Genomic DNA, 461,373 nt, shown 5'->3' with positions numbered 1-461,373 from the left:
CGGATGGAAATACGATAACAATGCCGGATATGAAAGGGTGGACGAAAAAAGATATTACTGCTTTTTGGAATTTAACAGGGATAGCAATCGAAATGGAAGGGAATGGAAGTGTTACGAAGCAAAATGTAAAAGCAGGAAAAACGATAAGCAAAGATACACAGATTAAGGTAACGATGAAATGATATACCTAATAGGTAAAAAAGAAACAGGAGGATAGGAGAATGTGGAAAAAAATAGGGAAAATCGTTTTATGCATATTGGTTGTTTTTTCTACGATATATGGATTATTAGTATATTCTTTATATAGCTCATGGAGCGGTGTACCTATGCTGGCTTATGGAAGTGTAAGTGCTGGTGTCGTATTGTTTGAAATTGCGGTTTCTATGTTTCTTTCAAAATCATCTAGAAAAAAGATTTTGCTAACTGCTTTTATCGGTAGTCTTGTTTGTATTATATTTGGTGCTTCCTATCAAATGTTGTACCTGTATGATAAAAACATACCACGTGTTGTAGATGATGATGAATTGATTTTTACGAACTATACGCCATTTACAGAAGGAAATAAAACAGTAAAAATGAATTCAGATTTAAAATTAGAAGAAAATCTTCCTCGTTTGGATGGGGCAACAGCGTTATATCCTGTCTATGCTTCGATTGCAGAAAATGTATATCCAAATAGAGAGTATCTTCCATGGAAATATGGAGAAGAGTATTCCAAAGAAGAGGAAAGCCTTGTTGTATGCAGTAAGACACCAAATGCATACGATCGTTTAATAAATAAGGAAACCGATATAATATTTGTGGCAGCACCAAGTGATAAGCAGCTGGAAGATGCGAAAAAAGCAGGAGTAGAATTGGAATTAACTCCAATTGGCAAAGAAGCCTTTGTGTTTTTTGTCAATACGAAAAATCCAGTGGATAATTTAACTGTAAAGCAAATACAGCAGATTTATAGTGGAGAAATAACAAACTGGAAACAAGCTGGAGGAAATGATGAGCGTATTCGTGCATTCCAAAGACCAGAAGGCAGTGGTTCTCAGTCTGCACTTCTTCGTTTAATGAAAGGTCATACATTAATAAAGCCACTGGAAGAAGATGTTGTCATAGGAATGGGAGGTATCATTCATCAAACTGCAAATTATAAAAACTATAAAAATGCGATTGGATATAGCTTTCGTTTCTACTCCACAGAGCTTGTGAAAGAAAAAAAGATTCGTCATCTTGCGATAAATGGAGTACAGCCAACAAGAGAAAATATCATCAATAAAACGTATCCTATTACAAATGATTTTTATGCAGTTACCTTGAAAAATCATACAAATCCAAATATCGATCTTCTTTTGGATTGGATAAAAGCAGAACAGGGACAGCATTTGATAGAAGAGGTAGGATATACCAGTTTATTAGAGGAATAATGTTAGAAGGAGTCATGAATAATGTTTTCATGGCTTTTTCTTATACAAAATGTCTTTTATACAAGAAATCTTAGCTGTTATACGTAAAAGCTTGTCATAGAAATACCATAAGAAGTATAATCAAATTAAAATTCATACACATTGAATTCTTATAAAATATATGGGCATTTTTTTATCTTTAATAACAGAAGAAATATAAAAATCACCTGCCATAAAGCAGGTGGATAAAACAATTAAATTAAAGTTGAGTAATGGGTGTAATAGGGTGTGCTACTAAAGCGGGACTTTTTAAAATCAAGGCAATAGAACTTAAAATAATTTGTGCTGCTGGATATGCAACCCAGATGCCAGTTAATGCAAAAGTGGAAGAAAGGATAATAAGACATGCAGGAAGAATAATGCATGGCTCTATGTATACCAGTAAAGAGGAGTTTTTTGACTTTCCTGTTGCATAAAAAACAGCCGATGTTAAACGAGTAATGCCGATAAAAGGGAAAGAAAGCGCAGTGATTAGCAAGGCAATGCGGCATTCTTCATAAATAGAAGTACTTACTCCAAACAATGCAGTTAGTGGTGTAGCAAATAAGAATACACCTGAAGAAAGCAGAATGGCACAACCGATAGATAGGAAGAAAGATTTTTTATATAAAGCATGAATGATATGTTCTTCCTTTGCCCCATGATAAAAACTTAATAAAGGCTGTACACCGTCTCCAATCCCCTGTAAAAGAAGCTGTGCACTGGCAAGTACATAGGATACGACGGAGAAAACTGTAACGGCATCGTTTCCGCCATACTTTAAACACATCCAGTTTGTCAGAATGATAACGATGCAAGGAACAAGGGTTTGTCCAAAAGGAGAAATTCCAATACGAAGGATTCGTAATATGAGCTTTTTAGAAGGAAAAAAATAACGGATTGGTAAATGACGTATATTGGAATACCATAAAAATGACAAAGTGGAACATGCAACGACACCTTGGGCAATAATTGTGGCCAGCGCAGCTCCATGCAGTCCCATTTGCATTTTAAATACCAAAACATAATCTAAAACGATATTTGTAATCAAACCACTGCTCATACAAAGTGTGGCATGAATCGTTTTTCCATGATTTCTTAATAATGGGTTTAATCCATTTCCTAAAACAGGCAGCAATCCACCGATTAAAATGACTGCAATATATTCGTATGCTCCTATATAAACTTCCCCACTTGCCCCAAGCAAATGCAGAAGCTGGGGAGTTATCATATAAAAGACAAGAGGAAGAAGGATTCCTGCTGATACTAATAAGCTAAAGGATGTTCCAATGGTTTGATCACAGTATTTTTCTTGATTTTTTCCACGAAACCAGGACATCGTAACAGCTCCTCCGATTCCTATTCCAATAGCAGTGGCGTTCAATACAACTTGTATTGGATAGGCAATATTAATTGCCGCAAGTGCTGTATTACCAACGGCATTTCCTACAAATAAACCATCAATGATGGAGTAAAAACCGCTCAATAACATGGCAAACATAGAAGGAAGTACATATTTCCAAAACTGTTTTTTCATTATTTCTTTTCGCATACTGTCAACCTCCAATGCTTATCAGTATAAAGGTTGGAGTAAGACTAGGGTCAAGCTAAAATTTTATTTTTTTAAAGGGAGATAAATTTCTGCATAATAGTTTTTTGTATCATGATAAAACGTTAAAGGTATTTCACGAGCAAAAAAGAAAGATTCTGTAGCTAGCTGCTTCTTTCTGGCATATTCCTGCATGATGGCAATATCTTTCTTTTGGATATTCCCATTTTCCATTTTTACGCTCATATGAATGCTTTTTCTTTCAAAGAGAAATTTATTTTCTGCTTTATCTATATGCATATCCAGTTCTTTTATAATTGCTTCATCAAGAGTTACGTATGTATATATTTTCTTTAAGGTATCATCGTTCATAAGATAATGTCGATATATCGAACATAAGACAAATTGATCAGTAGAAATATGCTGTATTTCGTGATGAAAAAACTGTTTTTTGTTTGTATCTTCAAAAAGAATGAAGGAGGCAGGGAAAACCTGTAAACTGCATACGCCTTCTTTTGTTTTAATGTTTTCAAATAAAGATTGAATATATGTGATTTTTTTTAAAAGCTGCTGTTCATAGCGAATTCTTCTTTCTACATTTTTTCTTTGTTGTTCAACAAGTGTATATACTCGTTTAGGGTCTAAGGATTTGGAAAGTTCACAAATATCAGAAACAGAAAAATCAAGATGGCGGTAATAAATAATATCCAGTAGCTCCAGTACATTTTGTATCGTATACATGCGATATTTGTTTTCTGGATTGATATCTGGATGAACCAGTCCTTTCTTTTCATAAAAACGAATGGCATCATTGCTTAATCCAAGAAGTTTTCCTATCTCACTGATTGTATATATTTTTTCCATGTGTGTTTTCCTCCATTTTCTGCTTATAGTATAGCATGAGTAAAAATGGTAGAACAGCTTGTATGGAATACTAGTATCTCTAAAAATGTTCTTTAAATATCATTTGTTTTATAGCTTATTGAGTATGTATTAGGCAGGAAATAAAATAGATGTAAAAATTACGTGACATTTATGTGAAATTTATGGTAAAATGAATCACGTTTCGTATAGTTCTGCTGTTATGGTGCAGATGTTTCTAGCTCGAACCGTTATTTCGAGACTACGGAATCAGCTTTTTGTAATACAATAGTTGATTCTCGCGAAATACGAGAATTTTTTTATTGGAGGAGAAAAGAATGGAAGAAAAGAAAACTGGCTCTATTTATGAACTTGATGGGAAAGTGGAGCTAAAAAAGGCATTGCCTTTAGGAATTCAGCATATTCTAGCAATGTTTTTGGGAAATATTTCCCCATTGTTAATTATTTGCGGTATGCTGGATATGGCAACAGGCTTGAAAACAAATCTAATTCAAAATGCGATGTTTGTTGCAGCTGTAGTTACACTTGTACAGTTATATCCTGTATGGAAGGTTGGTGCTAAATTACCAATCGTAATGGGAACAAGTTCAGGTTTTATCGGTACAGCAAAAGCTATGGGTGCTTTATATGGATATGGAGCATTGATGGGTGCTTGTTTTATCGGCGGTATTTTTGAAATGGTTCTTGGATATTTTATCAAACCATTGAAAAAATTGTTTCCTCCAGTGGTTACTTCTTTAGTCATCATTTCAATTGGATTATCCTTACTTCCAGTTGGAATTAATTATTTTGGTGGTGGAAGTGGTGCTGCGGATTTTGGTAGCTGGCAGCATTTAACAGTTGGTACATTTGTTATTATCGTTATTTTGATTGCGAAACAGTTTAAAGGATTTATTAACAATGCTTCTATTTTGATTGGAATCGTTGCTGGTTATATTTTGGCAATTTGTCTTGGGATGGTTGATTTCAGTGCTGTTTCTAATGCATCATGGTTTGCTCTTCCAAAATTCATGCCGGTAGCATTTGAATTTAACTGGGAAGTTATCATTGCGATGGGAATTATGTTTATTGCTACAACGGTTGAAACTGTAGGTGATATTAGTGGAATTACCAATGGTGGATTAAATCGTGAAGCAACTGTAGATGAACTTCGCGGTGGTGTTATGGCAGATGGACTTGGAAGTATCTTTGCGGCTTTCTTCGGTGTTCTTCCAAATACTTCTTTTTCTCAAAATGTTGGTCTTGTTACAGTAACAAAAGTTGTGAATCGCTTTACGATTATGACAGGGGCAATCTTCCTGCTGCTTTGTGGATTCTGTCCGAAATTGAGTGCTATTTTCTCTGTTATGCCACAATCTGTTTTAGGGGGAGCGGCAGTTATTATGTTCTCTATGATTTTAGTAAGTGGTATTCAGTCTTTAACAAGAGAAGCTCTTGATGAAAGAAATGGTCTAATTGTTGCTTTGGCGATTGGTTTAGGAGTTGGAATTGGAAATGTTCCTGCTGTATTGGATCAGCTTCCAGCATGGGTTGGAAATATCTTTGCACAGAATGGAATCATTATGACATTTGTGATTGCGACTGTATTAAATTTAATTCTTCCAAAAAGCAAAGAAAAATAAGTGAGTGAAAGGGAGTGTTCATGCGCTTCCTTTTTGTACGTATTTCATTTTTTTATGTGGAAACACATGAGATATTGTATAATGAAAATAGAGAATACTTGTAAAAGGAGAGGAGAGGTTTTATGCTGCAGATTCAGCAATATATAAAAAGTGCTTCTTTGGATGAAGCGTATGAACTTTTACAAAAAAATCGTAACAATCAAATTCTGGGTGGTATGATTTGGTTAAAGATGCAAAATCGAAATATTCCTGTCGCAATTGATTGCAGCGATCTTTTAAGCGATGAAATCATTGAACAGGAAGATGGATTTCTTATTGGGGCAATGACATCCTTAAGAACGTTAGAAACTCATCCTGCACTAAATGCATGGTGTCAAAATATGCTTTGTGACAGTGTGAAAGATATTGTGGGGGTACAGCTTAGAAACATGGCAACGCTAGGAGGAAGCTTGTATTCACGTTTTGGTTTCTCCGATGTTTTATGTGCATTTTTGGCATTGGATACAACCGTATATTTTCATCACGCAGGAGCAGTTAAAATAGAAGACTTTGTAAAAGGGCATGGGGAAAGAGATATAGTAACACATGTATTTGTTAAGAAAGAAGCATTAAAAGCAGCTTTTCGCTGTGTAAGAAGAAGTGCTACAGATTTATCTGTATTAAATGTAGCAGCTGCTCGTACAGAAAATGAATATCGCATGGTTGTTGGAGCTACTCCAAAATGTGCAAAACGCTACAGTTATTCACTGGATATGTCAAAAGAGGAAATTGCTTCTTCTTTAAAAGAAAAAGTAGAGTGTGCATCGAATATAAGAGGAAGTGCACAATATCGTAAAGAACTTGTATATGCCTGTGCTTTAAAGGCATTAGCTGCAATAGAGGAGGATTCATATGCTGGTTAATATTAAGGTAAATGGAACACTTGTCAAAGAGGAAATTAAAGCAGATTTGCTGCTGCTTGATTTTTTAAGAAATCATGGATGTTACAGTGTAAAGCGTGGATGTGAAACAAGCAATTGTGGTTTATGTACCGTATGGATGGATGGAAAACCTATCTTATCCTGCAGTATGCTGGCAGCTAGAGCAAGTGGACATAGCATTACAACATTGGAAGGTGTACAGGAAGAGGCAAAAATCTTTGCGGATTATATGGCAAATCAGGGAGCGGAACAGTGTGGTTTTTGTTCCCCAGGGTTTATCATGAATGTTTTAGCAATGGATAAAGAATTAACAAATCCAAGTGAAGAAGAAATCAATCGTTATCTAGCAGGAAATCTTTGCCGCTGTACAGGTTATATGGGACAGCTTCGTGCCTTAAAAGGGTTTTTGAACCGTGATAAGGAGGCAAAATAAGATGAAATATGTAAATCAGCCAGTTGTAAAAAAAGATGCTTATGCATTGTTAAGTGGAAAACCGGTATATTGTGATGATTTAGCATTAAAAGACTGTTTAGTCATAAAGCTTTTACGCTCTCCTCATGCACATGCACGTATTTTAGATATTGATACAACAGCCGCAAAACGTATTCCTGGAATTGTTGAAATTTATACATATAAGGATGTACCTGGAAGTCGTTTTACATTAGCTGGACAAACGTATCCAGAACCTTCTCCTTATGATCGTAAGATTTTAGATGAAATTGTACGTTATGTAGGAGATGAGGTTGCCATCATTGTTGGTGTAGATGAAGTATGTGCAGAAAAAGCAATGAAACTGATTAAGGTAACATATGAAGTTTTACCTGCACTGCTAGACTTTACAAAAGCAATTGATCATCCAGTTATTGTGCATGAAGAAGATGATTATAAAACGCTTTGTGATATTGGAAATGAACGTATGCGTAATATTTGTTCCAAAGGTGAAAGTGTTGTTGGCGATGTAGATGAAGTGTTTAAAGAATGTGATGTTATCCTGGAAAGAGATTATCATACAAAAGCAAATGCACAGGCAATGATGGAAACTTTCCGCTCTTATGCCTATATTGATACTTATGATCGTTTAAATGTTGTCAGTTCCACTCAGGTTCCTTTCCACGTACGCCGTATGGTGTCTAATGCTTTGGAAATTCCAAAGTCTTCTATCCGAGTAGCAAAACCAAGAATTGGTGGAGGCTTTGGGGCAAAACAGACAGGATGCTGTGAAATCTTTGCGGCATTTGTAACATGGAAATTAAAAAAACCAAGTAAAATCGTTTATACACGAGAAGAAACGTTTATGGCAAGCAATTCTCGCCATGAAATGAAAATGCATGTAAAAATTGGTGCGAAAAAAGATGGGGAAATTCTGGCAATCGATTTGCATACGTTGTCTAATACCGGAGCCTATGGAGAACATGGATCTACTACAGTAGGTTTATCCGGTCATAAATCTTTGCCTATATATAATCATGTAAAAGCAAGTCGATTTACCTATGATGTTGTTTATACCAATACGATGCAGGCAGGTGCTTATCGCGGGTATGGGGCAACACAGGGACAATTTGCGGTGGAAAGCATTGTAAATGAGCTTGCGGATGAACTTCATATGGATCCTTGTGAATTGCGTTTGAAAAACATGGTACAGGAAAAAGAAGTCATGTCGCAGTATTATAATGAATATTTACAAAGCTGTGCACTTGATCGCTGTTTAAAAAGAGCGATGGAAATGATTGACTGGAAAAATAAACCATTGCGTAAAGATATGGGAGATAAGGTACGTTCTTTAGGGGTTGCACTTTCTATGCAGGGAAGTGGGATTGCGAATGTAGATATTGCATCTGTTATTATTAAACTCATGGATGATGGCTTCTATACCCTTGCAATTGGGGCAACCGATATGGGAACGGGATGCGATACGATTTTGGCACAGATGGCTGCAGAATGTCTGGAATGTGACGTAGATCAGATCATTACACAGCCTGTTGACACAGACTCTTCTCCTTATGATACAGGATCTTATGCATCTGCTTCTACTTATGTAACCGGTATGGCAGTTGTAAAAGCCTGTGATGAACTAAAACAAAAATTGATAAAAGAAGCTTCTGTATTATTGGATACGAAAGAAGAATATATTACTTTTGATGGACAGCGTATCATGGCTGTTGAAGAAGGTAAAGAAATTTCTTTGAAAGATTTTGCGAACAAATGTTTTGAAGGGGGAAAAGGAAAGGCTTTGATTGGGGAGGCTTCTCATGTATCTCCAACATCTCCACCACCATTTATGGCAGGTATTGCGGAAGTTGATGTAGATAAATTAACAGGAGAAATTTCTATTGTAGATTATGTTGCGGTAGTAGATTGTGGAACTGTTATCAATACCAATTTAGCACGTGTACAAACAGAAGGTGGTATTGCGCAGGGGATTGGTATGGCACTTTATGAAGATGTTACATATTCTTCTAAAGGGAAAATGCGTAACAATTCTTTCCTTCAATATAAAATTCCAACAAGAATGGATGTAGGGAAAATCCGTGTAGATTTTGAAAGCAGTTATGAAAACAGTGGGCCATTTGGGGCAAAATCCATTGGAGAAGTTGTTATTAATACACCATCTCCTGCACTGGCTTCTGCTGTTGCACATGCAAGTGGAGTCTATGTAAGAACACTTCCAATTACAGCAGAAAAAGTATTGATGAAAAAAGATGAAGAATAGTTTGGTAATTTTAGCGGCTGGAAATTCCAGCCGCTTTCCTGAACATAAACTGCTTTATAAAATCAATACTACATGTATGCTGGAAATAGCACTGCAAAAGGGAAAACAATTACCTGTATCAAAAAGATATGTCGTTGCACAGCATGAACAGGTTGAAAAGCTAGCTTTATCTTATGGATATGAGATCATTCATAATAAGCATCCAGAAAAAGGTATTTCTCATTCCATTGTTTTAGCTGTGAATTCTTGTAAAGAAGATGATGGAATTCTATTTATGGTAGCAGATCAGCCATTATTAAAGGAAACTACGTTACAAAACATATTAGAAAAAGCAGATGAAAAACATATTGTTTGTGTTGGAAATCATGATAACTTTCAAAATCCGATGTTGTTTCCAAAAAGGTACTATGAGGAATTATTACAGCTGCAGGGAGATAAAGGTGCAAAAAAAATTGCTTATGTACATAAAGAGAATGTAATTTGTGTGCCATGTGAAAAAGATGAGGTGTTCGATTTTGATACCAAAAAAGAACTGCAGCAATTTATGATGGAAGGTTTAAATAAAGATAAATGTTAGATTTTTTAATTCTTTTCTGATACATTTATGTATAATAGTATATATAGATGTCAATGAGGAGGTTGCATAATGAAACAAGAAATAAAGTTGATTGTAACGGATTTAGATGGAACTTTTTTAAATGAAGATAAAAAAGTTAGTGCTGCGAATAAACAGGCAATTGCATCTTGCAGACAAAAAGGGATGCAGTTTGCAATAGCAAGTGGCAGACCTTTAGAACCTGTCTTAGAACTTATGAAAGAATGGGGAATTGAAGAACATTGTGACTATGTTCTTGCGATGAATGGTGCAGAGATTTTTGATTGTCATACGAAGGATAAAGAAAGTTTTTATCAGTTGCCTGCGGACGTGATTAAAAATATAATGAAGCACTATGAAAATATGAATGTTCGATTTTACTTGTTTGATAAAAACATTCGCTATGTAAATTATAGTGACGATGAAACGAAAAAAGCAGCTGAAGTATTTGGTGAAATAGAAGTTCAAACAGATATGTTTGCTTTATGCAGCCGTCCATTTACTAAGCTTATTGTTGAATGTGATCCAGAAGATATGTCAATCGTAGAAAAACACGGACAAGAATATCAGAGTGATAGTTGCACATGTTTTAAAAGTGCTCCTAATCTTTTTGAATTTGTAGATCCCAGAGTGAATAAAAGTTATGGATTAAAACAGTTGTGTGAAAGAAAAGGATTTTCCATGAAAGAAGTTTTGGCTTTTGGAGATACAAGCAATGATGTAGAAATGCTTAAAGATGCTGGTGTTGGTGTCTGGATGAGCAATGGTACACAAGATGCGAAAGAGGTCGCAAATGCGTATACGTTAACAAATGAAGAAGATGGGGTTGCCGTTTATTTAAATACACATATATTATAAAAAGGAGAAATCACATGTTAAATTTCAAGGATTTCATCCTTTTTTAAGTTTTGGATAGTATAGTATGCATAGGTACAAATGTTTCTTATGTTTGATGCATAGGAATTTAATCTTATTTTTTATTCCATATAAAGGATAAAATCGTAATCAAAATTAATAATAAGAATATATAAGCTTACGGTCTTTGCAAGATTGTTTGAAAATTATTTGACGCACCAAAGCAGGTGTGTTACACTATCAAAGTTATCTTCTGATAACAGAAATGAGGTAACAATGACAACATTTAATGAATTGAACATTAGCAGCGAAGTAAAAAGAGCTGTTGAAGAGATGGGATATGAAAATGCTACCGACATACAGGCACGTGCCATTCCATGTATCTTGGAAGGAAAAGATGTGCTAGGTCGTTCAAATACAGGAACAGGTAAAACAGCCGCATTTGGTATCCCAGCCATTGAAATGGTAAATCCGGGATGCAAGTATCCAAATGCTTTGATTATTTGTCCAACAAGAGAGCTGGTAACACAGGTCGCTACAGAATTAAGAAAGTTTTCCAAATATAAAGAAGGAATTAAAATCGTTCCTATTTATGGAGGACAGCCAATTGAACGTCAGATTCAGTTGCTGAAAAGAGGTTGTGGTATCGTTGTAGGTACTCCAGGAAGAATCATGGATCATTTAAATCGCCGTACATTAAAACTGGTAGATACAAATATGGTTATCCTAGATGAAGCAGATGAAATGTTAAACATGGGATTTAAAGAAGACATTGAAGAAATTCTTTCCATGATGCCAGAAGACAAAGAACATCAAACGATTTTATTTTCTGCTACATGGCCACAGGATATCTTAAAAATAACAGAACAGTTTCAAAAAGATCCTATACGTGTAGAAATTAAGAGTGCACAAAGAACCATTGATACGGTAGAACAGGTGTATTATGAAGCACCGCGTGGCAAGAAAACAAATGCTCTGCGTGTACTTTTAAATCATTATGATCCTGAGCTTTGTATGATTTTCTGTAATACAAAGAAAATGGTAGATGAATTAAATGATGAGTTAAATAATCATGGAATTAAATCTATTTCTTTGCATGGAGATATGAAACAGGAATTTAGAAGTCGTGTAATGGAACAGTTTAGAAGCGGGAACTTCCCAATTTTGATTGCGACAGATGTAGCAGCACGTGGTATTGATGTGGATGATATTGATTTGGTTATCAACTATGATATTCCTCAGGATAATGAATATTATATTCATCGTGTTGGGCGTACTGGACGTGCGGGAAGAAAAGGGGTTGCGATTACACTAATTAGTGGAAATAAACAGCGAAAAGCATTGCGTGATATTATTCACTATACAAAAACGAATATCGTTCGTCATGCTTTACCTACTTCTGCACAGATGATGGAGGCAAATCGCAATGCCTTCCTTGCGAAAGTAAAAGAAGCATGTGATGAAGGTGTAACAGAAGAAAGTATGGAAATTGCAAATGAATTGATGGCAGATGGTATTGCGTTAGAAAATATTATTTCTGCACTTATTTCCATGACATACAAAAATGAAGTAATCGATATTGAGGAAGAAGAAAAAGTAAAAAATTATGCTTCTGAATTTGATGCCATTACTTTAAAATTCAATGTGGGAAGAGCACATGGAATTAAACCGGGAAATATTGTTGCGGCAATTAGTGAAGAAAGTGGTATTAGTTCGAAAGCAATTGGACATATTGATGTACGAAAAGAATTCTCTTTGGTAGATATCGCGGCTGAAAAAGTAGATCTTGTTTTAACAAGCATGCAAAGAAGTCGTATTCGTAAACAGGAAGTTATGGTAGAAATTGACAGTGCTCCAAAACGAAAAAGAAATCGTCGCAAAGAAGATAAGAAATCGAATGAAGATAAAAAGAATACAAGAAATCACTCTCGCAGAAAAGCAGATGAAAGTATTCGTAAAAATAGAAAAAAAGATAAAAAAGGTTCTCGTCGCTAGAACCTTTTTTATCTATCAAATTCGCAATAAGCTATTGCGCTTCTTCATCTAAAGCTTCAATCAAAAAACTGACAGGTCGAAAACCATCGTTACAGGAAATCATGGCAGATTTTGGATTTTTCATCCATCCGTTATAAAGGTTTTCTCCCCCATGCGATAATGTCATGACAAAAGGAGATAGGCTATTCCATGCACTTTCGCACATTCCTTCTGGTTTTTCCCATCCATTCGTAATAAAAATCTGGCCTACTTTCATTTCACAGGCATGTTCTATTGGATTTTCATATTTTTCCATCAAGTCTTTGTGACAAACCATTCTCATAACGGTAATTTTGCATTTTTTCATATTATTCTCCAAGATACATTAGTTTTTTAATTTCCCATATATGCATAAGTCATCAATCTGTCCGTTTTTAAATACAGCACATTTCTTTACGCCTTCAAGTACAAAATTATTTTTTTCTAATACTTTTTGAGAGGCGATGTTTTTAGAATACACAAGCCCGCTGATACGCAGAATGTCCAGTTTTTGAAAAGCAATTTTACAGATTTCATTGACAGCCTCGCTCATGATACCTTTTCCCCATAAATCGCTAGATAAGAAATAGCCAATTGCTGCATCTTTTTTATATACATCGCTATCTTGTTCTACAGATATGTTTCCGACAATCTTTCCATCCACCTCAATTGCGCGGAAAATTCCATCTTTTCCTTCGTGTTCTTCCACCATAGTCAGCCACCATATCGCATCTTGTTCTGTATAAGGGGAAGGAATTCGATCAGAAAGATGACTTCTGTCAATGTGATTGCATAAATCTTTTAAAATGTCTTTGTCCTTTCTTGTCCATGGTTTTAATACGATGTTCATAAATTCTCCTCCATTTCTTTTGTAATGAGTACTTCCGCAATTTCCATTGCCTGTACTCTTCGTTTTGCCAGGGTTATCTGTGATTTATACCGATGTGCATTTTCTTTATTTTCTAATGTAATAATGGATGCATTCAATTTGTGTAAAATTGAATGTATCTGTCGTTTTGCTTCTATCAGTTCTTCTTTTGAAAAATCCATAGCTTACTCCTTTTATATCATTTATTAGATTATAACATGTTTTTATCTTTCATAGCTATTAAGTGATGGAACAATGTTTGCACGATCGTTATATATTTAGATTTCTTTCTCTCTTTTATAAAAAATAGTATTTATTTTTGAACTGTTAAAAAGCACTACATCCTGAAAACCATTGAAAATACTGACCCTTTCAGAGATCTAGTAACTTGAAATAACAATGTTATTTGCTTTTTGGTGCCCAAATGGTGCTCGAATTTCCTATGGAGATATAAAATGATGCGGACAAATATAAGGAAAAACCCTACGTTCAAATAGGAATAGAATAGAGAAATTCATATATGAGTGTTATAATCTGAGTAGACAAATTAACAAATTGGAAGTTAAAGGAGAAAAACGTTTATGTTTAGATGTTCAAAATGTAAAAAATGGTTAAAAAGTACTACAACAGAAACAGATGTAGTTTATAACGGTATAACATATCATGCCACTAATGTACCAGCAAAAATATGTCCTGAATGTGGAAAAATAATTGTATATGAAATAATTCAAGAGAGAATTGTTCAATATGCCACTCAAAGAAATGTAAAAAATATTGATTATGAAGAATGTGAGAATGAAGAATCTGCTTCTTCTCAATTAGTGCTATAACTCTCATTTTCGCCGAATTGAGCAGATAGGTAAATCCCAGTTTACGCAAGGGTTTGGGATATTCCCAATAATCAAAAATCTCCCTTTCTATCGCAGACGGAAACGAGTGATTTTTACGGAAAGGGTACCCCTTTCCTGTGCTTGCTACAGAACTTTTCACAAGGGAGTGGAAAGAAATGGATAATCCGAACAGGTAGCAACTTATTTTGAAATGTTACGCAGTTAAAGAGCGTTTTTTGGGAAAAGATATAAAAACATTACCTTATCAGCTTTAGTGCTTGTAATATCTTTCCTATAAAGATTATTAAAACTCTAATGCGTAACACAAAAGTGTAAAACAAGGTTGTTCTAAATTTCCTTTGTAGGTGTGTTAACATCGCCCTATGCTTCTGTGTATTGGCTTATTTGTGATGCTAAAATGATGCCCAATTTAACAAAACCAACTTATATGGCAATATGAGATGATACAAGCAAAAATGGGGGAAACTGTTGATAATACAGGCTTTTTCCTTGATTCAATAGACACTTGCATAAAGTTATAATACGGTTTTCGTCTATATAATCAATAAAAAATATACATTTTTTCATTGCATGAAATTGTATCATAAATAAGTGGAATTATGTGATACGGTTGATATTAGGAAAGAATCATATATAATATTCTTAGACAAGAAGGTGTAAGAGTGAATGTGAAAAGTAAAATTTTAAAAACACGAAATCTTCCTAAAGATGGAAAAAAATTAGATTCTATCGGAACAAAGCCATATATGATCATATGTATATGCATTGTTTTGGGATTTTTTTTACTGTTTACTCGCTTTTACCTTTTTGGAATCGTATTGGTAATTTTATTTCTTTATTATCTGCTGTTTGTAAAAAATGTTGTGCTAATAGAATTTTATGATCAATATGCCGTTTTTTATTTAAATAATGGAAATGAAGAGTGTTTTCTTTTGTTTTGGAATGATATATTAAAATGGAATATTAGCGAGAGTCGAAATGATCTCGATGAATTGCATATTGTTTTAAAAAATAGGGAACATGTAGATTTAAAGTGTCTTGGAAAGAAGAAGATAAAGCGTTGGTTTTCTCAGTTTGTTGATGATGAGAAAACAAAAAAGGAGCTTCATGAACAGCATATTTAATGCTGTTCAGGTTGTTGACAAACTATATATATTTCGAAAATATATAAAACCAATTAAAAAAGTGGTAGAAAGATTCCTTTTATTAGGTGATTTTTGGTAAATGATAGCTTAAAATCACCTGTTTTTTATACAAAAGTGGGGATAAAAAAAAGACCGAATGACAAAGTCTGCTCAAAGAGCGACTTTGTCAACGGTCTGAACAGCATATTTAATGCTGTTTTTTTAACTACAGGTATTTGCAAAGAAATTTACATACGTTATAATGATGAAAGAAAGCAGGGGATTTATGAAAACGATTAAAGATTTTTTGGATTTTACAAATTTGTCAAAAGAGTGGAAATCGGCACTTCTTGTTTTGGTTGTATCGAGTCTTTTGTATTCTTCCTTTTATACGTTGGTAATGCGTATATTGTTTATGATGAATAATTCCGTTTTGTATTACATGGCATTGTATTTGATCGTAGTCTTTTCTGGTGTTGTCTATATGATGATTCTAATGAATTTTTTAAAAACCAAAAGAGAAGACATACGGAAAGTGAAGTTTCGAACATTTCTACTTCCTTTGGTTTTGGTACAAAGTATTTATTTTGTTTTGATGGCAGGTGGAAGTTTTTTATCATTGTATTTGATTGAAAAAGATATGCAGCAGGCTAATATGATCGTAAATGTAATATTAATGTTGTTTTTGATGTTTTATATTCCAGTACAGATATTTGGAGCTTTTCATATATATGATGGTAAAAGAAATCCTTTTTCTGTAATTAAATCAAGTTTTCAAACGATTTTTACTCATTATCGTTCTGTTTTTTATAGTATTTTACTGCTTGTTGTAATTGTGGCTTTATATTACAGTTTAACCAGTGCTTTTTTTGGGATAGGGTATACGTTTTATCCATTTTCAGCCGTAATCGATATCATGACCATGAATCCGTTTATGATTGCATGTACATATATAACGGAAATTGGAGGAAATATGAATGTATTGATGGCAGTGATTTTTTCCTTTGTATATGGAATTCTTATATGTGGAGCTTTATGTTTCTACTACATGTTTATGGCATGTATTCATGATGGAGATGTAAACGTATAATATTGTAAAGGGTGATGTTTATGCAGATAGAATATGAAATTTCAGTTGCAGTTTCCTTGCAGTGGGAAGAGTCCTGTAAAGCAGTTGAGCTTCATATTCATAAAGTAGAAGGAGAAAATTTTTTGACGATTCAAGTACAGCCCCTTTTAAATTAATGACAGCGATTTGCTGTCTTTTTTTATACTTTTATGAACAATTTTAAACTAGGCTCATATACTAGAGTGAATAAGGGCGAATTGCTTATAGGAGGAGGAATAATATGCGAATGAAACTGAAGGAAGTGTTTGCGGCATTTACGCATGTCAGCTTTCTAGAAACCATAGATTCCAGTAAAGAAATGGAGCTGCATGTAGAAGTAGAAGATATGGATGAAAAACCATGCCTGGATCATTATTTTATAAAAATAGAATATGAGGATGGAGAGATTTGTATTGCACAGATTCTTATGAATCCTCAGAAAAAAACAGGAAGTATTTGTGTAAAACATGCTTCAGGTTGTGGATGTCATATAAGTGAATGTGATGAATATGGAAATCCAGTTGAGGGTTATAAGCGAAAATGGATAGTAAACCAGAAAGAAATTATTGAAGATAGTGTGGATATAAAAAATGAAGAAAGTGAAAAAGAGGTGTATGTACGTTTGGAACATTATAATGCAGAGAAAACGACGCTTCATATAAGAAAGCACAGGCTGTCTTTTGAAAATGAAGAGTATGAAGATGACTGTAATGATGAATACAATGTGTGTATACAAGATGATACAGATCAAAAATGGGATATAACTTTAAAGAAAGAAAATGCATTTGAAGAATGCATACAAATACCAAGAGGAAAATATTATGTGGAAACACAGCAGCAGGGATATGATAGCTGGTTTTTAGTTAATGGACAGGAAAAAGACTGTCTGGTTTTGGATGATGAAGATACACGATTGGATATGTTTTATCGGGAAAGAAAAGATGCAGAACTGCAGTTATCATTAACACGAAAAACCCCACAGGGGAAATGTCTGGAAATGGATAGAGAAGAAGTATGGTATGTACGAATTGTATCACTGTATTATGATGAAATAATAGAACTGAATTGTGAGAATGGATTTTCACAAACACTTTCCCATTTATGTCCGGATTGTTATGACATCTATCTGGTAGACAGAGATGGATTGGATACGTATTATTGTGTGAATGGAGTAATACAGGAAGATCGTGCCTGCATCTGTCTTGAAAAAGCGGAACATGCTTGTATTGAGATCGTACAGGAATGTGAACTTCCAACTGTTCAGTGCGGTATTTTACGTATAGAAAAAGCAATTCAAAAAGATGGAGAATTATGGAAACCCTGCGATGATGAGAGCTTTACGATAGAAGTGGAAGGTAATGATTTTTGTGAACAATTCGTATTGGATGGCGAAAATGATTTTTGTATCGTGCTTCATGATTTGAATGAGGGATGTTACCGTGTAAAGGAACTTTCAAATGAAGATATTTGTTATCTTGTGGATGGAGAAGAAACCTCTTGTGCACAGGTGCAGGTAGAAAATGAACATTGTTATCTGGTACAAATTATTACTGCTTATAAAGAGAAAGGGAAACTTCGAATAGAGGCATATGAAGAAAATGAACATGTATGTAAACCTTGCAGGGAAGAGATTTTCCATGTGATACTATCCTCTTGTTTTCATAGCTATGATATAGAATTAAACGAGGGAAATAACTGGTGTGTTTGTTTTGATGATCTTCCCTATGGAACTTATGAACTTGTTGAACAAGGAGATAGTGACTCTTGTATCTGTTATCTGGTAAATGGAAGAAGAGAAAAAAACGCCAGAATATATATTGATGATCGGATGCAGGAAGTATGTATTATGAGCACTTGTAAAAGACAAGCGGGAAATTTGAAAATTTATGCTTATGAGGAGTGTAAAAAGAAAGAAAATAGTTTTGAAGTATCTTTGTGCAAAGAAGATTTTGAAGAAACTTATACCTTATGCGAAGAGAATAACTGGTGTATTGAAGTTTCTGGATTGTACTGGGGGGAATATCGATTACAATCAGCTCAGGCAATTTTTCTATGCAATGATAAAGAGTACTATGAAGATCTTTGTATATATATGGATGAAAGAGATAGAGAAATTGGAATACGCAGTGATATGCGTGAGCAGGGAGGAAAGTTAATTCTTACCCAGTATGTGAGAAATCAGGATGGGAATGCACATATGCCATTTTGTGAAAATGTCTATCCTGTAGAATTGTTTGGAAATGGAGTGCATGAAAAGGTATATTTATGTAAACAAAATGATTTCTGTGTATGTTTTACGGATTTGCTTCAGGGATGTTATCAGATAAGAAGTTATGGAAAAAATGGATGTGATGAAGAAGGAGAAGAAAAAATCATCAATTTAGGATGTGAAGATGTAAATGTTGATATCATGCAGGAAGAAGAAAATGGTGTAGTTCTTTTAAAAATATGTCCAAATGGAAACTGGAATTTATGCGGCTGTTTTGAAGTGGAGCTTACTTCCTGTGATACACATCAGCACATTGTATTAGATGCATCGAATTCTTATTGTGTGTGTCTGCATGATTTATGCATGCAGGAGTATGAAATCTGCGTAGATGATGGAATTGAAGGATTTGTTGTGGATGGCTTGAAACAAGATCATGGATGTTTCTTCTTTGATGGAGAAGATAAGGAAATCTGTTTACTTGCAAGAAATGAGAACATGATTGAAATTAGCGCTTATGAAGAAGAGGATAATTGTGTTTATGAGCCAAATCAAAACTCCTGTTATGAAGTGGTTATCGAAGGAGAAGGTGTTTGTGAAAGTGTAGTTTTGGACAAATATAATCATTTCTGTGTACAGCTTTATAGTATGTGTGATGGATATTATGAAATATATCAGAAACAGGAAGATACGCTTTTGTGTTATGAAGTAAATGGAGAAGTTTGTGAGCGGGCATGTGTTACTTTATGTCAAAACTGTGCAGATGTAGTCTTGCGAAATGCCAGAGGAATGGGTGCGAAACTTTGTCTTCATGGTTTGATAGAAGAAAACAGTATACAAAAAAGTATCGAAAAAGAAATCAGACTTGTTTTATGCAGAGCTGGAAAACGCTGGTCTATTTCCTTAAATAAAGAAAATCAGGGTTGTGTTTGCTTAGAAGATTTGGAATGTGGAAGTTACACATTAACAGGTATCGATGAAGAAGAACTTCGCTTTGAAACAGCAGATGGTATTTTCCATGACGCAGTATGTATCGAAATAGGAAGAGAAGAAGTTGATATTCAAGTAATTGTTACAAAGAAAACAGAATTTCCTTTGACTGTTCAATATCATTCTAAAAACAAAGAATCCTGTCAGGTACGTATGCAGCACAAAGGAAAAACGCATACCTTTATGCTGGAAGAAGATAATGAGTGGATGAAGATGCTGGGACTTTTAAAAGAAGGCGATATTTCTTTAGAGGTAATGGAAGGTATTCCTGTATCTTATATCGTAAACGGTTCTAAAATGCAGCAGGCTCGATTCTTATTAGACAAAGAAACTTTTGTTGAAATTGTGCCGGAGGATAAAGAAGAAGGTGTAAAAGGGGAAGTATATTTACAGTGTGTAGAAGCAATGGATTCTTGTGAAAGTTATAGACAGCCTTCTGTTGATGATTGTTATCAGGTAGGTATTGATGGTGAAAATTATCATGAAATATTTGAGTTAAATAAAGAAAATGGATGGAAAGTGAAAGTAACGAATTTAAAGGATGGAAATTATGAAGTAAAAGAAATTGGTGGAACGATGTGCACTTATATGGTAGATGGAAAAGAAGAAACAAGAAATGTTACAATCCATGTACAAAATGATACCCATCATATAAAAATTGTTACTGGAAGAAATTTAGAGGAACACAAAAGTTCACTTGAAATCTGTATGATGGAACAGCAAGATGGAAATATGGTATATCCAAAACAGGTATATCATGCAGTACTTCATCATGGTATACAGCATAAAATGATAGAGCTGAATCCAGAGAATCATTTCTATGTAAGCTTGCAGCATTTAGAAGATGGTATGTATGATTTAGAACTTCAGGAAAATGGCAAAGCATTCTATATATTGGATGGAACAAATAAAAAACAAGATTCTCATATCGAAATGAAAAGTGATCATCATACCTTGCAAATCGTTTTACAGAAAGAAAACAAAGGAAGTATACGCATTGAAAAATATGTGCGCAAAGGGAATCAGAAACAATTGCAGCCTTCCAATCAGGATTGTAAAATACGCATATCAAAACCTGGATATAATGAAATCTTTACATTATGCAAAGATAACTCGTATACATGTATGGTGTATGGATTGGAAGATGGAGAATATGTTATTAGCAGTGTAGATGCATTGGAACCATTAAGCTATATCGTAAACAAAGGCAGTGAGAAAACAAATGGAACTTTAGAAGTTCATGGAAATCATAATCTTGTAGAAGTGATTGAAAATCGGGATGCCTCCTATGGATTTTTAAGAGTTACTAAATTTATGCGTAATATGCAGGGACAGCTTGTTCCTCCATCAGATGCAGAGATTTTCCGTATCTTGGTAACTGGCAATAATTTTTCAATGCAGTATGAATTAAATGAGGATAATGACTGGCAGCAGGATATCACAGGGCTTGCACCGGGAAGATATGAGGTAAAAGAAATCAGTGCACATAATTATCAGGTCAGCTATGTTGTAGATACCAGCGCAGAAAGTACACAAGCTATCATAGATGTACAGGAAAATGTGCATACGGTTCAAATTATCAATTCTATTCAAGCACCAGCTACGGTTTTGGAAATTACAAAATTTATCCGTCAGGGAAATGGAAATTTGATGCGACCGGTTAGTGGAGATGTCTTTTTGGTAAATATTACAGGAGAAAGTGTGAAACGGCAGGTAGAATTAAATAATGGAAATAGTTTTACAGCGCGATTAAGAGATTTGCCAAGTGGTGTTTATCAAATCGAAGAAGTGGGCAAGGAAGATTTTGTAGTAACATATCGTGTTAATGGAGGGGCAGAAAGCAGCCAGGCCAGTGTTGATTTGAAAGAACGTAATCAGGTCGTAGAAATCATTAATGAACGTGCTGGAAATTTAAATACCATGGAAATCTTTAAGTATATGCTGGAGAAAAATGGGAATTTTATCGCCCCTAATCAAAATGAAGTATTCTATTTTGAACTGCGAGGAGAAGGTGTGTTTGAACGTTATGAATTGAATGCTAATAACAACTGGCACATAACTCTTACACAATATCCAAGCGGAACATACCAGGTCAAGGAAATAGGTTCTTCTTATCGTGTACAGTATTTTGTAAATAGCGATGTGTTACAGGATCAGGCTGTTTTTGAGGCACAGCCAGGAAAAACAAATATTATTGGTATCATCAATTATCGAAACAATGTGCAAAATGGCAGCATGCGTATAAGCAAAAAAGTAGAAGGACAAAATCAGCCGGATAAAATGAACAGTTATATCATAGAAGTAAGAAATGAGAGTGCAGGATATTCTCATGATGTAACATTGGATGATGAAAATAATTTTACAAGTGAATTGAACAATCTGCCTTATGGAAGGTATGTACTGTATGAAAATTCAGAAGATTTTATGTACTGGATAATGGATGGAAAGATTCTAAATGGAAGAGCTGTGATTGATGTTCAGGATGAAAAAATGCATGAAATTATAGCTGTTAACAAAGCAGACATATCTGAAAAAAAACACGAAGACATTCATATTGTATTTTAAGAGAAATGGCGTTTTGACAGCGCCGTTTTTCTTTTGTTTAAGAAAAATGAAACATAATTTGTGAAAAAATGTGCAAATGATGAGGATATACAGAGGATTTCTAAAAAAATCCCTAGTAAAATAATAAAATTAGTTTTATAATATTAAAGTAAAGGTTAAGCAAGGAGGAAAAACTAAATGACAAAGAAATTTATGTCAATGGACGGTAATACTGCTGCTGCACATTGTGCCTATGCATTTACCGAATTATCTGCGATCTATCCTATTACACCATCTTCACCAATGGCTGAAGTTGTTGACCAGTGGGCTACACAGGGTCGCAAGAATATTTTTGACAGTGTTGTAAAAGTCGCTGAACTTCAATCTGAAGGAGGAGCTGCTGGTGCAGTTCATGGTGCTCTTCAGGCTGGGACTCTAGCTACTACATTCACTGCATCTCAGGGGTTATTGCTGATGATTCCTAACATTTACAAAATGGTTGGGGAATGTTTGCCAGGAGTTATCCATGTTGCTGCACGTGCATTAGCTACAAGAGCACTTAACATCTTTGGTGATCACGAAGATGTTTACTCTGTTCGTCAGAGTGGAGTATGTATGTTAGCTTCTCATTCTGTACAGGAAGCTATGGACTTGGCTGGTGTTGCTCACCTGTCAGCTATTAAAGCAAGTGTTCCATTTATTCACTTCTTTGATGGATTCCGTACATCTCACGAAATTCAGAAAATCGAAGTTATGGATACAGAAGTGTTCAAAGACTTAATTGATAAAGAAGCTTTGGCTAAATTCCGTAAAAATGCTTTGAACCCACACACAAACCCAGTTACTCGTGGTGGTGCTGAAAATGATGACATTTTCTTCCAGGGTGTTGAAGCTAGAAACAAACATTATGATGCAGTTCCTGATGTTGTTGCTGAATACATGAAAAAAATCAGTGAAATCACAGGACGTGAATATGCTCCATTTACATATTATGGTGCAAAAGATGCAGAACGTGTTATCGTTGCTATGGGTTCTGTTACAGAAGCTGCTAAAGAAACAATCGATGCATTGACTGCAAACGGAGAAAAAGTTGGTATGATCAAAGTTCACTTGTATCGTCCATTCTCTGTTAAATACTTATTGGCTGTGCTTCCAGAAACAGTTAAGAAAATTGCTGTATTGGATCGTACAAAAGAAACAGGTTCTATCGGTGAACCATTGTACTTGGATGTACTTGCTGCATTAAAAGATAAAGACATCGAAATCATCGGTGGACGTTATGGTTTAGGTTCTAAAGATACACAGGCTTACCACATTAAAGCTGTATTTGATCACCTAAATGAAACTGAATTGAAAAACGGATTTACAATTGGAATCAATGATGATGTTACTCACACAAGCTTGCCTTGTGATGAAACATTCCATGTTCCTGCAGACTACACAAGCTGTCTGTTCTGGGGATTAGGTTCTGATGGTACTGTTTCTGCAAACAAATCAACAGTAAAAATCATTGGTGATAACACAGATATGTATGCACAGGCTTACTTTGCATATGACTCTAAAAAAGCTGGTGGGGTAACTCGTTCTCACTTGCGTTTTGGAAAATCTCCAATCCGTTCAACTTACTATATCAGTAATGCGGACTTCATTTCTTGTTCACTAGATGCTTACATGTTCAAATATGACATGGTAAGAAACATCAAAGATGGTGGTACATTCTTGTTGAACACAACATTCTCTAAAGAAGAAATCGTTGAGCATATGCCTAACCGTATGAAAGCTCAGTTAGCTAAAAAACATGCTAAATTCTATATCATCAATGCAACTAAGATTGCTCAGGAAATCGGTATGGGACGTAGAACAAACACAATTCTACAGTCTGCATTCTTCGCATTGAACGAACAGATCATGCCATTAAGTCAGTCTGTAGATTTGATGAAAGCATTCGCTAAAAAATCTTATTCTAAGAAAGGTGATGCTGTTGTAGAACTTAACTACAAAGCAATCGATGCTGGTAAAGATGGAATCGTTGAAGTAACTGTAGATCCAGCTTGGGCTGAACTTCCATTTGATTCAACTCGTAAATTGACTGGTGATGAATACTTCGATAACCATGTTGCAGTTATCAATGGTCTTGAAGGATATGATATGCCAGTATCTGCATTTACTGGAGACTTCTTGTTAGATGGATCTATCCGTAACAATGTTGCATTTGAAGAAAAACGTACAATTGCTGTACAGGTACCTACTTGGCACCCAGAAAACTGTATCCAGTGTGGAATCTGTAGTTTCGTATGTCCACATGCTACTATTCGTCCATTCTTGTTGACTGACGAAGAAGTTGCAAATGCACCTATGGAATTCAAAACAGTTCCTGCAATGGGTAAAGGTGTAGAAAACATGAAATATCGTATTCAGGTTACTCCTGCAAACTGTGTAGGTTGTGGTCTATGCGTTGTTGAATGTCCAGGTAAAGCAGGTAACAAAGCTCTTGAAATGGTTGATATCAACGAAAAACTTGATCAGGAACCACTTGCAGATTACCTATTCAAACAGATTGATTACAAAACTGAATTCTTCCCTAAAGATACAGTTAAGGGATCTCAGTTCTTAATGCCTTACTTTGAAGTAAGTGGAGCATGTCCAGGATGTGGGGAAACTCCATACTACAAACTTGTTTCTCAGTTATTCGGACGTGACATGTTAGTTGCTAATGCTACTGGATGTTCAATGATCTACTGTTCTTCAACTCCATCAACTCCATTTGTTAATGACAAAAACGGAGAAGGTGTTGCTTGGGCAAACTCATTGTTTGAAGATAATGCTGAATTCGGTTATGGTATGGCATTGTCACAGAACTACAAAGAAGCACGTATTCTAAAAATTATGGAAGACAACATGGAAACTGTTGAACCAGAATTGAAAGAAGCATTTGCTAAATATATCGAAGTTCACGGAGATCGTGAAGCTGAAAGAGAAGTAGCTCCAACAATTAAAGAATTAGCTGCTAAATCAAGTGTTGAAGCAGTTAAAGAATTAGCTGAAGATGACTTAGTAAGCAAATCTATCTGGATCGTTGGTGGAGACGGATGGGCTTATGACATCGGTTACGGTGGATTAGACCACGTATTAGCTAACGACTTGAACGTAAATATATTAGTACTAGACACAGAAGTTTACTCTAATACAGGTGGACAGTCTTCTAAATCTAGTCAGGCTGCATCTATCGCTAAATTCGCTGCTGGTGGTAAAACAACAGCTAAGAAAGATTTAGGACAGATTGCTATGGCTTATGGACATGTATATGTAGCTTCTATTTCTATGGGTGCAAACAAAGCACAGACATTGAAAGCATTGAAAGAAGCTGAAAGCTATGATGGACCATCTTTGATCTTAGCTTACTCACCATGTGCTGAACACGGTATTAAAGGTGGATTGGCTAACCACCAGAGAACACAGGCAAAAGCTGTTGAATGTGGATATGTAGATCTATATCGTTATGATCCAAGAAAAGAACAGCCATTGACTATTGACTCTAAAGAACCAGATTACGATAAAATGTTAGACTTCATGTTAACAGAAACTCGTTTCGCTCAGTTACCTAAATTAAAAGGTGAAACAGCTTACGAAATGTTTGAAAAAACTAAGAAAGATGCTCAGAAACGTCACAGACGTTTATTGGCAATCGCTAAAGAAGATATCTAGTAAGCGAATCAAGAGGACTTCGGTCCTCTTTTTTTTATAGGAAATTGCGTTTGTTTCTGCTATACTTACACTAGAGGTGTCAAAGAATGAGAAAAAAAAGAAAACGTAATAATCGGATTCAACATTTGTTGAAAATCATTTGTTTAGAATTGGTTGTTATCGTATTGTTATTATTATGTTTTGTATATATTCTTCCTAGAAATCCTGTTTCAGAAATTATTTTAGATTTTATAGAAGAAAAACCATTGGTTGTTTTAGATGCAGGGCATGGAGGTTATGATGTAGGAAGTGAATTTAATGGAGTGTATGAAAAAAATATTACTTTAGAAATTACAAAAAAAGTAGGGGAGGAATTGGAAAGAAGAGATATTCCAGTTACATATACAAGAGATAGTGATCATGTAGACTGGCCAAGTGATGAATTACAGGATTTGGAAGAACGTGTACATATATCAAATACAAGTGGAGCTTCTTTATTTATATCTATCCATACAAATGCGACAGAAACAAAAGATGGGCAAGGATTTGAAATATGGGCGAAAACTAGTGACGAACAAACAGAGAAACTGGCAGAAAACATAGAACAGGAGGTCGTAACACTTCCTTATATTACCGATCGAGGAATAAAAGATGAACAAACCTCTCCTTTGCACGTGCTTCATTATAATGAACTTCCTGCAGTCTTGATTGAGGCTGGTTTTCTAGAAAGTAAAGAAGATTGTGAGTATTTGTTGGTAGAAGAAAAACAAACTGAATTTGCGAAAGAAATCGCAGATGGAATAGAGAATACCTTAAAGGATATGGGGGTATTACAAGATGATGTAAAATGATTTTTATGATAAAAGAGTACTTAATGGTATGCAGGGAAATAGAATATAAAAAACAATGAAACTAAATATCTTATTTGATATCTTGTTTCTTTGTTTTTGGTATAAATGAAATGTTTTAAATTTAATTGCGATGGTAAATTTCTAAGGTAAAGGTTTCATAAGGTATTCTTTTTACTAATGTAAAATAATATTGAAACTCTTTTGGAAAATAAATGTTTCCTTCATGATGACCAGGTATACGTGATAATAGAATTTCATCACACCAGGGAAGTGCCTGTTTATAAATAGATGCACCTCCACATACATAGATATCTTTCCCTGATTGTTTAAAAGATTCTAGTATTTCTTCTAATGAAGAAACAACTTCTACATCAGGATAAGAAACACCTTTCTTTGATACTACAATTGTTTTTCTTTCCGATAAAGCTTTCCCAATTGTTTGGAAAGTTTTAGATCCCATTAAAATAGTGTTATGCAGTGTAGTTTTTTTAAAATGCTTTAAATCTTCATCATTATGCCAAGGCATGCCATAATATCCATTTGGATTTCCTATAAGAAGATTTTCATCTGTTGCGACAATGATTCGAATCATACTATCCCTGCTTTCCAGTTATAACCATATCATGTTTTTTACATATCTTCTAGTATGTAATTTTTTTATTTATTTTTACAAGGAAGAAAGAGGAAAAGAATTGACATTTAGATAGAAACTTCTTATATTATAGTAGGTATGCTATGCAGAAAGGATGGAGAGTTATGATAGATTTTATTACAACCCCGTTTTCTTTAGAAGACTTGAAGAAATTAAAAGAAGCAGGAAGTACGAGTGTGGTGATTGGAACTCCGTTTTTTTCTGTTAGAAACGTACATGATTTTTCTGTAGAAGAACTTCCTTTAGTAAAGAAAGAATGTCATAAATTAGGATTACGTATGTATGTACTGGTAAATCGCTTCTTTGTGGAAGAAGAATTAGAGGCTTTACGTGAACATTTACAACGTTTAAAAGACTTGGATGTAGATGGTATTTATTATGGTGATGAGGGCGTTTATCAGGAGGCAAAAGCACTAGGTATAGAAAATCGTTTGATTTACAATCCAGATACATTAATAACAAATCATAGTGATGTACAGTATTATTTAGATGAAGGAATTTCTATGGTTACGATTTCTAAAGAAATCACTTTGGATGAAATTTGTGCTATTGCGAAAAAAGTGCAGGGAGAGTGTGAAGTCATTATCCATGGTCGCTTAAATATGATGCACAGTAAGCGTAATTTATTAAGTAATTATTTTTCTTTTTTAGGAAAAGAAGAAGATATTAGAAATAAGATGGATCTGTATCTTATGGAAGAGCATAGAGATGAGCATATGCCAATTGTGGAAGATGAAACAGGAACACATGTATTTACTGGATTTACGTTATCCAGTTTTGATGAAATCAAAGATATGGTGCATGCAGGAATTCGTCATTTTCGCATTGATGGTATTTTCCATGATGCAGATTATGTTATTGAAGCTTTAAAACTATACAAGTCTATTTTACAGGATGAGGTTAAAGGAAGAGAAGTGTTTGAAGCATACAAAAAGAAATATGAAAAAGATCATGTAACACATGGTTTCTACTATACAAAAACAAGTAAAGTGAAGGAGGGCTAAGAACATGAAGAAAATTGAGCTTTTAGCTCCGGCAGGGGACTTAGAGCGTTTAAAAATAGCGATTCTTTATGGAGCGGATGCCGTATATCTTGGAGGAAAACAGTTTTCTTTACGTTCCCGTGCCAGCAATTTTGATATTGAAGATATTGCGAAAGGTGTACAATTTGCGAAAGAACATAATGCCCATGTACATGTAACGGTAAATATGCTGCCGCATGAAGAAGATATGGATGGATTGAAAGAATACTTGATGGAACTTGAAAGAGTGGGAGTAACTGCAATTATTGCGGCATCTCCAACCATTATGATGTGTGCTAAAAAATATGCACCAAAACTGGAAGTGCATGTGAGTACACAGCACTCTTCTACCAATTCAGCTGCGGCAAATTACTGGAAAAGCAAAGGAATGGATCGTGTTGTGCTTGCCAGAGAAGCTACTTTGGAAGAAATTAAACAAAGTGCTAAAAATAGTGATGTTCCTTTGGAGGTATTCCTTCATGGAGCAATGTGCATTTCTTATTCAGGACGTTGTGTTTTAAGTAACAATATGACGGGAAGAGATGCTAATCGAGGAGGATGTGCACAAAGCTGCCGCTGGAAATATCGCTTATTTGAAAAAGATCGTCAGCTAAATGATGATATGCATTTATTTTCTATGTCAAGTAAGGATTTAATGGGTGCAGATTATGTAGCTGACTTGATAGAAGCAGGTGTAGCAAGTTTAAAAATAGAGGGACGAATGAAAAGTGCTTACTATATTGCGACACTTGTAAAAGCGTATCGCTTGCTGATTGATGAAATTTATGAAAAAGGAAGATTAACGCCTGAACGCATGAAATGGTATTATGATGAACTTGCAAAGGCGGAAAATCGACCGACAGGAGTTGGTTTCTTTGAAGGACAGCCGCGTTATAGCGGTCAGCTTTTTGGAATTAATGGAGCTGGTGTTACACAGGAATTCATTGCGTATGTACTAGATTATAATGAAGAAACGAAAGAAGCAACATTAGAAGTTAGAAATAACTTTAAAGGACATATAGAAGCAGAGGTATTTGGACCTTCCATCACAACGACACGTTTTATGTTTAATGATCTATATGATATGGATGGAAATGTAATGGAAGTCGCAAAAACACCAATGCAGATCATTAAGGCAAAAGTGCCTTGTAAAATGGAAAAAGATGCTATGATTCGTAAAGTCATGGTAAAAGATCGAAGAGAAGTTTATTAAGAAAAGAGGATAAAGTATGAAATTAAGTAATAGTTTCTTTTACACAATTCGTGAAAATGCAAAAGATGAAGATAGTACAAGTGGAAATCTGCTTGTGCGTTCAGGAATGATCAAAAAAAGCAGTGCTGGTATCTATATGATCATGCCAATGGGGAAAAGAGTTTTACAAAAGATTGAAAATATTGTACGTGAAGAAATGGATGCAACAGGTGCACAGGAATTATTGATGCCTGTTTTGATTCCAGAGGAAGTATATGAAAAAAGTGGTCGTAGAGAAGCATTTGGGGCAAATATGTTCGCATTAAAAGATCGTTATCAGAAACGTTATGTTATGGGGCCTACTCATGAAGAACTATTTACAATTGCGGCAACTATGAAAGGAAGTTCTTATAAGGATTTCCCATATAATCTATACCAGATTCAAACAAAATTCAGAGATGAAACACGACCTCGCTATGGCTTGATTCGTGTACGTGAATTTATTATGAAAGATGCATATTCCTTTGATGTAGATGAAGATGGACTACATACATCTTACATGAAAATGTTTAATGCATATAAAAACATCATGGATCGTTTAAATCTAACTTATAAAATTGTTAAGGCTGATACTGGTGCCATGGGAGGAAGTTTGAGTGAAGAATTCCAGGCAATTACACCAATTGGAGAAGATGTGGTTGTTGGATGTGAAGGCTGTGATTTCTCCAGCAATCTGGAAGTTACAGAAGTAGTCGATGTTTTAAAAGACAGTGATGAAGCAGAATTAGAAATGGAAACAGTGGAAACACCAAATGCGAAAACAATAGAAGAAGTTGCGGCATTTTTTGGGAAACAGGCTAAAGATTTTGTTAAGACATTGATTTATCGTGTAGATGGAAAAACATATGCTTTTCTTTTAAGAGGAAATAGAGAACTAAATGAAACTAAAGTATTGAAACTGTTAAAAGCAACAGAAATTGAATTGGCAGATTTTGCGGAAGTAGAACGTGTTACACATGCAAAAGTTGGGTTTGCCGGTCCTGTTGGAATTGAGTGCCCAGTTATCATGGATCGTGAAATAAGTCATATGAAAAACTTTATTGTAGGAGCAAATAAAACAGATCATCATATTAAAAATGTAAATTTGAAAGATTTCACTGTAGAAACTGTTGCGGATATTGCCCAGGTACAGGAAGGAGATATTTGTCCTGTATGTGGAAAGAAATTAACGTTTGATAAAGGAATTGAAGTAGGAAATACATTTAAATTAGGTACAAAATATGCGAAAGCACTTGGTTTGGAATACCAGGATATAAATAATAAACTTCATCCAGTAGAAATGGGATGTTATGGCTTTGGGTTAGGAAGAGCGATGGCAGCAGTTGTAGAACAGCATAATGATGAGGCAGGAATTATCTGGCCAGCATCTATTGCGCCATTTGAAGTGGCTGTGGTTGTTGTTAACAGCAAAGATGAAGAGCAAATGAAAGTTGCAAATGCTTTATATGAAGAAATGAAAAAAGCTGGTATTGATGTAGTATTAGATGATCGTAAGGAACGTGTCGGCGTTAAATTCAAAGATATGGAACTTATCGGTATTCCATATCGTATTACAGTAGGAAGAGGTATTTCTGAAGGCAATGTGGAATTCCGTGCACGTACGGCAAGCGAAAATGAAAATGTGAAACTTGATGAAGTTGTAACAAAACTACAAACAATTTTACAAAAATAAATTGGCTTTGTAAAATTACGTGTGGTAAAACTAACAAAGGACAATAAAATAACTTGTGGGCATCAGTACCCCAAAGATGTTTATTGAAAACAAGATGTAAAGGATGAGAGAGCTGATCAGCTCTCTCGTTTTTAATATCAGAATGGAAGAATATTTTTGTTTTTTTCTTTTTCCAAAAGAAGTTTCAATCGTAGATTTTCTACTTCCAGCTCCAGCATCATAAGGCGCTGCTTTTTAATGTAAAGTTCTCTTTTGAGCCATCTTTCTTTACGTTGGTAATAAATTTTATTGTTCATTTTCATTTTCTCCTTCCTTAGGGTATAAGTGATAAGTGGTATCTTTATTCAGTACATAAAGCACTCTGTTTCGGAATCGTTTCCAATTGGTATATCCATTGGAATTGTGCTTGATACATTTGATCGTCCTGTTTCTGTTTTCTATGATCCCGCTGTTTATCTTTCTTCCATGTTCATTCGTGACGATAAAAGAATTTATTATTTCAGTCTTCCATCTGGTCATCGTATTCGCAAAGGATGATATTTCAGGTACTTTACAATCCCTGAAAGCACTGATCAGTTCATTGATATCTTTTCTTGCATTATCAAGATCACTGTTCTTATAGAAATATATCATCCTGTCTTTCAGATTCATGGCTTCTTCAAGTTCAGGGTTATACAAACACATATAATGCAGGATATCGTTATAGTTATAGTATCCCTGAAGTACTTTATTATATTTCTTTTCTCTATTTGGATCTGTATATGCAGGATCGTTTGTGAAGAGAAGCCAGTTGAATTTTTTATAAAGGTAATACTGTTTACGCATTCTTTCAGCTTTTTCTATCGAAGCTGCATCTGCATTTTTCAGATCCATGAGCTTATAGTTCTTTAACTGATTCATCGTACGCAGACGCACCTTGTCTACTCTTCTGTTCAGTTCCTGGATGAGATGGAATTTATCCGCAGCTATGGCGGCATTGGGGAACATCATCTTTGCGACGATCCTGTAGGTTTCCCATAAATCAATAGATACGGCCTTTACAGCACATCTTTCTTCTCGGGGAATGAAAGAAAAGTAATTGATGAGTTCGGACTTTTTCCTGCCTGGAAGAAGATCGATGACATTTTGGGAGTTGAAATCCAGAAGGACACATACATAGGAACTGTTTTCAGATTTGAAACTGTAGACTTCGTCGATATTCAGATATTCAGGAAGTTTTCTTCTGGATATCTGGACATGCCTGTCAAAGATGGACATGGCAGAAGTAGAGGATATATGATTTCTCTGTGCAACGCTTTTAAATGTATCGGCAGGGTTTTTCAGATCTCGAAGGACATTATATACGGTCAATAAAGAGATCTTCATTCCCTTGAAAGTAAAAGGATTGTCCTCATAGAAAGTCTTATTACATGCAGGGCAGATATAGCGTCTGGCCTGGTAATCGATATAGCAGGCTTCCGTATTCAGCATGGAATGTGTTATGCGTTTATGTACATAGCTTTTTACCTTGGAAGTGGGAAAGCCGCAGACAGGACATGAAGTAGTCTTTGGGGTAAGCTTGATCCTTACATGAACACCATCATCCTGATGATTTACCTGGAAAGAATCTATCTGTTCTTTCTGGAGATGAAAGAGATGAAGGATATAGTCGTCACTGATGGACGCAGAAGTAGTATCGTTTTTCATAAAAATCAAAAGAAAACATCAAGAACTGAAAATACAATGGATGTTTTCATCAACCTCCAGTCTATAATGATCATTACAGTGTCATTATGAAGGCAAAATGGAAGGCAGGAAAGGAATCCTATGTGGGAATGAAAAGAAAGCCGCGCAACTGAGCAAAATTTCTATGAAATCTATGAATATGAAAGACGAAAAAATCAGTAATTGAAGGGAAATAGGAAATATTCAGTAAAAAGGAATGATATCGATGAAAGATGGAGTAAAAGTAAACTGGATCAAGAAAAAGGTTAGAATGATCTTTATCAGTATCGTGATCGAGAATGATTTCTATTACATCAGAAGCCAGGAGTCTGGTGTAAGGAATTAAAGAAACAGGAAGGATGGCGTGAGTCTTGTGACAGTGAGGACAAATAATCCTGCATATCTTTAAGGTAATAATACCATTATGTGTAAGTAAAGATCTTTTATAATAAGCATGAAAATGAAATCCAAGATGAGAACAGCATGGACATGTGATGGAAGAAAGTTCGATCTTAGAAATATAGTCGTCATAAGATTTTTGAGATATGTACTTGAGAGAAAAGTTATTAAATGTTATCATAAAGATGCCTACTTTGGGTAAGTAAGAACCTAGGTCGCTAAACTTTGTGGTTCTTACTTTTTTTATATATTGATTTAAAGATATGATAACATAAATGATGATCGAAATAATGAGGAAATATCAGAAAAGGTACCCCAAAGATGATGAGAGCATGAAAAAAGCTGCAGTCACTAAGACCACAGCATAAAGTGTTGTCCTTTCAAACACCACGTAATTTTAGATTACCAATAAATTCAGACAGGTCTTGTGCCTGTCTTTTTATATTGAAACAGTATTTCTTTGTGATATCATTATAGATAAGATAGTGTATCTTCTTTCAAAAGAAAGGAAGATGATGAAATATGAAAGAAGAAACGTATAAAATTATTGGTATTTTTATTTTTGGAATAGGGTTTTTCATTGTTTTCGCAGCTATATTTCTTTTTTCTATGCAAGATATGAGCGCTAAAATTAATATAAGTAATGAATCTATACAATTAGATGGATTTATTCATGATACAGTGGACTTTGATGAAATTAATAAAGTTGAATATTTGGATGATTTTGAAATACATGGTGGAAAAAAAGGAGCGGGTTTTTCGAATAATGGATATTTTTCCGGCGATGCAGATTTTAAAGATATAGGTCAATGCAGAGCGTATGTATATTATCATGAAAAATATTTTGTTGTTATGTATACAGATGAAGAAACGATTATCTTTAATGAAAAAAGTGAAGAAGAAACAAAAGATATATATAATACATTACTGGAAAAAAAGCAGAAAGATGATAAACAATAAAATCTGATTTTTATGAAACAAATGATTGTTAAATGAAACAAAAATGATGAACCTTGAAAACAGTTTTTCTTTCTTATTTACTATACCTATAGTATAATATAGTCGATAAGGCCTTTGCCCTATTTTGCGATAACGCGATAAGCGAAAGGAGCAGAACAAAATGAAAGAAACTTTATATTTAAACAAGGAACTCGCTATTTTAAATTATAGTGCAGGATATGCAAGAAATCCGGAACAGCTTTTAAAGTCTAGTACGTTTTCTAATTATGTGCATAACTTCATTGATTATTTAAAAGAAGCAGATGAAGATTTATACTACTATGTAATTAATGGGAAAACAGCACGAGAATCTACAGTAGAATTAATTAAATTATTCCGTATGTTAAGAATTTTTAAAATTGATGAAATTGAATCACCTTATTTACATGATAAAGGTCGTTTGTTGGAACTTATTGAAGAAATGTACAACTTTTGGAAACGACATCAAAGATTTTCTGTTATCCATAGTGGAAGTGGGAATGCTTTACAGGATTTAAGTTTTGTACAGGCAGATTCTAATTTTAATAATTTAATTCTAGCAGTATACCGTTCTTTGGAAGAAGAAATCATGGGACGAAAAAATCGAGTATATCGTCAGATGCAGGCTGGTACGAATGCGGCAATTTCTGTGCAGAATTTAAATGTTAAATTGTCTGATACGTATGCAGCATTAAAGGATATTCCATTCATTACTTCAGTTATGCTGAGAACTCCAATGATTTTGCATCCAAAATCAAATAAACGTACAGGAATGTTTACAGAAACAGAAAACAATCCAATTCATGAGTTTAGCGGAGATAAAGACACATGGTTCTGTTATCCATGTAAAATCGGAAGTTTGCTGGCTTTTGTTTATTTCCATCGGGATTTTATTTCTTCAGCAGTTTCTTTAGGAAACCTGTTTGAATTGGCAACGGTTGATGAATGTCGTAAAAAACCGGATTTGATCTGTTTGTTTGGAAATGAAGATGGAAAAGACCAGACAACATTCCATTATGATAAAGAAGAAGATATCTGGATTGGTTGTGTAAGTTATAATGAGCGCATTGAATATTTTGGATATTTAAAGAAAATGTCTTTAACGCTTCATAATGTTCGTAAGATGCAGCATGGATGGCTTCCAATTCATGGGGCATTTGTGAATATTACTTTAAAAAATGGAAAACGTAAAGGGATCATGTTGATGGGAGATTCTGGTGCTGGAAAATCAGAATCTATTGAAGCCTTAAAGATTGCGGGAAAAGATGTTATTAAAGATATCGAGGTTGTTTTTGATGATATGGGAACAATTCATTTGGAAGATGGTATTCCTTATGGTCAGGGAACAGAAATCGGTGCCTTTATTCGTTTGGACGATTTAGATCCAGGTACTCCATATCGTGATATGGACCGTTCTATTTTCATGAATCCAGAATCCAGCAACAATGCACGTGTTATTACACCAGCTGCTCCTTATGAGATTGTTGCGATGAACCATCGTATTGACTTGTTTGCTTATGCAAATAACTATGATGATAAATTAGGACTTCATCGTTTTGATAATATTGAAGATGCAAAGGCTACTTGTGTTGAAGGAAAACGTATGGCGAAAGGAACAACGCAGGAAGTTGGTATATCTACTACCTATTTTGCGAATCCATTTGGACCAATGCAGCAGCAGGAAGTATGTGATCCTTTAATTGATAAAATGTTTAAAGCATTACGCGATAACGGTGTCTTTGTTGGAGAGATTTATACGCACTTGGGATTAAGTAAAGAAAATAGAGATGGCATAAATCTTGCCGCAAAACAGTTACTAGAGTTTATTGAAAAAGATTAGGATGTTTCGTAAGAAACATCTTTCTTTTTTATTCAAATGTTTATGATTTATGAACATTTATATAAAAGTGTTTCTAAATAATAGAAAAAAGCCTTTTCATATTTTCTTTTCCAGTGTAAAATAGAAGCAGAATCATATGGAGGATAGAAGTATGGATATCACTAGAATTGAAGATGCAAAAGTTGTATTAAATGATATTACAAGTAAAACACCAATTGTTCATGCGACAAAGATTCATGATAATTTATGGATCAAAGCTGAGAATTTACAGGGAACAGGTGCTTTTAAGTTGCGTGGAGCATATTATAAATTATCAAAATTAAGTGAAGAGGAAAAAGCAAAAGGGGTTATTGCGGCTAGTGCAGGAAACCATGCACAGGGAGTTGCCTATGCCTGTATGAAAATGGGGATTAAAGGAACGATTGTTATGCCAAAAACTGCCCCATTATCCAAGATTGAAGCTACACGTTCTTATGGAGTAGATGTGGAACTGCAGGGAGATACTTTTAATGATGCCTATGCATATGCAAAGAATTTACAGGAAATTACCGGTGCAGTCTTTATTGAACCTTTTAATGATGAAGATGTTATGGCAGGACAAGGAACGATTGGTTTGGAAATTTTAGAAAGAATGCCAGATGCAGATACCGTAATCGTGCCAATTGGTGGTGGTGGATTAATAAGCGGAATTGCATGTGCCATTAAATCTTTAAAACCAGATTGTCGTGTCATTGGTGTTCAGGCAGAAAATGCGCCAAGTATGAAAAAATCCTTGGAAGAAAATAAAATGATAACATTAGATTCTGTTTCTACGATTGCAGATGGAATTGCGGTAAAAACTCCAGGGGATTTAACGTATGCAATGTGTCAGAAATATGTAGATGAAGTAGTAACGGTAAGCGAAGAAGAAATTGCTGCTGCGATTTTGGTATTGCTGGAAAAAATGAAAATGGTAGCAGAAGGTGCTGGGGCAACAAGTGTTGCGGCAGCTATGTTTGGGAAAGTAGATATGGAAGGACATAAAGTTGTCAGTGTTTTATCCGGGGGAAATATCGATGTAAATCTATTAAGTAAGATTATTGATTTAGGTTTAATAAAAACAGGAAGAAAAGCTATTTTAAATCTAAATGTTATTGATAAGCCAGGAAATTTAAGTCGTGTCATTGATTTAATTGCATCCTGTAATGTGAATATCATATCTATAGAACATAATCGTTCTCAACCGGGAATTCTTGCGAATCAGTGTAGGGTTGGGATGGTAATCGAAACAAATAGCCATGAACATATTCAGGAAGTTTTAAACTTGCTGGAAGAAAATGGATACCAGCCACATCTTGTAGAAAAAATATAAAAAAGAGCCTTGTGTAACATACGCAAGGTTTATTTCTTGTAAATAATTAAAAAAAATGATACTGTAAATATGATAATAAATGAGGTGTTGTATGGCAAAAGAAAAAGTAGCATTTTCAATAGCATGTGAACAGTTAAAACAGATGTCAAAAGAAGAAATTTGCAGGCATTTAAAAGAACTTGGATGTACTTGGAGTTATGAAAGGATTTATAACGAATTAGCAAATACATTAAATGACTTAAGTGTTAGCGATAAAATATTTGAAGAATGTAAGATCGATGATACAGATAGCTGTTATTCTATTGATTTTGTAGATGAAGCAGTGCTTGAAATAGCAAATAGAGAGAAATTTTCTTTTCAGCATTATGGAAAAATTTCACATGCATTAAGTGAACTGTTAGATCAACAAATACCTGAGAATAAAAAAATTGATGATATGGAAACATTGTTTAGAAGCTTAATGAAAAGTGCTAAGCAGTTTCAAGAAACTTCTTTAGAGGGTCTGGTATATAGAGTGAATGATGGTATGGATATGCTTGGTACTTTGGCATATATGCTGGATATTATGATGCAGGAAGGAAGAAATGATGCTTCTTTGTATGAGCGAATTGTAAAGTTTGTAGAGAAGTATCTTCAGGTTTTTACAAATACTAGTGAAATGGTTAAAATGATGCTTTTCTATGAACAGGCACAGGCTTATGTCGCAATGCATTCTTCAAAAGGAGAAAAGATGTTTTTGGATATGTTGAAAACATATCGTGATAAAACAGAAGTCGTATTGCATTATGGTTTGGCTTATATCGATGATGATGTAGAAAAAACACTTCGTATATTTAAAAAGTATGAATCTTTGTTAGATGAAGAAAGTGATTCTTATGAAATTATTCGTCAAATTCAACGTGATGAACAAGAAGGATAATAGAAATACTAAATAAAGGAGGCGTTTACTATGTATGATAATCATGATTTAGAATTTCAAAGAACGATAGGTGGAACAACCTTGCAGACACATATTGTTCATACGTATATGTGGATGATGGCAGGTGTCCTTGTATCTTTTGTATCTGCATTTTTGTTAGTTCAAACAGGAATGCTGTTTACTTTATTTTCAATTCCATTTTTTTCTACTGTATTATTAATTGTGCAGCTTGTGGTTGCGGTTATGTTTGGAGCTAGACTCCATAAATTATCAACGGTAACTGCCAAAATATTATTTTTCACATATGCAGCATTGCTTGGTATTACACTTTCTACTTTAGCATTTGCATATGATCTTGGTTCTATTTCCATTGCTTTTTTAGTTAGCTTGGTATACTTTGGAAGCTTGATTGTAATTGGTACAAGAACAAAGATGAATTTACTGCGCTTTGGACCATTGTTGTTTGGTGCTTTATTAACATTTTTTATTGCTTCTGTTGTGATGATGTTATTTAACATTGATACAAATACAATGGTTATGTCTTTCATAGGACTACTTATCTTTACAGGTTTATGTGCTTATGATGCACAGAAAGTAAAAGCCTTGTATTTTCAATTTGAGCATGATGAAACAATGCTGAAAAAGATATCGATTTATTCTGCATTTGAGTTATATCTTGATTTTATTAATATCTTCCTTTATATTTTACGTATGTTAGGAAATAGAGATTAATCGCAACAAAAAAAGATGATCTTTCTAAACTGGAAAGTTCATCTTTTTTTATGTAACTATGGAAGATTTCTTAAGCAAATATTTATGTAATGTTTATAGATCATCACTTTATAAATTTTATAATATACATGCTTAAAGGAGGAAGCTATATTATGAAGAAAGTGAAGATATTTATACAAAAAAGATGGAAATCTATTGTTGTTGGCGGGGGGATTTTTCTTTTTCTTGTCTGTATGTTATGCAGTTCTTTATCTCATGAGGTTTTAGGAAGATTTTTGATGAACCAGCATTTAAAAGGGATTCAAGGTGCTCAAGGTTATAAAGTTATAGAAGTCTCTACTGATTATGCAAGCAAGGATATTGAGGGGAAAACATTCTATACGATGGAATTGTGTAAAGATGGAGAAGATGAGCACTTTACAATTAGCTGGACTACTTTTGAAAAGGTAGAGGATAGCTTTTCAAATATTGAGAATGAAGATAATATGGTTATGCGTTTTATAGATGAATTTCAAAAGGAAATGGAAATTCTTACTCAAAATCTATTACCTAAAGAACATCATGTTGTGATTGGTGAATTAAACACAAAGGAAACAAGTGCGTATTTAAAATTAAAATATAACAATAATGATGAATATGAAATTGAGAGTTTTAAAGATATTCCTCTTACGTTTGGTTTGCATGTAGATGTTTCAACTAGTCTTGCACAGGCTGTTCAAGAAGCTAAAATGCTGCAAAAATATTTTGATAAAAAGGGGTTGCAGATAGAAGTATATAATATAACAATAGATGGAAAGGATGGAAAAACAAAAACATATTCAAATCTAGAAAGAAAGGATTTAGATGATAATCTTGTTTTTCGTTTGGAATCCTTAGATAAAGGAAATAAAGATAAGAGTATTGTATTGGAAATTTTTTAAATGAAAAGAGGAATGTACAAAATAAGTTTTTATTTTATACATATCCTCTGTGTTATTTGATATTAAGATAATTTGCGATATTCGCATCTTCCTTAATTACTGGTTTTATGTTGTCTTTTGTACCACTTAAGATAACTGTTACACCTGGACCATGTCCGCTTGTGAAAGAGTCAGAATGTACGATGACACCGATGGATACGGCTCCTTGTTTATAATGTGGACCATTTTTATTATCATGGTCTTCAATCATGACAATATCTCCAAAACGAAGTTTATCAATACCAAACGTTTTGTTTGCTTCTTTATCTTGTGTCATGATGTCATAATCGCCAAGCATTGTAGATGCACTCCCTAATCCACTTCCCATTAGGTAAGCAGGAACACTAGTTACAACAGGTACTTCTATATAGTCTTTTTTATCTTGGATTGCCATGTTTTCTAATAAAGCAGGATCAATGTTCATCACAAAGATATCTTTATGATCAAGCATCTTTAATCCCTGTCCACAGGCTTTTATTAACACTTTATCATCACAGGTCATTAAATCAAGTGTTTCTTCATCAAAATATACCATGACATGATCAATACCGCCATGTTTACCGGTAACATAGCCACATCTTCCTTTCGCATCGCCACTGATAATTTTTGCCTTGTTTCCAATGCATGCGAATGCCTGTAAAGCATTGTTTTCTTTATCTGCTGGATTTTTTAAACTTACACCCGGTTCAATATGATCTCCCGCAATTCCCATGCAGGAATCTCCAATTTTATAATTATATGTAATGCCTCCAGTAGCCATAGGAATTCTGGAATAGCCATCATACCCAGCACGGGATGGATTTCCATTCATACCAGGATGATCCACTTTTCCCTGTACGCTCATGATTGGCAGTTGGGTCTTATTTAATTTCATGATATCGTCTCCTTTCATCGGTTCAATTATATCATTATCCAAGCATAAAGTGTGATATAATCTTAAACAAGGAGTTGATTTTATGGGATGTAAAGTAACAAGTGTATCACCATGTATTATAGATACTTGTGATTATCAAAAATGGCAGGAGATAACACGAAATGGAAGTTTTTCAGATTCTATACAAAAGGCAAGGGAAAGTATACTAGGAAGTATAAAAGAGGAAAAAGTAATTTATCAGGATACATTTACACTTCCCATGAAACGTAATCTATTTGGTTTGCTTGTTGTACCTGTATATATCAATCATTGCTTATGTCATTTTATACTGGATACGGGAGCACAAATTTCAACGATTCGCCAGAAAACCTTGGATAAACTAGGTTTGAAAAAGAAAAATCAGACGATAGAAGTAGGAAGCATAGGTGGGAAACAGAAACATCTGGATAGTATTGTCATAGATGATATGCAGTTTGGTGGTATCGCATATCGAAACAAGGCAATGATCGTTTTATCGCAGGATGCGTTTTCTTTGCGCTTTGGCAATATAGACATGTTATCCTTTGATGGTCTTTTAGGATGGGATGTATTATCCACCCTGGATTTTGAATTGGATGATATTGCTCATGAATGCAAAGTTTTGAAAAATCGCTTTCGTTTTCCAAATCCAAATATGATTCCAGGAGATTTCCCATTTCTTCTTGTGAAAGATGAAAAAGGAAAGGTTTTGACCTTTGGTTTTGACAGTGGATCAAAGCGAAGCTGGCTTGGGGAAGACAGTATGCGAAAACATGGCTGGGAAGAGGAACAGGAAGTTAAGGGACTAGGCTTTGGTGTGCATGGCATGGAGTCTATGCAGATGAAAATGTTTAAGAATGTAGAAGTATATGTAGATCGTGCAAAAATCAGGTTAACACATACCATCAGTGGACCAGTGGATATGTTTGATCGTTTTACTTTTGATGGTGTGTTTGGAAATGAAGTTTTTAAGGGAAGAAGAATACGATTTGTTAACAGCAAGTCTATGATCTTGTTAGTGTAATTATTATAGAGGAAAGGGATATAGGTTTTATGGAATTAAGAGACATATTAGGTATGGGAAAAGATTTTCTACTTATAGGAATTTTTTTGACTGTGTTGCTTGTTGCTATCTTTGGTATTGGTTATTTGGTTTATCGAAAGATTGGCAAAGGAAAGAAAAAAGCGGATAAGTATAAACTGCTGTGGTGGTTTGTTTTTATATGTTATATTCTTGTGGTAGTGCTAGGAACATTATTATCAAGGGGTTCCTATCATGATGGTGCTATGCTTCTTTCTCCATTCTTCGCATATCAGGAAGCATGGATGAGTGCTTCTTTTGCTGCGTGGGGATTGATTGTTGTAAACATCGTGTTATTTGTTCCTTTTGGATTCTTGCTGCCACTAGGAAATAAAAAATTTCAAACATTTTGGAAAACATATCTTGCAGGCTTTTTGTTTAGTTTAACTATTGAGCTTATACAGCTGTTTTTCCATTTAGGAATTTTTGAAACTGCAGATTTATTAAATAATACGATAGGGGTATGTATTGGTTATGGATTCTACAAAATTATTGTTTGCTTTATGAGTGCAAGGAAAAAAGAAAAAATTTCTATCATGAAAACGATATTATTTCAAATCCCACTATTTCTTTGTATTGCTGGCTTTGGTGGTACTTATATCGTTTATCAAATGCAGGAATTAGGAAATATACCAACCTATCCTTTGGATATCACTATGAAACATAATATTGATGTTACGATTCATTCATCAGAAACATACGATACAAAGGAAGTAAATGAAATGGTTTATAAGATGGAAGGTTATACAAAAGAAGAAGCGAAACAGGTGGCGATTTCTTTTTTTGATAGAATGCATACAAAAATCAATGAAGATAGTGTCATGGTTTATGATGAATGTGTTATTTATGAAGATGTGGATGAAAAGTATAATATTTGGATTTATTTTAAGAACGGGAATATTAATATTAATACATTAAATATTAGAGATGAAGAGAACAAGCAAAGTATAAAGGCAAGCAGAGAAACACTAGAGAAAGCATTATCGAAATATGGGATATTTTTACCTGAAGGAACTACTTTAACAATAAACAAGGAACGTCAAACATACAGCTTTGAGGCGGATAAAATCAAAATTGGAGATACGCTATATGATGGGAAATTGGAATGTACCTATTATGAAAATGGAGAATTGGATAATATTAGGAATGAAATCATTGTTGCTAATCCATATAAAGAATTTCCGCTGATTTCTCAACAGGAAGCCTTTGAAAAGCTTTATGATGAAGAGTTTGGATTTTACGATAAAGATATTACGTTAGATGTTGGAAAAGTACATATTGGATATAAACAGGATAGTAAAGGGTATTATCAGCCAGTGTATGTGTTTGATGTAAAATCAAATGTAGAATATGCTGCAAATCAAATTATGATTCCTGCAGTAAAAAAATAGCGATATACAGGAAAAGAAGTGTTGTGTTGTGTTTGGTAAAAGCACTTCTTTTTTGATACACGTAGACCGGATAAAGATATGAATGTTTTTGTTGTGTAGTTGTTTTTTTACAGGAAGTATTGTATAGTAGTTAGGAATTAAATAGGAGGAATTTTATATGATCTTACATGGAAAAATCGTAATGGAAAATGGTGCAGAACTTCCTTTTGAACTGTATCCAGATGATGCACCGATTACTGTAAATAACTTTGTGAAGCTGGTAAAAGAAGGGTATTATGATGGGAAAACATTTCATCGTGTAATTCCAAACTTTGTATCTCAGGGTGGATGTCCTTATGGAAATGGAACAGGAGATTTAGGTTATACCATTCCTTGTGAAACGGCTAATAATCCACATCGCCATGAAACAGGAAGTATGTCTATGGCGCATCGCGGGAAAGATACTGGATGCTGTCAGTTCTTTATTTGTCATTGTCCACAGCCTCATCTTGATGGTGTGCATACTGTATTTGGTAAAGTAACAGATAATATGGGTGCAGTAAGAAACATGATGAATGGAGATGTTATGGAGAAAGTGGTTATTCTGGAGGAAGAATAATTCATGGATTCACTAAAACGTCTGGGGATACCTTTTTCTATCTTAATTGTTTGTGCATTATTACAAAGACTGATGGATACATATTTAAGAGGAAGTTATACACAGACATTTCACACTATCTTTTTATGTGCAGCCTTATTTTTCTTTGGTTATTTTTTAAATGCAAAATATAAGAAAATCTCCAATGCAGTGATGCCGAAAGTATTTTCTATTGTGGTATTGTTGCTTTTGCTGTTTTTACAGCTGGGTATTTTACAGTTGCCACCGTTAAGCAGGTTTCTTCATTTTTTTGGATTAGAAGGAATTTACATGTACATGCTTTATGTTTTTTGTGGTTTTGTATTTGCGGATTAAAAGAGGTAAATTATGTTTTTTAGAATGAAATTTGATAAAGAAATGAGTGAAGTGCATCAGGAAATGATGGAAGGCAAGGACTTCTTTTTACTGGATGTTAGAGAACAGGATGAATATGAAGAAGGTCATTTGCCAGGAGCTGTTTGTATTCCTTTACAAAAGGCAAAACAGCAGATAGATGTGATTCCACAAGATAAGCCTGTATATGTATATTGTAGAAGCGGACAGCGTTCAAATGCCTATGTGAATTTTTTAAAGGATCAAGGAAGAACCAATGTATATAATATTGGCGGTATTATCTATTGGGAATATGAAGTAGAAAAATAAAAAACTCGATGATCACTTATCGAGTTTTTTTGTCTTTGCTTCTTTTTGACGTAAATATTCAAAGGCGAAGATAGCACTACTAGATGCAGCAGTTAAAGCATTTTTGAATTCAGCATGATAGGGAATAAACAAGTTTTGTGAGCTTTGAGATTGTACCAGTTTGCTTAATCCTCGCATTTCTCCACCAATCGCAATACATACTTTTTGTGGGAAACGATATTCGTATAAAGAAATAGCATCGCTTCTTTGTCCACATACGATTGAAATTTTATGTTTTTTTAATAACTGAAGTGTTTCTTCCATGTTTTCTGCTAGGAACAAATTGATGTATTCACTAGCACCTGCACTGGATTTAGTGACGACATCGGCAGCACTTGTCCAATTTCTTGGTGGAATAATAACACCGTCACAGCCAGCCGCATATAAGGTTCGCAAAATATAGCCAAAGTTAAATGGATCTTCTACTCCCTCAATCAAAGCTAAAAATAAATCTGGCTTTTGTACGATATCTTCTAAATTTTGATATTCTCTTTCTGAGCATACCGCAAGAAGTCCACCATGTGTTTTTCCCTGTGCCAATGCATCAATTTCTTCTCTTGGCAAGGTCTGAACAGGAACAAGCATCTCTTTTGCTTTGCGAATGATAAATGATGTATCTCGATCTTTTTTCTTAGGATCTACATAAATTCTTTCTACTTTTCTTCTGTTTGCAAGTAATACAGCTTTAACGGAAATATTTCCTTCTACGATATAATTTTCCATGATGCACCTCATTTCGACATTATTATAAACGAAATAAGGCATCAGAAAAAGAAAAAAATAAAACTTTCTAAAATTTAAGAAATGAAAGCGGATTTTCATGGTAAAATGAAAGCACTGAGGTGATGTAAATGAAAGTAAAAATGACAGGGGAAATGAAAAATAAAGTTTGGCTGGCAGCTGTAATTATATTTGTTGCTATCTCTATTTTCTTTTGCTTCTATCGTTTTGATGTCTTGTTTGGGCTGTTTAAAAAGGTTCTTTCTTTAACTACGCCTTTTATTATTGGCTTCGCGATTGCTTTTTTATTAAATAAACCAATGATATTGATTGAGGAAAAATTATTTCTTCATCTTCCTTTAAAGAAAAATCATAAAAGAGCATTCGCTGCACTGCTAGCAATTATATTAGGAATTGTGGCGGTTTCATGTTTCCTGGCTTTATTAATTCCACAATTGATTGACAGTATTTTGTCTTTGATTTCTTCCTTTCCAGAATATATGGAAAACTTTGAGGTGTTTGTTCAGGACTTTATTAAGGAACATGGAATTCGGGCTGAAGAAGTAGGAAATTATTTTGAACAAATAGATATTTTTGGAAAAATGACAGATTTTGTTACGGTTGCTTTACCACAGATGTTGAAATATACGTATGCATTTGGAAGTACATTATTAGATATCGTACTTGGTATTGTAAGTGCTTTATATATGTTGATGGATAAAGAACGACTGCTTCGTTATGTTAGAAAGATTAATTATGCGCTTTTTCCTGAAGAAGTATCGAAATATTTTCATCGTATGTCTTTGTTAAGCAGTAAAATTTTCAATAATTTTATTGTTGGAAAAGCGATAGATTCCTTGATTATTGGTATCTTATGCTATGTTGGCTCTTTAATATTCCAATTTCCTTATGCATTGCTGCTGTCTGTGTTTGTTGGCGTAACGAATATGATTCCTGTTTTTGGACCTTTTATTGGGGCTATTCCAGGAGTTGTTATTTTATTTATAATTCATCCTATAACGGCTGTATATTTTGCTTTGTTCGTATTTGCTCTTCAACAGTTTGATGGGAATGTATTGGGACCTATGATTTTGGGAGATAAATTGGGACTTCCAAGTATCGGTATCTTATTTTCGGTATGCATTGGAGGAGGGCTGTTTGGAATAGTTGGAATGTTTATCGGTGTTCCTTGCTTTGCGGTTTTCTATGTAGCTGTAAAAGAATTTGTTCATTATCGCTTAGAGAAAAAAGGGGTAGATGCAAGTGAAAGTGATGTTGTCTCTTTAGAAAACAACACAAATTAATGATTTGTTTTTAAAAGTTACTTTTTCTTATAGAGATTGTATCTTTTTAATAAATAAAATATGATCTTGTATATAAAAAATGAAAGGAGCATATATTCCTTTCACTTTTTTTATTTAGGATGCAGGATTTACAGCACTGAAGCCACTTGTAAATAAATCATCACTTAATGTAAAACTGCATCTTTTACATTCCTGAATAATATTGATAAGATGATCACTGACACGTTCAATGTCTGTCATAATTTCCGAATAAATAACACAGTCTTTTGCGGTAACTTTCTTTTCATATAAACGATCAATCTGTTTTTGACGATATGTAGCAGTTAATTCATCGATACGATCTTCAATACGTTCTATTTTACTATAACAGTCATCATTAGAATCTAAGCGATAAGCAAACAGTAAAGAGAAGCTTTTTTCTAGAAGTTCTAACAGTTGTGAAAGTTCATCCTGTATTTCTTGAGTGTTTGTTAAACGCATTTCAGAATCTTCTTTTGAATATTGAAGAATATTGATAGCGTGATCGCCAATACGTTCAATATCTGAAAAACATTTATATAAAGCATTGCTTGTGATGGTTTCATTTTCATTCATATTGATTTGAGAAACTTTAGACATGTAATTTGTGATTTCATAGTTGATAAAATCAATACGTTTTTCACGCTTTTCTATTTTTTTGAAATCAGTATTTGGTGTATATAAAGATTCGATACTTGTTTCTAAGTTTGTCTCTGCAAGTTTTAACATTGCTAAAGCTTCTTTTCTTAAAGAAGATATTGCTATAGCAGATGAACCAATGTTATTGGTATCAACAAATACTAATGGTACATCATAATTCGCATCTTCAATTTCTTCCGGTTTCACAGGCATGATAATTTCTGCAAGTTTTGCAAGGTAATTACCAAATGGAAGAAGAATTAAAGTTGTTACAATGTTGAAAGTTGTGTGAGTATTTGCAATCTGTGCAGCTGGATTTGATGTGATTGCTTCCATCCAGCTAACAAATGGAACAAACTGGATAAACAGCATGAAGATAAGTGTCCCTATAATATTAAATGAAAGGTGAATGATCGTAGTACGCTTTGCCATACGATTGGCACCTAAAGATGCTAAAACAGCTGTAATACATGTACCGATGTTTTGTCCAAAGATAATATAGATTGCACTGCTTAATGGAATCAAGCCGCTTAATGCCAATGCCTGCAAAATACCAACAGAAGCAGAAGAACTCTGAATTAATGCAGTAAATCCAGCTCCTAATAAAATGGCAAGAATTGGATTTGAGATGGTTGTCATGGCATCAATAAAGACTTGTGATTCCTGTAGTGGAACCATTGCTTCTTTCATCATATCCATACCAATAAATAAAATACCTAGACCTGCTAAAATATCTCCGATAGAGTTTAATTTCTTGTTTTTTAAGAAAGTAACTAAGACAACACCGCAAAATGCGATAACTGGAGCGATCTTACTTGCATCTAATGCTATTAGCTGACCAGTAATCGTAGTTCCAATGTTAGCACCCATAATGATCCAGACAGCCTGCTGAAGAGTCATTAATTTAGAGTTAACAAATCCAACGACCATAACAGTTGTTGCGGAAGAACTTTGGATAACAGCAGTAATTAAAGCTCCTACCAAAAGTCCCAGGAAACGATTGCTCGTTAGTTTTTCTAAGATTGTTTTCATTCTGTCTCCGGCAGCATTTTCTAATCCGTTGCTCATCATATGCATTCCATAAAGGAATAGTGCCAGCCCACCGAATAAACCTAGAAGGCTTGTTAAATTCATGTTATTTTCCTCCTGTAATTTTATAAGTTATGATTTTAGTATATTAAATCTTGGTAAAGATAACATGTTAATTGTGTTAAGGAAATGTTAAAATTCTGTTAATTTTTTATATTTCATCAATTTTTAGTAAATAATTGTAAAATTTCAATTAAAAATAACTGCTCGTTTGAGCAGTTATTGTACAGATGTAAACATATCATCGTATGTTGGGTATGGATATTGTTCACTTGAAACAGCTTCCTCAATAGTATCTAGAATATGGCGAAGCTTATGCATTTGCGGAAGTACCTCTTGGTTTAAATATTGCGCTTTTTCCATGCTTGATTCATATTGATTTCTTTCCATCATTTTATTTTTTAACGTATGATACTGTTCGTCTAGTGAATTTAACAGATTTACTAAGAAATTAATTTTTCTTTCGTAATACTCATTTTTAAATCCTAAAGAATTTTGAGCATCGCTATAAAATTTAATTTCTTTTACAAGTGCAGGAAGGAAATCTTTTTTACTGATATCTAAAATCGTTAATACTTCTGCTTTTACGGATTTGCGATATTCATCGAAAAGAATATCCACACGTGCTTCTAATTCCAGTTTATTATAAACGCCATTTCGTTCAAACATCTGAATAGCTTTTTCATTAATTAAAGAAGGAATGGAATCAACATAGAAAGGAATATTTGGAAGACCACGCTTTTCAGCTTCTTGCAGCCATTCACTGCTGTAACCATCTTTAGAGAATAAAATACGATGGTGCTGTTGTAAAATGTCGCGACAAATGTCTAATGATTTTTTGCGGATATCATCAATATATTTATATTCCTGCAGCTGATCGGCAATTTTGCGTAAGGTATCTGCTACGATAGAATTTAAGATAATATTTGTTGTAGAAGCACTGCGGCTGCTTCCTACCATACGGAATTCAAATTTGTTTCCTGTAAAGGCAAATGGGGAAGTACGGTTTCGGTCGCTTGTATCTTTTGGTACATAAGATAAGTTCGCTATCGCATAAGGTTGTGTTTCTACTACATTTTTTAATTCATGTTCTCCATTTCTAAGTTTTTCTAAAATGATTTCCAATTCATCTCCCATACAGATAGAGATAACTGCAGGAGGAGCTTCATCAGCACCTAAGCGATAATCATTTCCATAGCAGCTGGCAGCCATGCGAAGAAGCTCTGGATAGGTATCTACAGCTTCAATGATGGCACATACAAATAATAAGAAACGAATGTTTTCATGAGGGCGATCACCCGGCTCTAATAAATTTTGACCATCATCTGTAACAAGAGACCAGTTATTGTGTTTTCCACTTCCATTTACTCCCTGGAATGGTTTTTCATGTAAAAGGCAGGCAAGTCCATGTTTATCTGCTTTCTTTTTTAATACATCCATGATGATCAGGTTTTGATCAACGGCTACATTGGCGTCGATAAACAATGGGGCAATTTCAAACTGGCAGGGTGCTACTTCATTGTGTTCTGTTTTGGCATAAATACCAAGTTTCCATAGTTCTTCATCTACATCCTTCATGAACGCCTGTACACGATTAGGTATACTGCCAAAATAGTGCCCGCGAATATCCATGCTTTTTGGAGGCATCGAACCAAACAAAGTTCTTCCTGTATGTACAAGATCTTTTCTTTGCTTATATAATTCTTTATCAATTAAGAAATATTCCTGTTCAAGACCTACCATGGCATTGACTTGTTTAATATCCTTATCTTTAAATAAATTTACGATACGAGTAGCCTGTTTGCTGATAGCCTCTGCACTTTTTAATAGAGGTGCTTTTTTATCTAAGGTTTCTCCATTATAAGAAACAAAAATTGTTGGAATACATAAAACATTGTCTCTTAAAAAAGCAGGAGAAGTACAATCCCAGTATGTATAGCCACGTGCTTCAAAAGTTGCACGAAGTCCTCCGCTTGGAAAAGAAGAGGCATCACCTTCTCCTTTTATTAAAGATTTTCCAGAAAAACGAGAAATCGGCTGATTATATTCTCCTGGTTCTATAAAGCTGTCGTGTTTTTCGGCAGTGCTTCCAGTTAATGGCTGAAACCAGTGTGTAAAGTGTGTTGCACCTTTTTCCATGGCCCAGGTTTTCATTGCATGCGCAATTGCATCTGCAGTTGTACGATCAAGTGCATCTTCTTTTCGTGTAGCGGTCTTCCATTTCATATATATTGGATGAGGAAGGCATTCTTTCATCACATTTTCACTAAATAAATTAATACCAAAATCATCAAAAGGGTGTTTGTTAGTCATACAAAAAATTCCTCCTATATAGAAATATTACTTCATTTTTAAAAAAAAGTATAGAAATTTTATTAAAAAAATTAATATTGATCATAAATTTTCAAAAATAATTAGAAAATTCAGTTAATTTTTTTAAAAAGAGACATAAAATATTAAAAATAAAAAATATGACCTGTCGTATACGAACTAGAAAAAAAGGTGTATAATAATAGTAAGAAATCATAAAGTGTGAAAAAACACACAGAAGGAGGAAAATCATGAATTTAAAAGGTACAAAAACAGAAAAGAATTTGCTGGAAGCTTTTGCTGGAGAATCAATGGCTAGAAACAAGTACACATACTATGCTTCTAAGGCAAAAAAAGAAGGTTATGTACAGATTGCCAACATTTTTGAACAAACTGCAAACAATGAAAAAGAACATGCGAAACTATGGTTTAAACTGCTGCATAATGGTATGCCAGATACTATGGAAAATTTAAAAGATGCGGCAGCTGGTGAAAATTACGAGTGGACAGATATGTATGCACGTATGGCTAAAGAAGCTCGTGAAGAAGGATTTAATGAAATTGCAGCTGTTATGGAAGGTGTATTAGCAATTGAAAAAACTCATGAAGAACGTTATGCGGCATTATTGAGCAATATTGAAGATGGAACTGTATTTGAAAAAGAAGAAGAAATTGTGTGGGAATGCTTGAACTGTGGACATTTGCACAAAGGAAAAACTGCTCCAGAAGTATGTCCAGTATGTAATCATCCTCGTGCATATTTTGAAGTTAGAAAAGAAAATTATTAATTTAAAGGAGCCGAAAGGCTCTTTTCTTATATTAAATTTAAATTTGATGTTGTAAATTTATTTTAAATGTGTACAATGTATGTGATATGTTATTTTAATACATCAAGTTTTCTAATTTAGAAAGGATTATTAGGTGATACATATACATTATGACGAATATTATTCACTCGGCATTAGGGTTTAAAAAAATGTCTCCTGCGCAAAAGATTGCGGCTAGTTTTTTGATTGTGATCTTGAGTGGTGCGATTCTTTTGACTTTGCCGATTTCAACAAAGGATGGTTCATTTTTTAACCCGTTAGATGCCTTGTTTACAGCAGCAAGTGCTACGTGTGTTACAGGGTTGTCAACGGTAACGGTTGCGGACACATTTAATTTATTTGGTCAGATCGTTATTCTTGCGATGATTCAAGTTGGCGGTTTGGGTTTGATGACATTTATGGCAATCTTTATTATTGCGACAAGAAGGAAGCTTTCTATAAATGAAAAAATTGTTGTTCGTGAAATGTTAAATCAGGAAAATTTATGGAATACAAAAACATTCTTGCTGGATATTCTTCGTTACACACTTATTTTTGAGGGTGTAGGAGCGATTCTTCTTGCATTTCGTATGATTCCGGATTATGGAGTGTGGGATGGAATCTTTAAATCTATATTTTTATCTATTTCTGCTTTCTGCAATGCTGGGTTTGATACGCTTGGTTCGACAAGTCTTCAGGCATATGCACATGATCCACTTGTTTGTCTGACAATAATGGCATTAATTGTTATTGGTGGTATAGGGTTTGCGGTTTGGTTTGATATGCGAGATAAAATTAAAGATTTATTAAAAAGGAAGATAACATTTCATAAATTCCGTCATTCTTTGTCTTTGCATACGAAAATTGTATTGTTTGTAAGTGCAGTTTTAATTCTTGTACCTGCTCTATTAATTCTTATATTGGAATATAAGAATCCTCAAACACTAGGGACGTTTACTTTTCCTGAAAAAGTAATGACAGCTTTTTTTGAGTCCATCGCCTTGCGTACAGCTGGTTTTTCAACGATTGCTTACAGCGGACTTCAAAGTGCAACATCGCTGCTGATGATCGTGGTCATGTTTATTGGCGGTTCTCCTGGTGGAACAGCAGGTGGGGTAAAAACAACAACAGTAGCATTGCTTGTTATCTATATTGTGAGTGCCCTGAAAGGGAATGGGAAAATGGTTGTATGGAAACGTACAATCGGACAAAATTTAGTAACACATGCGATGGGGATTTTCTTTTTGAATTTGTTAACACTATTAACAGGTACATTTTTGCTTTGTATCGTAGAAAATGCACAGTTTATAAAAATTGCTTTTGAAGCAGCCAGTGCACTGGCAACAGTAGGTTCAAGCTTAGGTATTACAGCGGATTTGACGTCTTTGGGAAAAATCGTTATTATAATGATGATGTATATTGGACGTATTGGTATTTCTACGCTTCTTATATCGATTTTACGACACAAATCAGGCAATACAGCGTCAAATAAGGTTTCTTATCCAACAGGAAATATTATTGTAGGTTAGGAGTAATGGGTATGAAAAAATATAAAGATAGACAATATGCGGTTTTAGGTCTTGGGATTTTCGGTTCAACAGTTGCGAAAACATTAAGTAAATTTAACTGTGAAGTTATTGCGGTAGATACAGATATTAAATGTGTGGATCGCATGGCGGATATTGTAACACAGGCAATACAGTGCGATATTACAGATATCAACCAGTTAAGAGCGGCAGGTATACAGGATTGTGACATTGCAATCGTTAGTATGGGTTCTCATTTGGAAGAAAGTGTAATGGCAATCATTAACCTGAAAGAATTAGGGGTTCCTTATATTGTGGCAAAAGCTAAAAATAAACGTTACATGCAGATTTTTAAGGAATTAGGTGCAAATAAGGTTGTTCGTCCTGAAAAAGAAATGGGAGAAATGGTTGCGAAAAGCGTATTGGGTAAAAATATCGTTGATATTGTTGACCTAGACCATGAATATAGTGTTGTGGAAATTCCAACACCGGGTGCATGGGTTGGAAAAACGCTGATTGAACTTGATTTGCGTAAACGTTATGGTATTAATGTTATTGGGATTCGTGGATATTTAGAAGATCATATGAATGTTTGTCCAGATCCTGATTATCGTATTGAAGCCCAGGATCATATTGTGATTGTTAGTGGTTCTGATGAAATTGGACAACTTGATTTTATAGAATAGAGCGTAAGAAGCGCTCTTTTTTTTGACAAAGTTATTGTGGTATATACATATACTTGTGTATAGGAGGAAAATCATGATAGAAATACACAGTATTGCTGTTGAGAAATATTCTTTTTTGGGTATTTATATGAAATTGCCGCAATATCCTATCTATTTTCTTGTTTCCATGCATGTTATATTGGCTCCGCTCTGCTTTTCTAAAGAATATTTTGATCGTTTAGATAAAAAAGTAGCGCTTATATTGGTAAAGAGTTCTTTGGGTTTTAAAAACTTACTTGATAGTGAAGTTGTATCATATAATGGTTTTGCACAGAAAATAGGGGTAAATACCGCTATGAAAGGAAAGGAAGCCTTGCTTCTTTGTGAGAAGAGTACGCATAAAAAAATATAAAAATGTTAAAAGAACTCTTATTGTGGCTGTTGCAGGTTTTCTTGTATACGGCATGTTTTTAGTTTTTAATCGCTGTATAGAACCGCAGTTAAATGCACTTGCACGTCAACATGCAGGCTTTGCGATCAACAATATTGTGAAACAGGTAATAAATAATCTAGAGTATGATCCAGAGAACCTGTATAAGACAAGAATAGGGGAAAATGGCGAGATAACGCAGGTTGTTTTTGATTCTTATCAATTAAATCAACTCTTATATGAAGCTTTGGATACGATTGATACTTCATTAAAGGCTGCACAGGATGGAAAAAAGGATCCTGTTACGCAATCTGTTTACTATGAGGATGGAATTGTGTATGAGATTCCAATTGGTTCTTTAAGCAATATATTTTTTCTTGCGAATAAAGGACCTAAACTTAAAGTTCATATTCGTATGTTTAATGATGTGGGAGGCGAAATAGAAACCAAAATAGAACCATATGGGGTAAATAGTTCTCTTGTATCTATCATATTAAAAGTAGAAATTGAAGCAGAAGCCATCACGATGATGTCAATCACTCCGTTTAAAGAAAGCAGTGAAATACCTTTGGTTGTTCAAGTAATTAGTGGGAAAGTACCCAGTTATAACACTTATAAAGAATAAAGGAGCATGTTTCTATGCTCCTTACTGTTCATGAATATATTTTATGATCTTTTCTAAACCGCAATACATACTTTTTTGTTCACCATTTAAAATAAGAAGGGTAGGTGCCTGCAATATTCCATATTCTATCGCAAGTTTTTTATTTTGCATAGCGTTAATTACGGTATAGTTGATTCCTGCATCATCCAGCATTTTTTTTGCGGCAGGACAATTTGGACAGGTAGGTGTTGTGAAAAGCAGTGTGTCTGCTTTTTTGTTTTTTTCTAAGGTTTGAATTGTTTTTGAAGCGTTTAATTGATGACAGCTTTCATCAAAAGTCTGATTGCTGCTTTTGTATTCTGTACGATCTTTAAATTCCTGTGCTTTTCCTTCGTTCCAGTTTTGAACAGGGCGATAATATCCAGTAATACGACTCCATACTTCTGTTTTTTCTTTACATATAGGGCATTGGTACTGTTCACCACTTAAATATCCATGTGTTTTACAAATGGAGTACGTAGGGGATATCGTATAGTATGGTAAACGATAATTTTGTGCAATGCTTCGAACAAGAGAGGCTGCAGCTTTCCAGTCAGGAAGTTTTTCCCCAAGGAATGTATGAAATACTGTTCCAGATGTATAAAGTGTTTGAAGTTCATCTTGAATATCCAAAGCTTCAAATACATCATCACTAAATCCAACCGGTAAATGAGAACTGTTTGTATAGTAGGGAGCTTCCCCATTTTCGTTTGCGCAAATAATGTCAGGATAACGTTCTTTGTCATGTTTTGCTAAACGATAAGCTGTTGATTCTGCAGGTGTTGCCTCTAGATTGTATAAATCACCATACTGTTCTTGATACAATACAAGACGATCACGCATGTGATTTAAGACTTCTTTCGCAAATTCTTGTGTTTCTACATGGGTTAAGTCTTTTCTCAGCCATTTCGCATTTAAACCGGCTTCATTCATCCCAATAAGACCAATCGTAGAGAAGTGATTGGAGAAGCTACCTAAATAACGTTTTGTATAAGGATATAAACCTTCTTTAAGAAGTTTGCTTACAACATCTCGCTTAATTTTTAAAGAACGTGCCGCAATATCCATTAAACGATCCAATCGAACATAAAAGTCTTGTTTATTCTCTGCTAAATATGCGATACGTGGCAGATTGATCGTAACAACCCCAATGGAACCTGTACTTTCTCCACTTCCAAAATATCCTCCAGATTTTTTTCGTAACTCTCTTAAATCCAAACGTAATCGACAGCACATGCTTCGTACATCGCTTGGTTCCATATCGCTGTTAATGTAGTTAGAAAAATAAGGAGTACCATATTTTGCAGTCATTTCAAATAAAAGACGATTGTTTTCTGTTTCTGACCAGTCAAAATCAGAAGTGATAGAGTAGGTAGGAATTGGATATTGGAATCCTCTTCCATTTGCATCTCCTTCCAGCATGACTTCAATAAATGCCTTGTTGACCATATCCATTTCTTTTTTACAGTCTTTATATGTGAAATCCATTTCTTTTCCACCAACAATACAAGGCTGGTTTGCTAAGTCTGCAGGTACGACCCAATCAAGTGTAATGTTGGAAAAAGGTGCCTGCGTACCCCAGCGACTTGGTGTATTTACACCATATATAAAGGACTCTATACATTTTTTAACTTGTTCATAATCTAATTGATCAACTTTAATAAAAGGGGCAAGATAAGTGTCAAAGGAAGAAAATGCCTGCGCTCCAGCCCATTCATTCTGCATGATACCTAAAAAATTAACCATCTGGTTACATAAAGTAGCTAAATGTTTTGCAGGCTTTGAGGTAATCTTGCCTTCTACTCCCCCTAAACCTTCCTGTATTAGCTGTTTTAATGACCAGCCTGCACAATATCCTGTTAACATGCTTAAATCATGGATATGCATATCACCGCTTTTGTGGGCGTTGGCAATTTCAGTATCATAAATTTCAGATAACCAGTAGTTTGCGGTAATAGCCCCACTGTTATTTAAGATAAGACCGCCAACAGAATAGGTAACCGTAGAGTTTTCTTTTACACGCCAATCGGTCGCATTAACATAGCTGTTCACAAGTTCTTTGTAATCTAAAATCGTAGATTTCATATTACGCACTTTTTCTCTTTGTTTTCTATATAAAATATACGATTTCGCAACATCTGCATAATCAGCCTGTATTAAAACATTTTCCACACTATCCTGAATATCTTCCACAGAAATCTTGTTATCGTGAATCTTGTTCGCAAAATCACTGGTAACACGAATTGCCAGCATATCAATAACATCTGGATGATATGGCTTTTCTACAGAAGTAAAAGCTTTGGTGATTGCCTGTGTAATTTTTGAAATATTAAAATCTACAATTTTTCCATCTCTTTTAATAACCCGATACATATACATTGCTCCTCTCTAATCAATTCCTCTAATATCTACTTGCTGTATAGTTTCCTCTAAAATTTTTTTAAATGCATATAGTTCATCTGGTTCAAAACTATGTAGTCCGCTTTGAATGACGCTGGAAGAATTTTTGAAGTTTTGAAGATAATAGTGGTCTGCTCCTTTTAACCACTCACCAATTTCTTGAATGGCTTTTTCATCATGAAATTCCTTTACAAGTGTTGTGCGAAATTCATAGGGAATACGATGTTCCATAAGATAAGAAACACTTTCTTTTACTGGTGTAACATCAAAATCACTAACACCACACGTTTCCTCATAACGGGATATGCAGTTTTTTATATCCATGGCAACATAATCAACCAAACCTTTTTCAATCAAATCTTTTAAACGTTCAGGAAAACTTCCATTTGTATCTAATTTGATGGAGTATCCAAAGGATTTAAGAATACGTAAAAATGGCTCTAAAGTATCATGAAGAAGTGGTTCACCGCCACTGATACATACTCCTTCTAAGATGTTTTTTCTTTTTCTTAAAAAAGAAAGAATGTCATCGTTATCTAATTTCTGCATTGTCTCATCTAAAAATACAAGGCCTTTGTTATGACAGAACGGACATCGCATATTACAGCCTCCGCAAAATAAAGTAGAAGCCATCTTTGAAGGATAATCTAGAAGCGTTAATTTTTGAATTCCGAAGATAGGAAGTGATTGCTTTTCATCTGCCTCGTTATAAGTTCTTGCTTTCTCGCTGATTTCATTTAATAAGAAAGAAAATTGTTCTTGTTGACTGGTGTCTAAACCTGCGGTTAAACGCTCCCACCACTGTTTGCGTATCATATAAATTTGAGGTATGATGTTCTTTGCTTTTTCACTTGTATATAAATTTCGAATCCGCTTATCTGTAAAACTTGGAACACTTTGCACATAGCCGTTTTCTTCTAATTTCTGAATGCTTTTTGTAATGGTGCCTTTATCGAAACAGCCACGTGCTGCAAGTTCCTGCATGCTGATTCCCTCGTTTTCATATATCAGAATTAGAAAGGGGACCTGAGAAGCATTTATGTTTGTATCGCTCAAAAGTTTATCATAGTATTTTTGCCCGCATCGATGCAAGAGGGAAATGTTGATTAAAAAATAATTATTTTTATCCATGTTATCACCTCAATTGGTTGAGCTTTCAACTAATTGCATTATAGCACACACAATACGCACATACAATAGAAGAAAGAAATGTAAAGAATGTAAAAAAACACGAAACTTTCGTTTCGTGTCATACTAATCAAAATGGAGGTTCCGATCGGATTTGAACCGATGATCACAGAGTTGCAGTCTATTGCCTTACCACTTGGCTACGGAACCATAAAAAAATGGTGGGGACGGCGGGACTTGAACCCGCACGGGATTAACTCCCAACGGATTTTAAGTCCGTTGCGTCTGCCTATTTCGCCACGACCCCTCGTGCTCGTTTATTATATAACATATCTGAAAAATTGCAAGCTTTTTTTTAAGAATATAACAAAAACACGAAACTTTCGTTTCGTGTCATACTAATCAAAATGGAGGTTCCGATCGGATTTGAACCGATGATCACAGAGTTGCAGTCTATTGCCTTACCACTTGGCTACGGAACCATAAAAAAAATGGTGGGGACGGCGGGACTTGAACCCGCACGGGATTAACTCCCAACGGATTTTAAGTCCGTTGCGTCTGCCTATTTCGCCACGACCCCTCGTGCTCGTATATTATATAATATATCTCAGGAATTGCAAGCTTTTTTTTAAAAAAATTTATATTTAAAGTTTCCATATGAATTGTATTTTGAAAATCAGAATTATTTAAGTTAGAAAAATACTATTTTGTATTTGCTTCTTATTGGTATGATCCTATTATTCAATTGTATTGATAAAATAAATTTCATATTCATAAGTGATATCGTTATGATATTTTTGATTAAAGATATGTTTTATTTTGTTTAATCGTTGTAAAAGGAATATGGTTTTAATGTGAGATGAACAGCGATAAAGTTTCTTAAATTATATAAATCTTTACGAAAAATAGTACTTGATTTAAGTGCTGGAATCATTTTTCTAGTATGTTATTTATAAGTTAAATCTAAAAAATCTGAAAAGTGCAAAGAAAATTCTTATTTTTTTCGAAAAAAATATAAAATTTTTTGTTTAGTATAAATAAACAAAAAAGACAAAAAATCACATATTTTTAAAACTCAAAAATAGTCCTATATATAATAAGGATAACGCTGATCTTTCTGTTTCTTTTTTTAGCATCTTTTTTTATTCATTTCGCTATTTTGGATACCAAAAAAAGGTATTGTGCAAAAAAATAAAATGTGTATAATTATGCTTGTTCGTTTTATGAAACTAAAAGTTTAGTAATATGAATCATCGGGGAGGTTTTACAATGAAGAAATTTTTTACATGTTTCATGGCAGTAAGTCTGCTGTTTGGGATGGCTGGATGCGCTTCTAGTAACGAGGATAAAAAATATGCCGGGCAAACCCTTTATGTGTATAACTGGGGAGAATATACAGGGCAGGAAGTCATTCCTATGTTTGAAAAACAAACAGGTGCGAAAGTTGTTATGGACAACTTTGAATCCAATGAACAAATGTACATTAAAATCGACAGCGGTGAAAGCTATGATGTTCTTGTGCCAAGTGATTATATGATTGAAAGATTGATCAGTGAGGATAAAATCCAAAAACTTGATAAGAGTAAATTAAACTGTATGGACTTACTTGTAGATGGTATTAAAGGTTTGCCATATGATCCAAACAATGATTATTCTGTTCCATATTTCTGGGGAACGGTTGGTATTGTTTATGATAAAACCAAAGTGGATATCAAAGATTTGGAAAAAGAAGGGTTCAATATCTTCCTTGATACAAAATACAAAGGGGATATTTACTTATATGATTCTGAACGTGACAGCTTTATGATGGCTTTAAAAGCTCTTGGATACTCTATGAACACATCGAATGATAAAGAATTGAACGAGGCATATGAATGGCTTGTAAAATGTGTAGAAACGATGGAGCCTGAAATTGTTACGGATGAGATCATTGATAACATGGCACAGGGAAGAAAAGCTTTAGGATTAATTTATTCTGGAGATGCAGCTTATGTTATGAGTGAAAATGAAAATATGGGATTCTATATGCCAGAAACAGGTACAAACTTGTGGAGTGATGCAATGGTCATTCCTAAGAATGCGAAAAATCCAGAACTAGCTCATGAATTTATTAACTTTGTATCCAGCTATGAAGGTGCAATGGATAATTCCAGCGAGGTAGGATATACTTCTCCAAATAAAGAAGTTATGGAAGAACTATCTGGTGAAGGTGGAGATTATGAAGGTATCAATGCGTACATTCCAAGAACTGGAAATAAAAATGATGAAGTATTTAAATATGATGATAAAACAAGAAAAACTATTTCTGAATTATTTAGTAAAGTAAAAGTTATCGCAAGTAATTCTTAACGATGTTGAAAGAAATGAAGACATTATTGAGAAATTCCAGCAAATAGATAAAATCGATTCTTTGAAATATGCTGGTATTTAGCAGGTCATTGCTGATTTGATGACAAAATCAGTCTTATTGCGGGTTAAAATCTCAGTTTATGAGCACATATTTGTAGAATCAATAAGAGTATTAAAATATGCTAAAGAAAGCTACATAAATCTGATAAAAATTGAATACTATCAATATAATCAGCAGTTACAAGAGTTCTATATGTGAGAGGGGTAAGTTAATGAAAAAATTATTTTTAATGTTATTATCTACAGCTGTATTGACTGGCTGTGGTTCTGCCAAAGTTAATATGAGTGATGAAATGAAAATTAATAATCCGATTGATTTATCAAAAGAAGATGGTGCAGATAGTGTTGAAAGAGATGGCGATCATGAAGACTCTATTTATTATGCACACCCAGATTTTTATAATATGAAATCAACAGATTCATTGACTATTTTAAGTAATTTCAAAACATTGCAGCAGTCATCTGAATGGAGTTGTGGTGTTGACAGTGCATTGATGGTTTTGAATTATTATGATAAATTAGGAAGTTATACAGAAGAATCACTTGCGAATTTTCGTACAAATAAATTAGAAGCAGAAGCAACTAGTTTACGATCAATGATTAATATTTTTGAGGGTGTTGGAGGAATGAAAATTCATTCAACCTACGATTATTCTGAAGAAGAGGCAAGTGAAAAAATAAATCTAGATATGATTCGTCAATATTTAGAAAAAGGTATCCCTGTCATGGTGGCATGGAATGACTGGGGAGGTCATTGGCAGACGATTATAGGCTATGATGATTTAGGAACAGAAACTACGCAAGACGATGTGATCATTGTTGCGGATTCTTATGATACTACCGATCATAATCAAGATGGATATGGAATCATTCCTGCTGAACGCTTTTATTATAACTGGACAATGTATGATTTCTTTGAAAAAAACTATAACATTGATGAAAGAGATCATTTGTTTATCGCAGTAGAACCTGAATAAATTGTCTATATATTCAAGAAACAACATTATAAATTGAAATTGCATATGATTATGTTGTAATTTCAGTTACTATAAAAAGGCGTATGAACAAGAGTTCAAAAACGCCTTTTTTATCCTATTTAAAAAGATAATTTCTTCTAAACTGTTACAATTGACTGGTCTTAGTAAATAAAGTTTAGAATTGATATTCACTTTCTTTACCTTGGAAATTCAAAGGAATATATTAATCCTTTTTATGAAATGTTAAATCTAGTGGAAGATAAAAGTTTTCTTCTATTATGTAGTTTAGATAGCTATAATCAAATTTTATATTTTCTTTTTTAAAAACTTTATATAAATCATAATAATCGCTTATTTTCATATTACTCTTTAAGTAATCACTATAATGCAGTACATTCTGTATGCGAACATGATCTTTTACCTGTTTAAAATAATCACACAGGGAAGAAAAAGAGGAAACCTTCTCTTTTGTATAAGGGACGTTCATATCTTCAGAAATATTTTTTAAATTTAATTGAACGATATGATTTACAGATAAATGAAAAGTTGTTTCCAGCAGTTCTTTAAATTGTTGCGTAATTTTTGTGTCTTTTACTTGTATAGTAGATTGCTTATAAGGCAGAATCAGCTGGTCGGGTACGATATGCATAGTAACATGTTCTTTATTGTCTATGACAGCTATAATACTAAAAGGCATATCTTTGCTTACAATAAGATAACTTTCATTTGATTTGGCCTGCAGGGGCTGAATGCTTAATAACAAACATAAGAATAGTAATTTTAGTTTCATGATAAACCTCCTGGTTATAGCGTGTAACGCTGGCAAATAAATATACGAAAATAGAAGTCTGTGATAAAATATTTTTACAGGAGGTGCTATTATGAAAACAATTGTATATAATGTAAAAGGTATGATGTGTGGAGGATGTGAATCTCGTGTTACAAAAGCAGTTTTAGCTTTATCTGGTGCAAACGAGTGTCATGCCGATCACAAAGAAGAAAAAGTAGAAGTTATTTATGATGAAAGCTTGCTTGATGCAAGAAAGATTCAGGAAACAATTGAAGATTGTGGATACGATGTTATGTAAGCAGATATCCATAACAAAATATATTCTGTAAAACAAAGATGTACCCTAAGCAGGAAAATTTGTTTTACAGTTTTTTTATATATTTATCATGGTGTAATAATAAAGAAAAGCACTCATGAAAAGTGCTCAGATTGTTGACAAAGTGGTACTTATAAACAAGTATCGCTTTTCTTTTTTCTTAAAATAATTTAAAATTGTGCTTTTTATTAGATTTTGTGCAGTTTTAGAGAGGTTTTTCCACCTCCATCTGGACATTCTTTTTAGATTATAACACGCAAAAATCATCAGCGACTGATGCTGATTTTTTTGTAGCCCTCTTAACCTGGTATATCTCAACGTGTGATGTTCTTTACAGTCTGCGAACACCCTCTCTATGCTTTCTTTACGCCTTGGATAGATTTCTTTCCATTCCGGTGTATGTCTTATCTCATCCATTACCTCCTCCCGGTATTCCTCCCATACATGACGTGTCACTACTTTCTGAAAGTTCTTTGATGATGTACATCTTCCTCTTAAAGGACAGTTCTCACAATCCTTTGGATTTGATTTGTATTCTTTATATCCAAGCTTGTTTGTCGTGCTGTATGAAAGCACCTTATTATTTGGACACAGATAACAGTCATATCCTTCATCATATACATACTCGTACTTCTTATAATATCCTTTCTTTGTCATTGGTCTTTTATAAGGCGCATACATTTTTTGCCCATTTTCTAATACCGTCTTACATATTGCCGGTGTTATATAGCCCGCATCCAGACATACATTTTTTATTTGATCCATATATTTATCGTTTAATACTTTATACGCTGAAAAGAAAGACACGCTGTCATGTACGTTTCCCGCAACACATACGCTTGCCAGTACAAATCCATTTCTATCGCAAAATGTTTGATGTGAATAAGCAAAACATTTTTCTTTTTCACCTTTATGGAAACAGCCACTCTCCGAATCTGTTTTACTGATTTTGATATGCTTTGTTTGTATGTCCCTTTTCAGCTTTCCTGTTTCCTCATCGAAATTCAGTTCTTCCTTTTCATTTGATTTTATCGGCTTTTTCCCATGTTCCTCGCGATCTTTGTTTATCTCATCCAGCAGATCGTTTTCATATATTTTCTTCATGATTTCAACTTCTTCATCTGTATACTTGTTTTTATTCGCATTTGCCTTTTGATGTGTGGAGTCTCCATATACAGTTTCCATATCTACAAAGCCATAAGAGATTGCCTGTTTCAATATCTGATCAAATATTTTTTCAAATACTTCGCTGTTACTATATCTTCGGATATAATTTTGACTCCAGGTAGAATAATTTGGCACCCTTTCATCCATGGAGATTCCTAGAAACCAGCGATATGCAAGATTTACTTGTATTTCTTTACAAGTCTTTCTCATTGAATCTATTCCGAAAATAATATTGATGAAGATCATTTTAAAAAGAACCACAGGATCTATGCTTGGTCTTCCAACATCACTGTAAAGATTTTCTACAAGAGGGTAGATAAAATTCCAGTCGATACAGCTTTCCAGCATTCTAACATCATGATCCTGTGGTACTAATTCTTCTATTGTATTCAGTATGATAGTATCATTTTTTCCATTTCTTTTTGTCATTGCCATATGTAATCACTCCTATTTTACCCACTTTTATTATACCATTTTGAGCATTATAAAAGGCAAAAAGAACCATATGTTTTTGGGTAAAATAGGAATCTTTTTGCCTCTTTTATTCTATCATATAAAAAATAGACTGTCGACACCTTTGTCAACAGTCTGAGCACTCATGAAAAGTGCTTTAAATATAAATCTGTTTTGAAGATAAAACATACATCTGCTTTATTCTGCTCCAGGGATATGTGACATCTTATCTAGAATGGTTTCTCCTGGTATTTTTTCTTCATTTCCATCTTTATCTTTTTTCAAAAAAGCATACGCTTCTGCTTGGGTGGCATCCATATATGGTTGCAGGAATACCAAGCCAATACCCATCGTTAATCCACACAGCAATAACCATCCAAAAAATGATAAATCTAAAATAAATAAGTCCATTTTTCTATTTGATGTTAATTCATAAGTTCTTTGGAATACTTCTTTGGTACTTAAGGATGGATTCTCTGCCAGAATATAAGGAATCATGCTGTATTCATAAGACTTTACAATTCCAGGAATAATAAGCAGAAGTGACCATAAGATGATTTTGACATCTGTAATGAAAGCAATTTTTACGATATTTAAATACTGCCCATCAAATATAGAAAACAATTCTTTTAAACTTGGTTCTTGTTCTCTATTCAATATAAAGAATCGAGCTTTACCGATACGTAAAGGATTTGCGATGAAAATTGTGTAAATGATGGAGATGATGGAAGTGATAAGAGTAATTTTTAAAAAGTTATTTACAATCCATGTGAACTTTTCAGGAGATAACCAATCTACATAAAAAGGAAGTTGTATCGTAATATCTTGATAGGGAACATTAACAGAAAAGTTTGTCTCAATAAAGGTAGTATTAAAATCTCCAGATAAAACCATGATAATCAAACTAGCAAGAAACATCATTAAATACGAGCGTTTCATCAATGCTTTCGCATTGCTTTTTAATTGTTTGCGATTCCACATAAAAGCTTCCTCCTTTTATCTATCTTTATTCTATCATATCTTATATATCTTTTGTTATTTTTTTATAATCCTTTAGAATAGGCGTTGAAAATAAAAAAACATGGTATAATATGCATACGAAAAAAGGGGGTAATTGTTTGAAACTGGCTTATGTATTTGTGGAACATCCAATTCATCATTTGGACCATACGTTTACTTATTGTGCAGATGGATATACATTAACTCGCGGTATGCGTGTACAAGTACCTTTTGGTTCTAAAACTATCGTTGGATTTGTGGAAAAAGTAGAGGACATAAGTGATGAGGAAGTACGTCGTTTTCCTTACACTCTAAAGCCTATCATCTCACAAATTGATCAGTTTCCTTTGTTGAATGAGGAATTATATGAATTAGGTAATTGGATGGCACAAAGATATATTGCCCCTAAAATCAGCTGTTTTCAATGTATGCTTCCATCAAAGTTAAAGCCAAGTTCTACACATGGGTCAATTCGTATGGAAGCATGGGTAAGAATATGTAAGCAGAATGATACTAAATTAACTGCTAAACAGCAAAGCGCCTATGAAGATTTACAGAAAGAAAAAGAAATGCTTCGTTCTGTTTTTTATGAAAAATGGAAAATACCAGGTAAAAAACTTATCGCATTAGGTCTTGTAGAAGTATTTGAAAAAGAAAAGAAAGCTATTCTAGAAAATATAGAAAAAAATAAAGAAGAAGAGTTTATCTTACAGGAAGATCAGAAAAAAGTAATTGCACAGGTGGAACAGGAAAAGCATCATCGTGTATTTTTGCTACATGGAGTAACAGGAAGTGGAAAAACAGAAGTCTTTTTGCGTCTGGCAAGCAAAGAAATTGAAAAAGGAAAACAGGTTTTACTTCTTGTGCCGGAAATTTCTTTAACACCGCAGATGGTGAAAAGGGTAAAACAGCGTTTTGGAGCACATGTGGCAATCTATCATTCAGGATTAAATGCACAGGAAAAATATGAGCAGTATCAGCTTGTGAAAGAACATAAGGTACAAATTGTTGTAGGGACAAGAAGTGCTGTTTTTATGCCTTTTGATCGTCTTGGATTGATCGTTATGGATGAAGAACATGATACAAGTTATAAGCAGGACTCTACGCCTAGATATCATTGTCGGGATATTGCGATATATCGAGGAAAATATCATGATGCGAAAGTCTTGCTGGCAAGTGCTACTCCATCTTTAGAATCGTATGCCAGAGCACATAAAGGGGTGTATGCTCTTTTGCAGATGCCACATCGTATCAATGGAAATTTTCCATCTGTTCGTATTGTAGAAATGCGTAAATCAGTTGCGAAAGGGGAAAGCTATTTACTAAGCGATGCTTTATTAGATGCTATCTATGATCGTTTACAAAAAAAAGAACAAGTCATTCTTTTATTGAATCGCAGGGGATATACTCCTATTCTTCGCTGTATTTCCTGCGGCTATGTACAGATGTGTCCACATTGTGATGTTGCTATGTCTTATCACAAAGAAGAAAAAGTGTTAAAATGTCATACATGCGGTTATTCTATGAACGTACCAACCCATTGTCCAAACTGTCATGAAGCAAGCTGGAGATATTTGGGATTAGGTACACAGAAATTAGAAGAATTTGTCCAAATTAAATTTCCAGATGCTAGAATCTTGCGTATGGATGCCGATACAACCACAAGAAAACATGCACATGAAAATCTATTAAAAAGTTTTGATGAAGGACATGCAGATATCTTGTTAGGGACACAGATGATTGCGAAAGGATTGGATATAGAAAAAGTTACACTGGTAGGTATTGTTAATGGAGATGCCTTGTTGAATCGAAGCGATTATCGAAGTGCGGAAATGACGTATGATTTGCTGGAACAGGCAAGTGGAAGAAGTGGAAGAGGAGAATATAAAGGAGAAGTTATCATACAGGCATATGATCCCAATCATTATGCGATTCAATGTGCTGCTCATCATGATTATTTATCTTTCTTTCAACAGGAAATGCAGTATCGTCATCTAACGGGCTATCCACCTTATCGCTATCTGGTTTCTATGGTCTTTTCTTCCAAAAATAATCAGGATGTACAGCAAAGTGTAGAAGCAGCGATGCGTATACTTTCAAAAAAAGAAAACTGTAAAATACTGGGACCTGCCCAATTGCATAAGATACGTGATGAAGAGCGCTGCCGTATTTTATTAAAAGGAAAAGATGAACAGCTTTTAATACATTATGTAAAAGATGTATATGATAAACATTTACAAACAAAACAAAAAGCAAGACTGGATATAGATTTATCCCCTTATATGCTGGATTAACAAGGAGAGTGGTTTATGAGTAATAAAAAGTGGATATGGCTTCCATATGCAATTGGATGCCTAGCATTAGTGATTGGAACATTTTACGATTATACAATTACGGATTTTCTATATAAGAAGATGCCTTATTTCGGAATATTTTTTGAAAAGATCGCATTATTTCCGCTGATTGTCATGGTATCTTTTTCCTTTGCGATATTTGCACGTTTTTATCGAAATAAATTATGGGAAATAGTTAGTTTTATCACATGTATCTATGCTTTATGGGATTTAAAAAAATATTGGATATCTTATGATAACCTGTTTATTTGGAGTGGTGTTGCTGTATTGGCTATTGTCTTATGGTTTTTGCTACATATACTAACAAAACAGCTTTCCTATGATTTTATAAAGCGTCGCATACACTGGTTTCAGTTTTATGTGTGTGTTTTGTTAAGTGCGATGCTTCTTACAACAGTTATAAAAATGGTTTGGGGAAGAATTCGCTATCGGCAATTGGAACATGCTTTGCAGTTTGTACCATGGTACCAGATTCGTTTGTTTAGCGGAAATGTTTCTTTTCCCAGTGGACATACAACCGCATTCTCTGCTATCTTATGTTTTCTGGAATGGAAGGAAAATCCCTATGAGAAAGTGCCAAAATGGAAATTCTTTCTTATTTGGGGATTGTTATTGGCAATGCCGATATCAAGAATGATACAGGGAGCTCATTATTTAAGTGATACAGCAGTTGGATTTATGATAACGTATACGATGTATTTAGTATATCGTTACTGGTTTCGAAAGAGAGGGTATTTATGAAAGCTAGAGAATTTGCATGGGAGGCATTATGTGCAATCTGTTTAGAAAATACATACAGCAATTTATATTTACGTAAACATTTGGATAGTGTAGAGGAAGCAGACCGCTCACTTGCGACAATGATCATTTATGGAACACTTCAAAATGCACGCTTATGTCGATATGAGTGGAGTGATTTTGTTAAGCGTAAACCAGATGATAAAATTGCATTATTGCTGGATATGAGCGTATATCAGCTTTTGTTTATGGAAAAAATACCATCTTATGCGATTATCAATGATGCAGTAGAGCTGGCAAAGAAAAAAAGTCATGCAAAAGTTGGAAATATGGTAAATGCGATATTACGTAATGTGATGAAGCAGGGAAAAAAGGAAATTAGTGGTAATTTTGTGGAGAAACTGGCACTTGAAACTTCCCATCCAGAGTGGATCGTACAAATGTGGAAAGCACAGTATGGAGAAGAAATCTGTAAAAATATATGCTTCAGCAATATGGAAACCAAACCGCAAAGTGCACGAGTGAATACCTTAAAAACAACGAAAGAAGAAGTTTTAAAAGATCCTATGTTTGAAGAAGGAAAACTGGCGAAATATGCAGTTGTTTATAAAGGAACATCCATTGCTTCTACAACCTGGTATAAGGAAGGAAAACTGGCTATTCAAGATGAAGCAAGCCAGCTTGTGGCAGAAGTCCTAGATCCAAAACCTAAGGAAAGTATTTTAGATGTATGTGCAGCTCCAGGCACAAAATCTATGCATATTGCACAGTTAATGGAAAACAAAGGAGAACTAATCTGTGGAGATATTCATGAACATCGTGTAAAACTTATGGAAGAAAGTGCGCAGCGTCTAGGAGTAAAGATTGTAAACGCAAAATGCATGGATGCGACCGTATTAGATGGAGTGAAAGAAGATTTTGATCGTGTTTTATGTGATGTTCCATGTAGTGGATATGGTGTATTATCAAGAAAAAGTGATATTAAATATCATATGAAAAGTGAAGATATGGATACTTTGCTTCCTTTGCAGCAAAGTATTCTTCAATGTGCATCTGCAAAAGTAAAACAAGGTGGTATTTTGGTTTATTCAACATGTACATTAAATAAAAAAGAAAATGAAAAACAAGTAGCGAAATTTTTAAAGGAACATGAGGATTTTATACTGTTAGAAGAAAGAACGATTTTCCCATTTGAATACAACAGCGATGGATTTTATATGGCAAAAATGCAAAGAAAAGGTTAAGAGGGCAACCTCTTTTCTTTTTATTTAAGAAAGTCTTAAAAGAATTTCCTTAGGAATAATGTATAATATCCAAAATGGAGGAAATATATGAAAAAAAGAACATGGATAATAGTGTTGGCTGTAGTTATGGTTATCGTTACAGGTGTTTGGCTTTGGTGGGGAAACAGTGCATTGCAGATGCATCATATAAACATTGCCAATAAAAAGATACCCACTTCTTTTCAAGGGTATCGTATTGTACATTTATCTGATTTGCATAATGCACAGTTTGGAGATGATAATGAAAAACTGCTAAGCATGATCAATAAAGAAAACCCAGACATGATTGCGATTAGCGGAGATTTAATTGATTCTAGAAAAACAAATGTATCGATCGCATTGGATTTTTTGGAAAAAGCACAAAAGATTGCTCCATGTTATTATGTAAACGGCAATCATGAAGCTGCAAGTTCTGAATATGAATCGTTAAAGAAGAAAATGAAAGCGCTCGGTATCACTGTTTTGGAAGATGAAAAAACCATACTGAAAAAAGGTAAAGAAAGTATAACATTGATGGGGTTACAAGATCCTGCTTTTACATCGGATTATCTTTTTACTGATACAAAAGAAACAGCACTTGAAAATTTGATGTCTGATAAAAAGAGTGAAGATTATACGATTCTGTTATCTCATCGACCGGAATTATTTTTAAAATATGCAGATGCACAGGTAGATTTAGTGTTAAGTGGTCATGCGCATGGCGGACAAATTCGTCTTCCTTTTCTTGGAGGAATTGTAGCACCAAATCAAGGTTTATTCCCAAAATATGATGGTGGTGTATATACGCACGAAAAGACTACCATGATTGTAAGCAGAGGACTTGGAAACAGTATCCTTCCATTGCGTATCAATAATCGACCAGAAATCATTGTGATAGATTTGCAAACTAAGTAATATTGATAGCCTTCCATACGTATTTAAGAGTTCAAATTCCACTTCTTTCGTTAAGATGGTCTATATAATTAATTTTATCATAGAAAGATGAATAAAATAATACTATAAATTTTGGGAATTTCGGATATGATAGAATTAATAAAAACGATTTATAAGTATCTAAGATAATGTCTTACTTTCTTTGAATGTTCTGTAAGGTGTCACCTTTCTATAGGTAATACAAATAAGTATGTAGAAATTTTGGATGAACTATTTATGTCCACACAACTTTAAGTGTGGGGAAATGGAGGAAAAGATGAAAAAATCAGAAACAGAGACACCTCAAAATAATAATAAGCCTTTGTTTGAGGAAGAAGAACGAGAGAAACTAATTAAAGAAAATTTAACTGAAGAAGAAGTAGAAAATTTAGAAAAAGAAGGATTTAGCCGAGACCAAATTGCATATGTGGCCAAAGAAAAAGCATCAGGTGAAAAATTTGGAAAAATTCTTGACATCCTTACATATCTCTTACCTTGGATAACGCCTATTGATTAAATCATTATGTTTGCATTACTATTAGAAAAATATTGTAACAAGCCATGTAAAAGGAAAAAGGAGTGCGTTTGAAGCGAACACTCCTTTTTTGTGGATTTAATTTCTTTTGATAAAAGGTAATCAAAATTATTGTATAATTTTATATACCTAAAGGAAGTAATTTTCAGATTAGATAGTATTGTGATTCTCAAAGAAAATTTAATTTCCCTTATTTGTCAAGTTAAGAAAAGATATACGATAAATATCGTGAATATAGTCATAATAATTATAAAATATGTTATAAAACAACCTTATAATAATATTATTCGAATATAAAGGTCAACATAAAATATTCATCATTTTTATCTGCTTTTATATTCTCTGTGTTTTGAAAATCGTTCAAATACGCTTTTCTTTCTGAAGTATCATCAACATGAAATCTGCGATAGGCAACAACCGGAAATTCTTTATCTTTTTCAATTGTATATTTTTGAACGACATCTGTATCAGCTGTATATCCTTCTTCCCATAAAGGTTTCAGTGGATCTTTTTGCTGGGAAATCATACTATTTCCTCTTTTTACACAGATTTTAAAATCAGATAAATGTTCACTTACTACAATCCAAGCATCACCCGTATTATCTAATGGAATATTTCCTTTATCTATCTTTTCCCAATGCTTATCTGTGTATTTATATAAGTTGAACGTAAGGGATCGAATATCCTCTTTGAATTTGGCATCATAGGCAAGTAGATTATCACCAGATGCATTAAGATAAAATGATTCTTTTTCAGTAAGTTTTGCAGGCTCCATAATGGATACTGATACTTCCTCTGTATTTACTTTTGTTATGTTTTGTGATTTTGCTTTGCACCCAAATAATAAACCTGTCACCAGAAACAATGTCATAACTTTACCTAACTTAGCTTTCATATGTTCTTCACCTCCAAAAGTAAGCTGCTTTATCTAACTTCATTATAACAAAGAAAGTATTTTTTGGAAACGCTTTCTCTTTGCTTTAAGGAATATAATTGGACTTCTTGTATCAATATATGTATTAGCATAATCTATGTTCAAATATACGAATAATTTTAATCATTAAAATTTATCTGAATTAGAAATATTCTCACTTTAAGAATAAATTCCTGTATAATGAAATTAGCAGATTGTTAAATGACAAGAGGTGAGAGTATGCCGTATATATTTTTACATGGATTAGGACAGGATCTATTATGCTGGAATGATGTGTTAAAATTTTTGAAAATATCGGAGATAGAAAATATGCATTGCCCATCTCTATGTTCTTTCTTAAAAAAGGATGCTGATTATGAATCCTTATATTCTGCATTTGTATCCTATTGTGAACAGTTTCAAGAACCGCTTCATTTATGTGGATTATCATTAGGAGGTATTCTTGCGCTGCATTATGCGACTGCAAATCCTGATAAGGTAGCATCTTTGGTGTTAATTGGAACACAGTATAAAATGCCAAAGAAATTGTTGAAGGTTCAAAATACTGTCTTTCATATATTGCCAAATTCCCTTTTTCAAAAACAGGGAATCTCAAAACAAGATATGATATCTCTTACCAAATCTATGATGGATTTGGACTTTACAACCTGTTTAAAAAAGATTGTTTGTCCTACTCTTGTTGTATGTGGAGAAAAAGATAAGGCGAATAGGAATGCATCTATACAGTTAAAAACATTACTGTTAAATGCAAATCTTGTTTTTATAAAACATGCGGGACATGAAGTGAATATTGATGCACCAGAAGCTTTAGCGACTGTATTATCTTCATTTTATGATGAAAAAGATATAAAATATAGATAAAGTAAGCAATTTTGGGTTGATGCAACCTGTATTTGACAAAAAGCAAACATAAATTGGTAGTGAAATACAGTAAAAATGCTAATCTGTAAGCAGGAGGTGGCAACATGGAATTTAATGAAAAACTGCAGGAGTTAAGAAAAGAAAAAGGAATGTCGCAGGAAGCTTTGGCATATGAACTTGGTGTAAGTCGACAGGCAGTGAGCAAGTGGGAAACTGCACAGGGATATCCGGAAATGGATAAGCTTATTCAAATAGGAAAGTTATTTCATGTATCTATGGATTATTTGTTGAACAATGAGAATGTAGTGCAGAATACAGAAAGTGAAAATGAAGGAAATGCCTCTTATGTATATACAATGGAAATGATAGAGTCTACGCTTCGCTGGAAAAAGCGGTTCGCATTTTTCATTGCCTTTGGTGTGGCATTCATTGTAGGAGCGTTAAGCTTTCCTATTTTGATGAGAAACTCAGATATGGGTGGTGCAGTCTTTTTGTTGGCAGTGGCAATTAGTGTAGCAATCTTTATCGCATCTGGTTTGATGGATCATCACTTATGTGAACATTTGGATGAGCGTATCTATGTAAAACAATCAGATATCGATCAGCTGCATGAACAATATCGCCGCTTTCGAATGAAGTTTACTCTTATGATTACTTTAGGTGTATTTTTATGCATCATAGGATTGTGTGTGGTAGTTTTGATGGATGCTTTATATACACAATATAGTGATAAAAATGGAGTCTGGTTTGTGCTTTTTGTAGCGGTTGCCTTATTGCTTATCATACCAGCTGGTATAATAGATAGTTCTTATCAGCGTTTTGTTTATTTTGATAAACATAATAAAAATAAGGAAAAAGAACAAAAGAAAATAAAAGAGGCGGAAGAAGGAAAGACAGCAAAATATGATTTTCTATGGGGGATTACGATGCCTTTAACAGCTTTCTTCTTTATTTGGCAGGGATTAGAATATGATAATTGGAAGATTATGTGGATCGTATTTCCTGTCATGGCAATCGTAACAACAGGATTTATAAATATATTAAATTTATTAGATAAAAATAAACAGGATAAATAAAGGATGAAAAGTATCTGCGCATGAGAGTGTGGGTGCTTTTTTTCATATATCCTTTATTTGTTTTAAAGAAAGAACACCACCTTGACATGCGATGTTCCTATTTGTATGATGAAAGAAAAGGAGCGAAAGTTCTATATGAAGGAAAGTAGATTGTTTAAAATTATGTATTATTTACTTGAAAAAGGGAAATCAACTGCTCCAGAGTTAGCTGAGAGATTTGAGGTATCTGTGAGAACTATATATAGAGATATTGACGTTATTAGCAGTGCAGGAGTACCTATTTATGTAACTACAGGTCGTAATGGAGGAATCCAAATTGCTGAAGATTATGTCATAGACCGTTTGTTTTTATCTGATGAAGAAAAAGACGAAATCTTGACAGCATTAAAAAGTGTAGCAATTGCAGAAAATAGAGAAAATGATATTATTTCAAAACTATCCTCTATCTTTCGTGTTCAAAAAGATCATTGGCTTGAAGTTGATTTTTCACGCTGGGGAAGTAAATCATTAGATTCCCATGTATTTGAAACATTAAAAAAAGGAATCCTTACGAATACAATGCTTTGTATTACGTATGCAAATACACGAGGAGAAATTAAGGATAGAGTGATATGTCCAATAAAATTAACATACAAAGCAAAAAGCTGGTATGTAAAAGCATATTGCTTATCTAAAAAAGATTTTCGTATGTTTAAACTGACACGTATCATAAATCTGTATGAAGTAAACAGACACTTTCATCCTTTGCGATTTCCATCAGAAAATAATGAAAAAGAGCAGCAAATACAACTTCAGCAGATTGTTTTACGTTTTCCGCAAATGATGGCTTATCGCGTTTATGATGAATTTGATGTAGAAGAAATAAGGAAAGATGAAAATGATGATTTTATCGTTTCTACAAAGTTGCCTGTTGATGATTGGCTGCTTGGTTATCTTCTTTCATTTGGTTCAAATGTTCAAATTTTGGAACCAGAATATTTAAAAAATGCTGTATGGAAAGAAGCAAAGAAAATAGGGGAATATCATAAACCATGACATAGGGTGTCAAGGTTGCTCTGGTATAATGAAAACAGAATAAGGAGGGAAGTGTTTATGACAGAAAAATTTATGAATCTAACAATGGACACGATTGACAGGGAACATGTATGTTGTGCTATTTCTGATAAAAAACATCAGGCGGGTGTATTAGAAAAAAAGAAATGGTTAAAGGAAAGATTCACTGAAGGTCATGTCTTTCGAAAATTGGATGTGCAGGGAAAAGTATTTATTGAATATGCACCACTAGAAACAGCTTGGGTTCCTATTCAGGGGAATAATTATATGTATATTTATTGCCTTTGGGTAGCTGGTTCTTTTAAGGGAAAAGGTTATGCAAACGAACTTCTTAAATATTGTATCTGGGATGCGAAAGAAAAGGGGAAAGCAGGTGTTTGTGTTCTTAGTTCAAAAAAGAAAAAACCATTTTTATCAGATAAGAAATTTTTTCTAAACTATGGCTTTGAAGTTGTTGATACAGTGAAACAAGAATATGAATTGCTGGCTTTGTCTTTTGATGGAAACAAGCCTTATTTTACAGAATGTGCAAAACAACTGCGTATCAAAGAAAATGAATTAACCATTTATTATGATTTTCAATGTCCGTATATTTTAAATAGTATTGTACAAGTAAAGGAGTATTGTAATGAGCATAATATCCCACTTCATCTAATTGTGGTGGATACATTAGAAAAAGCGAAAAATCTTCCTTGTGTCTTTAATAATTGGGCAGTTTTTTATAAAGGTGAATTTGAGACACATCATCTTTTAAATGCAGTTTTTTTAAAAAAGAAATTTTTATTGTAGAGGATATATACATATGCATTATGTAAAAGTTAAGGGGATTTTATCTTCATCAAATGGAATGAATCTGTATCGTGGTTGTTCTCATGGCTGTATTTATTGCGATGCCAGAAGTAAATGTTATCATATGGAACATGATTTTGAAGATATAGAAGTGAAAGAAAATGCCATTGTATTATTAGAAAACACATTAAGAAGAAAGCGTAAAAAATGTATGTTAGGAATGGGGGCAATGAGTGATCCTTATATTCCTCTTGAAACAAAGATCAGAAATGTTCGAAAAGCTTTGTCTTTAGCAAATCAATATGGATATGGGATGAGCTTACTTACAAAGTCGAATCGAATCTTACAAGATTTAGATTTGTTAAAGGCAATTAATGAACAGACAAAGTGTGTTGTGCAAATGACATTGACAACGTATGATGAGGATTTGTGTAAGAAAATTGAACCAAATGTTAGTACGACAAAAGAAAGAGTCGAAGTTTTAAAAAGATTACATGAAGAAGGAATACCTACTGTTGTATGGCTTTGTCCAATTCTTCCTTTTATTAATGATACAGAGGAAAATATAAAAGGGATTCTTCAGTATTGTATAGAAGCAAAGGTGTATGGAATTGTTTGCTTTGGTATGGGGTTAACACTTCGAGAAGGAAACAGAGAATATTTTTATGAGCAATTGGATAAATTGTTTCCACACATGAAAGAAAAATATATAAAAACATATGGGATGCAGTATGAAATTGATAGTCCAAATAGTTTGCATTTAATGAAATTATTTCATCAGTTATGCGAGGAAAATGGAATTATCCATAACAATAAAAAAATCTTTGAATATGTAACTACATTTGAAATGAAACAAAACCATGTACAGTTAAGTTTATTTCATGAAAAATAGAAGTATTTGTATATGGGAGAAACCTTGATACTTGAGGAAATATCAGATGTAGAAGAATTGATGAATTTAGTTGAAAAGTCACAATAAGATTTTTTTGGAAAAACTAACTTTTTTGTATATGAAGAAAACCAAATACACATCATGAATAAATGGAGGTTTTCAATATTATTATAATGTTATAAGTGTTCTTTGTTGTTTTAAAGGATGAAGAAGAGTATACTTAGCGTAAGAGGTGAAAAGTATGCTGAAAAAAGAAATATTAGAAAAGGTTTTGGAAATCGCTTTATCTACTGGTGGAGATTTTGCGGAAATCTTTGAAGAAAAGAAATATAAAAATGGTATTTCTATGTTGAATGGAATCGTAGAAAATGTAAATAGCGGAGTAGTTCGTGGAATTGGACTTCGTATCTATCATGGATTTGAATCTGTTTACGCATATACAAATGATTTAACAGAAGAAAATTTAGTGGAATTTGCGAAAAAACTATCTATGGCAGTGGAAGGAAATCCTGTACAAAAACAGGTAACATTAGAAGAAGTTGTATATGAAAATCAGCATCCAGTTAAAATTTATCCAAAAGAGTATCCAATGGATAAAAAAGTGGAATTGTTGAAACGTGCCAATGATGCGGCCAAAGCATATGATGAACATATCAGTAAAGTAATGGCTAGTTTAATTGATGAAGAGCAGCATGTGGCAATTGCGAATAGTGATGGAAAATATATTCAGGATACACGTATTCATACAAGAATGGCAGTGAATGCGATTGCATCTGATGGAGACTTATTAGAAACGGGAACATGCTCTCCAGGTGCCAGCAAAGGAATGGAGTTTTATGAGGAAGCGATTCCAGAAGAAACAGGAAAAGAAGCAGCACGTATTGCCATGGCAATGCTTTATGCAGATGATTGTCCAAGTGGAACGATGCCGGTTATCATGGACAATGGTTTTGGTGGTGTTATTTTCCATGAGGCATGCGGGCATTCTTTGGAAGCCAGTGCAGTTTCAAAAGGACAGTCTGTGTTTAGCAGCAAGCTAAATCAAAAAATAGCCAGTGACTGTGTAACAGCGATTGATGATGGGACGATTCCAAATGCCTGGGGTTCCAGCAATATTGATGATGAAGGAAATTTCCAGAAAAGAAGAGTTCTTATCGAAAATGGAATTTTAAAAAGCTATCTGGTAGATACGTTAAATGGAAAACGTATGGGAATGGAATCTACTTCTAGTTCTCGTAGAGAATCTTATAAATATGAAACTACTTCTCGTATGACGAATACGTTTATTGCCCCTGGAAAAGATACTTTGGAAGATATGATCAAAAAGACATCTTATGGACTTTATGCGAAACGTATGGGTGGAGGTAGTGTTGATCCTAGTACCGGTGATTTTAACTTTGCGGTTAATGAAGGATATTTAATCGTTGATGGAAAAATTACAAAGCCTGTAAAAGGTGCTACTTTAATTGGAAATGGTGCAGATGTATTGATGAAAATTGATATGGTAGGAAGTGATCTTCTTCGTGCACAGGGAATGTGCGGGGCAAGCAGTGGATCGATTCCTACCGATGTTGGACAGCCTCCTTTACGTGTGCAGGATATGATTGTAGGTGGAAAGGAAGGAGGAAGTGCAAATGAATAAACAGGCTTGGATGGAAGCAGCGAAAAAAGCTGGATTAGAAGAATTTGAAATTTATGAACAAAGACATACGTCAACATCAATTGAAGTGTACGAACAAAAAGTTGATTCTTATACGATATCAGATTGTGATGGAATCGCAATGCGCGGCGTATATAATGGAAAAATGGGAAACTGTTTTTTAGAAGAAGTGAGAGAGGAAGAAATGGAAAGCGTACTGGAAATGATCAAGCGCAATGCGCAAACGATTTCCAGTGAAGATAAAGTGGAAATTATGATGCCTGCTTCTTCTTATCCAACAGTAAAACGTAAAGAAAATACGCTTTTAACAATGGAAAATACGAAAAAAATCGATTTGTTGAAACAGATGGAAAAAACACTTCTTTCTATGGATGCGCGTATTTCACAGGTCATGGGAACTTCCTATGCAGAAATTGATGTTACAAGAAGTATCTGTAATACCAAAGGTATGATACTTGATGATCATGACAGTGTCAGTGTTATAAGCATGCAGGTATTGGCAAAAGATGGAGAAGATGCGAAAAGTGAGTATGACTGGTGCACACTATCTTCTTTAGAAGATGTGGATGTAGAAGCCTTCTGTCAAAACTTATGTGATAAAGTTATATCCAAACTTCATGCGGATACGGTTGAAAGTGGTATGTATCCAGTGTTGATGGAAAAGGAAGCCATGTCTAGTTTGTTTACGGCTTTAAGTGGCTTGTTTGATGGAGAAGATGCATTTAAAGGTATCTCTTTATTAAAAGATAAACAGGATACAAAAATATTTGATGATAAAATAACGATCATTGATGACCCTTTGATGGAAAATGGTTATAATAGCGCACCATTTGATGATGAAGGTGTTGCCTGCTTTAAGAAAACGGTTGTAGAAAATGGAGTTTTAAAAACGTATCTTCATAACAGTAAATCTGCTATGATGATGCATACAGCTTCAACTGGGAATGGTTTTAAAGGAGGATATAGCTCTGCTGTAGGTATTTCGCCAACCAATTTCTATATTCAAAATGGGAAACATAGTTATGAAGCCATGATTGCTTCTATGGATAAGGGAATTATCGTAACTTCTATTACTGGGCTGCATGCAGGGTTAAATCCAATTTCTACAGAATTTTCTTTACAGTCCAGCGGTTATTATGTAGAACATGGAAAAATTGTAAAACCGATCAATTTATTTACCATAGCAGGAAATTTCATGGATATGATGAATCATATTTCTATGGTGGGAAATGATTGCAAGATGAATTTATCTGGAATTGGAACTCCAAGTATTTTGTTTGCGAATATAGCCGTAAGTGGAAAATAAGTATTTGTACAGACTTTTATAAGGTTTATGTTATAGAAGTCTGTACTCTTTTTGTATTTGTGAAATCCAGTGATGAACAAAAGATTTTTTATGGTAAAATAATACATGGTGATAAAATGAAAAGTTTATATGATTTTAATTATGAGCAGATGTGTGATATGGCACTAGAACAGGGATGGAAGAAATTTCGTGGACATCAGATTTTTCAGTGGCTGTATCGCAAACGCGTTTCGACTATAGATGAGATGAGTGATTTATCGAAAGATACTCGTGAAATATTAAAACAAAACTATTCTCTTGCTTCTTTGGAATTAAGAGATAAACAAGTTTCCAGTGATGGAACCTGCAAGTATTTGTTTGCCTTGGAAGATGGTTCTTTGATTGAAAGTGTATTGATGCAGTTTGACTATGGAAAAAGCATTTGTGTTACATCACAGGTAGGATGTAATATGGGGTGTGCTTTTTGTGCGAGTGGTTTAACAAAGAAAAAAAGAAATCTGACAAGTGGAGAAATGGTAGCACAGGTATTGTATGTGCAGCAGGATTTGGATAAAACCCAAGATCGTTTAAGCCACATTGTTGTTATGGGAACAGGAGAGCCTTTTGACAACTATGAAAATGTGATGAATTTTTTAAGTACGGTAAATCATGATCGTGGTTTAGGGATCGGAGCTCGTCATATTACGATTTCAACATGTGGTGTTGTACCTCGTATCTATGAGTTCGCAAAAGAACATACCCAATACAATCTGGCGATTTCTTTGCATGCGCCAAACAATGAACTGCGTGATCAGCTGATGCCGGTTAATCATGCATATCCTTTAGAAAAACTAATGGAGGCAATTCGTTATTATGCTTCTGAAAACAATCGTCGTTTAACTTTTGAATATATTTTATTGAAGGGTGTAAACGATAAACCTGAACATGTAAAACAATTGGCAAAATTATTAAAAGGATTAAATGCCTATGTGAATCTAATTCCGTATAATTCTGTTGATGAACATGGATTTAAAGGAGTGGATCATGCCAGTGCGATGGTATTTTATGATGCCTTGATGAAACAGGGAATTCGCTGTACGATTCGTAAAGAACATGGTGCCGATATTGATGCGGCTTGTGGACAGCTGCGTATCAAACATTTACGCAAAGAAGAGGAAGGAAGGTAATGCTTGTGCATGGTTTTGGAAAAACGCATACGGGGCTTCGCAGAAAAAATAACCAGGATAGCTTTGCCGTAGTGGAAAACGGTGCGCATGCATTGATGGGAATTGTTTGTGATGGTATTGGCGGAGGAAATGGCGGCGATGTTGCTAGCAAGATGGCTGTTCGTCATATGCAGGATAGTTTTAAAGCGTTTGATATTTCGAAAAAAACAGATGTGGAAATCAAGCAGTGGCTGTTAAATACGATCAAAGAAGCAAATGATTTGGTATATACAGAGGCTTCTTCAAACCCAAAATTACATGGGATGGGAACAACTATGGTAGGGGTTATTCAATGTGAGGATGCTGCCTATATTTTTAATGCGGGAGATTCGCGTACGTATGGTTTGTATGAGGATGATTTTATCTGCTTGACAGAAGATCATTCCTATGTGGCTGATTTGTTGAAAAAAGGAGAAGTCAGTGAAGAGGAAGCTAGAAACCATCCCAATCGCAATGTTTTAACAAATGCTGTTGGTGTTTGGGATAACATTCGTATTGATGTAAATAAAATTAATAAAGATTATCGCTGTCTTTTGATTTGCAGTGATGGTTTGCATGGGTATGTAAGTGAAACGATGATTCGCCGTATTTTAGAAAGTGATTTTTCATTGGAAAAGAAAGTGGATCTTCTTATTCAGGCTGCTTTAGATGCAGGTGGTTTTGATAATGTCAGTGTCATTCTTATTGAGAAGGAGGATGCGGCATGAAGAAGATGATTTCTGATCGCTATATGCTGATGTCTTCTTTAGGAGAAGGAGGCATGGCAGATGTATATCTTGCTTTAGATACGATTTTAAATCGTGAAGTTGCGGTAAAAATTCTTCGCGGCGAGTTGGGGAAAGACCCAGTTGCATTACTTCGCTTTCAAAGAGAAGCCAGTGCAGTTAGTAAATTGCATCATCCAAATGTTGTAGATGTATATGATGTTGGAGAATATGAAGGAAGACATTATATCGTCATGGAATATGTTCGAGGAAGAACTTTGAAGCAGATGATTTCTCAGCGTGGTGCATTAAGTCAAAAAGAAGCTGTATCCATTATGAAACAGCTGGTAAGTGCGGTGCAGCACGCACATGAACATAATATTATTCATCGTGATATCAAGCCGCAAAATGTTTTGGTAACAGATGATGGCACTGTGAAGATTACCGATTTTGGAATTGCTTTAGCACATGATGTTGTACAGCTGACAAGAGATGATGCAGTTTTAGGAAGTGCTCACTATTTGGCGCCAGAAACAACAAAGGGAGAAACGATCAATCATCAAGTCGATATTTATGCACTTGGAATTGTGTTTTATGAGTTGTTAAGAGGAAGTGTTCCTTTTAAAGGAGATAGTCCTGTACAAATAGCAATGAAACATTTAAGAGAAGAAATTCCAAGTATTCGTGAATTTAATCCTACAGTATATCAGTCTGTTGAAAATATTATTATAAAAGCAACGGTTAAAAATCGCATGAATCGTTATCAAAGCGCAAAGGAAATGTTATATGATTTGGAACATTGTATGGATGAGATGAATAAAAATGTCGAAAAATTGACATTTCCGGTTGATGATGATCCAACTATTGATATAAGAAATAAGAAAGTAAATAAAGAAGTCAACAAAGGAAAAAAAGAAAACGCTAGTGTAAAAGGAACAAAAAAGAAAAAAAGAAAACCAATGGGTATAATTGTTATGGTTTTGCTTATCGTTCTTATTAGCTTTCTTTTGTTTGTTACAGCTTTTGGAAGTAATAAAATTGTTCAGCTTCCTGATGTAAGAAATCAAACGATAGAAGCAGCAAAACAGGAATTGATAGAGCTTGGTTTTTCAGAAAACAATATTAAAATAGAAGAAGCATATACAGATGATATAGAAAAAGGTATCGTATATGAAATGGAACCATCAGGTGAAAAAAGAGTACAGACAAAAGATGGAATTACGTTGAAAGTTTCAAAAGGAATGTATTATACGCTGGAAGATTATACGTATCAGAATTTTGAGGAAGTAAAACAGATGCTGGAAGAAAAAGTTCCTTATCTGCATGTATCTGTTGAGTATAAGCAGACGACACAGCAAAAAGCGGGCTATATTATAGAACAAAGTGGTATTTCTGTCGGAGAAAAATTAGATCCGGATAAAGTATATGAATTAAAATTTGTGGTAACACAAAGCGTATCTTTTAAAATTGAAGGGTTTGTTGGAAAACGTGTGGAAGAGGTCAAGGCAATGCTGGAAGAGAAGGGAATTAGCCCTGTTTTACATGCAATGCCACTGCCGGAAGGGGAAACTGCTGAAAGTGGTGTTGTAGTGAAGGTTGATCCACAGGAAGGCTCATGGTACACACAGGAAGGAGATAACGTTATTACGTTATACTATTATGAAGAAGGCTAGAATCATTAAAATTGTTTCCAGTCGTTATGAAGTGCTGGATGAAATGGGAAATCGTTTGTTATGTGTTGCGATGGGAAAACTTCGCAAAAGCAAATCTCCTGTTGTAGGAGATTTGGTTATGATTGAAGAATTTGAGAATCAGATTGGTATTCAGAAAATTCTGCCTAGAAAAAATGAATTGGTTCGTCCCTCTATCGCAAATGTAGATCAGGCAATCATTGTAATGTCTTGTAAAAATCCTGATTTTTCTACTGTACTGGTAGATCGTCTGATCTTTCAAGTAGTTTATGCACAGATTCATCCTGTTCTTTGTTTTACGAAGATGGATTTGATTGAAGAAGATGATATCATTCATCAGAAAATTAAAGAGTATAAAGAAAGTGGATATGAAGTCTATGTAAGTGGAAAAGGATATGCATGTGATGAACTAATACAGGCATTAAAAGGAAAAATTAGTGTATTGACTGGACAAAGCGGTGCAGGAAAAAGCTCTTTGTTGAATCGTATCGATCCAAGTTTTCATTTACAGACGCAGGAAATCAGTAAAGCGTTAGGTAGAGGGAAGCATACGACAAGACATTGTGAGCTTCATGAAATTGCTGGTGGCTGGGTTGCAGATACACCAGGATTTTCTTCCATGGATTTTACAAATATGGATGCTTTAACATTGGCAGAAAGAATTCCTGATTTTCAAGACTATTTACATGAATGTCGTTTTAATGACTGTATCCATGTGAAAGAACCAGATTGTGCGATACGAAATGCATGTGAGCAGGGAAGTATTAAGAAAGAACGCTATGAACATTATGTAGAAATCGTAGAAATGATAAAAAATGCGAAGGTAAAATATTAGGAGAAAGAGTATGAAGAAAAAATGTATTATTGCGCCATCTATCTTATCTCTGGATTTTTCCAGAACAAGTGAACAATTAAAAGAAGTGAACGAAAGCAAAGCAGAATGGCTTCATTTTGATGTGATGGATGGACATTTTGTGCCAAATCTAACATTTGGGCCAGATATTTTAAAAGGTGTAAAAAAAGCAGTAGATAAGGTGATGGATGTGCATATCATGGTAAGTGATCCAAAAACCTATGCGGATATCTTTATAGATGCCGGTGCGGATGTTTTAACATTCCATGTAGAAGCGTTGGAAAATATGGAAGAAGTTATAAAGCTTTGTAAACATATACGTGAAAGAGGTGTAAAGGCAGGTGTTTCTCTTCGTCCAAAAACATCTGTAGAAACTTTGCTTCCTTATCTGGAATATATGGATGTTGTATTGGTCATGAGTGTTGAACCTGGTTTTGGCGGGCAGTCTTTCATGGAAGATCAGCTGGAAAAAGTACGTGTTTTACGTAAAGAAATTGATGAACGTGATTTAGATGTACGTTTGGAAATCGATGGAGGCATCAATGATAAAACCGCTGTTTTAGCAGTAGAAGCAGGTTGTGATACACTGGTTGCAGGAAGTTATGTTTTCAAAAATGATATTATGAAAGCTGTTGATTCTTTGTTATGTCTGAAGTAGTACTTATCTTGGGGATGGCAAAACATATTCCAGATTCTTTAAAATCAATGGATATGATCGGTGTTGATCATGGCGCCTTGTTATGTGTACAAAATCATGTAAAGATGGTAGGGGCTATTGGAGATTTTGACAGTGTCAGCAAGCAGGAATATGAATGGATATCTTCTGAAAGTGAAGTCGTAAGACTTCCAGAAAAGAAAAATGAAACAGATACGGAAGCCGCAATTTCCTATGCACTGGAAAAAGGATATAAAACCATTTATGTATATGGTGGTTTTGGGGGAAGAATGGATCATGAGATTGCAAATCTATCATTATTGATTCATCGAGATCTTCCTTTGATTCTTATGGATGATCAAAATCGTATACGTGTATTGCATCAAGGTACTTATAAAATTAAAAAAGAATATACCTATTTATCTTTTATTCCTTTAAAAGAAAGTGTCATTAGTGAGCAGGGGGTTGCTTATCCGCTTGAAAAAAGGAAACTTTATAAACGGGATATATATGCAATTTCTAATGAGATTGTAGAGGATTATGCAGAAATTATAATACATGAGGGAAGTGTATTAATGATAGAAGCAAAGGATTAGTCAGCTGAAAAGCTGACTTTTTAACAGTTTTATGAAAGAATTTGTATTATAATAAAAGCATATACTATGCAATAGAGGTGATTTTTTTGAAAATTTTATATAATGATAAAATGTTGGATATAAAAAAAGGAACATGTGCTTTTTCATTGTTGTCGAAAGAAGAACAGAAAAACGTATATGCATTTTTATTTAACGGGCATCTGCATGATGTAAGTTATTGTATGATGGAAGATGGAAAACTTCAAACGATTGATCCAGAAAGTGATACAGGGAAAAAGATTTATGATAGAACACTTTCTATGCTTTTTATTAGTGCAGTTAAACAGTTGTATCCTGATTGTGAGGTGCATGTGGAACATTCCCTTAGCAATGGTTATTTTTGTAGAATGGAAGGAAAAGAACACCTTGATGAAAAATGTGTACAAACGATTCAAAAACGAATGCAGGACATGGTCGAACATAAGTGTATCATTCATAAAGTAAGTATGCCATTACAAAAAGCAGTTACTTTTTTTAAAGAAACAAATAAACTAGATAAGGCACAGTTGTTTGAAATGCGGAAGAGAAAAAATGTAAATATTTATAGTTTGGAAGGAATAGATGGTTATTTTTATGGTATTTTACTGCCGAATACAACTTATCTTACACATTTTTCATTACGTCTTTATGAAGGAGGGATATGGCTTTCCTCGCAAGAAGTATTTAAGAACCAGCCAAAGATGTTTCAAGTATTTCAGGAATTTGAAAGATGGGGACGACTTATTGGCGCAAGCAATGTAGCACAGTTAAATCAAAAAATTCTACATGGGGATATGCAGAATATGGTCTTGATGAGTGAAACGATGGTAGAGAAAAAACTGGCACAAGTAGCAGAGAAGATGGTTCAAAAAGAAAAAATCAAATTCGTTTTGATATCCGGTCCCAGTTCTGCAGGGAAAACAACGTTTTCTAGACGTTTAGCCATTCATTTAAAAATATTAGGAAAAAATCCGGTAGCATTATCTATGGATGATTTTTTTAAAAATCGTGAGGATACTCCAAAACTGGCAGATGGTTCTTATGATTTTGAATGTTTAGAAGCTTTGGATGTTCCTCTTTTACAAACATGTCTTAAAAAACTCTTACAGAAAGAAGAAGTACAAATGCCTTTGTTTAATTTTCAAAAAGGGAAAAGAGAATGGCGAAAAGAACCGCTGTGTTTAGAAGATAATCAAATTTTAATCATTGAAGGAATACATGGATTAAATCCAAAAATAACAAATGCTTTGCCAGCAGACAGCGTGTTTAAGATTTATATCAATGCATTAACACATTTGAATCTAGATGAACATAATCCAATTCCAACCAAAGATTATCGTCTAATTAGACGTATTGCCAGAGATTATCAATTTCGAGGCTGGAGTGCAGCCCAAACAATTCATTTATGGAAAAATGTAGTTGAAGGAGAAGAAAAATATATTTATCCATATCAAGAAGAAGCAGATGCGGTGTTTAATTCATCTATGATATATGAACTTCCTATTTTAAAAACAATTGTATTACCATTATTAAATGAAATTACAGTGGATCAGAAAGAATATTTAGAGGCTCATCGTATTGAAAAACTTTTATCTTATTTTGTAGAAGGAGAAAGTGATGCGATTCCAAGACATAGTATTTTAGCAGAATTCATTGGAAATAGTGTATTTGATGTATATTAAAAGCCGTCACAATGACGGCTTCGTTTGTCTTATAAAAGAAAAAACAGGTTTCCCTGTTTTAATGATCACTCTTAGATAGTGCCTTTTCTTTTTAATGTTTTTAATGCACGAGCACTAATACGGATCGTTTGAGGTTTCCCATCAACAACGACTTTAACCTTCTGTAAATTTACATTCCAGTTACGACGAGATGCACGCATTGAGTGAGAGCGTCTATTACCTGATAAAGGACCTTTACCTGTAATTGCACAAACTTTTGACATACCGTTTACCTCCTTCCGTATATAAACATAATTCGCTTAGTAATCATAGCATTACATATAGAAAAAAGCAAGGAATTTTTTTAACTTTTTTATACAATGTGTTTTTTTTGTAAATTTTCCCATATAGAAATGATTGTATTAAATGCTATCCTCATATATAATGAGGGTGATTGTAAAGTATTCTATTAAAGGATGTGAGAGGATGAAACAAAAGAAAGTACTAACTTTGTTATCTGCTGCAGCGATTTTAACTGCAAGTTTCTATATGATAAATAAATCAGATTTGTATGCATCTAATGAAGAGCTTAAGATGCAGGGACAGTCTTATTCTGATAAGAGTGGATTGTTTTTATCCATGGATAAAGATGGAAATATTCAATATATTACGCCGGAAAGCGCAGATGTTGTGGAGAATACAAAAATGCCTGAACAGCAGCAAAAACATATCACTTTTGATGTTAAAGTAGAAAGTGAAAATGGAGAAATGATAACAGTTGCGAAAGAAGACACGATGAAAGAGGCCCAGGAAAGTGCCTTCTCCATTCAAAACAATCGCTCAACTGCAGTGATGTCTGAAAGTACAAAATTGAGGACAAGATATGCAGTTCCAAGTGAAGTGTCTGTTTATACAAAGGATGTGCTTCGTTCCACTACTGCACCATCTATTGTAAGATTTAAGAATATTGGAGATACAACTTCCTATACAGAAGATGGTACCGGCATTGCAGGATATACACATGCAAGCTATGCGGCAGATGCTGCGTATCTGGCAACTAGTGGGAATAAAGTGAAATTCAAGATGGCTGGGGTAACTGGCTGGGTAAATGCATCCAATGTAGAAATTATACCGTATACAAATAGTTTAAATATAAGTTATTATAAAGCGGACAATGGTAAATTTTATCATTATATAAGTACAAATGTTTATGGAAGTGGCGCTGCTTCTACACAAATGGTAGGATATCAGCCAAATTATATAAAATCTAATACAAAGTATTACAGCTATGACGGACATTATTTTTATACATCTTATGCAGCCATGATCGATGATTATAAAAATAATCGCTACAGCAATGCAGTAAATGCTTCACAGCCTTACTATAACTATTACCAGTTTTTATCACAGCGTACAAAAACTTCTTATTCGGCAGCAGATATAAATAAATACATAGCATCAAGAACAACCAGCAAGTCAAAAATCTGGAATAAAGGATCAGCTTTTACGGGTGCTGAAAAGTTTGGTGCGAATGCGGCCTTGATGATGGGACTTGCCATCAATGAAAGTGCATGGGGAATGAGCTCCATTGCACAAAGCAAAAACAATATTTTTGGATTAAATGCAGTGGATTCTAGTCCAGGTACTTCTGCAAGTACGTTTGCATCTGTAGAAGCCTGTATTAATGATTATGCGAAAAATTATGTATCCTTAGGCTATGCTTCTCCATTTGACTGGCGATATTATGGTCCACACTTAGGTGATAAACAAAGTGGAATGAATGTGAAATATGCTTCTGATCCATATTGGGGTGAAAAAGCAGCAGCTCAAGCCTGGCAGTTAGAAAATATCAATGGCAAGAAAGATTATCAGAAATATCAGCTTGGAATAGATAGAGGAAATGCTACAGCTTCTGTATATAAAGAAGCAGATAGCAAGTCTAAATTATATTATCAAACTGGAAATGATGCAGGAAAAGTAATTCATCAGTTTTCGTATGTAATTTTAGATACGGTAAAAAATTCGCAGGGAACATGGTATAAAATTCAATCTGATGAAATCTTAAAGAGTGATCGCAGCAATGTAAATACAGACAGTAATGGTGTTTATGATTTTTCTAAAAATTATGCGTACATAAAAGCTGATAACGATATTTACTTGCTAGATAAAGTTGATGCTGGCAATGGTGGAAACGATAACGGTAATGGTAGTGAAACAACACCGCCAAAGCCTAGTTATAAACAGGGGGATGCTAACCTTGATGGAAAACTTACACCTGCAGATTATGTTTTGGTAAAAAATCATATTATGAATAAGTCAAAACTAACAGGAACAGCTTTACAGGCTGCGGATGCAAATAAAGATAATAAAATTAGCCCTGCAGATTATATTTGGATTAAAAATAAAATAATGGGTAAATAGAAAAGGAGAACTTGATGAAAAGAATAATGAAAAAAATATGTATATGGGCTTTTGCTTTAACAGTAATCGTTAGTGTTCTAGGCTTGCCGGTAAAACTATTTGCGGCAGGAGGTTTATCAGTAAGTGCTAGTGCAGGAAGCGTTTATGTAGGAGATAGTGTGACATTTACTGTTAGTGCCTCAAATTCTGCTGGGAATGTAAATATTTCAGGTGCAGTAAATGACAGTATATGGTTAGATAATAGCTCTCAGTCTTATACAGTGAAAGCTACATCAGCAGGAACAATTGGTATCAATGTATCCGGAGTATTGGCTAGCTATGATACAGGCTTAGATCAAAATGTTAGTGGAAGTTCTTATGTTACAGTTATGAATAGACCAACTTCTAGCGGAGGAAATCAAAATAATACGAATCAGAATGTTGTAAAAGATGAACCAAAGGAAGAAGTAAAGAAAAACACTGATAGTGCTCTTGCATCTTTGAGTGTATCCCAGGGTAAACTTTCTCCTAATTTTGCTTCAGGAACAACTTCTTATAAAGTAACTCTTCCATCTACTGCTTCAAGTATTAAGATTTCTGCGAGTGCAAGAGATGCGAAAGCAAGTGTTTCTGGTGCTGGTACAAGAGAATTAGAGCCTGGAAATAATAAGCTATCTGTTGTATGCAGTGCCGAAGATGGCTCATCTACAACTTATACGATCAATGTGTATGTTGATGAAAAACCGTTAACTTACATGACTTATAATGGAGTGAAGTTCGGTGTTTCTGCTCATAATGGAAAAGGCGGGAAATTATCTAAGGCATTTGATGAGACAAAGATAAAAGTGGATGGTATAGAAATTCCTGCATGGAAAAACAATGCTTTAAATATAACATTAGTGTATTTACAAAGTGAGGGAACAGAAGGTTATTACATTTATGATGAAACAAAACAGGAAGTTGTTTCTGTTTATGAACCAATGGCTGTTTTAGGTCAGAATATTGTACGTATAGATGTTCCAGAAAATCTTCAGAAAAGAGAAGGAATGAATTTCACAAAAGTAAAGGTAGATGGAAAAGAATTTACAGGATGGACTTTTGATGATAAAAATCTAGAAAACTATGCATTGATTTATGTAATGAACGATGCTGGTAAATATGTGTATTATCAGTATGAAAAAACACAGAATACATTACAGCTATATTCTGGAAGTGCTCCGCTTTCACAAGAAGCCTTTGTGAAATATAAAGAGGATATGGAGAAAAAACTGGATAATAGTCAAATGTGGAATGTTATATTTGGTATTGCAGCGGGGATATTTGCTGTTGGCATGATTGTTTCTATTGTGATGGCTTCTAAAAGAAAGGGTACTTCTTTAAAATATGAAAGGGTAAATATGCCTGCAAGAAAAATGTCAAAAGCTTCTAATATAGAAGCAGATAGTCTTATGAATAAATTTAAAGATAAAGAATAAACGAAGAGCAGGAAATTGAAGTAAAATGTTTCCTGCTTTTAAATTTCGATAGAGCTATTATTTTAGGAAAAATATTTTGACATTTTCTTTGAAAGTGTTTTTAAAGTACACGATTTATGATATGATATAGAAGTATAAGTAGAAATGAAAGTAAGGGGGTCATCCTTATGGAGAAAAAGGAAATATTTGCCTCTATAGAAATTGCGGATCATGAAGTTCGACTTGTTGTTGGTGAATTTTATGAGACCCGTTTTAATATTTTACGCGTAGAAAAAGCGGCAGTCACTGGAGTTATAGATAAAAGAATTTCAGATGAGCAAAATGTTGTAAATGGGATTATAAAAACCTTGCATCAGGCACAGGAAGCATTAGGGTATCGAATTGAAAGAGTTCTCCTAGCTCTTCCTAGTGTAAATGTACAGCGTCATAATCGAAGAGTTCATGTTATTCCACAGGAAAGCAGTAAACGTATTCGATTAAGCGATGTACAAAAGGCATTAAATGAAGCAGTATCATATAAACCTGATGAACAGGTGGAATTGGTTAATGTAGGGTGTATCAAATACATAGTAAATGGGATTACATCTCGTAAAATTCCAATTGATGAAGTTTGTGATATTTTATTGATGGATGTTGATTTATTATATGCAGATAAAGACATTGTGTATTCTTATGCAAGGTGTGTAGAACGGGCAGGCTTAGAAATATTGGATGTTTGCCTTGATTCTTATGCTTCTGCACAGGAAGCAGCTGTTTTTGAACAGACGGTAGATAAGTATGTAGTACTGGTAGATATATCACGTCAGTCTACAACTTTATCCTTGTTTACACATGGAAAGCTTGCAAATTGTGAAGTGTTGTTAACTGGTTATGGCAGCTGGATGGAAAGATTGCTGGAACAGACAAATTTAAGTGAACATGTTGGCTTTCGATTGTTGCAGAATACTTGCACGTTTAATGAGACGTATGCGCAAAATTCTGTTATTTATGTTTGGGCAAAAAATGGTGTACAGCGTCAGTTAACCGAGCGAAATGTTTGTGAAATGACAGCTCCTATGGTTCGCAACTGGCTGAATACTGTGAATGAAGCATGTGCGCCAATAATTGAAAATGGAGATGTGCAGTATTTACTAAGTGGAGAGGGCTGTGAAATACAGGCAATCAAAGATGTTTTGGATGGATTAAATGCACCTTGGAATATTTATGTTCCACAGACAATCGGTGCCAGAGACTGTTCATTAACTGTTTGTCTTGGTATGTTTTATAGCTGGAAAGAGCAGCAGAAAATACGTGCTGATGAGAGAGTAAGCTGTGCGCAGCAGGACGTAGTGGCTTCTGTTGGAAGTGTTAGCCGCAGAATGAAATCTAATGATGATGAAGGCGGTTTTACAAAAAAACTGAAAAGTATTTTACTTAATGATAAATAGGTATAAGAGAGTGAGGAATGAAGATGAGTGAATTACAGTTTGACCAGGTAGCTAATATAAAGGTTTTTGGTGTTGGAGGCGGAGGCTGCAACGCTGTTAACCGAATGGTAAATGAAGGTGTAAAGGGAGTAGAGTTTTATGTGGCAAATACGGATTTGTCTGTATTAAACAACTCTCTGGTTAAAAATAAAATTATTTTGGGACGTGAAGTAACAAAAGGTCTAGGTGCTGGTGCAAATCCAGAAATGGGAAGACGCGCTGCACAGGAAAGTGAAAATGAAATTCGTGAAGCAATCAAAGGCAGCGATATGGTATTTGTAACAACAGGTTTAGGTGGAGGAACAGGTACAGGTGCTGCACCATTGTTTGCGAAAATTGCGAAAGAAGAAGGTGCTTTAACGGTAGGTATCGTTACAAAGCCATTTACTTTTGAAGGTAAAAAACGTATGCAGGCTGCAGAAGCAGGACTTGCAGAATTGAAACAATATGTTGATTCTTTGATTATTGTATCTAACAATAATCTGATTGAAGTAATTGGAAGACGTCCATTGACAGAGGCTTTCCAGGCAGCTGATAACGTATTGCGTCAGGGGGTTCAGACAATTACTGATTTAATTGCAGTTCCAGCAATGATCAACCTTGACTTTGCGGATGTTCGTACAATTATGGAAAATCAGGGTTCTGCATTAATTGGTATCGGTATGGCTGAAGGAGAAGATAAAGCACGTGTAGCAGCTGAAAAAGCGATTCAGTCTCCTTTATTGGAAGTACAAATTGCAGGTGCACGTAATGCAATCGTAAATATTACAGGTGGAGAAAGCATTACTTTGTTTGATGCAGAAGATGCTATGGCATTGATTCGTGAAGCTGCTGGAAATGATGTAGATGTTATTTTTGGTGTTGCTATTAACGAAAAACTTGGTGATTCCATCATCGTTACGGTTATCGCAACTGGTTTTGATGCGGAAGATGAAGATATTGCATCTGCACAGACTTCTTTTTCACAGCCTGTTAAGTCTGCCAGATCTCAGGAAGTTCACTCAACTTATATCGAAGATGAAGATGATGATAAAGGTATTCCTTCTTTCTTTAGACGTTAAAAATGAAATTATATTATATTGAAGATACAATGTTCTTATCAAATCCGATGCAGGATAAGGTAAGAGAGAGATTTCTAAGTCTGCTTCAAAAGGAGCAGACGAAAATGATTTTCATTTCTTCCTGTCATAAACATACAGAGTATTTACAGGAATTTATAGAAAATCATCATAATGTTCTTGTTAGTCCAGCTATATTTGAAATAGATGGTATTCGAGGACAACTTCATTCCACATTTCTTTCTGTAGAAGGTTTTCCATCTATGCAGCCATATTCAGGTTCTGTTGTAGAATATGATGAAGATACAAAAACATGTAGAAGAATTTACCTTGATATGTTTTTAAATCATGAGATTTTTGAAGATACTGCATTTGAGATAGAAGATCTGAAAGAGTTTTTAGAAGAAGAGTTTCAAAAAATAAAAAAGAAATATAAAGTGCATTAAGATACATGGCTTTGCTGTGTATCTTTTATATTGTTTTGTCGAAAGATTCATAAAGGTATTCATTATTCCATAAAGTACAATGTGAAGGAGGAAATATGAATGCCATATCGTAAAACAATTAGAGAGTTAGAAAAGGAGTTACATACAAATAGTGTAAATGGATTGAGTGAAAAAGAAGCACAGAAGCGTTTGTTAGAAAATGGGGAGAACGAGCTTTTACAAAAACATACGGATAGTATATGGAAATTATTTGTAAATCAGTTCAAGGATCCTATGGTTATTATTTTAATTTTTGGAGCTTTCCTATCAGCTTTTTTAAAAGAGTATATAGATGCAAGTATTATTCTTGCGGTAATACTTATGAATGCGCTTATTGGATTATTTCAAGAATATAAAGCAGAAAAAGCAATCGATGCTTTAAAAGAATTATCAAGTCCTAAAGCCTATGTCATACGTGATGGCTATATCAAGGAAATTGATTCAAAGGAATTGGTTGTAGGCGATGTTGTAGAACTAGAAACAGGAAGCTATATACCAGCTGATATTCGTTTGTTTTCATCGAAAAGTTTAAAAGTAGAAGAAAGTGCCTTAACAGGAGAAAGCGAAGCTCAGGAAAAAGATGCTTTAGAGGAATATGATAAAGAGATTTTAATAGCAGATCAAAAAAATATGGTGTTTATGTCTACATTTGTTACATATGGAAAAGCAAGAGGAATCGTTGTTCGTTGTGGAATGGATACAGAAGTTGGTAAAATTGCGAAGATGCTGGAAAAAACAGAAGATGAAAGCACACCCTTACAGAAACGTCTGGCACATCTTTCCAAAGTTCTTGGTATCATTTCGATTGTAATTTGTATGAGTATGTTTTCTGTTTCTGTATTACAGAAAAGAGATATACTGGATATGTTATTATTGTCAATTTCATTAGCAGTAGCTGCTATACCAGAAGGTTTGCCTGCAGTTGTTACGATTGTTTTAGCACTTGGCGTACAGATTATGAGCAAAAATAAAGCAATCATAAGAAAACTTCATGCAGTAGAAACACTGGGTTCAGTAAGTGTTATCTGCAGTGATAAAACAGGAACATTAACACAAAATAAAATGCATGTGGAAAGCAGTTTTGCGGATGGAAAATTAGGCCAGTATAATGAAGAGTTATTACGAGGGTTTGCTTTATGTAACGATGCTAGAAAACAGGGAGAAGAAATTTTGGGAGAAGCAACGGAAAGTGCATTGTTACAATTTAGTGAAGACAAGGGAATGCATAAAGCAGATGAAGACTTATCGTATATACGTGTTAATGAAATTCCTTTTGATTCGATTCGTAAACGCATGACTACTTTGCATCAGCATAAACAAACTTATATTGCATACACCAAAGGGGCATTAGAAAAAGTACTTCCTTTATGTACGCATGTATTCGTAGATAATCGCATGGTATATTTAAGTGAGTATGAAAAAAGAAAGATTTTAGAAGCCAGCAGAAGTGTTAGTGAAAATGCACAGCGTGTGTTAGCTTTAGCAAGAAAAGTTGTACAGCATCCTGTATGCGTCCATGTAGAAGAAGGAATGTGTTTTATTGGTTTTGCAGGATTGATCGATCCCCCTAGAAAAGAAGTGAAACAGGCAATACAGGTATGTCGTGATGCGGGCATTAAAGTTGTGATGATAACAGGAGATCATCCCTTAACAGCTTATGCTATCGCAAAACAATTAGGAATTGCGAAAGAAAAAACAGAAGTTTTAAGTGGAAGTGAACTAGATAAAATAAAGGATGTAGATCTTCAAGAGGAAATTAGCAATTATCGTGTTTTCGCAAGGGTAACACCACAGCACAAGGTACGTCTTGTTTCTGCATATAAAAAGCAGGGAGAAGTTGTTTCTATGAGTGGTGATGGTGTCAATGATGCACCGGCATTAAAACAGGCGGATATAGGCATTGCGATGGGAAAAGGAAGTGATGTGTGTAAAGAAGCAGGGGATATGGTACTGGCTGATGATAATTTTGCGACCATTGTAAAAGCAATCGAAGCAGGAAGAAGTATTTACTTAAATATACAAAAAGCTATTTTGTATTTGCTAAGTTGTAATTTAGGGGAAATTATGGCCCTTTCATTAGGACTGATTTGTATGCCTCATGTTGTATCCACCTTAAGTGCTATTCAAATCTTATGGGTGAATATGGTAACCGATGCATTTCCAGCTTTGGCGCTGGGGGTAGATCCTAAAGATGCTTATCTTATGAAAGAAAAGCCTAGAGATGCGAAAGAGAGTTTGTTTGCCCATGGGGGATGGATATTTACTGTATTAAACGGTATGTTTATAGGTACGATTACGCTGGTAGCCTTTCGGTATGGATTACAAAGCAGTGGAGCGAAAGCACAAACGATGGCATTTATGGTATTATCTTTATCACAGCTGTTTCATTCTTTAAATTTAAGAAGTCGTACACATTCTATATTTAAAGTAGGGGTTTTAAACAATAAATGGCTGATTTTAACGGTTTTGTTTGGCTGTATCCTGCAGATTGCGGTTTGTGAAATTCCCATTTTTCATATGCTGTTAAAAACAGTATCGTTAAATCTTATGGAATGGGGAATCGTTTTTGGATTAAGTATGAGTGTAATTGTTATTAATGAAGCAAGCAAATGGTTTGCGAAAGAATAAGGTTCTTCTTTTGAACCTTTTCTTTTTGCTTTCCTTTTGGTAAGATAGACAAGGTGATGTTATGCGATTTAAAAGAGTATATATTGAAATTACAAATGCCTGTAATTTATCTTGCAGTTTTTGTATAAAAAATGATCGGCCTATTCATAGTATGACAATTGAAGAGTTTTCTCATATTATTTCTCAAGTAAAACCTTACACAGACTATGTATATTTGCATATTTTAGGGGAACCTTTATCCCATCCCCATCTTCTTGCGTTTTTAGATATATGTAAAGATGCGAAGATAAAAGTAAATATTACAACAAATGGAACCTTATTAAGAAAAAAAGGAGAAGAGCTGTGTCATCCAGCACTTCGACAGCTGAATGTTTCTTTGCATAGTTTTTCAGAACATGAACAGGCGAATTATTTAAATGATGTATGTACATACAGCAGATTGCTGGCTAAGCATAACATTCATATAAATCTTCGCTTGTGGAGTTTAGAAAATGGGGTATTATCAAAAGAAAGTAAAAAATTGCTGGAAGAAGTATGTGCTTATTTTCAAGTGGAAAAGCCAGCGGAAATTAAAAGATTAAAACGTTTTGATTTAGAAAAGTATATTCATCTTCATTTTGAAGAAGTATTTCAGTGGCCTTCTTTGAAACATCCTTATGTTTCAGATACAGGAAGATGTCTTGGCATGAAAACAATGGCTGGTATTTTAAGTGATGGAACACTTGTTCCCTGCTGTTTAGATTCTAAAAAAGAATGTAATCTGGGAAATGTATTTACAACACCATTAAAAGATTTACTGGAAAGTGAAAGAGTGAAGTCAATTTGTAAAGGATTTGATGAAAATCGAATAGAAGAAGAACTTTGTAAACACTGTTCCTATCGACTTCGTTTTTCAAAAGGAAAAGAAAGTTTCTAATGGAATTCTTTGTTTTTTTCATTAGGAATCAAACTTTGTATGGTATAATGAAACGCGAAAAGGATGCGGGTACATGGAATTAAAAAAACTGAAGATTTCAGATAAGAAAATAGAAATACTGCAGCAGCTTCATATTACACAGGTGGAGGATCTTTTAACGTATTATCCTTTTCGCTATGAAAGTATAGAAGAACTTTCAAGAGATACGTGGAAGAAAGATGATCGTATTGCTGTTGAGGGAGTCATCGTTTCTAAAGCACGTGTCATACGTTTTAAAGGAAAACAAAGTGTTACACGATTTAAAATCGTATATGAGGAAGAAGAGTTTGATATTTCTTTGTTTAATCGTCCATGGGTATCCATGTTTACACCAGGAAAAAAGATTACGATCATGGGCAAGTATGATGGAGGAAACCGAATTACTGCCATTTCCTATAATTTCCAGCCACTGCAGGAACAAATGGGGACGTTTCCCGTTTATAATCTTAAAGATGGAATTACGCAGAAAGATATACGTAAGTATATAGAGAAAGCCTGGGTGCTTTGTCAAAATGATATAAAAGAATTTCTACCGGAAGAACTGCGACAAAAATATCGTTTGATTACACGTAAGGAAGCATTGTATTTTATTCATCATCCTTCTTCAAAAGAAACGATACGTCAAAGTCTTCGCTATCTAAAATATGAAGAATTTCTTCGCTTTCAGCTTGTGATGCGCGCTTGTAAAGCAAAAGAAAAGAAAACAATACAAGGACATGCCAAACAGTTTGATAACGAAGATGTGTGGGAGTTAGAGCACACATTGCCATTTTCTTTAACACTAGATCAAAAGAAAGTGATTCAGGAAATATTAGATGATTTAAAAAGTGAAAGCATCATGTATCGAATGTTGCAGGGAGATGTAGGATGTGGGAAAACACTAGTTGCGGCTTTTGGAATGTATGGATGTGTGTTAAGTCATAAACAGGCAGCTATGATGGCACCAACAGAAATTCTTGCGAAACAGCATGCACAGAATTTAAAAAATACATTTAAAGATTTTGAAGTGGAAATAGAAGTTTTATATTCTTCTTTAAAAGCAGCAGAAAAAAAAGATATACTGGAAAGACTTAGAAACAATGAAATTGATATCCTTGTGGGAACACATGCACTCTTTCAGGAGGATGTGGAATTTTATGATCTAGGTATGGTAGTAGCGGATGAACAGCATCGCTTTGGAGTTATGCAAAGAAGGAGATTGCTGGAAAAAGGAGATAAAGTAGACTTTCTTTTGATGAGTGCTACTCCTATTCCAAGAACACTGGCTATTTCTTTATATGGGGATATGGATGTCTCCACTATTCAATCTCTTCCCAAAGGCAGAGCTGGTGTAGAAACAAAACTGGTACAATCACGTTCTATGAAAGATATTCTTCCATTTGTACTGGAAAAGATTGATGAAGGAAACCAATGTTATGTCGTATGTCCGGCAATTGAGAAAAATGAAGACTATGAAATGCGCAATGTGGAAGACATTTATCAGGGAATGAAGCAGTCTTTAGGAAGAAGATATCGTATAGCTTTACTGCATGGAAAGATGAGTGCACAGGAAAAAGATGAAGTTATGGCATCGTTTTCTGCAGGAAAAAGTGATATACTTGTTTCTACGACTGTTATTGAAGTAGGGGTAGATGTGGCAAATGCCAATTTGATGGTTATTTATGATGCACATCGTTTTGGATTAAGTCAGATTCATCAGTTACGAGGACGTGTTGGAAGAGGAACAAAACCAGGGTATTGTTTCTTGTTAAGTGATACAAAAGATAAAAACAGTTTAGAAAGATTAAAGATTTGTGAAAAGACAAGCGATGGTTTTGAGATTGCACGCTATGATTTGCAGCTTCGAGGTCCTGGCGATATTTTGGGAAACAGACAAAGTGGAGTTCCTGGCTTTTTGCTTGGAGATGTCGTTGCGGATGCGAATATTTTGGAAGTCGCAAGAGAAGATGCACTTTCTATTTTGAAAAATATTGAGAATGAACATTATAAAAATATAAAAGAATATATAGAAGAAACACTGGAACATGCCGGTTATTTTGATTGAAAGGAGCATTATGGATACAATATTTGATTGGTTAGATAAAAAACATCTAAAATATAACGATAAAAAATTGATAGAAGAAGCGTTCATACACTCTTCTTATGTAAATGAAAACAAACTATATAAACACGATAATGAACGTTTGGAATTTATGGGAGATGCTGTCTTACAGCTTTGGTCCACACGAAAACTTTTCTCGCTAGAACCAGCGTTAAGTGAAGGACAGATGACAACCTTACGTGCACAGCTAGTTTGTGAGGAAGCATTGGCTGCATATAATCGACAGCTGGGGTTGTGGCATTATCTTCGCTTAGGTGTTGGAGAAGAGAAAACAGGAGGAAGACATCGAGATTCCATTTTGGCAGATATGTTTGAAGCTTTTCTAGGGGCAATGTATTTGGATCAGGGTATGGATGCTGTAGATGTAATACTGGAAGAAGTCTTGACACCTGCGATTTCACGACCAAAAAGTGAAAAAGTAATCGATTATAAAACAAAATTACAGGAATATGTGCAGGGTGATACACGAAAAAATGTACATTATGAAACAGTTCATATTAGCGGTCCTAGCAATAAGCCTGAATTTGAAGTCATTGTTTTGCTGGATGATATTATTCTTGGAAGAGGAAAAGGCTTGTCTAAAAAAAGAGCAGAACAAATGGCCGCAAAAGATGCATTTGAAAAAATGGTAAAATAAAAGGAGAAATATTATGATTTATGCTTTATATCTTGTTTTAGCAGTATTGGTTGTTTTTCTATCTGTACGTCTATCGTATTATGTGGATTGTTTAGATAAGAAAACAAACTTATCTGGTGCATTTATTGGAGGAGTCATGCTGGCTGCTGTTACTTCTTTGCCAGAATTGTTTACATCTTTAACGGCTGTATTGGCGTTGGATCAGCCAAATTTAGTACAGGGGAATGTACTTGGAAGTAATATCTTTAATCTTTGTGTGATTGCGGGAATTTTATTGTTTGCGAGCAAAAAATACCAGAATGCAGTTTTGGCGAAATCACATCGTACAACATTGATATATGGAATTTTGATGTATGTTATCATATTCTTGGGAATCTTTATTCCAAAAGAAATTGGACTTGGAATCATAAATGTGAATTTTGCATCCATATTGATTCTTGCTGTATATCTTTTGAATGTGAAATTTATGAAACATGATGAAAGTGCACAAAGTGAAGATGATGAGGATATTCGTTTAACAACAGGACAAATCATGGTACGATTTGTATTGTTTGCGATTGCACTTGTTGCAGTAAGTATTTTATTAACACAGGTAACTGATCGAATTGCGGAAGAGCTGCAGCTAGGAGCTACCGTAGCAGGGGCTATTTTCTTAGGTGTTGCGACATCTTTGCCAGAATTAAGTGCATCTATCAATCTGGTGCGTATTGGGAATTTCAATGCCTCTTTTGGAAACATTGTAGGAAGTAATTTGTTTAACTTTATTATTCTTTCATTTGCAGATATTTTATATGTAAAAGGCGGTATTTATGTAAAAGAAGGAAGCGTGTTAAATCTTCTTTTGTTTGGGGTGTTCTCGATGTTTATGACATTAGGAATTATACGTTTTAAAAAGAATAGAGCAGCAGTGTTGCTTTGCAGTATTTTGGTACTTGCTTCCTATGTGACAAGTATTGTGTTGTCAATGTAGGAAAGAATAGAGAATAAAAATCGTATAGAAGTTTAATAAATAACTTCTATGCGATTTTTATTTCAATTGGAGGTTTACTAAAAAAGTACAGGATATTGTGTTTATTTTATTATAGATATTGAACACTAAGGAAAGAGAATAAAGTTATTTTTATTTATATTGCGAATATTGGTTATAGAATGTAAGTTTCTTGTTGTTGTACAAATAATTAGTTATAATCAGAAACATGATGAACAACATCAAGTAAATCTTAAGGAGGAAAACAATGAAAAAACAGAAGTTCATATCTGGTATGGCGGCAGTGCTGACTGTATGCATGAATGTAAGCGCTTTACCAGTGTCTGCTATTTCATCTCAAGTTTTTGCGATTGATGATTTAGTGGAGTTTACTGATAAAACAGATCGAGGTAAATGGGATAAAACAAGTGGAAATGGTTCCATCTCTTTTCAGGATGGTCAAGGTGATAATGGGTTTATGACAGTAAAATCGAATGGAGATACTATTTTCGCAGATACCAGTACAACAAAACGTGCAGATGGTTTTGTCGAAATGGATATGAAGATGACAGAAGCTCCAACAGGGGCAAGAATGGCGATTATTTTCCGCTATAATAGTCCAACTGATTGGGAAGGAATAGGTATTGATCATGGCGACTGGACATGGCTTAAAGGATCTGATAAATGGGGTTCAGTTTCTTCAACAAAGAAAATCTTTACTTCAGTTGGGGAAAAACATCATTTGCGTGTTGAATATCGAGGAAGTAACCTGAAAGTTTTTGTAGATGGTGAACAGGTAATAAATCAAGATATTAAAGAATTAAATGGTGCAAAAGAAGGAAATATTGGTATAAGGCTTTGGGGCGATATACAGGAAAATTTTGATGGACATTGTGCCTTCCAGGTAGATAATGTAACTACAGGAGATTTACAAGTAGAAGCAGGAATTAGCCCAGATAACGTTACCATTCCCTATGAGGAAGCAGGAAAAGAAGATGTAGTCTTTACGATGACAGAGGTAAGTCCAAATCTAAAAATGATTAAAAATGGTGATGTTTCTCTTATACAGGGAAAGGATTATACAATTGATGGTACCAATGTTATTCTTTCAAAAACGTATGTGGAATCATTGAAAGAAACAGCAGTAACAGACTTAACATTTGTTTTTGAAGATGAACAGGAAAAAACATGCCATTTATTCATTGAAAAACAAGAGGAAGTTGTAAGCTATATAAGAAATTTCAAAGAAGGAAAAGATGGCTTTGAAAAGGTTTTAGGAAGTGGTTCATTACAGGTAAATAAAGATTCTGTGACAATACAGGGAGATGGAGTATTTGTTGATAAAAATTCAAAGATTTTAAAAAATCAAGAAGTAGAATTTACATATGATCCTATAAATAACAATTGTAACTATGGTGTGATTTTGAGGTATACATCTCCTAGTGAATATATTTATGTAGGTCCATCAGGACAAAATGCACAGCATTATACAAAATGGGGAATCTATGGACCAAATGGATTGATTCAGGAAATCGAAGATAGTGGTTTCATATTAGAGGGACGAGAAGTACCTTATAATGTAAAAGTACGTCTAGTGGATAATATTATTACTATCTATGTGGATAAAGAAGAAATATGGAATGGGACAATTGATGGAATTACAATGAAACCAGGGAAAACAGGGTTTCGTACAACAAATAACGCAGGAATGACGATACAAGGCTTTACTCAGGAAACCGCTGTAAAATATAAAAAAGCAGCAAATGTTACTTCAAAACAAATCCAATCGAATGAAATGAGTGTAAAAATGGATACCGCATTTCCTCGTGTAGAAGAATATACATTAACTACAGGTGAAAAAGTAAAAGGGCAAAAAATTGCTTTACATCAAGTAGAAATTAATAATAAATTGTATACACCAAAGGTAACATCTGAAATAAATGGAAATAAAGCGATGTATCATATGAATATAGATGAGCTTAAGTTATCTTTTGATGTTATTTTTACGGTTGAAAAAAATGTGCTTTCTATGGATGTAGAAAATATCAAGGAAAGTGATACGAAATTATATACGCTGAATTTTCCAAGACATAGTTTGATTTCCATGTCCAGCAAAGATCCAAGTGCACAGCTTCGTGTGAACAATTATAAGGAAGAAAAGCGGATCAATCTTAAAGATGCAAAACCCTTTGAACATTACAATGAAACAACGCTGACTGTCTTAAGCAATGATAACGTGGCAGCCGCAATTAGTGGAGAATCATACAAAAATCGTCATGAAATGGCATATCAAACATTTGCGCTAGGAGATCATACTTCAACTGGTATATGGGTAAATGAATACACATATCGAGGACTTGATGGAGAATTGTATCGCAAGCATTACAGTGATGAACAAAAAAATGAACCATGGGCAAGAGTGGCAATTACGACAGATTGTAACAAAGATAGTAAAGTGGATTATCAAGATGGTGCCATTGTGTTACGTGATGATTGTATGGAACGTAAAACTGGTGCTGATACCGTAACAGATAGCTGGAATATGATTGCGATGAATGTAGGTTCGGAAGCACAATATCCATTCCTGCGTATTCTTGATAATGCGAAGAAAATGTCTTTAGCAACCGATAACTTTAGTCAAAATATTATTATCAAAGGATATCAAAGTGAGGGACATGATGCATCTCATCCAGATTTTGCGAACTATAACAAACGTGCTGGAGGTTTAGAGGATTTTAAAACATTATTGGAAGAATCACAAAATTATAATACAAAAGTAGGAGTTCATATTAATCATACAGATGTTTACCCAGAAGCTCCACAATACGAAAAAATAAAAACAGAATTAGGAGCATGGTCATGGTATGATTCCGCAAAACAAATCGTTCGAGAAAATGATGATTTAGATAAAACATCTCAGGGGCTTGATGGAAGACTTGAGCAGTTATTTGATAAAGATACAGAAAATATGTTAGATACTGTTTATGTTGATGTATTTTTCGGTACACGCTGGCCAATGTACAAATTGGTTGATAATATCAACAGCAGAGATATGGCACTAGGTACTGAATATGTTGATGAAATGGTATCTCACAGTGTATTTGCACATCATATTGGATCAAATTTTGGCGGAGCAGGAAATCTAGTTAGAATTGTGGATAATAGCCAGGCAGATATATTTGCTAATCATCAGCTATTTAGAGGTGCAGCAAGTCGTGCAAATGAGGATATAGGAATTGATGGATGGCAGGGAGCGAAAGATATGAATAAAGCAATCCAGTCATTCTATGAAAAAATTCTTCCAAATAAATTTTTAGCACAATATCCAATTATGCAGTATAGCAGTGATGAGAAAGCTGTATTAGGTAACAAAAATGAAGTTGTCACAAAAATGGAAAATGGTAAAAATATCATTACGCTGAATGAAAAAGCGGTTGCGAAAGGAAATCAAATCTTTATTCCTTGGGAAAATGAAGATAAAGAAAAAGAAGGAAAGATTTATCATTGGAATCCGGAAGGTGGAACAACTACATGGGAACTTCCAGATTCCTGGTCAAATGTAACAACTGTTAAATTGTATGAATTAAGTGATGAAGGGAAAAAAGAAGTAACTTCAGAAGTGATTCAAAAAGATGGAAATCGTGTAACGATAAATGCGAAAGCGAAAACAGGATATGTACTGTACAAAGATAAAGTTGCACAAAAGGATATGAAAACTGCAGATACAATGGAGTGGTCTAGTGGTTCACCGGTAAAAGATATGGGCTTTGATTCTCATAATTTCGATGAATGGAAGCCATCCTCCAGTGCAGAAAATACAGATCATATAACAATAGAAAATAATGAAATTGGAAATTCTCACTTATATATCAAAGGAGAAAACGATGGAAAAGTTACACAGACTTTGACAGGATTAATTCCAGGACAAACGTATGCTGCTTCTGTTTGGTGCATCACAGATGATGGAAGAAAAGCAAGTATTGAAGTTCAAAATGGTGATGAGGTTGCAGTGAATTATATGAATCGAAGCAATGTAACTTATGGAGTACACCATAATGATAAATATAAAACAAAAGCACAGCGTATGCAGGTTAGATTTACAGCACTATCTGATAGTGCTACTTTAACATTATCTGCTGCAAAAGGAAAAGATGCACAATCTATTGTTGATTTTGATGATGTTCGTGTTGTAAAAGTAGATCCAAGTACAAATCCAGATCCAAAAAAATATACGTATTGGGAAGATTTTGAAAATACAGATCAGGGATGGGGTGCATTTATATCTACGGAATCTGATCAATCTCATCTATCACAGAAAAATCCTGTAAATCCAGAAGTAACAGATGATGTGATTGATGGAAATTATTCTTTAAAAGTACGTGCTGGAGATTATATGCGTACGATTCCTTCCACTGTTCGTTTAGAACCGGAAACGGAATATAAGATTGGTATTTCTTATAAATCACCAGCAGCAAATGCATTTATTTTTGCGGTAAAATCGGATAAAGCAAAGGAAGCAAATGATGAAGCACATGCTGTGATTGCAAGTATTGATGCGATAGATAAAGAAGGAAATCTGGAATTAAAATTTACAACTGGAAATTATGATGACTACTATATTGATATTACGAAAAAAGCAGGATCGGAATATTACTTGGATAACTTCTATGTACAGGCTGCACGTCCAATAAATAGAGAAACTTTAGGACAGTTAATACAAGAAGCAAAACAACTTGAGGAACGTGCATATACACCAGAAAGTTATGCGAAAGTGGTGGAAGCAATCAATAAAGCAAGCAAAGTTTTAGATGATGCACAGGCCTCAAAGGAAGAAATTCGTGATGCTTATAAAGGTTTGGAAGCAGCTATAGAACAGCTAGTTCCTTATGCGCTTACAGAAGAAAAAGCTTCTTTAATGGAAATTGTTACAACAATGAAATCGTTACATGCAACCGATTACAAACAAGATGATAAATGGATGAAATTACAGACATTGATCAAAGAAGCAGAAGCATTATATAAAAATGATAAAGCAACTTCTGTACAGGTTAGTGATATGATTCGTGATTTGAATGATGCGAAAGACGCATTAAATCCAGTTGTTGATCGCAGTGCATTGAAAGAAATTATGAAAAAAGCAGAACGTGTGGATCGTAATGCGGTAGTAGATGGAGCTGAATTACAAACATTTCTTTCTGCGATTGAAAATGCGAAAGCTGTGGACATAAAACCTGGGGTAACAGAAGAAGAAATTGCATCTGCGACAAAAAAATTACAAGATGCATACAATATGATTCTTTTAAAAGAAGATATGAAAAATCAAATGGTAAATGAAGCACTTAAAAAAGCAGATGTAAAAGAAGAATATTATCTTGAAGAAGATTGGAAAGCCATTACAGAAGCAAAAACAGCATTGCAGGAAATGAGTACACAAACAAATGTGAAAGTTGCAGACTATTATGAAGTCTTAGACAAGCTAGAAACTGCATTAAACAATAAATTAAATCGTCCAGTAATTTCATCAAGTATAGAAATTGATTCTTCTGCATTTGACATAAAATCGAATAATGAACAGCCGCAAACGGGAAATGAGGGACCAATTGCACTTGCCTTTGATCAAAATCCAAACACTTTATGGCACAGCAAGTATGAACCAAAAGTTCCTGTTACTGCTCAAAATCCCGCACAAATTACGATTGACATGAAAAATGTGTATACTGTGAATCAGTTCTCTTATTTACAGCGGCTTACTGGTGATAATGGTAAAATAAAGAAATTTAATTTATATGTTAAAAACAATGAAAGCGATGATTGGACTAAAATTGTTGCGGATGGTACATTTAAAAATGTAAATGAAGTGCAAAAAGTGAAATTTGAACCTGTACAGGCACAATATGTAATGTTTGAAGTTACAGAAGGTATAGGAAATTTCGCATCCGCTGCAGAATTAGCAGTTTATGAACAGGCTTCTGATTTCTCAAATCTTCAAAAGGCAATGAGTGAATTTGAGAAAAAAGATCCAAAGCAATATACAACTGCAAGCTATACTGCTGTGAAAAAGGTATATGATGAAGCAGTGGCAATGTTAGATAATCCATTAACAGAACAAAAAAAGATTGATGATATAACTGGAAAATTGAAACAGGCAATTACTTCTCTTGAGTTACTTGCGACAGGAACAGATATCCAAATGTTAGAAAATGCAATTGAAGAAGCTAAGAAAATAGATTTGACTGAATATAAGGATACAAAAGCATTTGAAGCTGCATTGAAAGAGGCATTAGATGTTCAAAAGGATATGCAAGATGGTAAGGAAGTAACACAAAAGGAAGTGACATCAGCTGCACTTGCATTAGTTGAAGAAATGAATAATTTGGTACCGGTTGATAAGCCATCTGTAGATTATAGTAAACTACAAGAGGAAATTGACTCTGCTATTCATGATTCACAAGCTTCGAAATATCCTGTACAGCTTTGGGATGCATATCAGAATGCATTAAATCATGCGAAAACAGTTCTTAGTAAAGCGGATGCTACACAAGAAGAAGTCGATAATGCCTTAAAACAACTTCAGGATACACGAAAAGCATTAGAAGATAGCTTGAAAGATGATGGTTCGATTCCAAGTACTCCAATTGAACCTGGAAAACCAATCGTTGTACCAGAACCACCTAAAAATCCTGAAGAAGGACAAAACGAAACGGATACATCTGAAAAAACAGATAAGGAAGAAAATGAATCTTCTATTAAAACAGGCGTTCGTAGCAATACTGCTATTTTAGGTATAACTACAATTGCTGCATTAGGTGCAATGGTAGAGCTTATAAGAAAAAAACGTAAGAATTAAAGATGCCAAAATATAATGAAAATAGAAGAATATATATATGATGCTATGATTGAGCAATAAGGGAATAATGCAAATGTAATTATTTTATAAGCAAATGATGGTTAAAAAGGAGCGATATATCAAGAAATGATGTATTGCTCCTTTGGTTTTTATATCACAGGATACTTTAGGATTAGGAAGGCCGCTAAGAACATAAAAGGAAAATTAAGGAAATCTAAAATAGAACCGTTAAGGTTCTTAAGAGCTAGGATAAATTTGATGTCTGATATAACTTTTGTTATACGATTTGACAGGAGAAACTTCTTATTACTTTTATATCAATATGTATATGGTAAGTTATGAAAAATTAGCGTATTATGATTATGACAGATATTATCATCCTATTGTAAATGATCTTATCTTAAAAAAATAAGATTCTTGCATTATTTTTTGTATTTTTCCTTCTTTTTCTCGTATTAAGTTATGTGGAGAGTTTTAGGAGGTGAAATACGATGCAGATAGAAGCTGCAGCGGCTATTGATCAGCTGTCAAACAAAGAAATAAGCTATGATGAATACTGCAAGAAGGTTCTTATGAACAAATATGTACTTTCCCATATTTCAAGACATGTCATTACAGAATTTAAAGGAATGAGCATAAAGGAAGTTTTAACCTGTCTTGAACCAGATACAAAGGAAGGTATCAAACAAAGCGAAAAGATTAACGGTATGAATACAGAGGATATAACAGGAAAGGGTGGACTTGTTCGCTATGATGTATTATGTGGTCTAGGCTTGCCAAATCATGAAGGAAAAGTAGATATGTTCATGAACATTGAAGCACAGGGAAAAGACAATATGGGATATCCATTATTGAAAAGAAGCATATATTATGGAAGTCGTTTGCTGGTAAGGCAGAAGAATACACCCAATGGATTTCAAAAGACAAACTATGAGGATCTAAAGAAAGTATATTCCATCTGGATATGCATGAAACACAGTAAAAAGAAAAGCGGTGTAATGAATCGCTATTCCCTGCATGAAGAACATTTGGGAACAGCTTATGCATTTCCCAAAAGACATTATGATTTGATGAACATTATCATGATCTATCCACCAAAAGAAGTAGAGGATATCCATGATGGAACGTTCATGACACTTTTGTACATACTGTTTACATCAGGGATGGATTCAACAAGGAAAAAGGAAATTCTTACAAAAAGCTATGGAATACCAATGACAAAAGAACTGGGGAAGGAGCTGGAAGATATGTGCAATTTAAGTCAGTATATTAAAGAAGAAGGAATCCTACAGGGACGTAAGGAAGGACGCAAACAAGGCCGTAGACAAGGTCGTAGAGAAGGGCGAAAGGAGGGGCTTGTAGAAGGACGTAAAGAAGGAATTGAAAAAGGACGCAAAGAAGGAATTTTGGTAGGAGTTAAAAAAGGGAAGGCTGATGAAAAAATGGATATCGCAAAGAAAATGAAGGCAGAAGGATTTGACAATGCTTTGATTGAAAAACTAACAGGAATCCTTCTACATTAGAATTACATACAGAAAACCTCTTTGTATGCGTATATACGAAGAGGTTTCATTTTTAGTGTGGAATAGAATAAGTAGAGTAAAAACGACAAACAAAGAAATATATACTTTGAACTGATGTTTTAGAAACGTAATATTTGTTATTCTCGTTTTCTTTAATTAAGTTTACTATGAAGTATGTATGAATTTGTTTAAATTATGATGTTCGTATGTATTATTGAAATAAATCTGTTTTAACTTTTTTCTGAAAATGAATATAAAAAAAGAAAATTAATTTCACAAAGAAGGCGTAAAATCAATAATCATTTATTAAATATATTGGTAGAAAATGATCTTGTAAGTTGTTTTAGTATGAAAAGTTCAAGAGGATAATAGTAACATAAATGAGATATAAGGTAGTAGAGACATATTTCCGTAGAATTATGGAGGGAATTAGATTTGTAAATGTACTCCTCTTATACAGATACAATAATATGAATTATCATTAGGATTACAAGCACAATGGATAAATGTCTGTGCATTTGAAACCATTTTGTTTTTAATTTTACTCGTGCATAAAAAGTCCTTGCCAAAGCAATAATAAAAATCCAGAGAATTGTTCCTGTTATAATTTGAATGTTTAATTCAAAATTATCTGTGATACACAATAGTCCGTGTATTAACCCTATAATAATTATAGTGATCCCTAAAGGCTTATGAACGTTTCTTAGAATCTGATTAAGTTTTTTATTTTTAGAAATTCTTCCGATTACTTTTGAAAGAAGTAAAATACATATTGCGAATGATATCCATCCAAACCAGTGACTAATCATTGTATATTTACCTCCATTTTATAAGGCTTTTGATTGGTTAATTGCGTTAGATTTTATCATAGTAATATGTATGTATAGGTCAAACGATAAAGAATAAAGCTCTTCTAAGATTTTATGAAACTTTTCATGCTGCTATTAATAGGCACACTTCTATATGGGAAAAATAAAAAGAAACAGACAAGTATCTGCTTCTTACTTTATTTTAAGAAAAAACGAACCATTCTTTCGTATAGAGAAGTATATGGCTGATAACGCATAGGAAGATCCAGCCATGTCTTTTTGTCAACAATACTTTTTCGATGAGAGAATGTTTCAAAACCAATTTTTCCATGATAAGAACCCATTCCACTTGCACCTACACCGCCAAATCCCATTTGAGAGTTGGCAAGGTGAATAATCGTATCATTTATACATCCTCCTCCAAACTGACATGTTGTTGTCAGTTTTTTAATAGTTTCTTTCTTGCTGGAGAAGACATAGAATGCTAGTGGATGTTCTTTAGATTGTAAAAGCATAATCAATTCATCAAGGTTACGATAGGTTAATACTGGCAGAATAGGTCCAAAAATTTCTTCCTGCATAACTGCATCACCCCATGTTACATGATCCATTACCGTAGGTTCGATCTGCAAAGTGTTTTTATTTGTATTTCCGCCATATACAACTTTATCAGAATTGATCAGCTGAACAATACGAAAGAAATGTTTCTCATTGATAATTTTTCCATAGTCTGAATTCTTTAGTGGATCTTCACCATATTGTTTTTTGATTTGTTGTTTTACTTCCTTAAGAAACTCATCTTTTAAGATTCTTCACAATAAATATAATCTGGGGCAACACAAGTCTGTCCACAGTTTAAAAATTTTCCAAATACAATACGCTTAGCTGCCAGCTTTATATTTGCACTGGAATCAATGATGCAAGGGCTTTTTCCACCTAGTTCTAATGTAACAGGTGTCAAATGCTCACTTGCTTTGCGCATGACTTCTTTTCCTACACTGACGCTTCCAGTAAAGAAGATTTTATCAAATTTTCCTTCTAAAAGAGATGTGTTTTCTGCTCTTCCTCCACTAACAAGCGCAACATATTTTTCATCAAAACATTCATCAATGATTTTCTTTATGATTTGTGTCGTATTGGGAGAATATGCACTTGGTTTTAAGATAACGGTATTTCCGGCAGCCAAAGCATCAGCTAGAGGTTCTATCGTTAACATAAATGGATAGTTCCAGGGACTCATGATGAGGGTTACACCATAAGGACTTGGTTTTGTATAACTTCGAGAGACATATTGTGCCAAAGGTGTACGAACACGTTTTTCTTTTGAAAAAGAGTGAGTGTGTTTGATCATGTAGCTAATCTCACTTAAAGAAAGTCCTACTTCACACATATAGCTTTCAAAATAACTTTTACCTAGATCTTTTTTTAAAGCTTCTTCTATTTCCTGTTCATATTTTAAAATGGCAGTTTTCAATGTTTTTAAAGCATTGATTCTATATTGCACATCAAGTGTTTCACCACTTAAGTAATATAATCTCTGCTTTTCAATTAAAGCCTGTATTTCTTCTTTTTTCATTTGTTTTCCTCCATGACTTGTATATAAAATTTTTCTAGCTGTTTTGCATCCATTAATTTTGGTACTGGATATAAAGGGTTTGCTTCTTTATCTGCATAAGCAGCTAATTCTTCTATATCTTCTTTTTTGATTTGAGGAATCGTGTTTGGAATATGAAATTTTTTCTGCATATCTTTGATTGCCTGTATAAATTTTAAAGCACTGGTTTTTTCATCTTCCTTATCATTGCTTAGTCCTGCTGCACAGGATAGTTTATGTAATTTTTTATATGCACTTTCTTCATAAGCTTCCAATACATTGGGAAGTAAGATTGCATTTGCCAAACCATGTGCTATATTATATTTTCCACCAAGGGAATGTGCTACTGCATGGACATAGCCCACATACGATTTGGTAAAGGCACTTCCTGCTAAAAAAGAGGCATGCAGCATATGTTTTCTTGCTTCTATGTCATTTCCGTTTTCTACCACTTTTGGCAAGTTAGAAAAAATCAGTTTCACTGCTTCCAGCGCATCTTTTCTTGTTTCTTTTGTGGTAGAACGTCCAATATAAGCTTCTATGGCATGTGTGAGAGCATCCATGCCTGTTGTAGCACTTATGTGTGCAGGAAGGGATAGGGTAACCATAGGATCTAAAACAGCATAGTGAGGAATCAGGGAGAAGTCGTTCATTGGGTATTTATGTCGTGTCTTGCCATCGGTAATGACGGCTGCAAGGGTTGTTTCGCTTCCTGTTCCGGCAGTTGTGGGAATTGCAATCAACAAAGGCAGTTTTCGCAATACTTTTAAAATACCTTCCATTTTATCTAGGCTTTTCTTTGGTCTTGCGATGCGTGCTCCTACTGCTTTTGCACAATCTATACAAGAACCTCCGCCAAAGCCAATAATTGCCTGACAGCTGTTTTTAATATACAGTTCTCTTGCTTCTTCTACATTGTCGCTTGTAGGATTGGCAACGGTTTTATCATATATAATACATTGAATATCGTTTTGTTTCAGATGATTTTCCAATGACTTTGTCAGATGAAGACTTCGAATACTTTCATCACTTACCAAAAGTAAAGAAGAAATATTTTTTTCTTTTAATAATGAAATACAGGCTTCATAATCATTTAAAATCTTTGGCTTTCGATAAGGAAGCAACGGAAGTGCACATCGAAATACGCTTTGATAGGTTCTGCAATATACTTTTTTAATCAGATTCATAAGACTCCTCCATCATCTACAATTTCCTGCAGATTGTTTTTTATCTTTGTTAGACAGGAGTAAAATATACTTCTTTCTTCTTCTGTTAATCCTTTTCCACCTTTTGACAAGGCAACATCAATACGATCCATAAAAACTTCTGTAATTTGTTTTCCTTTTGAAGTTAAAGATAATGCATTGCGATAACGACGTTTTTCTGTTGTTTCTTCATAAAAAACAAGATTTTTTTCTATTAGCTGTTTGATAATTCTGGAAATTGCAGCTTTATCTAATAGACATTTCTTACTTAACTGTACAGGTGTTAAAGGTATTTCACTTTTATGCAGGTAATATAGACATAGAAAATGGGTTCCTTTTAATCCCAGTTCTTCCATTTCTGCACTTTTGATTTGCTGTATATTTCGATAGATAGAATGAATGCCAGATAAAAATAGTTCAAATCGATCCATAGTTTTTTCCTCTCTTTCTTTAAAGAGTGTAACAAATAAGATGTTGATATGTCAACATCTTATTTAGACATAATTGTATGTATGTGGTTAAGAAAGCAACTTACATCCTTTTTTTTAAAAGGGCGTGTTATACTTATTACAAGATAAGAAGACTTATAAAAGGAGGTATTTGAGATGAGTAAAAATGTATTTGATGATTTAAAAAACAAGGTAGTCGTGGTTACTGGTGGAACTAGAGGAATTGGCTTTGCGACAGTGAAAGCTTTCTTGCAGCAGGGAAGCAAGGTTGTTATGCTGGGTTCTAGAAAAGAAACGGTAGATAAAGCATTACATGAGTTAAGTGAGTATAAGGATACTATCATGGGACGCTATATTGATTTAAATGATTTATCGGCATGTATTGATCTTTTAAAAGAAGTTTTACAAGAATGGGGAAGTGTTGATGTATTGATCAATAATGCAGGTGTATCTGACTCCAAACATTTCTATTCCTATGAAGATGCTGATTTTGATCGTGTTATGAATATTAATCTTCGCTCTGTATTCTTAATGAGCAAAGCAGCTGCAGAAGTCATGAAAAAGCAGAAAAAAGGGGTTATCTTAAATACAAGTTCTATGGTAAGTATTTATGGACAGCCTGCCGGAGTTGCTTATCCTACAAGTAAATTTGCAGTTAACGGGATGACTAAATCATTGGCAAGAGAGCTTGGAAAAGATGGAATTCGTGTAAATGCGGTAGCACCTGGTATCATTGCGACAGATATGGTAAAGGCATTAGATCCAAATATGATTTCAGCAATGGCAAAAGGAGTTCCTGTGCAGCGTTTAGGGGAACCAGAAGATATTGCGAATGCATTTCTGTTTTTAGCAAGTGACATGGCATCGTATATCAGTGGTGCTGTTTTATCCGTAGATGGAGCATATGTATTAGGATAAAGCTGTGGCTGTTTTCACAGCTTTTTTTGACATTCTTTTCTTTGTGGGGTACAATAAAAAATGAATATGTCTTTTCTTATGATAGCTAAAAAGCACATAGATTTAAGAAAATCATAAGAAATACTTACAAAAAATACTAAGGAAATTTCTCTAGAATATAGAGGAAGAAAGGAAGAATGTCTATGTTACGATTTTTTAAAGAAAAACATATCTGGATCATTCCTGTATATACCGTTTTTTATTTAGTTAGTTTTTATTGGCTGGAGCAGCGCGATATTAATCAGTTTCATCTTATTCATACACCATTAGATGATGTAATTCCATTTCTGCCAATTTTTATTATTCCTTATCTTTTATGGTTTGGATATATTGCTGCCGTTGTTGCGTATTTTGCGTTATTTAATAAAAATGTAAAAGAATACTGGCAGTTAATGGCTACTTTAGGAGTAGGAATGACAGTATTTTTAATAATTTCATGGTTATATCCTAATATGCAGCAGCTTCGTCCTGTATTAGATGGCACTAATGGTTTTTGGACTGGTTTGGTAGCAAATTTATATGCAGTTGATACGAATACAAATATATTCCCAAGTATTCATGTGTTTAATTCAATCGCAGTATGTATTGCGATATTTGAGTGTAAAACATTAAAAAATCATAAAGGAATAAAAACAGGCTGTTTTGTGTTAAGTGTTTTGATTGTCTTATCTACCATGTTTTTAAAACAGCATTCCCTTGTAGATGTTATTTGTGCAATGTTGCTGAATGGATTATGCTATATCTTGTTCAATACTTCTTTCTTGCTGAAACGATACATGCGTCTAAAAGAGTATTTGCAAAATAGAAGAGAAGTACAAGCTAGTGATGATATTAAAAGAATGTTATAATAAAACCATAGAGAGAGTAGGAGAATTATGAGTACAATTATTGCAGGTTGTGGCTTTGGCGGAGCAGTTGTAGCAAGACAGCTGGCAGAAGCAAATGAAAAAGTAAGAATTATAGAAAGAAGAAATCATATCGGTGGAAACTGCTATGATGAAATGGATGCTTATGGAATTTTGGTACATACGTATGGACCACATATATTTCATACAAAGATAAAAGAGGTATATGAGTATTTATCACGTTTTACGAAGTGGTATCCATACCAGCATGAAGTAGTAGCGAATATTCATGGAAATATGGTGCCGGTTCCTTTTAATCTGCATTCAATTGATATGGTGTTTGAAAAAGAAAAAGCACAGCGAATGCGCTCAGTTTTATTAAAGGAGTATGGAGAAAATGCACGTATTCCTATATTACAGTTAAGGCAGCATGAAAATAAAGAAATTCAGGAACTTGGTAATTATGTATATGAAAATGTATTTTTGAAATATACGATGAAACAATGGAATCAAAGACCAGAAGAAGTAGATCAAAGTGTAACTGCCAGAGTACCGGTGTTAATAAGTGAGGATGATCGCTATTTTCAAGACCCATGGCAGGGAATGCCTAAAGAAGGTTATACGAAATTATTTGAGAATCTTTTAGATCATCCAAATATTGAAGTAGAACTTGGAAAAGATATTCGAGATATTATGGAATTTGATTTCGATAAGAAAAAAATTTATATAGATAAAAAAGAATTTAGTGGTAATATCATTTATACTGGTATGGTAGATGAACTGTTAGCTTATAAACTGGGACATCTTCCTTATCGTTCTTTAAAATTTGATTTTGAACATAAAGATATGGAATACTATCAAAGCAAAGGTGTTGTTAATTATACGGTGAGTGAAGACTATACGCGTATAACGGAATGCAAATATTTGACTGGACAGAAGTGTCCATCTACAACAATTATCAAAGAATATCCAAGTGCTTATAAAGCAGGAGAAAGTGAACCATATTATGCTATTTTAAGCGAAGAGAATAAAGCACTTCATAAACAATATGAAGATGTATTATCAGATTTTGGTAATTTCTATCTGCTTGGAAGACTTGCACAGTATCGTTATTATGATATGGATGCCATTGTGAAAGAAGCGTTGGATCTAGCAGAAAAGTTAAAGGGTGAAAGATAAATGGAAAAATTATTAAGTATTGCGATTCCCTGTTATAACTCACAGGATTATATGGAAAAAGCAATTACTTCTTTATTAGATGAAAAAGAAGATATTGAAATATTGCTGGTTGATGATGGTTCAAAAGATAACACAGGAATCATAGGGGATTCTTATGCTTCTAGATATCCAGGGACTATTATTTCTTTACATCAGGAAAATGGAGGACATGGGGAAGCTGTTAATACAGGAATTCGTTATGCCAGCGGGAAATATTTTAAAGTATTGGATAGTGATGACTGGTTTGATAAAAAAGCATTTAAGAAAGTAATTGAACAATTAAAGACTTTGGAAGAAAATAAACAAGAAGTGGATATGATGGTCGTAAACTATGTTTATGAAAAACCAAGTGAAAATAAACAAAGTGTTATACGATATAAAAATGTATTCCCTCAAAATCGTATTTTTACATGGGATGAGATTGGACATTTTATGCCACAGCAAAATTTGCTGATGCATTCTATCATTTATCGAAGAGAAGTATTGGTGAAGTCACAGCTTTCTTTGCCAAAGCACACATTTTATGTAGATAATCTGTTTGCTTTCCAGCCGCTTCCTTATGTAGATACAATGTATTATTTAGATGTTGATCTATATCGTTATTTTATTGGAAGAGAAGGCCAGTCTGTGCAGGAAGAAACGATGTTGAAGCGAATTGATCAGCAACTTTTGGTCAATCGTCTGATGATTGACACAATGCAGCTAAGTCTAAGAGAAAATAAAAAACGATATGCATATATGGTGAAATATTTGACAATGATTTCAGTAGTTTCTACGATTCTATTAGTGCGTTCAGGTACAAAAGAACACTTGAAAAAGAAAGATGAGTTATGGCAGTATCTAAAATTTGAAAAGCCCTGGCTGTATCGAAATGTAAACCACACACTTTTAGGAAAAGCAATTCAAAGGAAAACATGGGCAGGAAGAAAATTTTTATCTGTGATGTATGATATATCACAAAAGATTTTCGCGTTTAACTAATATGAAGAATTTGTGGAAAAAGTATCATCATATAGGGATTGTACTGCTCTATATGCCAATTTATTTCTTATGGTATTTTGGATTGCAGCAGAAGGAATTCATCTATCATGATGTATATACAGCAGTGGATGCACATATACCATTTATAGATTTCTTTATTTGGTTTTATGTGTACTGGTTTATCTTTGTAGTTGTTACTTGCTTGCTTTTATTTTTCACAAGTCGAAAAGAGTTTTATCGTATTTGTGCAGCTTTATTTATCGGTATGACCATTTGTCTTATTATATTTACGATATATCCAACAAGCTTTTCTCACAGACCACCTCTTCAAAGTTTAGAAGGAATAAGTGGATGGATGGTACAAAATATATATGAAGCAGATCGCTGTGTGAATGTGTTTCCCAGCATTCATGTGTACAATTCTATTGTTTGTGCGGCTGCTTTATGGAAAAGTAAAGTGCTTCCTTATGAAAAAACAAGAAAAATCGTTGGTGTTTTATCTGCAATCTTGATTACATTATCCACTTTATTTATCCGTCAACATTCTATCTTGGATGGATTGGCAGCTGGAGTGCTTGCGATTTTCATTTGTGTGCCTATATATAAAACAAAAAAAGATAAGAAAAAAGCAGAATTATAATTTGTAGTTCTGTTTTTTTATTACTTTTTTAAAACAACTGTATATATATGATATTGACAGTATATATAGAACAGTGTATACTGTATATGTAACTTAAGTACAGTATATATGCATATATTAGGAGTGATATGATGGAAATTATTTTAAGCAATTCTAGTTCTCGACCTATCTATGAACAGATTACTTCTCAAATTAAAGAAATGATTATGAAAGGAACATTAAAAGCAGGAGATCCAATGCCATCGATGCGAAAACTTGCAAAAGACTTGCATGTTAGTGTTATTACAACACAGCGTGCTTATGATGATTTAGTAAAAGATGGTTTTATTGTGACAATTCCAGCAAAAGGAACCTTTGTTTCAAATCAAAATCAGGATTTTATAAGAGAAGAGAATCTAAGAAGAATAGAAAAGCTTTTAACAGAAGCAGTTCTTATGGGAAAAGAAAACGGAATAGAACTGGAACAGCTGAAGCAAACACTTGAAGTATTGTACGAGGAGGAATAGGCTATGGAAAATGCAATTGAGGTAAAACATTTATCGAAACATTATAAAGATTTTACATTGGAAGATATTTCTTTACATGTACCAGCTGGTTCTGTATTAGGTTTAGTTGGAGAAAATGGTGCAGGAAAATCGACCTTTATCAAATCTCTTGTTGGATTGCTTTCTTCTGATTATGAAACCTTAAATCTGTTAGGAAAAGATATGAAAAGTGAGGAAACAAGCATCAAGGAAGATATCGCCGTTATTTTTGATACAACCCATTATAATCTGCAATTCCATCCTATGTTTATTGGAAAATTATTGTCAAAGGTGTATGTAAACTGGAATATGGAATCTTATGTATCCTATTTAAAGAAATTTCATTTGCCACCAAAGAAAAAATTAAAAGAATTTTCTAAGGGGATGAAAATGAAATTAGAGTTTGCAATCGCCTTTAGTCATGATCCAAAGTTATTGATTCTTGATGAGGCAACAAGTGGATTAGATCCAATTTTTCGAGATGAAATCTTAGATATTATTCGTGAGTTTACGGAAGAAGAAAATCATACGGTATTAATGTCATCACATATTACAAGTGATTTAGATAAGATTGCGGATTATATTGCGTTTATTCATCAAGGAAAGTTACTATTTGTGAAAACGTATGATGACATTCGTGAAAACTATGGCATTATCAACTGCGGCAAAGAAACTTTGGATATGCTTCACAAGGATGATATTGTCGCAATCCAGAAGGAAGTTTATGGGTATAAGGTAATGGTAAAAAATCGTTTAGAATTACAAAATAAAATTCGAGATTTAGATATGGAAAGAGCGTCTGTAGAAGATGTTATGCTGTTTTATGTAAAGGGTGAAAAGGTATGAAAGGGATTATTTTAAAAGATTTTTATGAAACATTTTGTATTAAAAAGAACTTGTTTGAATTTTTATCTGCTTTTGCATTCGTTGTTTTAATTGTTGCTTTTATGAAAAATTTGTATACTTTTATCTTGATTGTAGGGGTAACTTTACCATTGATAGGGTCTTCTCCTATGCAGTATTCCATGGAGCAGGACGATATTTCTGGATTTAATTCAATTCTTCTTACATACCCTTTAAGTAAAAAGAAAATTATGCTGGCAAAGTATTTGTCTTGCTTCCTGTTTCTTGTTGGTTCATGGATATTCTCTTTTTTGATTATGTTAGTATATGTATATGTTTATAAAACAATAGCGTTATATCCGGCATTGGAAATTTTTATAGCAGGAATGATTGTTTCTCTTGCTGTTCTTTCTATTTGTAACATGGGATTAATGATATTAGGTTCAAAAAAAGGTACCATTTTATTTATCGCAATTACGATTTTATTTTGTGCTGGATATGTATTTTCTGCTTTGAATATTGGGGTTGAAAATATTCTTTTACTTGATAAGCACTTATTAATGTTGATTGGTGCTGTTATCGCAATCATTCTTCTGTTTATTAGCTATTATGTGAGCCTAAAAGTTTATACAAAACGATATTCTTAAAAATAGTGTGTGGAGCAATTTTCCACACGCTATTTTTATCTTAAGATATGGTACAATAAAAAATGAGAATGCAGGTGTTTATATGATAAAAATGGTAGTTATATGTTTCATACTGCTTCAGGTAGATATTGTTTTATCTTCTTTACTGATGATTCTTATGGCATATATCGGAAAAAAGAGGCAAAGAAAAAATACACTTCAAGATTGGATAAAGTGCATAAAGAAAAAACATTTGATTTTGTATCTGGCTGGTTTTGAACTGTTTCGTTTAGTTCTGTTTTATTTGTGCATAGAAACTGTTTTTCATTGGCTTAGCATAGATGCTTTCTTATGGGAAACAGGTATGCTTGTCATCAGCTTTTTAACAACAGCATTTCGCTGGCTTACTTTGTATCGTCATCGTTCACAGTTTCTTGAAGAAAGTGGATTATAAAAAATCCGGTGTGTACCGGATTAGCTGCCAATTAAAAAGTCCAGAATATTCCATCCTCCATCTGTTTCTGAACGGTATAATTCTGTAAATCCACATTGTTTACAGCTGATGGTAATAAATTTTTTGTTTTGTACATCAAATATTTTTGCGAAATTTCCTCCAGTTGCCTGAAACTGATCGCTGACAAATTCATGACATCCACATTTTGGACATATAAACTGTTTCTTTTCCATCTTTTCATCTCCTTTCGTATTACTTATCTGTGTATATAGTATAAAACCATATAAGGTATAGGTCAATAGAGGTATTCTTTTATTAAAAAGAATGCTTTTTTATAATATTGACATAAAATGGAAATTAAAATATACATAATTATGTTGATTATGTATATTTTTGAGAATATAATGGTGATGGGAGGGATGTGAATGGGAAAAATTTATTTATGTATTGATTTGAAAACTTTTTATGCATCAGTGGAATGTGTAGAAAGGAATAAAGATCCTTTTCAAACTGCTTTAGTTGTGGCAGATCCATCTCGAGGAAAAGGAGCTATTTGTTTAGCAATATCACCTTATCTTAAAAAGATTGGGATAAAAAATCGATGTCGCATTTATGAAATACCAGAAGATATACCATATATTACAGCACTTCCCAGAATGAAATTGTATATGAAGTATGCAGCAGATATTTATGCTGTATATTTAAAATATATCGCAAAAGAAGATATTCATGTATATTCGATTGATGAAGCTTTTTTAGATGTAACTCCTTATTTGGAGTTATATAAGATGTCATCAAGAGAGTTGTGTGAAAAAATTATACAGGATATATATGAGACAACAGGAATCTGTGCAACAGCGGGGATAGGAACCAATTTATATCTTGCCAAGGTAGCACTGGATATTACTGCGAAGCATACAAAGGAGCATATTGCATATTTGGATGAGGAATTATATAGGAAATCTTTGTGGCATCATAAACCTTTGCATGATTTTTGGCAGGTAGGAAGAGGAATTGAGAGTCGTTTAGCAAAATATGGAATTGAAGATATGTATGATATTGCGCATATAGATGAAAGATTATTATATAAAGAATTTGGTGTGAATGCGGAATATTTGATTGATCATGCGTATGGAAGAGAACCTACAACAATGCAAGATATTAAACAGTATCGTTCCGCTCATACCTCTTTATCCAGCAATCAGATTTTATTTGAAGATTATGCTTATGAAGATGCTTTGCTGGTGATGAAAGAGATGGTAGAAATGCTTGTTTTAGAGCTTACCGAAAAGCATTTGGTAACGAATCATATTTCTTTGCGTATTGGGTATAGCGATGATAGTTATCCATCAACAGGAAAATCTCGAAAGTTTTCTTTAAGGACAGCGTCTTGTACATATCTGACAGATGCTTTTGTAACTTTGTTTAAAGAAGCTGTCAATAAACACTATCTGATTCGAAGCATAGGGATTGGTTTTCAAGATGTAGTAGATGAATGCAGGGAAAGCTATACTCTTTTTGATGATATAGAGGAAAGAGAAGAAGAAAAAAAGCTGCAGAATACACTAGTTGAAATTAAACAGAAATATGGAAAGAATGCCGTGTTGAAAGGAATGAATTTACTGGATAAGGCAACTGCCAGAAAGAGAAATGCGTTAGTTGGTGGGCATAATGCAGAATAGAAAAAAGGCGGATAGGGCAAAAATTTTTATACCATTTGAATCTTTGAAGGGATTTAAAGATTATCTGAAAGAAAAAGAAAGAGTTGTTGTGGAAAGAAAACTGTTGTTAGAGGATGTTTGTGAAGAACTGGATCGAAAACTTCATTCTTTGAAAAAAGGGGATATAATACGTATTGTTTATTATGATAAAGATGCCTATGTAAAAATAGAAGGAATGTTGGCAGATATAGATTTGGAATATAAAAAAAGAATTCGTGTCGTTAATACATGGATTGATTTGGAAGATATTGTTGTTATAGAAAGATAGATGCAGAGCTTTATAGAGATTGTAGAAAAGAATATTTGACAAGTGGAATAGGATTTGGTAAGGTAAGAAAAAAGTAGGGTGATAAGATGCTTTCAAAGGAAAGAATGCTTCGAATTATGAATATATTGAATTCGCATTCGTTTGTGACGATTCAAGAATTGATACAGCAGCTTGGGGTATCAAAGTCTACGATCAATCGAGATTTGATTGAATTAGAGCGACAGGGACTTGTAAAAAGAGAGCGTGGAGGCGCTATGAAAGTGGAAATGAAAGAAACACTTAATAATTTAAAAGAGATTCCGGTTCGTGAAAAAGAATATGTTCACAGAGAAGAAAAGAGAAGAATTTGCAAGCGTGCAGCAGAAAGAATTCAGAATGGAGATTGTATATATGTAGACAGTGGAACGACTCCCAGCTATCTTTTAGAGTATCTGCATCATAAAGATATTAAGCTGGTTACACCAAGTACCTATATTGTAAGGAAACTTCCAATGGATTTTCGTGGAGAAATATACCTGGTAGGAGGGGAATTCAATATCGGTTATGATATGAGTACAGGCTATCATACTTTGGAAATGATTCGTAAATTTCATTTTGATAAAGCCTTTTTTTCCGCAAGTGGAATCGATTTAACAAATGGAGAAGTCATGAGTGTTGATTTTTCCATAGGTGCTGTGAAAGAAGAAGTATTAAGAAGAAGTAGAGAATGTTATCTTTTGACAGATAAAAGCAAGTTATCTATACAGGCACTGGCAACATGGGCAAATTTGGAACAGTTTGATCTAGTTTTTACAGATGAGGAAGTAGAAGGAAATCTTCCGGATAATTTTATTGTATGTAAATGATAAGAGGGAACGCCCTCTTATTTTTTTAGATTCAAAATGAATCGATATGAATCAAAATGGATTGACAAATAGCGAAGTGTGAAGTATATTGAGAGTAAAGAGAAACACCTATTGGAGGAATGATGATGAAAACAGCAGACGAAAGAAAAAAAGCATTGCTGGAGGGAATGAAAGATGGTTTAATTGTTTCTTGCCAGGTACAAAAAGATGATCCAATTTACACAGAAGATATGGTTGTCAAAATGGCAGAAGCTGCAAAATGGGCAGGAGCAGTTGGAATTCGTGCCAATTCACCAGAACAAATCAAAGCAATTAAAGAAAAGGTAGATTTGCCAATAATTGGATTATGGAAAATATGGTATGAAGACAGCGATGTATTTATTACACCAACATTAGATGCGGCAAAAGCAGTATGGGAAGCAGGAGCGGAAATTATTGCCTTGGATTGTACAGCACAGATAACACATGAAAAAACAGTTGCATGGGATTTACTGGATCAGGTAAAAAAGGAAATTCCGGAAGCAATCATTTTTGCGGATGTTTCTAATTATGAAGAGGCAAAACATGCAGTGGAACATGGTGCTGATATTGTTGCACCGACATTATATGGCTATACAAAAGAAACAGCGAATATTGAAGGAGCCGATTATCGTATGTTTGCGAAAATATGCAGAGATTTTAAAGAGGATGCATATATCATGATGGAAGGGCATTTATATACACCAGAAGATGCGATGAAATGCATCTATTTAGGGGCACATGCGGTAGTAGTGGGAAGTGCGATTACACGTCCGCATTTAACGGCAAAGCGATTTGTAGATTTATTAAGCGGATATCAGCATAATTGGCGGGATGCAGAAAAAGCAAAACATTAAGGAAGGATGTATATGAAAAAGAAAATCAATATTGATGGAGAACAAAATGTAGAAGTATCCAAACCCATTCCATGTGAAAAAACACCGCAGGAGCAACTGCAAATTATGGAGGCTTATACCAAAGCACATAAAGATAGTGAGGGGATGGATAAAGCCAGAAGAGAAATCAATTGTTTAAAGACAATTTTTCCTGCATTGTTTCGTTCTATTGAAAATGATGATTTGCTTGCAGGACGTTTAGACTTTCTTCCTATCGGTTTTGGAAGTGTGACAAGTATTGGAGGAGTCGGACATTATTGTGTCTTTCATAAATTAAGAGCATTTAAGACACTTCTTTCTACAGATGAAGAAAAAGCAAGAGTAGATGTTTTATACGATTACTGGCAAGATCATGATACAAAATCTATTTATTGTCAGGATGTGTTGACACAAGATACCACTGGTCGTTTCATTGATTGTGCATATCCTTTTATGGCAACTGCTCGTTTATCTGGTATGATGTTAAATTATAAAAGATTGATGAACTATGGATTGGAAGGATTAAAGACATTAATTTCCAGTAAACCGCAAAATGAATTTTTAAAATGCAGCTATGAAGCAATGGAATTATTGCAGGAAGTTATTCAAAAAGAAATTTCTCTTGTTCAGGAAGCGAAAAAAACAGCAGATGAAACAAGAAAAAAAGATTTGGATTTGATGGAAAAGGATTTGGTATATATATGTACCAATAAACCATCTACCTTTCATCAGGCTTTGCAGTTGTTTTGGCTATATGCTTTGTGTGCAGGGGTTATCAATTATGGTCGAATGGATGATGTACTGGGTCCTTTTTTACAACATGACTTAGATACAGGAGTTATAAGTGAGCAGGAGGCGTATCGTTATGTTCGCTCTTTATGGAAAATGATTGAAAATCGAAGAACGACGGTCAATGGACGCATTATTGTGGGAGGAGTAGGAAGAGAACACCCTAAGGAAGCAGATACATTTGCGAGAATCTGTTTAAAAGTATGTCGCGATACACGTTATGTAGAACCACAGTTTACTCTTCGCTTCAGTAAAGATACCCCACAGGATATCATGGATATGGCATATGACTGTATAGGAAGTGGAGCAACCTATCCTACCTTGTATAATGATGATGTAAATGTTGATGCGCTAATGTATGGTATGCGTATTACAAGAGAAGTTGCTATGCAGTATGTTCCTTTTGGGTGCGGAGAATTTGTTATTCAGGGAAAAAGCGTTGGTACACCAAATACTTTATTGAACCTGCTAAAGCTTTTAAATATTACATTAAATAAAGGAATTGATCCTATGGATCATAAATATAAAGCAGGCCCTGTTGTTATAGAAGATTGTTCTACGTTTACTACTTTTGAAATGTTATATGATAAATATAAAGAACTGCTTGCTTATTATTTTGATTTAAGTGTGGAGGCACAAGTACATTCTTATAAAGTAATGAATGCATGTGTATCATTTCTGTATACTTCTATTTTAATGGATGACTGTATTGGAAGAGGCAAGGCATTGCTGGATGGCGGTGTTGAGATATTAGGAGGAACAAATGAAACTTATGGAAACATTAATGCAAGCGATGCTTTGTGGGCAATCAAACAGCTTGTGTATACAGAAAAGAAATATACGTTATCGCAGCTTGTAGAAGCAATGCTGCATAACTTTGAAGGATATGAAAATATTCGTAAGGATTTACTGGCACAGGATAAATATGGAAATGATAAAAAAGAATGTGATGCACTTGCCAATGATTTGTATGAATATGTTGCGAAAGGTATACGTCAAAGAGGGATCAATCATGGATTAGGGTATTATCTGATTGTGATTTCTAATAATCAGACTAATACGGATTGGGGACATCAGACATCCGCAAGTCTTGATGGAAGAAAAAGTGGAGTATTTATGAATCCTGCAAATAATCCGCAAGGAGGAGCAGCCAAAAGTGGACCGACTGCCTGTTTAAATTCACTGGCAACGTTTCAGGCTAAATATCATGGTGGAAGTGTACAGAACATGAAATTTACACCACGTATGTTTCAGCAGGATAGAGATAAAATAAAAATTTTGTTTGACACTTATTTTAAAAAGGGTGGATGTCAGCTAATGGTAACCGTTGTTGATCATGGGGTTTTGGAAGATGCACAAAAGCATCCGGAAAAGTATCCAGATTTGATAGTCCGCGTGGCAGGATATAGTGCTGTTTTTGTGAATTTAACAAAAGATATTCAAGATGAATTGTTAAGCAGGACATTGTATGATTAATATAACAAATATTGAAAAATTTGCGACACATGATGGTCCCGGCATTCGAACAACGGTATTTTTGAAAGGCTGTCCAATGCATTGTCCATGGTGTGCAAATCCGGAAACACAAAGTATACATTCGGTTTTTATGTATACAGCTTCTAAATGTGTTGCATGCAAAGCATGTATAAACCATTGTCCTTCTAAAGCTTTATCTTTTGTAAATGGACATATGCACTATGAGCAGACAAAATGTATTCTTTGCAGAACGTGTGAAAATGTATGTATGCAGGATGCAATAAGCTTTAATGGTGAAAATTGGAAGGAAGAGGATGTTTTAGAGGAAATTCTAAAAGATAAAGACTATTATGACGCTAGTGGAGGAGGCGTTACTTTTAGTGGCGGAGAGCCTTTTGTGCAGTTTTCCTCCCTTTTGCATCTGTTAAAGATGTGTAAACAAAAAAATATATCTACTGCAGTAGAAACAACAGGAGATGTACCCTTTGAAAGAATAAGGGAAGCAGAACCTTATCTGGATTTGTTTTTATACGATTTTAAACATTTGGATAATATTCGTTTAAAGAAAGTTACTGCTGGAAATGGGAAAAGAATCAAGGCAAATCTTACGTGGCTGTTAAAAACTTGTCCTGATAAAGTAATCGTTCGTATACCAATTATTCCTGGATTCAATTTTGAAGAAGCACTTTTAAAAAAGACATTTCATTATTTACAAGATTTAGGAGTAAAAAAGTTACATCTTCTGCCATATCATACATTGGGAAAACCAAAGTATGAAAAAATGGGGAAACTTTATACTATGGAAACTTCTATGATGAAAGAAGAGGAGTTATCAAGTTATCGTTTATATGCACAAGATCTTGGATTTGATGTTGAAATAGGGGGATAATAGAAATGTTTTTCTTCTTTTTATGGGAAGAAAAACGTTTTTTATGTGAAGATAGTAGAAAAAAGCTAGACCCCTTTCGATTTTTTCATAATTGTGGTATATTACTATACGATAATAAAAGGGGTATGTTTATGTGGAAATATCAATGTAAAAAACAATTGTTTTATATCTTGCTAGGTGCTGTTGCAGGAGCTATTATATTTGGATTGCTTGGTTATGAACATGATATGATTAAAGAAACACTAAAAGTGTATACGGATGATCCTGCAATCATAAATAATGCGCTTATTCCCTATATTACAGGGGCAATTACATTTGCCGGTATCATAAATGGAATCAACTTGTTTTTTCTTGTTATGCAGCGTTTTAATTTAAGCTTTTTTGTAACTTTTTTGATTTTGATGCTGGGTGGAGGAGAAATTGCAATTGTTGCTGGTACGATTGGTTTGCCAATATGTATAATCATTTATTTATATGGATGGATAACGGTTCCTAACAGAGGAAAAAAACGACAGCTGAATAAAGATTCATTAAATAGTGTAAAGGAAATAGAAAGAGTTTTCCGTTTGCATCATAAATATGATGAACAATATGAAGAAATTGCAGGGAAGATCTGGAAAAATATGCTGATTGCGAATGTTTTGTATATTATAGGTGCTCTTGCTTCTCTTTTAGTATTTGTGTATGTTAAAAATACCATGGTTGTATTGTTGTGCATGATGTTATATTTTATGCTCGTTTTCCAGATTACAAAAAGAAAAAGCATGATGCTTCAGCCAATTGTTTCTTTGCTTTATGATCAATGTGATCCTCTTGCCTGTGCAAGTGCTATTTTTGCTTTAGCTCATAAATCTCATAGAAAGAAAAACTTTCCATTAATCCAGCAGATGGCACAATGTATGATTTATCTTGATGATCCTCATCTTGCGATCGATATTATGGCTTCTGGAAATATGCAAAATAAAAATGGCTTGCAGTATGCATATCATTCTTTAATGGCATATGCGTATTATCAGTTAGGTGATAAAGGTATGGTTCAGCATCATTTTGATGAAAGTGAAAAACTGCCAATACGTAATATGAATGGGCCTCTTGGAATTATTCGCCTGCAAACATTGACAGCTATTCAGAATAAACTTTCTTTAATGGAACAGGATTTTGATAAAGCAGAACAGTTTTATAAAGGACTGTTATCTTCTGCAGGTTTTCGTTTTCAGAAAGTGGATGCAAATTACTATTTAGGTTTGATTGCCTTTGTTCAAAAAGATATTTATGTAGCGGCACGTCATTTTACAATGGTTATTGAACAGGGGAATACAATGTTCTTTGTAAATAAGGCAAAAGAATTTATGCGTTCTATTGAACGTGTAGAAAAAGCAGAAGAAGCATAACCGAGAATTATCTCGGTTTTTTTATGGGAAATTATGGGAAAATATATTTGTAAGGTCTTTCATGAAAAATGAATGTTGACATATAAAAAGAAGTGCATATAATAGTTAAGGTAGTTAATAGTTAAGCTACTTAAGTAAATTGAGGTGATGATATGAATGAGATGGAATTAGCTCGTAAAATCATGCATATGACGTATTTATTTCGCCAGGAAAGAAGTGCAGGTATGCAGCAGAAAGAAGTGTTTATGACGCATCGTGATGTATTGATGCTAGATGCAATTTTAAAACTTCATCCGAAAGAGGGAATGGTTCGTATGAATGAATTATCTCATTATTTTGGTATTACGCCTGCAGCAGTTTCGCAAATGATAAAAAATTACGAAAAAAAAGGCTGGATCGAACGTGTTCATCTGGAACATGATCGAAGAAGTGTTTATATCAAAGTTTGCGATTCAGCGATTCATCATATGCAGGAATGTGAAAATAGGATTACAGAGCGTTTGGGAGTATTTCTATCATCACTTGGAGAAGAAGATGCGCAGGCACTGTTACGTATTCTTGAAAAAGGAATCACATTTGCCAGAGAACATCATGATTCTTCCAAACAGGAGAAAGGAGAATAGGCATGTTAAAGCTTAGAAAGTATCTGAAGCCATTTATTGCCTCTATACTGGCAATTATTGTATTGTTGTTTGCACAGGCAATGTGTGAGCTTGCAATGCCGGATTATATGTCCAATATCGTCAATGTTGGTATTACGTCCGGTGGTATTGAAGATGGTGTTTTAGAAGCAGTAAGAGAAAGTGAATATGATAAATTAAAAATCTTTATGGATGAAAAGCAGCAGAAAGTTTTTACAGATAACTATGAACTGCAAACTTCCTCCAATGCCGATAAGGGTATGAAAGAAAAATATCCGGCACTTGAAAAAGAAAATGTATATCTTTTAAAAGACGTTGATAAAGATACAAGAGAAAAGGTAAAACTTGCATTAAGTGAAGCTGAAACTTGTGTCATGGTACTGGAACAGACACAGGCAAATTTAAGTAGTGAAGATATAGCTAATCTTACACAAGAACAAAAAGACATGATGGACATGTTGAAAAAACTTCCACAGGGTGTTGATGTATTTAATGTTTTGAAAATGATGCCAAAAGAACAGCTGGCAGATATGCAAAAAGAAATCACCAAAAAAAGTAGTTTGATGGGACAGGATATGATGGATAGTTCCAATGCCCTGTATGCGAAAGCAGAATATAAAAAAGTGGGAATGGACACTGATGCGATTCAGTATCGTTATCTGTTTACTAATGGCGGTTTGATGTTATTGGTTGCTTTAGGTTCTGCAGTAGCTGCTATCTGTGTTGGTTTCCTTGCTTCTAAAGTAGCAGCAGGATTCTCACGTAATTTACGTAAAGATGTTTTCCAGAAAGTAGAAAACTTTTCCAATGTAGAATTTAATAAATTCTCTACGAATACTTTGATTACACGTACTACAAATGATGTTCAACAGGTACAGATGGTGATGGTCATGATACTTCGTATGGTTATTTATGCACCAATTATTGGAATAGGAGCACTGCTGAAGGTGATTAATTCCAATGCAGATATGACATGGATCATCGGACTTGTTGTTGCGGTTATTATTGGCATTATGGCTACTGCCTTTGCTTTTGTACTTCCAAAATTCCGTATTCAGCAGAAATTGATGGATAAGTTAAACTCTGTTGTACGTGAATTGTTAGATGGTATGCCGGTGATTCGTGCTTTCAACAATCAGAAAATCGAATCTCAAAAATTCCATAAATCAAATCATGATATTATGAAAACACAGTTGTTTGTCAGTCGTTCTATGGGATTTTTGCTGCCAATCATTATGTTTGTGATGAATATGTCTTCTATCTTAATTGTATGGGTTGGTTCTCATCAGATTAACGATGGTGTGTTGATGGTTGGAGATATGATGGCATTTATCCAGTATGCAATGCAGATAATTATGGCATTTATGATGGTAACGATGATGTCTATCATGATACCAAGAGCTTCTGTTGCAGCAGGTCGTATCAAAGAAGTACTAGATACGGAAATCAGTATTTGTGACCCTGAAAAAGCAGAAAACTTCGATGCAGACAAACGTGGAGAAATTGAGTTTAAAAATGTAAGTTTCCGCTATCCTGGTGCAGAAGAAGATGTTTTGCATAATTTAAATTTCACTGCCGAAGCAGGAAAAACAACAGCGTTTATTGGAAGTACAGGTAGTGGGAAATCAACCATTGTCAATTTGGTGCCTCGTTTCTTTGATGTTACAAAAGGTGAGATTCTTGTTGATGGTGTGAATATTAAACATGTTTCTCAGAAAGCTTTACGTGATAAGATTGGATATGTTCCACAAAAAGGATTCTTGTTCTCTGGAACAATTGCGACAAATCTTCGTTATGCGAAAGAGGATGCAAGCGAGGAAGATTTAAAAGCTGCAAGTGAAATTGCACAGGCAATGGAATTTATTGATAATAAACTTGAAGGTTTTGATACAGAAATCGCACAGGGTGGAACCAATGTATCTGGTGGACAAAGACAGCGTTTGTCTATCGCACGTGCATTGGTGAAAAAACCGGAAATCTTTATTTTTGATGATACATTCTCAGCGCTTGACTTTAAAACCGATGCAAAACTTCGTAAAGCACTTAATGCGTTATGTGAAGAAACAAGAAGCACAGTGTTAATGGTTGCTCAGCGTATTTCTTCTATTATGCATGCGGATCGTATCGTTGTTCTTGATAAAGGGGCAATCGTTGGTATTGGTACGCATAAAGAATTAATGGAAACATGTGATGTGTATAAAGAAATTGCATATAGTCAGTTGTCAAAGGAGGAATTGGAAAATGAGTAAAACAAATCGTCCTTCTCAGACTATGAGACATGGTCCTATGAGAGGCAGGGGACCAGCTGAAAAAGCAAAAGATTTTAAAGGTACTATGAAAAAACTGATTGGGTATTTAAAACCTTATCATTTAAATATTATTGTTGCGTTTATCTTTACTGCCTTTTCTGTTGTATTTATGGTTATAGGACCTAAAATTTTAGGAAATGCGACAACGGAAATTGCAAATGGCTTATCCGCAAAATTAAGTGGAACTGGTGGCATTGATTTCAATCGTATTGCGGAAATCTTAATGATGTTAATTGGATTGTATCTAATTTCTGTATTATGTAACCTGATACAAAGCTGGTTAATGGCAGGTGTTGCACAGAAGGTAACTTATAATCTTCGTAATGAAATGGCTGCCAAGGTTGATCGTTTGCCATTTAGCTATTTTGATACGCACTCTAATGGTGATATCTTATCTCGTTTCTCAAATGATGCCGATTTGATTCAGCAGTCTATGAGTACTGCCTTGGCACAGTTGTTAAGTGCTGCAGTACAGCTTGTTGGATTCTTGATTATGATGTTGTCAATCAGCTGGCAGATGACTTTAGTGGCATTGATTGTTGTGCCATTGTCTTTGATTTTGGTTACAACGGTTGTAAAACACTCTCAAAAATTCTTTGCGAAACAGCAGGCTTCTTTAGGAAATGTAAATGGTCATATTGAAGAAATGTACAGTGCGCATTTGATCATGAAAGCATTTAATGGAGAAGAAAGAAGTATTTCTGAATTTAATGAGTTAAATGATGAACTTTATAATTCCGCATGGAAATCCCAGTTTTTAAGTGGTTTGATGCAGCCAATCAGTATTTTTGTAGGAAACTTGGGATATGTCGGTGTTGTTATCTTAGGTGGATATCTAACAATGAATGGTATTATTGCGATTGGGGATATTCAATCCTTTATTACGTATGTAAGAAGTTTTAATCAGCCAATTTCTTCTATTGCACAGAATATGAATGTATTGCAGTCTACAGCTGCAGCTGCAGAACGTGTATTCGAATTTTTGGATGAAACAGAAGAGATTCCAGAAACATCTACACCAGTAGAAGTCTTTGATGAACATGGTGAAACAAAGATCAAAGGACAGGTAACATTTGAAAATGTACATTTTGGCTATACTCCTGAAAAAACAATTATCAATGATTTTTCCATGTATATTAAACCAGGGAAAAAGATTGCGATTGTTGGTCCTACCGGTGCTGGTAAGACAACGATTATTAAATTGTTAATGCGTTTCTATGAATTAAACAGTGGGGCTATTTATGTAGATGGCATTAAAACAACCGATATGCGAAGAAGTGATTTGCGTTCTTTGTTTGGTATGGTACTGCAGGATGCATGGCTGTTTAATGGAACGGTAATGGAAAATCTTCGTTATGGAAAATTAGATGCAACAGATGAAGAAGTTATGAAAGCGGCAGATGCGGCTTATGTAGACCATTTCATTCGTACTTTGGAACATGGTTATGATACAATGATCAATGAAGAATCCAGCAATATTTCACAGGGACAAAAACAGCTGTTAACAATTGCCAGAGCTTTCTTGGCAGATCCTAAGATTTTAATTCTTGATGAAGCAACATCTTCTGTAGATACTCGTACAGAAGTATTGATTCAAAAAGGTATGGAAAAACTAATGGAAAATCGTACAAGTTTTGTGATTGCCCATCGTTTATCTACGATTCGTGATGCAGATTTAATTCTTGTCATGAAAGATGGAGATATTGTAGAAGCAGGAAATCATGAAGACTTAATGAAAGAAAATGGTTTCTATACACAGTTATACAACTCACAGTTTGAAGAAGAATAAAAAAGAAAGGTATTTTGATGGATATTTCCACTAAAATACCTTTTTTCATATAAAATCTGAAAGTGTAAGAAAGGATAAAGAAATGAAGAGATTGCTGTATGAATATTTAGCTGTTTATCTTATATTAAATCTAGTATCTTCTTTGAATTTTTTACGCGATGGATTTCCTTCTACTCTAAAAATTTGTTTGTTTTTTACATCATATATTACAGACCAGACGGTATCAGCACCTTCTTTTCTATCATATTGACACATAAAACCATATTTTCCTGAAAGAATACCTTTTGCGAGTTCTAAAGAATATGCGCCCTGATATTGTTTTAATACATGGTTCACAACGCTATATCGTTTTGTTGAATTCCAGTCATCGATACGATTTTCATTATATGATGACATTTTTGTTGAATGAAAACTGTTTGCAGCAGCTACATAATCATTTTCATTAGGGTAAATAACTTCTACAACATAAGGATTGCATTCGACTACTGCCATATCGCCATTTCCATCTAGCAATGTAATTGTTTGCTGAGAAGCAATTGGTATTTCTTTTAAGAATGAGATGGCTTGTCTTGTCGTTTTGCATTTTTCTAGGATATATCGAATGAGTATACCTGCATTACATCCATATTTTCTAACTTTTGGATATATAAAGGTTAAACCAGCAGCTAAACCATATTCATTTATACCATCTTCTATTTGCACAAAAGCAGTTGTATTTCCGTTGAATGAATAAACATTATCTAATGTATATACACAATTCATGTACAGATTTTCCAGTTCCACCAAAAAATCACTGTTTCTTCCAAAGATAAGATTTTGATGATCTTTACATGCGAAGCAAGTACAGTGGTTACTGAATTCAAAACAATACATACTTAATAAAAAGGTGCATAAATTCTCATAAGAACACTCTTGTCCATCAGCAATTCCTTTTATTTCCTCCAATATTTCTGGATAATATTTTTTGTAAACAGGAATACTGCCCTTTGCAAATTCTTTCCTTTCTTCATTTATGACAAAAGTAGGTTGCTTTGTAATTTCTATTCCATGCTTTTTTAATGCTTGTCCCCAATGGTAACCTGCTTCATAATGACTTTTTTTAAATCTTACGTGATACATTTTTTCACATCCTTTTTAATTTGAATAGGTAAGGCCTTACCTGTTTCTAAATTAACAGAGTAAAAATTTTATGTCAATGAATTAAAATTTTAGCTTTTGTAATTTAAATCATGGATGTTTTCTATATACCAATATGTATATGGTAAGTTATGAAAAATTAGCGTATTATGATTGTGATAGATATTATCATTCTATTGTAAATGATCTTATCTTAAAAAATTAAGATTCTTGCATTATTTTTTATATTTTTCCTTCTTTCTCTCGTATTAAGTTATGTAGAGAGTTTTAGGAGGTGAAATACGATGCAGATAGAAGCTGCAGCGGCTATTGATCAGCTGTCAAACAAAGAAATAAGCTATGATGAATACTGCAAGAAGGTTCTTATGAACAAATATGTACTTTCCCATATTTCAAGACATGTCATTACAGAATTTAAAGGAATGAGCATAAAGGAAGTTTTAACCTGTCTTGAACCAGATACAAAGGAAGGTATCAAACAAAGCGAAAAGATTAACGGTATGAATACAGAGGATATAACAGGAAAGGGTGGACTTGTTCGCTATGATGTATTATGTGGTCTAGGCTTGCCAAATCATGAAGGAAAAGTAGATATGTTCATGAACATTGAAGCACAGGGAAAAGACAATATGGGATATCCATTATTGAAAAGAAGCATATATTATGGAAGTCGTTTGCTGGTAAGGCAGAAGAATACACCCAATGGATTTCAAAAGACAAACTATGAGGATCTAAAGAAAGTATATTCCATCTGGATATGCATGAAACACAGTAAAAAGAAAAGCGGTGTAATGAATCGCTATTCCCTGCATGAAGAACACTTGGGAACAGCCTATGCATTTCCAAAGAAATATTATGATTTGATGAACATTGTCATGATCTATCCACCAAAAGAAGTAGAGGATATCCATGATGGAACGTTCATGACACTTTTGTACATACTGTTTACATCAGGGATGGATTCAACGAAGAAAAAGGAAATTCTTACAAAAAGCTATGGAATACCAATGACAAAAGAACTGGGAAAGGAGCTGGAAGAAATGTGCAATTTAAGTCAGTATATTAAAGAAGAAGGAATCCTGCAGGGACGTAAGGAAGGACGCAAAGAAGGAATTTTGGTAGGAGTTAAAAAAGGGAAGGCTGATGAAAAACTGGATATCGCAAAGAAAATGAAGGAAAAAGGATATTCTACAAAAGAAATAGAAGAATTAACAGGAATCCTTCTATATTAGAATTACATACGAAAACCTCTTTGTATGCTTATGAAGAGGTTTCGTTTTTAGTGTGGTATAGAATAAGTAGAGTAATAACGAAAAAAAAAGAAATACATACATGTATGTAGTTAGAAACTTAGCAGGAGTCATAATGGAGAATGAAGAAATCATCAAGTATGCAGAAGAGCTTTTGATTGCTTTTACCTCAATGAATTTGTATAGATGAAAAATTGATGTGGTGTGAATATATGAAATTACTGGATAAAGAGAAAATAGAGGATAGTGTGATGTGGATCAAAGAAAAAAGAACTGGGAAAGGAGCTGGAAGAAATGTGTAATTTAAGTCAGTATATCAAAGAAGGTATCATGCAGGGACGTAAGGAAGGACGCAAGGAGGGGCTTGTAGAAGGACGTAAAGAAGGAATTTTGGTAGGAGTTAAAAAAGGGAAGGTTGATGAAAAAATGGATATCGCAAAGAAAATGAAAGTAGAAGGTTTTAGTAAAGAAATGATTAAAAAACTTACTGGAATTGCTTTGAACTGATGTTTTTGAATACATATCTAAGTCATCGCTATTTTTTCTAAAGTAAAACGCCCCAAAAGAATGGGGCGTCTTTGTATGTTTGTCTTCTGCAGATTTGTTAATAGATAGTACTTTATCAATATTGTTTAAGATAAAGCTTGTTTAGATTTTTTAAATGTTGCTTACTTTTTCATGTTGGAAAGTATTTTCTTGAAATCCTCCAGGTTTTTCGCAAGTTTATCTGGGTCTTTTTCTTCTGTGTAAGTTATATAAGCTTTCTGATAGCTTGTTTCAAAGGCTTTCCATATAAGAAATGGATAGGCATCTTTTTTGAAATGGCTTGCCTGAATTAAATATTCTTTCAATTCTTCACGATTTTTAAAGTATGCATGTTCTTCAATGATTTCACTAAGCAAGTCTTTTAAAGACCATTTCTGGTTATGAATGGTAAGCATAGCTTTTCGCTCCATCACAATCCCATTTTCTTTGATTGCGTTATTTAATTTAAGAATATCTTCATCTTCTACCTCTTTGAAAATCATAAGATCCTGTGACATATGATAGCTTTCTTTTGAACTTTTTTTATGATAGCCATTGATTTGAAATAAATATCCAATACTTTGGTTAAGTGCTTCATCATCTAAAAAAGTATGTGGAAGGTTTAGCTCACTGCAGATTTTTTCTAAAATTTCTTTTTTGTGTGTTTCATCACCTAAATATATTAGTACATGTTTCATATCGTATTCTCCTATAGTTTTTTAAAGAAATGGTTAGCAATCTTATCCATTTTTCTATAGAATACGATAGTTCCTGCACATAACGCAAGCAATATGATTATAGATACAGGAAGAAGAAAGGTATTAGGCAGATAGTAAAATAAGAATCCTAGAGGTGCTAATATCAGCATTCCGCCAAACATAGGAATCATTGCGGTAAAGTTTTGTTTAACCGCAGCTGCTTCCTGTTCCCAGACAAGTTTTGGGTGTGCCATATCTAAAAGAATTCCTAGATAGTTTCCAAACAATAAAGAAGGAAGACTGCATACGATCACAATGAGCATATCCATAGCATGAAGTGGGAAAATGAAAAATAAAGGAAGAATAGAACATAAAGCAGTTAGAAAAGATATAAGAATTCCACTGTTTACTTTTCCTTGGATTTGTTCCTTTAAAGAAACAGGAATATATTTCATAAAGGCAACATTTTGACCTTCTCTTGAAATTGAAGTAGAGCTTATGCAGTTAATATTACTAAACAAAAATCCAATTCCTATACCAATCACAGGCAGGTAAGGTTTTATAAAGGACATATCCAGCTGTTGTAAAATGGAGAGGCTGATTTGTGAAGAGGAAGAAAAGTAAAAAATAATATAAAGAATTGGAAACAAAATAACAGGAGAAATACAGTTTATAAAATATACAGGTGTTCGAAACAACAGTTTTAACTCTTTTTTTGTGTATGCGAATGTTTTTCCCTGTTGTTTGTTTAACTTTTCCATTTCACTTGAAGTAAATCTCTTTCTTGTGCTTGTAGTTTCGCTGAAGCCAATCGCTCCTTTAAAATATAGAAATTTTCCAAGAAGCAGGAAGATGAGAAAAGAAAGGATACTGATTGCGATAAATACGAGCAAATGCAAGATGTTTGTATTGGAAAGTGCATGACTGGCGAAAGAAATAGCGGGAAACAGCCAGGTACCCAGTTTTAATACAAGAGAATCTGGATCGGTTAAAATTGTAGTAAACAGATTACTTTGCTCATCCATCATCATAGGAGAATTCATAAAGTAACTAAATGCCATTGCCAGCACGATAACGAAGAAACCGCCAATAATATTAAAACGATCACGATTTTTAAAAAAAGGAACAAAACGCATCATTAGCATCGTTAATATACTGGATAATACCAAAGGATAGATTGGCAGCAGTAGCAGTACAACAAGTGCCATCAGGTAAAAGAAGATACCAGGATGCAGGTTGGAAACATAGGCAGATAATAGTGGAATACTGACGATAATGGTAAATGCATATTCATATAAAATACAGGTTGTGAATTTTCCTGCCAGAATGGTTTGGGGAGGCAAAGGGAGAACGAGTAAGGTATCTAAATCTTTACTGAAATAGAAAATACTTGGAATTAGAAAAATAGAAAACAGGAATATAAGGATACTGATGATAAAAAATCCAAGATATAATACGGTACTTTCTAAATGTAAAATGGATAGAGCCTGTATGCTTGTATCAAACATTATATAAAATAAAAACAAGGTAGGAAGAAAACAAAGAGCGATAAGTCCATATAAACCTATCATTTTTATTTTGTTTGATTTGCCATCACTGAATAAGGAAACATTTTTTAATAACGCATGCGTTAATGTGAGGTATTTACGCATGAGAAATAACCTCCATAAATACTGCTTCCAAAGAATCACAGCTTGGATGTTGTGCCTTTAATTCTTCTAATGTTCCAAAAAAGAGAATACTTCCTTTGTTTATGATGGCAACTTTATCGCATAATTTTTCTGCGACTTCTAATACATGGGTAGAGAAGAAAACGGTATTTCCTTTTGCGGCATGATCTTTCATTCTCTGTTTTAGACTGTAACTGGACTGAGGGTCTAATCCTGTCATTGGCTCATCTAAAATCCATACGTTTGGATCACTAATCAAGACACCCATAATTACAATTTTCTGACGCATTCCATGAGAATAGGATAAGATTTTGTCATTTAAGGCATTTTGCATCTCAAAGGTTTCAGAGAGTTCCTGAATACGCTGTTGTCTTGTGGCGTTATCCACCTCATACATATCTGCCATAAAATTTAAATACTCAATGCCTTTTAAACGCAGGAAGATATCAGCATTATCTGGTACGATACCAAATTCTTTTTTCGCTTCTAAAGGCTGGGTTACAATGTTTTTACCATTAATTAAGATTTCTCCTTCATCTGGAGACAAAATACCGCTGATCATTTTGATCGTCGTAGTTTTTCCTGCCCCATTTGGACCAATAAATCCAATGATTTCTCCAGTAGGAATTGTCAAGTTGATATTGTCTACGGCTTTATGGCTGCCGCTGTAAATTTTTGTTACGTGTCTAAGTTCAATCATAATTTTTTATTTCCTTTCTTTTGTGTGGCATTTTGAAAACTTAAATAAGAGTAGATAAAGGGAAGAAGTGCAGAAGTTAAAATAACTCCAAGAAGAAAGGATAGAATCCATTTTGAAGGAAGAAACATTCCTGCAAGAACGACAAAGCCACAGATGACCCATACCTTTCCAGAAAAACGATGTGTTTTATACCATACGGTTTCGTTTGCTAAAGTCCATGGTGTTTTTACGCCGAATGTATAATTGAATTTAATTTTTGGCATACTGTTTCCAATGACGATAAACAAAAGAGCCAGCAGGGGGAACATAATGAAATTCGCATTGATGGCTTTTGGATGATAGCTTGCAATTAAAGTCATCGCAAGGATAACAACAGAAAAGAAGCATAATATCGTTTGTGTTAGCGTTTGTACGCTGTAAAATCGCTTATAGTTTTCTTTTTTAGGATCAATTTTGGCCGTAAAAGGAATTAATCCCCATCCTAAAAGATAAATAGCTAATGGCATAAATACAAAGGACTTGGCAGAATAGCTGTCTATTTTCCCCTGTGCATTCCAGTGTGTTGGTATTTGCTGAGGAAGCTTTGGATAAAACCATAAACAAATTAGAAGCATCATAATAAATCCAATCAAGAAGATAATGTTTTTCTTTTTCATTTTTTTTCACCTCTCAATGATGTGAACCAGCCAATCATATCGTCCAGTACACTTGTGTTTAATTCATAATAAATATATTTACCTATTTTTTCATCACTAATAAGATCTGCCTGTTTGAGAATCGATAGATGATGAGATATGGTAGCATTTGTTGTTTGAAAATGAGCAACAATATCTCCGGCACTTCGCTTGCCATCTTTTAAAAGTGCAATAATTTCTCTTCGGGTAGGATCACTTAGTGCTTTAAAAGTATCCTGCATGTGCATGGCATCACCTCTTTCATTTAGATGGTTATCTAAATGAAGTATAAAACCTTTATAGTATAATGTCAATATATAGCAAAAGAAATATAAATATGATAAAATGAACACAAATTTAAAGAAACAGAAAGAAGGATATTATGAGCAGGCAAGTAAGCAAGAAAAAGAAAAAAATTCCGATGTGGAAACGTATGCTATACAATTTTTTATTGATCATTGCATTAGGAGTCTTTGTGTATTCTGCTTATCAGTTGGTAACAATTTATTATGGTGCATATAAAGAAGATAAAGCAAATACAGAGCTGGCAAAAGTTGCGAATGTGGATGAAAAAGATGATGGACTTTTAGATATCAACTGGAACGATTTGAAGAAAAAGAATGAAGAAATTGTTGCGTGGATTCAAATTCCTGGCACCAAAATTAATTATCCAGTGGTACATGGAAGTGATAATTCTTTTTATTTGACACATGGTGCTGATAAACAGCCATATTCTTCTGGTGCAATCTTTATAGATGCGAATGCACAGAAAGATTTTAAAGATGAGAATACGATCATTTATGGGCATAATATGTGGCATGATACGATGTTTACTCATATTGAAAAATTCAAAGATAAGGAATTTTTTGATACACATCCATATTTATATATCTATACGCCTGATAAAATATACAAATGTGATATTTTCAGTATTCATACAACAACAAGTACTTCTTCTTCCTATGATACCCAATATGCCAGTGAAGAAGAGTATGCAAAATATTTGGATATGATACAGAAGCAGTCAGATTTTAAGCGAGATGTAAAAATCAGCAGCAAGGATCATATTGTCAGCTTAAGTACCTGTTCTTATGAAAGAAATGGAGAGTCTAGTGAACTTCGCTATTTGCTGCATGCACGTTTAAATGAAATCAAAAACAAATAAATGTTTAAATTAGGAACAAAGGAATATTCAAAAGAGTATTTCTTTGTTTTTTTGTTATGGGAAAGAAAATGAAGAATAGTGCAGGAGATATTGGTGTTTTTAAACAGAAAGTTTTATTTATGTTATGAAGTATCAGTGATATGCATACAGTAAAGAAAGAGGTGTAGAATATGTTTTCTAAGAAATGCAGAACCTTATGTATAGAGCTTGTTATTTTACTTTGTATAGGGATTGCGATGGTGGGAAGCAGTTCTCGTTTATGGGCACAGGCAAAGTTTGGAGATGCTCATTATTTCATGAATCGACAAATAATTTTTGCATTGCTTGGTTTTGTAGTGATGTATGTAGCAAGTCGTATTTCTTTATGTAAGCTTCGAAAATATATAAAAGTTATTTTCTGGATTTGTACAGCATCTTTAATCCTTGTTTTGATACCGGGAATTGGTGTACTTCGAAATGGAAGCAGAAGCTGGTTTGGTGTAGGATCATTTCTAATTCAGCCTTCTGAATTTTTTAAGATTGCGATCATTTTATATGTAGCAGATTTTCTTTCTAATCGTTATCGCATTAAAACTTTTAAAAAAGATTTGCTTGTTCCTTTTTTACTTGTAGGACTTGGATTTGGACTCATTCTTTTACAGCCGGATTTTGGAAGTGGCATGGTTATGGTTTGTTCCGTTGTTGTCATGGTGCTTGCAGCTGATGCGCCTCTTTCTTATTTTGTTCGTATTGGCCTTCTAGGAGTAGCTGGTCTTAGTGGTCTTATTTTAAGTGCACCCTATCGTTTAGCAAGAATTACTTCTTTTTTAGATCCATGGAAAGATCCATTAGGCACAGGATTTCAAATTATTCAATCTCTTTTTGCGATTGCACCAGGAGGTCTTTTAGGTGCTGGATTTGATAATAGCATGCAGAAACATTTTTATCTTCCAGAACCGCAGACAGATTTTATTTTTGCCATTTTTGCAGAAGAGTTTGGATTTATAGGCTGTGTATTGCTTTTGGGATTGTTTGTTGCCATTATATATCAGGGAGTAAAGATAGCTAAAAATACGTTTGATCCATATTTATGCTATGTAGCTATTGGCTTGGTTTCCTTGTTTGCGATACAGGTTATGATCAACTTAGGTGTAGTTGTAGGTTTGTTTCCTGTGACGGGAATTACCTTGCCTTTAGTATCTTATGGAGGAAGTTCTTTAATGGTTATGATGGGTTCTATGGGTTTATTGATGAGTATTGCAAATGAAGAGTAAAAAAACAGATTTTATGTGTCGTAATATAGAGGATACATGGTATAATACATGTCAAGGAGTGATAACATGAGATTATTGATAGCAACTGGAGGAACCGGAGGACATGTTTATCCGGCAATTGCTTTGGCAGATGCCGCTAAAAAACGTTATTCGGATATAGAGATTCTATTTGTTGGAAATGATGATAGAATGGAAGCCAGTGAAGTACCGGCTCATGGATACGCCTTTAAAGGACTGCATGCCAGTGGTTTATGCGGCAGTGTAGTGAATAAAATGAAAGCTTTGGTATTGATGGCGAATGCGTATCGCAAAGCATTGAAAATTATAGATGAATTTAAACCGGATATTGCGATTGGCTTTGGAGGGTATGTGAGTGCACCTGTTATGCTTGCTGCACATAAAAAACATGTAAAAACACTGATTCATGAACAGAATTCCGTTGTTGGAGTATCAAATAAAATGGTGGCAAAATATATGGATGCTATTATTATTTGTTATGAAAAATGTTATGAAGAGTTTGGAAAAGAAAAAACATATTTTCTTGGAAATCCAAGAGCCACAAACGCAATACAGGCAACATTTGATGAGGCATATTATCGCTCTTTGGGTTTGTCAATGGAGAAACCATTGATTTTAGTTGTAATGGGATCTTTGGGATCTAGCAGTGTCAACAAAATCATGAAAGATGTTCTTCCAAAAATTAATAGGGATTATCAGATTTTGTTTGTGACAGGAAAAAACAATTATAAAGAAATGAAAGATGTTATAAAGCAAGATAACATCAAAGTTGTAGATTATGTAAAACAGCTTTCGATTATACAGAAAGTAGATCTAATTATATGTCGTGCAGGAGCAACAACGGCTGCAGAAATTACGGCTTTGGGGACACCAAGCATCTTAATTCCAAGTCCGTATGTTGCACATAATCATCAGTTATATAATGCATCTGTCATGGTGGATAAAAAAGCAGCCATGATGATTGAAGAAAAAGATTTAAATGCGGAAAATTTAAGTCGTAAAATTGAACTGATTATGTCAAATGAAAATTTAAGAAAAGAAATGAAGAAGAATGCGCAGGCAATGGGAAAACCAAATGCCAGTGAAGATATATTAGATCTTTTTGATAAAATGAAATAAAGGTGAAGGATCAATGATAGTAAAAAAACGTTTAGATACTTATGCAGATGTGGAAGAGCAGGTGTCCTTAAAAACACGAACAACGTTTCGTATAGGAGGAAACTGTCGATATTTCATATATCCAAAAAATGAAATCTGTTTTTTACGCATACTGCAGATTTTAAAAGAAGAAAATATTTCTTGGAAGATATTTGGAAAAGGAAGTAATATTTTATGCAGTGACGATGACTTTGATGGCGCTGTAATTTGTTTAGACCGTTATATGAGTGATTTTTATTTTGAAGAAGATGGAAGTGTTATGGCGCAGGCTGGATGCAGCATCATTCTTTTGGCACATGAAGCCATGAAGCGCTCTTTTAGCGGACTAGAATTTGCCAGTGGTATTCCTGGAACTGTAGGCGGTGCAGTTTATATGAATGCGGGTGCATATAAAAGTGATATGGCGGCTGTTTTACAGGAAGTTTATGTATATAAAGATGGTGCTATTTCATGCATGAAAAAAGAGGAACTGGACTTTGCTTATCGTCATTCCATTTTTCAAACGCATAGTGATTGGGTCGTTTTGGGATGTAGAATCAAATTAAATGAAGGAAATCAAAAAGAAATTCGAGATTTGATGGATTCCCGCAGAAAACGAAGAATGGATGCACAGCCTTTAAATAAACCATGTGCAGGAAGTACTTTTCGTAATCCAGTTGAAAAACAGGCATGGCAGCTTATTGATGAAGCACAGCTAAGAGGAGCTAGAATCGGAGGTGCTATGGTTTCTATGAAACATTCTAATTTCATCGTAAACGAAGAGAATGCCACAGCGAAGGATGTTCTTGCGTTAATTGAAAAAATTCAAAAAACAGTAAAAGAACAAACCGGAATAGAATTGCGTTGTGAAGTGGAGATGTTTAATTGGAAGAAGTAGAAAATCTTTTATACGATGATGTAGAAGCAAAGTTTTTGAAACTGGAGAATAAAAAGAAAAAAAGGAAAAGAAGAAATAGAAAAATTCGAATGATGGTGTTAGCGTTCCTGATAGTTGCTGGTATAGTTTATTTTGGCAGTGATGTTTCTAAAATAAAGGTGCTGAAAATTACAGGAAATCAATTTTATACGGAAGATCAAATCAAACAATTGGCAAATGTATCAGAGAAAAGCCGAAATTTACTTCATCCATCTTTCTTGCTGGAATGGAAATTAAAGCGTAATGATTTAATAGAAGATGTTAAAGTAGACAAAACATTTCATGGGGAAGTAAGTATTGCGATACAAGAAACGAAAATTTTAGGCTATTATGTAGCAAATGATAAGAGTTATCTTTTATTGGAAGATGGATCTTCTAAAGAAATAAAAGAAGAAAATTTGAATTCTATTATTTATTTTCCGTATATAGATGGTTTTTCTGAAGAAGAGTTGAAAAATCTGGCAAAAGCTTTTCGGACAAGTGGCAAAGAGGTTGAAAGTGAAATGATATCCATGATTTCAGAGATTTTACCACATAAAGAGAGTTATGATGAACATATGGTAAAAATTGTAATGCAGGATGGCAATACGATTTATGCTTCCTATGACTCTTTAGGACTTTTAAATGCTTATAAGAGTGCTTTAAAAGATTTAAAAGGAAAAAAAGTATGTGTTTTTATGGATGCACAGACAGAATCTTTAACAACAGAGAACTGCAGTTCTTTTAAATAAAGATATCATTTTTTAATTTCTTGGCTTTTTGAAAGAAAGTTTGATATAATAAGTATTGATATAAGGAGGAATATTATGTCAATTTCTAAAAGTACACAGTATGGAAATATCAATATTTCTATTGATGCTATTGCATCTTTGGCTGGTGGAGTAGTTAGTGAGTGTTATGGTGTTGTTGGTATGGCGTCACAGAAATTCCTGAAAGATGGAATTGCGGAACTTTTGAAAAAAGAGAATTATGCAAAAGGTGTTGTAGTCCGTAAAAAAGAAGATGCTTTGGAACTAGATGTATATATCGTTGTTTCTTATGGAGTGAAAATTAGTGAAGTCGTACATGAAGTACAGACTCGTATCAAATATGTACTGGAAAAAAGCCTGGAACTGGAATTTAAAAAAGTAAATGTCTATGTTCAGGATGTTAAGGTAATGAAGTAGGTAGATAATTATGGAAATGATAAATGGACATATATTCAAAGATATGCTGGCTAGCGGAGCCAACAATCTTTCTAATAAATTTACAGAAATTGATGCATTAAATGTTTTTCCAGTGCCTGATGGTGATACTGGAACAAATATGTCTTTGACATTTAATGCAGGTGTAAAAGATGCTTTGGCTTGCTCAAGTGAAGATGTATGTGATATTGCGAAAGTGTTGTCAAAGGGGCTTTTGATGGGAGCTCGTGGAAACTCTGGTGTTATCACATCACAGATTTTTAGAGGATTGTATCAAGGTATGGATGGCATGAAGGAAGTAAACGGCTTTCAGCTTGCCAATGCTTTGGTAATGGGATCAAGAGTTGCTTATAAAGCTGTTATGCGTCCTGTAGAAGGAACGATCCTAACCGTTGTTAGAGAAGCTGCGGACTATACATATGCTTATGCGACATCTATTGAAGATGTCACATGCTTACAGGTAATGGAAAAAATGCTGGATGAAGCGAAAAAATCACTGGATCGTACACCAGAATTATTGCCAGTGCTTGCAGAAGTTGGTGTAGTTGATAGCGGTGGTGCAGGTTTAGTTACAATTTTTGAAGGCTTTGTATCTGCATTAAAAGGCGTTGTAATTGAAAAAGAAGAAGCAAAAGAAAGTAAAGAAGTAGCTGGTGCTGCACTTGAAAGTGAAGAATATGGTTATTGTACAGAATTTATTATTCGTTTAAGTGAAAGTGCACAGCGTACTTTTGAAGAAGAAACATTAAGAGATTCTTTAGCAAGAATCGGAAATTCTATTGTATGTGTACGAGACGATGATATTGTAAAAGTTCACGTGCATACACTAACTCCTGGTGATGCATTGAATATGGGGCTTCGTTATGGAAGTTTTGCGAAATTAAAAGTTGAAAACATGCAGGAACAGCATGAAGAAATTATGATGAATGCATCTGTAGAAAAAGAAGTTAAGGAAGAAAAACCTAGACAGAAATATGCAATTATTACTGTTGCGGCAGGTGATGGATTAAAAGATATGTTTAAAGAGCTAAGAGCAGATTATGTGATTAGCGGAGGCCAGACAATGAATCCTTCTACAGAAGATTTCGTAGAGGCAATTCATCAGTTAAATGCAGAACATATCATTATTTTACCAAATAACTCTAACATCGTTATGGCAGCACAGCAGGCAGCTCTTGTATGTGAAGATCAAAATATTGAAGTTATTCCTACGAAATCAATACCACAGGGATTGAGTGCATGTATTATGTTTAATCCTGATGTTGACTTTGAAACAAACCTTTCTGAAATGAAGGAAGCTGTTTCTATGGTAAAAACAGGACAGGTTACGTATGCAATCAAAGATACGACATTTGAAGGTATGGAAATCAAATCTGGAGATTACATGGGTATCTTAGAAAAAGATATCATTGTATCTCTTCAAGATAAAATGGAAACAACACGTCAGTTGCTGGATCGTATGCTGGATGATGAAAGTGAAATTGTTACGCTTATCTATGGTGAAGATATAAATGAAGAAGAAGCTGAAGAAGTAGCTGCGTACATTGAAGATAAATTTGATGTAGAAGTTGAAGTAAACAATGGTATGCAACCGGTATATAGCTTTATCATAGGTGTAGAATAAAGGGTTTTCGTTTTAATAAACAAAAAGAAGTATAAAATGGGCTTTGTAAAATTACGTGTGGTAAAACTAACAAAGGACAATAAAATAACTTGTGGGCATCAGTACCCCAAAGATGTTTATTGAAAACAAGATGTAAAGGATGAGAGAGCTGATCAGCTCTCTCGTTTTTAATATCAGAATGGAAGAATATTTTTGTTTTTTTCTTTTTCCAAAAGAAGTTTCAATCGTAGATTTTCTACTTCCAGCTCCAGCATCATAAGGCGCTGCTTTTTAATGTAAAGTTCTCTTTTGAGCCATCTTTCTTTACGTTGGTAATAAATTTTATTGTTCATTTTCATTTTCTCCTTCCTTAGGGTATAAGTGATAAGTGGTATCTTTATTCAGTACATAAAGCACTCTGTTTCGGAATCGTTTCCAATTGGTATATCCATTGGAATTGTGCTTGATACATTTGATCGTCCTGTTTCTGTTTTCTATGATCCCGCTGTTTATCTTTCTTCCATGTTCATTCGTGACGATAAAAGAATTTATTATTTCAGTCTTCCATCTGGTCATCGTATTCGCAAAGGATGATATTTCAGGTACTTTACAATCCCTGAAAGCACTGATCAGTTCATTGATATCTTTTCTTGCATTATCAAGATCACTGTTCTTATAGAAATATATCATCCTGTCTTTCAGATTCATGGCTTCTTCAAGTTCAGGGTTATACAAACACATATAATGCAGGATATCGTTATAGTTATAGTATCCCTGAAGTACTTTATTATATTTCTTTTCTCTATTTGGATCTGTATATGCAGGATCGTTTGTGAAGAGAAGCCAGTTGAATTTTTTATAAAGGTAATACTGTTTACGCATTCTTTCAGCTTTTTCTATCGAAGCTGCATCTGCATTTTTCAGATCCATGAGCTTATAGTTCTTTAACTGATTCATCGTACGCAGACGCACCTTGTCTACTCTTCTGTTCAGTTCCTGGATGAGATGGAATTTATCCGCAGCTATGGCGGCATTGGGGAACATCATCTTTGCGACGATCCTGTAGGTTTCCCATAAATCAATAGATACGGCCTTTACAGCACATCTTTCTTCTCGGGGAATGAAAGAAAAGTAATTGATGAGTTCGGACTTTTTCCTGCCTGGAAGAAGATCGATGACATTTTGGGAGTTGAAATCCAGAAGGACACATACATAGGAACTGTTTTCAGATTTGAAACTGTAGACTTCGTCGATATTCAGATATTCAGGAAGTTTTCTTCTGGATATCTGGACATGCCTGTCAAAGATGGACATGGCAGAAGTAGAGGATATATGATTTCTCTGTGCAACGCTTTTAAATGTATCGGCAGGGTTTTTCAGATCTCGAAGGACATTATATACGGTCAATAAAGAGATCTTCATTCCCTTGAAAGTAAAAGGATTGTCCTCATAGAAAGTCTTATTACATGCAGGGCAGATATAGCGTCTGGCCTGGTAATCGATATAGCAGGCTTCCGTATTCAGCATGGAATGTGTTATGCGTTTATGTACATAGCTTTTTACCTTGGAAGTGGGAAAGCCGCAGACAGGACATGAAGTAGTCTTTGGGGTAAGCTTGATCCTTACATGAACACCATCATCCTGATGATTTACCTGGAAAGAATCTATCTGTTCTTTCTGGAGATGAAAGAGATGAAGGATATAGTCGTCACTGATGGACGCAGAAGTAGTATCGTTTTTCATAAAAATCAAAAGAAAACATCAAGAACTGAAAATACAATGGATGTTTTCATCAACCTCCAGTCTATAATGATCATTACAGTGTCATTATGAAGGCAAAATGGAAGGCAGGAAAGGAATCCTATGTGGGAATGAAAAGAAAGCCGCGCAACTGAGCAAAATTTCTATGAAATCTATGAATATGAAAGACGAAAAAATCAGTAATTGAAGGGAAATAGGAAATATTCAGTAAAAAGGAATGATATCGATGAAAGATGGAGTAAAAGTAAACTGGATCAAGAAAAAGGTTAGAATGATCTTTATCAGTATCGTGATCGAGAATGATTTCTATTACATCAGAAGCCAGGAGTCTGGTGTAAGGAATTAAAGAAACAGGAAGGATGGCGTGAGTCTTGTGACAGTGAGGACAAATAATCCTGCATATCTTTAAGGTAATAATACCATTATGTGTAAGTAAAGATCTTTTATAATAAGCATGAAAATGAAATCCAAGATGAGAACAGCATGGACATGTGATGGAAGAAAGTTCGATCTTAGAAATATAGTCGTCATAAGATTTTTGAGATATGTACTTGAGAGAAAAGTTATTAAATGTTATCATAAAGATGCCTACTTTGGGTAAGTAAGAACCTAGGTCGCTAAACTTTGTGGTTCTTACTTTTTTTATATATTGATTTAAAGATATGATAACATAAATGATGATCGAAATAATGAGGAAATATCAGAAAAGGTACCCCAAAGATGATGAGAGCATGAAAAAAGCTGCAGTCACTAAGACCACAGCATAAAGTGTTGTCCTTTCAAACACCACGTAATTTTAGATTACCATAAAATGTAGTAATACATAATATACTTCTTCTTTTTTTGTTTATCAGTTGTTTATATTGTGATGAGGAATATAGGAATCATCATGGATTCCTTCAAATCGGTATCCTCTTTTTTGGTAGAACTCTATAATTTGTGGTAAAGCTTCTACTGTTGTAGATTTTGCTCCTGCATCATGGAATAAAATGTTTAACTTATTGCTTTGTCCACCTGTTGCACTGGCTACGATTGAGCTAACTGGACGATTGTTTCCAGCTGCGTCACTGGAATCCCAGTTCCAGTCATAATATTGATAACCTCTTTTTTGCACTTCTTCGCTTAAAATACTCATGATTCCTGATGAATAATTTTTACTAATTGTATTGGAAGAACCTCCTGGGAAACGAATGTATTTTGGTACAAAGCCAATCTGTTGTTTTACTATATTCCCAATTTTTTCTAAATCCTTAAAATAGGCATCTACAGAACTGTAAATGTATCCATAATCATGAGAATAACTATGAAGAGCAATTGTATGACCTCTTTGATGGGCTTCTTTTATCAATGGATAATAAGAGGAGTTTCCTCCAATTACGAAGAAAGTTGCCTTCACATGATATTGATCTAAAATGTCTAGTATTTTTGCGGTGTTCACAGATGGTCCGTCATCAAATGTTAAATAGACGATTTTTTCTTTGTTTTGTTCATTTGAATTTGTATTTTCATTCGATTTTACTGTAATTATACGTTTTTTCATTGTTGTATTGCCACTTCGATCACGTGCACTATATTCAATGGTATATACTCCAGGTTTAGAACTGTCAAAATTGTTTTTATCAATTTCTAACTTTGCATTCGGATCTCGATTATCTGTTACTGCAATTCCTTTTTTTAGGTCAAAAGATGATTGAGGGTATATAGTAATATCTTCTACTCCTTTTAATACAGGTTTTTCTTTATCTAGAACAATTGTTGCTTTTGTAGTTTTCTCGCTTGTATTTCCACCTTCATCTCGAACTATGACACATACTTCAATCGTACCAGGTGCTTTAAAATCGTAATCTTCTTTAAAGGATACTGTTGTTTTAGTTTTATCTTTGATATTTTTTACTGCACTATTTGCGGAAACCTTCATACCTGCATCAATATCCAAAGGAACAACTTCAAATACAGGAGGAGTGGTATCTACGACTTCTACTTCAACAAGATACTCTTTATCTTTATATACGTAAGTAAAGGGATAGGTTCCTAATTTATCAGTTTGAATTTTACCCTTTTCTTTTACACTGTTTTTATCACCAAACAGCACAGCTTTTATATTTTCTTCTGGATGAAACGGTTCTCCAATTTCTATTGTTATATGGGTATCTTTTAAAAGCAAAGGGAAAGAAACCAGTTTATACAGCTTGTATCCTAAAACAATTAAGAAAAGAATGAGAATAGAAAAAAGTAACGCTTTTCTTGTTGGATTTTTCGTATGTTTCATGATGAACACCCTTCTTTCTTATCTTTTTCATATAGATATATAGTTAGAATATCTTCTATCAACTTTATTGTAATATAAGAGAGGTAAATAAAATCTAAAGAATTATAAAACTTTAGAATTTTTATCAGCATGAAGATACAAACAGCCTTGTATTAAGGTGTTTTATCAGGTATTATGTAATTAGAGGTAAATATATTTAGAAATAAAGAAATTATAAATATATGAATGACAATTGTTATTTATGATGGTATTTTAATAATTAGAAAGGATATGTTATTCGCTTGGGATAAATAGGGAGAAAGAATATGAAAAAAAGAATGATATTATGTTTTGCGTGTTTTTTATTATGCTCATGTACTTCTACTTCAACAGATAATGAAGATTACGAAAAAAAACTCTATCATGCAGATAATGAAGTCTGTGAACTAACACTCTATCATACGGACCTTCCACAAGGTATTTATTATGATGGAAAAATATATTGGGAAACATCTATAGAAAACACATCGGTTAAAGGAGAGAAAATAGGAGTGTTGCAGGAAGTTGCAAAACCTAATTGTTTTCCTGTTTCAAATTATACAGGAACAGATACAATGGAAGAATATAAGGGTTCTGAATTATATAAGTACAGGGATACTATCTACTTAAAAAAAGGAAAAGATATTCATGTTTTGCAATATATTGAAACGGATGCAAGACAAGAGCCAATAGAAAGATATGAAGGTTCACAATCTGCAGATTATGCTGTTCCACCACATTTCTTTTATAATGATATGAGATATCAAACCTATCAGGGAGAAGAGATAGAATTACCTGGCTGTTTCCAGAAAGCAGGAACAATAAAGAAGAATCTTTTCATTGCTGGAGAAAACCTAACTGGAAATGTACCAAAAGATAGTATTTTATATGCTGCTGATTTTCAGAATCGATTCATGATTCTGAAAAATAGTGAAGATGAGAAATATTATTTGTTTGAAAATACTTCATATAGATAAATAGAAATATTTGTTGAATTTTATAAAGAGTTACAACAAATAGAAAATACAGATGCTTTTAAGCGATGAAAAACTTAAAGGCATCTATTTTTTATATCAAAATGCAGGTTAAAAAGATGCGTTGAAATTGTTTGAGTTATGTTATAATTTATGAAGAAATGAGGCGAGGTTTATGGAACAAGTAATGTTTGAGGAACAATTACACGTTTTTTTAGAAAATACAAAAAAAGGGATTGAAATGAGTGGATCTGAAAAAGATGCATTTTTAAAGCTTGTTGAAAATCCAAAAGAAGAAATGGATGTTTTCACATATTGTAAAATTATGTATATTGCAGGTATGCAGTATGAAAAAGAAGAAAATAAAAATGCTGCACGTTATTGTGCTATGCGAATCTTGTGGATGGTGGAATGTTTATCTAAGAAAAGAAAAAAAGCGCCAATGTATTTAATTATGGAAGATTTCACAATGGAAGAAGATATGAAAAACTTTATGAATCGATATACAGATTTTTTAGAAGATATTTATGCGGATATTAATCAGAAAGTTTTTTTATTAACAGCAGGATTATTTGCAATTGTTTTTCTTATTTTGGTTTTGTTTTTACATATTGAGATTTTGATGGCGTTTATAGGAGCGTTTTTACTGGCATTATTTAATTATTATTTTGAAAAAAGAAGGATTCCAGATATGTTTCAAAAAAATCAGCTAAAAGCAATCGAAACCTATGTAGATAAGCAACTTTTGGATTTTGATTTACCGTATCGAAGATAAAAAAAATACAGTTACCACATATTGTGATAACTGTATTTTTTAAAAAGGAAGTGCATTTCGCTCATTAATAATTGAATCCCATGTAACCTTGCCAATGATTCCATCAATTTTTAAATCATATAGATACTGAAACTGCTGTACTGCAGTAACAGTCATTGGACCATAGAGTCCATCAATTGGTATTGGTCTTAGACATTTATTCACAGCAGCAATCTCATTTAGATATTCCTGCATTTTAAATACGGATAAACCCTGTTGTCCATTTGATAAAAAATAGCTTCTGGAAGCTAAAGGAATATTGGTTATAATTTGCATTTCTCTTAATTTATTAATAAGAGAATCCCATGTTTTTTCATCAATGATTCCACTCATAGGAAGATTTGCATACTGCTGCCATTCTTTTACAGCCGCAACTGTGCGATTTCCAAATACACCATCTTGCAGGTTGCTGGTTTGAATATAGCCTTTTTCCTGCATCATATTTAAATAAGCCTGAAGTTTGTTTACACCAATTCCAATATCTCCTTTTTCGATTACATAGTCTGTCATCATATTTCATCTCCTCTCTTTATACTATATGAAAGAAGGAGAAAACGTTATACAAATTTATGAGAAAAGGGAAAATCAATCTTTTCATCGCATACAATGATGTGAGGTGAAAAGATGAAACGATGTTTTTTTATTTTAGTAATTATGATGTTTACATGTTTATCAATTTACGCAGCAGAGAGTAATGAAGAAACTTCTATGATCGTATATGTAGAAGATAAAGAAGGAAATGTTATAAAAGATACGATGTTTGGTATATATGATGATGAAGGTAAGTTGCTGTCAATGGAAAAAAGTGATTCGCAGGGAAAATTGTATTTTTATGAACTTGAAAAAGGAGAATTTACCATTCGACTGATGGAAAATTTATCAATTTATAATATGAACAAAACAGAATTTACATTTCATATAACGGATGATAATCAAAATATAGTACATATACGATTAGAGAAAAAAAGAGATGTAAATATAAGAGATATTGTTTCACAGACTATTGTATGGGTAGTATTTTTGCTGGGGTGTGCAGGAAGTTTCTATATTTATACGAAAATCAAATAAGCAGTTTATGAAAAAGAGTTTGTTGCATTTCTATGAAAAAATTTCTATAATGGAGCGTATAAGGATGGTTTTATATGTTACATATATACGTAGATACAGAATTTGATGCAATTAAACAGGAAGGGCGTTATGTGCAGTCAATTATTAGTATTGGTGCTGTAATGCTGGATAGTGAACTGGTAGAAATAGATCGTTTTTATGAATTGGTAAGACCGACAGGTTTTAAGCGCTTGACTCCTGTTGTGAAACGAATGACAAAACTATCAGATAAAGAAATCTTAAGTGCAGAGTCATTTTCTTTGGTCATGAAACATTTCTTTTTATGGATAGAGCAGCATAGACGAAAAGAAGAAGGAATTTTATTGTATGGGTTTGGACCGGATGATCAAAGGACTTTACTGGAAAATGCACGACGCAGCAATGTAAAAACAAAACTATTTGAAGATATGAAAGATTTGCAGAAAACGATGTCTAAACAAGTACTATGGAATGGAGAGGTTTTATCTGCAACCTTGTCGTTAGATGATATGAAGCTAGCTTATGGACAAAAAGGGGAAGTGGATCATAATGCATTGAGTGATGCACTTGATTTGATGCATTTACATAAAGCGTATTTACACAAAGATGAAATCCATCATGAAGGTGTAAAACAAATATATTTGCGTAAAAAAGAAAAACAGGAAGCCTCTATGCAAAAACAGAAAAAGCGTTTGATAGAGCAGATAAATAAAGAGTTTCCACAAGTTTTTTCTTCATTTGTGAAAGTTTATATGCAGGATGATGTGTTGGATATAGTAAAAGAAAAACATTTGTTTTCGCTTCAAATAAAAGAAAAAGGAATTCTTATAGATAAAGTGTTGTATCCTTATCAGGAAAGCCAATTTTTTCTTCATATTGATATGAAAAAAGAGGAAGCACAATTCATCATTGAGCATAATAAAAAACAGAAATATGTAAGGGAAAAGTTAGAAATAACTTTGTTGAAAAATATATTGTGTCTATGCAGAACAAATATGTAAGATATCTTTCGAACGTTAGATTTTCGTAAGGGAATGCTTAAAAAAATCTTGTATTCTTTTATATATGTGGTAAAATATTAAAGAATGAAAAGGCCCTTTAAAATAATCCAGAGAGGTTATGAAGGAATACATAACAATGCGTGAATTTTACAAGGTCCTTTTGTATGCAAAAAGGGCTTTTTTTGTAGCCTGGGAGGTCTGGCGTATGAATGAACATAGTTTGCTTAGAATTCGTGATTTATCTAAAGAAGAAATTTTTGATATTCTGCAGGATGCAATGGCTTTTTCCTGTTCTCAATCGGATTGGCAATTTCCTAATAAAGTGTTGATTGCTAATCTTTTTTTTGAGCCAAGCACGAGAACACATTATTCCTTTGCATCTGCACAGCATCAATTAGGTGCCTGCGTAGAAAATTTTACAGCGCAAGGAAGCAGTGTAGAAAAAGGAGAAAGTCTTTATGATACCGTAAAGACATTTGAAAGCATTGGTTTTGATGCTGTGGTTATTCGTCATAAAAAAGACGAGTATTTCAAAGAACTGGAAAATATTAACATTCCTATTTTAAACGCGGGAGATGGATGTGGAAACCATCCTACACAGTGTCTGCTGGATTTATTAACGATTTATCAGGAGTTTAATACTTTTGAAGGAATTAAGGTTGCTGTTATTGGCGATATCAAACACTCTCGTGTTGCGAATAGTATTAAAGAAGCTATGGATATGCTTGGCGGAGAAGTTGTGTTTAGCGGACCAGCTGAATGGTGTGAACATGATGAAAACTATCGTGATATTGATGAAGCCGTTGCATGGGCAGATGTTGTGATGATGCTTCGTATTCAGCATGAAAGACATGCAGATACAATGAAAATGAGCAAGGAAGAATACCTGGTAAAATATGGGTTGACAAAAGAGCGTGCAGCACGTATGAAGCCACATGCTATCATTATGCACCCAGCTCCAGTGAATCGTGGAGTAGAAATCGATTCTGATTTGGTAGAAGCGGGAAATAGTCGTATCTTTAAACAGATGAGCAATGGTGTTCTTGTAAGAAAAGCTGTAATTAAACGTGCCATGGGTTATAAACCTTTTGATAAATAGGAGAATACGTATGCAAACACTAATTCAAAATGCAAAAATCTTGATGCATGATAATGAAACAGAGTTCATGGATGTCTTAGTGGAAGATGGTAAAATTAAAGATATCCAAAAACATATAGAAAACTTTGATAAAGAAGTAATCGATGCACAGGGGAAACTGTTACTGCCTGGACTTATTGATGTTCATGTACATTTACGTGAACCAGGACATGAACATAAAGAAACAATTTCTACTGGTACAAAAGCGGCAGCTCATGGAGGATTTACGACTATCATGGCAATGCCAAATGTTCTTCCTTTTCCAGATAATGCGGAAACGATGAAGGCTTATCAAAAAAAGATTGAACAGGATGCGCTGGTTCATGTGATTCCTTATGGAACGATTACTAAAGCAGAAGCAAGCAAAGAACTTAGCGATATGGAAGAATTATCCAAGTTAGGAATTCATGCTTTTAGTGATGATGGAGTTGGTGTTGCAACTGCTGCTATGATGAAACAGGCAATGGAAGCTTGTAAAAAAGTTGATGGCATGATTGTAGCCCATACAGAAGATATGCGTTATCGTGCACCAAAAGCATGTATGCATGAAGGAATTCGAAATAAAGAACTGGGATTAATAGGTATACCAAGTGCATGTGAATATGCACAGTTAAAAAGAGATCTGGATTTAGCAAAAGAAGTAGGTGTACGCTATCATGTGTGCCATATGAGTGCGAAAAAAAGTGTACAGTATTTAAAAGAATATAAGGCAATGGGAGTCGACTGCAGTGGAGAAGTAACTGCACATCACTTGCTGTTAAATGAAATGGCAGTAGAAAATGAAAATCATAAAATGAATCCACCTCTTAGAAGTGAAGAAGATCGACAGTCTCTGATTCAGGGGTTGCTGGATGGAACGATTGATATGATTGCCAATGATCATGCACCACATAGTGAAGAAGAGAAAAGCAGAGGTATGGAACTTTCTCCTTTTGGAATCGTTGCTTTAGAAACAGCATTTCCATTGCTGTATACAAAATTTGTAAAAGAAGAAAAGCTGTTTACAATGCAGCAGTTGATACACTGGATGAGTGAAGCACCTGCAAAACGTTTCCGTATGGAACATAAAGGAAAAATCGAAGTCGGATATGATGCAGATTTGATTTTGGTAGATACCGATACATATAAAACAATTGATAAAAGAGAATTTTATTCCAAAGGAAAAAATACACCATTTGATGGAATTTCCTGTACAGGATGGATTGAAAAAACCTTCATCATGGGAGAATGTGTGTATGATGCCAAGAAAGGGATGAGAAAATAATGATGGAAAAGAAGACGACAATGCAGGAAGAACGTGTAAAAATTCTAAGCAATACGAATATTGCGAAAGATACATGGCGTATGGAATTGTCTGCCGATATGGCAAAAGATATGAAACCTGGACAGTTTGTGAATATTAAAATCGATGGGTTTATGTTAAGAAGACCAATAAGTATTTCCAGTGTTGAAGATCATAAATTTGTTATCGTATATAAAGTGGTAGGAGATGGAACAAAGAAATTATCAATGATGCATGCCAATCATTATCTAGATGTTTTTGGACCTTTGGGAAGCAGCTATCCACTTCATGAGGAAGAAGATGAAATCTTAATTATAGGTGGTGGAGTTGGTGTTCCTCCTTTATATGAATTAGCTAAACAGTATCGCAGGATGAACAAAAAAGTATATGTTGTACTTGGATTTAATGATGCAGACAGTGTTTTTTATGAAGAAGAATTTAAAGCATTGGGATGCGATGTAAGTGTTGCGACAATGGATGGAAGCTATGGTATAAAAGGAACGGTTATAGATGCCATTAAAGAAAAAGATATAAAAGCAGATTTTACATGCAGCTGTGGCCCTAGAGCAATGTTGAAAGCAGTAGAGGAAAAATATACAAGAGGCTACATGTCTTTTGAAGCAAGAATGGCTTGTGGAATCGGGGCATGTATGGCATGTGTTGCGAAAGATAAAAAAGAAGAAAACATGTACCATCGAATTTGTAAAGAAGGACCTGTTTTCCCAATTGGAAAGGTGGAATACTAAGATGGATATCTCTGTGAAACTGCCAGGGTTAAACCTGAAGAATCCAATTATTCCTGCAAGTGGATGCTTTGGATTTGGTAGAGAATATGCAGAATTATATGATTTGAGTATTTTAGGTGGTATCGCAATCAAAAGTGCCACTTTGGAAAAGCGCTTTGGAAATCCACTTCCTCGTGTTGCGGAAACACCAATGGGAATGTTAAATGCGATTGGTTTGGCAAATCCAGGTGTAGACGTTATCAAAGAAAAAGAATTGCCTTGGCTGGCACAGTTTGATACCGAAATTATGGCAAATATTGCAGGTTCAAAAGAGGAAGACTATGTGGAAGTCATTCGCCGCTTAAATGATTCACCAGTCGTAAAAGCGTATGAATTAAACATCAGCTGTCCAAATGTTAAACATGGTGGTATTGGGTTGGGTACGGATCCAAAACTTGCTGCTCATGTAACACGTATTTGTAAAGAAGCGGCAGAAAAACCTGTCTATGTTAAGCTTTCTCCAAATGTAACAAACATTGTAGAAATCGCAAAAGCAGTAGAAGAAGCTGGAGCAGATGGTATCGTTATGATCAATACAATGATGGGGATGCGCTTGGATTTAAGAACAGGAAAACCAGTTCTTGCCAATGTGACAGGAGGATTAAGTGGACCTGCTATTAAGCCGGTTGCAATTCGTATGGTTTATCAGGTAGCACAGGCTGTAAATATTCCTATCATTGGTGTTGGAGGAATTACTTGTGCGGAAGATGTATTGGAATTTTTGCTTGCAGGAGCAAGTGCAGTAGAAGTAGGAATGCAAAACTTTGTAGATCCGTATTGTTGTGTTAAAATTATAGAGGAATTACCAAAAGTATTGGAAAAATATGGTTACAACAGTGTTAAAGATGCTGTGGGAAGGAGTTTTCGATAATGAGTAGAACAATTGTAGCACTTGATTTTTCTAAAAAAGAGGATGTATTAAATTTTTTAGATAAGTTTGACAAACCTATTTATGTAAAGGTAGGTATGGAATTAACGTATGCGTTTGGTTTTGAAATGATTCGTGAAATCAAAGCAAGAGGACATAAAATCTTCTTGGATTTAAAATTACATGATATTCCTAACACAGTAAAAAATGGTATGAAAAATCTTGCGAAATTAGATGTAGATATTGTAAATCTTCATGCAGCTGGTGGTAGTGCCATGATGAAAGCAGCTATGGAAGGATTAGAAGAAGGTGCAGTTAATGGAAAACGTCCTTTGTGTATCGCAGTTACACAGTTAACAAGCACATCTCAGGAAGCTATGAATGAAGAATTGTTAATTCCAGGAAATGTAAAAGATGTCGTTATTTCTTATGCAAAACTGGCAAAAGAAAGTGGACTTGACGGGGTTGTTTGCTCTGTGCATGAAGCAAAAGGAATTCATGAAGCATGTGGAAATGACTTTTTAACAGTAACACCTGGAATTCGTTTGGCAGAGGATTCAAAAGATGATCAAAAACGTGTCGCAACACCTGCATTTGCGAAAGAAGAAGGTTGTGACTATATTGTTGTAGGACGCTCTATTACAAAGAGTGAAGATCCATATAAAACATATAATGAAATTGAAGCTATCATGGAGGGAAAATAAGATGAATGTAGAAAAGAAAATTGCGAAAAACTTACTTGATATCAAAGCGGTATCTTTACGTCCTAATGAACCATTTACATGGGCTAGTGGAATTAAATCACCAATTTACTGCGACAATCGTCTAGTATTGTCTTACCCAGAAAAAAGAACAGCAGTAGTAGAGGGATTTGTAGAATTGATCAAAAAAGAATATCCAGAAGCTGAAATCTTAATGGGAACAGCAACTGCAGGAATTTCCTGGGCAGCTCTTGTTGCGGATAAAATGGAACTTCCTATGGGATATGTTAGAAGTTCTAACAAAGACCATGGAAAAGGAAATAAAATTGAAGGAAATTTGCCAAAAGGGGCAAAAGTTGTTATCGTAGAAGATTTGATTTCTACAGGTGGTTCTGTGAAAGGTGTAGTAGAAGCACTTCGTGAAGCTGGTGCAGAAGTGTTAGGTGTTGTTGCTATCTTTACTTATTTGTTACCTGCATCTACACAGTTATTTACATCTATCAACTGTGATTTTAAAACATTAAGCAACTATGATGTATTAGTTGAAGTAGCAAAAGAAATGGATTATATCCAGGAAAGCGATATGGAAAAACTGCTTGCTTGGAAACAGGATCCAAATGATGAATCTTGGATGAATAAATAATCTGAAAAACAGCTTATACATATGCAAGGAGGATATATGAAGAAAAGAAAACTGATCTTGGAGGATGGAAGTGTCTATGAAGGGTATGCTTTCGGTTCCGATAATTATCAGGTTGGTGAATTGGTATTCAATACAGGAATGAGTGGATATCAGGAAGTGTTGTCTGATTTGTCTTATTGTGGACAGATCGTTATGATGACATATCCAATGATTGGAAACTATGGTATCAACCGTGATGATTTTGAAAGTCTTGATCCTGCGGTTTTTGGTTTTGTAGTAAGAGAATGCTGCGAAATGCCAAGTAATTTCCGTAGTGATTTAACATTAGATGAATTTTTGAAACTAAAAAATATTCCAGGAATTTATGGAGTAGATACACGTTCTATTACACGTAAATTAAGAAGCAGCGGTACAATGCGTGCAATTATGGCAGATGAAGATGCGAATGTAGAAGAAGTTGTTCAAATGTTAAAAGCAACTGAACTTATGCATGATCAGGTTGCCAGAGTTTCTACACAGAAACCTTTCCCAATTCCTGCACGTGGACGTAAAGTAGTCTTGATGGATTTTGGAGCGAAACATGGAATTATTCGTGAATTGTCAAGAAGACACTGTGATTTGATCGTTGTTCCATATAATACCAGTGCAGAAAGTATTTTGGCACTTCATCCAGATGGCGTTATGTTAAGTAATGGTCCAGGGGATCCAAAAGATATGGTGGAAGCTATTGAAACCATTCGTGAATTGATGGGAAAAGTTGTTGTATTTGGTATTTGTTTAGGACATCAGCTGATTTCTTTAGCGAATGGTGCCAATACCGTAAAATTGAAGTTTGGACATCGTGGATGCAATCATCCTGTCTTAAATCTAGAAACAGGAAAAGTAGAAATGACATCACAAAACCATGGATATGCAGTAGAAATGGAAAGCTTGAAAAATACAGATTTGGTTATGACACATCAGGCATTAAATGATAAGAGTGTAGAAGGTGTGCGTCATGCGAAATATCCTGTCTTCTCTGTTCAATATCACCCAGAAGCTGCACCTGGTCCAGAAGACAGCAATTACTTATTTGATCAATTTATGGAACTGATGGAAAAGGAGAATGGTTAAAATGACAAAACGTACAGATATTAAAAAAATCATGGTCATCGGTTCCGGTCCAATCGTTATTGGACAGGCTGCGGAATTTGACTATGCAGGTAGCCAGGCATGTCAGTCACTTCGTGAAGAAGGATATGAAGTAATTCTGATTAACTCCAATCCAGCAACGATCATGACGGATACAGCTATTGCCGATCGAGTATATATTGAACCTTTAACATTAGACTTTGCAAGTCGTATCATTAATAAAGAACGTCCAGATGCAATTCTTGGAAGTCTTGGTGGACAGACAGGATTAAACCTTGTTGTTGAACTTGCAAATTCTGGTATTTTAGATGAATATGGTGTTGAAATTCTTGGAACAGATTTAGAAGCTATCAATAAGGCAGAAGATCGTGAGTTGTTCCGTGCATTGATGTATGATATTAATGAACCGGTTCCAGAAAGTGATATTGTACATAGTGTAGAAGAAGCTGTAAAATTCGCGGAAGAAATTGGTTATCCAGTTGTCGTTCGTCCTGCTTATACATTAGGAGGAACTGGTGGAGGTTTTGCGGATAATGAAGAAGAACTTCGCAGCATTGCGGATAATGGATTAAAATTATCACCAGTACACCAGTGTCTAATTGAAAGAAGTATTGCAGGATTTAAGGAAATTGAATACGAAGTTATGCGTGATTACAATGATAATGCTATTGTTGTATGTAACATGGAAAACATTGATCCAGTAGGTATTCATACAGGAGATTCCATGGTTGTTGCACCTGTACAGACATTAAGTGATCGCGAACATCAAATGCTTCGTAATGCCAGCTTGAAAATCATTCGTGCATTGAAAATCTGTGGTGGATGTAATGTACAGCTGGCACTTGATCCAAAATCTTTTAAATACTATGTCATTGAGGTAAACCCTCGTGTATCTAGATCTAGTGCTTTAGCAAGTAAGGCAACAGGTTATCCAATCGCAAAACTTGCCGCAAAAATTGCAGTAGGTATGACTTTGGATGAAATTATTAACCCAATTACAAAAACAAGTTATGCATGTTTTGAACCTGCATTAGATTATATCGTTACAAAACTTGCACGTTTCCCATTTGATAAATTCCCAAATGCAGATCGTCGTTTAGGAACACAGATGAAAGCAACAGGGGAAGTTATGTCAATTGGACGTACATTTGAAGAAAGTTTCTTAAAAGCAGTTCGTTCTTTGGAAATGAAATGTGACCATATTGAAAATAAAGACATTGCGATGTTAACAACAGAAGAATTATGGGAAAAAGTACATGTGCAGGACGATTTAAGAATGTTTACGATTGCGGAACTTCTTCGTAGAAAAGAATCTATGGAAGAAATTCACAGAATTACAAAAATTGACTATTTCTTCTTGCATAAATTCAATAATTTAATTGTTTTAGAAGAAAAAATGATGGCACATCCAAAAGATGTGGAAGTTTTAAAAGAAATTAAAAAGAATGGTTTTGCAGATTCCTATATCGCAAGAAAATGGGAAATGGATGAAAAAGAAGTATACAATCTTCGTAAAGAAAATGGAATCATTCCTGTATATAAAATCGTAGATACGTGTGCTGCAGAATTTGAAAGTGCAACACCATATTTCTACTCTACTTATGAACAGGAAAATGAGTCTGTTCGAAGTGATCGTAAAAAAGTCATTGTATTAGGTAGTGGTCCAATCCGTATTGGGCAAGGTGTAGAATTTGACTATGCGACTGTTCACTGCGTTATGACACTTCGTGAATCTGGTTATGAAGCAATTGTTATTAATAACAATCCAGAAACTGTTTCAACTGATTTCTCTATTTCTGATAAATTATATTTTGAACCGTTAACGATTGAAGATGTAATGCATATCGTTGATTTGGAACAGCCATTAGGTGTAATCGTACAGTTTGGAGGACAAACAGCGATAAACTTAGCGGATAAATTAGTAGATAGAGGCGTTAAGATTTTAGGTACGACTTTGGAAGATATTGACCGCGCAGAAGATCGTCATGAGTTTGAGGCAATGTTACATAAATTAGATATTCCTCAGCCTAAAGGAGAAACCGCTGTAGAAGTAGAAGAAGCTGTTAAGATTGCAAATCGTATTGGATATCCGGTGTTGGTACGTCCATCTTATGTACTTGGAGGACGTGCAATGGAAATTGTACATAACGATGATGATTTGCGTGTATATATGGCAACTGCAGTAAAAGAAATCAGTCATGATGCACCAATTCTAGTAGATAAATATATCGTTGGTAAAGAGTTGGAAATCGATGCGATTTGTGATGGAGAACATGTTTATATTCCAGGAGTAATGGAACATATTGAGCGTGCTGGAATTCACTCTGGAGACTCTATTTCTGTATACCCTCCACAAAGCATTTCACAGAAAGTAAAAGATACAATTATCGATTATGGTATGCGTATTGGGAAAGGATTCCACTTTGTAGGTTTATATAACATTCAGTTTATCGTAGATAAAGATGATAATGTATATGTACTGGAAGTAAATCCTAGATCTTCTCGTACCGTTCCATTCTTAAGCAAAATCACAGGAGTTCCTATGAGCCATATCGCTACTCGTTGTGTTCTTGGTCATTCTTTAAAAGAACAGGGATATGAAGAAGGTGTCAAAGAAGAAGAAAACAGAGTGTTTGTAAAAGCACCAGTATTCTCTTTCGCAAAATTAAGAAGTGTTGATACAGTATTAGGCCCAGAAATGAAATCTACTGGAGAAGCTCTTGGAGGAGATATTACATTAGAAAAAGCATTGTATAAGGCTCTTCTTGCAAGCGGAATTAAAATTCCAAATCATGGTACTGTCTTGATGACGATTGCGGATCAGGATAAGGAAGAAGCATTAACAATAGCAAAACGTTTCTCTTCTATCGGCTATGGAATTTGTGCAACTGCTGGGACAGCAAGTTATTTAAAAGAAAACGGATTGTATGTAAAAGTTGTAAACAAGATTTCTGAAGAAGGCGATGAAATGAATGTACTTGATGTTATTCGTCAGGGACAGGTAAATTATGTTGTAAATACGATGTCAAATGACAAAGAAGTTACAAATGATGGATTCTTGATTCGTCGTGTTGCGGCAGAAAATAACATCAGCTGCTTTACATCTTTTGATACAGCAAATGCAATTCTAAAAGTATTAGAATCTTTAAACTTTACAACAATTTCTATGAATGAACTAGAAAAGTAAGAAGTTAAGCTCCCATGAGGAGCTTCAGATTGTTGACAAAGTGGTACTTATAAACAAGTATCGCTTTTCTTTTTTCTTAAAATAATTTAAAATTGTGCTTTTTATTAGATTTTGTACAGTTTTAGAGAGGTTTTTCCACCTCCATCTGGACATTCTTTTTAGATTATAACACGCAAAAATCATCAGCGACTGATGCTGATTTTTTTGTAGCCCTCTTACTCTGGTATATCTCAACGTGTGATGTTCTTTACAGTCTGCGAACACCCTCTCTATGCTTTCTTTACGCCTTGGATAGATTTCTTTCCATTCCGGTGTATGTCTTATCTCATCCATTACCTCCTCCCGGTATTCCTCCCATACATGACGTGTCACTACTTTCTGAAAGTTCTTTGATGATGTACATCTTCCTCTTAAAGGACAGTTCTCACAATCCTTTGGATTTGATTTGTATTCTTTATATCCAAGCTTGTTTGTCGTGCTGTATGACAGCACCTTATTATTTGGACACAGATAACAGTCATATCCTTCATCATATACATACTCGTACTTCTTATAATATCCTTTCTTTGTCATTGGTCTTTTATAAGGCGCATACATTTTTTGCCCATTTTCTAATATCGTCTTACATATTGCTGGTGTTATATATCCTGCATCCAGACATACATTTTTTATTTGATCCATATATTTATCGTTTAATACTTTATACGCTGAAAAGAAAGATACGCTGTCATGTACGTTTCCCGCAACACATACGCTTGCCAGTACAAATCCATTTCTATCGCAAAATGTTTGATGTGAATAAGCAAAACATTTTTCTTTTTCACCTTTATGGAAACAGCCACTCTCCGAATCTGTTTTACTGATTTTGATATGCTTTGTTTGTATGTCCCTTTTCAGTTTTCCCGTTTCTTCATCAAAATTTAATTCTTCTTTTTCGTTTTTTTTAATTGGTTTCTTCCCATGTTCTTCACGATCCCTGTTTATCTCATCCAGCAGATCGTTTTCATATATCTTCTTCATAATTTCAACTTCTTCATCTGTATACTTGTTTTTATTCGCATTTGCCTTTTGATGTGTGGAGTCTCCATATACAGTTTCCATATCTACAAAGCCATAAGAGATTGCCTGTTTCAATATCTGATCAAATATTTTTTCAAACACTTCACTGTCACCGTATCTTCGGATATAGTTTTGACTCCAGGTAGAATAATTTGGCACCCTTTCATCCATGGAGATTCCCAGAAACCAGCGATACGCAAGGTTTACCTGTATTTCTCTGCAGGTCTTTCTCATTGAACCTATTCCGAAAATAATATTGATGAAGATCATTTTAAAAAGAACCACAGGATCTATGCTTGGTCTTCCAACATCACTGTAAAGATTTTCTACAAGAGGGTAGATAAAATTCCAGTCGATACAGCTTTCCAGCATTCTGATATCATGATCCTGCGGTACTAATTCTTCTATTGTATTTAATATAATACTATCGTTTTTGTTATTTCTTCTTGTCATTGCCATATAAAATCTCCTCCGTAAGCCATTATAATTATATCATCTTCGCACAATAAAAGGCAGAAAGAGCAACAATTTTTTGGCTTACGAAGTCATCTTTCTGCCGTGTTTATATTATCATATTTAAAAATGGTTGTCGACTACTTTGTCAACAACCTGAAGCTCCCATGAGGAGCTTTTCTTTTTCTGCTTTGGCAAACATTTTGTATGAAAGATGTAAGAAATTCTTTATATATAAAATCCCTGTATAGTGTAATCTAAAAGAAAGAAAGCAGGGAGAAATATGAAAAAGAAAGTAGGATTTGTTATTGCAGGAATTTTTTTATGCTGGTATTTTATGAATAGTTTTCATATATTGCCGCATAAGAAATATACAGATGAAGATTTTAATATTGTTACATATAAAAGTACAATAGACAAAGATAAAGATGGAATGGATGACCAAAGTGATATTTTACAAAATGTAAGAAGTTATATAGCTACAAAGCCAAAATATAAAAGCAAGTATTATAGTGGTGGGTATCCGGATGATGAATATGGTGTATGTAGCGATGTAGTAGCCTTTGGTTTAAAAGATGCAGGATATGACCTTATGGAGCTTGTAGATGAAGATATTAAGAAAAACCAAAAAGAATATCAGATTGATATTATAGATAAAAACATTGATTTTCGAAGAGTAAGAAATTTGAAAGTGTTTTTTGATCATAACGCAAAATCTCTTACAACAGATATTTATGATATAAAAAACTGGCAGGGAGGAGATATTGTTGTATTTAAAAATCATATAGGAATTGTATCCAATAAAAGAAATAAGAAAGGAATTCCTTTTATCATTCACCATGAGCATTCTTTCCAATTCAATTATGAGGAAGATATTTTAGAAAAAAGAGAAGATCTTGTTGGACATTATCGAATGAGTTAAAATTGCTTATAGTATTCTTGTAAATAAAATTGAGTTGAAAGGTTATTTGTGTTAAAATATCTTTATATTTGTTTAGGGGATATAGAGGTATAAAATATGATTAAGAAAAAAAGATTCAATTATTATCTAACATTTCAGTTGATGGCAGATACAGCATGTTCATGTGCATTGGAATTGATGAAGGTTTTAAAAAATTATGATCCATCGATGATGGAAGCACATTTACAGACGATGCATCATTATGAAAATGATGCAGATCAGCGTAAACATGATGTGTTAAGTGCACTTGCTAAAGATAATCGACCGCCATTTGAACATGAAGATATTGCGGCCTTATGCAATGCGCTGGACGATGTTGTAGATATGGTTGAAGATGTTTCTATTGGACTTCATATTTATAACATTAAAGAAATCAAAGAAGATGCACAGGCATATGGAAAAGTTATTGTGAAATGCTGTGATGCTGTTTCACAGTTAATGAAGGCCATTGAAAAAATGGAATACAATGAAAAAGTGGAGGATTGTATCCGTTCGGTTGATTTGTTAGAAGATAAAGGAGATTTACTTTTTGCAGATACAACAAGAAAGTTATTTTCTTCTGGCATGGATCCAATAGAAGTTATACAGTGGAAGTCGATTTATGATCGAATGGAAAAAGCATGCGATGCATGTGAAGAAGTAGGGCATTTAGTAGAAAGCATGTCTATGAAGTATGTGTAAGATAAGGTGTAAATGGGCTCAAGATACTGAAGATATTTATGTTCGATATCATGATGAGGAATGGGGAAAACCTGTTTATGATGATACCAAACTATTTGAAATGCTTTTGCTGGAATCATTTCAGGCAGGATTATCCTGGCTTACGATTTTGAAAAAACGGGAAAACTTTCGTAAAGCTTTTGATAACTTTGATGCATGTAAAATAGCTTTGTATCAAGAAGATAAAATAGAGTCGTTGATGCAGGATAAAGGGATTATTCGTAATCGTTTAAAAATACGCTCAGCTGTTAAGAATGCAAAGGTTTTTCTTTGCATACAAAAGGAATTTGGCTCTTTTTCTTCTTATATATGGAAGTTTACGAATGGAAATATCATATATTTAGAGGGAGATGAGGTAGCAGTTACTACACCATTATCGGATACTATATCAAAGGATTTAAAGAAAAGAGGAATGTCTTTTGTAGGTTCAACGATTATTTATTCGTATCTTCAGGCAATAGGAATTGTTAATGATCATACAAAAGACTGTTATCTATATCATAAGTAAAAGTATCACAAGTAAAGCGATACTTTTTTTAATCCAGCGTATTAGCAGGTAAATAAAAAGATGCCTGTGTGGCATCTTAGTTTATAAAATACTATTTGTTTTCAGTATTGACCTGATCATGTTGACGTAACAGTGCCTGTGAAGCACGTTCAAAGTCTTTTGATTTTTCATAGCTATCAACAAGTTTACTGCTTTGATATTCAACCGTGTCGTATTTAGGATTATAAACAAATTTCAACAAGATTGGTGTGATTACTGTTGTTACAACAACCATTAGAATCACAGGGGCAATAAACTGTTCATCCATCATACCCAAAGCGATTCCTTTCATTGCGATGATCAAGGCAACCTCACCACGAGAAATCATACCTACACCAACACGTAAAGCTCTTGTATTTGGACACCCGCATAGCTTAGCACCAAGTCCACAACCGATAACTTTAGATAAGATTGCAACAATACAAATGATAATCGTAAAGGAAACGATCATAAAATTCATTTGAGGAAGAACTACCTTTAAACCGATATTAGCAAAGAACAGTGGTGATAACAGCATATATGATAAGATTCCAACACGAGAAGAAACATAGGTAGCTCTTGAGGTATTAGAAATAATCAAACCTGCAAGGAAAGCACCTGTAATATCTGCTACACCAAAGAATTCTTCTGCAATAAATGAATAAAGCAAACAGAAAGCAAATGAGAAAACAGCAAATCTTCTTAAATCACGATCATGACGCTGCATCCAAACCTGGAATCCTTTGTGTAATAAGAAACCTACTACACCGCTTAATGCAAAGAAGGCGATGATTTTAAATGCCATCATTGCAATGTTTACATTTGGATCTGCAAAACTTGTAACAACAGTTAATAAAATAACTCCCAAAATGTCATCAATTAAAGCAGCTCCTAAGATAATGTTTCCAGATGGAGTGGATAAACGTCCCATTTCTTTTAAAGTTTCAACAGAAATACTTACAGAAGTAGCTGTTAAGATAAGACCGATAAATACACTTCTCAATACATCTGTAGTACCTAATCCATAAGCCTGAGCAACTAGAAATCCTCCAACGAATGGAACGATAACCCCCAATGTCGCAACAATGAAGGAATTTTTGCCGGATTTCTTCAACTCATTAATGTCGGTTTCCAATCCGGCATCAAACATTAAGACGATAACACCTAATTCTGCGAGCTGGTTGATGAACTCTGTTTCATGAAGAATCCCTAAACAGGCAGGACCAAGAATCAAACCAGCCAATAACGCACCAACAACCTGAGGAAGTTTCACGCGGCGAGTTGCCATACCTAAAATTTTAGTGGTAGCCAGAATAAGTGCCACATCAAAAATAAAACCATATTCCATTTTTTGTCGACTCCTTTCGAACTCCGTCATTGTACTCCTCTTTTTTTTAAAAGACAATCCCTTTTATTGAAATAGCGGTTACATTTTAAAATATTTTACTTACATCTATTTTCTAGTGAAAATAAAAAAAGCGATAAACGATGTATCACTTTTTAAAATTAGAGATAAAAAGAGGATAAATCAGGAAAGCTATGATAATGCCAACTGCTGCCTGTATGATGTTTCCTGGAATACCAGTAAGTGCTAAGTACCAGCTCTGATTTATAAAGGCATCAGTTAAAAAATATCCAAAAATCATAACGATTGAACCTGTAAAATAGCTTACAAAACGTAACTTGCTTTTTTGGAAAATCTTTGCTATAAGAAATGCTTCCAGTCCTTTAATTATGAGCGTAAACAAAGCAAAATATGCATATCCTCCAGCGATGTCTGCAAGTGCACTTCCTGCTGCGGCAACCAGAACTGCGCATAAAGGTGATAAGACGCTGGAAAACAGCATGATGAACCCATCTCCCATATGGACATAGCCTTGAATGCCATTTGGGATTTTTAATAAAAATGTTGCCAAAAAGACTAAAGCAATACCCAAAGAGGACCATACAAGTTCTTTTACTGTATCATTTTTCATAATAAGCCTCCTTCCTGTTTATTCTAACAAAGAACTGTGCATTAAAAAATACACAAATTATATAAATATTTAGTACACAGTTTTATGTTATACTAGCTATGGAAGTGATTATATGAATATACAGAATATTAGTTTTGAAAAAAAGAAAGGGAAATATGTATATCTACAGATTTATGATAAAATAAAAGAAGATATTTTACATGGTTATTTAAAAAAAGGGGATAAACTTCCAAGTATACGACAGTGTGAACAGATGTGGAAAGTATCAAGAACAAGTATAGAGAAAGCCTATATAAGACTGATAGATGAAGGGTATGTATATGCGCTAGAACATAAAGGATTCTATGTTGATGTTGAAAAAGAAAGTGTTGCCTTTCGAAAACAGCTAATGCAGGAAACTCTTTCCAAAAAACAACAGAATATTCTTTTCGATTTGCAGACTGGAACAATTGATGTAGAACTTTTTGATAAAGTATTATGGAAAAAATATTTAAAAGAAGTGCTGCAGAATAAAGAACTGATTTCGACTTATGGTGATGCTCAGGGGGAATATACACTTCGTTTGGCATTACAAAAGTATGCCTATAGTATGCGTGGGGTATTATGTGATATAAAACAGATTCTTATTGGTTCCAGCTTTCAGTCACTGCTTTATATCATATGTGGAATGCTTCCCAAAAATAGTGTGATTGCGATGGAATCCAATTCCTTTATACAGGCAAAGCGAGTTTTTCAGGATTTTGGTTTTACCATAAAATACATAAGCAAAACAGAGGATGGATACAATATGGATGAATTGTATCGTTACGATATTACCTTATTATACGTTCATAGCGGAGCGTTTACCTCTACCTATAAACCGATATCCAAAGATAAGGAAATAGAATTGCTGCACTGGGCAGAAAAAACAAATTCTTATATTTTAGAAGACGATCATAATGGTGAATTGCGTTATCGAAGTCGTATACAGCCTTCAATGCAAGGTATGGATGTTGGTAAACATGTGTTTTATATTGGCTCTTTTTCAAGAATTTTACCTCCTGCGTTTCGTATAAGTTATCTGGTATTGCCTCTTCCTTATTTAAAAGAGTATGAAAAGCGCAAGAAAAGCTATGCTCCTACTGCCAGTAAAATAGAACAAATGGCATTGGCTCAGTATATCATAGATGGACATTTAGAAAAACATGTAAAACGTCTATCAAAACAGTATGGGAAACGCTGCAGGGAGATGGAAGATGTATTAAAAGAAATATTTCCAAATACCTCTGTATGGCTGGAAGAAGCGGCATTATGTTTTCATTTAGAACTGCCAAAAGGTAATAGCAAGTATATACAATCTCGACTTCAAGAAAAAGGAGTTTATCTCAATACAGCAAACCATCATGAACTTATGCTTTCTTTTGCCTCTATCTCTCAGAAAAATATGAGAACAGCACTTCTTTATTTAAAAGAAATTATAGATGAGATGTCTTGTGGATAAGCTAAAAGAAAACATGTTATAATGGGTTATAGACAGGAATGGTGTAAGAATATGAAGGATAGAATAGAAGATAAAAAGGATATAAAGCTTCAAAAAGAAATGAAGCAGTATAGAAAACGTATTTATGAGGCAAGTGGAAATGAACTGGCTGCTGTATTAAAAGAAATACAGGAGCGAATGGAACAGGAATTTAATGTAGAGAGTATGGTGTTGCTTTTTACAGAACTTTCTTCTTTGCTTAATGAAAAAGAAGAGAGTCCTGATATCTTGCAGCTGATTGTATTTTTAGCAATGCAAAAATGCCGTTTTATGCAGATCAACCTGTTTGGATTTGGAAAAGAAATTTATACGATGTATCATGACAGTCTTTGCTTTTTACGATATCGTTTGCGTTTTCTCATGTATCCAAAGCAGTTAATCGATATTGCAGAAGAAGATAAAACATATCTTGCACATGTGTATTTTTCATTAATGGATTTTGGGGTTGATGGCTTGCTTTTATTTGTACATGGTCTGTTTTCTTCTGGTGCTTCTTTTCAATGCCCTTATTGCGGACGTGTATATGAACTTCCTTCTTTGCTTCCAGGAGATGAAAGTGAAGGAAAAATTCAGCCGGTATTTAGAAAAGAGCATGCAGGTGTGTATGATCCTTATTTTATGTTTAAACATTATTTAGATGAAATGCAGGAAGAAGATTTAAATTCGATGCTGCCATATATATATGGCAATTTTACCTGTAAGCCATGTGACCAGCAGTTTTCTCTTATGGAAGGATTGCAGGAGTACAGCAAATATCATACAAAACTGTTATCTGCTCCATCAAAAGAAGAACTTGAATTTATATATTATCATGGAATATCTGCAAGAGAAAATGGAAAATTGGAACAGGCGATGTATTACCTGCAGATGGCATATTCTTTACAATTGCTGGTGGATAAAACAAATACGGCGGTTCATGCATCTATCCTTTTGGAAATCGCAAAGATTTATCTTATGAAAGAAGATGTAGAAAAAACATGTTCCACTGCAAAATATGTGATAGAACTATTAGATGAAGATATAGAACATAAGGAATTGCTTGGAGATGCTTATGCGCTTTTGGCGGATGGCCTTCACTTGGATACAGGAGTACTGGAAGAAGTAGGTGTAGAAGAAATACTTCTATATTATGAGCGGGCAATAGAGCTTTATGAGGAAGAAATGGGAACAGGATGTGAAAAAGCATCACTTATACAAAAAAGTATAGCTATTATGTATGGGGAGCAGGAAGCTTATCGTGATAAAGGTATCGCGATGCTGGAAGAAGGATTAAAAGAGGCAATTGATACCCATAACGAAGAAGAAATAGCGGATCTTCATCTTCGTCTTGCAGATATTTACGAACTTAATAAAGACTATGAAAAGGCTATTGTTCATTTCAAAGTATATTTGTCTTGGATTCAAAAAGAATATGGGGAATACAGCAGTATAGCAGCAGAAGAATATTTGCAGTATTCTGTTTTACTGGAAAAAAACCATCAGCTTCAGCAAGCTTTGGATATGGCTGAAAAGGCATATGAAATTTTGAATCATTATCTTTTGCAGGCAGAAAGAATGGGACAAGGCTATATGGAGGCAATGGCAGCAGCAGATGCAAGTGATCGTGTTGGGGCATTGTACCACTTAAATGGCAATATTGATAAAGCTCTTTATTTTTATCAAAATGGATATGATATACGTTTACATAAAGATATAGAGAACAAAGAATTAGCAAACGGTATTAAAGAAATGGCATCTATTTATGAAGAAATCAAAGATTATGATAAGGCTTTAATAGGGTATGAAAATGCTTTATCTATATATCATGATGTAAAAGAAATGGCATTTGCCAGTGAAGATGCTTTCTTATATCAGGAAGTGGATATCTGTAATCAGGCAATGAGTTATCTGCATAAACATATTAAGAAGATAAAAGAAGTTATGTCTGGAAATATACATTCTAATAAATAGAGGATATGAAAAAACAGCTTTCGATGAGCTGTTTTTTCATATATAATAAAATATATAAAGAGGAGGTTTCTATGAAAAAATATATAATGGCAATTGATCAGGGTACGACAAGTACACGTGCAATTCTTTTTGACCATGACAGCAATATGGTAGGAATTGCACAAAAAGAAATAGAAAACTATTATCCTCATCCAGGATGGGTTGAACAAAATGCAAATGATGTATGGGCAAGTACGGTTGGTGTCATGTTTGAAGTGCTGGCAAAAACAGGTGTCAAGGAGGAAGAACTTGCGGCTATTGGGATAACAAATCAAAGGGAAACCACGGTTGTATGGGATAAAAAAAGTGGACAGCCTATTTATTTCGCAATCGTTTGGCAGTCTAGGCAAAGCAATTCCTATTGTGAAAAATTTAAACAGGAAGGAAAAGAAGAGTGGATTAAGGAAAAATGCGGTCTTTTACTTGATCCATATTTTTCCGCAAGTAAAATTCGCTGGATCTTAGACCATGTGGAAGGGGCACAGGAAAAAGCAGAACGAGGAGAATTATTGTTTGGTACGATGGATAGCTGGCTGTTATGGAAACTAACACAGGGAGAATGTCATATGAGTGATGTTTCCAATGTTTCAAGAACCATGTTAATGAATTTAGATACATTGCAATATGATGAAGAATTACTAAAACTTTGGAATATACCAAAATGTATGCTTCCTGAAATCGTAGATTCATCTAAAATATTTGGTCATGTAAAGGGGTTATTTGCACAGCCAATTCCAATTGCTTCAATGATTGGAGATCAGCAGGCTGCTTTATTTGGACAAACATGTTTTGAAGCAGGAAGTGTAAAAAATACATATGGAACAGGTTGTTTTTTGCTGATGAATACCAAAAATAAAAGAATTCACTCAAAACATGGTTTATTGACATGTGCAGGGTGGAGCATACAGGGAGAGTGCACGTATGTTTTAGAAGGCAGTGTTTTTATAGCTGGAGCAGTGATTCAGTGGCTAAGAGATAATTTACAAATCATTTCTGATAGCAGCGAAAGTGAAAAGATGGCAGTACATTGTGAAGATAATGGCGGTGTTGTCTTTGTTCCTTCTTTTACAGGGTTAGGTGCTCCTTATTGGAAACCAGATGTAAAAGGTGCTGTTTTTGGACTTACCAGAGGAACAAGCAAAGAACAAATTGTTCGTGCTGCATTAGAATCTTTGGCTTATCAGACAAATGATGTATTATGTGCTATGCAGGAAGATAGTAATATGCAGATAGAAAAACTGCAGGTAGATGGAGGTGCCTCTGCGAATTCTTTCTTGTTGCAGTTTCAAAGTGATATTACAAAGACACAGGTTATTCGACCAGTCATTTTTGAAACAACAGCACTTGGTGCTGCTTATTTAGCAGGACTTGCCTGTGGGTTTTGGAAAAATCAGGAAGAAATACGAAAGTATTTTCAAGTATCCGCTTGTTTTACACCAAAGATGGATACACAAACAAGAGAAACAAACTTAACAAAATGGAAAAAAGCAATTCATGCAGTATTACAGTTTTAAATGAATAAGATAAAGAAAAGAGAACATATTAATAAAGAAAGGATGATATATGATTATGAAATTCTTCTTTATAATGGTCTGTTCTTTTCTTCTTTGCGGATGCAGTTCAAAAATGGAAGGCAGTGCACAAGTTACGCAAGATAATGGAGAAATCACAACTGCAAAAGTTATATTAAAAGACAATAAAATTCAGGAAGTGTCGATAGATGAAACTGTAGCCGATGTTGATAAAACAAAGAAGCAGCTGCAAAATAGCTATGGAATGAAACAGGCTAGCAGCATTGGAAAAGAATGGTATGAGCAAGTCTTGTTTTTTGAAGATTATGTAAAAACGCATGGAATCGAAAATATTAAAACAGATGAAAAAGGAAAAAGTGTTAATGAAGATTTAAAAACAGGCTGTACAATTCGTGTAGATACTTTTATAGAAGCAATCAAACAAGCAGAAATGGATGCAAAGAATAAGAAATAGAAGGCAATGATTCATAATAATCGTTGTCTTTTTTAAATAGTATTTGCAATGCATACCTTCCCCAGTTATAATAGAATGGCTAAATATTATAAGAGGAGGAAAGTGTATGAATAAAGCGGATAAAATATTTATCCTATTGGTAGTTTTTATAGCTTTTGGTTTGTATCTTCCTTCTTTATGGAAACAAATGCTTACACAAAACAGTGAAAAAGAAGTCGTCGTAAATTATAAAGATAAGGAAGTGCTGCGTAAACCGTTAAATGAAGATGCAACCTATGAAGTAGAAGGAACTTTGGGGGTTGTACATGTAGAAGTAAAAGATGGAGAAGTTCGTGTTGAAAAAGAAACATCTCCTAATCATTTATGTTCTATTCAAGGCTGGGTAGATGATGTGAATCGTCCAATCGTATGTCTTCCCAATGATATTGTAGTACAGATTTTCTCTTCTGAAGAAGGGGATGTGGATGTGGTGATTCAATGATGAATAAGACAAAGAAAATGACGACAATTACGATGCTGGTGGCATTAAGTGTTTTGTTTCATATGGTTGAATCAATGATACCATTGCCTCTTCCTGTACCAGGTTTTCGTTTAGGTTTAGCAAATATTGTAGGGTTGATTGCCTTATATTTGTTTAATTTTAAAATTATGATAGGTGTAAATTTAACAAGAGTGATTTTTGCATCTTTATTGAAAGGAACTTTGTTTGGAACAGGATTTTGGCTTTCTTTAAGTGGCGTGATATTAAGTTCAATTGCATGTTTGCTTGCTAAAAAGTTTACCCCTATGAGTATCTATGGGGTTAGTGTTGCAGGAAGTGTTTTTCATGCGATTGGACAGGTCATAATGGTAACATTTATATATCAGCAGTTTTTTATGCAGGCAATCTTACCACTTTTGATCTTATTAGGGATTCCAAGTGGATTGTTTATTGCTTTTTTAGCAGATTCTGTTGTAGAGCGATTACAGCATAGACTATGATAGGGAAAGGATGAAAGATATGGAAACATTTATTTATAAACCGCAAGGGGTATGTTCAAGAGAAATGCGTTTTGAAATGGATGGAGATATTATTCGACATGTTACAATTGTTGGAGGATGTCCAGGAAATCTTTTAGGAATTTCACGTATTCTTGAAAACAAAACAATTGATGAAGTGATTGATGCATTTTGCGGGGTTCGCTGCGGAGGGAAAGCTACTTCCTGCCCAGATCAGATTTCAAAGGCATTGCAGCAGTATAAGAAACAAGGATAGCAGGTGATGATATGCAAAGAATTGCGAAATTTTATAAAGTGAGTTATGAACAGTTTGAAAAAGACTGGTTAGATACTTTTCCAAATACTTCAAAAGATGAAGTGGTGAAAATCTATGAAAGTATTCAGCTTCCAAGAAGAGCTACCAGTGGTTCTGCAGGATATGATTTCTTTTTGCCTATAGATATTGTTTTACAGCCAAAAGAAATTATAAAGATACCTACAGGAATACGTGTAGAAATAGCAGAAGGCTGGGTCTTGCAGCTGTTTCCAAGAAGTTCATTAGGGTTTAAATATCGTTTACAGTTAAACAACACAGTTGGAATTATTGACAGTGATTATTTCTATTCTGATAATGAAGGACATATGTTTTCAAAATTAACAAATGATACAACAGAACAAAAGGTTGTTGAATTGAAAGCACAAGCTGGATTTATGCAGGGTATTTTTCTTCCTTTTGGTATTTGTGAAGATGATGATGTAAAAGAAATAAGAAATGGCGGATTTGGAAGTACAAATAAATGATATAAAAAGCAGATGAAAGAAATCGTAAAAGATTAAAATCATCTGCTTTTTAGTATTATAATATATACAGTACTTGACATTGCACAGTAGTGAGGGGTAGAATATATCTGCAAAGAGGTGATGCCATGAATGCTCAATTTAAAAAGGGAGTATTAGAACTTATTGTTTTATTGTCTTTAAACAATAAAGATAAGTATGGATATGAACTTGTATCAGAGGTAGGAAAGATTGTTGATGTTAATGAGGGGACATTATATCCTTTGCTTCGCAGACTTACCAATGAACATTATTTTGAAACATATCTGGTAGAATCAAAAGAAGGACCTTCTAGAAAATATTATCGAATGACAGCTATTGGAAAAGAACGTATGAAAGCTTTATTGGAAGATTGGCATACATTTTATGAAAGAGTGAATCGGTTTATAGAGGAGAGTGATACAGATGAAAAAAGATGAATTTCTAAGCCTGCTAGAAAAACGTTTGCATATTCTAAATGAAAAGGAGCGACAGGACATTCTGGATGAATATCGTACGCATATTGAAATGAAGATGCAGGAAGGAAAAGATGAAGAAGAAGCAATACAGGATTTTGGAGATTTCAATGAATTGGTTGATGAAATTTTGGATGCTTATAAAATCAATGTTGAAGAAATGAAACAAACAAGTGAGCAAGAGGATAGAAGTTTGAATTTTGTATTAGAAAATTGTAAAAGGATAGTTTGTTCCTTGTTTTCTATGGATTTAGGAAAGATTTTAAGTTTCTTGTTTGAGATTTTTGTTGTTCTTGTTTTGCTTCTATTATTAAGGATTCCCTTTAACCTAATATCTATTCTAGGATCGGGTTTGTTAAATGGTGTTTTAGGATATGATATAGGTAAGTTATTAATAAAACCATGGGAAGTACTGGTTAATGTGATTTATATCTTAGTTTTTGTTTCTACGCTAATGAAAGCATTAAAAAAGCGTATTGAAAAATACCAGGGGGAAAGCATAAAAGAACTTAAGTTTTCTAATTTTAATCTTCATGTACTAAATGAAGGGAATTGGAAGGAGCTTTTATCGGTAAAAAGAAGTTTTTTCCTATGTATGATAATACTGCTAAGCTTTGCTTTTTATTCCTTATCATTTATAGTAAATTGGTCGGCTATTTATAATACTTCTATTTTGCTTTTTTTGATGATTTTCTCTGGCACTAGTCTTATATTTATGCTGTTTATCTATATATCTTATAAATGTTTATGGAAAAGAAAGGTGTAAATTGAAAGTTGTTTTATCGATTTATGGAAAAAGAATGTATTTTTGAAATTATTTTCATAAATAAAAGCATTTTCTTACAGAAAAATATTGAAAATTATTTTTATGTGTGATAAAGTATGTACAAGATTTAAAGAAATCTTATATACTTTTTATAAAAGAAAAACTTTTGTCAAGTTCATCCTCCTTGATGCACATACTTTCCTAATTCCATTTCTTTTATAAAAAGGAAGAACGAAAAACTGCTTATGGCGGTTTTTTTATGTTTTCTCTGTCAATCGTGGTAAATCCTTCTTATGTAATAAGACGTCAAACCTCTGATTTTGCGGTATCTATGGATGCATAAGCATACCAGTTCATCGTGAAACTGAAGTTGGAATGTGTCATGATGTATTGTAAATATTTCGGTTTCATGTTCCTGCTTGCCAATCTTGTACAGAACGTAGGCGTAGTATGTACGATGTGATAGATATATGGCAGGGGATTGTCTGCGTGGTGTTTGTTATAGTTCTTTACCATGCAGGAGAATAAATTGTTGTGTATCTATCTCTATCGGTTTTCTTTTTAGACGTTTATTTATGATAATTTCTTTGACAGCGAGGAAGAATGTCTGGAAGATGAGTTAGAACAGCTACGCAAGTATATAACAGACTATATCAATGGAAAGAGTATACATGTGTATGATTTTTATCCACTTAAAAAATTTATCCAGCATTTGAAGTTTCAAAAATTGTTAGAACGAATATCCCCTTTTCCTTTTTCTGTGCTAACAGGAGGAAGAAATGGCGTATAATTGTCAAACCCATTGACAATTCGACAAAGACTCCATCTGTTTCATATACAATTTGATTGCTATAAGAATAAAAATCACATAAAAAAATAAGAAAATTTCTTGACTTAGAGTAAACTCTAAGTTGTATAGTGTTTTCAGCGGGAGGTGATTGAAAATTGACAATCAAAGAAGTTGCAGAAAAATATCATATTAGTCAAGATACTTTGCGATATTATGAACGAATTAAAATGATACCTGAAGTTACCAGAACATCTGGTGGAATACGTGACTATCAAGAAGAAGATTTAAAGTGGGTAGAATTGGCAATTTGTATGAGAAGTGCAGGATTACCTATTGAAGCTATGATTGAATATGTAAGACTGTTTCAACAGGGAGATAAGACAATTCCAGCAAGATTAGAACTTTTAAATAGTCAAATGGAGATATTAAAAGAACAAAAAAACAACATCGAAAAAACTATGGATAAATTATCATTTAAAATTTTTCGTTATGAGGAAGCGTTAAGGACAGGAAAATTGATATGGAAAAAAGAAAAAAAAGAATGAAAAAACTTGATCTGGTCCCTGTCAAGTGGACACACTAAATAAGTAAAATTTATTACCCAATTGGCATCATGCTGATTGGGTTTTGTTTTTGAGTGACTCCTTATATTTTGCGATTCTTGGATTAAATGCGATTGGATAATGTTTTGGTTTTTCATTATTGATAGCTTCTATTCTTACTTCCATTGGTGCTTTTGAATCAAATCTCGTTTGATAACGTTGATGATTATAGAAATCGATGTATTTGCTAATTGCTTCCACCAAGCTCTCTTTATTATGGATATCATATATCTTATACATTTCTGTTTTAATGATTCCCCATAGACCTTCTGTTGGACCATTATCCAGACAACACGCTACTCTTGACATGGACTGCGTCATTCCTTGTTCCTTCAGCTTGTGCTGGAATACCGGGCTTGTATATTGAAAACCCCGATCTGAATGAAATAGCGGGTGAGCATCTGGATTTAGCTTGATTGCTTGATTGAAGGTGTCTAACACAAGTGCATTATCATTTCGATTACTAATAGACCATGCGATAATAGAACGATCATACAGATCGAAAAATGCACTAAGATATAGTTTTTCTTGCGAATGTGGGACTTTGAACTCCGTTACATCGGTTGTCCATTTTTCATTTGGTCCAGATGCTTCAAATTCTCGGTGGAGTATATTCTCAGCTTTTTGATTCAGCTTGTTTGAAACCGTACAACAGGTTCTTTTTCCTCTGATTGCAGAATGAATCCCAAGAATCCTCATTATTCTACGAACACGTTTCGTATTATAGTGCTTATTATATTTACGATTGATGAAGATACGCATTCTGCGATAACCTAAAATCCCACCATATTTCTGATGATATTCCATGATGATTTCTGCTAGTTTCATATCTTCCTGTTCATTGGCTGTAATAGAGCGATTCAGCCATTTATAATAGGCTGAACGTTTAACACCTAATCGTTTGCACATCCAGCTGATACTATATTTCTTTGCTTCATGAAGTTCTCTGATAGCTAAGTATTTCGCTTCGTTTTTCGTTTTGGAGAATACCGCCTCCTTTCGATTTCCTGTACTTTTTTTAAGAGCTCATTCTCCATTTCCATTTCCTTAAGCTGATGCTCAAGAAGTTTTACCTTACGTTGCAGTTTCTCTGTTTCGCTTAGCTGTTCTTCAGTCTTGTGCTGTCCGCGACGATCGATAAGACCTTCCTCTCCAGCTGATAGATATTTTCTAACCCATTGATATATCTGCGTGTATGAAATATCAAATAGTTCAGCTGTCTCCTTATAATTCTTGTTGTGTTCCAAACAGTAATTTACGATTTTAATACGTTCTTCTTTTGCTGTTTTTCTGCTGCGATCTTTCATATAAACCTCCGGCTTAGGATCATAATCCTTAAGTTCTTCAAGGTTATTATACTTCTTAATCCAGCTTCTGACAGTACTGTATGAAGGAATTTCATATTTGATGGCAATATCTACGAGAGAACCTTCTCCTGCAAAATATGCTTGAACTACCTGTTGTTTGAACTCTTTAGTATATTTTGCATTATGTGTTTTATGGTTGAAACATCTAGGTCCCAATGACTGATACATCTTTATCCATGTACTTATTGTCTTCTTATCGATATTAAAATCATTGACAAGCTCTCTTACACTTTTCTCTCTGTTTAAATATTGTTCACAAATATATACTTTTTCTTTTGTTGATAACTTTGGCTTTCTTCCCATAGAAAAATCCCACCTCCATAGATACACGTTTGTTTATTTCGTGTGTCTACTTTAGTGGGATCATATCAACTCGTGGTGTTTTATTCAAGGGCAGACGAGAATTACTTCAATGGTGTAATGAAGTATATAAAGATTGGAAATACCGAAAAAGTTGCAAAAGTAATTGCTAAGTTTACAGGTGCTGATTTATTTAAATTAGAACAAAAGAACCCCTATAACAGTGATTATAATATTTGCGTTAAAGAAGCAAAGAAAGATTTACAAGCAAATGCAAGACCTCCACTTATTTCTTTACCAAAAAATTTTGAGAACTATGATGAAATATATTTAGGCTATCCAAATTATTGGGGAACTATGCCTATGGCAGTATATACATTTTTAGAAGCGTTTGATTTTAAGGGTAAGGTAATACACCCTTTTTGTACACATGAAGGAAGCGGTCTTTCTTCAACAGAAAAAGAAATATCACAATTTGCCAAAGGTTCAAAAGTATCATCAGGACTTGCAATATTGGGAGGTTCGGTAGATGAAGCAACAGATATAATTGAAAGGTGGGTAAAAAATGAATTATGAAAAAGGATACGTATATAGTTTAATGGAACAAGGCGGTCCGACTGATGTATGTGAAGGTTATTTTAAAGAAGCTGCTGATGAAATGCTTCGTGCAAGAACGCTTTGTGCTAAAGCAAATGCAGTATTGCCAGATGATCCGTCATATATTCAATATTTGGAGGAACTGTTTGGAAAAAGTCTTAAAGATGTTAGAATTTTAACACCATTTATTTGTGATTTTGGTAATCGTGTGAAGTTTGGAAAAAACGTTTTTATTAATCATTCTGCTATTTTATCGTCATCTGGTGGCATTGAATTTGAAGATGGAGTTATGATTGCACCAGGTGTTCGGATTGCAACAATTAATCATGACATGAACGAACGACATACCATTTATACATATGGAAAGGTTACCATTAAAGAAAATGCATGGATTGGTATGAATGTAACGATTTGTCCTGGGGTAACTATTGGCAAATATGCTGTTGTAGGAGCAGGAGCAGTAGTAACAAAAGATATTCCAGACTATGCAGTAGTAGGAGGAGTTCCTGCGAAAATAATTCGTTATCAAGACCCAGATAAACAAAAAGAATAAAAAGGAGAACAGAGTTATGAATTATATTACTTTAAATAATGGCATTAAGATGCCTATGATTGGATTAGGTACATATTTACTTTCGCCAGATGATGCTGAAAATGCTGTCACATATGCATTGAAAAATGGATATGAATTAATAGATACTGCTAATGCATATGTTAATGAAAAAGCTGTTGGAAGAGGAATGAAAAAATCGGGACTTTCTCGTGATAAGATATTTCTTGAAACTAAATTATGGCCATCCTTCTATGAAGATGAAGATGCAATAGAAGAAACATTAAAGAGGTTAGATACAGAATATATAGACCTGATGATTTTACATCAGCCCTCTGCAAATTATCTGGCTGGTTATAGACAATTAGAAAAAGCATATACGGAGGGAAAACTCAAAGCGATAGGAATTTCCAATTTTAATATCCAAGAAATTCAGGAAATATTAGATAATTGCTCAGTTGTCCCTGCATTAATTCAAGTAGAAGCACACCCCTATTATCCACAGACAGAGCTGAAAAAACTACTTTCAAAAAACAACATTGTTATGCAAGCATGGTATCCATTAGGTGGTCGTGATAACAAATCAATTTTGAAAGAAAGAGTTATTGAGGAGTTAGCAGATAAATATAAAAAAAGTCCAGCACAAATTGTGCTGAAATGGCATACGCAGATGAATGTTATTGTGATTCCAGGCTCTAAGTCAGAGCCGCACATTAAAGAAAATATTGATATTTTTGATTTCACTTTGACGAAAGAGGATATGATGAAAATTGCAAGTATTGATAAAAATCAGCCTTTTTATGGCAGAGATGAAGAAGCGCTAAAACGTTTTGCAACGTGGCGTCCCAATGTCGAAGGTCAAAAATAAAATAATATTAAATTGGATTTATTAAATAAAATGAATATGTATTCTTGATAGTGTACTTATAAAAAACTTTTATATGAGTAGAATATTAATCATAAATCCCTTATTTATTCGTAAATTGAGAAACATGGAGGAGAAATGACTGGTAGATATAGAAATACAATATCCTTTGTATTTAATGAAAATACTTGTTATTCAAGCATGGATGATTCACTAGCTACAGAGCCATTTTTGCTCGTTTCAAAACCTCATAGAAAACGAGTACATGGATTTCCTTTAGATTCCTTGTCTAAAGATATTGCAAGTGGAAAATATTACTATGATATTGCCGCAAAGGATGTAAGTACATCTGCTCTAGAAGATGGTTTTAAAATGTTTTTTATACGTCTTTTTGAAAATATATAAATATTCTATTATTTATGATGTTTAACTTTTAATAGTTAAAATGTCTGAAATGTATGGTGGACGATAGTATAAAACTTTGTTATAATTGGTTCGCTTATGTAAAATGGTAACACCATTTTTAGAAAGGATACAATCGTTATGAGAGTTAAACATATAGCAGTAGGAATTTTGTTAATAGTTGCGGATCAGCTAAGTAAAATAGGAATCAGCAATACATTTGCGTTAGGGGACAGTAAGGAAATTATACCAGGCTTTTTTAATTTGACGTATGTACATAATACAGGTGCTGCCTGGAGCATGATGGAAGGAAAAATGATTTTTTTCTATATTGTAACCTTGCTTGCTTTAGGGATTATGTTTTATTTTTATTTTACAATGGATAAAAAAGATAAGATTACACAATATGCACTTGTGTTCATGATTGCAGGAACGATAGGTAATTTTATTGATCGCTTATGTTTTCAATATGTACGTGATTTTCTCGATTTTATAATTTTAGGATATGATTTTCCAGTATTTAATATTGCCGATATGGCGCTATGTATTGGAGTATTTTTATTGTTTGTGTCCATTTTTTTAGAAAGTTATGGAGGGTTTCATAGATGCGAAAAATAGATTTAACGGTATTAGAAGAAGATGCATTATGTCGTTTGGATAAGTATGTAAGTGATAAAGAAAAAGACCTGTCAAGAAGTCGTGTTCAGTCATTATTGCAGGATGGAGTGCTTCTTGTGAATGACAAAGTTTCAAAAGCAAATTACAAAGTAAAAACAGGGGATCATATCTATGCCTGCTTTGATGATGAAGTAGAATTAGAAGCAAAGCCTGAAAAAATGGATTTAGATATTCGTTATGAAGATAGTGATGTCATTGTCATAAATAAACCTCGCAATATGGTTGTACATCCAGCTGCTGGAAATCAAACTGGAACACTGGTGAATGGTTTGTTGTACCATTGTAAAGATTTATCTGGTATTAATGGTGTTCTTCGTCCGGGAATCGTTCATCGTATTGATAAAGATACAACAGGATTATTAATTGTTGCGAAAAATGATAAAGCACATGTTAGTTTAAGTGAACAGCTGCAAAGCAAAACGGTAAATCGTTTATATTATGCTTTGGTACATGGAGTAATTGAACATGAGTTTGGTACAATTGATGCGCCGATTGGACGAGATGTAAAAGATCGTCAGAAAATGGCTGTTACAGAAGTAAATTCAAAAGACGCACGTACGCATTTTAAAGTTATTGAACGTTTTAAAAATTATACACTTGTAGAGTGTCGTTTGGAGACAGGAAGAACGCATCAGATTCGTGTACATATGCAATACATCGGACATCCCGTTGTTGGTGATGAGAAATATTCTTATCGTAAAACAATGGATTGTGGAGGACAGCTTTTACATGCTCATCAGTTAACATTTGTTCATCCTTCCACAAATGAAAAAATTACGGTAGAAGCGCCGCTTCCAAAACAATTTGAAGATATTTTAGAAGAATTAAGAAAGGAACAGAAATAAGAATGGAATATTCTAAAGCATTCATTTCTGCTTATCAGATTGTAGAATATCTTGTTTGTGAACATAATTATCAAATCATGCGAGTCGCAAAAGAAAAGCATGAAATATGGCTGGCAAATCCAAAGCACAAACAGCATCCGGTGATTCATGTCATCTATGAGAAAGATGATGATGCTTCTTGGGATAGTTATGTACATCCGGTTTTTATGATGCTTTACTCACTGATTCAAAAGCAGGGAGAACCATTAGAATTATCGACAATAGATAATCATATGGATCATGCAGCTCCTTTGAAGCAGGTATTTGTACATAAAGATGGTGTTAGTGATGTATCTATTTTAAAATTATTTCCAAAATTGAATCGCGTACTGCATGATGTTGAAGATTTACAAAATGAATTTGTTCATATTAGCGGACATATTGAAAGTGTACAGTTGAAAAATCAAAAGAAACTGCTGAAGTCTACGCTGAAAAAAATATATCCGTATTTAACTCTTTTTCTTGTGTTTGTATGCAGTAGCTTTACAATCATTTCTTTTTTATTGGGGATATATTTGAACAGTTCTTTAGCTGGATGGATTTTAAGCGGATGTTACTATAAAATGAATGTTGTGGCAAATCATGAATATTTTCGATTGTTTACTTCTATGTTTGTTCAAGGGGATTTGCTGCTTTTCCCTGTTTCTATATATGCTTTATATAGTGTTGGTAAAATTTGTGAACCAATATTTAAAAAATATCAATTCTTTCTAATTTTCATAATATCTGGTTTAGTTGGAAATGTATTTATGCTGGTAGGAGAAGCGAATGCAGTTGGGTTTGGTGCCGGAGCTGCTATTTTTGGATTGACAGGTTCTTATTTTGCATGGGTTCTGGAAGGAAAAAGATATGAAGCACCATTCATACAAAAAATACTTTTACGCTTTTTGGCACTAGATCTTCTTGTATGCCTTCTTCCAGGTCTATCTGTCTTTTCTCATATTGGCGGAGGTGTCACTGGTTTTTTATTAGGCATCCTATTTTCTAGAAAAAAAGAATGGCATTATATTCGGCTGCAAACTTGTTTTGCGCTACTTATATTTACTAGCGGATTAGTATATACAACTTATCAGACAAAGCGTGTAGAACCTTTAGAAAAAAATGTTGATAAGCAAGTGATAGAAACTTTCAAGGAATATGGATATATGGATTATGCAGAAACATTAAAAAAGGCATACAATAAGCAGTATAAATTGCAGTAAATAAGAAAATAGAAGAATACAGAATATTATAGGTTTAAGAAAATTTATAAGCCATTTGAATGGCTGCAATATATATCAAGATATTTATACTTTTGGATATTTAGAAGATATGGTATACTAAAAGCAATGAGAGGTCGATAGCATGAAGAGGAAAAATGTACTTACTTGGGATGAATATTTTATGGGATTGGCACATTTAAGTGCTATGCGCAGCAAAGATCCAAGCACACAGGTAGGAGCGGTTATTGTTAGTAATGAGCATCGCGTGGTAAGTATTGGGTATAATGGCTTTCCAAATGGATGCAGTGATGATGTGTTTCCATGGGATCGTGAAGGAGAGTTTGGCAATACGAAATATCCATATGTTGTTCATGCAGAATTAAATGCTATATTAAATAGTAAAAATGATTTGCGAGGATGCAGTTTATATGTTTCTTTATTTCCATGTAACGAATGTGCAAAAGCAATCATACAAAGTGGCATCAGCCGTATCGTTTATGAATCTGATAAGTATGCAAATACCGATGCGACAATTGCAAGTAAAAAGATGCTGCGTGCAGCAGGGGTAATATTGCAGCAGCTTCCTTATAAAGTGAATCTGTGTGTAGAAAAAGAAGAAAATATACAATAAAACCAGCGAGAGCTGGTTTATTTTTCAATATATGCAGAAGATTTCTTAGGCATAAATAAGCCAAGTAAAAAAGGCAAAAGAAACCATAGAAGCAATACAGCAAGGATCATAATTCCTAATGAAACAAAAAAAGGAAAAGGAAGATAATCAGGAAGAAACAAAATCATAAGTACAGCAAGGATACAAAAAGCAACTTGATAAGCAACCTGCAGTCTTCGATAAGTTCTTTTTAAAGAATATATTTTGCCTTCTATTTCTATTGTTGGTTTTCCACTTTGTAATATTATTATTCCAGGTAATTTTCTTTTCATAAGCATTCTCCTTACATGATTTTTGCCTTGTTTGTGTTCGCAAAATGAAGTTTTGCGATATTGTACAGTTCTTCTTTTCCATATTTTTCTACAAAATTCTGAATACTGATGTCTACGTTTTTTCCAGCACCTTTAGGAAAAGAAAAGTTATAGCGCTGCTGCATGGCATCAAAGGACAATAGAAATGCATAACGCGCAATTAAAGATGCACAGGCAACGCTAAGATATTTATTTTCTGCCTTTGTTTCAAAGTGCAGATTTTTGATTACTTCTTTTTCATTTTTTAAATAACGATAATAAGAATTTTCTGCCACAAACTGATCGACAACACAAAGGGAAGGAAGCATTCCTATTTTTTTCTGTAAGTGCACATAAGCCTGATTGTGCAGTTTTGATTTTATCGCAACCATATTATGCGAAGAGTGAATTTGATTGTATTTTGCATTGTTTAAAATTAACAGACTGTGAGGGATTTCACTCATTACCTGATTTCCTATTTTTCGTATATAGGCATCATCCATTGCCTTGGAATCTTGTATCCCCAGGCTTTTTAACCAGGAAACTTGTTCTTGTTTTACATAAGCTGCGCATACTACTACTGGACCAAAATAATCTCCTGTACCAACTTCATCACTTCCACATTGCGGAAATTGTTCTTTTATAGAAGCTGCAGGAGTAGATTTTTTTTCAGATGGCAGTGAATCTATATAAAAATCAGCACCTTCTCCCTGAAAAACAACTTTTCCAGAAGCATAAGCAGTAATCACACAATCGGATGTTTTATACTGATACAATGCATAGGGAGGAGTTTTTCGTTTTGTACAGTCTTTTAGTCGATGTTCTAATTCTTCAATTTGTGCAGGATTCATAGTTTTCGTATAGGTTGACATAGGTAACCTCCTTGGTGTGCTATTTATTTTACCATAAACTAGAGGGGTTGGATAATAAAATGTTGTATTTGTTAACTCGTTAAGTATTTTACATTCACTTTTAAAATATGATAAAATAAAAAATTGAAAGGATACAGGTGATCGTGTGGAAGTAAATGCAGTATTTGTTGTTAATTTTATTGCGGTTATCGTAATAGCCGTTTGTATATATACTGGCTGGAAAAATGGTTTTTTATGGAAACTATTAAGTCTATTAGGATTCTTTGTCACAGGCGTTCTTGCATGGAACTTATCTGTTCCTTTTGCACAGTCGATTCCACTTTATCAGCAGGAAATGTTGACATCAGCTTCACTTTTGATGGATGCAATGCTGTATACAACGATAAATCGTTTAGCCTGGTTTGTTATTTTATTTATTATAGGAAATTTCCTGATTTTATTATTAAAACCAATCGCAAAACTAGTACAGAAAATTCCGATAGTATCATGGTTAAATAAAGTGGGAGGAGCACTTTTAGGTATTGTCCAGTCATGCTTTTTGATGCTGGTGGCGTTCTTGTTTACACAGCTTTTGTTTTGGAATGACTGGTCACAGATCGGAAGACAATCGATTCTTCGCTACAGCATTCCAATTAGTGATCAGCTAATGTTTTATTTAGAAGAACCAATGAAAGAGCTTCAGAAATTTGAAGAGGCGTTACAATCAATGGATATAAATACAGAAATATATGGTGTACAAAACAGGGAGGAAGAACATGAAAGATAGATTTGAATCATTAGAATTGCAGAATGTAAAGGAACAGATCGCCCAGCATTGCTGCTTTTCCCTGGGAAAAAAGAAAATACGACAACTTTCCCCACGTTTTGAAGAATTGTGGGTCAAGCGTGAACTGCAAAGAACAAAGGAAGCCTATGATTTATTGATACGTTATGGGGCTCCTTCTTTTCAAGGTCTTCATGATACACAGGAAAGTATTGAAGCAAGTAAGAAAGATGCTACATTAAGCGCTATGGAATTACGTCGTATCGCGGATGGAATACGTTCTTGTGAGCACATTACATCTTATTTTAAGGGGTGTGATTTAGAAACTCCATCTTTAAAAGAACTTGTTGATTCTTTTAGCGATCAAAGAAAAACAGCAAGTGAAATTGAACGCTGTATTTCTGTTAATTATGAGGTGATGGACAGCGCTAGTGCAGAATTAAAATCTGTACGTAAATCTATTCGTATATGTGAGGGAGATATCAACAAGGAAGTACAGCGTTTTATCGCAAGAAATGCATCAAAATTAATGGATACGATTACGACACAAAGAAATGGAAGAACTTGTGTGCTTGTAAAAATCGCAGAGAAAAATAGTGTTGATGGATTTATTCATGGGGAAAGTGCGTCAGGACAAACTGCGTATATTGAACCTGGAAGTCTTCTTGTCTTAAACAATCGCTTGCAAAGTCTTGTATCAAAAGAGCAGGAAGAAATCGCTAAGATTTTATTTGGATTAAGTCAAGGTGTAAAAACGGTCGCATATGAATTGTTAGGTAATTTAGATACGATGGCACTTTTGGATAGTATTTTTGCGAAAGGTGCCTGGGCAAAGAAAATGGATGGATGTGTTGCTACTCTAGATACAAAAGATGAACATTTGTATTTAAAAGATGCCCGTCATCCTTTGATTGAACCAGAAAAGGTAGTTGCCAATACGTATGAAATTGCTTCTCCTCATCATAGTCTATTGATTACAGGAAGTAATACCGGAGGGAAAACGGTTACGTTAAAAACTATCGGTTTGTTTGTCGCAATGACAATGTGTGGAATGCCGGTAAGTGCGCAGGAAGCAATCGTACCTTTATTTACCAATATATTTGTAGATATAGGAGATGAACAATCTATTCAGGAATCGTTATCTACTTTTTCTTCTCACATTTCAAAAATGGCCCAAATTTGTGCACATGCTGGAAAGCATTCTTTGGTTTTACTGGATGAGTTGGGAAGTGGGACCGATCCAAAAGAAGGAGAGCCTTTGGCGGTTGCGATTTTGGATGAATTAAGAAGAAACAAGGCTATGGTTATAGCGACAACCCATTATTCTGCTTTAAAGACATATGCTTCTCAGCATGAGGATATTTTACTATCCAGTGTAGAATTTGATGTGGATGCGATGAAACCGACTTATCGTTATATTGAAGGTATGAGCGGGCAGTCTTATGCTTTTGAAATCGCGAAACGTTATGGACTAAAAGAATCCATCATTGCACATGCCAAAAATATGAAAGAGGAACAAAAAAATGATACGGACATTGCTTTAGAAAAAGTAGAACGCTTGGCAATGGAACATCATGATGCAAAACTAAAACTGGAAGAAAAACTACAAGATGTAAAACAGCTGCAGGAAAAACTTGAAAAAGAAAAAGAACACCTTCAGAAAGAAAAAGATAAGATCTTACAGGAAGTAAAAGATGAAGCACAAAAACAGCTTGAGGAAACAAAAGAAGAAGCATATGAAGTGCTGGAACAGTTAAAACAGTTACAAAGTGACGCAAAACCGCATGAAATCAGTGCCTTAAAATCTCGTTTGTCTAATATTGAAGTGGAAGAAAATGAGGCAGAAGAAGAAAAAGAAGAAAGTTTTGCGGTAGGGGATTATGTTCAGTTAAAGAAATTGAATTATTATGGAGAAATTTTATCGATTCAAAAAGATAAAGTATGTGTATTGGCAAATCATATGAAGATGAATACAACTACAAAAGAAATTACACATGCAACACGTCAAGTACAGAAAAAGAAAAAAAGTGGTGTTTCCAAAAGTCGTATTACTTCCTTTTCCATGGAATGCAATGTCATTGGTATGCGTGTTGCCGAAGCGATTCCTGTCATTGATAAATATTTGGATAATGCGATTCTTGCGAAAGTATATCAGGTTCGTATCATTCATGGAATGGGGACAGGCAAGCTAAGAAAAGGTGTCCATGATTATTTAAAACGAAACCAGAATGTAGAAAGCTATATGATGGGAGGACAAGGCGAAGGGGGACTTGGTGCTACCGTTGTGAAATTGAAACAAAAGAAATAGAGGATTTTATATGGCAAATATGGCAAAAATTGAAGATAAGCTGGCAATTTTGCCAGCACTTCCTGGCTGTTATTTGATGAAAAACAAAGAGGGAGATATTATCTATGTAGGAAAAGCGAAAAAGTTAAAAAATCGTGTGCGTCAGTATTTTGTAGGCGCGCATGATTTTAAGACGACTCGTCTTGTTTCTAATATTGACGATTTTGAATATATTGTATGCGGCAGTGAAAAAGAAGCACTTCTGCTGGAAATTAATTTGATAAAAAAACATACTCCTCCTTATAACATCATGTTTATGGATGATAAAAGCTATCCATATTTAAAACTTTCTAAGGAAAAAGCTCCTATTCTTCGTGTTGTACGTAACACGAAAGATAAAAAAGCAGAGTACTTTGGACCTTTTCCAGACAGTTCTGCTGCATGGGAAACAATGAAGCTTTTAAATCAGCTTTACCCATTAAGAAAATGCAAACGTCTTCCTAAAAAAGAATGTCTGTATTATCACATGGGACAATGTCTTGCCCCATGTGTAAAGGATATTGATGAAAGTGTATATACGCAGATGGCTTTAGGAATACGAAAATTTTTAAATGGAGATGTGAAAGAAATTGTTTCAAATTTATATGCTGAAATGCAGAAAGCAAGTGAAGAAATGCAGTTTGAAAAAGCAAAAGAAAAACTGGATTTGATTCATTCTATTGAACATGTAACAGCCAAACAGCAAATTGATTTTAAAGATCGTAAAGATCGTGATGTATTTGGGTATTATGTAGATAAAGGATATATTTCAATTCAGGGATTTTTTCTTCGTGGAGGAAAGATGCTGGAAAGAACCTTGTCCATTACCCCTTTGTATGAAGATGCAATGGATGCCTTTGTTTCTTTTATCTTGCAGTATTATGAAGCAAATCCACTTCCTAGTGAAATACTAATTCCAAAAGAATATGATATAACACATTTACAGGAGATTTTAAATGCGAAGATCATACAGCCATTACGTGGGGATAAACTAAAGCTGGTTGAAATGGTTTTGGTAAATGCGAAAAATGCTCACCAGCAGAAATTTGAATTAGTAGAGCGTAAAGATCATCGAAAAGAAGAGGCGATGAAGCAGTTATCAGCATTGTTGAAGAAAGAAATTCATCGTATTGAATTATTTGATAACTCGCATATTTCAGGGGCATTTAATGTCAGTGGTATGGTTGTATTTGTAGATGGAGAACCAAGTAAAAAAGATTATCGAACCTATCGTTTGAAAGAATATGTATCGGATTTGGATTCCATGAAGGAAGTTGTGTATCGAAGATATTTTCGTTTATTAAAGGAAAGAGGAAGATTTCCTGATTTACTGATTGTGGATGGGGGTTATTTACAAATAGAAGCCGCAAAAGAAATTTTAGATGCCTTAGATGTAGATATCACTTTATGTGGCTTGGTAAAAGATGATAATCACCATACTGCCAATTTAATGGATCGAAATGGAAATATCCTTCCTGTAGAAAGAGAAAGTTCTTTATTCTTTTTATTAACACAAATGCAGGATGAAGTGCATCGCTTTGCGATTTCTTTTCATCGAAAACTTCGTGGGAAGGCTATGACAAAGTCGATTTTAGATGAAGTTGAAGGTATTGGAGAAGTTCGTAAAAAAGAAATATGGAAACAATTTAAATCATTAAAACGATTAAAAGAAGCTAGTGTAGAGGAAATTGCAGAAGTAATTCCTTTAAAAGTGGCAGAAGATTTATATCAGATTTTACACGCTGAACAAAATTAATACAGAGCAAAACGAAACTTGTCGCATAAGATAACGTAGATGTGAAAGACAAGGGGGAATTGCTTACGCAGAAAATCTTGACACCAAGAGAGAAGCAGGTATTTTCTCTTCTCATTGAAAATTACAGTACAAAAGAAATTGCAGAAAAGATGCACATTTCTGATAAAACCGTTCGCAATCATATTTCCAATGTAATGTTGAAGCTAGGCGTTAAAGGAAGAGCACAGGCGGTTGTAGAACTGTTACGAAATGAAGAGCTGCATCTGCAGTAGGGTATCGAAAGATATCCTTTTTTTAATTTCTTTAAAATTTTTAGGGTTTTTTCCTGTTTCACTCGTATCTCTTTATAGAGAGGAGTGAACTATATGCAGAAAGTCACTTATTGTTTACGTGTGAATCATACACAATATCGATATCTGGAAAATGAAATTAAAAAAACGCATCATATGCATGCTTACTTTCAAAAGAAAATACAAAAGCAGCCAGAAATTAATGATTCTTTGTTGTATAAAGAAATGCTTTCTTATCAAAAAAAGTATATGAAAATGATGCATGAACAAGAAGTATATGCTATGTGGAAACAGCTGAAAAAACAAAAAATGAAAGAACAGCAGGATACAAAAGCAATTTATATTTGCAGGGATGTATTACAAAATTTTCGATGGCGAGGAATTTCCTTATATCCGCTTTTGCATGTCAAATACCATTGGCAAAGAGTCCCCTTGCTTTTTCATTATGAAGTTGTTACCAGTTTGTTATTTATCAGAAAGCATACAATTTATCTTGTTGTTGGTTTTCAAGATAAGACAGAAATATAAAAACATGGTATAATGAAAAATGAGGTGTTGCTTATGAAGCTAAAACGTACATTATTTCTAGTGTCGTTGCTTGTTTTATTTGTTATTTGTTTTTTTAAAATGAATGAGCATTATGACGAACTGGCAAGATATCCATACGAGCTGAATGAAGAAGAACGTTCTTTAGTTTTAAAACATATGGATACAGAAGAAATCGATTTTTTGGTTTCACAGAAAATTGAACCTTCCCAGTTTTTACCATATATTGATATTGAAGGATTTCAGGTAGAAAATACGTTATGGTATGATAAGGCTTATCATGCTAGAAAGGAAGATAAAAGCTATATTGTTTCTTTCATAAATAAATATCGCTCGAATTTGCAATATACAACTTTAGATTCTTTATTAAAAACATATTCGTATAATGTGCTGACACGATATTTTGATGAGGGAGATGGTTATCAAAGTGAAAGCATTCTTGTACCAGATCCTTCTATGAAATTAGAAGTATTAAAAAATAAAGAAACATTTTATACATATGAACCTGATAATCTTGTGAATGTGAGCGGTGTTCCTGTTAAAAACAAGAATATTAAAATAAAAAAAGAGGTTTTACAGCCATTGCAGAAGATGGCAAAGGATGCGAAAGAAATTAATAATAAGACCTTTGGGGATATGGAGGTCACAGCAGGGTATATTTCCTATGAAAACCAGGTCTCCTTATATGAGGAAGCTGTAAAAAAATATAAAGATGAGGCACTTTCTTATACTGATTATCCAGGGAGAAATGAAGCACAGCTTGGGTATACGATAGAACTTCTTCCAAAAGAAAATAGTAAAAATAAAAATAAGGAAGAAACAAAAAAGGAAGAACAGGAGCAGGCTATCTGGTTAAAAGATAACGCTTATAAATATGGATTTGTTATTCGCTATCCTAAACAGAAAGAAGATGTAACACATAAAGCCTATCAGCCTTATATTCTTCGCTATGTTGGAGAAGAGTGTGCAAAATATATGCATGATAAAGGAATCGTTATGGAAGAACTCAGTGAGAAAGATATAGAAGAATTCTCTTAAAGAAAGAACAGCTAGTATGTTCTTTTTTTATACAGGTATACATACCATGGGGTAGAGGTGAATACATGAAACAACTTAAGAAAAAAATTGCCTTGTTGTTTGGGGGACTGGCACTTGTCAGTTATCTTTCATTTACTTATTTTCCTTTTAAAACGCAGGATACACCTGTTTTATCTTTGCAGGAAGAAGAATCTTATATGCAGGTATATTTGCTGGATAAAGAAAATACATTGGTCCCTGTAAGCATTTCTGTAAATCCGGATACAAGTATTGAAGATAAATTACAGCTTCTGATAGCGTATATGAGTGGAAAACAGAAAATTGATAACTTTAAGCCCTTATTTAAAAAAGAATGTATTTTAAAAACAGTTTCATTACAAGATCATACAGCTGTATTGTATTTTAATGAATCTTTTAAAAATTATGATAAAAAACAGGAATTACGCTTATTAGAGTCTTTGGCTTGGGGAGTTACACAGTTTTCAGATATCACAGATGTAAAGCTGATGCTGGATAATCAGGAGTTAAAAGAAATGCCGTTAGATCATACACCAATTCCTGCAACTTTAAATAGACAAATAGGTATCAATCATTTTGAAACAAAGGCTTCTACTCTGCATGATTCTCATACAATAACTGTCTTTGCGACAAGAAAGATCGATGGAGTGGTTTATATGGTACCGCAAAGTAGAAGAGTGCCTTATGATGTAAATACGATGGAAGAAGAAATCGAGCAAATCGTAAGTGATGTACAGGTATCTGCCAATTTAAGTCAGCCTCTATATGATGATAATATTACTTTGCATTCGAGTCATTTTGAAAATGGAGTGCTTAGTGTTGATGTGAAGGGAAATCTTTTAGGAAGTGATCGTGAAATAAAACAAGATGCATATAATTGTCTGATACTTTCTTTATCTATGCTGGAGGGAGTTGAAGAACTGCAGGTAAAAGTAGATGGAGTTATCCTCTCTCCTTTTGAAAACAAAAATAGTATTTCTGTAAATGATCTTGTTTATAATGAAGTGCGTTTTTAAATAATTTCGTAAATTTTTCTAGGTATGTACTCTAGAAATATGGTATACTAACACTAGGTGATGAAAATGAAGCTAGTTGTCGTTAGCGACAGTCATGGAAAAGCAGATATCCTGGAAGAAATTGTTTTAAAGCATCCAGATGCTGCTGCATATCTTCATTGCGGGGATATAGATGCACCACAGGAATACTATCCGGAATATACAATTGTAAGAGGGAATAACGATCTTTTTTACGACTATCCGGATTATCGCATTCTAGAGGTTGGAAAACATCGTATTTATATGGCGCATTCACATAGCTTTTCTTATCTTCATCGATTGGAACAAATGGCAAAAACAGCACGTGAAAATCGTTGTGACATCTTCTGTTATGGGCATACGCATGTCGCAAAGGATGAAACGATAGATGGTGTTCGTTTGATTAATCCAGGTTCTTTATGGAGAAGCAGAGATGGAAGAGCTCCATCCTATGCAATCCTTACTCTTAATGAAGAAAACGTTGATGTAGAGTTCATTTTTCTCCCACAGAAAAAAAGTAAGTTTTTCTGATGATAGCAGATAACCGTACAGGCTACGGTTTTTCTTGTGTTTATGCAAATAGAAAGGTGCAGGATGTAATATGGAAAGAAAAGTAGGAACAATTTCAAGAGGTGTACGATGCCCAATTATTCGTGAGAAAGATGATTTGGCAAACATTGTAGTAAACAGTGTGATGGAAGCGGCTGAATCAGAAGGTTTTGCACTTCGTGATCGTGATGTTGTTGCAGTTACAGAATCTATTGTGGCTAGATCACAGGGGAATTATGTAAGTGTTGATGCAATTGCAGCGGATGTCAAAGAAAAACTGGGAGGAGAAACTGTTGGTGTTATTTTCCCAATTTTAAGTCGTAACCGTTTTGCTATCTGTCTTCGCGGTATTGCGAAAGGGGCAAAGAAAATCGTTTTAATGCTTAGTTATCCAAGTGATGAAGTTGGAAATGAACTTGTAAGCATTGAGAAACTTGATGATGCAGGCATCAATCCATACAGTGATGTTTTAACACTAGAAAAATATCGTGAATTATTTGGAGAAAACAAACATGAGTTTACTGGAGTAGACTATGTAGAATACTATGGCAACTTGATTCGTGAATGCGGTGCAGAAGTAGAAATTATTTTTGCGAATAATCCAAAAACAATTTTGAATTATACAAAAAATGTAATTAACTGTGATATTCACACAAGAGCACGTACAAAACGTATTCTTCTAAAACATGGTGCTGAAAGAGTATGTGGACTTGATGATCTTATGACTTCTTCTGTTAATGGAAGCGGATATAATGAAAAATATGGATTATTAGGTTCAAATAAATCAACAGAAGATATGGTTAAACTGTTCCCAAGAGAGTGTCAGGATTTAGTTGAAGATATTCAGAAATCTCTTAAAGAAAAAACAGGGAAACATATTGAAGTTATGGTATATGGGGATGGTGCATTTAAAGATCCTCAAGGTAAAATCTGGGAATTGGCTGATCCAGTTGTATCTCCTGCTTATACAAGTGGTTTGGAAGGAACTCCAAATGAATTAAAATTAAAATATTTAGCAGATAATGATTTTGCGGATTTAAATGGAGAAGAACTGCAGCATGCCATTGAAGAAAAAATCAAAGAAAAAGATGATAACTTAAAAGGAAATATGGCTTCTCAGGGGACTACTCCTAGAAAACTTACTGATTTGATTGGTTCTTTATGTGACTTGACAAGTGGTTCTGGTGATAAAGGAACTCCAATTGTTTTAGTACAGGGATACTTTGATAATTTCACAAATTAATTAGTTACATATAGAAACGGACAGATTATCCGTTTCTATTTTTTAAATTCACTTCCATTACTTTTTGTTTTATAATGTTATGGTAGTATAAAAAAGATAGAAGAAAGGTGGAAGTATGAGTCGAAGAGATGAGATATTAACAGAAATAAAAAAGAGTGATGTTCCTGTTTCAGCAGGAACACTTGCGAAAAAATTTCATGTATCGAGACAGATTATTGTTGGAGATGTTGCTTTGTTAAGAGCAGAAGGAAATAAGATAATTGCGACACCTCGCGGTTACGTATTAGAAGAGAAAAAAGTACTAGAAAGAAAAATTGCTGTTTGTCATACGAAGGAACAAATTCAGGAAGAATTATATACAATTGTTGATATGGGCGGTTTTGTTAAGGATGTAATTGTGGAACATGAAGTTTATGGAGAACTGTGCGGAAAGATGCATATAGCATCTCGATATGATGTGGATTGTTTTTTAAAACGTGTACAGCAGGTAGAACCATTGTCGTATCTCACTCATGGATTGCATTTACATACCATTACATTTCCAGATGAAGAAACCTTTCATAGAATTGAAAAGGCTTTGGAGGAAAAGGGGTTTTTATATCACGCATAATGTTTCATAATTTTCTTTTTTACTTGTGCAGTTTTTATAAAACATAGAATATCACTTAGAAAATAGCTAATATAATAAAAAGCAGGGGATACTTTCATATCCCTTGCTTTTCAATTGTTTTCATACAATTTTAAGTAATTATCTTTTTATGTATTAAAGAAGGATACCTGTAACTTTTTCTATAAGTTCTTTGCTGCAGCCTTCCTTTTTCATTTTCTGTGCTATTTCCATTTTCTCTTTCGCTATGCCTTTCTTTTCGCCTTCTATCCTGCCTTTTGATTCTAGTCTTTCGATGGCCTCTTCAGGGGCAAGGTTTTCTTCTCCTTCTTTTCTTACTCCCATCATATTGATGAATCCATCTGTAATTTTTCGTGTCCATCTTTGTTCCCATCTCTTCGTTGCTTCGCACATGTTGATTTCCTCCTCATCTTTATGTTCTTTTACATAGTTTAATATTTCTTCATTTTCCGTTATTGTTCCTACCAGTTCTGCTGTATCTCTTCCTACTTTTACATTCGCATAATACCTTTGCAGTTCTTCTACTTTATCACTGTATAAAAGCTGTATGATCTTTATGAAATTGAAGATATCCTGATTTTGAAATGTATTTCTGCAGGTTCCTATTTCCAGCAGCTTCATAGGATAGTCATTGAATCTTTTTTCCATCCATTTCGGCATATCCACCATCATGTCTTTCAGACTTCTTGCCCCATCCCATGGTGCTTCTCCATAATATATGACTAGTGTAAATACTGGATGAATACGATCCTTTTTTCGCATTTTAGAAAGATATTCACTGTCTTTCCTGTTTCTTCCCGCATTTACAAACTGTCTGCATTCTGCTTCATAGGTCAAAGTATCATACATCATCACACGCAAAGGCATTGCATAATGGATACTGGATTGATTTTCAACCCCATAAATCACATATTCACAATCTCCTGCAGATTTTCGGATAACATCTCTTACTCTTGCAAGGGGAATCTTCATCCCCTGCGTATGGATATACAGCGATGAATCCGTATCAAGTTCTTCCAAATCATCAGGTTTAACAACCTGTATACCATTGTATATGCCTGTGTTAATTAAATCCGCAAAGCGATCATTATTTTTGAAATAAGATTTTAGTGCGATATCCTGTTTTCCCATATTCATCAGCTCCTCTTTTGATACTTCTTGATCGGATATAATATTGATGAAGGAAAGATAAGAGATATCCATCTTCATTATAAAATAAGAATATTGTTTGTCTATACCGATATCGTGATATATGGAAAGCATGATTGGATACACTTTATCCTTTTCACTATACATATACGAAACCAATAGGTAAAAATACAAAAATTTAGTTTTTTTGTTTAAAATATGTTTTACAATAGCTTCTTATTTTAAAAACAAATGGCAAAATTTGGAACAAGGTTTTATTTTAGGGAAAGAAATATATGTATTTTTTATTGACTTTTAGATAGAAAAATAATAGTATAGATAAGTGTCATGACATATAACTTGATATTAAGGGGTGTTCTTTTTTTATGACTAATAAAAATGTGTATCAATTATCTTTAACTGCGATGCTAGTCGCAATTGGTATTATTATTCCTATTATTTCTCCGATTAAAATAACTATAGAACCAATGTCATTTACACTTGCATCACATGTTGCTATAATGGTTGCTATCTTTATTTCTAAAGAAGTAGCACTTTCAACGGCTTTAGGAACGACAGTTGGTTTTTTACTTGCAGGATTTCCTTTGCCAGTTGTACTTCGAGCATTTACACATGTTGTATGGGCATATGGTGCAGCATGGTATATCAGCAAACATAAAGATATGGGAAAATCAGGAAAGCAAATGTTTTTTTTAAATCTAGGAATTGCTCTTTTGCATGCATTGCTGGAAATGGCAGTTACTTTTCTATATTTTACAAATGGAGATAGTGTAAATATGGTGTATATGATTTTTGGGTTAACGGGAATAGGAACGATTCTTCACAGTTCTGTTGATTTTATTATTTCAATTGCTGTGTGGAAAGTTTTATGTCAAAACAGAAAAATACAAACTATTTCTAACTTAAAGATGTCTTAGTACGAATTGTCTTATGGTCTGTTTAGACCTTTTTTTTATCCGCATATTATGACAACTTCCATCTCTACCACATGCTATACTGATACATGTTGGAGGAAAGATTATGGAAAGCTATATAGAAGTTACCTTTCTAACAAACGGATTTATTATTTTATTGTCTGTACAAATTGCACAATATATTACCCTTCGACCTGTAGATACAAAAAATTCTATATGTTATGCATTATTAATATCATTATTTTCGGTTATGCTTTGGGAAAAATGGAGTGTATATATGCTTATCACTTTAGAACTTCTATTTTGTCTGACATTGTTTAAATATGCGATAAAAACATGGATATTTGCATACCTGTATAGATGGCTTTTGATGTTAACGTGCTTTGTTGTATGGCAAGGAAGCTTTCATAATCTTACTTGGTTTGTACCGATTCACTGTCCTTTCTTGTATATATGGATAGGATGCAGCTTTACTTTTCTTCTTTTATATAAAAAATGGAATTTGTGGGTAGCAAAACGATCTTGTCTATATACGATCTATGTTTTAACATCACTTGGATGGAAAAAGATGAAAGGGTATTTAGATAGTGGAAATTTATTACAGGAAAATGGATTGCCAGTACTGTTTCTTCATAAAAAGTATGGTTCTGTATTTAAAGATAAAGACATACACTATATACAAATGGAAGGTATTTCCTACAGTAATACAATTGAAACAATCCAGACACAGGTATATTTAGCTGGATGTCAGAAACATGAGGTATATATTTGTTTACAGCAGGAAATAAGGCTTCCAATGCATGCACAGGTGCTTTTAAATATGAATCTTATGATGATGGGGTGAAGGTATGTTAAGAAAGTTATGGAAGATTTTTGAGTTTTTATTTATACCAGAGAAAAGAAGCGAAGTGTTTTATATACAGGGGGGAGATGTACTTCCAAAGCCATTAGAGAAAGAAGAAGAACAAAAAGCTTTGATTGCGCTTGAACAAGGAGATGAAGAGGCAAGAAATACTTTGATAGAACACAATCTTCGTTTAGTTGTATATATCGCAAAACGTTATGAAACAAATCCTGTGTTTATGGAAGATTTAATTAGTATTGGATCAATTGGGCTGATTAAAGCTGTAAATACATTTAAAAGAGATAAAAATATTAAACTCGTAACGTATGCATCACGTTGTATAGAAAATGAGATTTTAATGTTTTTACGTAAAAAAAGCAGAAGAAAAGTGGAGGTAAGCTTTGATGAACCACTAAATATTGATTATGATGGGAATGAACTTTTATTATCTGATATTCTTGGTACAGAAGATGATTTAGTAACGAAAGAATTTGAAAAACAGGAAAATAAAAGAGAATTGATGGAGGCAATGGCTACCTTAAAAGAAAGAGAACGCCAGATTTTACAAATGCGTTATGGTATTGGACAAGAAGAATTAACCCAAAAAGATATTGCGCAGAAACTGGGAATCTCTCAATCGTATATTTCACGTCTAGAAAAGAAAATTATAGAGAAGTTAAAAATACAGCTGAAAAAGAAACAGTTTTGATACGAAGAAATATTTATATCTCTTCGTATTTTTTTTACGAAAAAAGAGAACCTCGTTGAAAGATTCTCTAAAAGTCAATATCTGATATTATTGCAGGTATCCTTTTTTAGATTTCGCAATACCTCCAATATTTGTTATATCATGGTATCCCATTTGTTTTAAATACATACATGCCATTTTACTTCTTGCCCCACTCAGACAGTATACGTAAAGAGATTTGGATTTCTCTATTTTAATATTTTGAATATTTGAAAGCGGAATATTTATGCTTTTATTTACATGTCCCTGAAGATATTCTTCTTTTTCTCTTACATCTATAAATACGATATTTGGATCGACTTTTCCTTGTTCTACATAGGCATCAAATGATGGTTTTTTCTTAAATAACATAAATTTACCTCCTGTTATATATTAAGTATATACTTAAATACTGAAATATAAAAGTAATTTGCTTCTTTAAAGGTGGAGATTTAGATATAAACTTGTCAAGAATTTTCTTCTTCCAATTACTTACAGGAATCCTTGGGGATAAGCAAACGCAGTGAGGGAAAACTCCTAGTGTGCTAGGAGGAAACTGAACATGAGTCGTTATAAAGTAGAAATCAGTGGAATTCGAACTTCTGATTTAAATGTTTTAACAAACACGCAGATGAAAGAATTGTTTATTAAGTTAAAGGAAGGAGATGAAAATGCGAAAGAGGAGTTAATTCAGGGGAATTTAAAGCTTGTATTATCTATCGTTCAGCGGTTTTCATCTCGCTGTGAAAATATGGATGATTTGTTTCAGGTAGGATGTATTGGGCTGGTAAAATCCATTGATAATTTTGATTTATCGCATGAAGTACGATTTTCTACTTATGCGGTTCCTATGATCATGGGAGAAATCAAACGATATTTGCGAGACAATCAGGTTATAAGGGTAAGTCGTCATTTAAAAGATCTGGCATATAAAGCTTTTCGATTAAAAGAAGAATATATGCATGAACATCAAAAAGAACCATCTGTCAAATGGCTTGCGAAACAGCTGGAAGTAAAGGAAAAGGATATTGTTGATGCATTGGATTCAACACAAAGTGTAATTAGTATTTTTGAACCAGTATATAATGGAGATGGAGATGAATTATATTTGTTAGATCAAATTAAGGATGATAAAGATGAAGTGGAACATTTAAATAATCTGATGGCATTAAAAAGAAGTCTTGCCCAGTTAAGAGGAAAAGAAAAAGAAATTATTGAGAAACGCTATTATCAGGATAAAACGCAGATGGAAATCGCAAATGAATTAGGAATTTCACAGGCACAGGTATCTAGATTGGAGAAAAATGCGATTGCACAGTTAAAGAAAGAGTTTGAGAGTTAGCACATTTTTCTTATAGATACATATACTGGAATAGGTGATCAAGCATGAGATTTAGCGATATATGTGGGAAAGAAGTCATTAATATAGCAGATGGGTGTTTAATCGGACATGTCGCAGATTTAGAATTTGATTCACGAACTTTTGAGATTTTTGCGATTTATGCGACACCTTGCAAATCCTTTGTGAAAAAGATATTTCCATGGATATTCCCAGTTGAACAAATTCAAATTTCGGTATCAGAAATAGAAAATATTCATGGAGATGTCATTTTGGTACATTTTCACTCTTAAAAAAATCTTCTTTTCGTATTTTACGAGAAGAAGATTTTTGGTTTTATGCCTGCTCTTGTAAATAATCTAAGATATCCTGTGCATTTGTAGCAGGAGAAGCTTTCTCAAATGTTTTGATAATAATTCCATTTTCATCAATAACATAAGTAGAACGGGTAACTCCCATATAAGTTCTGCCATACAGTTTCTTTTCTTTCCATACATCATACTCCTGAATTACTTTTGTTTCTGTATCAGATAGCAAGATAAATGGAAGTTCATATTTGGTCTTAAAATTTAAATGTGATTTACTGGAATCCTTACTGATACCAATCACCACGATATCTTTTTCTTTATAGATATTGTAAGCATCTTTAAATGCACATGCCTGCTTTGTACACCCTGGAGTAGAATCTTTTGGATAAAAGTATACAACTACTTTTTTGCCTAAAAAATCATGAAGAGAAATCAAATTTCCATTTTCATCTGGAAGTGTAAAATCAATTGCCTTTGTACCTGTTTCTAACATAAGAAGACCTCCTTATATGATGTACATATTGTAACATTAGCATGTAAGAATGAAAAGTAAAATACACTTTTTGATATTGTGGTGCTATACTATAACATATAAAGGGAAAGAGGTTCTTCTTATGGAAATACAACAGAAAAACATGGATAAGATTTGTAATGTTTTATGCCTAATCTTGTTTGCTTGTACATTCATTGCACTTTTATTTATGTGGAAAGGAATGCCGAATAAGATACCTGTACATTTTAATCTTTTGGGTGAAGCAGATGAGTGGGGAAGTAAATCACAATGCTGGCTGTTTCCTGTTATGTCTTTGTTTGTTTATATAGGTATTGGAGCTGTTATAAATTTTCCTGGTATCTACAACAATCCTGTTATTATAAAAAAGAAAAACAAGAAACAAGTTTATTCTTTCATTCAACATCTTTTTGCCACAACAAGGTTATTGGTGGTCTGCGTACTGACTTATATATCTTTTGAGATGATTTTTCAAATACAATTACCTGTGTTTTTATTTTTTGGTATCCTTTTTCTTGCATTTATCAATGTCATCTTTTGGTTTTATAAGATAATGAAGCTGGAGTAAATAGAAGTTTTTGTAATCGTCTGATAATAATGAAAACAGAATGATTATATTATAAAGGAAGTATATAGGAGAAAAACATGGATATAAATAAAGAATATGACGAAGTTAAAAAACTATTAGAAGATCAAAAAAATGAATCGCAAGCAATATCTATGGCACGTTATATGAAAAATAAGTTTTTATTTTATGGGATACCTGCTTCAAAAAGAAAAGAGGTTTATAAAGGAATTTTAAAAAGAGAAAAAAACCAGAAACGAATTAACTGGGAGCTGCTTGATAAGTGTTATCAAGATGAATATAGAGAAATGCAGTATTTTGTATGTGATTACTTAAGAATGATGCAGAAATATATTGGATTTGAAGATATTTCGAATATACAAAAGTATATACAAACAAAATCATGGTGGGACAGTGTAGACTGTTTTAATCAAATTTTAGGAAATATGGCTTTAAAGGATAAGCGTGTAAAGGAAATCATGCTTTTATGGGCAGAAGATGAAGATATGTGGCTTAGAAGAGTCGCTTTAAATCATCAGCTTGGAAAAAAAGAAAAAACAGATAGTGTACTGCTGGAAAAAATTCTAGTGAAAAACCTTAATAGCAGTGAATTTTTTATTAATAAAGCGATCGGATGGAGTTTGCGAGATTATTCGAAAACCAATCCTGCATGGGTACGTGATTTTTTAGCTCGATACGATGATGGACTTGCTAATCTTAGTAAAAAAGAAGCCAGTAAATATATATAGCTGCATGTACTATGGAAAGAAAGGAAAATTGCTTTTTCCAGTAAAGTACGATACAATAGCGATAGAAAAGAAAGTGAGTTTGGTATTTATGAAAAAAGCTACCCTAAATGATGTAGCACAATTTGCAGAGGTTTCAAAAACTACAGTATCTCGTTATTTAAAGGGTGAAAATGTTCGACCTGAAATTGCGGAAAAAATAGAAAAGGCAATCTGTGAAATTGGTTATACAAGAAAAGAACAAGAAGTAACAGATAAAAATGCAGAAAATATAGAGAAAGAAGCTGTGAAATCATTTGCTATCTTTGTAGAAAATATGAATCGAGGGCGTACTCGTCGAATCCTTGATGCATTAGAGAAAGAATTGTATGCACGTAATTTCTTGTTTCAGATTTTCATCACAAAGAACGATCCAAAACTGGAAGAAGCCTATGTGACTTATTGTAAAGATACAGGTATAGATGCAATTTTTATAGAGGATTGTTCCTCAGTTTCTGAAATACAGGCATATGCAGAACAAAAAAATCTACCTGTTTTATTCTTAAATGAGCATGTAGAAGGCTGCAGTATGGAAATGAATGAGGTGCAGGCCGGTGAAATGATGGGGAAATATCTTCTAGAGCGAGAATGTCTTTCACTTCATTATCTTGGTAGTGAAACAAAACGTGGAGAAAACAGATTAAAAGGTATTAAAAATATTTATCAAAAGGCACATCAGCCTATTGATATCGTATCTACTTTGTGTGATGGAAGCTACAGTGATGCTTTTGAAAAAATCAAGGATATTTTTACAAAAAGAGTCGATCTGATTTTGTTAGGTCAAGAAGAATATGGAATTTCTTTAAGCAGATATGCAAGGGAATATCATATAACAATTCCGGAAAATGTATCTGCGGCAACATTTTGCGGATATGATTTGGCAAATGTAACAAGTCCAAGATTAACTTGTGTCAGTGTAGATTATAAAGTATATGCAGAAGATGTTATGATGGCTATGGAAGCATTGTTAGAGAATAAGCCAATGCCTGAACAAAGAAATATTTATACTTTTAAGTTAGGAAATAGTGTCAGATAAAAAAGATGTGATTTTTTGTATTCACATCTTTTTTTATCAGAGTTTATAAATTACAATCTTTTTTAATAGCTACCTGCAGATTTCTGGCATGGGTAACCATTTCATGATAATCTAAATTGTTTCGAATAAGAGGATTCGTGTTGACTTTTATTTTGTCAATGTTATTTCCATGGATAATTTCTACATAAATATTTACTTTTTCATTTGCGTTTCCTAAAGAAGAGCTAAGTGCATTGGCAGCTGCATTCATTATTTCTTCACCAGCATTTTTTTGTACAGGAAGAATAGATACATCTACTTTTTTAATATCGGTAGTACAAAGCTTATGATTGCTTTCATGAAGAATGATATAGCCTTCTTCAATATGATAAAAATCGGACTTTTTCATAAAAATATCCCTCTCTTTCTATCTTCATTATGCTCTTTTTCTTTTTTGAATTCAATAGAAATTTATACATTAGATATGGGATTTTAAACAGACAAGAAGTGCATGATATTTATCTTCTGCGATTTGTTTATAGACATCTTCTTTTCTACTCTCCCACATCATCATTGCCCATGCACACCATAAGATATTCATGAAAGTCTCCCATAAGTGCAGCTCTTTATAAGGAACTTCTTTTCCTTCAAAATATATAGTGTAGAAACGTTTTCTTTCTTCTTCATCAAAAATTTTGTTTTCACTTAAAAAAGACATGACATCAAATAAAGGATCATTGTCTGCGGCATATTCATAATCAATTAAATATACGTTTTCTTTTGTGAACAAAATATTTCCATCTACCCAGTCATTATGGCATAGGCAAGTTTTATGAGGATGATTTTTTATTCTATCTTTTAAATACATATAAGGACTTAAATCATAGATAGGATCTTGAATATGCTGCATATAAGATTCCAAACGTTTGACAGGATCAAAGGATACATGAATTTGTTTATTTAGATTATGAAACTTCTTCATTAAAGCAGCCACTTGTTCAATCTTATTTTCATCTGGACATTCCTGATATGTCATCGCATTTTCTACATAACGAGTAAGTTTATAGCCGCTGCTTTCATCATAGTACAGCATTTCTACATCAATATGACTGTCTTTGATAGCTTCTAAAGCCAGGGTTTCATGGTGCCTGTGTACGATGTTTGCACTGTCACTTCGAGGAACACGCAAAACGTAGGCATCTTCTTTTGTTTTTAATAAATAATTCGTATTTGTTAAACCTTTTTTCATATCGATGAACTGCAAGTCAGAAGAGTGAAATAAAGTGTCTAAGAGCTTCCAGTTTTTCATATTGTATCACCGCATTTATCATAGCATATTTTTATAAAATTTGATAAAATAAACGATGAAAAGAAGGTGGAGTATGAAGAAAACATTACTAACGACTTGTAATGCGAAATATATACATAAAAATCTGGCATTAAGATGGATTTATACAACCTGTCCGAATAAAGAAGATGTAATCTTAAAAGAATATACGATTAAAGATGACAGTCATCGTATTATAGAAGATATTTTATCTATGCAGGTAGAAGTTGTTTGTTTTAGCTGTTATATATGGAATATTGAAAAAACCAAAGAAATTATAAAAGAGCTGAAAAAGAGACAAAACGATATACATATATTCGTTGGCGGACCAGAAGTAAGTTTTTCTTCTTTTGAACTGCTTGAGGAAGGTGTCGATGCGATTTGCATTGGAGAAGGGGAAGAAAGTGTCTGGGAATATATACAGATGCTGGAAACAAAGCCAAGAGAAATTCGTGGTATCTATACAAAGCAGTTTCCAAACAAGGAATATCGAAAAGTGGATTTGGCATGGCTGGAAACTTTTGAAGATCCTTACTTTTTATCTATGGATATAAATGATATGGGAAAACGTTATTTGTATTTAGAGACAAGCAGAGGATGCCCTTATGGCTGTACGTATTGTTTAAGTTCTACTGATCGAAGTGTTCGTATGTTTTCAGAGGACTATGTCATAAATCTGCTGGAACAGATATCAAAAAGCGATGTCAAACAGGTGAAGTTTTTAGATCGTACATTTAACAGCAATCCGCAAAGGGCTTTACGAATCGCCCGTTATATTAATGAACACTGTAAAAATCAAATCTTTCAGTTTGAAATTGTTGCGGAAACGTTAAGTGAAGATTTGCTGCAGTTTTTCTGTGAAGAAGCAGATGTATCACGTTTTCGATTTGAAGTTGGTGTTCAATCTTTTAAAGAAAAGACACTGGCAAGTGTTGGAAGAATACAAAATAATGCCAGACTGGTTGAGGTCTTGCATCGTTTGAAACAGGCGGGATGTATTCTTCATGTGGATTTGATCGCAGGGCTTCCCTATGAAGGAATGCAAAGCTTTGAACAAAGTTTCAATACCCTTTTTTCTTTACAGGCAGGAGAAGTACAGCTAGGTATCTTAAAACTTTTAAAGGGTACAAAACTTAGAAGTCAACAGGAAGAGTTTTCTTTCGATTATCATGAACATGCTCCGTATGATGTTGTATCGACAGCATGGCTTTCTCAAGAGGAAATGCGGAAGATTCATCAATGTGCAGATGCGGTAGAGAAATTTTGGAACAGTGGGGTTTGTCGCGATGTGCTACGTCTTGTTTTAGAGAAAAACTGGTATACAAGTGCCTTTTTGATGTTTATGGATTTAGGGAAAGAGTATGCAAAACTTAAACGTCCATATCAGCCATATGAATTGTTTCAATGTTTGTATTCATTATTAAAATGTAGTAAGAAAGAAGCAGATGCCATTATCTTAACGTATTATAATCGACGTTTTAAACAAAAACCAAAAAGATTTATACAAAATTATTTAACACAGGAAAAGAAAAACGAACTTCTTCGTTTTGCGTTTGAAAAAGGAGTAGCTAATCAGCAGCAGTTATTCTGTTATGGATTGGCAGATATTGGGTATAAAAATACTTTGGGATATCAGATTGTTTTATATAATGAACATCAAACGTATCCCAAACAATATTTTATTGATTTAGAAATGATGACATGTGAGGAAATGAAGCTATGAAAGAAATTATGATTGCGACAAGCAATGCGCATAAAGTTGAAGAATTTAAACAGATGTTAAAACCTTTAGGCTACCAGGTAAAAAGTTTGCTGGATTTAGATGAAGAAATTGATATTGAAGAAAACGGAACGACATTTGAAGAAAATGCCTTGATCAAAGCTAGAGCTATTCATGAAAAATTACATATTGAAGTGGTGGCAGATGATAGTGGTTTGATGGTGAATGCGATGAATGGAGAACCGGGTATTCATTCTGCTCGTTTTATGGGACGAGATACTTCATACGATATTAAAAATGCTTATATCATTGAACAATGTGCTGGAAAAGCAGATCGTGGATGTCAGTTTGTTTGTGCAATTGCCTATATCCGTGCGAATGGAGAAGAACAGGTATTTCGTGGAGTAGTAGAAGGGGAAGTGGCAACACAAATCCAAGGAGAAAAAGGTTTTGGTTATGACCCTATCTTTTTCTATCCTCCATACAATACAACATTGGCGAATGTAAGTGAAGATAAGAAAAATGCGGTAAGTCACAGAGGAAGAGCGTTACAGATGTTATTAGAATATCTGGCAGAGGAGGATTAATATGTTGCATTTAGTTTTATTTGAACCGGAAATTCCTCAAAATACAGGAAATATGATGCGTACCTGCATGGCAAGCAATACGAAGATGCATTTGATCAAACCTTTAGGATTTTCATTAGATGAGGCACATTTACGTAGAGCAGGGATGGATTATGTAAAAGACTTGGATTACACCATTTATGAAAACTGGGAAGATTTTACTTCTAGAAATCCAAGTGAGAACTATTATTTTATGACACGTTATGGGAAAAAAGCACCAAGTCAGTTTGACTTTACAAAATGTGAAGGAGATATTTACTTGATTTTGGGAAAAGAAAGTACAGGTATTCCAAAAACTATTTTATCAAAACATTTGAATCACTGTATGCGTCTTCCAATGGTAGCAAATGCCAGAAGTTTAAATCTATCTAACTGTGCAGCTATTATTGTTTATGAAGTTTTACGTCAGCTTGATTATCCTGGCTTAAGTGGAGTTGAGGTAATCAAGGGAGAAGATTGGCTGGAAGTTGAATGATAAAGAAAAAAGATGATGCATATTCCCGCTTTTTAATTCTATGTTTGGCTGTATGGGTATTCTTTCTACTTCTTTATGTTGTTGTGGGAATATCGCTGTATACCTTAGATGATTATGATTCTTTGTATACTTTATTAAATGGAAAACTATTGCATATGACATATTTATCCAGAGTATCCATGGATTTTATTTCCATGAGTCAGGTATCTTTTACAAATATTTTATATGTGGTATTAAAAGAAGTACAGTGGTATGAAGTTATGGTAGCTGCACTTTTTATTGCGGCGTGGCCATTGCTTTGTGAAAAGAAACAGACAACATGGTGTCTTTTCTTGTTTGTGATTGAAACTGTTGGATGTTTGTTTTGTATATATACAGGGCTTCAATCTGCAAGCTTAGAAGAAGGAATGTTTTATATTAAAGGAGTAGGGGTAATTTTAGTATTGATCAATACGATAATTATATTGCTGCTTCTATATCATATAAAGAAAAAAGTTCATCAAATAACAAAGAAAGCCGCTTGATTGCGGCTTTTTCTAGAAATCTTTTAGATTTTTTAAGTTTGATGATTTGCTTCCGTCATTGACACCACGAATGTGTCTTGCACCATCTCTGCCTGTAAATGGCTGTGCATTTTCAATCAAACCTTGTTCAACAGCTTCTAATGCCTGTTCATAATCATAGGTTTTCCCATGGTTATCCTTAAATTCACTTAAAGTACCATCACTGTTTTTACGAGCAGCTACAAAACGTGTTTTAGAATTTTTTTCTTTTTTCATTTTTACTTACCTCCTGATACTATTGTGTGATGGGAATTTGGAATTATACAATATGGAAAGATTTAACTTTATCGAATGCTTTTGAATTGAAATTTTTGATAATTAAGATATAATAAATCTGCAAACACATAGGAGGTTACAACATGAACGTATTTTTAAAAGCAATTAAACCTGAAAAAGCTCCTAAAGCTTTAGGACCTTACTCTCCAGCAGTAAAATTAGGAGATTTCGTTTATTTATCTGGACAAATTCCTTTAAATCCAGAAACTGGTGAAATTGAAGGAACAACTATTGAAGAACAGACACACCAGGTAATGAAAAATATTAAAGTTGTATTAGAAGAAATGGGACTTGATTATCGTCACATCGTAAAAACAACAATTTTTATGAGTGATTTAAGTGAATTTGACCGTTTGAATGAAGTATACGGATCTTACCTTGAAGAACCATATCCAGCAAGAAGCTGTGTACAGATTGCACGCTTACCTAAAGATGTAAAAGTAGAAATTGAATGTATCGTTATTGATACTTTAGTATACGAACAGCAGATGGCTGCACAGCAGGGTGGATGCTCAAGCTGTGGCGGCGGATGCGATGGAGGATGCTGCTAATTGGATGTGAAATACACATCCTTTTTTATTTGCTATTGAATTTCTTTCATATTTGTCTTTTTTTAGAGGTTTTATGAAAAAATCGTATAGAGGTGAAATTATGATTTATGCGATTTTGGATCAAAGAGATGAAGGAAAGATCCTGCGGGAAGATCATGTTGTTTTCTGGAAGCAGGGGAGTATACATTTCCTGGAAACATGGTGCCTGCAGCATGGAAGTACGTTAAGAGGAAGATTGGAAGCTTCCAGATATATTTTACACTCTCATCAAAGAGTACCGGTTTTAATCAGTGAAGCGACAAAAGATTTGATGTTTCCATGCAAGGCATTATCCAGCAAGGAAAATGTCTGGATCAATTACCGCGGTGTTTTTTCCTATACAGAGGAAGATAAGCAAATCGTATTTGAATTTTTAAACGGAGAAAAGATAAAAGTAGATACGAGTATGCATTGTGTAAAGCGTTCGATGTTGTTATGTGAAAAATATATGGAATATCTTTATGCATATACCTGATTGTTTCTGTTATAATGATTACTAGGTGATTTTATGGAATATGTAGTATTTATGTTGTGTATTTTCGTTATTATGCTTGTTGTAATTGTTGTTTTTTTCTTTCGTATACAAAACAAACCCTCTATGAAAAAGGAATTGTTAGAAAGTGAAAAGCGTCAGCAGGATCTTTTATTTGCTCTTCAGCAGCAAATGAAGGCAGAATTATCTTCTATGCAAAATATGCTTCGTCAGGATATGGGGGTTATGCAGGATGCGGCGGCAAAGCAGATTTATACAATGGAAAAGAATATGCACTCTTCAATGCAGCAAAGTTATGAAACCACAACTCGTGTATTTGGGGAAGTTTTAAAACAGGTAGGAAAACTGGATGAAGGACAAAAAAATTTAAAGGAATTATCTATGTCCATTTCCAGTATTCAAAATGTCTTAACAGATAAAAAAACAAGAGGAATTTTTGGAGAAGTTGAATTGTATCATCTTTTAGAAAATGCTATGGGCAGCAATGAGAAGCAATATGCAAAACAATATCGTTTAAGCAATGGTTTCATTGCAGATGCAGTTATATTTGGAAAGGAACCTCTTGGAATGATATGCATTGATTCGAAATTTCCTTTAGAAAATTATAATCGTTTAATGTCTGCTTCCAGTAAAGAAGAGCGTAAAAAATATCATGCTTTATTTGTTTCTGATGTAAAAAAACATATACAGACAATTCAGAAAAAATATATCGTTCCACAGGAAACAGCAGAATTTGCTTATATGTTTCTTCCTGCAGAAGCAATATTTTCTTATATATATGCTGCCTGTGATGAGGTTGTGAAAGAGTCTTATGAAAAGAAAGTATATCTTGTTTCCCCAACAACTTTAATGGCATATATTACCGCAATCAAAGCGATTTATTTAGGGGTTGAAAGAAATGAAAATATGGCAGCTATGCAGAAGGAATTAGGAAAACTGCAGCAGGAATTTCAACGATTTGAAAAACGCTATCAGAATGTATGCAGTGATTTTGAACGCTGTTATGAAGATATGCGTTTGTTGCAGATAACAGCAGGAAAACTCGTTAATCGTTTTCATGAAATAGAATCTGTTCAATTAGAAAAAAAAGAAGAAAGCATGGATTAAATGCTTTCTTCAATTTCAATATCAAAATCTTTTATCCAGCAATGAATCTGGTATAAATAAGCAAGGAGCTGTGGACCGCTCATTAACTGTCCATACCATGGAAGCTGGAAAGATTCCCCTTTTGACTGGATGAGTTCATCCAGTTTTTTATCATCAAACAGCTTATGCAAAGGACTGTTTTTATCTTTCAGTGTATCTTTTACTATATCGGATACAATTTGTGCATAGATAGGATTATGGGTTTTAGGAAATGGATTTTTCTTTCGTTCACATACTTCTTTTGGAAGAATATCAGCGAATGCCTTTCTTAAAATTCCTTTTTCTTCATCATTTAAAAATTTCATTTTCCAAGGAATATTATATACATATTCTAATAGGCGTACATTGGCAAATGGAGCACGAATGTTTACACCTGCCCATCTTCCTTCACATACCTGACGCACAACTAATGTCTGCATAAACCAGTGAAGGCAAAGCAATGTATGCTTTCTGGCAAGTTTATCTTCTTGGGTATCACTGTCCAGATACTGTATATCTTTTAACGTATTATTATATTGCTTCTTAATATATTCTTCAAATTCTAAAGTTTGATATTTTTTATTTAACAGAGAAATACGCTCTTTTGTAGAACGAAGCCAAGGGAAGGTATCTAAATCTTTTAATTCTTCACGATAAAACCATGGATAACCTCCAAAAATTTCATCACTGCATTCTCCGCTTATAATGACATCTTCCTGCTGTTTTACCTGTTTACATAACCATAATAGGGAAGAATCTACATCCGCCATACCTGGCATCTCTCTTGCCAGCATGGCTTCTTCCAGTAAAGAAGCAAGTTCTTTTTGGGTAATCATAAGATCATGGTGATGAACCAAAGGGTATTTGTCTTTCATCATATTTATATAATCGGTATCCATAGATACCTGATACATATTAGAGTGGAAGTTTTCTTTATTTCCTTCATAGTCTAAAGAATAGGTATTCCAATCCTTTTGTGCACAAAGAGCTGTTAAGATGGAACTATCTAGTCCTCCTGATAAAAAGCTGCTTTTACATCCTTGCTTTTGTTGATTTACAGAATGAAGAAGCAGATCTTTAACATGCTTGGCAGTTTCTTCTACGTTATCTTTATGTTCATAGACAGGCAGTTCATAGTATTTATAGATATTTGCTGTATGATGTTTAATTTCAAGATAAGATCCCATAGGGACTGTGAAAATACCTTTCAGTAAAGTTTTATCTTCACTTATACCAGGACCAAAACTAAACAGTTCTAAAATTCCTTCTTTTGCAAGTACGGCTTTTTTTTCACTCTTGTTCAATAATGTTTTGATGGAGTTGCTTACATACCAGTTTCCATTATTTTCACAGTAATATATAGGACGAAGTCCTAAAGGATCTTTTACAACAAGCAATTGTTCTTTATTGCCTATCAGAAACGTATAGGCTCCTTCTAAATGGTTGCTAAACTGCATGCCCCAATGTTTCCATGCATAAAACACAAGTTCTTCTGTTGTGTTATGCATTGGATAAATATCTTTTAATTCGGCAAATAATTCATCTTCATTGTATATCTCTCCATCAATGACGATTTGGTACTCTTCATTTTGATATATGATAAAAGATGCATCTTTCATAAATATATCATTTTCAATACCTGCGAGTATTTCTTTCATTTTCTCACCCTTTCTTTTTTAGTGTATGACAAAGACAAAAAAAATTTCCTTGCATACTGTAGAAAACATAGTATAATATGCATGTTAATTTTAAAGGGGATGACATCCATGAAAATGGAAGTAAGTAAAAAAGATTTTATTACTTTGCTTTGTGTGATAATTGCATCGTTTTTATGTGCTGTAAATATTAATACTTTTATTGATGCTGGAGGATTATTTCCAGGTGGTTTTACAGGATTAACCGTATTGATTCAACGCTGCTTTTCTACTTATGCAGGAATAGAAGTTTCTTATTCTTTGGTGAATATTTTATTAAATGCGATACCTGCTTATATTGGTTTTAAAATCGTAGGGAAGAAGTTTACTATTTATTCTTGTATCATGATTGTGTTAACAGGTATATTTGTAGATATCCTTCCAGTAATGAATATTACGGAAGATATCTTGCTGATTACTGTTTTTGGAGGAATTTTACAGGGAAGTGCCTTAGGAATTGCTTTAAAAGGAAATGCAAGCAGTGGCGGAACTGATTTTATCGCTATGGGCATTTCACAGAAAACAAATCAGCCCGCATGGAATTATGTACTGGCAATGAATGCAATTATGCTTGTTGTAGCAGGCTATTTATTTGGATGGGATAAAGCACTATACTCTATTATTTTCCAGTTTTGTTCAACACAAATCGTAAATACAGTTCATACACGATATAAAAAATTGACGTTATTGATCATTACAGGACATCCGGATATCGTGATTGAAGAAATTCAAAATACAACACATCATGGTGTTACTCGTTTTGAAGGACAAGGTACATATTATGGAAAAGATGTTACGATGCTTTACACAGTAATTGAAAATTCTGGAGCTAAAGCACTTATCAACCGCATTCGTGAAATTGATCCAACCTCCTTTGTGAATGTTACTAAAACAGAGTATTTGGAAGGGCGTTTTTATCAGAAACCTATAGAATAAAAAGAAGTCTTGTAAAAGGCTTTTTTTGTATTTGAAACGCTAGATTGTGTGTATAAGAATATGATATACTTAAAAAACAGGAAGTATGGGAGGAAATAGTGTGAGAAAAGAAGATCCTATTTATCAGGCATATGTAGAAATTTTAAAGAAGGAATTGGTTTTAGCAATGGGATGTACAGAACCGATTGCGATTGCATATGCATCTGCATTGGCAAGAAAACATCTGATTGGAGATGTTGAAGAAGTAGAGATTCATGCCAGTGGGAATATTATTAAAAATGTAAAAAGTGTAACCGTTCCTAATACGAATGGAAAAAAAGGATTAAAAGCTGCAGCTGCAATAGGTGTTGTAGCAGGAAACAGCGATCTTCTTTTAGAAGTTATATCTCATGTAAATGAGGAACAGTTAAAAGAGCTAGATGTTTTTTTAGAAACAAAGGATATTCGTGTATTTCATGAGAAGGGGAACTGTGCTTTGCAGATTATGATTGTTTTGCGTAATGCAGAGCATGAGGCAAAGGTAAAAATACAAAATGAACATGTGAACGTTGTCTACATTGAAAAAGATGGAGAAATCATTTTTAAGAAGGAAGAAACGTATGGCAGCGATGACGAACGTTATCAGCTTTTACAAATGAAATCTATCTATGAGTTTGCGGAAAGTGTGGATATTGAAGATGTTAGGGAAGTTTTAGAACGGCAGATTTCTTGTAATATGGCAATTGCACAAGAAGGATTGAAAAAAGGCTATGGTGCAGATATTGCGAATGTGTTGATAAAGACGTATGGAGATAGTGTACAGGTACGTGCCAGAGCAATGGCAGCGGCAGGAAGTGATGCCAGAATGAGTGGGTGTGAACTGCCAGTTGTGATTTGCTCAGGAAGTGGCAATCAGGGAATGAGTGCTTCTTTACCAGTCATTGTTTATGCAAAGGAATATAACTGCTCACATGAAAAATTGCTTCGTGCATTGGTTTTATCAAATTTATCTACCTTGTATCAAAAGAAATTTATTGGCCGCTTATCTGCTTATTGTGGAGCGGTTAGTGCAGGGGCTGGAGCAGGAGCAGGAATATCTTACCTTTTAGGTGGGGATTATTCCAGAGTATGTCACACGATTGTAAATACACTTGCTATTACAAGTGGAATTTTATGTGATGGAGCAAAGCCAAGCTGTGCTGCTAAAATTGCATCTGCAGTAGATGCGGGAATCATGGGTTGTATGATGGCAAAAGAAAACAAAGAATTTTACTGTGGAGAAGGAATTGTTAATTCCAACATTGAAAAAACAATAGAAGGTGTTGGTCATATTGCCAGAGATGGAATGAAAACAACCGATGATGAGATTATTAAAATGATGATGGATATCTAATACATACTGTATAGAGGCTTTGGCTTTTATACAGTTTTTTATGTGAATAAAAAAACACATGAAATAAGCAACATGTGTTAAATAATATCTTAATTTCTGTTTATATAATACCATATTTTACTGATTTTTTCCAGTCTTGTATTTTCTGATTTCCTTATTTACAATACGCCTTGAGGTGAAAAAATGAAGCAGCAGATACGTGTTATGGAACAGAATTCACAAGAAATAACAGTACAAAATATAACAATAACAAATGAAGATTTTAATGTTTTACAAGACTATCAAGCAAAGTTATGCAGAAAACTGGAGTGGGTGGAAACAGATAAAAAGAAAATTGAAACGATTGCTTATACACTATTATCTACAGGTTATCTTCATGAAGGAAACTATTTAGATATTTTAAAAAAGGTAATATCTATTTACTATCGGATGCGAAAAAAACTTACCAATAAGGTTCGTGACCAACAGCTGCTTGCATCTATTATAAACCAATATACAATGCTGTCTGGAATGGGAATAGAAAGCTTGTTCACTCGTGTAGAAGAAGATTGGAAAAAGAAAAGAAATGAGTGGGAAAAATGAACGATCTTATTAGTAAAAAGGATGAAACATTAGAAATTACTTTGAAAAATCTTTATGCACAAGGTTATCTTACAAAGCAAAGATTATGGCAACTTTCACATGAATTAGATTTGATTATACAAAAGAGAGTTTTAAATTTTAATCATGGAAACAGTACATCAATTAGTTTTGGAAATTATACATGGATCATAGAAGCGATAGATTATATTTTCGTACATGGATATGCATCCTATAAAAATAAAGAATACCTTTTACAGACAACAGCTTTAAAAGATGTTTTATATACTGGTGTTAAAGTAATACAAAATGAGATAGTGGAGATAAAGGATTTGTTTGAGAAGATAAAAATGCAGGCAGTTTACTTTCCTAATGATTTTATGAAGTATCTTATAAAAAAGGAAATACCTTCTATTTTAAGTGCATGGAATTCATACAATTTTGAATTGTATTATAGCAGAATAAAAGAAGATCTTAGCTATCCGCTTTTAGATGGATTACCTGTGCTTCATCAAATGTATGATTTAAAAGGAAGTGATTTGGTCTTTTATTATTTAAAAAGAGTAGACATGGAAATATCCTTTTGTATGTTGTTTCAAAAAGAGTATGCAGAATTTTGTCAACTTTTTAAATCCATAAGAAATATTTCTGTTTCAGAAGTATTTATTAATTTAAGCGAAATATGTATGAATCAGGCGATTGCTTCCTATATACTTCATCAAAGACTTTCACTTTTATTAAGCGAAACACAGGTGAAGTATCTTAAAGAAAAATTGAAAAATACAAAGTCCGTAGAAACGATTGTACATACAGCTATGGAAGCTATTTTATCTTTTACAGATAAAGAAACAAAGGAATATTTTATGATGTTTCAGGATATATGGGTGAAAAACTTTATGGATTTTACTTTTCTTGATGTAGATATTTTGGTTTATAAAAAGAAACAGGATGAACAGCTGCATACATTTTTTATGAAGAAATATTCGGATATTAATTTTTCAGAAATGATAGAACAATTACAAGCAAATATAACTGTAAAGGATAAAATAGAATTATTACAACGGAATCAATTACAGATATATGATATGATTGATTTATTAGAAAATGCAGTATTTTTTGAAGATGAATATTTACAATATTTTCGTTCGTTAGACTTACTCTCTTTTTCTATCTTATTAAAATGCATAATTATGGATAGTAGTTATACAGATCTTGATGATTTATTAGAATATGGAATAGAAGAAGATAGCGAGTGGATGAGGTATTTAAGAATCTATGTGCAATCGCTTCATCAAGAGCAATATCAGGAAATAAAAAATAATATAGCTTCTATAAAGATTGTATGGAAGTAAAAGTTTATATAGTAAAGGGCAATATGAAAATCTAGTTTTTATGTTGCTTTTTTTGAATATTATTTTAACAATTTGATGATGAGAATGCACGCTACATTTTGTTGCGTATAAATTAATTATGCTTTTTAAGCATAGAGGTACGTGTTTTTTAAGTATTTTACTTTCACTAGTATGTAATTTAAAATAAGTCTAGGTAAGGAGGAAGGACATGCAGTATTATAAACAAAAATTTGATGAAGAGCGTGCTTTGTATGGAATAAGTGAAAGTGAAATTTTAGATTGTGATTTTGATGGTGTACAGGATGGAGAATCTGCATTAAAGGAAACTTCTAATAATATTATTAAAAATTGTTATTTTAATTTACGTTATCCTCTTTGGCATGCAGATTATACGAAAATATTTAATAGTAAAATGAGTGCTTCCTGCAGAGCGGCACTTTGGTATGATAAAGGTATTGAAATTGATCATTGTGAAATGAAAGGAATCAAGGCTTTAAGAGAATGTGACTTAGTTTCTGTTAAGCATAGTAAAATATATTCTTTGGAGTTTGCTTGGAAATGCAGAAATGTAAATATTCAAGAATGTACGCTGGATTCACAGTATCCTTTTTTTGAATGTGAAGATGTGAAGATTCACTCTTTGCATATGAAAGGTAAATACTCTTTTCAGTATGTAAAGAATATGGAAATAAGAAATTCGGTCTTAGATACCAAAGATGCTTTTTGGCATAGTGAAAATGTTACGGTTTATGATTCTGTGATTCAAGGAGAATACTTAGGCTGGTATTCTAAAAACTTAAAATTGGTACGTTGCAGAATCATAGGTACGCAGCCATTATGCTATTGTGAAAATTTAGTTTTGGAAGATTGTACCATGGAACAAACGGATTTAGCTTTTGAGTTGAGTGGTGTTCATGCAACGGTTTTAAATGAAATTGATAGTATCAAAAATCCAAAGTCAGGGACAATCAAGGCAAAGGGTATAAAACAGATTATTTTTGATAATAAACAAGTTTGTGAACGTGATACAGTTATTAAAACAGATGTATAGAAAGATGTGAGAATATGGAAACAGTAACGTTGAATAATGGATATAAATTGCCCTTACAGGGTTTTGGCGTTTTTCAAATTACAGATTTAAAACAATGTGAAGAAAGCGTAGGTAATGCACTTAAAGCAGGTTATCGATTTATAGATACTGCAGCATGTTATGGAAATGAAAAAGCAGTTGGAAATGCAATCGCAAATAGTGGGATAGCACGAAATGAGATATGTATTGCTTCTAAAGTTTGGATTCAAGATAGTGGGTATAAAAAGACGATGAAATCGTTTGAAAAAACATTAGAGAACTTGAAAACGGATTATATCGATCTATACCTGATTCATATGCCTTATGGAGATTATCATGGAAGCTGGAGAGCAATGGAAGAATTATATCGACAAGGAAAAATAAAGGCCATAGGAGTATGTAACTTTCTGGAAGATCGTCTTGTTGATTTGCTTTTAAGTCATGAAATAAAACCAATGGTAAATCAAATTGAATTCCATCCTTTTTATCAGCAAAAGAAGTTACAAAACATTTGTGATAAGTATGATATACAAATCATGGCATGGGCACCATTTGCACAAGGAAATCTTGATATTTTTCATAATGAAACATTGTGTACAATTGGTAAAAAATACAATAAAAGCAATGCACAGGTAATTCTTCGATGGCTATATCAAAATCATATCATTGCTATTCCTAAATCTGTACATGAGGATAGAATAAAACAGAATTATGCTATCCATGATTTTTCTTTAACGCAAGAGGATTTACAGACAATTCAAACAATGGATAAAGAAATACCACTTATTTTAAATATTACAGATTTAGCTGAAGTTTATCGATTGCATGGTATAACATTTGAACAGTAATCTTATATGTATAGAAAGTAAAAAGGTGATAAAATGACAAAAGAAGAAGCAAGCAAACGTTACCAGATTCCTATATCTATTTTAAATGAATATGAAAGCTGGGGACTTTGCGGTGCAGTGAAAAAAGTTATGGGCGCATGGCAGTATGATGATACGGATTTAGAGCGATTAAGCACAATTATGTCTTTGCATGATATGGGATTTGATGTAAATGAAGTAGAAACTTATATGCGCCTATTATTATCGGATGAAGATACAGAGCGTGAGCGTTTAGATATGTTAAATAAAAAAAGGGGCGAGGTATTGAATGATATTCATTTTAAAGAACGTCAAATCGCCAGAATGGATTATTTAAAGTATTGTATTGAGAAAGATAAGAATAACTAAAACAATGATAGATAAAAGAAAGGCTAGAGTTTCTAGCTTTTTCCTGTATACTATGTGTAGAGTGAGGTGAGTGTTTTGTTTTTGTTACAGAAAATAGAAGAGCTTATGATGGAGTACCATGATGCACGTTATGCGGTTGGAGAATTTGTGTTACATGAACAGTCAAATTTACATAAGTATACGATCAATCAAATTGCAGAGTATAGTTATACATCAAAGGCAACGGTTGTTCGCTTTGCGAAAACATTGGGGTTTGATGGCTGGAAAGAATTTATGAAGGCATTTATTTCTGAAATGAAGTATCTTGAACAGCATAAAGCAGATGCAGATGTTAATTATCCTTTTGATGCGAAAAGCTCTGTAAATGAAATTATTGACAGTATAAAAAAAGTACAGATAGAAAGTATCCAGGATAGTGCAGATTTGTTAGATGTTGAAATGCTGGAAAAGGCTGTACATTATCTAATAAAAGCAAAACATATCATTATCTTTGGATTAAGTCCTAATATTTTTATTGGGGAATTGTTTCGAAGAAAAATGATTACGATCAAAAAACAGGTAGATATCGCAAAACTGGGAGAAATGGGAATTATTTCCAATACTTTAACGGAAGATGACTGTGCCATAATGATATCCTATTCAGGTAATAATGAACACGCAGAGCCAATGTGTTATATTCCAACGTTACTAGAAAACAAGGTAAGTGTAATAGGAATTACCAGCGGTGGAGATAACTATATGAGAAAAGAGTTAGATTGTGTCTTAACGATGTCATCAAAAGAAAGACTTTATACAAAAATATCAAACTTTGCGACCGAAGAATCCCTGCAATATATTTTTAATGTGTTGTTTTCCTGTTATTTTGCGAAACATTATCAAGATAATAATTTATATAAACTGCAAAATTCAAAGATTTTGGAGTCAAGTCGATGGGCAGTATTAAAAAGTATGAAAGATGAATAATAAAGGCTTATTTTCTAATAGATGTTAGAGAATAAGCCTTTTTAAACAAGAAAAGTTTCATTAAATTTCATGAATAACAGGAATAATAAATGGGAATGTAAAACTTATTTTCGTAATTCTAAAAACGCTTGAAAGCGCTTTTTGTTACATGTTAAATTATGGGCGTAACAAGAAATAAAAGTAAATTTGTACCGGTCACACAAATTTGTAGTTTGCTTTGTTTCTGGATATTTTGATAAAAATGGAGGAGAAATCATGAGTAAAAAATATGAGGGATTTGCTCAGCAAATCGTTGATAGAGTCGGTGGAAAAGCAAACATCAGTGATGTTTATCATTGTCAAACACGTTTACGTTTTAAATTAGTTGATGAATCCAAGGCGGATCAAAAAGGCTTAGAAGATTTAAATGGTGTCACAAAAGTTTTAATCAATGCAGGTGTTTTTCAGGTTGTTATTGGAACACATGTTGCAGAAGTATTTGAAGAAATTGAAAAATTTGTTGATATCAAATCAAATAAAACACAGCAGGAAAGTGAGAAGAAAGGAATCGTAACTACTGTTATTGATTTTGTTGCAGGTACGTTCCAGCCAATCATTCCAGCCTTATCTGGTGCTGGTATGGTAAAAGCAGTTTTAGCCTTGCTTGTTGTATTCAAGATCATCACAACAGATTCTCAAACATATTATTTATTAAATTTGTTTGCGGATGGGGTCTTCTTCTTTTTGCCAATGTTATTAGCTTTCACAGAAGCTCAAAAATTAAAATGCAATCCAATCTTAGCGGCTGGTGTTGCAGCAATGATGATGCATCCTAACTGGACAGCGTTAGTCACTGCAGGAGAACCTGTCCATTTCTTTGGAGTTATCCCTTTTACATTAGCTACTTATACTTCTAGTGTAATTCCTATTATATTAATTGTTTTTGTTCAGGCTTATGTAGAAAAATTCTTAAATCGCTGGATACCAAAATCAGTGAATTTAGTATTTGTACCAATGTGTACCTTCCTGATCATGGGTACATTGGCATTCTCTGTATTAGGTCCTATTGGAAGTGTACTGGGTGGTTATCTGGCAACCTTCTTTGAATTTTTAAGTACAAATGCCAGCTGGGCACCAGCTGTATTAATTGGGGGATTCTTGCCAATTATGGTTATGTTTGGACTTCACAATGGGGTTGCACCTCTTGGTGTTATGCAGATGTCAAATCTTGGCTATGACAGCATCTTTGGTCCAGGCTGTGTTTGTTCCAACATGGCACAGGCTACCGCAGGTCTTGTTGTTGCGCTGCGAACAAGAGATAAAAATACTCGTCAAACTGCAGCATCTGGTTCTATCACCGCTTATATGGGAATTACAGAGCCAATTTTATATGGGGTGAATCTGCCAAAGAAATATCCATTGATTTCTGCCATGATTGGTGGAGGACTTGGTGGTTTATATGCAGGGTTAACACAGACACACCGTTTTGCGACTGGATCTTCTGGCTTGCCGGCTGTATTGCTTTACATTGGTGATAACTCTATGACTTGTTTTATCAATATTATCATTGCTATCGCCATTAGTATCATCGCAACCGCAATTATCACTTTTGTATTAAGTTTACGTTTTGAAAAGAAAGACAGCGATACTGCTGAAGAGAAAGAAATAACAACAGCTGATGAAAAAATCATCATGGCACCAGTAGCTGGTAAAGTGTTACATTTGAGTGAGGCAGATGATGAAGTGTTCGCATCCAAAGCATTGGGGGATGGCGTTGTTATTGAACCAAGTGATGGAGTAGCTGTAGCTCCATTTGATGGAACCATCGTAACATTATTCCCTACCAAACATGCGATTGGTTTGGTTTCACCAAACGGGGCAGAAGTACTTATACATATTGGAATTAATACGGTGGAATTAAATGGGCAATATTTTGAATCCTTTGTAAAACAGGGAGAACAGATAAAAGCAGGTCAAAAACTGGTGACATTTGAACCTGAGAAAATAAAAGATGCTGGATACGCAACGCAAGTCATGGTGGTTGTAACAAATACTGCATCCTATCAGAAGATTACTGCTCTTCATGAAGGCGATATTAAAAATGGAGAACAGTTGTTGAAGCTGAAAGCATAAATAAGGAGGAATTCATATGTTCTATAAACAATTAAAAGCATTTCCAGAAGGTTTCTTATGGGGAGCTTCCACATCTGCGTATCAGGTAGAAGGTGCATATAAGGAAGATGGAAAAGGTTTATCCGTTCAAGACTTGCATGAACCAAAAGATATTGCGGATTTCAAGGTTGCCAGTGATCATTATCATCACATGAAAGAAGATGTGAAACTTATGGCAGAGATGGGAATGAAAGCATATCGATTTTCAATTGCCTGGACACGTATTCTTCCTGATGGAGATGGAGAAGTTAATGAAAAAGGCATTCAGTTTTATAATGAATTGATTGATGAACTGGTTTCTTATGGAATTGAACCAGTGGTAACCATGTATCACTTTGATCTGCCATTGAAATTGCATGAAAAAGGCGGATGGTGCAGCCGCAATACCATTGATGCATTTGTAAAATATGCAAAGATACTATTTGAAACCTATGGGGACAGAGTAAAATATTGGCTAACCATCAATGAACAAAATGTTATGATCAATCATCCGAATGCGATGAATCCAGGCCGTATTCCTACAAAAAAGGAATTGTACCAGCAATGCCACAATATGTTTGTGGCAGCCGCAAAAGCAACCATTCTATGTCATGAAATGGTAAGCAATGGAAAAATTGGTCCAGCGCCTAACATTACGGCGATTTATCCTGAAAAATGCAATCCGGCAGATGTGATTGCGGCAGATAATTGGGAAAGTATTCGCTGCTGGCTGTATTTAGATGTTGCGGTTCATGGCAGATATAATTCCATTGCCTGGGTATATATGGAAGAAAAAGGCTATACACCAGTGATAGAAGATGGAGATATGGAAATCATTGCGAAAGCAAAACCAGATTTTATAGGGGTAAATTACTATGCAACAGCAACGGTCAGTGAAGCTCGAAATGATGGGACCGATTGTCAGCCAAGAAATGGAGATCAGCAGGTCATGATTGGTGAAGAAGGTGTCTACAGAGCAGCGAAAAATAATTATTTAGAAGAAACACAATTTGGCTGGCTGATTGATTCTATTGGAATGCGTGTTACTTTGCGTCGTATTTATGATCGCTATCATTTGCCAATGTTAATCACAGAAAATGGGTTAGGCGCAAAAGATAAACTTACAGAAGATGGTTGCGTTCATGATCCTTATCGCATTGATTATTTAAAACGTCATTTTCATCAGGCACAGCTTGCGATTAGCGATGGTGTGGAATTGATAGGATATTGTCCATGGTCTTTTATAGATCTAGTTAGTACACATCAGGGATATGGAAAACGATATGGTTTTGTATATGTGAATCGTGATGAAAAAGATTTAAAGAACATGGCTCGTATAAAAAAAGACAGTTTTTACTGGTATCAGGAAGTTATTAAAAACAACGGTTTAAGTGAAGAATAAAAACAGGGCAGTAATCTAGTGGTTACTGCCTTATACTTTAAAGGCATGATAAGAAATGGTTTATAGGTATTAGACATTTTCCTTTTCTTCTTTTATTATATAAAGAGAATACAATAAAAGAGGTGAATTCTATGTTTGAACTTCGTGTATTGCAATATTTTCTAACGGTTGCAAGAGAACAAAATATTACAAAAGCTGCAGAAGCCCTGCATATTACACAGCCCACTTTGTCAAGACAGCTGATGCAGATGGAAAAAGAACTCGGTAAACAACTGCTGGTTAGAGGAACCCATCGCATTGAATTGACAAGTGAAGGAATGCTGTTAAGAAGAAGAGCGGAAGAACTTTTGGATCTAGCTAATAAAACCGAAAAAGAAATAATGGAAGATACAGAAAATATTTCAGGAGAGATATTTATTGGAAGTGGAGAAATGGAAGCTTTTCGTCTGCTGGCATCTGTGATGAAAGATTTTTCTCAAAAATACCCAGGAGTTAAGTTTAATGTTTTTAGCGGTACTGCAGATGATATCAAAGAAAGGATTAACAATGGATTGATTGACATAGCCTTGTTAAGTGTACCTGTTGAAATCAGTAACTTTGAATTTATTCGTATGAAGGAAAAAGACAGATGGGGAATTGTCATGCCAATCCATGATCCATTAGCAAGCAAAGAAGTGATTACACAAGAAGATTTAATTGGGAAAAAAATTATTGGTTCTAGTCGAAAACTTGTAAAAGAAGAAATTGAAAACTGGTTTGGGGATACGTATGATAAGCTTGATGAAGTAGCAACAATTAATTTGTTTCATAATGCCATAACGATGATTGAAGAAGGGTTAGGATATGGAATTACTTTAGAAAGTCTTATTACAGCAAATAATCGTAATGTATGTTTTCGTCCTTTTTCACCTGTCTTAGAAACAGGAAGTGTTTTGGTTTGGAAAAAACATCAAAACTTTTCTACTGCAACTGCAAAATTTATAGAGATGTTGAAACATGCTTTTAAAGTATAATGAAGGATAGAAAAAGAGTATTAGATTAAAAAATAATAATTAAAATGGGAATGTAGATAAATCACTATCTGCATTCTCATTTTTTACATAAGTGGAAGCGTTAAATGATAAAACAGAGGTTACGATGGATGCTTTCAGTTACGAAGTGATGGGAATTGAACAATAGAAAAGGGTGATAAATGTGAAATGTATTAAAACAAGACGTATCTCTATAAAGTTTCGCATTGTCATAGGGGTGCTTGTTGTCCTATGTATTGTGTTTACAACAGATGTATATAGAAAAACAAAGGTTGCAGTATCAAGGTGAATGATCAAGCATTGTTTACTACACAGAAGGACAAAGAACTTGAAAGAAGAGGTATCTGTGTATGAGGATACAGTTGTTTTAGATGCTGGAGATGGGGCAATGTATGCTGGAAGTCGCAGTGAAAATCAGGTGTATGAAAAACATATGAATTTATCTATAACAAAAATGATTGGGGGGGGACTACTTAACAAAGCGAGAAATTCATGTAGTATATACCAGAGAAGATGATAATATTACATTTACAAGTCAAGTAAAGGATTTGAAAAGAAGAATTAAAGTAGCTGAACGTGCAGATGCCGATTACTTTATATCAATTCATATGAATTCCAGTAAGTATAATGATGGAGCCTCTGGATTTGAAATATATACGGATAATAGAAACAAGGATATCGCTGCTTTGGTAAAGAAAATTGAAAGTAGTTTAACATCGTTAAATTATACAAAAAACAGGGGGATAAAAAATACAAGAGAAAGTGGGCAATTATATGTTATTGATAACAACCCTGTTCCATCTATGCTTATTGATGCTGGTTTTATTAGTGATCCTAATGATTTTACATATCTAAATAGTCGGAAAGGACAAAAAGAAGTTAGTGAAGCGATAGGTTTTGGTCTTTTACAACATCTTGAAGACAAGAATAACAAGAGTTGAAAAGAAAGGTTAATCACTTTTCTCTTTAAACGATTAATGATATACTTAAGTACAAGTTTTGCTAGAGTGGGTTAATAAGAAACAGAGGTAGGTTATGAGAAAAGTTACATTATTTATCGCAATGAGTTTAGATGGATATATTGCAGATCAGCAAGGTGGAGTAGATTGGCTGCAAGGAGAATCATCGAATAAAGATGATATGATTTCCTATTATGAATTTATAAAGAATATAGATAGTGTTATCATGGGGTGGACAACATATCATCAACTAATCAGCGAAATCTCACCGAATGAATGGATGTATGCAGATTTGAACAGTTACATTATTACATCAAAGCAAAAAGAATCTCATGATAACATCAAGTTTGTTTCGAAAAGTCCTGTAAAACTTGTAGATGATTTGTTGCAGGAAGAAGGAAAAGGAATCTGGATATGCGGTGGGGCAAACATAGCACAGCAGCTAATGAATGCAGATAAGATCGATCAATATTATATATCGGTAATTCCAATATTATTAGGAAAAGGTATTCGTCTTTTTGAAAACATAGATATTAACCAAAAACTGACATTAAAAGCTACGAAAAATTATAATGGTATCGTAGATTTGATATATGAAAGAAGAACATAAGCTTTTCTAAAATATGATCATGATAAGAAAGAATAGTATGATTAAAGAAATGTTGAAAGAAGAAAAGATGTTAATGATAAAATATGTAGATTCTTGATAAAATATATTTATAAATATTGTTTGTTTTGTTACATAATAAAACATAGAAGATGAGAAGATGGAAAGATTTCAAGGGAAGAATGCTTGGTGGTTTCTGCGAGAATGTGAAATATCATGTGTAAGTAATTTTTGACATAGTTCGATTTGTGAAAGTCGAATATTGTCTATGCATCTTTGTTTTTATCTATTAGTCAGTATACCCAATTATTTGGATTTTATACTGACTTTTTATAATTTAATTATTACAATCCTATGCTTGTATTCCATCCATTATCATTAGCTGATTCTGTATTATGTCCCAGTTACGACATCTTTGGGTCCATCTGCTGCTCAGATTTTGTATTGCCAGATACAGCATTTTTCTCAAGCTATCATCATTTGGAAATACATTCTTCGTTTTTGTTACTTTTCTAAATTGTCGATTTAATCCTTCAATTGCATTTGTTGTGTATATGATTTTTCTGATTTCCACCGGATAATCAAAATACGTGCTTAGTATGTCCCAGTTATCTTCCCAGCTATGTACAGCCATTGGATAGTATTTGCCCCATTTTTCTTTGAAAATTCCTAACTGACCGATTGCTTGTTCTTCCGTATTTGCCTGATATACCATCTTCAGATCTTTCATGAATTCCTTGATGTGCTTATAGCTTACAAAGCGAGTACTGTTGCGAATCTGGTGGATGATACAGCGCTGTATTCTTGCTTTTGGATATACAGCTGTGATTGCTTCTCTAAACCCTGCAAGTCCATCTACACAGAATAGAGAAACATTCTGTACCCCTCTGCTCTTCAGCTCATTTAATACTCCCATCCAGTATTTAGCGGATTCACTTGCACCTACCCACAATCCCAGTACTTCCTTGATTCCTTCATTGTTGATTCCTAAAATGACATAAGCTGCTTTTGTTACTATCTGGTGATCTTCACGTATCTTATAATGAATGGCATCCATAAAAACAAAAGGATAATATGCCTCTAAAGGTCGGTTCTGCCATTGCGTCACTTCAGGAAGAATACGTTCACTTATCTTGCTTACCAGGCCCTCTGAAATTTCTACATCATAGAGACCTTTGATTTGTTCCTTGATATCACGGGTTGACATACCAGCAGCATAAAGAGATAAAATACGATCTTCTATGCCGTCTGTATTGCGTTGATATTTACTGATAATCTGAGGTTCAAATTCACCGTTGCGATCTCTTGGAACGTTGATTTCCACTTCGCCTAACTGCGTCTTCATCGTCCTTTTAACAGAGCCATTACGATAGTTTTTTTCTCCTTCATCATTTCTTCTTTCCGCATGATTATAACCCAAATGCTGATCCATTTCAGCCTGCAGAGTTTGTTCCAAAACATCTGCAAACATTCCTTTCATACAGTTCATAATATCTTGAGTAGATGTAAACTTTTGCTCATTAACCAGATCCCTGATTTGTTTTGTCGAAATAAAAGATGTGTTCATGTTGATTTCCTCCTTGTAAGTTTGTTTTACTTTCACATTCTTACCTGTTTTCAACTATTTACACATCTTTTTTTATATTCCCGTTTCTGCTTTTGTTTAGGGTGTATAACGTTATTCCTCTTGTCTTATTTCTTAATAATGAAAAACTTTATAGCTGATGTTTTCTTGTGATTTGGGCTATCTACTATGTGGTTTATATTATTTGGATTTCTGTTTTATTTAGAAAGTATGTTGAACTGTATGATGAAGGTTTTAATTTCTATTATGGATTTAGCAAGACGCTTATTTATATTAAAGATATAAAGAAAATTGAAAAGAGCAAGTCCTTTGCTGTTTCTTCAGTGAATTCATTAGATTGAATTTACATTGATACAATGCAGGCTGAAGCATTGCTTCAAACACAGGTTCAAAAATATCTTTAAAGGCATCTTGTATATCTTCTTCGTTACGAGGTTGATATTCATCAATGATTGCTTTGGCGATTGCCATGCTTGCTTTATTATGTTGCCATAATTTCTGTGCTCATAATCCTTTCGTTTAGTGTATTGCTCAATAAAGTAAAAATAAAGTGCATAAGTGATATTACCAATAACTTACACACTTTATTTTACACTTTCAAAAAAAGGAGCTAGATAGTCTCTACAAGGCTATTTCGATGTAATTCTAATGTAGAAGGATTCCTGTTAGTTCTTCTATTTCTTTTGTAGAATATCCTTTTTCCTTCATTTTCTCTGCTATTTCTATTTTTTCATTTTCTCTTCCTTCAAGAATACCTTCAGCCTTTCCTTTTGTTTCACCTTCTGTTTTTTCTTTTAGTTTTAATCTTTCAATTGCTTCTTCAGGTGCAAGATTTTCTTCTCCTTCTTTTCTTACTCCCATCATGTTGATAATATCATTTCTTATTTTTTCTTCCCACTGTTTCGTTGCTTCACACATATTAAGTACCTCCTCTTCTTTATGTTCTTCCGCATACTTTATGATTTCTTCATTTTCTGTTATAACTCCTGCCAGCTTTATGACATCTTTTTTTACATACACATCTGCACATTCTTTTTTCATCTCTTCTATCTGTTTTCTGTAGATGTGCTGGATCATATAAACAAGCCTGCTTACATCCTCGTTTCGAAATGCATGTTCACTTGACCGTATTTCCAGCAGATTCATTGAATAGTCGCTGAAGCTTTTCTCCATCCATTTTGGCATATCCACCATCATATCTTTCAGTCTTCTTGGTCCATCCCATGGCTTTTCCCCATAATATACTACCAAGGTAAATACAGGATGGATTCTTTCTTCTTTTCGCATTCCTGACAGGAATTCATCCCTGTTTGCATAAACTGCATTCTTTTTGTTTTCTCTTTTCTTCTTTGCACATTCTTCACGATACCCTAAGGCATCATACATCATTACCCGCAAAGGCATCCCATAATGGATATGGCTTTGATTTTCCAGCAGGAAGATAGCATATTCACTGTCCCCTGCAAACTTTCTAATTAGATCTGCCCTTCTTTCAACAAAGACATCTTCCTTCTTTTTTGTCTGAATGTTTCCTGACAGATTGCTGTCTGCCTCCATCAGTTTTTCAGGAAGAATGACCTGTTTTCCATCGTATAAGACCGTGTTGAATAAATCCGCAAAACGCCTGTTGTCCTTCCAGAAATCTCTGGATAAAATATCCAGATTTGACATACGCATCACCTATTTCCTTTCTTTTTTACGATATCGGAAAGATGATACATATTCATCTTCATTATAAAAATATGAATATTGTTTGTCTATACCGATATCGTGATATACAAGGTATACATTACCCTGTTCACTAACTTATACGAAACAAACAGGTAAAAATACAAAAAAACATAGAAAAAATCATAAAAAAAGTAGAAAAGAAGATATTTTTGTTGAAATTGCTTGAAAAAATAAAAGGGGCAGGAATGTAATAGTGTTTGCTGTATAATTTACTATGTAAAACATAAATAATATGAATAGTCACTTAGCTGTCACATAAAGTTGTTATAATCTATCCGAAAATCAAAGAAAGGAAGTTTTTATGGAAATTTTAAAAGTGGAAAATTTATCAAAAGTATATGGAAAAGACAGCACTAAAGTAGTGGCTTTAGACAATGTTTCTTTTTCTGTTGAAAAAGGGGAGTTTGTAGCTGTGGTAGGCGCTTCAGGTTCAGGAAAATCGACACTGTTACATTTACTTGGAGGAGTCGATAAGCCAACAAGTGGTAAAGTCTTTATTTCAGGGAAAGACATTTATAGTTTTAATGACGACAAACTTGCTATATTTAGAAGAAGGCAAGTTGGTTTAATTTATCAGTTTTATAATTTAATACCAATTTTAAATGTAGTAGAAAATATGACGCTTCCTCTAGATTTAGATGGTAGAAAAGTTGATGAAAAAGAGCTAAATGAACTCATCAAACATTTAGGCTTAGAAAACAGAAAAACACATTTACCAAATGAATTGTCTGGAGGTCAGCAACAAAGAGCATCCATTGGTCGTGCATTGGTTACACATCCATCTGTTATATTGGCAGATGAGCCTACAGGAAATCTTGATTCAAAATCTAGTGATGAAATCTTAATGTTATTAAAAAAATCAAATAAAGATTATAAGCAAACGATTATTATGATTACACATGATATGGAGATTGCTAAATGTGCCGATCGAATTATTCAAATTGAAGATGGAAGAATTGTGAAGGAGTTATAGTGCATGAAAACTCTAAACAAGATATCTTATAAGAATATAAAGTTAAATAAAAAAAGAACGATTGGTACTATTGTTGGAATTGTATTGGCTGTATCCTTGCTATGTGCAGTCGCAACATTAGCAGTAAGTTTTCGACAAACGTTAATAGATGCTACCATTGCAGATACGGGTTATACACATTTAAAAATTAAAAATGCTACAGATGAAAATATAAAGATATTTAAACAAAACAGAGATATCAAAGACGTAAATGTTATCAATGATGCAGGATATGCAAAACTAGATACAGTATTTCGTAAAGATAAACCTTATGCACATATATATTCTTTAGATAAACAGTCTTTTAAGAATATGGGACTTACATTGCTTAAGGGAACATATCCTAAAGATGATACAGAAATCGTTGTAAGTGAAGATGTTGCTTCTATCTATAAAATAGGAGATAAGATTACGTTATCTATTGGAAATCGTTATGCTGGAAATGAAGTTATTCCATCTGGATATGAATATGAACCATTAGAATGGATGTATGATGCTAATGGGGTGCGCAAGATTTTTGAAGAAACAATTAAAACAGACATGAAAAAAGAGTTTACCATTGTAGGAATTATGTCCAATAATGATCAGGCATTAAGACCCCTTGCATATAAGAATGATGCGGGATATTCTTTTGTTACAAATGGAATACAAACGAATCAGCACGTTGCTTGTATTTCATTAAATGATCCTATAAATTATAAAGAATCTATAAGTCAAATATTAGGATTTGATTTAGACAAAGAATATGAATATATAGGTAAAACGCCTTTTGAATATGAAGTTAATTATGAGCTGTTAAGATGGGAAATTTTTGCATTTTCAGATTCAACGATTACAATGTTTTATGCTGTTATTAGCATTATAATAGCGATTATCATTACAACAAGTGTATTCTGCATTCGAAACTCCTTTGTAATTTCTACTACTGAAAAGATTCAAATGTATGGAATGCTGGCAAGTATAGGTGCAACCAAAAAACAAATTAAAAGAAGTGTATTGTTTGAAGGGGTATTATTAGGACTTATTGGAATACCTATTGGCGTTATAGGTGGCATAAGTGCAGTTTATGTTTTACTAAACATCGTGAATCAGCTTTTAGAGGGATATATCTTTTCAAGTGGAATATCGTTTTCAGTTTCCTATCTATCTATTATAATTTCTATTTTATTAGGAATTGTTACCATTTATTTTTCTGCTATTTCATCAGCTAGAAAAGTAGCGAAAGTAAGTCCAATGGAACAGTTAAGAGGAAACACAGAAATAAAAATAAATGCAAAGAAATTAAAGACACCGAAGATTATTAAAACAGTATTTAAAACAGGTGGGGTTCTGGCATATAAAAATTTAAAAAGAAGTAAAAAGAAATATAGAACAACGATTATTTCCTTAACCATTAGTATTTTCACTTTTATTTCTATGTCAGGCTTTATATCTGAAACTTTAAAAATAAGTGCTAAGAAATACGCGTATGGTTATAATATTTCTGTAGAGGCTAGTGATAGTAACCAGGACTTTATTGATAATATCCTGCAATTGGAAGATATAGAAAGCTATTCATTGTTATTTTTGGCAGAAGATGTTTTAGAAGTATCGGATGATCATAAAATGAAGGAATTTATGAAACCATATATGTCGGAAACAACAGATGAAAATGGTAAAAAAACAAATTCTTACCCTTTCACGATTGCATTGCTGGATCATACTTCTTTTGTAAGATATGCAGATCAATTGAATCTAAAATATGAAGATATAAAGAAGAAAGCGATTCTTTGGGATAGACAGATGTGTGATGATTCTGCAGAATGCAGAGGATTTGATTATCAAAAAGGAGATAAGATAAAAGGAACATATTTAGGAAAGCCTATGCAGATAGAAATAGCACATGCTACTATGATTCCACCAAAAGGTCTTGAGTCTACTTATACTACGTATGTAATTTTAGAAAGACAGCAGTTTCCATCTATAAACACAATATATTCGCAAATCGTATTACAATCAAAAAACACACAAAAAACAGTAGAGGAAATTAAAGAAATAAATGATAGCTTTATAATTGTAAATTTAGAAGAAACTATGAAAAATGAAAAAATATTAGGTTTTGTTGCCTGTGTTTTCTTATATGGTTTTATAGGTGTTATTACTTTGATTGGGGTAACGAATATTTTTAATACAATTACTTCAAATTTGGAATTACGTCAAAAAGAATTCGCAATGATGAAAAGCATTGGTATGACGAAAAAGGAATTTAACAGAATGATAAATTTGGAAACTTTATTCTATTGTTCAAAATCATTATTCTTTGGGATTTTGTTAGGGGTACTGGGTTCTTTTGCAATTCATAAAGCTTTTTCTATAAAATTTGATAATGCATTTGAACTTCCTGTTTTATCAATTCTTTTATCCATAATATTTGTATATGTTCTAGTGTATATCATCATGAAATACTCTATGAATAAGATTAATAAGCAAAATATTATGGAAACTATACGAAAATATAATATTTAAAAAGGGACGAAAAAAGTCCCTTTCTGATGATATAATGTAGGAACAAGGATGTGAATATATTGGATATTTTATTAGTAGAAGATAATAAGGCAATTTCAAAAGGATTAGAGTATTCTCTTTTTAAAAATGATTATCATTGTATTGTAAAACATGATGTTATAAATGCAACGTCTTTTTTAAGAAATAATAAAGTTGATTTAATCATTCTTGATATTTCACTTCCAGATGGAAATGGTTTTGACTTATACCAAAGCGTAATCAGTGAATTAGAAATACCGACAATTTTTCTTACCGCAAAAGATAGTGAAGATGATGTGGTATTAGGCTTAGAATTAGGTGCAGAAGATTATATTACAAAACCATTTTCTACAAAAGAATTGATTGCCAGAGTGAATAAAATCTTATTAAGAAAAAAGAAGAATTTCATTGTACAGGTATGTGATATTTCATTTGATTTGGACAAGATGGAAGTTTATAAAAGTGGTAAGCCAATCCCTTTAACAAGTTTAGAATTGAAAATTTTAGCACTTTTATTTTCTAATTTGAATAAAGTAGTGACAAGAAATTATATACTTGAAAAAATATGGGAATGGACAGGTAATGATGTAAATGATAATACGGTTACGGTGTATATGAAAAGAATAAGACAAAAATTAGGTCTTGATATCATTATTACAATAAAGGGAATAGGATATAGAATCGATGAAGTTAAAACATTATAAAAAAACATGGTTAAAGATAACCACGCTGTTAATTTTATTATTTACATGTGCTTCTGCCTTGTTTTGCGTTTACCAGTATCGTATTTACACGCAAAACAATAATCAGAAAATGAGCCAGATTATTTCTATACTGCAAGAAAAATATCCAGAAGTAACGGATTTAGAAGTCATCGAAATATTAAATAATACAGAAGCAGGGAATTATGAAGGTTTATTGAAATTTGGGATTGATCCGAATAAAGACTCCCTGGTTTTAAAAAATGAAGAAAGCTTTAAATTATTTTTAGGTATCACAGTTTTTTTAAATATCACCATGTTTGGAATTTTGCTTTGTTATTTTTTAACGTATGAAAAAAATAAAGATAAAAGAATTCATGATATCACAAGATACATAGAAGAGATCAATAAGCATAATTATGAAATTGATATGGAAGAAAATGAAGAAGATGAACTCTCTATTTTAAAAAATGAGGTGTATAAAACGACAATTATGTTGAAAGAATCTTCAGAAAACTCGTTGTTAGATAAAATAAATTTAAAAAATTCTTTGTCTGATATTTCGCATCAGTTAAAAACACCGTTAACATCAATGATGATCATGCTGGATGCAATCATAGATGATTCGGATATGGATGAAACGATCAAAAAAGAATTTATACAGGATATAAAAAGAGAAATAATGAATATGAATTTCTTAATTCAGTCGTTATTAAAGTTATCTAAGTTTGATGCAAATGTCATACATTTTATGACAGAACAAGTGAAAGTTAAAGACATCATTTGTACATCTTTAAAAAATGTAGCTGCTTTATGTGATTTAAAAAATATTAAAGTTCTTGTGAATGGGGATGAAAGAGATACGATTCAATGTGATTTTAAATGGCAGGTAGAAGCGATTACGAATATAGTGAAAAACTGTGTAGAACATTCTTTTGATGATTCTGTTATTGAGATTTCTTATGGAAATGAAAAAATTTATTCTTATATTGTGATTGAAGATCATGGAACTGGTATTTCTAAAGAAGAATTAAAACATATCTTTGAAAGATTTTATAAAGGAAAACATTCTTCTAAAGATAGCGTTGGTATTGGTTTATCTCTTGCCAAGAAAATCATTGAACAAAATAATGGAACTATTTCAGTTGAATCTAAGGTTCATAAGGGTACTAGATTTACAATTAAATACTTCTAATTTTGTAAAAATTGAATACGTATACTGCGTGCATGTTTCTATGGACGATATGTTTAAGTTTAAAATAGTATAAAAAACCATCATGGATATTCTATCGTGATGGTTTTTCGCAATTTTTACTTTGTTAAACTTTCAAACCTAACATGTCTGTTTAAGGTGTTAGTTAAGGATCTATAACCGATGGAGTTCTTCCGATACCAACAGCTTCATTTACAAGTCTTGTCCATGTTTGACAACCACATACCCCATCAGCCACCAATCCATTGTTTCTTTGGAAAGAAGTTAATGCAGAACGCGTATTAGCACCAAAGATGCCATCTAATGTACGAGTACTAAACCCTAAAGCATTTAACGCATCTTGTAATACAAGCACATAGATTCCTTTACTTCCACTTCTTACAACAGGGTAACCAGCACTGCATGCCGGAGGACCATAGCGTTTGTCAAAGTGGACCCATGTTGGTGTCATATATTGTGGTTCCACATAAGACCATACACCTAGATCATACGCAACATTCCAAATACGATTTCTTTGTGATTGACTTAAACTTTGTCCTACATCAAAAGATACACCTGCATAGTGTTGTGACTGTCTTCCATGTCCTCCTTCCCAAATGCGTTTAAATGCATAACGGAAAGGAATAGGGGAACCATAGGTTCTTCTTGTGGCATTCCATGCTTCCATGGCAGCGTTTGTAGTCCATAATACAGAAGAGCGAGAAGAACCACGAAATTCTTTAACACGCATGGTATTTCCATACACATAAGGCATGGTATCATCTTCACTGCGATAATACGTTTCAAGCGTATTTTCATAAACATTATCAACTATAATTTTTGTCATACTATACCTCCTTCTATTCATAGAATATGCATTGAACGAAAGTATGTATAGGGTAATCTTAAAAAAAACAGAGTGCGAGATATTAATTTCTGTGTGATGAGAAAGATAGGATACGGTTTATAATATGGATGAAAAAAGTAACGATAGGTTAGTGTGAAATTTATTGGGATGAACTATATTTTGGATTATCCATTTCATGTACTGATGCCACTTTTCATGTTACTAAATATAGTAATTTTGCTTTTTAACTCACTTTTAGGTAGTGGAAATAAAAATATGTAAACGTCCTAAATTATATAAAAAACATAGGTGGTAGAGATATCAAAATCTCTGCTTTTTTATACCTTAAAAAATATATGTTTTTAATTCTATATAATTTTTGAGTATATAAATAAAAATAGAAAATGTGTGGTTCTGTTTAAGGGGTTTCTTTATTGAAATTGATTGAGTTTTCGCATAATAAAATATAGTAAGAATGGTATAAAGATGTTGACAACTCAACATCATAACTGTATAATTGCGATGTTGACTTGTCAACATTTTGAGTGGAGGTAATTATGAAACAAATACGAATTAAAAAAATTTTAAAAATAACTGGGATAGTTGTATTAATTATGGTGATTTTGATTGCAGGATGTATTTATGGTCTTTGGCATAATGAAATCAGTACACTATCCAGTATTGAAATGCTTCGTGATCGCAATGATGAGCATTCTGATGGTGCAATTTATCGAATGAATGTTAAGGGGGATTTTTATCTTGATGATTTTGTAGAACAAGGTGGAGTTTCCAATGATGGTGAATTGATTCAATTCGTAACAGATCATTTAACGAAGGGAATCATTCCGATTCATATGAGTGCACCTGAAATAGGCTGTTCTTCTTTTAGCGCGAAAACAAAAGATGGGGATATGCTGTTTGCACGTAATTACGATTTTTCTAAAACAAATACGATGCTGGTGTTTACCGAAAAAAATAAAGGAAGACATGCATCAATTTCTACAGTGGATCTTCAGTTTTTAGGGATTGATGTTGATCAGAATATGAATGGTTTAATGGATAAGGTAATTAGTTTAGCTTCTACTTATGCTCCTTTGGATGGTATTAATGATGCAGGTGTTAGCTGTGGGATCTATATGACATATCAGGGAGGAGATAAAACAATCGCTACCGATCAAAATACGGATAAACCAGACTTTACCTCAACGACATTGTTACGTTTGATTTTGGATTATGCGGATAGCGTGGAGGAAGCTGTTGAAATTGCATCTTCTTACGATCTTCATGATTCAGCATCTACTTCTTACCACTATATGGTGGCGGATAGTACAGGGAAAAGTGCTATTTTGGAGTGGACAGGGAAAAATGATGCCAGCGACAATGATGGTTCACAAAGAACACTGAAAGTCATTTATAATGATCAGGATGAATATATTGGAAAGAAAGAAGCAAACAGTGATTATCAGGTAGTTACAAACTTTGTTCTTCAGCCTGGGTATTATGAAGCATCAAATATAAAAGAAAAGAAAGGTGCCGATCGATACGATCGCATTTATGAAGAATTGGAAAAAAGAAATGGAATTGTAGCTGATGAAAATGAAGCTATGAATATTTTAAGTATTGTAGGAAGACGCAGCTGGAACAATGATGATAAAAATTCTCTTACAGTACACAGTGTAGTTTATAATTTAACGGATAAAACAGTAACATGGGTAGGTAACGAAAATTACAGTGATCCTGATGCCGTTTATACGTTTTCACTTGAATAAAAAAACAGAAGGGAACTATGGAAATAAGATCTATATGGCAAAGCTATGGCAGGAAAAGCGTTGTGTCTGCCACAAACAATTATCCACACAGGAGAGCTTGTTTTATACTGTGCCTGCTCCATGAATCGTCAGCCATCTTGTCTTTTATTTTCTAATACGATTGATTCTTTGGTAGCTGTCTGGCTGGAAGATATATCGATGCCTGTTATTGATTGTCTGGAAGATGAGTTTTTGACTTATGTAAAAGATGGAATGGAAATTACTGTCAAAGAAGATGGGGTAGTTTGTGTACAGTAATTTTCAAATGATTTTTAATAACAGAAAAAAATCATGAAATAAAAAAGTAGTTCCTGTTTTATGAAATATATAAAGAAATGAATGGAATCGTCGTTTTGGCGGTTCTTTTTGATATGCTTATAAAAAGAGTGTAGTTTAATTATTTTAAACTCTGTACAAGGTAACGAGAAACTCATAAAGTTCTTAACCTAAACCAAGGTTTAGGTACTATTCTAATAAATAGGTAGTACAAGATGATTATCTTGTGAAAGAGAGGTATATATGAAAAATGTTTTAGTTATCAGTACAAGTTTAAGAGATATGAGCAATTCTGAAAGATTGGCAGATGCTTTTATAGAAGGTATTAAAGCAGCGCATCATATCGTTGAAAAAGTAACTTTAAAAGAGAAGGCAATTTCATTTTGCAAGGGATGTTTGGCTTGTCAGAAAACACAAAAGTGTGTGATAAAGGATGATGCTGCTGCAATTGTAGAAAAAATGAAAAATGCAGATGTTTTAGTATTTGCAACCCCAATTTATTACTATGAAATGAGTGGGCAATTAAAGACTTTGCTGGATCGTGCAAATCCTTTATATACATCAGATTATGCATTTCGAGAAGTTTATTTATTGACAACGGCTGCAGAAGATGAAATTTCTGTGCCTGAAAAAGCAACTAGTGGCTTAATGGGATGGATCGACTGTTTTGAAAAGGCAAAACTTGCTGGTACAGTATTTGCCGGTGGAGTCAATGATATGGGGGATATAAGTGGACATTGTGCTTTAGAAAAAGCCTATCAGACAGGAAAAGGAATCTAAGTATGAAAATTTTGATACTCAATGGAAGCCCTCGTCCTGATGGAAATACCGTCGCCATGATCAAAGCTTATGCAGAGGGTGCAAAGGAGGCAGGACATAGTATTCAAATCGTAGATGTATGTAGAAAGAACATTAGAGGCTGTCTTGCCTGTGAATATTGCCATACCAAAGGGAATGGAAAGTGCATTCAGCAGGATGATATGCAGGAAGTATATCCTTTGCTGGAAGAAGCGGAGATGATTGTATTAGCTTCATCAATTTACTACCATAGCTTTACAGGGCAGCTCCAATGTGCCATTAATCGTATTTATGCATTAGATAAACCAAAAAAACTTAGAAAAGCAGCATTGCTTTTGTCTTCTGATAGTGATCTGGTTTACAGTGGTGCGATTTTCGAATACCAGAATTCCTTTCTGCAGTATTTGCATCTTGAAGATTGTGGCATGTTTGCGGCTCATGATGAAGAAAATAAGTCAGAATTATTGTTAACAAAATTAAAAGAAGCAGGAAGAAAACTAATATCTATTCAGTAGAATTTGCATGGAAATGCAGAAACCTTGATCTTCAGAAATGTAGCCAAGGAGAATACTTAGGCGGGTATTCTGAAAATTAAAAATGGGTACGTTGCAGAATCATAGGCACGTAGCCATTATGCTATTTTAAAAACTTAGTTTTGGAAGATTGTGCCATGAAATTAACGGATTTGGCTTTTGAGGTAAGTGATGTTCATACGATGGATTTAAATGAAATAGATAGTATCAAAATCTAAAGTCAGGGACAATCAAGGTAAAGGGTGTAAAATAGATTATTTTTGATAATGAGAAAGTAAATAGAGATGATACTCTTATTAATAAAATGAAAAAAGTATGAAAAAGTGAATAAGTGCCTAAAATAAACAGAGATTTGAATATGAGTGTACAACTTAAATCTCTGTTTTTTAATTTTTGTTTAGAATTTTTTTGTGTTATGGGTAATAGTGTTCACTTCGAAATTAGAATGGATAACGAATAGGAAACACAGGGATTTAAAATATAAAAAAAACAGACATCTGTCTGCAAACAATTCATATGGAGCGGGTGATGAGAATCGAACTCACGTAGTCAGCTTGGAAGGCTGAAGTTCTACCATTGAACTACACCCGCAAATTTACTGCATAAACGATTAATGGAGCGGGTGATGAGAATCGAACTCACGTAGTCAGCTTGGAAGGCTGAAGTTCTACCATTGAACTACACCCGCATAACCGTTTGCAGTAGTTATATTACACTATAACATACAATAATGCAAGACTTTTTTTAAATAAATGTATTCTTCAGGATTATTTAAGACTTTTATCGTAATATGCTTCTGTTATCATGATAATTATATATTCAAAAATTCCAACACTAAATAATGTAATGCTTATAATTTCCTTGTCTAAAACAAAGGTAATAAATCCTGCAAATATAATGCAGCAAAGAGATATTCTTAATGCAGTGTAAGCAGCTTTTTGATGAATAAATTCCATGCGTTCATCTTTTTGTTCTGCAAAAAATCGATACATATCATTATTATTTTTTAGATGCCTTTTAAAATGGATAAATCGAAGTCCAACCAAAAACAATAAAGTTACACCAATTGGAAGAAGAAAAGAATGAGGCTGGTAGAAAAAACTCAGGATGATAAGAAGTAAGGATAGGAAAAACTCTAGGTATAGTAAGAACTTATATTTTTTTTCTTCTTTTTCTGTTTGCATAAATGATGCCTCCTTATTTATTATAACTTTAAATGATCAGTTCTTTTTATGATAATAAAAGTGCAATAGGATATAAATAAGAAGCTGAATCAATAAGATAAAAGATAAGATAAAGCTAATATCTTTTCTTCCCATAAGATCCATGATAAAACAGATGATGGTAATTAGAATGATGCCGGCGGCAAAAGCAAATTGAGAGGCTCGTTTATCAATGCTTTGATTTCTTTCATCGTTCGCTTCAATTTTTAATTCGCGTGCAAGTGTTGTATTTTTTGATGCCTGTTTAAGTTTTTTAAAGCGAGGAAGCAGTGCGATAAAACCTCCTGCTCCAGCCATAAAAAGACTTGTATGCTGAAACCATAAAAGAGCGGAAAGCATAAGACAAATGCTGAGAGCAAGAAAGAAATATGTTTCTTTTAACTGTCTTTTTACGTATTCGTGTTCATTTGCTTTCATAATGATTCCTCCTCTTCATCAAATAGAAACACTTCCTCAATTGTTGTATGAAAAATCTTTGAGATTCTATGGGCAAGGTGAATGGAAGGGTCATATTTTCCTTTCTCTAAGGAAATGATTGTCTGTCGGCTTACATAACATTTGTTAGCCAGCTCTTCCTGTGTGATGTTGAATTGAGAACGAAATTCTTTCATTCGATTGTTCATAGGATGTAAAGCCTCCTTTACACTTACAGTATAGCATAAATATCCAAGAAGTAAAGTTGACTTTACGTATTCAGGTAAAAAAACAGGTGCTTTTACACCTGTTAGTTACTGCTTGGAATAACTTTGATAATGCGATCTGCCAATACATTAAATGGCATGGTTTGAAGATAAACTTTTCCAGGCCCACTTAAGGTTGCCAGGAAAAATCCTTCTCCTGATAAAAATTTGTTTTTAATTCCTTTTACGGTTGTGATATCAAACTGTACACTGGTTTCAAATAATGCAATGTATCCCTGATCAACGCGTAAAGTTTCACCTGGCTCAAGTGTTTTTTCTATAACATCTCCATCAATTTCCAAGAAGACAGTTCCATGTCCACTTACTTTTTGTAAGATAAATCCCTCTCCTCCAAAAAATCCACTTCCTAAACGTTTATGGAAATAAGGTTCTAACTGAATCGTATCTTCCGCAGCAAGAAAAGCATTTTTCTGAATGATAAAATTTTGCCCTTCCTGAAGTTCGATAGGTAAAATTTTCCCTGGAAAGCTGGAACCAAAGGCTATTTCTGCATTATCTTTTGTACTTTGATAGGTAGTTAGGAAAATGGATTCTCCAGCCATTGCACGTCCTAATCCTTTTAAAAAACCGCCTCTTGTATTCGAATCCATGATGAAATTTTCATCCATCCAGCTCATTCCACCAGATTCTGTAAACATTTTTTCATGATTATCTAAATGACATACAACAACAGGCAATTGCCCTCCTTTAATTTCATATTTCATAGTATGTTTCCTCCTTGTTTTCAGTATAACAGATACTTCTAGACTTGTGTTAAAAATTCGCTTTTTTTTATACTTGATAAAGTATATAATTAAGAAAAAGAGGAGGGATAACATGGAGTATAGAAAGATGAAAAATGGGTATCAGCCATCACTTTTAGGCTTTGGCTGTATGCGTTTTCCATTGAATGATGATGGAAATATTAACGAAGAAGAAGCAGAGAATATGATAGATAGGGCAATACAGCAGGGGGTTACTTATATTGATACCGCATTTCCTTATCATAATGGGGATAGTGAGCCTTTTGTAGGAAGGGTATTAAAGAAATATGATCGTTCCAGCTTTTCTTTGGCAACAAAACTGCCTTTATGGAAGATAGAAACATTAGAAGATGTAAAAAAGATGTTTGAAATCAATTGCAGCGTTTGGATGTTGACTATGTGGATTTTTATCTGCTTCATGCTTTAGATAAAGAAAAATGGGAGAAAGCGAAACGATTAGGGGTTATAGAGTATTGTGAGCAGTTAAAAAAAGAAGGGAAAATCCGCAATTTTGGTTTTTCCTTTCATGATGCATATGATGTTTTTGAAGAAATCATAAAATATAGAGATTGGGATTTTTGCCAGATTCAATATAACTATGTGGATAGAAGGATACAGGCTGGTGATCAGGGTTATGAACTGGCTGCATCTTTAAAAATCCCAATGGTGATAATGGAACCTGTAAAAGGGGGTTCTTTAGCAAAACTTCCGGAAGATATTGCACAGCCCTTAAAAGCCTATGCTCCAGATAAAAGTATTTCTTCCTGGGCACTTCGCTGGGTAGGAAGTCATGCCAATGTTAAGGTTATTTTAAGTGGTATGTCTACAATGGAACAGGTAGAAGATAATATAAAGACGTTTGCAAATTTTCAACCACTAAATGAAACCGAAAGAGAATTGATGGAAAGTACCGCAAAACAGATTCTTGATAGAACAAGAAATGGGTGTACAGGCTGTGCATATTGTATGCCTTGTCCTTTTGGAGTTGATATTCCAAGAAACTTTAAAATTTGGAATGAGTATGCAAAGTATGGAAATGAAGACCTTACAAGAAAACAATATGATTCTTTAAAAGAAGAAGAAAAAGCATCAAATTGTAAAAAGTGCGGTAAGTGTGAAACATTATGTCCACAGGCAATTTCCATTCGAAAAAATTTAGAAGAAGTCAAAGAAGAAATGAATAGGTTATAAACACGTCCGTTAGGATGTGTTTTTTAAATCATTATGGAAAGAAGTATAGAGATACCATGGATAGTAGTACAAAGAAAGATACCAATAAGTGTTGGAAGTATAAAAGCAAAACATGTCCACTTCCAGCTAAGTGTTTCTTTATAGATTGTTTGAAGCGTTGTTGCACAAGGAAAATGAAAAATTATAAACACAATAGTACATAGGGCAGTTGTAATCGTCCATCCATTGTTAATAAATAATTCTTTTATAAAGGTTAGATTTTGGATATCAAGCATTGTTCCATTTGCCATATAGGACATAATGATAATAGGAATTACAATTTCATTGGCAGGAAAACCAAGTAGAAACGCAAGAAGGATTACACCATCCAATCCCATAAAGATTCCAATTGGATTAAGAAAGGAAGATATGTGGGCAAGCAAGGTCATATCCTGAAATTCAATATTGGCAAGAAGCCAGATAATAGCCCCGGCTGGGATTGCGGATTTTACTGCTCTTCCTAATACAAAGATTGTTCGATCAAATATAGAACGTACGATTACTTTTGATATTTCCGGTTTTCGATAAGGTGGAAGTTCTAAGGTAAAACTGGAAGGAATTCCTTTTAATATTGTTTTCGATAACAGGTAAGATACAAGAAAGGTTAAGAATATACTGAAAAGGATGAAAATGGTAAGGAGAAAAGCAGATAGGAAGGTATTTAATGGAGGTAAGATAGTTTGTGTAAAGAACATTGCAAGAATGCTTAGCAAAGCTGGAAATCTTCCATTGCATGGCATGAATACATTTGTGAAAATGGCAATTAGTCTTTCTCTTGGACTATCTATGATACGAGAAGTAGCAACACCTACCGCATTGCATCCAAATCCCATTGCCATTGTAAGTGCCTGTTTTCCACAGGTGTGAGATCTTTGAAAATAACCATCTAAGTTAAACGCAATTCTAGGAAGATAGCCAATATCTTCTAATAGGCTGAATAAGGGAAAAAAGATAGCCATAGGAGGAAGCATAACGGAAATTACCCATCCACATGTTTTTAAAATTCCATCTAAAAGAAGTCCACTTAAAAAGGGATGAACATTCCATTTAGAAAACAAAAGATGTCCCTGCATTTCCAAGTTTACAAAGAATTCACTTAAATAAGCGCTTGGAATATTTGCAAGTGATAACGTAATCCAGAAAATACCAAACAATATGATTAACATCAAGAAAATTCCACTTTTTTTTCCACAGACAAATTTATCAATACGAAGATCTTTCTTTTGCATAGAGGTGTCTGTCTGTATACATGCTGTGCATAACTGCATGAGATGTGTATTTAATGCAGTTAGAATATGATCTTCAAAATTTTGATATATATGCAGCTGTTTTAGATGTTGTATTTCATGAACTATGAGTGGTTTTATTTCTTCTTTATTTTCAATCTCTGCATAAAAAGGTGCAGAGTCTACAGAAGGATCTAATAATTTTAAAGCTAAAAATCTTCTGTTATGGCGAGGTGCCACAATGTTTTTCGATAAACGCTTTAAACTTTCTTCCAGTTCTTCTTCATAGGAAAAAGGGAAACTTTGTTCTTTAAAAGACCGATGTACTTCTCGATAAATGGCTTGTTTTAAATCTTCATAATCTTCTTTGTTTCTAGCGCACATAGAAACAATAGATATATTTAATTGTTTTTTTAGGCTTTCAATATCAATTTTTATCTTTTTTTTCTTTGCCTCATCCATCATATTCAAGACGACAACGACTTTGTTTGTGATTTCCAGTGCCTGTAAAACAAGATTTAAATTTCTTTCTAAACAGGTAGCATCACAAACGACAACACAAGCATCACATGCATGAAAGCAAACGTAGTTTCTAGCGACTTCCTCTTCGGCAGAATGTGCGAATAAAGAATAAGTGCCTGGCAAATCTACAAGCTCATAACAGCGATTTTTACAATAGTATTTTCCTTTGGCAAGAGCAACCGTTTTTCCAGGCCAGTTTCCTGTATGCTGGTGCATTTTACATAAATGATTAAATAGGGTACTTTTTCCAACATTGGGATTTCCTAAAAGTGCTACACGATAGCAATGCTGTTCTTTTTCATACAACTGATTGATTTCATCGTTTATTTTTAATAGTTTTTCAAACACTTCCATCCCTCTTTTCTTCTACCATAATGCACATAGCATCCTGTTTTCTTAAAGCAATCACACAGCCTTTCACCTTAAAAGCTCTCATATTTTTGCTTATACTTTCCATAAGAGGCATAATTTCACTTCCGATGGTAAAACCTAAATCCATTAGTCGTCTTTTCATTGCGGTATGGTGATGAATTTCTTTTACATATACACATTGATAAAAGGGAATTTCATATAAGTTTTTCATAAAAATCCTCCTATTTTCAGAATATGGATGCAGGAAAATCTGGTATAGGAAAATATCATAAAAAATTGCATCTTGTATTTTAAAACAAGATTCGCTATAATGATTAAGAATACGTTGATAAGGACAAGTAGCAGATGCCCTATATGCAAGAGAGAGAAGATAACAGCTGAAAGTCTTCTTCATACTAGAGTCTGTGAATTCACCTTGGAGTGGGTGTAATGAGCCCCCGTTGTTGCATGACGGTTATAGTATGCAAATGGTAAGTAAGTGTGTCGCAAGATGAAACAGGATGGTACCGCCCTATTAAGGGTTCCTGTGTCTGGCGGCTTTTTTTATGATAGAAAGGATGAAACGTATGGAGAAATTAGCAAGTATTAAAGAAGAAGGGCTAAAGCAGATTGAAGCCTGTGAAGATCTTGCACAGCTGCAAAATCTTCGTGTTTTGTATCTAGGAAAAAAAGGACCAATACAGGAAGTAATGAAATCTATGAAAGATCTTCCAAAAGAAGAACGTCCTGCCTTTGGTCAGCAGGTAAATGAAATTAAAAGTCTTTTAGCGGGAAAAATTGAAGAGCGAAAAGCTGTTTTAGAAGTAAAAGAAATGGAAGAGAAAATTGCTTCTGAAAAAATCGATATTACTTTAGATGGACAAAAACCTAATTTTGGAAATCTTCATCCATTGATGCTGGTACAGCAGGAAATGGAAGATTTGTTTATTGGGCTTGGATATACAGTTGCGGAAGGTCCTGAAGTAGAAATGGATCTTTACAATTTTGAACGTGCCAATATTCCTAAAGATCATCCAGCTCGTGATATGCAGGATACTTTCTATATCAATGCAGAAGAATTGCTTCGTACACATACAACCGCAATCCAGACACGTCAGCTGGAAAAATATGCAAAAGAAGATAAATTGCCTATTAAGGTTATTTGTCCGGGAAAAGTGTATCGTCGTGACGATGATGATGCGACACATTCTCATCAGTTTATTCAATGCGAAGGACTTGTTGTTGGAGAAAATATTAAATTGTCTGATTTAAAAGGAACTTTGTTGTTTTTGGCACAGAAAATGTTTGGAGAAAGCAGAACGATTCGATTCCGCCCAAGTTACTTCCAGTTTACAGAACCTAGCGTAGAAGTGGATGTTAGCTGTCATGTGTGCGGCGGGAAAGGATGTCCGGTATGTAAGGGAACTGGATGGATTGAAATTTTAGGTGCTGGAATGGTACATCCAAATGTATTGGAAATGGCTGGTATTGATTCTAAAAAATACAGTGGATTTGCATTTGGTATTGGAGTTGAACGTGTTGCAATGTTGAAGTACGGAATTACTGATATTCGTAATTTCTATACAAATGATCTTCGTTTCTTGAAGACATTCAACCGTTTTGAATAGGAGGTAAGAGTATGATTATCAGTAAAAAATGGCTAAGTCAATATATGGACTTAAGTGATATTACAATGGAAGAATTAGCAGATCGTGTGACATCTGCTGGATTAGAAGTAGAAGGTTTATCCTATATGTCACAGGGAAGTAATCTGGTAATTGGGGAAGTTTTAAGCTGTGAAGATCACCCAGACAGTGATCATTTGCATGTATGCAAGGTAAATCTTGGTAATTGTGTAAATCAAATCGTATGTGGTGCACCCAATGTTGCGGCAGGACAAAAAGTAATAGTCGCAAAAGTTGGGGCAAAGCTTCCAGGTGGAGAAATCAAAGCTAGTGTGATTCGTGGTGTAGAAAGCAATGGTATGATTTGTTCCTTGTTGGAACTTGGTGTAGATGGGCATACATTGAGTGAAGAAAGTAAAAATGGAATTGAAGTGCTGGATGCAGAGGCACCGCTAGGAAATGAAGATCCACTGGGATATCTTGGTTTAGATGATGCAATTTTAGATGTAGGTCTTACTCCCAATCGTAATGATTGCATGGCAGCATGGTCTATGGCACTTGAAACAGGTGCAATTCTAGGAAAAGAAGTTACACTTCCATATCAGGAAGGATCTTCTAATGTTGGAGGAAGCACAAAATTAAGAGTTCATAGTGAAACAGAAAAATGTCCATTGTTCCTAGGAAAAGTCATCAACTCTGTAACGATAAAACCATCTCCAAAATGGATGCAGGAATTATTGATGGCAGCAGGAATCAAGTCAATCAACAATGTGGTTGATATTAGTAATATTGTTATGTTAGAAACAGGGCAGCCTCTTCATTTCTATGATATCAAGGCAATTCCTTCACAGGAAATTACTGTAAAAGATCATATTCATGAAGAATATACAGCATTAGATGGAGAAACGTATCATCTGGAAGATGATGATATTGTCATTACTAGTGAAGGAAAACCAATTGGTATTGCAGGAATTATGGGTGGAGATGATTCTAAGATTACAGATGAAACAACGGGAATCATTATCGAAGCAGCAATTTTCAATCATGTATCCATTCGTAACAGTGCACGTCGTTTAAATCTAAATACAGATGCAAGTGTACGTTACCAAAAAGGTATCGAGCCAATGGCAACTTTTAAGGCAATGGATCGTGCAGTACAGCTGTTAATTGAGTATGCCGATGCAAAAGATTTAGAAGAAACGAAACAATATGGTTCTAATCACTATACACCAGTTGCATTTGATGTGAATTTGGATCGTATCAATCACTTGCTGGGTACTGCTTTTGAAAAAGAAGAAGTAGTAAAAGTATTGTCTGATCTACATTTATCACCAAGTGAAAATGGAGAAGATATTCATGTTGTAATTCCAAGTTATCGCACTGATTTGGCTATTGAAGCAGATATTGCGGAAGAAATCATTCGTATTTTAGGATATGATCGCTTACCTAGCACATTGCCATTTATGAGCGCAACTTTAGGGGCATTAGACAAACGTCAGCAGTTAAGAAGAAAACTTCGTACGACATTAAGTGCACTAGGATATAATGAAGCCATCACATATTCTTTGGTAAGTAAAGAAGAAAATGAACATGCTGTTCTTCCAAAAAAAGAAGCAGTAGAACTTGCTTCTCCAATGAGTGAAGATAGACGTTATGTAAGAAGAAGTATTCTTCCAAGCTTATTAGAATCTATTGCATATAATCAGGCACGTTCTATTCGCGATATCGCTCTTTTCGAAGTCAGCAACGTATACGGTGTTGGACATGTAGAAGAACGTTTGTGTATTGCGGCAAGTGGAAGTTTGCAGAAAAATCGCTGGCAAAACTTTAGTGTAGATGTTGACTTCTATACAATGAAAGGTTTAATAGAAAGTCTATTGGATTCTATTGGATTTGGTGAAAATAGAGTTGTATTTAAAGAAAATACAAGTGATACATTGAATTTCCATCCATATCGCAGTGCAGAAGTATATTTAGGAAAAGAATTATTAGGAATTATAGGACAGATTCATCCATCCATGGCAAAACAGTATGGTATTCAGGAAACAGTGGCTTTAGAAATCAATTTGGAAGTTTTATTAAGTAATAAGGCAAGCAAAGTTAAATTTACAGAAGTCAGCAAATATCCATCTGTTACACGTGATTTAGCGTTGTTAGTAGAAGATGTTTGCAAAGTAGGGGATATCGTTAACTGCATTAAGAAAAATGGAAAACTAAATAAAGAAAACATTATTCAAAATGTAGAAGTATTTGATGTTTATACAGGAGAACATGTAGAGAAGGGATATAAATCTATCGCTTTAACAATGACATTCCAATCTTATGAGCGAACATTAAAAGATGAGGAAATTAATACAATTTTCAATACTGTTTTAGAAGCATTGCAAAAAGATGTAAATGCACAGTTAAGAGCATAATAAAAAAAGCCATTTGGCTTTTTTTATGGCGCTTTAAATTCGTGTGTGGGTGTGCCATACCTTTAAACTTTGGTGTTGCTATTTTAAAACCTATTTAACATTATGTGTGGGTATCTTTAACATTTGTGTGGATACCCCACTTTTTATATATGAAAAACCTTCGTGTTATCATTTCTTTGCCGAGAAAATACACACGAAGGAGGTAATAAACCTATGTACGATTTTATCACAGATTTATTCAATATTGACAAAAAGATGATCAAAAAGATTGAAGTAATTTCTTCAAAAGATTTAACCGAATTTCACATCTCTTTAGTGTCTGAAAAACTTAGATGTCCATATTGTCATGGCATCACTCATTTACACGGCTTTTCAAAACCTAAAGTAATCAATCATCCAAAGCTTACCGATCGTAAATGTATCATCGTTTTCAAAAACAATAGATATCAATGCAATGAATGTTTGCGCACATTCTCTGGAAAGAATCCTTTTACTTTTTCCAATTTTAAAAATTCATTTCTTTCTATGAACAACATCATGAAATCTTTATCAAACCTAAACTATACTTATTCCATGGTAGCCGAATTAAACCATATATCTGTTACTCAGGTACAGCGCTATTTTGACAGTTTTGTCAACATCCCAAAAATTCGTCTTCCTGAATCTATCGGTATTGATGAGATACATTCTAAAATGGCCAAAAGAGCTGATTCTGCTTATTTATGCGTCATGGTAGATAATAAAAACAGATCTCTATTTGAAATCCTTCCCTCACGTTCCAAATCTGAATTAAGACGATACTTCGACAGGATTCCAGCAGAAGAAAGAAACTGCGTTCATTACGTCACTATCGATATGTGGGAGCCTTACAAAGATATAGCCAATACTTATTTAAAGAACGCTATTATAGCTGTAGATCCTTTCCATGTTGTGAAACATCTCATGGACTGTTTTAAACGTATCCGTCTTAATATCATGTATCAGGCAGAATACAATTCTAACAGCTATTATCTTCTTAAGACATGGAAAGATCTTATCGAAAGGGATGTTTATTTGGATAATGAGCCTGTATACAATAAACGTTTCAAAAAGAAATTAAACAAACGTAATCTTTTAGATATGATACTAGACGTTAGTGAAAACCTGACTCTTGGATACAGATTAAAAGAGATGTATCTATACTTTAATGAAAATGCAACAGAAAAGGATTGCGAATCCTGGTTCGATTCCATATACGAAGCATTTAGAGAAGCCCAATTGCCTGAATACAATGAATTTGTATCTATTCTTCAAACCTGGAGAACAGAAATATTAAACTCATTCAAAAGACCTCTTGATGACAGAAAATTAAGCAATGCACTTTCCGAAAATATCAATGGACAAATCCGTACATACCTGGCAGTTTCCAACGGAGTAAGAAACTTCACAAGATTCAGAAAGCGCTGTTTATTATCACTGAATAGAAAAGTATTCTATTCCATAAATGATCAATTAAAATCAGATAAATATACAACAGATAAAAAACAAAATAATTAAACTTAAAAACTTTTCTCGGCACACAAAAAACAGATGATACTTAGGAATCAATTTCATCCATAAAATCATCTGTTTTTCACTTCATAAACCACACATTAGTTTAAAGCGGATTTTTCAAAAACCACACACTAGTTTAAATTACCTTTTTTATTATGCTTTATGTTCTAATGTAAATACAAGAACTTCCACAGGAGAAAATATACGTATATCCATACCTGTTGTACCAATGCCATTGCTGACATATAAAGTAGAATTATTTATCGTATATTTTCCATGGTCATAATCTTGTGCTCCTTCTATTTTGGTAAGAGGACCAAGCAGTGGAATTCTGATTTGCCCACCTAAAGAATGACCAGAAATAATTGTATCTAAATAATTTAAATTAATTTCATTAGAAGTTATTAAATCAGGACAGTGGGTAATGAGAATATTGTATTCATCTTCACTGATGTTTTTAAATGCAGAATCCATGTTTGGATTTCCATTAATAAGCGGTTCTATACCAATTAAAGAAATAGATTCTTTTTCTCCATTTCGTATTTTAAGATTTTGATTATCTAATACTTCAAAATCACAATCATATAACATCTGGCTAATTTTCTTTTTTATATCGGAAGATATGCAATCTTCATCTCCTAACACAGCAAACTTTCCTAATGGAGCATCCAGGTTTTTTAATATGCTTTTTACTTCTTCGACATCTTTAGAATCAAAGGGTGTATCAGCAAGATTAGAGAAAACATCACCACCAAAAATAAGAATATCTGGATGTGTCTGTTCTAGATCTTTCATGATTTTCTCTAAGCGTTCTTTATTCATGAATTCTTTATATTTGATATCGCTGAAATAAACAATTCTCTTTCCATCAAGAGAAACAGGAATCTTTTCGCTGGAAAGTGTTTCAAAGTTTATTTTTGTATGATCAATCGCAAAGTAGATTCCATAGAAAAATATAGAAAGTCCTATCAATATAAGAACAAGTATACAAAGAATGGTCTTAAGTATTTTATGCAGCATTCAAATCACCTCAATATGCATCTATTTTATCATAAATTTACTTATAAAAGAACAAAAACCGAAGGAGTACCTTCGGCTATTCATGTACCTGTTTCGATACGGATCTTTTTCGATTTGATGTAGAGCGATTTGCTCTTGCGGCCATCGCCTGCATAGCTGCCTTTGAATTAATAATGACAGGAATAACGATTGGATTTCGATGGGTTTTATTGTATAAGTAAGGTTCTAAAGTACTTCTTACACAATTTTTAAGTTCAGAGAAGGTTGTTTTTTGTTTCATTTTTTCATTTAAAGCATTGTAAACAATCATCTCTGCTTCTTTTAATAACCCCTGGCTATCTTTGATAAAGACAAATCCACGAGAAACGATGACAGGTTTGCATAAGACTTTATTCTCTCTGGAATCAATAGCGATAATAACAGAAACAAGACCATTATCAGCTAAGATTGTACGATCTTTTAATACAGCAGTGGAAACTCCGCTAATATCGTTTCCATCAACATAAATATCATCTGCCTGAATGCGGAAACTGCTAGGATATACTTTGTGTTTTCTTAAAATAAGTACATCGCCATTTGCACAGGTAAAGATATTTTCACTTGGAATTCCTGTTTCAATCGCAGTTTCTTTATGCTGTTTTAACATTTTGTATTCTCCATGTATAGGCATAAAATACTTTGGCTTGATTAGCTGTAACATCAACTTCTGTTCTTCTTGAGATGCATGCCCTGTTGTATGCAGATTACTTAAAATAGATTTTGTTAAAACATTTGCCCCTGCTTTAAACAATTTGTTAACAACTTGATTTACACTGGCACCATTGCCAGGAATAGGGGAACTAGAGAAAACAACAGTATCTCCAGGAATCAGTTTGATATAACGATGAGTTCCATTCGCAATACGGGATAATGCAGCTAAAGGCTCCCCCTGACTACCAGTGCACACAATACAGATTTTATGTGCAGGTGTGTGTGGTAATTCCTCAGGACTTAAAAAGTGCTGCTCTCCGACTTTAATTTTTCCTAATTTTCTTCCAATGGTAACAACATTTTCCATGCTTCTACCAAATATAATAATTTTTCTTCCACAGGCAACAGCTGCATCAAGAATTTGTGAAACTCGATATACGTTGCTGGCAAAAGTTGCAACGATAAGTCTGCCTCTGGTTTTTCTCATGATATCTAAAATCTCTGAAGCTACTTTCTTTTCAGAGATAGAGAAATCTTCAACACCAGAGTTTGTAGAATCACTCATTAATAAGTCAACACCAATTTGTCCCATATAAGCCATAACCTGATAGTCAGCATTTCCGCCAACCGGGGTCAAATCAAACTTAAAATCACCTGTATGAACGACACGTCCATTTGGAGTATTGATCAAGATTCCTAATGAATCAGGAATGGAATGTGTAGTATTAAAGAAGCCTATCGTGAAATATTTCATTTTGACAGAACTGCGATCGTTAATTTCAATAAGCTTAACGCCACGCATTCTTCTTTCTTCCAGCTTTTTGTTAATTAAAGCAATTGCAAATGCAGGTGCATAAATTGCCTCAATATCTATTGTTTTTAACAGGAAGGGAATACCTCCAATATGATCTTCATGTCCATGTGTAATGACCAGTACTTTTCTTTTTTTACTATTTTTAACCAGATGATTATAATCTGGAATGACATAATCTACACCGAGCAGATTATCTTCAGGAAAACGAACACCTGCATCAACGATTAAAATCTCGTTTTCATGTTCAAAGCAGTACATATTCTTACCGACTTCGCCTAGTCCTCCCATTGCATATACAAGAGTATCTCCACGTTCGATATTCATTTTATTATAACTGTCTTTATTATATTCCTGATGTGTTCTCGGTGCGTGCATTTTTTTGTTATGATTTGTGTTCATAAAAACTCCTTTCTTCAATTAGCACCTGTACCTTTTACTATTATAGCATACTTTATAAAAAATAAACTTTTATACACTTTATTTTCCACAGGCATAAAAAATGCTCTGTTAAGAGCAGATTTTTATTCGATGACAATAGCATCTTCAATATCTTTCCAAGGGTTTGCTTTATTGATATGATCATAAAACAATGTTCCGGAAAAATGATCAATTTCATGTTGAAGAACGATTGCTAAATAGTCTTTTGCACGAATTGTAATTTCTTTGTCCTGCAATAAATCATATCCTTTAACAGTGATTCGAGCAGCTCTTGGAACGAATCCTTCATGAGCCCCTTCCACAGATAAGCACCCTTCCCCAGTTTTAAGGTATGCCCGCTGTACAGATTCTGATATAATTCTAGGATTTGCCAAGGCATATTCCATGTCATTTCCATCTTCATCAGGTACAACTACCGCAAGCATTTTTTTAGGGACTCCCAACTGAATGGCCGCAATTCCTACAGCTGGACGAAGATTTTCCGCTTCTGCTTTTTCTTCATCTTGAGAATCCTTGACATAGGTTAACATATCCATTAAAAGTATACGATCTTCATCAGATAAAGGAAGTTTGACCGGTTCACTTTTTTGTCTTACTACAGGGTTAATATCCTTAATGATAGTATCATAATTAATCTTCATTATATTTAACTCCTTTACATTTCCATCTATATATTTTATACGTTTTTATGAAAGAATGGAAGTCTTTTAATAAAATAATTAAAAAACGTGTGTATTTTGTAAGAAAATATTTTTATGTGAACTGCACTATCAAAAGAAGAAAGATTAATTTTATCTATATGTTTGCATATAGGAGAAAGAAGGAATCGGTATATGTGCTGGTTTAAATAGATACTTAATTATAAAGATTAGCGAATTCATATTAAAAAATAATCTGGTTTATGATATTATAAAAGAACATGAAAGAGGAAAGGAGAATGCCATTTGCGTATTAAAAATATAGTAATCACAGCAAAAATGCCAAAAAAGTATGATTTTGCGATTCACTTTACGGTATTGGTATTATTATTGTTTGGAACTTTAATGATTGTTTCTACAACAGTAGGAAATGCAAGTAGTGTCCTTTCCATTATTATTGCCTTTGTTAAACAGGCAGTGTTTCTGGTTGTTTCTTATACACTAATGGTTTTGCTGGCGAATAATTTTACCATGCAAAAAGCCCAAAAATGGCTTGTACCAATTTTTGTTGGCTTAATGGCAGCGATGATAGCTACGCAGTTTTTTCCTGATGTATATGGTTCTAAGGCATGGATTCGAATACCACTTGGTTTTACGCAGGTAACTTTGCAGCCATCAGAGTTTGTTAAAACTTTTATGGTTGTCGTATTAGCAGTTTATGTTGAAATTTATGCAAGGCGCAATTATAAATGGACAACTGTCATGCGTATTCCAATCATCTTTTTACTAAGCTTTATTTTAATGATTTTCATTCAAAAAGATATAGGAACATTAGCAGTTATGTTATCCATGGTAGGGGTTTGCTTTTTGATACCGAGTCATAAAAATCTTCGAAAACCGCAAAAGATTTTGCTTATACTGATTTGTACAGGAATTGGCTTGCTTTTATTTTTAATGAGTGAGCCGGGAATGGAAGTTGTTCGATGGTTTGGTGAAAAATTTCCATATTTTGCTCATATCACTACGCGTTTTGAAAATGCCATTAACCCTTTTTTAGACCCATATGTGGGCGGTTATCAGCCAATCAATGGATTGTATGGAATCGCACGAGGAGGTTTACAGGGGGTTGGATTTGGGGAGTCTATTCAAAAATATGGATACCTGACACAATCGGATAATGATTATATTTTATCAATTGTAATTGAGGAACTAGGGGTTTTTGGTTTAGGAATCATTGTTGCAGGATATGCAATCATTATCAAACGTTTATTTTATTATGCATTTCGTACAAAAAGTGAAGGGTATAAGGTTATTCTTATTGGAACAGCTATGTATATCTTTGCTCATTTTGTGTTAAATGTTGGTGGTGTAGGAGGTTTGATACCATTAACAGGTGTGCCATTGCTGTTTATTTCCAGTGGTGGAAGTTCCATGATGTCAATCATGTCTGCTATAGGAATATCACAGGCAATTATCGCCCGTATTCGAAGACAGGGTACGATACAGAAAAAAATTAAATATAAAAAAGAGCCTCAAAACTGAGACTCTTTAAGAAAGGGAAGAGGAGAAACAAAGATTGGGGGTGCAGCCGCATCATTGGCTGCATTCTTATAATTCCCCCTGTTTTTTGTTTTATACATAAAGGAGAGAAAAAATATGAGAATTGTTGCTGGAAAGTTTGGGTCTAGAGTGATTCAGGCGGTAGAAGGGAATACAACACGTCCTACTACAGATAAAATAAAAGAAGCTATTTTTTCTAGGATTGGGCCATATTTTGATGGAGGAGATATGCTTGATTTGTTTGGGGGCAGTGGCAATGTTTCATTTGAAGCAATCTCTAGAGGTATGAATACATCATTGCTATGTGATCAAAATGGAAAAGCTATTTCTACAATTAAAAAAAATGCTGCAAGTTTAGATGTTCAATCACAGTGTACAATTTGGAAAATGGATTACAAGAAGGCATTGCAGAAAGCCTGTGAAGAAAAACGTTGTTTTGATTTGGTTTATCTTGATCCTCCTTATAAGAAACAACAGATAAAAAGCATATTGGAGTTTTTAGATGATAACAATATGGTAAAAGAATATGGTGATGTTGTTTGTGAAAGTTTAAAAGAAGATGAGTTTCCTGATCTTGTTGGTTCTTTAGAAAAAGTAAAGGATGTAACTTATGGTATTACTAGAATTACATATTACAGAAAGAAGGGATAAAATATGACAAAGGCGATTTTTCCAGGCAGTTTTGATCCTCTTACAATGGGACATATGAACGTAATAGAAAGAGCTTGTAAAATATTTGATGAGGTAATTGTTATCATATTGGAGAATTCTGAAAAAAGAGCATTGTTTGACTTGGAAGAAAGACTTCATATGATTAAGTCTGCCTGTGCACATTTATCAAAAGTTTCTGTTATGAGTGCAGATACACTTACGGTTGAAGCAGCCAAAACACTTGGTGCAAATGTAATTATAAGGGGAGTAAGAAGTATTAAAGATTTTGAGTATGAAAAAGACATAGCTTCTGTTAATCATCATTTAGACCAAAGTATTGAAACGATACTTCTATATACAGATGAGCGCTATGGGTTTGTTTCCAGCAGTGTCATTAAAGAATTGTTGAAATATGGGAAGGATATTAATGGTTTGGTGCCAGAAGCTGTTCATTCATATATACAAAATAAATTTTAGCTTATAACGAAATTTTCTTTTTAGAAAGGATGATGTTATTATGAAAAATGGACATTTCCGTTTGCCTAATGCGAATTCAAGAAAAAATAAATTTGTAACAGCAATCAGTATGTTATTAATTTTGTCTGGATTATATGCGACTTGTTATATATTCTTTTTTCGCACAGTAGAAGTTGATGTTACCAAGGATGCATTTTTACAGTATAGTGGAGAATCAGGTAGTGGTGAGGTAAAGGTAAGAAATGAAATGCTGAATTATAATCAAAGAATACAGGAGTTTATGGATTCTGTTACATATAATGTTTCTCCCCATCAAAACCTTTCAAATGGAGATATTATCACTGTACAGGCTTCTTATGATGAGGATTTGGCAAAACGTTATCATATTAAACCAATTGAGAGTAAGCGTGAAATCGTAGTTACAGATTTACCACAAAGACTAGATGAACTGCCTGAATTAGATGATCCTTTTTATAAAACACTTCATGAGAAAAGTAAAAATTATCTAGATAAAAATATGAAGTCAATTTTGAACGAAGACTTTACGGTTTTTGATAGAGATGAAAAACCCAAACTTGATAACAGTACATATTTATACAGAGTGTTTTTGAAGTCAAAAAATAAGGAACAAAAAGATAAAATATTAGATGTTTATTCTATTGAAGCTAGCTTTACTGAGGGTGAACAAATAAAAAAAGATAAAATTTATTATATGATAACATATAATGAAATTAATACTTCTTTTGAAATACGAGATGAAAATATTTATGGTGAAAAAATTATAAACAGTAAAGATACAGCTTTAGAAGATAAAAAAACATTTGAATCCTATATAAATAAAAAATATAAAAAACAATATGAAATAACTTATTTAGATGTACCAGCGCAGCAGGCAGAAAAATAAAATCTGCTTGCTTTTTTAGATAAAAAAAAGAACCCGAAGGTTCTTTAGTCTTGGACGATATAAGATTCATTTGTAGATTTAATACCATTATATACGTCAATATCATAAATTGTAAACTTATGTTTCTCTAGATAATAAGTTAATGCAGTATCGTCAAGAGAAGTTGAAGTTTCTAAGATGGTATTAATTGCATCTTCCTCAAATTTTGATGTATCTTTTTCTGTTACCTGTACAACATAATACTTACCAGAAGATGTATCTTCAATTACTTTTGAAATAACACCATTTTTTGAAACATTTGTCATTTGAGAAAAAACGGTTTGCGGTAAAGAACTTTCTGTTATATAAACTTCTTCTTTCCCGCTATAGGTTGTTGTATCACCATATTTTTTGGCAGTACTTTCAAAATTTTCTCCGTTTTGAACTGCCTTTAAAGCATTTTCTGCTTTTTCCTTAGAAGAAGCTTCTAGTACACGCCCTTTTACAGGATTATACGTATTAAATACAGATTTCTTTTTATCATTAACGTATTTTTCGTTTAAAGCTTCTTGTTTATATTCTGGATAGTAATATTGTTCAAAGTAGTCTTCTTTACTTTCAATACCATAAGATTTTAAATTTTTTATAAAATCTTCTTCCTTTTGTTCTGAAGATTTTAAAGATTCTTGAAATTCCTTTTCTGCACGTTTTTTCATGTTATCATCTACTTTTATACCTTCTAATTCATAAAGGGTATTTGTAGTCATAGTTAATGCAGTAGAAGCTCCGCTATTGCCTTTTAAAACATTATAAACATCACCTTTTGTAATGTTTGTATTGCCAACAGTAATTAATGCCTTCTTAGAGTCAGATACACCAGCAGTTGCATCTTTACAACCAGCCAGAGTCAGAGACAAGGCACATGCACATAAGATTCCATATATTTTTTTCATTTCCATGCCTCCTAATTTTCACTGTTTAAAGATTCATCAATCATTTTTTTGATATCGTCACTGCTGTATTTGATATCTAAGTTTTCCATTGCTTCTTTGATCATTTTATTTGTAATATCGGTGTGGTAATTTGCAATGTTGTAGTAAAGTTGATCTTTAAGATCTTTATTCTTTTTAATTTCTTCTTTAATTTCTTCTTTTGTTGTTTTACCAGCTTTGATCAAGTGCCATCCACTATAATTTTCATTGGATTCTTTAACCCATTCGCTGGTTTCGTTTGATTTTAAACCTAGTGCAGCTTTTTTGAAACTTTCTACATACTGTGTGTCTGTATCCATCAAACCTAAGGATCCACCATTTTCTGCAGATCCATCAGCACTGTATTTTTTTGCGACTTCCTCAAAAGACTTTCCTTCTTTCAATTCTTTGTTTACCGCATCAATTTGTTTTTGTTCCTCTTCGCTAGGATTGTTCACATCAGCCACTTTAATCAGGATGTGTGAAACTGTTCTAGGTTGTTTTTCTTTGTAATAATCATCAAATAAAGAATCAAAATTCTTATCAATGTAGTCATTCTGCATTTTCTGCATTTTTGCCGCTAACAGACAGAAATCATCAAGTTGTTCGTATTCATATCCTTGCTGATTAAGCATCGTAGTGATGTATTCTTCAGAACTCATTTGATAGCTTGAAGCATAGTTTTGTGCATTTGTCTCAACATTTGTACGAATTTGCTTTGCTGTTTCTTTTAATTCATCTGTTGTTTTTACAGCCTCATCAATCACTGCATTATTGAATTGATTCATTAGTACAGAATCACCATATGTTTTGTACATTTCATCATACAGTTCATCAGCTGTAATGTTTTCCTTTTCTAAAGAAACGACTACATCTTTGCCATCTACGCTTTTTCCAGGTAATTTTCCTTTGTTTGTATCATAAATACAAAAAACAGAAAAACCTATGAAAATAAGAGCGATTAGTATGACAAACCATTGTTTTTTAATAATATCAATCATAATGTCCTCCTAGTTTCATACTGTCTCATTATAATCAATTTAAGGTATAAATGCAATTTTTTATAAGTGTTTCACTGAATTTCACATAAAATTTGAAAACATGGGTAATGAAGATAGAAAATTTGATTCTGATTAAAAGATTTACAATCGTTTGAATTGTGAATTAAAGGGAAATTTGGTATTATAATACTGTTTGAAAGGATGATTACATGAGTTGTTTAAAAATAGATAATCTGCATGTTGATGTAGAAGGTAAACAGATATTAAAAGGATTAACTTTAGAAATAAATGAAGGAGAAACCCATGCATTGATGGGACCAAATGGGAATGGAAAAAGTACATTGCTGGCAGCCATCATGGGGAACCCTAAATACCATATAAGTGAAGGAAGCATTACATTAGATGGAAAAGATGTGCTTGCTATGGAAGTAGATGAAAGAAGCAAAGCTGGTCTTTTTTTAGGAATGCAGTATCCAAGTGAAATCAGTGGCGTAACAAATTCTGATTTTTTACGTGCTGCTATTAACGCTAGAAGAGAACGTCCAATTCCTTTGTTTTCCTTTATTAAAGAAATGGAAAAAACAATCAAAGAAATGGAAATGAAGGAAGATCTGGCACATCGTTTCTTAAATGAAGGATTTAGTGGCGGCGAAAAGAAACGCAATGAAATCGTACAGATGAAAATGTTGAAACCATCCATTGCGATGCTGGATGAAATTGATTCAGGTCTTGATGTTGATGCTTTAAAAATTGTAGCAAATGCAATCTTGAAAATGCAGGAAGAAAAGCCAATGGGTCTTGTTGTTGTATCTCACTATGCACGTTTTATGCAGCTGTTAAAACCAACCCATGCACATGTTTTGGTTGATGGAAGAATTGTTGTGAGTGGAGGAAGTGAGCTGGTTGACAAGATCGATGCGCAAGGGTATGACTGGATTGAAAAAGAATACCAGGTACATGTTGTAAAAGAAGAAAAGAAACGTGTTGAACTTTTATCACAATGTGGTGCTTCCCACAAAGGAGTATAGCTATGAAGCTGAATATTAAAAATGATGGTTTCATGGAATATACATTGGAAGATAAAACTTTGGATATTTATGTAGAAAAAGGGACTCACGCTTCTTTGTATGTTTCATACAATGGAAAGAATAATGTCATTTCTTCCAATATTGCATTGGAGCAGGATGCTTCTTTAACATTGATGATGAAAAATGATGGAGATGAAGATGTGGAACTTATACAGCAGGCAGAAGTACAAAAAGATGCTTCTTTGACTGTTGCTTATTGTGAATTAAATAAAGGTAACACAAATGTAAAAGCGAAGTATTATTTACTGGAAAGCGGGGCTTTTGCCCAGATTAAAAGTGCATGTATTGCAGATAAAAAGAAAGATTTCACGATACAATGCATTCATGAATGCCCTTATACAACAGGACTTATGGAAAATTATGCAGTTGTAAAAGACAAAGCTTCGTATCGTATGGAAGCAACAGGGAAAATTGAAAAAGGTGCACACGACAGTGCAAGTCATCAGACAACACGTGTTTTAACAATGAGTGAAAAACATAACAGTGAGGTTCTTCCTGTTCTTCTAATTGATGAAAATGAAGTAAAAGCCAGTCATGCGACAACCTTGGGACAGCCAGATGAAAACCAGCTGTATTATTTACAAACAAGAGGCCTAAGTCGCTCACAGGCTTTAGGTTTGCTTACATTAGGATATCTTCTTCCAATTAGTGAATTGTTTGACAATGAAGAAATAAAAGAAAAATTAAAAAACGAAATTGAGAAAAAGGTGGGGTTGCATGCTTAATGTAGAAACGATCCGTAAGGATTTCCCAATGTTACGTGGCAAAACCATGCAGGGACATCCGTTGATTTATCTTGATAATGGAGCAACAACTTTAAAGCCTCAGTGTGTGATCGATGCTGTTGTGAACTATTATGAAAACTACAGTGCAAACGCACATCGCGGGGATTATGATTTGAGTTATTTTGTAGATCAGGAATACAGTGCTACACGAAAAGCAGTTGCACAGTTTCTTCATGCTGATGAAAATGAAATTGTGTATACAAGTGGAGCCAGTGATTCTTTGAATCTTGTGGCAAGTGGTTATGGAGAACTTTTTTTAAAAAAAGATGATGTTATTCTTACAAGTGAAGCAGAACATGCATCCTGTGTGCTGCCATGGATGCGTGTAGCAAAGACAACAGGTGCTGTATTACAGTATATTCCTTTAGATGAAAAAGGAAGAATTGATATGGAGTCTTTTTCATCTATGATGAGTGATAAAGTAAAAGTGATTGCTTTGGCACAGATTACCAATGTTTTAGGATATGAAGTTCCTATTAAGGAAATTTGTAAAATTGCACATTCCTATGGAGCCATCGTAAGTGTAGATGGTGCGCAAAGTGTTCCACATATGCCGATTGATGTAAAAGATTTAGATTGTGATTTCTTCTCTTTTTCTGCACATAAGATGTGTGGGCCTACAGGAATTGGAATTTTATATGGAAAAAAAGAACTTTTAGATAAGATGATACCTGTACGACTTGGAGGCGACAGCAATGCACGCTTTGATATGTGCGGAAATATCCAGTTAAAAGATGCTCCTTATAAATTTGAAAGTGGTACACAGCCAATTGAAGCTATTTTTGGTTTGCATGCGGCAATTCAGTATTTGACAAGTATTGGTATGGAAAATATCCATGCCTACGAAAAAGAACTTCATACGTATGCGATTGAAAAAATGAAGAAACTGGATAATATCGAAATTTATAACGCAGATAATGACAGTGGTATTATTACATTTAATGTAAAAGGCGTATTTGCGCAGGATGCCGCAACATTCTTTAATTCCAATGGAATAGCGGTAAGAAGTGGGCAGCATTGTGCGAAACTGCTGGTAAAACAGTTACAGACAAGTGCAACTCTTCGTGCTAGTTTCTATTTTTATACTACAAAGGAAGAAATCGATACATTTGTAGATGTTTGTTCAAAAGCAAATATGGAAAATTGTCTGAATGTATTTTTTTAGGAGGCGAACAATATGAGTAGACTAATGGATGATCCAATGATTTTACGTTCGATTATTATGGATCATTATGAATATCCTAGAAATCATGAATTAACAGAAAAGGAAGATTACAAAAAAAAGCACATGGCGAGTGAGTCCTGTATTGATGATATTTATGTGCAGGCAAAAATCGAAGATGGTATAGTAGAAGATATTCGCTTTGATGGAGTTGCCTGTACGATTTCAACGGCTTCAACTTCGATAATGAGTGAACTGTTGAAAGGTAAGACAACACAGGAAGCAAAACATATTATTGAAAACTATTATCAGATGATTGATCAGAAAGAATACGATGAAGAGTTGCTGGAAGAAGCAGTTGCTTTTCATAATGTAGGAAAACAGGCCAATCGTATTAAATGTGCTACGATTGGCTGGAAGGCCATGGAAGAATTGCTTTTAGAAAGCGAGGAAAAATAATGGATAAAGATTTTTTAAATCAGGAAGATTATAAATACGGTTTTCACGATGAAGATACAAGTCTTTATAAAACAGAAAAAGGTTTGACAAGAGAAACAGTAATGGAAATTTCTCGTATAAAAAAAGAACCACAGTGGATGCTGGAATATCGTTTAAAAGCGTTTGAACAGTTTGAAAAAATGGAAATCCAAAATTGGGGACCAGATATACATGATATTAACTTTGATGATTATACATATTATGTAAAGCCAAGTGATAAAACCGAAAAAAGCTGGGATGATGTACCGGAAACAATTAAAGAAACTTTTGATAAACTGGGAATTCCAGAAGCAGAAAGAGATTTTTTAGCAGGTGTTACAACTCAATATGACAGTGAAGCTGTATATCACAATATGCTGGAAGAAGTAGAAGAGAAAGGTGTTATTTTCTTGGATACAGACAGTGCATTGAAAAAATGCCCGAATTTAGTTAAAAAGTATTTTGGTACGATCGTTCCATACAGTGACAATAAATTTGCTGCATTAAACAGCTGTGTATGGAGTGGAGGAAGTTTTATTTATGTACCAAAAGGAGTAAAACTGGAAAAACCTTTGCAGTCTTATTTTAGAATTAATACAGAGCGTTCCGGGCAATTTGAAAGAACCTTGATCATTGTAGATGAAGGTGCAGATGTACATTATGTAGAAGGGTGTACAGCACCTACTTATTCAAAAGATTCTCTGCATGCGGCAGTTGTAGAAATTTTTGTACATAAAAATGCAAGATGTCGTTATTCTACGGTACAAAACTGGAGCGATAATATCGTAAATCTTGTTACAAAACGTGCAAAAGTATTTGAAAATGGGAGTATGGAGTGGATTGATGGAAATATAGGTTCTGGTGTTAATATGAAATATCCAGCATGTATTTTGGCAGAGCCATATGCGAAAGGAACATGTATTTCTATTGCGGTAGCTTCTCGTAATCAGGTACAGGATGCTGGCGCAAAGATGATTCATCTTGCTGAGCATACCTACAGCAACATCATTTCAAAATCAGTGTCTAGAACTGGTGGGGAAGTGAACTATCGAGGACTTGTGTATCATGGACCAAATGCAGAGTATTCAAAAAGCAAAGTTGAATGTGATACATTGATTTTAGACAAACAATCTAGAAGTGATACAATTCCAACAAATATAAGTAAAAATATGACAAGTCAGATTGAACATGAAGCAACCGTTTCTAATATTTCAGAGGAACAGCTGTTTTATTTGATGAGCAGAGGTTTATCCCGTTCACAGGCAACAGAAATGATCGTTATGGGATTTTTAGAACCATTTACAAGAGAACTTCCAATGGAATACGCAGTAGAGTTAAACCAATTATTGAAACTGGACATGAGTGACTCGATAGGATAATGGATAAGAAAGAAATACGAAAAGAAAAGTTATATCTTCGAAATCAATTATCAACTGCAAAGGTAGAAATCTATAGTGAAAACATCTGTAAAAAACTGACTCGTTACCTTCATGGAACTGTTGGCTTATACAAAAGTATTCGCAATGAAGTTATCGTAGATGCATTAGCTTGCTATGCAGATGTTGTTGCCTATCCAAAAACATTGGATGAGGAAACAATAGCTTTCTATGAAACAAATATCGCAACAAACTGGAAGAAAGGCAGCTTTGGTGTATTAGAACCATTAAGTGAACATATTGTACAACCAGTCGATTTTGATGTTATCATTGTACCTCTTGTTGCGTTTGATATAAAAGGAAATCGATTAGGTTATGGAAAAGGATACTACGATCGTTACTTAAAGCATACACATGCTTTGCGTATCGGTGTAGGTTATGAATGTCAGAAAGTAGATACGCTTATTACAGAAAGTCATGACTTTCCTTTAGACATGATTGTCAGTGAACAAAAAATTTATGATTTTCGAAAATAAAAGACTATCTTCTATGTGTATAACACACAGCGGATAGTCCTTTTTGGTTCTATAAAATTAGATGGGGGTTGCTAAATTGAATCTCCAAGAAGATATAGGGTGGCATATACCCCAAGATGGTTGAAAGCTTACAGGAGCTTGGGAGTGTAGACTCACTTTCAGGCTTTTTAATTTTAATTAACTTTTCTATTTTTTATTAAACCTTATCATTCGTTTAATAGCATGTCAAAGGTAATATGAACGCTCTGCGATTGACACAATCGTTCACGAATGAACTGTTAAAAGTGTGAAATTAGGAGGTATACTATGGAAAAACAATTTGATGAGATGCTTTATGAATTTATTAACTTAAATTTACAGGGGGTAGACTTGGAAAATGAAAAATAATGAACAAGTCTATATATATCTGAAAAGAATTATCAAGAGATAAGAAATATGCCTAGCAATGCATCTACTGGTGTAATAGTACGAGTAGGAGATATATGTTACATAGATTATGGAAAAGCTTATCAGCGGAAATAGGATATCAGCATTTTGGTTTTTAGTTCTTTTAATGTGTAATGATAAAATTTTTGTAGTTCCAATGACTGGCAACAAGAAAAATTATATGCAGGCAATGTCAGAAGATAATCCTAATGGTAAATTGCACCTTTTATGATTTAAAAAAGTTGGAAATATGAAAACGATACGGTATCATTCTTAAATGATGTGAAATTTATAAATCCTGCAAGAGTAATAGACGTTAAAGGTCATGGCAGGAAATACAGCTGCCTGCAACATTGCCACAATAAAAAAAGAGCAATCAGGGATAGCTCTTTTTGGTGGGGGAAATTTTCTCTTGTAGAGAAAATATATTTAGTCCAAAGTTAATAACCAAGAACAGGATAATTATAGTACATAAAGAAGAGAAAATATATAAATAATTATTCCTTTTGTTACATTGCTTGACAAAGGTGCGTGTTATTTGACATTAAATTTATTGTACTAAAATCCAATCAGTTTCCCATTTTTCTTTTGATAAGTTAAATAATCTTTTATATAAACGTCCATTCATAATCTTGTATCTCCACTCTTTTACATCTTTATAAGTAGAAATCTGATTGTTATTTTCTATCGCTTTCGCTTGGATTGTACCTGTTGAAATAAAGGTTAACGTAACTAGAATACCAAATAAAATTTTTTTCATGGTTTTGCCTCACTTTCTTTAATGATTGATATGTCGCTAAGTTCTTTAGGAATTGATTTTCCCAAATAAGCACTTTCTCCATTATATATTAGAGTATAAGTACCATCTTTATGCTGTACAATATATCCTTTGTCATTTAACGATTGAGAATTAACAGTATCCTTTAATAAATGAGAGTTGTAATAAGCTGGTTCTAGTATGATTCCATTCGAAATAAATGGAATAATGCAAAGTATTAATAAAAAAATTGGGTTCGTTCTTTTAAGAAATGCTCCGTCTAATAGATAATTTATTCTAAAAGAAAGGATATTATCAGAATCATTAATGAAAAAAACCGAAGTAGAGAAATTGTTATCTTTACTTTTTATCTTTTTTTGAATGCTGATTAAGGTTGCTGCGTAATCGAGCCTTTCCTCAGATGACATTTTGCTTGTTACCTGATCATCTACTCTTACTTCCAAAAAAGAGTTAATATTCCTTCTAAAAGAATATATAGGGGGGAACCACCAATAAACTACAACTAATGCATTAATGATGAGTTTAATAAATGTATCATGATTCTTGATGTGCTGTATTTCGTGATAAAGAACATTTTTAATTTCTTTTTCTGATAAAACGATATCAGGAAGAAAGATAATGTTATTAAATCCAAATATCATAGGGGATTTAACTAAATCTGAAACCATTACTGTATATTTCTTACCTATTGTTGTGTTAATAAATTCACTTGCATTGTGGATGGATGATTTTAATTTAATTCTTTTAACTATTTGTGCTGAACATCTATGAATATGGCTCAGTTTAACAGATAAATATAAGATGCCTATCAACCAAATAAGAAACAGTATCTGAGAGAGATTAACATCAAATAAAATCTCTTTTTTTAATAATGAGAACAGTGGGTTCATTAAGTTCTGTGCCACTATGGTTATAGTAAACGGAAATTCAAAAGGAAATATAATCCTTAATATTATTATTAAGATTAAAAAAGATAAAAAATCTGTTCTAAATATTTTAAACTTGTTGGTGTTTGAAATCATATAATTAAAGAAAAAAATTAAAACAGTAGACATGCAAATGGTAATTACAATAGAAGATATAGACAATCGCATGCTCTTATCCCTTTAATTTACTTTTTCGCTTTTTTTCAATTAGTTTACTGAGTTCTTCTAGTATTTCATCATCTTCTGTTTGTTCTATGAAGTTTGAAGCAATTTTCAAGGAAGTTGATTGAGTGATAAATGAAGAGATATAGTCAGCTTCGCTAATTGAAGGGCGATATAATCTAGTAATTGCTTTTTTATTCTTTCCAATACCTGAAACATATACATAATTCATTTTTAATAACTTCTGTAATGATTGCTGAATGGTGGCTAAACTAATATTGTTAGAACTAATCATAATATCATTTGCAGACATAGCATTATTATTGTCCCATAGTATTTCCATAATTTCACTTTCACGTTTTGTTAATTTAGCATATGACATTTTATTTCCTCCTCGACAAACATTACATTATGGATTTCATAATTTTACAACGGATATTAAAAATAATAAAATATATAAAAATAACGCTTGTAAAAAAACATAATCGATGTATAATCAAATTGAGGATAGCGCTAAAGTCATTAATGTAGATTAAGAGGAGGAATATATATGAAAAAAATAATTACATTAATCATTTCTTTATGTCTATTAGTGGGAGTTTCTGGAAATACAATAGTTTCTGTTAATGCTAAAGATAGCCAAGAAGGATATATTGTAGAAACAACAGAAAGTTATAGTGAAAATCAAAAAGAACAACTTAAGAAAGCTGATCATGTATTTTCTCAAGAAGAATTAAAAAACACGCTTTACGCGGGAAAGCATGTTGAAGTAATTGATGGGAAATTATATGTGGAAAATAGAGCTATAGGGGCGGTTGTACTTTGGCTTTATGTGAGTGGTATTCCAAGAATAATAGGCTGGATGGCTGCAGGTGGATTAGTAACATATACTTCAAATAAAATTCTAAAAACTGAAGTAATCAATCAAATTAAGCATGCATGGAACACGTACAGTGATATGACCGATGCTTATGTTAGTGAACAACAAAAACTGAAATCAATAAAAACTTCTAATGGGAGAATTTGTATTGTACGACCAAACGGACATGGTTATGATTGTTCAATGAGGTAAAAAAATGAAGAAATTAGAAAAAGAAAACTCTGGCAAAGAAGAACCCTTATTCGAAGAGGAAGAACGTGAGAAACTCATAGAAGAGAATTTGACGGAAGAGGAAATAGAAAATTTAACAAAAGCAGGATACAGTAGAGATCAAATTGCATGGGTTGGTAAACAAAAAGCATCAAGTGAAAAGTTCGGAAAAAAAATACCTATAATAGCTGAAATTTTAACTTGGCTACCACCATATTAGTAGTTTACTTATTCTTAGTTAGGTAGTTTGATGTTTAACGATTAATTTATTTAGCTAGAATCCAATTGATTTTCTATTTGATTATTCCATTAATGAAAGGAGATGGTTCGCTATGGTTCTAGTTGTTGATTATTAGCATTTAATATCCTATTTGTAAATGATTTTCATCGGAGTTATTTAAGTAGTCGTTTTGGTTCGTAATTTGATTATATTTTTATCTTTAAGGAAGTGAAAATATGAACAATAAAGAAAAAGTAAAGAAATTTGAAGAGAGTGGAAAGAAGTACTCTATTTCAAAACAATTTGCACAGTCACATAATAAAGGTAGATTAGTAATTGCAATAATTGTTGCACTCATAATTTTAATTCTTATTCTCTATTCCATGTAAATAAATAATTTTTTTGGGAAACTCATATGAAAATGAAGAAAATGGTATATCGTATTATGGCGTTTTTTACTTCAATTTGCATGACAATTATATTCGTTTCCGCAGCAACTACTACAAAACAAATGAGTAAAACTATTAATGGAGCTTTTTATAGTGCCATGATGAAGTATACATTTACTATGCAAATATGACTTATGGTACTTCTAGCGGTAAAACAAGTAAAATATCTGCCTTAGATATTACTGAAAGTCACTGTAATTGTACACTTATTGGAGATCCAGGATGTACAATTATACCTAAACAAAAGTCTGCTAAGTTTTCTGGTAATACTGCAACATACGTTGTTCCTGTTAAAGGATCAGCAGCAGGATTTTATTCAGATACAGTAGATGTAAATGTTGTATTTAAAACTTCACCTTCTAAATCTGGTAAGGGCTATGTCTTAGAGACAAATTACTACGATGGTGACCCATATGATATAAAAATCAACAAATAGGATCAAGACTAATGCTTTTATTTCAGCCTGTTAACCAAAAGATTTCAAAATTATATCCTATGATAGTAAAATATAATTTAAATACTTTATAATTTTATCTTGATTTAGAGGTTGTAACAGTTAAGTGATTTTAGGATTGTCACTTTGGCTGTACAGCCTTTTTTCGGTTCTGCAAAATTAGATAGGGTTTGCTGAATTGAATCTCTAAGAAGTTAGGGGGCGGCATATACCCCAACATGGTTGAAAGCTCGCAAGAGTCTGGGAATGTAGACTCACTTTTCAGGCTCTTTTTTTGCGACCATTTTGACTCGGCCATCCTTCTCGTCAATTTCAAATTCGATGCCTTTTTCTAAGATCAACATCACACGATTTCTAAAACGTTCCCAGTTGGTATAACCATTTCCCGATTTTATCATCGTTTTTATGGTACTGTTCGCCTTTTCTATTTTCGCATTGTTGATTCTTTTAGATTCGACAGCTGCTTTTCCTGTCTTCTTCGATATACTGTATTCTGCTCTACTTACGATAAATGAATGGACGATTTCATTTTTCCAGTTTATCATCGTATAACCGAATTTTACAAGTTCATCAATTTCACTATGTAAAAAGTCTTGTATGATTCTTTCTATTTCTTCAGGAGCATTTTTCAATGTACACGAACAATAAAAACCTGCAATTTCATCCTTTAACTTCCAAGCCTTTTCTAAATCCGGATGAATAGATATCAGTTTCATGGCATAATCATAAGGATTCATGTATTTTTTTAATTTTTTATTATAGGAACGTTTCAGATTCGCATCAAACAACCGCTTTCCTTCGTTTGTCCTTGCCCGTTCAAAATGTTTGAACAAAAAGATATTGTGGTGCTTTAATATATAGTAGTTCTCTTCCTGTTCATATATTCTTTTACCGGTGTTTATACATCGTAAAGGCTTCATTATCCTTAAGCGAATTGAATCCAGTCTTCGATGTAATTCTTGAGCTACATGATAGTGATCCACTATAAGAATACTATTGGGTAAAAATTTTTTATGATCAAGTGATGAGTACCATAAAAAATCATTCCATGATTGCCGCACAGCGGATATTTGACAACGCGAATCAATGACTTATTTTGACAGCTGAAATTATTGTAAGAAGTAGAGAAGAAGGAGCTTCTTGATTATCTAAACCAAACTCTTTATAGTAAATATGTATCATAGCAGTTCAATAGAGCTAATAGTTGAAGTTGTAGAGTAAACAAATTCCAGAAAGGGGCCTATGTACTATAACTTTTTTTGTGCTCATTTTTCCTTTCAATAATAGTATAACAAAAATAGCCCCAAAAAGCTTTGCAGCTTTTTGAAGCCGAATTGACTCATTACACCAAGTAAACTAGGAGAATCACCTATATCCTAACTATTTTTGTATATTCCTTTTTATTTAACGTAAAGGTTTTATATATGTATTTAAGATTGTATCAAATTCTTCTTTACATTCGTCTTTCCATGTTGTGTAAGTCATTTGTTTTTCACTTACTTTTGATGCGATTTCATCAAAGAACAAACATACATCATCTTCTAGAAGTACGCCAATGATATCACCAAAACGTTCATTGTTTTGTTTATCATTTCCATACAGACTTACCTGATAAGCAGGAAGAGGTTTTTTATCAATCACTTTTATCGTTCCCTGCAAACCAATTTCTCCAATCTGGTTTGTTCCACAAGAACTTGTACACCCAGAAACAAAGATTTTAGGAAGCACGTTATCTGCATAATTTTTATCACGAAGATAATAAATTAATGTTTTCAGCATGCCATTAGAATCACGAAGACCTACCTGGCAGGTAGAAGCTCCAATGCAGGAAACACTGCATTCAAATTGAGTGCGTGCACCATCTTCTGTGACTGCTAATACTTTCTGTGCCTCACTTGCGGTTAAGTTGATGATATAACAGCTTTGCTGAGGTGTGATACGTATTTCTACATCTTCCATATCTTTCATAACTGTATAAAGTTCTTTTAATTTCGCAGGTGTGATCATACCGCAAATTGGATGATAGAAGACAGCGTATAAACCATCTTGTTTTTGTTTAAAAATACGTTTTCCTTCTATAATACCATCTCCTGTTTTTGTAAGAACTGGCTCTTCTATATACAAGTCATGACTTTGACCCTGTTTTGCAAGTTCAACTTTCTTTTTAAACTCTTCAACGAATTGTTCACTGCCTAAGGTTTCCTGCATATAACGAGTTCTTGCTTTCGCACGATTTTCATAATTTCCAAATTCCATAAACATGAGAACCATAGTAGATACATAATATAAGATATCTTTACAAGGAACATGATTTCCGACTTTCACACCCATTTTAGGATTATTTCCAAGTCCTCCGGCACAATATACATCAAAGGTGTGATCTTCATTCGCCACAAACCCTAAATCTCTGAATGTAGCATGTGTTTCATTCTCTGCAGAATTTGAAAAAGCAACTTTTAATTTTCTAGGAAGGGTATATTTGTTAATAATACTTAATAAATACTCTCCTGTTTTTTCTGCATAAGGGCGTACATCAAACGCTTCTTTTGGATCTACACCACTTAAAGGAGAACACATTACATTTCGAGGAAAATCTCCCCCTCCTCCACGACATACAATATCATGGTCTAAAGCTTCTTTCATAATAGATGGAATTTCACTTCCTGTTAAATCATGCAGCTGTATGGTTTGACAAGTTGTAAAATGTGATTTTGATACCTGATGTTCTTCACAAACATCACAAATAAATTTTAATCGATCTTTTGTGATGACTCCCTGATTCATACGAAGACGAAGCATAAAACTCTGTGCTCCACGCTGCGCATAGCTACCAAATCCTCCACTATATCCTTTAAACTCCTTCACACTTAATTCTTTTTGTAAAAAACGATTTGTCTGTACTTGAAACTCTTCAATTTCTTCAAGTAATTCTTGTTTTAGATTTTTGTCCATATAAGGCATTCCTCCTTTGGCCTTTTATATTGTATCATACTTTTTTATGTATCCTCTAACAGAGTTGCTGGATGAACATAGAATCGGTATATTTTTTTTAATTTGGCATACGATGTAGCGATAAAGAAGAGAGGAAAAGAAGAATGATACAGAAGATGATAAAGATTTGTATGTCTTTTTTGCTGTTAATCGGTTTTAGTATGGAAATAAAAGGAGAAGAGAATCCAAAACAAGGGGTACCAGATTTGGCTAAGCATGCACAATCTGCTTACTTAATGGAATATACAAGCGGCAAGGTTTTATATGCGAAAAATGAAAATGAGAAATTATATCCGGCAAGTATGACAAAAATGATGGGATTATTACTTATTTTTGAAGATATTAACAGCGGGAAATTAAAATGGGATGATCAAGTTGTTACAAGTAGTTTTGCTGCTGGCATGGGGGGAAGTCAGGTATATTTAGAAGAAAATGAAACACTAAGTGTAAAAGATATGGTAAAAAGCATATGCATTGCTTCTGCAAATGATGCAATGAGCGCAATGGGTGAACATATTGGAGGTACAAATGAGCATTTTGTTGAAATGATGAATAAGAAAGCAAAAGAACTTGGTATGAAGAATACACAGTTTACAAATGTTACAGGACTGCATGATCCAAAACACTATAGTTGTGCAAAAGATATGGCTGTTTTAGGACAAGCATTAATTAAAGAAGGGGGACAGCAGTTACTCGATATTACTTCTACTTATGATGCTTATATTCGTGAAAATAGTGAAAAGCCATTTTGGTTAGTAAATACAAATAAGCTATTGAAAAGTTATCCCGGTGTTGACGGCTTAAAATCAGGTTATACAAGTGAAGCAAAATCATGTATAACGATAACTGCAAAGAAAAATGGATTGCGTTTAATTGCTGTTGTTATGAAAGAGCCAGATAGTAAAGTCAGAAATGCAGAAATACAAACAATGCTTGATTATGGTTTTTTACAATATGAACAAAAAGTCCTGTATAAAAAAGGAAGTCGCATTCAACAAATCAAGGTTGAAAATGGAAAGCCAGATTCTATGTATTTAGTTACAAAAGAAGATGTCATATCGGTATATGAAAAAGGAAAACCAACGAAAGTAAAAGAAAAAAAGATTGTATTAAATAAAAAGAATGCACCTTATAAAAAAGGAGAAGAAGTAGGAATTATGCATATCCTAATGAATGATGGCTATCAAATGGATGTAAAACTTTATGCAGATAAAAATATAGAAGCACTCGATTATATAGATATTTTTATGAGAGGATTTCATGAAATATTTGCCTAGTAAAAACTGGAAGTATAAAAATAGGTGGATGCAGACACGATAACTATGAAAGAAAGGAATGGTTTGTATGGGCATTATTTGGATAAGCTTGTTATTTCTTGTTGGATTTTTAACACTGTTTTTATTTGCATCCTGCAAGGTTTCTTCTAGAGCTGATGAGGAAGCTAACTATTTAGAAGAATATGGGGAAGATTTATACAAAGAGGACGATTTATAAAAAAAATTATGTCGAAGAAAGAGATGCTTTGTCGTATATCCACATGGCATCTTTTTTTTGTGCTACTATATCGCTGGAGGGATGAAGCATGAAACATCAATATAAAGATGGAACCCTATATTTTTATTTTTATGGGGATCTAGATAATCTTACGGTTTGTAATCTAAAACAGATATGTATTGATCTTATAGAAGAATATAAGCCAAAAATCGTAAAATTGGACTTTGAAGAAGTTACCTTTGTAGATAGTACAGGGATAGGATTTGTCCTGGCTCGCTTTAAACAATTACAAAAAATGAACAGCAAACTGATTTTATGCAATCTATCGGCAGAAAACAGTCGAGTATTTCAGATGTCAGGTATTTTTCAGATTATGCAGCATGAAAGAAATGAGGTAAAACTATGAACAATGAGATGAGTGTAGAATTTGTCAGCCGTTTGGAAAACGAAGCCTTTCTTAGAACAAGTGCTGTAGCTTTTTTACTTCCATTGAATTTGCACATGGATGAAATTATGGAAATCAAGACATTGCTGGCAGAAGCTGTTGTAAATGCTATGATACATGGTTATGAAGGAAGAGAAGATGGAAGAATTCGAGTATCCATTGCCTATGATGAATCGGATATTCATATGATTATTGAAGATGAGGGATGTGGAATTGATGACATACAGCTTGCGATGCAGCCTTTATATACAAGCAAGCAGCATTTAGAAAGAAGTGGTATGGGAATGACCATCATGCAGACATTTGCAGATGATTTTCATGTAATAAGTGAAAAGGGAAAGGGAACTACGGTAACGATTGTGAAACATCTTCATCATGGAACAGAAGCTAACCAATGATGAATTAATCAAACGAAGCAAAGCAGGGGATGAAGAAGCAAAAAGTTTATTTGTAAAACAAAACACACCGCTGGTATATTCCATAATCAAACGATTTTCTTACCAAAGAAATATGCAGGATGATTTGTTTCAAATTGGCTGTGTAGGTCTTATGAAAGCTTTGAATAATTTTGATACTTCTTATCAGGTACAGTTTTCTACTTATGCAGTACCGATTATCATGGGAGAAATTAAGCGATACTTTCGAGATGATGGAAGCATGCGAATATCACGTTCTCTAAAAGAAGGCTATCTTCAAATGATGAAGGCTAAAGAACAGCTTGTACAAAAACTTTTAAGAGAGCCAACATATAAGGAGATTGCAGATGCATTGGAAAAAGATGTAGAAGAAGTAATACTTGCCTTTGAAGCAAATCAATATTTATATTCATTAGATGAAACGATATATGAAAATGATGGTTCTCCTATTCTACTGGAAGATCGTATCTCAACAAACAAGCAGGAAGATGTTGTTATGAAACTGGCTTTAAAAAGTGAAATCACACAGCTTAGTGAACGAGAAAAACTACTGCTGCATTATCGCTATGATTTAGGAATGAAACAAGAATATATTGCAGAGAAACTGCATGTATCACAGGTGCAGGTATCAAGAATGGAGAAAAAGGTGTTAGAGAAATTAAAAAAACGTCTTGTTGAAGGTTAGCAAGGCGTTTTTCGTCTTCATCTATTTCTTAGATAAAATGAAAAGCGTATAATGATGGTAAAGAAGGAAGTTAAAGGAGGGATGGATAGTGAAAAAAAGAATAGCTTTGCTGGTATATCCAAATTTCAGTTTACAAGAGGTTAGTAATTTAATGTGGCTTTTTCGCTGGTACTATGACACGATGAGTGAGGTAGTGTATACAGAAAAAGAGGCAGTTATGAGTGAAGAAGGAATTTTTGTTTATCCGCAAAAGACATGTGAAGAATTTCAAGTAGAAGATTACGACTGTTTGATTTTGCCAGGATGCAGTGATACTCGTCAGGCAATTCAAAATAAGAAGTTAAAATCCTTTTTAGAACGTTTTTCTGGTATTAAGGACTTTATCATTGGGGCAATTTGTTCAGGTCCAATGTTTTTAGCACAAGCTGGTTTATTAAAAGAAAAGAAGTATACAGATTCTTTATTTGTTGAAATGCGAGATCAATTTTCTTTTATTGAAGAAGATAATTTTGAGGCAGCCCCAGTAGTAGAAGCTGGAAATATCATTACTGCACAGGGAAGTGCTTTTAATGATTTTGCAGTTCATGTAGCAAGAAAACTAGGTTATGAATGTCCAGATAAAATCTTATCTGGATATATGGATAACTGGAAAAAAGAGGATTATATTCACCATCTTTCAAAAGAAGAACTACAGGAATTTCAAGAAGAATTTCAGGAATTCTTAAGTAAGTAAAAGAAGTATATATTGCTTTTTATATGGGGTTTTATGCATGAATCAAAATCAATGAATATAAAACTTCTAAATATTGACGTAATTTTTAAAGTAGTAAGAAAATTTGAAAAAGATAGGAGGCTACAAACTTGTCTGTTCAAAATGTATTAACAGCTATTGTTGATGAAAATAGAAGAAATCTTGTTGTTGTTGAAGGAGGGAAAAATAAGTTCTGGTGAATTAGCTTTAAAGCTTCAAATGACACCGCAGGCATTATCTTATCATTTAACGAAATTAAAAAAGGCGGAACTGATTTATGAAACACGTTATAAAAATTTTATTTATTATGAATTGAATTTGTCGATACTTGATGAAGTTCTTATATGGATTGATAAAATAAGGAGATAGTTTATGAAAGTGAAAAAAATCATATATGCTGTACTTATAGTATTGCCTGTTGTCTTTACCTTGTTTCTTTTGCCGTCTATGCCAGAACAAGTACCTATACATTATGGAGCAGATTACTTAGCTGATCGCTGGGGAAGTAAATATGAAGTTTTAGTATCTCCACTTATTTGTACAGTGGCTGGTTTAATTTTATATGCAGGAACAAAATATGCATCAAAACAGGAAAAAATGGACATAATAATGAGCAAATTGAATTGTTGTTAACGATTTTTACAGTATTGATCTTGCAAAGTCAAACCTATTATTTTTTATATACAGCCTATTTTCTAATAGAGGATTTGTCAATTCTTCCTCTAAACCCTATACAGCTTGTCTTTGGACTTATCGCGATTATGTTTGTTATAATGGGAAATGTAATGCCAAAGCTTCGTAAAAACTCTGTGTTAGGTTTACGTACGAAATGGAGCATGTTAAATGAGGAAACATGGAAAAAAAGTCAGCGATTTGGAGGTATCACATGTATGTTTGCGGGTGTTGTTCTATTCATTATTTGCATAAGTGTAGATAGTTTTATGAGTATTGTATATTCTTTGCTTGTTTTACTAAGTCTTCTTCTTGTTGATGTATATTACACCTATAAAATTGCGAAACCTTATCAGAAAAAATAATAATGAATGTAGACTTTTTGTATTGTAACAGACAAGGATATGTTATAATAATCCAGTTGAAAAACATGTAAAGGAGAAATGTTTTATGAACCTGAAACATCGAGTACAAAATTTCTGGAAATATTTTGAAACGATAAGAGAAGATTTAGAAACTGCATTAAAACAGCAGGATAGCCATGAATATGGACATATCTTAGAAGATTTGAATAGTCAGCTGAAAAGAATTAGTGGATGTAAGATGGAAGTAGAAATGAGTGAAACTGGCTTTTTTGAAATGACATTTGCTTGTGGCGGAAACAAGAATGCACAGTTTGCATCTGCTTTATTGAAAAAGAATGCGCCCTCTGTATTAAAAGAAGACTGGATCATTAATGATGTACGTCCTCCGTTAAGTGAGAGAGCGTTATATACTGTTTTAAGAATTAAAGACAAAGAAGTACGCGGAAGTGATTTTAAAGTTTATTATACAATCAATGATGCCATGCATATGCTGGATATAAAAGTTTATTGTGAAGCATTAGATGGGGTGGATCAAAGCTATAAGGAACAGGTTGTCGCATACATGCTGGAATTGTTTATCGGAGAGTTAGAATTTGAAGCTCGTATTAGCAGTATTGAAATTTTAGATGCACCTAGTGATGAAGAAAATGTATGTCTGCTTCCAAATTTCTATGAAGATATTTGTGATATCATAGTTGATAAAGACTGGATGGAATACCATGATCCATTATCTATATACACGGCTTATAAGTTAGATGAAAAGCCTGTTAGTGAAACCTTGCGTAAAGATATGAAACTGATTGTCACAACAAATCCACAGCTGCAGGAAGAATTATTAAATAAAGAAAGTGATACCTGCAGTGCTTTTAAAGAATTAGGTGGAGAGTATGGTTATTTGTATTTTGAAAAGCTATATGAGGATGAAAAAGAGGCATTGGTACGTCAGCAGCTGGAAAAAGAAATCAACGATTTGTTATATGATATATCTATCGCAAGAACGATGGGTGGTGCTGTAGGTGTATATTATTCTTATATTGATGTTGCAGTCTTTGATATTGACGGATTTAAGATTGCATTAGAAAAAATAAATGAGAAGATGTCGTTTAAGATTTATTATCGATCTTTTCTTCAAGATATGATGTAGCAGGAAATATCCTGCTTTTTTCATATTTTAACTTTTTTCGACATATATATACAACAGGTGATAAAAATGCTGAGTGCAGTTTTTGAAGTTCTCCAACATGCACTATGTTATGTAGGATATGTACGAAATAATTCTTTCGCAAAACCTTTATCAAAAGAAGAAGAGACGGATTGTATAGAACGTTTGTCAAAACATGATGAGCAGGCTAGGGAAAAACTAATTGAACATAATCTTAGACTGGTCGCACATATTGTAAAAAAATATGATATAAAGAAAGAACAAAGCGAAGATTTGATAAGTATTGGAACCATTGGCTTGATTAAGGCAATTGATTCTTTTAAGCCTGAAAAGGGACATAAACTTACAACCTATGCATCACGCTGTATTGAAAATGAAATTTTAATGTACCTTAGAAGTTCTAAAAATTATTTTCAAAATGTATCCTTAAATGATCCGATTGCGACAGATAAAGATGGAAGTGAAATAACGCTTCTAGATGCTATTGCGGCTCCTGTGCAGCGAAGTGTTGTTGATTCGATCGTACTTGAAGATAGGGTTATAAAGTTGAAGAAATATCTTCATGTATTAGATCCTAGAGAGTTAGAAATCATCACACGAAGATTTGGATTATTTAAACAGGAGGAACAAACACAAAGAGAGATTGCGAAAGAAATGCATATTTCAAGATCATATGTATCTCGAATAGAAAAACGTGCTTTTATGAAAATTTATCGTGAATTTCAAAAAGAAGAGAAAAATGTATAAGAAAAGCATCTATTCTGTTTATAAAGAACAAAATAGATGCTTTTTTACTTATCTGCTCATAAGATAAGTATATAAAAGTTTTGCGGTTTCCATAATACTGTTGATATGACAGCGTTCCATTCCATGAGAACTTAAGCATCCCATACCGAAAGCTGCCGCATAAAGATTATTTCCAGCTCGAATAGCAGCACTGGCATCACTGCCATAATGATAAAATACATCTACACAATAATCGATGTTTTCCTGTTTTGCCAAAGCAATGATTTTATTAGTTAATCCTCTGTCATATGGTGTATAGTTATCTTTTGCGCAAATGGATACTTTGTATTCACTTCCATTGTAATCAGGCCCAATCAAACCAATATCCAAGGCAACATATTCACTGACTTCCTCTGGTACATAAGCTCCACCATGTCCTATTTCTTCATAAATAGGAAAGGCAAACAGTGTACGGTATGCAGGTTTTTTATTTTCTTTCTGTAAACTTTCTAATACCGCAAATACAGCAGCTGCTGCAGCCTTATCATCAATAAAACGTGACTTTATAAAACCGGTTTCTGTATAGTGATAGTCTGGGTCAATGGAAATAATATCGCCATGTTCGATACCAAGATTTTTTACATCCTGTTTACTGCTTACATGCTCATCTAATATAACTACCATATTTGTTTCATCACGAAGAACTTTTCTTGCTTCATCAAAAACATGAACAGAGTGATAGCGGCATAGAATCATACCTGTATAGGTTTTGTTTTCTCTTGTATGAACTTTGCAAAAACATCCTTCTAAATTGTTGTAATTGATACCTCCCAAGTTTCGTAAAGCAAGGGTACCATCTTCATTGATGTGTCGAATCATCAAACCTAGCGTATCAAGATGAGCTCCTATACAAATCGTTTTGGAATTATCTTCTCCATCCACTGTAATATAGGCAGTTCGTTTTCGATCATACGTGATTGAGTAGCCATAAGCATCCGCAAGCTTTTCCAGTTTTGGATGAATTTCATCGTAATAACTTACAGGACTAGGTGTATTGATAAGTTCTCTTGTAATTTTTTCGATTGTTTCTTTACAGATTTTCATTTTTTAAAAACCTCCATTTCTATTACGTTTATTTTATCAAAATATGTATTCATTTTGAATAATTTCTTATGGACAAAGTATAAGTTTTCCAGTAAAATAAATCGAAGTGAAACAGGAAATATGCTATAATGAAAATAATGAGAAATACGATAGGAGATGGATACATGTTAAAACTTTTTACCCCTAATTATTACATACGAAAATATACATCATTAAGACCTGAGTTCTTAAAGGAAAAAGGAATTAAGCTGCTTGTATGCGATATTGATAATACACTTGTTCCCCATGATGTAGCTTTACCGGATGAAGAGGCAAAAAGCTTTTTGAAAAAAATGCAGGAGGCAGGAATTCGTGTCGTTTTTATTTCAAATAATGTAGAAGAACGTGTAAAAACATTTGTAGATGGGTGCGAATTGGAAAATCCTGTTTCCTATCCTTTCGCATGTAAACCTTTGCCATTTTCCTATCGCAAAATGTTAAAAGAAATGGCAGTTTCTCGAAATGAAGTTGCTGTTATAGGTGATCAGCTGATGACAGATATGCTGGGGGCAAATATCATGCGTTTATTTACGATTTTAACTGCCCCAATTGTACAAAGAGATTTGTCATTTACGAAGTTTAATCGAATATTTGAAAGAATGGTATTTTTTCTTTTAGAAAAAAGCGGAAAGCTGAAAAGAGGAGAGTTTGATGAGTAAAATATGTAAAGGATGCGGTGTAGTTTTACAAAATGAAAATAAGCAGGCAATTGGATATACACCAAAAATGGAAGCAGATTATTGTCAAAGATGTTTTCGTATTCGTCATTATGATGATGTCGTTATTTCCATGAAGCAGGGAATTGACTCTGATGAAATGCTGGCACGTATCGCAAAATTGGATGCCCTTATCGTATGGGTCGTTGACTTGTTTGATTTTGAGGCGAATATGATCAAAGGGTTAAATCGTCATTTGATGGGAAAAGATATTTTAATGGTTGCGACAAAACGAGATTTGCTGCCAGATACTTTATCTGATGAGAAACTTGCAGATTTTTTATTGCGCCGATTAAAAGAATTATCGATTGTTGTTCAGGGAATTGTTATTAGCGGTGATTTGGTAAAACATCCAAGTAGGGAGCAGAATAACTCTATAGAAGAGATTGAAGAAGCAATTGCTATTTATCGCAAAGGAAGAAATGTAGCGGTTATGGGAATGGCAAATGCAGGAAAAAGTACATTATTAAATGCTCTTCTTGGAAATCAGAATTTAACAACTTCCCGTCATCCTGGAACTACATTAGATATCAATGAAATACAAATGAAAGATTATATTTTATACGATACTCCAGGTCTTACAAGAATGGATTCATTTTTAACTCATATTGATGATGAATTATTAAAAACCGTTGTTCCATCTCGTAAATTAAAACCAAGAGGATATCAGTTATATGAAGATCAAAGCATTTCGCTAGGAGGACTTGTTCGTCTGGATTTGATAGGCGGAAAAAAAGTAAGCTGTGTTGCTTATTTTTCTGAAAGACTTCCTTTGCATAGAGGAAAACAGGAAAAAGCAGATCGTTTATGGGAAACCCATTTGAATGAACTGCTGTCTCCTTCTATGGATCATGATTTTCATGATATGGAAGTATATACAACTAAGGGTGCACAACATAAAATTGATGTTGTTATCCATGGTCTGGGGTGGTTTTGTATTAGTGGAGATGTGAAAGAAATAAAAGTGTATGTGAATAAAAATGTAAATGTAACATTTAGAAAGGCGATGATTTAATATGCTTACAAATAAAGAAAAGAGTTATTTAAGAGGATTGGCACAGACAAAACGTGCTTTATTTCAGATTGGTAAAGATGGAATCACTCCAAATATGATACGAACTGTTTCAGATTCTTTAGAAGCACATGAACTGGTAAAAATAGCTTTGCTTAAAACTTGTGCAGATGATGTAAGACAGGCAGCTCTTGATATGAGTGGGGCTACATCTAGTGAAATCGTTCAAATCATAGGACGTACATTTGTGTTATATAGAAGAAGCAAGAAAAATAAATTGGAGCTGTAGTATGCATATTGCGATATTAGGGGGAAGTTTTAACCCTGTTCATAATGGACACTTGCAAATAGCAAAAACAGCTTTAAAAAAACTTCCTGTTCAAGAAGTTTGGTTTATGCCAAGTAAAGATACTCCTCTAAAAGAAACAGCATTGGCTTCTTTTGAAGATCGATGTGAACTATTAGAGGCAGCGATAAAACCTTATAAACATATGAAAATATGTAAATTAGAAGGAAAACTAGAGGGTATTTCTTATACGATTCATACAGTAGAGGAATTAAAGAAACGCTATCCTCAGCATTCTTTCTGCTGGCTGATTGGAGATGATCAGGCTAGACAATTTGATGCCTGGAAAGAGTCAAAACGTTTGAAGAAAGAAGTCGAATTTTATGTATTTTCCAGAGAAGGGTCTTCGATATTGCCAGAAGGAATGAAAAGAGTTTCCATGGATTTAATACCTGTATCTTCTACAGAAATTCGTCAAGGAAAAAAATTATATGAAGTACCTGTTTCTGTACGTTTAAAAATAGCAGAGAAAGGTTTATATTTTGAAGAAACCATAAGGCAGTATATGAATGAAAAACGTTATAGACATAGTCTATCTGTTGCACAGTTATGCGTTGCATTGGCAAGTGCTCATAATTTGAATACGGAAAAAGCATGGAAAATGGGCATTTTACATGATATATGCAAACAAATGCCATATGAGATTTCAAAAATATGGATGAGACATCATATGCCTTTTCACATGAATGAAGCACCTGCTATTTGGCATGGGTATATTGGCGCGGATTTTGTAAAAAGACAATTGGATGTTAGGGATAAAGATGTTATATCTGCAATTTATCATCATGTGCTGGGTGATGGAAAATCTTCGTATGATAAGATTTTGTTTATTGCAGATAAACTAGATCCTTCACGTGGATATGATTCCAGTGAACAAATTGAATTATGTAAGATGAACTTAGATTTGGGATTTAAACGTGTAAAAAAAGAACAACAAGAATATTTAAGAAAAGAAGGAACGTTACAATAAGGAGTTGAAGAGATGAAGAGTCTTTTAGAAGTTGTACAGAAAGCAATTGATGAAAAGAAAGGAAAATACCCATTGTTATACACATTTTCTTCTTTAAATCCTGCTATTGATTATGTCGTTATTTGCAGTGCAGACAGCTTGCGTCAGGTGTATGCGATAGCGGATAATGTTTGCGATAGAGTAAAAGAAAATGGTTATCAGGTTCGCTCTATGGAAGGAGATCGTGATTCTTCCTGGGTTTTGGTAGACTTAGGGGATATAATTGTCCATGTATTTCAAACAGAAGAAAGAAATCACTTTCAGCTGGAAAAATTATATGCTGATCTTCCAAAGGTGGACTTTTGCTTATGATGTATGAAAAACTGGCAGAGTTTTATGATGCTTTAGTAAAAGATGAAGAAGCAACAAAAGCATGGGTAGATTTAATTGAAAGTTATCTTCCAAAAGGAAAAATCATGGAACTGGCTTGTGGCAGCGGAGAAATCACGATTGCACTTGCAAAGGATGGCTATGAAGTCCATGCAAGTGATTTAAGTGCAGATATGATTACGCAGGCAAAAGCAAAAGAAAATAGTGAACTGGTAGAATGGAACGTTATGGATATGTGTCATTTTACTGGTGAAGATATGTATGATGGAATCTTATGCTTGTGTGACAGTTTTAACTATCTTTTAAAAGAAGAAGATGTTGAAAACATGTTACAGGGTGTATATGCCCATTTAAAAGATGAAGGTGTTTTTATTGTAGATATGCATTCGATGGATCGACTAGAAGAGTTTCAAGAGGAATATAATGAGGCAGGTCGCATCAATGGACATGAATACCAGTGGACAATACAAACGATTGAAGATTGTATATATCAGAATTTTGCCTTCTATGATGAAGATGGACGAAGTGTTTTAGAACAGCATATTCAAAAAGTTTATGAGCCAGCATGGGTAATGAATAAACTTAAAGAAACAGGTTTTAAGGTAGAAGTATTAACAGATTTTGTATATCCTGGAATTTGTGAAGGAGAAAAACAGTTCTATATTTGTAGAAAGGAAGTGAAAGCATGATTGGGATTATTGCCGCAATGGATAGTGAAGTAGAGGCTATTGAAACTTTATTGGAACATAAAGAATTGAAGCATATTTCTGGAATTAAGATGATACAGGGAACGATAAAGAATAAGCGTGTAATGGTATTAAAAAGTGGAGTAGGTAAGGGAAATGCTGTTATGGCTACAACGATTCTTTTAGAGAACTTTCGCATAGAAAAAGTGATTAATATCGGCACGGCAGGCGGATTAAAAAAGGAACAGTCTATTTTAGACGCCGTTGTTAGTACACGAGTTGTTCAACATGATTTTGATACTAGTCCCATTGATGGAGAAGAAGGTATTGGTTTATATTTTGATGCGGATAAAGAATTATGTGAACTTTGTGAAAAGACACTGAAGGAAATGGATGTTTGTGTGCATTGTGGACTTGTAGCCAGCGGAGATCAGTTCATTGCAGGTGAAAATCAGCTTACAGTTTTAGAAAAGCGTTTCCCGGATGCTGTTTGTGCAGAAATGGAAGCTGGAGCAATTGCACAGGTATGTTCACATTATCATGTACCATTCGTTGTTCTTCGTTCTTTGTCGGATATTGCACATAAAGAAAATTCACATATGGATTTTACAACCTATGTAAAACATGCTGCAAATCGAAGTGCAGAGTTTTGTAAAAAGTTTATTGAACAATTGTAAAAAGCGTTTCATACGCTTTTTTTGTGCATTTATCTAAAAAATCATGTATAATAACAACAGTGAAAAAAGCATAGGGGGTATTCAATGAAAGAGCATATAAATGTGAAGTCAATAGGAATTACTTTAGGATTACTTCTTTTAACATGCTTTATTTTCTATCTAGGTGTTGCTGTTTTTATCAGTGGACCTAAATTTAAATATGAAGCTGATATTTTAGAACAAGAAAAAATGATACAGAAAGAATTTAAAGATATTAAAAATCTTCATCGACACATTTTTCAGTATACAACGTATGTTGGAAAAGAGGAGAATCGCTGGATTTGGTTTAATGAAAAAGGAGTTGCGATTACCTCTAGAGAAGATGATACTGTTCGCTTTGATGAGGCAAAAAGAAGCGTTGAAGATAAATATAATACCAGGGTAAATGATGTGCAGCTTGGATATGGATATAATAATCCGGTATATGTTGTGTATTGTGAGTTAGGAGAAGTTTTATTAGATTACGAAACTTTAGAAGAAGTATATATTATTAGAACTGGAGGAAAATAGATGGAATGGTGGAAGGAAAGACATGTCAATAAAAGAGACTATATCTTAGATCATTTAAATGAATTTAATATGAGTGCAGATGAAACCTTGATGGTTTTATTGATTGATTTTATGAATCAAAATCATATTTCTGTGACACATGAATTATTGAGTACTAAAATGCAGAAGTCCATGGATGAAATTGATGAATTATTTACAAAATTAAATAGTAAGGGTTATGTTTCGATTGATGTGAAAGATGGACGGGTTATGTTTCAAATAGATGGTCTATTTGAAGAAAATAAGAATACTGGAAATCTTTTTAATGAATCTTTGTTTGAACATTTTGAAAATGAATTTGCAAGACCTTTATCACAAATAGAAGTACAGCGTTTAAGCGACTGGATGAAAGAATATGATCAAAAACTGATTCGTTATGCTTTACGCGAAGCATTGACATATGAGAAAAAGAGTTTTGACTATATAGAACGTATTTTGCAAATTTGGAAAGAAAAAGGGTTAACGGCAGAAATGTATGAAGAGGGCAGAAGATGATAACAACAGATGAAATTTTAGATCAGCTGGAAATTATGTTTCCTGATGCACATTGTGAATTAATCCATAAAAATCCTTTTGAACTTTTAGTTGCGGTTGTTTTATCAGCTCAAACAACAGATAATGCAGTAAATAAAGTTACTCCTGCATTATTTGAAAGTTTTCCTGACCCAAAAACAATGGCTAATGCAGATATTAAAGATATAGAAGACAAAATTAAACGTATTGGTTTATATAGAAACAAAGCACGCTCTATTCAAAATCTAAGCAAATCTTTATTAACATCCTTTGATGGAAATGTACCACAGTCAATGAAAGATTTGACATCATTAGCTGGAGTTGGAAGAAAAACAGCTAACGTTGTACGCAGTGTTTGTTTTGATATTCCATCTATTGCGGTTGATACACATGTAGAACGTATTTCTAAGCGTTTGGGATTAGCTAAAGTATATGATAGTGTGGAAGTTGTTGAACAGAAATTAAAAAGAAAAATAAAGCGAGAGCGCTGGAATAAAGCACATCATTTATTTATCTTTTTTGGTAGATATTTTTGTACGGCACGAAATCCCCAATGTAATAATTGTCCATTTCAAAATATCTGTAAAAAAGAAAAACTTGAAAAATATAAAAATCAAAATAAATAATGTATTTATTTCGTGGAGCTGGATAATCTATTTATCCGGCTTTTTTTGTATAGAAAAAGCGAGATTGAAATATCTCGCTAGAGGATAGAATATTTAATTAGATGGAGTAGGTGGCACTGTTACATTATTGCCATTTTCTGTTGTGCTGCCTGGCGGAGTATTAACAGGACTATTTTTGCATATAGTAATCATACTGTTAATATTTGCGACAGCAGCATCAATTTCCTGCTGCGTAACTCCTTCTTTTGCGGCTATTGTGCTGGCATCATTTACAGCTTTCATCAGATTTGCCACTGCATTTGCATCATATTTACTTGTATCCAGATATAGTTGAGCTTCTTTAATAGCATTATTTAAAGAAGATACATCAACTACAACTTCTTTTTCTTTTAATTCTTTAGAGGCCTTATCCAGCTTGGAAATTAATTCTTTTAACTCTTCATCCGTTAAGTCTTTGTTATCAAGAGCTTTTTTTGCTTCTTCTAAGACACTGCTAAATGCTTTCCATGTTTCCTCGCTATATTTAGAAGCATCATATTTTAGATAATTATCAATAACTTTTTCAAGCTCTTTGTGATAATCCTTCATATTGTTTTCTGTTTCTGGATTGTTTTTTGCTGCATCTTTTAAGTATTCTGTTTTTATTAATCCGCCACCATAAGAGCTAAGCCCATCTGGACGCTGAATCTTATATGCTCCATTGCTTAACATATCTAAAATCATACGATTAATTCGTCCAGGTACATTCATATTTTGGATATCTGTTGATAAATAGCTATAGCCATCCACTCTTCCATCAAATCCATTCCAGGAAGCTACGGTGTACTGACTGGTATAATTTACCATCCAGCTATCTTTAGCTTTCCCACCGATATATTGTGCAACAGAATCATCCCAATCGGAAGTACCTGTTTTTCCGTAAACAGGATAGCCTGCTCCAGCAAATACGCCTCCCATATAGTTATAAGAATTATATTTGCCATTAACAGCTTTATATAATAAATCGTTTACCATGTAGGAAGCCTGAGGACTTAATACCTGTGTTTGTTTTGGATTGTTTTCAATAACTTTGCTGCCATCTGAAAATTCAACTTTTGTTACTAAATGAGGCTGAATATAAGTTCCGCCATTAGCGAATGCAGAATATGCCGCTGCCATTTCTAATGGTGTTGCTTCCATGTTATTGGCACCAATTGCATATTGATAATCATATTTTTCAGCTACTTCATCTTTGAATCCTAAAGATTTCAAATAATCAATAATAGAATTTGCTCCCATTGTATCTTCAACGGTTAACATGGTTTCTACGGCAGGAACGTTTAAAGACTGTGCTATTGCACGTTCCAAAGATACCTTTCCATGATATTTCATATCATAATTGACGATCACGTGTCCATTGACATCAAACTTTCTATCATTCATGACACGAGATGTAGCCCACCCACAGTTCTCAAAAGATAATGCATATTCTAGGATTGGTTTCATCGTTGAACCAGGAGCATGCGTATCTACCATAGAACGGGAACGATAGCTTGCCATAGATTCATTAAAGCCATCATTGATTGCAACTACTTCTCCGGTCTGGTTGTTCATGACAACAGATGCGATTTGATAATATGGATTATTTGGCATTGCAATGCCACTTTCTTTATCCGCAATTTTATTCATTTGATCTTGTACATCACGATCTAATGCTGTGTATATTTTCATTGATGTAGTTGCTGGATCGACACCCGTTAGCTTTCTTGCCTCTTCTGCAGCCTGCGTAATGTAATACTGATAAGAAGAAGTTTCAGTCTCGCTAGGCTCACCATTTACCTGAAAAGCAAGCTTTGTTGATTTTGCCAGGTTGTACTCATTTTCTGTGATATATCCATGCATTAACATCATGGAAAGTGTTTCATTTCTTCGCTGTGTTGCAGCTTTATAATAATTTGTTTGATATTCTTTTGAATATCCTTTGTATGGATTATAAAGTGCAGGAGCATTCACTACACCAGCTAAGAATGCTGATTCACTTAAGTTCAACTGCTCTACATCTTTCCCAAAATAATATTCTGCAGCTTTTTGGATTCCTCTTGTATTCATAGAAGAACCAAAGTTGATTTTGTTTAAATAAGCAACAAGAATATCTTCTTTGCTTTCCAGATGATCTAAACGCATACTTAAATAAATTTCCTGAATTTTATGCTCGATCTTTTCAAGCGGGCTGTATCTGATTCCTGCTTGTTCATCTTTTTCTTCCTGCGGCTTTATCAAGAAATTATCGATAGTCTGCATGGTTAATGTAGAACCACCTTGTGCCAAGCTTCCTGTACGTAAATTTGAAAAAGCACTGGAAATAAAACGTGGAAGATCAAAACCATTGTGTGTAAAGAAACGAGAGTCCTCAATTGCTAAAAATGCATCAATGGTTACTTGAGGGAGCTGATCGTATGTAATCAGTTCTCTGGATTCTGCACCAAGTTCCCCAATTTTTTTACCATCTGCTGAATAAACTTCAGTAGGGCTGGAGTTTACGATTTTTTCAACCAATTCTTCATCTGTCAGCTGTACTTTAGCAACGATCTTGCTTAAGATAAAAAAGCCACTCACACTGCCTACTAAAATTAAACAAAGAAATACGACGATAATGGAATTTATGATTTTACGCGGATTTCTTTTTGATTTATTGGTTTTAGGATTCTTTGCCATAATTAATCTCCTCCTTGAAGAATAAATCATCCACATTGTCCAGATAACATAGGCGAGGGGTTAAACTCTCGCGTATTAAAGAACCTAGTTCTTGCAGCTCTTTGTAAGATATTGACTGTTTTTTTCCATTTTCATATAAATCAATCAATATTCTGGCATCAATTAGATATGTTTCGCTGTAACGCGAAAAGCGAATGATAAAAAAACCAATGCCTCCATGATATAACACCTTTTTTAAGTGCTGAATCTGGTGTGGATGAATACTTTTGAACGGGAATGAAGTTAAGGAACGTGTTTCTTTTGCCTCAAAATCTACTGCCCGTCCACGATAGATACCGTTGTAATCGGTCGTACTAGGAGTTTTGTAGTATGCCTCTGTGATTTTTGCCGAGTTACGTGCAGGGTAATCTACCTTGACCACCTGTATAGGGGTGGGCTTTTTATGAATCAAAGCACGATCACAATCTGCATAATATGCATTGCTGTCATTCAAATCTTTTTCCAATGACATTCCTCTTCGAGTGTAGTTATCAGAAACAGAATGCGTTGTGCTTATCTTCTTTTTGTTTGGATATCCTATCACAATCTATCACCTGTCTAATTATATAACAAAATAATTTTCAAGTCTATAAAACCATATCATATTCAATTTTCTTTCGAAAGTTGTAAGAATTCAGAAAGAAAGAGAGAAAATTCATCAAAAAAAACTTGAAAAATACTCTATTTTTTGAGAAACTATAAAGCGGAAGGTGAGTCATATATGGATAAACGATTCAAATTGACAGTTGAAGATGTATTAAACAAACAGTTTAACATCGATTTTAAGGGGTACTCCTCTATTGAGGTAGATGAATTTCTTGATTTAGTTATTAGTGATTATCAGGAATATGATCAAATGATAAAAGAACTTGGTGACCATCTTCAGGAATATGAACGTCAGATTGCATCTTTGAAAAATCGTATTGCAGAGTTTGAAAGCAAGGCAAATACAGTAGATAAAGAAGCAGTCATTGATAACGTGGATATTTTAAAACGATTGACACGTTTAGAAAATGAAGTGTTCAAAAAATAAAGGATTTGCTGCGGCAGTCGCTGGCAAATATTGCTAGAGGAAAGTCCATGCTCGCACATTCTGTGATGAATGTAGTGTTTGTGCTGGATGAAATGATAAATCCAGGCAGTGCAAACTGACGGCTGATGGAAATCTAAGGTGAAAACTATGATGGAAATCTTTAAAAGTGCCACAGAGACGAGCTTTATGAGAAATCATAAAGGTGGAACGGGTAAACCCCGCAAGCGAGAAACCCAAATTTGGTAGGGGAATCTGTCTGAGGTGAAACGAAACCATCAGATGGAACATAGATTATCTATGTAGATAAATGGCTGCCACTTCTATTTGAAGTACAGAACATGGCTTATGCAGTGAAATCAGAAAAAGTAGAGTTGTATCTCTGCTTTTTTTATAGAAAGGTTTTTTCTCGGTGGTTAAAATTACTGAAAATATTGGAATTTTGAAAAAAGTATGTGAAATGTATGGAAAATTCCTAAAAAATTTTACAATTTATTCTTTGCTTGCTATAATGATAATATCTATCAATATGCTATTGTAGTGGTAATTTAATTTGTTTTTTAGTTGAAGAGGTGTGTTATGGAAAATATCGGTAAAATGCTAAAGGAAAAAAGATTAGAACTTGGTTTAAGTGTAGATGACATCAGTGAGAAAACTCGTTTAACACCAAAACATGTCAAAGCATTGGAAGAAGGAGATATGTCTTTTTTTCATGAGGATTTGTCATATTTGCGTTTTTTTGTTAAATCTTATTGTGAAGCGGTAAATGTTGATTTCGAAGATGTAAAAGATGAATTAAGAGAAAGTATCGATGATTATACGACAACTTTTCTTAATAAAGCGGAGTTGACACATCAGGAAATCGAGAAGAACGTTTCACGTTCAGAGCGTTTAAGTCGTGTTCAAAGCAGTGATACGGGACGGCGTTCTTTGCGTATTCAAAAGCCGGATGTATCTTTGGTTTCTTTAGTAGCAATTATTGGTGTAGTAGCCATTATAATTTTATTTGCCTTTGTTATCTTTTTGAAAACAGGTAATAAAAATGATGACTTAAGCCAGAAACAGCCGGTTGCACCGATTCAAAATAAAGTTGGGGAAAATGTTACGGAAGAAAATTCTAATAAACCTTCTTCCGATAATTCTGGCGAAAAAGAAGAAATGGAAATTGTTGCCGGTGATGATGCAACTCACTTTTTCTTAACAAATGTAAAAGATGGCGATAAGTTAAAAGTAGATACTGCATTTAATGGAAGTAATTCGGGTTATAGCGTTACTATCATTAATGATGGTAATGAAGAGGTTCGTAACAATGAGGTTTACAACATGGGACAGACTGCCTCAACAGAAGTAGAAGTTAAAAAGGGAACTAAAATTAATGTTTATGTTGGATGCATGTATCAAACAGAAATTAAAATCAATGACAAAGTTGTAAAATTAGACAGTTCTGTCAATCCGTCTACATGGACTGGATCTTGTACTTCTTATACTTTTGAATTTACAGTAGGTGATCAAAATGAATCTTCCAAATAAATTATCGCTGTTTCGCGTTGCTTTGGTGCCTATCATTGTCATACTTTTTTTGACAGATGGTATTATGGAATGTTTTCGTATTCATACAGCAAATGGGGATATCGTGTTTACTTTATCAGACATCTTAGTATTTGTATTATTTGCAGTCGCATCTTTTACCGATTTTTTGGATGGAAAAATTGCTAGAAGCCGTAATCTTATTACATCTTTTGGTAAATTCGTTGATCCAATTGCGGATAAATTACTAGTAAACAGTATGTTGATTCTGTTTGCCTGTACTTCTCGTATTTCTGTTTTAGCTGTGCTTTTGATGATATGGCGTGATATGATTGTAGATGGGCTTCGTATGAACGCCAGTGCAAAAGGAAAAGTTGTTGCTGCAGGAATGCTGGGGAAAATAAAAACAGTGTTACAGATGTTTGCAATTATTTTCCTAATGCTAAAAAATTTGCCATTTGCATTTGTAGGTATTCCAATGGATCAGATCTTGTTATGGGCTGCAACGATCGTATCTCTTGCAAGTGGAATTCAATATTTCATACAATTAAAAGATATTGTTATGGAGTCAATGTAAATGGAAGAACTGTTAGATTGTCTGAAAAATAAGCATTTAACGATAGGGAGCTGTGAGAGTTTTACAGCTGGGTTGTTTTGTGCAAAGCTAGCTGAAATCAGTGGAGCAAGCGCTGTGTTAAAAGGTGGTATCGTGACATATGCAACCGACATAAAAACGAATGTTGTTGGAGTTAGCAGTGAAGTTGTTGAAAAAGATGGGGTAATCAGCAGTTCCTGCGCAAAAGAAATGGCATTAAAGACAAAAAAAATGCTAGGTTGCGATATTTGTGTATCTTTTACAGGGAATGCTGGACCCTCCGCTATGGAAAATAAGCCGGCAGGGCTAGTGTATATTGGAATAGCATATAAAGATGAATGTCGTGTATATGAGCAAAACATAAAAGGAAATCGAAACACTGTTCGTGAAGATGCGATTTTTTATGCAGCTAACAAGATTAAAGAATGGATTCAGGAAATATCCTGAGGAAAGGATATAAATGGCAATGGAAGAAAAGAATAAAAAAGTAGACGAAAAAAAAGATGCTTTACTAAATGATGCAATTAAAGCAATTGAAAAACAGTATGGCAAAGGGAGTATAATGAAGCTTGGGGAACGCGCTGCGGTTGAAATTGATGCTATCAGCAGCGGTTCTATTAAAATTGATGAAGCTTTAGGAATCGGAGGATATCCAAAAGGGCGTATTATTGAAATCTATGGACCAGAGTCAAGTGGTAAGACTACTTTGGCTTTGCATGCAATTGCAGAGGTGCAAAAAAAAGGTGGACGTGCAGCTTTTATTGATGCGGAGAATGCAATTGATCCAAATTATGCAAAAAATTTAGGTGTAAATATTGATGAATTGATTCTTTCTCAGCCGGATAGTGGGGAGCAGGCGCTGGAAATTACAGAAATGCTAGTTAAAAGTGGTGCAATTGACTTAGTTGTAGTTGACTCTGTTGCAGCCCTGGTACCACAAGCAGAATTAGATGGTGAAATGGGAGATGCACAGGTTGGGTTACAGGCTCGTTTGATGTCAAAGGCGATGCGTAAATTAAGTGGTGTCATGAACAAAAGTGAATGTACTGCTATCTTCATTAACCAGTTAAGAGAAAAAGTTGGAGTTATGTTTGGAAATCCGGAAACAACACCTGGAGGAAGAGCTTTAAAGTTTTATTCTAGTGTTCGTTTGGATATTCGACGCAGTGAGGCTATTAAAAGCGGTACGGATATTATTGGAAACAAGGTAAATGTAAAAGTTGTAAAAAACAAAGTGGCTCCACCTTTCAAAACAGCTGCTATTGAAATTATGTATGGCGAAGGAATTTCTTATGTGGCAGAACTGCTTGACTTATGTGTTGATAATGAAATTGTGAATAAAAGTGGTTCCTGGTTTTCTTATAATGGAGAAAAAATTGCACAAGGCAAAGAATCAGCAAAAGCTTTTATTAAAGCAAATCCTGCGTTAATGGAAGAGCTTGCTGCTAAGTTAAAAGAAAAGAAAGAACGAAAGGAGGATTAATTCCTCCTTTCAGACCGTTGACAAAGTCGCTCTTTGAGCAGACTTTGTCATTCGGTCTTTTTTTATCCCCACTTTTGTATAAAAAACAGGTGATTTTAAGCTATCATTTACCAAAAATCACCTAGTAAAAGGAATCTTTCTACCACTTTTTTTAAATTGGTTTTATATATTTTCAAAATATATAGTTTGTCAACAACCTGAAAGGAGGATTAATTCCTCCTTTTTTGCAAGCTCTTTCAATGAATGATTTTATCTTTTTTTCATTTTGTAAAAAATATGGTTTTTTGTTGTGAAAAGCTAAAAAATTTAGTACAATAACAATTAGGGAAGACTCCCGAAGAAAAAGACGAATGGAGGAATCGTGTTATGAATAGTACACTGATTATCTTTTTGTCTGTGTTGGCAGGTCTTGCAGGTGGGATTGTTCTTATGTTTGCAATCTCTAAAGCAGGTTTAAATAAAGATCAGCAAAAGGCCTCATTATTGTTGAAAGAAGCTGAAGCAAAAGCAGATGCTACAGTGAAACAGGCAGTATTGGATGGTCGTACACAAGCTCATGAATTAAAAATTGCGGCAGAAAAAGAAATAAAAGAACGCAAGCAGGAAATTACCGATATGGAAAATAAACTCCTGCGCAGAGAAGATAATCTGAATTTTCGTGATGAAACTTTAACTAGCAAAGAAAAACAGATTGATTTGAAAAGTGCACAATTAGCTGACAAAATGGCAATGCTAGATGAAAAAGATAAAGAATTGCAGGCCAAAATTGACGTTCAGGTAGAAGAATTGGAACGTGTTGCGGCAATGACAAGCGCAGAGGCAAAAGAAGAATTGTTTGCCATTACTGAAAAAAGAATGGAAAAAGAACTTGTTGCTTATATCAAAGAAAAAGAAGATGAAGCAAAAAGTACAGCGGATGAAAAAGCGCGTAATATTATTGCGCAAAGTATTCAAAGACTGTCTTCCGATGAAACTATAGATAGAACAGTTTCTGTAGTTGCTTTGCCATCTGAAGAGATGAAAGGTCGCATCATTGGCCGTGAAGGTAGAAATATTAAAGCTATTGAACAGGCTACAGGTGTTGATTTAATTATTGATGATACACCGGAAACTATTACAGTTTCATGCTTTGATCCAATCCGTCGTGAAGTTGCTCGTTTAGCCTTAGAGCATTTGATCCGTGATGGACGTATTCAGCCAGGACGTATTGAAGAGGTTGTTAACAAAATCAAAAAAGAAATGGATAGCAATATCATGAAAACAGGTGAAGATACTGTTTTCAAGTTAGGAATCGGAAAAATCGACAGAGAAATTATTCGAATGATCGGTCGATTAAAATATCGTTATTCCTATGGACAAAATGCACTTCAGCACAGTATGGAAGTTGCGCATTTAGCAGGGATGATGGCTGCAGAACTTGGCTTAAATCAGCAGTTGGCAAAACGTGCTGGATTGCTGCATGACATTGGAAAAGCAATGGACTTCGAAGTAGAAGGAAGCCATATAGAATTAGGATATAAGTTTTGTAAAAAACATGGTGAAAAAGACGTTGTGTTAAATGCAATTCAATCCCATCATGGGGAAGTTGAACCAGCATATCTAATCAGCAATCTTGTAATTGCGGCTGACACTATCAGTGCTGCACGACCTGGTGCGCGTTATGAATCTTTACAGAATTACATTAATCGTTTAGAAGATCTTGAGAAAATTACTCGTTCCTTTGACGGTGTTGATTCATCGTATGCTATTCAGGCGGGTAGAGAAGTGCGTGTAATGGTTTTACCAGACAAAGTTGATGATCTTGCATGTCATAAACTGGCTCGTGATATTAAAGATAAAATTGAAGCAGAACTTACTTATCCAGGACAAATTAAGGTTACAGTTATTCGTGAAACACGTTCTTGCGAATTAGCTAAATAATTATGAAGATTTTGTTTATTGGTGATATAGTTGGTTCTGTAGGACGTGAAGTAGTAAGAGAAAATTTACCAAAACTAAAAGAGCAATATCAAATTGATTTAGTGATTGGTAATGGTGAAAATGCAGCTCATGGAAAAGGTATTACAAAGAAAATCTATCGTCAGCTGCTGAGTTATGGTATTGATATTATCACAATGGGGAATCATACTTTCTCAAAGAATGATTTATATTCATTTATTGATGAAGCTGAGCGCATGGTTCGCCCTGCCAATATGGAACCTGTTGATGTAGGGGAACATACTATTGTAGTAAAGGTAAATGGAAAACGCGTGGCTGTTACAAATTTGATTGGTGAAGTATGGATGAACAATGTTGTCGATTCGCCATTCTACTGTATGGAGGATATATTAGATAATATTGAAGCGGATATTTATTTAGTAGACTTACATGCAGAAGCGACAAGCGAAAAGATTGCCTTTACATATCATTTTTGTGATCGTGTGAGTGCTGTGGTAGGTACGCATACACATGTGCAAACATCCGATGAGCGTATCGTTTATGGATGTGGAGCTATTACGGATTTGGGAATGTGTGGTGCTTACACTAGTGTTTTAGGACGTGATGTAGAAGAAATTATTACTCGTTTTACATCCGATAAAAAAACAAAATATAAAATTGCAGAAGGCCCTGGTATTTTTTGTGGGGCAGTTATGGAACTGGATGATGAAACAGGACGCTGTGTTGATATTGAGCGAATTCGTATCTGTCCAGAAAATATAGAAGTAATGTAGAGTGATGATTCCTTTGATAAGGAACATCACTTTTCTTATATGTTGTAAATTAAAATTACATTTATGAAAAAAGTGTTTTCATAAACTTAAATGAGAAAGTGTAGTGTAAGGGTTTATAATTTGGTTTAAAAGCTTGCAAGGAAACATGATTATTTGATATAATACATGTGGTTGTAAAAAAAGGAGGAATATACAATGGCAGTTAATGTTAATGCTGAAACATGCATCGGTTGCGGTGCTTGTGTTGGGGTTTGCCCAGTAGGTGCTTTATCAATGAATGATGAAGGTAAATCTACTTGTGATGAAAGTGCATGTATCGATTGCGGTACTTGTTTATCTGCATGCCCTGTAGATGCAATTTCTCAGTAAACCAAGTAGCAATGCTTGGTTTTTTTAAAAAATTAAAACCATTAATATGGTTTCTATATAGATGATGAAGAAAGTAGGAAGAAATTATGAAAAAACAGCCAGGATGGGCGTTGCCTAACCTACAAGAAGCACAAAAAAGAACAACAAAAGAATCGCATGTTGAGCGCTCCCTTTTTCAAATTCCTGATGAAATAAGAAAAATCGGACAGGGTAAGAAATATTTTTTGAGAACATATGGGTGTCAGGCAAATGAACGCGACTCTGAGACATTAGCGGGTATTTTGGAACAACTTCAATTTACTGCTGTCGATAAAGCAGAGGATGCAGATTTAATTCTGATGAATACTTGTGCGATACGTAAAAATGCAGAGGATAAGGTTCTTGGTGAACTAGGGTCTTTAAAACGTTTAAAAAGAACAAATCCTGATATTATTTTTGGTTTATGTGGATGCATGGCACAGGAAGAAGATATTATTTCTTTATTGCTGGAAAAATATCGTCATGTTAACTTAGTGTTTGGTACACATAATTTACATCGACTTCCTGAATTGTTATATGAGGTTATGACAACAGGTAAACCTTGTATTGAAGTATTATCAAAAGAAGGCGATGTTATTGAGAATTTGCCAGTTAAACGTTTTGGACATCATAAAGCATGGGTAAACATTATGTATGGCTGTGATAAATTTTGTACATACTGCATTGTACCTTATACAAGAGGAAAAGAACGTTCTCGTTTAATGGAAGATATTCTTGATGAAGTGCGTCAACTAAAAGAAGAAGGTTATAAAGAGATTACGTTATTAGGACAAAATGTTAACTCTTATGGAAAAGATTTACATTTAGAAGGTGGTTTTGCACGCTTATTAGAAGAAACAGCAAAAATTGGCGTAGAGCGTATTCGTTTTACAACTTCACACCCATGGGATTTTTCAGATGAGATGATTGATGTGATTGCGCGTTATGACAATATAATGCCATTTATCCATCTTCCAGTACAAAGCGGTGATGATGAAATTTTAAAAATCATGGGAAGACGCTATACAAGAGAACAATATTTAACTCTATTCCATAAAATAAAAGAAAGGGTAAAAAATTGTGCTTTTTCAACCGATATTATTGTTGGATTTCCAAATGAAACAGATGAGCAGTTTGAACATACATTAGAGCTTGTTGATGAGTGTAAATTTGATAATGCATTTACCTTCATTTATTCACCAAGAGAGGGTACACCTGCAGCACGTATGCAAGACAATGTAAGTCTTGAAACAAAACAGAAAAGACTGGCAATCTTGAATGAAAGATGGAATGCTTATGCACACGAGAAAAATGAAGCTTATCTTGAAAAAGTTGTAAAGGTGCTTGTTGATGGTGCCAGCAAGAAAAATAAAGATGTATACAGTGGTTATACAGAAACAAATAAATTGGTAAATTTTACAGCAAACAATGTAAAACCTGGTGATATTGTTGAAGTTCGTATAACTGCATGCAAAACATTCTCTTTAGACGGAGAACAATGTTAAAAAGTGAGAAATCACTTTTTTTCTGTCTTTTTTAGCATTAGTAGTGGTATAATAAAGTTAGTTTATTGTGGGTTTACATATATTATTTATAATAAAATTATGAAATCGTAGCTAATGGAGGTTAAATTTATGGATCAGGTACGCATTTTTGCACTTGGTGGACTTGATGAAAACGGAAAAAATATGTATGTCGTTGAAGTCAATGAAGCTATTTTTATCATTGAGGCCGGTTTAAAATATCCAGATACCGGACAATTAGGAGTAGAATTTATAATTCCTGATTTCTCTTATCTGATTGAAAATAAAGATCGAATCAAAGGGATTTTTATCACACATGCACATGATGATGTGATTGCGGCATTGCCATATCTTCTAAAACAGATTAATATACCTGTTTACACTGGCGCATTAACTGCAAGTATATTGCATGAAACTTTAAAAAAAGAGGGAATTAAAGATGTTAAAATTCATCGCATGAAAAGAACAAGCCGTCAGGTAATTGGTGGTGTGAAAGTACGAACATTCCCAATGACACATGCATTTCCGGATAATTTTGGTATAGCAATCAACACAGATCAGGGGTATATCGTATATACGGGGGAATTTATCGTAGATTATGATATGCTGCAGGAAGAATATCTATGTGATTTAAATGAATTAAGTGATATTGGAAAAAAAGGTGTTCTTTGTTTACTAAGTGAATCTCAAGGTGTTGAACAAAGTGGACATACCGCTCCAAGACATCGAATTACTTCCTTAATTGAACCAATCTTTGAAGCAAGTACAAGTCGTATTTTAATTTCATGTTATTCACAAAGTTTGTTTAGAATAATAGAAATTATTGAATTAGCAAAAAAACAGAATCGTCGTATTTTCTTCCATGATAAAGGGATACGTGATTTATTAAAACATCTGGAAACTATGAAGTATTATAGAGTTCCTAAAGATATGTTAATTAGCGAAAAAGAATTTTCTGATGATATGGAAGATGTTGTAGTACTTGTATCAGGAATAGGAAAAAATTTATTCCGTACAATGACGAACATTGCTAATCATGAAGATAAATATGTTAGTTTCCGTACTAGTGATACAATTATTGTTGCAAGTCCAATTGTTTCTGGTACTGAACTAGATGCAAACAATATGGAAAATGAAATCTACAAAGAAGGTGGAAAGATTTTTACTTTAAGCAGTAAAACAGTTTTATCTATGCATCCTTCTGTAGAAGATTTAAAAATGATGTTATATTTGTTCCGCCCAAAATATTATATACCTGTCAAAGGGGAATCTCGTCATTTGTTTATGAATGCAAATTTAGCAATGAGTGTAGGGTATTCTGCAGATCGAATCGTTGTTTTAGAAAATGGACAGATTGCGACTTTTGAAAATAAAGTTTTAAAGAGTGTTGCAGAACATATAGAACTAGAAGATACGCTGATTGATGGAAAAGAAAACTGGGATGTTACAGGGGTTGTGTTAAAAGATCGTGAAGTATTATCTACCGATGGTGTTATGATCATTGGGGTAGGTGTTAATTTTAAAACGAAAAAAGTTATTAATGGACCAGATGTACAGACTCGTGGTTTAATTTATTTAAAGGATGCTGAGCATATCATTAAAGAAGTTGGAAATATTATGGAAGAGTGCATCAATACAGCAGTAGAGGAAAAACGCTACGAAAATTTAACTGTGCGCGGAGAAGCACGTGATAAAATTGTTCGTTATTTATTAAAAGAAACTGGAAAACGTCCTATGGTATTGCCAGTAATTATTGAAATTAACGAATAGTAAAATAGGAGAGAGAAATGGCAGCTAAAAAAAAGACAAGAAAGACGCAAAAGAAACAGCAGAATAAGCAGCAGGAAATAATGGTTTATGTATATTCTCTTGCACTTATTACATTGTCCATTATTGGCTGTCTAAAAATTGGATTTGTTGGTGAGGTTCTAACGGGGGTTATACAGCTTGTTTTTGGAAACCTATATGGAGTGTTGTATGCTGTTGTTATTGTATTTAGTATATTATGGATGTTAAAGAAATCTGTGAAAGATATTCCTTTACAGTATAGTATTGGAGTAGGAGTGCTTTTGACTGCATGGATTCTTGCGTCTGCATTACCTGAAGATGAAACTATAAAGGGAATGGCGATTTTTAATTCTTATGTGAAAAATGCTTTTAGTGTCTTAACATTGGAAGCATCATCAAAAGGCGGCATCATTGGTGCTTTATTAGTTTCTGTATGTACATTCCTGTTTGATTTTATTGGGACAAAAATCTTAATTATTGCTTTACTGGTGTTAGGCTGTATATTAATTATCAGTGGCCCTGTGTATGCCCATTTGAAGCAGAGAGCTTCATCTGTGAAAAAGCCAATAGCAGGTGTTAGAGAAAGTTTGAAACAGAAAAAGGAAAATAGGAATAGAGCAAAACAGCAAGAAGAAGATGATCAGGTAGATGAAAAAGAAAATACAAAGCAAAGTGTTTTTGATAGTATCAATCTAGAAGAAAGGATTCGACCAGGTCAAGTTTCTTTTCTTGATGTTGATGATGATTTTGATATTGTAACAGATAAAAGAAGCAATGCTTCTTCAAATTCTTTATTTTTGAATGCAGATGAAGAGAAGAAAACATCCGTTCTTGAAGATAAAAAGCAAGAAGATAAACGCATAATCGAAGAAACGATTGGGATGAAAGATACGTTTACATCTTCATTTGATGAAGATTATACAAACTATCGTCTGCCTCGTTTGACACTTTTAAATGATGCTGGTAAAAAAGGAAGAAGTCGTACAAATATAGAGGCGGCTAATGAAAGTGGAAGACAGTTAATTGAAATTTTAGATCAGTTTGGTGTAAAGGCAACCCTTGTGGCAACACATATTGGGCCTGCTGTAACGAAATTTGAAGTAAAACCAGATCTAGGGGTTCGTGTGAATAAGATTAGCAATCTGCAATATGATATAAAAATGGCCTTGGCTGCGAAAGATATTCGCATAGAAGCACCGATTCCAGGAAAAAGTGCAGTAGGTATTGAAATACCTAATGTCGAAAAAACAATGGTACACATGAAAGAACTCCTAAAAACAGTTCCATCGAAATATGAGAAATCGAAATTATTGTTTGCTTTGGGTAAAGATTTGATGGGGAATTCTGTTTACGGAGAATTAAATAAAATGCCGCATCTATTGATTGCGGGAGCTACAGGCAGTGGGAAGAGTGTATGTGTGAACTCTATCATTACTTCGATTTTGATGAGAACAAAACCAGATGAAGTAAAATTGCTTTTAGTTGATCCTAAAAAAGTTGAATTTACTCCTTATCGTCAAGTTCCCCATTTGTTAGGTCCTGTCATCACAGATGGAGAAGAGGCAAATCGAGCTTTAAAAGTTATCGTTAATATGATGGATAAACGATATGAATTATTTGCACTGGCAGGTGTTCGAAATATCGGTGGATACAATACCTATATAGAAGAACATCCAGAAGAAGGTTTAAAAAGATTGCCATGGATTGTTGTAATTATTGATGAGTTGGCAGATTTGATGCTGGTTGCGGCAAAAGAGGTTGAAGCAAGCATTCAGCGTATTACTCAGCTGGCAAGAGCAGCTGGTATTCATTTGATTGTTGCGACGCAGCGTCCCAGTGTAGATGTTATTACTGGTGTCATTAAAGCAAATATACCATCTCGTATCGCATTTGCCGTTTCCAGTGCTGTTGATTCTAGAACTATTTTAGATCAGATGGGTGCAGAAAAACTGTTAGGATATGGAGATATGTTATATATTCCTGTAGGAGAAACGAATGCTGTTCGCGTACAGGGAGTATTTGTTAGTGACCAGGAAGTTCAAAATATATGTGATTTTGTGAGCCGTCAGGCAAAACCAAAGTATGAAGATGCCTTTCTTCGTTTAGAAGCATTGGATAGCAGTTTATCTAATAAAGATGAAGAAGCAGATCCATTGTATGAAGAAGTAAAACAGTTTATAATATCTACAAGGAAAGCGAGTACATCGTTAATACAAAGAAAATTTAGTATTGGCTATGCACGCGCTGCCAGATTGATTGATGTTTTAGAAGAGCGTGGAATTATTGGTCCAAGCAGAGGAAGCAAACCAAGGGAAGTATTGGTTAGATATGAAGAGGAGGATTCTTATGAGTAGAGTAAAAAATATTATTAGTGATTCGACATTAACGTATCATCAGCAGGTATTGGCACTAGCACGATTAGCAGAAAATGATGATGATTCATTACCATTAGAGCCAGAGTTTGAACAAGCTTTAAAAGATCAGACATTATGCGATTTAGGAGAAGGAAGAGCGCCATATAGACCGCGATATATATTGCCTGATTACCGTATTCTTATGGAAAAAGGATGTAGTTTTTTAGGACTTTCTCCTGCAGCCGATATTTGGGAGGCGTGTAATAATCTATTGATTATGTATAAGCATGTTCCAAGTATCACATCTTTTCCTGTTTATTTAGGAAACTTTACTGATTTATTTGCCCCTTTTGATAAAGATGAACAGGAAACAAGAAAAGCACTAAAAATGTTTTTGCTGCATATTGATAAAACATTAACGGATTCTTTTGTTCATGCCAATATTGGACCTAAAGATAGTCGCGTAAACCGAATTCTTTTAGACTTAACCAAAGAAATGCAGCTTGCTATTCCAAACTTGACATTACTGTATGACCCAAAACAGACAAGCGATGATTTTGCAAAAGCATGTATTGATTGTATGCTGGCAACATCTAAGCCAAGTTTTGCGAATGATGTGATGTATCGTGGTGATGGAATCGGAGAATATGGTATTGCAAGTTGTTATAACGCGTTAAAAATTGGAGGTGGAGGTTATACGCTTCCACGTATACGTTTATATAATGTGGCTACAAAAGCAAAAGACAAAGATGATTTCTTACAAAATGTACTGCCTCATTATGCACAATTGATGTTGCGAAATATGGATGCTCGTATACGTTATATTGTAGAAGAAAGCAACTTCTTTAAATGTAATTTCCTAGTTAAAGAAGGATTCGTTAAACGTGAAAACTTTACTGGAATGTTTGGGGTAGTTGGATTAGCTGAATGTTGTAATTATCTATTGGGTATTGATGATCCTGCAAAAGGATATGGGCATAATGAAGAAGCAGAAAAACTTGGAAACGTAATCATGGATAAATTAGAATCAATTGTCAAGGCACATCATGGTTTATATTGTGAAGGCTGCAATAACCAGTATGTTCTTCATGCTCAGGTAGGAATTGACAGCGATGGAAGGGAAAACTCTCCAGGAGCTAGAATTCCAATTGGAGTAGAACCTGAATTGTGCGACCATATACAGGTTGAGTGTAAATTCCATAAATACTTTGTGTCAGGTATTGGTGATATTTTCCGTTTTGATGATACATGGAACAATACTCCAGAGGCTTTGCTGGATATTATCAAAGGTGCATTTGCACAGGGAATGCGTTATTTTACAGGATATAATGCAGATAATGATGTCGTTCGAGTAACAGGATATCTTGTTAAGAAGAGCGAGATTGAAAAACTTGATCATCATGAAGCTAGTTTAAATAATGTAACTGTTTTTGGACAAGGTGCAAGAAATACTGCAAAAGCATTGGATCGTAGAATTTATGATGAAAGCTCCCGTAAATAAAATTATTCCTTTTTCGAATGTAGATGGCCCAGGGAATCGCTGTGCCATCTTTTTTCAAAGCTGTCCTTTTTCCTGTCTGTACTGCCATAATCCAGAAACGATCCATATGTGCAGAAGTTGTGGAAAATGTGTTGAAACATGTCCTGTAGACGCTTTGGAACTAAAAGATGGGGCAGTAAAGTGGAATCCAGTACGTTGTGTAGACTGCGATACATGTATTAAAACATGTGAATATCTTGCTTCTCCTAAAATTCGTTTTATGAGCGTAGAAGAACTTGTAGCGGAAATAAAGAAGAGAAAAGCTTTTTTACGCGGGATTACAGTAAGTGGTGGAGAATGTATGAATCAATCAGCATTCTTGCTGGAATTATTTAAGGAAGTAAAAAAACTTGGTTTATCTTGTTTGATTGATAGTAATGGTTATTATGACTTTGAACTGTATCCAGAGTTGATGGATCTTTGTGATGGTGTTATGTTAGATGTTAAAGCTGTTGATCCTGTATTTCACAAAGAGTTATGCGGTTGTTCAAATGAAACAGTGTTAAAAAACCTAGATTATCTTTTGAAAATTCATAAGTTAGAAGAAGTACGTACGGTTATTCTACCTTATTTAGATGAACAAAATGAAAAAACAGTTCGTTATGTTAGTGAAAAAATTAAAGATAAAAGTCGTTATAAACTGATACGTTATCGCAAATATGGAGTTCGTGAAGAGGGACTTAACAAGCTGGGGGAAGAAAATGTATCTTTAGAATATATGGAGACTTATAAAAAGATTTGTGCAGAAAATGGCAATAAAGAAAGTGTTATCATTTAGTTTTATTTTATTTTATGATTTCTATGTCTACATATGCGATATTTTAACTCTTGTATAAAATAACATAGTAGGTTTCTTGACAAAGAGAGCTAAATTGATGTAAAATTTTTTTAGGACCAGTAGGAAAGGGTCATGGAGGATTAATATGAAAAAATTATTGAGTATGGCATTAGTTGCAGCTATGTCTATGACAGCATTGGCTGGATGTGCTAGCAACAGCGGCGATGCAAGTGGCAAAGATGGGGAAGGAAATTGTCCTATCAAAGTTGGTTTTGTTACTGATACAGGTGGTATTGATGACAAATCATTTAATCAGGGTTCTTGGGAAGGTATTGAAAAATGGAGAACAGATAATAACTTGCCTGAAAAATGTATAAGTTATGTACAGTCTAAAGCTGAAGCTGATTATGTACCAAACTTAAGCAGTCTTGCAGATGATGGCTTTGACTTGGTAGTTGCAGCTGGTTATTTATTTGAAGATGCTATGAAAGAAGTTTCTGGAAAATATCCAGATACAAAATTCTTTGTAATTGATACAGTAGTTCCAGGAGATAATGTAGAAAGTGGTATGTTTGCTGCTGAACAGTCTTCTTATTTAGTTGGTATTGCTGCAGCTATGCAGGCAAAAGCTGCAGGTGGAGATACAGTAGGTTTTGTCGGTGGTATGGATTCAGAATTAATTCAGACATTCCAGGCAGGATATGAACAAGGTGTTAAATCTGTTGATAAAAATATGAAAGTTATGGTAAATTATGCAGGAGCATTTGATGATCCTACAAAAGGTGGAAATTTAGCTAATATGCAGTATGATGCTGGCGCTAAAGTTGTTTACCACTCTGCAGGTAATACTGGAAGTGGTGTGATCAAAGCAGCTAAAGAACGTACAGAAAAAGGTGATACTGTATGGGCAATTGGTGTAGACCGTGATCAGTACGAAGATGGTAAGTATGGAAAAGATGGAAAATCAGTTATCCTTACATCTGCGTTAAAACGTGTAGATGTTGCTACATATAATGTTGCGACTGCTGCAATGAATGGTGAGTTTAAAGGCGGAACAACAGTAAACTTTGATATTAAAAACGAAGGTGTAGGAATTCCTGCTGAAAACCCTAATTTAAGTAAAGATATTCAAGATGCATTGAATAAAGCTGTAAAAGATATCAAAGATGGAAAAGTAAAAGTTAGCACTAAAGCAAAAATTAAAGATGGGAATATAGGATAAAAATTGTACAGTTTAGACAGGTGAAAAAACCTGTCTTTTTTATCTATTGTTCTATATAAATTTATGATATAATATTATTGAGTTTCATAAGGAACGATAGAAGGAGGATACCCATGGAGTATGCAGTAGAAATGCTGAATATTACAAAAGATTTTCCTGGAATTCGTGCGAATGATGATGTTACCATTCGCCTGAAAAAAGGAAGTATTCATGCATTGCTTGGGGAAAATGGTGCTGGTAAATCAACACTAATGTCAATTTTGTTCGGTTTATATCAGCCGACAAGCGGAATAATTAAAATAAATGGTAAAGAGGTTGTTATCAGTGACCCAAATGTAGCAACTGATCTTGGTATTGGTATGGTTCATCAGCACTTTAAACTGGTAGAATGTTTTACGGTAACGGAAAATATTATTTTAGGAATGGAACCTACGAAATATGGAATGGTTGATTTGAAAACAGCTCGTAAACAAATTATTGAATTAAGTGAGCAATATGGTTTACAAATTGATCCAGATGCGAAAATCAGTGAAATCACGGTAGGAATGCAGCAACGTGTAGAAATTTTAAAAATGCTGTATCGTAATGCAGATATTTTGATTTTCGATGAGCCAACAGCGGTATTGACGCCACAGGAAATCGAAGATTTAATTAAAATCATGCATAACCTTATAAAAGAAGGAAAAAGTATACTTTTGATTACTCACAAGCTAAAAGAAATCAAAGAAGTAGCAGATGAATGTAGCGTGCTTCGTCGTGGAAAATATATTGGTACTGTTAATGTTGCGGATACAACGGAACAGGAAATGGCGGATATGATGGTGGGTCGAAATGTTAAGTTTAATGTTGATAAAACTGAAGCTAAACCACAAAATATTGTGCTTGACATGCAAAATGTAAGTGTAAAAAATCCAAAAGGGATAATCTCTTTAAAAAATGTGTCTTTACAGGTTCGTGCAGGTGAAATTTTAGGGATTGCCGGTATTGATGGAAATGGACAAGAAGAACTTGTTTATGGTCTTACAGGGCTTAGTAAAGTAGTAAACGGAAAAATCTTGATTAATGGAAAAGATATTACGCATAAAAACATAAAAGACCGTTATAAAGAAGGTATGGGACATATTCCAGCAGACCGTCATAAACATGGGTTGATTCTTGATTTTTCTTTAAAAGAAAATTTTGTTATTCATGCATATGATCAGGAACCTTTCTCTAAGCATGGAGTACTCCAGCCAGATGAAATCAGTAAGTATGCAGAACGCTTAATTGATGAGTTTGATGTGCGCAGTGGGAAAGGTAAAGACAGTTTAACACGAAGCATGTCGGGTGGAAATCAGCAAAAAGCGATTATTGCTAGAGAAATTGATCGCTCTCCGGATTTATTAGTTGTTGTTCAGCCAACGCGTGGACTGGATGTTGGAGCAATCGAATATATACATAAAAGAATTATACAAGAAAGAGATAAAGGAAAAGCAATCCTGCTTGTATCTTTTGAACTGGATGAAATTTTAGATCTGTCTGATCGTATTGCTGTATTGTTTGAAGGTCAAATTACTACAACATTAAATGCTAAAGATACAAACGAAAAAGAACTTGGATTGTATATGAGTGGTTCAAAAAAAGGAGGAGATATAAATGAATAATAAAAAAGAAACATTAAAAATCTCCTTGATTGCAATTTTTCTTGGTATTTTACTTGGAGTTGTTATCCTGCTTGTTTCAGGAAAAAACCCATTTTTGCTATTCAACTCCTTTTTAAGAGGGATTATTGGTGTTGATTTAATAAAAGGCAATGGTGTTAATCTTCGTTATTTTGGAGAATTTATTGTAACAAGTATGCCAATTGTTTTAACTGGTTTGTCTGTGGGTTTTGCTTATCGTACGGGCTTATTTAATATTGGCGCAGAGGGGCAGTTAATGGTAGGTGCAATGACTTCTATCGTTGTTGCGATTCTTGTGCCTATGCCAGCTGGTATTCATGCTATTGTTTGTGTTCTTTCAGGTACTCTTGCAGGGGCATTGTGGGGTTTTATTCCTGGATTCTTTAAAAGCAAATGGAACGTACATGAAGTTGTTATTTGTATTATGATGAATTACATTGGACTTTATTTTTCTAACTGGGCTATTCGATCTCTTCCTGGTTCTACGGAATCAAAATCTGAAATCATCAATTCTACAGCTTCATTAAGCTCGTCTTTTTTAGCAGATGTTACCAATCATTCTCGTTTGAATTGGGGCATTATTTTTGTCATTCTTGCAGTAGTTGCTTATTGGTTTATTTTGGAAAAAACAAGTTTTGGATATAACTTACGTGCTACTGGATTTAATAAAGAAGGGGCTCGCTATGCTGGGATGAAAGTAAATCGTAACATTATATATTCTATGATGATTGCAGGTGCTTTGGCAGGTTTAGCTGGAGCTATTGTATCTTTGGGTACATTTAATATGGGACGTGTACTAACTACTTTTGAAAACTATGGATTTGATGGAATCGCAGTGGCATTGACAGGGGCTTGTAATGCAATCGGTATTGTACTGTCAGGTTTATTATTTGGTTTATTAAAAGTTATTCAACCAATGCTTCAAATCAATGGAGTGCCTAAAGAAATCGGAGAAATTATCTCCTCTTCTATTGTATTGTTTGTTGCAATGCAGTATGGTATAAAAATGTTCATCGGCTGGATAGCAAAAAAGAAAGTTGAAAAAAATGATAAGACAACGATAAAGAAAGGTGGACAATAATGGATTTGCTATATAGTATGGTTCCTCTTGCATTAGGGGTAGCAACACCTATTATTATCTCTTCTTTAGGTGGTTTGTTTTCTGAAAGAAGCGGTATTGTAAACATTGCTTTGGAAGGTATTATGCTTGTGGGTGCATTTGCTGGTGCTACTTCTTCTATTTTATTGGAAGGTAGTCTTGGTGCTTTGGCACCATGGGTTGGTATTTTAATAGGTGCTTTCTTTGGAATGCTTTTTTCACTTATTCATGCATTTGCATCTATTCATTTAAAAGCAGATCAAACAATTTCAGGTACTGCTTTGAATATGCTTTCTACAGGATTAACTGTTTATTTGTGTCAGATTATTTTTGATGCACAGCGCTCTCCTAATTTTCAGGAAAGTTTCTCAAAAATTAGTGTTCCAGTATTATCAGATATTCCTGTAATAGGTGATTTGTTCTTTACAGATGTTTATCCAACGTTCTTTATTAGTATCGTACTTGTTTTTATTACATACTTTGTTGTATTTAAATCTAAATTTGGTTTGCATTTACGTTCATGTGGAGAATATCCGCAGGCAAGTGCATCTATGGGAATTAATGTGATTAAGATGCGTTATGCTGGCGTTTTAATTAGTGGAGCTTTAGCTGGGTTATCTGGTGCTATTATGGTTCTTACAATGGATATTCAGTTCACAGTAAGTTCCATTCATGGTGTTGGTTTTATTGCATTGGCTTGTTTGATTTTTGGAAAATGGAACCCTTTTGGATGTCTAGGAGCTGGAATTTTCTTTGGATTTTCGCAGGTACTTTCAATGTTCTCTGGACAGATTCCTGTTATTGGAAGTTTCCCAAGTGAATTCTTCTTTGCAATCCCTTATGTTCTTACAGTTATTGCTCTTGTATTATTCGCAAGAAAAAGTGTTGGGCCAAAAGCAAGTGGTGAAATTTACGACGCTGGAAAACGATAGTTATTAGAACTGCTGCAATGCAGTTCTTTTTCATTATAAAAAAATATGATACAATGAATGTCGCTGACATAGTTTTAAACAATTAGTGTCATACTATAAAAGTAAGAAAAGAACGAGGTAACAATATGAAAATTATAGATGGTGTAAATTTAAATGCGATTCCTACACAAAAATTTAAAGATATTGGAATCAGTATACGTTTTCAAAATGAATTAAAGGATGAAACAGCGGCTGCTCGATCATTGTTAGCTTTGATGTTATGTGATCGATGTAAAGTGTATGATACAAAAGAAAAAATGACAAAGAAACAAGATGAATTGTATGGGGCAGTTTTAGGCACACAAACATTAGGTTATGGGAAATCTCATGTTATTGAGTTTCGCTGTAAAGTGATTCACCCCTCATATGTAACAAACGAAGATAGTTATTTAAAAAATGTTTTTTCTTTTCTAAAAGAAATTATATTTCATCCTTTGTTAAATGAGGAAGTGTTTGAAGAATCAAAAAAGGTTTTGATTTCAAAATCAAAGCGTATGATAGATGATCCTTCTCAGCTTGTAATAAGTGAAGGGTTAAAAGCAGCAGGAACCAATACACCTTTAGGAATTTCATCTTTAGGAGAGCTAAAACATATTGAAAAATTATGTCTTCAGGATGTACAAAATGCATATACATCTATGCTTAATGAAGATTGCATTCAGGTTCTTGTTTGTGGAGATGTTTTGGAAAAGGAAATATTCTCTTATGTTAAAAATTTTCCATTTAAGGAGCGAAGTCAAAAATTTGCTTCTTATTATGTAGTATCAAATGATGATGAAAAGCAGAAAAAATATATGTATAAAAATATATCACAAAGTTATTTGATGATGGTTTGGTTCACAAATATTTCATTACTAGATACAAAATATTATGCCTTGCGTTTAGCAAATGCAGTTTTAGGACAGTACTCATCTTCTTTATTATTCCAGGAAGTTAGAGAAAAAAGAAGTTTGTGTTACACTATATATTCTAATATAATCTCTTATGATGGCGTTTTAGGTGTAACTACCGGTATAGAAAAAGAACATATTGATGAAGTGATTGAGTTGATACGTGAACAGATTGATGTTATCTGTCAAGGTAATTTCAGTGATGAATTGTTAGAGGTTAGTCGAAAAATGATTATAAATTCTATTAAAAGTGGAAGAGATAATATGAATACGCTTATGGCTCAGGAATATCAAAACATATTATTAAATCGTGAATGGGATACAAAAATTATGATAGAACATATTTCAAAAGTAACTAAAGAAGATGTATGTGAAGTTATGCAGCTGTGCAAAGAAAAAATGGTGTTTGTTTTGACAAAGGAGGATTCTGATGAAAAAGATTGTTAATGAAAGATATAAAGAGAGTTATGTGGAAGAAACTTTGTCAAATGGACTTCATGTTGTTTTGTGGCAAAAACCGGATTATCAAAAATCTTTGTTTATGATGGCGACACCACTTGGAGCATTGGATATAGAACAAGTAGACAGTAAAGGAAACAATTATCGTTTTCCTGCAGGGATTGCACATTTTTTAGAACATAAGATGTTTGAAACTAAAGAAGGAGATATCATGGAAGAGTTTTCTAAAATGGGAGCTAATGTTAATGCGTTTACTTCGTATACAGAAACTGTCTATTATTTCACATGTGCATCTGATGTTGAGAAACCGCTGAATCTTTTGCTTGATTTTGTGCAGGAATTAAATATTAGTGAAGCCTCAGTAGAAAAAGAAAAAGGCATCATTATACAGGAATTAAATATGTATAAACAGATGAGTGATTCCAGATTATTAAATGAAACATATGCATCTTTATTTTCAAAGCATCCTTTGCGTTATGATATTGGAGGAGATGACAAAAGTGTTTCATCTACAACAGTAGAAGATTTAAGAAACTGCTATCATTTAAATTATCATCCACAGCGTATGGTGTTAGTGGGAGTGTGTTCCGATGATCCTAAACGCATTATGGAAATTATACGCAAAAACCAGGAAGGGAAGCATTTTGAACCGATTGAAGCAGTAAAAAGAAAAGAATTTATTGAGCCTAAGAATACGAATAGAGAAATATACACTTTTTCAATGGATATTCAAACACCAAAAGTATCACTTTCTTATAAGTTAGATGGTATTGAGGATGTAAAAAAACGCATTTATGCAGAATGGTGTATTCGTATGATGATAGATTCTGTGTTTAGTTCATTGAATCCAGAATACCAAGACTGGATTGATCAGGGTATTATAAATGATTTTGTTGGTGGAGATATAGATTTTGGCAAAGATTATGGAGTGTTGATGTTTTATGGAGAAACAGAGAAGAGGAAAGAATTTTATTCTTTGATTGAATCTGTTGTTGAAAGGATCAGCAAAGGGGATATTCAGGAAGATGTGCTGCAGCAGTTGAAAAGAAGATATTTTGGACAAACGATTCGCAGTTTAAATAGTTTTGACGATATTGCTATTACATTTGTGCGTAACTATTTTGATCAAACAGATTTTTTTGTTTCGTTAGATATTCTAGATAAAATCTGTTTGGAAGATATTAAAGAGTGCTGCAAGTTCATAGTAAAAGAACATAAAAGTATTATTGAGATTATGCCAGAAAAAAGCCAGTAATTTAAACTTAATTTGAAGAAAAAAGGCAGAACTTAGGGATATAGTAATAAAAATCCTTAAATTCTGTCTTTTATTGTATTTTCTATGTATATTTGCCTTTTTGTTTCTATATGTTTTTCCATGCATAATATAAACATAAAAGAAAGGATGGATATTATGAATTTAATAGTATTTGTAGGAAAAATAAAAGAAATTCCTGTATTGAAAGAATCTACTCATGGGAATACGTATGCCACAATGAAAATTGAGGTTACACGTCCTTTTGCCAACAGTGAAGGTGTTTATGAAACGGATGAATTTTCTGTAACACTTTGGAAAGGTATTGCACAAACTACGGTTCAAGTTGCAGGAGAGGGAGATGTTGTCGCAATAAAAGGCAGAATGCAGTCGCGTCCTTATGAAACAAAGGATGGTACAACGTATTTAAGTTATGATATTATTGCAGAGAAAGTATCTTTTATTGGAAAAGAAGGATAAAATTTTATAAAAATGTTTTCTTTCTTATACAGCACCTTTGTTGGTGCTGTTTTAATTTGCAAGAATAAAACAAAATAAAAAAGTCCACGAGGACTTTTTTATTACTATCTGTTGTAGAATTCTACTACTAGAAGTTCGTTGATTTCCTGATTTAATTCACTTCTTTCAGGAAGACGAAGGTAAGTACCTTTTTTTGCGTCTTTGTCTACATCAACAAATGCAACAGTATTTAAATTAGCTTCTAGAGCTTCAGCAATAGATGCCATGTTTTTAGATTTTTCTTTAACTTCAATTGTAGAACCAGGTTTCACAATAAAGCTAGGAATATCTACTTTTTTACCATTTACAAGAATGTGTCCGTGGTTAACAAGCTGACGAGCACCACGACGAGTACGAGCAAATCCTAAACGATAAACGATGTTATCAAGTCTTGATTCCAACAATCCTAAGAAGTTGTCACCAGTAACACCTTTCATTTTGTTTGCTTTTGTATAAGTGTTAAAGAACTGACGTTCATTTAATCCATACATGAAACGGATTTTCTGTTTTTCGCGTAACTGTAAACCATAGTTCGTTAGTTTTACACGTTTTGTTGGTCCATGCTGACCTGGTGCATAAGCACGTTTCTGAAGTTCTTCTCCGGTTTCTAGAATTGAGAAACCAAGACGGCGGGATGTTTTCCAAACCGGTCCAGTTAATCTTGACATTTCTATGTCCTCCTTATTGTTTTATAGCTATAAAACAATAACAGTACAAATCATCATTACAATGTGTTCATACTTACGACACCATCACTCAAGGCAGCCGAGTTACTCGATGTCCCGTATCTTTTACGTTATGAACGCATACCTGTAAGACTTTGCATGCTGCTATCAATTTTATGCTTTATAATTCTAACAAAACGATGCGTAGGTGTCAATATTGAACTTTTAAAAAAAAGTAAGAAAAATGGAAAAGGTGCTTTGGATTGAAATGAGTTATATGATATAATAAAAAAGGTAATACACTGTGAAAGGGAGTTCCCTGTACAAATGAAAACTTGAAAGAGGTGCCTTTTATGAAAGAGTTCATTAATAATATAAAAAATGTTATATCAGCAGAAATGTTGATTTATATATTGATAGCTGTTGTTTTACTCGTTATTCTATCAATTCTGATGATGGCTTTACGCCAGAAGAAAGCTCGAAAAAAACTGGAAGATCTAGAACTGCATTATAATTCTTTGAAGAGTGTTCCTTTGGCTTTTAAGTTAAATAAAGCTGTAGCTTTATCCAGAGTTAATGAAATGATGGCTGAAACAGTCGAAACTTGTCGCAATGATTTTGATAATATTCAGGAAGAGCTTAAAGAGTGCAGCGTTTCCTTGGCTGAAATAGATGACTTGATTTATGTGCATAAAGTAAAAGGCGCTTTAAAAAAGATGTCTTCAATGGAACAAAGCATTGCGTTGCTTGACACCAAAATTCAAGGTGTGAATAATACTCTTGATGAGGTGTTGGAACAGGAAAGCGAACAGCGAGCTTCTATTAATGAATTAAAAGAAAGATTTCGCAAAGTTAAACGTGCAATTAATGAAAACAAGGCTTCTTTTTCCCAGTCATACGAACATATGGAAACAGAGGTCGCTTCAGTTGAAAAAATGTTCTCTGTATTTGAAGAATGGATGTTTGCTTCAGAATTTAATAAGGCTGCGGATCAGCAAAATGAAATTCGTGATGTTTTGCAGCATCTAGAAGAACTTACGCAGTCCTTGCCTCAATTATATGAAAAGGCAAAAGGTCTTCTGCCTCGAATGATTGATGAGGTGGGATTTCATTATGCACAAGTTAAGAACAAAGGTGTTTATATTGAACATTTGGAAATACGTAAAAATTTAGATGTTATTTCTGAAATGCTGAAAAACAATTTAACTAAGCTTCGAAATGGCAATCCAAAAGGTGTAGATGAGGATTTGCTTGAGTGTGAAAAAAGAATTAACCAGTTGGAAGAGCAAATATCGAAAGAAGAAAAAGCTTTTGATGAAATAAATGAAAATGTAGATCTTTTATTTGATGATGTGAAAGAAATCAATCATGACATTGAGGAAATTTCTAAATTATATAAACGTGTATATGAACGTTTTGGATTTGAAAACTGGTCTGAAAAATTAGCTGATGTAGCTGATAAATTGGCAGTACTAAACGATATGCAGCGTAAACTTGATAAAGTTATCGTTGATAAAGGAATCCCATATACGACAATCTTAGTTGCTTATCATGAACTTGAACAAAGTATTACTGCATTTCGCAAAGAAGTGTCAGATATGAAAGAAAAACTGAACAAAGCATGCAGTGATGAGGAACGTGCAAAAAAACAAATGGTAAAACTGCAGCTAATCTTAAATGAAATTCGTGTCAAAATGTCAAAACATCGCTTGCCAAATGTTTCTCAGAAATACAAGGATGATTTACATAAGGGAGAAGATATGCTAAAGGATATGCAAATTGTTCTTGATCACTCTCCATTAGATGTAAAGCAGTTAAACGGGCTATTAAAAAATGCAATTGATTATATTTATACATTATATAATGATGTCAATAATTTAGTTGGAATGGCAATTATGGTAGAAAATACAATTGTCTTTGGCAATCGCTATCGTTCTACGTATGCAGATATTGATTCAGAATTAACACGTGCAGAATTGTGCTTTAGAAATGGACAATATACAAAGGCATTGAAAATTGGAATTCAGTGTATTGAGAAAATTCATCCAGGCGCATACGAAAAAATGATGGAGAAGCATTCACAAGAGCAGTTGAAGGTGGAAGAATAATATGATTTATTTAGATTATGCATCAACAACACCTATTCGAAAAGAAGTTTTAGAGACTTATACAATGCTTTTGCATAAATATTATGGGAATAGTGATTCCCTGCATGAAATAGGAAGAGAAACTTCTAAATTGATGGAACAAAGCCGTGCACAGATTGCACAGCTTTTGCATGTTCATAAAGATGAAATTATATTTACTTCCTGTGCTAGTGAATCTAACAACTATGCAATTAAAGGTTTTGCGTGGCAAAATAAAAGAAGAGGGAATCATATTATTTCTAGTTGTGTTGAACACTCCAGTGTATCTATGGCACTTGAACAGCTAAAAGAGGTTTTTGGCTTTGAGATAACTTACTTGCCGGTTTATGAAGATGGAAAAATTCGATTAGATGATTTGAAAAAAGCATTGCGTAAAGATACGATCTTAGTGTCTATTATGATGGTGAATAATGAAACTGGGGCAATAAATCCTATTAAAGAATGTGCAGACTATGTGCATAAAAATTCACGTGCTTTCTTTCATGTGGATGGTGTACAGGCACTTGGAAAAGTAGATATTCCTTTGGAATCCGTAGATATGGCTACTTTTTCAGCACATAAAATATATGGGGTAAAGGGAAGTGCAATTTTATATAAAAAAAGTAATATTGAATTACTTCCTTTAATAAGTGGGGGACAGCAGGAATATGGATTAAGAGCGGGAACTAGCAATGCACCTGCTAATATTATTTTCGCAAAGACGCTTCGCCTTATGTTAGAAGAAAAAGATAAAAATTTGATATATGTACAAAAGTTAAATGAGGTGCTGCGCAAGGAAATTTCCAATATGGAAGATATGGTAATCAATAGTCCTGAGGATGCCTCTCCTTATATTTTAAATATTTCTTGTTTAAAAATTGGAAGTGAGGTAATGCTGAATGCGTTGAATAGGAAAGGTTTTGCTGTTTCTGCACAAAGCACTTGTTCTTCTCACAGCAAAGCTGTATCCAAGGTTCTTTTAGCTATGGGGGCTGGTGAGCTGCGAGCAACACATGCTATTCGTATCTCTTTGTCTCATTTAACGACAATGAAAGAAATTCAGGGCTTTTTACAAGCATTAAAGGAGATTTATTATGACTATAGAACAAAATAAAATCGTTTATGACCACATTCTGGTTCGCTTTGGAGAATTGTCTACAAAAGGCAAAAACAGAAAAGATTTTATTAAAAAATTATTAATTAATGTGCGTAATGCACTGCGTGATTTTGATGCGTTAAGTTATGAAAGAACACATGATCGCATGTATATTATTTTAAATGGTGAAGATCATGAGGCAGTGGCAGAAAGACTGAAAAAAGTTTTTGGGATTTCTTCTTTTTCGTTCGCAATCAAAGTCAAAACCGATATGGAAGTTATTCAGAAAACATGCTTAAAAGTTGCGCAGGAAACAGAAGGTTCTACTTTTAAAGTAGAGGCACGAAGAAGTTTTAAAATGTTTCCTCTTGTATCAGATGAAATTAATCGTGCTGTTGCTGGGGAAATTCTTCGCAATACTGACTGGAAAGTAAATGTAAAAACTCCAGATTTACGTATTCAAATTGAAGTGCACGAAGATGCTACCTATATTATGACTGGAAAAATCAAAGGAAATGGAGGATATCCAGTCGGTGTAGGAGGAAAAGCACTTGTTATGCTTTCAGGAGGCATTGATTCTCCTGTTGCCGCTTATTTAACAATGAAGCGAGGGGTGGCAATTGAATGTATCCATTATGCATCTCCTCCTTATACTAGTGATGCGGCACAAGATAAAGTTTTAGATTTAGCTAGAGCAATTGCTCCTTATCAGGGACATATTCGTGTGCATATCATTCCATTTACGGATTTACAGCTTGCCATTTATAAACATTGTGATGAAAGTTATGCAATTACGCTTATGCGTCGCATGATGTATCGTATTGCCCAGAAAGTAAGTGAAAAACAAAACTGTCTTGCTATTGTTAATGGGGAAAGTATTGGTCAGGTTGCCAGTCAGACATTAGAAAGTATGCAGACAATTAACTGTGTGACGGATATGCCAACTATTCGTCCTGTTGCATGTTTGGATAAATTGGAAATTATTGACATATCCAAAAAAATCGGTACTTATGATATTTCCATTCAGCCTTTTGAGGATTGCTGTACTATTTTTACGCCTAAAAACCCAGTTACAAAACCAACTCGTCACAAAGCTGAAAAATTGGAATCACGTTTTGATTTTGAAACATTGATTGATGAGTGCATAGCAAATATGGAAAGTATTGATGTGTACCCATCTGCGCAGGAAAAAGACAGCGAAGATATCTTTTAGAATAAAATAATAAGAATCTCTCATACTATGGATGAGGTGATTCTAGATGAATAATCGAAAACATTATCGTAGTCCAAAAGTACAGGAAGATTTATATCAGTATGAAATGGGAATCGAGCTAGGTGCTGATGTAGAAATGGAAAAGCAAAAGCATCAGAAACTATATGAGGAACAAGGCTTACACGATCAAATGAATGTACATATGGATACAGATAAAATGAAAAAGGAATAAGAAATATGCTTCGCTTTTCTAAGGCGAAGCATATTTTTGAAGAAGGAGAGAATATTTATGTTACAGTGTCCTAAATGTAAAAAACCTTTACAAAAGGATGGAAATCGCTATTGCTGCGACAATCATCATTCCTTTGATATTGCGAAAAGAGGATATGTTAATCTTGGACTAGGAAATCATCGTCAAACAGGTGATGATAAAGATATGGTGCGCTCCAGGACAGCATTTTTACAACATGGATATTACCAGCCATTATGTGATATGTTAACAAATATTTGTAAACAAAAGCAGCCTTTAATGTTAATTGATGCTGGCTGTGGAGAGGGATTCTATACGAACCAGATAAAAAGAGTTTTACCAAAATGTAATATTTTTGGCTTTGATCTTTCGAAGTATGCAGTGGATGAAGCCAGCAAAGCACATAATGGTGTGTTTTATGCAGTGTGCAGTGTCTTTCATATGCCGCTATCAAATACTTGTGCAGATATTGTATTATCAGTGTTCGCTCCTTTTGATACAAAAGAAGTATGCAGAGTATTGCAGAAGGATGGCTGGTTTATTAAGGTAGGACCTGGTCCAAGACATCTGTATGGATTAAAAGAACACTTATATGACAATGTATATGAAAATAAAATAGAAGATAATCGCATTTTAAATATGGAACTTGTTGATGAAAAAGACTTGTCTTATGAAATAACGATAGATGATCAGAAAGATATTTGGGCATTGTTTCAGATGACGCCTTATTTCTGGAAAACACCGAAAAAGGGAAGTGAACATTTGAAAACATTGTCATCTTTAACTACGGATGTAGAATTTCATATTGAAATCTATCGTAAAAAAGCGTGTGAGTAAGTTAAAACATAGGGGAAATACATTCTCAAGTGAAAAAGAGTATGTTATAATGGAAAGCGATTGATGAGAAAGGCGGATTTATAATGGCATTTGAAAATCTGAGTGAACGTCTTGGCAAGGCGTTTAAAAATATAACTGGAAAAGGAAAACTAACTGAAAAAAATATGAATGATATGCTTCGCGAAGTTCGTATGTCTTTGCTGGAAGCAGACGTTAATTATGGTGTAGTGAAAGATTTTATTTCGCGTATTAAAGAAAAAGCCATGGGGCAGGAAGTGTTAACTTCTTTGAATCCGGGGCAAATGGTCGTAAAAATCGTTCATGATGAAATTGTTGCATTGTTAGGGACAGAAGACGCCCCTGTAAACTATAAAAAAAGTGGTATTACAACAATCATGATGGTTGGTCTTCAGGGTACTGGTAAAACAACAGCATCCGCTAAGATTGCTAATTTAATGAAGAAGAAACAAGGGAGAAATCCTTTGCTTGTCGCATGCGATGTCATTCGTCCGGCGGCAATTGATCAGCTGAAAACATTAGGAGAATCCATTGGTGTTGAAGTATTTTCTTTAGGTGTAGAAACAAAAGCTTTGGAAACTGCTAAACAGGCAATGGTCTATGCGAAAGAAAATGGCTATGATACAGTACTGTTTGATACAGCAGGACGTTTGCATATAGATGATGAACTGATGCAGGAGTTATCCGATATTAAGGCCTATGTTCAGCCAGATGATATTTTGTTAACTGTGGATGCTATGACTGGTCAGGATATCGTAAATGTTGCTAGCAGTTTCCATGAGCAATTAGAAGTAAGCGGATTAGTATTAACAAAGCTTGATGGAGACTCTCGTGGCGGAGGTATCTTATCTGTTCGTGCCATTACAAATGTACCTGTTAAATTTGTTGGTTTAGGAGAAAAAATTGAAGATTTAGATGTTTTCCACCCAGATCGTATGGCAGATCGTATACTGGGAATGGGAGATATCATGTCTTTGGTTGAAAAAGCGCAAGAAAAAATGGATATGGAAGCTACCACAAAATCAACAAATCGTATGATGAGTGGTGAATTTACCTTAACAGATATGCTTGTTCAGTATGAACAAATTGAAAAAATGGGTTCTTTAGGTGGTATGATGAAGTTATTGCCGGGCATGGGACAGCTGGCTGGACAAATTGATGAAGCAAAAGCAGATAATAAAATCAAGAAAAGCAAAGCGATTATTCAAAGTATGACGCCGGAAGAAAGGGAAAACCCTAATATTTTAAGAGCTTCTCGTAAAAACCGTATTGCGAAAGGAAGCGGAGTGAGTGTTGCGGATGTAAATCGCTGTTTGAATGAGTTTGAAAAGATGAAACAGGTAATGAAGCAGTTCTCATCTCTTGCAAAAGGAGGAAAAATGCCAAACTTGGGTGGCTTAGGCGCAATGAAAAATATGCGTGCTATGAGTCGTGCTATGGGCGGTAAAAAGGGCAGAAAATTCTAGACAGAGCGTATAGGCTCTGTTTTCTTCTTTTTTAAACAAAGTGTAAAGGAAAAATACTTGACACCTAAAAAAACTCTGTTATAATAACATCTGTAATAAAAATTACAGGAGGAAATAGACAATGGTTAAATTAAGATTAAAAAGAATGGGTTCTAAAAGAAAACCTTTTTACAGAATAGTAGCTGCTGATTCTCGTTCACCGAGAGATGGACGTATTATTGAAACAATTGGAACTTACAATCCAACTACAAATCCAGCTTCTATTACAGTAAATGAAGAATTGGCTGTTAAATGGCTGAAAGATGGAGCGCAGCCTTCTGATACAGTACGCAACATCCTGTCTACTCAGGGCATCTTGAAACGTCTGCACGAAGAAAAAAACGCTAAGTAATTCTTATGATCGATTACGAACAAGTATTACTGGATATCGTAACACCAATGGTAGATGATAAATCCAGTATTTCTGTTAAGAAAATGGACAGTCTTGATGAGCGAGAAATTTTACTGTATGTATATGCAAACAGTGAAGATGTTGCTAGACTGATTGGACGCAGAGGATCAATGGCTTCCTCAATCCGTCATATGATGTCTGTTGCATCAAGAAAAGAAGATAAACGAGTTACTATTAAATTCGAATCTTATTAGGATGCAAAATGCATCCTTTTTTTGGAGGTAATATATGGAACAAATTACGATTGGTGTATTGGTTAATACGCATGGCTTAAGAGGGGAAGTAAAAATAAAAACAATGACAGATTTTCCGCATATTCGTTTTAAAAAGGGAGCTCTTGTTCATCTGCATGCAGAAGAGGGGCTGCTTTCTTTAAAAATTAAAAGTGTGCGTGAACAAAAAGGACTCTTGCTTGTGAAGTTTGATGGATTTGATGATATTAATCAGGTCGAAAAATGGAAAGGTTCTTTATTATCAATTGATCGAAAAGATGTTCATGAACTGGAAGAAGACGAAGCTTATTTCTTTGAACTAAAAAACTGTGAAGTGTTTGATGAAGAAGGAAATAAACTTGGTATCGTTAGTGAGGTGCTGGACACAAATGCGAATGCAATTTTGCGTGTGAAAGGTGTTAAAGGAGATATCTTGATTCCTTATGTGAAAGCATTCGTTGTTTCTTTTTCACGTGAAGATAAGAAAATTGTGGTTCATCTAGTGGAGGGAATGATATGAGGATAACAATTGTTACTCTTTTTCCTGAGTTTTTTGATAGTTTTGTTTCTACTTCAATTATTAAGCGTGCTTTAGATCGAAAACAGGTGGAATTTGATACGGTTGATTTCCGTAAATATACATTAGATAAACATAATCATGTAGACGATACGCCTTGTGGAGGAGGACAGGGGATGGTTTTAAGCCCTCAGCCAATCGTAGATTGTTTAAAGGATATACGAACACCAGATTCTTTTGTTGTGATGATGTCTCCCCAGGGAGCAACATTTACACAAAAAACTGCACGTCAATTTGCTTCTGAAATAAAACATCTTATTTTATTATGTGGTCATTATGAAGGGTTTGATGAAAGAATTCGTTCCTATGTGGACATGGAAATTTCTTTGGGAGACTTTGTTCTTACAGGAGGAGAACCGGCAGCCATGGTTGTTTCCGATGCAATCATTCGACTTTTAAACGGTGTTATTTTAGAAGAAAGTCACAGCGATGACTCTTTTGAAAATGGTTTGTTGGAGTATCCTCAATATACGCGTCCAATTGAATTCGATGGAAAACGCGTTCCAGATGTTTTATTAAGCGGTCATCATGAAAATATACGTAAGTGGAGATTAAAGGAATCTTTAAAAAGAACATTGGAAAAACGTCCTGACTTATTAAAAAATAGAGATTTTACAAAAGAAGAAAGAAAATTGATGGAAGAAATTAAAGCAGAATATAAAGAACAGTAAATAAAAAATAACTTTCTTTGAATATATCTTTTCTTTAAGTATTGAAAATGATATGATAGTAGCAGAAAGTGCCCGACTTTCTAATGTAGAAGATTTACATAAAAAATGTAAGAAAATTATTTACAAAGGCAATTCTTTTATGGTATTATTATCTAGCCTGTTATGGCAACGAGGTTCCGCTGGACAAAATGGTTTATGAGCCCTACGTAAAATATAGAAAAGGAGTGCCGAGTATGAACTTACAGTTAGTTAATGATGTAACAAAATCACAATTGAAAAAAGACATACCTTTCTTCAAATCTGGTAGTACAGTACGTGTACACGTAAAAATCAAAGAGGGAGACAAATCTCGTATCCAGGTTTTTGAAGGTTTGGTAATTGCAAGACAGGGTGGAGGAATCAGCGAAAACTTTACAGTTCGTAAGATTTCTAACCAGATTGGTGTAGAAAGAACATTCCCAATCCATTCTCCAATTGTTGACAAAATCGAAGTAGTTCGTCACGGTAAAGTTAGAAGAAATAAATTATTCTATCTTCGTGGACGTTCTGGTAAAGCTTCTCGTATTAAAGAAATTCGCTAAGCTTAAAAAAGTCGGGATTTATTCCGGCTTTTCTTTTTATATTTAGAAGTGGTGGAGGAATGTGCATGTTTTGGAAAAGATCTACAAACAGTAAGCATAAGAGTGAAAAAAAAGAAACACTTGTTAAAGTGCTTTTTTCCAATATTTTCTCACTTTTAAAAATCTTTGCTGTTTGTCTGATCTTAATTTTTATCATTACAAACTATGTCGTACGCCATATTCAAGTCAATGGAGGAAGTATGTATCCTACATTACATGATAAAGAATTTGGTTTAAGTAATGCGTTTGCGGCAAAATTTCAGGATATAGAACGTGGAGATATCGTTGTTGCATATGAAAACACACAATTATATACTTATGTTGTAAAAAGAGTGATAGGCCTTCCTAATGAGACGATTTCATGTAAAGATGACGTTGTCTATGTAAATGGAAAACCTTTGGATGAGCCGTATCTTGATAATGATTACGCGGATCGTTTTCGAGATGTTGGAGAAGTGTTTACAGAGGATTTTGACGAAATTAAATTAGGGGAAGATGAATATTTTTTGATGGGCGATAATCGAAGTATTTCTCAGGATTCCAGAGAATTGGGGCCTTTTGATCGCAATCAGATTCGAGGCGTTGGTATTTTTGTGTTATTCCCCTTCACTGAAATACGAAGTGCAAAATAGGAAGGTGATTGTGTGAAGAACAAGAAAGATAAATATGATATTTTATATAGTATTTTAGATTTTTTGCGAATGATATTGGTGGCATTCATCATATTAATGCTTGTCTTTACTTTTGTTTTACGTAAAAACACAGTGGTAGGTTCTTCTATGTATCCTACCTTGGAAGATGGAGAACATGTTATTGTAAATGTTGCGGCTTCTTATTTAACAGATATTGAGCGTTTCGATGTTGTGGTTGTACACAGCCCTGATAATAAAGATTTATGGGTAAAAAGGGTAATTGGCTTGCCTGGAGAAACAATTTCTTATCAAGATGGTATTTTATACGTAGATAATAAAGAGATAGAGGAACCCTTTTTAGATAAGAACTATGCAGAACAAGTTGTAAAACAGCAGCAATTAAAAACATTTACGCAGGATATGGCACCTGTAACTCTTAAAGATAATGAGTATTTTTTAATGGGGGATAATCGTAATAATTCTATGGATTCTCGCAGTGTAGGTCCATTTACCAGAGATAAGATTATTGCGAAAGGGATGTTGATCTATTCTCCAATTGATAAAGTGAGGTATGTCTCAAATGGAAAATAAACAAGATACAATTAGAATACAATGGTTTCCCGGTCATATGACAAAGGCAAAAAGGGAAATGCAGGAGAAAATGAAAATGGTGGATATGGTCATTGAATTAAGAGATGCCCGTATTCCCAATGCGTCTAAAAATCCGATGATCGAAGAATTATGCAATCAGAAGCCTCGTCTTATTATTCTTTCAAAAAAAGACAAGGCAGATGCGCTAGAAACAAGAAAATGGATTACAAAGCTTCAAAAAGAAGATGTTAAAGTGCTTGCTTTGGATATTATAAAGGAAAATATTACACCGAAAGTAGTAGAAGCTTCTCAAGAACTTATGAAAGCGAAAATTGAAAGAATGAAGCGAAGAGGGATTCGTCCAAGAGCGATTCGTGCCATGGTGGTAGGTGTTCCAAATGTTGGTAAATCAACATTTATTAATCGTATCTCCAAAAAGAAAATTGCGGTAACAGGAGATCGTCCAGGGGTTACAAAATCTCTGCAATGGTCAAAGGTAAATGCAAATTTAGAGTTGCTGGATACACCGGGAGTTTTATGGCCAAAATTTGAAGATGAAAAAGTTGGTGTTCTTTTGGCGGTATCCGGTGCGATTCGTGATGAAATCTTACCTTTAGAGGAAGTAGCAGCCTGGGCAATGCGTTTTTTAATGCAGCATAAACCGGAACTTCTTGAAAAACGCTATGCTATTGAATTAGATGAGGACCCTTATTCTAATTTTACGAAAATTGCAGAAAAAAGAGGCTTCTTAAAAAACGGGAAAGAGATTGATTTTAAACGAACGATAGAAACCTTTCTGCGAGAGATTCGTGATGATCGCTTAGGATCTATTACATGGGAGAATGCAGATGAAGTGTGAGAATCACTATGAAATAGAATGGTGGAAAGCAGGAAAGAAAAAAATTATCGGTATTGATGAAGCAGGCAGAGGACCTATGGCTGGACCGCTAGTTGTAGCGGCAGTAGCATTTCCACCAGGCTTTTCTCATGAAGAGATTTATGATTCTAAAAAAATCGGTGAGAAAAAAAGAAAGGCATTATTTAAAGAAATTATTCGTTTAGCAGATGAGTATCATATTCTTATCATTGAGCCCAAAATCATTGATGAATTAAATATTTATCGCGCTACACAAAAAGCTATGCAGGATTTAAGCAGCATGTTTGATGGGGCAGATGGCGTATTAACAGATGCAATGCCATTGCCTCAGTGTGATAAAGATGTGATTTCTCTTGTGAAAGGTGATCAGAAGAGTGTCAGTATTGCGGCTGCCAGTATTTTGGCTAAGGTAACAAGAGACTGTATTATGTATGCTTACGATAAACGATATCCTCAATATGGGTTTGCAAAACACAAAGGATATCCAACAAAAGCACATTTGGAGGCTATGCATACATATGGGGTAATTGATCATCTTTATCGTAAAAGCTATGCTCCGGTAGCTAAGATGGCACAACTGCAATTTGAACTGTAATACTCTGTGATAAACAGGGTATTTTTTTATTATGAAAAATAAATAAGAAAAATAAGAAAATTGTTGCAAAAAAATAAGAAAGTTCTATAATGAAAGTAGAAAGGTGGTGGCAAAATGTTTGAATGGGTAAAAAGTAATGTTTATTCACTGGTTGTTACCTTAAATCCGACAAACATTACTTTAAACAGTAGCGCTGCTGCATATTTTCAGGATATTCGCTGGTGCATGATTGGAATTGACAAAAAGAATCTTTCTTTAGCAATTCGACCTGTTACGAAGCGAGAGGTTGATTTGCAGCTTGTTTCTAAGGAGCAGCTGCATAAAGTCTCCATAGGAAAAGGATATGCTCGTATCAGCAATAAAGCCATCATAGAGGAATTGAGCATCTTATTGAAACAGACCATTGATGGCTTAAAGATGCATGCACAGTTTTCTGATAAAGAAAATATGCTGGTAGTTGATTTGAGTGAATTGATGAATGTAAAGGGGTGATGATGATGTGGCTTGTTTGGCTTGGAGTAGGATTGCTTGCGGTAGTTTTAGAATTGCTTACAGCAAGTGCTCTGGTAAGCATCTGGTTTGCAGTAGGGGCTTGTGCTGCGGCACTGGTATCTTTGCTTGATTTTTCAATTGGGATACAGATTGCAGTTTTTGTGATTATGTCTTTTCTGAGTATGCTTATTGTTCGTCCTGTTGCGGCACGCTATTTAAGAGGGAATGTTGTTAGAACAAATGCAGATCGCTATATTGGGGAAAAAGGAATCGTAACAAAAAAGATCACTTCCAATGATTGGGGAGAAGTGAAAATTCAAGGGACCATATGGCATGCAGTCAGTGTTGAGGATGAAGAAATAGAAGAAGGAAGTCGCGTAAAAGTGGTTGCAATCGAGGGGGCAAAACTCCTTGTGATGAAATTACAAAATGAAGATAAATAAAGGAAGGTAGACTATGAATATTTTAACGATTATCATTATTGTTGTTGTATTATTACTTATTGCCGGTTTATTTGCATATTTGGTTCGAATTGTTCCACAGGCAACATCTTATGTTGTAGAGCGCCTGGGTGCATATCATTCCACATGGAATACGGGAATTCATGTGTTGATTCCTTTTGTGGATAGAATTGCGAATAAAGTTACATTAAAAGAAATTGTAAAAGATTTTGCACCGCAGCCAGTTATCACAAAAGATAATGTAACGATGCAGATTGATACAGTTGTTTATTTTCAGATTACAGATCCTAAATTATATACGTATGGAGTTGTTGGACCAATTACTGCAATTGAAAATTTAACCGCAACGACACTTCGTAATATCATTGGGGAATTGGAACTGGATGAAACATTGACATCTCGTGATATTATTAATACAAAAATGCGTGCTATCTTAGATGAAGCAACTGATCCTTGGGGAATCAAAGTAAATCGAGTGGAAGTTAAAAATATTATTCCTCCACGTGATATTCAGGAAGCAATGGAAAAACAGATGCGTGCAGAACGTGAACGTCGTGAAAAAATTCTGCAGGCAGAGGGAGAAAAGAAAAGTGCTATCTTAACTGCCGAAGGTGAAAAAGAAGCGATGATTCTACGTGCAAATGCGAAAAAGGAATCTATGATTGCTGAGGCTGAAGGGAAAGCAAAAGCAATGGAGCGTATTTATGAAGCACAGGCTCGTGGTATTGAAATGATCAAAGATGCAAATCCAACAAAAGAATATTTAAGCTTGAAGAGTTTGGAAACTTATGAAAAAATGGCAGATGGAAAAGCTACTAAAATCGTAGTACCAAGCGAATTGCAGAATATGGCATCTTTACTAACGAGTGCAAAAGAAATATTAGTAGATGATGCGAAAATTGATTTATTAAAGGGAAGTATAGAAAAATAAAAAACAAAAAAATCATAAAAGAACTGTTTTTATGCAGTTCTTTTTGTATATTTGCATCTTTGTATCGTATAAGAAATAGGAGGTGTTTTTATATGAGAGAACAAATTTTATATTATGCGGTAAAATACAAAGGTGAATGGAAGTATATACAAAAAGCAATAGAAGCAAATGAACCATGGGAAAAAATAGAATATAATGGAAATTTTGTTACTGTGCTTGATAAAGAATATCCGGAAAAACTAAGAAAATTACAATATGCGCCATGGATCTTGTTTTATGAAGGAAATCTTGCGCTGCTGGATAGAAAAAGTGCAGGAATTATTGGAAGTAGAGATGCAAGTGAAAAAGGAGTAGAAATGTGCAGGACTTTATGCAGGCATTTGTCAAATAAGTATGTTGTGGTTAGTGGACTGGCAAAAGGAATTGATTCCATTGCGCATCAGTGCAGCTTAAACAGAGGGACGATTGGTGTTATTGGATGTGGGCTGGATGTGATTTATCCAAAGCAAAATGAAGCACTTTATAAAACGATGCGTAAGAATCATTTGATTTTAAGTGAATATCCTAAAGGGGTAGCTCCATTAGCGTTTCATTTTCCATGGAGAAATCGAATTTTAGCGGCATTAAGTGATGTTGTTATTGTTGTGGAAGCAAAGAAAAGAAGTGGTTCTATGCTTACGGTTAATGAAGCATTAGCATTGGATATTCCAGTGTACTGTATGCCTCATGCTTTTGGAGATGCTTATGGAGAAGGAGGAAACTTACTGATTGCGCAAGGGGCAGGTATTTTAAGCGATATTACAGATATTGAATTAATTTGAGATAAAAAGCTTGACAAATTCTGAAAAAAATCAAACAATAAGAGACGTACATTTTAAGCAAGGAGGACATAATGAAGAATTTAGTTATAGTGGAATCCCCTTCCAAATCAAAAACGATTGAAAAATATTTGGGAAAAGACTATCATGTCGTTTCTTCAAAAGGACATATACGTGATTTAGCGACTACTGGAAAAGGTGGTCTTGGAATTGATGTAGAAAATGATTTTGAACCTACATACAAAATTAGCAGCGACAAACGTGCTGTTGTTAAGGAATTAAAGGAACTGGCTGGAAAAAGTGAACATGTATATTTAGCAAGTGACCCCGATCGTGAAGGTGAAGCGATTGCATGGCATTTGGCTAATGTTTTGGATCTTGATATGGCAGATGAAAACCGTATTATCTTTCATGAGATCACAAAAAACACAGTTGTTGAAGCGTTGAAACATCCTCGTACAATTGATCAGAATCTGGTGAAAAGTCAGGAAACACGACGCATGCTGGATCGTATTATTGGGTTTAAGTTAAGCAAGCTTTTACAAAACAAGATACGTTCTAAATCAGCAGGACGTGTACAATCGGTTGCTTTGCGTTTGATCGTTGAGCGAGAAAATGAAATTCGTGCATTTAAAAGTGAAGAGTATTGGACATTAGGTGCGAATTTTGAAAAAGATGGAAAAGAATTTAAAGCAAATCTAATTAAGGTAGATGGAAAGAAAGCAAATTTAAAAACACAGGAAGATGTAGATGCGATCATTGCACGCTGCAGCAAAGATTTTATAGTGTCTTCTATTGAGAAAAAAATACGTAAAAAAGAAGCACGTATGCCTTTTATCACTTCTACATTACAGCAGGAAGCTAGTACAAAATTGGGCTTTGGTGCGAAAAAAACGATGCAGATTGCACAGAAATTGTATGAAGGTCTTCCTTTGGCAAATGGTACAGAAGGTCTTATATCTTATATGCGTACGGATTCTACACGTTTAAGTGATGTTTTTGTAAAAGATGCAGAAAGTCACATTGAAACAATTTATGGGAAAGAATATTGTGGACGCGCTCGTCAGAAAAACAGTGAAAATGCACAGGATGCTCATGAGGCAATTCGTCCTACGAATATTAAAAATACACCAGAAGAGGTTAAGCCTTATTTGACAAATGATCAGTATAAATTGTACAAACTTATTTATGCGCGTACATTGGCATCTTTAATGGCTGCCAGTCGTTTTGATGTCGTAAATGCACAGATTGTGTGTGATGGCTGTGAATTTAGTGCTAATGGTTCTATTTTGATGTTTGATGGATACTTAAAAGTTTACAGTGACTATGAAACGGTAAAAGATGAAATGTTGCCGGCAATGCAGGAACAAGAGGTTTTCCATGAAGTAGAATTGGAAGGAAAACAGCACTTTACAGAACCGCCGCTTCGCTATAGTGAAGCACGTTTGATTAAAGATCTGGAAGAGAAAGGCATTGGTCGACCTTCTACGTATGCAATTATCATTGATACTTTGCAGGCAAGAGGGTATGTTTCTTTGGATAGACCTAGTGAAGGAAGCAAAACGAAAGTCTTTTTTCCTACAGAGCAGGGAGAACTTACAGATGCGAAATTACAGGAGTTTTTTAATTCTATCATTAATGTAACGTATACGGCTGATATGGAACATCATTTGGATGAAATTGCGAATGGAGAACGAAATAACATTGAAGAACTCCGTACATTTTATAATCAGTTTGAACCTTTGTTGGAAAATGCTTATGAAAACATGGAGAAAAAGGAATTAGAGAAAACGGGAGAAAAATGTCCAGAATGCGGAAATGATCTTGTATACAGGGTAGGACGCTATGGAAAATTCATATCCTGTATAGATTTCCCTAATTGCCGTTATACCAAAAGTGAGGAAGAAGAGGAAAATGGCGGTGTAGAGGAAGTTTGTCCAAACTGCGGTAGTAAAATGGTGATGAAAAAAGGACGTTATGGTTCTTTCCTGGCTTGCAGCAATTATCCAGAATGTAAATATATTAAAAGCACAAAGGTAAAAGAAGATCCTGTGCCTACTGGAGAAAAATGCCCAGAATGCGGACATGATCTGGTACAGCGTAAATCACGATTTGGTACGACATTTGTAGGATGCAGCAATTATCCAAAATGTCGTTATATCAAAAAAGAGCCTAAAAAAGCAAAAGCAGAAAAAACGTCTAAGGATGAAACCAAGAAAACTGCGAAAACAACTAGAAAAAGTGCTAAGAAAGTTGTGAAAAAAGCAGGAAAGAAAGATGAGGAAAAAACATCATGAAAAAAGTGACGATTGTAGGGGCTGGACTTGCAGGATGTGAAGCCTGCTGGCAGCTTGTAAAAAGAGGAATACCAGTACGTTTAATTGAAATGCGTCCAAAGAAAAGTTCACCTGCGCATCAAAGTGATGCTTTTGCGGAGCTTGTTTGTTCCAATTCTTTAAGAAGTGATTCTTTGCTTAATGCAGTTGGGATTTTAAAAGAGGAGATGCGTCAATTTGACTCTTTGATCATGCGTATGGCAGATACACACAGAGTGCCTGCTGGAAGTGCTTTAGCGGTCGACAGGAAGAACTTTTCAAAGGCAATCACAGACACTTTGTGTTCACACCCTCTTGTAGAAGTTGTTCATGAAGAGATTTGTGAAATTCCCGAAGGACCAGTTATTATTGCCAGTGGGCCTTTGACAAGCGATTCTCTTAGTCAGGCAATACAGCGTTTAACAAAAGAAGAATATTTTCACTTTTATGATGCGGCTGCGCCGATTATAGAAAAAGACAGTATCGATTTTACAAAAGCGTATGTGAAATCTCGATATGATAAAGGTGAAGCTGCCTATATTAATTGTCCAATGTCAAAAGAGGAATTTGATCATTTTTATCAGGAATTAATACATGCGGAAACAGCGCATCTGCATGACTTTGAGGAAACGTATTTTGAAGGATGCATGCCTTTTGAAGAAATGGCAAGACGAGGAGAAAAAACATTGCTGTTTGGGCCTATGAAACCAGTTGGATTGGAAACACCGGATGGGAAACTGCCTTATGCAGTCGTTCAGCTTCGTCAGGATAATGCAGTTGCTACGCTTTATAATATAGTTGGTTTTCAAACGCATTTGAAGTGGGGAGAACAAAAACGTATTTTAAGTATGATTCCAGGATTGGAAAATGTATCAATTGTGCGTTATGGTGTTATGCATCGAAATTCCTATTTGTGTTCACCAAAAGTATTAAGACCTACGTATCAGCATATCGAGCGTGATGATTTGTTTTTTGCAGGTCAGCTAACAGGTGTGGAAGGATATGTAGAAAGTGCAGCAAGTGGTTTGTTAGCAGGATTAAATATGGCAAATCTGATAAGAGGAAAAGAGTGTGTAGAATTACCTAGTACTTGTGTGATGGGTTCTATGGCACAGTATATTACACATGCTTCTCCTAAGTACTTTCAGCCTATGAATGCGAATTTTGGAATCATGCAGCTGGAAGGGAAAGTAAAGAAAAAAGATCGCAAAGAAGCTTTTGCTAAACAGGCACTTGCGGTGATTGAAGAATATCAGGAGAAATTTGCTTAATGGAAACGTATGTTGAGCGGTTTCTTAAATATTTAAATGATATAAATAGTGGAAGCAAACATACATACGATGCTTATGAAAGAGATATAAAAGAATTTATCTCTTTTTTAACATCACAGAATGTGTCTTCGCTTGAAGATGTCGATCGAATTCTAATTATGGGGTATGTTACCTATTTAAGGAATAAGGCAGGGACAATGGGGACTTTAAAAAATTCTACGATAGCTCGTAAATTGAGTTCTCTTCGCTCTTTTTATCGATATCTAAATGAGTATGTGGGCATTCAAAACAATCCTTTTTTGTATTTTAAAGCTCCTAAAAAAGCAAAACGTATTCCAGAGTTTTTGTTTTATGATGAAATGGAAACTTTTTTATCATCATTTGATTTATCAAAACCAGAAGAGTTAAGAGATCGTGCCATGTTTGAACTTATGTATGCTTGTGGAATGCGTGTAAGTGAAATCTCTTCTTTGCGAATAAGGGATATTGATTTTATAGAACAGATCGTGCGTATTACAGGAAAAGGGGATAAGCAGCGCATTGTTCCTTTCTATGATACAGCGAAACAATTGCTTAAGTCCTATTTACATACGGTACGTGGACTATGGTGTGATGGCAGCCACGATTATGTTTTTGTGAATCAGCGAGGAAAACAAATGACATCCAGAGGGATTCAATATCGCTTGGATATAGCTGGTAAAAAAACGGATTTGCAAGTGCATCTTCATCCCCATATGTTTCGTCATAGTTTTGCAACACACTTGCTGGATAATGGGGCAGACTTAAGAGTGGTACAAGAACTGCTGGGACATTCTTCTTTGTCTACAACACAAATTTATGTACATGTATCACAAGAACGTTTGAAACAGACATATTTGAATGCTCATCCTCGTGCAGAAAAGAACAATACGATCGAATAAAAGTAAAAATTAAAAAATTTGTTGAAAAGATAAACAGGTATGTTATAATATTTAGTGATGCGTGATTACTTAACGCAGACTACACACATCACGGATTCGCACAGCCCGTGCTTTAGATGCGTGAATGCATTGATGATAAGTTGCTGTCGTTAGAAGTGGTGGAGGACGTAACGGAAAGTGAGGATATTAAAATGTCAGTAGTATCAATGAGAAAATTATTGGAAGCTGGTGTACACTTTGGACATCAGACTCGTAGATGGAATCCAAAAATGAAACCAAACATCTACGCTAGCAGAAATGGTGTTTACATCATCAACTTGGAAAAAACTTTGGAACAGTTGGATGTTGCTTATGCTGCAATGAAAGAAATCGCTGAAAAAGGCGGAAAAGTATTATTTGTAGGAACTAAAAAACAGGCACAGACTGTTGTTGTTGAAGAAGCACTTCGTTCAGGAAGTTTCTTTGTAAACCAGAGATGGTTAGGTGGTTTATTGACAAACTATCGTACAATTCAGAAACGTGTTCGTCGTTTGATTGAAATTGAAGAAATGGAAGCAAACGGAACATTGGATCTATATCCTAAAAAAGAAGTTGCTCAGGTTAAAAAACAGAAAGCACGTTTGGAAAACTTCTTAGGTGGAATTAAAGAAATGAAAAAATTGCCTAATGCAATTTTTGTAATTGATCCAAAAGAAGAACATAACGCTGTTGCAGAAGCTAAAAAATTAGGAATCCCTGTATTTGCTATGGTAGATACAAACTGTGATCCAGAAATGGTAGATTATCCTATCGCTTCTAACGATGATGCTATGCGTTCAGTAAAACTTATTACAACATTAATGGCAGATGCTATCGTTGAAGCAAAAGGTGGATTGTTAAGTGTTGCTCACAGCGTTGACGAAAATGAAGAAGATGTAACAATGAAAGATGTTATCATCAACGTTGAAGAACAGATTGCTGAAAATGAAAGACGTCGTCGTCAGAGAAACGAAGAACGTCGTAACCGTCGTCCATTCGACCGTAACCGTGGACGTAATGGAAAAGCTCCTTATCAGAAACGTGAAAATGTAAAACCTGCTGAAGAAAAAACAGCTGAAACAGCAGAAGAAAAAGCTGCTGAATAAATAGCATTTAGGAGGATAAAAACATGATTACTGCTGCTATGGTAAAAGAACTGCGCGAAAAAACTGGTGCAGGGATGATGGATTGTAAAAAAGCTTTAAGTGAATGTGATGGAGATATGGAAAAATCCATCGACTGGCTACGCGAAAAAGGTATCGCAAAAGCTGCTAAAAAAAGTGATCGTATTGCTGCTGAAGGACTTACTCGTTCTGCAGTAGAAGGAAACACTGGTGTTGTATTTGAAGTTAACTCTGAAACTGACTTCGTTGCGAAAAACGAACAGTTCTTGGGATTGTTAGACACAGTACAGACTTTATTAGTTTCTAATAAACCAGCTGATGTAGATGCTGCTCTTGCTTGCGCAACTGCAGAAGGTACTTTAACTGATACAATCACAAATGCAACAGCAACAATTGGAGAAAAAATTTCTCTTCGTCGTATCGCTGTTGTTGAAAAAGCTGATGATGAATTCTTCGGAAGCTATGTTCACATGGGTGGTAAAATTTCTGCTTTAGTTACATTAAAAGGAAAAGCAGATGAAAAAGTTGCGAAAGACATCGCTATGCAGGTAGCTAGTATGGCTCCTCAGTATGTTAGCCGTGACGAAATGCCAGCTGATGTTGTTGAACATGAAAGAAAAGTACAGACTGAAATCGTTAAAAATGATGAAAAATTAGCTAACAAACCTGAAAAAGTATTAGCTGGAATCATTGAAGGAAAAATCAGCAAAAACTTAAAAGATTTATGTCTTGTTGAACAGGAATTCTTCTTGAATCCAGATCAGAAAGTTGGTCAGTATTTGAAAGAAAACGGTGTTGAAGTTGTAAGCTTTGTACGTTATGCTGTTGGTGAAGGTATCGAAAAACGCGAAGATAACTTTGCTGAAGAAGTAATGAGCCAGGCATTTGGTGGTTAATTAAAACAAGAAAAGGAAACGATATCGTTTCCTTTTTTCTAGGGAGAGAGATTTCTTTTGAAGAAATATAAAAAAAAGGAGATTTCTCTTCCTTTTTGTAAGTATTTTCATTATAATTATAACGAAAGCAAAAAAGCAAAGGTGGACTTGGTATGTATAAGCGAGTATTATTAAAATTAAGTGGGGAAGCTTTATCTTCTCCAGGAAATGCGTTTGATCCTGCAATCTTAAAAGCATTGGCGGAGGAATTGAAACAAGTACGTGAATTAGGTGTTGATTTAGCCATTGTTGTTGGTGGAGGAAACTTCATTCGTGGTAAAATGGCTGAAAGTATTGGTATTGAGCGTGTACAGGGTGATTACATGGGGATGCTTGCTACAGTCATTAATGCATTAGCTGTACAGGGAGCATTGGAACAGGCTGGTGTTCCTACACGAGTACAAACAGCAATTGAAATGCAGAAAGTAGCAGAGCCTTTTATTGTAAGAAGAGCTATTCGTCATTTAGAAAAAGGGCGTATTGTTATTTTTGGTGCAGGTACTGGAAACCCTTATTTTTCTACAGATACAACTGCAGCACTTCGTGCAAGTGAAATTGGGGCAGATGTTATTTTGATGGCTAAAAATGGGGTTGATGGTGTATATAGTGCAGATCCTAAGACACACCCAGAAGCTGTAAAATTTGATTCTTTAAGCTATATGGATCTTCTTCAGAAGGGACTTCAGGTAATGGATACAACCGCTACAAGTATGTGTATGGATAACGATGTAGACTTAATTGTATTTAATATGAATGAACCTGGAAATATTTTAAAAGCAGTTCGTGGTGAAGTAAACGGAACGATTATCTCAAAGGAAGGAAATTAAATTATGGAAATTTTAGAACTTACAAAGCATAAAATGGAAAAAGCAGTAGAAATGCTGCAGGGAAACTTAAAAACAATTCGTACTGGTGTAGCAAATGCTTCTTTGCTGGAACATGTTGAATTTGAATATTATGGCAGTATGACACCTATTAATCAGGTTGCTAGTATTAAGGTTGTTGAAGGACGTCAATTGGTAATCAAACCTTATGACAAATCTACATTAAAAGATTTGGAACGTGCAATTGCTACAAGTGATACAGGTTTAGTTCCACAGAGCGATGGAGAAGTTATTCGCTTGAATGTACCTGCTTTAACTGAAGACAGACGTAAGGAACTTACAAAAACAGCTGATAAAATGGGAGAAGAAGCTAAAATTGCGATTCGTAATGTACGTCGTGAAGGTAATGATGCAATCAAAAAAGATAAAGAACTGACAGAAGATGAATCTAAGAAGCTTCAGGAAAAAGTTCAGAAATTAACAGATGAATACGTTAAAAAAGTAGATGCAGCTGTTTCAGAAAAATCTGCAGAAATAATGAAAGTTTAATATTCGATATTTAGAAATCTGTTTCATGCAGATTTCTTTTTTAATTTGTCTTTACTTGCTATATGCTACGTATTTTAAAAGATGGGTTTGTTTGTAGATAGTGTTGACTTATGATATAATATAAAATATGGAATTATGGAAATGAGGAGGTTGTCAATCATGACAGAAAGAAACATCCCCCAGCATGTAGCAATTATTATGGATGGAAATGGCAGATGGGCAAAGAAAAGAGGGCTCCCACGTACTGCCGGTCATAAACAGGGAGCTGAAAATATTCGTAAAATTGCAATTGCATGCAATGATTTAGGTATTAAGGCTTTAACGTGCTATGCGTTTTCTACAGAAAACTGGAAACGTCCAGAAAGTGAAGTGGACTATTTATGCAAGTTGCCAAAATTATTTTTTAATCGTTATCTTGCAGAATTGAAGAAGAATAATATACGTGTTACTTTTTTAGGTGAAATTGAACGTTTTCCTAAAGAAACACAAAATGTTATAACAACGGCTGTTGCGGAAACTGCACAAAACACTGGTCTTATTTTATGTCTTGCAGTAAATTACGGTTCTAGAAGAGAAATAACACTTGCTGCACAGAAATATGCACAGGATGTCATAGCTGGGAAAGCTCCAAGTGATATTGATGAAGATACTTTTGGTGAGTATATGATGACACAAGGTATGCCGGAAGTTGATTTAATGATACGTACAAGCGGTGAATTACGTATCAGTAATTTCTTGTTATGGCAGATAGCATATGCAGAGTTGATTTTTACACCAGTTGCATGGCCGGACTTTACAAAAGAATGTCTAGAAGAATCCATTGACGAGTTTAATCATAGGAATCGAAGATTTGGAGGGTTAACGGAATGAAAACCAGAGTGATAACAGCAATAGGGATTCTTGCCTGTGTAATACCGCCACTTCTGTTAGGTGGTTGGCTTTTGAATCTGTTAATTGCATTTATTATTATTGCAGGAGGAATTGAATTGCTCGGCTTAAGTGAACATAAAGATCATTGGCCAGCAGTTGTATTGCCACTTGCTATTATTTGTGTCTTTGTGTTAACTTTCTGTACAGAAAGTTTGGTTCTTCCACTTCTTGGAGTCTTTATGCTGGGGATGTTATCAATTCCTGTTTTTAGTGAAAAGTTTCCAGCAAAAGATAGTTTTCATTGTATCGGATATATTGCTTTGTTTGCTTTAATTGCTCGCTCTTTTTTATATATTTATGAAAAAGACGCAATGTTTATTTGGTATATTATTATCGCAACTTACGTATGTGATACAGCTGCATATTTATGTGGAAGATTTTTTGGTAAACATAAGTTAAATCCCCGTGTTTCTCCTAAGAAAACATGGGAAGGTTCTATTGGAGGATGGTTTTTTGGAGCAGTTCTGTCTTTTGCCTTTGCATGTTTATGTATAGACAATGTATCGGTTACTGGGATGCTGTTTGCCAGTATGATTTTAACAATTACAGGACAGATAGGAGATTTAGCATTCAGTGCTATCAAACGTTCTTATGGAATCAAAGATTTTTCAAATTTACTGCCAGGACATGGCGGTGTATTGGATCGTGTAGATTCTCTTGTATTTAATTTTATTTGCTTTTATTTGATGCTGGTGGTGATGACTCTATGAAAAATATTGTATTATTAGGTGCTAGTGGTTCTATTGGAACGCAAACAATTGATGTTGTTTTACACCATAGTGAAAAGTTTCGTATTATTGGATTAAGTGTTGGACATAATATACCAAAACTAAAAGAAATTTTATCGCAGGTAAATACGGTTCGCTACGTTAGTGTTGCGGATGCACAACATCTATCTGAATTAGAAGAACTGTATCCAGATATTACATTTTATAGTGGTGATGAAGGATTGGTAAAACTGGCAAAGTTGACTGATTATGATATCTTTGTAGATGCTGTTGTTGGTTTTCGAGGATTGTTGCCATGTTTGGAAGCCATCAATAATGGAAAAGATATTGCTTTGGCTAACAAAGAAAGTCTTGTGGCTGGAGGACCATTGGTAAAAGAAGCTTTAAAAAGAAATAAGGTTCGTCTTTATCCAATTGATTCAGAACATTCTGCAATTTTACAGTGCCTTCAGGGAAATGATAAAAAAGAAGTTGATAAACTCATCGTTACAGCAAGTGGTGGAAGCTTCCGCGATAAGTCTAGAGAAGAATTAAAAGATGTAACTGTTGAGCAGGCATTGAAACACCCCAACTGGAGCATGGGCGGCAGAATTACAATTGACAGTGCTACAATGATGAATAAAGGATTTGAAGTTATTGAGGCACATTATTTGTTTGACCTTCCTTATGAGCAGATTGATGTTGTATTGCATCGAGAAAGTGTCATACATTCAATGGTACAGTATCAAGATCATGCGATTATTGCACAATTGGGCAGTGCAGATATGCGTTTGCCTATTCAATATGCATTATCTTATCCAAATCGTCTAGTTATGCATAATGATGAACCATTTGATTTCACGAAGTATCCTGCTTTACACTTTGAAAAGATGGATTTTGAACGTTATCCTTTATTAGCACTAGCTTATGAGGTAGGAAGAAAAGGTGGAAATCTTGGAGCTATCATGAATGCGGCTGATGAAGAAGCAGTTTCTTTGTTTTTGAATAAAAAGATAAGTTTTCTTTCGATTGAAACCTATATTGAGAATGCAGTTAGAAACTTGCCATTTATTCAAAATCCTACATTAGAGGAAATTATTGATAGTGATAAAAAAGCTAGACAATTTGTAATAGATCAATGGAAGAAAGGAGCTGTTTCATGAGCGGCGTATTAAGTTTTATTTACTTTATTTTAATTCTTAGTGTTATTATCATTGTTCATGAATTGGGGCATTTGATTGCTGCTAAGAAGTTTAATGTATATTGTAAAGAGTTTTCGATTGGTATGGGCCCTGTTGTTTGGCAAAAGCAGAAGGGAGAAACTGCATGGTCTATTCGTGCATTTCCAATTGGTGGATTTGTCGCAATGGCGGGGGAAGAAGGAGAGGAAGAGGATACAGATGAAGATATCCCATTTGAAAGAACGATAAATGGTATTTCTCCACTTAAACAGATTGTTGTGATGGGCGCTGGTGCGTTTATGAACATCGTTTTGGCATGGCTGATTTTCATTGGTATTACCGCATGGCAAGGTGCAGTAAGTGTCCCTTCAAAAGCAATTGTCCAAACAGTTGCACCCAATTATCCTGCAGAAAAAGCTGGTTTTCAAGTTGGAGATGAAGTAGTAAAAATTCAAAGTAAAGAAGAATCCATAAATGTTAAATCAAGTGATGATGTTGTGGAATTTATTCAATATTATCCGCAAGATTTGACATTTACCGTTTTGCGTGACAATAAAGAAGTAAAACTTCATATGGATGCGCAATATAATGAAGAAGATAATATATATCAGATGGGAGTTCAATATCCACAAGGTGAAATTAAGAAATTAACTTTACTGGAAAGTATACCATATGGAACTGAACAGATGATAGATTCTGTTAAAAGTGTTATAGATGCTTTAGGAAAACTGATTCAAGGTGTAGGTTTACAAAATTTAAGTGGTCCTGTAGGTATTTATAATGTTACAGCGGAAATTACACAGGCTGGATTTATTCCTGTTTTGGCGTTGATTGCATTGTTATCAGTAAATATAGGTGTTATGAACCTAGTTCCAATTCCAATTCTTGATGGAGGAAGAATCTTTATTATTTTAATTGAAACATTGATTGGACGTAAGTTAAATGAAAAGGTTCAAACGGCAGTTATGATGGCTGGACTTATCTTGATTGTTGGATTAATGGTATTTGCGACATGGAATGATGTTGTTCGATTGTTGTAAAAAAGAACTTATATGGATTAAAAAAGGCTTAGATTCACTTAGAATTTAAGCCTTTTTAGATTTTTCTTTTCTATAAATAAAAAATCGATCCAAAGACCGATTTATTATGCAGCGATTGAATTTACTGCTTTTGCCAAACGTGATTTCTGTCTAGTTGCATAGTTTTTGTGGTGAATACCTTTAGCAACTGCTTTATCTAATTTAGAGTTAGCTGTGTTCAATGCAGCAACTGCAGCTTCTTTATCATTTGCTTCTACAGCAGATAATACAGCTTTAATAGCAGTTTTCAGTGCAGATTTCTGAGAGTTAACAGCTAAATTTCTCTTGTTGTTAGTTTTTACACGTTTTTTCTGAGACTGGATCTGTGGCATATTGCACCTCCTCATACTTATTGCCTGTAAATTATAACAAAAACACTTTGAAAAAGCAATAAAGTTAACTAAAAAAATCCATACTCTAATTGAGGTGTTTGAATAATGAAAGAAAAAAATACAATTTATACAGATTTTGCGGATGAAATAATAACAAAAGAAACAAAAAATAAAGCTTATAATTATACAGAAAAACGAAATGATTATATAAAAATGCATCATATATCTGTATTGGAAGATGAAAATGAACTGGGAAAAGAAAAAGGTGAATATATAACGATAGAATGTGAGGATATGGGAAATCATATAGCTAGAACACATATGGCAGAAGCGATTTGTGAAAGTATGATGCATATGTGCGAGGCAAGAAATTTGAAATTTCAAAAAATATTAGTAATTGGACTTGGTAATAGAGAAATCATTAGTGATGCTTTAGGTCCCTATGTAGCCTCTAAACTTTTGGTTACAGCGCATCTTTATGAAAATGAAGATAAAGCCTATTTGAAAGGCACAAGAAATGTAGCGGTGTTGTCACCAGGTGTTATGGGACAAACTGGTATGGAAAGTTTCTCTATTGTAAAAAGTGTTACGCAAATGTATCATCCAGATTTGATTATCGCAATTGATGCTTTAGCTACTCGAAACTTAAATCGCATCAACCGTGTTATTCAGCTGAATGATACAGGTATTCAGCCGGGAAGTGGTGTTGGAAATTATCGTCATGCTTTAAATGAAGCCTCTTTGCATGTGCCAGTGATTGCCATTGGTGTTGCCACTGTATCTAGTGTTGGTGCTATTGTGTCGGATGTATTACAAGATGAAAAAGATGCAAAGAACATCTTGAAACGACTATCTAAGGTGAAACGTATGGATATGATCGTTACACCGAAGTCTATGGATGATGCATTACAATATTTAACTGACATGTTATCAGATGGCATCAATCATTTTTTACATCCGGATTTTGATAATTTGTAGAAGAATGTAGATTTTTGCCTATTTTTTATAAACATGAACCTCCTGTATAAAACATACATTGTAATGCAGGGGGTGTTTTAATTGAGTGGAGGTATCAAGATTGCAGGAAAACTTTTGCTTATGTTTGCTTTCCTATGCGTTACACCATTTAAAGAAGGCTTTGAAAAGAAAGTGGCGACATCTTCATCTTTAATGAATAATCTTGTTTATCAGCAGAAAACACTTTCGAAAGATGTAGAATTGAAAAAACAATTAAATGTAATGGCAGATACTACATTTCAAAGCTTTAACGAAGACAGCAATGTTGAATCAACTTCGGATAGTCCTTTAATTGTGCCAAAAGAGCCAGAGAATGAAAAGCCAAAAGATACAGCAACTAAGGAAAAAGAATCTGTAAAAAAGAATGGAAAGAAAATTTATATTTATGATACGCATCAGGATGAAAAATACAATGATGGGAAAACGGTGTTAGATGGTGCATTTGTTCTTGCATCTTTACTAGAAAAGAAAGGGTATGAAGTGGTAGTAGAAACAAATAATTTTGCGAAATATCGCTCTGATCATAACATGACTTATGATGATGCATATTTAGTATCAGAAAAATTTATGAACGATGCCCTTGTGAAATATGGCGGATTTGATTTGTGTATCGATTTGCATAGAGACAGTGTACCAAGAGAGTATACGTATACAACGATTAATGGAAAAACATATGCGAAATCTATGATGGTTGTTGCAGGGAGTTCAAAAAATGTAAAAAGTGCTACGAAGATATCAACGACGTTAACTGACAAAGTCAACAAGCATGCAAATGGTATTATGAAAGATGTGATGACTAGAAAAGAAGCTTACTATAATCAATACGTTTGCAAAGGAGTCATTTTAATGGAATGTGGCAGTGAGAATAACTCATTTGAAGAAGTAAAAAACACTTTGGAAGTTGTAGCAGTCGGAATTGATGAAATGTTGAAGGAGGGGCTGAATATATGAAACGATTTATTTGGGATGCTTTGCTTGTTTTTTTGCTGGTGGCAGTGGGTTCTTATGTACAAAACAAAGAGACATCGAGTATGGATATCACACAAAAAGTACAGCAGTTTGAACAAGATATTGCGACACAAAAAAATGTTTCAAAACAAGTTCAAACAAATGAAATACAAAAAGAAAACAGGGCTTCTCGTATGGCCAAAACAACAAGTGATTTGGTTGTAGATGCTGTAAAGGAAACTGCTGGTTTATTTGCGATTGTGTTTGATGGTGTGCAGAAATGATATTTTCTAAATAAAATCTGTGGTATACTGTTATCGGTAGGTGAGAGTTATGAAGATTTTGTTTATGGGAACACCAGATATTGCAGTATCCATGTTAAAGCAGATTTTAGCAGATGGATATGATGTGATCGGTGTTGTTACACAGCCAGATAAAAAAGCAGGAAGAAAACAGGAATTAAAGATGTCAGAAGTAAAACAATGTGCATTGCAGCATAATATCCCTGTTTATCAGCCTGTACGTATTAAAGATGATTATAAAGATTTGATGATGCTGGGGGCTGATTTAATCGTCACTTGTGCTTATGGACAGTTTATACCAAGTGAACTGCTGGAAGCTCCAACGTATGGAAGTATTAATGTGCATGCATCATTGCTTCCAAAATTAAGAGGAGGTGCACCCATTCATAAGGCAATCATATATGGAGAGAAAGAAACAGGTATGTCTATTATGCGTATGGTAAAAGCAATGGATGCTGGTGCGGTCATGGCACAATGTAAGGTTAGAATTGAAGAAACAGATACAGCAGGAAGTTTGTATGATAAGCTGGCAGAAGCAGGGGCGAAGCTGTTAAGTGAAAGCATTGTGAAGATAAAAGAAGGGAAAGCTGTTTTTGTGGAACAGCAGGAAGAAAAAGCGACGTTTGCTTATACGATTTCAAAAGAAGAAGAATTTATCAGCTTTGATCGTGATATATCTAAGGTCTACGATCATATTCGCGGGTTGATTCCTTTTCCTGTGGGACATGGGATTATCAATAATAAAAAAGTAAAATTTCATAAAGTTAGAAAAGTAGAAAAAGCAATTTATTCAAAACCGGGTGAAGTACTTGGACTACTTGATGGCGGTTTTGCGATAGCAGCAGTAAATGGGTATGTTTTGATTGATGAAATCCAGATGGAAGGCAAAGCAAAAACAGATGCAAAAGCATTTTTCAATGGAGCTGGAAAGCAATTGGTAGGACAGTGTTTTTTATAAAAAGAAGCGGAAACAAAGCTTCTTTTTATATGAGAAAATTTTAAAAATTCCCTGTTTTCAAGGAAGTTAAACTCTGTTATAATAAGCACTAGTGTTAGGAGTTGAGAGCATGGATCAAAAACATATACGAAATTTTTCCATTATTGCGCATATTGATCATGGGAAATCAACATTAGCGGATCGTATTCTGGAAATCACAGAAACGGTTGAACAAAGAGAAATGAAAGAACAGCTGCTGGATTCTATGGATCTGGAAAGAGAAAGAGGTATTACCATCAAATTAAATGCTGTTCAGTTGAAATATACAGCAAAAGATGGAGAAGATTATATTTTTCATTTGATAGATACACCGGGACATGTCGATTTTACATATGAAGTATCACGTTCACTGGCTGCTTGTGAAGGGGCTGTTTTAGTAGTAGATGCTGCACAGGGGATTGAGGCACAGACACTTGCCAATGTCTATTTGGCTCTTGATAATGATTTGGAAATCATACCAGTTATAAATAAAATAGATTTGCCTAGTGCACAGCCGGATGTTGTGAAAAAGGAAATTGAGGATGTCATTGGGTTAGATGCCAGTGAGGCACCTCTTATTTCAGCGAAAAACGGATTAAATATTCAGGATGTATTAGAAGCAGTTGTACAGCATGTACCTGCACCTAGCGGAAATCCGGATGCGCCTTTACAGGCTTTGGTATTCGACTCTGTATATGATGCTTATCGTGGAGTTATTGCAATGGTGCGTATCAAAGAAGGAAGTCTTCGTGTTGGGGACACCATTCGTTTTATGGCAACAGGTGCAGAGTATGAAGTATTAGAGTGTGGTATTCGTAATCCAAAAGAAGTGAAAAAAGATTGCCTGGAATGTGGTGAAGTAGGCTGGCTTTGTGCATCTATTAAATCCATTAAAGATGTTCGTGTCGGAGATACGATTACAAATGCTAACAATGCAGCAGATGAGCCTCTTCATGGCTACAGAGAGATGAATCCAATGGTATATTGTGGATTGTATCCAATTGATTCTGCAAAATATAACGATTTACGTGATGCTTTAGAAAAATTACAGCTAAATGATGCATCCTTACAGTTTGAAGCGGAAACTTCACAGGCACTTGGGTTTGGTTTTCGCTGTGGATTCTTAGGGCTTCTTCATATGGATGTTGTACAGGAAAGAATTGAGCGAGAATATCATATTGATTTGATTGCGACAGCTCCTTCCGTTGTATATCATGCATATTTAACAGATGGCTCTATGATGCACATTGAAAATCCAAGTATGCTTCCAGAAGTACAAAAAATTGATCGCTTGGAAGAACCTTTTGTAAAAGCAAGTATCATGACACCGAAAGAATATGTTGGTGCGATTATGGATTTGTGTCAGAAAAAACGTGGTAACTACAGTGACATGCAGTATATTGATGAATCCCGTATGAATTTGATATATGAGCTTCCTTTAGGGGAAATCGTATATGATTTCTTCGATCGTTTAAAATCTGCGACAAAAGGATATGCTTCTTTTGATTATGAATTGATAGGGTATCAGCCAAATAAGTTGTCAAAAATGGATATCTTGTTAAATGGAGAAGTTGTCGATGCGCTAAGTTGTATCGTTCATCGTGATTTTGCTTATCCAAGAGGAAGGGCAATCTGTGAAAAGTTAAAGACATTGATTCCTAGACAGCAGTTTGAAATCCCAATTCAGGCTGCTATCAATGGGAAAATCATCGCTAGATCAGATATCAAGTCTCTTCGTAAAAATGTTCTTGCGAAGTGTTATGGGGGAGATATCTCACGTAAGAAAAAACTTCTAGAGAAACAAAAGGAAGGGAAGAAACGTATGAAAGCGGTAGGGAGTGTGGAAGTTCCTCAGGAAGCTTTCATGGCGGTTTTATCCATGGATGATGAAACAAAGTAGCTATGCATATGGCTGCTTTTTTCTTGCATTAACATAAACGTATTGATACCATATAAACAAGGGAGGGATATTATGGCACAGGCATGTTATCTTCATGTACCATTTTGCAGACATATTTGTGCATATTGCGATTTTACAAGATGTGGCTATCATGAAACACTGGCAGATAAATGGGTATCTGCTGTTGTAAAAGAGATACAGGAAAAGCTGCAAGCTCCTTTAAAGACCATGTATATAGGAGGAGGAACTCCAAGTGCACTGTCCTATGAGCAGCTGAATGTTTTATTAACTGCATTAGATCCTTATATACAGGAATGTGAAGAGTATACGATGGAAGCCAATATAGAATCTTTTTCTGAGGATAAGATTGCGTTGTGTTATCATCATGGAATTAATCGAATCTCTTTGGGGGTTCAAACATTGCAGCCAAAACTGTTAAAAATAATAGAAAGAAAGCATACGAAAGAAGAAGTACTAAGTAAAATTAAAGAAATCAAAAAAAATGGAATCGATAATATTTCGATTGATTTAATTTATGGATTGCCTGAACAAACGATGACAATGTGGAAAGAAGATTTAGAAGAGATTGTAACAAATTTTCCGATTGAGCATATTTCTTTATATGCCTTAACAATTGAAGAGCATTCCAAATTTGGAAGAATGGGTGTAAAGAATATAGATCCAGAAGTTGAAGAAGATATGTATGCATTTGCGCAAGAGTATCTTCCAAAGCATGGCTTTTATCAATATGAAATCAGTAATTTTTCCAAACAGGGTAAAGAATCAAAGCACAATTGCATGTATTGGAAATATGAAGATTTTTATGGGATTGGATGCGGTGCCAGTGGAAAAGAACAGCATGTTCGATATGATAATACAAAAAACATTCATACATATATCACACAGGGAAGTGTGGCAAATTGCATAACTTTAAACAAAGAAGATGAAATGTTTGAATTGATCATGATGAATCTTCGCTTAAAAAAAGGGATGGATTTAAATCATTTCAAAGAATTGTTTCAAGTGGATTTTGAGGAAAAATATGCATCTGTATTACAAAAGCAGATAGAAAAAGGTATGTTGGCGATAAGTGATGGATATATCAAGGCAACAGAAAAAGGATACCCATTGTTAAATGACATACTTATTGATTTTATGGAATAGGAGGATGAATAAATGATAAAGGAAATTGTGAAAGATTCCATGTTTTTGTCAATGAAAAGTGTGGAGGCTGATGTAAAAGAAGATCAGCAGGTAATTAAAGATTTAAAAGATACACTTTTAGCTTATAGAGATTGCTGTGTAGGCTTGGCAGCAAATATGATTGGTGTTAGAAAAAGAATTATTGCGATTAATGATGGAAAACTGTTTGTAATGTTGAATCCTGAAATTATCAAGTGCAGTGGAAGACACTATGAAGCAGAGGAAGGCTGCTTGTGTCATGAAGGTGAAAAGAAAACAATGCGTTATGAAAAAATCAAAGTATCCTTTATAGATGAAAAAGGAGTTAAAAAACTTCAAACTTTTAATGGCTTTACAGCACAGATCATTCAACATGAAATCGATCACTGTGAAGGTATCTTGATTTAAAAATAAAATTTTAATTATAGATGTGAGCATGAATACTTGCTAAAGATTAAAACAGTACAATGTATAGGTGATATTCAAAATAATTTGAAAACATATAAAGAATATTTAAATTAGAATGTAAGAGGATGCTGATATGAAGAAATTTTTAATATTATGTTTTACTTTCATAATGGGTTTCTGCCTTGCGGCATGTAGTGGTAGCGGAGGCAATGTACAAAATGTAAAAACACATGAGGTAGATTCTGCATTGTATTCTAAAAAAGAAATCAATTCTGCAATAGATACAATTAAGAGTGAGTTTAAAAAGGACTGGAAAGGATGTACTTTAACGGAAATATACTATGCTGGGGATAGTGTTTCTAAAGAGCATCAAGAATGGGCTGACAGATATAATGCAGATGAAACTATTGTTTTATTATCAAGTTTTGATGTTGATTCCTCAGGAGGAAATGGCTCTTTGAATCCTAATAGTACATATGATGGATGGAATTGGATTTTAGTAAGAAAAGAAGGAGAAGGCTGGGTTCACGTAGATCATGGCTATTAAGCGATTCCCGCTTATAGAAAGAAAGACTTCATTTGTTGATTGATATTGTATTTTTCGATATTTAGTGAAAGCAAACTCTTTGTTTATAGAGCACTCGATTCTATAATTAAGAAAAACAGAAATATGACTTGCATAAGGTACAGAGCCATGTTAAAATATAGAAGATTTTATACTTGGTCTGCTCGTGATATTCCTCAGCGACTCACTCAGTATAGAATGAATTTGAAAATAGGAGGAAATTATTATGTTATTAAAAAGCGAAAAACAGGCTATTATGAAAGAATATGCCAGATTTGAAGGAGATACAGGTTCTCCAGAAGTTCAGATTGCTGTTTTGACTGCTAGAATCAATCAGTTGACAGAACACTTTAAAGAACACAAACACGACTATCACTCTCAAAGAGGTTTGATGAAAATGGTTGGTCGTCGTAGAAACCTATTGACTTACTTGAAAAACAAAGACTTAGATCGTTATAAAGATTTAATTGCTCGTCTAGGACTTCGTAAATAAGTCATACCAAGAGTTCCGTTTAGGAGCTCTTTTCTTTTATCTTTAATTTTTTGTAAAAATGCTTTTTTCCTTTTCTAACCATGTAAAATATGCTATCATAAAAAAGACTAGAAAATTAGAGGTGAAGAACGTGACTAAACAGGTATTTAGTTTAGATTTCTGTGGGCGGGTGCTTACAGTAGAAACTGGTGAAGTAGCAAAACAGGCAGGTGGGTCTGCACTTGTTCGATACAATGATACAGTTGTTTTATCAACTGCTACAGCTAGTAAACAGGCAAAAGAGGGAATTGATTTTTTTCCGCTGACAGTATCTTTTGAAGAAAAATTGTATTCCGTAGGAAAGATTCCAGGAGGATTTTTACGTCGTGAAGGTAGACCAAGCGAGCATGCAACTTTAACAGCTCGTATGATCGATCGTCCAATTCGTCCATTATTTGCGGAAGGATTCCGTAATGAGGTACAGGTCGTAAATACGGTATTATCCGTTGATCAGGAATGTACACCAGAGATGACAGCAATGTTTGGTGCATCTTTGGCACTTTGTATTTCAGATATTCCATTTAATGGACCGATTGCAGGTGTTGTTGTAGGACGTATTGATGGGGAATATGTTATTAACCCTACACCGGAACAGATGGAAAACAGTGATATTCATTTGACTGTAGCAGGGACAAAATATGCAGTAAACATGGTAGAAGCAGGGGCGAAAGAAGTAAGCGAAGAAGCCATGCTTGGAGCTATCATGTTCGGACATGAACACATTAAAAAATTAGTAGCTTTCCAGGAAGAAATTGCAGCTGCAGTTGGAAAAGAAAAAATGGAAGTTACTTTATATACTGTTGATGAAGCAATTGATAAAGAAGTTCGTGATAATTTTGAAGCAGATATTCGTGCTGCTGTATCAATTGAAAAGAAATTGGAACGCTATGGCAAAATTGATGAATTGACAGAAGCAGCAGTTGCTCGCTTTGAAGAAAAAGAATATGAAAGTGAAGCAGAGAAAGCAAAAGCATTGAAACAGGTAAAAGAAATTTGCCATGGCATTGAAGCAGATGAAGTTCGTCGTTTGATCATTGAAGACAAAGTACGTCCTGATGGTCGTAAGATTGATGAAATTCGTCCACTTGATTCACAGGTTGATTTATTGCCACGTGTACATGGTTCTGCACTTTTCACACGAGGAGAAACACAGGTATTAAGTGTTACAACACTTGGGGCAATGAATGACAATCAGATCATTGATGATGTTACAGAAGTAGATACAAAACGTTTCATGCATCACTATAATTTCCCTCCATATTCTGTAGGGGAAACTGGACGTATGGGAAATCCTGGACGTCGTGAAATTGGACATGGAGCATTGGGAGAACGTGCTTTAGCACAGGTACTTCCTAGCACTGAAGAATTCCCATATACAATTCGTACGGTAGCGGAAGTTTTAGAATCGAATGGTTCAAGTTCACAAGCTTCTATTTGTGCAGGTACGATGTCTTTAATGGCTGCTGGTGTTCCTATTAAAGCTCCAGTTGCTGGTATTGCGATGGGTCTTATCATGAATGAAGAAACAAACCAGTATACTGTTTTAACAGATATTCAGGGTATGGAAGATCACTTCGGAGATATGGACTTTAAAGTGGCTGGTACAAGCGAAGGTATTACTGCATTACAGATGGATATTAAAGTAGAAGGTATCACTGAAGAAATTTTCCGTGAAGCATTGTCTCAGGCAAAAGGAGCACGTGCACAGATTCTGGAAAATATGATGCAGGCAATTAGTGAACCAAGAGAAGATGTTGGTACATATGCACCTAAGATTGAACAGTTCTATATTGATCCTGAAAAGATTCGTGAAGTTATCGGACCTAACGGTAAAATGATCAATAAAATCATTGAAGCTAGCAATGATGTGAAGATTGATATAGAAGATGATGGACATGTTGTCATCTATCATATGGATCGTGAATGCATCAGTAAAGCAGCTACTATGATTCGTGATATTGTTCGTGAAGCAAAAGTTGGCGATGTGTATGATGCAACAGTTGTTCGTATTGAAAAATTCGGTGCATTTGTAAATCTGTTCCCTGGCACAGATGGGTTGCTGCATATTTCTAAGATCTCACACGATCGTATAGAAAAAGTAGAAGATGCGCTAAAAATTGGAGACACAATTAAAGTTAAAGTCATGGAAATTGATGATCGTGGACGTGTAAATGTTAGTGCGAAAGCATTGCTTCCAAAGCCTAAAAAAGAAGAAAAACAGGAAGAGAAAGCAGAAGTAAAGTCTGAAGAAAAAACAGAAGAATAACAATATAGAAAAGAGGTTTTAATACATACGACCTCTTTTCTTTTTAAAACAAGTGCGCTTTTATTATGTTTAACAGGAAATTCTAAAAAAAATTATATGTGAATATTGTTTTAAAGAAGAAGATATAACGAAAATCATGATGAAAGTAGAAATAGATTGACATTTTATGAATATTAAATATTATATCTTATAATAGAATCATCTATGGTTATATAAAGGAGTGTATAGAAAATGATAAAAGTATTCTGGTTATTTATGATTAGTGGAGTTAAAGTGTTACTTACAAAAGGAATCACTTTAGTTCTGCTTCTGTTATCCATTTTTATAAAAGGGAAAATAAACCATTTTGATGAAAAACAGTGGGACATGTATTTTAAAAACATGAAAGTAGCGTTTGCTTTAAATTTTGGAAAACTAATCTATTTAGCAGCAACCATTGTGTCTTCTTTTATAGCCTATATCTTGTTTCGTATCACAGATTTCCAATATCCAATGCATTTGGCAATCATACTTTGTCTAGTAACTTCTTTTTATACATGGGTAAAATATAGAAAAGAAGGAAGACAGAAAATAATGGATGGATTTCAAAATATTCGTAAAAATGTAGAAACCAACTAAAATGAAAGAAAAGAGATATTATAGAAATTGGAACATTACAGTTCTATCCCCATAAAATCTCTTCTTTTTGAACCATGAAAATCACTTCCTGCAGTATAGATCATGTTGTTTGTTTTCGCAAGAGCATATAACCAGTTTTGTTGTTCTTTAGAAAATGCATGATAATATGCTTCCAGGCCATCAAGCCCCGCATTTTTCAATATTTCCAATATTGATAAAACTTCTTTTTCCGTAATATTTGTTTTCACAAACTGTTTGTATACACAAAAAGGATGTGCCCATACAGCTTTTCCACCTGCATTATGAATAAGTTGTATTGCATCTTCAACGGAAATGTTAATGTCATCAAATACAGAAGAAGCGTGCTCTATCATTGTAAGAATATCTTCAGAAACCATTGGGTATTTTTGTTTTACATGTGCAGTTACATCACGTAACTGTAATACATTGCCACAGCTAATGGAAATTTCTTCTTTTTTAATTGGATATTTCAGTATGCTAAGATGTCTGCATAATGTATCGTATGCATTTTCTACGTTTTCTTTTCGCTTTTTTAAAGCTTGTAGTAATTGTGGATTATCTTCATCAAAACCATAGCCCAGCAAATGAATAGTAAATGCCTTTTTTATGCTGTTAAACTGCATTTCTTTGCATGTAAATTCTATCCCGGAAACAAAAGTCATAGGGGCATAGCCAATTCTTTTTACTTCTTTTATTCCATCCACTGTATCATGATCTGTAATCGAGAACACTTCTACATTTCTTTTCAGAAGCATATCTAAAATTTCTTCAATTGTATAAATTCCATCTGAATATAAAGAATGTATGTGCGTATCTACTTTCATATTTACCTCCATTGATGTTATATCATGATCATAATTTTTTTGCTTGTTTTATAGTTTTATTGACCATTCTCTAAAAGAAAATGTACCACCGCCATGATGAAGTTTCCCTTCTGTTTTTAGCTGTTGTAATGCATCTTTTATACGAATGATGATTTTTGGCTGTATATCTAGAGAGTGATGTGCAGGAAACACTTGTTTTACGGGAAGTTGAGAAACCACTTCTAGCGAGTTTAAATAGGCCTCAGGATCTGTTGATGGAAACCATGCTGCTAAAGTACCTTTATAAACCAAATCCCCTGTAAACAAATATCCCTTTTCTTTTTCCCAGAAACACATGTGTCCTGGGGAGTGTCCAGGTGTATGAAGCACTTTGATTATTCTGTTTCCCAGTGAAATCTCTTCACCACCATGCAGTACCGATGCTGGTTTTCCCTGAAAAATATGGTAGTTATGGATATCAAAGTCTTTTGGCAATGCACAGCATTCTGTAATATTTTTCTTTACCAGTTCCAGTGGTAGTGGGAATTCACCATTAAGCCAGGAAAGTTCTTTTTCATGTACATAAAAGCTTGGATAATAGGCAAGTCCGCCGATATGATCCCAGTGTATATGTGTTGCGATTGCTGTTACAGGGTTATTTGTTAATCTTGCTACTATTTTTGAAATATTACAAATACCAAGTCCTGTATCAATTAATAGACTTTGTGTTGTTCCATTTAGAAGATAACAATGTGTTTCTTCCCAATGTTTATATTCACTGATAACATAAGTATCTTGATCTATACTTTCTATTGTAAACCAGTCATTCATATTCCATGCCTTCTTTCATCACATTTATAAGACAGCTACTTAGCAGTAAAATATCTTATTGGATATTTGTTAATGATCTATTCATATTATAACGGAAATACCTTTTATATGATTATAAAAAATAACATTTTATGCATATATCTTACTTCTTTAATATGTGAATATAAAGAAGGATTATATTATGCTGGCAGGATCTATTTGAATAAGAAAAGAATAAGATATGTCATTCGCAACCATAAAGTTGCGCAATAGTTGATGGTGTAAACTTTAGGTGCTTGTTATAATTATAGTCGTAATGGAGGAGAAAATATGGATGAATTTAATGAAATATTTGTACAGTTTTTTGCGGTTTTTGGAACCCTTTTGTTTTTTATCGCATGTATCTATTTGTTTTATCTAGTAACAAAAGCATTAAAGAAATATACTGTTTCACAGCAGATAAGAAAAGAAAAGGCAGAGAAGTCAAAAACACTTGGAGAAGTCTTAAAAAATCATCGAATCGAATGTAAAATGACACAGGAGTTTGTGGCAGAAGCAATAGGTGTAAGCAGACAGGCAGTATCAAAATGGGAAAGCGGAAAATCAGACCCAAGTACGACCAATCTACTCGCTTTAGCAGATTTATTTGGTATTAGTGCAGAAGATTTATTGAAAGAAGTAAAGGAAATATAATTTCTGTTTATAGATGATGATAAAAGTAATTAAGAATATCAAAATTGAATAGACAAATTACATTGAAAATTGTTAAGATAAAGGGTAAAAATCTAATTGATAAAGATGAGGGAGTATTATTATGAGTAAGGCATACGAATTTTTAAAAGAATGCGGATATTTTTATGTTTTGACTATAAATGGAGATTATCCCACTGGCAGACCATTTGGTGCTGTGATGGAATGTGATGGTAAACTGTATATTTCTACTAATAATGGAAATCAGGCACATAAACAGTTAAGAGAAAACAAAAACATGCAGATATTAGCAAAAAAAGAAGGAACTAGAGAATGGTTAAGAATTACAGGCAGGGCAACGGAATGTACAGATATAAATATGAAACAGAAAATGTTAGAAGAATGTCCTATTCTTTCCAAACATTTTTTATCCGCAGATGAAGAAAAATATCTGCTTTTTCAAGTAGAAGTACTGCATGCTGAGTTTCATTAAAAACTGGTTTGTATAACAGAGAACAGTTTATGTATTAGATGAATTCTCAGTTGCGTATGTTCAACAAGGAAATTGATACTGACATTTGAATATTGATAATATAAGACAGTTGATGCTCTATTGACTGTCTTTTTTATACAACATAGCGGAAAGAAAAAATAAAAAATTTGTAACGTTTTTAAGGATTACGAGTCATATAAGGGAAGGAGGGTAAAAAATGAATGTCGTAAGCAACAGAGAAAGAATAAATCGGAAAAGATTTTATAAAAGTTACAGTTCCATCATAACATTCTTATTTAGCGGTGTTCTTACAGGAATCATGATAAAACTATTTGATATTTATGCAGGTGAAATTGGAAATATTTTTTCTAGAATTTCGGTATGGATATTTTTATGTACGATGATTTCTATACGCAGTAAAACATCATTAAAGGCAGCCGTTAATGTTTTTAGCTATTGTATAAGCATGCTGGCAGGGTATTATGTAATGGCAGATTGTACAAATAACGTCTATTCTTTAACGTTTGTATATGGGTGGTTCCTTGTTTCGTTGGGTTCTCCATTCATGAGCTTTTGTGTTTGGTATACAAAGGGACGAGGGATTGTTTCAAAGGTATTATCCGTATGTATTATCGTATGTATGGGATTACTTGCTGTTTTACTATATGATAAAATTAGGATATCAGATATTATACTGGCACTGGCAACGGGAATACTTGTGTTCTCAAATAAGACATAAAAAGGAATCGAGGAATGTTTGTGAAAGAATTTGAAACCATCTATTTTGAATATTATGATATGGTGTTTCGATATGTTTTCTCTCTTTGTAAAGAGGAAACGTGGGCGGAAGAAATTACCCAGGAGGCTTTTTTTAAGGCCTTAAAAAATATCAATTCTTTTCGTGGAGAATGTAAACTTTCTGTCTGGCTGTGCCAAATTGCGAAAAATATTTTTTATAAAGAAGCAAAAAAGAGAAAAAGACAGGTAGATTATCCTTTGGAGATAATCCAGGATGCTAATGATATAAAACAAAAGATTTATAATAAGGATGAAACGCTTGAAATTCATAAATTGCTTCATAAGTTGAAGGAACCTTATAAAGAAGTCTTTTGGATGCGAACGTTTGGGGAATTGTCTTTTAAAGATATCGGCTTGATTTTTGGAAAATCAGAAAGCTGGGCAAGAGTAACGTATCATAGAGCAAAAATGAAAATTAAGGAGGAGATACCATGCGATATCCATGTAAACTAATACAAGACATACTGCCTTTATATCATGATGGAGTATGCAGTCAGGAAAGTAAAGAAATTGTTGAACAGCATTTTTCTGATTGTGAAGAATGCAGAAAATATTATGATGATCTTTGCGGGGTAGATGCTATGGAACCTGACAGAGCATTGAACAAAGAAAATGAAATGAAGAAAGCAGAGTCATTTAAAGGTATAAAGAAAAGACTTTTAAAAAAACAAGTCTTATTGATTCTAGTTTCCTTTGCGGTATTCTTTGTACTTATCTTTTCTGTTATTGGTTCATTAAAACATACTAAATATATAATTCCATATGAAAATAACATCTTTGTATCTATGATTGATAATCAATTGATTGGTCGTTTGCAGGGAAATGAAGCGAATCATTTAAGAATCAAACGTGTAGAAACAATGAACAATAACCAAAAAACTACATATCTTTTCTTCTGCATGTCATCAACGAAATGGGATGAGATTGTGACAAGTGACAAGGTTTATTCTGAATATCTATTATCTTCTTCTGAAAAAGGAGCAAATGAAATTGATAAAGTATATTATTATACAGGTGATTATACAAACCTGGAGGAAATGGATGAAGCAGAACTTCAAACCATTCTTCCTTCCTGTGAGTTGTTATGGAGTAAATAACTGTTTTTGAAGTAAGAGATAAGGCAGTAATAACCTGTAAAAATCTACTTATAAATAAAAGAATATTGTTATGGAGTGAAGAGATGAAAAAACATAAATTTGTGATCATCTCTTTTTTTATGCGTGTAAAAAAGCATCTTTACGAATATAGGTAGTTAAGTGTTTTTCAAACATAGAAAAGCAATGACAGTGTTGGAGTATCTTGCTATAATGTGTATAAGATGATATTGAAATTTAGGAGACAGTGAATATGGGGAACTTAGGCTCAAATGATAAATTAGCTATTGGATTAGCTCTGGGTTTATTATTTGGTACATTACTTGATAATCTTGCATTAGGTTTGGTGATAGGAGTTGTTTTTGGATCTATAGCAAAAGGAAAAAATAAAAATGACAAATAAATTTAACTGACAGGGAATTATAAATTTATTACATGTGTTGGCTGTTAAAGTTGATGTTGGAGAGGAGAAAATAGCAAATGAAAATATTTTTAAATATTGTTTCGGTTATACTATTAGTGATTTTAGTGGTTTGTGCCATACTTTATTGGACTAGGGGTGAATATTATCCTATTTGTAATGTTGCGCTAATTTTGTTTATCATTACTGCGGCAGCTGGTCAAAAATACAAGAACAATGATATTAAAACAAAAGGAAAATAATAAAATATATTATTATCGAGTTTATTTACAATGTAAAAATGCATGGATCAGAAAGGATGCTTACATTTATAAAAATCAGGGAGAAACATTATGATAGTACACTGTATGAGAAAAGTAGATTGGGAAGCGATAAAAGATAAAGAATTTTGGGGAGAAGAACAGTTAGAAAAAGAAGGATTTATCCATTGTTCGAAAGTAGAACAATTTGATTATGTTGCGCCAAGTTTTGAAAATAAAGATGCATCAGGACATTATAAAAGAAATATCGAACTACAAAATAAATAGTAAGAAAGAGGGGATTGTTTATGAGTACATATATACTGGCAAGTATGTTTCCAAATGGATTTCCTGTGGAAATTGCGAAATCTTTGCAGCAGATAATTACAAAAAGAAATGCATTTGCTTTTGTAGCATCAGAATTTGAAAAGATGCAGGAAGTTACAGATGAATACTTTGCGTATTTTATAAATATGTTTCATGAACAGGGGATTCACTTTGAAAAGGAATATGTTGTCGATGGAAGAATGACATTTAAGCAGGCACAGGAAGCTGTAGAAAAAGCAGATGTTATTTGGCTTTCTGGTGGTAATACGCCTGTGGAATTCAAGTATTTAAAAAAGTATGGCTTGGATAAAGTTATAAAACAGCATCAGGGCGTAATTATTGGATTAAGTGCAGGGGCAATCAATATGGCAGAAACTGCAATTTGTACTTTATCATGTCAGCATGAGAAACAAGAAGTATATAGTGGATTAGGTTGCGTTGATATATCCGTAGAGCCTCATTTTGTAAGAAATCAGATTACTGATGAAGTAATCAACTTGTCAAAAAACTATACAATGTATGGGCTTTGTGATAATGGTATGATCGTATGCAAAGATAACAAGAAGTACTTTTTTGGTGAAGTTTATAAAATAGAAAATGGAAAAGTTGAACGGATAGGAAAATGAAAGAAGTATAAATGGGTGGTTTTAAAAACTAGAAGACACTCATTTTTCTATATGCAACCATAAAGTTGCGCAATAGTTGGTGGTGGAAACAGCGTGTATTTGTTATATTGATAGTACCAAAGGAGGGAGGGATATGATGTATTTATCATTTGTTAGTGTAACTATAGGTCTTGTGTTTTTCGCAGCATTTGTCTATTTATTTTATCTGGTAGTCAAGGCATTGAAGAAATATAATGGTTCACAGCAGGTAAGAAAAGAAAAGGCAGAGAAGTCAAAAACACTTGGAGAACTCTTAAAAAATCATCGAATCGAATGTAAAATGACACAGGAGTTTGTGGCAGAAGCAATAGGTGTAAGCAGACAGGCAGTATCAAAATGGGAAAGTGGAAAATCAGACCCAAGTACGACCAATCTACTCGCTTTAGCAGATTTATTTGGTATCAGTGCAGAAGATTTATTGAAAGAAGTGCAGTAATGCCTGTATATTTGACTTAATCATAGAAATATTCATGAACAAGTGGTGCATACAAAGGGATATTTGTATGCACTGTTTTTATATCGTGGAAATAGGCAGATCTCGACACATTTTTTGTAGAAGCGTTTTTAAGAGTTGCTGTTGCAATTGATGAAGATTAATGAGCTTTATAGACACTATGTTTTTTATAGGGGGATATAATTCTTTTTGTTTATTAAGATTCTTTAAGAAAGGTTTTCTATGCAGGGGAATACTTGTTTATTATAATATGCTTGGATTTGAATAAAGGGAGGAAGGTAAATGAAAATAAAGCTTTTTATTACAGGAGTTATAAGCTATGTTGCCATGCTGTTTTCCTTTTTTTATTACAGTATGGCACAGTCTGCGCATACGACACCGGAGTATAGTGTATATAGAGATGCTGCTATGCGACATGTTGATTTATTATATAATACGAATCTGCATGTAGATCCTGCACAAATAAATACGTATTTAGGATTCTTTATTATCTCATCTGTTATTTTGTTTGTTACGTGTATCATGTTTTATAAAAGAATAGGTAAAGGAATTCTAGATGTTGTAATAATAAGTTTAATTTATTTTTCTTTAAATTATTCTATAATCATCTGCTCATTCGTGTATAGTTTGATTGTAATACCATATTACAGTGCATTTCATTCAACATTGTATTATAGTAATCTGATAATTGGTACGTTTTTGTATGTAATATTATGTATAGTGATAAAAAGAAGTAAGGAATGGATGTAAGTATAGATTATAACAATCAGAGTGTTTCTAGATATCGTGTGGATAGGTTATTCTAACAAGAAAATAGCATAAAAAATGTATACTTATATCGTATGAAAAACTAGGTACATGGGTATTTTAAACGTGTATTGGAAGTGTCTGCAATGTTTATGAAAATTTATGAAAAAAACATAGGTATTCCTAGGGCTTTGTGTTAAAATATAAATATATGAAATATGAGGTGAATTTTATGAATTGGTTAAATGAAATTGAAAAATATAAAGAAGACTTTATTAGTGACTTACGTGGAATTATTGCGATTCCATCTGTTAAAGATACAGAAAAAGAAAATGCACCTTTTGGAGAAGGGTGCAGAAAAGCTTTGGATTATATGCTGGAGCTTGGTAGAAAAGAAGGCTTTGAAGTCAAAGATTATAACGGCTATGCGGGTGTCATCAGTTATGGTGAAGGGGAAGAAAGTGTTGGTGTTTTGGCACACTTGGATATTGTTCCTATTGGAGAAGGATGGACAAAAAATCCATTTGGCGGAGAAATTGTTGATGGCTATATGTTTGGACGTGGTACAGTAGATGACAAAGGTCCTGCTATGGCTGGTTTTTACGCGTTGAAAATGCTGAAGGATAATAACATTAAATTAAATAAGAAAATCATGCTGATTCTTGGATGTGATGAAGAGAGTGGTATGGAATGTATGGAATATTATGTAAAACATGGAGAAATTCCAACGATGGGATTTACACCAGATGCTGATTTCCCTGTAATTTATGGGGAAAAGGGTGGACTGAACATTCGCATGAAAGGAACATGCAATACGGTTATTAAATCAATGCATGCAGGAGATCGCCCAAATATCGTTATTGGAAAGGCATCTCTTGTTGTTGGTGAGTGGAATGACAGCTTGATGGATATGTTTGACTTCTACTTGAAAAGCAATGGCTTAAAAGGAAGTGTTGCTTATACAGGGGATGAGGCAACGTTAGAAATTGAAGGTGCATTTGCACATGCGGCAATGCCTTATAATGGGGTGAATGCGGCTTTGCATCTTTTAAACTTTGTAGGAAGTGCTTTCCAGGATAAGTTTGCTGCAGATACATACTATATGTTAAAAGACTGGCAGGGAAAACCTTTAGGAATTGATATTGATGGAGCTTATATGGGCTTTTTAACAATGAATACAGGGATTGTAGATATTGAAAATAACGAGGCTAGTATCGTAATTGATATTCGCTATCCTAATGATGCAGATTCAGATAAAATCATGGAAGGATTCCACAAAACTGCAAAAGAATTAGATTATGGATTAGATATTGTTTTGGAACACAATATGAAGCCATTGTTTGTGGATCCTAATTCTGAACTTGTACAGACATTGTCTGGTGTTTATCGTGAATACAGTAAAGATACCTTTACTCCAAATATTACGATTGGCGGGGGTACTTATGCGAAAAAATTCCCTAACTTTGTAGCATTTGGACCAGAATTTCCAAATCGTAAATCACCAGAACACATGTATGTTGGAGGATGTCATCAAAAAGATGAAGGTGTTAATGTAGATGACCTGCTTCTTTCTGTAGGTATTTATACAGCTTCATTAGAAAAACTTGCCAAATAAGACGAGGAGTAGAAAACATGAGAATGCGAAAACTGCCATGGGCAGAAGATTTTTTGAATGAGCAGGAAGTTGTAGTAAAAGAACCTGCACAATATAAAGGAACATGGAAAGAAATGTTAGACTGTACCTGTCTGCATGTGGAAATTGGTACTGGGAAAGGTGATTACTGGACGAAAATGTCACAGTGTTATCCTGATTTTGGATGGATCGGTGTAGAAAAAAACAGCAGTGTTGCTGCTCTTGCTGTTCGTAAATTTGTTAATATGGAAGGCAAGAAAGAACATATGCGTTTTATCCAGGATGATGCAGAAGAGATTGCCCAGTGGTTTGCACATGGGGAAGTGGATGTTATTCATTTAAACTTTTCAGATCCATGGCCGAAAAAAAGAGCACATAAAAAACGTCTTTCCAATCATAAATTTATTGCACAGTATGCAGATATTTTAAGTGATGATGGAGAAATTCAAATGAAAACAGATAACAGTTCTTTGTTTGAATACAGTATCATGGAATTTCAAAACGAAGGATGGTATCTACATGATTTTAGTGTAGATTATCGAAGAGTTGAACATGATGAAGATGTGATTACAGAATATGAAAATCGTTTTATGGAACGAAATCAGCCAATTTATCGTGCTGTTTGGAAAAAGCATCCAGTTGTAAAAAAGGAGAATTAACATGAAAGAATGCATGCAAGAAATTAAAACATTAGAAGAATTTGAAACTGCAAAACAGCAGGGTGGAATCAATGTATTTACATTTTCGGCAAACTGGTGTCCGGATTGTGTGTTTATTAAACCGTTTATGCCAAAACTGGTAGAAAAATATAGTGATTATCATTTCTATTATATTGACAGAGATCAGTTGATGGATGCTGCAGTGGAATTAATGGTTATGGGAATTCCTAGTTTTGTAGCATTTAAAGATGGAGAAGAAACAGGTCGCTTTGTTTCAAAACTACGTAAAACAGAACAGGAAATCGATGATTTTCTAAGTGGATTATCAAAATAGAGGAGATGATACAGCGTGTCTATTTTTAATAAAATTACAAAATTTTTGTTTGAAGAAACAGAGACAGAGATTGTAGCTGAAGATGAGCTTGAAACTGTTTCTTTCAGTCAAAATAAAGCGCAGGATAAAACGGTAAAAAAGGATACAGCAACACAGGAGCAGCAGAAAACTCCTGTTAATACAATCAATGAAGAACCAAAACAAGATGAAAAAAAATTTGTGAGCATTGAGGTTGAACAGAAACCTAAAACAAAACCTGTAAAAAAAGAAAGCGAAAAAATCGTTTTGCCTAAAAAAGAATATGAACAGGTGCCGGTAATTTCACCAATGTTTGGTGCAACGGAAGAAAAACAGCCTGTAAAGAAAAAAGCAGCTGTCAAACCTGCTCCAAAACATACAGCAAAAAAAGTAAATCCTTTAGGAACGATTATCTCTCCTTATTTTGGCGCAGAAGAATTGGAAGAATTTGAAGAAGAAGCTAAAAAAGATATCGAAATTCAGGAAAAAATTGAGAAAGAAGATATTCTTGATACAGTGCAGGAAAACATGGAATTCAATAGTGAAGAAGATATAAAAAATGTATCTTTAGATGATTTGATCGAAGAAGATGAAGATGATTCTTTGGAAAAAGATATGCTGCAGATTTCTTTGTTTGGAGATTCTACGCCGGTAAAAAGTGTAGAAGCGATGGAAAAAGAGGAGGCGTAAGGATGCATTATCATTTTATTGGAATCAAAGGTTCTGGAATGGCTTCTTTGGCAACGATTGTTGCAGATCGTCATGAAACTGTAAGTGGTTCAGATATTGAAAAATATATTTTTACGCAAAAACCTTTAGAAGAAAGAAATATTCCTATTACTTCTTTTTCTGAAGATAACATTCAGGAAGGAATGGTCGTGATTGTTGGAAATGCTTTTGATGATACAAATCCAGAAGTAAAAAAAGCATTTGAACTGCAAAAGCAGGGAAAGACAACTGTTTACTGGTATCATGAATTTTTAGGACAGCTCGTAAATGAATATACAAGCATTTCTGTAGCGGGTACACATGGAAAAACTACAACAACTGGTATGCTTTCACATGTCATGTCGCTAGCCTCTCCTACAGGGTTTTTAATTGGAGATGGAACTGGTGATATGCCGGATAATAGCCGCTATTTTGTTTTAGAGTCATGTGAATATAAACGTCATTTTCTGGCGTATTACCCTCAATATGCGATTATAACGAATATCGAACTGGATCATGTTGATTACTATAAAGATATGGAGGATTATCGTTCTGCATTTGAAACATTTGCGAACCAGGTAAAAAAAGGTGTAGTTTTATTTGGGGATGATGAAGAAGTTTTAAAATTACATATTACAACAGAGCATCTATATTATGGATTGCACGATAATAATGATGTACAGGCAGTAAACGTTATACAGAATGAGAATGGTATGCAATTTGATGTTTTGTATAAAAAAGAAAAATTTGGAACGTTTAAACTTCCATTTGTTGGGAAACCTTTATTGTGGAACAGTTTAGGTGTAATAGCAGTTGGAATCATGGAAGGTTTGTCATATGAACTTCTGCAGGAAGGCTTATCTACATTTCCAGGAGTAAAACGTCGTTTCACAACAGAAGAAAATAAAGATAATGTTTATATCGATGATTACGCCCATCATCCAACAGCAGTAAAATATATGATAGAAGCTGCGCGTGTGAAATATCCAGGCAAGAAAGTAATCGCAATCTTTAAGCCAGATCGATATTCTCGTATATATTATTTTATGGATCGATTTGCACAGGAATTAGATAAAGCAGATGAAGTTTATTTGTGTCATTTCCCTGAGAATGCAGCAAAGGAAGATGGTATTGATATTACGATTCAGGATTTGGCTGATAAAAGCAGCAAAGCTGTTGTTATTGCGGAAGATGAGGAAGCTGCAAAACAGTTAGCTTCCAGAGGTCCTGCTGTTTATCTGTTCATGAGCAGCAAAGATATTTATAAATTGAAAAATATTGTAAAAACGTTTCAGTAAGATTGAGATAGTTTACCAATTCAGTTAAAATTAGAAAAGAGGTGTTTTCATGGGTTTGGATCAGTTGTTAGAATTGACAAGCAATGTAGCTGTTAAAGCGTTGCCGATAGCAGGGGTTGTCGTTTTGATTTTTTTGGCAATTTTCTTAAAGCGTTTAGTTTCCTTGCTGAATACAACGCAGGATTGTGTACAAAGCATTAAGAAAACGGTAGAAACTGCAAATAAAGAACTTGAAACACTAGAAAAGCCATTACAGACACTAAATGAGTTGAGTGATACCGTAGATTGTGTTCATGAAGCCAGCAAACACGCTGTACGTTCTTCTATCGCAATTTTTTTAGAAAATTTGACATATATAAAAGACTGGATTTTTAAAAAAATGGGCAATGAAGAAGAAATAAAAGAAGAGTCTTGCGAGGTAAATGTTGATGAAAAAAATGGATGATAAGATCGAAAATTTGGAAAAAGAAGTGAAGTATCACATAATTGAATTAGAAGAAAATGTTGATGAGCATATTTCACCAATTATAGAAGATACAAAAAACAGCTTGCACACTCTATTTCAAGAATCCAGGGAAAAGATGAAGGAAACAATGACGTCACAGGAAATGAAGGAGCGTTTATATAAATTAAAAGAAGATAGCTTGAAAATTTTAGAGATGGCTAAACAAAAAATAGAGGAGTTTAACTCTAATGATGAAGTTATAAAAGGAAAGAAAAAATTAAACGATGCCACTTTGGCGGCAGCTCGCTGTATTAGTGATGGAATTGATGAAATCATGAAAAATGAAACGCTGAATCGTACGGTTGATACGATTGCGAATAAAGTAGACACCTTTTGTAAAGATGAACGAGTTGTAAAACAAGTAGACAAATTAAAAAAAGGAACGTTGAAATTGGCGGAAAATGCGTTTGAAGGATTAAAACGTGTTTTAGATACTGATAATAAAGATGAAGAGAAGTAGGAAGGGATATTTATGAAAAGAATTACGATTTATGATGTCGCAAAAGAAGCAGATGTTTCTCTGGCAACCGTATCACGTGTTATAAATGGTTCTGATGTAGTACGCGAAGATACTAGAGTTAAGGTGCAGGAAGCTATTGAAAAGTTAGGGTATAAGCCAAATGCGATTGCACAGGGGCTGGCTTTGCAGAAAACAACGACAATTGCTTTAATTGTCCCTGAAGCAAGTTATTTTTATACAGGACAAATTATTAATGGACTTATTGATGTTGCTAAAATTTACAAATACAATATCATGCTTCATACCACTACAGAAGGTATAACAGAAATGAATGATATCATTGAAAATGTCATTAAATCACGTGTAGATGGTGTTGTTATTTTCAATGACAAATTAAACAAAGAGGAATTGAATCAGTTGACAACTTATCAGATTCCAATTGTTGTTATCGGAAACCGCATGAGTGATGAAACAGTAGGTTCTGTATATGTTGATTATGCAAAATTAGCATGTGATTATGCTAATGAATGCATTCGCAACGGAAAAACAGATATTGCACTTATTGAAGACCGCAAGAATCCGGCAATGATCAAACAGCTTCGTGATGGTTTGTCTCGTGCTTTTAAAGAAAATGGTATGGAATTTAGTGGGTATATCGAAATTCCAAAGGAATATCGTTCTTCTTACCTGTTCTTAAAAGAGTATGTAAAAACAAATCCACGTAAAGATGTCGTAATCACTTATCGTGATTCTCAGGCAATGGCTGTTTTAAATGTAGCAAAAGAAGAAGGCGTAGACATTCCTAATGATATGGAATTGGTTTGTATTCTAGATAGTAAATATAACTCTATGGCACGTCCTCAGATTTCTGGTTTCAAGATTCCAGATTATGATTTAGGTGCTGTGGCTATGCGTTTATTAACAAAAATGTTGACGGATGAAAATGATGTTGTAGATAAAGAAATCGAATTAAGCTACATTTTCACACCTAGACAATCAACAAAATAAGATTGACTTTTACAGGATATATAAGATATACTAATTACAAATCAGCGATGATAAGACAGAGTACATAAAATTTTGCTGCAAAGAGAGACAGCTGGCTGGTGAAAAGCTGTAGAGCAAGTTTATGGAATACACCTTGGAGCTGCTTTATGAAAAGTAAAGCCGTAATTCCTGCGTTAATGGACAGAGTGTTTCGTTTTATGAAAAACTAAGGTGGTACCGCGCGATGACAGCGTCCTTGGAAAAGGGCGCTTTTTTTATTTATTAGGAAGGAAGAAGCATATGAAATTATTTGATGAACTGAAATGGAGAGGGCTTATTAATGATGTAACAAGTCCAGATTTAGAAGAGAAATTAAACGAAGGTGGATTGACGTTCTATATTGGAACAGACCCAACGGGGGATAGTTTGCATATTGGACACTATTCTAGTTTGCTGTGTGCAAAACGTTTGAAAGAACATGGACATCATCCAATTATGCTTGTTGGAGGTGCAACTGGATTTATTGGCGATCCAAAAGCTACTGGAGAAAGAAATATGCTGACAAAAGAAGTTTTACAGCATAATTATGATTGCTTAAGCAAGCAGATCAAAGAATTGTTTGGATTTGAAATGGTAAATAACTTGGATTGGACAAAAGATATTACCATTATTGATTTTTTAAGAGATTATGGAAAATTCTTTAATGTTAACTACATGATCAATAAAGAAACAGTAAAACGTCGTTTAGATTCTGGAATTAGTTATACAGAATTCTCTTATATGCTGTTACAGGCATTGGATTTCTTGCATTTATATGAAGAAAAAAACTGTACCTTACAGTTAGGTGGACAAGATCAGTGGGGAAATATTACAAGTGGTCTAGAACTTATTCGTAAAAAACATGGTGCGGATGTAGAATGCTATGGTTTAACCATGCCTTTAATTACAAAAGCTGACGGTACAAAATTTGGAAAAAGTGAAACTGGTACTGTATGGCTTGATAAAAACAAAACAAGTGCGTATGAAATGTATCAGTTCTTAGTGAATTCTGAGGATGCGAAAGTTATCGATTACTTGAAGAAATTAACTTTCTTAAACAAAGAAGAAATTGATGCATTGGAAGAAAAAGTAAAAACAGAACCACATAAACGTGAAGCACAAAAAGCATTAGCAAAAGAAGTTGTTACATTCCTTCATGGTGAAGAAGAATACGAAAAGGCATTAAAAATTACAAATGCTTTATTTAGAGGAAATATCCAGGAACTAAATGCAGAAGAGTTGGGAGATGCTTTAAAAGGATTCGAAAAGAAAGAAGTAGAAGACAATCTTCTTTTACCTGATTGTTTAGTTCAGGCAGGTATTGCTTCTAGTAAACGTGAAGCTAGAGAATGGATCAACCAGGGTTCTATTCAGATTAATGGGGAAAAACAAACAAGTGTTGAATTTGTAGTATCTAGTGCAAATGCTATTCATGATAAAGATACATTAATTAAAAGAGGAAAACGTAATTATTATGTAATTACACATAAATAAAAATTCAAAAAGCCGAGAGGCTTTTTTTCTTTAACCGTATTTATCACTGCTCATACTATGGAGTAAGGAGGAAAATTATGAAAGCAGGTGTTTTGTGCAGTGATCAAAGGATGTGTCAAATAAAAAACAACTTATCAAAAGACTTTGAAGTTATCTCTATTGATGAATCTACTGATTGGTTGACCCTACCTCAGCTGGATGTTTTGATTTTACCTGTAAAGGGCATGGATACAGAGGGAAATATAGTTATACAAGGAAAGAGTATGCATATTCCTAGTCGCTTCTGGCATATACAAGGAAAGGAAGTAAAACTATTTAGTGGTACGGATGTTAAAGCACCGTTATGTCATTTTTCATTAGACTGTTATATGAATGATGAATCTGTTATTGATGAAAATGCGATATTAACTGCAGAAGGTGTTTTGTCAGAAATATTAGAAGCCACTAATAAAAGTATATATTCCACGAAAATAGATATTGTGGGATATGGGCATTGTGGAAAGGCGATATATCAGATGTTAAAAAATCTTCAGGTTGATGTAAGAGTGATAAGAAGAAATGCACAGAAGCAAGATGACTTTATATCCTATCAGGATTGGAAAGAATGTGGAGATATTATCGTGCATACAGCAACAGGAAAAATTCTAGAAGAAAAAAGACTTCTTCAATGGGAGAAAAAACCTGTGATACTAGATATTTCTACTCCTTGTTTCTTTGATGAAAGTTTCTTGAAAAGCAATGGTATCATTTATAAACGACTTGGAAATCTGCCTGGACGTTTTGCCTGTATCAGTGCTGGCAATATCATCGCAAATTATGTTAGGAGGAAAGTAAGTGTTGAAAGATAAGCGCATTTTATTTGGGATTTGTGGCTCTTTCTGTAATCATGCAAAAGTATTAGATGAAATCAAATCTTTATGTGAATGCAATGATGTACAGTTTGTGGTAAGTGAAAATGTTTTTTCTACAGATACTCGTTTCTTTAAAGCAGAAGAATTTTTAAATCAGTTACAACAACTATCCACGCATCCAATTCTTCATACCATACAGAAAGCAGAGCAGATTGGACCTAGAAAATATTTTGATTTGATGGTAATTGCGCCTATGACGGCCAGTGTCGCATCAAAGATAGCAAATGGAGATTATGATCATCCAGTAACACTTGCCGCAAAGGCTATGCTTAGAAATAAAAAAAATATTGTGTTTGGAATTGCGACAAATGATGGGCTAGGCAGTAGTGCGAAAAATATTTTTTCACTATTAAATTATCGTAATTTTTATGCGATTCCATTCCGTCAGGATGCACCATTTGAAAAAGAAAGAAGCATTGTTGCAGAGTGGTCTTTGATAGAAGAAACGTGTCAAAAAGCACTTGAAAATGAACAAATACAGCCGATTTTGCTGGGAGGAAACTAAATGAGTAAAATCATGGTGGCTCTTATTACTCCTTTTACAAAACAGAATCGTGTTGATTATGATGCACTGGCTCATATCATAGAACGTCTGCTGCAGGAGGGAGCAGATGGATTTGTTGTATGTGGGACGACTGCAGAAACACCGACATTGATGGAAGAAGAAAAGCTAGAGATCCTTCGTTTTGTAATTGAAAAAGTAAAACATCGCTGTGAAATATGGATGGGATGTGGAAGTAATTGTACAGCATCTACCTGTTCCATGATACGCAGATTAAATTCTTATGATATTGATGGTTATTTGCTTGTTGTACCTTATTACAACAAGCCATCTCAACAAGGGATTTATCAGCACTTTGCTGCATGTGCACATGTAAGTGAAAAACCGATCATGCTTTATAATATTCCATCTCGCTGCAAGGTGGCACTTGCCTATGAAACGCTATATCAGCTCGTACATGATTTTTCCAATATTGTAGCTTTGAAACATGCAAACAGTGATTTTTCCATTGTAGAAAACATAAAGAGGGATGTTTCAAGTTTTCTTGTATACAGTGGTGAAGATGAACTTTTGGATGAAAGTATAGATGCTGGCATGGATGGAATTATTTCGGTAATGGCCCATGATAATCTTTTAGAAATGAAACGTTTTTTAGAAGAGGGAAGAAAAGATAATGTTCTTCGAAAACGATTGAAAAAAGAGGCTTCGATTGTATTTATGGAACCTTCACCAGCATGTATAAAATATATTCTTCATAAAAAAGGCGAGTGTGAAAATATCCTTCGTCTTCCAATGACTTCAATAACAAAATCTACAAAAGATGTTATTGATGCATACTATAAATTCTGACACAATATTTTTGTTGTTAGATGTATGCTTTTGATGGTGATAATATGAAGGTAAAGGTATTTGATGAAGAACATGAAGATGATTTAACGCAGGCAATCAATGCTTTTTTCAAGGAGCATCCGAATATAAAGATGAAAGATATTCGTTTTTCTACAGCAGCATGTATATATGAGGAAACACAAATTTACTGTTTTTCTGCTTTGCTGGTTTATGAGGAATAAAATTGCTTTTATAACCCATACTAGTTTATGGAGGTGGAACCCATGCAGAACAAAACTGAAATTTTATGCAGTGTAAGAAATTGTGTATATCACAATCAGGACCGCTGCCATGCACAGACCATTCGTGTGGATTGTGATAACTGTGTAATGCCAAATGACTGTCATGAAACAAAATGTCAGTCTTTCCGTTGCAAAGATGGAAAATAAGTAAAAAAGCTGTGATGAGTAGGAGGATTCTTTCTTTACGAAAATCACGCTTTTTTAATGTTTTTTTAATTACTTCTATGCTATAATAAGTTCACATGTCGTTGAAATAGAAGTAGGAAGAGTGAGAATATGTGTGGATTTGTAGGATTTATTGATAAAAACAATATAGAAACAAAGAAAATAGCTTTAGAAAATATGATGAATCGTATTATTCATCGCGGGCCGGACAGTGCTGGAACTTATGTTGATGAAAAAGCAGCATTAGGTTTTCGTCGTTTAAGTATTATAGATTTAGAACATGGAAGTCAGCCTATCTATAATGAAAACAAAGATCTTGTCATCGTTTTTAATGGAGAAATTTACAACTTCCAGGAAATCAAGGAAGATTTGGTTTCAAAAGGACATACCTTTCTTACACATACAGATACAGAAGTTATAATTCATGGATTTGAAGAATATGGGAAAGATATCGTTACAAAATTAAGAGGGATGTTTGCATTTGTTATATGGAACACAAAGACAAATGTAATGTTTGGCGCAAGAGATATGTTTGGTATTAAACCATTTTATTATTCAAATACAGAAGATGCATTTCTTTTTGGATCAGAAATCAAATCTTTTATAGAACATCCTTGTTTCCATAAAGAGATGAATAAAAGTGCGTTGAAACCATACTTGACATTCCAGTATTCTGCTTTAAATGAAACTTTCTTTAAAGGTGTATATAAATTAGAACCAGGGCATTGCTTTACGTATGCAAATGGAAAAATGGAAATCGAAACATACCATTCCTTCCAGTTTCATAGGGAAGAAAAAAGCTTTGCTTCTTATGTAGAAGAAATCGAGAAAGTTATGCGTGATTCTGTAAAGTATCATAAAATCAGTGATGTTAAGGTTGGATCATTTCTTTCAGGAGGTGTGGATTCCAGCTATATTACAGAATGCTTGCGTCCAGATCAGACTTTCTCTGTAGGATTTGAAAATAAAGGGTTTAGTGAAGTTGGATATGCAGAAGAATTAAGTGAGATCTTAGGAATTAAAAACGTAAATAAAACGATTCAGCCAGATGAGTTTTTTGATGAAATGGAAAACATTCAGTATTACTCTGATGAACCTCATGCGAATTTATCTGCTGTACCACTTTATTTCTTGTCAAGACTTGCGAAAGAACATGTTACAGTTGTACTTTCTGGTGAAGGAGCAGATGAATTGTTTGGAGGATACGATTCTTATGCACTTAGCGATATGGAAAAGAAATATCGAAAGCTTCCAAAAGGTCTTCGTCATGCTTTAGGAAATTTTGCTACACATCTTCCAAAATTTAGAGGTCGCGACTTCATGGAAAGAAATGGCTTAAATGTAGAAGACTGGTATATTGGACAGGCACATATTTTTGATGAAAAGGATGCCGTTAAAGTATTAACTCCTAATTATCAGAAAGCACCATCTCTGCATGAGATTACAAAACCATATTTTGATAAAGTTAAAGATGCTGATGAATTAACAAAGAAACAGTATCTGGATCTTCATTTATGGCAGCCTAATGACATTTTGTTAAAGGCTGATAAAATGACGATGGCACATTCATTGGAACTTCGTGTACCATTCCTGGATAAAAAAGTTATGGAATTGGCTTCGAAAATCCCAAGTGAGTATAAGTTACAAAATGGACTTACTAAATATGTACTTCGTGAATCTGCTTATAAAGTATTGCCTGAAGAATGGGCAAAACGACCTAAAAAAGGTTTTCCAGTTCCATTCTCAAAATGGATTTTAGAAGAAAAATATTATAAACGAGTAAAAGATGTTTTTACAATGGATTTTGTAAGTGAATTCTTTGATAAGGAACGTATCAATAAATTATTAGATGACCACTATCATCAGAAAACAAATAATGGTCGTAAAGTATATACAATTTATACGTTCTTATTGTGGTATAAAGTATATTTCATAGATGAAAAATAAATCATCGCTTGCTTTATCCTAGAAAAATGATGAATAGAAATGCTTTTATTATATAAATTGTTTTGAGATATTAGGGTATTGAACTTAATCAATCTCTTTACAATGTGATAGAAGCATTTTTTAATATATGGAGTAAATTTTCAACAACAACAAAAAAGATTCGCTAAAAAGGAAGAAACTTGTTATAATTAAAAATGAGGTGATTGGCAATGCATAGACTATGTTTAGTTTTCCTTTGTTTATTACTTGTGTTAACTGGATGCAGTTCAAGTAATTCAAAAGAAATCGAAAGTATAAAAATCTATGAGAGCTATATTGATGCAGTTGCTAATAATAAAGGAATCGAATCTAAAAATATTCCTTTTGATTATAAAATGCATGTATATAAACAAAAAGACAACACATATAAATATGAAATTGAAATTTCTAATCCGCAGGTGGCAATGTACAACATTCAGGCGATAGCAGTTGATCAGGAAGTTGACAGCAACAATAGCGTATATCCATGTTTAGGTTTATTAGGTGATGACGCGGACATGCAGTATAATATGATTCCTTATCAGGCTTATGGAAAAAAAGGATTTATTTCTGGTTTCGTATTAGACTCCATTTCGAAAAGTGATCAGTTTTCTATCAATGTTATGGTAACCTGGAAGGATGCTTCTTTGCGTAATACATCTCGTGTATTCTTTAATTGCAATTATGCACAAGAAAAAGGGGATAATGCGAAAGGTGTAAAAGAAACTTCGGATTCTGGTCAATCAAAAGTGCATTAGAAAGGAAGTAGTACATGAGTAGTAATACAAAAAAATCAATTATTGCAGGAGCTTTGGTAAGTTCTGCGGGTATCTTTTTTTCAAAATTAATAGGATTGCTGTATTCTATACCGTTTAATGATATTTTAGGTTCTTCTGTCAATGTACTGTACTATGGAATGACACAGACATGGTACATGTATCTTTTAAGTGTATGTCAGGCAGGTTTTCCTTTTGCGATTGCCTCTCTTGTTGCACGTTATGTTAGCAAAGGGGATTATGAAACATCTCTGTATGTAAAAAAGATAAGCAGTCGTTTGATGATATCCCTAGGTTTTGTCATGATGCTTTTGCTGATTATTTTTTCAACACCTATTGCAGAAATGATGATTAGTTCTGAAGGTGAAGGAAATGTTACAGATTTTCGATGGGCTCTTGTTGCATCTAGTTTTGCTTTGTTTTTCGTTCCAATTTTATCAAGCCTTCGTGGATATTATCAAGGTCTAAAAGAAATGGAAATATATTCTTTTTCACAGGTGTTAGAACAGCTTGCCAATGCGACTTTCGTACTGGTGGCATCCAGTGTTGCTGTTTATTTGTTTTGTAAAGATCATTTATGGGCAGTTTATTTTGGTGTTTTCTCAACTAGTGTAGCGGCAATTACAGCATTGATTCATTTAAAATTATATGATCGAAAACGTATGGTGCAGATACGTGAACTTGCCAAAAAACAGGAGATGAAGTCTTCTGTAAGTGCAAAAATTATTATTAAAGAGCTTTTAATTGTTTCTATTCCTTTTATGCTTGTGGCATTAATGGGATATAGCGATAGTATCATCAACACTTTCTTTTTATCAAAAGGATTAGAAGCACATAAATATAGTGCACATGAAGTTACAGTGATTGCTTCTGTAATAACTTACTCTCTTGTTAAATTAAGCAGTATTCCTATGGTTTTAGGACCTGGATTTTCTTCTGCAATCATTCCTCATATTTCAAGTGCAATGGCAGAAAATAATACAAAAACAGTTAAGAAAAATATTTGTGAATGTATTGATCTTGTTTTATACATTGCGATTCCTGTAGCTTTTTGTCTGTTTGTTTTTGCCGAACCTTTAATCGTTACCTTATATCCGACAAAAGTTGCAGCGGATATTCCTTTGGCAGCAGATATTGTACGCTGGTTTTCTTTTGTTGCGTTGTTAAATACGATTCTTCCAGTAATAAATAGTATTTTGATCGCAACAAATATGCGTCGAACATCTGTACGAAATATTTTTATACAAACAATCATTAAATTTTCATTGAGTTTTCTTTCATTGAAATATTTTGGGTATCCAGGTCTTGCTGTTTCTTCAATGATTGCATTAGGAACCAATGTTGTTTTATCAATTTATGAAATGACAAAAGTACTTCATATTAACTGGAAATATACCTTTCATAAATTAATTGTCATTGCAGCTGGCTGTTTTGTTATTTGGGGAGTAGCACAAATAATGTTTATGCTTGGTTTTGATAGTGAATATGAGGCAGGCAGAATGATGGCACTTATCCAATTGCTTGTCGCTGGTGGTATATCTGCTCTTGCATATTTTATATTTACGTATATTTTCCAGCTTCCTCAAGTATTATTGAAATTAGATTTCAACAAAATTTTAGCGAAAATTAAAAGATAAATGGAGTAAACTATGAGATTAGATAAATATCTTGCTCATGCACAAGTGGGCACTAGAAAAGAAGTGAAACTTCTGATTCGAAAAAAACATGTAACAGTAAATGGAGAAATCGTTATAAAAGATGATGTTCATATTGATGAAGTTCATGATGTTGTTTGCGTTGATGGAGAAGAAATTTATTATGAAACTATGGTATATCTTATGTTAAACAAACCAAGTGGTGTCATTAGCGCAACCGTAGATGAGGTTCATGAAACAGTACTGGATTGTATTGGTGCTTCGCTGCCAAAAGACTGTTTTCCAGTTGGAAGACTAGATATAGATACGGAAGGGTTATTGCTGATTACAAATGATGGAAAACTTTCCCATTTCTTGTTGTCACCAAAACACCATGTGAAGAAAACATATTATGTAGAAATGAAAAATATCTTATCAAAAGAAGATATTGAAATTTTAGAAAATGGGAGTATCGTATTAGATGAGAAAGTGATTAAACCTGCAAAAGTTGAAGTGATAGATGATTATCATTGTTATTTAACAATTGAAGAAGGAAGATATCATCAGGTAAAACGAATGATGTCAGCTGTAGGTAATGAAGTCCTTTATTTGAAACGTATTTCTATGGGCTCTTTACGGCTAGATGAAAACTTGCAAACAGGTGAGTGGAGATGGCTTAGTGAAGAGGAAGTACAGGCTTTAAAAAACAAATAGGTAGTTTGTACAGAAAGGAGTTGGTATCATGCGCTTTGTAGATATCATCGAAAAAAAGAAAGAGGGACAAGCTCTTTCAAAAGAAGAAATTCATTTCTTTATTGACGGTTATGTAAAAGAAGAAATACCGGATTATCAGGTTAGTGCATTGTTGATGGCTATTTGTTTTCAGGGAATGAATGAACAGGAAACTGCATGGCTTTGTGAAGAAATGCTGTATAGTGGCGATGTTATGGATTTGTCTGCTATTAAAGGTGTAAAGTGTGATAAACATTCGACAGGTGGTGTTGGAGATAAAACAAGCCTTTCTTTAGCGCCAATGGTTGCGGCATGCGGAGTGAAAGTTGCGAAGATGAGTGGCAGAGGTCTAGGTCATACAGGAGGCACACTGGATAAAGCAGAAAGCATTTCTGGGTTTCAGGTGAATCTATCAGAAGAAGAATTTTTTAAACAGGTAAATGATATCGGTTTAGCAATCATTGGACAAACAAAAAGCTTAGTTCCTGCAGATAAAAAATTATATGCACTTCGTGATGTGACTGCTACTGTGAATTCCATACCTTTGATTGCATCCAGTATTATGTCAAAAAAACTGGCGTCTGGTGCAGACACGATTTTGCTGGATGTGAAATTTGGTGAAGGTGCATTTATGGAGACAAGTGAAAAAGCAGAGGAACTTGCAAATTGTATGATTTCTATTGGGAAATATTTCCATAAAGATGTACGAGTTATCATCTCCAATATGAACCAGCCGTTAGGCAATGCAATTGGAAATGCACTGGAAGTAAAAGAAGCTATTGCTACTTTACAAGGAAAGGGTCCAAAGGATTTTGTTGAATTGTGCTTAGAAGCTGGTTCTATCATGCTTTTACAGGCAAAAGCTGCTTCCAGCAAAGAGCAGGCAAGAGCGATGCTTAAAGAAACTTTGCAAAATGGAAAGGCCTATGAAAAATTGGTAGAGATGGTAAAAGCGCAGCATGGTGATGTAGAACAAATCTATCATCCTGAATTATTGCCACAGGCAGAACATGTTATTGAAATAACATCGAAGGAAGAAGGATACGTTAAAGAACTGCATGCTTTACAGCTTGGTTTATTGGCTATGCGTTTAGGAGCAGGACGTATGATAAAAGAAGATGTAGTAGATCCTTCTGTTGGGATCGTTCTTCATAAAAAAGATGGCGATTATGTCCAAAAAGGAGAGAGTCTTGCCAGTGTACACACAAAACAAAATCTTGATGAAGACTGGTTAAAGGATTTTTATGATTCCTTTGTGTTTAGTAAAAATAAGGTTGATGAAAAACCGTTAATTTATAAAATAATTGAATAATAGTATATAACAGAAGATTTCGTCTTATTCGTATATCTTCTGTTTTTTTTTAGGAAATGCTGTTGAGAAGATGTTTAAATCGACTTATAATGGTTTTAGAAGTGAGGTGGTATTGTATGAAATTAGTAAAAATCGTATATGCCAAAGGAGTAGATTTTTGATTATTTGATCCTTCTTTGTGATATGAAAAATAATCAGAAAAGAGGAAATCATGGAAATTACAAATTTTAATAATTTTGAGGATTGTGTTTTTTGTCAGGTATTTAAGAAATATTTTGAGGAAATACAGGTTCATGTAGAAGATTGGGATGCTTTGTTTAAAGACATGAACGCAGATGAAAGAGATGTCGCAAAGGTTTTAATGGAAGATGGAAAGATATATGGATTTATAATATATCGAAAAGATGAACTGAAAAACTGGTTCTTTTTTGAAACAATAGGTTTTATTAGAGAGTTTTGGATTTCTAAAAGTATGAGGAAACAAGGATTTGGCTCTAAGCTTTTAGAAGCTGCTGAAAAAGATATGGAGGACGTTAACAGAATCATGTTAACGCCTGCTAAGAGAAAAGAGTCTTTTTATGAAAAAAGAGGATATAGAAAGGCAAAGATACAGGCATTGAATTGTTTACATGTATATGTAAAGGAGGGATGATAAACTAAAAGGAACGAAAAAACCGTTCCTTTTTAACTTCTATTTTAACAGTATTAATGCCATGAATACCAAAGGTTCATTGCCAATGTTTTTTATACCGTGTGATTTACCATTAGGTGTGCAGGTAACATCACCTGGCTTTAGTTCACGTTCCATACCATTGTCATTGTATAATGCATGTCCCTCTAAAATGTAATAAACTTCTGTATCATCTTCATGCTTATGATAACCCAAAGAAGAATTTACATCAATCGTTACACGTGCATACATTTTCACATGACTTCCCATTTCTTTTGGTGTTAATAAACGTTCAATATGCATGGTTCCTTTTCCACCAGCACGATTTGTATAATGTTCAATTTCCTGTTTCATAAATATACCCTTCTTTCTATCTTATTATATTATAGCGAATGATACTAAATCATAAAAGGGTGAACATACTAAAAACAGGAGTGATATTTAAAATGAAGAAAAAGGAAACACTTGTATGTTATCTTTTAAATTTTTTGTCTTTTGCAGGTATTTCTATGGTTAATACACAGATTGTCCCTTTTTTAAAAAATGCAGGATTTTCTGTAGTAGATAGAGGTTTTTTATTATCAGGAAGTGCATTTGTGGCAGTTCTAGGACAAATATTGGCGGGGTATATTTGCGATCATATACAAAAGTTAAGACCTGTTTATGTTATTTCTTATGTTTTGCTTACATTAGGAAGTATTCTGTTGTTTTTGTTTCCAGAGAAAAGCTTTTTTCTATACTTGCTGGCAGTTGGATTAAGTGGTGGAATGGTTAGAGTGATCATGGGTTTAAATGAAACATGGATGCTTCAAATTGACCAAAATAATTATGGAAGACTTCGTGCTTCTGGGGCATTGGGATTAGCTGCTTTTTCCACTATTGCAGGATTTTTGATTAAGCCTTTTGGTTATCAAGCTTTGCTGTTTGTGTATCTATGTATTGCACTTGGTGTCTTTTTCCTTGTATATCGAATCAAAGATATAAATAAGCAGAATAAAAAAGTAAATGGGAAAGATATAAAAGAACTTATAATGAATAAAAAATATATGTTACTGGTATGTATATTTTTATTAATTTATATGATTGGTACTGCGGATCAGTACGTTGTAGTAGATAAAATGCTTCAAATTGGCGGAAATAATACACAGGTAGGATGGAAGTGGGCAGTACAGTCTTTTATGGAAGTCCCTTTGTTTCTGATGGCAGAAAAAATTTTAAAGAAATGGAAACCAGAAATCTTATTAAAAGCAGGTATTGTTTTTTATGCGATAAAGTTTTTCCTGTATGCATTTGTACAAAAACCAATGTATTTGATTTTTGTTTCTTCTTTACAGCTTGTAACACTGCCCTTAATCATGCTGTCTAGTAAATTTTTATTTCAAAGCGTAACAAAAAAAGAATTGTTTAATACAGCTCAAATGTTTGCAATGGCGATATTTGTTGGAGGAAGTATGTTTTTTACACCAATTATAACTTCTTATTTAAGCAAGATATTAGGTTATAATATGCTGTTATATGGTATTGCGATGTTTACAATTATCCCGTTCATATTAAGTATCCTTTATACAAGAATGCAGAATAAATGTTGAAATTAGTGCTTGTTTTCTTTATAATAAAGATAGAAACAAGACTGTGCAACCCTACGATAGTGGGTTATTATAAATAATAACCATTATGATAGATGTCAACAAAAAGCCTATTAAATAGGGTTTTTATTCATCAAAGACCGCCAAAAATGGCGGTTTTTATTTTTGTCCATTAAAAATGGCAAAAAAGCCATTGACATTTTATAAAATGCCATTTATAATGTCATTGTGATTTTCGAAGGGAGTGAAAAGGATTGATTGATTTAAAAGAGTTGAGAACGTCAAAAGGCTTTTCACAACAGGAATTGGCGACGAAATGTGATGTCATTCGACAAACGATTTCAAATATCGAATGCGGATTGTCAAAACCGTCAATCGAGTTGGCGAAAAAACTTGGTGAAGTTCTCGAAGTCGATTGGACTTTATTTTTTGAAGAGTAATGCCATTTAAAATGACATTAAAGGAGAAATGCCAGTGAAAGAATATAAAACAGAAAAAGCAATCGTTCGAATTCATGGTAAGCCAAATCATGAATTGATAAAAAGGGCTTGCGAACGATATGCGGAAAAGGTGGTGAACATAGGTGAAGTTGTTTCCACACCAAAAACAGGCGTTACAAGCCACTAGCGGACAAAATCGAGTTGCCTATTATTTAGATATGGGCTTGGGAAAAACGTTCGTAGGAAGCGAAAAAATGCACGAATTAGACGCCGATGTGAATCTTGTCATTTGTCAAAAATCAAAAATTGACGATTGGTTCGAACATTTCGAAACGTATTATTCGAATCAAGGTTATATTTTTAACAACTTGACGAACAAAAAAGAATTTGAATATTTCATCGACGTCACAAGTCAAGGTCAAGCGAAAATAGTAGGATTTATAAATTACGAATTGGCATGGCGACGTAAAGAACTTCTCAAATTAGAGAATTTCACGTTGATGTTGGATGAATCATCATTGATTCAAAATCGCAAGGCGAAACAATCTAAATTCATTTTAAAGCTAAAACCACAAAACGTCATATTGTTGAGCGGGACGCCATGTTCGGGGAAATATGAAAATCTATGGTCACAAATTCATTTGTTGGGTTGGGAAATCAAAGAAAGTTTGTATAACAAACAATATGTGAATTGGAAAACGATTGAAGTTGGCGAATTCAAACATAAAATCGTTGATAAAGAAAAGCCGTACAAAAACGTTGACCGTTTAAAAGCCAAATTAAGGCGTTATGGAGCGGTTTTCATGAAGACCGATGAATGTTTCGACTTACCACAACAAAACGTCATAGATATCTATTGCAAAGCCCCTAGAGAGTATAAACGATTCGTGAAAGATTCCATCGTGACAATTGGTGACAAAGAACTTGTCGGAGATACAACTTTAACAAAGCGGTTATATGAAAGAATGATTGCTTCACAATATAACGACAATAAGTTTCAATCGTTTTATGATTTGGTCGAATCGACAAACGATAGATTGATAGTTTTCTATAACTTCAATGAAGAATTAGAACCAATGGTCAATATGATGTATGACGAAAGTTTTAAACGTCCATTTTCTATCGTTAACGGAAAAACAAAAGATTTAAGAGCATATGAAGAATGGGACAATTCAGTCACGTTCGTTCAATATCAAGCGGGTGCAAAAGGTTTGAACTTGCAGAAAGCAAACAAAATCATATATTTTTCACCGACGGAAAAATGTGAAGATTACATGCAATCATTGAAGCGAATTCACAGAATCGGACAGGAAAAACCGTGTTTCTATTACCGACTGATTACCAAAAACACCATTGAAAAAGACATATACAAAGCGGTTGAAAGTGGTGTTGATTACACGGACGAATTGTTCAAGGAGAAAAGAAAATGAAAGAACTAGATGAATTATATTTCATTCTCGAAGAAAAAAAGAGAATTGAAAAACAGGAAAAAGAACTAAAAGAAAAAATCGAACAAAATATGTCAAAATCAAACATTGACAAAATGGAAAATGAATATTTAAAAATCACGCTTGTTCCCGAAACGGTGTCAAAAAGTTTCGATATGAAGAAATTCAAGGAAAAAGAACCCGATTTGTATTCTGTTTTATCAAAAGATTACGAAAAAGAAACCAAACGTAAAGCCTATTTGAAAGTGACGGTGGTTTGACATGAAAATTGTTAAATGGTCAACAATTTTGTTGTTATTAGCAACACCGTTGTTCATCGTATGGGCGAATCAGTATCGTGAATCATTCGGTTTTGGCGGTGAAACACTTGTTTCGTTATTTCCTATGTTGATTTATTTATCATATCATTCGACAAAAGATTTGGTCAAAACAATAAAGGAAGAATGTTTCTAATGGCAAGTGAAAAGAATTTCGAAAAACGTGTCAAAGAATTTTTGAAACAACAAAATTGTTGGGTGCTGAAAACATGGTCGAACGGTGTCCAAAGGTCGGGCGTTCCCGATTTACTGGTTTGTTGCAACGGTGTATTTTTGGGAATCGAACTAAAAGCCCAAAAAGGAAAACCAAGTGAACTTCAATTGTGGAATGTAAAGAAAATAAGGGAATCGGGCGGTGTTGCGATTGTTTTATATCCAAATCAGTTTGAGGAATTCAAAAATATTATTGAGTTGTTGAAACGTGGTTACAACGAGAATGTACGTTTGAATCAAGCGTTGTTTGACAAAGCGGGGTGGTTTGAATGAAATTCAAAATCGGCGATAAAGTCAAATTAAAAGACGATTTGGTTGTACGCGAAAGGTATGAAGAAATAAGTTTTTTGGAAGAAATGGAATGTTTCAAAGGAGAAGTTTTGACAATAAAAAGCATTAACAAAAGAGGTAATTATAGATTAAATGAAGCGCCATTCTTTTGGTCGCCTAGCATGTTTGAATTGGTCGAACCAATTGACGTTGAATTTGAAGAAGTAAGGATTCCCGATGAACCGCCGAAAGCAAAAGTTGAACTATATGACACGATTCGTCACAAGGATTTTGGAATCGGAACGGTGATTGGTTTTAATGGCAATGACATTTGTGTTGATTTTGACGAATACAATCCATATCTTCACGATTCGGGTGGAAAATGTGAAAATGGTCACGGTTGGTATTGTATGTTGAAAGATTTGGAGAAAGTCGAATGAAGTGGTCACATAGTCGGGTCGAGTGTTTCAATTCATGCCCGTTCAAATTTGAATTGCGATATATTGCAGAAATGAAGACCATTCCAAGCGATGACGCGTCGAATCCATTGATTATCGGTTCAGCAATGCACAAGGGAATCGAAACAACCGTCGAAGAAGCTATCAAAGAATACTATGATTCGTTTAATGTAATTACAGATTTACAAATCAATGAAGCAATAAAATTGTCGAATTTGATTCCGAAAGTCAAAAAAATTGTTCCTAAAAATTTAGTTTATGAATTTGAAATCAATCACGAAGATTTTCACGGATTCATTGACGGATTGGAAGAATTGGAAGACGGGACATTCAACATTTATGACTTCAAATATTCGAATAACCTAGAACACTATTTGGAATCGCCACAACTTCACTTATACGCCTATTATTTCGAGCGTATGACGGGGAAAAAGGTCAATGGCTTATATTATGTCATGATTCCAAAAACGTTTATAAAACAGAAAAAAAGCGAGGATTTATATCAGTTTAGAAAACGACTTGAAAATACGCTTGACGGACTTGAACCGAAAATCGTCAAAGTCGAATATGACGAAAAGAAAGTCGAACAATTTAATTGTGATATTCAAACAATCGAAGAAACGACAAAGTTTGAAAAAAATGAAAGTCGTTTGTGCGATTGGTGTGAGTATAAAGAGTATTGCTTGAAAGGAGAAGAATACATGATTTTACCTAGTACGGAACGCCGTGAAATCGGAAAAGCAACAAAAAGAAAAATTTGGATTTATGGTGACGCCTTCACTGGAAAAACAACGATGTTGGACGACGCGCCGAATCCATTAAACTTGAACAGTGATGGAAACATTCAGTTTGTAACAATGCCATACATCGCAATCAAGGACATCGTGACAGTAGAAGGACGTGTCACACGTCGTAAATTCGCATGGGAAGTGTTGAAAGAAACGATTGAAGAACTCGAAAAGAATAAAAACGAATTCAAGACAATCATCGTTGATTTACTTGAAGACACTCGTGAAATGTGTCGTCTATACAAATATGACCAAATGGGAATCGAACACGAAAGTGATTCGGGATATGGTAAAGGTTGGGACATCATCAAGACTGAATATCTTTCAACATTACGTCGACTTTTCAACCTTGATTATGAAAATATCGTTGTCGTATCGCACGAAATTCAAAATGAAATCAAGAAAAAGAATGGACAGACAATAACAAAGATTGCGCCGAACATTCAAGAATCAATCGCAAACAAAGTCGCGGGAATGGTCGACATCGTGGCGCGTGCGGTCGTTGAAGATGATGGAACAAGAACGTTGAACTTCAAATCAAATGAATTCGTGTTTGGTGGCGGTCGTTTGAAAGGATTGACAGAAACAAAGATTCCTTTAAGTTGGGAAGCACTAATGGACGTATATGAAATTGCGTCAAAAGGAACGCCAAAGAAGGAAGAAGAACCGAAACAGGAAAGACCACGTCGAGAACATAAGGTTGAAGAAGAACCAGTTGAGGAAGAACAAAAGGTTGAAGAAACACCAGTTGAAGAAGAAAGACAAGTGGAAGAAAGACCACGCAGAAGAACAAGAAAGGCAAGGGACTGAAAATGAAAAAAATTATTGAACAACTAAAAGAAAGAGGAATTGACAAGAAACTTCAAAGTGTTATGGATTTTGCAAAAGTTACAGGATTGAATGAAACTTCAAGCTATGAAAAAGCATTACACAGGACATTCATGAACATGGTTGAAGAACAGGAAGAAGAATTCGAAGACGAAGTCATTGAATGTGTATTTGAAGAAGGATTGAAAGTATTATTTGAAGAATTGAACGTTCAACCATCACAGGACGTTGAGGTTGATAACGAAATCAAAACATTATTTAGTGGTTTGAATAAATTAAGAGATTTAATGATGAAAGGGGAAGAAAAATAATGAGTATTTTTGATAAATGGAACAAAGCAGTTGACGGGGAAGCATTAGCAAAGGACGTTAAGGAAGTTGAAGAAAACGGCGGGAATTTTGAATATAAAGAAGTTCCACTTGGAGAATATGAAGTCAAAATTGACAAAATGGAATTGAAGGAATCAAAAAAAGGTGACCCAATGTTCACATGTTGGTTCAAGGTTTTGGAAGGTGAATTCAAGGATTCAATCATATTCATGAACCAAGTAATTTTACAGGGATTCCAAATTCACATTGTAAATGAATTCTTGAAATCACTTGGAACGGAATTGAATGTTGAATTTGATGGTAATTATGCACATTATAACGATTTAATTATGGACATTGCGGAAGAAATCGACGGTAAATGTGAATATTTATTGGCTTATGACCAAAACAAAAAAGGATATAATACATTCAAAATCAACGAAATTTTTGACATCTAAAATGCCATTTTAAATGGGAAAGCCATCGTGAAATGACATCGCGGTGGCTTTATTTGTTCGAGAAAGGAAAGTAAATAATGATTTCTAGTGTCAAAGATTATGTCGGTTTATATGCGATTACCGACCGCGGGAATGTTTACAGTGAAAACCGTTATTTAAAAGATGGAAGATTTTTCCGTGGTAAAAAATTAAAAGGCGGACAATATCATAACGGGTACAAATTTGTTTGTTTGCGAAAAAATGGAATCAATAAAAATGTAATGATTCACCGATTAGTTGCGGAAACATTTATTCCGAATCCAAACAATTATCCTTGTGTCAATCACATTGACGGGAACAAGCAAAATAATTGTGTTGAGAATTTAGAATGGTGTTCGTATAGCGACAATTTGAAACACGCCGTAAAAATTGGATTGGTAGAAAATCAATGCAAAATAAGAAGAAAAGTTGTCATCGAAAAAGATGGAATAAAACACGAATTTGATTCGATGAAAAATTGTGCGTCATTCTTTGGATTCAAAAAAGGGTGGCTTCAAAATCGAATTAGAAAAAATGGTGAAGTTTTTGAATATCAAGGATATTTGATTCAAGTGTCACCGCGAAAGAAGGTGGTTCGGGAATGTCAATGATATTCTACGATTGACTTCGAAGTTTTTGCTTATGATTGGTTGGTCGTTGCGATTGACGTTGTGAATCAAAAAGAACATGTCATCGTAAATGACACAAAGCGTCTTGAACAATTATATTGCGAACACAAACAAGACATATGGGTCGGCTTCAATAGTCGACACTATGACCAATACATTTTAAAAGGCATTTTAGCGGGATTTAACCCAAAGCGAATCAACGATTGGATAATCGTCAAACATCGTGTGGGTTGGGAGTTCTCAAGCCTTTTGAGAAAGTTCCCTTTATACAATTACGATGTCATGCAAGCGAATGACGGCGGGTTGAAACGATTCGAAGGGTTCATGGGAAACGACATCAAGGAATCAAGCGTTCCATTTGATATTGACAGGAAATTGACGGCGTCGGAGATTGCCGAAACAATCAAATATTGTCGTCATGATGTTGAACAAACAATTGAAGTGTTCTTGGAACGAAAAGACGATTTTGAAGCACAAATGGGATTGCTGAAAATGTTCAACATGCCGTTGATGAACATAAACAAAACGAAAGTTCAATTGTCGGCGCAGATTTTGGACGCAAGCAAAAGAACGTATAACGACGAATTTGACATTTGTTTTCCCGATATAATGCGAATCAATAAATACAATTTCGTTGTTGACTGGTACAAAGATAAAAACAATCGAAAATATAGAATCGACCCAAGCAATGAGAAATCAGAAAAACACAAGTTGTCTTGTGATATTGCGGGCGTTCCCCATCAATTCGGTTGGGGTGGTGTCCATGGGGCGTTGGAACAATATTGTGACGAAGGATATTTCTTGATGATGGACGTTGCGTCGCTATATCCAAACTTGATGATTCGATACAACTTGCATTCTAGGTCGTGCAATCCTCAAAAATTCAACAATATTGTCGATTTGCGATTGAATTATAAGCATGAAGGAAATCCACTTCAAGCCCCGTTGAAAATCGTCATAAATGGAACGTATGGGGCGATGAAAGCGAAGTCAAATCCATTGTACGACCCAAGACAGGCAAACAATGTTTGTGTTCACGGTCAATTGTTGTTATTAGATTTGATAGAAAAGTTAGAACCGCATTGTAAAATCATTCAATCAAATACGGACGGAATTCTTGTCAAATTAAATGCTAAAAACGACAAGGAAGCTGATGAACAATACAGTTTGATTGATGACATCGCTTATGAATGGGAACAAAGAACGGGATTGACACTTGAATTCGATGAATATCGTCGAGTTTATCAAAAGGACGTTAATAATTATGTCATTGTTCCGGACGGTGAACTTTATGACAAAAAAGGAAAGCCACGTTGGAAATCAAAAGGCGCATACGTGAAGAAGCTGAACAATCTTGATTATGATTTGCCGATTGTAAATAAAGCAATGGTCGATTTCATGGTCAAAGGGATTCCAGTTGAAAAAACGATTCTTGAATGTGATGAACTGAAAGAGTTCCAACAGGTCAAAAAAATAAGTAGTAAATATTCAAAATTGCTATACGGAACGCGTTTCGAAAGCAAAGGAAAAAAAGTCTTTATGACATATAGCAACACGGTTGAATTGAATGAAAAATGTATTCGTTGTTTTGCTTCAAAAGACAAGCGCGATGGTGGATTGGCAAAGGTTCACGCGGAAACAAAAGCAATTGCAAAATTGGAAGGAACACCCGAACACGCATTTTTATTTAATGATGAAGTGAATGGCGTGAAGTGCCCGTCGAAACTGGACAAGCAATGGTATATAGATTTAGCAAATCAAAGATTGAAAGATTTTGGGGTGATGTAATAAATGAAGGTAGAAAAAGGACAAGTAGTATATTTAAAAACCGAAAATAAAAACGGTAAAGGACATATCCAAATGGGAAGACGTCCATTCCTAGTAGTATCAAACGATATTGGAAATAGATTTTCAGAATTTGCAATGGTAGTTCCATTGACGACCAAATTAAAAAAATTGTCGCAACCGACCCATGTTGTCATTGATTACAATAATTCGATGGTTATTTGCGAACAAATTTTCACAATAAGACAAAGCGATATAGTTAAAATCGAATGTAAAATAAGTGAATTTCAAATGAAATTTGTTGACGAATGTTTGAAAAATGCCTTGGGTGTTGTGTGATGAGAGAAGTCTTAAAAGATTCGGAAAAGATATGTTCCGTATGCGGTAGAAAATTTTTGATTATAAATAAAGCGGGCTACATTTATAAAGCCCATAAGAAATATCAATGTTCATATTCATGTTATCAAAAAGAAAGGAAGAAAATCAAAAATGTTAGAAAGATTGTATAAAGGATTTGTTCGAACAAAAGACAAGAATTGTATTGACAAATTTAAAAATGGCGCGAAATTAAGAACATTTGACGAGGTCAAGAATCTTGATGAATACGCGGGTATTCTAGCGGACGACGTCATTCTTGTTGACATTGATGACATGAATCAAAGTGAAATCATGATGGACATTGTCGAAGACTTGCAATTGGATTGTATCGTTTATCAAACGACACGCGGTCGTCACTTCTTGTTTAAAAACAATGGTGTTGACAAATGCGGGACGCACAAAAAAATCGCAATTGGATTGACGGCAGACATTAAGGTTGGTTCACGAAATAGTTATGAAATCATTAAATTTAACGGCGAAGAACGATTCGTTGAATGGGATTGTGAGGAATTGGGAACGTTGCCGAAATGGTTCGTTCCCGTAAATTCCAACATTGACTTCTTTGACATGAAGGAAGGACAGGGACGCAATCAAGCGTTGTTCAATTATATCTTGACGTTGACAAGTGCGGGATTCACACAAGAAGAATCAAGGGAATGTATTCGATTGATTAACAAATATGTTTTACATTCCCCATTATCTGAAGATGAATTGAACGTGATTATTCGTGACGAAGCATTTCCAGAAGAAACATTCTATGACGGGAAGAAATTTCTTCACAATAATTTTGCGGTGTTTCTCAAAAATAATGACAAGATTTGCCGAATCAATGGTCAACTTCATGTATACCGTGACGGACAGTATATTGCGGGACATCGTGAAATTGAATCAATCATGTTGAAATATGTTCCAACGCTCAAAAGCGCGCAACGTGTCGAAGTGCTGAAATATCTTGAATTGATTTGTAACGATGTAGTTGAAGCGGACGCAAGATTCATCGCATTTAACAACGGTGTATATGACATCATGGAAGGTGTTTTGAAGCCATTTACAAGCGATTTGATAATCACTAATAAAATACCATGGGACTATGACGAAACGGCTTATAGTGAACTATGTGACAACGTATTGAACAAATTATCTTGTAATGACAAAGCAATTAGAATGTTGCTTGAGGAAGCGATTGGATATTCATTTTATAGACGAAACGAATTGTCAAAGGCGTTCTTCTTGACAGGAGAAGGAGCGAACGGGAAATCAACATTCCTTGACATGTTAAAAAATCTATTAGGTCAAATCAATTATTCATCGCTTGATTTGGCTGAACTGGAAGAACGATTTTCGATTGTTACGTTGTCGGGGAAACTTGCAAACGTTGGTGATGATATAAGCGACGATTTCTTGCAAGGTCGGGCAATTTCAACATTCAAAAAGATTGTTTCGGGAAACCAAGTGAAGGCAGAAAACAAGGGCGTTGACGCGTTTTTCTTCAATCCATATACAAAACTATACTTTTCGGCGAATAGCTTGCCACGGACAAAATCAAAGGGGTTTGGGGCGATTCTTAGACGTTTAGTCATAATACCATTCAACGGAAGATTCACGAAAGACGACCCCGATTATGACCCGTTTATCACATGGAAGTTGAAGGACGAACAAGTCATGAAATATTTGATTCAATTGGGAATCCAAGGATTGAAAAGAGTATTGGAGAATAGAGGATTCACAGAATCCAAGAAAGTCGAAAAGGAATTGAAAGAATACGAGATTTCGAACAATCCAATTTTGTTGTGGTTACAGGAAGACCCGAAAGTCGAGAATGAACCTACAAAAGAAGTTCATCGAAATTATAGGTCGTTCTGTATAGAAAACGGATTCACCGAAATGACGTTGATGAACTTTTCAAAAGAAATAAATAAACGATTGGGATTGACCGTGGTTCGAAGAAGAATCGACGGTAAATTGACGGGAATATATGTGAAGGAGTGAAAGAATGACGAGAAAAGAAAAAATAAACAAATTTGAAGATTTTTGCAACGAACGAAATGAATGTTGTGATTGTTGTAAATTAAATAAACTGGGGTTTTGCGATAATAAAAACACATGGAATTTCACAGACGATGAACTTGACAAATGTATTGCCATTATTGATGGAAAAGACAATGACAATGTCAATCACCCATCACATTATGACGGCGAAATTGAATGTATTGACGCCATGATTCAAACACAGGGAGTTGAAGCCGTGAAGGGATTTTGCATTGTCAATGCGTTCAAATATTTGTGGCGATGGAAGAACAAAAATGGTGTTGAGGACGTGAAAAAAGCGAAATGGTATTTGGATAAGTTCTTGGAACTGGAAGGAGAAACAAAATGAATGGTTATTTTATAGCAATATTAGTGTTACAAGCCATGACATTGGGAATTGCATTGGTTAAGCATGGACAACCAAAAGACGGGACGTGGAGTTTTTGGACATACTTGTTTTCAACATTGATTGACTTGTGGCTGATTGTCATGGCAATCAATACGGGGTTTTAATTATGCCGTCAAGAAAGTCGTTAGAAAAAACATACGGCGTGACAATTACGAAAAACACATGTGGTTCGTATTGTTATTATCGAATAGTAGGCGTTGACAAAATTTTTGACACCGTGACCGAAGTTTCTTCTTTTTTGAAGGGAGAAAATAAAATTGACATGAAAAATATTATTGATTTTTACGGGGTATATCCACAAGCGAGAATCGCAATGGAAGAATGCGCGGAACTGATTCAAGCAATATCGAAGTGTTTGAGATACCCAAAAGATAAAAAAAGAAAAGACAATTTAATTGAAGAAATGGCGGACGTGCTGATTTGTATTGAACAATTAAAAATCATGTTCGATATTTCAGAAAAGGAAATTCAAGAATGGATTTTCAAAAAGGAAAAAAGAGTGTTTGAAAGATTAAGAGAGGACAAGAAAAATGTTTAGTAATTTGGGCTTTATTTTACTAGGTGGAATGATTGGTGGAACACTTGTGTTCGGACTGATGTGTATTGTGATTGGGGGTTCGAAAAATGATTAAGATTGAAAATGTCGATGTATTTGGTTGGGAAACCGCGATTCGTGGAATGCGAAATCCAATGAACAGTTGGGATAAAAGTGATAGTGGAATGTGTTGTTGCGTATATTGTGAAGATTGTTCACATCATGACAAAGATTGTGAATGCATAGGTGTTGATGACTTTGTTATTGGCATAAGTGATTTGAAGTTGATGAAAAATTTATCTAATGCGGGAAATGACCACGGGAAGTTTTTAAGAATGATAAATGTGTCTTTGGACATTGTCGCGCCGTTGTACTGGTGGAAAGAGTTTGACACATACAAAGTCGGAACGGTTGCAAATAGTTGTTCCACAATGCACAAGATACAGGCGAAAGAATTTACGATTGATGATTTTAGTCATGAACATTTGAACGATGGTTCAATTGACATGTTAAATGATGTCATTGGAATGTTGAACTATAATCGTGAATTATTTTTGGAAGAAAAGAAAAAAGATTATTGGTGGCAAATGATACAGTTGTTGCCGTCAAGTTATAACCAAAGAAGGACAATCCAATTGAATTATGCGGTTTTAAAGAACATGTATCATTCGAGAAAAGCCCATAAATTGGACGAGTGGTTGATGTTCTGCAAGTGGATTGAGTCGTTGCCGTATGCGAAAGAATTGATTGTTGGTGACAATTAAATTGTCGAGTAGTTGACGGAAATCGCAATTTTATTGTTGTGATTTTTGAAGAATTTTAAAGTTGTAGGCGTTGAGTGATGTGATTTAGTGTTCAAGTGTTCAACTTGAAAAACGTTTATTTTTCGACATTTTAAGTTGAACACTTGAACAGATTAAAAAATATTGTCGAGAAGTTGAACAAGTTGAACAAAGTTGAACACCGTTTGAGCCTTTATTTATCGTGTTTTTCGGGGTTGTTCAAGGTGTTCACGAACAAAACGCTTTTTATAAGATTTTAAAAAATAAAGTAAATAATAATATATAAATAAAAAATATATAAAATATAGGATTTGTTCATGAACAAGTTGAACAGTATCAAAAAAGCCTTTATTTATCGGCTTATTTGCTGTTCAACTTCTGTTCAACTTGTTCACACAGAAAGAAAAGGAGAAATTCATGTCAAAAGCAAAAAAATTGTTGATGTCGATTGCAAGACGTGACAAAATAATTGAATTGAAATTAGAAGAATTAGAACGTCAAAAAAGATTGTGCGAAGTGCGCGCCGTGACATTCGGTGAAAGGGTTCAGTCATCGGGAACGGACAGTTCCATGAAAGTGATTGATTATATCCAAATGAAAGATGAAGTCGATGAATATATCAAAAAGACTTTAGAGTTGAAAAAACATGTCATGGACGTCATGGATAAGATGGAGAATGAAATATATATCGAGTTGTTATATCGAAGGTACTTTGAAAAGATGACGTTCGAACAGATTGCAGAAAAATTGCAGTTGTCGAATAAAAGGGTTTATCAGTTGCATAAAATCGCATTGAAAGAACTTGATTGTGAATTAGACAAAATTAGAAAAAGTTAGAATGAATTGGGTTGAAGGTTATTATAATAATGTGATATTATTATAATACAAAAAGAGTATAAAAAGAGGACAAGCCATTCGCGAATATGCGGTGGCTTTTTCTATGCTTATTTTTAAGCGAGGAAAAGAAAGGTGGTGAATGAACGTGACGAAAATGACGAACAAACAAAAACGGTTTTGTGATGAATATTTGATTGATTTGAATGCGACGCAATCGGCGATTCGTGCGGGATATTCACCAAAGACGGCAAGATTCATCGGACAAGAAAATCTAACAAAACCCAACATCAAGGCATACATCGAAGAAAGAATGGCGGAAAAGGAAAAAGAATTGATTGCAAGTCAAGACGAGGTATTGCGCTATTTAACAAGTGTTATGCGTGGACAATCAGAAAGTGAAATTGTCGTTGTCGAAGGTTGTGGGGACGGTGTATCACAGGCGGTCAAGGTCAAGAAAGCCCCCGACGAACGTGAAAGGTTGAAAGCGGGCGAATTGTTGGCGAAACGTTATGGTATTTTAAGTGATAAAGTGAACATCGAAGGTGCGATTCCCGTTGTGATTTCGGGAAGTGACGACCTTGAAGACTAACGCAATAAAATTGTCGTTGCCACAGGTCGTAGGACGTGGCTATGCGACGTTTTGGAACTTCAAAGGACGTTATCGCGTTTGCAAGGGTTCGCGTGCTTCCAAGAAGTCGAAAACAACCGCGTTGTGGTATATCACAAACATGATGAAATATCCCGACGCCAATTTGCTTGTTATTCGTAAGACATACAGAACGTTGAAAGATTCGTGTTTTACCGAATTAAAATGGGCGATTTCACGATTGAAGGTGGACGCATGGTGGGACATTAAAGAAAGCCCGCTTGAATTGACGTATAAGCCGACAGGACAAAAGATATATTTTCGAGGACTGGACGACCCGTTGAAAGTTACGTCAATCACGGTCGAAAAAGGCGTGTTGTGTTGGGCTTGGTTAGAAGAAGCCTATGAAATCATGTCGGAAAGTGATTTTGACACACTTGACGAAAGTATTCGTGGTGAAGTTCCCGAAGGACTATTCAAGCAATGGACAATCACATTCAACCCATGGAATGAACATCATTGGTTGAAAAAAAGATTCTTTGATGTCAATGACGACAATATTCTTGCTATGACAACAAATTATTTGTGCAATGAATGGTTGGACGACAGTGACAAGAAGCTATTTGAAAGCATGAAAAAGAACAATCCCCGACGATATGCAGTTGCGGGGCTTGGAAATTGGGGTATTGTTGACGGGCTTGTTTATGAGAATTGGACGGAACGAGCGTTCACGCTTGATGAAATTAAACAATGCAAAACAAGAAGCGGTTTGGACTTTGGATATACCAATGACCCGACGGCTTTTTTTGTTGGCTTTTTAGATTTGGACGCAAAAAAATTGTATGTGTGGGACGAATTCTATGAAAAAGGAATGTCGAATAAAGCAATTAACGACAAAATTCTTGCGATGGGATATTCCAAAGAAAGAATCACGGGTGATAGTGCCGAACCGAAAAGTATTGACGAATTGAAATCAATGAAACTTCGAATCAAAGGCGCGAAAAAAGGAAAAGACAGTGTGATGAATGGTGTCCAGTGGATTCAAGACTTAGAAATCATCATTCACCCGCGATGTACGAACTTTATTACAGAGATTTCGAACTATACATGGGAAACCGACAAGTTCGGAAACAAATTGAACAAGCCGATTGATGATTTCAACCACTTGATGGACGCTATGCGTTATGCACTGGAAGACGACATCATCGGAAACAAATGGTTGTATTAGAGAAATGGGGTGAAAGAGTGCTAACAGAAAGCGAAATCATAAGATTCATACAGGAAGATGAATCAAGCGACAAGAAGCGATTTGCGAAGATCGGTCAAAAGTATTATGAAGGCGAACACGACATTCGAAATTATCGTTTGTTTTACTACAATGCGGACGGACAGTTGGTCGAGGATAAGACACGTTCAAACATCAAGATTTCACACCCATTCTTCACGGAATTAGTTGACCAAGAAGTTCAATACATGTTGAGTGGAAAGGAAGGATTCGTGAAAAGCGATATTCCCGAACTTCAAAATGAATTGAACGAGTATTTCAACGAAAATGAAGATTTCACATCGGAATTGTATGAGGTATTGACGGGAGCAATCACCAAAGGGTTTGAATATATGTACGCATACAAGAACGTTGAAGACAAATTGTCGTTTCAATGTGCTGATTCATTGGGAGTTGTGGAAGTAAGGGCAAAGGACACCGAAGATGGTTGCGATTACGTCATTTACTGGTATGTTGATAAAATAGCAAAGGACAATAAAAAGATTAAAAGAATCCAAGTTTGGGACAAAGACCAAACTTATTTTTATGTTCAAGAAGAAGACGGGAAATTGGAAAATGATGAAAGTCAAAAAATCAACCCGCGTCCACATACGCTTTATCGAAAAGGAGATAAAGACGAATTGTATTATGAGAATTTCGGATTCATTCCGTTTTTCAGATTGGACAATTGCCGAAAACAATTTAGCGGATTGAAAGCCGTCAAAGAAATAATTGACGACTATGACTTGATGTCATGTGGATTGTCCAACAACTTACAGGACGCAAGCGAATATTTGGTTGTTGTGTCGGGATTCCAAGGCGACAACATGGAAGAACTGATTCAGAACACCAAGACAAAGAAACTTATTGGTGTTGATGAAGGCGGGGGAATTGATTTCAAGACCGTCGATGTTCCGTATGAAGCAAGAAAAACAAAACTTGAATTGGACGAGAAAAATATTTATCGGTTTGGAATGGGCTTCAATTCGGCGCAGTTGGGCGATGGGAACATCACGAATATTGTTATCAAGTCACGATATGCTTTGCTTGATTTAAAATGCAACAAGCTAGAAATCAGATTGCGACAGTTCTTGCGAAAGATATTGAAAGTCGTGTTGCAAGAAATCAACGATAGAAACGACACAGACTATCAACAGAAAGACGTATATTTCGATTTCCAACGCGAAGTCATGACGAATGCAAGCGACAACGCACAGATTGAGAAGACGGACGCAGAAACGGAACAAGTGAAAATCAATACGTTGCTGAATCTTGCGTCAACACTTGACCAAGAAACAATCGTTCAAAACATTTGTGATGTGTTGGACATTGACTATGAAGAAATCAAAGATAAATTACCCGAGGAAGACAATTTGGTTGACGCTCAAAACGAAATTGACAATGTAATTGTCGAAGGTGAAGGCGTTGAATAAAAGACAAAAAGAAGTCATTCAATCACAGTTGAAAGACGAAGAAGCCATCATCAAGAAATTAAAGGCGACATATAACAAAGCAATTCGCGACATCAACCAAAAAATTAAGATATTGCAAGCGGACGAATTGACGCAATCGAAGATATATCAAATCGAGTATCAAAAAGCATTAAAAATGCAAATCAAAGCGATTTTGGACAATTTGAATGCGAATCAGTATACGGACATTCAAGAATACTTGAAGAAATGCTATGAAGAAGGATTCTTGGGGACAATGTATGATTTGCAAGGACAGGGAATTCCATTGGTGTTCCCGATTGACCAAAATCAAGTTGTCAAAGCATTGACTAATGACACCAAGTTGTCAAAATCGTTGTATGAATCATTGGGATTCCATGTGAAGACGCTTCAAAAGCAAATAAACGCAGAAATAAGCCGTGGAATTGCGAATGGGTATTCTTACAGTGACATAACACGAAACGTCCTTAAAAAAGCCGATATGGGCGTTAGAAGGGCATTGCGTATTGTTAGAACCGAAGGACATCGAATTCAACAACAAGCAACGTTTGACGCTCAAAAGGGAGCAAAGGAACGAGGGGCGGACATTGTCAAACAATGGGATTCCACAATGGACAAGAAGACACGACCAAATCATGTCAAATTAGACGGACAGATTCGGGAAATTGATGAACCATTTGAAGTGAATGGAAAACAAGCGATGTACCCCGCGGGATTTGGTGTTCCGCATGAGGACATCAATTGTCGTTGCGTCATGCTACAACGTGCAAGATGGGCGTTGGGTGAAGACGAAGTCACCAAAATGAACAATGAAACGAAAGAAATTGTAAAAATTAATGAAAAGAATTTCGAATCGTTTAAAAAGGTGTATAATGAAAGTGTGGAAGAAATTGTCAAAGAAACAACATTTGACATTATCGGAAATACGACGAAATTAAAAGGTGCAATGGGTGTCGGAGATTACAAAGAATACACGGATTTATTGAACAATCATTCGAACACAGACATCAAAAAACTATATTCGAAATATGCCGATGGAGTGGATAGAATAACATTCGTGAGAAATGGCGGTTCTTATTTACCATCGGAAAATTCAATTGAATTTGGATATGACAGTGGTTTGAGATATGAAGAAATCCATAAATATTCGACACTGGCTCACGAATATGGTCATTATTTTGACGCAAAAGCAAAATTCAAAGTCAATTTTAAAGAAATTGATAGTTTGAACAAAGCCATAGAGTCAAAAGGGTCATGGGCGAAAGAGTGGTTTAAAAAGAAAACAAGTTCAAGCGATGAATTTTTGCAAGCCGTTCGAAAAGACAAAGAATATATTAAAAACATTTTCTCAAATGATTTGAGAAAAGAGTTATCGGAACATGACGGAAGTTCGGGCGTTCAAGACGCAATAGACGGATTGTTTGGTGAACGTATTCGTTGGGGTCATGGAGATAAATATTACAACCGCAAATATACACTTGCGAAAAGTTTAAAAATCCACAACGACATTCAAAAAGTTTATAAAGAATTAGGATTAGACGCGTCTAATCTTGCAAAAACAAAAATGATTGTACGACAATATGAAACCGCGTCCGAAATGTGGGCGAACATCATGAGTGCAATTGTTTGCGGTGGAAAAGAATTGGAATACGTCAAAAAATATTTACCAAATTCATATGAAGCGTTGTTGAAAATACTAGAAGGAGTTGAATAAAATGTTTAAAAACGAAAATGAAGCAATCGAAGCGTATAATAAAACGTTTAAAGACGGATTCCCGTCAATTCCGTTGTTATCACGACCCGAAAAAGAAGTGATTGAAATTGTTGAAAATTGTATCAAAAACAACAAAGACGTCTATGAAATGGGTTATTTGAAATTGGACGACGATATTATTTATTAAAGGACATTCGCTTTAAATGTCCTTTTCTTATGGAGAAATAACATGGAAACAGAATTGAAGGAGTTATTCAAGAAATACAAATTGGGTCGTATATGTAAAATCATAAAGTCGAATTTAAAATGGGCGCATGGCGACATTTATTTTGTCACAACGTGGTTGAAAAAATACATCGTGTACGAAAAGGACGGGCGTGTCCAAAGCATTCGAAACATGGATAAATACTTTTATAAGAGAGGGGCGAAAGAGTGACAACAATCAAATTAAAAGTTATTGATGAAAACATTGAATTCACAAGTTCGCCCCCTATCTATTCGGGTGATGTGAACACGATTTCAACATTATTCGAATTCGGTGGTAATTGGGAAGGATTCACCAAAACCGCCGTTTTTTATCGTGAAATCGAAACACCTTATATGCAAGTTTTGAAAGATGATGAATGTTATATTCCACACGAAGTCATGATGACGGCGGGAAGAATTTATATTGGTGTTTTCGGTGTCAAAGATGACAAGGTCAAAACAAGTGAAGTCGTATTCTATGACATTGGAACGGGGGTCATGACGTTTGGAAGTATTCCCGAACCAAGTGACGAGATATGGCAACAAATACTTGCAGAACTAAGAAACATTCGAAAACTTGCGGAAGAAATGTCACAAGGTCAAGAAGATTTCATTGAACAGATGGAACAGACATTTCAAAGATATTATGAAGAATTGAAAACAATATCGGCAAATTTCATGAGTGTTGAGGACGTTGACCGCATATGTGGGGGAGATTATGACCCAACTTATGACGATTACAACGCAGAACCGATTCCGATAGAAGAATTAGAAAAAATATTAGTTTAGAGGGGTGAAAATATGGCGAAATATTTAGACCAAACGGGAGTGTCAACGCTTTGGGCGAAAATCAAAGAAAAATTCGTATTAAAAGACGGTTCAAAAGTATTGTCAACAAATGATTATACGACGGCAGAAAAACAAAAATTAGGCGGTATCGCAACAGGGGCGCAAGTAAACGTCATTGAAAAAGTATCAGTGAACGGGAGCGCACTGACACCGAGTTCAAAAGGCGTCAACATTACAGTTCCGACCAAAGTGTCACAAGTGACAAACGATAGCGGTTATCAAACGGCTAGTCAAGTATCAAGTGCGATTTCTAGTGCGATTAGTGGTATTTCGGGTTTCAAATACGAAGTCGTTTCGGCTTTGCCTTCATCGGGAAAAGACGGAACAATTTATTTAAAGGCAAATAGTGGCGCGGGACAAAATATATATGATGAATTCATTTGGGTGAATTCCAAGTGGGAACAATTAGGAACGAAACAAATTGATTTATCGGGATATATGAAAAAAACCGACATGGTGGCGTTGACAGAAGGAGAAATCGACGCCATTTGTGTTTAAGGCGGTGTTTATATGGCAAACAATAAATTTTTAGAAGAAACAGGGCTTTCACGTTTTTGGGCGCACACTAAAAAGCTAGTCGATGATAGATTCAAACAATTTGAAGGTTATCACCCAAATCTTGTAATAAATGGGGATTTTCAAATAAATCAACGTGGAAAAAGCGAATACGGAGAAAACGGATATACATTAGACATGTGGAACTGTATTCTAACAAATGGAAATAAACTTTCACAACTACCAAGTGGATATGGTGTATTAATTAACAAAGTAAAAGCAAATCAAACTGTATTAAGACAAAGAAATCCTAATGTTAGTAAATATCCAGTTGGAACAAAATTTACAGCTGTTTATGATTTTGAAAGTAACGTTTCATTTTCAAACGAAGTCGGATTTGGGAAACAAAGAAAAAGTATACAAGTAGAAGCAAAAAGAAAACAATATTCATTTACTTGGACTTTACAATCTAATGACATTGATGAAAATAAAAATGTTGATGTTTTAGTGTTTAACAACACTGATACAAACGTTCAATTAAAAGTGCATAGTGTACGCTTATTTGAAGGAGAAATTGCTTATAAAGGTCAAACAGAAGATAAAACACTAGCACTTACAAGATGTTTACCTTTTTGTGAAAGAGCAAAGTTTACGGCGACTGCTACAGGTGCGTATTTCATGGATGGTTTTAGTTATAAAATGCCAAAAGAAAAGAACCCAATAATAAATATACTATCAGTTGCGAATAGTGATGGTGCGGTCAATAAAGCAGATTTTAGTTTTTCTGTAATAGACAAATATTTTGCAAATTTCATAAGGTACAAGGGTGGAAGTTGTGAGTCATTAAAAAACCATGTGTATACGTTTGATGTTATGATTACGTGTGAACCACTTTAGGAGGTAATATATGGAAGAAATAAAATATAAAGTATATGCAAAAAAAGACGAACAAGGAAGTATTATTGACATTTGGAGCACAGGCAATCAAGCCTTGGGAGATTCAAGAACTGAATCTCAAATGATGGAACAGGGTTATGAATTAGTTGACGAGGGCGCAGACGGTCGAATTTATGGTTATGCTCAAATTAACTATACACAAATGAAATACCAAAAACCTTTATATGATGAACAAGGGCGTCCAAACTTCCACGACGCCTTTATTTTATGGACGGAAGAGGAAAAAGCGGAAAAATACCCTATCCCCGAACCCGAACCGAGTGAACTTGAAAAATTAAGAATCGAACAGGAAGTGACCGCACAGGCGGTGCAAGATTTAATTTTAATGATGATGGGTGGTGAGTAAGCATGGCAAACTTTTTAGTTTATCGAATTTTAGATGGAAAACTTGAATTCGTTGACGTTCCGAAAGCGTTAAAAGAAGAAGTCAAAGCAATTTTAATTGAATTGGGACATGAAGAACTTACACGTTAAAGAAGCGTGTTTTTATTTTGTCAAGCCATGACATTTAAAATGGCAAATTGACCCGAACACGTCATTTAAACTGTTTGTTCTTGGTGGAAGAAACCACGTTTAAAAACGAAAAGGAGAAAAAGAAAATGGAATTTTTAAAACAAATCTTAGGTGAAGAACTATACGCAAAATTCGTCGAAAAGGTGAACGCGTTCAACGGCGATGAAGCAAACAAAGACAAGCAAATCAAGATTGCAAACTTGGGAACAGGTGAGTATATCGGCAAGGGCAAATATGACGCATTACAAGCGTTATTGGACGGAAAGACAAACGAATTGACGACCGCCAACAATTTAATTGCCGACTTGAAGAAATCAAACAAAAACGATGAAGAATTGCAAGGGAAAATCACGACATATGAAGGACAGGTTGAAAAACTTCAACAGGAACTTGAACAAACCAAGTTGGACAATGCAATTCAAATCGCACTTCTTGAAGCGAAAGTCACTGATGTCGACTATATGACTTTCAAACTGAAAGAAAAAGGCGAAGTGAAACTTGATGAAAACGGGAAAATCAAAGGTTGGGAAGAAACATTGAAAGGTTTACAAACACAGTTCCCAAATCAGTTCGAAAGTTCTTCACAAAAGAAAATCGAAGAACACAAACTTGACAATCCACAGGACAACGACGGTGGAATGACAAAAGCGGAGTTCTTAAAGAAACCATACGGGGAACGCGTACAGTTCGCACAGGAAAACCCCGAAGCATTTGAAACATTGATGAAAGAATAAAGGAGAAATTAAAAATGGCAAATGAAACATTATTAGCAAACGTTATTAACCCACAGGTCATGGGGCAAATGATTAACGCAAAAATCGAAGCGTTATTGAAAATCACACCATATGCAAAGGTGGACACAACACTTGTCGGAGTTCCGGGGGACACAAAAACAGTTCCATGTTGGAAATATATCGGTGACGCCGAAGACGTGGCAGAAGGCGCAGAAGTTGGATTGACACAGATGACGGCTTCTTCAACAACTTTCAAAATCAAGAAAGCAATGAAAGCCGTTGGAATTACAGAAGAAGCGCGTTTGAGTGGTTTGGGAAATCCAATTGGACAAGCTGAATCACAGTTGGCGAAAGCAATCGCGGGTAAAGTTGACAATGATATTTTAGCGGAAGCGTTGAAATCAACAAACATCGTTGATATGTCTACAACAAGTACAATCAATTACGAAGGTATTGTTGACGCAGTGACAAAATTTGAGGACGAAGAAGACGGCGTTGAAAAAGTGATGTTTATTTCACCACTTCAAGAAGCTGTATTGTTAAAAGACCCAATGTTCTTGTCGGCTGATAAATTCGAAAGTGGTGTTGCGGTTCGTGGAGCAATTGGAAAAATCGCGGGTTGTTGGATTAAAAAATCAAACAAAATCAAAGAAAGTGAGGGAGTATTCACAAACCCAATTATTAAACTTGAACCCGATTCACCCGAAACAGAATACACAGAAGACGAACTTCCTGCATTAACAATTTTCTTGAAAAAAGATACTGCTACAACTAGCGAATTCAAACAGAGAACACAGGTCACCGAAATCGTATCATCAAAATATTATGGTGTTGCGTTGACAAACGAAGCGAAAGTCGTTCTTGCAAAATTCAAAAAATCGGGGGAGTAATTAACCCGTCCGTTGAAGTTCCCGCAAGCGGAATGGGGTTATATGGAAAAACCGTTGCCGACTTAGTTGACGACGGAATGAAAATTTTCAATGACGGAACGGTCAAAGGAAATTTCAAATATGTGACTGGTTACACAGAATTCAACGAATCGGTTGTTGAAGAACAGGAAGGAAACTTCTTTCCATTCACATTGAAAAAGACGGGGACAACCATGACGTTCAAAAAGAACGGCGCGGAAGTCAAGAAAGACATTCCTTTTGAAGCGAATAACGTGTTCCGTGTATCACAAAACGATACATTCACGGTGTTAGTCGATAGTCAAGAAGTTGTTACATTCAATTTCAAACAAGCGACATTCGCAACAAAAGGAAAAGCACGAAGAAATCGTGCGAAATAAGGTGGTGAATTGCCGTGATTATGACGGTAGATGAACTTAAAAAATATATCAAAACGAACGAAGAAGATTCCATGCTTGAAGCTAGACTTCGAGCATTGGAATTGCTTATTCGCAAATACACAAACAACAAATTCCAACAAACGAATATCCGATTCATTGGTCAAATCAAAAACGGAATCGTTCGAATATCACCGCGATGTTTGAAAGTTGGTGACACGGTCGAAATATCGCAATCGAAATATAATGACGGTGTTTATACAATCACCTCGTTAGAAGTCGACAAATGCGTTCTAAACGACGAATTGAACGCTGAAGATGAAATACTATTGACCAAGATAAAATATCCATATGACGTCCAAATGGGCGTTGTGAACTTGATGAAATGGGAATTGGAGAACCGCGAAAAAGTCGGTGTTCAAAGTGAAACCATTTCACGTCATTCCGTGACATATTTCAACATGGACGGTGACAATTCCGTGATGGGATTTCCAAAATCTTTGATGGGATTTCTTGAACCGTATAAGAAAGCGAGATTTTGACATGATTGGTGGAAACATTGACGGGGAACTACAAGTCAAAACAACGGTCAAAAATGAAATTGGCGAAGGTGTTTCAACATGGAAAACGGTCAATGTTCTTCGTGGTTGGTTGGATTTGCAAAACGGTGATTCCAAATACGGCAATTACAATGCAAAAATCCAAGAATCAACACACGTTTTCATTTGCGACTATGTTGAATTAGACCCCGAAGTCAAAAAGGAAAATAACCGAATGGTTGTTGATGGGTATGTTTATGATGTCATGTTGATTGACAATCCAATGAACTTGAATCAACAATTGGAAATCTATTTGAAATACACGGGTGGTCAATAATGGCGTTTGAAGATAATTCGGCGCAAGTTATTCATGCGATTGACAATGCGGTTGGTTCTTTGCTTGACGAAATCGGCGGGGAACTCGAAGCGCAAGTCAAAAGAAACACCCGTGTTGATTCAAGTCAAACAAAAGGAAGTTGGCAATATGTCGTCGATGAAGGTGAAAAGAAAGTAACGGTCGGAAGCCCATTACAAAATGCAATTTGGGAAGAATTCGGAACGGGTGAACATGCGATTCACGGCGACGGTCGAAAAGGCGGTTGGAGTTATCAAGACATTTACGGAAAATGGCATAGGACACGCGGAAAGAAACCGTCAAGGGCTTTGCAAAGGGCGTTTGATTCTCGAAAAAGTGCGATTGTTCGCATTGTAAAAGAAAGATTCGGGGTGGAATTACGATGACAATTGAATCGTTGAAATATATCAATGACATTTTGTCAACATTGACAAATTATGAATTCGGTCAATGGACTTCGACACCAGTTCCAAATCCTTATTTTGTCGGGGAATACAACGAAGTTGGTTCAGATACAGAAGACGGACGATTCGAAACAACATTCATTTTGACAGGAACGACGCGTGGTTCATGGTTGGAGTTGGAAAGTGTAAAAGAAAAAATTGAAAAAGCATTAAACAAAACCGCGATTTTGCCGAACGGCAATGGAATTGCGGTTTTTTACGTGAATTCATTCATAGTTCCAGTTGATAACGCGGAATTGAAACGAATTCAAATAAATTTACAAATACAAGAATGGAAGGTGTGAAATTTATGGCATTAGGTGACGAATTAAAATCAAGCGGAATCACCGCAAATACACCGCAAAACATCGTATTAGGTGCGGGAACAATTCATAAAGGATTGACATTCACGACCGACAAATGGAATTTTGAAGAATCATTGGTCGGGGCGACTAGCGGTGGAACGAAAATCACAATAAAACCCGAATTCAAGGACATTGAAGTTGACGGGGCATTGGTGAAGGTTAAAGGATTGACACAGAAAGTCGGCGAAACGGCTTCAATGGAAACAAACATTGTTGAGGTTACGCCCGAAATCATGAAAATGACGATGGTTGGTCAAAGCAAAACGGCTAATGACAAGACGGGATATGACGAAATCACTTCCAAAAACAAAATTGAGGAAGGCGACTACATTGAAAATCTTGGATATGTAGGTAAAACGTTAGACGGAAAGCCAATAATCATTATTTTCGATAACGCATTATGTACTAGCGGATTTGAAATTGAAGGTAAAAACAAAGAAAATGCGGTGTTAAAAGCGACATTCGAATGTTACGCAGATTTGACAAGCGCATGTGACGTTTTACCTTATCACATTTATTACCCAACACCAGTTGGAGTATTAAAGACAAAGGAGAAATAAGATGGAAGAAACAAAACCATATGTATTAAGGGAATTGACGTCAAAAGACGTTTTCCCTATGTTTAAAATCATTTCAAAATTTGGAATCGGAGAATTCAAGAAATGTTTTGACCCAAAATTGGTTGGTCAATTAGTTGATGAAAACGGAGATTTTAAAGGTGACAAATTGATGTCGATTGTCGGAATGAATATTGCTTTCGATGTTGCTTCGATTGTGTTCGAAAATGTTCCGAAATGTGAAGATGAAATCTATGATTTCTTAACTTCAATTAGCAATCTGAAAAGAAAGGAACTTGAAAAAATGTCCATGGTGACTTTCTTCGAAATGATTGTTGATGTTGTTCAGAAAAAAGAATTCAAGGATTTTTTTGGGGTTGTTTCAAAATTGTTCAAGTAGGGGACATCAAATTCATGGATTTGCTATTTAAAAGATACGCAAATCCTTTTTTGTTACTTGATAATTTGATTGCGACGGGAAGATTTTTGGAATTTATTTTGGAACTTATAGACATTCAAAATGAAGAAAAAATATACGACGTTTGGTTGCATAAAGTCTTTGACAAAGGATTTGACGCCTTCAAAGAAGCAGTCATTGAAAACAATCAAATTGTCAATGTCGACAATCAAAATGTTGAAGCAACCATCAATGAATCATTTGATATTTTAAATAATTTCAACCCGCATGAGTAAGGGGGTGAATGAATGGAATTATTTCGTTTATTTGGAACGATTGGGCTGAACGGCGTCGAAGAAACGCAAGATGATATTGAAGAAACGACCGACCAAGCGGAACAAGCCGAACCAAGAATGTCGGGGGCGTTCAAGCGAATTGGACAAGCCGTTGTCACATATTTAGCAGTCGACAAAATCATTGACTTTGGAAAAAGCATTGTTGAAGCGTCCGCGACAGTAAGTGCGGAAGCGTCGGCGTTTACACAGATTATGGGCGACTATTCGGACGAAGCCCAAGAAAAAATAAATAAAATTGCTGACACGACGGGAATGGTGTCAACTCGTTTGACCCCTTATATGACATCAATGACGGCGAAATTCAAAGGACTTGGATTTGACATTAACCAAGCGACCACGCTTGCGAGTGATGGTTTATTGTTGGCGTCCGACGCGTCCGCCTTTTGGGACAAATCACTTGAAGATTCAATGTCCGCATTGAATTCATTCATCAACGGTTCATACGAAGGTGGTGAAGCAATCGGGCTTTTTGCCAATGATACACAATTGGCGTCATATGCCGTCAAAGAAGGAATAGTCAAGGAAGCCAAAGAATGGGCGAACTTGGAAGAAGCGAAGAAACAGGCGACACGACTTGAATTTGCAAAAAATATGTTTGACGCGTCGGGAGCAACGGGACAGGCTTCAAAAGAAGCCGACCAATACGCAAACGTTCAAGCGAATTTGAATGAAAAGTGGCGTCAATTCAAAGCCGAAATCGGTGAACCATTACTTCAAAATGTAGTATTGCCCGCAATGGACAAGTTGAGCGGTGTGGTAGACAAATTAAGTAGTGGTTACAAAGATTTAACAAAATGGATTAGTGAAAATAAAACAACCGTTCAAATCTTGATTGGAGTTTTCGCAAGTGCGACGGCGGGGTTGGTTGCTTATAAAAGTGCAATGACCGCAATGGCAATTGTTAAAACCGTTACAAAATGGCTTGATGGAATGACGTTGTCACAAAAACTATTAAATATCGCCATGAGTATGAACCCAATAGGCATTGTTATTGCTTTGATTGGAGCATTGGTCACGGCGTTTATTTATTTTTGGAACACATCGGAAGAATTCCGAAATTTTTGGATTGAATTATGGAACAGTATCAAAGAAACGTTCAACGCAGTCGTAACATGGATTCAAGATAAGTTCAATGCAGTCGTGACATGGATTCAAGATAAATTCAATGCATTTTCACAGTGGTTCACCACGGCATGGGATTCCATATCGACCGCCGTGTCGAATACTTGGAACAGTATTGTCGAATTTGTCACGGGAGCATGGGAAACCATCAAAAATGTTGTTCAAGTTGGATTGATGTTCTTAGAACAATTATTCAATTTGTTTATTGATATTTTATTAGTTCCATGGAATTTCATTTGGCAAAATTTCGGTGACAAAATAACGAGCGCATGGGAAAAAATCAAATCAGTTGTCCAAAAAGGACTTGATTATGTTACTAACATAATCTCAAATGTTATGAACGCAGTTCAAGAAAAATTCACGAGCGTTTGGAATTCTATTTCATCATTTATTGGTGGTATCGTCGAAAAGATAACGAATACAGTTTCGGCGGGTTGGAATGCGGTGTCAAATTTCACATCAAGCATTTTTGACAAGGTGAAATCTATTGCGACGAATATTTGGGAAAGTATAAAATCAAAAATTACAAGTATTGTTGAAAGTATCAAATCGACAGTTTCAATTATTTGGGAAAGTATAAAAGCTAAAATCACAAGTGTTGTCGATGGTATAAGTTCAACAGTTTCAAATGTTTGGAACGGAATCAAGTCAACCACATCAAATGTGTTTAATTCAATCAAATCAACGGCAACGAGCGTTTGGAATTCCATAAAATCGGCAATTGAAAAACCAATAAACATGGCTAAAAATACGGTCAAAAATGTTATTGATTCAATCAAAGGGTTCTTTGATTTTGAATGGTCATTGCCTAAACTAAAATTGCCACATTTAAGCATTAAGGGAGAATTTTCGCTTATGCCACCAAAAGTTCCGTCATTCGGAATTGAATGGTATAAGGACGGGGGAATCATGGAAAAACCAACCTTGTTCGGATTCAATCCTTTTACTGGAAAAGGAATGGTCGGTGGTGAAGCGGGAGCGGAAGCAATCACGCCAATTAGCGTTTTAAAAGATTATGTCCGAGAAGCGGTTAGAGAAGAAAATGCAAACAACAATTTAATTGTTTACGTTCAAAAATTGATTGATATGTTGGCGACATATTTTCCACAGATTGTTGACGGTTTGGACAGACCGATTATTCTTGACGATGGAACGTTGGTGTCAAGACTTGCACCACAAATGAATGCGGAATTTGGAGAAATTAACAAGGGGAGGGAGCGAGGACGATGATAAATTTCAAAGGTGTAACATTTGCTGAATATCATTCATTTCGTGACTTTTCCTTGGTTCTTTCCAAGAAGACAATAGAAACACCCGCCGTCAAGACTTCGAGCGTGGAAATTGAAGGAATGGACGGGATATTGGATTTGACCGATTATTTTGGAGAGCCAAAATATAAGAATCGAAAATTGAAGTTTGAATTTTCGACATTGGGGGTTGAAAGAAAAGACTTTGATTCTTTATTTTCCAACATTCAAAATGCGATTCATGGTCAATTTGTCAAAATTATTGTTGACGATGATGACGCGTTCTATTACATGGGGCGTGTAAACGTCAATGAATGGAAAAGTGACAAGACAATTGGAAAAGTCGTGATTGAATGTGATTGTGAGCCATTCAAATACAAAAAATATGTCACCGTTATCACGGAAGACATTGTCGGAACAAGGGAATTTGTTTTGACGAATTTGAGAAAAAGCGTTGTTCCCGTTTTCAAATCAACGGGCACGTTGACAATTAAATTCGAAAATCAAATATATTCGATTGATAGTGGTGAATATACTTTGGACGATGTCGTTTTGAAACAAGGTAAAAACCTTTTGACCGTCGAAGGAAACGCAACATTGACAATTGAATATCAAGAAAGGGGGTTATAACGATGTACAAAGTATATTGTGATAATTCCCTTTTATATGATGGAAAACGTGAAGAACTGAAATTGTACAATCCAAAAGTTGATTTGGAATTGAACAAGGTCGGTTCTTTTAATTTCACGATTTATCCAAATCATAAGCATTTTAACAGATTAAAAAAATTAAAACCCATTATCAAAGTTGTTCGTGATGACAACAAAATTGTTTTTCGCGGTCGTATCTTGAATGATACACGGGGTTTTTACAACGAAAAGAAGGTGGTTTGTGAAGGCGAATTGGCGTTCTTGATTGATTCAATTCAACGTCCATACACTTACACTGGTGATGTTGCGGGATTGTTCCAACAGTTCATTGACAATCACAATACACAAGTGGACGCCGAACATCAATTCAAAGTTGGACTTGTCACAGTGACAGACCCCAACGATTATTTGCCACGAAGCGACACACAGTATTTGAACACTTGGGAATCAATCAACAAAAAATTGATTGAACCGTTGGGCGGTTATTTATTTGTACGTCATGAAGAAGATGGGGTTTATATTGATTATTTAAAAGAACTTGACGAACTGATAACACAGGAAATTGAGTTCGGAAAAAATATGATTTCATTTGAAGAAGTCGTCAAAGGTGATGAACTTGTCACGGGCGTCATTCCCCTTGGTGCAAAACAAAAGGACGAAGAAGGAAATGACACGGAATTGAGATTGACCATTGCTAGTGTAAATGGTGGGCTTGATTACATTCAAAATGATGAAGCCGTTCAACAATATGGGAAGATTTTTACAACTCAAATTTGGGACGATGTAACGTTGCCCGAAAATCTTTTGGCGAAAGGTCAAGAATGGTTGGCAAATGCAATCATGTTATCTGCGTCAATCACACTGAACGCGGTTGATTTATCATATGCAAACAAAAGTATAAGTTCATTTCGTTTGGGCGCAAATGTCAAGGTAAAAAGTAAACCACACAATTTGGACGCATATTTTCTAGTTTCCAAATTGTCGTTGGAATTGCTGAATCCCAAAAACGACAAATTGACGTTGGGTGTAAATTATAAAACCTTCACGGAACAAGTTTCAAGCCAAGAAGACAACATCGTTGGAAAAGTTCTTGTCAATGTTGGTGGTGAATTGTCCAACATTAGCAATTCAGTTGCTGAAACTGAAAGACGATTGACAACACAAATTGAAGCCGTATCAAGCGGAATCATGACAAGCGTGTCCGATGAATACGTCACAAAAGACGAGCAAATGACACTTGAAGAATCCATCAACACGCGATTTGAACAAACGGCGAGTTCGTTCGATTTTGCGTTCCAAGAAACGAACAAAAAAATTGATGAATCAAGCAATCAATCGAATTCAAAGTTCGAAAGCATTGAAAAACATATTCGATTCGAAGATGGTGACATCATCTTGAAAGCGTCAGATAGTGAAATTCATATGAGAATCGAGAATGACCAATTGGCGTTCTATGAAAACAATGTCAAATTCGGTTATATGCAAAATCGAAAGGCAAGTTTTGAAAATGGAGAGTTCGACAAGTCATTGAGGATTGGAAAAATGGGATTCACGACATTCAGTGACGGAAGCGGTGGATTCGGGAAGGTGGTGAAATAATGGCAACAAGCGGAACGATAACAGGTGCGAAAGTCAAAACATTATGGTTGACGTTCGAATGGAAAAGAACGGCGGTTGATATTGCCAAAAACACTTCGACGATTCAATGGTCATTGAAGTTGAATTCATCAAGTTCACTTGTATTCAGCGCCGACAAAACTTTCACATTGTCGATTGACGGTCAAAAGTACGATGGGACATTCACATCGAACGTCAATTGGGGAACAAGTGGTGGAAATATCATCATCAAAAGCGGAACGACCGTCATCACACATGGGGCGAACGGGAAAAAGACATTTGATGTCAATTCAATTTTCAACATTGCGGTCAACATATCGGGAACGATGGTCAATAGTTTGTCATTATCGGGAAGCCAAATTCTTAACGACATACCAAGAGCCACGACACCGACAATCACACCATCAACGGGCGTCAAAATGGGTGACACAATCAAAATCACGTTGAATCGAGCAAGCGCAACATTCACGCATGATTTGTCATACAAATTTGGTGACGCGACAGGTGCGATTGGTGATGACATTGAGGTCAACACGAATTGGTTGATTCCTCGAACACTTGCGAATCAGATTCCGAATTCGGCAAGTGGTATTTGTCAAATTATTTGTTCCACCTATGAAGGGACGAAGCTGATTGGAACGACAAAAATTGAATTTGTTTTGAGCGTTAACACCGCCGATGTTCCAACTATTGATTCCGTCACATTTGAAGAAACGGTGGTTGGAATAAAAGAGAAATTCAATGCGTTTATTCAAGGACAATCAAAAATCAAATTGAAGGTAAACGCAACGGGTGCTTATGGTTCAAAAATAGCGTCATACGAAGTCAAATTGATGGGGTTGACATATAACAAAGGTGAATTCATTTTCGACGCCACACAGGGCGGGGAAGTAATGATTCAAACAAGCGTTGTTGACACACGAGGAAAGGGAAAGACATCAACACAAACAATCAACATCGCTGAATATGTCACACCAACAATTGAATTGTTCGACGTTAAACGTTGCGACAATTTGGGTGTCGAAAACCCGCAAGAAAACTTCATGTCGGCGCGAATCAAGTTCAATATTACAACGTTAAACAACTTAAATGACAAGTCGTTCAAGTTGGAATATCAAGAACAAGGCGGGACGACATGGACAACTTTGTTGACGGGAAATGAATATGTTTATGACAACACATATGTACATTCGACCGCAATTTTTGAATCAACAAAAGCATATTCCGTGCGATTGACCGTGTCGGACTATTTCAAAGAAATTGTTTATCCATTTGATGTGGGAACAAGTTTCTTTTTGTGGTTTTGGGACAAGACGGGAACGGGGCTTTCTATTGGTGACGCGCAAGCAATCACGAACATGTTCAACGTTGCATTGGAAACGCGATTTAAAAACAAAGTCACATTTGATGACGTTAGCGGAATTCCACAGTTTGCCGATTCGGGGTGGTTAGATTTACCGTTAAAAACAGGGTGGTCATATCAATATGACACAGACAAACCCCAATATAGAAAAATTGGAAATATCGTTTATTTGCGCGGTTTGATTGACGCAACCGCGACGGCACAAACGACGATTGGAGAATTGCCCGTTGGTTTTAGACCGACAGTCGGTTCATTCAACCGTTTTGCTTGCGCCTTGAACCAAAAAGACTATGTAAATGTTCAAGTCGGTCGAAATGGTTTGATTACGGACTATACGAAGACAACAAGCATGACAAGAACATTTATATGTTTAAGCAACATTTCATTTTTTGCAAATTAGAAAGGAAGGTATTTTATGAATTTAAAAGTAAGATTTAAAAATCCCATTTTTTGGGCGCAAATTGTTCTTGCGATTTTAACGCCAATTTTGGCGTATGCGGGATTGACCGCACAGGATTTGACGTCATGGAAGGCGTTGGGGGATTTGCTTGTTGGTGCATTATCCAACCCATATGTCTTGGGATTGGTCGTTGTAAGTGTATGGAATGCACTGAATGACCCAACGACAAAAGGTGTTGGAGATAGTGGACAGGCGTTGACATACACCGAGCCAAAATAAAAACTAGGGGGAACGCAAATGGAAGACAAAGAAATCATTGCGCTTTTGTCATTCCTTGGAACTATTATCGCAGTGGTCACACCCATGATGAAATTGAATTCAACAATTGTCAAATTGAATACCAATTTTGAAAACATGATGGAGAACGACCGAAATCGCGATAGAAGAATTGACAAACATGGTCAAGAAATTGACGAAATCATTGAAAAGCAACGATTGAACGAAAAGATTCTTGACCGCCACGAATTAAGAATCGACGCAATCGAAGAAAAAATCAAATAAAGACGTCCAAATCGGGCGTCTTTTATATATGCCGAAAACGGCGAAAGGAGAAATGAATTATGTCATACGAATACATTACGAAATACGATAGCCCAAACTACACAGAAGGAAGACAAGGAAACAAAATTTCAGAAATTGTAATTCATCATTGGGGAATTGATGGACAGTCATTCAATGGTGTTGTAAATTGGTTATGTCGAAAGAATGGGAACAGTTCCGCACACTATGTAATTGAAGGCGGAAAAGTTGCTTGTTTGGTAGATTGTGCGGACACCGCATGGCACGCGGGAAATTTTGCACACAATTTGAAATCAATTGGAATCGAATGTCGTCCCGAAATGTCGGCGCAAGACTTGGAAACTGTATGCGAATTAGTTGCCGACTTATACGAAGTTTATGGCGTATTACCAATTGTTGGTCATAAAGACGTGAGCGCGACTTCTTGCCCTGGTCGATATTATGCAAAATTATCATACATTAAGAAACGCGCACAAGAAATCATGAATGGTTCAAAACCAAGCACGCCAAAGCCACAACCACCAAAACCAAGTACAGGAACAAAATATAAAGTTGATGATACGGTAAATATTAACGGTGTTTACACTTCATCTTCTTCAACTACCAAATTGAAACCCGCAAAAACAAGTGGAAAAATCACAAAAATTGTTGCGGGAGCAAAAAACCCATATCTATTAGACAATGGAAATTTGGGTTGGGTAAACGATAATTGTATTACTGGAAAGAAAGGAACTTCAACAACAAAAACGTTGAAAGTCGGTATGAAAGCAAAACCTAAAAAAGCGGTGTCTTATGATGGTGTAAAACTAGCTTCTTTTCTTACTACCAAGTATTTCAAAGTTATCGAAATCAAGGGTAAACGAGTTGTATTAGGTGACGGTTTGAATACCGCGTTCAACATTGACAATTTAACTTATTAAAATAAAAAGCCTATCCTTTAACGGGATAGGTTCTTTTTTATTGGTTTAAAACGGCATTTTTATATTGACAATGCCATTATGAATGGCATATAATATCATCGAGGTGATGAAAAATGAAAGAAAAATTAAAAGTGTTAGAAGTTAGAGAATATCAAAAAGTTGAAGTTAAAACAGGTTATTATAGTAATAGTGTATATAGTAATTCGCAAATTAATATAGTTGTCATTTGTGAAGATAAAAACGGAAAAAGATATAGATATTATCCAACAAGTGGTGACTATGAAATTGTTATAAAAGGGGATATTGTGGAAATAAAATCTTGGTGCGATGATAATTTCAAATATCATTGTGAAATTAAAATTATAGGTTGAGAAAGGAGAATGAAAAATGAATATAGTTAAAGAACATTTCAAATCAATTGATGAAATGATAAGAACAATCGAATCAAGACCAAACAACAAAATTATGAGAAATGAAGATTCTAGTCGTTCAAATGATTATGAGTTTACAAAAACACATTCTTATGATGAAGCAAAAAAATTGTATCAGTTTGGATACAAAGAAATTTTACCGCAAATTAAACGTGCGGTCGGAGAACAAACAAGTCAAATGTCGTTCATCAATAGACGTCAAGTAACAACGAATGTGATAGGTTATGCGCCCCATGTTCCAAATGCGATTTTGGGGCTTCCAAATTCAATGATTGCGACAGAATCAAAACCACAAAAAACAAAGACGCTATCAATTTGTTATTGTATAACCGCAAATTGCTTTACAGACAAAGAAGAATTTGTTCGTTCGGGAATTGCGATTCTAGGTGTCATCAATTCACTTGAACTTCAAGGAATACGAGTGAAATTGCGAATATGTTTCTATTGCGCTAGAGAAGATGACGACAGGGCATTCGGGACGATTGATGTGAAAGATTATCGCGAACACTTGGATTTACAAAAATTATGTTTTCCCGTAGCCCACCCGTCAATGTTTAGACGTCTAGGCTTCAAATGGTTGGAAACGGTCGAAGGATTGAAAGAAAATTGGCCGTATGGATATGGTAGTCAATTTAACGATAAACAAGAAATCGAAAAGTATTTGCTAGACAAAGACGAAATATTTGTCGATTTGAAGTATACGAAAAAATATGACTATGATGTAAAAGAAATTATAAAAAATTTTAACATAAAATGACATTTAAAATGTCATTACTTAAAAATAATTGTTGACAATGCCATTTACAATGGCATATAATATTTGACGTAAAGGGGCAGAACCCCAAGGAGAAAGAGAATGATTATATTAAAAACTTGCGAAAGAATCGCTTTGATTGCCGACGAAAAAGACATGATAAATGGAATCATGAACATCAAAATCATGTTTCAAAATCGAATCTATAACAGTGATTGGAAATGTGAAAGTGACGGTTCACAACGTCCTTTATATCCAAATTTAAGAAATGAATATACGGACAATTTGGACGAAGCAATAAAAAAATGGGAAGAAATGACGGTTTTATTCCACGCACAACCACAGACACCAACACCCCAACCAACATCAAAACTTGAAGAATTATTCGCGGAAGTATTAGCAAAACAAAGTGTTGACCAAGTCATCGAAATGGCAAAACCAATGTTGGAAAAACACATCATTGAAGAATTCGGCGTTTTACCTCAAAAACATGAAGTTGTTACACCGAACGGAACACATGAAGTTCAAGGTGTTGTACATGAAAAATTCGACGATGTATTGAATCTTGTGAATCTTGACATTCCCGTTTTCTTGACAGGACAGGCGGGAACAGGAAAGAACGTCATTTGCAAACAGATTGCCGAATCACTTGGGCTTGATTTCTATTTCACGAATGCGGTAACGCAAGAATACCAGTTGAAAGGATTCATCGACGCAAATGGGAAATTCCATGAAACACAGTTCTATAAAGCATTTACACAGGGCGGTTTGTTCTTCCTTGATGAAATGGACGGTTCAATTCCCGAAACACTTATCATTTTAAATAGTGCAATCGCAAACCGATATTTTGATTTTCCGATTGGTAAAGTTGAAGCACACCCCGATTTTAGAATCGTGAGCGCGGGGAACACTTGTGGAACAGGTGCAGACATCGAATATACTGGTCGATTCCAGTTGGACGCGTCATCACTCGATAGATTCGCATTGATTGAAGTTGATTATTCACCAACTATTGAAAAAGCCGTGACAAACGGAAATGATGAATTATGTAACTTCGCCCACAGATTCAGAAAAGTAACGAATAGATGTGGAATACGTTGTCTATTCACTTATCGTTCATTAGAAAGAATATCAAAACTAGAAAACGTGTTCGAACTTCCAAAGGTGTTGAAAATATCTTTGACAAAAGGATTGAACGTTGATGACATCAAAATAATTGCGAGCGAAATGGCTTCAAATGATAAATATACAAAAGCCTTAAAATCTTTATGCTAATAAATGACATTTAAAATGTCATTTTTATTTTAAATGTCATAAAATAAAAAACACTCATTTATTGAGTGTTCGTGTATGTGCTTTATATTTAGTTCGTATGTATTCTATATTTTCTTCATTCATCAAATCAAAATAAGGGGTTAAAGAATTATAAAATTTTTGAATTTGATTAATTTTTCCACGTTCTGTTTTTAAATTATCCATCTTATCCATAATTGATGTAAAATATCTAATTAAAAATTCTTTAATAGCAATTTGCTTTTCTTCATTAAATTCTTGTAACGCTTGACTTGGTTTTGCACCAGTAAAGTCCAAATATTTTTCAAGACTAGATAGGTGAATAGACTTATTTTCTAAAAGTTCAAGGCGTCCGAAAAATGTTTCGACGTTTTTTGTTTCCTTAACTAATCTAATACAATCGTCAATTATCTCCATATCACGAAGAGCTTGACTTTTTGTTATAGATATAAGTTGATTTTTTGTCATATATAATTTATCACTTTTATCTATCATTACAGTATTTTGCCATTCCAACAAATATTCATTTTGTTCTTTTGTTTTCTTTAAAAAATTAAACATTATTTTCACCACTTCCATGAGAATTATATTTAATTTGGAAAAGAATGTCAAAATAAAACGATATGCTTTGACAATGCCATTTAAAATGGCTATAATGTCATTGTGGGTAGAATAATCTAAATATTCTGAAAATTATATTGACTTTTTGCATTGCAAAAACTATAATGTAAAACGTCAAGAGATTGCTACCCACAATGAAAGGATGGTGAAGACATGGCGAAGATGGGTAGACCAAAAAGTGAAAATCCAAAAGGACAACAAATAACGTTGAGATTAGAAAATGATTTATACGACGAATTTACAAAAAAATGTAAAAAATTAAATTTAAACAAATCAACATTGATTCGCGAATGGATTGTCGAATTTTTGGAAAATAAAAAAGAAGTAGATTAACGTCGCCAAACTGAAATCTACTTCACCTAACATAATTTCTTGACACAATTACATCAAGACATAAATATTTTACAAAAAATGTCCTTGATGTGCAAGAAAAAATTTTAATGAAGGAGATTTTTAGTAAGATGGAAACACTTTTAAAACAAAACGAAATGAAAACGATTGGAAACTATGAGTTTCTAGGAAAAACAATATCTATTTATAATACAATAGAAAACCCTTTGTTTTTAGCAAAGGACGTTGCGGAATGGATTGAACACAGTCAAGTATCAAGAATGATTCAATCAGTTGATGAAGACGAAAAGGTTGTGAATATTGTTCACACCCTTGGTGGAAATCAAAAATCATGGTTCTTGACGGAAGATGGATTGTATGAAGTATTTATGCAATCACGCAAACCAATTGCGAAACAGTTCAAGAAGAAAATCAAAGAGATTTTAAAAGAGATTCGAAAAACTGGTCATTATGGTGAATTGAGTTATGACAATAAAATTGAGATTGCGACGCTTATTTCGAAATGTAAGAACGCAAAAGGTGTTGAAGCATTGATGACATTATTCGAAATAAAAGTTCCAGTCATAGTCAATGACAATGAAATTGTTGGTTCAAGAAGTAAAAGCGTAAGGGCTTATCTAAACGATATTGAAAAAGATGAATTACTTGATATTCCGACAAAAAGAATTCACAGTGATTACACATCGTTTTGTGAAGACAACCTTTTCAAACCGCTATCACTGAACGAGTTTTCAAAAGAAATAAGACGTCAAACTGGTGCGAAAGTCAAAAGACATCGTGTCGATGGAAAACTAACAGGATTCTATGAATTTGATTAAAAGGCAACAAAATTGTTGTCTTTTTTGTTTGGAAAATAACATTTTAGTTGACAATGCCATTTGTAATGGCGTATTATATGTGTACAGAAAGAAGGGAAAAATATATGTTTGCTGAAAGATTGAAATATTTAAGAACTCATTACAAAGGAAGAAAATTGACACAAGAAGAAATGTCCAAATTATTAAAAATTCAACGAAGTACATACGGCGAGTATGAACGTGGAAAGATTACACCACCAATGGACAAAATCAACTTTTTATCCAATTATTTCGGTGTATCGGTAGACTATTTATTGGGAAACACTAACTTAATAACACCCGATGAAGGCGAAACAGACGAAATAAGCGATGTTTCTGTTTCAATTAGACGAATGATTGAGGAATTGGAAAACGACCAAAATAACATTGTTTTCGAGGGTGAAACGCTCGACAAAGAAACGCGTAAACTTCTTATTTCTAGCCTTCAAAATTCAATAAATACGGGTAGACTAATTAAGAAGGTGCAAAATGATAGTAAAAGAACTGGTGGAGAAACACGGGACGAATAATGCTTTTCAAATCGCAATTCAAAACAATATCAAATTGGTTTATGAACCACTTGGGAAATATATGGATACTACAATCAAGTCGATGGTCAAAAATTTATTCATATCAGTGATGATGTTCCTTGGTATCATCGGGAATTTACGGTCGGACATTTACTTTTTCATGCGTTAACAAAGGAAAATGAACGAATCGTCATTTGGAAAAATAGGTTTCCAAATTATCATATTTGGTCAAAGAACGAAACCGAAGGAATTAAATTCGCAATAAAATTGTTGTTCGAAACAATTGAATTGACCAATGTGAATTCTTATCGTGAATTATGTTATGTGCGAGGTTGTAACGAAAAAGAGTATCAAGAATTAAGAAATGAGATATTGAAAAATGTCAATGTTGATGTCGAAAATATATCATTAAATGAATTTTTCAAGTATATGTTTGATTTTAACTCGAACAAATGAACAAAGTTGAACAGTAAATGAGCCTTTATTTATGCGGGTTTTAAGCACTGTTCAAGTTGTTCATGAACAAAAGCCTTTTTATAAGAAATTAAAAATTAAAGTAAAAAATAACATTATATAAATAAAAAATATATAAATATAGAAAAAAAGGTGAACAACTTGAACAAGTTGAACAAAATGTCAAATGAGCCTATAAACAAAGGGTTTTTAAGTGTTCAACTTATGTTCTACTTGTTCATACTTGGGAAAGAAGGGATAAAATATGGCATACGCAATATATTTGCGAAAATCACGAGCCGACGCCGAAATGGAAGCATTAGGCGAAATGGAAACGTTGGCACGGCATGAAAAAATATTGACGGAACTGGCGAAACGTCAAGAATTGCCGATTGGTCGCATTTACAAAGAAATTGTTTCGGGTGAAAGTATCGCAGATAGACCACAAATGAAGCAATTGTTGGACGATGTTTATTTGAAGAAATGGGAAGGCGTCTTGGTTATGGAAGTTGAACGATTGGCGCGTGGTGATACGCGTGACCAAGGTGACGTCGCTGAAGCGTTCAAATACTCGAATACGAAAATAATTACACCCATTAAAACATACGACCCAAACAATGAATATGATGAAGAATATTTTGAATTCGGATTGTTCATGTCCCGACGAGAATATAAGACCATCAAAAGAAGACTTGATCGCGGACGCAAAATTTCAGTTCAAGAAGGAAATTATATCGGCGGGTGTGCACCATACGGATATGATATTTGGCGCAGAGGAAAGAAAGACATTACCCTTAAACCAAATGAGGACGCAAAAATTGTAAAAATGATTTATGAATGGTATGCAAATGATAATTTGGGAGCAAGCAAAATCGCAAGTAAACTTTCTTTAATGGGAGTAACCAGTCCGAGCGGAAATAAAGAATGGAATCACAGTTGTATAATTGACATTCTGAAAAATCCTCATTACATTGGGAAAATAAGATGGAAAAATCGAGAAATGAAAAAAGAGTTTGTTGATGGCAAAATGAAAAAAATGAATGTTCGAAACAAGGTCAATTTCGAAATATACGATGGAAAACACGAAGCGATTATCGACGAAGAACTTTATGAACGAGTGCAAAACAGAATTGGAAAAAATTCAAAGACACAAATTTCAAGAGAACTTCAAAATCCTTTAGCGGGCATATTATGTTGTAAGTCTTGTGGAAAAAAATTAGTTTATCAAGGATATTCAACTAGACCAAATATGTCACCAAGATATGTTCACGTCCATAGCGTGTTTTGTAAAATGAAGTCATCGTCCGCAAAAGAAGTTATTGACGCGGTAATTATTGGGTTAAAAGCGCATATCGAAGATTTTGAATTAAAGATGACAAATGAATTCGAGATTGAAAACAAGAAAAAGCAAGATGACGTGATTGAATTTATAGAAAAAGAACTTATCAAGCTAAAAAAGAGCCGTACAAAGCTATTTGATTATCTTGAAGACGGAATCTATACAAAAGAAGAATTCATTGAACGAAAGGGTATTTTGACCGTTAAAATTGAAGAATTAGAAAAACAACTTGAAGCGGAAAAATTGAAAGTAGGTGAAGAAGTAAATTATGAAGAAAAAATCGTCACATTAAAACAAATAATTGAAAGTTTAAAAGATGATAGTATTGGAGCAAAATATAAGAATGACTTTTTAAAAGAAGTAATTGACCACATAGATTATGAATGCGAAGACTTTGGAAGGGGACGCGGTGGTCAAATTTATCTTGATATTTTTTTAAAGTAGACATCTATGATGATGGTGGCTATAAAAGACTCTTGATACTGTTTCAAGAGCCTTTTTAAAAGGAGGATACCTATGAGATTAACACTTATAGAAAAAGAAGATGGCTATAAAATCTTAGAAGAGGGAAGAGAAATCTATTCCATTCGTGAAGAAAAAGAAGGAGAACTTCTTTCTATCTATTTAGTGAATCTATATGGCAATGATACATTTGGATTTTATCAGATTGAAAGAAGTTTTATGGATAAATTAAGACAGAAATCAATGCTGGATTTTACATTGTATGATAAAGATACAAAACTAGGAGAACTTCATAAAAATAAAGAAGGATATGATTTGTCCTATGGTGATGCAATGTATCGCTTCTTTGGTGGAAAGCATATGCAGAAGTATAAAATACTGTGCATTGACAGAGAGGAACAGATTGCGGAATTTACTTTTGATGATACAAGTAGTGTACTGTTTCAAAATGAATCCAGCAATGCTTTGTTTGCGCTTTTGCTGTATATGTTTCATATGCATATCAAAGAAGAAATGTTTGTACAGGAGGCATTTGTAAAACAGTATAGAGGTGTATATGAAGTGCAATAAGGTTTTCTTTTTTGATCTTGATGGTACGATATATCATGGAGAATCACCAATTCAAGGTGCAAAAGAATGCATTGAATATCTTCAAAAACATAAAATATCGTTCTATTTTCTTACCAATAATGCAATGCGTACACAAAAACAAATTGTAAAGAAACTGGAAACAATGGGGTTTTCTAATATACAGGAAGAGCAGATTTTTACCAGTGCAATGGCTGCTGCTTTGTATGCGAAAAAGAAAAACAGAGGAAATCGTGTGTTTTGTATTGGAGAAGAGGGTTTGCGTATGGCACTGCTGCAGCAGGGCTTTGAACTAGTAGATGCTCATGCAGATCAAGTAGTTGTAGGATTAGATCGAAGTGCAGATTTCACAACTTATACAAAAGCTTTGCACGAGCTGCAGCAAGATGCCTGTTTTATCGCAACAAACCCAGATCGAAGAGTTCCTCAAGCACAGGGGGATTTGATAGGTAATGGTGCTGTTATCCAGATGCTGGAATATGCCAGTGAAAGAAAAGCTGAAATTGTAGGGAAGCCAACAGCTGTTATGATGGAGGAAGCTTTGCAGTATGCAGGGATTCAAAAAGAGGACTGTATTGTGGTAGGAGATAATTTAGAAACGGATGTTTTGTTTGGATTAAACAATCATGTTACTACTGTATTTGTTACAACTGGACTACATACCAAAGAAGATGCAGTAAAAAGAAATATACATCCTGACTGGACAATTTCAAATCTAAAAGAATTATGGAATATATAAAAATCCTGAACATAGGATGAAACGAAGAGGGGTTTCATTTTATGCAGGATTTTTTTCTTATTTGGCAGGATGTTGGATTGCTTTTATACTCTGTTTTAAAGGCTTTTTTACCTTTACCCTCATTAGAGGTCATATTAACTCCTTTATGCCTTAAAAACCCTCAAAAATGGGTTATATACGCAATGGAAGGGGCCATCGGTACTTGTGTTGGGGGAGCAATTGGCTATATGATCGCAAAGCTGCTTGGGAAAAAAGCTTTTTCTTCGCTTGTAAGTGAAGAAGATATGCAAAAAGGGGAAGACATGGTAAAACGTTATGGTGTAGTAGCAGTATTTATTGGAGGCATTACTCCTTTGCCTGATTTTCTTTTGGCATATCTTGCAGGATTTACCCATATGTCATTGCCTTTGTTTTTAATATCTGATGGCAGTGCTAGATTGTTACGAAGCCTTGTTGTTTGTTATGGATTAAAAACTTTAAAAACAATCCTGCCATTCGATGCCTTTGGAATTTGGTTTTCACTTTTTATCTTAGTATATTTCTTGTTTAAATGGGGTTATAAAAGAGTTCGAACATATCACATCAAAAAATAGGGAAAAGATAGGATCTCGTTGTAAAAGTTCTGGATGCCATTGTACTCCCAAAATTGGAAGACTAGTATGATAAATTCCTTCACAATAGCCATCTGCACTTTTCGCAAAGCATTGTAGATTTTCCCCTAACTCTTTAATGCATTGATGATGATAACTGTTTACTTCATAGTTACTAGGATAAATATGCCCATAAAGAGAAATTGGCTCATATCGTAAATGGTGTTTATGTTTTGGTGCATGCTGTTTTATATTTATATCAGAATATAGTGTGCCATGAAAATACACATTTATGAGCTGAATTCCTCTGCATATGCCTAATATAGGTTTTCTGGCTTTTATAAAATGTTCAAGACAATAAAAATCAAAATGATCCATAGGAGTATCATAGCATGTGTGTAAATCAATCATACAGTCTTTTTGATAACTTGCTTCTATATCATATCCTCCAGGCACTAGCATTCCATCACAGCACTGCAAAGCAAGTGGGATTTGACTTGTATCTAGAATAGGAAATGGAATGCAGTCATATGCCTTTATTGCTTGTATATAGGTATTTCTTAAAAACCAGATGGTTTTCTTTTTGTTAACTTGTGTACGCATGGGAATGGCAATGATTTTCAAGCTCTCACCTCATGATACTATATGCATAAAAGAAAAAAGTGCTAGCGATACCTTTTTCCCTGCCAGGTATCTCTTCGCACCATTTCTTTATCTATATCATTTAACACAACAACTTTTTTTAAGGTCCATTCAGGAGTAATCAAATGTTCTTTCACACCATCTCCTGTAAGTCTTTGAATGATCATTTCTTTTGGTAAAAGCTCTAATTGAGAAATGACAATATCTATATATTCTTCCTTGCTTAAAACAGGAAAAGGATGCTGTTCATATTCCTTTGCCATTTTCGTATTCTCCATGATATGCAGCATATGGATCTTAACTGCATGAATAGGCAAATGTGCAATTCTATCTGCACTTTCCAGCATTTCATCTTTTGTTTCGTATGGAAGAGAATTGATTAAATGTACAGCAATTTTTATATCTGTTTTTGCCAGCTTTTTGATACAGGAAACAAATTGCGCATAGGTATGTCCACGATTAACACGTTTTGCAGTTTCATCATGTACACTTTGTAAACCTAATTCAACCCATATTTCCTTTTTCTTTGTAAGAGATTGAAGATAGGCAATTGTATCATCTTCCAGACAGTCTGCACGTGTAGCAATACTGATTGCGAGAATATCATCTCTTTCTACAAAAGGATCAAAGGTATCTTTCAACACATGCAAAGGGGCATAGGTATTGGTATATGCCTGAAAGTATGCAATTAATCCTGCATTAGGCCATTTGCGATGCATCATTGCTTTTCCATCTTCAAACTGCTGCATCAAGTCTTTATGAATATCACCGGCAAATTCACCACTTCCTAAGCTTCCACAAAATGTACACCCACCAACTCCGCAAGTGCCATCACGATTGGGACAGGAAAAATTTGCATTTAAAGGAACTTTGCATACTTTCTGATGAAAATGATGTTTTAAATAGTAATTCCATGTATGATAACGTTTGTTATCGTCACTATAAATAAAAGGATTGTTGTAAGGCATAATATCACCAGAACTAATTCTATCATAGATTTATAAAAGAAGAAAAATAGTTTGATTAAATTTTATAAAAATTGGTAAAAAACGTGTCGATTTTCTGTTTATTTTTTGTTAGAAGTATGCGATAATATTACATGCGCTTTTAGATAGGAGATTTTAAGATTTATGGATAGCAGGAAAGTCATACAATGTAAAAAATATCCAATTACTTATACATTGGTAATCAAACAGGTAAAAAATATTAATATGCGAATTTCACCTAAAGGAGAAATCGTGGTAAGTGCTAATCCATTTGTTCCTTTAGATAAGATAGATGAATTTGTCAGCAGCAAAGTTTCCTGGATCGTAGAACATCAAAAGAAAGTGGTGGAAAAAGCACAGCGCTGTCTTTTGAGTGATAAAGAAATCATGTTGTTTGGCAAACAGTTAAAAATCAAGAAATCAGCAGGAAGATACAATTATGTAAGCTATGATGATAAATATCTTTATGTTCAGTTAAAACAAGATGCAGATGTTGAAAAAGTTATAACACAGTTTTTGAATAAACTTTGTAAAGATGTGTTTATGGATGTAGCCACTTTAACATGCAATTCGTTAAAGGACTATCAGATTCCATTTCCTGAAGTAAAGATACGTACAATGAAGAGCAGATGGGGAAGCTGTACACCTGCCAGAAATACGATTACCTTAAATAAGAAGTTAATTCATTATCCTTTAGAATTTATAGAATATGTGGTTTTGCATGAATTTGTACATTTTATCCAGCCAAACCACTCTAAAGCATTTTACAATATTATAGAAAACTATATGCCTGATTATAAACAGCGAATGCAGTTGATAGCATAGAAAAGCAGAGTGATTTTCATTCTGTTTTTTTCATATAAGATATGCTTATATTAAAATGTATAAAAAAACACAGGAAGAAACCTGTGCTTTTTATATGACTTTTTCAAATTGCGGTTTGATTTTCTTCTTCATTACGAAGAAAGAAATAACTAGTAATAGATATGTAATATCAAAGTTTGAAAGATTTTTTGGTGTTAAAAGCTTGATGAACAGGCAGATAACAAGTGTGATAATATCTAGACGGATATAGAAACTTCCAAATTGATAACGATTGATGATTCTTCTTCGAATCATAAAGTTTTTCATTGCAAAACCACCTGCGATACAGCCAACAATGGCATCAACAAGGTAATTCACAAGATAATTTTTATCCAGCAGATTTTTGAAAAAGAATAATACGATACATACTGTAAAGACATACCAGATACTGCTGATCTGCATTTTTTCATAATCCTGATTGCGGATTTTCTTTTTCATATCTTTATATTCTTTTCCACGAGAAATCTTCTTTGTATACTCTTTTAAATCTTTAGGAATAACTACCGTAGGTTTTTTATGGAATTTCATTCCTTCCAAACATTGGTCTAAAGCAATATTTACCATGATATTCATATCTTGTACTGTGTATCTTGAGTCAAGGATATAATCATAAAAACGATTAAATTCATTCAAATATGCTGTATCTAATTTTTTCATAAGATACAGGTTATCAATATGAATTTTTTTCTTATTCGTTTGTTTTTTCATGAAACTTTATGCAACCTCAATAGATTCACTATCTGTAATATGAAGGTTTGTGTTGTAGAATGTTTCTAATGCTTTTACCATGTAGTAAGAATCTTTAATCCCACCTGTTTCATAAGAAGAGTGCATAGCAAGCTGAGCCAATCCTACATCTACGGTATGCATAGATACTTTCTGACTAGAAAGATTTCCAAGTGTACTTCCTCCAGCAGCATCACTGCGATTAGCAAAGTGCTGTACAGGAACTTCCGCTTTATTACAGATGTCGGTAAATACAGCAGAACTGATTGCATCTGTCGTATATTTCTGATTTGCACTGTATTTAATTACGATACCTTTGTTCATGAATGTACAGTTTTCAGCATCTGTTTTTTCAGGGTGATTTGGGTGAACTGCATGAGCATTGTCACAAGATACCATAAAGCTTTTTGCGACAGCACGATAGTAATCTTCTTTCGCAAAAGACAGATTATCGTTGATTCTCTGCAATGTATCATATAAGAATGTAGAACATGCACCCTGTTTTGTACCTGAACCAACTTCTTCATTATCAAAACATACAAATACGTTAACAGCTTTATCATTTTTACCGTTAATCATAGCTTTTAAAGAAGTATAGGCACATTGCAAGTCATCTAGTTTTGGAGAAGAAATGAACTCTTCTTTTGCCCCCCAGATCGTTGGTTCCATACGATTATACAAATATAAGTCGCTTCCTAAAATATTTTCTTTTTCTGTATGCAATTCATCTGCAATTAACTGATAATAATCATCCTTAACACATTCTCCTGCAGAGAACAATGGCAGCATATCTACCTGATTGTTATATTTCATTCCATTGTTTACATCACGATTCATGTGAATTGCGACATTTGGAATCAACACTAAATCTTTATCAAAAGAAACAAGTTTTGATTGAATTGTATTTCCTTCTTTTACAAGAACACGGCCTGCCAAAGATAATGGTCGATCTAACCATGTAGAACATAACATCCCGCCATATCCTTCAGTGTTCAATTGGATATATCCGCCTTTACCCTGCAGCTCTGCAACTTCTTTTACTTTAAAAGTAGGGGAGTCAGAGTGTGAAGATGTAATCTGGAAATGATAATCTTCCAATGTATTACCAATATGAAAAGCAACAATAGAAGAACCATTTCTTGTCGTAAAGTATTTTCCACCTTTTTTCAAGCTCCATGTTTCACATTCACGAAGTTCTTCGTATCCTGCATCTAATAAAATCTTTTTCATTTCATGTACTGCATGAAAACAGCTTGGACTGTTTTTGATAAATGCAAGTACGTCTTTTGATGTTTCCTTAAACATTTAAATAACCTCCTGTATCAAACGAATATAGTATAGCATAAAATGTAAAAATAAGCATAAGAAAAGACAAGAAGTGCATTTCTTGTCTTTCTAAATGTAACTATTTTTCGTATTTTTTGATAATTGGAAGAATAATACCAAGTAGTGTTAATACAATTGGTGTAATGACATTTAATAATGTTGATCCAATATCACCTGGAACATACATACCAAGAATACAGCAAGCAGCTGTTACGATGAAACACCAGAAACCAAAGAAGTAGGCAACTCCCTGACTCTTAGCAAAACGATATTCTGGATTAAATTTCTCGATTCCTTTACGAAGTGCAATATAAGCAGCAAATACCCATAAGTAACGCATTGGCATTGTTACAGAGTTTAATTTATTTAACTGTGCCAATACTGCAGCAGCGTTTGGAACAAATGTCTGAATCAAAATGATACTTCCTGACAAGATAATTACCATCCAGATACCATTGATGTAAGCACCGTATTTGTTTTGTTTCAACAGTTTTGTTGGGATGAACTCTCTTGCCTGTTCGTTGTCTAACAACATACGAAGAGGAGCATCGATACTTAATACAAGAGTAGAGAACTGACCGATCATATTACACAATGCATAGATGATTAGCAGTAAATCTCCAACATGGTAGTATTCTCCAAGTTTCTGGAATGCCCAGTAAGAACCATTGGATACATAAGAGTTGAAAGATTCTGTAGAACCATTGATTACAGTAGGATCAAACATCATACCCATAGCAATAGTTCCAAGGATAGCACATACAACAACCATAACAGCCAATGCAATCATACCTTTAGGGAATCCTTTACTTGGATTTTCTACTTTATTTACATATGGTGAAATTTTTTCACATCCACCAACTGCAAACACAAGAATAGATAAAGAAGTAAAGTACTGTACATTAAACTGAGGAATAATGTTATCCCAGCTAAAATCAGGTGTTAAGTATCCGCCATTTGGATTAATAATTGGTGCAGCAAACATCATAACGATGTAAAGGATTGACATTACAAACATTGATGAACCAGCCAATGTGGTTAATTTTTTCAATGGGTTCAATCCACGACTTGCCACCCAGCAGAAGAATAAGAACACAGCAAGTGTAGCTAACTGTACATAAAGTGTAGGCAGTGTATCGTAAGTTTCTGCGTTACGGAAGATAGCCCAGCTTAATGCTTTTAATCCTCCACTACCTTTACTAGCAATGTAAGTGACATGGCATGCCCAATAAGTCCAACCTGCATAGTATGCGATTTTAGGACCCATTGTTTCATTGATCCATGAGCTAACTCCACCACCAGAGTCTTTGAATGCAGATCCAAGTTCACCAACCATCAGTGCATAAGGCACGAAGTATAAAGCAAACATCAGAATCCAGCTGAATATAACCTGAATACCATTGAAGTAAACGAAACCATTTAATACGTTACCGAAACCCCAAACAGTAGAAAATGCCATAAACGCAAGGTTATACCAGACAATTTTCTTTGAATTTTCCATATTAACCTCCTAATATACCCTGTAATAATACCATAAATAAAATGAAAAATTCTACATAAAACGGAAATTATTGTTTAAAAATGTGAATTTTATGTTACTGTTCACAGCTTAAATAAAAAAGATACTTGAAAAAGCACGAAAACTAGTACAGGTTATCGTGCTCTTTCATTTGTCCTATTGTTATATATTCTCCTTTTAACGCTCCCTCGATAAGCTTTATTGAATTCATCCCATGTCTTTTTCCTGTTTCTATATAACTTTTTATCCGTGCATAGTATCTTGCATTCTGTATGTTTTGAAATTGATGTTAGAATAAAAACTGGACAGTCCTAATAGAGAAACATGCATGTTTTTGATACAATTATAATACATGTAAAAGAAGTAACATAAGGAGTAAAAAATGGCAAAAAAGAAACCAGTATTTGATAACGATTTTAGAAGCAACGCTGTACGATATGTACAACAACATACAAACCTTACTATGAAAGAATGTGCTGCAAACTTAGGAGTAGGAAGAAGCACCTTATCCAGATGGATAAGCGAATCAAAAAAATCAGAAAACGGTTCTGTAGAAATGAGAGGAACGGGTAATTTCGAATCTGATGAAGCTAAGGAAATTGCACGCCTGAGACGTGAATTGCGTGATACGAAGGATGCCCTTGAAATCTTAAAAAAGGCAATAGGCATACTGGGAGATTAACCTCTGCTGTATATGAACAAGTGGAAGATGCCGCAGAAAAGCAAAGAGAATTTTCTGTTTCCGGTGTGCTTGAAAAATTAGGCATTTCAAAATCTGGATATTATGACTGGAAAAGACGAGATAAAAGCAAAACTGCAAAACGAAAGGAACGTGTTATAGAAAAGATAAAAGAAGTCCATAAAAAGTCATATGAAAATTATGGTGCACCTAAAATCACTCGTGAATTAAGAAAACAGGGAGAAGTGATTTCAGAGCGTACAGTAGGAAAATATATGCGCGAAAACGGCATTAAAGCCCAATATATCAAGCATCGAACAAAAACGACGAGAGACTGTGATTATTCAACGACTCTGGCCAATATACTAAAAAGAGATTTTCAACCAGATGAACCAAATGCAGCATGGTGTACTGATATCACATATATATGGACGCAGGAAGAAGGTTTTGTCTATTTGACAAGTATCATGGATCTGTATTCGCGTAAGATCATAAGCTGGAAACTGAGCAGGACGATGGAAGTAAAAGATGTGTTAGAGTGTTTGGAAAAAGCAAAAGAAAGAAGAAATATGGAAAAACCAGTTGTCATCCACAGTGACAGAGGAGTGCAGTTCGTTTCAAAATGGTATCAGGAATTGACGGCAGGAATGAAGCGCAGCTATTCAGCAAAGGGAAATCCATGGGACAATGCATGCATAGAATCGTTTCATTCTCTAATTAAAAGAGAGTGGCTGAATAGAAAAAAGATCATTGATTATCAAATGGCATACCAAATGGTATTTGAATATATCGAAACATTTTACAATACAGTTAGGATTCACAGTCATTGTGACTATGAATCTCCTAACAATTACGAACGAAGTTTTAAAAATAAAAAATGTATCAATTAAATGTGTCCGAATTCTTGACATAGTACCAAATTGTCCTGATACCTTCATCTTCGTTTTAGTTGACCGCAAGCTTCTTTCACTTACATTGTTACTGAATGGGATATCCTCATTATATGTCCACATCAGATAGTTCTCTTTGTATTTCTCCAGCCTCTTCAATAATGCTTTTTCTTCCTTTGCATAGAACTTATCTTCATCACTATCATTTTCCATGATTCCTTCTATCACGCATTCATCGTATATCATTCCTACATATTCTGGAAATACTGCTTCCCCTTCATTTCGCTTTGTATTTTCCTCCAGTAACAAGTTGATCATCTTTTTCGGCCATTCATGTCCAAGATTGTCTACCACCTTTTTCAGGTCTCGCAGCAGGTGCACACAACACTCCACATTCATAAATTCATATTCTTCATTATAGTTGACGATATTATGGTCATGTACGACTTTCTTTTCTGCATCCAAACTGTTCAGTATCCTGTCTTCATCCAAACCTGCTTTATCCTTTTTCTCGTGTGAAGCGTAATATGCAAGTTTGTCATTCCCATAGAAGCGCAGACATCCTCTGTTCTTATTTATCATGATAACTGTATCATCCCAGTGTACGATATCCAGTTTTATGATTTCTTTCTTCAGCTCCTCATCAAATCTTTCCAGCTGTTCATACAATCGTTTCTGCAGCTTCGCTATATATCCTGCGCTTGTTTCTATTTCTCCATGGCTAATACCTGTAATGAACTCCTGTGTCCTCTTCATGGATACACAGCCTTCATTCAACAGCGAAAGCGCTGTGGCCTGTACTCCTCTTCCATACTGATTTTCTTCCTTTAGATGATTCGGTATCTCTGCCTTTGATTCATATCCGCAGGCAGGACAGAAGCTGTTGATGAAACGATGACGTATCTTTTTCACGATGATCTGAAAATCCAATTCATCCTTCGTACGCATATTTCCTCTGTGTTCCATGACAGCACCGCATTCAGGACATACATCTACTGCATGATCAACGGTATCTGTTATTTCCGAATCATCAAATCTTTCCAGTTTATGTTTCTTATGATTTGGCTGTCCTCCCTTTTTCTTATCGGAAGGAGCGCGGAAATTAGGAATACGTTTCTGTTTTTGTATAGGTGTCTTGGAAGTAGGAATGCCGGAATTCGTACCATCATTGTTTAAGATGGATTTTAAACTGCATACCTGTTTTTCAAGGGAAAAAACTTTATCTTCAAAAGCAGCGGTAATTTTATCAACTGCTTTATTAACCTTGGATTCAATGATCTGATCCTGGTTGTCTTCAAGATATCGGACCCTTCTGGTAAGAGAAACGACCTGGATCTTTAAACTCTTGTTTTCTTTTTTCAGCCTTTCATTTTCCTCGACAGCTTCACAGTAAAGTGAATAAAAATCATCTTTCATATAAATCCCTCTAGCTTAAGTAAACCATAAAAATCAGATAAGTCAATAGGGGAAAAAGCAGGGAAAGATATGTGGAAAACTTTGACGTTGTATAAGAAAAAAAGAAGGGAGGCCGACAAGAAAAAAGGCATAGAAGCAAAGATGAAAAGCACGCTTTCAAGGAATCGATTAAAGGAATATAAAAAGACCACATAACAGAAAAGCTCTCTTAAAACAGCTGTTATGAAGTCGATTGAAATGTTACATTGTGGAAAACCCTATAAAAATTTTATTTAAGCTGTGAATAGTAACAATTTTATGGTAATTGTGAGCTTATATAATTTTAACCAGCCATAATTTTGTTCATTTATTGACAAGAAAACTATGCAATGATATAGTATAAGTGTAAAGATAACTTGGCAGAGGTGATGGTTATGAAAAGAGAGGAAATTTTACGACGAGCAAGAAAAAACAAAGATAATGAATTTGAGAATCGTATCAAAAATCGTTATTTTATTTTTATGGGCTGTGTTTTTGGCATTTTCATAGTAGGTATTGCTGTTTATCTTAATTCTATAGGTTTATCTTTACAATCGAATGTTTTAATTGTTGCCGCAAACTTTCTGTTATTTGTCGGGATGCCTTTCTATTTCTTTCTTATAAAAAGGGAGAAGGGGTATTTGCTGATTGCCTTCATTGGTTTCATGTTGTTTTGCTTTCCAACTTTAGTTAAAATTTTCAATTATATTTCATCTTAGCAGGAGGGATTATCTATGAAGAAAGAAGATGTATTATTAAGAAGCAGAGAAGAAAATAAAAAAGGTGATGAACTGCAAAGAAGCAATAAATCAAAATCCGAGGGTTATGGATATTATACTATTTCTATAATTTTACTTGTATTTGCCATTTTAACTGAATTCGATGCAGTAAAAGGTGTTGTTGATATTTTTGGAATGCAGATACAATTTCGAGATTTTTGTTTTTTATCCATGATACTTAGTCTATTTGTTGAATGTATAAGCAAATATTATTTTTTACGAAAGAAAAGATATCTTGCATTTTCAATATTTTGGGCAATTGGTTTTCTTGCTGGAATGGGCAGAGTTTTTGGCTTATAATAAAAATTGCAGTATTTGAGGTGATTTTCTTTCATGGACAATTCGTTAATATTAAAAAATAAACTAAAAGAAACAAGGACAGAAAAAGGCTTATCGCAGAGCGCCTTGGCAGAGATGGTAGGAGTTTCTAGAAATACGATTAGTTCTATTGAAACAGGACAATTTAATCCAACTGCAAAACTGGCTTTGATTCTTTGCATAGCTTTAGATAAAAAGTTTGAAGATTTATTTTATTTTGAAGAGTAGAAATAAGATTTACAAAAAGATACAGGAGTTTCGTGCTTCTGTATTTTTATAATGTTTGTCGTATGTTACCTTAGATAGTATAATAGGGTAAATGCTTAGGGAGGGATTGTTTTGAAAAAAATACTAATAATTGAAGATGATGAGTCTATATGCAAAGAATTAAGTGTTTTGCTTGCGAATGCAGGATATGAAGCAATGATATTAAAAGATTTTGAACATGCCTTAAAAGAATGCTTGTCAGCACAGGCAGATTTAATCTTGTTAGATATTCATATTCCTTGTATCAATGGACAATTGCTGTTGCAAAACATAAGAAAAGAAAGCAATGTTCCTATCATCATGGTCACCAGCAGCAACAGTGAAGTTGATGAAGTGCTTTCCATGAGTTACGGTGCAGACGATTATGTTACAAAACCCTATAATCCTACGATTCTTCTTTTAAGAATCAACGCTATCTTTAAACGTCTTCATCAAGTGAGCGATACCCTGACATACAGGGATATGCAGATACACATTCAAAAAGGAATCATCGAAAAAGAAAAGAAACAAATTTTATTAACCAAAAATGAAATGCTGATTTTTTCCTATTTAGTAAATCATCAAAATCAGATGGTTACAAGAGATGATTTGATGACGCTTTTGTGGAACAGCAATGAATTTATTAATGACAATGCCTTAACAGTAAATATCAGTCGATTAAGAAATAAACTTCGAGATATCGGGTGTGAAGATGCGATTGAAACAAGAAAAGGATATGGGTATATATTATTATGAGATTTTTTGATTATGTAAAAGATCAGATGTTCTCTTTGGTATTGTTTCTATTTTCCTGCTTTTTGATAGTATGTATTCTGATCGCGTTTAAAACACCCTATACACTAAATATTTTGTTACTGGTCATTTTGTTTGTTTGCTATAGCATCGTATTTTTATTCTCATATTACAAAAGAAAACATTTCTATGACGAGCTGTTTTTCAATATTCAGCGTCTGGATAAAAGCTATCTTGTGTTAGAAACTATTCAAAAGCCATCTTTTTTGGATGGAAAACTATTTTGTAATGCTTTATATGAAATCGATAAATCTATGAATGAAAATGTAAAAAATTATGAATTGCAGGTAAAAGAGTTTAAAGAATATATCGAGATGTGGATTCATGAAATTAAACTGCCTATCGCAAGTTTAATTTTAATGGCACACAATCATAAAGATGTATATGACAAAAAAGCGCTTATCCAAATGAAAAAGATAGAAAGCTATGTAGAACAGATTTTATATTATGCGCGCGGGGAGAACGCAGAAAAAGATTATTTAATCACCAGTCATAACCTGGAAGATATCATTAAAGGAATCGCATTAAAAAACAAAGATTATCTTTTAGAAAATAATATTGATTTTATTGTAGAAAATGTAAATTACAAGGTCTTAACAGATTCAAAGTGGCTGTCTTTTATCTTTGATCAAATCATTGGAAACAGTATAAAGTATACAAAAGAAAAACAAGACCCCTATATTAAGATTTCAGGAAAAGATTACACAGATAAAACGATAATTGTTGTGGAAGATAACGGGATTGGAATTCCAGCATCAGATATTAAAAACGTTTTTGACAAGTCTTTTACCGGGTCTAATGGAAGAAAACAAAAGTATGCCACAGGAATGGGACTTTTTATTGCGAAAAGTTTATGTACAAAGTTAGGACATACAATAGAAATTGAATCTGTACAAAATGAATATACAAGAGTGAAACTTACTTTTATAAAAAATAAGTTTTATGATGTTGTAAAGTAACCTTTCAACTTTGTAACCTTATTGTAATATCCTGCAAACGACAAAAAGTAATATTTCATCTAAAATCATAAGTGAATAAGGAGGAATATTATGGAACAAGTTTTAAAAATTGATAAAGTAGAGAAGTATTATGGAAATAAGACAAGTCTTACAAAAGCACTTGATACGATTTCCTTTGATGTAGAAAAGAAAGAATTCGTTGCGATCATGGGGGCTTCTGGATCTGGGAAAACAACCTTATTAAATTGTATTTCTACCATTGATAAAGTAACTTCTGGGCATATTTATGTTGCACAGGAGGACATCACAAAGTTAAAAGGGAATAAACTGAATAAATTTCGAAGAGAAGAACTAGGATTTATTTTTCAGGATTTTAACCTTTTGGATACGTTAACCGCATATGAAAATATTGCCTTGGCGCTTTCTATTCAAAATGTGAAAGCGAAGGAAATTGAGGAAAGAATAAAGATTGTGTCAACACAGTTAGATATTGAGGATGTCTTGCAAAAGTATCCTTATCAGATGAGTGGAGGACAAAAACAAAGGGTTGCTTGTGCCAGAGCTATCATTACCAATCCTAAACTGATTTTAGCGGATGAGCCAACGGGTGCATTAGATTCCAAGTCCTCTAAGATGCTGCTGGATCGTTTTCAGTATTTAAATGAAGAGCTGGATGCAACGATTCTTATGGTTACTCATGATGCTTTTAGCGCAAGTTATGCACATCGTGTGATTTTTATCAAGGATGGTAAGATTTTTGATGAAATTCATAAAGGTATGGATTCCAGAAAGAAATTTTTTGATAAGATCATTGATGTAGTAACATTGTTAGGTGGAGATTTAAATGACGCTCTTTAAACTTTCTTTAAAAAACATTAAAAAGAGTATCAAGGATTACACCATCTATTTCTTTACTCTTATTTTAGGTGTTGCGATATTTTATATTTTTAATGCGATTGAAACACAGACAGTTTTGATGAACGTGTCAAAATCAACATATGAAATCATTGATGTAATGAATCAAATGCTGTCTGGTGTCAGTGTGTTTGTATCTTTCATCTTAGGATTTTTGATCATTTATGCAAATCGGTTTTTAATGAAACGAAGAAATGCCGAATTTGGAATTTATCTTGTGCTTGGGATGAGCAAGCGTAAAATTTCCCTTATTTTGTTTTTTGAAACATTATGCATTGGATTTGTATCTTTGGCTGTAGGATTAGGGATTGGTGTTTGTTTATCCCAGTTAATGAGCGTTTTGGTTTCCAATATGTTTGAAGCAGATATGACAAAATTTGAATTTGTCTTTTCCAGCAGTGCGTTTATAAAGACATTGTTGTATTTTGGAGTTATGTACATTCTGGTCATGATTTTCAATACGTTTAGTGTAAACAAATGCAAACTGATTGATTTACTGTCTTTTTCAAAAAAATCAGAACAGATCAAAATGAAAAATCCATGGCTTTGCGTTTTTGTATTTGTTGTGGCAGTTTGTATGCTGGCGTATGCATATTATCTGGTAAGTGGCGGTTTAGAAAACATGCAGATGGCAACCGATATTTTTATTCCCATTATCCTTGGCTGTGTTTCGACATTTTTAATTTTCTGGTCTATGTCTGGCTTTATTTTAAAAATTGCAATGGGGCGAAAAAGGTTCTACTACAAAGGATTAAATAGTTTTACACTTCGACAGGTGAGCAGCAAAGTGAATACGACTGTTTTCTCTATGACATTGATTTGTCTGATGCTGTTTGTAACAATCTGTGTATTATCCAGTTCTTTATCCATTAAAAATTCAATGACAGAGAATTTGAAGTCTCTTGCGCCTGCAGATGTTCAGCTTATAAAGCCTATGAATATAAACGAAGATTATCGTGACAGCCATGGCAATCTGCATAAAATGACAGAAGAAGTAAGGAAAGATTCTTTGCTGCCAATGAAAGAAAGCTTAAAAAGACTAGAGTTTGATACGGATAAATATTTTAAAGATGTAATGGATTTTTATGTGTATGCGACAAATGAGTTAACTATCAGTGATACACTTGGAGACAGTCTTCCAAAAGTAAAACAAGCATTTCCGCTTTTGAATACAAATGCTACGGAGACAATTGTTAAATTAAGCGATTATAATGAACTGGCAAAATATTATGGCTTGGAGCCGTTAAGTTTACGTGATGATGAGTATGCTGTTGTTGCAGATTTTGATCAGTGGGTAAGTATTCGAAATGATGGATTAAAAATGGATACACCAATTCACTTGTCTGGAAAGACGTATCATCCAAAATATAAAGAATGTAAAAATGGATTTCTGTATATGAATGCAAGTCATGTCAATATGGGAGTATTTGTTGTACCGGATCAGGCAGTGAAGGATACTATGATTGAAGAAAATGTACTGGTGGCAAATTATAACGCAACCTCAAAAGATGCAAAAAAGGATATAGAACAAACGTTGCTTGGATTAAGCAGCAAACCATACGCTGAAAACACAATTTTAGATATAACAACAAAACTTTCCATTTATGAAGCAAGTGTTGGACTTGGCGCCATGGTTACTTTTATTGGTTTATATTTAGGTATTATTTTCTTGATTTCCAGTGCTGCTATACTGGCGTTAAAAGAATTATCCGAATCTACAGATAATAAAGAACGGTATAACATGATTCGAAAACTTGGGGCAGATGAGCGCATGATGAATAAATCTTTGTTTCGACAGATTGCTATTTTCTTCCTGTTTCCACTGGTGCTTGCGTTAATTCATTCAATATTTGGGATTCTGTTTTGTAACCAGATATTATTGGCGATGGGAAGTGAACAAATGTTAAATTCTGTCACTTTAACGGTAATCTTTTTAGTGATCATTTATGGAGGTTATTTTATCATCACTTATGTTTCCAGTAAAAATATTATAAAGGAAAGATAAGTCGAATATTCAAAAAACAAAGATTCTTTCTGTATTCTCTATTTGAAAAAAGTGGTACTACTGTTTTTAAGTAGCGCCACTTTTTCATGTATTGTTCTTTTTGTATTCTTCACCCCAATTTCCCATAGCATCTAGGATTGGCTTTAAACTTTTTCCTGTTTCAGTAAGACTGTATTCAACTCTTGGTGGAACTTCTGCATAAACTTTACGACTTACAAGCCCTTTTTTCTCCATATCACGAAGTTGGGCAGTTAATACCTTTTGTGATACAGATCCGATTGATTTTTTGAGTTCTCCAAAACGCTTTGTACCCGGCATTAAATCTCGCAGTATCAATACTTTCCATTTATCGCCTATTAACATAAGAGTCGTTTCAACAGGACAAGCAGGTAAATTGATATCCATATGCATACCTCCAAACATCAGCAATCGTCCAATAGTTTCTTTTTGGTAACTACCTTACAATAAAGTGCTTACTTTACAATAAGTCCTTACAGAAATATTATAATATCGCATAGGGAAATTTCAAGTCCCATAAGCTGATGTTAGAAGGAGGAGCATATATGAATGTGCAAAGATGTCTGGATATATTGAGGGAAATAAAGGATGTTGCTTTTGCTACAGTTGATGAAAATGGATTTCCTCAAATTCGTATTATTGATGTAATGATCGTTGAAAATGAAAAACTATATTTTTGTACCGCAAGAGGAAAGGATTTTTATCACCAGATCATCACAAATGGTCAGGTTGCCATTACAGGAATGAACAAAGAGTTTCAAATGGTGAGGCTAAATGGAAAGGCGAAAAAACTTGAAGAAAACAGAAAGTGGATAGACAGAATTTTTGAAGAAAATCCATCAATGAATGCTGTTTATCCTGATGAAAGCCGCTATGTACTAGAAGCTTTCTGTATTGAAAAAGGATATGTTGAATTCTTTGACCTGGGAAAAGAACCGATTGTCAGAGAAAGTTTTACGCTTGGAAACACTATGGCAAAAGAAGCAGGATTTTTGATAACCGATAGCTGTATTCATTGCGGGAAATGTGAGCGTATCTGTCCACAGAAGTGCATAATTGATTGTAAAATAAATCAAAAGCATTGTCTGCATTGTGGATTATGTGCGGAAGAATGTCCTGTCAATGCAATCATTAAAAGAGGGAAGTAAGCAATGTTACAAAATATGTGGGCAATCTTTATGGAAAGAAAAGACTTCTTTTTAAATTTGTTATGGGAGCATTTAGAGATTTCTTTGCTTGCCATTGTGATTGCAGTTTTATTCGGTGGCATCGTTGGAATTTTTATTAGTGAATTTCGAAAAACAGCAAAGCCGACCTTAGGTGTTATCAACTTTCTATATACTATCCCTTCTATTTCTATGCTTGGTTTTTTGATTCCTTTTTCGGGGATAGGAAATGCTACGGCAGTCATTGCTTTGACGGTGTATGCATTGTTGCCGATGGTAAGAAATACTTACACAGGAATAGCAAATGTTGATCCTGCTATTTTAGAGGCGGCAAAAGGTATGGGCAGTACCAGGTTGCAAGTCCTTTTCAAAATTAAACTGCCACTTGCTATGCCGGTTATTTTATCAGGAATTCGCAATATGGTAACGATGACGATTGCACTTGCAGGTATTGCTTCGTTTATTGGTGCAGGAGGCTTGGGTATTGCAGTTTACAGAGGAATCACAACAAACAATGCTGCAATGACGATGATCGGCAGTCTGCTTATTGCACTTCTTGCACTGGCAATGGATCTTCTTCTTGGTTTTCTTGAAAAACGGTTAAATAAACGCAGCAGAAAAGCAAAAAAAGTAAATCATATAATGGGAATTAGTACACTCTTGCTATGCCTGTGCGTTATCATCGCTGCCTTAGTTTCTTTCAATAAGAAGGATACCCTGCATATCGCAACAAAGCCGATGAGCGAGCAGTATGTGTTAGGGGAGATGTTAGATTTACTTATCGAACAGGATACGGATTTGAATGTGGAACTGACGCAAGGTGTTGGAGGTGGTACATCCAATATTCAGCCTGCAATGGAAAGTGGCGAATTTGATATCTATAGTGAATATACGGGAACAGGCTGGAATATGGTACTCAAAAAAGAGGGTGTATATAGCGAAGATTTATTTGAAACAATGCAAAATGAATATAAAAATTCGCTTCAAATGCAGTGGGTTGGTATGTATGGTTTCAATAACACTTACGCTTTGGCTGTGCGTCGTGAAATTGCACAAAAATACAACATCAAAACCTATTCAGATCTAAAAGCTGTATCCAGCCAGCTTATATTCGGTGCAGAATATGACTTTTTTGAGCGAGAGGATGGATATGATGCGCTTTGTGAAACATATGGCTTTACATTTAAAAAGACGATGGATATGGATATAGGGTTGAAATATCAAGCTATTCATCAGGGAAAAATTGATGTAATGGTCATCTTTACTACGGATGGACAGTTAAGTGTTTCTGATGTTACTGTTTTAGAAGATGATAAGAATTTCTTCCCTTCCTATTTATGCGGCAATGTTATTCGCTGTGAAGTCTTAGAAAAGCATCCTGAACTGATGGAAGTATTTAACAAGCTGACCAATGTTATTTCTGATGAAGATATGGCACAAATGAACTATGCTGTAGAAAACGAAGGAAAAGAACCAAGAGAAGTTGCCAGATCGTTTTTAAAAAATGAAGGTTTATTGAAATGAGGTGAGAAAAAAATGAATACAGCGGTTGTATTTAAGAATATCAAAAAAGCATACGGAAATAAGATTGTTCTTGATGGATTTAACCTTTCTGTTGCAAAGGGTGAATTTGTAACGATAATCGGTTCTTCAGGTTGTGGAAAAACCACCGCCTTGAAAATGATAAACGGACTTATAGAGCCAACAAGCGGAGATATTTTTGTAGATGGCGAAAATATCAAAAATAAAAACTTAACAAAGCTTCGTCGCAATATCGGATATGCCATTCAGGGAAGTGTTTTGTTTCCGCATTTAAGTGTAGAACAAAATATATCGTATGTTCCAAATCTCATCAATAAGAAAAACAAGGAAAAGACAAATCATGCTGTTTCTAAATGGATGAAGATCGTTGGTCTTGAGGAAGAATTAAAAAATCGTTATCCATCGGAACTATCCGGTGGACAGCAGCAAAGAGTTGGCATAGCTAGAGCACTGGCGGCATCTCCAGATATTCTTTTGATGGATGAGCCTTTCGGTGCGGTGGATGAAATTACTCGTGAACAATTGCAAAACGAATTAAAACAAATCCATCAAAAAACAGGGATTACCATTCTGTTTGTGACCCACGATATTGCAGAAGCACTAAAACTTGGCACAAAGGTGCTTGTTATGGATAAAGGACAGATACAGCAGTATGATGAGCCAAACGAACTTTTGCGCAATCCGAAAACGGATTTTGTAAAGCACTTGGTAAATAATAAACGACATACCTGCTTTTTATCTGATGAATCTTTGAAAGACTGTGAATATAGTGGTGTATATCACTCTTTCACACCAGGGAGGTAGTATATGACACACGAAGAAAAACGAATTTATCTGATAAAGAGTTTACTTGCCGAGCAGCCGCAATACGAAGATATGGAAATACCGAAAACAGCAGCAAAGCAAAAACAGCTTCTTCGCTCTTTGTTTAATGTTCGTAAGCCTAAAGAGGCAACAGCACAATTTTTAAGTGTGCAGGATGAATATTTGCAAGAGGTACTTTACGAAAAAGGCATTACAGATATAAGCAGCCTTACCCCTAATGCGGAAGGGCTATATCTTTGGAAGGGTGATATTACTACGCTGAGATGTGATGCTATTGTGAATGCAGCAAACAGTCAAATGCTTGGCTGCTTCTGTCCTTGTCATGGGTGCATTGATAATGCTATTCATACCTTTGCAGGCGTTCAGCTTCGTTTTGCCTGCAATGAACTTATGAAGCAGCAAGGTTTTCTTGAGCCGATAGGGAAAGCGAAAATTACACCTGCTTTTAATTTGCCAAGCAAATATGTACTGCACACTGTTGGTCCAATTGTGCAGGGACATCTTTTAAAGTCTGATTGTGAATTGCTTGCTTCCTGTTATCGCTCCTGTTTAGAACTTGCAGAAAAAAGCGGAATAAAAAGCATTGCTTTCTGCTGTATTTCAACGGGTGAATTTCATTTTCCAAATGATAAGGCGGCAAACATTGCGGTGCAGACTGTTCGAGACTATCTCAAACAGACAAACAGTAAAATGAAGGTGATATTCAATGTTTTCAAAGATACAGATGACAACATCTACCAAAAACTACTCAGATAGCATAAAAAGACTTAAACAGGAAATCAAAAATGCGGATGCAGTTTTGGTTGGTGCAGGAGCAGGACTTTCCACTTCGGCAGGCTATACTTATGATAAAGAGCGTTTTGATCGCTACTTTTCAGATTTTAAAAGAAAATATGGAATAACAGATATGTATACAGGTGGCTTTTATCCATTTGAAACGCTTGAAGAATACTGGGCATGGTGGTCAAGACAAATTTACTGTAATCGCTATGACCAGCCGCAAAATGAAGTCTATCAAACACTGCGCAAGCTTTTACAAACGAAGGATTTCTTTGTTATCACAACAAATGTAGACCATATGTTTCAAATCAATGGTTTTGATAAAAAGCGCTTGTTTTACACACAAGGGGATTATGGACTTTGGCAATGTGCCAAGGCCTGTCATCAAAAGACCTACGATAATGAAGAAACTGTTCGAAAAATGATTGCGAAACAACACAATATGAAAATTCCATCCAAGCTTATACCTTATTGTCCCATCTGTGGTGCACCGATGACGATGAACCTGCGATGTGATGATTCTTTTGTACAGGATCATGGCTGGTATGAGGCAAGCCAGCGCTACAAGGATTTTATACGTAAATATCAGAATATGCACATTTTATATCTTGAACTTGGTGTAGGTGGCAATACTCCTGTTATTATTAAATATCCGTTTTGGAAAATGACAGCACAAAATAAAAAAGCAGTATATGCGTGCGTAAACTTAGAAGAAATAATCTATCCGAAAGAAATAGAAAAACAATCTATTTGTATTAATGGTGATATATGCAAAGTGCTGCATGATCTTCATAACTGAATAGATATAAGTCTCTAACTTAAAACAGATGAAATTGCTGTCTGGAAATCGTTAAGTTGTAGTATTGTAATGCATCTTGAGTACATAAAAATTCAAGGATTTACTCAAATAGAGTTATAATTTGGCTATTTTTTGATGTAAAACTATCCATAATTTATCTTAATATTTCAAAAATAAAAGATCTTTATTTGGTATTCGATGCGTATCAGATAGGGTGCTTTTTATGTTATTCAGATTTATTTTTTCAACAATACTTCTTGTATATGACTGAGACAAAATTCATTGATGAAGTTGAGTTATAAAACAAAAAGAAAAGGAGTGAATACGAACGATGAAAGAGATTGGTTACAGTCAAGTTGACGATTGTTTGATTCCTGTATTAAAGGAAATGTGTTATTACCACAGCTAAATAGATTTGGAAGAATGTTGTTAAAATATTTAAAAGAGAACCATCAAGGACTTAATTTTAGTTTGTTAACAAGCAATTAAATGATTATCCTGCAAAAATGGATAAGCAAATGAATGAAAGATACGACCTTTTTATTGAACAGTACAAAGAAAAAGAAGGCATCACAGAAAGACTCAAAGCAAAGGATCAAATTAGATGGGCGGAGAAAATGAATACTATACAAAACCGAGTAGAAGAAATTATTTGTACTGATTTTATATATTCATAACAAATTTGTGACAGAATGATCTGTCATTTTTTTAGTTGAGATTTAAGTGTGTATAAAGATGAGATTGATAGTGCGCAAATAATTCAAACATATTGCACAAAAAATGGTGCGTTATACACGCACCATGAAAACATTTTTTAAAACAAAAGCATCTCATAAAGTATTTAGTAAATTTTCTACTTCTTTTTTTGTACATAAGTTTTCAGAGAAAGCACTGGCACTTCCTGAACAAATACCTTTTTTAAATGCATGTTCATAGTTTCCGCTTGTTTCTAAATATCCAGATATGAAACCGGCAACCATGGAATCTCCAGCACCCACAGAATTTACTACAGTTCCTTTAGGAGCTGTACTTTGATAGATGTGTTTATTTTCATCAATGAAAACTGCACCTTTACCAGCCATCGAAATCAAAACATTTTGAGCACCCATTTCCTGTAGTTTTTGTGCATAAGGAATAACTTCTTCCTGTGTATTTAAAGTAACATTAAATAATTCTCCTAATTCAATGTTATTTGGCTTAATTAAGAATGGCTTATATTGTAAAACCTTCATCATTAAATTCTTAGTAGCATCTACTACTATTCTAATGTTTTTATCTTGGAAGTGTTTCATAATACGCTCATACATATCATCAGGAAGGGTGCTTGGAATACTTCCTGAGATAACTAGGATATCATCGGATGTTAAAGTGTTTAACTTGTCAAATAATTCCTGAATGTTTTCTTCTGAGATTTTAGGTCCTTGTCCATTAATTTCTGTTTCTTCATCAGATTTCATTTTTACATTGATTCTGGATAATCCTTCTTTTACATGAATAAAGTCTGTTTTGCATCCAAAATCTTTCATACGATTTTCAATTTCTTTGCCAGTAAATCCAGCGGTAAATCCTAATGCGGTACTATCGTGTCCTAGATTAGATAATACAATAGAAACATTGATTCCTTTTCCTCCTGGAAGTATCTTTTCGAAATTTGTCTTGTTAATAGTACCAACCTGGAAGCGATTGACTTGAATGATATAGTCTAGAGACGGATTGAATGTAACTGTATAGATCATAAGTTTTCCTCCTATAAAGCTTTTTGCTTTTCTTTACATTTATAGAATAGCATCGCAATTGTTGAAAGTCAAATAAAAATTATTGAAATAACAGTTGACAAGTTAAAAACCAGCGTTATAATAAAGTTGTAATTGTTGAAACAACAACATAAAAAGAAAGGGGTTTTCGAAATGAAAGCAAAAGCAGTAAGATTACATGGGGCAAATGATTTACGTTTAGACGAATTTGAATTGCCAGAAATCAAAGACGACGAAATTCTGGTTAAAGTCGTATCTGACAGTGTTTGTATGTCCACATACAAATGTGCTATACTGGGAGAGAAACACAAACGAGTTCATGAAGATGTAGCAGATCATCCAGCTATTATGGGTCATGAAATGGCAGGAGATATTGTTAAAGTAGGCGCAAAACATCAGGATAAATTTAAACCTGGTATGAAATTTACTTTGCAGCCAGCATTAAATTATAAAGGAACAATGTGGTCTCCTGGATATTCTTATGAATTCTTTGGAGGGGATGCAACATACTGTATCATTCCTGCAGAAGTAATGGAACTTGGATGTATGTTGGAATACAAGGGACGTGCTTACTATGAAGCTAGTTTAGCAGAACCTATGTCTTGCAGCATCGGGGCATTTAATGCAAACTATCATACACAGATGGGTGTTTATGAACACCAGATGGGTATTAAAGAAGGTGGAAAACTTGCAATTCTTGCAGGAGCTGGACCAATGGGACTTGGAGCTTTGACATATGCACTTCATCGTGATGTTCGTCCTGGTATGGTGGTAGTTACTGATTTGAACCAGGATCGTTTGGATCGTGCAGAACACTTATTCCCAGTGGAAGAAGCAAAAGCTGAGGGTATTGAACTTCACTTTGTAAATACTGGAAATATGGAAGATCCAGCAAAAGAATTATTAGAAATTACTGGTGGAACTGGATTTGATGATGTATTCTGTTATGCACCAGTTGCTGCAGTTGTGGAATTATCAAGTACAGTTTTGGGACGTGATGGATGTTTGAATTTCTTTGCAGGTCCAACAGACAATAAATTTAGTGCAAAAATGAATTTTTACGATGTACACTATAACTCTACACATGTTATGGGGACAACAGGTGGAAACACTGCTGATATGATTGAATCACTGGAATTAACTGCACAGAACCGCATCAATCCAGCTGTTATGGTTACGCACATTGGTGGTTTGGATGCTGCTGCAGAAACAACATTAAATTTACCTAAAATTCCAGGTGGAAAGAAATTGATTTATACACACTTGAGTATGCCATTGATTGCTTTAAGCGATTTACGTACAAAAGCTGATGAAGATCCACGTTATGCTAAATTAGCTGATATCGTAGATGAACATAAAGGTTTATGGTGTCCAGAAGCAGAAGAATATTTATTGGCAAACTTTATTGAATAATTTATGTTAGAATCCTATTTCCTTATAGGCAGCCTAACATAAGGAAATAGGAGGTTAAATGAATGGAAGTTATGGAACAAAGACGAAATGAGATCGTAGCATTTGTTAATGAACAGGGACAGGTTAGTTTTTCCCAATTAAAAGAAAAATTTCCAACTGTTTCAGAAATGACTTTGCGTACAGATTTAAAAATATTAGATCAAAACCAACAACTTGTTCGAATTCATGGGGGAGCAAAATCTCTTGTAGAAGTAGTAGGAACAGAAGATTTCTTAAAACTTCGATTTGTCAGAAACACAGAGGATAAAAAAATAATTGCTCATAAAGCAAAACAGTTAATCAAAGGAAATCAAACAATTTTCCTGGATTCTGGTAGTACAACAACAATGCTCGCAACAGAGTTTGAAGATAAACCTAACGTAATTATGACCTCAGGATTAACTTGTGCTATGGAATTAGCAAAATTAAAAGAATCTAGAGTAGTTATGTTGGGTGGGAATATGAATTGCAGATCCATGAGTGTAAATGGTTATAATGCAATTCGTGCTATTGAAAAAGTAAATTTTGATATTGCTTTTATGGGAGTAACACGTTTCGATTATGAAACAGGTTTTACCTGCGAAACTCTAGAAGATGCTGAAATTAAAAGACTTGCTGTAGAAAAGTCAAATAAAGTAGTAGTTTTGATGGATTCATCTAAAATTGGAAAACGTGGTACGTATACAATGTGTAATTTAGATCAAGTTGATGTTGTTGTCTGTGATGATAAACTTCCTGAAAACTTTATAGAAGAATGTAAGGCTCGAGGAATTCTTGTGTACTAAATAAATTATGAGTATCCTTTTATATCCTACATGAGGATATCGAGTCAGAGAGGATAATAATATGAAAACAGCACTTCAGAAATTTGGAAAATTCCTGTCTGCAATGGTAATGCCAAATATTGGAGCATTTATTGCATGGGGATTTATCACTGCTTTATTTATTGCGGATGGGTGGTTGCCAAATGAAAAACTGGCATCTATTCAGCCTTATATGTTAACCTATCTGCTACCTGTATTGATTGCGGCTACCGGAGGTAGAATGGTGGCAAAAGATAGAGGTCTTGTGATGGGGGCGATTGCCATCATGGGATGTATTGCAGGAGTTGGTGGAACAAAAGGACAGCCAATGTTGATGGCCGCAATGGTTATGGGACCTTTTGCTGGTTGGGTAATTAAGAAATTTGACCAGTTGATGGAAGGACACATGCCTGCTGGTTTTGAAATGTTGATCAATAATTTTTCTGTAGGTATCATTGGTATGCTGCTGGCAATATTTGGATATTATTTTATTGGACCAGTTATGACAGCAATCTTAACTGTATTAGCTGGTGGAGTTACCCTTTTAATTAATCATGGTTTACTGCCTTTAGTTGCAATCTTTGTAGAACCAGCAAAAGTATTGTTCTTAAACAATGCAATCAATCATGGTATCTTTACTCCAATTGGTGTTGAACAGGCAGTTGAAACTGGAAAATCTATTATGTATATGCTGGAAGCAAATCCAGGACCAGGTTTAGGAGTACTGCTTGCATATTGGGTATTTTCCAAAGATAAAGCAACAAAAGATTCTGCACCTGGAGCTATTATTATTCATTTTCTAGGGGGGATTCATGAAATCTATTTCCCATATATTTTAATGAATCCAGTTGTAATTATTGCACCAATTGTTGGAAATATTTGTGCAATTGCATTCTTTACATTATTTAACTGTGGATTAAAGGGACCTGCAAGTCCAGGATCTATTATTGCTTTCTTATCCATGGCTCCAAAAGGAGAAACCTTAATGGTGCTTTTAGGTGTTTTGATTGCAACTGGCGTATCCTTTGCAGTTGCTAGTCCTATTATTAAATTATCTAGTGTAAAAGGAAAATCATTGGAAGAAGCACAGGGACAGATGCAAAGTATGAAAGCACAGGCAAAGGGATTAGTGCCAGCAAATGTTTTATCTGCTAAGAAAATTGTATTTGCATGTGATGCAGGTATGGGTTCCAGTGCAATGGGAGCTACAAAATTTAGAAACCGTTTAAAAGCTGTACGTCCTGATCTAATTGTGACAAATACATCTGTTGATAATATTCCAGCAGATTGCGATATAGCAGTTGTACAAACAACGTTGGCAGAACGTGCTGCTAAATCCGCGCCACAGGCAGTATTAATTACCATTGGAAATTTCCTTGCAGATCCAGCTCTTGATGAATTATTCTTCCAGTTATCTACAGGTGACCCATTGATGGTGGAAGTTGAAGAACCTGAAGAAGTTGAAAAAACTCCTGAATCAAAGGATATCTTAAAAATTGAAGGAATTAAGTTAAATCAAAAATCAGTATCTAAAGAAGATGCAATTACAGCTGCTGGACAGTTATTGGCAGATCTGGGTTATGTAGAAGAATCTTATATTCCAGCTATGTTAGAAAGAGAAAAAATCGTTACTACTTATATTGGTATGGGATTAGCAATTCCACATGGTACAACACATGAAAGTGGAATAATTAAGAAAACTGGTATTGTATTATTGCAGTATCCAGAAGGTGTTGATTTCGGTGATGAAAAAGCACAGCTGGTAATTGGTATTGCCGGTATGGGTGGAGAACATATGGAAGTCTTATCTAAAGTATGTATGGCATTGGAAGATGAAGAAGTCTTGGACAAGATGAAAACTACCGATGATAAAGAATGGATACTAAAACAATTATCATAAAGTATGTACGATAAGATAATAAACTATTAAAAGTAAAATTAAGAAAAACAGGTAGAAGGGATCGATTTTTAAAATGGTACTTACTGCCTGTTTTTATGATTTAATTTGAATGTATTATTCATGATTCGAAAATTTAGATAAAAATATTTTATTAAAAAATATAAGAAAGGCATGGAGGAGTAAGAATGATACGAGTTGCTGCATTTTCAGATTTAAACCGTGTTGAAGATAGCTATAAAAAGCATTTTACATATGAAAGAAAGAATGGAGCCTTTACTGTTTTCAAAGAAGTCGTTTATCCTACTCGACAGGATGCAGAAACTGCTTTACAAAATGATGAATTATATATTTGTGAAATAGAGAATGAATACATGGGAAGTATTATATTTTCTAGAAAACAGCCAATAGATTATGAATCTATCAATTGGAAATATCAAACAGACAATAGTAAAATAGCAATCATTCATTTATTGATGGTACGTCCATCAATGAAAGGAAAAGGCATCGCTACAGAACTTATTCGTTTTGCGATTGATCTTGCAAAAGAACAGGGGTGTGAAGTGATTCGGTTAGATACTGGTGAACAAAATATTCCTGCTGTTTCATTATATAAGAAGATGGGTTTTGAAATTGCTGAAATCACATCTATGAATGTCGGTGGAGCAATTGAGCATAAAAATCATCTGTTCATGGAAAGAAAAATAATATCATAATAACGATATCATGATATTGATTTGTCAAAAAAATAAGATTTACTGATGCCGTAGTAAGAAAAGAGCTGTAAGAATGATGGCTAAAAAAGAACCATGTAGTATATTGGTAAAAGAAATACAGAATATTTCAGAGAAGTATTTCAACAATAAGATCAATGATAGCGGACTTACGATGTCGCAAGCTAGAGCTTTATCTATTTTACCGAAATATCTAGAAAAACGATTGACCTTAAAACAATTAGAAAAAGAATTAGATCTTGCACAATCGGTAAATGCTGGAATTGTTAGACGTCTGGAAAGAAAGCAATATATTGAAAGCTTTAAAAATCCATACTTCTTGTATATAACTGAGACAAAATTCATTGACATTGAATTTTATGAGGGATATACTTTATTTGTAATATAAAATACATCGGGGAGCTTGTATGACAGGCTGAGAGGAAGGTATGACCTTCGACCCATATACCTGATTTGGATAATGCCAACGTAGGGACATACCATTTGTTTATTTTGCGGATATGCCATTGGTTGGTGTATCCGTTTTCTGTTATATGGGTACTCCCGAAAGAAAGGAAGAAAAGAAATGTTAGGAAACTGTGTTGAAAATGTAAGAAACAAAATGCCGCTGGTACATAACATTACAAATTATGTAACAGTAAATGATGTAGCAAATGTATTGCTGGCATGTGGAGGAAGTCCCATTATGTCAGATGAACCTATGGATGTAGAAGATATTACTTCTATTTGCGGAGGTTTGAACATCAATATAGGTACATTGAATCAAAGAAGTATTGAAGGAATGTTTTTAGCTGGAAGAAAAGCAAATGAATTAGGTCATATCGTTTTGCTTGATCCTGTTGGTGCAGGAGCGAGTGCACTTCGTACGAATACTGCTTTAAAATTGATGGAAGAAATTTGCTTTGATGTAATTAGGGGAAATATTTCAGAAATCAAAACTTTGGCAAAAGGAAGTGGAACAACAAAAGGAGTAGATGCTGATGTGGCAGATGCTGTTACAGAAGAAAATCTTGATGAAGCTGTAGCTTTTGCGAAAGAATTTGCGAATAATTCAGGAAGTATTGTTGCCATTACTGGAGCAATCGATTTGGTAAGCGATGGAAAAGAGTGCTATGTCATTCGAAATGGAAACCCAGAAATGGGAAAAATCACAGGAACAGGTTGTCAGTTATCTGGATTGATGACAGGATTTTTGGTGGCTAATCCTGATCAAAAATTAGAAGCAGCAGCTGCTGCAGTCTGTGTTATGGGGCTTGCAGGAGAAATTGGATGGAGTCATATGTTAGAATTTGAAGGAAATTCAACTTATAGAAATCGAATTATTGATGCTATCTATCATATGGATAAAGAAACCTTAGATAAGGGAGCAAATTATGAAGTGCGATAAAAAAGATTTGCTGCTTTATGCAGTAACGGATAGAAATTGGTTACATGGAGAAACACTTTATGAACAGGTTGAAAAGGCATTAAAAGGTGGAGCAACTTTTGTTCAGTTAAGAGAAAAACAGTTAGATCAAGAACATTTTCTAGAAGAAGCAAAAGAAATCAAAAAACTATGTAAACAGTATCATGTCCCCTTTGTCATCAATGATAATGTTGAAATAGCAGTTTTGATGGATGCGGATGGTGTCCATGTGGGACAAAGCGACATGGAAGCAGGAAATGTCCGTAAAATGCTAGGAGATGACAAGATTATTGGTGTTTCTGCACAAACAGTGGAACAGGCAGTTCTTGCACAACAAAGAGGTGCAGATTATCTTGGAGTAGGAGCAGTATTTCCAACTGGTTCAAAAGATGATGCTGACGATGTGAGCCATGAAACCCTTAAAGCCATATGTGAAGCAGTACAGATACCTGTTATTGCCATTGGAGGTATTTCTAAAAACAACGTGATGGAACTTGCAGGAAGTGGAATCTGTGGTATTGCTGTAATCAGTGCTATTTTTGCACAGTCAGATATTGAACATGCTGCAAGTGAATTAAAAATTCTGACAGAAAAAATGGTGAACAATGATTAAGGGTGCAATTTTTGATGTTGATGGAACGCTTTTAGATTCTATGGCTATTTGGGAAGAAGCAGGAAAGCGGTATTTAGAGCGTTTGCATATAAAGGCAGAACCAGGATTAAGCAATATTCTTTTTCCTATGAGTTTGGAAGAAGGAGCGTCTTATTTAAAAGAAACATATGAAATTTCGTTAAAAGAAGAAGAAATTGTAAAAGGAATACTGGAAGTTGTAAAAGATTATTACTTTTATGAAGCACCTTTGAAACCAGGTGCAGAAAGTTTTCTAAAAGAAATGTCTCAGAAAAAAATTTCTATGGTCATTGCGACATCTAGTGAAAAAAGCCATATTGAAGCTGCATTTCATAGATTAAACATTGATCAGTATTTTTCAAAGATAATTACTTGCAGTGAAGTGGGAGCAGGCAAAAGCAAACCGGATATTTATCTAAAAGCGCAAGAATTCTTAAATTTCAAGCCAGAAGAAATTTATGTTTTTGAAGATGTACTGCATGCAGTACAAACAGCAAAAAAAGCTGGATTTAAAACGGTAGGTATTTATGATACATCCAGTGAAAAAGATTGGGAAACAATCAAAAAAACAGCAGATATCTTTTTGGAAGATTTACATGATTTTTCATCTTTTTGGAAACAGATATCCTAGAAATATAAGCGCTAAATCGGAGGCACCACTTTTTATCGCTATAGAAAATTAATGTGCTAGAGAAAGGAAGTAGAAATAATGAAAACAGCATTAACAATTGCTGGAAGTGATTCCAGTGGAGGCGCTGGTATTCAGGCAGATATTAAAACGATGATTGCTAATGGAGTATATGCTATGAGTGCGATTACTGCATTAACTGCGCAGAATACTACAGGTGTAAGTGATATTATGGAGGTTACTCCTGATTTTTTAAAAGGACAGTTAGATAGCGTATTTACTGATATTTATCCTGATGCAGTAAAAATAGGAATGGTATCCTCAAGTTCTTTGATTATTGCTATAGCAGAAAAATTAAAAGAATATAAAGCAAAGAATATTGTTGTGGATCCAGTAATGGTAGCAACAAGTGGTTCTAAATTAATCTGTAATGATGCCATTGAAACGCTTAAAAAGAGTTTGTTTCCACTGGCTACTGTTTTAACACCAAACATTCCAGAAGCTGAAGTATTGGCAGAAATACAAATCAAAAATGAAGAAGATATGAAAAATGCAGCTAGAATGATAGGAGATACTTATCATTGTGCAGTTTTATGCAAAGGTGGCCATAAAATCAATGATGCGAATGATTTGCTTTATGTTGAAGGTAATTACCACTGGTTTAAAGGAAAAAGAATTGATAATTCGAATACCCATGGTACAGGCTGTACTTTATCCAGTGCGATTGCTTCTAATTTAGCAAAAGGGTATGATTTAGAAATCTCGGTAGAAAGAGCAAAAGCCTATATATCAGGTGCTCTTGCAGCAATGCTGAATTTGGGAAAAGGAAGTGGTCCCATGGATCATGGATTTGACATACATAGTGAATTTGCAAAGGAGGCAAAAGCATCATGATAGAACGTTTATTAAAAGTTACAGAAAATATCTGGAAACAGTATTATAGTCATCCATTTGTGAAAGGAATCCAAGATGGTACTTTAGATAAAGAAAAGTTTAGATATTATATTATACAAGATTACCTCTATTTAGAAGAATACGCCAAAGTATTCGCAATTGGATTAGCAAAAGCAAAAAGTTTAAGTACAACAAGACTATTTTCAGGATATATTGATACTTTAACAGGTGGAGAAATGGACATCCATAGAGGTTATATGGGAAAATTTGAAGTATCGAAAGAAGAACTGGATAAAACATCTCGCTCATTGGATAATCTTTCATATACATCTTATATGCTTCGTGTTGCTTATGAAGAAGGAGAAGTTGAAATTCTAACAGCCATTCTATCGTGTGCCTATAGCTATGAAGTCATTGCGAAAAATATGATTAAGAATAACCCGTCTTGTATTGATAATGCGTTTTATGGAGAATGGATAAAAGGGTATGCTAGTAAGACTTATGAAGAAGAAAATATACTTTTGATAAATACTTTAAATCAATTAACATTGGAATATACAGAAGAACAGAAAAAACATTTAGAAGATATTTTTATATCCTGTTCAAGATATGAACTTGCTTTCTGGGAAATGGCATGGAAAAATTAGCTGATGTTAAATAAAGTATAGTCGATTTCTATGCGAAGATTCATTAAACTGAATCTAAATAAACTAAGTTACCTGGACAATTTATGGAGTTAAAATAATGAAAAAACAGGAGTTATGCATGATATAATGACATAACTCCTGTTTTGTATGTTAAATTTTAAATTGAACGTCCCATGACTTTCGCTATCTTTCTTCCTTTTTCTACTAATGCATCAAATTTTTCTGGAAGTAAACTTTGTACACCATCACTCATCGCATTTTCTGGATCATCATGAACCTCAATAATAAGTCCATCTGCACCTGCTGCGATAGCTGCCAAAGAGGCAGATTCTACCAGTTTCCAGTCTCCGGTGGCATGGCTTGGATCTATGATGATCGGCAGGTGTGTTTTTTCTTTGATGATAGGAATGACACTAAGATCTAATGTATTTCTTGTATACGGTTCAAAGGTTCGTATGCCTCGCTCACAGAAGATAACATTTGGATTTCCTTCTGACAGGATGTATTCTGCTGCCATGATCCATTCTTCAATTGTGTTGGCAAGTCCTCTTTTTAAAAGGATTGGTTTCTTTGTTTTTCCAACAGCCTTTAACAAGTCAAAGTTTTGCATATTGCGAGCACCAATTTGAATGACATCGACATGTTCGATGAATTCATCCAGCTTATCTGCACTCATAAGTTCACTAACGATAGGAAGTCCAGTTTTTTTACCTGCTTTTTCCATGGCGAGAATCCCTTGTGTTCCCATGCCTTGAAAAGCATAAGGGGAAGTTCTTGGCTTGTAGGCACCACCACGAAGCATACACGCACCTGCCTCTTTTACTTTGTATGCGATACGTTCAATCATTTCTTCACTTTCTACACTGCAAGGTCCTCCAATGACAACGATTGGTTCTTTCCCGCCAATGTGAATACCATTTACATCTATGATGGTATCTTGTGGATGAAACATACGGTTCGCAAGTTTATAAGGTGCCGCAATTCGTTGTACATTTTCTACAAATGGGTGTGCTTTTATAAGCCGTTCATCTAGTTTTGAGGTATCACCGACAAGACCGAAAACATTAAAGGTATCCCCTTGTATCATATTGACAGAAAGTCCTTTGTTTTCAAGACTTCTTAGCAGTTTTTCTGTTTCTTCCTGTTTTGCGTCTTTTTTTAATGTAATAATCATAAACAAAATCTCCTTATATTTCTACAGCTTCCAAGATGATGGATTGATAGGCATGTATCACATCTTCTATGGTTTGTTCAATTGCTTCATTGTTCATCACAACCATGCTTGCATATTTTTGATAAAGCGGATAGCGTTCTTTATGTAAAGACTTTAATGCATCTTCATTTTTTAATAAAGGACGATTAGGATCACTTGTCATAAGTTTGTTGATATCCCGATCAATAAAGATAATAATACCATTTAATCGAAGTGCATCCATATTTTCTTTGTTTTTGATTGTCCCACCGCCAGTCGCAATGATCATGTTATGCATGGCACTTAATTCTTTTGCGACAAGTGTTTCCAGGTGTCGAAATCCTTCTTCACCAAATAAATCAAAAATTTCAGGAATTGTCATTCCTGCTTTTTCAACAATGACATCATCTAAATCAATAAACTTTTTATCCATTCTTTGTTCCAGCATTTTTCCAATCGTTGTTTTTCCTGCACTTGGCATGCCAATTAAGATAATGTTACATTCCTTCATCAGCAATTCTTTGTAAATTTTATCAATGATATCATCATCGATTTTTGTATCCAGGAAATGTTCAACGGCATATTTTGCCTGTGCAACCAGCATCTCTAATCCATTTACACGTTTGATACCTAGTTCTTGTGCTGCAAATGCCAGTTTTGTAAGAATAGGGTTGTATATGACATCAAGCAGTGCTTCACACTGTTTAAAATATTCCAGATGAAGCGGACTGGCATCAATGGATGGAAACATGCCAACCGGGGAAGTGTTGATGATGATTTGTGCATCACTGTGCAAAGCATAACATTCATCATAGGTAATCGTATCTTCCGTTTTTATGATATCAACAATGATCATTTCTTTTGCCTGTTCATGCTTTACAACCGCTTTGACAGCCTGAGCAGCACCGCCATTGCCGATGATCAAAACTTTTTTATCTTTCATATGGATGTTATGGTGGCGAACCATATACAGGAAACCATCAAAATCTGTGTTATGTCCAATTAATTTTCCATTCTTATTCACAATCGTATTAACAGCCCCAATCGATTTTGCCTGCATGTCCATTTCGTCTAAATAGGGAATGACATCTTTTTTATAGGGAATCGTGACATTGATGGCCGCAAAATCTTTTTGTTTCATAAAGGTATGAAACTCATGCTTAGTTAATGGAATTAAATCGTATGTGTAATCTGCAATTTTTTCATGAATTTCTTTGGAAAAGCTATGTCCCAGCTTTTCTCCAATAAGACCATATCTCATATTTTCTACCTCCTGAAAAGCAATGTTCATAAAACAAAAAAAGCATTCCTAACCAATGTTTGAATGCTTGCTTATAAAAACTCTGAAAAAACAGTCTATTATTTTATATGACTGCATTTTCAGAGTTTACGAAAGACATAATAAAATCGTGTAGTTAAGAAAGCTTTGTTTTGCATGAATATCACTCCTGTAACTATATTATAGTCATATAGAGGAAGAAAAACAAGTGCTTTTTCATTTGGATTGAAAACTTTAGAAAGAAAATGAAAACTATTCTATATTATTTACAGTTGCATTTTGAATCAAAAAATTACAAAACGTATGAACAGCAGGGGGAAGATAGCGATTTTTCATAGTTGCCAGATATATGTAGCGCTCATAAGAGGGATTTATAATTTTTAATTTATGTATAGGGAAAGTATCGATTAAAGGAATATCGGGAACGATGGCAATGCCATAATTGATACCTACCAGCCCCATGACAGCACTGTCTTCTTCTACCTCACAGGCAATATGCGGTTCTATATTTACCTTTTCAAATAAGGAATCTAATAAGGGGCGAATTCCACTGCTTTTTGAGTAATATACAAATTTTTCTTCTTTTAGAAGAGATAAATCAATTTCTTTTCGATTGGCATATGGATGGTTGTTTGGGACAATGACAACAAGGTTTTCTTTTACGACAGGAAGAAAGTGGATTTCTTTTTCGTTATGTACATGCGAACAAAGAACAATGTCATACTTTTCTTCTTTTAGCCCTTGAATCAGCTGTGATGTCGTACCTTGATTTAAAGAAAAATGGACATTTTTGTTTTC

485 protein-coding genes, 6 tRNA genes, 1 other RNA gene, 4 pseudogenes, 2 riboswitches and 1 other annotated feature (2 of these 499 running past the window's edge) are annotated in these 461,373 nt (G+C 34.2%); of the genes and pseudogenes, 398 read left to right on the top strand and 98 right to left on the bottom strand.

Annotated elements, in window-relative coordinates:
* Positions 1-182, top strand: the end of a protein-coding gene (locus A9CBEGH2_RS06225) for a penicillin-binding protein (RefSeq protein WP_115715374.1). 2,005 nt of this gene lie to the left of the window's left edge; 182 of the gene's 2,187 nt are visible here — the last part of the coding sequence; its start codon lies off the left edge, out of view; its stop codon occupies positions 180-182.
* Between the two features lie 39 nt (positions 183-221).
* Positions 222-1,415: a substrate-binding domain-containing protein gene (locus A9CBEGH2_RS06220; protein WP_115715373.1), complete on the top strand. Its 1,194-nt coding sequence runs from the start codon at positions 222-224 to the stop codon at positions 1,413-1,415.
* 238 nt (positions 1,416-1,653) lie between these two features.
* Here the strand turns inward: A9CBEGH2_RS06220 and A9CBEGH2_RS06215 are convergent, their stop codons facing one another.
* Both A9CBEGH2_RS06215 and A9CBEGH2_RS06210 read right to left on the bottom strand, forming a co-directional pair.
* On the bottom strand, positions 1,654-2,985 hold the full coding sequence (locus A9CBEGH2_RS06215) for an MATE family efflux transporter (protein WP_115715372.1): 1,332 nt from the start codon (positions 2,983-2,985) through the stop codon (positions 1,654-1,656).
* Positions 2,986-3,048: 63 nt separating this feature from the next.
* Positions 3,049-3,846 (bottom strand): MerR family transcriptional regulator, encoded by a 798-nt coding sequence (locus tag A9CBEGH2_RS06210; RefSeq protein ID WP_118361605.1) that lies wholly within the window; start codon positions 3,844-3,846, stop codon positions 3,049-3,051.
* 182 nt (positions 3,847-4,028) lie between these two features.
* A riboswitch (purine riboswitch) is annotated at positions 4,029-4,128 on the top strand.
* A gap of 53 nt (positions 4,129-4,181) precedes the next feature.
* On the opposite strand from A9CBEGH2_RS06210, the gene A9CBEGH2_RS06205 reads away from it, so the two are divergent.
* The 7 genes from A9CBEGH2_RS06205 to A9CBEGH2_RS06175 all read left to right on the top strand — a co-directional run bounded on the left by A9CBEGH2_RS06205 (position 4,182) and on the right by A9CBEGH2_RS06175 (position 12,562).
* Positions 4,182-5,486: a uracil-xanthine permease family protein gene (locus tag A9CBEGH2_RS06205; protein ID WP_115715370.1), complete on the top strand. Its 1,305-nt coding sequence runs from the start codon at positions 4,182-4,184 to the stop codon at positions 5,484-5,486.
* A gap of 122 nt (positions 5,487-5,608) precedes the next feature.
* On the top strand, positions 5,609-6,388 hold the full coding sequence (locus tag A9CBEGH2_RS06200; protein WP_115715369.1) for an FAD binding domain-containing protein: 780 nt from the start codon (positions 5,609-5,611) through the stop codon (positions 6,386-6,388).
* Positions 6,378-6,839 (top strand): (2Fe-2S)-binding protein, encoded by a 462-nt coding sequence (locus tag A9CBEGH2_RS06195; protein ID WP_115715368.1) that lies wholly within the window; start codon positions 6,378-6,380, stop codon positions 6,837-6,839. The genes A9CBEGH2_RS06200 and A9CBEGH2_RS06195 overlap by 11 nt, the downstream gene beginning before the upstream one ends.
* 1 nt (position 6,840) lies before the next feature.
* Positions 6,841-9,117, top strand: coding sequence for a xanthine dehydrogenase family protein molybdopterin-binding subunit (locus A9CBEGH2_RS06190; protein WP_163051684.1), 2,277 nt, complete (start codon positions 6,841-6,843; stop codon positions 9,115-9,117).
* Entirely contained in the window at positions 9,107-9,694 is a 588-nt protein-coding gene (locus tag A9CBEGH2_RS06185) for a nucleotidyltransferase family protein (protein ID WP_118277676.1), read from the top strand. The genes A9CBEGH2_RS06190 and A9CBEGH2_RS06185 overlap by 11 nt, the downstream gene beginning before the upstream one ends.
* 69 nt (positions 9,695-9,763) lie before the next feature.
* Positions 9,764-10,570, top strand: coding sequence for a Cof-type HAD-IIB family hydrolase (locus A9CBEGH2_RS06180; RefSeq protein ID WP_118277675.1), 807 nt, complete (start codon positions 9,764-9,766; stop codon positions 10,568-10,570).
* Positions 10,571-10,843: 273 nt separating this feature from the next.
* Positions 10,844-12,562: a DEAD/DEAH box helicase gene (locus A9CBEGH2_RS06175; RefSeq protein WP_118361601.1), complete on the top strand. Its 1,719-nt coding sequence runs from the start codon at positions 10,844-10,846 to the stop codon at positions 12,560-12,562.
* 31 nt (positions 12,563-12,593) lie between these two features.
* Here A9CBEGH2_RS06175 and A9CBEGH2_RS06170 read toward each other — a convergent pair whose 3' ends face one another.
* From A9CBEGH2_RS06170 to A9CBEGH2_RS06160, 3 genes are read right to left on the bottom strand one after another with little or no spacing between them, the layout of a single operon-like run.
* A complete protein-coding gene (locus A9CBEGH2_RS06170) occupies positions 12,594-12,908 on the bottom strand; it encodes a TIGR04076 family protein (protein ID WP_118277673.1) in 315 nt (104 codons plus the stop codon).
* A gap of 18 nt (positions 12,909-12,926) precedes the next feature.
* Positions 12,927-13,430, bottom strand: a complete 504-nt coding sequence (locus A9CBEGH2_RS06165; protein ID WP_118277672.1) for a GNAT family N-acetyltransferase — start codon at positions 13,428-13,430, stop codon at positions 12,927-12,929.
* Positions 13,427-13,630, bottom strand: a complete 204-nt coding sequence (locus tag A9CBEGH2_RS06160) for a hypothetical protein (protein ID WP_115715361.1) — start codon at positions 13,628-13,630, stop codon at positions 13,427-13,429. Before A9CBEGH2_RS06160 ends, A9CBEGH2_RS06165 begins: the two co-directional genes overlap by 4 nt.
* A gap of 399 nt (positions 13,631-14,029) precedes the next feature.
* On the opposite strand from A9CBEGH2_RS06160, the gene A9CBEGH2_RS06155 reads away from it, so the two are divergent.
* The 7 genes from A9CBEGH2_RS06155 to A9CBEGH2_RS06130 all read left to right on the top strand — a co-directional run bounded on the left by A9CBEGH2_RS06155 (position 14,030) and on the right by A9CBEGH2_RS06130 (position 26,806).
* The gene (locus A9CBEGH2_RS06155) at positions 14,030-14,278 is read left to right on the top strand and encodes a hypothetical protein (protein ID WP_118277545.1); all 249 of its coding nucleotides are present in this window, start codon (positions 14,030-14,032) and stop codon (positions 14,276-14,278) included.
* 689 nt (positions 14,279-14,967) lie between these two features.
* Positions 14,968-15,423: a hypothetical protein gene (locus A9CBEGH2_RS06150; protein WP_232057322.1), complete on the top strand. Its 456-nt coding sequence runs from the start codon at positions 14,968-14,970 to the stop codon at positions 15,421-15,423.
* A 286-nt stretch (positions 15,424-15,709) separates the two neighbouring features.
* Entirely contained in the window at positions 15,710-16,513 is an 804-nt protein-coding gene (locus A9CBEGH2_RS06145) for a hypothetical protein (protein ID WP_118277546.1), read from the top strand.
* A gap of 20 nt (positions 16,514-16,533) precedes the next feature.
* The gene (locus A9CBEGH2_RS12575) at positions 16,534-16,668 is read left to right on the top strand and encodes a hypothetical protein (RefSeq protein ID WP_269473683.1); all 135 of its coding nucleotides are present in this window, start codon (positions 16,534-16,536) and stop codon (positions 16,666-16,668) included.
* A gap of 104 nt (positions 16,669-16,772) precedes the next feature.
* On the top strand, positions 16,773-22,292 hold the full coding sequence (locus A9CBEGH2_RS06140; RefSeq protein ID WP_163104412.1) for an MSCRAMM family protein: 5,520 nt from the start codon (positions 16,773-16,775) through the stop codon (positions 22,290-22,292).
* Between the two features lie 177 nt (positions 22,293-22,469).
* Positions 22,470-25,976 (top strand): pyruvate:ferredoxin (flavodoxin) oxidoreductase, encoded by a 3,507-nt coding sequence (gene nifJ / locus A9CBEGH2_RS06135; protein WP_118361593.1) that lies wholly within the window; start codon positions 22,470-22,472, stop codon positions 25,974-25,976.
* Between the two features lie 86 nt (positions 25,977-26,062).
* Positions 26,063-26,806 (top strand): N-acetylmuramoyl-L-alanine amidase, encoded by a 744-nt coding sequence (locus A9CBEGH2_RS06130; RefSeq protein WP_118277549.1) that lies wholly within the window; start codon positions 26,063-26,065, stop codon positions 26,804-26,806.
* Between the two features lie 121 nt (positions 26,807-26,927).
* On the opposite strand, the gene A9CBEGH2_RS06125 is transcribed toward A9CBEGH2_RS06130, so the two are convergent.
* Positions 26,928-27,398, bottom strand: a complete 471-nt coding sequence (locus A9CBEGH2_RS06125) for a dihydrofolate reductase (RefSeq protein WP_118361591.1) — start codon at positions 27,396-27,398, stop codon at positions 26,928-26,930.
* Positions 27,399-27,562: 164 nt separating this feature from the next.
* Between A9CBEGH2_RS06125 and A9CBEGH2_RS06120 the strand changes: the two genes are divergently transcribed.
* Genes A9CBEGH2_RS06120 through A9CBEGH2_RS06110 form a run of 3 tightly spaced genes read left to right on the top strand, consistent with a single transcriptional unit; the run spans position 27,563 to position 31,404 of the window.
* The gene (locus A9CBEGH2_RS06120) at positions 27,563-28,462 is read left to right on the top strand and encodes a peptidase U32 family protein (protein ID WP_115715353.1); all 900 of its coding nucleotides are present in this window, start codon (positions 27,563-27,565) and stop codon (positions 28,460-28,462) included.
* A gap of 4 nt (positions 28,463-28,466) precedes the next feature.
* Complete coding sequence (locus A9CBEGH2_RS06115; protein ID WP_115715352.1) at positions 28,467-29,693, top strand: peptidase U32 family protein; 1,227 nt, start codon at positions 28,467-28,469, stop codon at positions 29,691-29,693.
* 16 nt (positions 29,694-29,709) lie between these two features.
* On the top strand, positions 29,710-31,404 hold the full coding sequence (locus tag A9CBEGH2_RS06110; protein WP_115715351.1) for a proline--tRNA ligase: 1,695 nt from the start codon (positions 29,710-29,712) through the stop codon (positions 31,402-31,404).
* Positions 31,405-31,541: 137 nt separating this feature from the next.
* On the opposite strand, the gene A9CBEGH2_RS06105 is transcribed toward A9CBEGH2_RS06110, so the two are convergent.
* From A9CBEGH2_RS06105 to A9CBEGH2_RS12680, 3 genes are all read right to left on the bottom strand, one after another.
* Positions 31,542-31,700 carry a hypothetical protein gene (locus A9CBEGH2_RS06105; RefSeq protein ID WP_157964912.1) on the bottom strand — a complete coding sequence of 53 codons (159 nt, stop codon included), beginning with the start codon at positions 31,698-31,700 and terminating at the stop codon, positions 31,542-31,544.
* Complete coding sequence (locus tag A9CBEGH2_RS06100; RefSeq protein WP_174766936.1) at positions 31,690-33,090, bottom strand: ISL3 family transposase; 1,401 nt, start codon at positions 33,088-33,090, stop codon at positions 31,690-31,692. The genes A9CBEGH2_RS06105 and A9CBEGH2_RS06100 overlap by 11 nt, the downstream gene beginning before the upstream one ends.
* 118 nt (positions 33,091-33,208) lie before the next feature.
* Positions 33,209-33,688, bottom strand: a complete 480-nt coding sequence (locus A9CBEGH2_RS12680) for a DUF6431 domain-containing protein (protein WP_353511641.1) — start codon at positions 33,686-33,688, stop codon at positions 33,209-33,211.
* A 341-nt stretch (positions 33,689-34,029) separates the two neighbouring features.
* Here A9CBEGH2_RS12680 and A9CBEGH2_RS06095 point away from each other — a divergent pair, with 341 nt between their 5' ends.
* The 6 genes from A9CBEGH2_RS06095 to A9CBEGH2_RS06070 all read left to right on the top strand — a co-directional run bounded on the left by A9CBEGH2_RS06095 (position 34,030) and on the right by A9CBEGH2_RS06070 (position 40,247).
* Positions 34,030-34,467, top strand: a complete 438-nt coding sequence (locus A9CBEGH2_RS06095) for a PH domain-containing protein (RefSeq protein ID WP_118361719.1) — start codon at positions 34,030-34,032, stop codon at positions 34,465-34,467.
* A gap of 160 nt (positions 34,468-34,627) precedes the next feature.
* Complete coding sequence (locus A9CBEGH2_RS06090) at positions 34,628-36,325, top strand: hypothetical protein (protein ID WP_118361721.1); 1,698 nt, start codon at positions 34,628-34,630, stop codon at positions 36,323-36,325.
* A 151-nt stretch (positions 36,326-36,476) separates the two neighbouring features.
* Positions 36,477-37,676, top strand: coding sequence for a threonine ammonia-lyase (ilvA, locus tag A9CBEGH2_RS06085; RefSeq protein ID WP_118361723.1), 1,200 nt, complete (start codon positions 36,477-36,479; stop codon positions 37,674-37,676).
* A 91-nt stretch (positions 37,677-37,767) separates the two neighbouring features.
* On the top strand, positions 37,768-38,595 hold the full coding sequence (locus A9CBEGH2_RS06080) for a hypothetical protein (RefSeq protein ID WP_118361725.1): 828 nt from the start codon (positions 37,768-37,770) through the stop codon (positions 38,593-38,595).
* A 30-nt stretch (positions 38,596-38,625) separates the two neighbouring features.
* Entirely contained in the window at positions 38,626-39,327 is a 702-nt protein-coding gene (locus A9CBEGH2_RS06075) for a Bax inhibitor-1/YccA family protein (protein ID WP_118361727.1), read from the top strand.
* 152 nt (positions 39,328-39,479) lie between these two features.
* Positions 39,480-40,247: a hypothetical protein gene (locus A9CBEGH2_RS06070; RefSeq protein ID WP_118277554.1), complete on the top strand. Its 768-nt coding sequence runs from the start codon at positions 39,480-39,482 to the stop codon at positions 40,245-40,247.
* A gap of 52 nt (positions 40,248-40,299) precedes the next feature.
* Here A9CBEGH2_RS06070 and A9CBEGH2_RS06065 read toward each other — a convergent pair whose 3' ends face one another.
* Complete coding sequence (locus A9CBEGH2_RS06065) at positions 40,300-41,160, bottom strand: DUF4438 domain-containing protein (RefSeq protein WP_115715344.1); 861 nt, start codon at positions 41,158-41,160, stop codon at positions 40,300-40,302.
* 82 nt (positions 41,161-41,242) lie between these two features.
* Here A9CBEGH2_RS06065 and A9CBEGH2_RS06060 point away from each other — a divergent pair, with 82 nt between their 5' ends.
* The 5 genes from A9CBEGH2_RS06060 (at position 41,243) to A9CBEGH2_RS06040 (ending at position 44,929) form a co-directional block, all read left to right on the top strand.
* Positions 41,243-42,202 (top strand): retropepsin-like aspartic protease, encoded by a 960-nt coding sequence (locus A9CBEGH2_RS06060; protein ID WP_118361729.1) that lies wholly within the window; start codon positions 41,243-41,245, stop codon positions 42,200-42,202.
* A 29-nt stretch (positions 42,203-42,231) separates the two neighbouring features.
* Positions 42,232-43,650, top strand: a complete 1,419-nt coding sequence (locus A9CBEGH2_RS06055; RefSeq protein ID WP_118361731.1) for a VanZ family protein — start codon at positions 42,232-42,234, stop codon at positions 43,648-43,650.
* Positions 43,651-43,807: 157 nt separating this feature from the next.
* Complete coding sequence (locus A9CBEGH2_RS06050; RefSeq protein ID WP_115715341.1) at positions 43,808-44,248, top strand: peptidylprolyl isomerase; 441 nt, start codon at positions 43,808-43,810, stop codon at positions 44,246-44,248.
* Positions 44,249-44,251: 3 nt separating this feature from the next.
* Complete coding sequence (locus tag A9CBEGH2_RS06045) at positions 44,252-44,602, top strand: amino acid permease (protein ID WP_118361733.1); 351 nt, start codon at positions 44,252-44,254, stop codon at positions 44,600-44,602.
* 12 nt (positions 44,603-44,614) lie between these two features.
* Complete coding sequence (locus A9CBEGH2_RS06040; RefSeq protein ID WP_118361735.1) at positions 44,615-44,929, top strand: rhodanese-like domain-containing protein; 315 nt, start codon at positions 44,615-44,617, stop codon at positions 44,927-44,929.
* Positions 44,930-44,941: 12 nt separating this feature from the next.
* Here the strand turns inward: A9CBEGH2_RS06040 and A9CBEGH2_RS06035 are convergent, their stop codons facing one another.
* On the bottom strand, positions 44,942-45,691 hold the full coding sequence (locus A9CBEGH2_RS06035) for a TrmH family RNA methyltransferase (RefSeq protein WP_115715338.1): 750 nt from the start codon (positions 45,689-45,691) through the stop codon (positions 44,942-44,944).
* 128 nt (positions 45,692-45,819) lie between these two features.
* On the opposite strand from A9CBEGH2_RS06035, the gene A9CBEGH2_RS06030 reads away from it, so the two are divergent.
* A complete protein-coding gene (locus tag A9CBEGH2_RS06030) occupies positions 45,820-46,992 on the top strand; it encodes an AI-2E family transporter (RefSeq protein ID WP_118277789.1) in 1,173 nt (390 codons plus the stop codon).
* Between the two features lie 114 nt (positions 46,993-47,106).
* On the opposite strand, the gene A9CBEGH2_RS06025 is transcribed toward A9CBEGH2_RS06030, so the two are convergent.
* Together A9CBEGH2_RS06025 and A9CBEGH2_RS06020 are read right to left on the bottom strand one after the other, a co-directional pair.
* Positions 47,107-48,783 carry a Na/Pi cotransporter family protein gene (locus A9CBEGH2_RS06025; protein WP_118277788.1) on the bottom strand — a complete coding sequence of 559 codons (1,677 nt, stop codon included), beginning with the start codon at positions 48,781-48,783 and terminating at the stop codon, positions 47,107-47,109.
* 174 nt (positions 48,784-48,957) lie between these two features.
* Positions 48,958-51,051 carry a glutamine synthetase III family protein gene (locus A9CBEGH2_RS06020; RefSeq protein WP_115715335.1) on the bottom strand — a complete coding sequence of 698 codons (2,094 nt, stop codon included), beginning with the start codon at positions 51,049-51,051 and terminating at the stop codon, positions 48,958-48,960.
* A gap of 248 nt (positions 51,052-51,299) precedes the next feature.
* On the opposite strand from A9CBEGH2_RS06020, the gene rbr reads away from it, so the two are divergent.
* The 5 genes from rbr to A9CBEGH2_RS05995 all read left to right on the top strand — a co-directional run bounded on the left by rbr (position 51,300) and on the right by A9CBEGH2_RS05995 (position 55,100).
* Complete coding sequence (rbr, locus tag A9CBEGH2_RS06015) at positions 51,300-51,836, top strand: rubrerythrin (RefSeq protein ID WP_115715334.1); 537 nt, start codon at positions 51,300-51,302, stop codon at positions 51,834-51,836.
* Positions 51,837-51,985: 149 nt separating this feature from the next.
* Entirely contained in the window at positions 51,986-53,383 is a 1,398-nt protein-coding gene (locus tag A9CBEGH2_RS06010) for a TrkH family potassium uptake protein (protein WP_115715333.1), read from the top strand.
* A gap of 11 nt (positions 53,384-53,394) precedes the next feature.
* Positions 53,395-54,066, top strand: coding sequence for a potassium channel family protein (locus A9CBEGH2_RS06005; RefSeq protein WP_115715332.1), 672 nt, complete (start codon positions 53,395-53,397; stop codon positions 54,064-54,066).
* Between the two features lie 73 nt (positions 54,067-54,139).
* Positions 54,140-54,457, top strand: coding sequence for a DUF1805 domain-containing protein (locus tag A9CBEGH2_RS06000; RefSeq protein WP_118277787.1), 318 nt, complete (start codon positions 54,140-54,142; stop codon positions 54,455-54,457).
* Complete coding sequence (locus A9CBEGH2_RS05995) at positions 54,429-55,100, top strand: sporulation protein YunB (RefSeq protein ID WP_118361737.1); 672 nt, start codon at positions 54,429-54,431, stop codon at positions 55,098-55,100. The genes A9CBEGH2_RS06000 and A9CBEGH2_RS05995 overlap by 29 nt, the downstream gene beginning before the upstream one ends.
* Positions 55,101-55,121: 21 nt before the next feature.
* Here A9CBEGH2_RS05995 and A9CBEGH2_RS05990 read toward each other — a convergent pair whose 3' ends face one another.
* The 6 genes from A9CBEGH2_RS05990 to A9CBEGH2_RS05965 all read right to left on the bottom strand — a co-directional run bounded on the left by A9CBEGH2_RS05990 (position 55,122) and on the right by A9CBEGH2_RS05965 (position 59,226).
* Positions 55,122-57,491, bottom strand: coding sequence for a ribonucleoside triphosphate reductase (locus A9CBEGH2_RS05990; RefSeq protein WP_118277786.1), 2,370 nt, complete (start codon positions 57,489-57,491; stop codon positions 55,122-55,124).
* Positions 57,492-57,506: 15 nt separating this feature from the next.
* Entirely contained in the window at positions 57,507-58,649 is a 1,143-nt protein-coding gene (locus tag A9CBEGH2_RS05985) for an anaerobic ribonucleoside-triphosphate reductase activating protein (protein WP_115714678.1), read from the bottom strand.
* A 133-nt stretch (positions 58,650-58,782) separates the two neighbouring features.
* Positions 58,783-58,856, bottom strand: a tRNA-Cys gene (locus A9CBEGH2_RS05980).
* Positions 58,857-58,865: 9 nt separating this feature from the next.
* A tRNA-Leu gene (locus A9CBEGH2_RS05975) sits at positions 58,866-58,953 on the bottom strand.
* A 101-nt stretch (positions 58,954-59,054) separates the two neighbouring features.
* A tRNA-Cys gene (locus A9CBEGH2_RS05970) sits at positions 59,055-59,128 on the bottom strand.
* Between the two features lie 10 nt (positions 59,129-59,138).
* Positions 59,139-59,226 (bottom strand) — tRNA-Leu (locus A9CBEGH2_RS05965).
* A 689-nt stretch (positions 59,227-59,915) separates the two neighbouring features.
* On the opposite strand from A9CBEGH2_RS05965, the gene A9CBEGH2_RS05960 reads away from it, so the two are divergent.
* Positions 59,916-60,995: an ABC transporter substrate-binding protein gene (locus A9CBEGH2_RS05960; protein WP_118278035.1), complete on the top strand. Its 1,080-nt coding sequence runs from the start codon at positions 59,916-59,918 to the stop codon at positions 60,993-60,995.
* A 272-nt stretch (positions 60,996-61,267) separates the two neighbouring features.
* A complete protein-coding gene (locus A9CBEGH2_RS05955) occupies positions 61,268-62,032 on the top strand; it encodes a C39 family peptidase (RefSeq protein ID WP_115715327.1) in 765 nt (254 codons plus the stop codon).
* A 223-nt stretch (positions 62,033-62,255) separates the two neighbouring features.
* Here the strand turns inward: A9CBEGH2_RS05955 and A9CBEGH2_RS05950 are convergent, their stop codons facing one another.
* On the bottom strand, positions 62,256-62,822 hold the full coding sequence (locus tag A9CBEGH2_RS05950; protein WP_115715326.1) for a hypothetical protein: 567 nt from the start codon (positions 62,820-62,822) through the stop codon (positions 62,256-62,258).
* Between the two features lie 91 nt (positions 62,823-62,913).
* On the opposite strand from A9CBEGH2_RS05950, the gene A9CBEGH2_RS05945 reads away from it, so the two are divergent.
* Positions 62,914-63,120, top strand: a complete 207-nt coding sequence (locus A9CBEGH2_RS05945) for a heavy-metal-associated domain-containing protein (protein ID WP_115715325.1) — start codon at positions 62,914-62,916, stop codon at positions 63,118-63,120.
* A gap of 126 nt (positions 63,121-63,246) precedes the next feature.
* Here A9CBEGH2_RS05945 and A9CBEGH2_RS05940 read toward each other — a convergent pair whose 3' ends face one another.
* Complete coding sequence (locus A9CBEGH2_RS05940; RefSeq protein ID WP_163051664.1) at positions 63,247-64,740, bottom strand: IS1182 family transposase; 1,494 nt, start codon at positions 64,738-64,740, stop codon at positions 63,247-63,249.
* Positions 64,741-64,956: 216 nt separating this feature from the next.
* Positions 64,957-65,739 (bottom strand): DUF975 family protein, encoded by a 783-nt coding sequence (locus tag A9CBEGH2_RS05935; protein WP_115715323.1) that lies wholly within the window; start codon positions 65,737-65,739, stop codon positions 64,957-64,959.
* 137 nt (positions 65,740-65,876) lie between these two features.
* On the opposite strand from A9CBEGH2_RS05935, the gene priA reads away from it, so the two are divergent.
* The 5 genes from priA (at position 65,877) to A9CBEGH2_RS05910 (ending at position 71,561) form a co-directional block, all read left to right on the top strand.
* The gene (gene priA / locus A9CBEGH2_RS05930; protein WP_115715322.1) at positions 65,877-68,051 is read left to right on the top strand and encodes a replication restart helicase PriA; all 2,175 of its coding nucleotides are present in this window, start codon (positions 65,877-65,879) and stop codon (positions 68,049-68,051) included.
* A gap of 15 nt (positions 68,052-68,066) precedes the next feature.
* A complete protein-coding gene (locus A9CBEGH2_RS05925) occupies positions 68,067-68,852 on the top strand; it encodes a phosphatase PAP2 family protein (RefSeq protein ID WP_115715321.1) in 786 nt (261 codons plus the stop codon).
* On the top strand, positions 68,849-70,093 hold the full coding sequence (gene rsmB / locus A9CBEGH2_RS05920; RefSeq protein WP_115715320.1) for a 16S rRNA (cytosine(967)-C(5))-methyltransferase RsmB: 1,245 nt from the start codon (positions 68,849-68,851) through the stop codon (positions 70,091-70,093). Before A9CBEGH2_RS05925 ends, rsmB begins: the two co-directional genes overlap by 4 nt.
* An 87-nt stretch (positions 70,094-70,180) precedes the next feature.
* The gene (locus tag A9CBEGH2_RS05915; protein ID WP_115715319.1) at positions 70,181-71,026 is read left to right on the top strand and encodes a metallophosphoesterase; all 846 of its coding nucleotides are present in this window, start codon (positions 70,181-70,183) and stop codon (positions 71,024-71,026) included.
* Between the two features lie 295 nt (positions 71,027-71,321).
* The gene (locus A9CBEGH2_RS05910; RefSeq protein ID WP_232057320.1) at positions 71,322-71,561 is read left to right on the top strand and encodes a hypothetical protein; all 240 of its coding nucleotides are present in this window, start codon (positions 71,322-71,324) and stop codon (positions 71,559-71,561) included.
* 301 nt (positions 71,562-71,862) lie between these two features.
* Here the strand turns inward: A9CBEGH2_RS05910 and A9CBEGH2_RS05905 are convergent, their stop codons facing one another.
* Positions 71,863-72,474, bottom strand: a complete 612-nt coding sequence (locus A9CBEGH2_RS05905; protein ID WP_115715317.1) for a hypothetical protein — start codon at positions 72,472-72,474, stop codon at positions 71,863-71,865.
* 258 nt (positions 72,475-72,732) lie between these two features.
* On the opposite strand from A9CBEGH2_RS05905, the gene A9CBEGH2_RS05900 reads away from it, so the two are divergent.
* The 14 genes from A9CBEGH2_RS05900 (at position 72,733) to A9CBEGH2_RS05835 (ending at position 87,554) form a co-directional block, all read left to right on the top strand.
* Complete coding sequence (locus A9CBEGH2_RS05900) at positions 72,733-73,374, top strand: alpha/beta fold hydrolase (RefSeq protein ID WP_115715316.1); 642 nt, start codon at positions 72,733-72,735, stop codon at positions 73,372-73,374.
* Between the two features lie 104 nt (positions 73,375-73,478).
* Positions 73,479-74,450 carry a helix-turn-helix domain-containing protein gene (locus A9CBEGH2_RS05895; RefSeq protein WP_115715315.1) on the top strand — a complete coding sequence of 324 codons (972 nt, stop codon included), beginning with the start codon at positions 73,479-73,481 and terminating at the stop codon, positions 74,448-74,450.
* Between the two features lie 135 nt (positions 74,451-74,585).
* The gene (locus A9CBEGH2_RS05890; protein WP_115715314.1) at positions 74,586-75,485 is read left to right on the top strand and encodes a helix-turn-helix transcriptional regulator; all 900 of its coding nucleotides are present in this window, start codon (positions 74,586-74,588) and stop codon (positions 75,483-75,485) included.
* Between the two features lie 57 nt (positions 75,486-75,542).
* Complete coding sequence (locus tag A9CBEGH2_RS05885) at positions 75,543-76,292, top strand: N-acetyltransferase (protein WP_115715313.1); 750 nt, start codon at positions 75,543-75,545, stop codon at positions 76,290-76,292.
* Between the two features lie 13 nt (positions 76,293-76,305).
* Positions 76,306-77,184, top strand: coding sequence for an SPL family radical SAM protein (locus A9CBEGH2_RS05880; RefSeq protein ID WP_115715312.1), 879 nt, complete (start codon positions 76,306-76,308; stop codon positions 77,182-77,184).
* Positions 77,185-77,425: 241 nt separating this feature from the next.
* Positions 77,426-78,826, top strand: a complete 1,401-nt coding sequence (locus A9CBEGH2_RS05875) for a TldD/PmbA family protein (protein WP_163104410.1) — start codon at positions 77,426-77,428, stop codon at positions 78,824-78,826.
* Positions 78,819-80,150, top strand: a complete 1,332-nt coding sequence (locus A9CBEGH2_RS05870) for a TldD/PmbA family protein (RefSeq protein ID WP_115715310.1) — start codon at positions 78,819-78,821, stop codon at positions 80,148-80,150. The genes A9CBEGH2_RS05875 and A9CBEGH2_RS05870 overlap by 8 nt, the downstream gene beginning before the upstream one ends.
* Before the next feature lie 116 nt (positions 80,151-80,266).
* Positions 80,267-81,316, top strand: coding sequence for a dual-specificity RNA methyltransferase RlmN (rlmN, locus tag A9CBEGH2_RS05865; protein ID WP_118277010.1), 1,050 nt, complete (start codon positions 80,267-80,269; stop codon positions 81,314-81,316).
* Positions 81,316-82,062: a Stp1/IreP family PP2C-type Ser/Thr phosphatase gene (locus A9CBEGH2_RS05860; protein ID WP_115715309.1), complete on the top strand. Its 747-nt coding sequence runs from the start codon at positions 81,316-81,318 to the stop codon at positions 82,060-82,062. Before rlmN ends, A9CBEGH2_RS05860 begins: the two co-directional genes overlap by 1 nt.
* The gene (gene pknB, locus A9CBEGH2_RS05855) at positions 82,059-83,732 is read left to right on the top strand and encodes a Stk1 family PASTA domain-containing Ser/Thr kinase (RefSeq protein ID WP_115715308.1); all 1,674 of its coding nucleotides are present in this window, start codon (positions 82,059-82,061) and stop codon (positions 83,730-83,732) included. Before A9CBEGH2_RS05860 ends, pknB begins: the two co-directional genes overlap by 4 nt.
* The gene (gene rsgA / locus A9CBEGH2_RS05850) at positions 83,719-84,585 is read left to right on the top strand and encodes a ribosome small subunit-dependent GTPase A (RefSeq protein ID WP_163051658.1); all 867 of its coding nucleotides are present in this window, start codon (positions 83,719-83,721) and stop codon (positions 84,583-84,585) included. The genes pknB and rsgA overlap by 14 nt, the downstream gene beginning before the upstream one ends.
* A gap of 10 nt (positions 84,586-84,595) precedes the next feature.
* On the top strand, positions 84,596-85,261 hold the full coding sequence (gene rpe / locus A9CBEGH2_RS05845) for a ribulose-phosphate 3-epimerase (RefSeq protein WP_115715306.1): 666 nt from the start codon (positions 84,596-84,598) through the stop codon (positions 85,259-85,261).
* Positions 85,249-85,854 (top strand): thiamine diphosphokinase, encoded by a 606-nt coding sequence (locus A9CBEGH2_RS05840; protein ID WP_118277011.1) that lies wholly within the window; start codon positions 85,249-85,251, stop codon positions 85,852-85,854. The genes rpe and A9CBEGH2_RS05840 overlap by 13 nt, the downstream gene beginning before the upstream one ends.
* An 86-nt stretch (positions 85,855-85,940) precedes the next feature.
* On the top strand, positions 85,941-87,554 hold the full coding sequence (locus tag A9CBEGH2_RS05835; RefSeq protein WP_408609165.1) for a nucleoside kinase: 1,614 nt from the start codon (positions 85,941-85,943) through the stop codon (positions 87,552-87,554).
* Positions 87,555-87,625: 71 nt separating this feature from the next.
* Here A9CBEGH2_RS05835 and rpmB read toward each other — a convergent pair whose 3' ends face one another.
* Complete coding sequence (rpmB, locus tag A9CBEGH2_RS05830; RefSeq protein WP_115715304.1) at positions 87,626-87,817, bottom strand: 50S ribosomal protein L28; 192 nt, start codon at positions 87,815-87,817, stop codon at positions 87,626-87,628.
* Positions 87,818-88,019: 202 nt separating this feature from the next.
* Here rpmB and A9CBEGH2_RS05825 point away from each other — a divergent pair, with 202 nt between their 5' ends.
* The 12 genes from A9CBEGH2_RS05825 to A9CBEGH2_RS05770 all read left to right on the top strand — a co-directional run bounded on the left by A9CBEGH2_RS05825 (position 88,020) and on the right by A9CBEGH2_RS05770 (position 110,075).
* A complete protein-coding gene (locus tag A9CBEGH2_RS05825) occupies positions 88,020-89,954 on the top strand; it encodes a glucosaminidase domain-containing protein (RefSeq protein WP_163051652.1) in 1,935 nt (644 codons plus the stop codon).
* A 14-nt stretch (positions 89,955-89,968) separates the two neighbouring features.
* Entirely contained in the window at positions 89,969-91,408 is a 1,440-nt protein-coding gene (locus A9CBEGH2_RS05820; RefSeq protein WP_115715302.1) for a cadherin-like beta sandwich domain-containing protein, read from the top strand.
* Between the two features lie 167 nt (positions 91,409-91,575).
* On the top strand, positions 91,576-92,835 hold the full coding sequence (locus A9CBEGH2_RS05815; protein WP_115715301.1) for a cell division protein FtsA: 1,260 nt from the start codon (positions 91,576-91,578) through the stop codon (positions 92,833-92,835).
* A gap of 23 nt (positions 92,836-92,858) precedes the next feature.
* Positions 92,859-93,935, top strand: coding sequence for a cell division protein FtsZ (gene ftsZ, locus A9CBEGH2_RS05810; RefSeq protein WP_118277015.1), 1,077 nt, complete (start codon positions 92,859-92,861; stop codon positions 93,933-93,935).
* 2 nt (positions 93,936-93,937) lie between these two features.
* Positions 93,938-94,378 carry a hypothetical protein gene (locus tag A9CBEGH2_RS05805; RefSeq protein WP_163051648.1) on the top strand — a complete coding sequence of 147 codons (441 nt, stop codon included), beginning with the start codon at positions 93,938-93,940 and terminating at the stop codon, positions 94,376-94,378.
* Between the two features lie 99 nt (positions 94,379-94,477).
* Complete coding sequence (locus A9CBEGH2_RS05800; RefSeq protein ID WP_115715299.1) at positions 94,478-97,045, top strand: cation-translocating P-type ATPase; 2,568 nt, start codon at positions 94,478-94,480, stop codon at positions 97,043-97,045.
* Between the two features lie 61 nt (positions 97,046-97,106).
* Positions 97,107-97,961, top strand: a complete 855-nt coding sequence (locus A9CBEGH2_RS05795) for a radical SAM/SPASM domain-containing protein (RefSeq protein ID WP_118277017.1) — start codon at positions 97,107-97,109, stop codon at positions 97,959-97,961.
* Between the two features lie 73 nt (positions 97,962-98,034).
* Positions 98,035-100,044: an ATP-dependent DNA helicase RecG gene (gene recG / locus A9CBEGH2_RS05790; protein ID WP_115715298.1), complete on the top strand. Its 2,010-nt coding sequence runs from the start codon at positions 98,035-98,037 to the stop codon at positions 100,042-100,044.
* 10 nt (positions 100,045-100,054) lie between these two features.
* Entirely contained in the window at positions 100,055-100,738 is a 684-nt protein-coding gene (rnc, locus tag A9CBEGH2_RS05785; RefSeq protein ID WP_115716081.1) for a ribonuclease III, read from the top strand.
* A 13-nt stretch (positions 100,739-100,751) separates the two neighbouring features.
* A complete protein-coding gene (locus tag A9CBEGH2_RS05780; protein ID WP_115715297.1) occupies positions 100,752-101,708 on the top strand; it encodes a sodium:calcium antiporter in 957 nt (318 codons plus the stop codon).
* 265 nt (positions 101,709-101,973) lie between these two features.
* Positions 101,974-108,552: an endo-alpha-N-acetylgalactosaminidase family protein gene (locus tag A9CBEGH2_RS05775; protein ID WP_197739448.1), complete on the top strand. Its 6,579-nt coding sequence runs from the start codon at positions 101,974-101,976 to the stop codon at positions 108,550-108,552.
* Between the two features lie 491 nt (positions 108,553-109,043).
* Positions 109,044-110,075, top strand: a complete 1,032-nt coding sequence (locus tag A9CBEGH2_RS05770) for a hypothetical protein (protein ID WP_163104407.1) — start codon at positions 109,044-109,046, stop codon at positions 110,073-110,075.
* 452 nt (positions 110,076-110,527) lie between these two features.
* Here the strand turns inward: A9CBEGH2_RS05770 and A9CBEGH2_RS05765 are convergent, their stop codons facing one another.
* The 5 genes from A9CBEGH2_RS05765 to A9CBEGH2_RS05750 all read right to left on the bottom strand — a co-directional run bounded on the left by A9CBEGH2_RS05765 (position 110,528) and on the right by A9CBEGH2_RS05750 (position 114,114).
* Positions 110,528-110,884 carry a hypothetical protein gene (locus tag A9CBEGH2_RS05765; RefSeq protein ID WP_118277019.1) on the bottom strand — a complete coding sequence of 119 codons (357 nt, stop codon included), beginning with the start codon at positions 110,882-110,884 and terminating at the stop codon, positions 110,528-110,530.
* 197 nt (positions 110,885-111,081) lie between these two features.
* The gene (locus A9CBEGH2_RS12615; RefSeq protein ID WP_332066398.1) at positions 111,082-111,654 is read right to left on the bottom strand and encodes an aldehyde dehydrogenase family protein; all 573 of its coding nucleotides are present in this window, start codon (positions 111,652-111,654) and stop codon (positions 111,082-111,084) included.
* A 32-nt stretch (positions 111,655-111,686) separates the two neighbouring features.
* Entirely contained in the window at positions 111,687-112,460 is a 774-nt protein-coding gene (locus A9CBEGH2_RS12610) for an aldehyde dehydrogenase family protein (protein WP_332066396.1), read from the bottom strand.
* Positions 112,457-113,665, bottom strand: coding sequence for an iron-containing alcohol dehydrogenase (locus tag A9CBEGH2_RS05755; protein WP_163104405.1), 1,209 nt, complete (start codon positions 113,663-113,665; stop codon positions 112,457-112,459). Before A9CBEGH2_RS05755 ends, A9CBEGH2_RS12610 begins: the two co-directional genes overlap by 4 nt.
* Positions 113,662-114,114, bottom strand: coding sequence for a MarR family winged helix-turn-helix transcriptional regulator (locus A9CBEGH2_RS05750; RefSeq protein ID WP_163104403.1), 453 nt, complete (start codon positions 114,112-114,114; stop codon positions 113,662-113,664). Before A9CBEGH2_RS05750 ends, A9CBEGH2_RS05755 begins: the two co-directional genes overlap by 4 nt.
* Before the next feature lie 174 nt (positions 114,115-114,288).
* On the opposite strand from A9CBEGH2_RS05750, the gene A9CBEGH2_RS05745 reads away from it, so the two are divergent.
* From A9CBEGH2_RS05745 to A9CBEGH2_RS05705, 9 genes are all read left to right on the top strand, one after another.
* Positions 114,289-115,050 (top strand): SDR family NAD(P)-dependent oxidoreductase, encoded by a 762-nt coding sequence (locus A9CBEGH2_RS05745; RefSeq protein ID WP_163104401.1) that lies wholly within the window; start codon positions 114,289-114,291, stop codon positions 115,048-115,050.
* Between the two features lie 182 nt (positions 115,051-115,232).
* The gene (locus A9CBEGH2_RS05740; protein ID WP_197739447.1) at positions 115,233-115,937 is read left to right on the top strand and encodes a phosphatase PAP2 family protein; all 705 of its coding nucleotides are present in this window, start codon (positions 115,233-115,235) and stop codon (positions 115,935-115,937) included.
* Positions 115,938-115,964: 27 nt separating this feature from the next.
* Entirely contained in the window at positions 115,965-117,113 is a 1,149-nt protein-coding gene (gene glf, locus A9CBEGH2_RS05735) for a UDP-galactopyranose mutase (protein ID WP_115715290.1), read from the top strand.
* Positions 117,114-118,133, top strand: coding sequence for a glycosyltransferase family 2 protein (locus tag A9CBEGH2_RS05730; protein ID WP_118277024.1), 1,020 nt, complete (start codon positions 117,114-117,116; stop codon positions 118,131-118,133).
* 52 nt (positions 118,134-118,185) lie between these two features.
* Complete coding sequence (locus tag A9CBEGH2_RS05725; RefSeq protein ID WP_163051638.1) at positions 118,186-118,773, top strand: phosphatase PAP2 family protein; 588 nt, start codon at positions 118,186-118,188, stop codon at positions 118,771-118,773.
* 131 nt (positions 118,774-118,904) lie between these two features.
* Positions 118,905-119,279 (top strand): GntR family transcriptional regulator, encoded by a 375-nt coding sequence (locus A9CBEGH2_RS05720; protein ID WP_115715287.1) that lies wholly within the window; start codon positions 118,905-118,907, stop codon positions 119,277-119,279.
* A 3-nt stretch (positions 119,280-119,282) separates the two neighbouring features.
* Positions 119,283-120,143 carry an ABC transporter ATP-binding protein gene (locus A9CBEGH2_RS05715; RefSeq protein ID WP_163051636.1) on the top strand — a complete coding sequence of 287 codons (861 nt, stop codon included), beginning with the start codon at positions 119,283-119,285 and terminating at the stop codon, positions 120,141-120,143.
* Complete coding sequence (locus A9CBEGH2_RS05710; RefSeq protein ID WP_118277025.1) at positions 120,140-120,787, top strand: ABC-2 transporter permease; 648 nt, start codon at positions 120,140-120,142, stop codon at positions 120,785-120,787. The genes A9CBEGH2_RS05715 and A9CBEGH2_RS05710 overlap by 4 nt, the downstream gene beginning before the upstream one ends.
* Before the next feature lie 82 nt (positions 120,788-120,869).
* A complete protein-coding gene (locus A9CBEGH2_RS05705; protein ID WP_115715284.1) occupies positions 120,870-121,220 on the top strand; it encodes a hypothetical protein in 351 nt (116 codons plus the stop codon).
* A gap of 20 nt (positions 121,221-121,240) precedes the next feature.
* Here the strand turns inward: A9CBEGH2_RS05705 and A9CBEGH2_RS05700 are convergent, their stop codons facing one another.
* Positions 121,241-121,453 carry a zinc ribbon domain-containing protein gene (locus A9CBEGH2_RS05700; protein ID WP_115715283.1) on the bottom strand — a complete coding sequence of 71 codons (213 nt, stop codon included), beginning with the start codon at positions 121,451-121,453 and terminating at the stop codon, positions 121,241-121,243.
* Between the two features lie 192 nt (positions 121,454-121,645).
* On the opposite strand from A9CBEGH2_RS05700, the gene A9CBEGH2_RS05695 reads away from it, so the two are divergent.
* From A9CBEGH2_RS05695 to A9CBEGH2_RS05650, 10 genes are all read left to right on the top strand, one after another.
* Positions 121,646-122,902 (top strand): Y-family DNA polymerase, encoded by a 1,257-nt coding sequence (locus A9CBEGH2_RS05695; RefSeq protein ID WP_118277026.1) that lies wholly within the window; start codon positions 121,646-121,648, stop codon positions 122,900-122,902.
* Complete coding sequence (locus tag A9CBEGH2_RS05690; RefSeq protein WP_118277027.1) at positions 122,892-123,209, top strand: YolD-like family protein; 318 nt, start codon at positions 122,892-122,894, stop codon at positions 123,207-123,209. The genes A9CBEGH2_RS05695 and A9CBEGH2_RS05690 overlap by 11 nt, the downstream gene beginning before the upstream one ends.
* Positions 123,210-123,295: 86 nt before the next feature.
* Complete coding sequence (locus tag A9CBEGH2_RS05685; RefSeq protein ID WP_118277028.1) at positions 123,296-124,054, top strand: DeoR/GlpR family DNA-binding transcription regulator; 759 nt, start codon at positions 123,296-123,298, stop codon at positions 124,052-124,054.
* A 125-nt stretch (positions 124,055-124,179) separates the two neighbouring features.
* On the top strand, positions 124,180-124,929 hold the full coding sequence (locus A9CBEGH2_RS05680) for an N-acetylmannosamine-6-phosphate 2-epimerase (protein ID WP_115715279.1): 750 nt from the start codon (positions 124,180-124,182) through the stop codon (positions 124,927-124,929).
* A 12-nt stretch (positions 124,930-124,941) separates the two neighbouring features.
* Positions 124,942-127,212, top strand: a complete 2,271-nt coding sequence (locus A9CBEGH2_RS05675; RefSeq protein ID WP_118277029.1) for a pyruvate formate lyase family protein — start codon at positions 124,942-124,944, stop codon at positions 127,210-127,212.
* Complete coding sequence (locus A9CBEGH2_RS05670; protein ID WP_163051634.1) at positions 127,205-128,101, top strand: glycyl-radical enzyme activating protein; 897 nt, start codon at positions 127,205-127,207, stop codon at positions 128,099-128,101. Before A9CBEGH2_RS05675 ends, A9CBEGH2_RS05670 begins: the two co-directional genes overlap by 8 nt.
* A 131-nt stretch (positions 128,102-128,232) precedes the next feature.
* Positions 128,233-129,492: a hypothetical protein gene (locus A9CBEGH2_RS05665; RefSeq protein WP_163051632.1), complete on the top strand. Its 1,260-nt coding sequence runs from the start codon at positions 128,233-128,235 to the stop codon at positions 129,490-129,492.
* Positions 129,493-129,644: 152 nt separating this feature from the next.
* Positions 129,645-130,115 carry a MarR family winged helix-turn-helix transcriptional regulator gene (locus A9CBEGH2_RS05660; protein ID WP_118277031.1) on the top strand — a complete coding sequence of 157 codons (471 nt, stop codon included), beginning with the start codon at positions 129,645-129,647 and terminating at the stop codon, positions 130,113-130,115.
* 2 nt (positions 130,116-130,117) lie between these two features.
* A complete protein-coding gene (locus tag A9CBEGH2_RS05655) occupies positions 130,118-132,382 on the top strand; it encodes an ABC transporter ATP-binding protein (RefSeq protein ID WP_163104395.1) in 2,265 nt (754 codons plus the stop codon).
* A complete protein-coding gene (locus A9CBEGH2_RS05650; RefSeq protein ID WP_115715274.1) occupies positions 132,375-134,231 on the top strand; it encodes an ABC transporter ATP-binding protein in 1,857 nt (618 codons plus the stop codon). Before A9CBEGH2_RS05655 ends, A9CBEGH2_RS05650 begins: the two co-directional genes overlap by 8 nt.
* Before the next feature lie 114 nt (positions 134,232-134,345).
* Here A9CBEGH2_RS05650 and A9CBEGH2_RS05645 read toward each other — a convergent pair whose 3' ends face one another.
* Positions 134,346-135,350, bottom strand: a complete 1,005-nt coding sequence (locus A9CBEGH2_RS05645) for a C45 family autoproteolytic acyltransferase/hydrolase (RefSeq protein WP_163051630.1) — start codon at positions 135,348-135,350, stop codon at positions 134,346-134,348.
* Positions 135,351-135,652: 302 nt separating this feature from the next.
* On the opposite strand from A9CBEGH2_RS05645, the gene A9CBEGH2_RS05640 reads away from it, so the two are divergent.
* Positions 135,653-136,600, top strand: a complete 948-nt coding sequence (locus tag A9CBEGH2_RS05640; protein WP_163104393.1) for a PD-(D/E)XK nuclease family transposase — start codon at positions 135,653-135,655, stop codon at positions 136,598-136,600.
* 312 nt (positions 136,601-136,912) lie between these two features.
* Positions 136,913-137,125 (top strand): hypothetical protein, encoded by a 213-nt coding sequence (locus A9CBEGH2_RS05635; protein WP_147360246.1) that lies wholly within the window; start codon positions 136,913-136,915, stop codon positions 137,123-137,125.
* A 161-nt stretch (positions 137,126-137,286) separates the two neighbouring features.
* Here the strand turns inward: A9CBEGH2_RS05635 and A9CBEGH2_RS05630 are convergent, their stop codons facing one another.
* The 5 genes from A9CBEGH2_RS05630 to A9CBEGH2_RS05610 are packed head-to-tail and all read right to left on the bottom strand — an operon-like array spanning position 137,287 to position 141,133.
* Complete coding sequence (locus tag A9CBEGH2_RS05630; protein WP_118277869.1) at positions 137,287-137,841, bottom strand: DUF3783 domain-containing protein; 555 nt, start codon at positions 137,839-137,841, stop codon at positions 137,287-137,289.
* A gap of 11 nt (positions 137,842-137,852) precedes the next feature.
* Complete coding sequence (locus A9CBEGH2_RS05625) at positions 137,853-139,493, bottom strand: putative ABC transporter permease subunit (protein ID WP_118277870.1); 1,641 nt, start codon at positions 139,491-139,493, stop codon at positions 137,853-137,855.
* Positions 139,486-140,211, bottom strand: coding sequence for an ABC transporter ATP-binding protein (locus tag A9CBEGH2_RS05620; protein ID WP_115715268.1), 726 nt, complete (start codon positions 140,209-140,211; stop codon positions 139,486-139,488). Before A9CBEGH2_RS05620 ends, A9CBEGH2_RS05625 begins: the two co-directional genes overlap by 8 nt.
* Positions 140,208-140,867, bottom strand: a complete 660-nt coding sequence (locus A9CBEGH2_RS05615) for an SdpI family protein (RefSeq protein ID WP_118362119.1) — start codon at positions 140,865-140,867, stop codon at positions 140,208-140,210. The genes A9CBEGH2_RS05620 and A9CBEGH2_RS05615 overlap by 4 nt, the downstream gene beginning before the upstream one ends.
* Positions 140,864-141,133: an autorepressor SdpR family transcription factor gene (locus A9CBEGH2_RS05610; protein WP_115715266.1), complete on the bottom strand. Its 270-nt coding sequence runs from the start codon at positions 141,131-141,133 to the stop codon at positions 140,864-140,866. Before A9CBEGH2_RS05610 ends, A9CBEGH2_RS05615 begins: the two co-directional genes overlap by 4 nt.
* Before the next feature lie 134 nt (positions 141,134-141,267).
* Here A9CBEGH2_RS05610 and srtB point away from each other — a divergent pair, with 134 nt between their 5' ends.
* The 7 genes from srtB to A9CBEGH2_RS05575 all read left to right on the top strand — a co-directional run bounded on the left by srtB (position 141,268) and on the right by A9CBEGH2_RS05575 (position 148,203).
* Positions 141,268-142,050 carry a class B sortase gene (gene srtB / locus A9CBEGH2_RS05605; protein ID WP_115715265.1) on the top strand — a complete coding sequence of 261 codons (783 nt, stop codon included), beginning with the start codon at positions 141,268-141,270 and terminating at the stop codon, positions 142,048-142,050.
* Positions 142,051-142,220: 170 nt separating this feature from the next.
* Positions 142,221-143,303: a putative lipid II flippase FtsW gene (ftsW, locus tag A9CBEGH2_RS05600; protein WP_115715264.1), complete on the top strand. Its 1,083-nt coding sequence runs from the start codon at positions 142,221-142,223 to the stop codon at positions 143,301-143,303.
* A gap of 66 nt (positions 143,304-143,369) precedes the next feature.
* On the top strand, positions 143,370-144,440 hold the full coding sequence (gene murG / locus A9CBEGH2_RS05595; RefSeq protein WP_115715263.1) for an undecaprenyldiphospho-muramoylpentapeptide beta-N-acetylglucosaminyltransferase: 1,071 nt from the start codon (positions 143,370-143,372) through the stop codon (positions 144,438-144,440).
* A 13-nt stretch (positions 144,441-144,453) separates the two neighbouring features.
* Complete coding sequence (gene murB / locus A9CBEGH2_RS05590; RefSeq protein ID WP_118277872.1) at positions 144,454-145,356, top strand: UDP-N-acetylmuramate dehydrogenase; 903 nt, start codon at positions 144,454-144,456, stop codon at positions 145,354-145,356.
* Positions 145,344-146,126: a cell division protein FtsQ/DivIB gene (locus A9CBEGH2_RS05585; RefSeq protein WP_118277873.1), complete on the top strand. Its 783-nt coding sequence runs from the start codon at positions 145,344-145,346 to the stop codon at positions 146,124-146,126. Before murB ends, A9CBEGH2_RS05585 begins: the two co-directional genes overlap by 13 nt.
* Positions 146,127-146,201: 75 nt before the next feature.
* Complete coding sequence (locus A9CBEGH2_RS05580) at positions 146,202-146,561, top strand: Asp23/Gls24 family envelope stress response protein (protein WP_115715260.1); 360 nt, start codon at positions 146,202-146,204, stop codon at positions 146,559-146,561.
* A 10-nt stretch (positions 146,562-146,571) separates the two neighbouring features.
* Complete coding sequence (locus tag A9CBEGH2_RS05575; protein ID WP_115715259.1) at positions 146,572-148,203, top strand: fatty acid kinase ATP-binding subunit FakA; 1,632 nt, start codon at positions 146,572-146,574, stop codon at positions 148,201-148,203.
* A 173-nt stretch (positions 148,204-148,376) separates the two neighbouring features.
* Here the strand turns inward: A9CBEGH2_RS05575 and A9CBEGH2_RS05570 are convergent, their stop codons facing one another.
* The 4 genes from A9CBEGH2_RS05570 to A9CBEGH2_RS05560 all read right to left on the bottom strand — a co-directional run bounded on the left by A9CBEGH2_RS05570 (position 148,377) and on the right by A9CBEGH2_RS05560 (position 152,212).
* A complete protein-coding gene (locus tag A9CBEGH2_RS05570) occupies positions 148,377-148,535 on the bottom strand; it encodes a hypothetical protein (protein ID WP_157964912.1) in 159 nt (52 codons plus the stop codon).
* Positions 148,525-149,925 (bottom strand): ISL3 family transposase, encoded by a 1,401-nt coding sequence (locus tag A9CBEGH2_RS05565; protein ID WP_174766936.1) that lies wholly within the window; start codon positions 149,923-149,925, stop codon positions 148,525-148,527. The genes A9CBEGH2_RS05570 and A9CBEGH2_RS05565 overlap by 11 nt, the downstream gene beginning before the upstream one ends.
* A gap of 118 nt (positions 149,926-150,043) precedes the next feature.
* Positions 150,044-150,523, bottom strand: a complete 480-nt coding sequence (locus tag A9CBEGH2_RS12675) for a DUF6431 domain-containing protein (protein ID WP_353511641.1) — start codon at positions 150,521-150,523, stop codon at positions 150,044-150,046.
* 270 nt (positions 150,524-150,793) lie between these two features.
* Entirely contained in the window at positions 150,794-152,212 is a 1,419-nt protein-coding gene (locus tag A9CBEGH2_RS05560) for a polysaccharide deacetylase family protein (protein WP_118277431.1), read from the bottom strand.
* 305 nt (positions 152,213-152,517) lie between these two features.
* Between A9CBEGH2_RS05560 and A9CBEGH2_RS05555 the strand changes: the two genes are divergently transcribed.
* A complete protein-coding gene (locus tag A9CBEGH2_RS05555; RefSeq protein ID WP_115715257.1) occupies positions 152,518-153,207 on the top strand; it encodes a hypothetical protein in 690 nt (229 codons plus the stop codon).
* A 172-nt stretch (positions 153,208-153,379) separates the two neighbouring features.
* Positions 153,380-153,979 (top strand): hypothetical protein, encoded by a 600-nt coding sequence (locus A9CBEGH2_RS05550; protein ID WP_163051624.1) that lies wholly within the window; start codon positions 153,380-153,382, stop codon positions 153,977-153,979.
* Positions 153,980-154,018: 39 nt separating this feature from the next.
* Here A9CBEGH2_RS05550 and A9CBEGH2_RS05545 read toward each other — a convergent pair whose 3' ends face one another.
* A complete protein-coding gene (locus A9CBEGH2_RS05545; protein WP_115715255.1) occupies positions 154,019-154,531 on the bottom strand; it encodes a peptidoglycan-binding domain-containing protein in 513 nt (170 codons plus the stop codon).
* A gap of 111 nt (positions 154,532-154,642) precedes the next feature.
* Here A9CBEGH2_RS05545 and A9CBEGH2_RS05540 point away from each other — a divergent pair, with 111 nt between their 5' ends.
* The 10 genes from A9CBEGH2_RS05540 to carB all read left to right on the top strand — a co-directional run bounded on the left by A9CBEGH2_RS05540 (position 154,643) and on the right by carB (position 165,840).
* A complete protein-coding gene (locus A9CBEGH2_RS05540) occupies positions 154,643-155,086 on the top strand; it encodes a SpaA isopeptide-forming pilin-related protein (RefSeq protein WP_118277433.1) in 444 nt (147 codons plus the stop codon).
* Positions 155,087-155,160: 74 nt separating this feature from the next.
* Entirely contained in the window at positions 155,161-156,105 is a 945-nt protein-coding gene (locus A9CBEGH2_RS05535; protein WP_118277434.1) for an exonuclease domain-containing protein, read from the top strand.
* A 205-nt stretch (positions 156,106-156,310) separates the two neighbouring features.
* Entirely contained in the window at positions 156,311-157,204 is an 894-nt protein-coding gene (locus A9CBEGH2_RS05530) for an aspartate carbamoyltransferase catalytic subunit (RefSeq protein ID WP_118277449.1), read from the top strand.
* A gap of 10 nt (positions 157,205-157,214) precedes the next feature.
* Complete coding sequence (locus A9CBEGH2_RS05525) at positions 157,215-158,507, top strand: dihydroorotase (RefSeq protein ID WP_118277435.1); 1,293 nt, start codon at positions 157,215-157,217, stop codon at positions 158,505-158,507.
* On the top strand, positions 158,507-159,271 hold the full coding sequence (locus A9CBEGH2_RS05520; RefSeq protein WP_321191715.1) for a dihydroorotate dehydrogenase electron transfer subunit: 765 nt from the start codon (positions 158,507-158,509) through the stop codon (positions 159,269-159,271). Before A9CBEGH2_RS05525 ends, A9CBEGH2_RS05520 begins: the two co-directional genes overlap by 1 nt.
* Before the next feature lies 1 nt (position 159,272).
* On the top strand, positions 159,273-160,181 hold the full coding sequence (locus A9CBEGH2_RS05515) for a dihydroorotate dehydrogenase (RefSeq protein WP_118277436.1): 909 nt from the start codon (positions 159,273-159,275) through the stop codon (positions 160,179-160,181).
* Positions 160,181-160,882, top strand: coding sequence for an orotidine-5'-phosphate decarboxylase (pyrF, locus tag A9CBEGH2_RS05510; RefSeq protein WP_118277437.1), 702 nt, complete (start codon positions 160,181-160,183; stop codon positions 160,880-160,882). Before A9CBEGH2_RS05515 ends, pyrF begins: the two co-directional genes overlap by 1 nt.
* A 1-nt stretch (position 160,883) precedes the next feature.
* Complete coding sequence (gene pyrE, locus A9CBEGH2_RS05505) at positions 160,884-161,522, top strand: orotate phosphoribosyltransferase (protein WP_115715249.1); 639 nt, start codon at positions 160,884-160,886, stop codon at positions 161,520-161,522.
* A 36-nt stretch (positions 161,523-161,558) separates the two neighbouring features.
* Positions 161,559-162,635 carry a carbamoyl phosphate synthase small subunit gene (locus tag A9CBEGH2_RS05500; RefSeq protein ID WP_118277438.1) on the top strand — a complete coding sequence of 359 codons (1,077 nt, stop codon included), beginning with the start codon at positions 161,559-161,561 and terminating at the stop codon, positions 162,633-162,635.
* Between the two features lies 1 nt (position 162,636).
* On the top strand, positions 162,637-165,840 hold the full coding sequence (gene carB, locus A9CBEGH2_RS05495) for a carbamoyl-phosphate synthase large subunit (protein WP_118277439.1): 3,204 nt from the start codon (positions 162,637-162,639) through the stop codon (positions 165,838-165,840).
* 24 nt (positions 165,841-165,864) lie between these two features.
* On the opposite strand, the gene A9CBEGH2_RS05490 is transcribed toward carB, so the two are convergent.
* Positions 165,865-167,358: an IS1182 family transposase gene (locus A9CBEGH2_RS05490; protein WP_115716370.1), complete on the bottom strand. Its 1,494-nt coding sequence runs from the start codon at positions 167,356-167,358 to the stop codon at positions 165,865-165,867.
* Between the two features lie 277 nt (positions 167,359-167,635).
* Between A9CBEGH2_RS05490 and A9CBEGH2_RS05485 the strand changes: the two genes are divergently transcribed.
* From A9CBEGH2_RS05485 to A9CBEGH2_RS05475, 3 genes are all read left to right on the top strand, one after another.
* Positions 167,636-168,274: a DUF1287 domain-containing protein gene (locus A9CBEGH2_RS05485; protein WP_118277440.1), complete on the top strand. Its 639-nt coding sequence runs from the start codon at positions 167,636-167,638 to the stop codon at positions 168,272-168,274.
* Between the two features lie 96 nt (positions 168,275-168,370).
* Entirely contained in the window at positions 168,371-168,994 is a 624-nt protein-coding gene (locus A9CBEGH2_RS05480; RefSeq protein WP_115715245.1) for a DUF47 domain-containing protein, read from the top strand.
* On the top strand, positions 168,987-169,541 hold the full coding sequence (locus tag A9CBEGH2_RS05475) for a DNA-3-methyladenine glycosylase I (protein WP_118277441.1): 555 nt from the start codon (positions 168,987-168,989) through the stop codon (positions 169,539-169,541). The genes A9CBEGH2_RS05480 and A9CBEGH2_RS05475 overlap by 8 nt, the downstream gene beginning before the upstream one ends.
* A gap of 91 nt (positions 169,542-169,632) precedes the next feature.
* On the opposite strand, the gene A9CBEGH2_RS05470 is transcribed toward A9CBEGH2_RS05475, so the two are convergent.
* On the bottom strand, positions 169,633-170,907 hold the full coding sequence (locus A9CBEGH2_RS05470; protein ID WP_115715243.1) for a cation:proton antiporter: 1,275 nt from the start codon (positions 170,905-170,907) through the stop codon (positions 169,633-169,635).
* Between the two features lie 145 nt (positions 170,908-171,052).
* Positions 171,053-171,535 (bottom strand): ECF transporter S component, encoded by a 483-nt coding sequence (locus tag A9CBEGH2_RS05465; protein WP_118277442.1) that lies wholly within the window; start codon positions 171,533-171,535, stop codon positions 171,053-171,055.
* 112 nt (positions 171,536-171,647) lie between these two features.
* Here A9CBEGH2_RS05465 and pdxR point away from each other — a divergent pair, with 112 nt between their 5' ends.
* The 10 genes from pdxR to A9CBEGH2_RS05415 all read left to right on the top strand — a co-directional run bounded on the left by pdxR (position 171,648) and on the right by A9CBEGH2_RS05415 (position 180,065).
* A complete protein-coding gene (pdxR, locus tag A9CBEGH2_RS05460) occupies positions 171,648-173,015 on the top strand; it encodes a MocR-like pyridoxine biosynthesis transcription factor PdxR (RefSeq protein WP_118277443.1) in 1,368 nt (455 codons plus the stop codon).
* A gap of 51 nt (positions 173,016-173,066) precedes the next feature.
* Entirely contained in the window at positions 173,067-175,004 is a 1,938-nt protein-coding gene (locus A9CBEGH2_RS05455; protein ID WP_118277444.1) for a tetratricopeptide repeat protein, read from the top strand.
* A 71-nt stretch (positions 175,005-175,075) separates the two neighbouring features.
* Entirely contained in the window at positions 175,076-176,557 is a 1,482-nt protein-coding gene (gene glpK, locus A9CBEGH2_RS05450) for a glycerol kinase GlpK (RefSeq protein WP_118277445.1), read from the top strand.
* A gap of 49 nt (positions 176,558-176,606) precedes the next feature.
* Positions 176,607-177,029, top strand: coding sequence for an FMN-binding protein (locus A9CBEGH2_RS05445; protein WP_232057319.1), 423 nt, complete (start codon positions 176,607-176,609; stop codon positions 177,027-177,029).
* A gap of 106 nt (positions 177,030-177,135) precedes the next feature.
* Positions 177,136-177,510 (top strand): NusG domain II-containing protein, encoded by a 375-nt coding sequence (locus A9CBEGH2_RS05440; RefSeq protein WP_115715238.1) that lies wholly within the window; start codon positions 177,136-177,138, stop codon positions 177,508-177,510.
* Positions 177,510-178,010, top strand: a complete 501-nt coding sequence (locus A9CBEGH2_RS05435) for a Gx transporter family protein (RefSeq protein WP_118277451.1) — start codon at positions 177,510-177,512, stop codon at positions 178,008-178,010. Before A9CBEGH2_RS05440 ends, A9CBEGH2_RS05435 begins: the two co-directional genes overlap by 1 nt.
* 19 nt (positions 178,011-178,029) lie before the next feature.
* Positions 178,030-178,284 carry a TIGR03905 family TSCPD domain-containing protein gene (locus tag A9CBEGH2_RS05430; protein WP_118277446.1) on the top strand — a complete coding sequence of 85 codons (255 nt, stop codon included), beginning with the start codon at positions 178,030-178,032 and terminating at the stop codon, positions 178,282-178,284.
* A gap of 11 nt (positions 178,285-178,295) precedes the next feature.
* Positions 178,296-178,808 (top strand): dCTP deaminase/dUTPase family protein, encoded by a 513-nt coding sequence (locus A9CBEGH2_RS05425; RefSeq protein WP_115715236.1) that lies wholly within the window; start codon positions 178,296-178,298, stop codon positions 178,806-178,808.
* Positions 178,809-178,933: 125 nt separating this feature from the next.
* Complete coding sequence (locus A9CBEGH2_RS05420) at positions 178,934-179,263, top strand: PadR family transcriptional regulator (RefSeq protein WP_118277447.1); 330 nt, start codon at positions 178,934-178,936, stop codon at positions 179,261-179,263.
* On the top strand, positions 179,250-180,065 hold the full coding sequence (locus A9CBEGH2_RS05415) for a DUF1700 domain-containing protein (RefSeq protein WP_118277448.1): 816 nt from the start codon (positions 179,250-179,252) through the stop codon (positions 180,063-180,065). Before A9CBEGH2_RS05420 ends, A9CBEGH2_RS05415 begins: the two co-directional genes overlap by 14 nt.
* 306 nt (positions 180,066-180,371) lie before the next feature.
* Here the strand turns inward: A9CBEGH2_RS05415 and A9CBEGH2_RS05410 are convergent.
* Positions 180,372-180,602 (bottom strand): annotated as a pseudogene (locus tag A9CBEGH2_RS05410) (site-specific integrase); the annotation flags it as partial.
* Positions 180,603-180,639: 37 nt separating this feature from the next.
* Here A9CBEGH2_RS05410 and A9CBEGH2_RS05405 point away from each other — a divergent pair.
* Both A9CBEGH2_RS05405 and A9CBEGH2_RS05400 read left to right on the top strand, forming a co-directional pair.
* Positions 180,640-180,804: pseudogene (locus tag A9CBEGH2_RS05405) on the top strand (helix-turn-helix domain-containing protein); the annotation flags it as partial.
* A gap of 206 nt (positions 180,805-181,010) precedes the next feature.
* The gene (locus tag A9CBEGH2_RS05400; protein ID WP_115715233.1) at positions 181,011-181,400 is read left to right on the top strand and encodes a MerR family transcriptional regulator; all 390 of its coding nucleotides are present in this window, start codon (positions 181,011-181,013) and stop codon (positions 181,398-181,400) included.
* Positions 181,401-181,466: 66 nt separating this feature from the next.
* Here A9CBEGH2_RS05400 and A9CBEGH2_RS05395 read toward each other — a convergent pair.
* Positions 181,467-182,417, bottom strand: a pseudogene (locus A9CBEGH2_RS05395) (IS3 family transposase); the annotation flags it as partial.
* Positions 182,411-182,992: a helix-turn-helix domain-containing protein gene (locus A9CBEGH2_RS05390; RefSeq protein ID WP_321191738.1), complete on the bottom strand. Its 582-nt coding sequence runs from the start codon at positions 182,990-182,992 to the stop codon at positions 182,411-182,413. The gene A9CBEGH2_RS05390 and the pseudogene A9CBEGH2_RS05395, both read right to left, overlap by 7 nt.
* 189 nt (positions 182,993-183,181) lie before the next feature.
* Here A9CBEGH2_RS05390 and A9CBEGH2_RS05385 point away from each other — a divergent pair, with 189 nt between their 5' ends.
* From A9CBEGH2_RS05385 to A9CBEGH2_RS05350, 8 genes are all read left to right on the top strand, one after another.
* Positions 183,182-183,700, top strand: a complete 519-nt coding sequence (locus tag A9CBEGH2_RS05385; protein WP_232057318.1) for a flavodoxin — start codon at positions 183,182-183,184, stop codon at positions 183,698-183,700.
* Complete coding sequence (locus A9CBEGH2_RS05380; RefSeq protein WP_118277729.1) at positions 183,690-184,274, top strand: sugar O-acetyltransferase; 585 nt, start codon at positions 183,690-183,692, stop codon at positions 184,272-184,274. Before A9CBEGH2_RS05385 ends, A9CBEGH2_RS05380 begins: the two co-directional genes overlap by 11 nt.
* A gap of 16 nt (positions 184,275-184,290) precedes the next feature.
* The gene (locus tag A9CBEGH2_RS05375; RefSeq protein ID WP_118277728.1) at positions 184,291-185,139 is read left to right on the top strand and encodes an aldo/keto reductase; all 849 of its coding nucleotides are present in this window, start codon (positions 184,291-184,293) and stop codon (positions 185,137-185,139) included.
* A 135-nt stretch (positions 185,140-185,274) separates the two neighbouring features.
* A complete protein-coding gene (locus A9CBEGH2_RS05370) occupies positions 185,275-185,541 on the top strand; it encodes a hypothetical protein (RefSeq protein WP_118277727.1) in 267 nt (88 codons plus the stop codon).
* 138 nt (positions 185,542-185,679) lie between these two features.
* Positions 185,680-186,156, top strand: a complete 477-nt coding sequence (gene lspA / locus A9CBEGH2_RS05365) for a signal peptidase II (protein WP_118277726.1) — start codon at positions 185,680-185,682, stop codon at positions 186,154-186,156.
* A complete protein-coding gene (locus A9CBEGH2_RS05360; RefSeq protein WP_115715229.1) occupies positions 186,144-187,061 on the top strand; it encodes an RluA family pseudouridine synthase in 918 nt (305 codons plus the stop codon). Before lspA ends, A9CBEGH2_RS05360 begins: the two co-directional genes overlap by 13 nt.
* Before the next feature lie 2 nt (positions 187,062-187,063).
* Positions 187,064-188,302 carry a rhomboid family intramembrane serine protease gene (locus A9CBEGH2_RS05355; RefSeq protein ID WP_118277725.1) on the top strand — a complete coding sequence of 413 codons (1,239 nt, stop codon included), beginning with the start codon at positions 187,064-187,066 and terminating at the stop codon, positions 188,300-188,302.
* 142 nt (positions 188,303-188,444) lie between these two features.
* Positions 188,445-188,933 carry a deoxycytidylate deaminase gene (locus A9CBEGH2_RS05350; RefSeq protein ID WP_115715227.1) on the top strand — a complete coding sequence of 163 codons (489 nt, stop codon included), beginning with the start codon at positions 188,445-188,447 and terminating at the stop codon, positions 188,931-188,933.
* Between the two features lie 17 nt (positions 188,934-188,950).
* Here A9CBEGH2_RS05350 and A9CBEGH2_RS05345 read toward each other — a convergent pair whose 3' ends face one another.
* Positions 188,951-189,244: a hypothetical protein gene (locus tag A9CBEGH2_RS05345; RefSeq protein ID WP_118277724.1), complete on the bottom strand. Its 294-nt coding sequence runs from the start codon at positions 189,242-189,244 to the stop codon at positions 188,951-188,953.
* An 11-nt stretch (positions 189,245-189,255) separates the two neighbouring features.
* Positions 189,256-190,134, bottom strand: a complete 879-nt coding sequence (rnhC, locus tag A9CBEGH2_RS05340; RefSeq protein ID WP_118277723.1) for a ribonuclease HIII — start codon at positions 190,132-190,134, stop codon at positions 189,256-189,258.
* Between the two features lie 145 nt (positions 190,135-190,279).
* Here rnhC and A9CBEGH2_RS05335 point away from each other — a divergent pair, with 145 nt between their 5' ends.
* From A9CBEGH2_RS05335 to A9CBEGH2_RS05290, 10 genes are all read left to right on the top strand, one after another.
* Positions 190,280-190,900, top strand: a complete 621-nt coding sequence (locus tag A9CBEGH2_RS05335; protein ID WP_118277722.1) for a CvpA family protein — start codon at positions 190,280-190,282, stop codon at positions 190,898-190,900.
* Positions 190,890-193,205: an endonuclease MutS2 gene (locus A9CBEGH2_RS05330; protein ID WP_118277721.1), complete on the top strand. Its 2,316-nt coding sequence runs from the start codon at positions 190,890-190,892 to the stop codon at positions 193,203-193,205. Before A9CBEGH2_RS05335 ends, A9CBEGH2_RS05330 begins: the two co-directional genes overlap by 11 nt.
* Positions 193,206-193,215: 10 nt before the next feature.
* Positions 193,216-194,979: an excinuclease ABC subunit UvrC gene (gene uvrC, locus A9CBEGH2_RS05325; protein WP_115715222.1), complete on the top strand. Its 1,764-nt coding sequence runs from the start codon at positions 193,216-193,218 to the stop codon at positions 194,977-194,979.
* 41 nt (positions 194,980-195,020) lie between these two features.
* Positions 195,021-195,251: a helix-turn-helix domain-containing protein gene (locus tag A9CBEGH2_RS05320; RefSeq protein ID WP_147360182.1), complete on the top strand. Its 231-nt coding sequence runs from the start codon at positions 195,021-195,023 to the stop codon at positions 195,249-195,251.
* Between the two features lie 93 nt (positions 195,252-195,344).
* Positions 195,345-195,797: a hypothetical protein gene (locus A9CBEGH2_RS05315; RefSeq protein ID WP_115715221.1), complete on the top strand. Its 453-nt coding sequence runs from the start codon at positions 195,345-195,347 to the stop codon at positions 195,795-195,797.
* Positions 195,798-195,830: 33 nt separating this feature from the next.
* On the top strand, positions 195,831-196,853 hold the full coding sequence (locus tag A9CBEGH2_RS05310; protein WP_163104391.1) for a M15 family metallopeptidase: 1,023 nt from the start codon (positions 195,831-195,833) through the stop codon (positions 196,851-196,853).
* A gap of 65 nt (positions 196,854-196,918) precedes the next feature.
* Complete coding sequence (locus tag A9CBEGH2_RS05305) at positions 196,919-197,887, top strand: GerMN domain-containing protein (protein WP_118362084.1); 969 nt, start codon at positions 196,919-196,921, stop codon at positions 197,885-197,887.
* A gap of 66 nt (positions 197,888-197,953) precedes the next feature.
* Complete coding sequence (locus A9CBEGH2_RS05300; RefSeq protein ID WP_115715218.1) at positions 197,954-198,436, top strand: metallophosphoesterase family protein; 483 nt, start codon at positions 197,954-197,956, stop codon at positions 198,434-198,436.
* Between the two features lie 70 nt (positions 198,437-198,506).
* Positions 198,507-199,697 (top strand): coenzyme F420-0:L-glutamate ligase, encoded by a 1,191-nt coding sequence (locus A9CBEGH2_RS05295; protein ID WP_115715217.1) that lies wholly within the window; start codon positions 198,507-198,509, stop codon positions 199,695-199,697.
* A gap of 115 nt (positions 199,698-199,812) precedes the next feature.
* Positions 199,813-200,307 carry a transcription repressor NadR gene (locus A9CBEGH2_RS05290; protein WP_118277719.1) on the top strand — a complete coding sequence of 165 codons (495 nt, stop codon included), beginning with the start codon at positions 199,813-199,815 and terminating at the stop codon, positions 200,305-200,307.
* 153 nt (positions 200,308-200,460) lie between these two features.
* Here A9CBEGH2_RS05290 and A9CBEGH2_RS05285 read toward each other — a convergent pair whose 3' ends face one another.
* Positions 200,461-201,621 (bottom strand): Rpn family recombination-promoting nuclease/putative transposase, encoded by a 1,161-nt coding sequence (locus A9CBEGH2_RS05285; RefSeq protein WP_163051616.1) that lies wholly within the window; start codon positions 201,619-201,621, stop codon positions 200,461-200,463.
* Between the two features lie 218 nt (positions 201,622-201,839).
* Between A9CBEGH2_RS05285 and A9CBEGH2_RS05280 the strand changes: the two genes are divergently transcribed.
* The 3 genes from A9CBEGH2_RS05280 (at position 201,840) to sigK (A9CBEGH2_RS05270) (ending at position 203,941) form a co-directional block, all read left to right on the top strand.
* Positions 201,840-202,391, top strand: a complete 552-nt coding sequence (locus A9CBEGH2_RS05280) for a hypothetical protein (protein ID WP_118277485.1) — start codon at positions 201,840-201,842, stop codon at positions 202,389-202,391.
* 103 nt (positions 202,392-202,494) lie between these two features.
* On the top strand, positions 202,495-203,232 hold the full coding sequence (locus A9CBEGH2_RS05275; protein ID WP_118277484.1) for a sigma-E processing peptidase SpoIIGA: 738 nt from the start codon (positions 202,495-202,497) through the stop codon (positions 203,230-203,232).
* A gap of 4 nt (positions 203,233-203,236) precedes the next feature.
* The gene (gene sigK / locus A9CBEGH2_RS05270) at positions 203,237-203,941 is read left to right on the top strand and encodes an RNA polymerase sporulation sigma factor SigK (protein ID WP_118277483.1); all 705 of its coding nucleotides are present in this window, start codon (positions 203,237-203,239) and stop codon (positions 203,939-203,941) included.
* A gap of 87 nt (positions 203,942-204,028) precedes the next feature.
* On the opposite strand, the gene A9CBEGH2_RS05265 is transcribed toward sigK (A9CBEGH2_RS05270), so the two are convergent.
* Complete coding sequence (locus A9CBEGH2_RS05265) at positions 204,029-204,331, bottom strand: rhodanese-like domain-containing protein (protein ID WP_118277482.1); 303 nt, start codon at positions 204,329-204,331, stop codon at positions 204,029-204,031.
* Between the two features lie 190 nt (positions 204,332-204,521).
* On the opposite strand from A9CBEGH2_RS05265, the gene sigG reads away from it, so the two are divergent.
* Together sigG and A9CBEGH2_RS05255 are read left to right on the top strand one after the other, a co-directional pair.
* Positions 204,522-205,301 carry an RNA polymerase sporulation sigma factor SigG gene (sigG, locus tag A9CBEGH2_RS05260; protein ID WP_115715210.1) on the top strand — a complete coding sequence of 260 codons (780 nt, stop codon included), beginning with the start codon at positions 204,522-204,524 and terminating at the stop codon, positions 205,299-205,301.
* Positions 205,302-205,345: 44 nt separating this feature from the next.
* Positions 205,346-205,591: a PRC-barrel domain-containing protein gene (locus A9CBEGH2_RS05255; protein WP_115715209.1), complete on the top strand. Its 246-nt coding sequence runs from the start codon at positions 205,346-205,348 to the stop codon at positions 205,589-205,591.
* Positions 205,592-205,634: 43 nt separating this feature from the next.
* Here the strand turns inward: A9CBEGH2_RS05255 and bcp are convergent, their stop codons facing one another.
* Positions 205,635-206,099 (bottom strand): thioredoxin-dependent thiol peroxidase, encoded by a 465-nt coding sequence (gene bcp, locus A9CBEGH2_RS05250; RefSeq protein WP_115715208.1) that lies wholly within the window; start codon positions 206,097-206,099, stop codon positions 205,635-205,637.
* Between the two features lie 121 nt (positions 206,100-206,220).
* Between bcp and A9CBEGH2_RS05245 the strand changes: the two genes are divergently transcribed.
* The 3 genes from A9CBEGH2_RS05245 to A9CBEGH2_RS05235 all read left to right on the top strand — a co-directional run bounded on the left by A9CBEGH2_RS05245 (position 206,221) and on the right by A9CBEGH2_RS05235 (position 208,503).
* Positions 206,221-206,685, top strand: a complete 465-nt coding sequence (locus A9CBEGH2_RS05245) for a DUF1648 domain-containing protein (protein WP_158572264.1) — start codon at positions 206,221-206,223, stop codon at positions 206,683-206,685.
* A gap of 77 nt (positions 206,686-206,762) precedes the next feature.
* Entirely contained in the window at positions 206,763-207,431 is a 669-nt protein-coding gene (locus A9CBEGH2_RS05240) for a DNA alkylation repair protein (protein ID WP_118277480.1), read from the top strand.
* 88 nt (positions 207,432-207,519) lie between these two features.
* The gene (locus A9CBEGH2_RS05235) at positions 207,520-208,503 is read left to right on the top strand and encodes a LacI family DNA-binding transcriptional regulator (RefSeq protein WP_158572263.1); all 984 of its coding nucleotides are present in this window, start codon (positions 207,520-207,522) and stop codon (positions 208,501-208,503) included.
* Positions 208,504-208,546: 43 nt separating this feature from the next.
* Here the strand turns inward: A9CBEGH2_RS05235 and A9CBEGH2_RS05230 are convergent, their stop codons facing one another.
* Both A9CBEGH2_RS05230 and A9CBEGH2_RS05225 read right to left on the bottom strand, forming a co-directional pair.
* Positions 208,547-208,891 (bottom strand): hypothetical protein, encoded by a 345-nt coding sequence (locus tag A9CBEGH2_RS05230; RefSeq protein WP_118277478.1) that lies wholly within the window; start codon positions 208,889-208,891, stop codon positions 208,547-208,549.
* Between the two features lie 69 nt (positions 208,892-208,960).
* On the bottom strand, positions 208,961-209,731 hold the full coding sequence (locus A9CBEGH2_RS05225; protein WP_232057317.1) for a choline kinase family protein: 771 nt from the start codon (positions 209,729-209,731) through the stop codon (positions 208,961-208,963).
* A gap of 133 nt (positions 209,732-209,864) precedes the next feature.
* Between A9CBEGH2_RS05225 and A9CBEGH2_RS05220 the strand changes: the two genes are divergently transcribed.
* Genes A9CBEGH2_RS05220 through A9CBEGH2_RS05205 form a run of 4 tightly spaced genes read left to right on the top strand, consistent with a single transcriptional unit; the run spans position 209,865 to position 213,154 of the window.
* Positions 209,865-211,532, top strand: a complete 1,668-nt coding sequence (locus A9CBEGH2_RS05220; protein ID WP_118277476.1) for a B12-binding domain-containing radical SAM protein — start codon at positions 209,865-209,867, stop codon at positions 211,530-211,532.
* Positions 211,529-212,116, top strand: a complete 588-nt coding sequence (rdgB, locus tag A9CBEGH2_RS05215; RefSeq protein WP_115715201.1) for an RdgB/HAM1 family non-canonical purine NTP pyrophosphatase — start codon at positions 211,529-211,531, stop codon at positions 212,114-212,116. Before A9CBEGH2_RS05220 ends, rdgB begins: the two co-directional genes overlap by 4 nt.
* Before the next feature lies 1 nt (position 212,117).
* Positions 212,118-212,630 carry a tRNA (cytidine(34)-2'-O)-methyltransferase gene (locus tag A9CBEGH2_RS05210; RefSeq protein ID WP_115715200.1) on the top strand — a complete coding sequence of 171 codons (513 nt, stop codon included), beginning with the start codon at positions 212,118-212,120 and terminating at the stop codon, positions 212,628-212,630.
* The gene (locus A9CBEGH2_RS05205; protein WP_115715199.1) at positions 212,627-213,154 is read left to right on the top strand and encodes a hypothetical protein; all 528 of its coding nucleotides are present in this window, start codon (positions 212,627-212,629) and stop codon (positions 213,152-213,154) included. The genes A9CBEGH2_RS05210 and A9CBEGH2_RS05205 overlap by 4 nt, the downstream gene beginning before the upstream one ends.
* 12 nt (positions 213,155-213,166) lie before the next feature.
* Here the strand turns inward: A9CBEGH2_RS05205 and A9CBEGH2_RS05200 are convergent, their stop codons facing one another.
* Positions 213,167-213,409: a DUF3892 domain-containing protein gene (locus tag A9CBEGH2_RS05200; RefSeq protein WP_115715197.1), complete on the bottom strand. Its 243-nt coding sequence runs from the start codon at positions 213,407-213,409 to the stop codon at positions 213,167-213,169.
* A gap of 143 nt (positions 213,410-213,552) precedes the next feature.
* On the opposite strand from A9CBEGH2_RS05200, the gene A9CBEGH2_RS05195 reads away from it, so the two are divergent.
* The 3 genes from A9CBEGH2_RS05195 (at position 213,553) to A9CBEGH2_RS05185 (ending at position 215,659) form a co-directional block, all read left to right on the top strand.
* Positions 213,553-214,020, top strand: a complete 468-nt coding sequence (locus A9CBEGH2_RS05195) for a RidA family protein (RefSeq protein WP_115715196.1) — start codon at positions 213,553-213,555, stop codon at positions 214,018-214,020.
* A 100-nt stretch (positions 214,021-214,120) separates the two neighbouring features.
* The gene (locus tag A9CBEGH2_RS05190; protein ID WP_157964947.1) at positions 214,121-214,534 is read left to right on the top strand and encodes a competence protein ComK; all 414 of its coding nucleotides are present in this window, start codon (positions 214,121-214,123) and stop codon (positions 214,532-214,534) included.
* A gap of 33 nt (positions 214,535-214,567) precedes the next feature.
* Positions 214,568-215,659, top strand: coding sequence for a DNA recombination protein RmuC (locus tag A9CBEGH2_RS05185; RefSeq protein WP_118277475.1), 1,092 nt, complete (start codon positions 214,568-214,570; stop codon positions 215,657-215,659).
* On the opposite strand, the gene asnB (A9CBEGH2_RS05180) is transcribed toward A9CBEGH2_RS05185, so the two are convergent.
* Positions 215,656-217,335, bottom strand: a complete 1,680-nt coding sequence (gene asnB, locus A9CBEGH2_RS05180; RefSeq protein WP_118277474.1) for an asparagine synthase (glutamine-hydrolyzing) — start codon at positions 217,333-217,335, stop codon at positions 215,656-215,658. The two genes, A9CBEGH2_RS05185 and asnB (A9CBEGH2_RS05180), sit on opposite strands and share 4 nt — an antisense overlap.
* Positions 217,336-217,443: 108 nt before the next feature.
* Between asnB (A9CBEGH2_RS05180) and A9CBEGH2_RS05175 the strand changes: the two genes are divergently transcribed.
* From A9CBEGH2_RS05175 to A9CBEGH2_RS05110, 14 genes are all read left to right on the top strand, one after another.
* Positions 217,444-218,307 carry a YitT family protein gene (locus A9CBEGH2_RS05175; protein ID WP_115715192.1) on the top strand — a complete coding sequence of 288 codons (864 nt, stop codon included), beginning with the start codon at positions 217,444-217,446 and terminating at the stop codon, positions 218,305-218,307.
* 100 nt (positions 218,308-218,407) lie between these two features.
* On the top strand, positions 218,408-219,679 hold the full coding sequence (locus A9CBEGH2_RS05170) for an L-cysteine desulfidase family protein (protein WP_115715191.1): 1,272 nt from the start codon (positions 218,408-218,410) through the stop codon (positions 219,677-219,679).
* Between the two features lie 183 nt (positions 219,680-219,862).
* Positions 219,863-220,261 (top strand): DUF6323 family protein, encoded by a 399-nt coding sequence (locus A9CBEGH2_RS05165; RefSeq protein WP_118277473.1) that lies wholly within the window; start codon positions 219,863-219,865, stop codon positions 220,259-220,261.
* Positions 220,258-221,610, top strand: a complete 1,353-nt coding sequence (locus tag A9CBEGH2_RS05160; RefSeq protein ID WP_118277472.1) for a DUF6179 domain-containing protein — start codon at positions 220,258-220,260, stop codon at positions 221,608-221,610. Before A9CBEGH2_RS05165 ends, A9CBEGH2_RS05160 begins: the two co-directional genes overlap by 4 nt.
* Positions 221,611-221,818: 208 nt before the next feature.
* Complete coding sequence (locus A9CBEGH2_RS05155) at positions 221,819-222,661, top strand: DUF3737 family protein (protein ID WP_118277471.1); 843 nt, start codon at positions 221,819-221,821, stop codon at positions 222,659-222,661.
* Positions 222,662-222,675: 14 nt separating this feature from the next.
* Positions 222,676-223,527, top strand: a complete 852-nt coding sequence (locus tag A9CBEGH2_RS05150) for an aldo/keto reductase (RefSeq protein WP_118277470.1) — start codon at positions 222,676-222,678, stop codon at positions 223,525-223,527.
* 33 nt (positions 223,528-223,560) lie between these two features.
* Positions 223,561-223,914, top strand: a complete 354-nt coding sequence (locus tag A9CBEGH2_RS05145; protein WP_115715182.1) for a MerR family transcriptional regulator — start codon at positions 223,561-223,563, stop codon at positions 223,912-223,914.
* Positions 223,915-223,995: 81 nt separating this feature from the next.
* Positions 223,996-224,877 carry a MurR/RpiR family transcriptional regulator gene (locus A9CBEGH2_RS05140; protein ID WP_232057316.1) on the top strand — a complete coding sequence of 294 codons (882 nt, stop codon included), beginning with the start codon at positions 223,996-223,998 and terminating at the stop codon, positions 224,875-224,877.
* Between the two features lie 255 nt (positions 224,878-225,132).
* Entirely contained in the window at positions 225,133-226,989 is a 1,857-nt protein-coding gene (locus A9CBEGH2_RS05135) for a beta-glucoside-specific PTS transporter subunit IIABC (protein WP_163104389.1), read from the top strand.
* 16 nt (positions 226,990-227,005) lie between these two features.
* Positions 227,006-228,409 (top strand): glycoside hydrolase family 1 protein, encoded by a 1,404-nt coding sequence (locus tag A9CBEGH2_RS05130; protein ID WP_118277468.1) that lies wholly within the window; start codon positions 227,006-227,008, stop codon positions 228,407-228,409.
* Positions 228,410-228,540: 131 nt separating this feature from the next.
* On the top strand, positions 228,541-229,422 hold the full coding sequence (locus A9CBEGH2_RS05125; RefSeq protein WP_163104387.1) for a LysR family transcriptional regulator: 882 nt from the start codon (positions 228,541-228,543) through the stop codon (positions 229,420-229,422).
* A 346-nt stretch (positions 229,423-229,768) separates the two neighbouring features.
* Positions 229,769-229,957, top strand: coding sequence for a hypothetical protein (locus tag A9CBEGH2_RS05120; protein ID WP_158572262.1), 189 nt, complete (start codon positions 229,769-229,771; stop codon positions 229,955-229,957).
* Positions 229,899-230,381, top strand: coding sequence for an N-acetylmuramoyl-L-alanine amidase (locus A9CBEGH2_RS05115; protein ID WP_118277467.1), 483 nt, complete (start codon positions 229,899-229,901; stop codon positions 230,379-230,381). The genes A9CBEGH2_RS05120 and A9CBEGH2_RS05115 overlap by 59 nt, the downstream gene beginning before the upstream one ends.
* Positions 230,382-230,475: 94 nt before the next feature.
* Entirely contained in the window at positions 230,476-231,009 is a 534-nt protein-coding gene (locus A9CBEGH2_RS05110; protein ID WP_115715176.1) for a dihydrofolate reductase family protein, read from the top strand.
* A 349-nt stretch (positions 231,010-231,358) separates the two neighbouring features.
* On the opposite strand, the gene A9CBEGH2_RS05105 is transcribed toward A9CBEGH2_RS05110, so the two are convergent.
* On the bottom strand, positions 231,359-232,573 hold the full coding sequence (locus tag A9CBEGH2_RS05105) for an IS256 family transposase (RefSeq protein WP_115715175.1): 1,215 nt from the start codon (positions 232,571-232,573) through the stop codon (positions 231,359-231,361).
* Positions 232,574-232,740: 167 nt separating this feature from the next.
* Here A9CBEGH2_RS05105 and A9CBEGH2_RS12670 point away from each other — a divergent pair, with 167 nt between their 5' ends.
* A complete protein-coding gene (locus A9CBEGH2_RS12670; protein ID WP_115715174.1) occupies positions 232,741-232,932 on the top strand; it encodes a PH domain-containing protein in 192 nt (63 codons plus the stop codon).
* Here the strand turns inward: A9CBEGH2_RS12670 and A9CBEGH2_RS05095 are convergent.
* Positions 232,865-233,062 carry a hypothetical protein gene (locus A9CBEGH2_RS05095; RefSeq protein WP_163051180.1) on the bottom strand — a complete coding sequence of 66 codons (198 nt, stop codon included), beginning with the start codon at positions 233,060-233,062 and terminating at the stop codon, positions 232,865-232,867. The two genes, A9CBEGH2_RS12670 and A9CBEGH2_RS05095, sit on opposite strands and share 68 nt — an antisense overlap.
* 174 nt (positions 233,063-233,236) lie before the next feature.
* Positions 233,237-234,262, bottom strand: coding sequence for an Rpn family recombination-promoting nuclease/putative transposase (locus tag A9CBEGH2_RS05090; RefSeq protein WP_163104385.1), 1,026 nt, complete (start codon positions 234,260-234,262; stop codon positions 233,237-233,239).
* 361 nt (positions 234,263-234,623) lie between these two features.
* Between A9CBEGH2_RS05090 and A9CBEGH2_RS05085 the strand changes: the two genes are divergently transcribed.
* Genes A9CBEGH2_RS05085 through A9CBEGH2_RS05070 form a run of 4 tightly spaced genes read left to right on the top strand, consistent with a single transcriptional unit; the run spans position 234,624 to position 239,753 of the window.
* Positions 234,624-235,295, top strand: coding sequence for an ABC transporter ATP-binding protein (locus tag A9CBEGH2_RS05085; protein WP_118278007.1), 672 nt, complete (start codon positions 234,624-234,626; stop codon positions 235,293-235,295).
* Between the two features lie 3 nt (positions 235,296-235,298).
* On the top strand, positions 235,299-237,839 hold the full coding sequence (locus A9CBEGH2_RS05080) for an ABC transporter permease (protein ID WP_115715114.1): 2,541 nt from the start codon (positions 235,299-235,301) through the stop codon (positions 237,837-237,839).
* A 59-nt stretch (positions 237,840-237,898) separates the two neighbouring features.
* A complete protein-coding gene (locus A9CBEGH2_RS05075) occupies positions 237,899-238,561 on the top strand; it encodes a response regulator transcription factor (RefSeq protein ID WP_197739446.1) in 663 nt (220 codons plus the stop codon).
* Entirely contained in the window at positions 238,542-239,753 is a 1,212-nt protein-coding gene (locus tag A9CBEGH2_RS05070) for a sensor histidine kinase (protein WP_163104383.1), read from the top strand. The genes A9CBEGH2_RS05075 and A9CBEGH2_RS05070 overlap by 20 nt, the downstream gene beginning before the upstream one ends.
* Before the next feature lie 163 nt (positions 239,754-239,916).
* On the opposite strand, the gene A9CBEGH2_RS05065 is transcribed toward A9CBEGH2_RS05070, so the two are convergent.
* The gene (locus A9CBEGH2_RS05065; protein WP_115715112.1) at positions 239,917-240,597 is read right to left on the bottom strand and encodes a peptidoglycan-binding domain-containing protein; all 681 of its coding nucleotides are present in this window, start codon (positions 240,595-240,597) and stop codon (positions 239,917-239,919) included.
* 557 nt (positions 240,598-241,154) lie between these two features.
* On the opposite strand from A9CBEGH2_RS05065, the gene A9CBEGH2_RS05060 reads away from it, so the two are divergent.
* The 5 genes from A9CBEGH2_RS05060 to A9CBEGH2_RS12665 all read left to right on the top strand — a co-directional run bounded on the left by A9CBEGH2_RS05060 (position 241,155) and on the right by A9CBEGH2_RS12665 (position 244,230).
* Entirely contained in the window at positions 241,155-242,366 is a 1,212-nt protein-coding gene (locus A9CBEGH2_RS05060; RefSeq protein ID WP_163104381.1) for a C45 family autoproteolytic acyltransferase/hydrolase, read from the top strand.
* Between the two features lie 45 nt (positions 242,367-242,411).
* Positions 242,412-242,663: a 3-isopropylmalate dehydratase small subunit gene (locus tag A9CBEGH2_RS05055; RefSeq protein WP_178085857.1), complete on the top strand. Its 252-nt coding sequence runs from the start codon at positions 242,412-242,414 to the stop codon at positions 242,661-242,663.
* Between the two features lie 261 nt (positions 242,664-242,924).
* Positions 242,925-243,461: a flavodoxin family protein gene (locus A9CBEGH2_RS05050; protein WP_163104379.1), complete on the top strand. Its 537-nt coding sequence runs from the start codon at positions 242,925-242,927 to the stop codon at positions 243,459-243,461.
* Positions 243,462-243,463: 2 nt separating this feature from the next.
* Positions 243,464-243,994, top strand: coding sequence for a flavodoxin family protein (locus A9CBEGH2_RS05045; RefSeq protein WP_115715108.1), 531 nt, complete (start codon positions 243,464-243,466; stop codon positions 243,992-243,994).
* Positions 243,995-244,149: 155 nt separating this feature from the next.
* A complete protein-coding gene (locus A9CBEGH2_RS12665) occupies positions 244,150-244,230 on the top strand; it encodes a hypothetical protein (protein WP_408609166.1) in 81 nt (26 codons plus the stop codon).
* A gap of 299 nt (positions 244,231-244,529) precedes the next feature.
* Here A9CBEGH2_RS12665 and A9CBEGH2_RS05035 read toward each other — a convergent pair.
* The 6 genes from A9CBEGH2_RS05035 to A9CBEGH2_RS05010 all read right to left on the bottom strand — a co-directional run bounded on the left by A9CBEGH2_RS05035 (position 244,530) and on the right by A9CBEGH2_RS05010 (position 246,640).
* Positions 244,530-244,603, bottom strand: a tRNA-Gly gene (locus A9CBEGH2_RS05035).
* A gap of 23 nt (positions 244,604-244,626) precedes the next feature.
* Positions 244,627-244,700: transfer RNA gene (locus A9CBEGH2_RS05030), tRNA-Gly, on the bottom strand.
* A gap of 79 nt (positions 244,701-244,779) precedes the next feature.
* Entirely contained in the window at positions 244,780-245,196 is a 417-nt protein-coding gene (locus A9CBEGH2_RS05025; protein ID WP_115715084.1) for a DUF2178 domain-containing protein, read from the bottom strand.
* Positions 245,197-245,232: 36 nt separating this feature from the next.
* Positions 245,233-245,652: a DUF2178 domain-containing protein gene (locus A9CBEGH2_RS05020; protein WP_118277542.1), complete on the bottom strand. Its 420-nt coding sequence runs from the start codon at positions 245,650-245,652 to the stop codon at positions 245,233-245,235.
* Positions 245,649-245,858 carry a helix-turn-helix transcriptional regulator gene (locus A9CBEGH2_RS05015; protein ID WP_115715082.1) on the bottom strand — a complete coding sequence of 70 codons (210 nt, stop codon included), beginning with the start codon at positions 245,856-245,858 and terminating at the stop codon, positions 245,649-245,651. Before A9CBEGH2_RS05015 ends, A9CBEGH2_RS05020 begins: the two co-directional genes overlap by 4 nt.
* A 101-nt stretch (positions 245,859-245,959) precedes the next feature.
* A complete protein-coding gene (locus tag A9CBEGH2_RS05010) occupies positions 245,960-246,640 on the bottom strand; it encodes a TIGR00266 family protein (RefSeq protein ID WP_115715081.1) in 681 nt (226 codons plus the stop codon).
* A 112-nt stretch (positions 246,641-246,752) separates the two neighbouring features.
* On the opposite strand from A9CBEGH2_RS05010, the gene A9CBEGH2_RS12765 reads away from it, so the two are divergent.
* Positions 246,753-247,106: an aldo/keto reductase gene (locus tag A9CBEGH2_RS12765; RefSeq protein ID WP_456298105.1), complete on the top strand. Its 354-nt coding sequence runs from the start codon at positions 246,753-246,755 to the stop codon at positions 247,104-247,106.
* Positions 247,079-247,870, top strand: a complete 792-nt coding sequence (locus tag A9CBEGH2_RS05005; protein WP_456298104.1) for an aldo/keto reductase — start codon at positions 247,079-247,081, stop codon at positions 247,868-247,870. Before A9CBEGH2_RS12765 ends, A9CBEGH2_RS05005 begins: the two co-directional genes overlap by 28 nt.
* A gap of 23 nt (positions 247,871-247,893) precedes the next feature.
* Here the strand turns inward: A9CBEGH2_RS05005 and feoB are convergent, their stop codons facing one another.
* Positions 247,894-250,011: a ferrous iron transport protein B gene (gene feoB, locus A9CBEGH2_RS05000; RefSeq protein ID WP_118277541.1), complete on the bottom strand. Its 2,118-nt coding sequence runs from the start codon at positions 250,009-250,011 to the stop codon at positions 247,894-247,896.
* Positions 249,998-250,240 carry a FeoA family protein gene (locus A9CBEGH2_RS04995; protein WP_115715078.1) on the bottom strand — a complete coding sequence of 81 codons (243 nt, stop codon included), beginning with the start codon at positions 250,238-250,240 and terminating at the stop codon, positions 249,998-250,000. The genes feoB and A9CBEGH2_RS04995 overlap by 14 nt, the downstream gene beginning before the upstream one ends.
* A 355-nt stretch (positions 250,241-250,595) precedes the next feature.
* Here A9CBEGH2_RS04995 and pheS point away from each other — a divergent pair, with 355 nt between their 5' ends.
* The 3 genes from pheS (at position 250,596) to A9CBEGH2_RS04980 (ending at position 255,586) form a co-directional block, all read left to right on the top strand.
* Entirely contained in the window at positions 250,596-251,636 is a 1,041-nt protein-coding gene (pheS, locus tag A9CBEGH2_RS04990) for a phenylalanine--tRNA ligase subunit alpha (protein WP_115715077.1), read from the top strand.
* Positions 251,637-251,647: 11 nt separating this feature from the next.
* The gene (gene pheT, locus A9CBEGH2_RS04985; protein WP_163104377.1) at positions 251,648-254,050 is read left to right on the top strand and encodes a phenylalanine--tRNA ligase subunit beta; all 2,403 of its coding nucleotides are present in this window, start codon (positions 251,648-251,650) and stop codon (positions 254,048-254,050) included.
* 213 nt (positions 254,051-254,263) lie between these two features.
* Positions 254,264-255,586 (top strand): ISL3 family transposase, encoded by a 1,323-nt coding sequence (locus A9CBEGH2_RS04980; RefSeq protein WP_163051423.1) that lies wholly within the window; start codon positions 254,264-254,266, stop codon positions 255,584-255,586.
* Positions 255,587-255,736: 150 nt separating this feature from the next.
* Here A9CBEGH2_RS04980 and A9CBEGH2_RS04975 read toward each other — a convergent pair whose 3' ends face one another.
* From A9CBEGH2_RS04975 to def, 3 genes are all read right to left on the bottom strand, one after another.
* Positions 255,737-256,603, bottom strand: a complete 867-nt coding sequence (locus A9CBEGH2_RS04975) for a metallophosphoesterase (RefSeq protein WP_118277537.1) — start codon at positions 256,601-256,603, stop codon at positions 255,737-255,739.
* A 76-nt stretch (positions 256,604-256,679) separates the two neighbouring features.
* Positions 256,680-258,506 (bottom strand): ribonuclease J1, encoded by a 1,827-nt coding sequence (rnjA, locus tag A9CBEGH2_RS04970; protein WP_163104375.1) that lies wholly within the window; start codon positions 258,504-258,506, stop codon positions 256,680-256,682.
* A 122-nt stretch (positions 258,507-258,628) separates the two neighbouring features.
* Positions 258,629-259,186 (bottom strand): peptide deformylase, encoded by a 558-nt coding sequence (gene def / locus A9CBEGH2_RS04965; protein WP_115715073.1) that lies wholly within the window; start codon positions 259,184-259,186, stop codon positions 258,629-258,631.
* Positions 259,187-259,489: 303 nt separating this feature from the next.
* Here def and A9CBEGH2_RS04960 point away from each other — a divergent pair, with 303 nt between their 5' ends.
* The 4 genes from A9CBEGH2_RS04960 (at position 259,490) to A9CBEGH2_RS04945 (ending at position 262,775) form a co-directional block, all read left to right on the top strand.
* On the top strand, positions 259,490-260,725 hold the full coding sequence (locus tag A9CBEGH2_RS04960) for an FtsW/RodA/SpoVE family cell cycle protein (RefSeq protein ID WP_118362055.1): 1,236 nt from the start codon (positions 259,490-259,492) through the stop codon (positions 260,723-260,725).
* Positions 260,726-260,839: 114 nt separating this feature from the next.
* The gene (gene rsmD / locus A9CBEGH2_RS04955; protein ID WP_115715071.1) at positions 260,840-261,394 is read left to right on the top strand and encodes a 16S rRNA (guanine(966)-N(2))-methyltransferase RsmD; all 555 of its coding nucleotides are present in this window, start codon (positions 260,840-260,842) and stop codon (positions 261,392-261,394) included.
* Positions 261,395-261,397: 3 nt separating this feature from the next.
* The gene (gene coaD / locus A9CBEGH2_RS04950) at positions 261,398-261,871 is read left to right on the top strand and encodes a pantetheine-phosphate adenylyltransferase (protein WP_118362056.1); all 474 of its coding nucleotides are present in this window, start codon (positions 261,398-261,400) and stop codon (positions 261,869-261,871) included.
* 40 nt (positions 261,872-261,911) lie between these two features.
* Entirely contained in the window at positions 261,912-262,775 is an 864-nt protein-coding gene (locus A9CBEGH2_RS04945) for a hypothetical protein (RefSeq protein WP_118277533.1), read from the top strand.
* A gap of 44 nt (positions 262,776-262,819) precedes the next feature.
* Here the strand turns inward: A9CBEGH2_RS04945 and A9CBEGH2_RS04940 are convergent, their stop codons facing one another.
* The gene (locus A9CBEGH2_RS04940; protein WP_118362057.1) at positions 262,820-263,707 is read right to left on the bottom strand and encodes a peptidylprolyl isomerase; all 888 of its coding nucleotides are present in this window, start codon (positions 263,705-263,707) and stop codon (positions 262,820-262,822) included.
* 11 nt (positions 263,708-263,718) lie between these two features.
* Positions 263,719-264,726 (bottom strand): foldase protein PrsA, encoded by a 1,008-nt coding sequence (locus A9CBEGH2_RS04935; RefSeq protein ID WP_115715067.1) that lies wholly within the window; start codon positions 264,724-264,726, stop codon positions 263,719-263,721.
* Positions 264,727-264,935: 209 nt separating this feature from the next.
* Here A9CBEGH2_RS04935 and sufC point away from each other — a divergent pair, with 209 nt between their 5' ends.
* The 6 genes from sufC to A9CBEGH2_RS04905 are packed head-to-tail and all read left to right on the top strand — an operon-like array spanning position 264,936 to position 270,150.
* The gene (gene sufC / locus A9CBEGH2_RS04930) at positions 264,936-265,754 is read left to right on the top strand and encodes a Fe-S cluster assembly ATPase SufC (RefSeq protein WP_115715066.1); all 819 of its coding nucleotides are present in this window, start codon (positions 264,936-264,938) and stop codon (positions 265,752-265,754) included.
* Positions 265,755-265,756: 2 nt separating this feature from the next.
* Complete coding sequence (locus A9CBEGH2_RS04925; protein WP_115715065.1) at positions 265,757-266,539, top strand: SufB/SufD family protein; 783 nt, start codon at positions 265,757-265,759, stop codon at positions 266,537-266,539.
* Positions 266,532-267,764 carry an aminotransferase class V-fold PLP-dependent enzyme gene (locus A9CBEGH2_RS04920; protein ID WP_118277529.1) on the top strand — a complete coding sequence of 411 codons (1,233 nt, stop codon included), beginning with the start codon at positions 266,532-266,534 and terminating at the stop codon, positions 267,762-267,764. The genes A9CBEGH2_RS04925 and A9CBEGH2_RS04920 overlap by 8 nt, the downstream gene beginning before the upstream one ends.
* 12 nt (positions 267,765-267,776) lie before the next feature.
* On the top strand, positions 267,777-268,220 hold the full coding sequence (gene sufU / locus A9CBEGH2_RS04915) for a Fe-S cluster assembly sulfur transfer protein SufU (protein WP_118277528.1): 444 nt from the start codon (positions 267,777-267,779) through the stop codon (positions 268,218-268,220).
* Positions 268,220-269,617 (top strand): Fe-S cluster assembly protein SufB, encoded by a 1,398-nt coding sequence (sufB, locus tag A9CBEGH2_RS04910; RefSeq protein WP_118277527.1) that lies wholly within the window; start codon positions 268,220-268,222, stop codon positions 269,615-269,617. The genes sufU and sufB overlap by 1 nt, the downstream gene beginning before the upstream one ends.
* Entirely contained in the window at positions 269,617-270,150 is a 534-nt protein-coding gene (locus tag A9CBEGH2_RS04905; protein WP_163051568.1) for a 5-formyltetrahydrofolate cyclo-ligase, read from the top strand. Before sufB ends, A9CBEGH2_RS04905 begins: the two co-directional genes overlap by 1 nt.
* A 976-nt stretch (positions 270,151-271,126) precedes the next feature.
* Here the strand turns inward: A9CBEGH2_RS04905 and A9CBEGH2_RS04900 are convergent.
* Genes A9CBEGH2_RS04900 through A9CBEGH2_RS04890 form a run of 3 tightly spaced genes read right to left on the bottom strand, consistent with a single transcriptional unit; the run spans position 271,127 to position 272,824 of the window.
* Positions 271,127-271,336, bottom strand: a complete 210-nt coding sequence (locus A9CBEGH2_RS04900) for a hypothetical protein (protein WP_163051566.1) — start codon at positions 271,334-271,336, stop codon at positions 271,127-271,129.
* Positions 271,333-272,448 carry a M56 family metallopeptidase gene (locus A9CBEGH2_RS04895; RefSeq protein ID WP_163104373.1) on the bottom strand — a complete coding sequence of 372 codons (1,116 nt, stop codon included), beginning with the start codon at positions 272,446-272,448 and terminating at the stop codon, positions 271,333-271,335. Before A9CBEGH2_RS04895 ends, A9CBEGH2_RS04900 begins: the two co-directional genes overlap by 4 nt.
* Before the next feature lie 4 nt (positions 272,449-272,452).
* Positions 272,453-272,824 carry a BlaI/MecI/CopY family transcriptional regulator gene (locus A9CBEGH2_RS04890; protein WP_115715058.1) on the bottom strand — a complete coding sequence of 124 codons (372 nt, stop codon included), beginning with the start codon at positions 272,822-272,824 and terminating at the stop codon, positions 272,453-272,455.
* Between the two features lie 168 nt (positions 272,825-272,992).
* Here A9CBEGH2_RS04890 and A9CBEGH2_RS04885 point away from each other — a divergent pair, with 168 nt between their 5' ends.
* The 4 genes from A9CBEGH2_RS04885 to A9CBEGH2_RS04870 all read left to right on the top strand — a co-directional run bounded on the left by A9CBEGH2_RS04885 (position 272,993) and on the right by A9CBEGH2_RS04870 (position 274,637).
* Positions 272,993-273,514: a hypothetical protein gene (locus A9CBEGH2_RS04885; RefSeq protein ID WP_115715057.1), complete on the top strand. Its 522-nt coding sequence runs from the start codon at positions 272,993-272,995 to the stop codon at positions 273,512-273,514.
* 4 nt (positions 273,515-273,518) lie between these two features.
* On the top strand, positions 273,519-273,752 hold the full coding sequence (locus tag A9CBEGH2_RS04880; RefSeq protein ID WP_115715056.1) for a hypothetical protein: 234 nt from the start codon (positions 273,519-273,521) through the stop codon (positions 273,750-273,752).
* A 236-nt stretch (positions 273,753-273,988) separates the two neighbouring features.
* Positions 273,989-274,141, top strand: coding sequence for a hypothetical protein (locus tag A9CBEGH2_RS04875; protein ID WP_157964934.1), 153 nt, complete (start codon positions 273,989-273,991; stop codon positions 274,139-274,141).
* A 187-nt stretch (positions 274,142-274,328) separates the two neighbouring features.
* Complete coding sequence (locus tag A9CBEGH2_RS04870) at positions 274,329-274,637, top strand: hypothetical protein (RefSeq protein WP_115715055.1); 309 nt, start codon at positions 274,329-274,331, stop codon at positions 274,635-274,637.
* 272 nt (positions 274,638-274,909) lie between these two features.
* Here A9CBEGH2_RS04870 and A9CBEGH2_RS04865 read toward each other — a convergent pair whose 3' ends face one another.
* Both A9CBEGH2_RS04865 and A9CBEGH2_RS04860 read right to left on the bottom strand, forming a co-directional pair.
* A complete protein-coding gene (locus A9CBEGH2_RS04865) occupies positions 274,910-275,638 on the bottom strand; it encodes a transposase (RefSeq protein WP_157964933.1) in 729 nt (242 codons plus the stop codon).
* 421 nt (positions 275,639-276,059) lie between these two features.
* A complete protein-coding gene (locus A9CBEGH2_RS04860) occupies positions 276,060-277,607 on the bottom strand; it encodes a nitrite/sulfite reductase (protein WP_118361887.1) in 1,548 nt (515 codons plus the stop codon).
* 143 nt (positions 277,608-277,750) lie between these two features.
* On the opposite strand from A9CBEGH2_RS04860, the gene A9CBEGH2_RS04855 reads away from it, so the two are divergent.
* The 11 genes from A9CBEGH2_RS04855 to sigK (A9CBEGH2_RS04805) all read left to right on the top strand — a co-directional run bounded on the left by A9CBEGH2_RS04855 (position 277,751) and on the right by sigK (A9CBEGH2_RS04805) (position 284,383).
* Positions 277,751-278,923: a D-alanyl-D-alanine carboxypeptidase family protein gene (locus A9CBEGH2_RS04855; RefSeq protein ID WP_232057314.1), complete on the top strand. Its 1,173-nt coding sequence runs from the start codon at positions 277,751-277,753 to the stop codon at positions 278,921-278,923.
* A gap of 67 nt (positions 278,924-278,990) precedes the next feature.
* Positions 278,991-279,140 carry a hypothetical protein gene (locus A9CBEGH2_RS04850; protein WP_157964932.1) on the top strand — a complete coding sequence of 50 codons (150 nt, stop codon included), beginning with the start codon at positions 278,991-278,993 and terminating at the stop codon, positions 279,138-279,140.
* An 88-nt stretch (positions 279,141-279,228) separates the two neighbouring features.
* Positions 279,229-279,546 carry an anti-sigma factor antagonist gene (locus A9CBEGH2_RS04845; protein ID WP_115715052.1) on the top strand — a complete coding sequence of 106 codons (318 nt, stop codon included), beginning with the start codon at positions 279,229-279,231 and terminating at the stop codon, positions 279,544-279,546.
* A complete protein-coding gene (spoIIAB, locus tag A9CBEGH2_RS04840; protein WP_115715051.1) occupies positions 279,543-279,983 on the top strand; it encodes an anti-sigma F factor in 441 nt (146 codons plus the stop codon). Before A9CBEGH2_RS04845 ends, spoIIAB begins: the two co-directional genes overlap by 4 nt.
* Entirely contained in the window at positions 279,961-280,686 is a 726-nt protein-coding gene (locus A9CBEGH2_RS04835; protein ID WP_115715050.1) for a SigB/SigF/SigG family RNA polymerase sigma factor, read from the top strand. Before spoIIAB ends, A9CBEGH2_RS04835 begins: the two co-directional genes overlap by 23 nt.
* An 88-nt stretch (positions 280,687-280,774) precedes the next feature.
* The gene (locus A9CBEGH2_RS04830; RefSeq protein ID WP_118361885.1) at positions 280,775-281,419 is read left to right on the top strand and encodes a DJ-1/PfpI family protein; all 645 of its coding nucleotides are present in this window, start codon (positions 280,775-280,777) and stop codon (positions 281,417-281,419) included.
* A 162-nt stretch (positions 281,420-281,581) separates the two neighbouring features.
* The gene (locus A9CBEGH2_RS04825) at positions 281,582-281,806 is read left to right on the top strand and encodes an ArsR family transcriptional regulator (protein ID WP_115715048.1); all 225 of its coding nucleotides are present in this window, start codon (positions 281,582-281,584) and stop codon (positions 281,804-281,806) included.
* 3 nt (positions 281,807-281,809) lie between these two features.
* A complete protein-coding gene (locus tag A9CBEGH2_RS04820) occupies positions 281,810-282,070 on the top strand; it encodes a DUF1648 domain-containing protein (protein ID WP_118276874.1) in 261 nt (86 codons plus the stop codon).
* The gene (locus A9CBEGH2_RS04815) at positions 282,061-282,474 is read left to right on the top strand and encodes an SdpI family protein (protein WP_118276875.1); all 414 of its coding nucleotides are present in this window, start codon (positions 282,061-282,063) and stop codon (positions 282,472-282,474) included. The genes A9CBEGH2_RS04820 and A9CBEGH2_RS04815 overlap by 10 nt, the downstream gene beginning before the upstream one ends.
* Positions 282,475-282,559: 85 nt before the next feature.
* Entirely contained in the window at positions 282,560-283,618 is a 1,059-nt protein-coding gene (locus A9CBEGH2_RS04810; protein WP_115715046.1) for a hypothetical protein, read from the top strand.
* Positions 283,619-283,684: 66 nt separating this feature from the next.
* The gene (gene sigK, locus A9CBEGH2_RS04805; protein ID WP_115715045.1) at positions 283,685-284,383 is read left to right on the top strand and encodes an RNA polymerase sporulation sigma factor SigK; all 699 of its coding nucleotides are present in this window, start codon (positions 283,685-283,687) and stop codon (positions 284,381-284,383) included.
* Positions 284,384-284,431: 48 nt separating this feature from the next.
* Here sigK (A9CBEGH2_RS04805) and A9CBEGH2_RS04800 read toward each other — a convergent pair whose 3' ends face one another.
* A complete protein-coding gene (locus tag A9CBEGH2_RS04800) occupies positions 284,432-285,466 on the bottom strand; it encodes a M42 family metallopeptidase (protein ID WP_118361881.1) in 1,035 nt (344 codons plus the stop codon).
* 164 nt (positions 285,467-285,630) lie between these two features.
* Here A9CBEGH2_RS04800 and A9CBEGH2_RS04795 point away from each other — a divergent pair, with 164 nt between their 5' ends.
* The 10 genes from A9CBEGH2_RS04795 (at position 285,631) to nth (ending at position 292,008) form a co-directional block, all read left to right on the top strand.
* Positions 285,631-286,164 (top strand): YqeG family HAD IIIA-type phosphatase, encoded by a 534-nt coding sequence (locus tag A9CBEGH2_RS04795; protein ID WP_118276878.1) that lies wholly within the window; start codon positions 285,631-285,633, stop codon positions 286,162-286,164.
* Complete coding sequence (yqeH, locus tag A9CBEGH2_RS04790) at positions 286,157-287,236, top strand: ribosome biogenesis GTPase YqeH (protein WP_115715042.1); 1,080 nt, start codon at positions 286,157-286,159, stop codon at positions 287,234-287,236. Before A9CBEGH2_RS04795 ends, yqeH begins: the two co-directional genes overlap by 8 nt.
* Position 287,237: 1 nt before the next feature.
* Positions 287,238-287,522: a YhbY family RNA-binding protein gene (locus tag A9CBEGH2_RS04785; RefSeq protein ID WP_115715041.1), complete on the top strand. Its 285-nt coding sequence runs from the start codon at positions 287,238-287,240 to the stop codon at positions 287,520-287,522.
* Position 287,523: 1 nt separating this feature from the next.
* Positions 287,524-288,549, top strand: a complete 1,026-nt coding sequence (gene nadD / locus A9CBEGH2_RS04780; protein WP_118361879.1) for a nicotinate (nicotinamide) nucleotide adenylyltransferase — start codon at positions 287,524-287,526, stop codon at positions 288,547-288,549.
* A gap of 12 nt (positions 288,550-288,561) precedes the next feature.
* Entirely contained in the window at positions 288,562-288,900 is a 339-nt protein-coding gene (rsfS, locus tag A9CBEGH2_RS04775; protein WP_115715039.1) for a ribosome silencing factor, read from the top strand.
* Positions 288,897-289,607 (top strand): class I SAM-dependent DNA methyltransferase, encoded by a 711-nt coding sequence (locus A9CBEGH2_RS04770; RefSeq protein WP_115715038.1) that lies wholly within the window; start codon positions 288,897-288,899, stop codon positions 289,605-289,607. Before rsfS ends, A9CBEGH2_RS04770 begins: the two co-directional genes overlap by 4 nt.
* Entirely contained in the window at positions 289,604-290,281 is a 678-nt protein-coding gene (locus tag A9CBEGH2_RS04765; protein ID WP_118361877.1) for a 5'-methylthioadenosine/adenosylhomocysteine nucleosidase, read from the top strand. Before A9CBEGH2_RS04770 ends, A9CBEGH2_RS04765 begins: the two co-directional genes overlap by 4 nt.
* Positions 290,282-290,365: 84 nt before the next feature.
* Positions 290,366-290,830 carry a hypothetical protein gene (locus A9CBEGH2_RS04760; protein WP_115715036.1) on the top strand — a complete coding sequence of 155 codons (465 nt, stop codon included), beginning with the start codon at positions 290,366-290,368 and terminating at the stop codon, positions 290,828-290,830.
* Complete coding sequence (locus A9CBEGH2_RS04755; RefSeq protein ID WP_115715035.1) at positions 290,831-291,364, top strand: DnaD domain-containing protein; 534 nt, start codon at positions 290,831-290,833, stop codon at positions 291,362-291,364.
* Positions 291,364-292,008: an endonuclease III gene (gene nth, locus A9CBEGH2_RS04750; protein ID WP_115716062.1), complete on the top strand. Its 645-nt coding sequence runs from the start codon at positions 291,364-291,366 to the stop codon at positions 292,006-292,008. Before A9CBEGH2_RS04755 ends, nth begins: the two co-directional genes overlap by 1 nt.
* Before the next feature lie 93 nt (positions 292,009-292,101).
* Here the strand turns inward: nth and A9CBEGH2_RS04745 are convergent, their stop codons facing one another.
* Together A9CBEGH2_RS04745 and recU are read right to left on the bottom strand one after the other, a co-directional pair.
* A complete protein-coding gene (locus A9CBEGH2_RS04745) occupies positions 292,102-294,702 on the bottom strand; it encodes a transglycosylase domain-containing protein (RefSeq protein ID WP_158572218.1) in 2,601 nt (866 codons plus the stop codon).
* The gene (recU, locus tag A9CBEGH2_RS04740; RefSeq protein ID WP_115715033.1) at positions 294,686-295,285 is read right to left on the bottom strand and encodes a Holliday junction resolvase RecU; all 600 of its coding nucleotides are present in this window, start codon (positions 295,283-295,285) and stop codon (positions 294,686-294,688) included. The genes A9CBEGH2_RS04745 and recU overlap by 17 nt, the downstream gene beginning before the upstream one ends.
* Positions 295,286-295,462: 177 nt before the next feature.
* On the opposite strand from recU, the gene A9CBEGH2_RS04735 reads away from it, so the two are divergent.
* The 21 genes from A9CBEGH2_RS04735 (at position 295,463) to A9CBEGH2_RS04635 (ending at position 318,491) form a co-directional block, all read left to right on the top strand.
* On the top strand, positions 295,463-295,774 hold the full coding sequence (locus tag A9CBEGH2_RS04735; RefSeq protein WP_115715032.1) for a DivIVA domain-containing protein: 312 nt from the start codon (positions 295,463-295,465) through the stop codon (positions 295,772-295,774).
* A gap of 5 nt (positions 295,775-295,779) precedes the next feature.
* Positions 295,780-296,125, top strand: an RNA gene (gene rnpB, locus A9CBEGH2_RS04730) — RNase P RNA component class B.
* Between the two features lie 225 nt (positions 296,126-296,350).
* On the top strand, positions 296,351-297,301 hold the full coding sequence (locus A9CBEGH2_RS04725) for a helix-turn-helix domain-containing protein (RefSeq protein ID WP_163104371.1): 951 nt from the start codon (positions 296,351-296,353) through the stop codon (positions 297,299-297,301).
* Positions 297,285-297,875 carry a CDP-diacylglycerol--glycerol-3-phosphate 3-phosphatidyltransferase gene (gene pgsA, locus A9CBEGH2_RS04720; protein ID WP_115715030.1) on the top strand — a complete coding sequence of 197 codons (591 nt, stop codon included), beginning with the start codon at positions 297,285-297,287 and terminating at the stop codon, positions 297,873-297,875. Before A9CBEGH2_RS04725 ends, pgsA begins: the two co-directional genes overlap by 17 nt.
* Positions 297,876-298,340: a CinA family protein gene (locus tag A9CBEGH2_RS04715; RefSeq protein WP_115715029.1), complete on the top strand. Its 465-nt coding sequence runs from the start codon at positions 297,876-297,878 to the stop codon at positions 298,338-298,340.
* A 13-nt stretch (positions 298,341-298,353) separates the two neighbouring features.
* A complete protein-coding gene (recA, locus tag A9CBEGH2_RS04710; protein ID WP_118276886.1) occupies positions 298,354-299,376 on the top strand; it encodes a recombinase RecA in 1,023 nt (340 codons plus the stop codon).
* A gap of 366 nt (positions 299,377-299,742) precedes the next feature.
* On the top strand, positions 299,743-301,296 hold the full coding sequence (rny, locus tag A9CBEGH2_RS04705; RefSeq protein ID WP_115715027.1) for a ribonuclease Y: 1,554 nt from the start codon (positions 299,743-299,745) through the stop codon (positions 301,294-301,296).
* A 2-nt stretch (positions 301,297-301,298) separates the two neighbouring features.
* A complete protein-coding gene (locus tag A9CBEGH2_RS04700) occupies positions 301,299-302,087 on the top strand; it encodes a TIGR00282 family metallophosphoesterase (protein WP_115715026.1) in 789 nt (262 codons plus the stop codon).
* 195 nt (positions 302,088-302,282) lie between these two features.
* Positions 302,283-302,456, top strand: a complete 174-nt coding sequence (locus tag A9CBEGH2_RS04695) for a 4Fe-4S binding protein (RefSeq protein WP_115715025.1) — start codon at positions 302,283-302,285, stop codon at positions 302,454-302,456.
* Positions 302,457-302,542: 86 nt separating this feature from the next.
* Positions 302,543-303,979, top strand: coding sequence for a tRNA (N6-isopentenyl adenosine(37)-C2)-methylthiotransferase MiaB (gene miaB, locus A9CBEGH2_RS04690; RefSeq protein WP_118276887.1), 1,437 nt, complete (start codon positions 302,543-302,545; stop codon positions 303,977-303,979).
* A gap of 129 nt (positions 303,980-304,108) precedes the next feature.
* The gene (locus tag A9CBEGH2_RS04685; RefSeq protein ID WP_163104369.1) at positions 304,109-305,767 is read left to right on the top strand and encodes a ribonuclease J; all 1,659 of its coding nucleotides are present in this window, start codon (positions 304,109-304,111) and stop codon (positions 305,765-305,767) included.
* Positions 305,768-305,784: 17 nt separating this feature from the next.
* Positions 305,785-308,139 carry a DNA translocase FtsK gene (locus A9CBEGH2_RS04680; RefSeq protein ID WP_118276888.1) on the top strand — a complete coding sequence of 785 codons (2,355 nt, stop codon included), beginning with the start codon at positions 305,785-305,787 and terminating at the stop codon, positions 308,137-308,139.
* Positions 308,132-309,640: a YjjI family glycine radical enzyme gene (locus tag A9CBEGH2_RS04675; RefSeq protein WP_115715021.1), complete on the top strand. Its 1,509-nt coding sequence runs from the start codon at positions 308,132-308,134 to the stop codon at positions 309,638-309,640. The genes A9CBEGH2_RS04680 and A9CBEGH2_RS04675 overlap by 8 nt, the downstream gene beginning before the upstream one ends.
* A complete protein-coding gene (locus A9CBEGH2_RS04670; protein WP_118276889.1) occupies positions 309,618-310,457 on the top strand; it encodes a YjjW family glycine radical enzyme activase in 840 nt (279 codons plus the stop codon). Before A9CBEGH2_RS04675 ends, A9CBEGH2_RS04670 begins: the two co-directional genes overlap by 23 nt.
* Positions 310,458-310,602: 145 nt before the next feature.
* Positions 310,603-311,679, top strand: a complete 1,077-nt coding sequence (locus tag A9CBEGH2_RS04665) for a BMP family lipoprotein (RefSeq protein ID WP_118276890.1) — start codon at positions 310,603-310,605, stop codon at positions 311,677-311,679.
* A 113-nt stretch (positions 311,680-311,792) separates the two neighbouring features.
* Entirely contained in the window at positions 311,793-313,322 is a 1,530-nt protein-coding gene (locus tag A9CBEGH2_RS04660; RefSeq protein ID WP_118276891.1) for an ABC transporter ATP-binding protein, read from the top strand.
* The gene (locus tag A9CBEGH2_RS04655) at positions 313,315-314,421 is read left to right on the top strand and encodes an ABC transporter permease (protein WP_163104367.1); all 1,107 of its coding nucleotides are present in this window, start codon (positions 313,315-313,317) and stop codon (positions 314,419-314,421) included. The genes A9CBEGH2_RS04660 and A9CBEGH2_RS04655 overlap by 8 nt, the downstream gene beginning before the upstream one ends.
* Positions 314,421-315,371, top strand: coding sequence for an ABC transporter permease (locus tag A9CBEGH2_RS04650; protein WP_115715016.1), 951 nt, complete (start codon positions 314,421-314,423; stop codon positions 315,369-315,371). The genes A9CBEGH2_RS04655 and A9CBEGH2_RS04650 overlap by 1 nt, the downstream gene beginning before the upstream one ends.
* A gap of 125 nt (positions 315,372-315,496) precedes the next feature.
* Positions 315,497-316,747, top strand: a complete 1,251-nt coding sequence (yfmF, locus tag A9CBEGH2_RS04645; protein WP_118276893.1) for an EF-P 5-aminopentanol modification-associated protein YfmF — start codon at positions 315,497-315,499, stop codon at positions 316,745-316,747.
* The gene (yfmH, locus tag A9CBEGH2_RS04640; protein WP_118276894.1) at positions 316,731-318,014 is read left to right on the top strand and encodes an EF-P 5-aminopentanol modification-associated protein YfmH; all 1,284 of its coding nucleotides are present in this window, start codon (positions 316,731-316,733) and stop codon (positions 318,012-318,014) included. The genes yfmF and yfmH overlap by 17 nt, the downstream gene beginning before the upstream one ends.
* A gap of 156 nt (positions 318,015-318,170) precedes the next feature.
* Complete coding sequence (locus tag A9CBEGH2_RS04635) at positions 318,171-318,491, top strand: single-stranded DNA-binding protein (RefSeq protein ID WP_115715013.1); 321 nt, start codon at positions 318,171-318,173, stop codon at positions 318,489-318,491.
* Between the two features lie 104 nt (positions 318,492-318,595).
* Here the strand turns inward: A9CBEGH2_RS04635 and rpsD are convergent, their stop codons facing one another.
* The gene (gene rpsD, locus A9CBEGH2_RS04630) at positions 318,596-319,198 is read right to left on the bottom strand and encodes a 30S ribosomal protein S4 (RefSeq protein WP_115715012.1); all 603 of its coding nucleotides are present in this window, start codon (positions 319,196-319,198) and stop codon (positions 318,596-318,598) included.
* A 350-nt stretch (positions 319,199-319,548) separates the two neighbouring features.
* Here rpsD and A9CBEGH2_RS04625 point away from each other — a divergent pair, with 350 nt between their 5' ends.
* The 30 genes from A9CBEGH2_RS04625 to rseP all read left to right on the top strand — a co-directional run bounded on the left by A9CBEGH2_RS04625 (position 319,549) and on the right by rseP (position 345,943).
* Positions 319,549-321,303 (top strand): septation ring formation regulator EzrA, encoded by a 1,755-nt coding sequence (locus A9CBEGH2_RS04625; RefSeq protein WP_118276895.1) that lies wholly within the window; start codon positions 319,549-319,551, stop codon positions 321,301-321,303.
* Position 321,304: 1 nt separating this feature from the next.
* On the top strand, positions 321,305-322,435 hold the full coding sequence (locus tag A9CBEGH2_RS04620) for a cysteine desulfurase family protein (protein WP_115715010.1): 1,131 nt from the start codon (positions 321,305-321,307) through the stop codon (positions 322,433-322,435).
* A complete protein-coding gene (gene thiI / locus A9CBEGH2_RS04615; protein ID WP_118276896.1) occupies positions 322,416-323,630 on the top strand; it encodes a tRNA uracil 4-sulfurtransferase ThiI in 1,215 nt (404 codons plus the stop codon). Before A9CBEGH2_RS04620 ends, thiI begins: the two co-directional genes overlap by 20 nt.
* Before the next feature lie 46 nt (positions 323,631-323,676).
* On the top strand, positions 323,677-323,862 hold the full coding sequence (locus A9CBEGH2_RS04610) for a hypothetical protein (protein ID WP_118276897.1): 186 nt from the start codon (positions 323,677-323,679) through the stop codon (positions 323,860-323,862).
* Positions 323,863-323,919: 57 nt separating this feature from the next.
* Positions 323,920-324,717 carry a putative RNA methyltransferase gene (locus tag A9CBEGH2_RS04605; protein WP_118276898.1) on the top strand — a complete coding sequence of 266 codons (798 nt, stop codon included), beginning with the start codon at positions 323,920-323,922 and terminating at the stop codon, positions 324,715-324,717.
* A gap of 83 nt (positions 324,718-324,800) precedes the next feature.
* Entirely contained in the window at positions 324,801-326,201 is a 1,401-nt protein-coding gene (gene ffh, locus A9CBEGH2_RS04600) for a signal recognition particle protein (RefSeq protein ID WP_118276899.1), read from the top strand.
* Positions 326,202-326,322: 121 nt separating this feature from the next.
* Entirely contained in the window at positions 326,323-326,592 is a 270-nt protein-coding gene (rpsP, locus tag A9CBEGH2_RS04595) for a 30S ribosomal protein S16 (RefSeq protein WP_115715005.1), read from the top strand.
* A 5-nt stretch (positions 326,593-326,597) separates the two neighbouring features.
* On the top strand, positions 326,598-326,846 hold the full coding sequence (locus A9CBEGH2_RS04590; protein ID WP_115715004.1) for a KH domain-containing protein: 249 nt from the start codon (positions 326,598-326,600) through the stop codon (positions 326,844-326,846).
* 34 nt (positions 326,847-326,880) lie between these two features.
* Positions 326,881-327,384 carry a ribosome maturation factor RimM gene (rimM, locus tag A9CBEGH2_RS04585; protein WP_118276900.1) on the top strand — a complete coding sequence of 168 codons (504 nt, stop codon included), beginning with the start codon at positions 326,881-326,883 and terminating at the stop codon, positions 327,382-327,384.
* Entirely contained in the window at positions 327,381-328,112 is a 732-nt protein-coding gene (gene trmD / locus A9CBEGH2_RS04580; protein WP_118276901.1) for a tRNA (guanosine(37)-N1)-methyltransferase TrmD, read from the top strand. Before rimM ends, trmD begins: the two co-directional genes overlap by 4 nt.
* Before the next feature lie 233 nt (positions 328,113-328,345).
* Entirely contained in the window at positions 328,346-328,693 is a 348-nt protein-coding gene (gene rplS, locus A9CBEGH2_RS04575) for a 50S ribosomal protein L19 (protein WP_115715001.1), read from the top strand.
* A gap of 65 nt (positions 328,694-328,758) precedes the next feature.
* Positions 328,759-329,364, top strand: a complete 606-nt coding sequence (lepB, locus tag A9CBEGH2_RS04570) for a signal peptidase I (protein ID WP_115715000.1) — start codon at positions 328,759-328,761, stop codon at positions 329,362-329,364.
* A gap of 12 nt (positions 329,365-329,376) precedes the next feature.
* Positions 329,377-329,955, top strand: coding sequence for a signal peptidase I (lepB, locus tag A9CBEGH2_RS04565; protein WP_232057313.1), 579 nt, complete (start codon positions 329,377-329,379; stop codon positions 329,953-329,955).
* On the top strand, positions 329,945-330,814 hold the full coding sequence (gene ylqF / locus A9CBEGH2_RS04560; RefSeq protein ID WP_115714999.1) for a ribosome biogenesis GTPase YlqF: 870 nt from the start codon (positions 329,945-329,947) through the stop codon (positions 330,812-330,814). Before lepB (A9CBEGH2_RS04565) ends, ylqF begins: the two co-directional genes overlap by 11 nt.
* Positions 330,804-331,427, top strand: a complete 624-nt coding sequence (locus tag A9CBEGH2_RS04555; protein ID WP_118276903.1) for a ribonuclease HII — start codon at positions 330,804-330,806, stop codon at positions 331,425-331,427. The genes ylqF and A9CBEGH2_RS04555 overlap by 11 nt, the downstream gene beginning before the upstream one ends.
* Positions 331,428-331,541: 114 nt before the next feature.
* Complete coding sequence (locus tag A9CBEGH2_RS04550) at positions 331,542-331,919, top strand: hypothetical protein (RefSeq protein ID WP_118276904.1); 378 nt, start codon at positions 331,542-331,544, stop codon at positions 331,917-331,919.
* A 5-nt stretch (positions 331,920-331,924) separates the two neighbouring features.
* Complete coding sequence (locus A9CBEGH2_RS04545; protein WP_115716060.1) at positions 331,925-332,362, top strand: NfeD family protein; 438 nt, start codon at positions 331,925-331,927, stop codon at positions 332,360-332,362.
* A gap of 13 nt (positions 332,363-332,375) precedes the next feature.
* A complete protein-coding gene (locus tag A9CBEGH2_RS04540) occupies positions 332,376-333,311 on the top strand; it encodes an SPFH domain-containing protein (RefSeq protein ID WP_115714996.1) in 936 nt (311 codons plus the stop codon).
* 92 nt (positions 333,312-333,403) lie between these two features.
* A complete protein-coding gene (gene dprA / locus A9CBEGH2_RS04535; RefSeq protein WP_118277094.1) occupies positions 333,404-334,132 on the top strand; it encodes a DNA-processing protein DprA in 729 nt (242 codons plus the stop codon).
* 71 nt (positions 334,133-334,203) lie between these two features.
* Positions 334,204-336,426: a type I DNA topoisomerase gene (gene topA / locus A9CBEGH2_RS04530; RefSeq protein WP_118277095.1), complete on the top strand. Its 2,223-nt coding sequence runs from the start codon at positions 334,204-334,206 to the stop codon at positions 336,424-336,426.
* Positions 336,423-337,715, top strand: a complete 1,293-nt coding sequence (gene trmFO / locus A9CBEGH2_RS04525) for a methylenetetrahydrofolate--tRNA-(uracil(54)-C(5))-methyltransferase (FADH(2)-oxidizing) TrmFO (protein WP_118277096.1) — start codon at positions 336,423-336,425, stop codon at positions 337,713-337,715. Before topA ends, trmFO begins: the two co-directional genes overlap by 4 nt.
* Positions 337,715-338,635, top strand: a complete 921-nt coding sequence (gene xerC, locus A9CBEGH2_RS04520) for a tyrosine recombinase XerC (protein WP_118277097.1) — start codon at positions 337,715-337,717, stop codon at positions 338,633-338,635. Before trmFO ends, xerC begins: the two co-directional genes overlap by 1 nt.
* 191 nt (positions 338,636-338,826) lie before the next feature.
* Entirely contained in the window at positions 338,827-339,759 is a 933-nt protein-coding gene (rpsB, locus tag A9CBEGH2_RS04515; protein WP_115714991.1) for a 30S ribosomal protein S2, read from the top strand.
* Positions 339,760-339,782: 23 nt separating this feature from the next.
* The gene (gene tsf / locus A9CBEGH2_RS04510) at positions 339,783-340,673 is read left to right on the top strand and encodes a translation elongation factor Ts (RefSeq protein WP_118277098.1); all 891 of its coding nucleotides are present in this window, start codon (positions 339,783-339,785) and stop codon (positions 340,671-340,673) included.
* 152 nt (positions 340,674-340,825) lie between these two features.
* Positions 340,826-341,539 carry a UMP kinase gene (gene pyrH / locus A9CBEGH2_RS04505; protein ID WP_115714989.1) on the top strand — a complete coding sequence of 238 codons (714 nt, stop codon included), beginning with the start codon at positions 340,826-340,828 and terminating at the stop codon, positions 341,537-341,539.
* Between the two features lie 3 nt (positions 341,540-341,542).
* The gene (frr, locus tag A9CBEGH2_RS04500; RefSeq protein ID WP_115714988.1) at positions 341,543-342,085 is read left to right on the top strand and encodes a ribosome recycling factor; all 543 of its coding nucleotides are present in this window, start codon (positions 341,543-341,545) and stop codon (positions 342,083-342,085) included.
* A 159-nt stretch (positions 342,086-342,244) separates the two neighbouring features.
* On the top strand, positions 342,245-342,955 hold the full coding sequence (locus A9CBEGH2_RS04495) for an undecaprenyl pyrophosphate synthase (protein ID WP_115714986.1): 711 nt from the start codon (positions 342,245-342,247) through the stop codon (positions 342,953-342,955).
* On the top strand, positions 342,952-343,725 hold the full coding sequence (locus tag A9CBEGH2_RS04490; protein ID WP_115714985.1) for a phosphatidate cytidylyltransferase: 774 nt from the start codon (positions 342,952-342,954) through the stop codon (positions 343,723-343,725). Before A9CBEGH2_RS04495 ends, A9CBEGH2_RS04490 begins: the two co-directional genes overlap by 4 nt.
* Positions 343,722-344,885, top strand: a complete 1,164-nt coding sequence (gene dxr, locus A9CBEGH2_RS04485; protein ID WP_118277099.1) for a 1-deoxy-D-xylulose-5-phosphate reductoisomerase — start codon at positions 343,722-343,724, stop codon at positions 344,883-344,885. The genes A9CBEGH2_RS04490 and dxr overlap by 4 nt, the downstream gene beginning before the upstream one ends.
* Entirely contained in the window at positions 344,882-345,943 is a 1,062-nt protein-coding gene (rseP, locus tag A9CBEGH2_RS04480; protein ID WP_118277100.1) for an RIP metalloprotease RseP, read from the top strand. The genes dxr and rseP overlap by 4 nt, the downstream gene beginning before the upstream one ends.
* A gap of 104 nt (positions 345,944-346,047) precedes the next feature.
* Here the strand turns inward: rseP and rpsT are convergent, their stop codons facing one another.
* Complete coding sequence (gene rpsT / locus A9CBEGH2_RS04475; protein ID WP_115714982.1) at positions 346,048-346,314, bottom strand: 30S ribosomal protein S20; 267 nt, start codon at positions 346,312-346,314, stop codon at positions 346,048-346,050.
* A gap of 105 nt (positions 346,315-346,419) precedes the next feature.
* Here rpsT and gpr point away from each other — a divergent pair, with 105 nt between their 5' ends.
* The 11 genes from gpr (at position 346,420) to A9CBEGH2_RS04420 (ending at position 357,028) form a co-directional block, all read left to right on the top strand.
* Positions 346,420-347,292, top strand: a complete 873-nt coding sequence (gene gpr / locus A9CBEGH2_RS04470; protein WP_118277101.1) for a GPR endopeptidase — start codon at positions 346,420-346,422, stop codon at positions 347,290-347,292.
* Positions 347,293-347,373: 81 nt separating this feature from the next.
* Complete coding sequence (locus tag A9CBEGH2_RS04465) at positions 347,374-348,282, top strand: stage II sporulation protein P (RefSeq protein ID WP_232057312.1); 909 nt, start codon at positions 347,374-347,376, stop codon at positions 348,280-348,282.
* Positions 348,279-348,563 (top strand): hypothetical protein, encoded by a 285-nt coding sequence (locus A9CBEGH2_RS04460; protein ID WP_118277102.1) that lies wholly within the window; start codon positions 348,279-348,281, stop codon positions 348,561-348,563. Before A9CBEGH2_RS04465 ends, A9CBEGH2_RS04460 begins: the two co-directional genes overlap by 4 nt.
* A 49-nt stretch (positions 348,564-348,612) precedes the next feature.
* Positions 348,613-349,539: a methionyl-tRNA formyltransferase gene (gene fmt / locus A9CBEGH2_RS04455; RefSeq protein ID WP_199594487.1), complete on the top strand. Its 927-nt coding sequence runs from the start codon at positions 348,613-348,615 to the stop codon at positions 349,537-349,539.
* Positions 349,540-349,648: 109 nt separating this feature from the next.
* Positions 349,649-351,457, top strand: a complete 1,809-nt coding sequence (gene lepA, locus A9CBEGH2_RS04450) for a translation elongation factor 4 (protein WP_118277103.1) — start codon at positions 349,649-349,651, stop codon at positions 351,455-351,457.
* A 72-nt stretch (positions 351,458-351,529) separates the two neighbouring features.
* On the top strand, positions 351,530-352,621 hold the full coding sequence (hemW, locus tag A9CBEGH2_RS04445) for a radical SAM family heme chaperone HemW (RefSeq protein ID WP_118277104.1): 1,092 nt from the start codon (positions 351,530-351,532) through the stop codon (positions 352,619-352,621).
* A gap of 12 nt (positions 352,622-352,633) precedes the next feature.
* Complete coding sequence (locus tag A9CBEGH2_RS04440) at positions 352,634-353,047, top strand: peptide deformylase (protein WP_118277105.1); 414 nt, start codon at positions 352,634-352,636, stop codon at positions 353,045-353,047.
* A gap of 133 nt (positions 353,048-353,180) precedes the next feature.
* Complete coding sequence (locus A9CBEGH2_RS04435) at positions 353,181-353,594, top strand: hypothetical protein (protein WP_115714976.1); 414 nt, start codon at positions 353,181-353,183, stop codon at positions 353,592-353,594.
* 244 nt (positions 353,595-353,838) lie between these two features.
* Positions 353,839-354,105: a 30S ribosomal protein S15 gene (gene rpsO / locus A9CBEGH2_RS04430; protein ID WP_115714975.1), complete on the top strand. Its 267-nt coding sequence runs from the start codon at positions 353,839-353,841 to the stop codon at positions 354,103-354,105.
* 130 nt (positions 354,106-354,235) lie between these two features.
* Complete coding sequence (gene pnp / locus A9CBEGH2_RS04425; RefSeq protein WP_115714974.1) at positions 354,236-356,410, top strand: polyribonucleotide nucleotidyltransferase; 2,175 nt, start codon at positions 354,236-354,238, stop codon at positions 356,408-356,410.
* Between the two features lie 231 nt (positions 356,411-356,641).
* Positions 356,642-357,028, top strand: a complete 387-nt coding sequence (locus tag A9CBEGH2_RS04420; protein WP_118361328.1) for a hypothetical protein — start codon at positions 356,642-356,644, stop codon at positions 357,026-357,028.
* A 35-nt stretch (positions 357,029-357,063) separates the two neighbouring features.
* Here the strand turns inward: A9CBEGH2_RS04420 and A9CBEGH2_RS04415 are convergent, their stop codons facing one another.
* Together A9CBEGH2_RS04415 and A9CBEGH2_RS04410 are read right to left on the bottom strand one after the other, a co-directional pair.
* The gene (locus A9CBEGH2_RS04415; RefSeq protein WP_163104365.1) at positions 357,064-357,873 is read right to left on the bottom strand and encodes a PHP domain-containing protein; all 810 of its coding nucleotides are present in this window, start codon (positions 357,871-357,873) and stop codon (positions 357,064-357,066) included.
* Between the two features lie 48 nt (positions 357,874-357,921).
* Positions 357,922-358,683 carry an MBL fold metallo-hydrolase gene (locus A9CBEGH2_RS04410; protein ID WP_118361324.1) on the bottom strand — a complete coding sequence of 254 codons (762 nt, stop codon included), beginning with the start codon at positions 358,681-358,683 and terminating at the stop codon, positions 357,922-357,924.
* A 309-nt stretch (positions 358,684-358,992) separates the two neighbouring features.
* Between A9CBEGH2_RS04410 and A9CBEGH2_RS04405 the strand changes: the two genes are divergently transcribed.
* The 31 genes from A9CBEGH2_RS04405 to A9CBEGH2_RS04260 all read left to right on the top strand — a co-directional run bounded on the left by A9CBEGH2_RS04405 (position 358,993) and on the right by A9CBEGH2_RS04260 (position 382,504).
* Positions 358,993-359,355 (top strand): helix-turn-helix domain-containing protein, encoded by a 363-nt coding sequence (locus A9CBEGH2_RS04405; protein ID WP_163051530.1) that lies wholly within the window; start codon positions 358,993-358,995, stop codon positions 359,353-359,355.
* 121 nt (positions 359,356-359,476) lie between these two features.
* Complete coding sequence (locus A9CBEGH2_RS04400) at positions 359,477-359,845, top strand: pyridoxamine 5'-phosphate oxidase family protein (protein WP_118361322.1); 369 nt, start codon at positions 359,477-359,479, stop codon at positions 359,843-359,845.
* A 217-nt stretch (positions 359,846-360,062) separates the two neighbouring features.
* A complete protein-coding gene (locus A9CBEGH2_RS04395) occupies positions 360,063-360,584 on the top strand; it encodes a hypothetical protein (RefSeq protein ID WP_118361320.1) in 522 nt (173 codons plus the stop codon).
* A gap of 20 nt (positions 360,585-360,604) precedes the next feature.
* Positions 360,605-361,096 (top strand): RNA polymerase sigma factor, encoded by a 492-nt coding sequence (locus tag A9CBEGH2_RS04390; RefSeq protein WP_163104363.1) that lies wholly within the window; start codon positions 360,605-360,607, stop codon positions 361,094-361,096.
* Positions 361,075-361,740: a zf-HC2 domain-containing protein gene (locus A9CBEGH2_RS04385; protein WP_118361318.1), complete on the top strand. Its 666-nt coding sequence runs from the start codon at positions 361,075-361,077 to the stop codon at positions 361,738-361,740. Before A9CBEGH2_RS04390 ends, A9CBEGH2_RS04385 begins: the two co-directional genes overlap by 22 nt.
* 250 nt (positions 361,741-361,990) lie before the next feature.
* Complete coding sequence (locus A9CBEGH2_RS12340) at positions 361,991-362,140, top strand: hypothetical protein (protein ID WP_170291296.1); 150 nt, start codon at positions 361,991-361,993, stop codon at positions 362,138-362,140.
* Positions 362,141-362,217: 77 nt separating this feature from the next.
* Positions 362,218-362,400 carry a hypothetical protein gene (locus A9CBEGH2_RS04380; RefSeq protein WP_118361316.1) on the top strand — a complete coding sequence of 61 codons (183 nt, stop codon included), beginning with the start codon at positions 362,218-362,220 and terminating at the stop codon, positions 362,398-362,400.
* A 90-nt stretch (positions 362,401-362,490) separates the two neighbouring features.
* Positions 362,491-362,685: a DUF952 domain-containing protein gene (locus tag A9CBEGH2_RS04375; protein ID WP_115714963.1), complete on the top strand. Its 195-nt coding sequence runs from the start codon at positions 362,491-362,493 to the stop codon at positions 362,683-362,685.
* 20 nt (positions 362,686-362,705) lie between these two features.
* Positions 362,706-363,350, top strand: coding sequence for a Type 1 glutamine amidotransferase-like domain-containing protein (locus A9CBEGH2_RS04370; RefSeq protein ID WP_115714962.1), 645 nt, complete (start codon positions 362,706-362,708; stop codon positions 363,348-363,350).
* Between the two features lie 133 nt (positions 363,351-363,483).
* A complete protein-coding gene (locus tag A9CBEGH2_RS04365; protein WP_232057311.1) occupies positions 363,484-363,825 on the top strand; it encodes a helix-turn-helix transcriptional regulator in 342 nt (113 codons plus the stop codon).
* Between the two features lie 300 nt (positions 363,826-364,125).
* On the top strand, positions 364,126-364,593 hold the full coding sequence (locus tag A9CBEGH2_RS04360; RefSeq protein WP_118277114.1) for a hypothetical protein: 468 nt from the start codon (positions 364,126-364,128) through the stop codon (positions 364,591-364,593).
* A gap of 229 nt (positions 364,594-364,822) precedes the next feature.
* Positions 364,823-366,205 (top strand): dipeptidase PepV, encoded by a 1,383-nt coding sequence (gene pepV / locus A9CBEGH2_RS04355; protein ID WP_163104361.1) that lies wholly within the window; start codon positions 364,823-364,825, stop codon positions 366,203-366,205.
* A gap of 17 nt (positions 366,206-366,222) precedes the next feature.
* On the top strand, positions 366,223-366,882 hold the full coding sequence (trmB, locus tag A9CBEGH2_RS04350) for a tRNA (guanosine(46)-N7)-methyltransferase TrmB (protein WP_118277116.1): 660 nt from the start codon (positions 366,223-366,225) through the stop codon (positions 366,880-366,882).
* A gap of 1 nt (position 366,883) precedes the next feature.
* Positions 366,884-367,216: a thioredoxin family protein gene (locus A9CBEGH2_RS04345; protein ID WP_118277117.1), complete on the top strand. Its 333-nt coding sequence runs from the start codon at positions 366,884-366,886 to the stop codon at positions 367,214-367,216.
* 15 nt (positions 367,217-367,231) lie between these two features.
* Complete coding sequence (locus tag A9CBEGH2_RS04340; RefSeq protein ID WP_118361314.1) at positions 367,232-367,924, top strand: internalin; 693 nt, start codon at positions 367,232-367,234, stop codon at positions 367,922-367,924.
* 2 nt (positions 367,925-367,926) lie between these two features.
* Complete coding sequence (gene murC / locus A9CBEGH2_RS04335; RefSeq protein ID WP_118361312.1) at positions 367,927-369,240, top strand: UDP-N-acetylmuramate--L-alanine ligase; 1,314 nt, start codon at positions 367,927-367,929, stop codon at positions 369,238-369,240.
* Between the two features lie 49 nt (positions 369,241-369,289).
* Positions 369,290-369,685 (top strand): histidine kinase, encoded by a 396-nt coding sequence (locus A9CBEGH2_RS04330; RefSeq protein WP_118277120.1) that lies wholly within the window; start codon positions 369,290-369,292, stop codon positions 369,683-369,685.
* Positions 369,669-370,205: a hypothetical protein gene (locus A9CBEGH2_RS04325; protein WP_118277121.1), complete on the top strand. Its 537-nt coding sequence runs from the start codon at positions 369,669-369,671 to the stop codon at positions 370,203-370,205. The genes A9CBEGH2_RS04330 and A9CBEGH2_RS04325 overlap by 17 nt, the downstream gene beginning before the upstream one ends.
* 12 nt (positions 370,206-370,217) lie before the next feature.
* A complete protein-coding gene (locus A9CBEGH2_RS04320) occupies positions 370,218-371,213 on the top strand; it encodes a LacI family DNA-binding transcriptional regulator (protein ID WP_115714946.1) in 996 nt (331 codons plus the stop codon).
* Between the two features lie 38 nt (positions 371,214-371,251).
* Positions 371,252-371,453 (top strand) — a binding site (T-box leader).
* A gap of 39 nt (positions 371,454-371,492) precedes the next feature.
* Complete coding sequence (gene tyrS, locus A9CBEGH2_RS04315) at positions 371,493-372,725, top strand: tyrosine--tRNA ligase (protein WP_118361310.1); 1,233 nt, start codon at positions 371,493-371,495, stop codon at positions 372,723-372,725.
* Positions 372,726-372,802: 77 nt separating this feature from the next.
* Positions 372,803-373,573 carry a hypothetical protein gene (locus A9CBEGH2_RS04310; RefSeq protein ID WP_118361308.1) on the top strand — a complete coding sequence of 257 codons (771 nt, stop codon included), beginning with the start codon at positions 372,803-372,805 and terminating at the stop codon, positions 373,571-373,573.
* Complete coding sequence (locus A9CBEGH2_RS04305; protein WP_232057310.1) at positions 373,560-374,141, top strand: dipicolinate synthase subunit B; 582 nt, start codon at positions 373,560-373,562, stop codon at positions 374,139-374,141. Before A9CBEGH2_RS04310 ends, A9CBEGH2_RS04305 begins: the two co-directional genes overlap by 14 nt.
* Positions 374,142-374,987 carry a 4-hydroxy-tetrahydrodipicolinate synthase gene (gene dapA, locus A9CBEGH2_RS04300; protein ID WP_118361306.1) on the top strand — a complete coding sequence of 282 codons (846 nt, stop codon included), beginning with the start codon at positions 374,142-374,144 and terminating at the stop codon, positions 374,985-374,987. It begins immediately after the preceding gene.
* A 44-nt stretch (positions 374,988-375,031) separates the two neighbouring features.
* The gene (locus A9CBEGH2_RS04295) at positions 375,032-375,208 is read left to right on the top strand and encodes a sporulation protein Cse60 (RefSeq protein ID WP_115714942.1); all 177 of its coding nucleotides are present in this window, start codon (positions 375,032-375,034) and stop codon (positions 375,206-375,208) included.
* 42 nt (positions 375,209-375,250) lie between these two features.
* Positions 375,251-375,415 carry a DUF1540 domain-containing protein gene (locus tag A9CBEGH2_RS04290; protein WP_115714941.1) on the top strand — a complete coding sequence of 55 codons (165 nt, stop codon included), beginning with the start codon at positions 375,251-375,253 and terminating at the stop codon, positions 375,413-375,415.
* Positions 375,416-375,544: 129 nt separating this feature from the next.
* Positions 375,545-377,380 (top strand): asparagine synthase (glutamine-hydrolyzing), encoded by a 1,836-nt coding sequence (gene asnB, locus A9CBEGH2_RS04285; RefSeq protein ID WP_118361304.1) that lies wholly within the window; start codon positions 375,545-375,547, stop codon positions 377,378-377,380.
* 209 nt (positions 377,381-377,589) lie between these two features.
* Positions 377,590-378,156: a hypothetical protein gene (locus A9CBEGH2_RS04280; RefSeq protein ID WP_115714939.1), complete on the top strand. Its 567-nt coding sequence runs from the start codon at positions 377,590-377,592 to the stop codon at positions 378,154-378,156.
* A gap of 14 nt (positions 378,157-378,170) precedes the next feature.
* The gene (locus tag A9CBEGH2_RS04275) at positions 378,171-379,811 is read left to right on the top strand and encodes an oligosaccharide flippase family protein (RefSeq protein ID WP_118277125.1); all 1,641 of its coding nucleotides are present in this window, start codon (positions 378,171-378,173) and stop codon (positions 379,809-379,811) included.
* 12 nt (positions 379,812-379,823) lie between these two features.
* Positions 379,824-380,522: a pseudouridine synthase gene (locus A9CBEGH2_RS04270; protein WP_118277126.1), complete on the top strand. Its 699-nt coding sequence runs from the start codon at positions 379,824-379,826 to the stop codon at positions 380,520-380,522.
* Positions 380,523-380,550: 28 nt separating this feature from the next.
* A complete protein-coding gene (locus A9CBEGH2_RS04265) occupies positions 380,551-381,852 on the top strand; it encodes a pyrimidine-nucleoside phosphorylase (protein ID WP_118277127.1) in 1,302 nt (433 codons plus the stop codon).
* Positions 381,853-382,063: 211 nt separating this feature from the next.
* A complete protein-coding gene (locus A9CBEGH2_RS04260) occupies positions 382,064-382,504 on the top strand; it encodes a GNAT family N-acetyltransferase (RefSeq protein ID WP_118277128.1) in 441 nt (146 codons plus the stop codon).
* Positions 382,505-382,543: 39 nt separating this feature from the next.
* On the opposite strand, the gene A9CBEGH2_RS04255 is transcribed toward A9CBEGH2_RS04260, so the two are convergent.
* Entirely contained in the window at positions 382,544-382,876 is a 333-nt protein-coding gene (locus A9CBEGH2_RS04255; protein WP_118361302.1) for a cupin domain-containing protein, read from the bottom strand.
* Between the two features lie 92 nt (positions 382,877-382,968).
* Here A9CBEGH2_RS04255 and A9CBEGH2_RS04250 point away from each other — a divergent pair, with 92 nt between their 5' ends.
* From A9CBEGH2_RS04250 to A9CBEGH2_RS04010, 50 genes are all read left to right on the top strand, one after another.
* Positions 382,969-384,111, top strand: a complete 1,143-nt coding sequence (locus A9CBEGH2_RS04250) for an MFS transporter (protein WP_118361300.1) — start codon at positions 382,969-382,971, stop codon at positions 384,109-384,111.
* 251 nt (positions 384,112-384,362) lie between these two features.
* Positions 384,363-384,548, top strand: a complete 186-nt coding sequence (locus tag A9CBEGH2_RS04245; RefSeq protein ID WP_163104359.1) for a helix-turn-helix transcriptional regulator — start codon at positions 384,363-384,365, stop codon at positions 384,546-384,548.
* Positions 384,549-384,582: 34 nt separating this feature from the next.
* Positions 384,583-384,735 carry a hypothetical protein gene (locus tag A9CBEGH2_RS04240; protein WP_163104357.1) on the top strand — a complete coding sequence of 51 codons (153 nt, stop codon included), beginning with the start codon at positions 384,583-384,585 and terminating at the stop codon, positions 384,733-384,735.
* Positions 384,692-385,978, top strand: a complete 1,287-nt coding sequence (locus A9CBEGH2_RS04235; RefSeq protein ID WP_178085856.1) for an SNF2-related protein — start codon at positions 384,692-384,694, stop codon at positions 385,976-385,978. The genes A9CBEGH2_RS04240 and A9CBEGH2_RS04235 overlap by 44 nt, the downstream gene beginning before the upstream one ends.
* On the top strand, positions 385,975-386,256 hold the full coding sequence (locus A9CBEGH2_RS04230; RefSeq protein WP_163104355.1) for a hypothetical protein: 282 nt from the start codon (positions 385,975-385,977) through the stop codon (positions 386,254-386,256). The genes A9CBEGH2_RS04235 and A9CBEGH2_RS04230 overlap by 4 nt, the downstream gene beginning before the upstream one ends.
* A gap of 1 nt (position 386,257) precedes the next feature.
* A complete protein-coding gene (locus A9CBEGH2_RS04225; RefSeq protein ID WP_163104353.1) occupies positions 386,258-386,449 on the top strand; it encodes a hypothetical protein in 192 nt (63 codons plus the stop codon).
* Positions 386,449-386,799, top strand: a complete 351-nt coding sequence (locus A9CBEGH2_RS04220) for a VRR-NUC domain-containing protein (RefSeq protein ID WP_178085855.1) — start codon at positions 386,449-386,451, stop codon at positions 386,797-386,799. Before A9CBEGH2_RS04225 ends, A9CBEGH2_RS04220 begins: the two co-directional genes overlap by 1 nt.
* Entirely contained in the window at positions 386,796-387,236 is a 441-nt protein-coding gene (locus A9CBEGH2_RS04215) for a hypothetical protein (RefSeq protein WP_163104351.1), read from the top strand. The genes A9CBEGH2_RS04220 and A9CBEGH2_RS04215 overlap by 4 nt, the downstream gene beginning before the upstream one ends.
* Positions 387,233-388,852 carry an AAA family ATPase gene (locus tag A9CBEGH2_RS04210; RefSeq protein ID WP_163104349.1) on the top strand — a complete coding sequence of 540 codons (1,620 nt, stop codon included), beginning with the start codon at positions 387,233-387,235 and terminating at the stop codon, positions 388,850-388,852. The genes A9CBEGH2_RS04215 and A9CBEGH2_RS04210 overlap by 4 nt, the downstream gene beginning before the upstream one ends.
* A gap of 2 nt (positions 388,853-388,854) precedes the next feature.
* On the top strand, positions 388,855-389,181 hold the full coding sequence (locus A9CBEGH2_RS04205) for a hypothetical protein (protein ID WP_163104347.1): 327 nt from the start codon (positions 388,855-388,857) through the stop codon (positions 389,179-389,181).
* Positions 389,181-389,636 carry a DUF669 domain-containing protein gene (locus tag A9CBEGH2_RS04200; protein ID WP_163104345.1) on the top strand — a complete coding sequence of 152 codons (456 nt, stop codon included), beginning with the start codon at positions 389,181-389,183 and terminating at the stop codon, positions 389,634-389,636. Before A9CBEGH2_RS04205 ends, A9CBEGH2_RS04200 begins: the two co-directional genes overlap by 1 nt.
* A 77-nt stretch (positions 389,637-389,713) precedes the next feature.
* On the top strand, positions 389,714-390,265 hold the full coding sequence (locus A9CBEGH2_RS04195; protein WP_163104343.1) for an HNH endonuclease: 552 nt from the start codon (positions 389,714-389,716) through the stop codon (positions 390,263-390,265).
* Between the two features lie 393 nt (positions 390,266-390,658).
* On the top strand, positions 390,659-392,071 hold the full coding sequence (locus A9CBEGH2_RS04190) for a hypothetical protein (protein ID WP_197739444.1): 1,413 nt from the start codon (positions 390,659-390,661) through the stop codon (positions 392,069-392,071).
* Between the two features lie 3 nt (positions 392,072-392,074).
* Positions 392,075-392,407, top strand: a complete 333-nt coding sequence (locus A9CBEGH2_RS04185) for a type II toxin-antitoxin system PemK/MazF family toxin (protein ID WP_163104340.1) — start codon at positions 392,075-392,077, stop codon at positions 392,405-392,407.
* A gap of 150 nt (positions 392,408-392,557) precedes the next feature.
* The gene (locus tag A9CBEGH2_RS04180; protein ID WP_163104338.1) at positions 392,558-394,435 is read left to right on the top strand and encodes a phage/plasmid primase, P4 family; all 1,878 of its coding nucleotides are present in this window, start codon (positions 392,558-392,560) and stop codon (positions 394,433-394,435) included.
* Positions 394,436-394,439: 4 nt separating this feature from the next.
* The gene (locus tag A9CBEGH2_RS04175; RefSeq protein ID WP_163104336.1) at positions 394,440-394,823 is read left to right on the top strand and encodes a DUF3310 domain-containing protein; all 384 of its coding nucleotides are present in this window, start codon (positions 394,440-394,442) and stop codon (positions 394,821-394,823) included.
* Positions 394,820-394,987: a hypothetical protein gene (locus A9CBEGH2_RS04170; RefSeq protein WP_163104334.1), complete on the top strand. Its 168-nt coding sequence runs from the start codon at positions 394,820-394,822 to the stop codon at positions 394,985-394,987. Before A9CBEGH2_RS04175 ends, A9CBEGH2_RS04170 begins: the two co-directional genes overlap by 4 nt.
* A 158-nt stretch (positions 394,988-395,145) precedes the next feature.
* Entirely contained in the window at positions 395,146-395,421 is a 276-nt protein-coding gene (locus A9CBEGH2_RS04165; RefSeq protein WP_163104332.1) for a MazG nucleotide pyrophosphohydrolase domain-containing protein, read from the top strand.
* Positions 395,422-395,507: 86 nt separating this feature from the next.
* Positions 395,508-396,182, top strand: coding sequence for a hypothetical protein (locus tag A9CBEGH2_RS04160; RefSeq protein WP_163104330.1), 675 nt, complete (start codon positions 395,508-395,510; stop codon positions 396,180-396,182).
* Between the two features lie 435 nt (positions 396,183-396,617).
* Positions 396,618-397,037 (top strand): sigma factor-like helix-turn-helix DNA-binding protein, encoded by a 420-nt coding sequence (locus A9CBEGH2_RS04155; protein WP_163104328.1) that lies wholly within the window; start codon positions 396,618-396,620, stop codon positions 397,035-397,037.
* A 139-nt stretch (positions 397,038-397,176) separates the two neighbouring features.
* The gene (locus tag A9CBEGH2_RS04150; protein ID WP_232057309.1) at positions 397,177-397,626 is read left to right on the top strand and encodes a terminase small subunit; all 450 of its coding nucleotides are present in this window, start codon (positions 397,177-397,179) and stop codon (positions 397,624-397,626) included.
* Positions 397,616-398,851 (top strand): PBSX family phage terminase large subunit, encoded by a 1,236-nt coding sequence (locus tag A9CBEGH2_RS04145; RefSeq protein ID WP_163104326.1) that lies wholly within the window; start codon positions 397,616-397,618, stop codon positions 398,849-398,851. Before A9CBEGH2_RS04150 ends, A9CBEGH2_RS04145 begins: the two co-directional genes overlap by 11 nt.
* A complete protein-coding gene (locus A9CBEGH2_RS04140; RefSeq protein ID WP_163104324.1) occupies positions 398,839-400,320 on the top strand; it encodes a phage portal protein in 1,482 nt (493 codons plus the stop codon). The genes A9CBEGH2_RS04145 and A9CBEGH2_RS04140 overlap by 13 nt, the downstream gene beginning before the upstream one ends.
* Complete coding sequence (locus tag A9CBEGH2_RS04135; RefSeq protein WP_163104322.1) at positions 400,313-402,052, top strand: phage minor head protein; 1,740 nt, start codon at positions 400,313-400,315, stop codon at positions 402,050-402,052. Before A9CBEGH2_RS04140 ends, A9CBEGH2_RS04135 begins: the two co-directional genes overlap by 8 nt.
* Position 402,053: 1 nt before the next feature.
* Positions 402,054-402,239, top strand: coding sequence for a hypothetical protein (locus A9CBEGH2_RS04130; protein ID WP_163104320.1), 186 nt, complete (start codon positions 402,054-402,056; stop codon positions 402,237-402,239).
* 245 nt (positions 402,240-402,484) lie between these two features.
* Positions 402,485-403,087, top strand: coding sequence for a hypothetical protein (locus A9CBEGH2_RS04125; protein ID WP_163104318.1), 603 nt, complete (start codon positions 402,485-402,487; stop codon positions 403,085-403,087).
* Between the two features lie 12 nt (positions 403,088-403,099).
* Positions 403,100-403,645, top strand: a complete 546-nt coding sequence (locus A9CBEGH2_RS04120) for a hypothetical protein (RefSeq protein ID WP_163104316.1) — start codon at positions 403,100-403,102, stop codon at positions 403,643-403,645.
* A gap of 12 nt (positions 403,646-403,657) precedes the next feature.
* Positions 403,658-404,539, top strand: a complete 882-nt coding sequence (locus A9CBEGH2_RS04115; protein WP_163104314.1) for a hypothetical protein — start codon at positions 403,658-403,660, stop codon at positions 404,537-404,539.
* 10 nt (positions 404,540-404,549) lie between these two features.
* Positions 404,550-404,945 carry a hypothetical protein gene (locus A9CBEGH2_RS04110; RefSeq protein WP_163104085.1) on the top strand — a complete coding sequence of 132 codons (396 nt, stop codon included), beginning with the start codon at positions 404,550-404,552 and terminating at the stop codon, positions 404,943-404,945.
* Positions 404,946-404,947: 2 nt separating this feature from the next.
* Positions 404,948-405,073 (top strand): hypothetical protein, encoded by a 126-nt coding sequence (locus A9CBEGH2_RS12570; protein WP_269473681.1) that lies wholly within the window; start codon positions 404,948-404,950, stop codon positions 405,071-405,073.
* A gap of 125 nt (positions 405,074-405,198) precedes the next feature.
* A complete protein-coding gene (locus A9CBEGH2_RS04105) occupies positions 405,199-405,846 on the top strand; it encodes a phage scaffolding protein (protein WP_163104312.1) in 648 nt (215 codons plus the stop codon).
* 14 nt (positions 405,847-405,860) lie between these two features.
* Positions 405,861-406,736, top strand: coding sequence for a N4-gp56 family major capsid protein (locus A9CBEGH2_RS04100; RefSeq protein ID WP_163104310.1), 876 nt, complete (start codon positions 405,861-405,863; stop codon positions 406,734-406,736).
* A 122-nt stretch (positions 406,737-406,858) separates the two neighbouring features.
* Entirely contained in the window at positions 406,859-407,134 is a 276-nt protein-coding gene (locus A9CBEGH2_RS04095; protein ID WP_197739442.1) for a hypothetical protein, read from the top strand.
* Between the two features lie 14 nt (positions 407,135-407,148).
* Positions 407,149-407,673: a hypothetical protein gene (locus A9CBEGH2_RS04090; RefSeq protein WP_163104306.1), complete on the top strand. Its 525-nt coding sequence runs from the start codon at positions 407,149-407,151 to the stop codon at positions 407,671-407,673.
* 1 nt (position 407,674) lies between these two features.
* Positions 407,675-408,007 carry a phage head completion protein gene (locus tag A9CBEGH2_RS04085; protein ID WP_163104304.1) on the top strand — a complete coding sequence of 111 codons (333 nt, stop codon included), beginning with the start codon at positions 407,675-407,677 and terminating at the stop codon, positions 408,005-408,007.
* Positions 408,007-408,411, top strand: coding sequence for an HK97 gp10 family phage protein (locus tag A9CBEGH2_RS04080; protein WP_163104302.1), 405 nt, complete (start codon positions 408,007-408,009; stop codon positions 408,409-408,411). Before A9CBEGH2_RS04085 ends, A9CBEGH2_RS04080 begins: the two co-directional genes overlap by 1 nt.
* The gene (locus A9CBEGH2_RS04075) at positions 408,408-408,773 is read left to right on the top strand and encodes a hypothetical protein (protein ID WP_163104300.1); all 366 of its coding nucleotides are present in this window, start codon (positions 408,408-408,410) and stop codon (positions 408,771-408,773) included. Before A9CBEGH2_RS04080 ends, A9CBEGH2_RS04075 begins: the two co-directional genes overlap by 4 nt.
* A gap of 5 nt (positions 408,774-408,778) precedes the next feature.
* Positions 408,779-409,393 (top strand): hypothetical protein, encoded by a 615-nt coding sequence (locus A9CBEGH2_RS04070; protein ID WP_163104298.1) that lies wholly within the window; start codon positions 408,779-408,781, stop codon positions 409,391-409,393.
* Between the two features lies 1 nt (position 409,394).
* Entirely contained in the window at positions 409,395-409,790 is a 396-nt protein-coding gene (locus tag A9CBEGH2_RS04065; RefSeq protein ID WP_163104296.1) for a hypothetical protein, read from the top strand.
* 14 nt (positions 409,791-409,804) lie between these two features.
* Positions 409,805-410,083, top strand: coding sequence for a hypothetical protein (locus A9CBEGH2_RS04060; RefSeq protein WP_163104294.1), 279 nt, complete (start codon positions 409,805-409,807; stop codon positions 410,081-410,083).
* Between the two features lie 12 nt (positions 410,084-410,095).
* Positions 410,096-412,495, top strand: coding sequence for a phage tail protein (locus A9CBEGH2_RS04055; RefSeq protein WP_163104292.1), 2,400 nt, complete (start codon positions 410,096-410,098; stop codon positions 412,493-412,495).
* Positions 412,492-413,142 (top strand): hypothetical protein, encoded by a 651-nt coding sequence (locus tag A9CBEGH2_RS04050; RefSeq protein ID WP_163104290.1) that lies wholly within the window; start codon positions 412,492-412,494, stop codon positions 413,140-413,142. Before A9CBEGH2_RS04055 ends, A9CBEGH2_RS04050 begins: the two co-directional genes overlap by 4 nt.
* Positions 413,143-413,144: 2 nt before the next feature.
* Positions 413,145-414,761: a phage tail spike protein gene (locus tag A9CBEGH2_RS04045; protein ID WP_163104288.1), complete on the top strand. Its 1,617-nt coding sequence runs from the start codon at positions 413,145-413,147 to the stop codon at positions 414,759-414,761.
* The gene (locus A9CBEGH2_RS04040; protein WP_163104286.1) at positions 414,761-416,542 is read left to right on the top strand and encodes a DUF859 family phage minor structural protein; all 1,782 of its coding nucleotides are present in this window, start codon (positions 414,761-414,763) and stop codon (positions 416,540-416,542) included. Before A9CBEGH2_RS04045 ends, A9CBEGH2_RS04040 begins: the two co-directional genes overlap by 1 nt.
* A gap of 15 nt (positions 416,543-416,557) precedes the next feature.
* Positions 416,558-416,821, top strand: a complete 264-nt coding sequence (locus A9CBEGH2_RS04035; RefSeq protein ID WP_163104284.1) for a phage holin — start codon at positions 416,558-416,560, stop codon at positions 416,819-416,821.
* Between the two features lie 18 nt (positions 416,822-416,839).
* Positions 416,840-417,103 (top strand): hemagglutinin, encoded by a 264-nt coding sequence (locus A9CBEGH2_RS04030; RefSeq protein WP_163104282.1) that lies wholly within the window; start codon positions 416,840-416,842, stop codon positions 417,101-417,103.
* Positions 417,104-417,162: 59 nt separating this feature from the next.
* Positions 417,163-418,041 carry an N-acetylmuramoyl-L-alanine amidase gene (locus tag A9CBEGH2_RS04025; protein ID WP_163104280.1) on the top strand — a complete coding sequence of 293 codons (879 nt, stop codon included), beginning with the start codon at positions 417,163-417,165 and terminating at the stop codon, positions 418,039-418,041.
* A 113-nt stretch (positions 418,042-418,154) separates the two neighbouring features.
* The gene (locus A9CBEGH2_RS04020; RefSeq protein WP_163104278.1) at positions 418,155-418,412 is read left to right on the top strand and encodes a hypothetical protein; all 258 of its coding nucleotides are present in this window, start codon (positions 418,155-418,157) and stop codon (positions 418,410-418,412) included.
* 16 nt (positions 418,413-418,428) lie between these two features.
* Positions 418,429-419,229, top strand: a complete 801-nt coding sequence (locus A9CBEGH2_RS04015; protein ID WP_163104276.1) for a DUF7192 family protein — start codon at positions 418,429-418,431, stop codon at positions 419,227-419,229.
* Between the two features lie 99 nt (positions 419,230-419,328).
* Positions 419,329-420,501 carry an AAA family ATPase gene (locus A9CBEGH2_RS04010; protein ID WP_163104274.1) on the top strand — a complete coding sequence of 391 codons (1,173 nt, stop codon included), beginning with the start codon at positions 419,329-419,331 and terminating at the stop codon, positions 420,499-420,501.
* 54 nt (positions 420,502-420,555) lie between these two features.
* On the opposite strand, the gene A9CBEGH2_RS04005 is transcribed toward A9CBEGH2_RS04010, so the two are convergent.
* Positions 420,556-421,080, bottom strand: a complete 525-nt coding sequence (locus tag A9CBEGH2_RS04005; protein WP_163104272.1) for a hypothetical protein — start codon at positions 421,078-421,080, stop codon at positions 420,556-420,558.
* 213 nt (positions 421,081-421,293) lie between these two features.
* On the opposite strand from A9CBEGH2_RS04005, the gene A9CBEGH2_RS04000 reads away from it, so the two are divergent.
* The 7 genes from A9CBEGH2_RS04000 to A9CBEGH2_RS03970 all read left to right on the top strand — a co-directional run bounded on the left by A9CBEGH2_RS04000 (position 421,294) and on the right by A9CBEGH2_RS03970 (position 427,031).
* Positions 421,294-421,473, top strand: a complete 180-nt coding sequence (locus A9CBEGH2_RS04000) for a ribbon-helix-helix protein, CopG family (RefSeq protein WP_163104270.1) — start codon at positions 421,294-421,296, stop codon at positions 421,471-421,473.
* 128 nt (positions 421,474-421,601) lie between these two features.
* Positions 421,602-422,309, top strand: coding sequence for a BRO-N domain-containing protein (locus tag A9CBEGH2_RS03995; RefSeq protein WP_163104268.1), 708 nt, complete (start codon positions 421,602-421,604; stop codon positions 422,307-422,309).
* Positions 422,310-422,413: 104 nt separating this feature from the next.
* Positions 422,414-422,857, top strand: coding sequence for a helix-turn-helix domain-containing protein (locus A9CBEGH2_RS03990; RefSeq protein ID WP_163104266.1), 444 nt, complete (start codon positions 422,414-422,416; stop codon positions 422,855-422,857).
* Between the two features lie 718 nt (positions 422,858-423,575).
* Positions 423,576-425,093 (top strand): recombinase family protein, encoded by a 1,518-nt coding sequence (locus A9CBEGH2_RS03985; RefSeq protein ID WP_163104264.1) that lies wholly within the window; start codon positions 423,576-423,578, stop codon positions 425,091-425,093.
* 72 nt (positions 425,094-425,165) lie between these two features.
* A complete protein-coding gene (locus tag A9CBEGH2_RS03980) occupies positions 425,166-425,681 on the top strand; it encodes a hypothetical protein (protein WP_115714932.1) in 516 nt (171 codons plus the stop codon).
* The gene (locus A9CBEGH2_RS03975; RefSeq protein ID WP_115714931.1) at positions 425,668-426,438 is read left to right on the top strand and encodes an HAD-IIA family hydrolase; all 771 of its coding nucleotides are present in this window, start codon (positions 425,668-425,670) and stop codon (positions 426,436-426,438) included. The genes A9CBEGH2_RS03980 and A9CBEGH2_RS03975 overlap by 14 nt, the downstream gene beginning before the upstream one ends.
* 41 nt (positions 426,439-426,479) lie before the next feature.
* Positions 426,480-427,031, top strand: coding sequence for a YqaA family protein (locus tag A9CBEGH2_RS03970; protein ID WP_115714930.1), 552 nt, complete (start codon positions 426,480-426,482; stop codon positions 427,029-427,031).
* Here A9CBEGH2_RS03970 and A9CBEGH2_RS03965 read toward each other — a convergent pair.
* Both A9CBEGH2_RS03965 and A9CBEGH2_RS03960 read right to left on the bottom strand, forming a co-directional pair.
* The gene (locus A9CBEGH2_RS03965; protein ID WP_115714929.1) at positions 426,969-427,652 is read right to left on the bottom strand and encodes a gamma-glutamyl-gamma-aminobutyrate hydrolase family protein; all 684 of its coding nucleotides are present in this window, start codon (positions 427,650-427,652) and stop codon (positions 426,969-426,971) included. The two genes, A9CBEGH2_RS03970 and A9CBEGH2_RS03965, sit on opposite strands and share 63 nt — an antisense overlap.
* Positions 427,653-427,693: 41 nt before the next feature.
* Positions 427,694-428,638 carry a tRNA modification radical SAM protein MnmL/YtqA gene (locus tag A9CBEGH2_RS03960; protein WP_118277230.1) on the bottom strand — a complete coding sequence of 315 codons (945 nt, stop codon included), beginning with the start codon at positions 428,636-428,638 and terminating at the stop codon, positions 427,694-427,696.
* A gap of 162 nt (positions 428,639-428,800) precedes the next feature.
* Between A9CBEGH2_RS03960 and A9CBEGH2_RS03955 the strand changes: the two genes are divergently transcribed.
* Positions 428,801-429,481 (top strand): M48 family metallopeptidase, encoded by a 681-nt coding sequence (locus A9CBEGH2_RS03955; protein WP_115714927.1) that lies wholly within the window; start codon positions 428,801-428,803, stop codon positions 429,479-429,481.
* Positions 429,482-429,571: 90 nt separating this feature from the next.
* Here the strand turns inward: A9CBEGH2_RS03955 and A9CBEGH2_RS03950 are convergent, their stop codons facing one another.
* From A9CBEGH2_RS03950 to A9CBEGH2_RS03940, 3 genes are all read right to left on the bottom strand, one after another.
* A complete protein-coding gene (locus A9CBEGH2_RS03950) occupies positions 429,572-430,228 on the bottom strand; it encodes a transporter (protein ID WP_118277229.1) in 657 nt (218 codons plus the stop codon).
* A gap of 6 nt (positions 430,229-430,234) precedes the next feature.
* Complete coding sequence (locus A9CBEGH2_RS03945; protein ID WP_118361298.1) at positions 430,235-431,551, bottom strand: M18 family aminopeptidase; 1,317 nt, start codon at positions 431,549-431,551, stop codon at positions 430,235-430,237.
* A 100-nt stretch (positions 431,552-431,651) separates the two neighbouring features.
* On the bottom strand, positions 431,652-433,073 hold the full coding sequence (locus A9CBEGH2_RS03940) for an APC family permease (RefSeq protein ID WP_118361296.1): 1,422 nt from the start codon (positions 433,071-433,073) through the stop codon (positions 431,652-431,654).
* A gap of 400 nt (positions 433,074-433,473) precedes the next feature.
* On the opposite strand from A9CBEGH2_RS03940, the gene A9CBEGH2_RS03935 reads away from it, so the two are divergent.
* Both A9CBEGH2_RS03935 and A9CBEGH2_RS12500 read left to right on the top strand, forming a co-directional pair.
* Positions 433,474-433,773: a transposase gene (locus tag A9CBEGH2_RS03935; protein WP_118278062.1), complete on the top strand. Its 300-nt coding sequence runs from the start codon at positions 433,474-433,476 to the stop codon at positions 433,771-433,773.
* 20 nt (positions 433,774-433,793) lie between these two features.
* Positions 433,794-434,660 carry an IS3 family transposase gene (locus A9CBEGH2_RS12500; protein WP_232057272.1) on the top strand — a complete coding sequence of 289 codons (867 nt, stop codon included), beginning with the start codon at positions 433,794-433,796 and terminating at the stop codon, positions 434,658-434,660.
* Between the two features lie 81 nt (positions 434,661-434,741).
* Here A9CBEGH2_RS12500 and A9CBEGH2_RS12495 read toward each other — a convergent pair.
* A pseudogene (locus A9CBEGH2_RS12495) lies at positions 434,742-435,416 on the bottom strand (IS66 family transposase); the annotation flags it as partial.
* Positions 435,417-436,489: 1,073 nt separating this feature from the next.
* Between A9CBEGH2_RS12495 and A9CBEGH2_RS03920 the strand changes: the two are divergent.
* From A9CBEGH2_RS03920 to A9CBEGH2_RS03890, 7 genes are all read left to right on the top strand, one after another.
* Positions 436,490-436,813, top strand: coding sequence for a DUF6442 family protein (locus tag A9CBEGH2_RS03920; protein WP_118361943.1), 324 nt, complete (start codon positions 436,490-436,492; stop codon positions 436,811-436,813).
* Positions 436,814-436,828: 15 nt separating this feature from the next.
* The gene (locus A9CBEGH2_RS03915) at positions 436,829-437,173 is read left to right on the top strand and encodes a DUF6442 family protein (protein ID WP_118361941.1); all 345 of its coding nucleotides are present in this window, start codon (positions 436,829-436,831) and stop codon (positions 437,171-437,173) included.
* 33 nt (positions 437,174-437,206) lie between these two features.
* Positions 437,207-437,419 (top strand): helix-turn-helix transcriptional regulator, encoded by a 213-nt coding sequence (locus tag A9CBEGH2_RS03910; RefSeq protein ID WP_115714921.1) that lies wholly within the window; start codon positions 437,207-437,209, stop codon positions 437,417-437,419.
* 111 nt (positions 437,420-437,530) lie between these two features.
* The gene (locus tag A9CBEGH2_RS03905) at positions 437,531-438,193 is read left to right on the top strand and encodes a response regulator transcription factor (protein ID WP_118361939.1); all 663 of its coding nucleotides are present in this window, start codon (positions 437,531-437,533) and stop codon (positions 438,191-438,193) included.
* A 233-nt stretch (positions 438,194-438,426) separates the two neighbouring features.
* Complete coding sequence (locus A9CBEGH2_RS03900) at positions 438,427-439,209, top strand: ATP-binding protein (RefSeq protein ID WP_197739441.1); 783 nt, start codon at positions 438,427-438,429, stop codon at positions 439,207-439,209.
* A 90-nt stretch (positions 439,210-439,299) separates the two neighbouring features.
* Positions 439,300-440,067 (top strand): ABC transporter ATP-binding protein, encoded by a 768-nt coding sequence (locus A9CBEGH2_RS03895; protein ID WP_115714918.1) that lies wholly within the window; start codon positions 439,300-439,302, stop codon positions 440,065-440,067.
* A complete protein-coding gene (locus tag A9CBEGH2_RS03890) occupies positions 440,054-442,129 on the top strand; it encodes an FtsX-like permease family protein (protein ID WP_118361935.1) in 2,076 nt (691 codons plus the stop codon). The genes A9CBEGH2_RS03895 and A9CBEGH2_RS03890 overlap by 14 nt, the downstream gene beginning before the upstream one ends.
* A gap of 84 nt (positions 442,130-442,213) precedes the next feature.
* Here the strand turns inward: A9CBEGH2_RS03890 and A9CBEGH2_RS03885 are convergent, their stop codons facing one another.
* A complete protein-coding gene (locus A9CBEGH2_RS03885) occupies positions 442,214-442,534 on the bottom strand; it encodes a winged helix-turn-helix transcriptional regulator (RefSeq protein ID WP_178085854.1) in 321 nt (106 codons plus the stop codon).
* A 158-nt stretch (positions 442,535-442,692) separates the two neighbouring features.
* Here A9CBEGH2_RS03885 and A9CBEGH2_RS03880 point away from each other — a divergent pair, with 158 nt between their 5' ends.
* The 6 genes from A9CBEGH2_RS03880 (at position 442,693) to A9CBEGH2_RS12660 (ending at position 447,936) form a co-directional block, all read left to right on the top strand.
* Positions 442,693-443,295, top strand: coding sequence for a 4Fe-4S binding protein (locus A9CBEGH2_RS03880; protein ID WP_118361933.1), 603 nt, complete (start codon positions 442,693-442,695; stop codon positions 443,293-443,295).
* A 3-nt stretch (positions 443,296-443,298) separates the two neighbouring features.
* A complete protein-coding gene (locus tag A9CBEGH2_RS03875; protein ID WP_118361931.1) occupies positions 443,299-444,837 on the top strand; it encodes an ABC transporter permease/substrate-binding protein in 1,539 nt (512 codons plus the stop codon).
* Between the two features lie 12 nt (positions 444,838-444,849).
* Positions 444,850-445,659, top strand: coding sequence for an ABC transporter ATP-binding protein (locus A9CBEGH2_RS03870; RefSeq protein WP_115714914.1), 810 nt, complete (start codon positions 444,850-444,852; stop codon positions 445,657-445,659).
* Between the two features lie 3 nt (positions 445,660-445,662).
* Positions 445,663-446,436 carry a protein-ADP-ribose hydrolase gene (locus tag A9CBEGH2_RS03865; RefSeq protein ID WP_118361929.1) on the top strand — a complete coding sequence of 258 codons (774 nt, stop codon included), beginning with the start codon at positions 445,663-445,665 and terminating at the stop codon, positions 446,434-446,436.
* Positions 446,387-447,259: an SIR2 family NAD-dependent protein deacylase gene (locus A9CBEGH2_RS03860; protein ID WP_163051479.1), complete on the top strand. Its 873-nt coding sequence runs from the start codon at positions 446,387-446,389 to the stop codon at positions 447,257-447,259. The genes A9CBEGH2_RS03865 and A9CBEGH2_RS03860 overlap by 50 nt, the downstream gene beginning before the upstream one ends.
* A 506-nt stretch (positions 447,260-447,765) precedes the next feature.
* On the top strand, positions 447,766-447,936 hold the full coding sequence (locus tag A9CBEGH2_RS12660; RefSeq protein ID WP_115714911.1) for a TnpV protein: 171 nt from the start codon (positions 447,766-447,768) through the stop codon (positions 447,934-447,936).
* A 153-nt stretch (positions 447,937-448,089) separates the two neighbouring features.
* On the opposite strand, the gene pfkB is transcribed toward A9CBEGH2_RS12660, so the two are convergent.
* Entirely contained in the window at positions 448,090-448,995 is a 906-nt protein-coding gene (gene pfkB, locus A9CBEGH2_RS03850) for a 1-phosphofructokinase (protein ID WP_115714907.1), read from the bottom strand.
* Between the two features lie 171 nt (positions 448,996-449,166).
* Between pfkB and A9CBEGH2_RS03845 the strand changes: the two genes are divergently transcribed.
* The 10 genes from A9CBEGH2_RS03845 (at position 449,167) to tenA (ending at position 458,104) form a co-directional block, all read left to right on the top strand.
* Positions 449,167-450,426, top strand: coding sequence for a zinc-binding dehydrogenase (locus A9CBEGH2_RS03845; protein WP_118361925.1), 1,260 nt, complete (start codon positions 449,167-449,169; stop codon positions 450,424-450,426).
* A gap of 62 nt (positions 450,427-450,488) precedes the next feature.
* The gene (locus tag A9CBEGH2_RS03840; RefSeq protein WP_198668131.1) at positions 450,489-451,250 is read left to right on the top strand and encodes a DeoR/GlpR family DNA-binding transcription regulator; all 762 of its coding nucleotides are present in this window, start codon (positions 450,489-450,491) and stop codon (positions 451,248-451,250) included.
* Between the two features lie 61 nt (positions 451,251-451,311).
* Positions 451,312-453,168: a PTS mannitol transporter subunit IICBA gene (locus A9CBEGH2_RS03835; RefSeq protein ID WP_118361923.1), complete on the top strand. Its 1,857-nt coding sequence runs from the start codon at positions 451,312-451,314 to the stop codon at positions 453,166-453,168.
* Between the two features lie 185 nt (positions 453,169-453,353).
* Complete coding sequence (locus A9CBEGH2_RS03830) at positions 453,354-453,881, top strand: GNAT family N-acetyltransferase (protein ID WP_118361921.1); 528 nt, start codon at positions 453,354-453,356, stop codon at positions 453,879-453,881.
* Positions 453,882-453,954: 73 nt separating this feature from the next.
* Positions 453,955-454,287: a winged helix DNA-binding protein gene (locus tag A9CBEGH2_RS03825; RefSeq protein WP_118361919.1), complete on the top strand. Its 333-nt coding sequence runs from the start codon at positions 453,955-453,957 to the stop codon at positions 454,285-454,287.
* A riboswitch (TPP riboswitch) is annotated at positions 454,285-454,392 on the top strand. It overlaps the preceding gene by 3 nt.
* Positions 454,393-454,464: 72 nt before the next feature.
* Positions 454,465-455,286 (top strand): hydroxyethylthiazole kinase, encoded by an 822-nt coding sequence (gene thiM, locus A9CBEGH2_RS03820; RefSeq protein WP_118361917.1) that lies wholly within the window; start codon positions 454,465-454,467, stop codon positions 455,284-455,286.
* Positions 455,273-455,917, top strand: a complete 645-nt coding sequence (gene thiE, locus A9CBEGH2_RS03815) for a thiamine phosphate synthase (RefSeq protein ID WP_118361915.1) — start codon at positions 455,273-455,275, stop codon at positions 455,915-455,917. The genes thiM and thiE overlap by 14 nt, the downstream gene beginning before the upstream one ends.
* Positions 455,910-456,566, top strand: a complete 657-nt coding sequence (locus A9CBEGH2_RS03810) for an HAD family hydrolase (RefSeq protein ID WP_118361913.1) — start codon at positions 455,910-455,912, stop codon at positions 456,564-456,566. The genes thiE and A9CBEGH2_RS03810 overlap by 8 nt, the downstream gene beginning before the upstream one ends.
* 78 nt (positions 456,567-456,644) lie before the next feature.
* Complete coding sequence (gene thiD, locus A9CBEGH2_RS03805) at positions 456,645-457,457, top strand: bifunctional hydroxymethylpyrimidine kinase/phosphomethylpyrimidine kinase (protein WP_118361911.1); 813 nt, start codon at positions 456,645-456,647, stop codon at positions 457,455-457,457.
* Positions 457,454-458,104, top strand: a complete 651-nt coding sequence (gene tenA, locus A9CBEGH2_RS03800; RefSeq protein ID WP_118361909.1) for a thiaminase II — start codon at positions 457,454-457,456, stop codon at positions 458,102-458,104. The genes thiD and tenA overlap by 4 nt, the downstream gene beginning before the upstream one ends.
* Before the next feature lie 157 nt (positions 458,105-458,261).
* On the opposite strand, the gene aroF is transcribed toward tenA, so the two are convergent.
* From aroF to A9CBEGH2_RS03785, 3 genes are all read right to left on the bottom strand, one after another.
* On the bottom strand, positions 458,262-459,278 hold the full coding sequence (aroF, locus tag A9CBEGH2_RS03795; RefSeq protein WP_163051469.1) for a 3-deoxy-7-phosphoheptulonate synthase: 1,017 nt from the start codon (positions 459,276-459,278) through the stop codon (positions 458,262-458,264).
* 13 nt (positions 459,279-459,291) lie between these two features.
* Positions 459,292-460,557 (bottom strand): shikimate kinase, encoded by a 1,266-nt coding sequence (locus A9CBEGH2_RS03790; RefSeq protein WP_118362167.1) that lies wholly within the window; start codon positions 460,555-460,557, stop codon positions 459,292-459,294.
* Between the two features lie 270 nt (positions 460,558-460,827).
* Positions 460,828-461,373, bottom strand: the 3' portion of a protein-coding gene (locus A9CBEGH2_RS03785; protein ID WP_163104260.1) for a LysR family transcriptional regulator. The gene runs 351 nt beyond the window's last position; 546 of the gene's 897 nt are visible here — the last part of the coding sequence; its start codon lies off the right edge, out of view — the gene reads right to left on this strand; it ends in the stop codon at positions 460,828-460,830.

It is taken from the genome of Amedibacterium intestinale (assembly GCF_010537335.1).
GTDB lineage: Bacteria > Bacillota_I > Bacilli_A > Erysipelotrichales > Erysipelotrichaceae > Amedibacterium > Amedibacterium intestinale.
The sequence above is the reverse complement of the archived record's forward strand: the minus strand, read 5'-3'. Positions and strand labels throughout refer to the sequence as shown.

Coding starts and splice junctions, on each gene's coding strand:
- A9CBEGH2_RS05010 (WP_115715081.1), bottom strand. CDS start 246,640: ATGAAATATGAAATTAAAGGAGGGCAATTGCCTGTTGTTGTATGTCAT.
- coaD (WP_118362056.1), top strand. CDS start 261,398: ATGACAAAGGCGATTTTTCCAGGCAGTTTTGATCCTCTTACAATGGGA.
- A9CBEGH2_RS05190 (WP_157964947.1), top strand. CDS start 214,121: ATGATTTATGCGATTTTGGATCAAAGAGATGAAGGAAAGATCCTGCGG.
- A9CBEGH2_RS05085 (WP_118278007.1), top strand. CDS start 234,624: ATGGAAATTTTAAAAGTGGAAAATTTATCAAAAGTATATGGAAAAGAC.
- A9CBEGH2_RS05890 (WP_115715314.1), top strand. CDS start 74,586: ATGAAGGAAAGTAGATTGTTTAAAATTATGTATTATTTACTTGAAAAA.
- thiD (WP_118361911.1), top strand. CDS start 456,645: ATGAAAACAGCATTAACAATTGCTGGAAGTGATTCCAGTGGAGGCGCT.
- A9CBEGH2_RS05200 (WP_115715197.1), bottom strand. CDS start 213,409: ATGAAAAAAGAAAAAAATTCTAAAACACGTTTTGTAGCTGCTCGTAAA.
- A9CBEGH2_RS05530 (WP_118277449.1), top strand. CDS start 156,311: ATGAATGAACATAGTTTGCTTAGAATTCGTGATTTATCTAAAGAAGAA.
- A9CBEGH2_RS03945 (WP_118361298.1), bottom strand. CDS start 431,551: ATGTTTAAGGAAACATCAAAAGACGTACTTGCATTTATCAAAAACAGT.
- A9CBEGH2_RS03920 (WP_118361943.1), top strand. CDS start 436,490: ATGAAAAGAGAGGAAATTTTACGACGAGCAAGAAAAAACAAAGATAAT.
- A9CBEGH2_RS05425 (WP_115715236.1), top strand. CDS start 178,296: ATGCAAAGAATTGCGAAATTTTATAAAGTGAGTTATGAACAGTTTGAA.
- A9CBEGH2_RS03975 (WP_115714931.1), top strand. CDS start 425,668: ATGAAGTGCAATAAGGTTTTCTTTTTTGATCTTGATGGTACGATATAT.
- A9CBEGH2_RS06060 (WP_118361729.1), top strand. CDS start 41,243: ATGGGATGTAAAGTAACAAGTGTATCACCATGTATTATAGATACTTGT.
- A9CBEGH2_RS06210 (WP_118361605.1), bottom strand. CDS start 3,846: ATGGAAAAAATATATACAATCAGTGAGATAGGAAAACTTCTTGGATTA.
- dprA (WP_118277094.1), top strand. CDS start 333,404: ATGAGAGAACAAATTTTATATTATGCGGTAAAATACAAAGGTGAATGG.
- A9CBEGH2_RS03910 (WP_115714921.1), top strand. CDS start 437,207: ATGGACAATTCGTTAATATTAAAAAATAAACTAAAAGAAACAAGGACA.
- thiM (WP_118361917.1), top strand. CDS start 454,465: ATGTTAGGAAACTGTGTTGAAAATGTAAGAAACAAAATGCCGCTGGTA.
- A9CBEGH2_RS05210 (WP_115715200.1), top strand. CDS start 212,118: ATGTTGCATTTAGTTTTATTTGAACCGGAAATTCCTCAAAATACAGGA.
- murC (WP_118361312.1), top strand. CDS start 367,927: ATGCATTATCATTTTATTGGAATCAAAGGTTCTGGAATGGCTTCTTTG.
- A9CBEGH2_RS06205 (WP_115715370.1), top strand. CDS start 4,182: ATGGAAGAAAAGAAAACTGGCTCTATTTATGAACTTGATGGGAAAGTG.
- A9CBEGH2_RS04015 (WP_163104276.1), top strand. CDS start 418,429: ATGAATATAGTTAAAGAACATTTCAAATCAATTGATGAAATGATAAGA.
- A9CBEGH2_RS04715 (WP_115715029.1), top strand. CDS start 297,876: ATGGAAGAACTGTTAGATTGTCTGAAAAATAAGCATTTAACGATAGGG.
- A9CBEGH2_RS05205 (WP_115715199.1), top strand. CDS start 212,627: ATGATAAAGAAAAAAGATGATGCATATTCCCGCTTTTTAATTCTATGT.
- A9CBEGH2_RS03990 (WP_163104266.1), top strand. CDS start 422,414: ATGTTTGCTGAAAGATTGAAATATTTAAGAACTCATTACAAAGGAAGA.
- A9CBEGH2_RS04395 (WP_118361320.1), top strand. CDS start 360,063: ATGAATGTCGTAAGCAACAGAGAAAGAATAAATCGGAAAAGATTTTAT.
- A9CBEGH2_RS05615 (WP_118362119.1), bottom strand. CDS start 140,867: ATGAAAAAGAAAAACATTATCTTCTTGATTGGATTTATTATGATGCTT.
- topA (WP_118277095.1), top strand. CDS start 334,204: ATGAAGAATTTAGTTATAGTGGAATCCCCTTCCAAATCAAAAACGATT.
- A9CBEGH2_RS05135 (WP_163104389.1), top strand. CDS start 225,133: ATGAGTAAAAAATATGAGGGATTTGCTCAGCAAATCGTTGATAGAGTC.
- A9CBEGH2_RS12665 (WP_408609166.1), top strand. CDS start 244,150: ATGAAATTAACGGATTTGGCTTTTGAGGTAAGTGATGTTCATACGATG.
- A9CBEGH2_RS04070 (WP_163104298.1), top strand. CDS start 408,779: ATGGCATTAGGTGACGAATTAAAATCAAGCGGAATCACCGCAAATACA.
- rsmD (WP_115715071.1), top strand. CDS start 260,840: ATGAGAATTGTTGCTGGAAAGTTTGGGTCTAGAGTGATTCAGGCGGTA.
- A9CBEGH2_RS04835 (WP_115715050.1), top strand. CDS start 279,961: ATGGAACAGAAGCTAACCAATGATGAATTAATCAAACGAAGCAAAGCA.
- A9CBEGH2_RS05350 (WP_115715227.1), top strand. CDS start 188,445: ATGAAGAGGAAAAATGTACTTACTTGGGATGAATATTTTATGGGATTG.
- A9CBEGH2_RS04000 (WP_163104270.1), top strand. CDS start 421,294: ATGGCGAAGATGGGTAGACCAAAAAGTGAAAATCCAAAAGGACAACAA.
- A9CBEGH2_RS06145 (WP_118277546.1), top strand. CDS start 15,710: ATGAAAACGATTAAAGATTTTTTGGATTTTACAAATTTGTCAAAAGAG.
- asnB (WP_118277474.1), bottom strand. CDS start 217,335: ATGAAAGAAATACTCGCAGGTATTGAAAATGATATATTTATGAAAGAT.
- A9CBEGH2_RS04215 (WP_163104351.1), top strand. CDS start 386,796: ATGAAATTCAAAATCGGCGATAAAGTCAAATTAAAAGACGATTTGGTT.
- A9CBEGH2_RS05635 (WP_147360246.1), top strand. CDS start 136,913: ATGTGTAATTTAAGTCAGTATATCAAAGAAGGTATCATGCAGGGACGT.
- A9CBEGH2_RS04940 (WP_118362057.1), bottom strand. CDS start 263,707: ATGAAAAAAATATATGGAATCTTATGTGCATGTGCCTTGTCTCTGACT.
- A9CBEGH2_RS12675 (WP_353511641.1), bottom strand. CDS start 150,523: ATGATAACATTTAATAACTTTTCTCTCAAGTACATATCTCAAAAATCT.
- A9CBEGH2_RS04890 (WP_115715058.1), bottom strand. CDS start 272,824: ATGTCATATGCTAAATTAACAAAACGTGAAAGTGAAATTATGGAAATA.
- A9CBEGH2_RS03885 (WP_178085854.1), bottom strand. CDS start 442,534: ATGGATATCAATTTACCTGCTTGTCCTGTTGAAACGACTCTTATGTTA.
- A9CBEGH2_RS05950 (WP_115715326.1), bottom strand. CDS start 62,822: ATGAAACTAAAATTACTATTCTTATGTTTGTTATTAAGCATTCAGCCC.
- A9CBEGH2_RS04725 (WP_163104371.1), top strand. CDS start 296,351: ATGGAAAATATCGGTAAAATGCTAAAGGAAAAAAGATTAGAACTTGGT.
- A9CBEGH2_RS04870 (WP_115715055.1), top strand. CDS start 274,329: ATGACTTATGGTACTTCTAGCGGTAAAACAAGTAAAATATCTGCCTTA.
- A9CBEGH2_RS06110 (WP_115715351.1), top strand. CDS start 29,710: ATGAAATTAAGTAATAGTTTCTTTTACACAATTCGTGAAAATGCAAAA.
- srtB (WP_115715265.1), top strand. CDS start 141,268: ATGAGCAGGCAAGTAAGCAAGAAAAAGAAAAAAATTCCGATGTGGAAA.
- A9CBEGH2_RS05020 (WP_118277542.1), bottom strand. CDS start 245,652: ATGAAAGCAAATGAACACGAATACGTAAAAAGACAGTTAAAAGAAACA.
- A9CBEGH2_RS05025 (WP_115715084.1), bottom strand. CDS start 245,196: ATGCAAACAGAAAAAGAAGAAAAAAAATATAAGTTCTTACTATACCTA.
- A9CBEGH2_RS05730 (WP_118277024.1), top strand. CDS start 117,114: ATGGAAAAATTATTAAGTATTGCGATTCCCTGTTATAACTCACAGGAT.
- A9CBEGH2_RS06100 (WP_174766936.1), bottom strand. CDS start 33,090: ATGAAAAACGATACTACTTCTGCGTCCATCAGTGACGACTATATCCTT.
- A9CBEGH2_RS06155 (WP_118277545.1), top strand. CDS start 14,030: ATGTTTAGATGTTCAAAATGTAAAAAATGGTTAAAAAGTACTACAACA.
- rimM (WP_118276900.1), top strand. CDS start 326,881: ATGGAACAAATTACGATTGGTGTATTGGTTAATACGCATGGCTTAAGA.
- dapA (WP_118361306.1), top strand. CDS start 374,142: ATGAGTAAAATCATGGTGGCTCTTATTACTCCTTTTACAAAACAGAAT.
- glpK (WP_118277445.1), top strand. CDS start 175,076: ATGAAAAAATATATAATGGCAATTGATCAGGGTACGACAAGTACACGT.
- A9CBEGH2_RS04065 (WP_163104296.1), top strand. CDS start 409,395: ATGGAAGAAACAAAACCATATGTATTAAGGGAATTGACGTCAAAAGAC.
- A9CBEGH2_RS04735 (WP_115715032.1), top strand. CDS start 295,463: ATGGATAAACGATTCAAATTGACAGTTGAAGATGTATTAAACAAACAG.
- A9CBEGH2_RS05570 (WP_157964912.1), bottom strand. CDS start 148,535: ATGAACAATAAAATTTATTACCAACGTAAAGAAAGATGGCTCAAAAGA.
- A9CBEGH2_RS04120 (WP_163104316.1), top strand. CDS start 403,100: ATGGCGAAATATTTAGACCAAACGGGAGTGTCAACGCTTTGGGCGAAA.
- A9CBEGH2_RS04360 (WP_118277114.1), top strand. CDS start 364,126: ATGAAAATAAAGCTTTTTATTACAGGAGTTATAAGCTATGTTGCCATG.
- A9CBEGH2_RS05520 (WP_321191715.1), top strand. CDS start 158,507: ATGATGGAAAAGAAGACGACAATGCAGGAAGAACGTGTAAAAATTCTA.
- A9CBEGH2_RS04325 (WP_118277121.1), top strand. CDS start 369,669: ATGAAAAAAATGGATGATAAGATCGAAAATTTGGAAAAAGAAGTGAAG.
- gpr (WP_118277101.1), top strand. CDS start 346,420: ATGAAAGAAAAAAATACAATTTATACAGATTTTGCGGATGAAATAATA.
- sufU (WP_118277528.1), top strand. CDS start 267,777: ATGAGTAGACTAATGGATGATCCAATGATTTTACGTTCGATTATTATG.
- A9CBEGH2_RS05655 (WP_163104395.1), top strand. CDS start 130,118: ATGTTAAAGCTTAGAAAGTATCTGAAGCCATTTATTGCCTCTATACTG.
- A9CBEGH2_RS04310 (WP_118361308.1), top strand. CDS start 372,803: ATGAAAGCAGGTGTTTTGTGCAGTGATCAAAGGATGTGTCAAATAAAA.
- A9CBEGH2_RS04920 (WP_118277529.1), top strand. CDS start 266,532: ATGCTTAATGTAGAAACGATCCGTAAGGATTTCCCAATGTTACGTGGC.
- A9CBEGH2_RS04845 (WP_115715052.1), top strand. CDS start 279,229: ATGAAACATCAATATAAAGATGGAACCCTATATTTTTATTTTTATGGG.
- A9CBEGH2_RS05445 (WP_232057319.1), top strand. CDS start 176,607: ATGATTATGAAATTCTTCTTTATAATGGTCTGTTCTTTTCTTCTTTGC.
- A9CBEGH2_RS05225 (WP_232057317.1), bottom strand. CDS start 209,731: ATGAAAAAAGGTTTAACAAATACGAATTATTTATTAAAAACAAAAGAA.
- A9CBEGH2_RS04345 (WP_118277117.1), top strand. CDS start 366,884: ATGAAAGAATGCATGCAAGAAATTAAAACATTAGAAGAATTTGAAACT.
- A9CBEGH2_RS04225 (WP_163104353.1), top strand. CDS start 386,258: ATGAAAATTGTTAAATGGTCAACAATTTTGTTGTTATTAGCAACACCG.
- A9CBEGH2_RS05680 (WP_115715279.1), top strand. CDS start 124,180: ATGAAAACAGCAGACGAAAGAAAAAAAGCATTGCTGGAGGGAATGAAA.
- A9CBEGH2_RS04800 (WP_118361881.1), bottom strand. CDS start 285,466: ATGAAAATCTGTAAAGAAACAATCGAAAAAATTACAAGAGAACTTATC.
- A9CBEGH2_RS05705 (WP_115715284.1), top strand. CDS start 120,870: ATGATAAAAATGGTAGTTATATGTTTCATACTGCTTCAGGTAGATATT.
- A9CBEGH2_RS05275 (WP_118277484.1), top strand. CDS start 202,495: ATGGAAAGCTATATAGAAGTTACCTTTCTAACAAACGGATTTATTATT.
- A9CBEGH2_RS04180 (WP_163104338.1), top strand. CDS start 392,558: ATGTTAGAAAGATTGTATAAAGGATTTGTTCGAACAAAAGACAAGAAT.
- A9CBEGH2_RS04420 (WP_118361328.1), top strand. CDS start 356,642: ATGATAAAAGTATTCTGGTTATTTATGATTAGTGGAGTTAAAGTGTTA.
- A9CBEGH2_RS03890 (WP_118361935.1), top strand. CDS start 440,054: ATGACGCTCTTTAAACTTTCTTTAAAAAACATTAAAAAGAGTATCAAG.
- A9CBEGH2_RS04025 (WP_163104280.1), top strand. CDS start 417,163: ATGTCATACGAATACATTACGAAATACGATAGCCCAAACTACACAGAA.
- A9CBEGH2_RS05690 (WP_118277027.1), top strand. CDS start 122,892: ATGCAGAATAGAAAAAAGGCGGATAGGGCAAAAATTTTTATACCATTT.
- A9CBEGH2_RS05455 (WP_118277444.1), top strand. CDS start 173,067: ATGAAGGATAGAATAGAAGATAAAAAGGATATAAAGCTTCAAAAAGAA.
- A9CBEGH2_RS05650 (WP_115715274.1), top strand. CDS start 132,375: ATGAGTAAAACAAATCGTCCTTCTCAGACTATGAGACATGGTCCTATG.
- A9CBEGH2_RS05440 (WP_115715238.1), top strand. CDS start 177,136: ATGAATAAAGCGGATAAAATATTTATCCTATTGGTAGTTTTTATAGCT.
- A9CBEGH2_RS04760 (WP_115715036.1), top strand. CDS start 290,366: ATGAAAGAGCATATAAATGTGAAGTCAATAGGAATTACTTTAGGATTA.
- A9CBEGH2_RS04820 (WP_118276874.1), top strand. CDS start 281,810: ATGAAAGTGAAAAAAATCATATATGCTGTACTTATAGTATTGCCTGTT.
- A9CBEGH2_RS05755 (WP_163104405.1), bottom strand. CDS start 113,665: ATGAATCTGATTAAAAAAGTATATTGCAGAACCTATCAAAGCGTATTT.
- A9CBEGH2_RS05065 (WP_115715112.1), bottom strand. CDS start 240,597: ATGACAAAAATTATAGTTGATAATGTTTATGAAAATACGCTTGAAACG.
- A9CBEGH2_RS04410 (WP_118361324.1), bottom strand. CDS start 358,683: ATGAATGACTGGTTTACAATAGAAAGTATAGATCAAGATACTTATGTT.
- A9CBEGH2_RS04495 (WP_115714986.1), top strand. CDS start 342,245: ATGACAGAAAGAAACATCCCCCAGCATGTAGCAATTATTATGGATGGA.
- A9CBEGH2_RS05475 (WP_118277441.1), top strand. CDS start 168,987: ATGTGTAAGATAAGGTGTAAATGGGCTCAAGATACTGAAGATATTTAT.
- A9CBEGH2_RS05050 (WP_163104379.1), top strand. CDS start 242,925: ATGAAAAATGTTTTAGTTATCAGTACAAGTTTAAGAGATATGAGCAAT.
- A9CBEGH2_RS04440 (WP_118277105.1), top strand. CDS start 352,634: ATGATAAAGGAAATTGTGAAAGATTCCATGTTTTTGTCAATGAAAAGT.
- A9CBEGH2_RS04700 (WP_115715026.1), top strand. CDS start 301,299: ATGAAGATTTTGTTTATTGGTGATATAGTTGGTTCTGTAGGACGTGAA.
- A9CBEGH2_RS05315 (WP_115715221.1), top strand. CDS start 195,345: ATGCAGAAAGTCACTTATTGTTTACGTGTGAATCATACACAATATCGA.
- A9CBEGH2_RS04060 (WP_163104294.1), top strand. CDS start 409,805: ATGGATTTGCTATTTAAAAGATACGCAAATCCTTTTTTGTTACTTGAT.
- rsgA (WP_163051658.1), top strand. CDS start 83,719: ATGAAGAAGGCTAGAATCATTAAAATTGTTTCCAGTCGTTATGAAGTG.
- sigK (WP_115715045.1), top strand. CDS start 283,685: ATGCTGAGTGCAGTTTTTGAAGTTCTCCAACATGCACTATGTTATGTA.
- A9CBEGH2_RS04945 (WP_118277533.1), top strand. CDS start 261,912: ATGAAAAATGGACATTTCCGTTTGCCTAATGCGAATTCAAGAAAAAAT.
- A9CBEGH2_RS05715 (WP_163051636.1), top strand. CDS start 119,283: ATGGAAAATGCAATTGAGGTAAAACATTTATCGAAACATTATAAAGAT.
- A9CBEGH2_RS05895 (WP_115715315.1), top strand. CDS start 73,479: ATGGAATTTAATGAAAAACTGCAGGAGTTAAGAAAAGAAAAAGGAATG.
- ilvA (WP_118361723.1), top strand. CDS start 36,477: ATGGATATCACTAGAATTGAAGATGCAAAAGTTGTATTAAATGATATT.
- A9CBEGH2_RS12660 (WP_115714911.1), top strand. CDS start 447,766: ATGGATAAGCAAATGAATGAAAGATACGACCTTTTTATTGAACAGTAC.
- A9CBEGH2_RS03840 (WP_198668131.1), top strand. CDS start 450,489: ATGGAAGTTATGGAACAAAGACGAAATGAGATCGTAGCATTTGTTAAT.
- A9CBEGH2_RS04415 (WP_163104365.1), bottom strand. CDS start 357,873: ATGAAAGTAGATACGCACATACATTCTTTATATTCAGATGGAATTTAT.
- A9CBEGH2_RS06170 (WP_118277673.1), bottom strand. CDS start 12,908: ATGAAAAAATGCAAAATTACCGTTATGAGAATGGTTTGTCACAAAGAC.
- A9CBEGH2_RS04855 (WP_232057314.1), top strand. CDS start 277,751: ATGATACAGAAGATGATAAAGATTTGTATGTCTTTTTTGCTGTTAATC.
- A9CBEGH2_RS04085 (WP_163104304.1), top strand. CDS start 407,675: ATGATTGGTGGAAACATTGACGGGGAACTACAAGTCAAAACAACGGTC.
- A9CBEGH2_RS05420 (WP_118277447.1), top strand. CDS start 178,934: ATGAATGCTCAATTTAAAAAGGGAGTATTAGAACTTATTGTTTTATTG.
- aroF (WP_163051469.1), bottom strand. CDS start 459,278: ATGATTATTACATTAAAAAAAGACGCAAAACAGGAAGAAACAGAAAAA.
- A9CBEGH2_RS04140 (WP_163104324.1), top strand. CDS start 398,839: ATGGTTGTATTAGAGAAATGGGGTGAAAGAGTGCTAACAGAAAGCGAA.
- A9CBEGH2_RS04850 (WP_157964932.1), top strand. CDS start 278,991: ATGGGCATTATTTGGATAAGCTTGTTATTTCTTGTTGGATTTTTAACA.
- A9CBEGH2_RS05345 (WP_118277724.1), bottom strand. CDS start 189,244: ATGAAAAGAAAATTACCTGGAATAATAATATTACAAAGTGGAAAACCA.
- A9CBEGH2_RS04205 (WP_163104347.1), top strand. CDS start 388,855: ATGAAAAAAATTATTGAACAACTAAAAGAAAGAGGAATTGACAAGAAA.
- A9CBEGH2_RS05045 (WP_115715108.1), top strand. CDS start 243,464: ATGAAAATTTTGATACTCAATGGAAGCCCTCGTCCTGATGGAAATACC.
- A9CBEGH2_RS04555 (WP_118276903.1), top strand. CDS start 330,804: ATGAAGTGTGAGAATCACTATGAAATAGAATGGTGGAAAGCAGGAAAG.
- dxr (WP_118277099.1), top strand. CDS start 343,722: ATGAAAAATATTGTATTATTAGGTGCTAGTGGTTCTATTGGAACGCAA.
- A9CBEGH2_RS06190 (WP_163051684.1), top strand. CDS start 6,841: ATGAAATATGTAAATCAGCCAGTTGTAAAAAAAGATGCTTATGCATTG.
- A9CBEGH2_RS04795 (WP_118276878.1), top strand. CDS start 285,631: ATGTTAAAACTTTTTACCCCTAATTATTACATACGAAAATATACATCA.
- A9CBEGH2_RS05935 (WP_115715323.1), bottom strand. CDS start 65,739: ATGTGGAATCGCAAACAATTAAAAAGCAATGCGAAAGCATTGATGAAA.
- A9CBEGH2_RS04765 (WP_118361877.1), top strand. CDS start 289,604: ATGATTGGGATTATTGCCGCAATGGATAGTGAAGTAGAGGCTATTGAA.
- A9CBEGH2_RS05305 (WP_118362084.1), top strand. CDS start 196,919: ATGAAACAACTTAAGAAAAAAATTGCCTTGTTGTTTGGGGGACTGGCA.
- rlmN (WP_118277010.1), top strand. CDS start 80,267: ATGAAAAGTTTATATGATTTTAATTATGAGCAGATGTGTGATATGGCA.
- A9CBEGH2_RS04280 (WP_115714939.1), top strand. CDS start 377,590: ATGCATAGACTATGTTTAGTTTTCCTTTGTTTATTACTTGTGTTAACT.
- A9CBEGH2_RS06030 (WP_118277789.1), top strand. CDS start 45,820: ATGAAAGTAAAAATGACAGGGGAAATGAAAAATAAAGTTTGGCTGGCA.
- A9CBEGH2_RS04210 (WP_163104349.1), top strand. CDS start 387,233: ATGAAGTGGTCACATAGTCGGGTCGAGTGTTTCAATTCATGCCCGTTC.
- carB (WP_118277439.1), top strand. CDS start 162,637: ATGACAAAACGTACAGATATTAAAAAAATCATGGTCATCGGTTCCGGT.
- A9CBEGH2_RS04165 (WP_163104332.1), top strand. CDS start 395,146: ATGAAAAATATTATTGATTTTTACGGGGTATATCCACAAGCGAGAATC.
- tyrS (WP_118361310.1), top strand. CDS start 371,493: ATGAAATTATTTGATGAACTGAAATGGAGAGGGCTTATTAATGATGTA.
- A9CBEGH2_RS05775 (WP_197739448.1), top strand. CDS start 101,974: ATGAAAAAACAGAAGTTCATATCTGGTATGGCGGCAGTGCTGACTGTA.
- A9CBEGH2_RS06220 (WP_115715373.1), top strand. CDS start 222: ATGTGGAAAAAAATAGGGAAAATCGTTTTATGCATATTGGTTGTTTTT.
- A9CBEGH2_RS05390 (WP_321191738.1), bottom strand. CDS start 182,992: ATGTATCAGTCATTGGGACCTAGATGTTTCAACCATAAAACACATAAT.
- A9CBEGH2_RS05105 (WP_115715175.1), bottom strand. CDS start 232,573: ATGAACACATCTTTTATTTCGACAAAACAAATCAGGGATCTGGTTAAT.
- nifJ (WP_118361593.1), top strand. CDS start 22,470: ATGACAAAGAAATTTATGTCAATGGACGGTAATACTGCTGCTGCACAT.
- A9CBEGH2_RS05750 (WP_163104403.1), bottom strand. CDS start 114,114: ATGGATCGATTTGAACTATTTTTATCTGGCATTCATTCTATCTATCGA.
- A9CBEGH2_RS05220 (WP_118277476.1), top strand. CDS start 209,865: ATGAAGAAAACATTACTAACGACTTGTAATGCGAAATATATACATAAA.
- A9CBEGH2_RS04825 (WP_115715048.1), top strand. CDS start 281,582: ATGAAAATAGAAGAAATCTTGTTGTTGTTGAAGGAGGGAAAAATAAGT.
- A9CBEGH2_RS05125 (WP_163104387.1), top strand. CDS start 228,541: ATGTTTGAACTTCGTGTATTGCAATATTTTCTAACGGTTGCAAGAGAA.
- A9CBEGH2_RS04275 (WP_118277125.1), top strand. CDS start 378,171: ATGAGTAGTAATACAAAAAAATCAATTATTGCAGGAGCTTTGGTAAGT.
- A9CBEGH2_RS05080 (WP_115715114.1), top strand. CDS start 235,299: ATGAAAACTCTAAACAAGATATCTTATAAGAATATAAAGTTAAATAAA.
- A9CBEGH2_RS05905 (WP_115715317.1), bottom strand. CDS start 72,474: ATGAAAGCTAAGTTAGGTAAAGTTATGACATTGTTTCTGGTGACAGGT.
- A9CBEGH2_RS04900 (WP_163051566.1), bottom strand. CDS start 271,336: ATGAAAAAAATTTTATTTGGTATTCTAGTTACGTTAACCTTTATTTCA.
- A9CBEGH2_RS04055 (WP_163104292.1), top strand. CDS start 410,096: ATGGAATTATTTCGTTTATTTGGAACGATTGGGCTGAACGGCGTCGAA.
- A9CBEGH2_RS04035 (WP_163104284.1), top strand. CDS start 416,558: ATGAATTTAAAAGTAAGATTTAAAAATCCCATTTTTTGGGCGCAAATT.
- A9CBEGH2_RS05110 (WP_115715176.1), top strand. CDS start 230,476: ATGAGAAAAGTTACATTATTTATCGCAATGAGTTTAGATGGATATATT.
- A9CBEGH2_RS06180 (WP_118277675.1), top strand. CDS start 9,764: ATGAAACAAGAAATAAAGTTGATTGTAACGGATTTAGATGGAACTTTT.
- rsfS (WP_115715039.1), top strand. CDS start 288,562: ATGAAGAGTCTTTTAGAAGTTGTACAGAAAGCAATTGATGAAAAGAAA.
- A9CBEGH2_RS12575 (WP_269473683.1), top strand. CDS start 16,534: ATGCAGATAGAATATGAAATTTCAGTTGCAGTTTCCTTGCAGTGGGAA.
- A9CBEGH2_RS04875 (WP_157964934.1), top strand. CDS start 273,989: ATGAACAATAAAGAAAAAGTAAAGAAATTTGAAGAGAGTGGAAAGAAG.
- trmD (WP_118276901.1), top strand. CDS start 327,381: ATGAGGATAACAATTGTTACTCTTTTTCCTGAGTTTTTTGATAGTTTT.
- A9CBEGH2_RS05310 (WP_163104391.1), top strand. CDS start 195,831: ATGAAGCTAAAACGTACATTATTTCTAGTGTCGTTGCTTGTTTTATTT.
- A9CBEGH2_RS04115 (WP_163104314.1), top strand. CDS start 403,658: ATGGCAAACAATAAATTTTTAGAAGAAACAGGGCTTTCACGTTTTTGG.
- A9CBEGH2_RS06095 (WP_118361719.1), top strand. CDS start 34,030: ATGAAAGAAGAAACGTATAAAATTATTGGTATTTTTATTTTTGGAATA.
- A9CBEGH2_RS04075 (WP_163104300.1), top strand. CDS start 408,408: ATGACAATTGAATCGTTGAAATATATCAATGACATTTTGTCAACATTG.
- rpmB (WP_115715304.1), bottom strand. CDS start 87,817: ATGTCAAAAGTTTGTGCAATTACAGGTAAAGGTCCTTTATCAGGTAAT.
- A9CBEGH2_RS05945 (WP_115715325.1), top strand. CDS start 62,914: ATGAAAACAATTGTATATAATGTAAAAGGTATGATGTGTGGAGGATGT.
- A9CBEGH2_RS04005 (WP_163104272.1), bottom strand. CDS start 421,080: ATGTTTAATTTTTTAAAGAAAACAAAAGAACAAAATGAATATTTGTTG.
- A9CBEGH2_RS05070 (WP_163104383.1), top strand. CDS start 238,542: ATGAAGTTAAAACATTATAAAAAAACATGGTTAAAGATAACCACGCTG.
- A9CBEGH2_RS04010 (WP_163104274.1), top strand. CDS start 419,329: ATGATTATATTAAAAACTTGCGAAAGAATCGCTTTGATTGCCGACGAA.
- pfkB (WP_115714907.1), bottom strand. CDS start 448,995: ATGATCTATACAGTTACATTCAATCCGTCTCTAGACTATATCATTCAA.
- A9CBEGH2_RS06175 (WP_118361601.1), top strand. CDS start 10,844: ATGACAACATTTAATGAATTGAACATTAGCAGCGAAGTAAAAAGAGCT.
- A9CBEGH2_RS05290 (WP_118277719.1), top strand. CDS start 199,813: ATGAGTCGAAGAGATGAGATATTAACAGAAATAAAAAAGAGTGATGTT.
- A9CBEGH2_RS05485 (WP_118277440.1), top strand. CDS start 167,636: ATGAAAAAGAAAGTAGGATTTGTTATTGCAGGAATTTTTTTATGCTGG.
- recA (WP_118276886.1), top strand. CDS start 298,354: ATGGCAATGGAAGAAAAGAATAAAAAAGTAGACGAAAAAAAAGATGCT.
- A9CBEGH2_RS05710 (WP_118277025.1), top strand. CDS start 120,140: ATGAAAGGGATTATTTTAAAAGATTTTTATGAAACATTTTGTATTAAA.
- lepB (WP_115715000.1), top strand. CDS start 328,759: ATGTTTTGGAAAAGATCTACAAACAGTAAGCATAAGAGTGAAAAAAAA.
- A9CBEGH2_RS05155 (WP_118277471.1), top strand. CDS start 221,819: ATGCAGTATTATAAACAAAAATTTGATGAAGAGCGTGCTTTGTATGGA.
- murB (WP_118277872.1), top strand. CDS start 144,454: ATGATAGTAAAAAAACGTTTAGATACTTATGCAGATGTGGAAGAGCAG.
- A9CBEGH2_RS04995 (WP_115715078.1), bottom strand. CDS start 250,240: ATGAAAAACTTATATGAAATTCCCTTTTATCAATGTGTATATGTAAAA.
- A9CBEGH2_RS05725 (WP_163051638.1), top strand. CDS start 118,186: ATGCCAATTTATTTCTTATGGTATTTTGGATTGCAGCAGAAGGAATTC.
- A9CBEGH2_RS12680 (WP_353511641.1), bottom strand. CDS start 33,688: ATGATAACATTTAATAACTTTTCTCTCAAGTACATATCTCAAAAATCT.
- A9CBEGH2_RS04375 (WP_115714963.1), top strand. CDS start 362,491: ATGATAGTACACTGTATGAGAAAAGTAGATTGGGAAGCGATAAAAGAT.
- A9CBEGH2_RS03810 (WP_118361913.1), top strand. CDS start 455,910: ATGATTAAGGGTGCAATTTTTGATGTTGATGGAACGCTTTTAGATTCT.
- A9CBEGH2_RS05300 (WP_115715218.1), top strand. CDS start 197,954: ATGAAGCTAGTTGTCGTTAGCGACAGTCATGGAAAAGCAGATATCCTG.
- pyrH (WP_115714989.1), top strand. CDS start 340,826: ATGTATAAGCGAGTATTATTAAAATTAAGTGGGGAAGCTTTATCTTCT.
- A9CBEGH2_RS04770 (WP_115715038.1), top strand. CDS start 288,897: ATGATGTATGAAAAACTGGCAGAGTTTTATGATGCTTTAGTAAAAGAT.
- A9CBEGH2_RS05555 (WP_115715257.1), top strand. CDS start 152,518: ATGAAAAAAAGAATGATATTATGTTTTGCGTGTTTTTTATTATGCTCA.
- A9CBEGH2_RS04110 (WP_163104085.1), top strand. CDS start 404,550: ATGGAAGAAATAAAATATAAAGTATATGCAAAAAAAGACGAACAAGGA.
- pheT (WP_163104377.1), top strand. CDS start 251,648: ATGATTATCAGTAAAAAATGGCTAAGTCAATATATGGACTTAAGTGAT.
- A9CBEGH2_RS06140 (WP_163104412.1), top strand. CDS start 16,773: ATGCGAATGAAACTGAAGGAAGTGTTTGCGGCATTTACGCATGTCAGC.
- frr (WP_115714988.1), top strand. CDS start 341,543: ATGGAAATTTTAGAACTTACAAAGCATAAAATGGAAAAAGCAGTAGAA.
- A9CBEGH2_RS04650 (WP_115715016.1), top strand. CDS start 314,421: ATGGATTTGCTATATAGTATGGTTCCTCTTGCATTAGGGGTAGCAACA.
- A9CBEGH2_RS04020 (WP_163104278.1), top strand. CDS start 418,155: ATGAAAGAAAAATTAAAAGTGTTAGAAGTTAGAGAATATCAAAAAGTT.
- A9CBEGH2_RS04860 (WP_118361887.1), bottom strand. CDS start 277,607: ATGGACAAAAATCTAAAACAAGAATTACTTGAAGAAATTGAAGAGTTT.
- A9CBEGH2_RS04175 (WP_163104336.1), top strand. CDS start 394,440: ATGACGAGAAAAGAAAAAATAAACAAATTTGAAGATTTTTGCAACGAA.
- A9CBEGH2_RS05370 (WP_118277727.1), top strand. CDS start 185,275: ATGACTGGTAGATATAGAAATACAATATCCTTTGTATTTAATGAAAAT.
- A9CBEGH2_RS05740 (WP_197739447.1), top strand. CDS start 115,233: ATGTTACGATTTTTTAAAGAAAAACATATCTGGATCATTCCTGTATAT.
- murG (WP_115715263.1), top strand. CDS start 143,370: ATGAGATTATTGATAGCAACTGGAGGAACCGGAGGACATGTTTATCCG.
- A9CBEGH2_RS04155 (WP_163104328.1), top strand. CDS start 396,618: ATGTCAAAAGCAAAAAAATTGTTGATGTCGATTGCAAGACGTGACAAA.
- A9CBEGH2_RS06160 (WP_115715361.1), bottom strand. CDS start 13,630: ATGGATTTTTCAAAAGAAGAACTGATAGAAGCAAAACGACAGATACAT.
- A9CBEGH2_RS04625 (WP_118276895.1), top strand. CDS start 319,549: ATGAAAGAGTTCATTAATAATATAAAAAATGTTATATCAGCAGAAATG.
- A9CBEGH2_RS03875 (WP_118361931.1), top strand. CDS start 443,299: ATGTTACAAAATATGTGGGCAATCTTTATGGAAAGAAAAGACTTCTTT.
- A9CBEGH2_RS06105 (WP_157964912.1), bottom strand. CDS start 31,700: ATGAACAATAAAATTTATTACCAACGTAAAGAAAGATGGCTCAAAAGA.
- A9CBEGH2_RS03880 (WP_118361933.1), top strand. CDS start 442,693: ATGAATGTGCAAAGATGTCTGGATATATTGAGGGAAATAAAGGATGTT.
- A9CBEGH2_RS06005 (WP_115715332.1), top strand. CDS start 53,395: ATGAAAAAATATAAAGATAGACAATATGCGGTTTTAGGTCTTGGGATT.
- A9CBEGH2_RS04880 (WP_115715056.1), top strand. CDS start 273,519: ATGAAGAAATTAGAAAAAGAAAACTCTGGCAAAGAAGAACCCTTATTC.
- A9CBEGH2_RS05465 (WP_118277442.1), bottom strand. CDS start 171,535: ATGAAAAATGATACAGTAAAAGAACTTGTATGGTCCTCTTTGGGTATT.
- rpsT (WP_115714982.1), bottom strand. CDS start 346,314: ATGCCACAGATCCAGTCTCAGAAAAAACGTGTAAAAACTAACAACAAG.
- A9CBEGH2_RS03895 (WP_115714918.1), top strand. CDS start 439,300: ATGGAACAAGTTTTAAAAATTGATAAAGTAGAGAAGTATTATGGAAAT.
- A9CBEGH2_RS05610 (WP_115715266.1), bottom strand. CDS start 141,133: ATGCACATGCAGGATACTTTTAAAGCACTAAGTGATCCTACCCGAAGA.
- A9CBEGH2_RS04670 (WP_118276889.1), top strand. CDS start 309,618: ATGATGAAAGCTCCCGTAAATAAAATTATTCCTTTTTCGAATGTAGAT.
- rdgB (WP_115715201.1), top strand. CDS start 211,529: ATGAAAGAAATTATGATTGCGACAAGCAATGCGCATAAAGTTGAAGAA.
- A9CBEGH2_RS04365 (WP_232057311.1), top strand. CDS start 363,484: ATGATGTATTTATCATTTGTTAGTGTAACTATAGGTCTTGTGTTTTTC.
- A9CBEGH2_RS04405 (WP_163051530.1), top strand. CDS start 358,993: ATGGATGAATTTAATGAAATATTTGTACAGTTTTTTGCGGTTTTTGGA.
- A9CBEGH2_RS04265 (WP_118277127.1), top strand. CDS start 380,551: ATGCGCTTTGTAGATATCATCGAAAAAAAGAAAGAGGGACAAGCTCTT.
- A9CBEGH2_RS05820 (WP_115715302.1), top strand. CDS start 89,969: ATGAAAAGAATAATGAAAAAAATATGTATATGGGCTTTTGCTTTAACA.
- thiE (WP_118361915.1), top strand. CDS start 455,273: ATGAAGTGCGATAAAAAAGATTTGCTGCTTTATGCAGTAACGGATAGA.
- A9CBEGH2_RS04695 (WP_115715025.1), top strand. CDS start 302,283: ATGGCAGTTAATGTTAATGCTGAAACATGCATCGGTTGCGGTGCTTGT.
- A9CBEGH2_RS04660 (WP_118276891.1), top strand. CDS start 311,793: ATGGAGTATGCAGTAGAAATGCTGAATATTACAAAAGATTTTCCTGGA.
- A9CBEGH2_RS04975 (WP_118277537.1), bottom strand. CDS start 256,603: ATGCTGCATAAAATACTTAAGACCATTCTTTGTATACTTGTTCTTATA.
- sufC (WP_115715066.1), top strand. CDS start 264,936: ATGAGTTGTTTAAAAATAGATAATCTGCATGTTGATGTAGAAGGTAAA.
- A9CBEGH2_RS05380 (WP_118277729.1), top strand. CDS start 183,690: ATGAATTATGAAAAAGGATACGTATATAGTTTAATGGAACAAGGCGGT.
- pepV (WP_163104361.1), top strand. CDS start 364,823: ATGAATTGGTTAAATGAAATTGAAAAATATAAAGAAGACTTTATTAGT.
- A9CBEGH2_RS05695 (WP_118277026.1), top strand. CDS start 121,646: ATGGGAAAAATTTATTTATGTATTGATTTGAAAACTTTTTATGCATCA.
- A9CBEGH2_RS03955 (WP_115714927.1), top strand. CDS start 428,801: ATGGATAGCAGGAAAGTCATACAATGTAAAAAATATCCAATTACTTAT.
- A9CBEGH2_RS06080 (WP_118361725.1), top strand. CDS start 37,768: ATGGCAAAAGAAAAAGTAGCATTTTCAATAGCATGTGAACAGTTAAAA.
- A9CBEGH2_RS06130 (WP_118277549.1), top strand. CDS start 26,063: ATGAGAAAAAAAAGAAAACGTAATAATCGGATTCAACATTTGTTGAAA.
- A9CBEGH2_RS03870 (WP_115714914.1), top strand. CDS start 444,850: ATGAATACAGCGGTTGTATTTAAGAATATCAAAAAAGCATACGGAAAT.
- A9CBEGH2_RS04270 (WP_118277126.1), top strand. CDS start 379,824: ATGAGATTAGATAAATATCTTGCTCATGCACAAGTGGGCACTAGAAAA.
- A9CBEGH2_RS06115 (WP_115715352.1), top strand. CDS start 28,467: ATGAAGAAAATTGAGCTTTTAGCTCCGGCAGGGGACTTAGAGCGTTTA.
- pdxR (WP_118277443.1), top strand. CDS start 171,648: ATGAATATACAGAATATTAGTTTTGAAAAAAAGAAAGGGAAATATGTA.
- A9CBEGH2_RS03960 (WP_118277230.1), bottom strand. CDS start 428,638: ATGCCTTACAACAATCCTTTTATTTATAGTGACGATAACAAACGTTAT.
- A9CBEGH2_RS05435 (WP_118277451.1), top strand. CDS start 177,510: ATGAATAAGACAAAGAAAATGACGACAATTACGATGCTGGTGGCATTA.
- A9CBEGH2_RS06020 (WP_115715335.1), bottom strand. CDS start 51,051: ATGACTAACAAACACCCTTTTGATGATTTTGGTATTAATTTATTTAGT.
- A9CBEGH2_RS05580 (WP_115715260.1), top strand. CDS start 146,202: ATGTCAATTTCTAAAAGTACACAGTATGGAAATATCAATATTTCTATT.
- A9CBEGH2_RS04100 (WP_163104310.1), top strand. CDS start 405,861: ATGGCAAATGAAACATTATTAGCAAACGTTATTAACCCACAGGTCATG.
- pyrE (WP_115715249.1), top strand. CDS start 160,884: ATGAATGTAGAAAAGAAAATTGCGAAAAACTTACTTGATATCAAAGCG.
- A9CBEGH2_RS06120 (WP_115715353.1), top strand. CDS start 27,563: ATGATAGATTTTATTACAACCCCGTTTTCTTTAGAAGACTTGAAGAAA.
- A9CBEGH2_RS03865 (WP_118361929.1), top strand. CDS start 445,663: ATGACACACGAAGAAAAACGAATTTATCTGATAAAGAGTTTACTTGCC.
- A9CBEGH2_RS05880 (WP_115715312.1), top strand. CDS start 76,306: ATGCATTATGTAAAAGTTAAGGGGATTTTATCTTCATCAAATGGAATG.
- A9CBEGH2_RS05515 (WP_118277436.1), top strand. CDS start 159,273: ATGGATATCTCTGTGAAACTGCCAGGGTTAAACCTGAAGAATCCAATT.
- A9CBEGH2_RS04665 (WP_118276890.1), top strand. CDS start 310,603: ATGAAAAAATTATTGAGTATGGCATTAGTTGCAGCTATGTCTATGACA.
- A9CBEGH2_RS04330 (WP_118277120.1), top strand. CDS start 369,290: ATGGGTTTGGATCAGTTGTTAGAATTGACAAGCAATGTAGCTGTTAAA.
- A9CBEGH2_RS03985 (WP_163104264.1), top strand. CDS start 423,576: ATGGCATACGCAATATATTTGCGAAAATCACGAGCCGACGCCGAAATG.
- A9CBEGH2_RS05660 (WP_118277031.1), top strand. CDS start 129,645: ATGAATGAGATGGAATTAGCTCGTAAAATCATGCATATGACGTATTTA.
- A9CBEGH2_RS05860 (WP_115715309.1), top strand. CDS start 81,316: ATGCTTGTGCATGGTTTTGGAAAAACGCATACGGGGCTTCGCAGAAAA.
- A9CBEGH2_RS05185 (WP_118277475.1), top strand. CDS start 214,568: ATGGAATATGTAGTATTTATGTTGTGTATTTTCGTTATTATGCTTGTT.
- glf (WP_115715290.1), top strand. CDS start 115,965: ATGAGTACAATTATTGCAGGTTGTGGCTTTGGCGGAGCAGTTGTAGCA.
- A9CBEGH2_RS04590 (WP_115715004.1), top strand. CDS start 326,598: ATGATCGATTACGAACAAGTATTACTGGATATCGTAACACCAATGGTA.
- A9CBEGH2_RS04550 (WP_118276904.1), top strand. CDS start 331,542: ATGTTTGAATGGGTAAAAAGTAATGTTTATTCACTGGTTGTTACCTTA.
- A9CBEGH2_RS03940 (WP_118361296.1), bottom strand. CDS start 433,073: ATGGAAAATTCAAAGAAAATTGTCTGGTATAACCTTGCGTTTATGGCA.
- A9CBEGH2_RS05280 (WP_118277485.1), top strand. CDS start 201,840: ATGACTAATAAAAATGTGTATCAATTATCTTTAACTGCGATGCTAGTC.
- spoIIAB (WP_115715051.1), top strand. CDS start 279,543: ATGAACAATGAGATGAGTGTAGAATTTGTCAGCCGTTTGGAAAACGAA.
- A9CBEGH2_RS05745 (WP_163104401.1), top strand. CDS start 114,289: ATGAGTAAAAATGTATTTGATGATTTAAAAAACAAGGTAGTCGTGGTT.
- A9CBEGH2_RS04810 (WP_115715046.1), top strand. CDS start 282,560: ATGAACCTGAAACATCGAGTACAAAATTTCTGGAAATATTTTGAAACG.
- A9CBEGH2_RS05355 (WP_118277725.1), top strand. CDS start 187,064: ATGGAATATTCTAAAGCATTCATTTCTGCTTATCAGATTGTAGAATAT.
- A9CBEGH2_RS04785 (WP_115715041.1), top strand. CDS start 287,238: ATGCTTACAAATAAAGAAAAGAGTTATTTAAGAGGATTGGCACAGACA.
- A9CBEGH2_RS05060 (WP_163104381.1), top strand. CDS start 241,155: ATGAAACAAATACGAATTAAAAAAATTTTAAAAATAACTGGGATAGTT.
- A9CBEGH2_RS05285 (WP_163051616.1), bottom strand. CDS start 201,621: ATGTATAGTGAAAAGGATAAAGTGTATCCAATCATGCTTTCCATATAT.
- A9CBEGH2_RS04545 (WP_115716060.1), top strand. CDS start 331,925: ATGTGGCTTGTTTGGCTTGGAGTAGGATTGCTTGCGGTAGTTTTAGAA.
- A9CBEGH2_RS05145 (WP_115715182.1), top strand. CDS start 223,561: ATGACAAAAGAAGAAGCAAGCAAACGTTACCAGATTCCTATATCTATT.
- A9CBEGH2_RS05870 (WP_115715310.1), top strand. CDS start 78,819: ATGAATAAACAGGCTTGGATGGAAGCAGCGAAAAAAGCTGGATTAGAA.
- A9CBEGH2_RS05375 (WP_118277728.1), top strand. CDS start 184,291: ATGAATTATATTACTTTAAATAATGGCATTAAGATGCCTATGATTGGA.
- A9CBEGH2_RS05990 (WP_118277786.1), bottom strand. CDS start 57,491: ATGTATCGGGTTATTAAAAGAGATGGAAAAATTGTAGATTTTAATATT.
- asnB (WP_118361304.1), top strand. CDS start 375,545: ATGTGTGGATTTGTAGGATTTATTGATAAAAACAATATAGAAACAAAG.
- A9CBEGH2_RS06045 (WP_118361733.1), top strand. CDS start 44,252: ATGGATTCACTAAAACGTCTGGGGATACCTTTTTCTATCTTAATTGTT.
- A9CBEGH2_RS03835 (WP_118361923.1), top strand. CDS start 451,312: ATGAAAACAGCACTTCAGAAATTTGGAAAATTCCTGTCTGCAATGGTA.
- A9CBEGH2_RS05525 (WP_118277435.1), top strand. CDS start 157,215: ATGCAAACACTAATTCAAAATGCAAAAATCTTGATGCATGATAATGAA.
- sigK (WP_118277483.1), top strand. CDS start 203,237: ATGTTAAGAAAGTTATGGAAGATTTTTGAGTTTTTATTTATACCAGAG.
- hemW (WP_118277104.1), top strand. CDS start 351,530: ATGGCACAGGCATGTTATCTTCATGTACCATTTTGCAGACATATTTGT.
- recG (WP_115715298.1), top strand. CDS start 98,035: ATGGAATTAAAAAAACTGAAGATTTCAGATAAGAAAATAGAAATACTG.
- lspA (WP_118277726.1), top strand. CDS start 185,680: ATGAGAGTTAAACATATAGCAGTAGGAATTTTGTTAATAGTTGCGGAT.
- A9CBEGH2_RS04895 (WP_163104373.1), bottom strand. CDS start 272,448: ATGCGATTGTCTATATCTTCTATTGTAATTACCATTTGCATGTCTACT.
- rpe (WP_115715306.1), top strand. CDS start 84,596: ATGAAGAAAAAATGTATTATTGCGCCATCTATCTTATCTCTGGATTTT.
- A9CBEGH2_RS03935 (WP_118278062.1), top strand. CDS start 433,474: ATGGCAAAAAAGAAACCAGTATTTGATAACGATTTTAGAAGCAACGCT.
- ftsW (WP_115715264.1), top strand. CDS start 142,221: ATGTTTTCTAAGAAATGCAGAACCTTATGTATAGAGCTTGTTATTTTA.
- A9CBEGH2_RS04655 (WP_163104367.1), top strand. CDS start 313,315: ATGAATAATAAAAAAGAAACATTAAAAATCTCCTTGATTGCAATTTTT.
- A9CBEGH2_RS06215 (WP_115715372.1), bottom strand. CDS start 2,985: ATGCGAAAAGAAATAATGAAAAAACAGTTTTGGAAATATGTACTTCCT.
- sufB (WP_118277527.1), top strand. CDS start 268,220: ATGGATAAAGATTTTTTAAATCAGGAAGATTATAAATACGGTTTTCAC.
- pgsA (WP_115715030.1), top strand. CDS start 297,285: ATGAATCTTCCAAATAAATTATCGCTGTTTCGCGTTGCTTTGGTGCCT.
- A9CBEGH2_RS05720 (WP_115715287.1), top strand. CDS start 118,905: ATGGAAATTATTTTAAGCAATTCTAGTTCTCGACCTATCTATGAACAG.
- A9CBEGH2_RS12340 (WP_170291296.1), top strand. CDS start 361,991: ATGGGGAACTTAGGCTCAAATGATAAATTAGCTATTGGATTAGCTCTG.
- rbr (WP_115715334.1), top strand. CDS start 51,300: ATGAATTTAAAAGGTACAAAAACAGAAAAGAATTTGCTGGAAGCTTTT.
- A9CBEGH2_RS05360 (WP_115715229.1), top strand. CDS start 186,144: ATGCGAAAAATAGATTTAACGGTATTAGAAGAAGATGCATTATGTCGT.
- A9CBEGH2_RS06075 (WP_118361727.1), top strand. CDS start 38,626: ATGTATGATAATCATGATTTAGAATTTCAAAGAACGATAGGTGGAACA.
- A9CBEGH2_RS06070 (WP_118277554.1), top strand. CDS start 39,480: ATGAAGAAAGTGAAGATATTTATACAAAAAAGATGGAAATCTATTGTT.
- A9CBEGH2_RS04980 (WP_163051423.1), top strand. CDS start 254,264: ATGTACGATTTTATCACAGATTTATTCAATATTGACAAAAAGATGATC.
- A9CBEGH2_RS04685 (WP_163104369.1), top strand. CDS start 304,109: ATGGATCAGGTACGCATTTTTGCACTTGGTGGACTTGATGAAAACGGA.
- thiI (WP_118276896.1), top strand. CDS start 322,416: ATGACTATAGAACAAAATAAAATCGTTTATGACCACATTCTGGTTCGC.
- A9CBEGH2_RS05535 (WP_118277434.1), top strand. CDS start 155,161: ATGTTACATATATACGTAGATACAGAATTTGATGCAATTAAACAGGAA.
- A9CBEGH2_RS05770 (WP_163104407.1), top strand. CDS start 109,044: ATGCAGATAGAAGCTGCAGCGGCTATTGATCAGCTGTCAAACAAAGAA.
- A9CBEGH2_RS05090 (WP_163104385.1), bottom strand. CDS start 234,262: ATGTCAAATCTGGATATTTTATCCAGAGATTTCTGGAAGGACAACAGG.
- pheS (WP_115715077.1), top strand. CDS start 250,596: ATGGAGAAATTAGCAAGTATTAAAGAAGAAGGGCTAAAGCAGATTGAA.
- yfmF (WP_118276893.1), top strand. CDS start 315,497: ATGAAAATTATAGATGGTGTAAATTTAAATGCGATTCCTACACAAAAA.
- A9CBEGH2_RS04680 (WP_118276888.1), top strand. CDS start 305,785: ATGGCAGCTAAAAAAAAGACAAGAAAGACGCAAAAGAAACAGCAGAAT.
- A9CBEGH2_RS04220 (WP_178085855.1), top strand. CDS start 386,449: ATGGCAAGTGAAAAGAATTTCGAAAAACGTGTCAAAGAATTTTTGAAA.
- A9CBEGH2_RS05480 (WP_115715245.1), top strand. CDS start 168,371: ATGATTAAGAAAAAAAGATTCAATTATTATCTAACATTTCAGTTGATG.
- rseP (WP_118277100.1), top strand. CDS start 344,882: ATGAGCGGCGTATTAAGTTTTATTTACTTTATTTTAATTCTTAGTGTT.
- A9CBEGH2_RS05640 (WP_163104393.1), top strand. CDS start 135,653: ATGCAGATAGAAGCTGCAGCGGCTATTGATCAGCTGTCAAACAAAGAA.
- A9CBEGH2_RS05915 (WP_115715319.1), top strand. CDS start 70,181: ATGAAAAAAAGAACATGGATAATAGTGTTGGCTGTAGTTATGGTTATC.
- A9CBEGH2_RS06040 (WP_118361735.1), top strand. CDS start 44,615: ATGTTTTTTAGAATGAAATTTGATAAAGAAATGAGTGAAGTGCATCAG.
- A9CBEGH2_RS05885 (WP_115715313.1), top strand. CDS start 75,543: ATGACAGAAAAATTTATGAATCTAACAATGGACACGATTGACAGGGAA.
- A9CBEGH2_RS05240 (WP_118277480.1), top strand. CDS start 206,763: ATGGATATAAATAAAGAATATGACGAAGTTAAAAAACTATTAGAAGAT.
- A9CBEGH2_RS06055 (WP_118361731.1), top strand. CDS start 42,232: ATGGAATTAAGAGACATATTAGGTATGGGAAAAGATTTTCTACTTATA.
- rny (WP_115715027.1), top strand. CDS start 299,743: ATGAATAGTACACTGATTATCTTTTTGTCTGTGTTGGCAGGTCTTGCA.
- A9CBEGH2_RS04260 (WP_118277128.1), top strand. CDS start 382,064: ATGGAAATTACAAATTTTAATAATTTTGAGGATTGTGTTTTTTGTCAG.
- A9CBEGH2_RS04255 (WP_118361302.1), bottom strand. CDS start 382,876: ATGAAACAGGAAATTGAACATTATACAAATCGTGCTGGTGGAAAAGGA.
- A9CBEGH2_RS12570 (WP_269473681.1), top strand. CDS start 404,948: ATGGCAAACTTTTTAGTTTATCGAATTTTAGATGGAAAACTTGAATTC.
- A9CBEGH2_RS03845 (WP_118361925.1), top strand. CDS start 449,167: ATGAAAGCAAAAGCAGTAAGATTACATGGGGCAAATGATTTACGTTTA.
- A9CBEGH2_RS03790 (WP_118362167.1), bottom strand. CDS start 460,557: ATGAGATATGGTCTTATTGGAGAAAAGCTGGGACATAGCTTTTCCAAA.
- A9CBEGH2_RS06065 (WP_115715344.1), bottom strand. CDS start 41,160: ATGAAATTAAATAAGACCCAACTGCCAATCATGAGCGTACAGGGAAAA.
- A9CBEGH2_RS06035 (WP_115715338.1), bottom strand. CDS start 45,691: ATGGAAAATTATATCGTAGAAGGAAATATTTCCGTTAAAGCTGTATTA.
- A9CBEGH2_RS05015 (WP_115715082.1), bottom strand. CDS start 245,858: ATGAACAATCGAATGAAAGAATTTCGTTCTCAATTCAACATCACACAG.
- A9CBEGH2_RS04200 (WP_163104345.1), top strand. CDS start 389,181: ATGAGTATTTTTGATAAATGGAACAAAGCAGTTGACGGGGAAGCATTA.
- A9CBEGH2_RS04400 (WP_118361322.1), top strand. CDS start 359,477: ATGAGTAAGGCATACGAATTTTTAAAAGAATGCGGATATTTTTATGTT.
- A9CBEGH2_RS12610 (WP_332066396.1), bottom strand. CDS start 112,460: ATGAAAAAAGAAGAAATACAGGCTTTAATTGAAAAGCAGAGATTATAT.
- A9CBEGH2_RS05095 (WP_163051180.1), bottom strand. CDS start 233,062: ATGGCAATCGCCAAAGCAATCATTGATGAATATCAACCTCGTAACGAA.
- A9CBEGH2_RS05670 (WP_163051634.1), top strand. CDS start 127,205: ATGATTAATATAACAAATATTGAAAAATTTGCGACACATGATGGTCCC.
- A9CBEGH2_RS05470 (WP_115715243.1), bottom strand. CDS start 170,907: ATGGAATATGGTTTTATTTTTGATGTGGCACTTATTCTGGCTACCACT.
- A9CBEGH2_RS05500 (WP_118277438.1), top strand. CDS start 161,559: ATGAAGAAAAGAAAACTGATCTTGGAGGATGGAAGTGTCTATGAAGGG.
- A9CBEGH2_RS05910 (WP_232057320.1), top strand. CDS start 71,322: ATGAAAAAATCAGAAACAGAGACACCTCAAAATAATAATAAGCCTTTG.
- A9CBEGH2_RS04370 (WP_115714962.1), top strand. CDS start 362,706: ATGAGTACATATATACTGGCAAGTATGTTTCCAAATGGATTTCCTGTG.
- A9CBEGH2_RS06185 (WP_118277676.1), top strand. CDS start 9,107: ATGAAGAATAGTTTGGTAATTTTAGCGGCTGGAAATTCCAGCCGCTTT.
- miaB (WP_118276887.1), top strand. CDS start 302,543: ATGAAAAAACAGCCAGGATGGGCGTTGCCTAACCTACAAGAAGCACAA.
- A9CBEGH2_RS05245 (WP_158572264.1), top strand. CDS start 206,221: ATGGAAATACAACAGAAAAACATGGATAAGATTTGTAATGTTTTATGC.
- A9CBEGH2_RS05195 (WP_115715196.1), top strand. CDS start 213,553: ATGAACGTATTTTTAAAAGCAATTAAACCTGAAAAAGCTCCTAAAGCT.
- feoB (WP_118277541.1), bottom strand. CDS start 250,011: ATGGAAGTGTTTGAAAAACTATTAAAAATAAACGATGAAATCAATCAG.
- ylqF (WP_115714999.1), top strand. CDS start 329,945: ATGGAAAATAAACAAGATACAATTAGAATACAATGGTTTCCCGGTCAT.
- A9CBEGH2_RS04380 (WP_118361316.1), top strand. CDS start 362,218: ATGAAAATATTTTTAAATATTGTTTCGGTTATACTATTAGTGATTTTA.
- A9CBEGH2_RS05665 (WP_163051632.1), top strand. CDS start 128,233: ATGTGGAAATATCAATGTAAAAAACAATTGTTTTATATCTTGCTAGGT.
- A9CBEGH2_RS04185 (WP_163104340.1), top strand. CDS start 392,075: ATGAAGGTAGAAAAAGGACAAGTAGTATATTTAAAAACCGAAAATAAA.
- A9CBEGH2_RS05130 (WP_118277468.1), top strand. CDS start 227,006: ATGTTCTATAAACAATTAAAAGCATTTCCAGAAGGTTTCTTATGGGGA.
- A9CBEGH2_RS04040 (WP_163104286.1), top strand. CDS start 414,761: ATGGCAACAAGCGGAACGATAACAGGTGCGAAAGTCAAAACATTATGG.
- A9CBEGH2_RS04295 (WP_115714942.1), top strand. CDS start 375,032: ATGAAGGTAAAGGTATTTGATGAAGAACATGAAGATGATTTAACGCAG.
- A9CBEGH2_RS05150 (WP_118277470.1), top strand. CDS start 222,676: ATGGAAACAGTAACGTTGAATAATGGATATAAATTGCCCTTACAGGGT.
- A9CBEGH2_RS05925 (WP_115715321.1), top strand. CDS start 68,067: ATGAGTAATAAAAAGTGGATATGGCTTCCATATGCAATTGGATGCCTA.
- A9CBEGH2_RS05780 (WP_115715297.1), top strand. CDS start 100,752: ATGATTTATGCTTTATATCTTGTTTTAGCAGTATTGGTTGTTTTTCTA.
- A9CBEGH2_RS06000 (WP_118277787.1), top strand. CDS start 54,140: ATGATAGAAATACACAGTATTGCTGTTGAGAAATATTCTTTTTTGGGT.
- A9CBEGH2_RS03830 (WP_118361921.1), top strand. CDS start 453,354: ATGATACGAGTTGCTGCATTTTCAGATTTAAACCGTGTTGAAGATAGC.
- A9CBEGH2_RS04540 (WP_115714996.1), top strand. CDS start 332,376: ATGAATATTTTAACGATTATCATTATTGTTGTTGTATTATTACTTATT.
- A9CBEGH2_RS12765 (WP_456298105.1), top strand. CDS start 246,753: ATGGAGTATAGAAAGATGAAAAATGGGTATCAGCCATCACTTTTAGGC.
- trmFO (WP_118277096.1), top strand. CDS start 336,423: ATGAAAAAAGTGACGATTGTAGGGGCTGGACTTGCAGGATGTGAAGCC.
- A9CBEGH2_RS04250 (WP_118361300.1), top strand. CDS start 382,969: ATGAAGAAAAAGGAAACACTTGTATGTTATCTTTTAAATTTTTTGTCT.
- A9CBEGH2_RS04050 (WP_163104290.1), top strand. CDS start 412,492: ATGATAAATTTCAAAGGTGTAACATTTGCTGAATATCATTCATTTCGT.
- A9CBEGH2_RS04195 (WP_163104343.1), top strand. CDS start 389,714: ATGATTTCTAGTGTCAAAGATTATGTCGGTTTATATGCGATTACCGAC.
- A9CBEGH2_RS05840 (WP_118277011.1), top strand. CDS start 85,249: ATGTCTGAAGTAGTACTTATCTTGGGGATGGCAAAACATATTCCAGAT.
- A9CBEGH2_RS05645 (WP_163051630.1), bottom strand. CDS start 135,350: ATGTATCACGTAAGATTTAAAAAAAGTCATTATGAAGCAGGTTACCAT.
- rpsB (WP_115714991.1), top strand. CDS start 338,827: ATGTCAGTAGTATCAATGAGAAAATTATTGGAAGCTGGTGTACACTTT.
- A9CBEGH2_RS04635 (WP_115715013.1), top strand. CDS start 318,171: ATGAATTTAATAGTATTTGTAGGAAAAATAAAAGAAATTCCTGTATTG.
- ftsZ (WP_118277015.1), top strand. CDS start 92,859: ATGAGTGAATTACAGTTTGACCAGGTAGCTAATATAAAGGTTTTTGGT.
- A9CBEGH2_RS05540 (WP_118277433.1), top strand. CDS start 154,643: ATGAAACGATGTTTTTTTATTTTAGTAATTATGATGTTTACATGTTTA.
- A9CBEGH2_RS05620 (WP_115715268.1), bottom strand. CDS start 140,211: ATGATTGAACTTAGACACGTAACAAAAATTTACAGCGGCAGCCATAAA.
- A9CBEGH2_RS04885 (WP_115715057.1), top strand. CDS start 272,993: ATGAAAAAAATAATTACATTAATCATTTCTTTATGTCTATTAGTGGGA.
- A9CBEGH2_RS04620 (WP_115715010.1), top strand. CDS start 321,305: ATGATTTATTTAGATTATGCATCAACAACACCTATTCGAAAAGAAGTT.
- A9CBEGH2_RS06010 (WP_115715333.1), top strand. CDS start 51,986: ATGACGAATATTATTCACTCGGCATTAGGGTTTAAAAAAATGTCTCCT.
- rpsD (WP_115715012.1), bottom strand. CDS start 319,198: ATGTCAAGATTAACTGGACCGGTTTGGAAAACATCCCGCCGTCTTGGT.
- A9CBEGH2_RS04605 (WP_118276898.1), top strand. CDS start 323,920: ATGTTACAGTGTCCTAAATGTAAAAAACCTTTACAAAAGGATGGAAAT.
- A9CBEGH2_RS05940 (WP_163051664.1), bottom strand. CDS start 64,740: ATGGCAATGACAAAAAGAAATGGAAAAAATGATACTATCATACTGAAT.
- A9CBEGH2_RS04150 (WP_232057309.1), top strand. CDS start 397,177: ATGAACGTGACGAAAATGACGAACAAACAAAAACGGTTTTGTGATGAA.
- A9CBEGH2_RS05160 (WP_118277472.1), top strand. CDS start 220,258: ATGAACGATCTTATTAGTAAAAAGGATGAAACATTAGAAATTACTTTG.
- A9CBEGH2_RS05955 (WP_115715327.1), top strand. CDS start 61,268: ATGAAAAAATTATTTTTAATGTTATTATCTACAGCTGTATTGACTGGC.
- tenA (WP_118361909.1), top strand. CDS start 457,454: ATGATAGAACGTTTATTAAAAGTTACAGAAAATATCTGGAAACAGTAT.
- A9CBEGH2_RS05795 (WP_118277017.1), top strand. CDS start 97,107: ATGCGATTTAAAAGAGTATATATTGAAATTACAAATGCCTGTAATTTA.
- A9CBEGH2_RS05415 (WP_118277448.1), top strand. CDS start 179,250: ATGAAAAAAGATGAATTTCTAAGCCTGCTAGAAAAACGTTTGCATATT.
- A9CBEGH2_RS05575 (WP_115715259.1), top strand. CDS start 146,572: ATGGAAATGATAAATGGACATATATTCAAAGATATGCTGGCTAGCGGA.
- A9CBEGH2_RS05625 (WP_118277870.1), bottom strand. CDS start 139,493: ATGCGTAAATACCTCACATTAACGCATGCGTTATTAAAAAATGTTTCC.
- A9CBEGH2_RS05815 (WP_115715301.1), top strand. CDS start 91,576: ATGGAGAAAAAGGAAATATTTGCCTCTATAGAAATTGCGGATCATGAA.
- tsf (WP_118277098.1), top strand. CDS start 339,783: ATGATTACTGCTGCTATGGTAAAAGAACTGCGCGAAAAAACTGGTGCA.
- A9CBEGH2_RS04320 (WP_115714946.1), top strand. CDS start 370,218: ATGAAAAGAATTACGATTTATGATGTCGCAAAAGAAGCAGATGTTTCT.
- A9CBEGH2_RS04045 (WP_163104288.1), top strand. CDS start 413,145: ATGTACAAAGTATATTGTGATAATTCCCTTTTATATGATGGAAAACGT.
- A9CBEGH2_RS05565 (WP_174766936.1), bottom strand. CDS start 149,925: ATGAAAAACGATACTACTTCTGCGTCCATCAGTGACGACTATATCCTT.
- A9CBEGH2_RS04030 (WP_163104282.1), top strand. CDS start 416,840: ATGGAAGACAAAGAAATCATTGCGCTTTTGTCATTCCTTGGAACTATT.
- A9CBEGH2_RS05430 (WP_118277446.1), top strand. CDS start 178,030: ATGGAAACATTTATTTATAAACCGCAAGGGGTATGTTCAAGAGAAATG.
- A9CBEGH2_RS05255 (WP_115715209.1), top strand. CDS start 205,346: ATGAGATTTAGCGATATATGTGGGAAAGAAGTCATTAATATAGCAGAT.
- A9CBEGH2_RS05490 (WP_115716370.1), bottom strand. CDS start 167,358: ATGGCAATGACAAGAAGAAATAACAAAAACGATAGTATTATATTAAAT.
- A9CBEGH2_RS04755 (WP_115715035.1), top strand. CDS start 290,831: ATGGAATGGTGGAAGGAAAGACATGTCAATAAAAGAGACTATATCTTA.
- A9CBEGH2_RS04160 (WP_163104330.1), top strand. CDS start 395,508: ATGATTAAGATTGAAAATGTCGATGTATTTGGTTGGGAAACCGCGATT.
- A9CBEGH2_RS05805 (WP_163051648.1), top strand. CDS start 93,938: ATGAAATTATATTATATTGAAGATACAATGTTCTTATCAAATCCGATG.
- rplS (WP_115715001.1), top strand. CDS start 328,346: ATGAACTTACAGTTAGTTAATGATGTAACAAAATCACAATTGAAAAAA.
- A9CBEGH2_RS05765 (WP_118277019.1), bottom strand. CDS start 110,884: ATGATTAGTCACTGGTTTGGATGGATATCATTCGCAATATGTATTTTA.
- xerC (WP_118277097.1), top strand. CDS start 337,715: ATGGAAACGTATGTTGAGCGGTTTCTTAAATATTTAAATGATATAAAT.
- A9CBEGH2_RS03995 (WP_163104268.1), top strand. CDS start 421,602: ATGGAAACACTTTTAAAACAAAACGAAATGAAAACGATTGGAAACTAT.
- A9CBEGH2_RS03980 (WP_115714932.1), top strand. CDS start 425,166: ATGAGATTAACACTTATAGAAAAAGAAGATGGCTATAAAATCTTAGAA.
- A9CBEGH2_RS03970 (WP_115714930.1), top strand. CDS start 426,480: ATGCAGGATTTTTTTCTTATTTGGCAGGATGTTGGATTGCTTTTATAC.
- A9CBEGH2_RS05985 (WP_115714678.1), bottom strand. CDS start 58,649: ATGGATAAAAATAATTATTTTTTAATCAACATTTCCCTCTTGCATCGA.
- A9CBEGH2_RS06165 (WP_118277672.1), bottom strand. CDS start 13,430: ATGAACATCGTATTAAAACCATGGACAAGAAAGGACAAAGACATTTTA.
- A9CBEGH2_RS03825 (WP_118361919.1), top strand. CDS start 453,955: ATGATGGCTAAAAAAGAACCATGTAGTATATTGGTAAAAGAAATACAG.
- A9CBEGH2_RS05295 (WP_115715217.1), top strand. CDS start 198,507: ATGGAAAGAAAAGTAGGAACAATTTCAAGAGGTGTACGATGCCCAATT.
- A9CBEGH2_RS04385 (WP_118361318.1), top strand. CDS start 361,075: ATGCGATATCCATGTAAACTAATACAAGACATACTGCCTTTATATCAT.
- A9CBEGH2_RS05330 (WP_118277721.1), top strand. CDS start 190,890: ATGAAAGATAGATTTGAATCATTAGAATTGCAGAATGTAAAGGAACAG.
- A9CBEGH2_RS04925 (WP_115715065.1), top strand. CDS start 265,757: ATGAAGCTGAATATTAAAAATGATGGTTTCATGGAATATACATTGGAA.
- A9CBEGH2_RS04935 (WP_115715067.1), bottom strand. CDS start 264,726: ATGATTGATATTATTAAAAAACAATGGTTTGTCATACTAATCGCTCTT.
- A9CBEGH2_RS04170 (WP_163104334.1), top strand. CDS start 394,820: ATGAATGGTTATTTTATAGCAATATTAGTGTTACAAGCCATGACATTG.
- uvrC (WP_115715222.1), top strand. CDS start 193,216: ATGGCAAATATGGCAAAAATTGAAGATAAGCTGGCAATTTTGCCAGCA.
- sigG (WP_115715210.1), top strand. CDS start 204,522: ATGAGTCGTTATAAAGTAGAAATCAGTGGAATTCGAACTTCTGATTTA.
- A9CBEGH2_RS06025 (WP_118277788.1), bottom strand. CDS start 48,783: ATGAATTTAACAAGCCTTCTAGGTTTATTCGGTGGGCTGGCACTATTC.
- A9CBEGH2_RS05800 (WP_115715299.1), top strand. CDS start 94,478: ATGCCATATCGTAAAACAATTAGAGAGTTAGAAAAGGAGTTACATACA.
- nadD (WP_118361879.1), top strand. CDS start 287,524: ATGCATATTGCGATATTAGGGGGAAGTTTTAACCCTGTTCATAATGGA.
- rpsP (WP_115715005.1), top strand. CDS start 326,323: ATGGTTAAATTAAGATTAAAAAGAATGGGTTCTAAAAGAAAACCTTTT.
- A9CBEGH2_RS05675 (WP_118277029.1), top strand. CDS start 124,942: ATGAAAAAGAAAATCAATATTGATGGAGAACAAAATGTAGAAGTATCC.
- A9CBEGH2_RS05230 (WP_118277478.1), bottom strand. CDS start 208,891: ATGAAAAAGTCCGATTTTTATCATATTGAAGAAGGCTATATCATTCTT.
- A9CBEGH2_RS06200 (WP_115715369.1), top strand. CDS start 5,609: ATGCTGCAGATTCAGCAATATATAAAAAGTGCTTCTTTGGATGAAGCG.
- A9CBEGH2_RS04290 (WP_115714941.1), top strand. CDS start 375,251: ATGCAGAACAAAACTGAAATTTTATGCAGTGTAAGAAATTGTGTATAT.
- def (WP_115715073.1), bottom strand. CDS start 259,186: ATGAAGATTAATTATGATACTATCATTAAGGATATTAACCCTGTAGTA.
- A9CBEGH2_RS05165 (WP_118277473.1), top strand. CDS start 219,863: ATGAAGCAGCAGATACGTGTTATGGAACAGAATTCACAAGAAATAACA.
- A9CBEGH2_RS04130 (WP_163104320.1), top strand. CDS start 402,054: ATGTTTAAAAACGAAAATGAAGCAATCGAAGCGTATAATAAAACGTTT.
- trmB (WP_118277116.1), top strand. CDS start 366,223: ATGAGAATGCGAAAACTGCCATGGGCAGAAGATTTTTTGAATGAGCAG.
- bcp (WP_115715208.1), bottom strand. CDS start 206,099: ATGTTAGAAACAGGTACAAAGGCAATTGATTTTACACTTCCAGATGAA.
- pyrF (WP_118277437.1), top strand. CDS start 160,181: ATGAGTAGAACAATTGTAGCACTTGATTTTTCTAAAAAAGAGGATGTA.
- A9CBEGH2_RS03860 (WP_163051479.1), top strand. CDS start 446,387: ATGTTTTCAAAGATACAGATGACAACATCTACCAAAAACTACTCAGAT.
- fmt (WP_199594487.1), top strand. CDS start 348,613: ATGAAGATTTTGTTTATGGGAACACCAGATATTGCAGTATCCATGTTA.
- yfmH (WP_118276894.1), top strand. CDS start 316,731: ATGAAAAAGATTGTTAATGAAAGATATAAAGAGAGTTATGTGGAAGAA.
- A9CBEGH2_RS05175 (WP_115715192.1), top strand. CDS start 217,444: ATGAAAATGGAAGTAAGTAAAAAAGATTTTATTACTTTGCTTTGTGTG.
- A9CBEGH2_RS04490 (WP_115714985.1), top strand. CDS start 342,952: ATGAAAACCAGAGTGATAACAGCAATAGGGATTCTTGCCTGTGTAATA.
- A9CBEGH2_RS04105 (WP_163104312.1), top strand. CDS start 405,199: ATGGAATTTTTAAAACAAATCTTAGGTGAAGAACTATACGCAAAATTC.
- A9CBEGH2_RS05560 (WP_118277431.1), bottom strand. CDS start 152,212: ATGAAACATACGAAAAATCCAACAAGAAAAGCGTTACTTTTTTCTATT.
- ffh (WP_118276899.1), top strand. CDS start 324,801: ATGGCATTTGAAAATCTGAGTGAACGTCTTGGCAAGGCGTTTAAAAAT.
- A9CBEGH2_RS04675 (WP_115715021.1), top strand. CDS start 308,132: ATGAGTAGAGTAAAAAATATTATTAGTGATTCGACATTAACGTATCAT.
- A9CBEGH2_RS05545 (WP_115715255.1), bottom strand. CDS start 154,531: ATGATGACAGACTATGTAATCGAAAAAGGAGATATTGGAATTGGTGTA.
- A9CBEGH2_RS04905 (WP_163051568.1), top strand. CDS start 269,617: ATGGATAAGAAAGAAATACGAAAAGAAAAGTTATATCTTCGAAATCAA.
- A9CBEGH2_RS03915 (WP_118361941.1), top strand. CDS start 436,829: ATGAAGAAAGAAGATGTATTATTAAGAAGCAGAGAAGAAAATAAAAAA.
- A9CBEGH2_RS05960 (WP_118278035.1), top strand. CDS start 59,916: ATGAAGAAATTTTTTACATGTTTCATGGCAGTAAGTCTGCTGTTTGGG.
- A9CBEGH2_RS05875 (WP_163104410.1), top strand. CDS start 77,426: ATGCTGAAAAAAGAAATATTAGAAAAGGTTTTGGAAATCGCTTTATCT.
- A9CBEGH2_RS06050 (WP_115715341.1), top strand. CDS start 43,808: ATGATCTTACATGGAAAAATCGTAATGGAAAATGGTGCAGAACTTCCT.
- A9CBEGH2_RS03950 (WP_118277229.1), bottom strand. CDS start 430,228: ATGAAAAAACAAACGAATAAGAAAAAAATTCATATTGATAACCTGTAT.
- A9CBEGH2_RS05900 (WP_115715316.1), top strand. CDS start 72,733: ATGCCGTATATATTTTTACATGGATTAGGACAGGATCTATTATGCTGG.
- rnc (WP_115716081.1), top strand. CDS start 100,055: ATGGATACAATATTTGATTGGTTAGATAAAAAACATCTAAAATATAAC.
- A9CBEGH2_RS04080 (WP_163104302.1), top strand. CDS start 408,007: ATGGCGTTTGAAGATAATTCGGCGCAAGTTATTCATGCGATTGACAAT.
- A9CBEGH2_RS05235 (WP_158572263.1), top strand. CDS start 207,520: ATGAAAAAAGCTACCCTAAATGATGTAGCACAATTTGCAGAGGTTTCA.
- A9CBEGH2_RS04230 (WP_163104355.1), top strand. CDS start 385,975: ATGAAAGAACTAGATGAATTATATTTCATTCTCGAAGAAAAAAAGAGA.
- A9CBEGH2_RS05630 (WP_118277869.1), bottom strand. CDS start 137,841: ATGAAACATGTACTAATATATTTAGGTGATGAAACACACAAAAAAGAA.
- yqeH (WP_115715042.1), top strand. CDS start 286,157: ATGAGTAAAATATGTAAAGGATGCGGTGTAGTTTTACAAAATGAAAAT.
- A9CBEGH2_RS05700 (WP_115715283.1), bottom strand. CDS start 121,453: ATGGAAAAGAAACAGTTTATATGTCCAAAATGTGGATGTCATGAATTT.
- A9CBEGH2_RS04460 (WP_118277102.1), top strand. CDS start 348,279: ATGAAACGATTTATTTGGGATGCTTTGCTTGTTTTTTTGCTGGTGGCA.
- A9CBEGH2_RS05685 (WP_118277028.1), top strand. CDS start 123,296: ATGCTTTCAAAGGAAAGAATGCTTCGAATTATGAATATATTGAATTCG.
- A9CBEGH2_RS05055 (WP_178085857.1), top strand. CDS start 242,412: ATGGCAGGAAAAGCGTTGTGTCTGCCACAAACAATTATCCACACAGGA.
- A9CBEGH2_RS05550 (WP_163051624.1), top strand. CDS start 153,380: ATGGAACAAGTAATGTTTGAGGAACAATTACACGTTTTTTTAGAAAAT.
- A9CBEGH2_RS04745 (WP_158572218.1), bottom strand. CDS start 294,702: ATGGCAAAGAATCCTAAAACCAATAAATCAAAAAGAAATCCGCGTAAA.
- rpsO (WP_115714975.1), top strand. CDS start 353,839: ATGTTATTAAAAAGCGAAAAACAGGCTATTATGAAAGAATATGCCAGA.
- A9CBEGH2_RS04435 (WP_115714976.1), top strand. CDS start 353,181: ATGAAGAAATTTTTAATATTATGTTTTACTTTCATAATGGGTTTCTGC.
- A9CBEGH2_RS04610 (WP_118276897.1), top strand. CDS start 323,677: ATGAATAATCGAAAACATTATCGTAGTCCAAAAGTACAGGAAGATTTA.
- A9CBEGH2_RS06090 (WP_118361721.1), top strand. CDS start 34,628: ATGAAAGAAACTTTATATTTAAACAAGGAACTCGCTATTTTAAATTAT.
- rsmB (WP_115715320.1), top strand. CDS start 68,849: ATGAAAGCTAGAGAATTTGCATGGGAGGCATTATGTGCAATCTGTTTA.
- rnhC (WP_118277723.1), bottom strand. CDS start 190,134: ATGTCAACCTATACGAAAACTATGAATCCTGCACAAATTGAAGAATTA.
- rnjA (WP_163104375.1), bottom strand. CDS start 258,506: ATGAACACAAATCATAACAAAAAAATGCACGCACCGAGAACACATCAG.
- A9CBEGH2_RS06195 (WP_115715368.1), top strand. CDS start 6,378: ATGCTGGTTAATATTAAGGTAAATGGAACACTTGTCAAAGAGGAAATT.
- A9CBEGH2_RS05265 (WP_118277482.1), bottom strand. CDS start 204,331: ATGTTATTTAAGAAAAAACCATCATTTGATGCCTATGTAGAACAAGGA.
- lepA (WP_118277103.1), top strand. CDS start 349,649: ATGGATCAAAAACATATACGAAATTTTTCCATTATTGCGCATATTGAT.
- A9CBEGH2_RS06125 (WP_118361591.1), bottom strand. CDS start 27,398: ATGATTCGAATCATTGTCGCAACAGATGAAAATCTTCTTATAGGAAAT.
- A9CBEGH2_RS05825 (WP_163051652.1), top strand. CDS start 88,020: ATGAAACAAAAGAAAGTACTAACTTTGTTATCTGCTGCAGCGATTTTA.
- pknB (WP_115715308.1), top strand. CDS start 82,059: ATGAAGAAGATGATTTCTGATCGCTATATGCTGATGTCTTCTTTAGGA.